The 461,373-nt window shown below is 42.4% G+C and carries 389 protein-coding genes, 26 tRNA genes, 5 rRNA genes, 1 other RNA gene, 9 pseudogenes and 1 riboswitch (1 of these 431 running past the window's edge); of the genes and pseudogenes, 216 read left to right on the forward strand and 214 right to left on the reverse strand.

What is annotated here, in order from left to right:
- The 34 genes from RDV49_RS01535 to tgt all read right to left on the reverse strand — a co-directional run.
- A 23S ribosomal RNA gene (locus RDV49_RS01535) occupies positions 1-1,852 on the reverse strand; it reaches 1,050 nt to the left of the window's first position.
- Between the two features lie 123 nt (positions 1,853-1,975).
- A tRNA-Ala gene (locus tag RDV49_RS01540) sits at positions 1,976-2,048 on the reverse strand.
- A gap of 53 nt (positions 2,049-2,101) precedes the next feature.
- Positions 2,102-3,649 (reverse strand): 16S ribosomal RNA (locus RDV49_RS01545).
- Together the 16S and 23S rRNA genes with 1 tRNA gene alongside form the textbook arrangement of a ribosomal RNA operon.
- 260 nt (positions 3,650-3,909) lie before the next feature.
- Positions 3,910-5,181 carry a glutamate-cysteine ligase family protein gene (locus RDV49_RS01550; protein WP_129299721.1) on the reverse strand — a complete coding sequence of 424 codons (1,272 nt, stop codon included), beginning with the start codon at positions 5,179-5,181 and terminating at the stop codon, positions 3,910-3,912.
- A 254-nt stretch (positions 5,182-5,435) separates the two neighbouring features.
- Positions 5,436-5,822: a 50S ribosomal protein L17 gene (rplQ, locus tag RDV49_RS01555; RefSeq protein ID WP_003002399.1), complete on the reverse strand. Its 387-nt coding sequence runs from the start codon at positions 5,820-5,822 to the stop codon at positions 5,436-5,438.
- 11 nt (positions 5,823-5,833) lie between these two features.
- Complete coding sequence (locus tag RDV49_RS01560) at positions 5,834-6,772, reverse strand: DNA-directed RNA polymerase subunit alpha (RefSeq protein WP_003009635.1); 939 nt, start codon at positions 6,770-6,772, stop codon at positions 5,834-5,836.
- 45 nt (positions 6,773-6,817) lie between these two features.
- Entirely contained in the window at positions 6,818-7,201 is a 384-nt protein-coding gene (rpsK, locus tag RDV49_RS01565) for a 30S ribosomal protein S11 (RefSeq protein WP_003002390.1), read from the reverse strand.
- Positions 7,202-7,224: 23 nt separating this feature from the next.
- Positions 7,225-7,590 carry a 30S ribosomal protein S13 gene (rpsM, locus tag RDV49_RS01570; protein WP_003009631.1) on the reverse strand — a complete coding sequence of 122 codons (366 nt, stop codon included), beginning with the start codon at positions 7,588-7,590 and terminating at the stop codon, positions 7,225-7,227.
- 17 nt (positions 7,591-7,607) lie between these two features.
- Positions 7,608-7,724: a 50S ribosomal protein L36 gene (rpmJ, locus tag RDV49_RS01575; RefSeq protein WP_001808836.1), complete on the reverse strand. Its 117-nt coding sequence runs from the start codon at positions 7,722-7,724 to the stop codon at positions 7,608-7,610.
- A 23-nt stretch (positions 7,725-7,747) separates the two neighbouring features.
- Positions 7,748-7,966 (reverse strand): translation initiation factor IF-1, encoded by a 219-nt coding sequence (gene infA, locus RDV49_RS01580; protein WP_001029883.1) that lies wholly within the window; start codon positions 7,964-7,966, stop codon positions 7,748-7,750.
- A 116-nt stretch (positions 7,967-8,082) separates the two neighbouring features.
- Positions 8,083-8,721 (reverse strand): adenylate kinase, encoded by a 639-nt coding sequence (locus RDV49_RS01585; protein WP_003009627.1) that lies wholly within the window; start codon positions 8,719-8,721, stop codon positions 8,083-8,085.
- A 96-nt stretch (positions 8,722-8,817) separates the two neighbouring features.
- Complete coding sequence (gene secY, locus RDV49_RS01590; protein WP_003009624.1) at positions 8,818-10,128, reverse strand: preprotein translocase subunit SecY; 1,311 nt, start codon at positions 10,126-10,128, stop codon at positions 8,818-8,820.
- Between the two features lie 12 nt (positions 10,129-10,140).
- A complete protein-coding gene (gene rplO, locus RDV49_RS01595) occupies positions 10,141-10,581 on the reverse strand; it encodes a 50S ribosomal protein L15 (protein ID WP_003002405.1) in 441 nt (146 codons plus the stop codon).
- Between the two features lie 145 nt (positions 10,582-10,726).
- Positions 10,727-10,909 (reverse strand): 50S ribosomal protein L30, encoded by a 183-nt coding sequence (rpmD, locus tag RDV49_RS01600; RefSeq protein ID WP_003009620.1) that lies wholly within the window; start codon positions 10,907-10,909, stop codon positions 10,727-10,729.
- Positions 10,910-10,923: 14 nt separating this feature from the next.
- On the reverse strand, positions 10,924-11,418 hold the full coding sequence (gene rpsE, locus RDV49_RS01605; RefSeq protein ID WP_003009617.1) for a 30S ribosomal protein S5: 495 nt from the start codon (positions 11,416-11,418) through the stop codon (positions 10,924-10,926).
- A gap of 17 nt (positions 11,419-11,435) precedes the next feature.
- Complete coding sequence (gene rplR / locus RDV49_RS01610; RefSeq protein WP_003010871.1) at positions 11,436-11,792, reverse strand: 50S ribosomal protein L18; 357 nt, start codon at positions 11,790-11,792, stop codon at positions 11,436-11,438.
- Positions 11,793-11,875: 83 nt separating this feature from the next.
- Positions 11,876-12,412: a 50S ribosomal protein L6 gene (rplF, locus tag RDV49_RS01615; protein WP_003009612.1), complete on the reverse strand. Its 537-nt coding sequence runs from the start codon at positions 12,410-12,412 to the stop codon at positions 11,876-11,878.
- Between the two features lie 189 nt (positions 12,413-12,601).
- Positions 12,602-13,000 carry a 30S ribosomal protein S8 gene (gene rpsH / locus RDV49_RS01620; RefSeq protein ID WP_003009609.1) on the reverse strand — a complete coding sequence of 133 codons (399 nt, stop codon included), beginning with the start codon at positions 12,998-13,000 and terminating at the stop codon, positions 12,602-12,604.
- A gap of 211 nt (positions 13,001-13,211) precedes the next feature.
- Complete coding sequence (locus RDV49_RS01625; protein ID WP_001085699.1) at positions 13,212-13,397, reverse strand: type Z 30S ribosomal protein S14; 186 nt, start codon at positions 13,395-13,397, stop codon at positions 13,212-13,214.
- A 17-nt stretch (positions 13,398-13,414) separates the two neighbouring features.
- A complete protein-coding gene (gene rplE, locus RDV49_RS01630) occupies positions 13,415-13,957 on the reverse strand; it encodes a 50S ribosomal protein L5 (RefSeq protein WP_003009606.1) in 543 nt (180 codons plus the stop codon).
- A 23-nt stretch (positions 13,958-13,980) separates the two neighbouring features.
- The gene (gene rplX / locus RDV49_RS01635; RefSeq protein ID WP_003009603.1) at positions 13,981-14,286 is read right to left on the reverse strand and encodes a 50S ribosomal protein L24; all 306 of its coding nucleotides are present in this window, start codon (positions 14,284-14,286) and stop codon (positions 13,981-13,983) included.
- 74 nt (positions 14,287-14,360) lie between these two features.
- Positions 14,361-14,729, reverse strand: coding sequence for a 50S ribosomal protein L14 (rplN, locus tag RDV49_RS01640; protein WP_003002384.1), 369 nt, complete (start codon positions 14,727-14,729; stop codon positions 14,361-14,363).
- A gap of 25 nt (positions 14,730-14,754) precedes the next feature.
- Positions 14,755-15,015, reverse strand: coding sequence for a 30S ribosomal protein S17 (rpsQ, locus tag RDV49_RS01645; protein ID WP_003009600.1), 261 nt, complete (start codon positions 15,013-15,015; stop codon positions 14,755-14,757).
- Between the two features lie 23 nt (positions 15,016-15,038).
- Entirely contained in the window at positions 15,039-15,245 is a 207-nt protein-coding gene (rpmC, locus tag RDV49_RS01650; protein ID WP_003002350.1) for a 50S ribosomal protein L29, read from the reverse strand.
- A gap of 9 nt (positions 15,246-15,254) precedes the next feature.
- The gene (gene rplP, locus RDV49_RS01655; protein ID WP_000960947.1) at positions 15,255-15,668 is read right to left on the reverse strand and encodes a 50S ribosomal protein L16; all 414 of its coding nucleotides are present in this window, start codon (positions 15,666-15,668) and stop codon (positions 15,255-15,257) included.
- Positions 15,669-15,671: 3 nt separating this feature from the next.
- Positions 15,672-16,325: a 30S ribosomal protein S3 gene (gene rpsC, locus RDV49_RS01660; RefSeq protein ID WP_003002336.1), complete on the reverse strand. Its 654-nt coding sequence runs from the start codon at positions 16,323-16,325 to the stop codon at positions 15,672-15,674.
- Between the two features lie 12 nt (positions 16,326-16,337).
- Positions 16,338-16,682 (reverse strand): 50S ribosomal protein L22, encoded by a 345-nt coding sequence (rplV, locus tag RDV49_RS01665; RefSeq protein ID WP_000818139.1) that lies wholly within the window; start codon positions 16,680-16,682, stop codon positions 16,338-16,340.
- Between the two features lie 11 nt (positions 16,683-16,693).
- Positions 16,694-16,975 carry a 30S ribosomal protein S19 gene (rpsS, locus tag RDV49_RS01670; RefSeq protein ID WP_000533766.1) on the reverse strand — a complete coding sequence of 94 codons (282 nt, stop codon included), beginning with the start codon at positions 16,973-16,975 and terminating at the stop codon, positions 16,694-16,696.
- Between the two features lie 96 nt (positions 16,976-17,071).
- The gene (gene rplB, locus RDV49_RS01675; RefSeq protein WP_000512900.1) at positions 17,072-17,905 is read right to left on the reverse strand and encodes a 50S ribosomal protein L2; all 834 of its coding nucleotides are present in this window, start codon (positions 17,903-17,905) and stop codon (positions 17,072-17,074) included.
- 17 nt (positions 17,906-17,922) lie between these two features.
- Positions 17,923-18,219 (reverse strand): 50S ribosomal protein L23, encoded by a 297-nt coding sequence (locus tag RDV49_RS01680; RefSeq protein ID WP_003009593.1) that lies wholly within the window; start codon positions 18,217-18,219, stop codon positions 17,923-17,925.
- Complete coding sequence (gene rplD, locus RDV49_RS01685; RefSeq protein WP_003009591.1) at positions 18,219-18,842, reverse strand: 50S ribosomal protein L4; 624 nt, start codon at positions 18,840-18,842, stop codon at positions 18,219-18,221. Before rplD ends, RDV49_RS01680 begins: the two co-directional genes overlap by 1 nt.
- A 24-nt stretch (positions 18,843-18,866) precedes the next feature.
- Positions 18,867-19,493 (reverse strand): 50S ribosomal protein L3, encoded by a 627-nt coding sequence (gene rplC, locus RDV49_RS01690; RefSeq protein WP_003009588.1) that lies wholly within the window; start codon positions 19,491-19,493, stop codon positions 18,867-18,869.
- 81 nt (positions 19,494-19,574) lie between these two features.
- On the reverse strand, positions 19,575-19,883 hold the full coding sequence (gene rpsJ, locus RDV49_RS01695) for a 30S ribosomal protein S10 (protein WP_003009585.1): 309 nt from the start codon (positions 19,881-19,883) through the stop codon (positions 19,575-19,577).
- A 432-nt stretch (positions 19,884-20,315) separates the two neighbouring features.
- The gene (gene tgt / locus RDV49_RS01700; protein ID WP_003009582.1) at positions 20,316-21,458 is read right to left on the reverse strand and encodes a tRNA guanosine(34) transglycosylase Tgt; all 1,143 of its coding nucleotides are present in this window, start codon (positions 21,456-21,458) and stop codon (positions 20,316-20,318) included.
- 150 nt (positions 21,459-21,608) lie between these two features.
- On the opposite strand from tgt, the gene RDV49_RS01705 reads away from it, so the two are divergent.
- Entirely contained in the window at positions 21,609-22,478 is an 870-nt protein-coding gene (locus RDV49_RS01705; protein WP_003009579.1) for a DUF975 family protein, read from the forward strand.
- A 57-nt stretch (positions 22,479-22,535) separates the two neighbouring features.
- On the opposite strand, the gene RDV49_RS01710 is transcribed toward RDV49_RS01705, so the two are convergent.
- The 16 genes and pseudogenes from RDV49_RS01710 to hisS form a co-directional block, all read right to left on the reverse strand.
- A complete protein-coding gene (locus RDV49_RS01710) occupies positions 22,536-22,988 on the reverse strand; it encodes a CoA-binding protein (protein ID WP_037608232.1) in 453 nt (150 codons plus the stop codon).
- 279 nt (positions 22,989-23,267) lie between these two features.
- Positions 23,268-25,913 (reverse strand): DNA polymerase I, encoded by a 2,646-nt coding sequence (polA, locus tag RDV49_RS01715; protein ID WP_003009574.1) that lies wholly within the window; start codon positions 25,911-25,913, stop codon positions 23,268-23,270.
- Positions 25,914-26,170: 257 nt separating this feature from the next.
- Positions 26,171-27,634 (reverse strand): alpha-L-fucosidase, encoded by a 1,464-nt coding sequence (locus RDV49_RS01720; RefSeq protein ID WP_003009570.1) that lies wholly within the window; start codon positions 27,632-27,634, stop codon positions 26,171-26,173.
- Positions 27,635-27,775: 141 nt separating this feature from the next.
- On the reverse strand, positions 27,776-28,552 hold the full coding sequence (gene trpA / locus RDV49_RS01725) for a tryptophan synthase subunit alpha (protein WP_003009567.1): 777 nt from the start codon (positions 28,550-28,552) through the stop codon (positions 27,776-27,778).
- A 1-nt stretch (position 28,553) separates the two neighbouring features.
- Complete coding sequence (gene trpB / locus RDV49_RS01730; protein ID WP_003009565.1) at positions 28,554-29,759, reverse strand: tryptophan synthase subunit beta; 1,206 nt, start codon at positions 29,757-29,759, stop codon at positions 28,554-28,556.
- Positions 29,749-30,336, reverse strand: a complete 588-nt coding sequence (locus RDV49_RS01735; protein ID WP_003009557.1) for a phosphoribosylanthranilate isomerase — start codon at positions 30,334-30,336, stop codon at positions 29,749-29,751. Before RDV49_RS01735 ends, trpB begins: the two co-directional genes overlap by 11 nt.
- On the reverse strand, positions 30,323-31,090 hold the full coding sequence (gene trpC / locus RDV49_RS01740; RefSeq protein ID WP_003009554.1) for an indole-3-glycerol phosphate synthase TrpC: 768 nt from the start codon (positions 31,088-31,090) through the stop codon (positions 30,323-30,325). The genes RDV49_RS01735 and trpC overlap by 14 nt, the downstream gene beginning before the upstream one ends.
- Positions 31,087-32,091: an anthranilate phosphoribosyltransferase gene (gene trpD / locus RDV49_RS01745; RefSeq protein WP_037608450.1), complete on the reverse strand. Its 1,005-nt coding sequence runs from the start codon at positions 32,089-32,091 to the stop codon at positions 31,087-31,089. The genes trpC and trpD overlap by 4 nt, the downstream gene beginning before the upstream one ends.
- A 9-nt stretch (positions 32,092-32,100) precedes the next feature.
- Positions 32,101-32,661: pseudogene (locus tag RDV49_RS01750) on the reverse strand (aminodeoxychorismate/anthranilate synthase component II); the annotation flags it as partial.
- Entirely contained in the window at positions 32,658-34,016 is a 1,359-nt protein-coding gene (trpE, locus tag RDV49_RS01755) for an anthranilate synthase component I (RefSeq protein ID WP_003009549.1), read from the reverse strand. The gene trpE and the pseudogene RDV49_RS01750, both read right to left, overlap by 4 nt.
- 570 nt (positions 34,017-34,586) lie before the next feature.
- Positions 34,587-34,949: a DUF1304 domain-containing protein gene (locus RDV49_RS01760; RefSeq protein ID WP_003009544.1), complete on the reverse strand. Its 363-nt coding sequence runs from the start codon at positions 34,947-34,949 to the stop codon at positions 34,587-34,589.
- A gap of 15 nt (positions 34,950-34,964) precedes the next feature.
- Positions 34,965-35,393, reverse strand: coding sequence for a MarR family winged helix-turn-helix transcriptional regulator (locus RDV49_RS01765; protein ID WP_003009542.1), 429 nt, complete (start codon positions 35,391-35,393; stop codon positions 34,965-34,967).
- A gap of 268 nt (positions 35,394-35,661) precedes the next feature.
- Positions 35,662-36,291 carry an HAD-IA family hydrolase gene (locus tag RDV49_RS01770; RefSeq protein ID WP_003009539.1) on the reverse strand — a complete coding sequence of 210 codons (630 nt, stop codon included), beginning with the start codon at positions 36,289-36,291 and terminating at the stop codon, positions 35,662-35,664.
- Positions 36,288-37,565 carry an MATE family efflux transporter gene (locus RDV49_RS01775; RefSeq protein WP_003009536.1) on the reverse strand — a complete coding sequence of 426 codons (1,278 nt, stop codon included), beginning with the start codon at positions 37,563-37,565 and terminating at the stop codon, positions 36,288-36,290. Before RDV49_RS01775 ends, RDV49_RS01770 begins: the two co-directional genes overlap by 4 nt.
- A gap of 50 nt (positions 37,566-37,615) precedes the next feature.
- Positions 37,616-39,100, reverse strand: a complete 1,485-nt coding sequence (thrC, locus tag RDV49_RS01780) for a threonine synthase (protein WP_003009533.1) — start codon at positions 39,098-39,100, stop codon at positions 37,616-37,618.
- A gap of 180 nt (positions 39,101-39,280) precedes the next feature.
- The gene (hisS, locus tag RDV49_RS01785) at positions 39,281-40,564 is read right to left on the reverse strand and encodes a histidine--tRNA ligase (RefSeq protein WP_037608229.1); all 1,284 of its coding nucleotides are present in this window, start codon (positions 40,562-40,564) and stop codon (positions 39,281-39,283) included.
- Positions 40,565-40,734: 170 nt separating this feature from the next.
- On the opposite strand from hisS, the gene RDV49_RS01790 reads away from it, so the two are divergent.
- Positions 40,735-41,076, forward strand: coding sequence for a metal-sulfur cluster assembly factor (locus tag RDV49_RS01790; RefSeq protein ID WP_003002323.1), 342 nt, complete (start codon positions 40,735-40,737; stop codon positions 41,074-41,076).
- A gap of 162 nt (positions 41,077-41,238) precedes the next feature.
- Here the strand turns inward: RDV49_RS01790 and RDV49_RS01795 are convergent, their stop codons facing one another.
- Both RDV49_RS01795 and ilvD read right to left on the reverse strand, forming a co-directional pair.
- Positions 41,239-42,513 (reverse strand): uracil-xanthine permease family protein, encoded by a 1,275-nt coding sequence (locus RDV49_RS01795; protein ID WP_003009526.1) that lies wholly within the window; start codon positions 42,511-42,513, stop codon positions 41,239-41,241.
- Positions 42,514-43,100: 587 nt separating this feature from the next.
- Positions 43,101-44,804: a dihydroxy-acid dehydratase gene (ilvD, locus tag RDV49_RS01800; RefSeq protein WP_003009522.1), complete on the reverse strand. Its 1,704-nt coding sequence runs from the start codon at positions 44,802-44,804 to the stop codon at positions 43,101-43,103.
- 214 nt (positions 44,805-45,018) lie between these two features.
- Here ilvD and rpmF point away from each other — a divergent pair, with 214 nt between their 5' ends.
- Both rpmF and rpmG (RDV49_RS01810) read left to right on the forward strand, forming a co-directional pair.
- On the forward strand, positions 45,019-45,201 hold the full coding sequence (gene rpmF, locus RDV49_RS01805) for a 50S ribosomal protein L32 (RefSeq protein WP_003009516.1): 183 nt from the start codon (positions 45,019-45,021) through the stop codon (positions 45,199-45,201).
- Between the two features lie 15 nt (positions 45,202-45,216).
- A complete protein-coding gene (gene rpmG, locus RDV49_RS01810) occupies positions 45,217-45,366 on the forward strand; it encodes a 50S ribosomal protein L33 (RefSeq protein WP_001265622.1) in 150 nt (49 codons plus the stop codon).
- A 78-nt stretch (positions 45,367-45,444) separates the two neighbouring features.
- Here the strand turns inward: rpmG (RDV49_RS01810) and RDV49_RS10395 are convergent.
- The 6 genes and pseudogenes from RDV49_RS10395 to RDV49_RS01835 form a co-directional block, all read right to left on the reverse strand.
- Positions 45,445-45,548, reverse strand: a pseudogene (locus RDV49_RS10395) (FanG protein); the annotation flags it as partial.
- 87 nt (positions 45,549-45,635) lie between these two features.
- Complete coding sequence (locus RDV49_RS01815; protein WP_003009509.1) at positions 45,636-46,439, reverse strand: hypothetical protein; 804 nt, start codon at positions 46,437-46,439, stop codon at positions 45,636-45,638.
- On the reverse strand, positions 46,429-46,890 hold the full coding sequence (locus RDV49_RS01820; protein WP_003009506.1) for a hypothetical protein: 462 nt from the start codon (positions 46,888-46,890) through the stop codon (positions 46,429-46,431). The genes RDV49_RS01815 and RDV49_RS01820 overlap by 11 nt, the downstream gene beginning before the upstream one ends.
- Positions 46,891-46,917: 27 nt before the next feature.
- Positions 46,918-48,234, reverse strand: a complete 1,317-nt coding sequence (locus tag RDV49_RS01825; protein WP_003009502.1) for an FtsX-like permease family protein — start codon at positions 48,232-48,234, stop codon at positions 46,918-46,920.
- Positions 48,235-48,245: 11 nt separating this feature from the next.
- Entirely contained in the window at positions 48,246-48,977 is a 732-nt protein-coding gene (locus RDV49_RS01830) for an ABC transporter ATP-binding protein (RefSeq protein ID WP_003009498.1), read from the reverse strand.
- A gap of 76 nt (positions 48,978-49,053) precedes the next feature.
- Positions 49,054-50,211 (reverse strand): hypothetical protein, encoded by a 1,158-nt coding sequence (locus tag RDV49_RS01835; RefSeq protein ID WP_003009495.1) that lies wholly within the window; start codon positions 50,209-50,211, stop codon positions 49,054-49,056.
- Positions 50,212-50,520: 309 nt separating this feature from the next.
- Here RDV49_RS01835 and RDV49_RS01840 point away from each other — a divergent pair, with 309 nt between their 5' ends.
- From RDV49_RS01840 to RDV49_RS01870, 7 genes and pseudogenes are all read left to right on the forward strand, one after another.
- Positions 50,521-50,949, forward strand: coding sequence for an RNA polymerase sigma factor (locus tag RDV49_RS01840; protein WP_003009492.1), 429 nt, complete (start codon positions 50,521-50,523; stop codon positions 50,947-50,949).
- Positions 50,950-51,130: 181 nt separating this feature from the next.
- Positions 51,131-51,451: a hypothetical protein gene (locus tag RDV49_RS01845; RefSeq protein WP_037608226.1), complete on the forward strand. Its 321-nt coding sequence runs from the start codon at positions 51,131-51,133 to the stop codon at positions 51,449-51,451.
- Positions 51,451-52,532 (forward strand): annotated as a pseudogene (locus tag RDV49_RS01850) (P-loop NTPase family protein). The gene RDV49_RS01845 and the pseudogene RDV49_RS01850 overlap by 1 nt, the downstream one beginning before the upstream one ends.
- Positions 52,529-53,134: a DUF502 domain-containing protein gene (locus RDV49_RS01855; protein WP_003009483.1), complete on the forward strand. Its 606-nt coding sequence runs from the start codon at positions 52,529-52,531 to the stop codon at positions 53,132-53,134. Before RDV49_RS01850 ends, RDV49_RS01855 begins: the two are co-directional and overlap by 4 nt.
- Before the next feature lie 202 nt (positions 53,135-53,336).
- Positions 53,337-53,942 carry a replication protein gene (locus tag RDV49_RS01860; protein WP_003009480.1) on the forward strand — a complete coding sequence of 202 codons (606 nt, stop codon included), beginning with the start codon at positions 53,337-53,339 and terminating at the stop codon, positions 53,940-53,942.
- Positions 53,935-54,183: a hypothetical protein gene (locus RDV49_RS01865; protein ID WP_003009477.1), complete on the forward strand. Its 249-nt coding sequence runs from the start codon at positions 53,935-53,937 to the stop codon at positions 54,181-54,183. Before RDV49_RS01860 ends, RDV49_RS01865 begins: the two co-directional genes overlap by 8 nt.
- An 89-nt stretch (positions 54,184-54,272) precedes the next feature.
- Positions 54,273-55,538: a tyrosine-type recombinase/integrase gene (locus RDV49_RS01870; protein ID WP_003009474.1), complete on the forward strand. Its 1,266-nt coding sequence runs from the start codon at positions 54,273-54,275 to the stop codon at positions 55,536-55,538.
- Between the two features lie 558 nt (positions 55,539-56,096).
- On the opposite strand, the gene RDV49_RS01875 is transcribed toward RDV49_RS01870, so the two are convergent.
- The 3 genes from RDV49_RS01875 to RDV49_RS01885 all read right to left on the reverse strand — a co-directional run bounded on the left by RDV49_RS01875 (position 56,097) and on the right by RDV49_RS01885 (position 58,147).
- On the reverse strand, positions 56,097-56,900 hold the full coding sequence (locus tag RDV49_RS01875; protein ID WP_003009470.1) for a hypothetical protein: 804 nt from the start codon (positions 56,898-56,900) through the stop codon (positions 56,097-56,099).
- Between the two features lie 343 nt (positions 56,901-57,243).
- Positions 57,244-57,879 (reverse strand): SdpI family protein, encoded by a 636-nt coding sequence (locus tag RDV49_RS01880; RefSeq protein WP_003009468.1) that lies wholly within the window; start codon positions 57,877-57,879, stop codon positions 57,244-57,246.
- Complete coding sequence (locus RDV49_RS01885) at positions 57,866-58,147, reverse strand: autorepressor SdpR family transcription factor (protein ID WP_003009465.1); 282 nt, start codon at positions 58,145-58,147, stop codon at positions 57,866-57,868. Before RDV49_RS01885 ends, RDV49_RS01880 begins: the two co-directional genes overlap by 14 nt.
- An 831-nt stretch (positions 58,148-58,978) precedes the next feature.
- On the opposite strand from RDV49_RS01885, the gene RDV49_RS01890 reads away from it, so the two are divergent.
- Positions 58,979-60,148, forward strand: a complete 1,170-nt coding sequence (locus tag RDV49_RS01890) for a CynX/NimT family MFS transporter (RefSeq protein WP_003009461.1) — start codon at positions 58,979-58,981, stop codon at positions 60,146-60,148.
- A gap of 86 nt (positions 60,149-60,234) precedes the next feature.
- Here the strand turns inward: RDV49_RS01890 and RDV49_RS01895 are convergent, their stop codons facing one another.
- From RDV49_RS01895 to RDV49_RS01945, 11 genes are all read right to left on the reverse strand, one after another.
- Positions 60,235-61,365 carry a LysM peptidoglycan-binding domain-containing protein gene (locus tag RDV49_RS01895; protein WP_003009458.1) on the reverse strand — a complete coding sequence of 377 codons (1,131 nt, stop codon included), beginning with the start codon at positions 61,363-61,365 and terminating at the stop codon, positions 60,235-60,237.
- 519 nt (positions 61,366-61,884) lie between these two features.
- A complete protein-coding gene (locus tag RDV49_RS01900) occupies positions 61,885-62,508 on the reverse strand; it encodes a V-type ATP synthase subunit D (RefSeq protein WP_003009455.1) in 624 nt (207 codons plus the stop codon).
- 3 nt (positions 62,509-62,511) lie between these two features.
- Positions 62,512-63,897, reverse strand: a complete 1,386-nt coding sequence (locus RDV49_RS01905) for a V-type ATP synthase subunit B (RefSeq protein ID WP_003002370.1) — start codon at positions 63,895-63,897, stop codon at positions 62,512-62,514.
- The gene (locus RDV49_RS01910) at positions 63,884-65,674 is read right to left on the reverse strand and encodes a V-type ATP synthase subunit A (protein ID WP_003009451.1); all 1,791 of its coding nucleotides are present in this window, start codon (positions 65,672-65,674) and stop codon (positions 63,884-63,886) included. The genes RDV49_RS01905 and RDV49_RS01910 overlap by 14 nt, the downstream gene beginning before the upstream one ends.
- A 33-nt stretch (positions 65,675-65,707) precedes the next feature.
- Complete coding sequence (locus tag RDV49_RS01915) at positions 65,708-66,412, reverse strand: GNAT family N-acetyltransferase (RefSeq protein WP_003009446.1); 705 nt, start codon at positions 66,410-66,412, stop codon at positions 65,708-65,710.
- Positions 66,409-66,729, reverse strand: a complete 321-nt coding sequence (locus RDV49_RS01920) for a V-type ATP synthase subunit F (protein ID WP_003009443.1) — start codon at positions 66,727-66,729, stop codon at positions 66,409-66,411. Before RDV49_RS01920 ends, RDV49_RS01915 begins: the two co-directional genes overlap by 4 nt.
- Entirely contained in the window at positions 66,710-67,729 is a 1,020-nt protein-coding gene (locus tag RDV49_RS01925; protein WP_003009440.1) for a V-type ATPase subunit, read from the reverse strand. The genes RDV49_RS01920 and RDV49_RS01925 overlap by 20 nt, the downstream gene beginning before the upstream one ends.
- Before the next feature lie 9 nt (positions 67,730-67,738).
- Entirely contained in the window at positions 67,739-68,329 is a 591-nt protein-coding gene (locus RDV49_RS01930; protein ID WP_003009438.1) for a V-type ATP synthase subunit E family protein, read from the reverse strand.
- A gap of 70 nt (positions 68,330-68,399) precedes the next feature.
- Positions 68,400-68,879, reverse strand: coding sequence for a V-type ATP synthase subunit K (locus RDV49_RS01935; protein WP_003009435.1), 480 nt, complete (start codon positions 68,877-68,879; stop codon positions 68,400-68,402).
- 30 nt (positions 68,880-68,909) lie between these two features.
- Positions 68,910-70,871, reverse strand: a complete 1,962-nt coding sequence (locus RDV49_RS01940) for a V-type ATP synthase subunit I (RefSeq protein WP_003009431.1) — start codon at positions 70,869-70,871, stop codon at positions 68,910-68,912.
- Positions 70,861-71,184: a hypothetical protein gene (locus tag RDV49_RS01945; RefSeq protein WP_003009429.1), complete on the reverse strand. Its 324-nt coding sequence runs from the start codon at positions 71,182-71,184 to the stop codon at positions 70,861-70,863. The genes RDV49_RS01940 and RDV49_RS01945 overlap by 11 nt, the downstream gene beginning before the upstream one ends.
- Positions 71,185-71,477: 293 nt before the next feature.
- On the opposite strand from RDV49_RS01945, the gene RDV49_RS01950 reads away from it, so the two are divergent.
- Entirely contained in the window at positions 71,478-72,317 is an 840-nt protein-coding gene (locus RDV49_RS01950; protein ID WP_003009426.1) for a MurR/RpiR family transcriptional regulator, read from the forward strand.
- A 97-nt stretch (positions 72,318-72,414) separates the two neighbouring features.
- Here RDV49_RS01950 and RDV49_RS01955 read toward each other — a convergent pair whose 3' ends face one another.
- The 20 genes and pseudogenes from RDV49_RS01955 to ruvB all read right to left on the reverse strand — a co-directional run bounded on the left by RDV49_RS01955 (position 72,415) and on the right by ruvB (position 90,542).
- Positions 72,415-73,302 carry an ROK family protein gene (locus RDV49_RS01955; protein ID WP_003009424.1) on the reverse strand — a complete coding sequence of 296 codons (888 nt, stop codon included), beginning with the start codon at positions 73,300-73,302 and terminating at the stop codon, positions 72,415-72,417.
- Between the two features lie 15 nt (positions 73,303-73,317).
- Positions 73,318-74,235, reverse strand: a complete 918-nt coding sequence (locus RDV49_RS01960; protein ID WP_037608222.1) for a dihydrodipicolinate synthase family protein — start codon at positions 74,233-74,235, stop codon at positions 73,318-73,320.
- Positions 74,236-74,266: 31 nt separating this feature from the next.
- Complete coding sequence (locus tag RDV49_RS01965; RefSeq protein WP_003009419.1) at positions 74,267-74,914, reverse strand: DUF624 domain-containing protein; 648 nt, start codon at positions 74,912-74,914, stop codon at positions 74,267-74,269.
- Positions 74,915-74,935: 21 nt separating this feature from the next.
- Complete coding sequence (locus RDV49_RS01970) at positions 74,936-75,388, reverse strand: NanQ anomerase/TabA/YiaL family protein (RefSeq protein ID WP_003009416.1); 453 nt, start codon at positions 75,386-75,388, stop codon at positions 74,936-74,938.
- Positions 75,389-75,462: 74 nt separating this feature from the next.
- Positions 75,463-76,302, reverse strand: a complete 840-nt coding sequence (locus tag RDV49_RS01975) for a carbohydrate ABC transporter permease (RefSeq protein ID WP_003002334.1) — start codon at positions 76,300-76,302, stop codon at positions 75,463-75,465.
- 15 nt (positions 76,303-76,317) lie between these two features.
- Positions 76,318-77,205 (reverse strand): carbohydrate ABC transporter permease, encoded by an 888-nt coding sequence (locus RDV49_RS01980; protein WP_003009412.1) that lies wholly within the window; start codon positions 77,203-77,205, stop codon positions 76,318-76,320.
- Between the two features lie 182 nt (positions 77,206-77,387).
- Positions 77,388-78,704: an extracellular solute-binding protein gene (locus RDV49_RS01985; RefSeq protein WP_003009408.1), complete on the reverse strand. Its 1,317-nt coding sequence runs from the start codon at positions 78,702-78,704 to the stop codon at positions 77,388-77,390.
- A 139-nt stretch (positions 78,705-78,843) separates the two neighbouring features.
- The gene (locus tag RDV49_RS01990) at positions 78,844-79,542 is read right to left on the reverse strand and encodes an N-acetylmannosamine-6-phosphate 2-epimerase (protein WP_003009406.1); all 699 of its coding nucleotides are present in this window, start codon (positions 79,540-79,542) and stop codon (positions 78,844-78,846) included.
- 170 nt (positions 79,543-79,712) lie between these two features.
- Entirely contained in the window at positions 79,713-80,099 is a 387-nt protein-coding gene (locus RDV49_RS01995; RefSeq protein WP_037608219.1) for a hypothetical protein, read from the reverse strand.
- A 247-nt stretch (positions 80,100-80,346) separates the two neighbouring features.
- Positions 80,347-81,237 (reverse strand): helix-turn-helix domain-containing protein, encoded by an 891-nt coding sequence (locus RDV49_RS02000; RefSeq protein WP_003009400.1) that lies wholly within the window; start codon positions 81,235-81,237, stop codon positions 80,347-80,349.
- A gap of 79 nt (positions 81,238-81,316) precedes the next feature.
- Positions 81,317-81,433: pseudogene (locus RDV49_RS02005) on the reverse strand (alcohol dehydrogenase); the annotation flags it as partial.
- Between the two features lie 208 nt (positions 81,434-81,641).
- Positions 81,642-81,965: a hypothetical protein gene (locus RDV49_RS02010; protein ID WP_003009394.1), complete on the reverse strand. Its 324-nt coding sequence runs from the start codon at positions 81,963-81,965 to the stop codon at positions 81,642-81,644.
- On the reverse strand, positions 81,965-82,270 hold the full coding sequence (locus RDV49_RS02015; protein ID WP_003009391.1) for a hypothetical protein: 306 nt from the start codon (positions 82,268-82,270) through the stop codon (positions 81,965-81,967). Before RDV49_RS02015 ends, RDV49_RS02010 begins: the two co-directional genes overlap by 1 nt.
- Positions 82,271-82,279: 9 nt before the next feature.
- Positions 82,280-82,840 (reverse strand): hypothetical protein, encoded by a 561-nt coding sequence (locus tag RDV49_RS02020; protein WP_003009388.1) that lies wholly within the window; start codon positions 82,838-82,840, stop codon positions 82,280-82,282.
- A 251-nt stretch (positions 82,841-83,091) separates the two neighbouring features.
- Positions 83,092-85,743 (reverse strand): bifunctional acetaldehyde-CoA/alcohol dehydrogenase, encoded by a 2,652-nt coding sequence (gene adhE, locus RDV49_RS02025; RefSeq protein WP_003009385.1) that lies wholly within the window; start codon positions 85,741-85,743, stop codon positions 83,092-83,094.
- A 402-nt stretch (positions 85,744-86,145) separates the two neighbouring features.
- Positions 86,146-87,948, reverse strand: coding sequence for an acyltransferase family protein (locus RDV49_RS02030; RefSeq protein ID WP_003009382.1), 1,803 nt, complete (start codon positions 87,946-87,948; stop codon positions 86,146-86,148).
- A complete protein-coding gene (locus tag RDV49_RS02035; protein ID WP_003009379.1) occupies positions 87,938-88,342 on the reverse strand; it encodes an MORN repeat-containing protein in 405 nt (134 codons plus the stop codon). The genes RDV49_RS02030 and RDV49_RS02035 overlap by 11 nt, the downstream gene beginning before the upstream one ends.
- 28 nt (positions 88,343-88,370) lie before the next feature.
- Positions 88,371-88,796: a low molecular weight protein-tyrosine-phosphatase gene (locus RDV49_RS02040; protein WP_003009377.1), complete on the reverse strand. Its 426-nt coding sequence runs from the start codon at positions 88,794-88,796 to the stop codon at positions 88,371-88,373.
- A gap of 173 nt (positions 88,797-88,969) precedes the next feature.
- Positions 88,970-89,537, reverse strand: a pseudogene (locus RDV49_RS02045) (nucleotidyltransferase family protein).
- A 6-nt stretch (positions 89,538-89,543) separates the two neighbouring features.
- Complete coding sequence (gene ruvB, locus RDV49_RS02050; protein ID WP_021154208.1) at positions 89,544-90,542, reverse strand: Holliday junction branch migration DNA helicase RuvB; 999 nt, start codon at positions 90,540-90,542, stop codon at positions 89,544-89,546.
- A gap of 230 nt (positions 90,543-90,772) precedes the next feature.
- Between ruvB and RDV49_RS02055 the strand changes: the two genes are divergently transcribed.
- The 5 genes from RDV49_RS02055 to RDV49_RS02075 all read left to right on the forward strand — a co-directional run bounded on the left by RDV49_RS02055 (position 90,773) and on the right by RDV49_RS02075 (position 95,679).
- Positions 90,773-91,477, forward strand: coding sequence for a hypothetical protein (locus RDV49_RS02055; RefSeq protein WP_155106225.1), 705 nt, complete (start codon positions 90,773-90,775; stop codon positions 91,475-91,477).
- 15 nt (positions 91,478-91,492) lie between these two features.
- Positions 91,493-92,224, forward strand: coding sequence for a hypothetical protein (locus RDV49_RS02060; protein ID WP_003009361.1), 732 nt, complete (start codon positions 91,493-91,495; stop codon positions 92,222-92,224).
- Between the two features lie 391 nt (positions 92,225-92,615).
- On the forward strand, positions 92,616-93,923 hold the full coding sequence (locus tag RDV49_RS02065; protein ID WP_003009359.1) for a hypothetical protein: 1,308 nt from the start codon (positions 92,616-92,618) through the stop codon (positions 93,921-93,923).
- 328 nt (positions 93,924-94,251) lie between these two features.
- The gene (locus RDV49_RS02070) at positions 94,252-94,956 is read left to right on the forward strand and encodes a hypothetical protein (protein ID WP_003009357.1); all 705 of its coding nucleotides are present in this window, start codon (positions 94,252-94,254) and stop codon (positions 94,954-94,956) included.
- A gap of 15 nt (positions 94,957-94,971) precedes the next feature.
- Positions 94,972-95,679: a hypothetical protein gene (locus RDV49_RS02075; protein WP_003009354.1), complete on the forward strand. Its 708-nt coding sequence runs from the start codon at positions 94,972-94,974 to the stop codon at positions 95,677-95,679.
- Between the two features lie 137 nt (positions 95,680-95,816).
- On the opposite strand, the pseudogene RDV49_RS02080 reads toward RDV49_RS02075, so the two are convergent.
- Positions 95,817-97,202 (reverse strand): annotated as a pseudogene (locus RDV49_RS02080) (IS1182 family transposase).
- A 232-nt stretch (positions 97,203-97,434) separates the two neighbouring features.
- Here RDV49_RS02080 and RDV49_RS02085 point away from each other — a divergent pair.
- Together RDV49_RS02085 and RDV49_RS02090 are read left to right on the forward strand one after the other, a co-directional pair.
- The gene (locus tag RDV49_RS02085; RefSeq protein WP_003009342.1) at positions 97,435-97,683 is read left to right on the forward strand and encodes a hypothetical protein; all 249 of its coding nucleotides are present in this window, start codon (positions 97,435-97,437) and stop codon (positions 97,681-97,683) included.
- A 170-nt stretch (positions 97,684-97,853) separates the two neighbouring features.
- On the forward strand, positions 97,854-98,108 hold the full coding sequence (locus RDV49_RS02090) for a hypothetical protein (protein WP_037608216.1): 255 nt from the start codon (positions 97,854-97,856) through the stop codon (positions 98,106-98,108).
- A 596-nt stretch (positions 98,109-98,704) separates the two neighbouring features.
- On the opposite strand, the gene RDV49_RS02095 is transcribed toward RDV49_RS02090, so the two are convergent.
- The 7 genes from RDV49_RS02095 to RDV49_RS02125 form a co-directional block, all read right to left on the reverse strand.
- Positions 98,705-99,745 carry an aldose epimerase family protein gene (locus RDV49_RS02095; RefSeq protein ID WP_037608214.1) on the reverse strand — a complete coding sequence of 347 codons (1,041 nt, stop codon included), beginning with the start codon at positions 99,743-99,745 and terminating at the stop codon, positions 98,705-98,707.
- A gap of 81 nt (positions 99,746-99,826) precedes the next feature.
- Entirely contained in the window at positions 99,827-100,996 is a 1,170-nt protein-coding gene (locus RDV49_RS02100) for an SIS domain-containing protein (protein WP_003009331.1), read from the reverse strand.
- Positions 100,997-101,079: 83 nt separating this feature from the next.
- Entirely contained in the window at positions 101,080-101,484 is a 405-nt protein-coding gene (locus RDV49_RS02105) for a PTS sugar transporter subunit IIA (RefSeq protein WP_003009328.1), read from the reverse strand.
- Between the two features lie 11 nt (positions 101,485-101,495).
- A complete protein-coding gene (locus tag RDV49_RS02110) occupies positions 101,496-102,314 on the reverse strand; it encodes a PTS system mannose/fructose/sorbose family transporter subunit IID (protein WP_003009326.1) in 819 nt (272 codons plus the stop codon).
- The gene (locus tag RDV49_RS02115; protein WP_003009324.1) at positions 102,301-103,215 is read right to left on the reverse strand and encodes a PTS mannose/fructose/sorbose/N-acetylgalactosamine transporter subunit IIC; all 915 of its coding nucleotides are present in this window, start codon (positions 103,213-103,215) and stop codon (positions 102,301-102,303) included. Before RDV49_RS02115 ends, RDV49_RS02110 begins: the two co-directional genes overlap by 14 nt.
- Before the next feature lie 26 nt (positions 103,216-103,241).
- The gene (locus RDV49_RS02120; protein WP_003009322.1) at positions 103,242-103,718 is read right to left on the reverse strand and encodes a PTS sugar transporter subunit IIB; all 477 of its coding nucleotides are present in this window, start codon (positions 103,716-103,718) and stop codon (positions 103,242-103,244) included.
- Positions 103,715-105,502 carry a glycoside hydrolase family 35 protein gene (locus RDV49_RS02125; RefSeq protein ID WP_003009318.1) on the reverse strand — a complete coding sequence of 596 codons (1,788 nt, stop codon included), beginning with the start codon at positions 105,500-105,502 and terminating at the stop codon, positions 103,715-103,717. The genes RDV49_RS02120 and RDV49_RS02125 overlap by 4 nt, the downstream gene beginning before the upstream one ends.
- Positions 105,503-105,634: 132 nt before the next feature.
- Here RDV49_RS02125 and RDV49_RS02130 point away from each other — a divergent pair, with 132 nt between their 5' ends.
- Entirely contained in the window at positions 105,635-106,351 is a 717-nt protein-coding gene (locus RDV49_RS02130) for a GntR family transcriptional regulator (RefSeq protein ID WP_003010664.1), read from the forward strand.
- A gap of 340 nt (positions 106,352-106,691) precedes the next feature.
- Here the strand turns inward: RDV49_RS02130 and purB are convergent, their stop codons facing one another.
- The 6 genes from purB to purD form a co-directional block, all read right to left on the reverse strand.
- Complete coding sequence (purB, locus tag RDV49_RS02135; protein WP_003009314.1) at positions 106,692-107,990, reverse strand: adenylosuccinate lyase; 1,299 nt, start codon at positions 107,988-107,990, stop codon at positions 106,692-106,694.
- Positions 107,991-108,045: 55 nt separating this feature from the next.
- Positions 108,046-108,273 (reverse strand): hypothetical protein, encoded by a 228-nt coding sequence (locus RDV49_RS02140; protein ID WP_003009311.1) that lies wholly within the window; start codon positions 108,271-108,273, stop codon positions 108,046-108,048.
- A gap of 8 nt (positions 108,274-108,281) precedes the next feature.
- Positions 108,282-109,232 carry a ketopantoate reductase family protein gene (locus tag RDV49_RS02145; RefSeq protein ID WP_003009308.1) on the reverse strand — a complete coding sequence of 317 codons (951 nt, stop codon included), beginning with the start codon at positions 109,230-109,232 and terminating at the stop codon, positions 108,282-108,284.
- Positions 109,233-110,324, reverse strand: a complete 1,092-nt coding sequence (gene purK / locus RDV49_RS02150; protein ID WP_003009305.1) for a 5-(carboxyamino)imidazole ribonucleotide synthase — start codon at positions 110,322-110,324, stop codon at positions 109,233-109,235.
- Positions 110,311-110,799 carry a 5-(carboxyamino)imidazole ribonucleotide mutase gene (purE, locus tag RDV49_RS02155; protein ID WP_003009303.1) on the reverse strand — a complete coding sequence of 163 codons (489 nt, stop codon included), beginning with the start codon at positions 110,797-110,799 and terminating at the stop codon, positions 110,311-110,313. Before purE ends, purK begins: the two co-directional genes overlap by 14 nt.
- 301 nt (positions 110,800-111,100) lie before the next feature.
- Positions 111,101-112,363: a phosphoribosylamine--glycine ligase gene (gene purD / locus RDV49_RS02160; RefSeq protein WP_003009299.1), complete on the reverse strand. Its 1,263-nt coding sequence runs from the start codon at positions 112,361-112,363 to the stop codon at positions 111,101-111,103.
- A 182-nt stretch (positions 112,364-112,545) separates the two neighbouring features.
- Between purD and RDV49_RS02165 the strand changes: the two genes are divergently transcribed.
- A complete protein-coding gene (locus RDV49_RS02165) occupies positions 112,546-113,565 on the forward strand; it encodes a GBS Bsp-like repeat-containing protein (protein ID WP_003009298.1) in 1,020 nt (339 codons plus the stop codon).
- A 272-nt stretch (positions 113,566-113,837) separates the two neighbouring features.
- Here the strand turns inward: RDV49_RS02165 and purH are convergent, their stop codons facing one another.
- The 50 genes from purH to ychF all read right to left on the reverse strand — a co-directional run bounded on the left by purH (position 113,838) and on the right by ychF (position 151,402).
- The gene (gene purH, locus RDV49_RS02170) at positions 113,838-115,385 is read right to left on the reverse strand and encodes a bifunctional phosphoribosylaminoimidazolecarboxamide formyltransferase/IMP cyclohydrolase (protein ID WP_003009296.1); all 1,548 of its coding nucleotides are present in this window, start codon (positions 115,383-115,385) and stop codon (positions 113,838-113,840) included.
- Positions 115,386-115,461: 76 nt separating this feature from the next.
- Positions 115,462-116,010, reverse strand: coding sequence for a phosphoribosylglycinamide formyltransferase (gene purN, locus RDV49_RS02175; RefSeq protein ID WP_003009293.1), 549 nt, complete (start codon positions 116,008-116,010; stop codon positions 115,462-115,464).
- A 184-nt stretch (positions 116,011-116,194) separates the two neighbouring features.
- Positions 116,195-117,214 (reverse strand): phosphoribosylformylglycinamidine cyclo-ligase, encoded by a 1,020-nt coding sequence (gene purM, locus RDV49_RS02180; protein WP_003009290.1) that lies wholly within the window; start codon positions 117,212-117,214, stop codon positions 116,195-116,197.
- A 31-nt stretch (positions 117,215-117,245) separates the two neighbouring features.
- On the reverse strand, positions 117,246-118,685 hold the full coding sequence (gene purF / locus RDV49_RS02185) for an amidophosphoribosyltransferase (RefSeq protein ID WP_003009289.1): 1,440 nt from the start codon (positions 118,683-118,685) through the stop codon (positions 117,246-117,248).
- Positions 118,686-118,697: 12 nt separating this feature from the next.
- The gene (locus tag RDV49_RS02190; RefSeq protein WP_003009287.1) at positions 118,698-122,423 is read right to left on the reverse strand and encodes a phosphoribosylformylglycinamidine synthase; all 3,726 of its coding nucleotides are present in this window, start codon (positions 122,421-122,423) and stop codon (positions 118,698-118,700) included.
- Between the two features lie 208 nt (positions 122,424-122,631).
- Entirely contained in the window at positions 122,632-123,339 is a 708-nt protein-coding gene (gene purC, locus RDV49_RS02195) for a phosphoribosylaminoimidazolesuccinocarboxamide synthase (protein ID WP_003009285.1), read from the reverse strand.
- 150 nt (positions 123,340-123,489) lie between these two features.
- On the reverse strand, positions 123,490-123,738 hold the full coding sequence (locus RDV49_RS02200; protein WP_003009283.1) for an acyl carrier protein: 249 nt from the start codon (positions 123,736-123,738) through the stop codon (positions 123,490-123,492).
- 3 nt (positions 123,739-123,741) lie between these two features.
- Complete coding sequence (gene plsX / locus RDV49_RS02205; protein WP_003009280.1) at positions 123,742-124,737, reverse strand: phosphate acyltransferase PlsX; 996 nt, start codon at positions 124,735-124,737, stop codon at positions 123,742-123,744.
- Entirely contained in the window at positions 124,734-125,513 is a 780-nt protein-coding gene (gene recO, locus RDV49_RS02210) for a DNA repair protein RecO (protein WP_003009278.1), read from the reverse strand. Before recO ends, plsX begins: the two co-directional genes overlap by 4 nt.
- Positions 125,497-126,678: a pyridoxal phosphate-dependent aminotransferase gene (locus tag RDV49_RS02215; RefSeq protein ID WP_003009276.1), complete on the reverse strand. Its 1,182-nt coding sequence runs from the start codon at positions 126,676-126,678 to the stop codon at positions 125,497-125,499. The genes recO and RDV49_RS02215 overlap by 17 nt, the downstream gene beginning before the upstream one ends.
- Positions 126,679-126,832: 154 nt before the next feature.
- Positions 126,833-127,684: a class B sortase, LPKTxAVK-specific gene (srtB, locus tag RDV49_RS02220; protein ID WP_003009275.1), complete on the reverse strand. Its 852-nt coding sequence runs from the start codon at positions 127,682-127,684 to the stop codon at positions 126,833-126,835.
- Positions 127,685-127,773: 89 nt separating this feature from the next.
- Positions 127,774-128,436 (reverse strand): LPKTxAVK-anchored surface protein, encoded by a 663-nt coding sequence (locus RDV49_RS02225; protein WP_003009273.1) that lies wholly within the window; start codon positions 128,434-128,436, stop codon positions 127,774-127,776.
- A 279-nt stretch (positions 128,437-128,715) separates the two neighbouring features.
- Positions 128,716-128,856, reverse strand: a complete 141-nt coding sequence (locus tag RDV49_RS02230) for a hypothetical protein (protein ID WP_176745968.1) — start codon at positions 128,854-128,856, stop codon at positions 128,716-128,718.
- A 48-nt stretch (positions 128,857-128,904) separates the two neighbouring features.
- Positions 128,905-129,879: a ribose-phosphate diphosphokinase gene (locus tag RDV49_RS02235; protein ID WP_003009270.1), complete on the reverse strand. Its 975-nt coding sequence runs from the start codon at positions 129,877-129,879 to the stop codon at positions 128,905-128,907.
- A 180-nt stretch (positions 129,880-130,059) separates the two neighbouring features.
- Positions 130,060-131,301: a peptidoglycan hydrolase PcsB gene (gene pcsB / locus RDV49_RS02240; protein WP_003009268.1), complete on the reverse strand. Its 1,242-nt coding sequence runs from the start codon at positions 131,299-131,301 to the stop codon at positions 130,060-130,062.
- A 93-nt stretch (positions 131,302-131,394) separates the two neighbouring features.
- Positions 131,395-131,895, reverse strand: coding sequence for a rod shape-determining protein MreD (mreD, locus tag RDV49_RS02245; RefSeq protein WP_037608210.1), 501 nt, complete (start codon positions 131,893-131,895; stop codon positions 131,395-131,397).
- Between the two features lies 1 nt (position 131,896).
- Complete coding sequence (gene mreC, locus RDV49_RS02250; RefSeq protein WP_003009264.1) at positions 131,897-132,715, reverse strand: rod shape-determining protein MreC; 819 nt, start codon at positions 132,713-132,715, stop codon at positions 131,897-131,899.
- A 62-nt stretch (positions 132,716-132,777) separates the two neighbouring features.
- Positions 132,778-132,865, reverse strand: a tRNA-Ser gene (locus RDV49_RS02255).
- A 4-nt stretch (positions 132,866-132,869) separates the two neighbouring features.
- A tRNA-Ile gene (locus RDV49_RS02260) sits at positions 132,870-132,943 on the reverse strand.
- 33 nt (positions 132,944-132,976) lie between these two features.
- Positions 132,977-133,047, reverse strand: a tRNA-Gly gene (locus RDV49_RS02265).
- Between the two features lie 16 nt (positions 133,048-133,063).
- Positions 133,064-133,136 (reverse strand) — tRNA-Phe (locus tag RDV49_RS02270).
- Between the two features lie 3 nt (positions 133,137-133,139).
- A tRNA-Met gene (locus tag RDV49_RS02275) sits at positions 133,140-133,213 on the reverse strand.
- Between the two features lie 9 nt (positions 133,214-133,222).
- Positions 133,223-133,312 (reverse strand) — tRNA-Ser (locus tag RDV49_RS02280).
- 10 nt (positions 133,313-133,322) lie between these two features.
- A tRNA-Ile gene (locus RDV49_RS02285) sits at positions 133,323-133,396 on the reverse strand.
- Between the two features lie 16 nt (positions 133,397-133,412).
- Positions 133,413-133,486: transfer RNA gene (locus RDV49_RS02290), tRNA-Met, on the reverse strand.
- Positions 133,487-133,492: 6 nt separating this feature from the next.
- A tRNA-Pro gene (locus RDV49_RS02295) sits at positions 133,493-133,566 on the reverse strand.
- Between the two features lie 19 nt (positions 133,567-133,585).
- A tRNA-Arg gene (locus tag RDV49_RS02300) sits at positions 133,586-133,659 on the reverse strand.
- A gap of 19 nt (positions 133,660-133,678) precedes the next feature.
- Positions 133,679-133,764, reverse strand: a tRNA-Leu gene (locus RDV49_RS02305).
- 7 nt (positions 133,765-133,771) lie between these two features.
- Positions 133,772-133,843 (reverse strand) — tRNA-Gly (locus tag RDV49_RS02310).
- A gap of 23 nt (positions 133,844-133,866) precedes the next feature.
- Positions 133,867-133,939 (reverse strand) — tRNA-Thr (locus RDV49_RS02315).
- Positions 133,940-133,956: 17 nt separating this feature from the next.
- Positions 133,957-134,038, reverse strand: a tRNA-Leu gene (locus tag RDV49_RS02320).
- Between the two features lie 6 nt (positions 134,039-134,044).
- Positions 134,045-134,117, reverse strand: a tRNA-Lys gene (locus RDV49_RS02325).
- Positions 134,118-134,141: 24 nt separating this feature from the next.
- Positions 134,142-134,214, reverse strand: a tRNA-Asp gene (locus tag RDV49_RS02330).
- A gap of 2 nt (positions 134,215-134,216) precedes the next feature.
- A tRNA-Val gene (locus tag RDV49_RS02335) sits at positions 134,217-134,289 on the reverse strand.
- Between the two features lie 34 nt (positions 134,290-134,323).
- Positions 134,324-134,439, reverse strand: a 5S ribosomal RNA gene (gene rrf, locus RDV49_RS02340).
- Between the two features lie 79 nt (positions 134,440-134,518).
- A 23S ribosomal RNA gene (locus tag RDV49_RS02345) occupies positions 134,519-137,420 on the reverse strand.
- A gap of 123 nt (positions 137,421-137,543) precedes the next feature.
- A tRNA-Ala gene (locus RDV49_RS02350) sits at positions 137,544-137,616 on the reverse strand.
- A gap of 53 nt (positions 137,617-137,669) precedes the next feature.
- Positions 137,670-139,217 (reverse strand): 16S ribosomal RNA (locus RDV49_RS02355).
- 243 nt (positions 139,218-139,460) lie between these two features.
- Positions 139,461-139,940 (reverse strand): sigma-70 family RNA polymerase sigma factor, encoded by a 480-nt coding sequence (locus tag RDV49_RS02360; protein ID WP_003009261.1) that lies wholly within the window; start codon positions 139,938-139,940, stop codon positions 139,461-139,463.
- Between the two features lie 154 nt (positions 139,941-140,094).
- A tRNA-Glu gene (locus RDV49_RS02365) sits at positions 140,095-140,166 on the reverse strand.
- Between the two features lie 92 nt (positions 140,167-140,258).
- A complete protein-coding gene (ftsH, locus tag RDV49_RS02370) occupies positions 140,259-142,232 on the reverse strand; it encodes an ATP-dependent zinc metalloprotease FtsH (protein ID WP_003002062.1) in 1,974 nt (657 codons plus the stop codon).
- A 10-nt stretch (positions 142,233-142,242) separates the two neighbouring features.
- Positions 142,243-142,785: a hypoxanthine phosphoribosyltransferase gene (hpt, locus tag RDV49_RS02375; protein WP_003009259.1), complete on the reverse strand. Its 543-nt coding sequence runs from the start codon at positions 142,783-142,785 to the stop codon at positions 142,243-142,245.
- Positions 142,786-142,789: 4 nt separating this feature from the next.
- Entirely contained in the window at positions 142,790-144,064 is a 1,275-nt protein-coding gene (tilS, locus tag RDV49_RS02380) for a tRNA lysidine(34) synthetase TilS (RefSeq protein ID WP_003009257.1), read from the reverse strand.
- Positions 144,064-145,350: a serine hydrolase gene (locus RDV49_RS02385; protein WP_037608183.1), complete on the reverse strand. Its 1,287-nt coding sequence runs from the start codon at positions 145,348-145,350 to the stop codon at positions 144,064-144,066. Before RDV49_RS02385 ends, tilS begins: the two co-directional genes overlap by 1 nt.
- Positions 145,322-145,450, reverse strand: coding sequence for an SP_0009 family protein (locus RDV49_RS02390; protein ID WP_003009253.1), 129 nt, complete (start codon positions 145,448-145,450; stop codon positions 145,322-145,324). The genes RDV49_RS02385 and RDV49_RS02390 overlap by 29 nt, the downstream gene beginning before the upstream one ends.
- Before the next feature lie 3 nt (positions 145,451-145,453).
- Complete coding sequence (locus RDV49_RS02395) at positions 145,454-145,822, reverse strand: FtsB family cell division protein (protein ID WP_003009251.1); 369 nt, start codon at positions 145,820-145,822, stop codon at positions 145,454-145,456.
- A complete protein-coding gene (locus RDV49_RS02400; protein WP_003002258.1) occupies positions 145,815-146,081 on the reverse strand; it encodes an RNA-binding S4 domain-containing protein in 267 nt (88 codons plus the stop codon). Before RDV49_RS02400 ends, RDV49_RS02395 begins: the two co-directional genes overlap by 8 nt.
- A 68-nt stretch (positions 146,082-146,149) precedes the next feature.
- Entirely contained in the window at positions 146,150-149,644 is a 3,495-nt protein-coding gene (gene mfd, locus RDV49_RS02405; protein WP_003009247.1) for a transcription-repair coupling factor, read from the reverse strand.
- A 4-nt stretch (positions 149,645-149,648) separates the two neighbouring features.
- Positions 149,649-150,218 carry an aminoacyl-tRNA hydrolase gene (gene pth / locus RDV49_RS02410; RefSeq protein ID WP_003009246.1) on the reverse strand — a complete coding sequence of 190 codons (570 nt, stop codon included), beginning with the start codon at positions 150,216-150,218 and terminating at the stop codon, positions 149,649-149,651.
- A gap of 68 nt (positions 150,219-150,286) precedes the next feature.
- On the reverse strand, positions 150,287-151,402 hold the full coding sequence (ychF, locus tag RDV49_RS02415; RefSeq protein ID WP_003009244.1) for a redox-regulated ATPase YchF: 1,116 nt from the start codon (positions 151,400-151,402) through the stop codon (positions 150,287-150,289).
- Positions 151,403-151,579: 177 nt separating this feature from the next.
- Here ychF and RDV49_RS02420 point away from each other — a divergent pair, with 177 nt between their 5' ends.
- A complete protein-coding gene (locus RDV49_RS02420; RefSeq protein WP_037608180.1) occupies positions 151,580-152,077 on the forward strand; it encodes a DUF1307 domain-containing protein in 498 nt (165 codons plus the stop codon).
- Between the two features lie 35 nt (positions 152,078-152,112).
- Here the strand turns inward: RDV49_RS02420 and RDV49_RS02425 are convergent, their stop codons facing one another.
- The 5 genes from RDV49_RS02425 to htrA form a co-directional block, all read right to left on the reverse strand.
- Entirely contained in the window at positions 152,113-152,304 is a 192-nt protein-coding gene (locus RDV49_RS02425) for a DUF951 domain-containing protein (protein WP_003002008.1), read from the reverse strand.
- Positions 152,305-152,316: 12 nt separating this feature from the next.
- Positions 152,317-153,453 (reverse strand): DNA polymerase III subunit beta, encoded by a 1,137-nt coding sequence (gene dnaN / locus RDV49_RS02430; RefSeq protein ID WP_021154169.1) that lies wholly within the window; start codon positions 153,451-153,453, stop codon positions 152,317-152,319.
- Between the two features lie 159 nt (positions 153,454-153,612).
- On the reverse strand, positions 153,613-154,971 hold the full coding sequence (dnaA, locus tag RDV49_RS02435; protein WP_003009237.1) for a chromosomal replication initiator protein DnaA: 1,359 nt from the start codon (positions 154,969-154,971) through the stop codon (positions 153,613-153,615).
- A gap of 267 nt (positions 154,972-155,238) precedes the next feature.
- Positions 155,239-156,000 (reverse strand): ParB/RepB/Spo0J family partition protein, encoded by a 762-nt coding sequence (locus RDV49_RS02440; RefSeq protein WP_003009236.1) that lies wholly within the window; start codon positions 155,998-156,000, stop codon positions 155,239-155,241.
- 71 nt (positions 156,001-156,071) lie between these two features.
- The gene (htrA, locus tag RDV49_RS02445; protein ID WP_003009234.1) at positions 156,072-157,253 is read right to left on the reverse strand and encodes a serine protease HtrA; all 1,182 of its coding nucleotides are present in this window, start codon (positions 157,251-157,253) and stop codon (positions 156,072-156,074) included.
- 204 nt (positions 157,254-157,457) lie between these two features.
- Between htrA and rlmH the strand changes: the two genes are divergently transcribed.
- From rlmH to RDV49_RS02475, 6 genes are all read left to right on the forward strand, one after another.
- Complete coding sequence (gene rlmH / locus RDV49_RS02450) at positions 157,458-157,937, forward strand: 23S rRNA (pseudouridine(1915)-N(3))-methyltransferase RlmH (protein WP_003009233.1); 480 nt, start codon at positions 157,458-157,460, stop codon at positions 157,935-157,937.
- A 42-nt stretch (positions 157,938-157,979) separates the two neighbouring features.
- Positions 157,980-158,053 (forward strand) — tRNA-Arg (locus RDV49_RS02455).
- Between the two features lie 344 nt (positions 158,054-158,397).
- Positions 158,398-159,738, forward strand: a complete 1,341-nt coding sequence (locus RDV49_RS02460) for a sensor histidine kinase (RefSeq protein WP_003009231.1) — start codon at positions 158,398-158,400, stop codon at positions 159,736-159,738.
- Positions 159,735-160,493 carry a response regulator transcription factor gene (locus RDV49_RS02465; RefSeq protein WP_003009229.1) on the forward strand — a complete coding sequence of 253 codons (759 nt, stop codon included), beginning with the start codon at positions 159,735-159,737 and terminating at the stop codon, positions 160,491-160,493. The genes RDV49_RS02460 and RDV49_RS02465 overlap by 4 nt, the downstream gene beginning before the upstream one ends.
- A gap of 50 nt (positions 160,494-160,543) precedes the next feature.
- Positions 160,544-160,615, forward strand: a tRNA-Glu gene (locus RDV49_RS02470).
- Positions 160,616-160,623: 8 nt separating this feature from the next.
- Positions 160,624-160,697, forward strand: a tRNA-Asn gene (locus RDV49_RS02475).
- A gap of 99 nt (positions 160,698-160,796) precedes the next feature.
- Here the strand turns inward: RDV49_RS02475 and RDV49_RS02480 are convergent.
- Positions 160,797-163,364: a YfhO family protein gene (locus RDV49_RS02480; protein WP_003009226.1), complete on the reverse strand. Its 2,568-nt coding sequence runs from the start codon at positions 163,362-163,364 to the stop codon at positions 160,797-160,799.
- Between the two features lie 49 nt (positions 163,365-163,413).
- Complete coding sequence (locus RDV49_RS02485) at positions 163,414-165,039, reverse strand: ATP-binding cassette domain-containing protein (RefSeq protein WP_003009224.1); 1,626 nt, start codon at positions 165,037-165,039, stop codon at positions 163,414-163,416.
- Between the two features lie 205 nt (positions 165,040-165,244).
- Here RDV49_RS02485 and trpS point away from each other — a divergent pair, with 205 nt between their 5' ends.
- Both trpS and guaB read left to right on the forward strand, forming a co-directional pair.
- Complete coding sequence (trpS, locus tag RDV49_RS02490) at positions 165,245-166,273, forward strand: tryptophan--tRNA ligase (protein ID WP_037608177.1); 1,029 nt, start codon at positions 165,245-165,247, stop codon at positions 166,271-166,273.
- 143 nt (positions 166,274-166,416) lie between these two features.
- Positions 166,417-167,898, forward strand: coding sequence for an IMP dehydrogenase (guaB, locus tag RDV49_RS02495; protein ID WP_003009220.1), 1,482 nt, complete (start codon positions 166,417-166,419; stop codon positions 167,896-167,898).
- A gap of 45 nt (positions 167,899-167,943) precedes the next feature.
- Here the strand turns inward: guaB and recF are convergent, their stop codons facing one another.
- Positions 167,944-169,038 (reverse strand): DNA replication/repair protein RecF, encoded by a 1,095-nt coding sequence (gene recF / locus RDV49_RS02500; RefSeq protein WP_003009218.1) that lies wholly within the window; start codon positions 169,036-169,038, stop codon positions 167,944-167,946.
- Positions 169,038-169,400: a S4 domain-containing protein YaaA gene (gene yaaA, locus RDV49_RS02505; RefSeq protein WP_003009216.1), complete on the reverse strand. Its 363-nt coding sequence runs from the start codon at positions 169,398-169,400 to the stop codon at positions 169,038-169,040. The genes recF and yaaA overlap by 1 nt, the downstream gene beginning before the upstream one ends.
- A gap of 155 nt (positions 169,401-169,555) precedes the next feature.
- Between yaaA and yfmF the strand changes: the two genes are divergently transcribed.
- From yfmF to RDV49_RS02545, 8 genes are all read left to right on the forward strand, one after another.
- Positions 169,556-170,803 carry an EF-P 5-aminopentanol modification-associated protein YfmF gene (gene yfmF / locus RDV49_RS02510; protein WP_037608173.1) on the forward strand — a complete coding sequence of 416 codons (1,248 nt, stop codon included), beginning with the start codon at positions 169,556-169,558 and terminating at the stop codon, positions 170,801-170,803.
- An 8-nt stretch (positions 170,804-170,811) separates the two neighbouring features.
- Entirely contained in the window at positions 170,812-172,086 is a 1,275-nt protein-coding gene (gene yfmH / locus RDV49_RS02515; RefSeq protein ID WP_003009212.1) for an EF-P 5-aminopentanol modification-associated protein YfmH, read from the forward strand.
- Between the two features lie 26 nt (positions 172,087-172,112).
- Positions 172,113-172,520, forward strand: a complete 408-nt coding sequence (locus tag RDV49_RS02520; protein WP_003009210.1) for a helix-turn-helix domain-containing protein — start codon at positions 172,113-172,115, stop codon at positions 172,518-172,520.
- 31 nt (positions 172,521-172,551) lie between these two features.
- Complete coding sequence (gene pgsA, locus RDV49_RS02525) at positions 172,552-173,091, forward strand: CDP-diacylglycerol--glycerol-3-phosphate 3-phosphatidyltransferase (RefSeq protein ID WP_003009208.1); 540 nt, start codon at positions 172,552-172,554, stop codon at positions 173,089-173,091.
- A complete protein-coding gene (locus RDV49_RS02530; protein WP_003009206.1) occupies positions 173,092-173,916 on the forward strand; it encodes an energy-coupling factor ABC transporter ATP-binding protein in 825 nt (274 codons plus the stop codon).
- The gene (locus RDV49_RS02535; RefSeq protein ID WP_003009204.1) at positions 173,901-174,743 is read left to right on the forward strand and encodes an energy-coupling factor transporter ATPase; all 843 of its coding nucleotides are present in this window, start codon (positions 173,901-173,903) and stop codon (positions 174,741-174,743) included. Before RDV49_RS02530 ends, RDV49_RS02535 begins: the two co-directional genes overlap by 16 nt.
- Complete coding sequence (locus RDV49_RS02540) at positions 174,736-175,533, forward strand: energy-coupling factor transporter transmembrane component T family protein (RefSeq protein WP_003009203.1); 798 nt, start codon at positions 174,736-174,738, stop codon at positions 175,531-175,533. Before RDV49_RS02535 ends, RDV49_RS02540 begins: the two co-directional genes overlap by 8 nt.
- Positions 175,534-175,690: 157 nt before the next feature.
- Entirely contained in the window at positions 175,691-176,341 is a 651-nt protein-coding gene (locus tag RDV49_RS02545) for a LysM peptidoglycan-binding domain-containing protein (protein ID WP_003002250.1), read from the forward strand.
- A 25-nt stretch (positions 176,342-176,366) separates the two neighbouring features.
- Here the strand turns inward: RDV49_RS02545 and RDV49_RS02550 are convergent, their stop codons facing one another.
- From RDV49_RS02550 to sdaAB, 3 genes are read right to left on the reverse strand one after another with little or no spacing between them, the layout of a single operon-like run.
- Positions 176,367-176,996 carry an HAD hydrolase-like protein gene (locus tag RDV49_RS02550; protein WP_003009199.1) on the reverse strand — a complete coding sequence of 210 codons (630 nt, stop codon included), beginning with the start codon at positions 176,994-176,996 and terminating at the stop codon, positions 176,367-176,369.
- A 1-nt stretch (position 176,997) separates the two neighbouring features.
- Entirely contained in the window at positions 176,998-177,870 is an 873-nt protein-coding gene (gene sdaAA / locus RDV49_RS02555) for an L-serine ammonia-lyase, iron-sulfur-dependent, subunit alpha (protein ID WP_310744361.1), read from the reverse strand.
- Between the two features lie 9 nt (positions 177,871-177,879).
- Positions 177,880-178,551 (reverse strand): L-serine ammonia-lyase, iron-sulfur-dependent subunit beta, encoded by a 672-nt coding sequence (sdaAB, locus tag RDV49_RS02560; protein WP_023919982.1) that lies wholly within the window; start codon positions 178,549-178,551, stop codon positions 177,880-177,882.
- A gap of 228 nt (positions 178,552-178,779) precedes the next feature.
- Between sdaAB and apf the strand changes: the two genes are divergently transcribed.
- From apf to rpsD, 12 genes are all read left to right on the forward strand, one after another.
- The gene (gene apf / locus RDV49_RS02565) at positions 178,780-179,322 is read left to right on the forward strand and encodes an aggregation-promoting factor (RefSeq protein WP_003009194.1); all 543 of its coding nucleotides are present in this window, start codon (positions 178,780-178,782) and stop codon (positions 179,320-179,322) included.
- A 204-nt stretch (positions 179,323-179,526) separates the two neighbouring features.
- Positions 179,527-180,648: a tRNA 2-thiouridine(34) synthase MnmA gene (gene mnmA / locus RDV49_RS02570; protein ID WP_003009192.1), complete on the forward strand. Its 1,122-nt coding sequence runs from the start codon at positions 179,527-179,529 to the stop codon at positions 180,646-180,648.
- Between the two features lie 136 nt (positions 180,649-180,784).
- Entirely contained in the window at positions 180,785-181,240 is a 456-nt protein-coding gene (locus RDV49_RS02575; protein WP_003009190.1) for an NUDIX hydrolase, read from the forward strand.
- Between the two features lie 10 nt (positions 181,241-181,250).
- Complete coding sequence (mnmG, locus tag RDV49_RS02580; RefSeq protein ID WP_003009189.1) at positions 181,251-183,161, forward strand: tRNA uridine-5-carboxymethylaminomethyl(34) synthesis enzyme MnmG; 1,911 nt, start codon at positions 181,251-181,253, stop codon at positions 183,159-183,161.
- Positions 183,162-183,359: 198 nt separating this feature from the next.
- Positions 183,360-185,336 (forward strand): GGDEF domain-containing protein, encoded by a 1,977-nt coding sequence (locus RDV49_RS02585; RefSeq protein ID WP_050783547.1) that lies wholly within the window; start codon positions 183,360-183,362, stop codon positions 185,334-185,336.
- Complete coding sequence (gene rplI / locus RDV49_RS02590) at positions 185,333-185,785, forward strand: 50S ribosomal protein L9 (protein WP_003002156.1); 453 nt, start codon at positions 185,333-185,335, stop codon at positions 185,783-185,785. Before RDV49_RS02585 ends, rplI begins: the two co-directional genes overlap by 4 nt.
- Positions 185,786-185,810: 25 nt before the next feature.
- A complete protein-coding gene (gene dnaB / locus RDV49_RS02595; protein ID WP_003009185.1) occupies positions 185,811-187,169 on the forward strand; it encodes a replicative DNA helicase in 1,359 nt (452 codons plus the stop codon).
- 1 nt (position 187,170) lies between these two features.
- Complete coding sequence (locus RDV49_RS02600) at positions 187,171-187,443, forward strand: Veg family protein (protein ID WP_003009183.1); 273 nt, start codon at positions 187,171-187,173, stop codon at positions 187,441-187,443.
- Between the two features lie 210 nt (positions 187,444-187,653).
- Entirely contained in the window at positions 187,654-188,412 is a 759-nt protein-coding gene (locus RDV49_RS02605; RefSeq protein ID WP_003009181.1) for an ABC transporter permease, read from the forward strand.
- Between the two features lie 57 nt (positions 188,413-188,469).
- Positions 188,470-189,465 (forward strand): ABC transporter substrate-binding protein, encoded by a 996-nt coding sequence (locus RDV49_RS02610; RefSeq protein ID WP_037608444.1) that lies wholly within the window; start codon positions 188,470-188,472, stop codon positions 189,463-189,465.
- A complete protein-coding gene (locus RDV49_RS02615) occupies positions 189,458-190,189 on the forward strand; it encodes an ABC transporter ATP-binding protein (protein ID WP_003009177.1) in 732 nt (243 codons plus the stop codon). The genes RDV49_RS02610 and RDV49_RS02615 overlap by 8 nt, the downstream gene beginning before the upstream one ends.
- A 205-nt stretch (positions 190,190-190,394) precedes the next feature.
- Positions 190,395-191,006 carry a 30S ribosomal protein S4 gene (gene rpsD, locus RDV49_RS02620; RefSeq protein ID WP_003009175.1) on the forward strand — a complete coding sequence of 204 codons (612 nt, stop codon included), beginning with the start codon at positions 190,395-190,397 and terminating at the stop codon, positions 191,004-191,006.
- Between the two features lie 189 nt (positions 191,007-191,195).
- Here rpsD and RDV49_RS02625 read toward each other — a convergent pair whose 3' ends face one another.
- The gene (locus tag RDV49_RS02625) at positions 191,196-191,729 is read right to left on the reverse strand and encodes a TetR/AcrR family transcriptional regulator (protein ID WP_003001962.1); all 534 of its coding nucleotides are present in this window, start codon (positions 191,727-191,729) and stop codon (positions 191,196-191,198) included.
- A gap of 133 nt (positions 191,730-191,862) precedes the next feature.
- Between RDV49_RS02625 and RDV49_RS02630 the strand changes: the two genes are divergently transcribed.
- The gene (locus tag RDV49_RS02630; RefSeq protein WP_037608164.1) at positions 191,863-194,658 is read left to right on the forward strand and encodes a YhgE/Pip domain-containing protein; all 2,796 of its coding nucleotides are present in this window, start codon (positions 191,863-191,865) and stop codon (positions 194,656-194,658) included.
- A 233-nt stretch (positions 194,659-194,891) separates the two neighbouring features.
- On the opposite strand, the gene RDV49_RS02635 is transcribed toward RDV49_RS02630, so the two are convergent.
- Positions 194,892-195,575, reverse strand: coding sequence for a DUF4947 domain-containing protein (locus RDV49_RS02635; RefSeq protein ID WP_003009172.1), 684 nt, complete (start codon positions 195,573-195,575; stop codon positions 194,892-194,894).
- A gap of 89 nt (positions 195,576-195,664) precedes the next feature.
- The gene (locus tag RDV49_RS02640) at positions 195,665-196,912 is read right to left on the reverse strand and encodes a carbohydrate-binding domain-containing protein (protein WP_003009169.1); all 1,248 of its coding nucleotides are present in this window, start codon (positions 196,910-196,912) and stop codon (positions 195,665-195,667) included.
- A gap of 212 nt (positions 196,913-197,124) precedes the next feature.
- On the opposite strand from RDV49_RS02640, the gene RDV49_RS02645 reads away from it, so the two are divergent.
- The 11 genes from RDV49_RS02645 (at position 197,125) to RDV49_RS02695 (ending at position 207,910) form a co-directional block, all read left to right on the forward strand.
- Positions 197,125-197,904 carry a polyphosphate polymerase domain-containing protein gene (locus tag RDV49_RS02645; protein WP_003009168.1) on the forward strand — a complete coding sequence of 260 codons (780 nt, stop codon included), beginning with the start codon at positions 197,125-197,127 and terminating at the stop codon, positions 197,902-197,904.
- Complete coding sequence (locus RDV49_RS02650) at positions 197,897-198,580, forward strand: DUF4956 domain-containing protein (RefSeq protein ID WP_003009166.1); 684 nt, start codon at positions 197,897-197,899, stop codon at positions 198,578-198,580. Before RDV49_RS02645 ends, RDV49_RS02650 begins: the two co-directional genes overlap by 8 nt.
- A gap of 92 nt (positions 198,581-198,672) precedes the next feature.
- The gene (locus RDV49_RS02655) at positions 198,673-199,932 is read left to right on the forward strand and encodes a S41 family peptidase (RefSeq protein WP_003009164.1); all 1,260 of its coding nucleotides are present in this window, start codon (positions 198,673-198,675) and stop codon (positions 199,930-199,932) included.
- Positions 199,933-200,101: 169 nt separating this feature from the next.
- Positions 200,102-200,230 carry a teichoic acid D-Ala incorporation-associated protein DltX gene (locus RDV49_RS02660; RefSeq protein ID WP_003002102.1) on the forward strand — a complete coding sequence of 43 codons (129 nt, stop codon included), beginning with the start codon at positions 200,102-200,104 and terminating at the stop codon, positions 200,228-200,230.
- 18 nt (positions 200,231-200,248) lie between these two features.
- Complete coding sequence (gene dltA / locus RDV49_RS02665; protein WP_003009162.1) at positions 200,249-201,799, forward strand: D-alanine--poly(phosphoribitol) ligase subunit DltA; 1,551 nt, start codon at positions 200,249-200,251, stop codon at positions 201,797-201,799.
- Positions 201,796-203,049, forward strand: coding sequence for a D-alanyl-lipoteichoic acid biosynthesis protein DltB (dltB, locus tag RDV49_RS02670; RefSeq protein ID WP_003009160.1), 1,254 nt, complete (start codon positions 201,796-201,798; stop codon positions 203,047-203,049). The genes dltA and dltB overlap by 4 nt, the downstream gene beginning before the upstream one ends.
- A gap of 15 nt (positions 203,050-203,064) precedes the next feature.
- Positions 203,065-203,304, forward strand: a complete 240-nt coding sequence (gene dltC, locus RDV49_RS02675; RefSeq protein WP_003002265.1) for a D-alanine--poly(phosphoribitol) ligase subunit DltC — start codon at positions 203,065-203,067, stop codon at positions 203,302-203,304.
- Positions 203,297-204,565, forward strand: a complete 1,269-nt coding sequence (gene dltD / locus RDV49_RS02680) for a D-alanyl-lipoteichoic acid biosynthesis protein DltD (RefSeq protein WP_003009158.1) — start codon at positions 203,297-203,299, stop codon at positions 204,563-204,565. The genes dltC and dltD overlap by 8 nt, the downstream gene beginning before the upstream one ends.
- Before the next feature lie 251 nt (positions 204,566-204,816).
- Positions 204,817-205,041: a hypothetical protein gene (locus RDV49_RS02685; protein WP_021154124.1), complete on the forward strand. Its 225-nt coding sequence runs from the start codon at positions 204,817-204,819 to the stop codon at positions 205,039-205,041.
- Positions 205,042-205,138: 97 nt separating this feature from the next.
- Positions 205,139-206,893, forward strand: a complete 1,755-nt coding sequence (aspS, locus tag RDV49_RS02690; RefSeq protein WP_003009154.1) for an aspartate--tRNA ligase — start codon at positions 205,139-205,141, stop codon at positions 206,891-206,893.
- Between the two features lie 75 nt (positions 206,894-206,968).
- Positions 206,969-207,910, forward strand: a complete 942-nt coding sequence (locus tag RDV49_RS02695; protein ID WP_003009152.1) for a YitT family protein — start codon at positions 206,969-206,971, stop codon at positions 207,908-207,910.
- Positions 207,911-207,939: 29 nt separating this feature from the next.
- On the opposite strand, the gene pulA is transcribed toward RDV49_RS02695, so the two are convergent.
- The 6 genes from pulA to RDV49_RS02725 form a co-directional block, all read right to left on the reverse strand.
- Entirely contained in the window at positions 207,940-210,015 is a 2,076-nt protein-coding gene (gene pulA / locus RDV49_RS02700) for a type I pullulanase (RefSeq protein WP_003009151.1), read from the reverse strand.
- Between the two features lie 8 nt (positions 210,016-210,023).
- The gene (locus RDV49_RS02705) at positions 210,024-211,007 is read right to left on the reverse strand and encodes a LacI family DNA-binding transcriptional regulator (RefSeq protein ID WP_003009149.1); all 984 of its coding nucleotides are present in this window, start codon (positions 211,005-211,007) and stop codon (positions 210,024-210,026) included.
- Positions 211,008-211,018: 11 nt separating this feature from the next.
- Positions 211,019-211,831, reverse strand: a complete 813-nt coding sequence (locus tag RDV49_RS02710) for a DUF1189 family protein (RefSeq protein ID WP_003009147.1) — start codon at positions 211,829-211,831, stop codon at positions 211,019-211,021.
- 143 nt (positions 211,832-211,974) lie between these two features.
- The gene (locus tag RDV49_RS02715) at positions 211,975-212,817 is read right to left on the reverse strand and encodes a sugar ABC transporter permease (RefSeq protein ID WP_037608156.1); all 843 of its coding nucleotides are present in this window, start codon (positions 212,815-212,817) and stop codon (positions 211,975-211,977) included.
- A 1-nt stretch (position 212,818) separates the two neighbouring features.
- The gene (locus RDV49_RS02720) at positions 212,819-214,117 is read right to left on the reverse strand and encodes a carbohydrate ABC transporter permease (RefSeq protein ID WP_003009143.1); all 1,299 of its coding nucleotides are present in this window, start codon (positions 214,115-214,117) and stop codon (positions 212,819-212,821) included.
- Positions 214,118-214,244: 127 nt separating this feature from the next.
- The gene (locus RDV49_RS02725; RefSeq protein ID WP_003009142.1) at positions 214,245-215,501 is read right to left on the reverse strand and encodes an extracellular solute-binding protein; all 1,257 of its coding nucleotides are present in this window, start codon (positions 215,499-215,501) and stop codon (positions 214,245-214,247) included.
- Positions 215,502-215,950: 449 nt separating this feature from the next.
- On the opposite strand from RDV49_RS02725, the gene malQ reads away from it, so the two are divergent.
- The 5 genes from malQ to nrdI all read left to right on the forward strand — a co-directional run bounded on the left by malQ (position 215,951) and on the right by nrdI (position 224,569).
- Positions 215,951-217,477 carry a 4-alpha-glucanotransferase gene (gene malQ, locus RDV49_RS02730; protein WP_003009141.1) on the forward strand — a complete coding sequence of 509 codons (1,527 nt, stop codon included), beginning with the start codon at positions 215,951-215,953 and terminating at the stop codon, positions 217,475-217,477.
- A gap of 72 nt (positions 217,478-217,549) precedes the next feature.
- Complete coding sequence (gene glgP / locus RDV49_RS02735; protein ID WP_003009139.1) at positions 217,550-219,808, forward strand: glycogen/starch/alpha-glucan family phosphorylase; 2,259 nt, start codon at positions 217,550-217,552, stop codon at positions 219,806-219,808.
- Between the two features lie 485 nt (positions 219,809-220,293).
- Positions 220,294-223,110, forward strand: a complete 2,817-nt coding sequence (locus tag RDV49_RS02740; RefSeq protein ID WP_003009136.1) for a GbpC/Spa domain-containing protein — start codon at positions 220,294-220,296, stop codon at positions 223,108-223,110.
- Positions 223,111-223,536: 426 nt separating this feature from the next.
- Positions 223,537-224,052, forward strand: coding sequence for an ABC transporter permease (locus tag RDV49_RS02745; protein ID WP_003009132.1), 516 nt, complete (start codon positions 223,537-223,539; stop codon positions 224,050-224,052).
- A gap of 61 nt (positions 224,053-224,113) precedes the next feature.
- Entirely contained in the window at positions 224,114-224,569 is a 456-nt protein-coding gene (gene nrdI / locus RDV49_RS02750; protein ID WP_003009131.1) for a class Ib ribonucleoside-diphosphate reductase assembly flavoprotein NrdI, read from the forward strand.
- 240 nt (positions 224,570-224,809) lie between these two features.
- Here the strand turns inward: nrdI and RDV49_RS02755 are convergent, their stop codons facing one another.
- Positions 224,810-225,055: a hypothetical protein gene (locus RDV49_RS02755; RefSeq protein ID WP_037608154.1), complete on the reverse strand. Its 246-nt coding sequence runs from the start codon at positions 225,053-225,055 to the stop codon at positions 224,810-224,812.
- 153 nt (positions 225,056-225,208) lie between these two features.
- Complete coding sequence (gene argS / locus RDV49_RS02760) at positions 225,209-226,897, reverse strand: arginine--tRNA ligase (RefSeq protein WP_003009127.1); 1,689 nt, start codon at positions 226,895-226,897, stop codon at positions 225,209-225,211.
- A 104-nt stretch (positions 226,898-227,001) separates the two neighbouring features.
- Here argS and argR point away from each other — a divergent pair, with 104 nt between their 5' ends.
- Both argR and mutS read left to right on the forward strand, forming a co-directional pair.
- Positions 227,002-227,442, forward strand: a complete 441-nt coding sequence (gene argR / locus RDV49_RS02765) for an arginine repressor (RefSeq protein WP_003009125.1) — start codon at positions 227,002-227,004, stop codon at positions 227,440-227,442.
- Between the two features lie 130 nt (positions 227,443-227,572).
- Entirely contained in the window at positions 227,573-230,122 is a 2,550-nt protein-coding gene (gene mutS, locus RDV49_RS02770) for a DNA mismatch repair protein MutS (protein WP_003009123.1), read from the forward strand.
- Between the two features lie 35 nt (positions 230,123-230,157).
- Here the strand turns inward: mutS and RDV49_RS02775 are convergent, their stop codons facing one another.
- A complete protein-coding gene (locus RDV49_RS02775) occupies positions 230,158-230,613 on the reverse strand; it encodes a DUF3021 domain-containing protein (RefSeq protein WP_003009121.1) in 456 nt (151 codons plus the stop codon).
- On the reverse strand, positions 230,607-231,047 hold the full coding sequence (locus tag RDV49_RS02780) for a LytTR family DNA-binding domain-containing protein (protein ID WP_003009119.1): 441 nt from the start codon (positions 231,045-231,047) through the stop codon (positions 230,607-230,609). Before RDV49_RS02780 ends, RDV49_RS02775 begins: the two co-directional genes overlap by 7 nt.
- 247 nt (positions 231,048-231,294) lie before the next feature.
- On the opposite strand from RDV49_RS02780, the gene mutL reads away from it, so the two are divergent.
- The 3 genes from mutL to RDV49_RS02795 are packed head-to-tail and all read left to right on the forward strand — an operon-like array spanning position 231,295 to position 234,425.
- Positions 231,295-233,238, forward strand: coding sequence for a DNA mismatch repair endonuclease MutL (gene mutL, locus RDV49_RS02785; protein ID WP_037608151.1), 1,944 nt, complete (start codon positions 231,295-231,297; stop codon positions 233,236-233,238).
- Positions 233,239-233,258: 20 nt separating this feature from the next.
- On the forward strand, positions 233,259-233,852 hold the full coding sequence (gene ruvA / locus RDV49_RS02790) for a Holliday junction branch migration protein RuvA (protein WP_003009115.1): 594 nt from the start codon (positions 233,259-233,261) through the stop codon (positions 233,850-233,852).
- 9 nt (positions 233,853-233,861) lie between these two features.
- A complete protein-coding gene (locus RDV49_RS02795; protein WP_003009113.1) occupies positions 233,862-234,425 on the forward strand; it encodes a DNA-3-methyladenine glycosylase I in 564 nt (187 codons plus the stop codon).
- A 61-nt stretch (positions 234,426-234,486) separates the two neighbouring features.
- On the opposite strand, the gene RDV49_RS02800 is transcribed toward RDV49_RS02795, so the two are convergent.
- Positions 234,487-235,518, reverse strand: a complete 1,032-nt coding sequence (locus RDV49_RS02800) for a S66 family peptidase (protein WP_003009111.1) — start codon at positions 235,516-235,518, stop codon at positions 234,487-234,489.
- Between the two features lie 330 nt (positions 235,519-235,848).
- Between RDV49_RS02800 and RDV49_RS02805 the strand changes: the two genes are divergently transcribed.
- The 31 genes and pseudogenes from RDV49_RS02805 (at position 235,849) to RDV49_RS02955 (ending at position 270,665) form a co-directional block, all read left to right on the forward strand.
- The gene (locus tag RDV49_RS02805; RefSeq protein WP_003009109.1) at positions 235,849-237,117 is read left to right on the forward strand and encodes a competence/damage-inducible protein A; all 1,269 of its coding nucleotides are present in this window, start codon (positions 235,849-235,851) and stop codon (positions 237,115-237,117) included.
- Positions 237,118-237,237: 120 nt separating this feature from the next.
- Complete coding sequence (gene recA / locus RDV49_RS02810; RefSeq protein WP_003002082.1) at positions 237,238-238,383, forward strand: recombinase RecA; 1,146 nt, start codon at positions 237,238-237,240, stop codon at positions 238,381-238,383.
- A gap of 87 nt (positions 238,384-238,470) precedes the next feature.
- Entirely contained in the window at positions 238,471-238,869 is a 399-nt protein-coding gene (gene spx, locus RDV49_RS02815) for a transcriptional regulator Spx (protein WP_003009108.1), read from the forward strand.
- 135 nt (positions 238,870-239,004) lie between these two features.
- Positions 239,005-239,601 carry an SP0191 family lipoprotein gene (locus RDV49_RS02820; RefSeq protein ID WP_003009104.1) on the forward strand — a complete coding sequence of 199 codons (597 nt, stop codon included), beginning with the start codon at positions 239,005-239,007 and terminating at the stop codon, positions 239,599-239,601.
- A 124-nt stretch (positions 239,602-239,725) separates the two neighbouring features.
- The gene (locus RDV49_RS02825) at positions 239,726-239,992 is read left to right on the forward strand and encodes an IreB family regulatory phosphoprotein (protein WP_003002070.1); all 267 of its coding nucleotides are present in this window, start codon (positions 239,726-239,728) and stop codon (positions 239,990-239,992) included.
- On the forward strand, positions 239,992-240,411 hold the full coding sequence (gene ruvX / locus RDV49_RS02830) for a Holliday junction resolvase RuvX (RefSeq protein WP_003009102.1): 420 nt from the start codon (positions 239,992-239,994) through the stop codon (positions 240,409-240,411). The genes RDV49_RS02825 and ruvX overlap by 1 nt, the downstream gene beginning before the upstream one ends.
- 22 nt (positions 240,412-240,433) lie before the next feature.
- Positions 240,434-240,739 carry a DUF1292 domain-containing protein gene (locus RDV49_RS02835; RefSeq protein ID WP_003001941.1) on the forward strand — a complete coding sequence of 102 codons (306 nt, stop codon included), beginning with the start codon at positions 240,434-240,436 and terminating at the stop codon, positions 240,737-240,739.
- 207 nt (positions 240,740-240,946) lie between these two features.
- On the forward strand, positions 240,947-242,179 hold the full coding sequence (locus tag RDV49_RS02840; RefSeq protein WP_003009100.1) for a bifunctional folylpolyglutamate synthase/dihydrofolate synthase: 1,233 nt from the start codon (positions 240,947-240,949) through the stop codon (positions 242,177-242,179).
- A gap of 76 nt (positions 242,180-242,255) precedes the next feature.
- A complete protein-coding gene (locus RDV49_RS02845; protein ID WP_003009098.1) occupies positions 242,256-242,666 on the forward strand; it encodes an SP_0198 family lipoprotein in 411 nt (136 codons plus the stop codon).
- A gap of 277 nt (positions 242,667-242,943) precedes the next feature.
- Entirely contained in the window at positions 242,944-244,479 is a 1,536-nt protein-coding gene (cls, locus tag RDV49_RS02850; protein ID WP_003009097.1) for a cardiolipin synthase, read from the forward strand.
- Between the two features lie 170 nt (positions 244,480-244,649).
- A complete protein-coding gene (locus RDV49_RS02855) occupies positions 244,650-246,506 on the forward strand; it encodes a glycosyltransferase family protein (protein ID WP_003009094.1) in 1,857 nt (618 codons plus the stop codon).
- A 122-nt stretch (positions 246,507-246,628) separates the two neighbouring features.
- A complete protein-coding gene (nrdD, locus tag RDV49_RS02860) occupies positions 246,629-248,839 on the forward strand; it encodes an anaerobic ribonucleoside-triphosphate reductase (protein WP_037608441.1) in 2,211 nt (736 codons plus the stop codon).
- Positions 248,840-248,850: 11 nt separating this feature from the next.
- Complete coding sequence (locus RDV49_RS02865; protein ID WP_003002079.1) at positions 248,851-248,991, forward strand: hypothetical protein; 141 nt, start codon at positions 248,851-248,853, stop codon at positions 248,989-248,991.
- A 39-nt stretch (positions 248,992-249,030) separates the two neighbouring features.
- Complete coding sequence (locus RDV49_RS02870; protein WP_003009088.1) at positions 249,031-249,531, forward strand: GNAT family N-acetyltransferase; 501 nt, start codon at positions 249,031-249,033, stop codon at positions 249,529-249,531.
- Between the two features lie 4 nt (positions 249,532-249,535).
- Positions 249,536-250,141, forward strand: coding sequence for an anaerobic ribonucleoside-triphosphate reductase activating protein (nrdG, locus tag RDV49_RS02875; RefSeq protein ID WP_003009087.1), 606 nt, complete (start codon positions 249,536-249,538; stop codon positions 250,139-250,141).
- Positions 250,142-250,328: 187 nt separating this feature from the next.
- Positions 250,329-251,798, forward strand: a complete 1,470-nt coding sequence (gene cpsA, locus RDV49_RS02880; RefSeq protein WP_003009085.1) for an LCP family glycopolymer transferase CpsA — start codon at positions 250,329-250,331, stop codon at positions 251,796-251,798.
- Positions 251,795-252,526, forward strand: a complete 732-nt coding sequence (cps4B, locus tag RDV49_RS02885; protein ID WP_003009083.1) for a capsular polysaccharide biosynthesis protein Cps4B — start codon at positions 251,795-251,797, stop codon at positions 252,524-252,526. The genes cpsA and cps4B overlap by 4 nt, the downstream gene beginning before the upstream one ends.
- 44 nt (positions 252,527-252,570) lie before the next feature.
- Positions 252,571-253,266 carry a Wzz/FepE/Etk N-terminal domain-containing protein gene (locus RDV49_RS02890; protein WP_003009081.1) on the forward strand — a complete coding sequence of 232 codons (696 nt, stop codon included), beginning with the start codon at positions 252,571-252,573 and terminating at the stop codon, positions 253,264-253,266.
- Positions 253,267-253,278: 12 nt separating this feature from the next.
- Complete coding sequence (locus RDV49_RS02895; protein ID WP_003009079.1) at positions 253,279-253,971, forward strand: tyrosine-protein kinase; 693 nt, start codon at positions 253,279-253,281, stop codon at positions 253,969-253,971.
- A 19-nt stretch (positions 253,972-253,990) separates the two neighbouring features.
- Positions 253,991-255,367, forward strand: coding sequence for a sugar transferase (locus RDV49_RS02900; RefSeq protein ID WP_003009077.1), 1,377 nt, complete (start codon positions 253,991-253,993; stop codon positions 255,365-255,367).
- A 38-nt stretch (positions 255,368-255,405) separates the two neighbouring features.
- The gene (cps2T, locus tag RDV49_RS02905; protein ID WP_003009075.1) at positions 255,406-256,578 is read left to right on the forward strand and encodes a beta 1-4 rhamnosyltransferase Cps2T; all 1,173 of its coding nucleotides are present in this window, start codon (positions 255,406-255,408) and stop codon (positions 256,576-256,578) included.
- A gap of 2 nt (positions 256,579-256,580) precedes the next feature.
- On the forward strand, positions 256,581-257,729 hold the full coding sequence (locus tag RDV49_RS02910) for a glycosyltransferase family 4 protein (protein WP_003009073.1): 1,149 nt from the start codon (positions 256,581-256,583) through the stop codon (positions 257,727-257,729).
- Positions 257,730-257,863: 134 nt separating this feature from the next.
- Positions 257,864-258,838 (forward strand): glycosyltransferase family 2 protein, encoded by a 975-nt coding sequence (locus RDV49_RS02915; RefSeq protein ID WP_003009072.1) that lies wholly within the window; start codon positions 257,864-257,866, stop codon positions 258,836-258,838.
- A gap of 17 nt (positions 258,839-258,855) precedes the next feature.
- A complete protein-coding gene (locus RDV49_RS02920; protein WP_003009070.1) occupies positions 258,856-259,845 on the forward strand; it encodes a glycosyltransferase family 2 protein in 990 nt (329 codons plus the stop codon).
- Between the two features lie 78 nt (positions 259,846-259,923).
- Complete coding sequence (locus RDV49_RS02925; protein WP_003009068.1) at positions 259,924-261,099, forward strand: hypothetical protein; 1,176 nt, start codon at positions 259,924-259,926, stop codon at positions 261,097-261,099.
- 49 nt (positions 261,100-261,148) lie between these two features.
- Positions 261,149-262,564, forward strand: coding sequence for a flippase (locus RDV49_RS02930; protein ID WP_003009066.1), 1,416 nt, complete (start codon positions 261,149-261,151; stop codon positions 262,562-262,564).
- A gap of 2 nt (positions 262,565-262,566) precedes the next feature.
- Positions 262,567-263,565, forward strand: coding sequence for an acyltransferase (locus RDV49_RS02935; RefSeq protein ID WP_003009064.1), 999 nt, complete (start codon positions 262,567-262,569; stop codon positions 263,563-263,565).
- Between the two features lie 13 nt (positions 263,566-263,578).
- Complete coding sequence (gene glf / locus RDV49_RS02940; protein WP_037608148.1) at positions 263,579-264,679, forward strand: UDP-galactopyranose mutase; 1,101 nt, start codon at positions 263,579-263,581, stop codon at positions 264,677-264,679.
- Positions 264,676-265,668 (forward strand): annotated as a pseudogene (locus tag RDV49_RS02945) (stealth family protein). Before glf ends, RDV49_RS02945 begins: the two are co-directional and overlap by 4 nt.
- 10 nt (positions 265,669-265,678) lie before the next feature.
- Positions 265,679-266,731, forward strand: a complete 1,053-nt coding sequence (locus RDV49_RS02950) for a glycosyltransferase (protein WP_003009054.1) — start codon at positions 265,679-265,681, stop codon at positions 266,729-266,731.
- A gap of 145 nt (positions 266,732-266,876) precedes the next feature.
- Positions 266,877-270,665, forward strand: a complete 3,789-nt coding sequence (locus tag RDV49_RS02955; protein ID WP_003009052.1) for a GBS Bsp-like repeat-containing protein — start codon at positions 266,877-266,879, stop codon at positions 270,663-270,665.
- Positions 270,666-270,984: 319 nt separating this feature from the next.
- On the opposite strand, the gene RDV49_RS02960 is transcribed toward RDV49_RS02955, so the two are convergent.
- On the reverse strand, positions 270,985-271,848 hold the full coding sequence (locus RDV49_RS02960; protein WP_003009050.1) for an RluA family pseudouridine synthase: 864 nt from the start codon (positions 271,846-271,848) through the stop codon (positions 270,985-270,987).
- A 103-nt stretch (positions 271,849-271,951) separates the two neighbouring features.
- On the opposite strand from RDV49_RS02960, the gene pbp2a reads away from it, so the two are divergent.
- Positions 271,952-274,186 (forward strand): penicillin-binding protein PBP2A, encoded by a 2,235-nt coding sequence (gene pbp2a, locus RDV49_RS02965; RefSeq protein ID WP_003009047.1) that lies wholly within the window; start codon positions 271,952-271,954, stop codon positions 274,184-274,186.
- Between the two features lie 41 nt (positions 274,187-274,227).
- Here the strand turns inward: pbp2a and ypfJ are convergent, their stop codons facing one another.
- Positions 274,228-275,142, reverse strand: coding sequence for a KPN_02809 family neutral zinc metallopeptidase (gene ypfJ / locus RDV49_RS02970; RefSeq protein ID WP_003009045.1), 915 nt, complete (start codon positions 275,140-275,142; stop codon positions 274,228-274,230).
- Positions 275,143-275,286: 144 nt separating this feature from the next.
- Here ypfJ and rpmG (RDV49_RS02975) point away from each other — a divergent pair, with 144 nt between their 5' ends.
- The 3 genes from rpmG (RDV49_RS02975) to nusG all read left to right on the forward strand — a co-directional run bounded on the left by rpmG (RDV49_RS02975) (position 275,287) and on the right by nusG (position 276,575).
- Positions 275,287-275,439 (forward strand): 50S ribosomal protein L33, encoded by a 153-nt coding sequence (rpmG, locus tag RDV49_RS02975; protein ID WP_003009043.1) that lies wholly within the window; start codon positions 275,287-275,289, stop codon positions 275,437-275,439.
- Positions 275,440-275,448: 9 nt separating this feature from the next.
- The gene (secE, locus tag RDV49_RS02980) at positions 275,449-275,625 is read left to right on the forward strand and encodes a preprotein translocase subunit SecE (protein ID WP_003002261.1); all 177 of its coding nucleotides are present in this window, start codon (positions 275,449-275,451) and stop codon (positions 275,623-275,625) included.
- A gap of 413 nt (positions 275,626-276,038) precedes the next feature.
- Positions 276,039-276,575 carry a transcription termination/antitermination protein NusG gene (nusG, locus tag RDV49_RS02985; RefSeq protein WP_003009038.1) on the forward strand — a complete coding sequence of 179 codons (537 nt, stop codon included), beginning with the start codon at positions 276,039-276,041 and terminating at the stop codon, positions 276,573-276,575.
- A gap of 236 nt (positions 276,576-276,811) precedes the next feature.
- Here the strand turns inward: nusG and RDV49_RS02990 are convergent, their stop codons facing one another.
- Positions 276,812-277,570, reverse strand: a complete 759-nt coding sequence (locus RDV49_RS02990) for a hypothetical protein (protein ID WP_003009036.1) — start codon at positions 277,568-277,570, stop codon at positions 276,812-276,814.
- Positions 277,571-277,714: 144 nt separating this feature from the next.
- Positions 277,715-277,785 (reverse strand) — tRNA-Cys (locus RDV49_RS02995).
- 264 nt (positions 277,786-278,049) lie between these two features.
- On the opposite strand from RDV49_RS02995, the gene rpsB reads away from it, so the two are divergent.
- Together rpsB and tsf are read left to right on the forward strand one after the other, a co-directional pair.
- Positions 278,050-278,832 carry a 30S ribosomal protein S2 gene (rpsB, locus tag RDV49_RS03000; RefSeq protein WP_003002189.1) on the forward strand — a complete coding sequence of 261 codons (783 nt, stop codon included), beginning with the start codon at positions 278,050-278,052 and terminating at the stop codon, positions 278,830-278,832.
- A gap of 82 nt (positions 278,833-278,914) precedes the next feature.
- Positions 278,915-279,955, forward strand: a complete 1,041-nt coding sequence (tsf, locus tag RDV49_RS03005; protein ID WP_003001949.1) for a translation elongation factor Ts — start codon at positions 278,915-278,917, stop codon at positions 279,953-279,955.
- Between the two features lie 78 nt (positions 279,956-280,033).
- On the opposite strand, the gene RDV49_RS03010 is transcribed toward tsf, so the two are convergent.
- Entirely contained in the window at positions 280,034-280,504 is a 471-nt protein-coding gene (locus tag RDV49_RS03010; protein ID WP_003002130.1) for a COG2426 family protein, read from the reverse strand.
- A 154-nt stretch (positions 280,505-280,658) separates the two neighbouring features.
- Here RDV49_RS03010 and RDV49_RS03015 point away from each other — a divergent pair, with 154 nt between their 5' ends.
- From RDV49_RS03015 to RDV49_RS03070, 12 genes and pseudogenes are all read left to right on the forward strand, one after another.
- Complete coding sequence (locus tag RDV49_RS03015; RefSeq protein ID WP_003009034.1) at positions 280,659-281,180, forward strand: Dps family protein; 522 nt, start codon at positions 280,659-280,661, stop codon at positions 281,178-281,180.
- A gap of 215 nt (positions 281,181-281,395) precedes the next feature.
- Positions 281,396-288,274: an Ig-like domain-containing protein gene (locus RDV49_RS03020; RefSeq protein WP_003009032.1), complete on the forward strand. Its 6,879-nt coding sequence runs from the start codon at positions 281,396-281,398 to the stop codon at positions 288,272-288,274.
- Between the two features lie 104 nt (positions 288,275-288,378).
- Positions 288,379-292,089 carry an alpha-L-fucosidase gene (locus RDV49_RS03025; protein ID WP_003009031.1) on the forward strand — a complete coding sequence of 1,237 codons (3,711 nt, stop codon included), beginning with the start codon at positions 288,379-288,381 and terminating at the stop codon, positions 292,087-292,089.
- Positions 292,090-292,463: 374 nt separating this feature from the next.
- Complete coding sequence (locus tag RDV49_RS03030) at positions 292,464-292,928, forward strand: CtsR family transcriptional regulator (RefSeq protein WP_003009029.1); 465 nt, start codon at positions 292,464-292,466, stop codon at positions 292,926-292,928.
- Entirely contained in the window at positions 292,929-295,358 is a 2,430-nt protein-coding gene (locus RDV49_RS03035) for an ATP-dependent Clp protease ATP-binding subunit (protein WP_003009027.1), read from the forward strand. It abuts the gene before it with no gap.
- A gap of 9 nt (positions 295,359-295,367) precedes the next feature.
- Positions 295,368-295,856 (forward strand): hypothetical protein, encoded by a 489-nt coding sequence (locus tag RDV49_RS03040; protein WP_003009025.1) that lies wholly within the window; start codon positions 295,368-295,370, stop codon positions 295,854-295,856.
- Positions 295,834-296,241, forward strand: a complete 408-nt coding sequence (locus tag RDV49_RS03045) for a DUF4430 domain-containing protein (protein ID WP_003009023.1) — start codon at positions 295,834-295,836, stop codon at positions 296,239-296,241. The genes RDV49_RS03040 and RDV49_RS03045 overlap by 23 nt, the downstream gene beginning before the upstream one ends.
- Before the next feature lie 164 nt (positions 296,242-296,405).
- Positions 296,406-297,131 carry a hypothetical protein gene (locus tag RDV49_RS03050; protein ID WP_037608145.1) on the forward strand — a complete coding sequence of 242 codons (726 nt, stop codon included), beginning with the start codon at positions 296,406-296,408 and terminating at the stop codon, positions 297,129-297,131.
- Positions 297,132-297,295: 164 nt separating this feature from the next.
- Complete coding sequence (locus RDV49_RS03055; RefSeq protein ID WP_003009019.1) at positions 297,296-298,357, forward strand: AAA family ATPase; 1,062 nt, start codon at positions 297,296-297,298, stop codon at positions 298,355-298,357.
- A gap of 10 nt (positions 298,358-298,367) precedes the next feature.
- Positions 298,368-298,559: pseudogene (locus tag RDV49_RS03060) on the forward strand (hypothetical protein); the annotation flags it as partial.
- A 24-nt stretch (positions 298,560-298,583) separates the two neighbouring features.
- Positions 298,584-299,360 carry an NUDIX domain-containing protein gene (locus RDV49_RS03065; protein ID WP_003009015.1) on the forward strand — a complete coding sequence of 259 codons (777 nt, stop codon included), beginning with the start codon at positions 298,584-298,586 and terminating at the stop codon, positions 299,358-299,360.
- Between the two features lie 129 nt (positions 299,361-299,489).
- Positions 299,490-300,176 carry a YoaK family protein gene (locus RDV49_RS03070; RefSeq protein ID WP_003009013.1) on the forward strand — a complete coding sequence of 229 codons (687 nt, stop codon included), beginning with the start codon at positions 299,490-299,492 and terminating at the stop codon, positions 300,174-300,176.
- Between the two features lie 191 nt (positions 300,177-300,367).
- Here the strand turns inward: RDV49_RS03070 and dusB are convergent, their stop codons facing one another.
- On the reverse strand, positions 300,368-301,345 hold the full coding sequence (gene dusB, locus RDV49_RS03075) for a tRNA dihydrouridine synthase DusB (protein WP_003009011.1): 978 nt from the start codon (positions 301,343-301,345) through the stop codon (positions 300,368-300,370).
- Complete coding sequence (hslO, locus tag RDV49_RS03080) at positions 301,332-302,204, reverse strand: Hsp33 family molecular chaperone HslO (RefSeq protein WP_037608143.1); 873 nt, start codon at positions 302,202-302,204, stop codon at positions 301,332-301,334. The genes dusB and hslO overlap by 14 nt, the downstream gene beginning before the upstream one ends.
- 111 nt (positions 302,205-302,315) lie before the next feature.
- Here hslO and RDV49_RS10400 point away from each other — a divergent pair, with 111 nt between their 5' ends.
- On the forward strand, positions 302,316-302,444 hold the full coding sequence (locus RDV49_RS10400) for a hypothetical protein (RefSeq protein WP_003002006.1): 129 nt from the start codon (positions 302,316-302,318) through the stop codon (positions 302,442-302,444).
- A gap of 252 nt (positions 302,445-302,696) precedes the next feature.
- Here RDV49_RS10400 and gshAB read toward each other — a convergent pair whose 3' ends face one another.
- Positions 302,697-304,952: a bifunctional glutamate--cysteine ligase GshA/glutathione synthetase GshB gene (gene gshAB / locus RDV49_RS03090; protein WP_003009008.1), complete on the reverse strand. Its 2,256-nt coding sequence runs from the start codon at positions 304,950-304,952 to the stop codon at positions 302,697-302,699.
- A 296-nt stretch (positions 304,953-305,248) separates the two neighbouring features.
- On the opposite strand from gshAB, the gene RDV49_RS03095 reads away from it, so the two are divergent.
- The 17 genes from RDV49_RS03095 (at position 305,249) to RDV49_RS03175 (ending at position 323,778) form a co-directional block, all read left to right on the forward strand.
- On the forward strand, positions 305,249-306,541 hold the full coding sequence (locus tag RDV49_RS03095) for an adenylosuccinate synthase (RefSeq protein ID WP_003009006.1): 1,293 nt from the start codon (positions 305,249-305,251) through the stop codon (positions 306,539-306,541).
- Positions 306,542-306,755: 214 nt separating this feature from the next.
- Positions 306,756-307,400: an HAD family hydrolase gene (locus RDV49_RS03100; RefSeq protein ID WP_003002091.1), complete on the forward strand. Its 645-nt coding sequence runs from the start codon at positions 306,756-306,758 to the stop codon at positions 307,398-307,400.
- Between the two features lie 118 nt (positions 307,401-307,518).
- Positions 307,519-307,797, forward strand: a complete 279-nt coding sequence (locus tag RDV49_RS03105; RefSeq protein WP_003009004.1) for a hypothetical protein — start codon at positions 307,519-307,521, stop codon at positions 307,795-307,797.
- Positions 307,798-307,941: 144 nt separating this feature from the next.
- Positions 307,942-309,519, forward strand: a complete 1,578-nt coding sequence (locus tag RDV49_RS03110; protein WP_037608141.1) for an ATP-binding cassette domain-containing protein — start codon at positions 307,942-307,944, stop codon at positions 309,517-309,519.
- Positions 309,520-309,821: 302 nt separating this feature from the next.
- Entirely contained in the window at positions 309,822-310,331 is a 510-nt protein-coding gene (tadA, locus tag RDV49_RS03115; RefSeq protein ID WP_003016809.1) for a tRNA adenosine(34) deaminase TadA, read from the forward strand.
- Positions 310,332-310,369: 38 nt separating this feature from the next.
- Positions 310,370-310,465, forward strand: an RNA gene (gene ffs / locus RDV49_RS03120) — signal recognition particle sRNA small type.
- Positions 310,466-310,885: 420 nt separating this feature from the next.
- Positions 310,886-312,235, forward strand: coding sequence for a glucose-6-phosphate isomerase (locus RDV49_RS03125; protein WP_003008998.1), 1,350 nt, complete (start codon positions 310,886-310,888; stop codon positions 312,233-312,235).
- Positions 312,236-312,511: 276 nt separating this feature from the next.
- Positions 312,512-313,600 (forward strand): hypothetical protein, encoded by a 1,089-nt coding sequence (locus RDV49_RS03130; protein WP_003008996.1) that lies wholly within the window; start codon positions 312,512-312,514, stop codon positions 313,598-313,600.
- 108 nt (positions 313,601-313,708) lie between these two features.
- On the forward strand, positions 313,709-314,416 hold the full coding sequence (locus RDV49_RS03135; RefSeq protein ID WP_310744362.1) for a hypothetical protein: 708 nt from the start codon (positions 313,709-313,711) through the stop codon (positions 314,414-314,416).
- Positions 314,413-315,111, forward strand: coding sequence for a hypothetical protein (locus RDV49_RS03140; RefSeq protein WP_003008991.1), 699 nt, complete (start codon positions 314,413-314,415; stop codon positions 315,109-315,111). The genes RDV49_RS03135 and RDV49_RS03140 overlap by 4 nt, the downstream gene beginning before the upstream one ends.
- Positions 315,112-315,125: 14 nt before the next feature.
- Positions 315,126-316,031 (forward strand): hypothetical protein, encoded by a 906-nt coding sequence (locus RDV49_RS03145; RefSeq protein ID WP_003008990.1) that lies wholly within the window; start codon positions 315,126-315,128, stop codon positions 316,029-316,031.
- Between the two features lie 39 nt (positions 316,032-316,070).
- Positions 316,071-317,312: a hypothetical protein gene (locus tag RDV49_RS03150; protein ID WP_003008988.1), complete on the forward strand. Its 1,242-nt coding sequence runs from the start codon at positions 316,071-316,073 to the stop codon at positions 317,310-317,312.
- 65 nt (positions 317,313-317,377) lie between these two features.
- Complete coding sequence (gene dapD / locus RDV49_RS03155) at positions 317,378-318,076, forward strand: 2,3,4,5-tetrahydropyridine-2,6-dicarboxylate N-acetyltransferase (RefSeq protein WP_003016885.1); 699 nt, start codon at positions 317,378-317,380, stop codon at positions 318,074-318,076.
- Between the two features lie 208 nt (positions 318,077-318,284).
- Positions 318,285-319,418, forward strand: a complete 1,134-nt coding sequence (locus tag RDV49_RS03160; protein ID WP_003008984.1) for an N-acetyldiaminopimelate deacetylase — start codon at positions 318,285-318,287, stop codon at positions 319,416-319,418.
- A gap of 109 nt (positions 319,419-319,527) precedes the next feature.
- Positions 319,528-320,067 (forward strand): 5-formyltetrahydrofolate cyclo-ligase, encoded by a 540-nt coding sequence (locus RDV49_RS03165; protein ID WP_003008982.1) that lies wholly within the window; start codon positions 319,528-319,530, stop codon positions 320,065-320,067.
- A complete protein-coding gene (locus RDV49_RS03170) occupies positions 320,051-320,728 on the forward strand; it encodes a rhomboid family intramembrane serine protease (RefSeq protein ID WP_003008980.1) in 678 nt (225 codons plus the stop codon). The genes RDV49_RS03165 and RDV49_RS03170 overlap by 17 nt, the downstream gene beginning before the upstream one ends.
- A gap of 413 nt (positions 320,729-321,141) precedes the next feature.
- On the forward strand, positions 321,142-323,778 hold the full coding sequence (locus RDV49_RS03175) for a C69 family dipeptidase (protein ID WP_003008978.1): 2,637 nt from the start codon (positions 321,142-321,144) through the stop codon (positions 323,776-323,778).
- Positions 323,779-323,842: 64 nt separating this feature from the next.
- Here the strand turns inward: RDV49_RS03175 and galU are convergent, their stop codons facing one another.
- Together galU and RDV49_RS03185 are read right to left on the reverse strand one after the other, a co-directional pair.
- Positions 323,843-324,751, reverse strand: a complete 909-nt coding sequence (galU, locus tag RDV49_RS03180) for a UTP--glucose-1-phosphate uridylyltransferase GalU (protein ID WP_003008975.1) — start codon at positions 324,749-324,751, stop codon at positions 323,843-323,845.
- Between the two features lie 45 nt (positions 324,752-324,796).
- Positions 324,797-325,813 (reverse strand): NAD(P)H-dependent glycerol-3-phosphate dehydrogenase, encoded by a 1,017-nt coding sequence (locus tag RDV49_RS03185; protein WP_037608137.1) that lies wholly within the window; start codon positions 325,811-325,813, stop codon positions 324,797-324,799.
- A gap of 272 nt (positions 325,814-326,085) precedes the next feature.
- Between RDV49_RS03185 and RDV49_RS03190 the strand changes: the two genes are divergently transcribed.
- Complete coding sequence (locus tag RDV49_RS03190) at positions 326,086-326,775, forward strand: gamma-glutamyl-gamma-aminobutyrate hydrolase family protein (RefSeq protein ID WP_003012927.1); 690 nt, start codon at positions 326,086-326,088, stop codon at positions 326,773-326,775.
- Between the two features lie 146 nt (positions 326,776-326,921).
- Here the strand turns inward: RDV49_RS03190 and RDV49_RS10405 are convergent, their stop codons facing one another.
- A complete protein-coding gene (locus tag RDV49_RS10405) occupies positions 326,922-330,185 on the reverse strand; it encodes a SpaA isopeptide-forming pilin-related protein (RefSeq protein ID WP_037608135.1) in 3,264 nt (1,087 codons plus the stop codon).
- 437 nt (positions 330,186-330,622) lie between these two features.
- Between RDV49_RS10405 and RDV49_RS03205 the strand changes: the two genes are divergently transcribed.
- The 34 genes from RDV49_RS03205 to rsmA all read left to right on the forward strand — a co-directional run bounded on the left by RDV49_RS03205 (position 330,623) and on the right by rsmA (position 392,016).
- Positions 330,623-331,069: a dUTP diphosphatase gene (locus RDV49_RS03205; protein WP_037608433.1), complete on the forward strand. Its 447-nt coding sequence runs from the start codon at positions 330,623-330,625 to the stop codon at positions 331,067-331,069.
- Position 331,070: 1 nt separating this feature from the next.
- Positions 331,071-331,610: a histidine phosphatase family protein gene (locus tag RDV49_RS03210; RefSeq protein WP_037608133.1), complete on the forward strand. Its 540-nt coding sequence runs from the start codon at positions 331,071-331,073 to the stop codon at positions 331,608-331,610.
- A gap of 13 nt (positions 331,611-331,623) precedes the next feature.
- Positions 331,624-332,982 (forward strand): DNA repair protein RadA, encoded by a 1,359-nt coding sequence (gene radA, locus RDV49_RS03215; protein ID WP_080554439.1) that lies wholly within the window; start codon positions 331,624-331,626, stop codon positions 332,980-332,982.
- Positions 332,983-333,265: 283 nt separating this feature from the next.
- A complete protein-coding gene (locus RDV49_RS03220; protein WP_003008959.1) occupies positions 333,266-333,760 on the forward strand; it encodes a beta-class carbonic anhydrase in 495 nt (164 codons plus the stop codon).
- 248 nt (positions 333,761-334,008) lie between these two features.
- Positions 334,009-346,023: an SspB-related isopeptide-forming adhesin gene (locus RDV49_RS03225; RefSeq protein ID WP_310744363.1), complete on the forward strand. Its 12,015-nt coding sequence runs from the start codon at positions 334,009-334,011 to the stop codon at positions 346,021-346,023.
- A 544-nt stretch (positions 346,024-346,567) separates the two neighbouring features.
- The gene (locus tag RDV49_RS03230; protein WP_003008955.1) at positions 346,568-347,434 is read left to right on the forward strand and encodes an ABC transporter permease; all 867 of its coding nucleotides are present in this window, start codon (positions 346,568-346,570) and stop codon (positions 347,432-347,434) included.
- Positions 347,431-348,195: an ABC transporter ATP-binding protein gene (locus RDV49_RS03235; RefSeq protein WP_003008954.1), complete on the forward strand. Its 765-nt coding sequence runs from the start codon at positions 347,431-347,433 to the stop codon at positions 348,193-348,195. Before RDV49_RS03230 ends, RDV49_RS03235 begins: the two co-directional genes overlap by 4 nt.
- Before the next feature lie 800 nt (positions 348,196-348,995).
- Positions 348,996-349,538, forward strand: a complete 543-nt coding sequence (locus tag RDV49_RS03240) for a hypothetical protein (protein ID WP_003008952.1) — start codon at positions 348,996-348,998, stop codon at positions 349,536-349,538.
- A 203-nt stretch (positions 349,539-349,741) separates the two neighbouring features.
- Positions 349,742-351,403 (forward strand): ribonuclease J, encoded by a 1,662-nt coding sequence (locus tag RDV49_RS03245; protein WP_003008950.1) that lies wholly within the window; start codon positions 349,742-349,744, stop codon positions 351,401-351,403.
- A gap of 70 nt (positions 351,404-351,473) precedes the next feature.
- A complete protein-coding gene (locus tag RDV49_RS03250) occupies positions 351,474-352,256 on the forward strand; it encodes an alpha/beta hydrolase (RefSeq protein ID WP_003008948.1) in 783 nt (260 codons plus the stop codon).
- 170 nt (positions 352,257-352,426) lie between these two features.
- The gene (gene gltX, locus RDV49_RS03255) at positions 352,427-353,884 is read left to right on the forward strand and encodes a glutamate--tRNA ligase (protein WP_003008946.1); all 1,458 of its coding nucleotides are present in this window, start codon (positions 352,427-352,429) and stop codon (positions 353,882-353,884) included.
- Positions 353,885-354,121: 237 nt separating this feature from the next.
- Positions 354,122-360,316: an accessory Sec-dependent serine-rich glycoprotein adhesin gene (locus RDV49_RS03260; protein WP_050783544.1), complete on the forward strand. Its 6,195-nt coding sequence runs from the start codon at positions 354,122-354,124 to the stop codon at positions 360,314-360,316.
- Between the two features lie 181 nt (positions 360,317-360,497).
- Complete coding sequence (locus tag RDV49_RS10410) at positions 360,498-367,247, forward strand: accessory Sec-dependent serine-rich glycoprotein adhesin (RefSeq protein WP_375141566.1); 6,750 nt, start codon at positions 360,498-360,500, stop codon at positions 367,245-367,247.
- 196 nt (positions 367,248-367,443) lie between these two features.
- Positions 367,444-372,480, forward strand: a complete 5,037-nt coding sequence (locus RDV49_RS03295) for an accessory Sec-dependent serine-rich glycoprotein adhesin (protein ID WP_310744364.1) — start codon at positions 367,444-367,446, stop codon at positions 372,478-372,480.
- Positions 372,481-372,666: 186 nt separating this feature from the next.
- Positions 372,667-373,671, forward strand: a complete 1,005-nt coding sequence (locus RDV49_RS03300; RefSeq protein ID WP_037608425.1) for a sugar transferase — start codon at positions 372,667-372,669, stop codon at positions 373,669-373,671.
- A gap of 221 nt (positions 373,672-373,892) precedes the next feature.
- The gene (gene secY2, locus RDV49_RS03305; RefSeq protein WP_003008926.1) at positions 373,893-375,110 is read left to right on the forward strand and encodes an accessory Sec system protein translocase subunit SecY2; all 1,218 of its coding nucleotides are present in this window, start codon (positions 373,893-373,895) and stop codon (positions 375,108-375,110) included.
- A gap of 8 nt (positions 375,111-375,118) precedes the next feature.
- Positions 375,119-376,708, forward strand: coding sequence for an accessory Sec system protein Asp1 (gene asp1, locus RDV49_RS03310; protein WP_003008924.1), 1,590 nt, complete (start codon positions 375,119-375,121; stop codon positions 376,706-376,708).
- Positions 376,701-378,245, forward strand: coding sequence for an accessory Sec system protein Asp2 (gene asp2 / locus RDV49_RS03315; protein ID WP_003008922.1), 1,545 nt, complete (start codon positions 376,701-376,703; stop codon positions 378,243-378,245). The genes asp1 and asp2 overlap by 8 nt, the downstream gene beginning before the upstream one ends.
- Positions 378,242-378,712, forward strand: a complete 471-nt coding sequence (asp3, locus tag RDV49_RS03320; protein WP_003008920.1) for an accessory Sec system protein Asp3 — start codon at positions 378,242-378,244, stop codon at positions 378,710-378,712. The genes asp2 and asp3 overlap by 4 nt, the downstream gene beginning before the upstream one ends.
- A 25-nt stretch (positions 378,713-378,737) precedes the next feature.
- A complete protein-coding gene (gene secA2 / locus RDV49_RS03325) occupies positions 378,738-381,122 on the forward strand; it encodes an accessory Sec system translocase SecA2 (protein WP_080554455.1) in 2,385 nt (794 codons plus the stop codon).
- A gap of 11 nt (positions 381,123-381,133) precedes the next feature.
- Positions 381,134-382,648: an accessory Sec system glycosyltransferase GtfA gene (gtfA, locus tag RDV49_RS03330; RefSeq protein WP_003008916.1), complete on the forward strand. Its 1,515-nt coding sequence runs from the start codon at positions 381,134-381,136 to the stop codon at positions 382,646-382,648.
- Positions 382,632-383,987 carry an accessory Sec system glycosylation chaperone GtfB gene (gene gtfB / locus RDV49_RS03335; RefSeq protein WP_003008913.1) on the forward strand — a complete coding sequence of 452 codons (1,356 nt, stop codon included), beginning with the start codon at positions 382,632-382,634 and terminating at the stop codon, positions 383,985-383,987. Before gtfA ends, gtfB begins: the two co-directional genes overlap by 17 nt.
- Positions 383,980-384,171 (forward strand): accessory Sec system protein Asp4, encoded by a 192-nt coding sequence (gene asp4 / locus RDV49_RS03340; protein WP_003003066.1) that lies wholly within the window; start codon positions 383,980-383,982, stop codon positions 384,169-384,171. The genes gtfB and asp4 overlap by 8 nt, the downstream gene beginning before the upstream one ends.
- Position 384,172: 1 nt before the next feature.
- The gene (gene asp5, locus RDV49_RS03345) at positions 384,173-384,397 is read left to right on the forward strand and encodes an accessory Sec system protein Asp5 (protein ID WP_003008911.1); all 225 of its coding nucleotides are present in this window, start codon (positions 384,173-384,175) and stop codon (positions 384,395-384,397) included.
- A 394-nt stretch (positions 384,398-384,791) separates the two neighbouring features.
- Complete coding sequence (locus RDV49_RS03350) at positions 384,792-385,685, forward strand: TDT family transporter (RefSeq protein ID WP_003008909.1); 894 nt, start codon at positions 384,792-384,794, stop codon at positions 385,683-385,685.
- Between the two features lie 86 nt (positions 385,686-385,771).
- Positions 385,772-386,449 carry a CPBP family intramembrane glutamic endopeptidase gene (locus RDV49_RS03355; RefSeq protein ID WP_003008907.1) on the forward strand — a complete coding sequence of 226 codons (678 nt, stop codon included), beginning with the start codon at positions 385,772-385,774 and terminating at the stop codon, positions 386,447-386,449.
- A 78-nt stretch (positions 386,450-386,527) separates the two neighbouring features.
- Positions 386,528-386,869 (forward strand): ribonuclease P protein component, encoded by a 342-nt coding sequence (gene rnpA, locus RDV49_RS03360; RefSeq protein ID WP_003002960.1) that lies wholly within the window; start codon positions 386,528-386,530, stop codon positions 386,867-386,869.
- A 1-nt stretch (position 386,870) separates the two neighbouring features.
- The gene (locus RDV49_RS03365; RefSeq protein ID WP_037608124.1) at positions 386,871-387,686 is read left to right on the forward strand and encodes a YidC/Oxa1 family membrane protein insertase; all 816 of its coding nucleotides are present in this window, start codon (positions 386,871-386,873) and stop codon (positions 387,684-387,686) included.
- 15 nt (positions 387,687-387,701) lie between these two features.
- On the forward strand, positions 387,702-388,649 hold the full coding sequence (gene jag, locus RDV49_RS03370; RefSeq protein WP_003008903.1) for an RNA-binding cell elongation regulator Jag/EloR: 948 nt from the start codon (positions 387,702-387,704) through the stop codon (positions 388,647-388,649).
- 75 nt (positions 388,650-388,724) lie between these two features.
- Positions 388,725-389,354, forward strand: a complete 630-nt coding sequence (locus RDV49_RS03375) for a hypothetical protein (RefSeq protein ID WP_003008901.1) — start codon at positions 388,725-388,727, stop codon at positions 389,352-389,354.
- Positions 389,355-389,501: 147 nt separating this feature from the next.
- Positions 389,502-389,636 carry a 50S ribosomal protein L34 gene (rpmH, locus tag RDV49_RS03380; RefSeq protein ID WP_003003086.1) on the forward strand — a complete coding sequence of 45 codons (135 nt, stop codon included), beginning with the start codon at positions 389,502-389,504 and terminating at the stop codon, positions 389,634-389,636.
- A 125-nt stretch (positions 389,637-389,761) separates the two neighbouring features.
- Positions 389,762-390,532 (forward strand): TatD family hydrolase, encoded by a 771-nt coding sequence (locus RDV49_RS03385; RefSeq protein WP_003008899.1) that lies wholly within the window; start codon positions 389,762-389,764, stop codon positions 390,530-390,532.
- The gene (gene rnmV, locus RDV49_RS03390) at positions 390,504-391,088 is read left to right on the forward strand and encodes a ribonuclease M5 (protein ID WP_003008897.1); all 585 of its coding nucleotides are present in this window, start codon (positions 390,504-390,506) and stop codon (positions 391,086-391,088) included. Before RDV49_RS03385 ends, rnmV begins: the two co-directional genes overlap by 29 nt.
- Before the next feature lie 52 nt (positions 391,089-391,140).
- A complete protein-coding gene (rsmA, locus tag RDV49_RS03395; protein ID WP_003008896.1) occupies positions 391,141-392,016 on the forward strand; it encodes a 16S rRNA (adenine(1518)-N(6)/adenine(1519)-N(6))-dimethyltransferase RsmA in 876 nt (291 codons plus the stop codon).
- A 46-nt stretch (positions 392,017-392,062) separates the two neighbouring features.
- Here the strand turns inward: rsmA and RDV49_RS03400 are convergent.
- Both RDV49_RS03400 and RDV49_RS03405 read right to left on the reverse strand, forming a co-directional pair.
- Positions 392,063-392,152, reverse strand: a tRNA-Ser gene (locus RDV49_RS03400).
- 4 nt (positions 392,153-392,156) lie between these two features.
- Positions 392,157-392,239 (reverse strand) — tRNA-Leu (locus RDV49_RS03405).
- Between the two features lie 247 nt (positions 392,240-392,486).
- Between RDV49_RS03405 and rsgA the strand changes: the two genes are divergently transcribed.
- The 16 genes from rsgA (at position 392,487) to glnA (ending at position 412,218) form a co-directional block, all read left to right on the forward strand.
- Positions 392,487-393,365: a ribosome small subunit-dependent GTPase A gene (gene rsgA / locus RDV49_RS03410; protein ID WP_003008895.1), complete on the forward strand. Its 879-nt coding sequence runs from the start codon at positions 392,487-392,489 to the stop codon at positions 393,363-393,365.
- 14 nt (positions 393,366-393,379) lie between these two features.
- The gene (rpe, locus tag RDV49_RS03415; protein ID WP_003008893.1) at positions 393,380-394,039 is read left to right on the forward strand and encodes a ribulose-phosphate 3-epimerase; all 660 of its coding nucleotides are present in this window, start codon (positions 393,380-393,382) and stop codon (positions 394,037-394,039) included.
- Entirely contained in the window at positions 394,032-394,664 is a 633-nt protein-coding gene (locus RDV49_RS03420; RefSeq protein ID WP_003008891.1) for a thiamine diphosphokinase, read from the forward strand. Before rpe ends, RDV49_RS03420 begins: the two co-directional genes overlap by 8 nt.
- Before the next feature lies 1 nt (position 394,665).
- Positions 394,666-395,916 (forward strand): DNA recombination protein RmuC, encoded by a 1,251-nt coding sequence (locus RDV49_RS03425; RefSeq protein ID WP_037608121.1) that lies wholly within the window; start codon positions 394,666-394,668, stop codon positions 395,914-395,916.
- Positions 395,903-396,847 carry a 3'-5' exoribonuclease YhaM family protein gene (locus tag RDV49_RS03430; RefSeq protein WP_037608119.1) on the forward strand — a complete coding sequence of 315 codons (945 nt, stop codon included), beginning with the start codon at positions 395,903-395,905 and terminating at the stop codon, positions 396,845-396,847. The genes RDV49_RS03425 and RDV49_RS03430 overlap by 14 nt, the downstream gene beginning before the upstream one ends.
- 136 nt (positions 396,848-396,983) lie before the next feature.
- Entirely contained in the window at positions 396,984-397,799 is an 816-nt protein-coding gene (purR, locus tag RDV49_RS03435; RefSeq protein ID WP_037608117.1) for a pur operon repressor, read from the forward strand.
- 23 nt (positions 397,800-397,822) lie between these two features.
- On the forward strand, positions 397,823-398,389 hold the full coding sequence (locus RDV49_RS03440) for a hypothetical protein (protein WP_003008883.1): 567 nt from the start codon (positions 397,823-397,825) through the stop codon (positions 398,387-398,389).
- 205 nt (positions 398,390-398,594) lie between these two features.
- Positions 398,595-399,008 (forward strand): 30S ribosomal protein S12, encoded by a 414-nt coding sequence (rpsL, locus tag RDV49_RS03445; RefSeq protein ID WP_003003125.1) that lies wholly within the window; start codon positions 398,595-398,597, stop codon positions 399,006-399,008.
- 19 nt (positions 399,009-399,027) lie between these two features.
- Positions 399,028-399,498: a 30S ribosomal protein S7 gene (gene rpsG, locus RDV49_RS03450; protein ID WP_003003105.1), complete on the forward strand. Its 471-nt coding sequence runs from the start codon at positions 399,028-399,030 to the stop codon at positions 399,496-399,498.
- A gap of 306 nt (positions 399,499-399,804) precedes the next feature.
- Positions 399,805-401,886, forward strand: a complete 2,082-nt coding sequence (gene fusA, locus RDV49_RS03455; RefSeq protein ID WP_003003071.1) for an elongation factor G — start codon at positions 399,805-399,807, stop codon at positions 401,884-401,886.
- A 279-nt stretch (positions 401,887-402,165) separates the two neighbouring features.
- Positions 402,166-403,176: a type I glyceraldehyde-3-phosphate dehydrogenase gene (gene gap, locus RDV49_RS03460; RefSeq protein ID WP_003008880.1), complete on the forward strand. Its 1,011-nt coding sequence runs from the start codon at positions 402,166-402,168 to the stop codon at positions 403,174-403,176.
- A 233-nt stretch (positions 403,177-403,409) separates the two neighbouring features.
- Complete coding sequence (locus RDV49_RS03465) at positions 403,410-408,200, forward strand: endo-beta-N-acetylglucosaminidase (protein WP_080554437.1); 4,791 nt, start codon at positions 403,410-403,412, stop codon at positions 408,198-408,200.
- A gap of 203 nt (positions 408,201-408,403) precedes the next feature.
- Complete coding sequence (locus tag RDV49_RS03470; RefSeq protein ID WP_003008876.1) at positions 408,404-409,603, forward strand: phosphoglycerate kinase; 1,200 nt, start codon at positions 408,404-408,406, stop codon at positions 409,601-409,603.
- Between the two features lie 268 nt (positions 409,604-409,871).
- Positions 409,872-410,405 (forward strand): FUSC family protein, encoded by a 534-nt coding sequence (locus RDV49_RS03475; protein WP_003008874.1) that lies wholly within the window; start codon positions 409,872-409,874, stop codon positions 410,403-410,405.
- Positions 410,406-410,472: 67 nt separating this feature from the next.
- Positions 410,473-410,832: a MerR family transcriptional regulator gene (locus RDV49_RS03480; RefSeq protein WP_003008872.1), complete on the forward strand. Its 360-nt coding sequence runs from the start codon at positions 410,473-410,475 to the stop codon at positions 410,830-410,832.
- Positions 410,833-410,871: 39 nt separating this feature from the next.
- On the forward strand, positions 410,872-412,218 hold the full coding sequence (gene glnA, locus RDV49_RS03485) for a type I glutamate--ammonia ligase (protein WP_003008870.1): 1,347 nt from the start codon (positions 410,872-410,874) through the stop codon (positions 412,216-412,218).
- A gap of 92 nt (positions 412,219-412,310) precedes the next feature.
- Here the strand turns inward: glnA and rnjA are convergent, their stop codons facing one another.
- On the reverse strand, positions 412,311-413,993 hold the full coding sequence (gene rnjA / locus RDV49_RS03490; RefSeq protein ID WP_003008868.1) for a ribonuclease J1: 1,683 nt from the start codon (positions 413,991-413,993) through the stop codon (positions 412,311-412,313).
- 3 nt (positions 413,994-413,996) lie between these two features.
- Positions 413,997-414,227: a DNA-directed RNA polymerase subunit epsilon gene (locus RDV49_RS03495; protein WP_003008866.1), complete on the reverse strand. Its 231-nt coding sequence runs from the start codon at positions 414,225-414,227 to the stop codon at positions 413,997-413,999.
- A gap of 292 nt (positions 414,228-414,519) precedes the next feature.
- On the opposite strand from RDV49_RS03495, the gene tsaB reads away from it, so the two are divergent.
- From tsaB to RDV49_RS03525, 6 genes are all read left to right on the forward strand, one after another.
- Complete coding sequence (gene tsaB, locus RDV49_RS03500; protein ID WP_003008864.1) at positions 414,520-415,203, forward strand: tRNA (adenosine(37)-N6)-threonylcarbamoyltransferase complex dimerization subunit type 1 TsaB; 684 nt, start codon at positions 414,520-414,522, stop codon at positions 415,201-415,203.
- Positions 415,200-415,637 (forward strand): ribosomal protein S18-alanine N-acetyltransferase, encoded by a 438-nt coding sequence (gene rimI / locus RDV49_RS03505; RefSeq protein WP_003008861.1) that lies wholly within the window; start codon positions 415,200-415,202, stop codon positions 415,635-415,637. The genes tsaB and rimI overlap by 4 nt, the downstream gene beginning before the upstream one ends.
- Entirely contained in the window at positions 415,627-416,637 is a 1,011-nt protein-coding gene (gene tsaD / locus RDV49_RS03510) for a tRNA (adenosine(37)-N6)-threonylcarbamoyltransferase complex transferase subunit TsaD (RefSeq protein WP_003008859.1), read from the forward strand. Before rimI ends, tsaD begins: the two co-directional genes overlap by 11 nt.
- Positions 416,638-416,854: 217 nt before the next feature.
- Positions 416,855-417,550, forward strand: a complete 696-nt coding sequence (locus tag RDV49_RS03515; protein WP_003008856.1) for an AzlC family ABC transporter permease — start codon at positions 416,855-416,857, stop codon at positions 417,548-417,550.
- Positions 417,537-417,863 carry a branched-chain amino acid transport AzlD family protein gene (locus RDV49_RS03520; protein ID WP_037608111.1) on the forward strand — a complete coding sequence of 109 codons (327 nt, stop codon included), beginning with the start codon at positions 417,537-417,539 and terminating at the stop codon, positions 417,861-417,863. Before RDV49_RS03515 ends, RDV49_RS03520 begins: the two co-directional genes overlap by 14 nt.
- 102 nt (positions 417,864-417,965) lie before the next feature.
- On the forward strand, positions 417,966-418,628 hold the full coding sequence (locus RDV49_RS03525) for a hypothetical protein (protein WP_003008851.1): 663 nt from the start codon (positions 417,966-417,968) through the stop codon (positions 418,626-418,628).
- 44 nt (positions 418,629-418,672) lie between these two features.
- Here the strand turns inward: RDV49_RS03525 and gla are convergent, their stop codons facing one another.
- Positions 418,673-419,545 (reverse strand): aquaglyceroporin Gla, encoded by an 873-nt coding sequence (gene gla, locus RDV49_RS03530; RefSeq protein ID WP_037608109.1) that lies wholly within the window; start codon positions 419,543-419,545, stop codon positions 418,673-418,675.
- A gap of 120 nt (positions 419,546-419,665) precedes the next feature.
- Positions 419,666-420,838, reverse strand: a complete 1,173-nt coding sequence (gene aao, locus RDV49_RS03535; RefSeq protein ID WP_003008847.1) for an aminoacetone oxidase — start codon at positions 420,836-420,838, stop codon at positions 419,666-419,668.
- 236 nt (positions 420,839-421,074) lie between these two features.
- Between aao and RDV49_RS03540 the strand changes: the two genes are divergently transcribed.
- From RDV49_RS03540 to RDV49_RS03550, 3 genes are all read left to right on the forward strand, one after another.
- Entirely contained in the window at positions 421,075-421,455 is a 381-nt protein-coding gene (locus RDV49_RS03540; RefSeq protein ID WP_037608107.1) for a CidA/LrgA family protein, read from the forward strand.
- Complete coding sequence (locus RDV49_RS03545; RefSeq protein WP_003008843.1) at positions 421,448-422,143, forward strand: LrgB family protein; 696 nt, start codon at positions 421,448-421,450, stop codon at positions 422,141-422,143. The genes RDV49_RS03540 and RDV49_RS03545 overlap by 8 nt, the downstream gene beginning before the upstream one ends.
- 181 nt (positions 422,144-422,324) lie before the next feature.
- Positions 422,325-422,624: a YbaB/EbfC family nucleoid-associated protein gene (locus RDV49_RS03550; RefSeq protein ID WP_003008841.1), complete on the forward strand. Its 300-nt coding sequence runs from the start codon at positions 422,325-422,327 to the stop codon at positions 422,622-422,624.
- A 292-nt stretch (positions 422,625-422,916) separates the two neighbouring features.
- Here the strand turns inward: RDV49_RS03550 and RDV49_RS03555 are convergent, their stop codons facing one another.
- The 4 genes from RDV49_RS03555 to RDV49_RS03570 all read right to left on the reverse strand — a co-directional run bounded on the left by RDV49_RS03555 (position 422,917) and on the right by RDV49_RS03570 (position 428,349).
- Positions 422,917-424,491, reverse strand: coding sequence for an ATP-binding cassette domain-containing protein (locus tag RDV49_RS03555; protein ID WP_003008839.1), 1,575 nt, complete (start codon positions 424,489-424,491; stop codon positions 422,917-422,919).
- A gap of 323 nt (positions 424,492-424,814) precedes the next feature.
- Positions 424,815-425,408 (reverse strand): 3'-5' exonuclease, encoded by a 594-nt coding sequence (locus RDV49_RS03560; protein WP_003008837.1) that lies wholly within the window; start codon positions 425,406-425,408, stop codon positions 424,815-424,817.
- A 53-nt stretch (positions 425,409-425,461) separates the two neighbouring features.
- Positions 425,462-425,956: a DUF536 domain-containing protein gene (locus RDV49_RS03565; protein WP_003008835.1), complete on the reverse strand. Its 495-nt coding sequence runs from the start codon at positions 425,954-425,956 to the stop codon at positions 425,462-425,464.
- 104 nt (positions 425,957-426,060) lie between these two features.
- Positions 426,061-428,349 (reverse strand): Xaa-Pro dipeptidyl-peptidase, encoded by a 2,289-nt coding sequence (locus tag RDV49_RS03570; protein WP_003008833.1) that lies wholly within the window; start codon positions 428,347-428,349, stop codon positions 426,061-426,063.
- A 108-nt stretch (positions 428,350-428,457) separates the two neighbouring features.
- Between RDV49_RS03570 and RDV49_RS03575 the strand changes: the two genes are divergently transcribed.
- The 9 genes from RDV49_RS03575 to RDV49_RS03615 all read left to right on the forward strand — a co-directional run bounded on the left by RDV49_RS03575 (position 428,458) and on the right by RDV49_RS03615 (position 438,434).
- A complete protein-coding gene (locus tag RDV49_RS03575) occupies positions 428,458-429,735 on the forward strand; it encodes a DUF308 domain-containing protein (RefSeq protein WP_003008831.1) in 1,278 nt (425 codons plus the stop codon).
- A 106-nt stretch (positions 429,736-429,841) separates the two neighbouring features.
- Complete coding sequence (locus RDV49_RS03580; protein WP_003008829.1) at positions 429,842-430,609, forward strand: CppA N-terminal domain-containing protein; 768 nt, start codon at positions 429,842-429,844, stop codon at positions 430,607-430,609.
- A gap of 10 nt (positions 430,610-430,619) precedes the next feature.
- Positions 430,620-431,561: a serine hydrolase domain-containing protein gene (locus tag RDV49_RS03585; RefSeq protein WP_037608103.1), complete on the forward strand. Its 942-nt coding sequence runs from the start codon at positions 430,620-430,622 to the stop codon at positions 431,559-431,561.
- Positions 431,562-431,732: 171 nt separating this feature from the next.
- On the forward strand, positions 431,733-432,611 hold the full coding sequence (mvk, locus tag RDV49_RS03590; protein WP_037608422.1) for a mevalonate kinase: 879 nt from the start codon (positions 431,733-431,735) through the stop codon (positions 432,609-432,611).
- Positions 432,593-433,543 carry a diphosphomevalonate decarboxylase gene (mvaD, locus tag RDV49_RS03595; RefSeq protein ID WP_003008824.1) on the forward strand — a complete coding sequence of 317 codons (951 nt, stop codon included), beginning with the start codon at positions 432,593-432,595 and terminating at the stop codon, positions 433,541-433,543. Before mvk ends, mvaD begins: the two co-directional genes overlap by 19 nt.
- The gene (locus tag RDV49_RS03600) at positions 433,533-434,540 is read left to right on the forward strand and encodes a phosphomevalonate kinase (protein WP_003008822.1); all 1,008 of its coding nucleotides are present in this window, start codon (positions 433,533-433,535) and stop codon (positions 434,538-434,540) included. Before mvaD ends, RDV49_RS03600 begins: the two co-directional genes overlap by 11 nt.
- Positions 434,537-435,541, forward strand: a complete 1,005-nt coding sequence (fni, locus tag RDV49_RS03605; protein WP_003008820.1) for a type 2 isopentenyl-diphosphate Delta-isomerase — start codon at positions 434,537-434,539, stop codon at positions 435,539-435,541. The genes RDV49_RS03600 and fni overlap by 4 nt, the downstream gene beginning before the upstream one ends.
- A 411-nt stretch (positions 435,542-435,952) precedes the next feature.
- Positions 435,953-437,614 carry a C69 family dipeptidase gene (locus RDV49_RS03610; RefSeq protein WP_003008819.1) on the forward strand — a complete coding sequence of 554 codons (1,662 nt, stop codon included), beginning with the start codon at positions 435,953-435,955 and terminating at the stop codon, positions 437,612-437,614.
- Positions 437,607-438,434 (forward strand): PrsW family glutamic-type intramembrane protease, encoded by an 828-nt coding sequence (locus RDV49_RS03615; protein ID WP_003008817.1) that lies wholly within the window; start codon positions 437,607-437,609, stop codon positions 438,432-438,434. Before RDV49_RS03610 ends, RDV49_RS03615 begins: the two co-directional genes overlap by 8 nt.
- A gap of 48 nt (positions 438,435-438,482) precedes the next feature.
- Here the strand turns inward: RDV49_RS03615 and RDV49_RS03620 are convergent, their stop codons facing one another.
- The 6 genes from RDV49_RS03620 to pflB all read right to left on the reverse strand — a co-directional run bounded on the left by RDV49_RS03620 (position 438,483) and on the right by pflB (position 445,402).
- On the reverse strand, positions 438,483-439,745 hold the full coding sequence (locus RDV49_RS03620; protein ID WP_003008814.1) for a hydroxymethylglutaryl-CoA reductase, degradative: 1,263 nt from the start codon (positions 439,743-439,745) through the stop codon (positions 438,483-438,485).
- Positions 439,745-440,917, reverse strand: a complete 1,173-nt coding sequence (locus RDV49_RS03625) for a hydroxymethylglutaryl-CoA synthase (RefSeq protein WP_003008812.1) — start codon at positions 440,915-440,917, stop codon at positions 439,745-439,747. Before RDV49_RS03625 ends, RDV49_RS03620 begins: the two co-directional genes overlap by 1 nt.
- Positions 440,918-441,103: 186 nt before the next feature.
- Positions 441,104-441,334: a hypothetical protein gene (locus RDV49_RS03630; RefSeq protein ID WP_037608420.1), complete on the reverse strand. Its 231-nt coding sequence runs from the start codon at positions 441,332-441,334 to the stop codon at positions 441,104-441,106.
- A gap of 106 nt (positions 441,335-441,440) precedes the next feature.
- On the reverse strand, positions 441,441-441,908 hold the full coding sequence (locus RDV49_RS03635; RefSeq protein ID WP_003008808.1) for a threonine/serine exporter family protein: 468 nt from the start codon (positions 441,906-441,908) through the stop codon (positions 441,441-441,443).
- 4 nt (positions 441,909-441,912) lie between these two features.
- Entirely contained in the window at positions 441,913-442,671 is a 759-nt protein-coding gene (locus tag RDV49_RS03640) for a threonine/serine exporter family protein (protein WP_003008806.1), read from the reverse strand.
- A gap of 415 nt (positions 442,672-443,086) precedes the next feature.
- Positions 443,087-445,402, reverse strand: coding sequence for a formate C-acetyltransferase (gene pflB / locus RDV49_RS03645; protein WP_003008804.1), 2,316 nt, complete (start codon positions 445,400-445,402; stop codon positions 443,087-443,089).
- A gap of 260 nt (positions 445,403-445,662) precedes the next feature.
- Between pflB and dinB the strand changes: the two genes are divergently transcribed.
- Positions 445,663-446,769, forward strand: coding sequence for a DNA polymerase IV (gene dinB / locus RDV49_RS03650; RefSeq protein ID WP_003008803.1), 1,107 nt, complete (start codon positions 445,663-445,665; stop codon positions 446,767-446,769).
- 255 nt (positions 446,770-447,024) lie between these two features.
- On the opposite strand, the gene recD2 is transcribed toward dinB, so the two are convergent.
- The 3 genes from recD2 to rnhC form a co-directional block, all read right to left on the reverse strand.
- Positions 447,025-449,457, reverse strand: coding sequence for an SF1B family DNA helicase RecD2 (recD2, locus tag RDV49_RS03655; RefSeq protein WP_037608100.1), 2,433 nt, complete (start codon positions 449,455-449,457; stop codon positions 447,025-447,027).
- A gap of 67 nt (positions 449,458-449,524) precedes the next feature.
- Positions 449,525-450,175, reverse strand: a complete 651-nt coding sequence (gene lepB / locus RDV49_RS03660) for a signal peptidase I (RefSeq protein WP_003008799.1) — start codon at positions 450,173-450,175, stop codon at positions 449,525-449,527.
- A 3-nt stretch (positions 450,176-450,178) separates the two neighbouring features.
- A complete protein-coding gene (gene rnhC, locus RDV49_RS03665) occupies positions 450,179-451,078 on the reverse strand; it encodes a ribonuclease HIII (RefSeq protein ID WP_003008798.1) in 900 nt (299 codons plus the stop codon).
- Positions 451,079-451,214: 136 nt separating this feature from the next.
- Here rnhC and RDV49_RS03670 point away from each other — a divergent pair, with 136 nt between their 5' ends.
- The 5 genes and pseudogenes from RDV49_RS03670 to RDV49_RS03690 all read left to right on the forward strand — a co-directional run bounded on the left by RDV49_RS03670 (position 451,215) and on the right by RDV49_RS03690 (position 458,170).
- On the forward strand, positions 451,215-451,505 hold the full coding sequence (locus RDV49_RS03670) for a hypothetical protein (RefSeq protein ID WP_003005477.1): 291 nt from the start codon (positions 451,215-451,217) through the stop codon (positions 451,503-451,505).
- Between the two features lie 10 nt (positions 451,506-451,515).
- Positions 451,516-452,070 carry a CvpA family protein gene (locus tag RDV49_RS03675; RefSeq protein WP_003008795.1) on the forward strand — a complete coding sequence of 185 codons (555 nt, stop codon included), beginning with the start codon at positions 451,516-451,518 and terminating at the stop codon, positions 452,068-452,070.
- 73 nt (positions 452,071-452,143) lie between these two features.
- Complete coding sequence (locus tag RDV49_RS03680; protein ID WP_003008793.1) at positions 452,144-454,483, forward strand: endonuclease MutS2; 2,340 nt, start codon at positions 452,144-452,146, stop codon at positions 454,481-454,483.
- A gap of 611 nt (positions 454,484-455,094) precedes the next feature.
- Positions 455,095-456,513, forward strand: a complete 1,419-nt coding sequence (locus RDV49_RS03685; protein WP_003008791.1) for a C69 family dipeptidase — start codon at positions 455,095-455,097, stop codon at positions 456,511-456,513.
- Between the two features lie 129 nt (positions 456,514-456,642).
- A riboswitch (glycine riboswitch) is annotated at positions 456,643-456,737 on the forward strand.
- Between the two features lie 101 nt (positions 456,738-456,838).
- Positions 456,839-458,170: pseudogene (locus RDV49_RS03690) on the forward strand (alanine/glycine:cation symporter family protein).
- A gap of 53 nt (positions 458,171-458,223) precedes the next feature.
- On the opposite strand, the gene sstT reads toward RDV49_RS03690, so the two are convergent.
- Positions 458,224-459,441, reverse strand: a complete 1,218-nt coding sequence (gene sstT, locus RDV49_RS03695) for a serine/threonine transporter SstT (protein WP_003008784.1) — start codon at positions 459,439-459,441, stop codon at positions 458,224-458,226.
- 137 nt (positions 459,442-459,578) lie between these two features.
- Between sstT and RDV49_RS03700 the strand changes: the two genes are divergently transcribed.
- Positions 459,579-460,427, forward strand: coding sequence for a mechanosensitive ion channel family protein (locus tag RDV49_RS03700; protein ID WP_003008782.1), 849 nt, complete (start codon positions 459,579-459,581; stop codon positions 460,425-460,427).
- A 601-nt stretch (positions 460,428-461,028) separates the two neighbouring features.
- On the opposite strand, the gene RDV49_RS03705 is transcribed toward RDV49_RS03700, so the two are convergent.
- On the reverse strand, positions 461,029-461,346 hold the full coding sequence (locus tag RDV49_RS03705) for a hypothetical protein (RefSeq protein ID WP_129299442.1): 318 nt from the start codon (positions 461,344-461,346) through the stop codon (positions 461,029-461,031).
- Positions 461,347-461,373: the final 27 nt, after the last annotated feature.

Genomic DNA, 461,373 nt, shown 5'->3' on the forward strand with positions numbered 1-461,373 from the left:
AACCTTCCAGCACCGGGCAGGCGTCACCCCCTATACATCATCTTACGATTTAGCAGAGAGCTGTGTTTTTGATAAACAGTTGCTTGGGCCTATTCACTGCGGCTGACTGAAAGCCAGCACCCCTTCTCCCGAAGTTACGGGGTCATTTTGCCGAGTTCCTTAACGAGAGTTCTCTCGCTCACCTGAGGCTACTCGCCTCGACTACCTGTGTCGGTTTGCGGTACGGGTAGAGTATGATTAACGCTAGAAGCTTTTCTTGGCAGTGTGACGTCACTAACTTCGCTACTAAACTTCGCTCCCCATCACAGCTCAATGTTATAGAATTAAGCATTTAACTCAATTCACACCTCACTGCTTAGACGTGCACTTCCAGTCGCACGCTTTAGTTAGCCTACTGCGTCCCTCCTTCACTACATACTCTAGTACAGGAATATCAACCTGTTGTCCATCGGATACACCTTTCGGTCTCTCCTTAGGTCCCGACTAACCCAGGGCGGACGAGCCTTCCCCTGGAAACCTTAGTCTTACGGTGGACAGGATTCTCACCTGTCTTTCGCTACTCATACCGGCATTCTCACTTCTATGCGTTCCAGCACTCCTCACGGTACACCTTCTCCACACATAGAACGCTCTCCTACCATACCTATAAAGGTATCCACAGCTTCGGTAAATTGTTTTAGCCCCGGTACATTTTCGGCGCAGGGTCACTCGACTAGTGAGCTATTACGCACTCTTTGAATGAATAGCTGCTTCTAAGCTAACATCCTAGTTGTCTGTGCAACCCCACATCCTTTTCCACTTAACAATTATTTTGGGACCTTAGCTGGTGGTCTGGGCTGTTTCCCTTTCGACTACGGATCTTAGCACTCGCAGTCTGACTGCCGACCATAATTCATTGGCATTCGGAGTTTATCTGAGATTGGTAATCCGGGATGGACCCCTCACCCAAACAGTGCTCTACCTCCAAGAATCTTAATGTCGACGCTAGCCCTAAAGCTATTTCGGAGAGAACCAGCTATCTCCAAGTTCGTTTAGAATTTCTCCGCTACCCACAAGTCATCCAAGCACTTTTCAACGTGCCCTGGTTCGGTCCTCCAGTGAGTTTTACCTCACCTTCAACCTGCTCATGGGTAGGTCACATGGTTTCGGGTCTACGACATAATACTAATGCGCCCTATTCAGACTCGGTTTCCCTACGGCTCCGTCTCTTCAACTTAACCTCGCATCATATCGTAACTCGCCGGTTCATTCTACAAAAGGCACGCTCTCACCCATTAACGGGCTCGAACTTGTTGTAGGCACACGGTTTCAGGTTCTATTTCACTCCCCTCCCGGGGTGCTTTTCACCTTTCCCTCACGGTACTGGTTCACTATCGGTCACTAGAGAGTATTTAGGGTTGGGAGATGGTCCTCCCAGATTCCGACGGGATTTCTCGTGTCCCGCCGTACTCAGGATACTGCTAGGTATAAAGACTATTTCGAATACGAGGCTCTTACTCTCTTTGGCTGACCTTCCCATGTCATTCTTCTATAATCTTTAAGTCCATATTGCAGTCCTACAACCCCGAAGAGTAAACTCTTCGGTTTGCCCTCCTGCCGTTTCGCTCGCCGCTACTCAGGCAATCGCTTTTGCTTTCTCTTCCTGCAGCTACTTAGATGTTTCAGTTCACTGCGTCTTCCTCTACCTATCCTTAACAGATAGGAGTACTAGCCATTAGCTAGTGGGTTCCCCCATTCGGACATCTCTGGATCGTCGCTTACTTACAGCTCCCCAAAGCATTTCGTCGTTTGTCACGTCCTTCTTCGGCTTCTAGTGCCAAGGCATCCACCGTGCGCCCTTATTAACTTAACCTTATTTTTGGTCTTGCGACCTAAACTCTTTAAATATTTACAGCGTTTCGGTTTATTTTCTTGTTACTATTTGATATAGATATTCAATTTTCAATGTTCAATCTTAACACCCTTACAGTGTTAATGGAGCCTAGCGGGATCGAACCGCTGACCTCCTGCGTGCAAAGCAGGCGCTCTCCCAGCTGAGCTAAGGCCCCACAAGACCTCTCAAAACTAAACAAGACCAACGTACAGGTTTCCATTTCCTTAGAAAGGAGGTGATCCAGCCGCACCTTCCGATACGGCTACCTTGTTACGACTTCACCCCAATCATCTATCCCACCTTAGGCGGCTGGCTCCTTACGGTTACCTCACCGACTTCGGGTGTTACAAACTCTCGTGGTGTGACGGGCGGTGTGTACAAGGCCCGGGAACGTATTCACCGCGACGTGCTGATCCGCGATTACTAGCGATTCCGACTTCATGTAGGCGAGTTGCAGCCTACAATCCGAACTGAGACTGGCTTTAAGAGATTAGCTTGCCGTCACCGACTCGCGACTCGTTGTACCAGCCATTGTAGCACGTGTGTAGCCCAGGTCATAAGGGGCATGATGATTTGACGTCATCCCCACCTTCCTCCGGTTTATTACCGGCAGTCTCGCTAGAGTGCCCAACTCAATGATGGCAACTAACAATAGGGGTTGCGCTCGTTGCGGGACTTAACCCAACATCTCACGACACGAGCTGACGACAACCATGCACCACCTGTCACCTCTGTCCCGAAGGAAAACTCTATCTCTAGAGCGGTCAGAGGGATGTCAAGACCTGGTAAGGTTCTTCGCGTTGCTTCGAATTAAACCACATGCTCCACCGCTTGTGCGGGCCCCCGTCAATTCCTTTGAGTTTCAACCTTGCGGTCGTACTCCCCAGGCGGAGTGCTTAATGCGTTAGCTGCGGCACTGAGTCCCGGAAAGGACCCAACACCTAGCACTCATCGTTTACGGCGTGGACTACCAGGGTATCTAATCCTGTTTGCTCCCCACGCTTTCGAGCCTCAGCGTCAGTTACAGACCAGAGAGCCGCTTTCGCCACCGGTGTTCCTCCATATATCTACGCATTTCACCGCTACACATGGAATTCCACTCTCCCCTTCTGCACTCAAGTTAAACAGTTTCCAAAGCGTACTATGGTTAAGCCACAGCCTTTAACTTCAGACTTATCTAACCGCCTGCGCTCGCTTTACGCCCAATAAATCCGGATAACGCTCGGGACCTACGTATTACCGCGGCTGCTGGCACGTAGTTAGCCGTCCCTTTCTGGTAAGTTACCGTCACAGTGTGAACTTTCCACTCTCACACTCGTTCTTCTCTTACAACAGAGCTTTACGATCCGAAAACCTTCTTCACTCACGCGGCGTTGCTCGGTCAGGGTTGCCCCCATTGCCGAAGATTCCCTACTGCTGCCTCCCGTAGGAGTCTGGGCCGTGTCTCAGTCCCAGTGTGGCCGATCACCCTCTCAGGTCGGCTATGTATCGTCGCCTTGGTGAGCCGTTACCTCACCAACTAGCTAATACAACGCAGGTCCATCTCTTAGTGATGCATTTGCACCTTTCAAATCAACATCATGCGATATCGACTTTTATGCGGTATTAGCTATCGTTTCCAATAGTTATCCCCCGCTAAGAGGCAGGTTACCTACGCGTTACTCACCCGTTCGCAACTCATCCGCTCGGTGCAAGCACCAAGCTTCAGCGTTCTACTTGCATGTATTAGGCACGCCGCCAGCGTTCATCCTGAGCCAGGATCAAACTCTCATTAAAATAATTGTTTGTCTTAAACTCATTCTGTCACTGACAGATTTATTGTTTTTTTATTGTTCAGTTACTACAACTTTCGTTATAGCGCCCTGCACATTGGTTCGTCTTGTTCAGTTTTCAAAGGTCTTTGTCGCTCTCGCGCGACAACTATATTAGTATATCATGACCTTCTCTTACTGTCAATACTTTTTCTTAAAAAAATTTATTTTTTTGAAAGTTTTTTTAAAAGTAATAAAGAAAAGCCTGTATTACAGGCTTTTCTATTATTCTAGTTCTTTGTTAATGATGAGAAATTTTTCTTCTCCGTAACCTCTTTTCATTAAACCTGCTTCAGCTATGTCTAGAAGATCTTTTGAAAGGGATTGGATCGCTTCTTTTTCTTCTTTACTTAGAATTTTCTTTGAATATTTCTTTCTAAGTTTTCGATAGTCCTGTTCTTCATTTTTAAAAAATGAAGAATCTTCTAAATAGTTTTCCAGTTTTTCTAATTCTACAAACAAGCCCAACTCAAAGGCAATCGGGGCAAAAGTGGTTTCTAACGGTTGCGTACAAACACTTCTAAATTCCACAGTCCCACGAGCAGTTAAATCTTGAAATTGGTAACTTCGATGTTGTTTTAGATCTTCTTTTACAGGCTTAATGATCTTTTCATTTCCATCAGCCGTATAGGCTGTAATTTCTTTTTGATCTAGATAGTCTTCCGCTCGAATTGGTTTAAAATAATAAGATTTCCCCTCTCTAGTTGCCGTAAAAATAGCCGTTCTAGCGAGATTATTAAAAAACTCTTCTTCGCTTTGGTAGTCCTTAGGATAAATCCCTACATTTTCCTTATAATAACCATGTAAGGATTCTTCCCAGAAAATATCTCTGGCAATTTTTGTATCCCAAGCCTCTGCTGAAAATTCTGAGTTAGAAAACAAATATGCTTTTGCTGCTTCAATTTTATTAAAGGCATTAATGATGCGAAGATAGTTATCGCGCCTTACATCCAATTGAACCTGGTTTCCGCATATAAATGCTCCGTACGAAGGATAAGAGTGTGTTTTCATCCCTGTACCATTCATTGCAAGGAAAGCCATTAACATCTTGTATCGTTCGATTTTCACTGGGCTATTATCATTTTCTTGCCACAGAGGATGGATTCCGTGCCCTTGGATTTCGTGATTATTTTCTTGCAAAATCGGTTGAATAATCTTCAAATAGGCCTCAAAACGTTTGGCCACCTCATTTATAGAACGAGCTCTCTCAAATGCAAATTCAATTGTATTGTAACTCAACTCGAATAGAATACGATCTTTAGAAGAGCAGTGAATCAATTGAATAGGATTTTGATCGTCATCTATTTTTTCAACTTCAAAATCTGATAAGTTGGCTAAGGTTCGAAAAAGATTTTTCGTCACCTCTATATTTGTTTTGTTTCCATTTGTTTCTACAATCGGAAACTCTAATTCAACTCCGACAAAGAGTTCCGAATCCTCTTTCATATTACTAAGGTACTTCTCTTTTAGTAATTTAATTGCTTGTTGTTTTGTCATTGAATCCTTTTTCTTCTATTGGAGATATGGGTTTCATTATATCATTTTTTGTTATTCTCGACTACTCATGAAAAGCAAGACAAAACGCCTGCTTACGAAATTGTTTTAAATTAAAGCAATTTCGTAAACAAGCGTCTACCATTCATTCAATATGATGAGTGTTCCCGCTGGGGAAAATCCCCAGCGGTAGACCAGAGCTAGACTAAGAATAACAGTGTATTCCATCATCATAACACTCAACAAAATTGATGATATTATACCAATTCGATGATAGCCATTGGCGCAGCATCACCACGACGTGGTTCAGTTTTAAGGATACGAGTATATCCACCATTGCGCTCAGCATAACGAGGTGCTAATTCAGAGAACAATTTTTGAAGTGCAGTTGTTTCTGAGTATTTACCTGTTTCTTCATCAAAGTTTTGTGATGCAACTTCGTTACGTACGAATGCAGCAGCTTGACGACGTGCATGCAAATCACCACGTTTACCCAAAGTAATCATTTTTTCAACTGATTTACGGATTTCTTTCGCACGTGCTTCAGTTGTTACAATTGCTTCATTGATGATAAGATCTGTAGTCAAATCGCGAAGCATCGCTTTACGTTGTGAGCTAGTGCGTCCTAGTTTACGGTAAGCCATGTATTCCTCCTCTATTTATCGTTTTTTAACCCAAGGCCTAAGTCGGCAAGTTTGATTTTAACTTCTTCAAGACTCTTACGTCCCAAGTTACGAACTTTCATCATTTCTGCTTCTGATTTTTCAGTCAAATCGTAAACAGTATTAATGCCAGCACGTTTCAAACAGTTATATGAACGAACTGAAAGATCTAATTCTTCGATCGTACGTTCTAAAATGCGATCATCAGAAGTTGTATCCACTTCCTTCATAACATCTGTTGCAATAGCAATTTCAGTTAAGTTTGTGAATAGATTTAGGTGTTCTGTCAAAATACGAGCAGACAAACCTAAGGCATCTTCTGGAATGATTGTCCCATTTGTCAAAATTTCAAGGGTTAGCTTGTCAAAGCCATCGTTGCTACCAACGCGTGCTGGTTCAACTTGGTAATTGACTTTAGTCACTGGCGTATAGATTGAATCTACAGCAAGTGTTCCCACTGGTGCATCATCTTTTTTGTTTTGATCAGCTGGAACATAGCCACGTCCACTGTTTACAGTAAGCGTTGCTTTCAAAGATGCTCCTTCTCCGATTGTAAATAGATAATGATCAGGGTTTACAATTTCGATGTCACTATCAGTAAGAATATCTCCAGCAGTTACTTCTGCAGGTCCTTCTACATCAAGTTCAATAATCTTTTCGTCTTGGACGTAAGATTTAACGGCGATTCCTTTAACGTTAAGAATAATTTGCATAACGTCTTCACGGACTCCTGGAACGGTATCAAATTCGTGGAGTACACCTTCAATGTTGATTGAAGTGACAGCTGCACCTGGAAGTGAAGCCAGAAGTACACGACGAAGTGAGTTTCCAAGTGTTGTACCATAGCCACGTTCAAGTGGTTCTACGACAAACACGCCATAATCTTTGTTTTCATCAATTTTTGTTATATTTGGTTTTTCAAACTCAATCATTTGCTATACTCCCTCTTAAACGAAAAGCTGTGTAATTGTTGATGATTATACACGGCGACGTTTTGGAGGACGAGCACCATTGTGTGGTACAGGAGTTACATCGCGGATTGCAGTTACTTCAAGACCAGCAGCAGCAAGTGCACGAATAGCAGACTCACGACCTGAACCAGGACCTTTAACAGTTACTTCAACAGATTTAAGTCCGTGTTCTTGAGCAGCTTTTGCAGCAGCTTCTGATGCCATTTGAGCAGCAAATGGTGTAGATTTACGAGAACCTTTAAATCCAAGTGCACCTGCAGATGACCAAGCGATTGCGTTACCATGCACATCAGTAATCATAACAATTGTGTTGTTAAATGTAGCGTGAATATGAGCAATACCAGATTCGATATTCTTTTTCACACGACGTTTACGTGTTGGTTTAGCCAAGATTTTTACCTCCTTATTTTATTTTATTTTTTCTTACCTGCAATCGCAACAGCTTTACCTTTACGAGTGCGAGCATTGTTTTTAGTGTTTTGTCCACGAACTGGAAGTCCACGACGGTGACGGATACCACGGTATGAACCGATTTCCATCAAGCGTTTGATGTTCAAGTTTACTTCACGACGAAGGTCACCTTCAACTTTGATTGCGTCAACTTCACGACGGATAGCATCTTCTTGATCTGGTGTAAGATCGCGAACACGAATATCTTCAGAAACGCCTGCAGCAGCAAGGATTTTCTTAGATGTTGGAAGTCCGATACCGTACACATAAGTCAATGAAATTACTACACGTTTGTCATTTGGAATGTCAACTCCAGCAATACGAGCCATGTTTTCTCCTTTCTATCTTATCCTTGACGTTGTTTGTGTTTTGGATTTGCTGGGCAAATTACCATAACACGACCATTACGACGAATTACTTTACAGTATTCGCAAATTGGTTTGACCGATGGTCTTACTTTCATTTTTATCCCTCCAAGTTTTTCGATTATTTAAAGCGGTATGTGATACGTCCACGTGTCAAATCGTACGGACTCATCTCCACTGTAACACGATCTCCCGCTAAAATACGAATATAGTTTTTACGAATTTTACCAGAAACTGTTGCTAAAATCTGATGTCCATTTTCAAGTTCAACCGTAAACATAGCATTCGGCATTGTATCGACTACTTTGCCTTCTACTTCAATCACATCGTCTTTTGCCACGCAAAAGTACCTCCATAAATTTCGATTCATTCCTCTGAGCACAGAGGTAACAATTATAAGTCAGACTAACTAATTGTAACACTAGTTGTCCAATATTGCAAGTGACTAAAACGTTTTTATTTCAAATTCTCCAAGACTTTTTGGATATCTTTGAAGACGTCGTTGATGTCTTGATTTCCTTCAATATCATGGACCAATCCTTTTGCACGGTAATGAGCAAGAATTGGCTCACCTTGAGCAATATTTACATCCAAACGGCGTTTCACTGTTTCTGGTTTGTCATCTTCACGTTGGTAATAGTCTTCTTCCTTGTAGTCAGCTGGTGGGTTAAATACTTTATGGAAGGTTTCACCTGTTTCACGATGGATGATACGACCACTTAAGCGCTCGAGGAGGCAGGATGGATCCACTTCAATATTGATCACTCCTTCAAGCTCCAAACCAAGGTCTACCAAGATTTGATCCAAGGCATGAGCTTGTTCAATCGTGCGAGGAAAACCGTCCAAAAGGAATCCTTTTTCCTTAATGTCGTCTTGAGCCAAACGTTCTTTTACAATTCCGTTTGTCACATCATCGGGCACCAATTCACCTTTGTCAATGAATGATTTTGCCAATACACCCATTTCAGTTTGGTTAGCCATCGCTGCGCGGAACATATCGCCGGTAGAGATATGCGCTACGTGAAACTCTTCCACGATTTTCGCTGCTTGGGTCCCCTTACCTGCTCCAGGCAACCCCATAATTAAAAGATTCATGATGAATTCTCCTTATTTTGTTTTTAAATGGAAGCAGGAGCGAATTCCTATTTCCATTTAAAAACAAAATAGAAGGCTGACAAAGTCAACCTTATTCTATTCTGTTGTTGTGTCCATAAATCCGACATACTTACGTTTTAATAAGTAGCCTTCTAATTGTTTCATTCCCTCAATACCTGTTGAAATAATGATTAACAAACTAGTTCCTCCAAGAGCAACTGCATCTGTCAAACCAAATAAATCTCGAGCTAGGATTGGAATGATGGTAATAAGGCCAAGGAATACTGATCCGACGCTTGCTAAACGACGTAGCAAACGAGACATAAACTCTTCTGTCCCTTTACCAGGGCGAACGCCTGGGATATAGGCGCCACTCTTTTGAAGGTTTTCTGCCGTTTTTTCAGGATTGATCTGAACAAACGTGTAGAAGAAGGTGAAGAGAATGATCAGTAAGGCATACATTGCCACACCAGTTGGTGTGTTTGTAGCCAACATGGCTTGAGCTGTTTTCACCCATCCTGCATTGTAACCCATAGCGCTAATCACTTGGAAAATTGCAGCAGGCGCTGCTGTAATCGAACTAGCGAAGATGACAGGAATAACTCCTGCTGGGTTTACTTTCAAAGGAAGGTAAGAACTTGATGGAGCTCCTTGTGCAATCTTTGTATATTGGATTGGAATCTTGTATTGTGCTTGCTCTACAAAGGTTGTAAAGTAAACAATAACCAAGACAGCAAGGATTAATACCCCAACAAAAATGAGGGAATTGGTCATTTGACCAGAACGAACATTCACAAATGCATTTTCATAGATTTCTTTAATCATCTCAGGAATTGATGACACAATCCCTGCAAAGATAATCATTGAAACACCATTACCGTACCCTTTATCTGTGATTTGTTCTCCAAGCCAAGTCACAATCATGGAACCGGTCGTCAGAATCGCACCGATTAATAGATAGGTCTTGGTATTTGGAGTTGCGACTAATTTCGCCTGAGACAAGGTGTGGAAGGTTGCTGTAATCCCGATGGATTGAACAAAGGCTAGAACCAAAGAAATATAGCGTGTTGCTTGGTTGAGCTTTCTTCGACCAACTTCCCCTTGTTTGCCCCATTCAACAAACTTAGGTAACAGATCCATTTGCAAAAGTTGCACAACGATCGAAGCTGTGATGTATGGGCTAACCCCTAATGCGAAAACTGAGAAGTTCCTCATGGCATTCCCAGAAACCAAACTGAGCATGTTCAAGAAGGACACATCTTGAAGGTTGTTCAGAATTTTCGCATTTACACCAGGCACTGTAATCGTGGTCCCAATGCGGAAAACAAGAATGATGAAGATCGTAAATAAAATCTTCGACCGTACTTGTTTCACCTTAAATGCATCTTTTAATAATTTAAAAAACATAGGTCACCTCACTTAGATGACTTCAACTGAACCACCTTTAGCAGTGATAGCTTCTTCAGCTGATTTAGAGAATTTAGCTGCTTTAACAGTCAACTTCTTAGTCAATTCTCCGTTACCAAGAATTTTGATACCTGATTTTTCAGCTTTTACAATTCCTGATTCTACAAGTACTACTGGAGTTACTTCAGCACCATCTTCAAAGGCGTTCAATTGATCAAGGTTCACAATAGCATATTCTTTAGCGTTGATGTTTGTAAATCCACGTTTTGGAAGACGACGGAACAATGGAGTTTGTCCACCTTCAAAACCAAGACGTACACCGCCACCGCTACGAGCTTTTTGACCTTTTTGACCACGGCCAGAAGTTTTACCATTACCAGATGAAGTACCACGACCAACACGGTTGCGGACTTTACGTGAACCTGTAGCAGGTTGTAATTCATGAAGTTTCATTATTAATTTTCTCCTCTTTTGTAAATTGCTAACGCATGTAATCAGGAAAAGGTGTCCTAACTACAAACTCGCCTATACTTATATTTAGTTTTAGGGGATGAGAACCTCTCATACCCCTGAAAACTTTGTTTCTATTTCAAATAGATTATTTTACTTTTTCAACTGTTACTAAGTGAGATACAGCAGTGATCATACCACGTACTGCTGGGTTATCTTCTTTAATAACAGAGCTGTTCAATTTGCCAAGTCCAAGTGCTACAACAGTTTTACGTTGTGACGGAATGCGTCCGATTGGAGACTTAGTCAAAGTAATTTTAATTTGAGCCATTTGAATCTCCTTTCTTAAGCCAAGTCAGAAACTGAAATACCACGAAGGGCAGCAACTTCATCAGCGCGTTTCAATTGTGCCAAACCGTTAACAGTTGCACGAACGATGTTGATTGGAGTGTTTGATCCAAGTGATTTAGATGTAACATCTGCAATACCTGCCAATTCGACAACGGCACGAACTGCACCACCTGCAGCAACCCCAGCCCCTTCGATAGCTGGTTTCAACAATACACGAGCTCCACCAAATACTGATGTTACTTCGTGTGGAATTGTTGTTCCAACCATAGGAACTTCGATCAAGTTTTTCTTAGCATCTTCAACAGCCTTACGGATTGCTTCTGGAACTTCTTGAGCTTTACCAGTACCAAATCCAACACGGCCATTACGGTCACCAACAACTACAAGAGCTGCAAAACGAAGACGACGTCCACCTTTAACAACTTTTGTTACACGGTTGATGGCAACTACGCGTTCTTCAAGTTCAACTGCATTATCTTTAAATGCCATTTTCTAGTGTCCTCCTATTAGAATTTCAATCCGTTTTCACGAGCTGCATCAGCCAAAGCTTTAACACGTCCGTGATATAGATATCCACCGCGGTCGAACACCACTTCAGAAATACCTTTAGCAACTGCACGTTCAGCAACAAGTTTGCCGACAACAACGGCTTGTTCAGTTTTAGTTCCTTTTGAAACTTCTTTGTCAAGAGTTGAAGCGCTTGCGAGCGTTACACCCGCTACGTCATCAATTACTTGAGCGTAGATGCCTGTATTAGAACGGAATACGTTCAAACGTGGGCGATCAGCAGTTCCAGAGAGTTTTCCGCGAACGCGACGGTGGCGTTTTTGACGGATTTTGTTTTTATCTGGTTTCGAAATCACAATTTTCACCTCTTAATTTTAAAATCATGTGCTAAGCACTGAGTTGGTAAGATGAAGGTTGGTTGAAAAACAACCAAACTACATTATTTACCTGTTTTACCTTCTTTGCGGCGAACGTATTCACCAACATAACGGATCCCTTTACCTTTGTATGGTTCAGGTGAACGAAGGCTACGTACATAAGCAGCTGTTTGACCAACTACTTCTTTTGAAATTCCGCTAACAACGATTGTTGTTGGATTTGGAAGTTCAAAAGTAATTCCTTCTGGAGCTTCAACTTCGTCTGGGTGTGATTTACCAACAGCCAAAACAAGTTTTGATCCTTGAAGTTGTGCACGGTATCCAACCCCGCGCATTTCAAGTTCTTTCTTGAATCCTTCTGATACACCAGTAACCATGTTGTTCAAAAGGGCACGAGTTGTTCCGTGGATTGTTTTCATTTCTTTTGAATCGTTTGGACGGTGAAGTGTTACTTCAGTACCTTCCACACGAATTTCAATATCTTTTGAGAACTCACGAGTAAGTTCTCCTTTAGGTCCTTTTACAGTTACAACGTTGTCATTGTTAGTGATTTCAACACCAGCAGGCAACACGATAACTTTATTACCGATACGTGACATGTTTTTTATTCTCCTGTTAAATTGTCAGGCCTTTACGGGCCAGTTTTCACGGGGTTTAAATCTTTTTGATTTAAAAGTTAATGTTTAGGTCTCAATTTCTAAGTGAATCGAGGCATTGTCTCGCAAACATAACTTTGGGTTAGGTAAGAGACAATAACGAAGAATCACAACGAAATTGGGAGCTAAATATTACCAAACGTAAGCGACAACTTCTCCACCAACGTTCTTTTGGCGTGCTTCTTTATCAGTAAGCAAACCTTCAGAAGTTGAAAGGATAGCAATTCCAAGTCCGTTAAGAACTTTTGGAAGATCTTCACGTTTTTTGTAAACACGCAAACCTGGTTTAGATACACGTTTCAAGTTTGTGATAACTTTTTCACCGTTTTGTCCGTATTTCAAGAATACACGGATGATGCCTTGTTTGTCATCTTCGATGAATTCAACGTTTTTTACAAAACCTTCGCGTTTAAGGATTTCAGCAATCCCTTTTTTGATGTTTGATGCAGGTACTTCAAGTACTTCGTGTTTTGCTTGGTTAGCGTTACGAATACGTGTAAGGAAGTCTGCGATTGGGTCAGTCATAACCATTATAATTTCTCCTCTTACTAGTAGTTTGCAAGTTGCACTTGCTAGTTAATGATTGAGCTAGGCTCAGAAAGTTTTGATACATTCAAACAAGATAATCTCATTTGAACACGAGCTACAACCTGGGCAAAAAAGATAGATTTGTCTTGGAGCATCGCTCCTGCACCAAATCTCCTATTTTTGCTGGGGTTGTTACGCTCTTTGTATCATAGAATTACCAAGATGCTTTTGTGACACCTGGGATTTGACCTTTGTATGCCAATTCACGGAAGCAAACACGGCAAAGTTTAAACTTGCGGTAAACTGAGTGTGGACGTCCACAACGTTCACAGCGAGTGTATGCTTGAGTAGAGAACTTCGCTGGGCGTTTGTTCTTAGCAATCATAGATTTTTTAGCCATTAGTTTTACCTCCTATATTATTTTGCAAACGGCATTCCGAGGCCAGTAAGCAATGCACGTGATTCTTCGTCTGTGTTCGCTGTAGTTACGATTACGATATCCAAACCACGAGTTTTATCAACATCATCAAAGTTGATTTCTGGGAAGATCAATTGTTCTTTCACACCAAGTGTGTAGTTTCCGCGTCCATCAAATGATTTTGTTGGAACACCATGGAAGTCACGTACACGTGGAAGTGAAACTGTTACCAATTTATCCAAGAATTCGTACATACGTTCACCACGAAGGGTAACTTTTGCACCGATCGCAACACCTTCACGAAGACGGAAGCCGGCGATTGATTTTTTAGCCTTAGTGATCAATGGTTTTTGACCTGAGATCAAAGCAAGCTCTTCAGCAGCTTTTTCAAGGTTTTTAGCATTTGATACTGCATCACCGACACCCATGTTCAAAACGATTTTATCAACTTTTGGCACAGCCATAACTGATGAATAGTTGAACTGTTCAGTCAATGATGGTACTACTTCATTAAGGTATTTTTCTTTTAAACGATTAGCCATTATACTTCTCCTTTCCTTCGTGATTAGTCAAGCGCTTCGCCTGATTTTTTGTTGTAGCGAACTTTTTTGCCGTCTACAAATTTGTAGCCAACACGTCCAGCAACACCGTTTTTGTCCAAAACTTGAACGTTAGAAGCATGGATTGGAGCTTCTTTTTCAACGATTGCACCTTGAGGGTTTTCGTTATTTGGACGTTGGTGTTTCTTGATGATGTTTACACCTTCTACAACAACTTTATTTACTTTTGGAAGAGCAGTAAGAACAACAGCTTCTACGCCTTTGTCTTTACCAGCGATAACGCGAACTTTGTCGCCTTTTTTTACAAACATTTTATTCTCCTTTTATTCTTACGCCCGACGGGCACCCTGGCTGAGCCAGGGGACTGTGTTTGTTTTTTTATTGATTAAAGTACTTCTGGAGCAAGTGATACGATCTTCATGAATCCACCGTCACGCAATTCACGTGCAACTGGGCCAAAGATACGAGTTCCGCGAGGAGTTTTGTCGTCACGGATGATCACTGCTGCATTTTCGTCGAATTTGATGTATGAACCATCTTTACGACGAGCACCTGATTTAGTACGAACGATAACAGCTTTTACAACGTCACCTTTCTTAACCGCACCACCAGGAGTAGCTTGTTTTACAGATGCAACGATTACATCACCGATGCTCGCGAATTTACGTTTTGAACCACCAAGAACTTTGATTGTCAAGATTTCGCGTGCGCCACTGTTGTCAGCGACTTTCAAACGAGTTTCTGTTTGAATCATTTACGTTTTCTCCTTTCAGGTATGATTAGATGATGACCGCTTTTTCAACGACTTCTACAAGACGGAAGCGTTTTGTAGCTGAAAGCGGACGAGTTTCCATGATACGAACGATATCGCCTTCTTTAGCAACATTGTTTTCATCATGAGCTTTGTATTTTTTAGAATAGTTGATACGTTTACCATAGACTGGGTGGTTACGTTTAGTTTCAACTACAACTGTGATTGTTTTGTCCATTTTGTCAGACACAACGCGTCCAACAAGAACTTTACGATTATTGCGTTCCATTGAAATTCTCCTTCCCTAGTCTATTATTTAGCTTCTGATTGAACAGTTTTGATACGAGCGATTTGTTTTTTCACTTCTTTCAAACGTCCAGTTTGTTCCAATTGACCAGCAGCTGCTTGGAAACGAAGTTCAAACAATTCTTTCTTCAATTCATTTTCACGCTTCGCGAGTTCTTCTTGAGAAAGACCACGAAGTTCTTTAACAAATTCTTTTACTTCTGTAAGTTTCATGACCTCTCCTTATTCTGCTTCACGTTTCACAAATTTAGTTTTAACTGGCAATTTGTGGCTAGCAAGACGAAGTGCTTCGCGTGCGATCTCTTCAGACACACCAGCGATTTCGAACATTACTTTACCACGTTTAACTGGTGCTACCCAACCTTCAGGAGCCCCTTTACCAGATCCCATACGTACCCCGATAGCTTTAGCGGTGTATGATTTGTGTGGGAAAATCTTAATCCAAACTTTACCACCACGTTTCATGTAACGAGTCATGGCGATACGAGCAGCTTCGATTTGACGGTTTGTGATCCAGTGGCTAGTTGTAGCTTGAAGACCGTATTCACCGAATGCTACTTCTTTTCCACCTTTTGCTTCACCGCGCATTTTACCACGGAATTCGCGACGGTGTTTTACACGTTTAGGTACTAACATTGGTTATTTACCTCCTTTAGCGTCTTTACGAGCTGGAAGAACTTCACCACGGTAGATCCATACTTTAACACCAAGTTTACCGTAAGTAGTGTCTGCTTCTTCCCAAGCGTAATCGATATCAGCGCGAAGTGTGTGGAGTGGAACAGTTCCTTCAGAGTATCCTTCTGCACGGGCAATATCTGCACCGTTCAAACGACCTGATACTTGAGTTTTGATTCCTTTAGCTCCAGCACGCATAGCACGTTGGATCGCTTGTTTTTGTGCACGACGGAAAGCAACACGTTGTTCCAATTGACGAGCGATTCCTTCACCAACAAGGTGAGCATCCAAGTCAGGACGTTTGATCTCAATGATGTTGATGTGTACTTGTTTACCGGTCAATTTGTTAAGAGCTGCACGAAGTGCATCAACGTTTGCTCCACCTTTACCAATAACCATACCTGGTTTAGCAGTGTGAAGAGAAACGTTAACTTTGTTTACTGCGCGTTCGATTTCAATAGTTGAAACGGCTGCGTCAGCCAATTCTTTTTGAATGAATTTACGGATTGCAAGATCTTCATGAAGGTAATCCGCGTATTCTTTTTCAGCATACCATTTGGCATCCCAATCACGGATGATACCAACACGCATACCAATTGGATGTACTTTTTGACCCACGAGTTTACCTCCTTATTTTTCTGCAACAGCTACTGTGATGTGAGCTGTACGTTTGTTGATTGGTGAAGCTGAACCTTTCGCACGTGGACGGAAACGTTTCATAGTTGGTCCTTCGTTTGCGAATGCTTCAGATACTACCAAGTTAGCTTTTTCCAAACCAAAGTTGTTTTCAGCGTTTGCTACTGCTGAGTTCAACACTTTAAGGATGATCCCTGCAGCTTTGTTTGGTGTGAATGTCAAAATAGCGATGGCATCGGCTACGCTTTTACCACGGATGTTGTCAAGAACAAGACGTGATTTACGAGGTGAAACACGCACTGTACGAGCCATTGCTTTAGCTGAAGTAATTTCTGCCATTTATGTTCTCCTTATTTTCTACGTGTCTTCTTGTCGTCTGCCGCGTGACCTTTGTAAGTACGAGTTGGTGCAAATTCACCAAGCTTGTGACCTACCATGTCTTCTTGGATGTAAACAGGTACATGTTTACGTCCATCATAAACTGCGATAGTGTATCCGATGAAACTTGGGAAGATCGTTGAACGACGTGACCAAGTTTTAATTACTTTTTTCTTTTCGTCGTTTGCTTGAGCTTCAACTTTTTTCATCAAATGCTCATCGACGAAAGGTCCTTTTTTAAGACTACGTCCCATTTTGTAATTTTCTCCTTTAAAATTTAGTACCACAGCGGCTTGCGCTGCTATGCAGCGCTACCGAGCTGGCGGAAAGTGTAAGCTAGTTGCTTATGATTATTTTTGGTTGCGACGACGAACGATAAGTTTGTCAGATTTCGCTTTCTTGTTACGAGTTTTAAGACCAAGCGCAGGTTTACCCCAAGGAGTAGATGGCGCTTTACGTCCAACTGGTGCTTTACCTTCACCACCACCGTGTGGGTGATCATTCGGGTTCATTACAGAACCGCGAACTGTAGGGCGAACACCTTTCCAGCGGTTACGTCCCGCTTTACCAAGGTTAACAAGTCCATGTTGTTCATTTCCGACAACACCAACTGTAGCACGGCAAGTTCCAAGAATCATACGAACTTCGCCTGATTGAAGACGAACAAGTACATATTTACCTTCAGAACCCAATACTTGAGCAGAAGCTCCAGCAGCACGTACCAATTCTCCACCTTTACCAGGTTTCAATTCGATGTTGTGGATCAAAGTACCAACTGGGATGTTAGCAAGTGGAAGAGCATTTCCGACTTTGATATCTGCTTCTGGTCCTGATACGATGCGTTGACCTACTTCAAGACCTTTAGGGGCAATGATGTAAGCTTTCACACCGTCAGTGTAGTGTACAAGCGCGATGTTAGCTGAGCGGTTTGGATCGTATTCGATCGTTTTAACGACTGCTTCAACTCCATCTTTGTTACGTTTGAAATCGATCAAACGGTAATGACGTTTGTGTCCACCACCTTGGTGACGAACAGTGATACGACCGTTGTTGTTACGACCTGCTTTGTTTTTAAGAGAAACAAGCAAAGTTTTCTCAGGTGTGTTTGTTGTGATTTCAGCGAAATCCAAAGAAGTCATATTACGGCGACCGTTTGTTGTTGGTTTATAAACACGAATTCCCACGATATTTCCTCCTTAGATTATTCAGCTTCAGTAGCAAACAACTCGATTGCTTTAGAATCAGCTGCAAGCGTGATGATAGCTTTTTTAGTTTTTGAAGTAAAACCAGTGTAACGTCCAACGCGTTTTGCTTTAGGTTTTACGTTTACAGTGTTCACATTCGCAACTTTTACACCTTCAAACGCAGCTTCAACAGCTTGTTTGATCAAAAGTTTGTGAGCGCGAGTGTCAACTTCGAATACATATTTGCCTGCTTCAAGTTGAGCCATTGACTTTTCAGTGATAACAGGTTTTTTGATAACATCATACAAATTCATTATGCAAGAACCTCCTCGATTTTAGAGATAGCTGCTTGAGTAACAAGAAGTTTGTCACTATTTGCGATGTCAAGAACACTTGCAGTTGTAGCAGTCGCAACTTTCACGTTTGGAAGGTTACGAGCTGAAAGAGCTGCGAATTCATTTCCTTCTTCAAGAATAACAAGGACTTTAGAATCGATGCTCAAAGCTGCAAGAACTTTTGCAAATTCAGCAGTTTTTGGAGCTGTAAATTCAAGAGAATCAACGGCTACAAATTTGTTTTCAGCAACTTTTTCTGAGTAAACAGATTTAAGTGCAAGGCGACGAACTTTTTGAGGAAGTTTGTACGCATAGCTACGTGGAGTTGGTCCGAAGACGATTCCACCACCACGCCATTGTGGAGAGCGGATAGAACCTTGACGAGCACGTCCAGTTCCTTTTTGACGCCATGGTTTGCGTCCGCCACCTGAAACGGCTGAACGGTTTTTAACTGCGTGAGTTCCTTGACGAAGGCTAGCACGTTGGCTGATGATCACATCAAATACAACTGCTTGGTTTGGTTCGATACCAAAGATCGCATCGTTAAGAACAACTTCGCCCGCTTGTTTACCAGTTTGGTCGAATAATGTTACATTTGCCATTTTGACTGTATTCCCCTTTCCTTATTATTTACCAGCTTTAACTGCTGACTTGATAGTGATAAGAGATTTCTTAGCACCTGGTACGTTACCTTTGATAAGGATAACGTTCTTTTCTGGAACAACTTGTACAACTTCAAGGTTTTGAATCGTTACACGATCGCCACCCATGCGTCCTGCAAGGTTTTTACCTTTGAATACGCGGTTAGGTGCAACAGGTCCCATAGAACCTGGACGACGGTGGTAACGAGAACCGTGAGCCATTGGTCCACGTGATTGTCCGTGGCGTTTGATAACACCTTGGAAACCTTTACCTTTAGAAGTACCAGTTACATCAACAATGTCTCCAGCTTCGAAAGTGTCAACTGTGATTTCATCACCAACTTCCAAGCCTTCAACGTTTTTGAATTCACGAATGAAGCGCTTAGGAGCCGTGTTAGCTTTTGCTACATGTCCTTTAGCAGGTTTGTTGCTCAATACTTCGCGTTTGTCATCGAAACCAACTTGGATAGCGTTGTAACCATCTGTTTCAACAGTTTTAACTTGAAGAACAACGTTTGGAGTTGCTTCGATAACTGTTACAGGGATCAATTCGCCAGCTTCAGTGAAGATTTGAGTCATTCCCACTTTTTTCCCTAAGATTCCTTTTGTCATGAGAAAATAGTTCCTTTTCTATAGTTTTTTATTCAAAAAGTTTTTAACGAGCGTTTTTTATGCTCTGGATCAAGCTTTAGATTAAAGTTTGATTTCTACGTTTACACCACTTGGAAGATCCAATTTCATCAAAGCGTCAACTGTTTTTTGAGTTGGGTTGATGATATCGATCAAACGTTTGTGTGTACGCATTTCGAATTGTTCGCGAGAATCTTTGTATTTGTGAGTCGCACGAATGATTGTGTAGAGGCTACGCTCAGTTGGAAGTGGGATTGGACCCGCAACTTGTGCACCTGTACGAGTAGCTGATTCTACGATTTTTGCAGCCGCTGTGTCAAGTGTACGGTGTTCGTACGCTTTCAAACGGATGCGGATTTTTTTGTTTGCCATCTTTTTCTCCTTTTCGTCTATTTAAGATAATAGGCTAGCTCCACAAGAAAACCGACGCGCGTTGCGTGGCAATGCAACCGAGCGTGTCGCAACCTCTTGCATCAAAGCTAATAGCTGTTTTTCACAGCACCATAGTAGTTTAACACAAACAAAGGCCCAATGCAAGGGATTTGAGAAGATTTTTTTCGTTTTTTTGATGAAAGTGTTTTCGAAAGAAATAGAGTGGTAAAAAAGTTGCTATTATATAGGAAAAAGGGAGCGAGACAGAACAAATTTATATCCAATTTGTTCGTCGTCTCGCCCCCGCACAGTTGATTAGGTTATCTTTGGAGCTTAACAAGCGAACAAAGATACCAATCAACCACTGCGTCTAGCAGTTATTCCTATTATTCTCAGATGGCTGTCGTCTTTTTTCTTCCTATTTATCTATTTCTAGAAATTCCGTCCTGATTTGTTATAGCCATATTTTTCGACGAAATGCTCACGGAATTCTAAGAGATTGTCATCCATGATGGCTTGACGGACCTGCTTCATGAGGTTGATCAAGAAATACAAGTTGTGGTAGCTAGTCAAGCGAATGCCGAAGGTCTCATCTGCCTTGAGGAGGTGGCGAAGATAAGCTCGGGTGTAATTCTTACAAGTGTAGCAATCACATTCGGGATCCAGCGGTGTAAAGTCTTCTGCAAATTGCGCATTTTTCACTACCAGGCGTCCTTGGCTAGTCATACAGGTACCATTTCGCGCAATCCGCGTCGGCAAGACACAGTCAAACATGTCCACTCCACGAATAACGCCATCAATCAGACTGTCTGGAGCTCCTACTCCCATGAGATAGCGTGGCTTGTTCTCCGGTAAGAGCGGAGTTGTGAAATCCAGCACCGCATTCATCTCTTCATGGCTTTCCCCAACAGCTAAGCCACCGATGGAATAGCCTGGAAAGTCCATGCTGACCAAATCTTGAGCAGACTGACGGCGCAAGTCTTCAAATCCAGCCCCTTGAACAATCCCGAAAAGACCTTGATCATGAGGACGACGGTGAGCCTTCAGGCCACGTTCTGCCCAACGACTGGTCCGTTCGATTGATTTTTTCACATAATCATAGGGCTGATAGAACTGAGGGCATTCATCAAAGGACATCATGATGTCGCTCCCTAGATTGTTTTGGATCAAGATGGCCTTTTCTGGAGAGAGGAACATCTTCGAGCCGTTGAGGTGGTTTTTAAAGGTTACCCCTTCTTCGGTGATGTTGCGGGTATCCGCTAATGAATAGACCTGGAAGCCTCCACTATCTGTCAAAATGGGCTGGTCCCAGTTCATGAACTGGTGCAGTCCTCCTGCTTTTGCGACTAGATCATCCCCGGGACGAAGCCAGAGATGGTAGGTGTTGGCCAAGATAATTCCGGAACCCATTTCCTTGAGTTCTTCTGGTGATTGGGTCTTAACGGTTGCCTGAGTCCCTACAGGCATAAACATTGGGGTCGGGAAGGTCCCGTGAGGGGTGATAATTTCTCCCAGACGAGCACCTGTATGCTTTTCTTTTTTGATCAATCGATATTGAATCGGTGAATCTGTCATGGTTACCTCCGTACTGGGAAAAACAGTCCCAGCCTTCTTATTCCTGTCACAGTTTTCCTGTGAACACCTGTACGATTGTACCAAATTTTACCGGCTCTGTCACGGACTTATGTTATAATAAAAAGTACTACTATGAAGAGAGTGTCATCTATGAACCTTAAATTGATTCGCCTCCGGGCACGTACCATGCAAGTCCAGCAACCGGGCTTAGCTATCCTTTTTGCTCTTCCGGTCCTGTTGACCATTCTTGCTAATTTCCTCTTAAGTGGGCAAGATCTAGTCGATCTACTACCGGATATGACCTTGCAGCAAGCAAGTATCTACATGATCCAGCGACAGCTCTTTCCTTCCGTCGTCTCCTTTGTCATCTCCATTTTAGTGGTCGGTGCGACTTTTAGCTATTTAGATACGATTAATCCCAAGATTGAACACCGAACACGCGTGTTAGATATTTTTAAACAAGATCGCTTTACCTCTGTATTTGCTACCTTGATCTTGAAGCAAGCCGTTCTCTTTTTATGGGGACTCATCCTCTATGCGGGGAGCCTCATCAGCACCTACGCCAGCATTCGATTTTTGGCGATCTACGATAAGGTGAGCAACCCTAGCACTCTGAGTGCTTCCAGTCCTGAATTTCAATCTCTCATGCAACAAATGCCTCTGATGACTGCTGGCGTCGTACTTGGCCTGATCGGCCTCCTCTTTTACCTGCCACAATACTACAGTCTCAGCTTGGTCGAATTGATCCTCTACGAGCAATTACGAGACGGCGACTACAAGGGAGCCTTTGGAGTCCTTCGCCAAAGTCGTGAAACTATGAAAGGGTTCCGCAGCAATCGCTTGGTGCTCGATCTAACCTTGATTGGTTGGTACTTCTTGAATTACTTCACGCGCGATGTCATCGGCTTTTATACCATGCCTTACTTTATTAACTGCCAAATTGCCTTTTATGATCAAATCAAGCAGATCAAACAAGGGCCGCGCCATTTTACAGGCCATCCAAGCCATGAAACTGAATAAGAGTAAGAAGAAAACCCCAGCAAGCTGGGGTTTTCTTCTATGTCAATTGTTTATCATTTATAAACCGTATAGGGAGTCTCCTAAGATCAGTCGGGTGTGTTCTCGTTTGATACAGCGGTTCATGACGATATCTTCTCGTCCAGCTCCACGAAGGATTTCTTCTGCTTCTTGATTTTCCAGTTCCAATTGTGCCCAGAAAATTTTCACATCCGTCTCAATAAAATCACGTGCCACATCTGGTAAAAACTCACTGCGACGGTATACATCGACGATATCTACTGGGAAAGGAATCTCCTGCAGGCTAGCATACACCGTTTCTCCAAGAATCTGGCCACCAGCTGCACGAGGGTTGACAGGAATAATCCGATAGCCCCGCTCTTGCATCTCCTTGCTAACACGATGACTGGTCGTCTCTTCACGGTCAGATAATCCAACCACAGCGATGATCTTGCTGGTTTCTAGGTAATGTTTGATAATGCCATCACTAGGATTGCGAAATGAATAAGCCATAAGAATCTCCTTTTGTATGCGTTTCCTTTCTTTAAATAGTATAACAATACGGAAGGCATTGCAAGTGTTTGTCGTTAAAAGCGGCTGGGACAAAAGTCCTAGCCTCTCAATTATTTTTGGATTGTCGAGCAAGACGCAGTGGTTGAGTGGGCTCTACTACGCTGATTTCATCAGCTTTTACAGCCCTACTCAACTGTGCGGAGGTGGGACGACGAAATCGAATTCTAACGAATTACCGATTTCTGTCCCACTCTCTTTCTGTTTTGGATAAACTCAATTTTATTTGGCTTCATACCATGTCTTGCCTTCGTTTTCATCGGCTTCCAGTGGTACTGCAAGTTCGATAGCGGATTCCATGGTCTCTTTGACGAGTTCTTTGATCGCTGCCAGTTCATCACTTGGTACTTGCAGAACGATTTCATCGTGCACTTGAAGGAGCATCTTGGTCTTGTATGCTCCTCTTTCTAGCGCTTGGTCCAAGTGGATCATGGCAATTTTCAAGATATCTGCTGCAGATCCTTGGATTGGTGAGTTGATAGCCGTCCGCTCCGCAAAGCCTCGAACATTGAAGTTGCGAGAATTGATATCTGGAATCTCCCGACGACGCTTGAAGAGGGTTTCTACATAGCCTTTATCACGCGCTTCCCGTACCACTCTCTCCATATAGTCCTTGATGCCAGGGTAGCGTTCGAAGTAGGTCTCAATGTAGGCCTTGGCTTCTTTTCGACTGATCCCTAAGTTGTTAGACAGTCCAAAGTCGGAAATTCCATAAACTACACCGAAGTTTACTGCTTTTGCATTGCGACGGTCATTCGGCGTCACATCTTCTGGTTTTTCAATATTGAAGACGCGCATAGCAGTCGATGTATGGATATCTGCCCCATGTTTAAAGGCGTCAATCAAATGCTCATCTCCCGAAATATGGGCCAAGACGCGCAGTTCGATTTGTGAATAGTCCGAACTCAGCAAGACACTGTTTTCCTCTTCTGGGACAAAGGCCTTACGAATAAGACGACCTTGTTCCAAACGGACAGGAATGTTTTGCAGGTTGGGATCCACACTGGACAAACGGCCTGTCTGCGTCAAATCTTGTACATAGCGGGTATGGATCTTCCCATCTTCCAAAATCCAATCTTGAAGACCGATGACATAGGTCGACTGGATCTTAGCAATTTGGCGGTATTCAAGAATCTTAGACACAATCGGTGCAATTGGAGCCAGGCGTTCCAAGACATCAACGGCTGTTGAATAGCCGGTTTTTGTCTTCTTAGTATATTCAAGAGGGAGTCCCAATTTTTCAAAGAGGATGACCCCCAATTGTTTTGGAGAATTGATATTAAACTCTTCTCCTGCAAGCTCGTAGATTTCTTGAGTCAAGCGCTCCAAGACCACTTCGTTTTCCACCTGCATGTCTTCTAGGGTCTGACGCTCTACCTTGATCCCCGCGATTTCCATCTTGGCCAAAACAGCTGCTAGCGGTTGCTCCATATCATAGAGCAAATCTAGTTGGTCATGGGCCTGCAACTGCTCTACCATGGGCTCTTCGGTATCCAGTAGAACAGCGACTTTCCGGGCCAAATGCTCTAATAGGGCGGTCTTTTCTGGGATAGCTTTTTTGGCTCCCTTGCCATAAACGACTTCGTCCAGCGGTAGCGCAATCTGACTATAGAGACTCGCAATGGTTGAAATTTCATTGTCCTCTACGGTCGACAAGAGATACTTGGCCAATCGACTATCAAAAGCCGGCTTTTGCAAGGTAATGTCCAAGTGGCTGAGCAAGACCTTGGCCCGCTTAAAGTCATAGACCTTGAGGGGTGTTTTTTCGAGAAATTCTTTGAAAATCGGTGTTTGTAAAAGAGCAGTATCTGTACTTGCGTAGAGCTGACCTTTGGTCCCCCATGCGAAACCAATGATGGGTTCCGTATGGTAGTTGTCCCCAAAAATCTCGAAATGGAAGAAACTATCTTCCGTAAGCATATCTGGAGTGACTTGCTCGACTTCTGTATAGTCAATGGCTACAGGAGCCGCCTCTTCTCCACTGAGATCCAAGGCCTGACGGAGTTGCTTGAAGCCCATCTCCTCATAAAACTTGGCGAGATTTTCTAGATGAGGACCCGAATAAGTGATATCGTCCAGGCCAATTTCAATAGGCGCATTGGTATCGATGGTTGCGAGAGTCTTAGACAGATAGGCCTGCTCCTTGTCGTTGATGAGGTTTTCCTTCATCTTAGAAGCCTTCATCTCATCGATATGCTCGTAAATACCATCGAGAGAGCCATACTCTAGGAGTAGTTTGATCCCGGTCTTTTCTCCGATCTTAGTCACACCTGGGATATTATCCGACTTATCTCCCATCAAGGCCTTGAGGTCGATAAATTGCTCTGGTGTCAGCCCCATCTTTTCTTTCAGATAGGCTGGAGTGAATTCCTCAAACTCCGCTACCCCTTTTTTAGAGATTTCAACCACCGTATTGTCATCTGTCAGCTGGATCAAATCCTTATCCCCAGAGACAATGGTGACTTCAAAGGGTACTGAGGTAGCTTCTGCCATCTTATCTAGTGTTCCAATAATATCATCCGCTTCATACTGGGCCAGCTCATAATGACGGATTCCCAAATGATCTAATTGCTCACGAATGAAAGGAAACTGCTCACGGAACTCATCTGGAGTTTTTGCACGGCCCCCTTTGTAGTCGGCATACATCTCTGTCCGGAAGGTCGTCTTTCCTGCATCAAAAGCAACGAGGACATGGGTTGGTTGGATGCGCTCCAAGAGATGGCTCAACATGAGATTAAAGCCATAGACCGCGTTTGTATGCAGACCATTGGCATTTTTGAAGCGATCAATTTGATGATAGAGTGCGAAAAAGGCACGAAAAGCGACGGAAGACCCGTCGATGAGTAGTAATTTGTTCTTTTTTTCCATAGGCCTATTATACCACGAATCACAAGGTCTCTGGTACATAAAAACTCTACCCTTTCGGGTAGAGCCTTCTTTAGGAGTTTCTTATGAAAAATGAAGAGAAGTGTTTATTCGCCGTAACAAGAACCTTGTTGTGGCAATTTCTTAAAGCGTTTTGGATAATTAACTGAGATTTTCATTTTCTGTACCTCATTTCTTATTGGATGAGTACAGTATACAAGAGAAACCTAAACGATTCCTTATAGAAAGCTTCAAGAAAACTAAAAGCTGAGGCGAAAAACACGCGGTTGTTTTTTGCTGCAAGCTGGTAACTGAAGATGGAGCCCTGTCTCATCTTGGCTCCAAGAAAGGAGCTGACTTTCTCCAAGGAGTTCCACCTTTTGAATGCGCGCATGAAGGATTCTCGGTTGCTTGAGATCATAGGCGAGAGACGGTAAGGTCAGCTCTTCTATCCTTCCACTTGGTTCCAGCTGGATAGCATAAAGAAAACCATCACGCATGGTATAGCGGAAATCTTGGCTGGTATAGAGTGGCGCTTGCCCATCTGAGAAGGAACCTTCCTGGGCCTCGGTCGGTCCGTCTGATGACACACGCCAAGGCCGACTCTGATAAATGGCTTCTCCATTTACCGCCAGCCAGTCCCCGATCTCTGTGAGGATGTCTTGGTCTTGCTCAGGGATCGTGCCATCTGCCTTGGGTCCAATATTGAGCAGAAGATTGCCATTTTTTGCCACAACATCAACTAAATTTTGTAGCAATTCCTTACTGGTCTTGTAGGCTAGATCCTGGGTATAGCACCAAGAATTACGGGCAATCGCGGTATCCATTTGCCACGGAAAGGCTTGCGTCTCTCCGTATCCTCCCCGCTCCATCTCAACGATTCCTGAACCGAAAGGGAGGGCATCCTGTTTGTAACAAACAGCCACCTTGCGATCCTCTTGTGCTGCTAGATTGTAATAATAAGCCAAAAAGCACATCAAGTAGGGACGGAAACTCTCATGCTGGATCCACCAGTCAAAATAAAGGAGCTCTGGCTGGTAGTTCCGCACCAGTTCACAGGTTCGCAAAAGCCAATCTTCCAAGAATTCTTTGCTTGGATAAGGCTTGGAAGTCAGATCAAAATGATCCTTGGGCTCTGGCTCCGCTGGCCAATAAAGGCTGTCTCTTGGGACTTCTTGCGGAATGTCACTAGTGAATTCCTTGCCATGTGAAAAGAAAAACTGGTGTTCTGCCCGGTGAGAGGACGTACAGAAGTGCAGGCCACGTTTTTCTGCTTCCTCCCTCAGCTCTCCTAAGATATCTCGTCTCGGCCCCATTTCTAAGCTATTATAAGGCGAGAGAGTAGAGGCATACATCTGAAAGCCATCGTGGTGCTCCGCAACTGGAAAAAGATACTGGGCCCCCGCTTTTTGAAAGAGATCTAGCCAAGATGCCGGATCAAAGCGATCGGCTGTAAATAGAGGAATGAGATCCTTGTAACCAAAGCTAGCCTGGTCTCCGAAATGCTCTCGATGATAGTCATAGCAAGGATTGCCTTGGATATACATATTTCGCGAATACCATTCCGAACCGAAAGCAGGTACACTATAGACGCCCCAGTGAATAAAGATCCCAAATTTGGCATCCCAATACCAATCTGGACAGACTTGATGGCTAAGAGAGTCCCAGCTTGGTTCAAAAGGACCTGACTGGACAACTTGATCAATCTCTTCAAGGCTTATCATTCTCTTCTCCTCTTTTCTTGTTACTACCTCTATTGTAACGAGAAAGCCTCGTTTGTAAAGACAAACGAGGAGAATGTTTAAAATAGTAGACAAAGAGCTTGATCTAGGAGAATCAAGCTGATGATGAATGAAATGAAGCTTCTAGCCCTTCACTGCTTGAGAAATAAAACGAGCGATGGCGTCTGTCTCCCCTTGGTGGAGAGCCTTAACGATTTTGGACCCCACAATCACTCCATCTGAGACCTTGTTGAAACGGTGAACATCCTCCATGCTGGAAACTCCAAAACCTGTTAAAACAGGAATGGACGCTATTTCGTGTAATTGGGCCAAGTGATGGTCCAAGTCATCTCGATAGCTACCAGCTTTCCCCGTCACTCCATTGACAGCAACGGCATAGATAAATCCTTCTGCATCATGGATCAATTTCTTCTGACGCTCGATTCCTGTGGTTAAGCTCACTAGCGGCACCAAAGCGATGTCGTTATCCACTAAGAGAGGCTCTACCAGATCTGCATGCTCATGAGGAAGATCCGGAATAATCACTCCCTTGACCGCTGTTCCTTCTACATCTCTAAAGAAGTTTTCAAGCCCATATTGGAACAAGGGGTTGAAATAGGTCATGATGACCAAAGAAACACTTGTCTCCAGACGCTGGATCGTTTGTACCAGTTCCTGTGTCGTCGTCCCATGGGCTAAACTTCTTAGTCCCGCCTCTTCAATCACAGGGCCATCTGCCACCGGATCTGAAAAAGGAATGCCAACTTCAATGGCTGAGACACCAAGCTCCTCCAAAAATTGGATGGTTTCCTGCAAACCTTCCAAGCCTTTTTCATGATCTCCTGCCATGATATAAGGAACAAAGATCCCTTGCTGCTGGTCTTTCAGCTTTTGTAAATGCTCTGTTAAGGTCTTTCCCATCTTACTCTCCTCTCTCTTGTTCTAGGCGGTCTTTGACTTGTACCACATCTTTGTCCCCACGTCCTGATAAGCAAACGATCATAGATTTTTCAGGCCCCATTTCCTTGGCCAACTTCACCGCATAGGCGATAGCATGGCTCGATTCCAGAGCTGGAATGATTCCTTCTACTTTCGAAAGCAATTGAAAGGCTTCTAGGGCTTCTTGGTCTGTCACAGGCACATAGGTTGCCCGCTTGATTTCATGGAAATAAGAATGCTCTGGCCCAATCCCAGGGTAATCGAGACCTGCCGAAATCGAGAAGGCTTCTAAAATCTGTCCATGGGCATCCTGTAACACATCCATCAATGCGCCGTGAAGGACTCCGGGACGCCCCTTGGTCAAGGTGGCTGCATGCTGGTCTGTATCTACCCCAAGGCCAGCAGCTTCCGCCCCATACATGGCAATAGAGGCATCCTCTACAAAAGGATAAAAGAGGCCAATGGCGTTCGATCCGCCTCCTACACAGGCTAGAACGGCATCTGGCAGCGCACCATCATTTTGCTCTGCAAATTGGCGTTTGGCTTCTCGACCGATGACACTTTGAAAATCACGGACAATTTCTGGGAATGGGTGAGGTCCTAGAGCAGAACCCATGATATAGTGGGTATCCTCCACATTTGCTACCCAAGCTCTGAGGGCAGCATTGACCGCATCCTTGAGAACCCGTGACCCATCTGTTACTGATTGAACCTTGGCGCCCAACAACTCCATCCGAAAGACATTGAGGGCTTGGCGTTTGACATCTTCTTCCCCCATGTAGATGGTGCATTCCATATCAAATAAAGCAGCTGCCGTTGCCGTTGCAACACCGTGCTGTCCGGCCCCTGTTTCTGCGATGATCTTCTTTTTGCCCATCCGATGTGCCAATAAAACTTGTCCTAGGGCATTATTAATTTTATGAGCCCCTGTGTGGTTGAGGTCTTCTCTTTTAAGAAAGATCTTGGCTCCACCGACATACTTGGTTAGATTCTTAGCATAATAGAGCGGTGTTTCCCGACCGACATATTGTTTCAGAAGCTGATCCAATTCTGCTTGAAAAGAAGGATCTGCTTGACTTTCTCTGTAGGCTTCTTCTAATTCTAAAACTGCTGTCATCAAGGTTTCAGGGACAAATCGTCCCCCGAACCGCCCGTAAAATCCGTTTTGATCTGGTTGTTTATATGCCATGCTTGACCCTTTCTATAAATCGTTTTATCTTTTCTTGATCTTTTATTCCATTTGTCTCGACCCCACTGGATACATCCACCGCATAAGGATGAAAGAAGCGAATGGCATCTGCTACATTGTCTTCCGTCAAGCCTCCTGCAATAAAGAAGGGCTTTGTAAAGTTTTGACTTTCGAGCTTTTGCCAGTCAAAGGTCTGCCCACTTCCTGCTACAGGAGCATCAAAGAGCAGATAATCGGCACTGGTCTCAGGAAGAGCTGCATCTTTCCCCACTTGAACAGCGCGAATCGTTTGTTGGGGAAGGTCTTGCAAGATGGTTTCATCCATCGGCCCATGCACTTGTATCAGGTCCAAGCCCACAACTTGGCAAGCTTGCTCCACTTCTTCTCTTTGTGGTGATACAAAAACACCGACTTTTTGAACCCCCTTTAGAATCCCTGTAGCCAACTGCCGAGCTTGTTCCAACGTGACTTGCCGTTTGCTTGGTGCAAAGACAAAACCAATGTAGTCCGCACCGGCTTCAACAGCCGTCTGCACGGCTTCTGGAGTGGACAATCCGCAAATTTTAACCTTTGTCAATCTGCAACTCCTTTACTTTTTCAGCCACATTGTCTGCCTTCATGAGGGCTGTCCCAACGAGAATGCCATTAAAATAAGGAGCCAGCATACGCGCATCTGCTGCTGTGAAAATAGCAGACTCCGAGATGTAAACCGGTTCTTGTTCAAAGCTTGTCGCCAATTCCAGGCTAGTATGAAGATCTGTCTCAAAGGTCACCAAGTTGCGATTATTGACCCCTATGATCTGAGCCCCAATCCGGTGAGCGATCTCTAGTTCTGTCAGATTATGGGTCTCCACCAAGACCTCCAGGCCAAGATGGGTCGCAAACTCATAGAGCTCCTTCAGACGAGCCTCTGGTAAGGCTGCAACTATCAACAAGATCACGGTCGCCCCTGCGTTTCGCGCCCGAATTATTTGCTTTTCATCCACAATGAAATCTTTGTTGAGGGTGGGGATACGCACCTGACTAGATATTTCCCGGAGATACTCGATACTGCCCTTGAAAAACACTTCATCGGTCAAGACAGAAATCATCACGGCCCCATTTTCTTCGTAAGTCTTAGCCTGCGCGACGATATCCACATCAACATGAATATCTCCCAGACTCGGGCTGGCCTTTTTCACTTCCGCAATGACCTGAAGCTTTTCTGGATGACTCTTTAGGTAATCATACAGGCGGTAGGTCTCGCGCAAAGGTTGGAGTTCCTCTTCTTTCATCGCAGCCACTTCACGCGCCTTTTCTTTTAGAATCTTTGGCAAGAATTCTTGACTCATTTTTGATACTCCTGTAATAATCTCAATTTCTCAAGGGCAGCCCCACTGGCAATCACTTCACGTGCCAAGGCAATCCCCTCCTTGATAGAATCTACCTTGCCGTTGGCATAAAAACCAAGGCCAGCATTCAAGACAGTCACTTCTAAGAAGGGACTCGCTTCATTCTTCAAGACACTGAGCAAAATTTCTGCATTGCGTTTGGCGTCTCCACCTCGTACTTGATCAATTTCAATGCGCTCCATTTCGATATCTTCTGGTTGAAAGCTGGATAAGGTAACCTGTCCATTTTCCAGAATAGCGAGCTGGGTTTCCCCATCAAGTCCTGCCTCGTCCAAGCCTTGTGGGCCACTCACCACTACTGCGCGTTTCCGACCCAAATTCTTTAGAATCTCCGCCGTGCTTTCCAGCATGTCAGGACGACTGGTTCCCAATAGCTGGCTTTCTAGAGGAATCGGATTGATAAGAGGACCGGTTAAGTTCATCACCGTTGGAACCCCTAGCGCCAAGCGGGCTGGCATAATATAGCGCATGCCAGGATGCAGATTTTTGGCAAATAGGAAGACAATCCCCGCCTTTTCAAACACTCGTCCCAAGTCTTCTGGACCCAAATCAAGGTTAATCCCCAGCGCTTCTAGTACATCCGCAGAACCGGATTTGGAAGAGATCGAGCGATTTCCGTGTTTCGCCATCTTGATACCACCACCAGCAAGGACGAAGGCAGCTGTTGTTGAAATATTGAAACTATACGAACGATCGCCCCCAGTTCCACAATTGTCCATCGCTCCTTGAACTTCAGTCGGAATAGCGACGGCATAGGCCTGCATCACTTTTGCAATAGCCGTCCGCTCTTCAACCGTTTCTCCCTTCATTTTGAGACCTAGAAGAAGGGCCGTCACCTGCGCTTCTGAAGCACGACCAGCAACAACTTCCTCCATGGCAGCTTCTAACTCTGCACTGGTTAGATCCATTCCTTCCGCTACTTTTGCAAGCACTTGTTTCATCTTCCGCTCCTTGACTAGTTTGACAAAATTTTCGATGGTCTTGAGCCCATCTGGCGTCCCGATACTTTCTGGATGGTATTGAAAACCATAAATTGGTAAGCTGCGATGTTGAATTCCCATAATCGCTTGATCATCCGTCGTCCGAGAGGTAATGACAAAATCCTCTGGCATGTCTTCAATCGTCAGCGAATGGTAACGCATGACTGGGACTTCTTTTGCGACACCCGCGTATAGCGGAGAGGGAGCTTCTAGCTGGATCTGGCTTTGTTTGCCATGCATGACCTGTGGCGCCAATCCCAAGCGTCCTCCAAAAACTTCCGCAATCGCTTGATGCCCCAAGCAAATCCCCAAGATTGGTTTGACCCCCGCGAAATCTCGGATCATCTCCTCCATCTTGCCCGCATCCTTTGGCCAACCTGGACCTGGAGAAAAGACCAAGGCATCTGCTTCTTGGCCAACTTGGTACAAATCCGGATCATCATTTCGAAGCACCTGGACCTCATCAAATTTTCCGATATACTGTGCTAAATTGTAAGTAAATGAATCGTAATTATCGACTAATAAAATCATCCTTCTTCTCCAATCCTTGTCATCGATTTTGCCTTATTGACGGTTTCTTGGTATTCATTTTCAGCGATCGAATCATAAACGATTCCTGCTCCAGCCTGCACATAAGCCTTCTTATTTTTGAGGATCATGGTTCGAATCGCAATAGCAAAATCGAGATCCCCCGTCACAGAGAGATAGCCAATAGCACCCGCATAGACGCCTCGTTTTTCTTTTTCTGCTTCATAGATTCGCTTCATGGCTCGAATCTTGGGAGCACCCGAAACGGTCCCCGCTGGAAGAGTTGCCTTCAGAGCCTCAATGGAGGCTAGTCCAGGAAGCAATTGACCCTTGACCACACTCGTCAGGTGCATCACATAACGGAAGAACTCCACTTCCATATATTTGGTCACTTCAACCGACCCATTTTGGGCGATACGCCCAATATCGTTTCGCCCTAGATCCACCAACATCCGGTGTTCTGCGACTTCTTTTGGATCCCCTGCCAAATCAGCTGCCAATTGCCGATCAGCCTCTTCATCGATCCCTCTGGGACGCGTACCAGCAATAGGATTGGTCGTCACTACTCGGTCCTTGACTGACACCAGACTTTCTGGACTGGCACCGATAATTTGGTACTCCCCAAAATCATAAAAGTAGAGATAATTCGAAGGGTTGGTCACGCGCAAATTGCGGTAATAATCCAATGATTTTCCTGAAAAATCAGCTGAAAAACGTTGACTAAGCACGCATTGGAACATATCTCCTTTTCGAATATAGTCCCGGGCTAGTGCCACCATTTCCTCAAACTCTTTTTGCTCCAAATGATTGTGGAAATGAAGCGCATGCAGGTCCTTGTCCTGAAACTCTTCTTTTGCAGGTCTTGCCAATTGTGCTAATACTTGCTCCAAGCTCGATGCTTGCTCTGCTTCACTCCGTCCACTATAGAGGTTCTCTTCCACCACATAGACCTTTTCCTTTTTGTGATCAAAAATCACATAGCTCTCATATAAGAAAAAGTGAAGATCTGGTGTGCCGATCGTATCTTCAGGAATGGAACCAATGTTCTCATAGAGGCCAATCAAGTCATAGCCGACAAATCCAATCGCCCCACCGTTAAAAGGAAGCTCTTCAGAAGTTTTCGTTTTGACCGTGATGCGATTCAAAAAGTCCAAAGGATCCTCTTCAACAATTTGATCATTGTAATAGAGGACGCCATTTTCAAACTTGACTTCACTGACTGGCCGATAGGCTACAATTGAAAAACGCGCATTCTCTTTTTCACGAGGGATCGACTCCAAGATCATTTTATGGGGCGCATCCAAACGCATATAAGCCAAAATTGGACTCAAAACATCAGCAGATAAAACTTTTTTCATATCAGAAACCTCTCTTCTAGAACTTATTTATTCTAATGAATTCAGCTGGCTAAGGCTAGCTGGGTTATCACACGTTCAATTTTCGCTTTGGGATCAATGTGCCTAAGCTCGCTTCGCTTGCTAAGGCTATCAAGGATATCCCACGCTCTGTTTTCGCTTTGGGATCTATGTGCCTAAGCTCGCTTCGCTTGCTAAGGCACATAGAAAAGCCCTCACACAAAAAACTGTGTGAGGGCGTGTTGTCCGCGGTGCCACCTCTTTTATAGGGAAAAATAGCTGGTCTTTCCCTACATCTCTATCTCCTCTATCAAGGAGTTGCACGGTAAGGGGTGCCAACCGAATTCACATGGGTTAGAATTCATTAATCATAACAGTCCAATTTTCATCAGTCGCTATTGCTTGTTCGCAATTCCCACAAGCTCCCTGAAAATAGCTGACTCATTACTTTTCTGTTGCTACCATTATAACCCTTTTTCTTAGAAAGTCAATAAAATTTTTAGTCTTTTTTTATACTTTTTTCTACACTTATTTAATAAAATCAGCTCAAAGAGCCCTAGCGTCCCGTCCTTTTTATCCCAACAATAGGATACTCAATAAAGCTAAAATTGCAGGACCACCTTGGGTCAAGATAATCTTTTTATTGGCTGTCATCGCACCGTAGGCTGCAGCTCCAATAATAAAAAGCACAAAAATCGTAACAACTTCACTATTTTTAGAGACAAACAATCCATACAAGAGGAACACCCCAATCAAGGCATTGTATATCCCTTGATTCTTAAATAAAGAGGTCACAGATGGGCGAGCGAGTTCTTCTTTATCCATGTTGAAAACCCGACTTGTGGTATCAGATGTGGTTCTGATGCTCTCCAAATAAAAAATATACAAATGCTCCAGTGCAGCAAGACTTGCTAAAATAATCGTCAGTAATGACATCGTAGATTCTCCTTTTTATTCAACTGTTATTTGTTCAATGCCAGATACTAATTTGTCCAGCAGGTAAGAAAATTGCTCTTGTTCTTGAGCAGTCAAAATCCGACTCATCTGTTCTTTCACCGCCACATGATGGCGAGGGGGATGTTTGACCAAACGATTATAGGCCGTATCCGTCAAATGAATTAGGATTTCCCGCTGATTCTTTGGATTTCGACTCCGATGGACAAATCCTTCCTTTTCTAATATTTTGAAATGCCGGGTTAAAGCCGCTGGATCAATCTGCAAGCGTTCCTGAACCGCGATCTGATTGCAAGGCGCTTGTTCTAATAAATCCTGCAAAATTTGATAACGTGTTAAGCTAATCCCTAGTCGCTTTTCAAATAACTGTGTAGTCGATTGATCTGCCAAACGTAGTTGGTAGAGCAAATCATTTATTTCTGCCATGTCCCTTCCTCTATTCTTTTTTGATAAATCAATAATTGACTAGTCAATTATAAAACATTTCATATCCTCTTGCAAGAAAAAGAGCCTGCACTGTTTTTTCGCACAAAAAAAGCCGCCTGATTTGGCGACTCTTAGGGAGATTATTATGAAAAAGAAAAGTTTTAGGATTTTTCTAAACAAAGTTAGGAGGTCTTTGTTTATGCTTCTATTATAGCGGACATTTCTTAAAGAAAGCTTACGACTTTATTTCAAAATGAAAACAAATTCTTTACAGATTCTTTTCAGCGTTTAAAATAACTGGAATATCTAGTAAGGTGTTCATCTGATGATTACCTTGATAGTCAGACGCCAAGAAATTGATACTCTGAATCTGGCTATTTCTTGCAAAGTCAATATCCAGGCTCCGATCCCCAATATAGTAGGTCTTTTCGGGCTCCAAGCCGTACTTCTCCATCAGATACATGGCAGCTTCTGGGTCAGGCTTGCGGGCAAAACCACTTTGACTGGTCAAAATCTCTGTAAAAAAAGATTCCAAGCCCAAATCCCGCAGGATGACAAAAGCATTCTCTCCCTTATGGGTATAGACAAACTGCTCGATCCCAGCATCCTTCCCCCAAGATAGGACATCACGCGCCCCCTCCATCAGAAGGACCTGGGCATTTTTCTCTGCTAGACTTTCAGCTCGACGATGATTCAAGTCAGTCACATCCAGATGATACTCCTCCGCCACGGCTACTAAAAGATCTTGAACCGAATGCTTCAAGATGTAATCTTTAATGCTAGCTCGGTCAAATGTAAGCTGATAAGTTGCATAGGTCTCCTCAAGACCTGCCAGAATCGCATCATAGGAATCCAGCAAGGTCCCATCCAAATCCCAAATAAAGGCTCGTTTTGTCATTTTTTCTCTCCTACTTTTCGTCTATATAGCTGACTCAAAAATAGCCAACGGAAGCCATTGTCGAGCAAGGTTCCAGTCCAGACCCCTGGAAGGCCAAAGCCAAGAGTTACTCCAAGCAGATAACCGGCTCCAATTCGAATGACCCACATGCCAATCGTCGTTGCATAAAATGGAAGTTTCCCATTTCCCAAGCCTTGCCAAACAGCTGTATAGATGACCGTTCCTGCTGTAAACGGCGTTCCTAACAAAGAAAAGAGGACAACCGATAGGCTAGCTTCGACTGCTTTTGTATCTTGTGTGTAGAGATGGGTCAGAAGGGTGCCCCCAAAAAAGATTCCCAAGGCAATGGGTAACATTAACACGAAGGACAACCAGTAAGACTGCTTTCGAAGGCGGGCAATCTGCTCAAGATCACCTTCACCCAGGCTCCGTGCCACGAGCATAACCGTCGCTGTGGCCACTCCAAATACAGGCATGTAGTTGAACTGGGTCAAGGTCTCTCCGATAGCATTTCCTGCGACTGCCTCGGTCCCAAAAGCAACCACGATCGCAATGATCACCACATCTCCAGCTCGCATCATCAGCCGCTCTCCGGCAGCTGGAAGTGCTAAGTTCAAGAGCTTACGATCCAATCCCCAACGAAGAGGTGCAAAGGGTAACTGGACCTTTCGCCACAAGAGGATGACGCCCACCAGACGGGCCAGCACTGTCCCTAAGGCCGCACCGACAATCCCCCAGCCAAAAAGGAAAATGGCCACAGAGGAGAATAAAGCATTCAAAACATTGGTCAACAGGCTCACATACATAGGAATACGTGGATTGTTGGCCACCCGAACCAAGGAGCCCAAGGTCGTCATCAATCCTAAGAGAACAATGGTCCCGCCGACCAAGGAAAGGTAAATCCCCCCGCTTTCGGCTACTGCAGCTTCAGTCCCCAACAGAGAAATCATCTGGCGTCCAAATAACAGCGAAGCCCCTCCTAAGAGAGCACTCAACAATAAGGTCACCTTCAGTGACTCTGTCGCATGGTAGGCAATGTTTTCTTGATTTTTTTCGCCCAAGCTTTTGGACATGACACTGGCAACCGCCGCACCCAGTGCCAAAAAGATGGCTTGATAGATGGTGATGATATTCCCTGCGACGGAAACACCTGAAATGGCAATCAAGCCCAGGTGAGCCACTAAATAAGAATCCACCATGCCCATCAGCATTTGTAAGAAATTTTCACCCATGGCAGGAAGGGCGATATTTAAGATTTTTTTGTATGAATTCATGCGTATATAAAAGAGCCAAACGGCTCTTTTGATCTTTCTAATACAGAGAATTAAAGTCCCAAGTAGTCTTCTACGGCTGCTTGCATGTCTTTGGCTGCCACGCTTGTACGATGGCGAACCGGTGCAGTTTCAAGGCCGTCTACAGCCGGTGGCACAGGAACACCTGAGAGTGTGTGTAATTTAGCCAAGGCTTCGAAATCGCCTAGACCTGTCTCGCCTGTCACCGCTTCTACTGCTACAACTGGGAATTTGTAAGGACTTGCTGTAGAGGCAATGACTGTTTTAGCAGTATCCCCTGTTTGGGTCCGGTATTTTTGGTAAACGGCTGATGCTACGGCTGTATGAGGGTCTTCGATGTAATCAGACGCTTCATAGACCCGCTTGATCTCTGCAGCAGTTTCTGCTTCATCTGCGTATGCAGCCGCAAACAAATCTAAGATGTCTGCATCAAAGTTGGACAATTGGTACTGACCTGTTGCAACAAGGCTTTCCATCAATTCTTTGGTCTTTGTGGCATCATTGCCTACCAAGTGGAAAATCAAGCGTTCCAAGTTTGAAGAGACCAAAATATCCATCGATGGGCTAGTGGTCACCTTGAACTCACGTTTCTTATCATAGACATGTGTTTTGAAGAAGTCTGTCAAGACATTGTTTTCATTTGACGCACAGATCAATTTCCCAACTGGAAGACCGATTTGTTTGGCATAGAAAGCTGCCAAGATATTTCCAAAGTTTCCTGTTGGAACAGTGAAATTGACTTTTTCTCCCGCTGTGATTTGGCCTGTCTTGACCAATTGAGCATAGGCGTATACGTAATAGACAACCTGAGGCACCAAACGACCAATGTTCATAGAATTAGCTGATGAGAATTGCATCTTGTTGGCTGCTAATTTTTCACGGAGCGCCACATCATTGAACATGTGTTTGACATTAGTTTGGGCATCGTCAAAGTTTCCATCGATGGCGATGACATGGGTATTATTCCCCGTTTGAGTCGTCATTTGCAACTCTTGCACCTTGCTGACACCATCTTTTGGATAAAAGACAATAATCTCTGTTCCTGGAACATCGGCAAAACCTGCCATGGCAGCTTTTCCTGTATCTCCAGAAGTCGCCGTCAAGATGACAATTTTATTTTCCAAACCGTGCTTTTTAGCTGCTGTTGTCATAAAGTAAGGCAAGATCGACAAAGCCATATCTTTAAAGGCAATAGTGGAGCCGTGGAAGAGTTCCAAATTGTATTGCCCATCGAGTTTGACAAGAGGAGCAATAGCTGGGGTATCAAACTTGCTGTCATAAGCATGAGAAATACAGTAGTCCAACTCTTCTGCTGTAAAGTCGTCCAAAAAGGCTGACAAAACAAGCTTGGCCACTTCTTGGTAAGAAGCGTCTTTGAGGGTATCAAAATCCAGCTCTACTTGAGGATAAGAGACTGGAGTAAACAAACCGCCATCTGTCGCCAATCCTTGAAGGATGGCTTGACTAGCTGTTACAGTATTTTTTTCATCTCGTGTTGATTGATAAACTAATGTCATGACTGTTTTATTCCTTTACTAGTAGTCTTCTCATTATATCATAAATGTCAGAAAATTTAACGGCTTTTCGCCAAATCTTGGCAAAGGTCGGCAAACAGAAGCTAGATAAAAGAGAGCAGGCGCAACGACTTTGCTCCTACTCCCATGCGAATCTCTTTTACAGGTATCTGAAAGATTTGATCAAGCCAATCCCAACTCTGCCAAAACAGATGGGAAGCCTTTCTTCAAGTTTTCAAGAGCTACCGTTACTTCTTGACGAGTTTGGTTATTTTTCACAGTAACTTGACCGCTCTCAACTTCACTACTTCCTAAGGTAATCAAGGCTTTGGCCGCAAAGACATCTGCTGACTTAAATTGTGCCTTGAGCTTACGTCCAAGATAGTCACGTTCTGCCTTGAAACCTTGGATTCGAAGGGCTTGAACCAAGCTAAGCGCTGCTTCATTGACCTCATCTCCTAGGACAGCGATATAGGCATCTAGGCCTGTTTCGATCGGTAATTCAATGCCTTTCTTTTCAAGAACGAGAAGGATCCGTTCCACACCGATACCAAATCCAAAACCAGCTGTCGCAGGGCCACCGAAGTATTCCACCAAACCATCATAGCGACCACCCGCACAGACTGTCAATTCATTGCCTTCAATTTCTGTAATGAACTCAAAAATCGTGTGGTTGTAGTAATCCAAGCCACGCACCATATTGGTATCGATGACATAGGCTACACCTAAATCTTCTAACATCCGACGAACCGCATCAAAATGCGCTTGGCTTTCTTCATCTAGATAGTCTAGGATGGAAGGAGCCTGTTCAACCGCGGCCTTGTCTTCTTTTTCTTTTGAATCCAAGACACGAAGCGGATTTTCTTCTAAGCGACGTTGGCTGTCCTTAGACAATTGATCCTTCATTGGCAAGAGGTAATCAATCAAGGCTTGACGATAAGCCTGACGACTAGCAGGGCTTCCCAAGGTGTTCAAGTGCAAGGTCACATTGTCAATTCCTAGTTCTTTCAGGAATTGCGCTGCCATGGCAATGGTTTCGACATCCGTTGCAGGATTGCTCGATCCAAAGCATTCTACCCCAATTTGGTGGAATTGACGCAAACGACCTGCTTGAGGACGTTCGTAGCGGAACATTGGACCTATGTAATAGAACTTACTTGGTTTTTGTACCTCAGGCGCAAAGAGTTTATTTTCTACATAGGAGCGGACAACAGGAGCTGTTCCTTCTGGACGAAGCGTGATATGACGGTCTCCCTTGTCATAGAAATCATACATTTCTTTGGTGACGATATCCGTCGTATCCCCTACTGAACGGCTGATGACTTCATAATGTTCGAAGATCGGTGTGCGGATTTCATCATAATTGTATCGCGCAAAGACCTTGCGTGCAAAGCCTTCTACATATTGCCATTTCGCTGAATCGCCAGGAAGGATATCCTGGGTCCCTTTTGGTTTTTGTAATTTCATAGCCTTCATCCTTTGTCTTACTTTTGCCTCTATTTTACCACAAATTCGAAGAGAAATGGAGGCTGGACCGAATTTCCTTCGTTCGACACGTTCAAATCCTCTTTCTCTTCTTGCCTTATCAGCCGAATTATGAGAAAATGGAAGCCATACTACACTGAAAGGATCTTGCGATGAGAGAGGATATCAAAATCAATGACCGCGCCCTGGCACTAGAGAAGCCGTTAATCGAAAAATTGGAGCTTGTATTTGATACCGATGTTGAGTTAGATGTCTATAACCTAGGACTGATCTACGAGATCCATCTAGATGAAGCCGGCACTTGCAAGGTGGTTATGACCTTTACCGATACGGCTTGTAACTGTGCTGAGAGCCTTCCGATCGAAATCGTCGCTCGCCTAAAAGAAATCGAGGGGATCGAAGATGTCAAGGTTGAAGTAACTTGGTCACCCGCTTGGAAAATTACACGAATCAGCCGATACGGGCGCATCGCCCTTGGCCTTCCACCACGATAACAATCATTACCATTTAATAAACGCAGTCAACTAATGAAGGAAAGCCTCTTTGGAAATCCAATCCATAATAAAAAAACGAGGAACACCAACTCTGCCATCAGAGTTTGTTCCTCGTTTTTATAATGTTTGAATCCATTCAAACTTTTTCACTACCAGAATGGTCTAAGCCTGATCAGCTTTTGGTTCAGGAAGGATTTGGTACAACACGATTCCTAGAATGGTCGACGTTGCCACACCCGTGATTTGAAGACCACCGAGGTCAATCATCAAACCACCGATCCCTGATACTAGGATCACACTTGCAATCAAGAGATTCTTTTTATTATCAAAATCAATCTTATGTTCAACTAAAATTTTCAAACCGCTAGCAGCGATAACCCCAAAGAGGGCAATAGACAAGCCTCCCAATACAGGAGTTGGAATGGAGTGCAAGAGTGCTGATAGCTTCCCAATAAAGCTCATGACAACCGCAATCACTGCTGCGCCTGAAATAACGTAAACTGAGTAGACCTTACTAAGGGCCATAACCCCAATGTTTTCCCCATAAGAAGTTACCGGAGGAGCTCCAAAGAATCCAGCAATAATCTGTGCTAAGCCATCACCAGTAAGCGTATGGTCTAGTCCTGGATCCTTGAAGTAATCACGCTCAGTCAAACTATTTAAAACCATGAGGTGGCCAAAATGTTCCGTCATGGTCACAAAGGCAATCGGAGCCATGGTCAAAATTGCACTTGGATAGAGCTTAAAACTATAATCCACAAATGGAATGTCAAAGTTTGGAACTTGAATCCAATGCGCCGCACTTACCTCTGAGAAATTGACAAAACTATGTCCTGTCATCAAACCAAGAGCCAATGAGAAAATATAGCCCACAATTAATCCAAGTAAAATTGGGACGACACCGACAATCTTCTTGCCATACATGTTAAAGAGGATAACCGCAAAGAGGGTCACCATCGAAATCAATAGAGCATAGCCACTGTAGCTATTATTTAAGGTTGTCGCATCAGTGACGGCATTCTTCGCAAGACTCAAACCAATTACCATGATAATGGGACCAACCACGATTGGTGGAAGGACCTTATTAATCCAATCTTTACCCGCATGCTTAACAATTAGAGCTACAAACAAGTAGACCAAACCACCCGCCATGGCACCCTGGGCAACTGCTGCGATTCCATCTGTCTTCATCAACATCTGCATAGCAGCAATATAAGCAAAACTAGACCCCATATAAGCAGGAATCTTATACTTGGTCACGGTTAAGTGAGCCAAGGTTCCCAAACCAGATGAGAAGAGAGCAATGGCAGGATCAATTCCAACCAAAATCGGCACCAGTACTGTCGCCCCAAACATGGCAAACAAATGCTGGAAAGATAAACCAATCAATAAACCAGGTTTTGGCATATCATTCACATCATATTTAACGTCATTCACGATCGTAAAAACCTCCTAAAATTAAGATGCGACAAGCTATGGCTGAACAAAAACATCTACCTTCGATGACCAAATCGTAAGGATGCACTCCCTGCTTCCATCATCGACGATTTCTTTTTTATCAAACCACTTTTCAATATACAAAAAAATCCCCCACAACAAGGAGATACACAAAATATAGGCTGGTCTTCCCAGGCCTTTCATTTCCATGGCTCCTTGCCTGCCTCTCTGGACAGTATTAAAGGATTGATTCGATTAGTCACAATTATAGCAAATTATAGATGGATTTACAAGAAAAATAACAGATGATACACCCAAATCCCCCAAAAAGTAATATTCATACGTTTTAGCGACAGGGTTGAAAATAGCCACTCTGAACCCAAAAAAGAGGCTGGGACAAAAGTCCTAGCCTCTCAATTATTTTTGGATTGTCGAGCAAGACGCAGTGGTTGAGTGGACTCTACTACGCTGATTACATCAGCTTTTACAGCCCTACTCAACTGTGCGGAGGTGGGACGACGAAATCGAATTCTAACGAATTGCCGATTTCTGTCCCACTCTCTCTTTGGACAAAGTCGTCCTTGCAATTACTGTTTACCAGACTGTTCCATATTCCAGAAGTCGGTTACAGCACCACGTGATGCTGAAGAAACGATATGAGCGTATTTACCCAAAACCCCACGGCTATACAGTGGTGGCAAGGTTGTTTCAGCTTTACGTTTTGCTAACTCTTCGTCTGAGACGTGCATGGTGATTTCTTTGGTATCTTGATCAACTGTTACCATGTCCCCTGTGTGGAGGTAGGCGATTGGGCCACCAACCTGAGCTTCAGGCGCAATGTGACCGACAACGAGACCATAAGTACCACCAGAGAAGCGTCCATCTGTCAAGAGGGCCACCTTGTCCCCTTGACCTTTACCAACGATCATAGATGACAAGGACAGCATTTCCGGCATACCAGGACCACCCTTAGGACCTACGAAACGGACAACGACAACGTCGCCATCCACAATTTCATCCGAAAGAACGGCTTCAATGGCAGCTTCTTCTGAGTCAAAGACCTTAGCAGGACCCGTGATGTTACGAACTTTCACACCTGATACTTTGGCAACCGCCCCTTCTGGAGCCAAGTTCCCTTTCAAGATGATCAATGGACCATCCGCACGTTTTGGATTTTCAAGTGGCATGATAACTTTTTGACCTGGTGTCAAATCAGCGAAGGCTTCCAAGTTCTCAGCAACAGTCTTACCAGTACAAGTGATACGATCCCCATGAAGGAAACCATTCTTAAGAAGGTATTTCATGACGGCTGGCACACCACCAACATTATAAAGGTCTTGGAAGACATATTTCCCTGAAGGTTTCAAGTCCGCCAAGTGAGGCACACGCTCTTGGAAATCGTTGAAGTCTTCAAGGGTCAAGTCTACATTGGCCGCATGAGCGATCGCAAGCAAGTGAAGGGTCGCATTGGTAGAACCACCAAGCGCCATTGTGACTGTAATCGCATCTTCAAAGGCTTCACGAGTCAAGATATCAGATGGCTTCAGTCCCATTTCAAGCATTTTGACAACTGCACGACCTGCTTCTTCGATATCGGCTTTTTTATCAGCTGATTCAGCAGGGTGAGAAGAGGAACCAGGAAGACTCATCCCAAGGACCTCGATCGCTGTCGCCATGGTGTTGGCCGTATACATACCCCCACAGCCACCAGGGCCAGGACAGGCATTACATTCCAGTTGCTTCACTTCTTCAGCAGTCATATCACCATGGTTCCACTTCCCGATTCCTTCGAAAACAGAAACCAAGTCGATATCTTTTCCATCGAGATTCCCTGGAGCAATAGTCCCACCATAAGCAAAGATCGCTGGGATATCCATATTGGCAATGGCAATCATCGAACCAGGCATGTTCTTATCACAGCCCCCAATGGCTACAAAGGCATCGACGTTGTGACCGCCCATAGCAGCTTCGATAGAATCCGCAATGATATCACGTGACGTCAAGGAGAAGCGCATCCCTGGTGTCCCCATAGCGATCCCATCCGCAACCGTAATGGTTCCGAATTGAACCGGCCAAGCTCCTGCATCTTTCACACCTTCTTTGGCCAATTTCCCAAAATCATGGAGGTGGATGTTACAAGGGGTGTTTTCAGCCCAAGTAGAGATTACCCCTACGATCGGTTTCTCAAAGCTTTCATCGGTCATTCCCGTCGCGCGAAGCATGGCACGGTTGGGAGATTTTACCATGCTATCGTAGACACTACTACGATGGCGTTTGTCTAATTCTGTCATGTCATTCCTCTCGTTATATTTTTTACCATTATAGCATAAAAGAGGCCACAAAGATAGGCAAGAACTTTGGAGAAGCAGACGACAGAAAAGTTTCTTTCAAAAATTTCAATTTTTTTGTCAAGTAACTTTACTTTACAAAAAAGTTTTGTTATACTGTTACAGTTGATGAAAATCAAACCTAATTGAATTTATATCTTAAAAGGAGAAAAACGAAATGGCAGTACCTGCACGTCGCACATCAAAAGCGAAGAAAAACAAACGTCGTACGCACTACAAAGTAACAGCTCCATCTGTAAACTTTGACGAAGCAACTGGAGATTACTCACGTTCACACCGTGTATCACTTAAAGGATACTACAAAGGACGTAAGATCGCTAAAGCTGCATCAGCTGAATAATAGAAGGGAGATACCATGCGCGTAAATATTACACTTGAACACAAAGAATCTGGTGAACGCTTGTACCTTACTTCTAAAAACAAACGTAACACTCCAGACCGTCTTCAATTGAAGAAATACTCACCAAAACTTCGCAAACACGTCGTGTTTACTGAGGTTAAGTAAGGGGTTCAGTACACGTCAACAGGCGTCAAAATATTGATTTAAAGCGATTTTTGAATTTTTGGATTTCAATAAATTGTGCTACAAATCAATAAGAACTCTACCTTTTACTCTACCTTTTTAGATAAATATATCATTTGGATATTGAAGTTAAGCCCTGCTATCATTTCGATGGCAGGGCTTTTTGATTTTTTATGTTTTTGCAGAGCTTTTATATTCCAAGTTACAATTTGTAGCTTTTCATATATTCTCACCTAAAAAATGTCTCTTTCTTAGATTTTTATTCCAATTACTGAGGCAAGCAATTTAATTCCTTCTGCTAAATCAGGGGTTAAGGCAACAGTAGTTGCGATGAATTTCATTGTATTAAAAGCTGAAGTCAAAATTGCCTTTTTAGGTTGTACTTCTTGAACCTCATTTTTAACAATCTCTAAGTTTTGCTTGAGTACTGATTTAGATTCACTATTTCCTATTGTTTCAATAGCATCCTCCACATTCTTTATGGCTCTAAAAATTTCCTCTTTATTAATGATATTTCCTTGCTCAGCATTAACTGTACTACCATGTTCAGCAATATTTACTTGTACTCCTGAACTATTAATCGTTATATAATATGAACTATCATTATCAAATCCCATATCGGTCGCAATATCCTTAATATACTCCTCAATTTCTATAACAAATGGATAAATCAACCTATCACCAAATGCTTTTGCCATATCTTGATATTTTTTACTATGTGCATAGTACCGTCCAAAATCAGTTGTAGACAACTTTTTAAGGGCAATATAGTCAAAAGCTCTATATAAAAGATAAGTTCTTCTACGGCTATCAGCCCCCAGTTCTAAAGCTTTACTTCCATATGAGGAAGCAATTTTATCGAGTTCTGATTCTAACCCCTCTATATCATAAGCTAAGCTCTCAACATAATCAAATATCAAAGATGTCCCCTTAACATAATCTATAAATTCTATTAATGCATCTGTCTGTTCTCCGAAATAAGCATTCATCACATTTGAAGCCAATGTTCTAAATCTTCTGCTAATTTTTCTAAGTTCTTTTTTATTAATCTCCATCTACTAACTCCCCACAAAACGGACAATAACCGCCTTCGAATTTTGTTGTAGTTCGTAATTTTACTACTTTATCACAACACAAGTATTTTTTCTCTTCGAAGTCTCCAACCTTTCTTCCAATTGGCATTTCTGATTCCCTAGCTATCTTCTTACTTCCTTTAAATTGTATATTTTTATTGTTTCTAAATGTTCTCTCCATATCCTTCGAAAAATCATTTAATAAATCAGCAACATAGTTTTGAATTATATTTTCTGCCAAATCATTTACATCATCATCTAAATAATTATCACTCTTGAGACCACACTTAGGGCACCAAACATCTATCAAGCTATCATCATTTACATCTTGGACTTGAATCATAAATTTTTCACTACAAATTGGACATTTTAAAACAACAAATCCATCATTATCACTAGGAATAGGTATTTCAAAAATTTTATCACTTGACATTGTAATCCTCTCTATAACTTTTCCAATTTATCTATCTTTAAATAAATAAAACCCCTTTGTAATACAATAAAAGATAACTAACAAACAAAGAATAATAAGGCTAGGTTGCCAAAAACCTGCTATTTCTGCTAAACTCTGCCCTAAACGTTGCCCTATAAAGCTTACTAACATTAACACAATAGCATTAAAAATTACAGAGACCAATGAAATTATTATTGAGTGCATTATTGCTTCTGCAATACGTATTTTAAAAAGTTGTAATTTTGTTATGCCCAATATTTGTAACTGTCTAATATCTTCAATGTCTTTATTAGAAGATAATATTGTGATAGAAATAAAACTAGTAATAATAAGCACAATTGGTGCAGATAGATAGGCAATGAAGGAGGCTCTTGCTTCGTGGACACTATTTATAGTATCCATAAATGAGTACATATTTCTGGTATAGAGGATGAATCCAGAAATGAGAGTTATCCCCATAGTCATCGAAGTCTGTATACTCTTCAAATAACTAGGATTGTATAGTAGGTTCCAAAAACTTGTATTGATTGCATAATTTTCAGATGGGAGAATCTTCATTAATAATTTTATTAAACAAATCTGGGTGGACGGAGATAGAACTTGAATAATTAATATATGAGTAATCAATAAAAATAAAATCATACCAGATTGTATCACAATCACTTCTCTATTATTGGTAAAACCTGCTGAAATAATAATACCTATACACAATAACCATAAGAATAGACGAACAGAAATATTAATAAACTTAGTCGCCTTAACTCTCCAATTTCTACCATTTGATTTTGAATTTGATTCTTTTTTTAATAATCGAATAGAATAAAAATAAGCTCCTAATCCAACAATTGTTGGTACTATTAAAATACTCAATAATACAGTCTGAATATTGGATGTAATAACCAAATCAGGTAATTCATCTCTTCCTAATAAATTTTGTAAAAATTTATAGTAACTATCTGTCACAACGAAGGAAAGGATTGTCCCAAAACTGCTAACAATGACTGCCATTATAGAAAATTGACCAGCTACAAGTAAAGATAGCTGAGATTTACTCGCACCTAAGATAGTCCATAACTCGTAGTCCTTTCTAAATATGTCTATTAGCAATCTTATATTATTTGAAATGAGAAAAAATAGAGTAGTACCTCCAAATATAATCAACATCTGAAAAAGTTGCGAAGCATTAATATTTGAAGTTCTTGATGAGCTAGTAATGCCAAATAAAGATGTCCCAACAATCAGGCTAGATACAAGTAATAATGGAATTGTCCCAAACCATTGTCTCTTTGAATACTGAAACTGATACACAATAAGTCTTAACATATACTCTCACCTCACTTGCCAATAGTTTCAAGAGCCTGATAAAGTTCTTCTGCTGATGGATTAGTAATTTCTTGCGAAATGTAACCATCTTTTAAAATAAATGCTTTATCTGTTTTAGATGCAAGCTCAATGTCATGTGTAACCATTAAAACACACTTCCCCTCATCAGCCATCTTTCTAAGCGATTCAAAAATCAAGTTCCGAGAAATACTGTCTAAAGCACCAGTCGGCTCATCAGCAAAAATAACCTTACTATCTGATAAAATAGCACGAGAAATAGCAATTTTCTGCTGTTCTCCTCCTGATAGTGTTGATACTAATGACGATAGGTCGGCTTTAAAATTCAGATTATCCAATAAGGTTTTTACTTGATTCCTATCGGCAGTCTTCCCTGAAAGTCTTAGAGGTAGTGTAACATTTTCCAATGCTGGTAGAGCAGGAACTAGATTATAATTTTGAAAAATAATAGCAATGTCTTCACATCTAAATTTAGCCAGTTTGCCATCTTTTAGCCTATATGGATTCACACCATTTATAACAACCTCGCCACTAGATGGCTCTGATAAACTTGCTAAGCAATTTAGCAAAGTTGACTTTCCTGAGCCACTGATACCTAATATGGAGATAAATTCACCATAATCCGCGGATAATGTCACTCCCTTTAGTACCGACACCTTCTTATTTTTTTCCAGTAGAAAATCTTTTGTTAGGTCAATTGCATTAACAGCTACATTATTAAACATAGTATCCTCCTAATTTTAATTTTTTACTAAATGTTATTTTCGGTTAATAATTTACTAAATTAAAAATACATTAATACTATTCATGAATCCCCGCATTATCAAGTGATTCAAATAGAATGGAATCCACATTTAAACTTCTAAATATTTGATGTATTCGCCTAGAAATCTTATATCTGAACATAGCTGAATCACTTATAAATTCTGTATCTTTTGATAAAGCAATCTCAAATTTTGTCAGTTCATATTTTTCAAATGAATAAATAGATTTTTTTAGCCCTTGAACTAATTCATCTCTAGAGAGCGATTCAGCATTTTCTGATAAATATTTTTTAATTAGCTTGTTTTTTATGATATCACCATCAATCACATATTCAAACGGTTGGCTAAACACTTGAAAAGTATTATTGAATTTTTCAAGAAGCCCCTCATTTATGAGTACACTCTCTAATGCCATTATTTGTGAGGGATAAATGAATTCCCATTTTTTGAAAAAATTTGAAATCTCTTGAAATCTTTGCTTTTCAACATCTCGTGCTGATTGATGAATAGATACTTTGTCATTAACATTTTGAATAAATTCATCTATCACAGAAAACATTTCGTTTTGGAGGCTTTCTTGGGTTGATTTTTCTGACAGCCTAGAAAGGATTTCTTTGGGCGAATGTGGGTCAAGATAAAGAATTTTCGTAGGGTATTGTCGCCTCTCTATTTCGTGTTTCAATGCAAAAAGATATGGTTCTGTCATTAAAAATGGAGTTTTCCCTTTGCCAAATGATCCATTCAGTTCCTCATAAATCTCCCTCATTTCAACTTTATCAACATCATTCAGCAATTCATCAAAAGCTGATAAAATTATACTCTGCTCCAAATCCGAATCCAAGAAAAGCTTATCATATTTGGGAAATACATGTAGTTCCTCATAATACTCTTTTTCTGTTCCATCGCTATAATCTAGATAGAATTGTTCTTTTTGAGGCCAACCATAAATAGTTTTGATAAACCAGTCATCGTCAGACTGGTCTTTTTTTCGTTTATGAATTTCCAAATAAGTGCCGATAATGTCTGAACGCAATATCTTTTGAATCTGACTACGTTTCATGGTTAAGTAATCACCATCTTTATCGTTATCAGGATTCCAATGCTTTCTCAACTCAGATTCAGCTTCCTCATATGTATACCATTTATTAGCTTCAATAATCTCTTTTACTTTTTGTTTGTCTTCCTTAGATAGCATGCGATTTCTGCCTCCCACTCATTTATATTTTACCATTTTCTAACGAAGAGCATAATACAAAACCTCATTAGATTTTGAGTAAGATAATAGTGTAAGAGAAATCTTGCAGAAATATTTAATACAGTCCCAAATGGTGGCCACCAAATGGAACGGATTGAAACAGATATGATGATATAGCGATAAAGGTTATATCTTGTATAGAATTGTTTCGCCGTCTATTTGGTGTGCCATTTTGCACCTATCGGCAATCAATTTTTGCTCATATACGCTTCTTTCTGTTCCTAAAACAGGCTGTTAGAAGAGGTGTATATGCTAACACATTACCCAACAAACGCCGAATTAGTAGCTAATCTTGAACCAGATAAACAAGAGTTTTGGTTGAAAATTCTAAATGACATGGATAAAGAAGAAGCAAACTATCAACGTAAAATTAGATACCATCAAGTATCCAGTTTAGACTTCATTGTATCCAATGATGGACGTGAAACGACACTTCAAGAACTTATTCAAAGTAATTCTTGTTCTGGTGAAGACTATACCATCATGGAAGTTGAAGAGCAACTTTATTGTGAGGCATTAGCTGAATTAGATGAAAAACATCGTATCGTTTTTAAAGCTATATTTGAAAATGGTCTAAATGCTACAAAAGCTAGTCAACTAGTTGGTCGGTCTGATAAGACTGCTAAAAAGTACTATAAGGAAGCCTGTAAACAGGTTCTTAAAAAAATACAATCATAATAAATTAACTAGTAGTCAACAAAAAGACTACTAGTTTTTTTCAAAAAATTCCGAAAACCATATCCTGAATCTCCTATATATAGGAGGTGATAGATATGACCTAGATACAGTATCCAGCCCATGATTAAAACCGAGCATGGCTCATTCACATTATTTTCTATTTACACAGGAGGAACTGCCGATGGCATTCAAAATGAAAACCACAAAAGGTGGTTATACAACTACGTTGGCTGATAAAATTATCAGTCAAAAACAACCGATTTACTCACTTAGTACCGAACTTGAACCACAACAACGGTTTGAAGAAGGAAAACCAACCGGAGAAATCGTAGCCTATAAAGCATGGTTTGTACAGGAAGGGCAAGACCCTTTCCAAGTAAAATTTGAAGATACGATTGAGCTTCCAGCTTTTCAATCCATGATTCAATTTGACACTCTACAAGCCTGCGAAGTAAAATATAACATTTACTTCCGAGCAAATGGTATCAAGGAGGTTCGGTAATGAGTTCACAATCTCGTGATGTGCTGAACCCATCTTACCTGCAATCTTACCTGCTCCAGAGCCTAAAATGCAGGGAGAAACCAGCTACACCAATTCTTTTAATATTGTTATTCAAGAAGACGGGTTTATCTTTGTCCCTCGTCTGCCATGTGCCTATATCCTTGATGATGACTTGTACAAAAAAATCTATCTGATTGCCAATGCTTCACTTTATCCACAATACACACTCCTAAAACAAAACGCTACCTATTTTGTCCCTCTAGAAACGGATGACTTACACATTAAACGTGGTTTATTCTTCCCTTGGAAACGAGGAATTTCAGAACGTTTAACTATTCCTGATTTGGATAAATTTTCAGCTAGCCTACCACAAGGAAAAATTCCCATTATGAAGCACTTTGAACTAAACCTTGAAAAGATAAATCACTGGGCTATTGCTGGAAATTCAGGCTCTGGGAAAAGCTATGCTTTAACGTACTTTTTGAGTGTTCTGAAACATATGTCTGACTTAATTATAATTGACCCAAAATTCGATACACCAAGCCGATGGGCTAGAGAAAATCACATTGCGGTTATCCACCCTGTCGAAAATCGTTCAAAATCCGATTTTGTTTCACAGGTTAATGAGCAATTAAGTCAGTGTGCAACTCTCATTCAGAAAAGGCAAGCTATCTTGTATGATAATCCTAACCATCAATTTACCCATCTAACCATTGTCATTGATGAAGTGCTTGCTCTATCAGAGGGAGTCAATAAGAACATCAAAGAAGCCTTTTTCTCCTTACTCTCACAGATTGCCTTGTTGGGACGTGCTACCAAAATCCATCTCTTTTTGGTAAGCCAGCGTTTTGACCATAACAGCATTCCCATATCAGTAAGGGAACAGCTTAACGTATTATTGCAAATTGGAAATATCAATCAGAAAACCACCCAATTTTTATTTCCTGACTTAGATCCTGAAGGGATTGTTATTCCAACTGGACATGGTACAGGTATCATTCAAGTTATTGATAATGAACACCCTTATCAGGTTCTCCCTCTGCTCTGCCCAACTTACTACACTAAACGAGGTATCCTATGACAACTAAAACCTATTTCATGAGAAGTTTCAATTTCATTCTGAATCTGCTTCTCATCGCTCCTATCTTGTATTTGTTCGGTTGGCTTTTCAATAGTCTATCTATTCAATTGAATACCAATACTCTGTTCAAGTTGGAGACTGTCACAACTATTACTGATAAAATCAGTTCTATTAGTTACGGACTAGCTCTCATTTGCTTGTCCTTATCCTTGGTATTGATTGGAATAGAAATTGTCAAACGGTGGAAAACAGACAGACTTATGAACTATGCGAAATCTATTTATCATACTTTTTCTCTTAGAAATTTCTTATTTCAACGTGAAAAAGTGCAGAAAGTAACAAGTCCTGAACATCAGACTGTACCAACATCAACCCCTGTAAACAACGGATTTAATCTAGCTGTCCGTAAATGTATGGTTGATATTCAGACTGATTCTGTCACTATCTTCATCAAAGTTCCAAGAGACCAACAGGGACAAAAAATTCTAAAGGATATGGAAGCACTATTAAAAGAGGAAATTGCTAGTCAGCATACTGATTACTATTTCTCAGCTCCTATTCGAGTCGGCAATCAATTATGGTTCACTGGTAAAAAACGTTAATCTTTGGGGGCTGTGGCTTGCATTAGCAAGAGCCAAACAGCCCCCCTTTTTATTATGTTCCATTCAACTATGAGCTATTGGGGTTACTACGACCCCCAATAGCTCAATAATCAATAATCACAAATTTTGTTCAAAAAATTCCGAAAACTGCACTCATATTCTCCTATAGATAGAACGATAATAACAAGCGAGGTAAAGATATATGGCAAAAGAACAACGTTCAACCAAATGGACATTTCTCTTTTACAAGGAGAGTGTTCCTGAAGACTACTTGAATATCTTAGAGGAACTTCATATCCCCTTTATTCTTAGTCCTTGGCATGATAAGGACGTCAATAGACAAACAGGAGAGTTCAAAAAGTCGCACAAACACGGTGCTTTCTTCTTTGATTCGTTGAAAAGCTATTCCCAAGTGTCAAATATCATCAGCGATAAACTAAACGGTCCAGCACATGTCGAAGTTGTTATGTCTCCAACAGGTTTATTTGACTATTTTACACATGCAGAAAATCCTGACAAGACCCCTTACAATATCGAAGATATTGAAGTTGGTTGTGGCTTTGATTTGGATAAATTCTTAATGGAGGCGAAGACATCAGATTTTATTCATGAAGCAGTTGATATTATCGAAGAAAATGACTTTACCGAATTTGAAGAGCTAGTTTGGTATGCACGAGCAAACAATACAAATTTGTTAGGACTCATTATTGAACGCACCTATTTCTTCGCCAAATATCTAGATTCTCGACGGCATAATCCAAATCGGTTCCAAGCTACCAATGCAGAGGAGAAAGACAGCGATGAATAACGAAAAGTTAGAACAAATTGAACAATTATTGCAAACACTTATCAAGCTCATTCAAATCAAAGAGCAGAACAGACCGCTAGAGATAATTCAACAACGAGAATTACTGAAGCAGTTGAATATCTCTCCGAATACACTAAAAACTTGGGAACAAAAAGGATTAAAAAGATTAGAACCTACAATTGAAGGAACACGAACTGTCTTCTATTTACTAGATGATGTTATTAACTTCTTACAATCCTAATATTGAAAATTTGTGCTAAAATAGTTCTATCTAAAAGAAAGAGTGGTAACTATTTTAGCCTACTTCAATATCCCTGAAGAAAGGCAAACATGGAAACTGAAACAATTATCCATAATGGCAAAAAGGTCATTAAAAAAATCAAAAAAGATAAATCCATTTCATATACGCTGAAAGGAGCATTTCTTGGTAAGGATGTTAAAACTGGTAAACAGGTCACAACAACTATTACTGCAAAAACACTTAAGCAACTTGATAGAGAAGTTATTCAAGCTCGCTTAGAATTTGAAAGAAATAGATTTACTCGAAAAGAGAATGTGTCTATTAATACGCTGGAAGATTTAGCTGAAGCTTGGTTTCAAGCTTATCAAACTTGGGTTAGTTCACATAATACATTAAATAGGGTAAGGGGCTACCTAGATAATTATATTATTCCTAAATTCGGAGATTACAAACCAGGTAAAATTGAATCTGCCGATATTCAGCTATGGTTAAATGACCTAGCAAAGAAATCAAAAAAATCAGTTGAATCTGGTGTGAAGCGTGCAAATAAAGGATGTGCAAAAGATTTCGGTGCTGTCATCCATAAGTTGAAAGATATTTTTGACTATGGCATTACTAACTATGGTCTGACCTCTAACCCTGTCAACACTATCAAGATTCCACCCAAGCCCAAGTCTAGCAAGCAACGTATCATGGTTTTACATGATGATAGTCTCGCTAGGTGGCTTAATTATCTTGAAAGTTTAGATAACAGTAGAGCCAATCGACGGTTTAAGTTGATTTGTAACACACTCTTAGCTTCAGCCTTGCGTATAAATGAGTTACTGGCATTGACAATTGATGATTTGAACTTCGAAGAATCCTCCATTAGTGTCAACAAAACATTACTTTGGAAAACCGCTAACAAAAAGACTGGAACAAAAGGGAAAGTCATCTGTAAAGCAACTCCAAAAACCGATGCAGGTAATCGCTCTATTCCAGTTCCTTTGTCTATACTTGAAGAACTTCGAGATTTTCACAATGAAATGAACGAGTATCTTAAATTACACAATAAACCTGAAACAAAATTGATTTTCCCAACAATATACGGAAACTATATGTGTGATAGAAACGAGCGAACAACTCTCAAGAATAGATTAGCAGGTCTAGGATTACCAGATTATGGTTTCCATTTATTCCGACACACTCATGCTTCAATGTTGCTTAATGCTGGCACAAACTGGAAAGAACTCCAAGTCAGAATGGGACATAAATCAATTTCAACTACAATGGATACTTACGCTGAATTAGCACCACAACGAAAGTTAGAAGCTGTGGGTATTTATCTTGATAAGATTGCTGAACTAACGCAATAACTACTCTACCATTCGCTCTACCTTTCACTAAGGAACATTACAAAAACGTTGATATATAAACGTTTCTAACAGCTAAAATAGATAATACTTAACCTTTACAGAAGTTAAATAATTGAGTTTAAAAAGTCGTTGAAAATCAATTTCAACGACTTTTTTCTTTTTGCCAAATGCAGTATATTGCACTCTATTTCAATTCAAGCTCTGGCTTTTTCCAAAAATTAAGTTGGGAAAATATTGTCTTTCCATGATATTTGCATTTAATGATATGAACGCTACTAAAATTATATATTATTATACAACTTTATATTTAATAATATAGGAAATCTCTAAAGATAGGGCTTTTATCACTCACGAAAACTTTAAAATATTCGAACCTCTTATCTGAACCTGAAATCAAAAGTTTAAAGTCTTTAGTTTCATTTTTCCATATATATTCTATCTCAAATTGATAACTATAGTCATACGCTACGTATCTATCTAACAGTCCATTAATTTTATTAGCAGCATATTTTTTGATTCGATCTTCTTCCTATAGAAAACCTGATTTTTATATCTTATCTATTTTAAGTCAATACCACTATGACCTTTTCTCACAGAAATCATAAAATCATGATAATCTCCTGGAACATCGTTTTCTGAATCAGCCTCAGTTAATCCCACATAATAAGAATCTTTTACTTCCTCTGCACTCTTTGAGAAGAAACCTTCTCTCAATATCTTTTGAGTTTTTTCTAGTTGATAGGACATTGAGTCTTTGGCAAGCTGTTGTACGGCAAATGTTAAAACCATCTGCATTTGATTTTTGCTATACTCATCTCGATCATATGTCCCAAAAGTGTAGTTCACTACCCTTGCCTTTGGTTCCTTATAGTTTGATGCAACGACTGCATCAAACTGTTTTTGTACATCTTTGATTGTTTCATCTAAGCGTTTCAATTTTTCTCTCACGTCAGCGGAGTTTTTCGCGTCCCACGATAGCTGTATACCTTCCTTCTTCATTGATTCTAATTGAACCTCCATCCTTTCCCTGAGCTGTTGTTTTTGGCGATAAAAATTACGTTCATGAGCTTTTTTTGCAATTTCGAGTATCTGTTTGTCATTCTTCCCACTAAATTCACCAAGATCTATATCCAGTCCCGAATAAGCTACCACATTCCCTTTCCCATCAAAATGATACACAGCGGTAACTGCATCATATGGATTCAAAGTAACTTTTTCCCCATGATGAACATCAATCCATACAGAATCCGTTTTCAACTCTTCCGTCATTTTTATCCCTTTAATTTTAATATGTAACCCTTCACAAGCGACCAACACTACTGCTATCAATGATAGAAAGACTAATTTCATCCATGTCTTCATTCTAATTTCTCCAAAATTAAATTCTTCCAAATTATTATACCATATACTGATATTTATAGCTTTTTCTCACTTTTTTAATATACTTAGAAGCAAAATATCCATTGAAATAATCATACATACTACAACTCTGAGAGATGACTCCTTTGAAAAGTAACTCTTAATGGTAATATACATTCTGTTAGCTCTCTTCGTTAGTTTTATCATATCTTCAGTCTTATATATCGATTTTAAATGGTGGATCACTCTGGCTGTGAATGCAAGTTTTCTGTTCTCCTATCCAAAATCGAAAAACAACCGGAAAAGAAATCGTTCACGACTGCTTCTTCTCTGGTTGTTTTTTATACTAACGATTTTTCCGGCTTAATTGATAAGAGTACATCATAGGGATAAACACAATGGCGAGGATGACCAGCACCAGTACATAAGAAAGCGCGAATTGAAGGCCTGCTTCAAGTAGGAGGATCAAACCTCCGAGGACCCACAACTTCCCTGCCAAGCGATGGGTTTTGTGCCAGTTATCTTCACTCTGTAAGGTCCAAGGCAGACGGATTCCAACCGTGTGATTCACTTTTAGCTTAGGCATGTAATTGCCCATGATTACAAAGATGAGACCCAGCAGAACCGAAACAAAAACTGATGGATTGGTAGTAGATCCTAGCGCCTTGCTATAGATGAGATAGGAGGTACTTAAGGAAACGATTGGGGTCAACCAGTAAATCGCTCTGATCATTTTTTCATTCATAGCGCTATTCTTAGAATCGCGACCGATCATAAAGATCATAAAAAGATGCACCATGAGATCGAAAATAGGAAGACCAAACACAACCAGGGGTTTCGATTGGAAGTTATTGGCCTGGCCAGCAAAATTGAAGTGAATCGGGATTTGGTTAGGCAATTGCGACCAAATCATCAGCCCCCAAAGTATGGGGAAAAGTATCACCATAGAGGTTAATATCAATAGTTTTTTATTCGTTTTCATCAGTAGAGTCTCCTTTCAAATCAACGAGCCAGACCATTAAATCCTCCAAGACAGAAGTATTGAGTTCATAGTAGATAAAATTCTTCTCTTTTTCCTCTCGAATTAAATCTGCCTGCTTGAGGAGGCTTAAATGATGGGAAATGGTCGCTCCTGCTACATCAAAGTGGCCAGCGATATCACCAGCAGATAATTTCCCCGCCTTTAGCAGTTCTAAGATACTTCTTCTTATCGGATTCGATAAAGCTTTAAATGTTTGCGCAAAATTCATTCTCTATCTCCTCTAATCTATTTAGAAATGTTTCTAAATAGATTCTAGTACTTTCGGATGGGTTTGTCAACTCTATTTAGAAAAAAATCTAAATAGCTTCTGTTGTAAAAAAATATCAGACCTAAGACCGATTCTTATAAACAGCGTCTTTTCTTAAGTTTTCTTTAAGAAATCAGCCTTATAATAAAACCATCAAATGAAGACCTCCTAACTTTGTTTGATAGAAAATCCTAAACTTTTTCATAATAATCTCCCTATAAGAGCCACCAAAACCGGTGGCTTTTTCTATGGGAGTGAGACAGAACAATTATTTAAAATTGTTCGTTGTCTCACCCCCGCACAGTTGATTAGGTTATCTTTGGAGCTATAAGAGCGAACAAAGATACCAATCAACCACTGCGTTATACAATTATTACTAACCTATTCTTAGTGAGTCAAGTCCAATAGGGGCTTAAACGAGCTTAGGTACGTTGATGCAGTTCGAACGACAGTGAGAACTACGTTCCTTAGAATGGAATAAGTAATTTTACTGTTTGGAATGATGATTAATGCATTTTGTCAGACTTAAGACCTATTTTTTAAACACAACCTTTTCTTAAGATTTCTTTAAGCAAACCGCCTTATAATAAAACCATCAAATAAAGACCTCCTAACTTTGTTTGATAGAAAATCCTAAACTTTTTCATAATAATCTCCCTATAAGAGCCACCAAAACCGGTGGCTTTTTCTATGGGAGTGAGAACTACGTTCCTTACCCTTCATTTGTACAAATACTCCAATTTATACTCGATCTATGTTATAATGAAGAGAATTTTTGTCTGAGGAGGATTTATGAAAAAAACACATTCTACGCTATTCATCCCGGGCATCATTATGCTTGGGATTGTTTTACGAACACCATTTACTACGCTTCCGACGGTCTTGTCTGACATCGCTGCTGGTTTGGGGGTAGATGTGAGCTCTCTGGGACTATTGACTAGCTTACCACTTCTCACGTTTGCCATTTTCTCACCTTTTGCGATTCAATTTGCTAAAAAGTTGGGGATTGAGCGCCTCTTTTTCCTAGTTTTGATCGCGATTACGATCGGATCTGCCATTCGGATTATCAACCTCCCCTTCCTCTATCTGGGAACCATCTTGATTGGAGCTGGCATCGCCTTTCTCAATGTGTTGCTTCCAAGCCTGATTCAGGCGAACAGACCCCGCCAACTAGGCATTCTGACCACTTTGTACATCACTTCTATGGGGATGTCCACAGCGATCGCCTCTTCTGTCGCTGTTCCGATCACCAAAGCCACTTCTTGGCAAGGTTTGGTCAACATCTTGACAGCCTTGTGTGCTCTTGCTTTGGTCATCTGGATTCCTAACCTTCGCTACAACCACCGACTCAAAAAGGCTGCTACTACGGAATCTAGTAGCAAGTGGTATACCAATAAATATGTCTGGGCTATCATGATTTTCGGAGGATTGCAGTCACTACTTTTCTATACAAGTATGACTTGGCTTCCGACCATGGCTGTTCAAGCTGGCCTTTCAAAGGTTGAATCTGGACTACTTGCCTCCGTGTTTACCCTGATCAGTCTCCCATTCTCCTTGACGATCCCAAGTTTAACGACACGGTTATCCGATCGCAATCGACGCTTGATGCTTGCCATTGTTGTCGGAGCAGGGATTCTGGGGGTAGCCATGCTCTTAATCCCGACCAGCAACTTCTTCTACTGGTTGGTATTAAATGCCCTAATTGGAAGTTCCGTTAGTTCGCTCTTCCCTTACCTCATGGTCGCTTTCTCCATGAAATCCAGCACACCTGAAAAAACAGCCCAACTTTCTGGACTTGCCCAAACAGGAGGCTACGTCTTTGCAGCCTTTGGTCCCATCCTCTTCGGCTACAGTAAATCTCTTTTCCACTCTTGGACACCTGCCATTCTTATGCTACTGGTCTTAACCATTATCATGGCGATTGCCCTTTATCAGGTGGAAAAAGTCGATCATATTTTATAACCATCGTCTGGCTGAAAGATTCGTCTTCCGGCCTTTTTTGTGCATACAAAAAAAGAACTAGGCACTTGTCCTAGTTCGAAGTTTTATTATCCGTTAAATGAGATATGTACGTGGTCGTTGTGGTTTGCTGTATCTCCACCACGGTCCGGCATTTGGTTCCATGTATTAGCTGGTCCGTAAATGTTATTTACTGGCATGTAGAATTGTTGTTTCCAGATAATATATGAGATACCTGCACGGTCCATGTTATCAATCGCATACTGTGCAACTTGATCTCCAAGCTCTGAATTTGTTGGAACCATCACGTCTACTGCAAGTCCTTTACCATGGTCTTCTGGATCCCCTTCACGGTAACCACCGATGTTTGTGATACCGAATTTCGCTGCAATTTCTTGACGGAAAGCTTCCGCTTGAGGTTGAAGATTTGGATCAGTTGGAATAGCATTACCAGTTGTTGGAGTTGATGCTACTGGTTGTACTTCAGGTGCAGCTGTCGTTTCTGCTGCGGGTTGTGCTGGAGCTTCTTCTGCTACTGGAGCAGATTGAGGAGCAGCTGGAGCTTCAGGAGTTGCTGGAGCTTCAGGAGCAGCAGCTGGGGCTGCTTCTTGATTTTGTACTTCAACATTGACAGCTGGAGCACCGTAGTTTGGTGTTTCTGGAACAGCTGGTTGTGCTGGTGTTTCTGCTGCTGGTACTTCAACTACAGGAGCTTCCGCTGGGGCTTCTTGAGTTTCCGCTGCTGGAGCTACTGGAACAGCTTTGTTATCTTCGTTTACTGGTTTAGACAAATCGTTGACAGCGACTGTTTGGTCATCAACTGTCACTTGGTTTGTTGTCAAGTCAGCACTTGCAACGGTTGCATCTGTCGCACCTGCTTGAGGAGTTTGGATTTCAACTGAAGTTACTTCTTTTTGATCATTTACTGTTGTTTTCAATACAGTACCTGGGTAGATCAAATCCATGTTGCTGATGTTGTTTAAGTTTGCCAACACATGAACATCGATTCCAAGCGCTTCTGCGATCGAACTCAATGTATCACCATATTTGATGGTATAAGTTTGTTGGTTTTCACCGCTTTGTTGGATATCATGTTTGATTTCATCTACTGAGCGAGCTACCCAATCTTCAAGTGTTTCTGCAGTGGCTTTTGTAAATGGAATCACTGCAAGAGCTACTGTTGAAGCGATCAAGGCTTTCGTATTAACTTTTAATTTCATCTTTTATCCTCTTTTTTCTTTGTTTTTTTGCTCAAGATTTTCTTGGACAAATTAACTACCATACTATCTTATCACAATTTAAAAATAATAAAAGGCCTTTTTGGCTATTTAACAAAACTGTATTTTTCTTGTAACATTTCGTCTTTCTTGTCACATTGTTACAAACTAGTAACATAAAATTAGGGTCCTGGAAGAAGAGTTCGAGGGCGCAAAAAAAGCCTCATCAAGGAGCGGTTCCTCGATGAGGTTCTTGTATTTTTTAAGTAATTGAACATAGCTTTTTACGGCTTTGTATCTTATAACTGAACACGCCCTAAATGCTGTGTGATAAACGCAAACTGTAATAGTACTAACTTCAAAGACACAGTAGCTGATTGGATTTTTCTCTCGCTTTAAGAGCTCGGAAAAATCCTAATCAGCCTTGTGGGGGCAGGACAACGAAGCATTCTATACAACAGTGCTTCTGTCCTGCTCCCTATTTTCACTTTGCTTTTTACGGGCTTTGTATCTTGATGTATCTTATTTTACCTTCATGATTCTGACGAGGTTGGCGCGTTCGGCTTCTTCGAGTTTCATTTCGATATAATAGATAGTCTCTTTGAGGTCTGGGATGGTCGCATACTCGAGTCCGTTCACTCGACGGCGGGTTTTCTCGATTTCATCTGCCATGAGTTGGCAGCTTTTTTCGATTTCCGCTAACTTGAGCAAATCTGGGAGTAGATCCCCCATTTCTTGGATCGTGCTATCCATTTGACTGTTGGAGGCGAGGTAGCTATAAACCACGTCCCCTTCATCCTCTCCGTATGGATTATCGATACGGGCATGGAGCTTGGGCACGCGCACACTCATGACATTTTCTTCCTCGATGTGTAGCATCACTTCTCGAGTGGGAACGGCAAAGATTTCTTCTACCATGAGGTCGCTCTCTAAGGACTTGGCCATCACGAAATCTTGCATATTGCCCACCAGCGCTGCCTCCACCTTTTGGCGCAGACGATTATTCTCACGCACAGCTTCAATAAAACGGCGCATGAGTTCATCCCGCTTGTCCTTGAGCAACTTGTGCCCCCGGGTTGCTGTCTTGAGGCGCTCTTTGAGAATATTAAGCTCCATCCGAGTTGGTTTTACATTTAATCGTGCCATAGGCTAATCCTCTTTGTTTGGCAGATACTTGTCAATCATCTCATCCTTGATCCGTTTAAGCTCTGTTCTTGGAAGGATGGATAAGAGTTCCCAACCGAGATCCAAACTTTCCTCAATCGTCCGATTGGTGGTGAAACCTTGATTGATGTATTCCTGCTCAAAGCGGTCCGTAAATTTAACATAGAGCTTGTCGGTATCTGACAAGGCAGACTCCCCAAGCACTACAGCCAGTTCTTTGGCTTGTTTTCCTTGGGCGTAAGCCGCAAAGAGCTGGTTCATGGTCGCCGCATGGTCTTCCCGAGTCTTGCCTTCACCAGAACCCTTGTCCTTCAAACGAGAAAGGGATGGAAGAACATTAATCGGTGGGCGGTAACCACTATTGTAGAGATCGCGGGACAGAATAATCTGACCTTCGGTGATGTAGCCTGTCAAGTCAGGGATGGGGTGGGTGATGTCATCTTCTGGCATGGAGAGGATCGGAATTTGGGTCACAGATCCTTTCTTTCCAACCAAGCGTCCTGCACGTTCGTAGAGGGTTGAGAGGTTAGTATAGAGGTAACCTGGATAGCCCCGACGACCTGGAACTTCCCGGCGGGCAGCAGATACTTCCCGAAGGGCCTCACAGTAGTTGGTCATGTCGGTCATAATAACCAAGACGTGCATGTCTTTTTCATAGGCCAAATATTCGGCAGCGGTCAAGGCGATCCGAGGAGTGGCAATCCGTTCGATAGCTGGGTCATTGGCTAGGTTGATAAAGAGGACAGAGCGGTCAATCGCACCTGTCTCTCGAAGGTCGTTCATAAAGAACTCGGCTTCTTCAAAGGTAATCCCCATAGCCGCAAAGACCACGGCGAAGTTTTCTTCAGAATTAAGCACCGTCGCTTGACGAGCAATCTGAGCCGCCAACTCCTTGTGAGGAAGACCAGAACCTGAGAATACTGGGAGTTTTTGGCCCCGAACCAAGGTATTCAAATGGTCAATGGCTGAGATCCCTGTCTGGATAAATTCATCCGGATAGTCCCGCGAAACAGGGTTGATGGCTTGTCCATCAATGTCCAAGTACTTCTCTGGGATAATCTCCGGACCACCATCGATGGGTTTGCCCATCCCGTTAAAGATGCGTCCGACCATGTCTTCAGACACAGGGAGTTCTAGGGGACGTCCGGTAAAGCGGACTTTGGCTTTTTCCAAGTTGATCCCACTAGATCCTTCAAAGAGCTGGACCATGGCCTTGTCTTCTTGGACTTCGAGGACTTGTCCCTGACGGGTCGTTCCATCATGAAGCTTGATTTCTACTAGTTCATTGTAGTGAACCCCTTCGACCTGATCGACAATCATCAAGGGGCCAACAACTTCGCTGACAGTACGGTATTCTTTAATCACGCTCATTGTCTACTCCTCCTTTTGCGACGATTTGGTGTAGGGTTTCTACGATTTCTTCTTTCAGGGCTTGGATGGTTGCCAACTGGTCCTCATGGATGAATTTGCTCCGGGCAATGCGGTCTCGAAGAGCCACGGTTCCTTCCATGATTTCTGTGAAGTAAGCCCCTAATTCTAGTGCTTTTTGACTTTCTTGGTCAAAGGTCAAAATGTTGGTCAACAAAGCCACCCGCTTACTGAAAGAGGTATAGGTATCAACCTCATCGAAAGCATTTTGTTGCAGGTAGTCTTCACGAATCATCTTGGCCGCATTCATGGTCAAGCGGTCTTTTTCAGACAAGGAATCTAGACCAACCAAGCGGACGATTTCTTGCAATTCACTTTCCTTTTGAAGCAAATTCATAGCGCGGGTCACTTTTTCAGACCAGCTGATTTGTTCATGTAAATCGATATAGCGACCAACTTCATCTTGGTAAAGAGAATAAGAACTCAACCAGTTGATGGCCGGGAAGTGGCGGCGTTGGGCCAATTGAGCATCTAAGCCCCAGAAGACCTTAACAATTCGCAAGGTATTTTGCGTTACCGGCTCTGAAATATCTCCACCTGGAGGAGAAACGGCACCGATGGCGGTAATCGAACCTTCACGCGCAGTGGTTCCAAGTGTCTTGACCCGACCTGCACGCTCGTAGTATTCGGCGATCCGGCTACCAAGGTAGGCTGGGTAGCCTTCATCCCCTGGCATTTCTTCTAGACGACCAGACATTTCACGGAGAGCTTCTGCCCAACGCGAAGTCGAATCGGCCATGATGGCAACGGAATAGCCCATATCACGGAAGTATTCGGCAATAGTAATCCCTGTGTAGATGGAAGCTTCCCGCGCAGCTACTGGCATGTTCGAAGTGTTGGCGATCAGAACGGTCCGTTGCATGATGGATTGGCCAGTCGTTGGATCGATCAATTCTGGAAATTCATTCAGAACGTCCGTCATTTCATTTCCACGTTCCCCACAACCAACATAAATTACGATGTCTACATTGGCAAACTTGGCCACCTGGTGTTGCACAACTGTCTTTCCAGCTCCGAAAGGACCCGGAACAGCTGCAGCTCCACCCTTAGTCACAGGGAAGAAGGTATCGATGACCCGTTGACCGGTGACCAAAGGCTCTACCGGAATGAGTTTTTGTGCAAAGGGACGGCCTCGACGAACCGGCCATTTTTGCATCAGGGTTCCAGTAAAGAGGCTACCATCTGCCTGCTCGATCTCATAGACCGGCTCTTCCACTGTGTAAGAACCTGCTGCGATCTTGGTCACACGTCCATTGACACCAAAGGGTACCATGATGCGGTGTTCCACCATATTGGTCTCTTGAACGGTACCGACGATGTCTCCAGCGACCACTTCTGTCCCTTCAGTCACACTTGGTTCGAAAGCCCATTTGGTGTCCCGATCTAGATTCGGAACTTGCACCCCACGAACCAAAAAGTCACTGGCAGTCACTTCTTGGAAGCGTTCCAAGGGGCGTTGGATCCCGTCAAACATCTGAGAGATCAAGCCTGGTCCCAATTCAACAGAAAGGGGGGCCCCGGTTGTTACCACTGGTTCTCCTGGACCGACTCCAGACGTTTCTTCATATACTTGGATAGAGGCTTCATCCCGCCGCATCTCAATAATTTCGCCAATCAAACCAAGATCGCCTACCCGGCAAATGTCTTGAATATTGGCCTCCTGCATCCCTGATGCAACCACCAAGGGACCGGAAACTTTGATAATTTTTCCTTGAGTCATGTATTCCTCCTGGGAATCCTTTGTTTCTTTGTTTTACTTTTGTGCTATCTCTCTTAGAGCTTGCTTTTGTTGGCCATTGGCATCGAAATTGCTTGGATCCAACCAAGCTTCTAGCCGCTGTTTGATTTCTGGCCACTCTTGGTCAATGATGGACAACCAGTCTGTATCACGGGTACGACCTTTATAAACAACAGCCTGACGGAAACAGCCTTCATAGGTGAACCCTAAGCGCTCAGCTGCTTTGCGAGATGCTTGGTTTAAGGCATCACATTTCCACTCATAGCGGCGGTAGCCTAAATCTTCAAACACGTAGCGCGCTAAGAGATACTGGGCTTCCGTAGCCATGCGTGTCTTTTGGAGCGCTGGTGAATAGGTCACTGCTCCGACTTCGATCACCCGATTAGCTTGATCGATCCGCATGAGAGAGAAAGTCCCCAAAGCCTTTCCTGAATCTTTGTCTACAATCGCATAGTAAAAGCGACCTTGGGCTGTCATAAGATCATCTAATAAGTGGTCCCACTCCTCTTCATTGCGGGCAGGGCCTTTGAACAGAAAGGTCCACATCGCTGCTGGAGAGTCCGGCCCGTAGACCTGATAAAGATCTGCTCCATGTTTTTCTTTTGAGAGGCGCTCGATCACAGTATAGCGACCTTCGATCCGCTCAATAGCTGGCAGACGCCCCGGTGTAAAATCCGGCAGTGCATCGCCAATCGCTTGGCCAAATTCATTTGTTCTCATAAAATATCCTGTCCTACTGCTTTTTCGACATTATCACGAATCCGCTGTTGGCCCAGTCCCGTAGTTCCTCTATGGGTCGGGATAAGGATCAGAGCCGGAGTCAGCTGCTGGTCGTAAAAAGCCACTGTATCTGGAATAGCCTGAGCAATATCCTCTGTCAGGTAGATAATCCCGAAGTTTTCCCGACTGAGTTTTCGCAGGGTATTGATCGCTTCTTGTGGCTCTGTGACCGGATAGGTTTGAAAGCCAATCAGGCGAAAAGGAAGGATGGCGTCCCGATTGCCCACAACTGCGATCTTATAGGTCTGTTTGTCCATAAATCGGTCTCATCCTTTCTTTGATGTCTGCTAGCGGAAAACCATTGTCTAAACCAGAGAGGACCAAACGAAGGTTGGTCACCTCTAACTCTTTTCCGTAAAGATAACGAACAAGAGGGAGTGGTCCATCGACTTCAAAACGGCCAGCGTCTAGAAGACTGAATTTCACCAAACTCTCTAAATACTCCAACTCTACGGTCTTTAGTTGACCAGTGCGCATCTTTTCTTCATAAGTCTCTAAGGCGAGATCGTAGTCCAGCGGATTGACTTGATAAAACCAGGTCAACCACTGACCGGATTCTAGCAGGTCGATCACCTGATGGGCACTGAGGCTCCCTTCATCTGAGAGCAATTGGTGCATAAAGCTATGCGGTTTTTGCTGATCCAAGGCCCGCTTAACTGTAATCGCATTGTAAAAGTCAATGGTCACGTCCACCAACTGCTTCAGAATCGGATGATCTAGGCTGTCACCTAAGCATCTCAGGTGTTTAAAATAAGCTAAGTCCATCCCAATTTCGAGAACCCGCAAGTCCTGATAGTCTTGGAATTCTTGCCAGGTTGCAGCCACTTCTTCCGCCATAAAGGCCGGACAATGCTCCGCAGAAAAGGTCGCCACCAAATGCTCGAGCACATCGAGAGAATAAGGACCGATAGGGATCAATAAGTGCCCCAACTTGCGCTCTGTCGCCTTGTGTTTTAGATAAACCTTGAGATTATGATAGGTGTACTTCAGGGTAAACAGGCTAACCAGGTCTGACTGAGGGCTTACCTCAAAAGCCCATTGGTATTCTGCCAACAAGGCTGCCATCAGGCGGGCTTCAAGGGCTGATAAATCCTTGATCTCCTTGCTATTTAGAGCATAAGGCGTCCCTTGTAGCAAACCTTCTCGACTCTCACTGGAGGGACTTGCAAGCAACTGCTCGAACTGACTGGGACTGACAAAACTAGCCTCACGTACGCTGATTCCTGTATTGACTTGAGAATAGGTCCGTTCGCTCATTGCAACCTCCTAGTTCTCTTCGTCGGTGAAAATGCTGGCTGCCATCTGATAGCTTTCTTGCTCCCAAATGGAATCCACCAAATCACGGTAGAGATAGTTGTCATCAATCTTCCCAACCGACAAGACAAAGCCTGCTTGAGCTGGGATCGTTGCATCTGCAACTGTCACATTCTGATAAGCCTGCTTCAATCTCTCGAGAGCTGCTGAATCAAATTTGCTAGCGCTCACCGCCCCAAAAGTCAAGGTCACAACTTGCCCTTGATAGCGGTCTAAAATCGCATCTACAAACTGCAATTCCTTTTCAAGGGGCCAAGCCGCCATTGCTTCATAAGCATCTGCAAAGAGATCCTTTAAGACTCGTTGCTTGGTGACAAGGGTTGATTGGCGTTTTTTATTTTCGATTTGTTGGGTTTCACGTTGCAATTGACGTTGAATCCGCTTGAGCTGCTCGGAGCGTTGATTGAGTTTATCTTGGATCAACCGCTCTTCTTGCGCAGTCTCTTCTTTTAGGATGGTATCCTTGGCCTCTTCTAAGAGTTTACGCCCTTTTTCGTGGGCTTGGGCCAAGATCGAATCCTTTAATTGGGTTTGTTCATCCATATCGTTTTTTCTCCTATTGCATGCGTCTTGTGTTTTTCACCTCGTGAGGCGAATTCATCAAAGCTAGTTCTTAGCCGACGCGTAGGGTCAATAGGAAGGACACAACGAAGGCCAAGATGGCATAGGTTTCAACCATGGCCGCAAGGATAACCCCTTTCATCATGTCTTCAGGACGTTTTGCCAAGATTTGCATCCCTGCTGTCGCAACATTTCCTTGGTGTTTGGCTGAGAAATAACCAACGATCGCAACCGGAAGAGCTGTAAAGAAGTAAGCAACCCCTGTTTCAAGTGGCATATCTGGCTTAATTTGCAACCAGATCAAGATCCCGATAACGAAACCGTACAAACCTTGTGTACCTGGCAACAATTGCAAAATCAGGGCTTGGGCAAATTTTTCAGGTTGTTCTTTCAAGAGTGCTGCTGCTGCTTGACCCGTTTTACCAACCCCAAGGGCAGATCCCATTCCACTAAGTGCAACGGCGATCGCCACACCAAATGCTGCAAAGAAGGCGCCCCCATGGGCTGAAAAATATGATGCTAAAGATTCCATGAATATACTCCTATTTATTAAAGATAATACTTATTTTTTTGTTTTAATATAGCGTTCAGAAGGTTTGAGAGGACGAAATGGCTTGCCTCCTCCTTCGTAGAACTTACCGAAGAACTCCACAAAGATCAAACGGGCTCCATGCACATATCCTGACAAGAAGGACAGGAACATATTAATGGCATGTAGGACGATAAAGAGCAGAAGCCCTACCGTAAACCGTCCAAGCGGTGGAAAGAGATTGACAATGAGGTTGAAGGCCGAACCGATACTCGCTCCAGACAAACCCAAGGCCATCAAACGGGTGAAGCTGACCAAGTCTCCGACATAGCCACTGACATTGTAGAGGTTAAAGAGACCAGACGCTAAACCGGATAGCTTCTTGGCACTGACAATGGAAACAATCAAGATCCCAATGGCATTCAAAATAGCCAGCCACTTGCCAATCGGAACTAGAAGGCTCATCCCTGGCAAGATATTGCCTACTGCTAGAAGCATTAAGCCAAGTAGGATCAAGACCCAAGCAAAGCCAGCATTATAGGCTTCGGTGTAGTCTTTGAGGCGAACATTTTTCATTCCTCCTAGAAAGAGGCCCACTAAGACAGTGACAAAACCAAAGACCACTGAGAGGATCAGGATGGTCATGGCGTTACTGGTCGTACTGATCAAGGCAAAAGGCATCTCAAATCCAAAGAAAGAGCCATAGACCACACCCCAAAGGGCAACTGAAATTCCGAGGAGACTGAAGAAACGAAGGTTCTTGGCTGTACCAGGCTTGAGCTTGAAGGCTTTAAGGGCAAAGCCTGTCGCCAAGGTTAGCAACAGTCCATAACCGATATCTGCGACCATCATGCCAAAGAAAACAAAGTAGAAGAGAGAAACGATCGGTGTCGGATCTTTCTCGTAATACTTAGGCAGGGCATACATCTCTGTGACTAATTCAAAAGGTTCTACCAAGGCATTATTTCGCAACTGGATCGGAACGTCATCCCAATCTTTTTCCGTCACATCGCGTGTCTCTAGTAAGACCCGAGAACCAAAACCTTCTTGCAAGAAGTCTCGCAATGAGGCCACTTGGGAGGTTTCAATCCAACCCTCTAGGGCTACCAAGCTTTGCGTACTAGCAAGAAGCGACTTGGCTTCCTCACGAGCTCCCAAACTCAGCAAGTAATCCATCTGGTACTTGAGCTGGTCCAGCTCCTTCTGGGAGTTTTGTAACTCGGCTAGGGTTGCTGCAACTACAGCTTCTTGCTCTTTGATTTCCCCTTCTAGGCGATCCAAGTAGACGGCCGGGACCTGCTCTTCTTCATAGTCCAATTCTTTGAACCCATGGTCTTCTAGAAGCTCCTGAACAGCTACACGATCTCCCGAACGATACAAGATGACATAGCCGTGTTCGGTTTCAGACGTAAAGACTTCTTCTAACTCCAGCTCAGGATGAGCTTTTAAGGAAGAGCGAACAGCGTCTGTATCGCTATTTGGGATCGTCCCGATCAAGCCATGCACATAGTGAAAAGTAGCGAGGGCAGCTGGCGTCACCTCTAACGGTCGCCATTTTTCTAAGCGCTCTATCTCTCCCTTTGCATCCGCAATCTTTTGACGAGCCTTGTCTAACACGCGCAATTGGCGTTTCAACTTGGTCAATAGAAGATCCTCATCTCGAATCATCCCGTGGGCCTGCAAGTCATCAAAAGACAAGCTTAAGGGTTCTTCCTTCAGAGCTTGCAGGGCCTTTTTCTCAGGCATATAAGGCTCCAGAGTCTGAATCATTTTTTCAACTTGTTCTTGACGTTTTTGCAGCTCTACCAAAGCTTGACGATTGTTCTCTGTCAAGGGTTGAGACAAGGTATTTGCCTCAAAGGCAGCCTGCCATTCTTCATGCTCACTGAGGTCATAAATCTGGATTTTTGCCTCAGACTGTAACGCTAGTAGGAGACTGTCCAAGTCATCTTTGGGTAAGATGAGGGACAGTTTTTGCATCTGACTAACGGCCATAGCTTGCTACCACCTTTTCTACAATGGCTTCAACTAACCCAGCTCGCTTATCGGTCATCGCCTGTTGTACCTTGGCATCATTGCGCGCAACCGTTTCTTCCAGATCTTTCGTTAAACGGACGAGTCTTTCCTGGGCGTTTTTTTCTGCCTCTGTGACCAATTGCTTGGTTTCCTCATCGTAATGCTGTGCCACTGTTGCAAGGCGATCGCGCGAATCCGTTCGGATTTGTTCAACTTGAGCTTCATAGCCTACGATCACGCCCTGAGCAGCTTGCTCGATCTCTTGCATCATCTCGAGTGTTGCATTCGACATCGTCACACCTCCTTATTCAACCATTGTTCTTCCAACAACAGTACAATTATCTTAAATTATACCACAATTCATATCGTTTGTTCAGGCCCAACCGGAAATTTTCAGAAAATTGTGGATAACCAACAAGCCACTACTGCCAGGATTGGTAGCGTTCTCTTCTTTTCGCATATCCTGTTCCTAGTTTCAGTATTTCTTGATTTCTTTTACTTGAATAAAGCGGTTACCCATGTTATAATGTGTAATATATTATAGGAGTATCCTGTTATTTCATCTCGTGAGAAAGGAGGATTGCTGTGAAACAAGATCAAGATTTACGCGCCATTATCGCCAGCCATGAAGCTGAGTTAACAGATATGGAACGCGACATTGCCCAATATTTCTTATCGTCGGAAGCACGACAGCACTCCCTGTCCTCTTCTCGTGTAACGGAGTTACTCCATGTCTCAAAGGCAGCTTTAACGCGTTTCTCTCAAAAATGTGGCTTTTCCGGCTATCGGGAATTTGTCTATCACTTTAACGAAGAAACCAAAAATCAAAAACAGGTGCAAGAGCATGACGAGCTGACGCTGAGCGTCTTGCAACGCTACCACCATATCAGTAACGTCACTGAAAGTCTGGTAAAAGATTCCCAATTAGATCGGGTAGCTGAACTAATCGGTCAAGTAGACCGAGTCTATTTCTTCGGGATCGGTAGTTCCGGTTTAGTTGCTCGAGAAATGAAATTGCGCTTTATGCGACTAGGCGTCGTTTGTGAAGCCCTGACTGATCAAGATGGCTTTGCTTGGACGACCAGTATTCTCGATTCCTCTTGTTTAGTCATCGGTTTCTCATTGTCAGGAGGCACCAACTCCATTACAGATAGTCTCCTGGACGCCAAAGAAAAAGGGGCTAAAACGGTTCTTGTGACCGCTAACCCGGCTGCCATCCACCAAGGATTCACAGAAGTGTTACCGGCCGCACCTCTTCCTAGTAGTACCTATATCGATCGAATCTCCGCCATTTTACCACTCCTCATTGTGGTCGATTTGATCTATGCTCATTTCCTTAATAAAAGTCGAGAACAAAAGGAAATTGTCTTTAATAGCTACTGGGAAAACAAAAAACTTTCTAATCAACGTTCTCGAAAATCTTAATATGGTCTCCCTATTTAAAAAGCATGAAAGATCAGGCTTTCTTCATCTTTCATGCTTTTTTTGATGAATCAAAAACAAGTCGCCAACGCGACTTGTTTTATGTTTCATGTTTTTGTCTAAAGTGATAGTAAGCCCCCAACATACCCGCAGCGTTTTGATGGTGGGCAAATTCCAAACGGATCTTATCTGCTAGGCTAGGAACCAGTTCGGCACACAGGGCTTGATAGATTTTTGGCTTGAGGATGGCTTCCTGAGCCATAATCCCCCCTCCAAGAACGATGACCTCTGGATTGACCACATAAACGATATTGGCCAGTCCTTTGCCAAGGTAGGTCACCATTCGATCAATTCCAGCCATACAGATCTTATCTCCTTCTGTTGCCTGCTTAAAGATCCGGCGGCCATTCCACTGTTCCACAGGATCACCGTGATGTTCTGCCACATACTCGACCAAAGCCGTCGTTGAAGCTAGATCCTGAAAGGCACCATCTGGCAAATGAAGATAGCCAACCTCACAGGCTGAATTGCTAAAGCCATGAAAGACCTGACCATCGAGCAAGAGGCAACCGCCGATCCCTGTCCCAATCGTCAGACAAACAGCATTGTTCGATCCTTTTGCATGGCCTGTGGTGACCTCTGCGAGACCGGCACAGTTAACATCATTTTCAATCTCGCAAGGGATCTGAAAGGTCTCTTCGATTTCCTTTTTGAATTGGGTGCCTGCATAGTTGGGAATTTGTGGGCCGGCATAAAAGATTTCTCCCTTATCAGGATCTACCATTCCGGCCGAAGAAATCGCCACCCCTGCCAAGGGATGCTTCTTCAAATAACGGGCTACGATTTCCTTTGTTGTGTTAAGAATGTGAGGTCCTCCTTTTTGAGCCTCCGTTGGCATTTCATGGGTCTCTAGGAGTTGCCCTTTTGCATCGGCTAGACCATACTTGATACTGGTCCCTCCGATATCAATTACAACATATGGATTCATCTAGACCTCCTTTGATTAAAGGAATCTGGCTTTTGTGTCCTGAATGAGTTGAGCAGCACGTTGAATCACTTCTTGATCCGCTTCTACTACTGGCGTCAAAGGGGAGCGAACAGATCCCAAGTCCAAACCTTCATTAATGCGCAAAACCGCTTTGATGACCGCATACATATTGCCATGAGCAGACGTCAAGACTCCGATAATGTCATTGATAGCAAACTGCAAGGCACGCGCAGTCTCCAAGTCTTTCTCAGCAATCAGCTGATTGAGCTTCAAGAAAAGTTCTGGCATCGCACCATAGGTGCCACCGATCCCAGCATGCGCTCCCATGAGACGGCCACCTAAGAATTGTTCATCCGGACCATTAAAGACGATGTGGTCGTCGCCTCCTAAAGAAGCAAAGGTTTGAATGTCCTGAACAGGCATCGAAGAATTCTTGACCCCAATCACCCGTGGGTTTTTCAACATTTCCTTGTAAAGGCTCGGTGTCAAAGCGACCCCTGCCAATTGCGGGATATTGTAGATGACAAAGTCTGTATTGGGTGCGGCTGCACTGATTTCATTCCAGTAGTGGGCCACACTGTATTCTGGCAAGCGGAAATAGATCGGTGGAATGGCCGCAATGGCATCCACTCCTAATTCTTCCGCATGTCGTGCCAATTCCACGCTATCCTTGGTGTTGTTGCAGGCTACGTGAGCAATGATGGTCAATTTCCCTTTAGCTACTGCCATCACTTCTTCCAAGATCAGCTTGCGATCGGCCACGCTCTGGTAGATACATTCGCCAGAGGATCCGTTGACATACAAGCCCTGCACACCTTTCGCGATAAAATATTCTACCAGCGCACGTACCCGCTCCGGGCTAATTTCTCCTTGGTCATCATAGCAGGCGTAAAAAGCGGGGATGACTCCTTCATATTTTTTTAAATCTGACATTTTTTCTCCTTTTGTCACTAATGAATTCATTTTATTCTTGGTACTGGGCGAAAATCTTTTCCATTAATCCAACTTGTGCAAAAGCCAAGCTTGAAAAGCCAAACAAGAAAAAGATCATAAGCCCCAATAGGAAAGCTAAAACCGAGCTTGCAAGAGCCATACATAGAAGCAAGAGAGCACTTCCCATGACAAAGAACCAAGGAAAATGCAAGCCTGTCACAATCATGGCTTTTTGCAAACACTCTTTCCAATCCAATTGGTAGCGGGCCGCAATCGGATAAGCAGCCAATAAGATCAACACAAGAAAGAGAAAGAGGCCTAAACAAATGGTTTTCAAAGCTTGGAAAGCTAGGGAAGTTTGCCCCCAAAATAAGAATAAATCAAAGAGACAAATACCTGCAACAATCAGTTCTAAACTTCCTAGTTGTAAGCCTATTTTCCAATTGTCCCGAAAAGCCTTCGCATAACTACGAATCACCGGAACACGACGCTGGTGCTTAATGGCAAATAAGGTCTGATACAAACTAATTTTCGCAATTCCAATCGTGAGAACTGGTAAACAACTTAGCACAAATAAAAGATTAACAGTTACCAAGTCGAGGACCTTCTCACTGATACGCATCACTACATTGTCCGTGTTAAAAACGGTTTTGATCAATCCTGCCCCCTTAGATGACATAGGCACTCCTTTCTAACGTGATCAATCGATCGCAATTTTAAATAGATATTTTTTCACGATATCTTCTTGCCCTGCATAGCCATTGGGCTGGTGAGGCTCCCCTGGAAAGAAAATCGCAAAATTATGATAGCCTAGATGAAGCGGATAAGACTCCTGGCAATGGACAAAACCGATGTCCGATGCTTCATCAAATGCGAGCGCCTCACCTGTCACACGAGATCCATAACTCGAAAACTCATGCCCTTCTACCAATAAATGCAAATCGGCATATCTTTTGTGGTGTTCAAAGCGATCATTTTCTGCTTTGTTGAGGGTATTTTCTTGAACGACGAGAAAGACCTTATCCCCATCAATATCGTATCTCCCCAATTCAAAAGAATCCTTCCGATGCTCATAGAGAAAGTCAATGGCCTGATCTAGATTGGGGTGGATTCCTTTGTAAAAGGTGATGTTTTTTAAATCATCAAATATCATATTCTCATCCTTTCGATACTTCTCAGCCTAGAAAACCGATCTGTACACAACTATCGTTTGTCCAAGCAGAGGACTTATCCTTTGACCGCTCCCATGGTAATCCCTTGTGTAAAGGATTTTTGGAACACGAGGAAGACCGTAACGATTGGCACTGCAGCTAGGGCTGCCCCGGCCATGATCAAGCCATAGTTGGTGGCCATTTCAGCCTGCATGGTTGCTACCCCTAAAGAAATGGTTAAGTTCTGCCGAGAGGTCAGCATTACCAATTGCATAAAGTAGTCGTTCCAGGTGTTGATAAAGGTAAAGATGGCAAGGGCTGCAAATCCCGGCTTGACAATTGGGAAGGCAACGCTCCAGAAAGTCCGCAACTCTCCACAACCATCGATCTTAGCAGATTCTAAGAGTTCTGTTGGGATGTTTTCACTAAATTGCTTCATCAAGAAGACCCCGAATGGCCATCCGACCAATGGTAGAATAACCGCTGCAAGGGTATCATGGATCCCCATAAAGTTGATAATGCGTACCAATGGAACTAAGACAACTTGTTTTGGAAGGGCCATAGCTGCAATGAAGATGGCAAAGAGAATTCGTTGACCATAGAAGCGTTTCTTAGCCAAGACATAACCTGCCAAGGAAGAGGTCATACACACCAAAAGCATGGTTGCAAGGGAGATGAAGACACTATTCCATAACCATTGTAGGGCTGGGTTTTGTACCATCAACTGTTGGAAGTTTTCCATGGTTGGTGTCTTTGGCCACCATTGAGGTGGGATCATAATGGTATCTGGTTGAGACTTAAAGGCCCCTGTCAAAATCCAATAAAATGGGAAAATGAACAAGACTGTCAAAAGGAGCAAAATGATCGTTGAAATCACTGTAAAGGCAGTGATGGGTTTCTTTTGTGTTGGTTTCATCTGAGGCTCCTTTCTTTAGTATTCTACGTCGTTTCCGAGGATCTTGAATTGCGCAAAACTGATAATGGCAATCATCACCGCAAGGAAGACACCCATGGTGTTGGCATAACCGTATTCAGAGAGTTTAAAGGCTTTTTCATAGAGGTAGTACATAAGGGTACTCGTTGAGTAGTTAGGACCACCGGATGTCAACAATTGGATCAAGGCGAAACATTGGAAAGAGTTAATGGTCGTAATGATCGCAATGTACAAAGTTGTTGGCAACAAGCTTGGCCATTTGATCTTCCAGAAAACTTGAAATTCTGTCGCACCATCCACACGCGCGGCTTCTACGAGAGAATTATCAATATTTCCCATAGCAGCGATGTAGAGGATGATCGGTTGACCAACTGAAGTGGTCAACAAAATAATGATGATGGCCATCAAAGCCCAGTGTTTGTCCCCCAACCAAGAAATATTTTGGTTGATGACATGTCCAGATTTCAATACAAAGTTCAAAATCCCTGATAGTGGATCATAGATCCATTTCCACACAACCGTTACCGCTACACTCCCTGTAACAACTGGAAGGAAGAAGACGAAACGATAGAAGGAACGCGCAATCGCATTTTGATGGTAGGTCTGAGAAGCCACAAACAAGGAGAACAATACGACGATCGGAACGGATCCGATAACGATGATGACGGTATTGATCAAGGACTTCACAAAGACCTTATCCGCAAACATGCGGGAATAATTTTCTAAACCGACAAACTTAAAGGATGTCATAGAATAGTTGAAGAAACTTGTCACAAAGCCCATGATCATGGGGGCTAGGACAAAGACTGTAAAGAAGATTAAAATGGGTGCTAGGAATGCGTAGGAAACGAGCGTCTCCCTCATTCGGATTTTGTTTACCTTCACAGTAAGGCACCTCCTAGTGTTCTTTTTCTATTTTCTTTTCTAAACATATCTTACGACTTAAGAAAAGAAGATCCAGAAAGAATGAAGACCCCTTCGTTCCATTCCAAAAAGAGAAATACGGATTCGAAGGGGCCTGCAAATTCTCGTTTCTATGAAAGACTTAGGTCTGCTTCATAGACTGATTATTTTTTCGTAATGGTTTCGTTTGCTTTTTCAGTAAAGGTCTTCAAAGCTGGTTCTGCTTTTTCATCCCCGTTTGAAACAGATTGCAACATTGGGAACCATAGGGTCCGCATTTCTGCAAAACCGTTGATCGTGTTGTAGTATGGTGAGTAGTATTTTGTCCAAGTGCTGATGGTTTCCATCCGTTTGTCATCGTACAACTTACCAAATGAACTACGAACTGGGAAGGCTCCTGTACGCACAACATCTTTTGGACCCCATTCTTTGTCGTCTGCGATGAACTGTACAAATTTCTTAGCAGCAGCAATTTTCTTTTCATCTTTATTATTGAAGACTGCAAATCCATTGACAAGGTATTCCAATTTTGGCTTGCCTGAGTCAGATGGGAATGGCACTTCTACTACTTCGACCTTACTTGCATCCAACAATTTAGCTTGGATACCGTTTTGTGAAGGCGCCCACAAGATAGTGTAAGAAGTTTGACCATTCGCAAAGTTTTGGATGTCTGCTCCACCATCGAATTGAGAACCATTCATCATCAAGCCGTCATCGATCCATTTAGAAGCTTTTTCCAAACCTTTGACAAATTTTGGATCATCTGTTGTATACTTGGTTACTTTTTCATCAGTAACAGAACCACCATAAAGGTTGGCAATGAAGGCACGAGTTCCTTGGTCTCCACCTTGACCATTACTGAAGAGTGATCCTGGTGTATAACCTTTGTCTTTCAAAGCTTTCAATACTTTTTCAAAGTCGTCTGTTGTCCAGCCTTCTTTGACAAGATCCAACACGCCTGCATCTTTGAGCATCTTCTTATTCATCGCCATGTAGAATGGTGCTGAACTAATTGGATACATGTAAGCTGTGTCGCCTGCCTTGCTGGCTTGGATGATATTTTCATTATTGACATCTTTGACAAAATCTTCGGTAAAGAGATCGTTCAAATCAGCCAATTTTCCATTTTTACCATACTGAATGATCCGTCCAGGTGCATCAAAGAGTACATCCGGAGCAGTTCCTGCTTCAATAGCCGTTGTGATCTTTTCAGGACCTGACTTGAAGTCAATCGTTTCCAAATTCACGTGGATATCTGGATTCGCTTTTTCAAAAGCTGCAATAATTGATTTTTCGTAGGTTCCGACACCATCATCTGCTTTTTCTTGAGTAAAGACTGGGAATGCCCACCAGGTAATTTCTGTTTTACCAGAATTTCCTCCAGAAGATTCTGATTTTGATCCTCCGCCAGAGCCACAAGCTGCGAGTGCTAGAAGAGCTGCACCAGCTACCAACGAGCACAATACTTTTTTCATTTTCATGTGATTTCTCCTCACGATTTGCGGTAAGATTACTCTTACAAGGGGTTATCCTCAATGAGGACGCCTATTCTTGTTCATGTTTCAGATTCGACTACTCTCTATTCGGTCTCCTCCTCCTTCAATCTACTGTTTTGTTTTCTCATTTTAAGGCTGCGACGAAGCGCTCTGTAATCTCTTTTGGTCGGGTAATGGCGCCACCTACGACGATACCACGAACACCGAGATCATGGATTTTCTTGGCCTGATCAGGGTAGTGGATCTTGCCTTCTGCGATGACATCTACTCCTGCTTGGCAGAGACTATGGATCAGTTCAAAATCTGGGCCATCAACCTTTGGACTGTAGTCCGTATAGCCCGAAAGGGTCGTTCCGACAAAGTCCACTCCCGCTTCGACAGCTGTCAATCCTTCTTCCAGAGTCGAAATATCAGCCATCAAGAGTTGGTCTGGATATTTCTCTTTGACTTGATGGATAAAGTCACTAATCGAAAGTCCATCATGACGTGGACGTTTGGTACAATCAAGCGCAATGACCGCGATATCCAAAGCTGCCAACTCATCGACTTCTTTCATAGTAGCTGTGATAAAGGGTTCTTCAGGTGGGTAATCGCGTTTGATAATCCCAATGATCGGTAACTTGGTCACTTCCTTGATTTCCTTGATATCCCGGACACTATTGGCTCGGATTCCGACAGCTCCACCCTGCTCCGCCGCTTTGACTAAGAGAGGAATGACTCCTCCTGCTTCTGTATAGAGCGGTTCATGAGGGAGGGCTTGACAAGAAACAATGATGCCATCTTTGATTTGTTCAATCAGTTCATCTTTTGTAATCTTTGACATAACTCCTTCTCCTTTGATAATAAGGCAACTCGAGTACTTGTAAATTGATTATAATCTATTTTTAAAGCGCTTACAATATTAATCGTGCAATTGGATTATAGTTTCACATTTTAGGGCAAAATAAAAAGATCTCTGAAACTAGTTTCAGAGATCTAGGACATGGTGATTCCTTAGGCCATCTTTTGAGTCGCTTTTTCCTTTACGACAAATACAAAGCCGATAGAGCCGACGACGGCTCCAAGCAAGATCCAATAGACCATATCCGATGAAGCCATTGGGCCTGCCAAGAGACCTGCTAATAAAAAGAGATCGATATACAGTCGGGTATCCCGATAAAAGGTCCAATTGAAATGGTAGCTACCTTCTGGGTACTGCCGTGTCGATACAGGCGGTTGAAAGACCTGCAGCAAGATCAAAATCCCAACAAAAGCAAGATAAGCCAGGCTAACTACCGAAAGCGGAGCCCGCATCGTCAAAGCTACAGCCACTAAAAGCAAGACCAAGATCCAGAAATGGAAGTCCATCCAGAATTCACGATGATAACAAAACCGTTTCATAAGATCACACCTTTCTCTTTATGTAATCGTTTTCTGTACTTATATTATAAGACTATAATAAGTTATTTACAAGAAATATGAAGTGAAAATTCTAATCTATACATGATAATTTCATCCATCAAATCTGAAAAAAACATCCTCCTGTAATAGTTATAATTATCTTCTCTACCTAACACTTCATCTTCAATAACAATGGTATCACTTTAAAAATAAAATGGACATGATATAAATGTCACATTCTCATTTTTTAAAATGTTTTTCCATTTCTTTTTTTATTTTCAAGATCAAATTCGCCAAATGAATGAGCGCAAACCATTGCTTGGTGATAAAATACTTTTGCCTTTTCTATGTCTTTTTCCACGTAGAATGCATAGGTTCCTTTCATCATATCTATACCTGGCTTTTGTTGAAAATATTGAGTTTCTTGTACCAATTTATCCAATTCATCTATATATGGACCCAACTGATCATAATCTTCATCTTGATATAAAATAGAAGTCATCGCTATCAAATTTCTGGTTATTAAATATAGGCTCGTTTTATCAGATGAATCTTTGGTAGCAATCATTTTATCAACTAAAATCATGGCATCGCTTTTATCTTTTGCTCTCGCGAGACATTTGAACAAAAATAATTTGATAATTAATAGATCATTTTGAGAAAATTCTTTTTTAGTCATCAATTGTCCAAAATATTCCTCAATCAAATTTTCTCCATATTCAGCTTTTTCAGTTGAAAAAACATTTAATGCTGCATCTACAGCTTCAATAGCAACTTGTTCCTCTTCTGGTAAATCTTCAAAATAAGATTCGTAAATCTCATCAAAATAAGATTCCTTTAGTCTTATCCGTTCTTCATCCCCATATGTCATAAAATGAGTAACTAAAAATTTCAACTCTAGATATCTACGAGGCAACACCGCTTTATCATGATCTACAATATTCGATACTGGAATATCCAGCATATTCGCAATATATTCTAATTTTTTTAAGCTAGGTAAAGATTCCCCCTTTTCAATACGTACTAACTGACGTACTGTTAATTCACTTTCATCGTTACAAAGTACTTCTCTCGTCATCCCCTTTTCTTCTCTTAATCGTCTTAGTTTTTTCCCAATTTCACTTTTTATATCTCTCATCTCTTAATCCTCTGAAAAAGGGCTAGAAGTTACCTCACAGCCCTACTAAAAAAACTATGAACAAATATTAGTTGCCACTTCATTCACTGATATCATTTTCGATAATCACCTTGAGTGCGTGGTTTTCACCCGCGTGTTTAAAGACATCATAGGCTTTTTCAACTTCTGAGAGTTTGAAGTGGTGGGTGGTAAGCTTGATCCAGCAGTTGCAGATTGCCTGCAGATACATAGGTTGCAGCTTTCATAAGCAACTCCTTTTTTGTTGATTTGATAAAACCATGTTCTGTATATTTCTTTGTGATATTATAACATATAAAGTAAGCGTTTACAATGGTTCGAAGCATATTTTTAAAAGGTTTTTGAGCAAACAAAAACATTCCCCTTATCTCTACCAGAGGAATGTTTCAATCACCTTGTTCTAATTGTTGACGCTGCTTATAGTACTCTTGCTGCTCGCGCTCACGTTCTTCTTCTAAACGCTCTTCATAGCGCTTGAGTTCTGCCTCAAACTCTTCTTGCAAGGCAAATAAACGCTCCAAGCCACTTTGAGCCTCCGCACTTGGGGCTTGAAAATGCAGGGCACTCAGCCAGTCTACTAAATTTTCTGTATGTTGGCGGACATCCATACGCATATCCGCATAATCCCACTCCAACTCGCTAAGTTTCTGGTTGAAGCGGTAATGTCGATCTTCTAGTTGTTCTAATTCACTATTTCCTGAATGGTACATCACATACCTCCTTTAATCGGACTCAATAAAATCGGCTTTTTCACTGATTTCAGTGCTGCTTCTGCCGCGTCCGCTGCTCCTCCTATAAATCCATCTTTCAAATCATTAACTAGAGTTGTTGTGGCAAAAGAGCGCATTTTTTCGGATTGACCGCTCAAAGTCACCTGCAAACTCATCCCTTCCAACATCATCAAGGCTTTTTGCGTTGCAATCAAACTCCGAATTGCAATCCGCTCTTGCTCCTTTTTAATCTCTCGATGGAGCTCCTCAATGCGTTCTCTATCCTCTCCCAGGATCTCTAACATCTTTTTCTCCTACTTATGAAAATCAAAGGCCACTGCTTGTCCCTTGTCCAAGTCCACCAATTGGGCTGACGCAGCTTCCAGTTGGCCTGCCAAATCTGACAGACGTGTCGAGTAGGCCTTTGCTTGGGCCAGGTTTTCCGCCTCGACCGCTTGGTCCCAGCATGTATCCATGGAGAACTCTCCTAATAGTTGCTCCACTTCTGCGTCTGTTAAAAATTGGGCCATGCTGTGGGCCATTTGAGACACCTCCGCAACCTTATGGGAAACCGTCTCCTTGGCCACTTCTAGCTGATCTTTGAGCTCAGCCTCAAAGACCGTCGCTTGCGCTGAAGCATTTTGTGCTACTGCCAGTACCAATTCCTCTCGTAATTGAATGGTCTGGATACCAGATGCCCCTGCCAATTGCTGATGGAGGCTCGGAATACTTGGCCTTTCCTGTCCATACATGGAGACCACCGAGGCAGATGATGGCTGATTTTCTGAAGCGGACGTTGCCCGATCTCGTTGGGGCATTTCAATAATTTTCTGTGCCTGATCTTGTCTTCCTTGCACGTCACCTTCTAACTCCATTTGAGATGGCCTCCTTTCTTGGATTTGTTTTTTCGTTTTCTATAACTGAAAAAGGATCATAACCCTTCAGCTACAGGCAGATTCACACACTATAGGGTAACATAAAATAGCTCGGAATGCTATAAAAATAACACAATTTCTGAAAAAAAGTCTAATTTTTTATGAAAAAACGAGTTTTGGACCCAAATAGCAAAAATCCCCCGCTCTTTCGAGTGGGGGTAGCTGATAAACATCAGTTGTTCCTTGGCGTCTTATTTACGACGTCCTGGACGTTCCTTGTAACCATAGTAAGCATCTTCGATGATTTCTTGCATATGGTCTACCATTGGAAGACGTGGGTTAGCTGGTGAACATTGATCTTCATAAGCAAGGAAGGCCAATTCACGAGAATGTTTCTTCCATTCTTTTTCATCGATGCCTTGTGCTTTGAAGTTCATTTCGATACCACAGCGTTCACCGAGTTCGTATACAGCTTTTGCGTAAGCTTCAACGGCTTCTTCTGGAGTAGAGCATGGAAGTCCTAGCATACGAGCGATATCTTGGTATTTTTCATCTGCACGGTAGTAGTTGTACTTAGGCCATGTAGCTGTCTTAGCTGGGCGTGTACCGTTGTAGCGGATAACGTATGGAAGCAAGATGGCATTGGTCCGTCCGTGGATGGTGTGGAATTGCGCACCGATCTTGTGGGCCATTGAGTGAGAAATACCGAGGAAGGCATTGGCGAAGGCCATACCTGCGATGGTTGACGCATTGTGCATCTTTTCGCGTGAATGGAAGTCCGCATTCTTGACTGAGCTTTCCAAGTTTTCAAAGACAAGTTTAATAGCTTGAAGAGCAAGACCATCTGTGAAGTCGCTAGCCATTTGTGATACGTAAGCTTCTGTCGCGTGCGTCAAGACGTCCATACCAGTGTCTGCTGCAACAGATCCTGGAACTGTCAATACCAAGGCAGGGTCTACGATGGCAACTGTTGGAGTCAATGAGTAGTCTGCGATTGGGTATTTACGGTTGTTTGCTTTATCAGAGATAACGGCAAATGGAGTTACTTCAGATCCTGTACCAGATGTTGTTGGGATCGCAATAAATTTAGTCTTCTTACCAAGCAATGGGAACTTGAAGGCACGTTTACGGATATCCATGAATTTTTGTACCAAGTCACGGAAGTCCACTTCTGGTTGTTCGTAGAAGAGCCACATAACTTTGGCCGCATCCATTGGTGATCCACCACCGAGAGCAATGATCGTATCTGGTTTGAAGGCACGCATGATCTCTGTACCACGTTCAACAGTTGTGATATCTGGATCTGGTTCTACGTCTGCAAAGATTTGGTAAACCACCTTGTTGCGACGAAGGTCAAGCTGTTCGATGATACGATCAAGGAAACCAAGCTCTACCATAGCGTGGTCTGTAACGATCATGACACGTTCAACGTCACGACATTTTTGTAGGTATTCAATTGAATCACGTTCAAAGTATGTTTTTGAAGGAAGTTTCATCCATTGCATGTTATTTCTCCGGCGTCCGACTTTTTTGATATTCAAGAGGTTGATGGCACTAACGTTGTCCCCAACAGAGTTGCGTCCGTAAGAACCACATCCAAGTGTTAATGATGGCAAGAAGGCATTGTAAACATCCCCGATACCACCGAAAGTCGAAGGAGAGTTGCAGATCACACGAATAGCTTTAACTGCTTTACCAAATTCTTTGGTCAATTCTTCATCAGCAGTATGGATGGCTGCTGAGTGACCAAGACCGTTGAATTCAACCATTTGGCGAGCTTTGTTAATTCCGTCTTCACGGCTTTCAGATTTCAAGACAGCGATGACTGGTGACAATTTTTCACGAGTCAACGGTTCTTTTTCACCAACTTCTTTACATTCTGCCGCAAGGATATTGGTTCCTTCTGGTACAGTGAAGCCAGCTTGTTCAGCGATCCATGCTGCTGGTTTCCCAACGATGTCCGCATTCAATTTAGCACCCGCACAGTTTTTGCTGTTGGCTTTTACACCAAAGCAGAACTCTTCAAGAAGGGCTTTTTCTTTTTTGTTAACGAAGTAAGTGTGGTAAGATTTGAATTCTTCAACAAACTCATCGTAGATTTCTTTATCTATGATAACCGCTTGTTCAGACGCACAGACCATTCCGTTGTCAAATGATTTAGACATGACGATATCGTGTGCTGCTTGGCGGATATTAGCTGATTTTTCAACGTAAGCAGGTACGTTTCCGGCACCAACCCCAAGAGCTGGTTTTCCACAAGAATAAGCAGCTTTTACCATGGCGTTACCACCGGTCGCAAGGATGGTCGCAACTCCTTCATGGTTCATAAGAGCACTGGTTGCTTCCATAGAAGGTTGGGTAATCCATTGCACACAGTTCTCAGGTGCTCCAGCTGCAATTGCTGCATCGCGTACGATTCGTGCCGCATGAGCAGATGATTCTTGAGCAGATGGGTGGAAGGCAAAGACGATAGGGTTCCGTGTCTTCAAGGAAATCAATGCTTTAAAGATTGCTGTTGAAGTAGGGTTGGTTGTAGGAGTGATCCCGCAGACAACTCCGACTGGCTCTGCAATCAGCGTTAAACCAGTGACGTCATCTTCTGAAATGACACCAACTGTTTTCGTATGACGCATGTTATTTACTACGTGTTCACAAGCGAACAAGTTCTTCGTCGCCTTGTCTTCAAAGACTCCACGACCAGTTTCTTCATAAGCATGAAGAGCAAGCTCACCGTGTGCGTCAAGAGCAGCTACAGATGCTTTCGCTACAATGTAGTCCACTTGCTCCTGGTTCAATTTGTGCATTTCTTCAAGCGCCACCAGCGCTTTTTGCACCAACTCGTCTACGTGTTTTTCAGCAGCGAGTTTCTTTTCTTCAGGTGAGAGAGTTTTTTTATCAGCCATTTGATGCTTTCCTCCAATGTTTGAAACCCTTATCCTTTTCTAGAACTTTTTCATGTTTTCGGAAATTTTCAAGAATAGTGTAAGAAATTTCGATTTGTTAATTATTTCACAATATAATTGTACTCTATTTTGAGATTTTTGTAAACACTTCCAAGCAACTTTCACAAAGAATTTTTTGAAGCTTGTGAAAATTTTATCAATCCTATTGCTGTGAAAGCAATCATCTAGCAAAATTGTGAAAAAATAATTAAAAAAATTTTTTCTTCACAAAGAGATGTTTTCAATCGATTTATGTAAGCGTTTTCTTAATCTTACTAAAAAAAGCAGCTTTTTACAAGTAAAAAGTTGCTTTTTGTTTTATTTTGTTAGGATTTGTTTTGTTTCAGTTTCAGAGAAGCATTTTTACTTCTTGACCGGACCCTTTTCGGCCTTATCAAGGGCTTCTTTGACTGTTTGAGCATAGAGTTCTCCACCATTGGTTTCCATATTGAAGTGAACAGAGTCTGTTCCCACCCAAATATTTGGATTTTCAATTGCTACTTGGTACCAGTCCGCAATGGTGATAAAGTCGTATTTCTTGGCTAGTTCCAACTCATAAAGACGCGTTTGAACCGATTCACTGGACTGATCGTTGGCATAGCGACCATCATATGGTGTCACAAGGATCAAGCGACGGCCTTTTGGAAGTTTCTCAACATACTGATCCAGCAATTCTTTGTAGTTGCTGACGGTATTGGTTCCTAGGGCAATGACCACATTTTTTAGGAGAACTTTATTGGAGATATCGGTCTCAAAGACCTTCATTCCATTTTCCAACTGACGGCTCACCACCGCATCAATCTGGATACCCGGGATGGCTTTAGTCAGGTAGTCCTGCGCTCGCAAGTTAACCGAATCACCGATCATGGTCACACCATTTGAGACGTTATAGTCTGTTGCCGTCGCATTGTCCACCTGCGTCCGTGTGACCTGCATTTTGCTATCTGCTTGATTGAGCCCACTCACTACCAAACTCTCATCAAAAGCTCCGACGGTTGGTGCAAAGGCGGAGATTCCAACCATCAAGAGAGCCAGTGGAATCATGAGGTAAAAGATCGGCTTGGTCAAAAAACTGAGATCCATCTTCATACCAAAGACCCGAGGCTCCTTGCCTGCAATGGTTGGCTCCAAAATATAGAAGGACAGAGCCGTTAGAATCAAGGAAACGATCGTCGTCACAAGGGCTGCCATCATATTTCCCAAATGTTGAGAGAAGATGATAAAGAAAGGCCAGTGGAAAAGGTAGACACCATAACTAGTATCTGCCAAGAAATTGAGGATGGCTGGTTCTTTTTTATCTGGCGTCTTTTCATGGAGAATGCGGGCCGACAGAATCATGGCACAAGCTGCGATTGTCGCTGCTAAAAAACCAAATAGATAGGTCCACAAGCTATCAAATGGCAAGAAAAGACTGAGCACAAACAAGAAGGCAAAGCTTCCACCAAAGACCGATAAGGTCTTTTTCATGCTCCAAGACTGCACCAGCTTTGTAAAGTTCGGGCTGACATTGGCAATCCCTGTCACCGTTGCTAGGCATGATCCCGCAAAGAAGGGGAAGATGTGAGTGAAGCTAGAAAAATAGATGGTGGAGAAATTAGCTGTCAGAAAGGCGCGGATGAACATGGACAAGAAGGTGAAGAGAAAGAGCCCACTGGATGCCAGGAAGAGCGTGCCTCGGTACTTTCCAACCGTCTTAGCCCGCTTAGCCAAGAACCATGCCAAAAGTGCCCATAGCACATAGTAATGCACTTCTAGAGCCAAACTCCAGGTATGAAGGAAGAGATGCGGAATGAAGTTACTTTCGTAACTACCGCCCGTTGCCATCTCAAAGAAATTGGTTACAAAACCAAAGACTGCCGCAATCTGAGTCCCAATACCAGCCACGTAGTCCCGTTGGACCATAAAGGTAAAGGGCATCACGACCAAGACCATAAAGACAAGGGGTGGTACGATCCGGTAAAAGCGCCGTTTCAAGAATGCCAGGTAGTCGATTCCTTGCTTGCGCGCAAATTCATCGATCAAGAGCGCTGTAATCAAAAATCCTGAGAAGGTGAAGAAAATATCTACCCCAATAAAGCCTCCAGGAAAGGCTTTTTGGAAGAAATGGTAAAGCAATACCAATAAGAGTCCTGTAACACGGACTAGTGAAAACCATTTAATGCGCATTTTGATAAATCCCCTGCTTGAATGTTCCTTTGTATACGACGTTGGCTTCTGTGGTTAAGGTGCCTTTACCCTCCGGCTGGCCGTTAACAAACTGCCCTTCATAGGTCCAACCATCCTTGGACTTAAACTTACCATAGCCGCTAAAAGAGCCGTTGACGAGGTTACCTGTATAGGTATCCCCATTTTTAAAGGTGACGGTTCCCTTGCCATTCATCTTGCCACGGACCAAACTTCCGTCGTAACGGATCGCCCCCTTATCCAAGGTCAAGACACCCCGACCTGGAATGGCTGAAAGGAAAACCAGCAAAGCAGATAGAATAATCACGACTAATGCTGCTATTTCTAAATTTTTTCGCGTCAGATAGACCTTATAGGTCTCATAAAATTCTTTCATATTCTGTATTCTCTCACATATCAAACTCTTAAGAAGTTGCTAACTGATCTAACCAAGCCTTACAGCCGCTCAGAACTCTGGAATAGGTCTCCTCAAAATCACCGGTATACCACGGATCTGGCACACTTTCAGCAGCAAAAAGATGAATCTTGTGCTCTGTCCCCGAAGGAGCCATTTGCTTCAGATCTGCTACATTGTTTTCGTCCATCCCTAGGATCAAATCAAAGTTGTAAAAATCCTCTTCCTTGATCTGTAAGGACGTCTTGGCTGGATCATAAGGGACTTGGTGTTGTCGAAAGATTTTCTGGGTTCCCCTATGGATGGGATTGCCATGTTCCCAGCTCGAGGTGGCCCGACTTTCAATCTCATACTGATCCGTCAAATCCTTCATGACAAACTCCGCCATGGGGCTCCGACAAATATTTCCTAAGCAGACAAAGACGATTTTTTTCATGATTCCACCTAACTCCTTGTTCGGACTGCCCAACCTAGCTGAGCTCTTCGCTTTCCACTATGGAAAACCAGCATACTATTACTATTATAACAAAAATGTGACAGAAAGATGACAAAGGGGCTCCATCATTTTAAAGAAAAATCAGATTCCTTTTTCAAATCTGATCTGTTTCTCTATTTTGGAAAACGAACCTCTAATGGAGGCCATTTACTCTGCCAATTTTTCTTTTTCATCCGCTCTGTATAAACCGTTAAACGCTCTGGGTTGGCTAAAAAATGCGGAGTCGGCTGAACGATGAAGTCTTCGATATCCTTTGTCCCATAAGGGAGAAAGAGCTCTAGCTGACCCTCTTTCCTTAAGCGAACCGCAAGAGCCGTACACTTGCTCGGGGTATTTAGAAACCGCATCACAGGCACTATGATATGGAGCCGTCCCCGGGCTATGCAGGTGCATATAGACTTGATTTTTCACTTCCCATGCGTACTGGGGATAGGTCTTCTTTAATTCCTGCTCGATCTGGAGAGTCTCCTCATAGCTGATCTCAGGATCATAAAAGACCAGATCCATATCGGTCGTCGCATCAAACCCTGGTTTTCCAGAGAGCTGGTTCCAGATGAAATTTCGCACCGCGCCCGCCGCTAACCAGGCATCTGCCAAGTTGAGATCCCGAATGATAGCCAAAACAGTCATCATCTCCGGATCCGCTTGGATTTGTTCTACTATTGCTTCTTCCGTCAGCATCTTCTTCTAGTCTCCATTGTAGGGATAACCCAGGTGTTCATAAGCCTTGCGGGTCGCCACGCGCCCTGTCCGGGTCCGCATGATAAAGCCTTTTTGAATCAAGTAAGGCTCATACATATCTTCTACGGTCTCTCGCTCTTCGGCAATATTGACCGATAAAGTTCCAAGGCCAACCGGGCCACCGCCGTACATCTCAATCATGGTGCGCAGGATCTTTTGATCGACATAGTCCAGTCCTTCATGGTCCACATCCAGCATAGAGAGGGCCTTGTCGGTAATGGTATCGTCAATCAAGCCATCGCCCATGATCTGAGCAAAATCGCGCACCCGTTTGAGCAAACGGTTGGCAATCCGAGGGGTCCCACGACTACGAAGAGAAAGCTCTTCGGCAGCTTCGTGGGTAATCTCCATCTCAAAGATTTCGGCGGTCCGCTCGACAATCTCTGTCAAATCATCTTGCTCATAGTATTCCATGTGCCCCGTAATCCCAAAGCGAGCGCGCAAGGGATTGGACAGCATACCAGCTCGCGTCGTCGCCCCAATCAAGGTAAAAGGAGGAAGGTCCAGATGGACACTCCGGCTGCTCTCACCAGCGCCAATCATGATGTCGATGTAAAAATCTTCCATGGCGCTGTAAAGCACTTCTTCGACTGACATAGGAAGACGGTGGATCTCATCGATAAAGAGGACATCCCCCGGCTCTAAGTCATTAAGGATAGCTACCAAGTCACCAGCCTTTTCAATGACAGGACCAGAAGTCTGCTTGAGATTGACACCCAGTTCATTGGCAATGACAAAGGCCATGGTGGTTTTCCCCAGGCCTGGAGGGCCAAAAAGAAGGACATGATCCAGCGCCTCATCCCGAAGCTTAGCTGCCTCAATAAAGATTTTCAGCTGGTCCTTGACCTTATCTTGACCAATATATTCATGTAAATATTGCGGGCGCAGCGTCCGTTCAACGGCCTCTTCATCGCCCATGATTTCATTGTCTAAAATTCTACTCATACAGTCTATTATAGCAAAAAATGATACCTTCGGTACCATAAATAGAATGTGTTTTTTAAAGATCCTGGTTCCCACCGTCGTTCGTTAGAAAAAGTTGAACGGTTGCCCTCATCGCCAACCTTTCTTTTTATTATACGGTCCCTTCTTCTTCATCTACCGCTCACCATTTCACTTTATAATTATTTCCTTTAATGATAAAATTAAAGCAACAACGTTTAGGAGGTAAATTTATGTTTACTAAAACAAAGAAGATCCTTTTCGGTTTCTTGGCATTCTTTGCAGTGCTCCTTATTGCGGGATGTCAGTCTTCTCCATCGCAGTCTTCTAAAACAAATAAATCTCCTCAAACAGTAAAAGCACCACAAGATCTTACAAAGGATCAACAAGGAACTTGGAAATGGACTGACCAACAAATGACCATTCAAAAAATATTCCTAGCTTCTAATATCAAAAAGCTTGCCGCTGGACTGATGCTTGATGACTTCGATAAGGTTAAGATGACGATGACCATTAAAGATAAAACCGTTGAATTGAAGTACCATTTTGATTACAGAGAACTGTATGAGGATCAAGCATTTGCAACAGGAGAGAACAAAGCGAATTATGAATCGTATTTAAAAAATAAAACTGCTGAATTTAAGAATTATATTCCAAATTTGAAACATACAAAGATTACTCTTGACGAACCTAATTATGCCTATGATTACTCTCTAACTGGAGAAATCGATACGCAGAAACATACTATTACGTTCCCTGAAACACCTACATTTTTAAGTAGAATTGTTATGGGAACCACGTATAACTCACTTGTACCAATTACTTATACTTACACCGTTGAAGGTAACCAAATAACACTTTATGCTGAAGGTAAAGATGAACAAAGTCATTTTAGAGTAATACGTCTTCGTTTCAATTACGTAGGAGACAATCATTAGAAGGAGTGATCAATCATGAACAATATAAAAAAAAGTTCCCTATGGATGTTGTCCCTTCTTGCCCTTCTATTTGTATCAGGATGTGGGCAACAGAAACAACAGCAACAGAAACAGAAACAACAAACAACCACTGAGACTACAACAGTTGCAGAAACTACCACAGTAGCACCTACCCCAGTCTCACTCGAAGGAGACTGGAAAGCTGTAGATTTTAGAGATACAGTGGAACGTACTTTCTTACTTTATTATAATGATGCTAATAGTCGATTAAAGGTTACTGAAGCCTTCCAAGATATCGTTCCGACTCTAAAAATCACAGGAACAGATGTAACTTATTCTTATAGTGCTGATATGAATAAGTATATTGATTTTTATGCTGAACAGAATAAAGATGAATATCCTACAAAAGAAGAAGCTACTGCCATCCTTCTAGGCGTAAGAGAAAAAAAATTTGGAAGTTTTAAACATCAAACTGGAACGTTTGATAACGATACAAAAGTGTTAACTGCAACGTTAAAAGATGGAGTTTTAAACGAGAATGCAAAAACGATCGTATTCCCTGAAGTTCCAAACATCTTTGGAGTTCTACCTCTTTATATTAATTCTACAGACGTACCAATTACTTATCACTACGAATTGAATGGTGACATCCTTACAATTTACGCTGAAAAAACATTCGAAGAAACAGGAGCACATCTCGTTTATCCGATGAAATTCAAGAAAGTTTCAGATCCTAAAACTAATTAAATAACTCACTGAGAGTGAGACAGAAATCGGTAATTCGTTAGAATTCGATTTCGTCGTCCCACCTCCGCACAGTTGAGTAGGGCTGTAAAAGCTGATGAAATCAGCGTAGTAGAGCCCACTCAACCACTGCGTCTTGCTCGACAATCCAAAAATAATTGAGAGGCTAGGACTTTTGTCCCAGCCTCTTTTCTGTGCAAAAAAATAATTTAGGAAGCCTTGAGAATCTCATCTATTGGGGACTCTGCTACATACAATTTTCCCGTTTCTTATGTTGAATAATCGGTCAAGTTACAAAACAAAATTGCGATTTGTTTGAAAGCCCTTGCAAAACAATTGTGTTGAACGTATAATATAAGCGTAATACAATCATCTATTTTAAGGAGGTCTAACGATGATTAGACGTTATAAAAAATTATTTTTAGCATTCGTTGCTCTGTTCTCAGTCTTCCTACTAGCTTCTTGTTCTCAAAAACAAAGTGGCTCTAAAAATGCTGCTAAAACAGAAACAGCAAAAGTCGAAACGATTGATGGCGAATGGGAATTAGTCGATACTCTCGATGCTTTAACGGAATCCATCGGAGCCTATACCCTCCATGGAATCCACTTTGCACACTTGCTTGAATCTGTTAAAGACTTCAAAATGGACATGAAGATTGAAAACAACACGGCAACCATTAAATACGACTATAACATTGATAACTTTATTAAAGCTTTCTACACTGTCACAACAGATGCTAGAGGCAAGACTGAAGAAGAATTCAAAAAAATCATGTATGACTCTCATGAAGGATTTGCAGGCGACTTTAAGAAATACAAAGTCAGCATGAATAAAGATACTGGCGTGTTTAGCTACGAAGCAACGGGTTCTATTGATCAAGGTGCCAAAACAATGACCTTTGATGAAGGACTTTCAGTAGCAAACTCATTCTTCTTCTCATTCGGTGAAAATCGCGTTTCGCCAAACACATATCACTACAAATTAAAAGACGACATGCTTTATGTCACGATTGACGGAAAAGCGAAGAAAAATAATCTTCCAGTTCACTATGAACTACACTTCAAACGTAAAGGAAGCACTACTCAAAAAGACCCCGTTCCAATTGAAGGAAAATGGCAAGCCATCGACTTCCGACCAGCTCTTGAACGTAGCTTAGCCTTTAAAGATTTTGACAATGATGATTCGGCTATCAAGTTGATCTATCCTGAGGCATGGAAAGATTTAAAACCAACGTTGAACATTACAGGTACATCTGTTGAATTCGACTATACTGTATCTCTAGCAGATGGTTTTGGAAGGTTCTACGATTACTTAAAACAAAAAGATGCGTCTAAAGTGACTCAAACGAAAGACGAATATATTAAAAATCAATTTACCAAATTATCAGTCAATCTACAGGATGGCGCTAAAGACTTGCCCAATACAACTTATGAATTTGATAGAGGTAATGCTAAAATTCATTCTGTATTGAAGAACGGTAAATTAGATACGGCAAACCAAACGATTATCTTCCCAGAAGCTATCAATATTGTGCAACTTGCAACCATGTCCATTGGACCTGTCGCTAAAGAAACTACGTATAAATACTCTATTGATGGAGATATTTTAACGTTGACGATTGAGCAACGCGATGGACATAATAATCTAAATACGGTTATTTCAGCAAAATTCAAAAAAATGTCTGATGCAACGAGCAAGTAGTCATTCCACTGCTCCTTGAGAATTTCTCAAGGGGCTTTTTTTGTGCAAAAAAATAAAGAGCTTACGCTCTGTTAAAATACTTCAGGTATCATTCCCATTACCCAAAGGTTCTTCGTATTTTAATAGACTTAAGGAACCTTATCTCACACAATTCTTCTTAAGAATCTCAAGTATTGCTCCATCTGCACTGAAGATTTTTGCTCATCTCATTTTGAATAATCAGTGAAATGACAGAGCAAAATTATGATTCACTTGAAAACCCTTGCAAAATAATAATGTTACACGTATAATATAATCGTAATACAACAATCTATTTCAAGGAGGTCTGATGATGCTTAAACATTATAAAAAATTATTTTTAGCATTCGTTGCTCTATTCTCAGTCTTCGTACTGGCTTCTTGTTCTCAAAAACAAAGCAACTCTCAAAGTGCCGCTCAAACAGAAGCCCCAAAAGTAGAAACCATTGCTGGTGAATGGGAATCCGTATACGAGCTCGATTCATTGCAAAAAGCCTTTTTCCCAAAAGGAATGAAAAGCTATACTTTTGCGAAATTCATTGAAGCCTTTAAAGACTTCAAGATGAAATTATCCGTTGATGGCACAAGCGCAAAGCTAAGCTATCAATATGACTCGAAGAAGTTCGCAAAAGCATTCTACGAGATTTCAAAGGACAAGAATAAAATGACAGAAGACGAATTTGTTAGCCGTTATATTAACGGACAAACAGAGTTCGTGCAAAACTTCAAGAAATATAAAGCATCAATGGATACATCGACTGGAACTTATAGCTACGAAGCTACAGGAACTATTGATGAAAGTGCAAAGACTGTCACATTTGACGAAGGGCTTATCATTCTTGACTCTTTCCCATTAACAACAGCGGATAAAGATCACAGATTCGATCCAGCAACTTACAACTATGAAGTAAAAGACGGCATCTTGACCATCTACGCCGATATGAAGACGAAGGACAATCTTCCCGTTCATTTTGAACTGAACTTCAAACGCGTACCAAGTACAGAAAAGAAATAGAAAGGAGACGTGACCATGTTTAAACAATACTTAAAACCATTATTGATTGCTGGATGCTCTCTTTTAATGCTTGCCGGCTGCGGAAATCAAACCGCTACAACAACTACAACAACTGCTCCTTCCAATCCACTGGAAGGAAAATGGGAACAAATTGACTTCAGAAGTACACTCGAACGTGCCTTAGGATATAATGATTTTACAGAAGAAATTCCACGACGACTCATTTATTCTGATGCCTTCAAGGACGTGAAACCTACACTAACGATTACAGGGAATTCTGCGGTATATGACCTTACAGCAACAACCAATGTGGCTGTCGGTAACTTCTATGATTACGGGAAAGCCCAAAAGTTAACAAGTATCGAAGGGACCAAAGAACAATATATTAAAAATCAGTATGAAGATCTGAAAAAGCAACTGGAAATCTATAACAATATGAAAGGCCCCCTCAGCTTTGAATTCAACGATGAAAAGTATGAAATCCATCAGACCTTAAAAGAAATTACCATTAACGAGAGCGCGGGTACGTTCGAATTCAAGAACGCACCAATGTTCATTAGTTTAGTAACATTCTCCAATGAGAAATTCGTAATACCAGTGACCTATAAATATACTCTTGAAGATGGAATTTTAACACTGACTCTTGAACAGCCTAAAACACTTAGTGGTGAAGAAAAGATTGTTGGCTACTTCACGATGCGTTTCAAAAAAGTAGCGGAATAATCTATTCGCTAGGGCCACTTACCCAGACAACTCTGATAAACAAAAAGGAATGTAGTTTTACTACATTCTTCAGAACGTAGACAAACGTCATTTTTGGCGTTTGTCTTTTTGTTGTATTTTTGAAATTATTTGCTTTATCATCTGTTATTCCATCCAAAAATCGGATTTAGAACAAAATAAAAAGGGATATTCGCTATCCATTTCACCAATTTTTTGATATTTAAGCATGCTAAAGTAAGCCCAACCTTATCCTCCATTTTGGACTTTCCTTTCTCTCTAGTATATCTTAAGTTATGGTACTCCTTAGCCGTCCCAAAGAGTCGCTCAATTGTTTCTTTGCGCTTCTTATAAAGCTCCTTCATTCCTCTTTGGTGGCGAATCTCTTCACAACATTCAAGATCATCTTTCCATATATGTCTCGTTACTACTTTTTGAAAATTCTTGCTTTGGGTACAAACGGATAATAGCGGACAGGAAGTACATACTTTTGGATCACTCTTATACTCACGATAACCTTCTCGAGTCGTCGTGCGATAGCTTAATACTTGATTCTCTGGACAGAGGTAACAGTCATAGTAGTCATCATAAACAAAATCACTGGGTCTTAAGTTCCCCTTCACTCCCTTTGGACGAGTATAGGGGAAGACAGGGATGATATTTCGCTCTAATAAATAATGGGCAATAGCTGGAGTCTTATAGCCTGAATCCGCAATAATATAGTGTGGAGAGAAGGGTTCTAACTTTGAAAAAAGAGCAGGGAAGGCCTGACTATCATGAACATTTCCTGCCTCAACCGTATAAGCCACAGCCCAACCATGCTTATCACAAGCTACTTGGGCGGAATAGGCAAACACCTCCTTGTGTTCACCCTTGTGGAATCAACCACTTTCAGGATCTGTCATTGAGATTTTCTTTTCTTTAGCCTCGCTTTTTTTTGCGGGCTTTAAGGACTTTTTTTCGTGTTTTCTCCTATCTAAATCAATCTCAACTTCCAACCGATCACTCATAAATTTAACTTGTTGGTCTACCATTTCCTTACGATACTTGTGGCTGTTAGCTGCCGCTTTAATATGGGTTCCATCCACAAATAGTTCTGAAGGATCAATTAAGCCAGCACATAAAACTTGATTGAGAACCTATGAAAAAATCTCTGAAATGAGCTCTTTATCTTGAAAACGACGGCTGTAATTCTTCTCATAGGTAGTAAAATGAGGGACCTTGTCGTCTAAGGATAGTCCAAGAAACCAACGATAGGCCACGTTTACTTCAATGTCTTTAATGGTTTGGCGCATGGAGCGAATGCCATAAAAGCATTGAATCAAAGGGATTTTGACTAACATGACAGGATCGAGACTGGGACGACCATTATCGGGGCTATAGGTATCTTCTACCAAATCATAGATGAAGTCAAAATCAACCTCTGAGTCCACTTGTCGAAGAAAGTGATCTTTTGGCACTAATTCGTCTATCGTATAGAAGCCATATTGGCGTCGATTATAATCTGGTTTTTCTTTGTGAAACATAGGAAATACCTCACAACTCTTCTTATCTCTATTATACGAGGTTATACAAAGAAAAGCCCTTGGAAACTTGTGTTCCAAGGACTTTGTCTTCAATCTGAGGAATGTAGTTTTACTACATTCTTTTTTTGTTGTCCTATTTTCACTTTATAGTATTACGAAAAGCAATTTTCGTTTTTTATCACAAAGAGATATGATATAAGCATAAAACGATTAACTTTTAGGAGATCCTTTTATGAAATACTGGACTAAAAAATATTGGCTGGGTACGTTGACGATCTTATGTGCTCTCCTATTTGCAGGATGCTCTACTTCAACGACAAACAACTCAACGACTTCACAAGAAACAACTGCTGAAAAATCTATTACGCTTGATGGTACTTGGGAAATGACCGATGTGAAGACTACTTTAAGAAAATCATTTGTCCTAAGAGGTTCCGACCCAATAAAGTACGCTTATGCGATTGATGATTTAGAGGACTAGAAACCACAACTCGTTATTTCAGAAAATATAGCTATAATTTCACACGTTATTTCGAAAATCTGTATGAACATACTTATAAAAATTCTTTCCCAGATAAATCAGAATTCAAAACTGTTTTATACGAGGACTATGAAAAAGCAATTCCAATTTTTAAAGTGGCTCAAATCAAGATGGACAAAGAAACAAACCAATTTGATTTCTCTCTTCCTGATGGGACTGTCGATACAAGTAACAAAACGATTAATTTTAAAGAAACACCAATTCTTCTTATGACATTTTCTTTAGGACTGACCATGCAACCAAATCGTCCAATCACTTATCAATATGAATTGGATGGGGACACCCTCGTAATCAGTGCTAGAGGGAATAATGAGCGTGGCGTTTTAACAACAATGAAAATGACATTCAAGAAAGTAACAGAATAGAAAGGAGCCTTCACATGTATAAAAAAATGACAAAAAAATTAATTTCAGAACCTCCACTCTATTAAAATACTTCAGTACCCTTGGTTTGGTTCGGTTAGGAAGGAACGTACCCAAACTCGCTGATACTCGTAAAGGTAATAAGGAACGTACCTAAGCTTATATACTTCCCTTGTCAGGTTTGGTCCAATGAATTAAGTTTAGTAATAAATACATAACGCAGTGGTTGATTGGTATCTTTGTTCGCTCTTATAGCTCCAAAGAATACCTAATCAACTGTGCGGGGGTGAGACAATTGAAAAGGTTTGGGGAACCTTTTCAACCTAAGCCAAAAAATAAGGAAGCGAAGCAATTTTAAAAAATTGTTCTGTCTCACTCCCAGAAAAAAGCCACCGGTTTTGGTGGCTCTTATAGGGAGATTATTATGAAAAAGTTTTAGGAGTTTTATCATTCAAAGTTAGGAGGTCTTTGATGATGGTATTAGTATACGATAGGAAGCTTAAACTTTCCTTATAGTTTTTCTAAAAAAATTTTTTCGAGAAAAAGAGGAGGTCCCAAGCAAGGATTTCACATCCTTGTTTGGGTCACCCCTTTCCTCCTTATTTCTTAGCGATGGCATGGTAGCTAGTCTTGCTGGTGAAGACTTGACCTGCTCTCAAGATGACCTTTTCAGCTTGGTCACTGTGAATGGCATCTGGCACTGTTTGGAATTCTAGAGCCAAGCCATTGTGCTGAACCATTGGTTGCCCTTGCAGATGAACTGTTTTGTCTACGAAATTGGCTGAATATACCACCAAGGCTGGGGCTTCTGACTTGAAGGTCAAAAAACGTCCAGATGGCTGATGGTAAAGAAAACCAGCATTTTCATGCCCTTCTGGAAGAGCGAATGGATGGTCTAATCCTTCTACCAGGCGGATTTGCGGATCAGAGTCCTTAAAAAGATCCTCCAAGAGCATGGCTTGGTAGAGATGCTGAACAACCGGACTTTCTCTATCCACGGTCTGAAGAGGAACACCGTCTGGATGGATAGGGTAAAGCCCTTGATGGTTGATCTGAAAGACATGGTCATTGATCGGCTGGGTGAAGTTCCCAGATAGGTTGAAATAGCTGTGGTTGGTCGGGTTGACCAAGGTATCTTGATCCGTTTCTACCCGATAGGCAATCTCAAGTTCACCATCTTCCGTCAAACCATAGGTTACCCAGATTTTGAGATTTCCAGGGAAACCGCCGGTACCATCTGCACGCTCTGTATACAGAGTGATTTCCTGATCCGTTACCGACTCAACGCTAAACAAGGCACTGTCCCAGCCCGTTGGTCCACTGTGGTTGCAGTTGGTACCATTATTAGCTTCCAAGTGATAGGTTTGACCATTGAGTTCAAAGCTAGCTCCTGCAATCCGGCCAGCTACCGGGCCAATACTAGCCCCATATTTAGGGCTATTGCCCACATAGTCCTCAAAGCGATCAAAGCCTAGAATAATATTCGTAAACTGGTCTTCTTTATCAGGCGTCACATATTCTAAGATCGTCGCCCCATAGGTCATGACAGATAATTGGTAACCCTTGTCATTTTCGAGGCGATAAGCCCGAACCTCTTGATTCTGCCATTCCCCAAACACGCTTTCTTGATACTGTTTCACAAACCTTCTCCTCTCATTGTTTTTCTCCATTGTATCAGTTTCACAAGAAGAAACACTCCACTTTTTATAGAAAATTAGTGGCTATTCTTTATGAAATGGATGAATGATCACCCCTTGAACAACCCGATTGACAGTACCAGTTGGTGATGGCGTGTCTGGGCGATTTTGCACCTTGAGCGAAGTCAAGAGAGAAATCAACTGACCGTAGATAATGTATGGGAAGGCACGGTAGATATCTAGGGAGTCTGCTGATGCTTTCACCAACACTTCCCGTACATGCTCGATCCCTGCAGCTTGATCGGTTAAGAGGACAACTTGACGGGCAATCCGATCCCCTGCAACTTCTCGAACCAAGTCCAGATCATACTGACGGGTATAAGGATCAATGGCTCCAAAGACCAAGACGAGGGTCTGATCATTGATGAGGGATTTTGGACCGTGACGGAATCCGACAGGACTCTCATACATGGTTGCGATTTTGCCTGCCGTTAATTCCAAAATCTTGAGCTGGGCTTCATGGGCTAGGCCAAAGAAAGGTCCTGCTCCCAGATAGATCACGCGCTCAAAGTCTAGATCGACCACTTCCTTGACCGCACGGTCCTTCTCCAAGATTTGCTCAGATAGATCAACCAGCTCTGCTACTCGTTTTTCCTTGATCTCTTCCTCACTTGGATCAAAAACCAAGAGAGCTGTCAAAAGCATGGAGGTAAAGCTAGAGGTCATCGCAAAGCCGGCATCATTGGTTTCTTTAGGTTGGAGAAGCAAGAGATTGCGCTCATCTCCGTGGGCTTGCTGGGCCAGTTTTCCTTCTTCGGCACAGGTAATGGTGATCTGATAGAGCTCATCAACCAAGTCTTGGGCCAACTGCACGGTGGCGACACTTTCTGGCGAATTGCCACTCCGGGCAAAAGATACTAAAACAGTCGGAATCTCTTTTTTCAAATAGGTTTGAGGATGAGCTACGATATCCGTCGTCGCAATGGATTGAAAATTCCAGTGGCGTTCATCGTGTACTTCCTGCAAATATGGAACCAAGGTATCCCCCACATATGCTGAGGTCCCAGCCCCTGTCAAGATGACCTTGATATAGTCATGCTCTTGCCCAATCTTTTCTAAGAAAGCTTTTATTTCCGCTTTTCTTTCTTGGTACAAGCGAGCCGTTTCTTTCCAAACACTTGGTTGTTGGTAAATCTCACGTGTTGTGATCTCTGCTCCTAGCTCCTGCAAGTCTTCTTTTGTATAGTCTAACATAGAACCTGTTGTTCCTTTCTACAATCTAACGTTGATAAATGGGAAAGGAGCCTGAGATGATGCTCCCAGACTCCCATACCAACCTACTCATCTTCATCATCATCAAGGTTTGACAAGAGGTCATTGACCTTGACAATACTTTCTTTTGCACGTTCAGGGTAGTCCCCTTCATTACCAGTCAGGCTACTATTGATGAATTCGATAACCATCGGAAGATTCATCCCTGCGTATAAGTCAATCGCACGTCCTTCAAGGATCAAGCGGCTCACGGTGTTGCAAGGAGTTCCTCCCAAGAGATCGGCAAATACAATATAGTCTTCTAGACCTTGGACTGTTGCTTCTAATTTAGCAGTAAAGTCTTCTGGTCCTTCTTCTGGTAAGAGTGCAACCGTATGGATGGATTCTTGTGGTCCCATAATCATCTCTGTGCTCGCTTTGAGCTCTTCACAGAAGCGACCATGACTGACCAATACTAACTCTTTTGCCATACCTTACTCCATTATGCCATTCCAAAGAAGAAGTGGCCAAATGCTGAGAATGCGATTGCTGCAAGGATGATGAGCAAGATAGCTTTTGTAGAGTTCATACCCTTACGTCCAAGCAACCAGAAGATTACACCTGTGATGATAGCTGGTACCAAACGTGGGAAGATAAGGTTGAGCATATCTTGAATTTCAATCGCTTTGTCCCCAATGTGTGGAGCCCAAGAAACTTCAACACCAATCATGCTAGCAATCAAGGCACCAACCATGAAGATACCCAGAACGGAAGCTGCGTCGATCAAAGCTGTCAAGGTACTTTGCATGTTGTTGATGAGGTTAACCCCTTCTTTATAGGCAAATTCCAACTGTTTCCAACGGAAAATGTCATAAGCAACTGCCACAGCGATCCACAAGAAGATACCGGCTGGGTTTCCTGCAATAGCCAAAGTTGCTGCGATTGAACCCATAATAGCTGGTACCAATGATCCAAAGATTGAGTCCCCAAGAGGAGCGAATGGTCCCATGAGACCTGTCTTGATCCCGTTCACCGCATCTTTTGATTTGACACCATCTTTTTCTTCCAAAGCAAGGTCAAAACCAGTGATAATGGTGTGGAAGAATGGTGAAGTATTGAAGAATTGCGTATGCAATTTCATCATTTCTTTCAATTCTGGAGTGCCATCACCATACATTTTACGCAACTGAGGTAAAAGCATATAAAGGTAACCAGAAGCCTGCATCCGTTCGTAGTTCCAACCCAATTGGAAGGTGAAGAGGCTACGTTTGTTGATTTGTTTAAAATCTTCTTTTGTTAGTTTGTAATTAGAATTCGTCATCTTCAATTTCCCCGCTTTCTACATTGCTTGCTGGAGCAGCTACGACTGTACGTTGACTGTTTTTGAAGTGTTGTACTGCAAGGAAGATACCGATAATGGCAATACCAATCATAGATACACTCTTGAAGTTGTTAACAAAAGTAATAGCTTGTTCTTTTGGAAGTTTAGCGAACACATCAGAACCAACAATGCTAGACACTGCAGCACCAAGGCTTTGAACATTGCTATAAAGCACTGTCAACATTGCTGTTAAGCCAAATCCAAGTGCTAAGTAGTGAAGGTTACGACGAACAGGAAGGTAACGAAGCAAGATCGCAAATCCAAGACCTGGAAGCATTTGACCTGCGAGTTTCAGACCGTTTGCCAACCATTGTACATTAGCAAGACCTGTAACAACAGTTTCTACGAAAGTACCACCAAAGGCAAGAGCGAAGAAGACTGGAAGGGCACGAGAAAGAGCCCAAGGAACAGCACCAAGAAGGTAGTTGCGTTCAATTCCTTTATAGTCGTAACGTTCGATCGCAGCATCTACACGGTGAGCGAAGTAAGTTGTAGTCATACGACCAAGAATATCAAAGTATGTCAACAAAGTTGCTACCGGCACAGCGATTGTAGCAATAGCAAGCTCTGCATCAATCCCTTTTGCTACTGAGAAGGCAGTCGCAAGAACGGCACCAGAAGTGGCGTCAATACGAGAAGCTCCACCGAAAGTACCAACACCGAGCACTGTCAATTGAAGAGAAGCTCCGATAAATAGACCTGTCTTTAAATCTCCCATGACAAGTCCTGTAATGAAACCAGCAAAGACTGGTGATCCTGCTGATGAAACAATCGTCAACTCATCACAGATTTGATAAGCTGAGTACAAAGTAAGTAGTAAAATTTGCCACCATTGTATCATGACAATTTCCTCCTAAAAATTTTCTTTTACTTTAATAACTTCATAAAGTCTTCTGCAGTGTCGTTTGGCACCATCTGAGACGTAATCTTCACACCTTTTTCGTGGATCTTGTTGAAGTCTTCCACGTCCGCGTCCACCACATTGATCGAGCGGGTAATCGCGCGTGTCTCATCGGATTGAGACATATTGCCGACATTCAGCGTTTCAAGCTGAACGCCTGCTTCGATCAAACGAAGGAAACGATCAGGTTTGCGAGCTACGATAAAGAGTCGTTGGCTATCATATTTTCCAGCCAAGATATTTTCCGCAGCCTTTGCGACTGGCAAGATACTGAGCTTAACACCAGGTGGTGTCGCTAGTTTCAAGCCACTTTTTTCGATATCATTTTGAGCGACTTCATCATCGATCACCATGATACGTGAAACATTTAGTTTGGTAGTCCAAAGATTGGCTACCTGCCCGTGGATCAAACGTCCATCGATACGGCATCCTACAATAGTCATAAGTTTTCCCCCTTTACTTCTTTGAATGTAGGTTGTTGAACAAGTTGAAGTGTCTCTTGGTAACGCCCTTCTGTCTCAAAGACGATCAGGCTATTGGCTCCTTCTTTGAGAAAACCATGAGGCACATAAAGTGAAGTGGTCGGTCCGACCTCCCAGAAGCGGCCAAGGTTATGGCCATTGATAAAGACGACCCCTTTCCCAAATCCTGTCATATCCAGATAGGTGTCAAGGGTGTGGTCCAGCTGAAAATCATATCGGTAAAATGCTGGAGCACCTGCCTGCCATTCCTTTGTAAAATCGAGCTGACTGAGATCTTGTAAATCCAGTGGGTACTGCTTCCAATGAAGGTGGAAATGTAAATCCACACAGACACCTGTGCGAATGCCCTTGTGCTGGCTATCAGCCAAGAGCTTGTGCCCATAGTTTACACGTCCCATATTCTCAAGCAAGATTTTTAAATTCGTAACCGCTTTCTTTTTTCCTTTGATGAAAAGATCTTCACCGATCTCTGTTTGGTATTGCGTTGCTACATGTTGATCATCCAGGTAAATCTGTACCCGATCCCGACCATCAATGATGCGCAGTCTTTCTTCTTCCGCATCCAACTCAAGGTCTGTCTCATATAGGAGATAACCTGTGGTTTGCCCCAACTCTTCCATCTTTTCGGGATAAAGGCTGGTCTCGACTTGAGCCAAATTATCCAGATTCCCAAAAAGACTAGTCTTGGCCGCCAATTGCAAGGTTTGTTCTGGTAAACACTCTTTGATAAGTGGTTCTTGCTGTGGGTATTCCGAATAATAGGTCGCCATCATCTTTTGAATGGCATAATACTTCTCCGTCGGATTGCCCTGCTCATTGAGCAAAGCCCCATAGTCATAGGACGTCACCTGTGGCAAATCAAGCGTCCCCCGAGCTGAACAACCATTCATGAAGCCAAAATTGGTTCCGCCATGAAACATGTAGAGATTAATGGAGCCAAGCTCCAAGACCTCATGGACAGCTTCAGCCAACTCCTCTGGGTCCCTTTGAATCACAGGTTCTTTCCAGCGGGTAAACCAGCCATCCCAGAATTCCATACACATCAAGGGCCATCTCTTGCCGTATTCGTCAAAGAATTCTTTCATTTGACCAAAGTTATAGGCTGCTTTGGAACCGAAGTTTCCTGTCACGAAGAGGTCTTCTTCGATCAAGGTTCCTGCTCTTAGAGTTGCTCGCCATGGACCATCTGATGTAAAGAGAGGACAGGTCACGCCTTTTTCCTTCATCAAATCCCGAATGGCACGAAGATAATCCTTGTCTTCTCCATAAGAGCCGTACTCATTTTCCACCTGCATCATGAGGATTGGACCACCCTGATCCACTTGGTAGGGTGTTAACAACCCAAGCAAGCGATCATAATAACGATCCACTGCTTCGATAAAGGCTGGGTCTGATGAGCGAATTCGCAGGTCTTCTTCCAAGAGCCAAGCTGGCAATCCACCAAATTCCCACTCTGCACAGATAAAGGGCGACGGCCTTACAATCATGTAAAGTCCTAGGGACTGGGCTGTTTGAATGAAACGCTCTAGATCCAATCGGCCACTAAAGTCAAACTGCCCTTTGCGGGGTTCATGCGCATTCCAAGGAACATAGGTCTCAACCGTGTTAAAACCCAAAGCTTTTAGATTATACAAGGAATGATACCAGTCTGCTGGGTCAATACGGAAATAATGGATTGCTCCGGATAAAATCTTAAAGGGTTGACCTTTTAAATAGAAAGCATCGCGAATCTCAAAAACTCCCATAAACGCCCCCCTTTCTTATATGTAACCCTTTTCATTTATTAATATAATAAATTATTTGAAAAATGTCAACACTTTTATAAAAAATATGTTAAAATAGGGTTAAATAAGAGAAATCTAAAGAGAGGTAGCACTATGGCAATTCCAAAGTACCAACACATCAAAGATGATTTGAAGCAGCAAATTATCTCAGGAAAATTTGAAAATGGAGATAAATTTTATACGGAAGCTGAACTCATCAAAATTTATGATGTCAGCTCTATCACCGTTGTCCGTGCTTTGAACGACCTCGCCGCCGATGGCTACATTGTCCGTCAGCAAGGAAAGGGAACCTTTGTTTCTCGTGCTCGAAAACACAAACTGGTAGAATTTTCAGATGTTGAAACCTTCCCAATCCAAAAGGCTAAAGTCAAAGTTCTCTCTATTAAACGCGGAAATACCTTGAGTATCCTAGACAAGCTAGGCCTCAACCCAACGCAATTTTACTATAAGATCGAACGGACGCGCCAGACTGGGGATGATACCTATATCTTCCACCAAACCTATGTTCCTGAACAATACATCAATCCAAACTATCCAAATTTGGAATACTACAGCTCTATCTATGATCGCTTCAAAGAAGACTATCACATTCATATGAATGATGAGCACTTCGAAGAAGTCAACGAAATCGTCTTTCCTACACCAAGCAAGATTGCTAAAGTATTGAAGATCGACGAAAATTTCCCAACAGTCAAACAAGTGAAGACGACCAAGCTAGAAGCGACTGGTCAAATCCTTGAATACTCTGAAACCTATAAACGCGGTGACTACTACAAGATCAAGTTCATCTCCTGTGACCGCGATCACTAAGAACCAAAAAGACTGAGACATCTCGGTCTTTTTTATAGATCCAGTATAGCATGTTGAAAACAATTTCTAAAGACCTCTTTAAAAATATATATAATTAGTGATAGTTTAGCTATAAAAAGTTTAAAAAAGAGAGTAGGACAGAAATCGGTCATTCGTTAGAATTCGATTTCGTCGTCCCACCTCCGCACAGTTGAGTAGGGCTGTAAAAGCTGATGAAATCAGCGTAGTAGAGCCCACTCAACCACTGCGTCTTGCTCGACAATCCAAGAACAATTAAGAGGCTAGGACTTTTGTCCCAGCCTCTTTCATCTATTTTTCAAATTCCCGTTTTTAGTTGCGCCTAGTCTCCCAAACCGATGCGTTCGAAGATTTCATCCACCCGTTTGGTGTAGTAAGTTGGGTTGAAGATTTCGTCGATTTCTTCTTGAGTGAGGCGTGAAGTCACTTCTGGATCTGCCTCAAGAAGTGGTTTGAAGTCGACTTGGTTATCCCATGATTGGGCAGTCTTCGGTTGAACAAGGTCGTAAGCTTGCTCACGCGTCATACCTTTTTCAATCAAAGTCAGCATGGCACGTTGGCTGAAAATGAGACCAAAGGTTGAATTCATGTTACGGATCATGTTTTCTGGGAAGACCGTCAAGTTCTTGACGATATTTCCAAAACGGTTAAGCATGTAGTCAATCAAGATAGTTGTGTCTGGTGCGATGATCCGCTCAGCTGATGAGTGAGAGATATCCCGTTCGTGCCAAAGAGAGACATTCTCATAAGCTGTTACCATGTGACCACGGATAACACGCGCAAGACCTGTCATGTTTTCAGAACCGATCGGGTTGCGTTTGTGAGGCATGGCTGAAGACCCTTTTTGACCTTTGGCAAAGAATTCTTCCACTTCACGTTGTTCAGATTTTTGAAGACCACGGATTTCAGTCGCCATCCGCTCGATAGAAGTTGCGATGCTAGCAAGAACTGCAAAGTACTCAGCATGAAGATCACGAGGAAGGACCTGTGTAGAGATTTCTTGAGCACGGATACCCAATTTGTCGCAGACGTATTTTTCAACGAATGGTGGGATGTTGGCAAAGTTCCCAACCGCACCAGAAATCTTACCAGCTTCCACACCAGCAGCCGCATGCTCGAAACGCTCGATGTTCCGTTTCATTTCGCTGTACCAAGTGGCCAATTTAAGACCAAAAGTTGTCGGCTCCGCATGCACACCGTGGGTACGACCCATCATGATGGTGAACTTGTGTTCTTTCGCTTTGTCAGCGATGATGTTAAGGAAGTTTTCAAGGTCCTTACGGATGATATCGTTGGCTTGTTTGTAGAGGTAACCGTAGGCCGTATCTACCACGTCAGTAGATGTCAAACCATAGTGAACCCACTTGCGCTCTTCACCAAGAGTCTCAGAAACCGCACGTGTGAAGGCCACCACATCGTGACGAGTTTGCTGCTCGATTTCCAAAATACGGTCGATATCAAAGTCGGCTTTTTCACGAATCAAAGCTACATCTTCCTTAGGGATTTCTCCCAACTCAGCCCATGCTTCGTCAGCTAAGATTTCCACCTCAAGCCAAGCACGGTATTTATTTTCTTCAGTCCAAATGTTCGCCATTTCAGGGCGAGAGTAACGTTCGATCATATTATTATTTTCCTTTCTTTTGATGTTTCACATCAGTTAGCAACCAACAGTCGTTTTATTCAAATTCTTCTTTTCCAATCCACACCGATGGATAGTGATCGAGTGTATTCAAATCCGTATCCAGAGGCAGATCATAGATGGCTAAATAGTTTTCAGAATATTGTGCAACTAGCTCTTCATACTTAGCTTTCACCTTTTCGTGATCACTACTAGCATACAAGACTTCGACGACTGCTCCTGTCTTCTCTTTTTCGACAAATGCGTTGACGATGAGTTGAATCATAAAACCTCCTAAATCGAAATGCCCTTCATATTTGCTTCCAGAATAGGCATCTTCACACCTAACTCCTGACCAGTCTGATAAACACTTTGACAACAATAGAAGATGTCCTGTTTATCATTGTGTAAGGTCATGATTTTTCGGGTTAGCTCATTTTTCGCAAACATAACTTTCATGGCTTTGCCGGCTATCCAAGCCGGAATTTTGTAGGGTAAGAGTTCTGACTTATAAAGTTTCAAATTCACACCACGCGCTTCTACAACTTTCAAAGCTTCTCGAATGGCCTTGATAGCTAATGATAATTCCGAAGAACTATTCATCAAGTTCAGAGCCAATTCTTCTGGATTTTCCAGATTCCCTGAACGAGCAGCTGTCGAAGTAACACCCGCATTAATCGCCATATGAATCCAAATCCACTCGACCATATCATGAGGCACTTCCCACTTCAAATCTGCAGAAGTCAGTAAAGTCGTCAAATCAGAATAGTTAGAAATGTGTGCTTTTTGCTCAGCTTCTAGCATTAAATGGTCAAACAAGACACCATCCAAATGGTCCTCCTGCATGTGACCTCCAGCTGTCGGAAAGGCCAGAATATAGTCGTAATCCCCTGCCCACTCTTGGACCTCTTTTCGAGTATCCCAGAAATTGCAGAAAAAAACAAGGGTACCTTTGATATTATTTTTTCGCAAGGTCTCCACAGCTTCTTTGACACACCCATGACGCACACTCAGAAAAATAAAATCATATTCCGAATCAGCTTCCGCCACATGAACCTCATAGGTATCATGCTTGTTCTCACCCTTGGAATGATAGCGACCATCTAGCAGATCAACCGACAACTCCTTCGGAGCTGTGCTTTTCTTACTATCTCTCAGCACGTGTTCCACTTGATGGCCTGCTTTTTGAAAGGCGTAGGCATAAGTGGTCCCGATGACTCCAAGTCCTAGAATCGCTATTCTCACTTAAAAATCAATCCCTTTCCCAAACTCCTCAACCTCATCTGGCACATCACTAAACAAAGTCACATGTCCCATTTTGCGGTTGTGCTTTGCTTCTAGTTTACCATATAAGTGGAGGTGAGCGCTTGGATTTTCTGTCACATATGTTTCAGCAGCCTCGACGTGTTGGCCGAGAACATTGAGCATAACAGCAGGCGCATGAAGCTGGATTGCTGGAAGTGGTGCTCCGAGAACACCCAAGATATGGGTGTCGAATTGGGAGAAGTCACAAGCTTCAATCGAGTAATGGCCTGAGTTGTGTGGACGTGGAGCAATTTCGTTGACAATGATGTCATCAGCGGTTGCAAACATTTCCACGCAGAGAGTTCCAGACAAGTTAAGCTGTTCTGCAATTCGTACTGCCATGGCTTTGGCTTTTTCAGCTAGACTTTCTGAAATGCGAGCAGGCACAATGGTTTTTGAAAGAATGTTGTTACGGTGGATATTTTCCTGAACGGGGAAGACTGTCACATCCTTGCCATTTCCAGATACGATGACAGAAATTTCAAGGTCGAAGTTGACAAACTCTTCTAAAACGCAGTCTGCTGAATCAGCTAACGCATAGGCTTCTTCCAAATCTGCTTCTGAACGAATAACCTTTTGACCATGGCCATCATAACCACCGGTCGCCGTCTTGAGGACATAGTTTTTCGACAGGTCGATATCTGCCAAATCCTGGCTTGAGGTCACGACCTTGTATGGTGCTACAGTGACTTGGGCCTTGTTAGAAAGAAAGTCCTTCTCAAAGATTCGATTTTGAGAGATGCGGAGTAGGTCTGTCCCTTGAGGAAGCTGACCATCTTTGATAACAGCATCCAAACCGTCAGCATCGACATTTTCAAATTCATAAGTGAGAACATCACAGCGCTCTGCCAACTGACGAAGAGCATCCACGTCGTCGTAAGGAGCCACGATGATTTCCGCCACACGAGAGGCTGGGCAATCAGCTGCTGGATCCAACGCAATAACCTTGTGTCCCATGTAAATAGCTGAGATCGCCATCATCTGACCGAGCTGGCCACCACCGATGATCCCAATGGTTTTAGTTGAGCTCATTTGTAGACTCCTCTGCGATTTTTCCTTGTTCTTCTGCGAAATCCGCTAACGCTGTCGCAATAGCCTGGTCCTCTACTGAAAGAAGACGAAGGGAAAAGAGAGCTGCATTTGTCGCACCAGCTTCACCGATCGCCATAGTTGCGACAGGTACACCACCTGGCATCTGAACAATCGAATAGAGCGAATCCACACCGCTAAGAGCACGTGATTTGACTGGTACGCCGATGACTGGAAGGGTAGTTTTAGCAGCAACCATCCCTGGCAAGTGAGCAGCACCACCCGCACCTGCAATAATAACCTTGATGCCACGGCTACGTGCTTCTTCTGCATGTTTGAACATGAGATCCGGCGTCCGGTGTGCGGAAACAACTTTCTTTTCGTAAGCGACACCAAAGTTATCGAGGACTTCAGCGGCTTTTTGCATGGTTGCCCAGTCAGATTTTGAGCCCATGATGATGGAAATTACTGGTTTCATAGTTAATAATATCCTTTTCTTTTTTGATAATGGTCTTAGGTGGTGGGGACGGAAGCAAACCTTCGGTTTCATTCCTAAACTTTGAGCCTAAGGTCTCAAAGTTTCCCCCGACCAGAACATTCACTGTTCTGGTCTTTTCACCACGGCGACCATTATCGGGTTTGGCGACTTCGTCGCCTAAAATAGCAATGATATTTGAAAACTCGAAGAAAACCACAGAGTGACAAGGCAAAGCGACGAAGATAGAACTAACGTTCAGCAAGGAGCTTTAACACAGGCAATCGAAGGTTTTCAAAGAGTTTTATTTGTTAGCCTTGCTACCGATATCCGTACGATAGAACAGGCCTTCTGTGTTTTGTTTATTGAGTTCGTTGTAGATGATGTTTTGGCCGTCTTTGACGGTGTCTGCTGTTGTGACAAGCATGTAGACACGTCCGCCGTTTGAGAGAAGGTCTTGCCCTTTTTCAGCAAATTTCGCTCCAGCATAGTAAGTGATGATGTCACCCTCTGTCTTGGCTGGAAGCTTGACACCCTTCTCATAAGCCAGTGGGTAACCGTTTGATGCGACAACTACACCCAGTGTCACACCCTTGTCCGTCCAAGTGATGGCTGGCTCTTTGCCATCCAAAATGTCAGTGATGTTTTGTGCAAAGTCAGATGTCAAACGAGGCAAGATGATTTGCGTTTCAGGATCGCCAAAACGTGAGTTGAACTCGATGACTTTAGGGCCATCAGCTGTCAAGATAAGACCAGCGTAAAGAACACCAAGGTAGGGACGTCCTTCTTTAATCATGCCTTCAAGAACTGGCTTGACAATGGTGTCAACCGCTGTGTCAACCACGCTCTGTGGTAAGTGAGGAACTGGCGCATAGGCACCCATCCCACCAGTGTTCGGACCCTTGTCGCCATCATAAGCACGTTTGTGGTCCTGCGCCGTTGGCATAATGTAGAACTTATCCCCATTGACAAAGGCAAAGAGTGAAAACTCCTCCCCGTCAAGGAATTCCTCGATGACCACACGCGCACCTGAATCACCGAATTTATTGTCCAAAAGCATCTCGTGAGCAGCTTCAACCGCTTGCTCCACTGTCTCCGCAACGACGACACCTTTCCCAAGGGCCAAACCGTCTGCCTTGACAACGATTGGGGCGCCTTTTTCCTCGATGTAGGCCTTGGCTTCCTCGAAATCTGAAAAGGTTCCATAGGATGCTGTCGGAACGTCGTATTTGACCATGATTTCCTTAGCAAAATCCTTAGACCACTCCAGCTCAGCCGCAACCTTGGTCGGACCAAATGCTTTGAGTCCTGCCGCATTGAAATCATCCACGATACCAGCAGCAAGAGCATCATCGGGACCGATAAAGGTCCAAGCAACATCATTGACTTTTGCGAAGTCAATCAGCTTAGAATGTTCGGAAATTCCGATATTGATCAAATCCAGACCATCTAATCGCATCCCGTCATTACCAGGAGCCACAAAAACCTGCTCAACGTCTGTAGACTCCAACAATTTCTTAGCAATCGCATGCTCACGACCGCCAGATCCAACAACCAAAAGTTTCATCTCGAACCTCTTTTGCGAATTATTTTATTAAATTATATCATAATCGTTCGTTTTATTCTAATGATTTCAGCAAAAGTCTCCTATTTTCAGTAGAATCCAAACATTTTTTGCTATTTTCTCCTATTTCTCATTTTTTTCCGAATAGTATAGATGAGACCTACTAATTGACGAAAAGGAGTATTATGCAAACGATCAAAAAATTTCTAGTACTGACTTGTGCGACATGGGGGATGCAAGCCTCTATTGCCCATGCAGATCAAGCGACCAATGCTATCTATGCCGAAAAAGGGCAGCTGATGATTCATCTTGGAAACGTCCCAGATAGATACCAAAAGATCCAAGTCCCCGTCTGGTCTGACCAAAATGGCCAAGATGACCTGATTTGGTATCCTGTGCAACGCAGTGACAAGGGATTTGACCTACAAGTACCATTGACCAACCATTCTGATCAAGCCGGACTTTATCATGTCCATGTCTATGGGGTGGAGGCAAATGAACAGTTAACTGGTCTTTACCCTCTCACGACCAGCGTCCAGCAAAAAGACCTGGCTTCTTCCCAGCCAAAAATCACGATCACACCCATCTCCTCACAAGAATTTGAGGTGGACCTAAAGTTGTTCGAAGACGTTGACGAGATTGTCTTCCCGATCTGGTCTGAAGAAAATGGGCAGGATGATCTGGTCTGGTATCCTGCAAAGAAGATTGCACCTGGACATTTCCAACTGCGCTTTCAGGCTCAAAAACACAAGGGAAGCGGGCTATTTCATCTACATGTCTATCAGAAAAGCCAGGGACAACTAAAAGGGCTATTCCCCACTACCTTTCAAGTGGAAAAGGCAAAGCCAAAGCTCACTCCACTCGCGACACACCCGGGAAATACCTACCCCATTGGTGAGTGCACCTGGGGAGCCAAAGAATTAGCCCCTTGGGCCCACAACTGGTGGGGAAACGGTGGCATGTGGGCAGCTAGTGCACGCGCTGCTGGATTCCGGACAGGAGACACTCCAGAGGTCGGCGCTATCGCCTGTTGGGACAATGGGGGATATGGCCATGTCGCCTTGGTTACGGACGTCGAACATGACCAAAAAATTCAGATCCAAGAGGCTAACTACAACGGCCATCGCTATATTGACAACTTCCGCGGTTGGTTCGATCCAACCAACCCCATCTGGGGAACCGTCACCTACATCTACCCCGATTAAGGTCTTCTTAACCAGCAGAAAGGGAGTGGGAAAGAACTCAGACTATTTAAAAAAGGTTGAAAAGGTTCCCCAAACCTTTTCAATCTTCCCACCCCGCACAGCTTCAACAGTCTGGGAGACTGTTGAAGGTTGTGGATAAAGGAAACTTTGTTTCCTTCATTAGGTTATCTTTGGAGCTTAAAAAGCGAAAAAAGATACCAATCAACCACTGCGTCTTGCAGTTATTCCTATCAAACATCAAAGGCTGGACATTTTTTGCCCAGCCTTTTTGATTAATGTCTAAAATGTCTGACTCCTGTAAAGATCATGGTCAAGCCGTATTTATCAGCCGCTTCGATTGACTCTTGGTCACGAACTGATCCACCTGGCTGGATGATCGCTTTAATCCCTGCTTTAGCGATTTCTTCCACATTATCTGCAAATGGGAAGAAGGCATCTGAAGCAAGAACAGCACCATCAAGACGGTCTTTGGCTTGGTCAATAGCGATGCGGACTGAAGCCACACGGTTGGTTTGACCTGGGCCAACACCAAGTGTCATGTGGTCGTTGGTCACGATAATACCATTTGATTTCACATACTTGATAGCTTTCCAAGCAAACTCAAGAGCTGTCGCTTCTGTCTCAGTTGGTTGGCGTTTGGTAACCACTTGCCAGTCAGCTGGACTTTCTTTCACCACGTCTTGGTTTTGAACGAGGAGACCACCAACAACACCAGTGTATTCTGCTTCCACTTCACTAGCATCTTGAGCGTCAAATGGTAGCTCAAGAATCCGCAAGTTTTTCTTCTTGGTAGTCAAGATTTCAAGCGCTTCGTCTGTGTAGCTTGGTGCAATGATGATTTCAAGGAAAACACCATGCATCTTCTTAGCTGTCGCAACATCTACCTCGCGGTTGAGAACGACGATACCACCGAAGATGGATACTGGGTCAGACTCATAAGCGTAGTCCCAAGCAGTTTCGATGTCGTCAGCTTGACCAATCCCACATGGGTTCATGTGTTTCAAGGCCACAACGGTTGGACGGTCTTTGAAATCACGGATGATCCGGATAGCGGCATCCGCATCACGGATATTGTTGAAGGACAATTCTTTCCCATTCAACTGTTTAGCGGAAGCAATAGAGTAATCCGTTGGCAAAGCTTTTTGATAGAAGTCTGCGTCTTGTTGAGGGTTTTCCCCATAACGCATTGGTTGCTTGAGATCATAAGTCAGAGTGAGTTTTTCAGGTTTTTCTTCACCCACTTGAGCAGTGAAGTATTCTGCGATCAAAGCATCATAGGCTGCTGTGTGGCGGAAGACTTTCGCTGCCAAACGTTGGCGAGTTTCGTAACTTGTTTCGCCGTTGGCTACCAATTCGTCCAAAACCACAGCATAGTCAGCAGGATCTACCACAACTGTTACGCTAGCGTGGTTTTTAGCTGCTGAACGAAGCATAGATGGTCCACCAATATCGATGTTCTCCACCGCGTCAGCGTAAGTCACGTCCGGTTTGAGAATCGTTTCCTTGAATGGGTAAAGGTTGACCACAACAAGGTCGATCAACTCGATATTATTGTCCTTAGCAGCCTCTAGGTGACTATCGAGGTCACGACGAGCGAGCAGACCACCGTGGATATTTGGATGAAGAGTCTTCACACGACCGTCCATCATTTCTGGGAAACCAGTCACATCGTCGATGGCAATGGTATCTACCCCAGCATTGTCAAGGGCAACTTTAGTCCCACCTGTTGAGATTATGTCCCAACCGAGTTTTTTGAGTTCTTGGGCAAATTCAACAATACCCGCTTTGTCTGAAACACTAATTAGTGCGCGTTTAGTCATTTTTTCTTTCTTTTCCTTTTTTAAAAAGTTCTTTATCTGCTACAGTCGAAAATGTTCTTTCCAATCAATGGCTTCCTTATTTTCGTGCTACTCCCAAACGTTCCAAGACTTCTGGATAGAGCTTGTACTCTGTTTCGTGGATGCGAGTTTCGAAAGTATCAAGGGTATCACTTTCTAGACGTGGCACACGGACTTGTTTGATGACCTTACCAGTGTCCACACCAGAATCCACCCAGTGAATGGTCACACCGCTCTCAGCAACGCCTGCATTCCAAGCATCCTCAATACCATGAGCACCAGGGAATTCAGGGAGATAAGCCGGGTGAATATTGATGATACGGCCTTCATAAGCTGCTAGCAAGGTTGGGCCAACGATTTTCATATAACCCGCCAAACAAACCAAGTCAATCTGGTGTTCATTCAAGAGTTTAACGATAGCTTCTTCATAAGCTGCTTTATTATCAAATTCCTTGAGTTCAAAGGCATGGCTCACCACGCCAAGGTTTTTGGCACGTTCTAAGACATAGGCATCCCGGTGATCGGAAAAGACAAATTCTACTGGAAATTGTTCCGCAATCACCTGAAAGTTTGAGCCGTTGCCAGAGGCAAAAACAGCAATTTTCATATTCGATACAAAGGGACGTTTCGGCTAGCCGAACAGTTTCGTAGAAAAATAGGAAATCATTGCTGGGTGCTTGCACACAAAATGATTTCTCTTTTTTCCTAGAAAATGAGTCCCGTGTTCAGTTAGGCTAGCTAACTAAACACTCCTTTCTACAATTTCTCCGTATAAAATGGTGATATCACCATTATTTAATCACCACACTTGCGCCATCTTTCTTCACAATCCGACCAATTTCATAAACAGGTTCGTCAAGAAGTTCTTTGACACGTTCCACATTTTCTGGTTTCACTGCAAGCATGAGACCAATTCCCATGTTGAAGATTTCAAACATTTCTTCATGTTTGATTTGGCCATATTTTTCAAGGGCTTTGAAAATTGGAAGAACTGGGACTTTGCTTTCGTCAATTTCAGCAGCTAAGTCATCTGAGAACATACGTGGTACATTTTCGATGAAACCACCACCTGTGATGTGGGCAATTCCGTTGACCAATTCTTCTTTGATGAGTGGCAAAGCTGCTTTGACGTAGATCCGAGTTGGTTCCAAAAGAACGTCTTTAAGTTTTTTGCCTTCCAATTCTGGGAGAACTTCTTCACCTGTGTAATCCGCAAAGACACGACGAACAAGTGAGTAACCATTTGAGTGGATACCGCTTGAAGCAAGTCCAAGAATCACATCCCCTTCAGCTACTTTTGAACCGTCAATGATTTGAGATTTTTCTGCAACACCGACAGCAAACCCAGCCAAATCATAGTCATCTTCACCATACATACCAGGCATTTCAGCCGTTTCTCCACCGATAAGGGCTGCACCAGCCTGCACACAACCTTCTGCAACACCAGCAACGACTTGCTCTAATTTAGCAGGTTCATTTTTACCAGTTGCGATATAGTCAAGGAAGTAAAGGGGCTCCGCACCTGCAGCGATGATATCGTTAACACACATGGCCACACAGTCTTGACCGATCGTATCGTGTTTGTCGTACTTGATGGCAAGCATGAGTTTAGTACCGACACCATCTGTACCTGAGATCAAAACAGGCTCTTTGACACCTGTTTTTGAAAGATCAAACATGCCTCCGAAACCACCAAGAGCTCCCATGACACCCGCACGTTCCGTACGAGCAACGTGTTTTTTGATCCGTTCAACAACTTCATAACCCGCTTCAACATCCACACCCGATTGGGCATAAGCATTTTTAGACATATTTTTTTCCTCTTTTTCTTTTGCACTGCTCTTAATAGAAAGAAGTATGTTCTTTCAAACTTTCCACATAGCGTTCTTCGTAGTCATACAAAGGCGTTGGATATTTTCCATCAAAGTAAGCCACACAAAGACCGCCATTTGGAGCATCTGTATCAATTCCAATAGAATCAATCAAGCCATCGATTGACAAATACGTCAAGCTATCTGCACCAATAATATCGCGTGTTTCCTCTACTGTGTGATTGGCAGCAATCAATTCCTTACGTGTTTGAATATCGATCCCGTAGAAACATGGGTAGGCAAGGGCTGGGCTACCGATTGCTACGTGGACCTCTGTAGCTCCTGCTTCTTTCAATAACTTCACAATCCGACGTGATGTGGTCCCACGTACGATAGAATCATCAATCATGACAACCCGTTTGCCTTTTACAACACCGGATACGGCAGAAAGCTTCATCCGAACCCCTTGCTCACGTAATTCTTGTGTCGGTTGAATAAAGGTTCGTTGGGTGTATTGGTTTTTAATCAAGCCCATTTCATTTGGCAGACCGGATTCTTCCGCAAATCCCATGGCTGCACTAAGTGAAGAGTTCGGTACACCGACCACAATATCTGCTTCATGTTTGAATTCACGTGCCAATTGAGCCCCCATACGTTTACGTGCTGTATGGACATTGACCCCTTGAATATTGGAGTCCGGGCGGGCAAAGTAGATATACTCCATTGAGCAAACAGCCAATTGGGTGTCCGTTGTATAGTTATCGTAAGTGATGCCGTTATCATCGATGATCACAACTTCACCTGGATTTACATCGCGGATCCACTCTGCTCCAACCACTTCAAAGGCACAGGTTTCAGAGGAGACCACAATAGCGCCATTGGCCATTTTCCCAATTGAAAGAGGACGGAAACCATTTGGATCCAAGGCTGCAATCAGCTTATCTTCCAGCATGAGAAGGTAAGCAAATCCACCTTTCACCGTATTCAAGGCTTCTTTCACCTTACCCATGAAGGATGGGTTGTGGCTCCGACGAATCAAGTGGGCCAAGATTTCTGAATCAGAAGTTGAGCTAAAGATCGCTCCGTTATTTTCCAACTCCCGTTTGAGGGACTTGGCATTGGTCAAATTCCCGTTGTGGGCCAGTCCAAACTGGGTATCATGAAAGCGAAAGAGAAAGGGCTGGATGTTATCCACCGAAGCTTCCCCAGCTGTCGCATAGCGAACATGGCCAATCGCTCCCGTTCCTGTTAACTTATCCAAATTAGCAGGATTTCGAAATACTTCTGAGAGAAGACCCGTATCACGATACCGTTTTAGTTGACCCGCATCATTCGAAAGGATCCCCGCCCCTTCTTGACCACGGTGTTGAAGACTGTGTAATCCGAAATAAGTCAGTTTTGCAGCATCTGGGTGTCCCCAGATCCCAAAAATACCACATTCTTCATTAAGAGATTTAACTTCGTATGTCATTTTGTATACCTTTTATTTTCCAGTAAAGTATTTAACCGCTGATGCAAAGAGATGTTGATCTTTATTTCCTGGAATATTTTGGAAGAGACCGTTTTCGAAACGTTCTGAGTGACCCATCTTCCCAATAATTTGACCATTCTTACTTGTGATACCTTCAATCGCATTGACAGATCCATTAGGATTGTATTTTGAATCCATGCTTGGCTTCCCTTCGAAGTCAACATATTGGGTAAAGATTTGACCATTATCACGAAGCTCTGCGAATTCCTCAGCTGTCACGACAAATTTACCTTCACCGTGTGATACTGGGATGGCATGAATGTCACCAACTTTCACGCCGGCAAGCCATGGTGAGTTCGTGTTGGCAATCCGTGTTTCCACCATCTTAGCCACGTGTTGGTTGGCATCATTGTAGAAGAGAGTTGGACTCGTGCTACTTGCATCTTCAAAGTTACCGTATGGAAGAAGACCTGATTTGACAAGGGCTTGGAATCCGTTACAGATACCGATGATCAAACCACCACGTTCGATGAAGTGATCAATGGCTGCACGTACTTTTTCATTGAGCAAGATGTTCACGATGAATTTAGCGGATCCATCTGGTTCATCCGCTGCTGAGAAGCCACCTGCAAAGAAGATAATGTTAGCTTTTTCGATATTGTCAACCATAGTGTCAACAGACTTGACAATAGCTTCTTCATTCAGTGTGACAAATGGTACCAGGTTAACTTTTGCACCTTCTTTTTCAAAGGCCTTAGCTGAATCGTACTCAGAGTTAGTACCTGGGAATACTGGGATATAAACCACTGGTGTATCAACTGTTTCTTTAGCTTTGATCACAGCATCTGATGCCACAGCTGGTACTTCTTCCAACTCAGTTACCTGTGCAAATTCCGTTGGGTAAACTTCTTCCAATTTACCTTGGAAAGCACTGTCAAGTTTGTGTCCATCAAGCGTTACACCATTGACAGTAAGTGTAAAGTTAGCTACTGTTTGTCCGATCTTAGCAACACCTGTAATTTCTTCAGGCGATGCGAAGACGAATCCACCTAATTGGGCTGTCAAGCTAGTGTCAAGGTCATCTAATTCAACGTTTGCTCCGATATGGTTCCCAAATGTTGCAAGGGCAAGAGCTTCAACCACACCACCATATTTAACAGCTGATGCAGCTGTCACTTTGTGGTTAGCTTGGATGGCTTCAAATTGAGCAAAGTTAGACTTGATAAGATCGAAGTCAATTTCTTGTGCCAAAGCTTGACCAGGAATGTAGTAAATATTTTCACCAGCAGCTTTAAATTCTGGAGAAAGAACCTTACGGCTATCTGCAGTTGTGACCCCAAAAGCAACCAAGGTTGGTGGTACTGTCAATTCTTCAAAGGTACCAGACATCGAGTCTTTCCCACCGATAGATGGCAAACCAAGTTGAATCTGAGCTTCAATGGATCCAAGAAGAGCTGAGACTGGTTGACCAAAACGCTCTGCTTGTTTATCCATACGCTCGAAGTATTCCTGATAAGAGAAACGAGCCTTAGACCAGTTTGCACCAGCAGCAACCAAACGAGCTGTGGCTTCGATGACCGCATAAGCCGCACCATGATATGGAGACCATTCTGCTACATAAGGGTTGAATCCTTGCGCCATAACAGATGCAGTTGTTGTCACGCCATGTTGGACTGGCAATTTCTGTACAGAAGCTTCCGTTGGTGTGATTTGGTAGCGACCACCAAGTGGGTGATTAACTGTTGAACGACCAACTGAGCTATCAAAGATGGTTTGCAACCCTTTTTGACTGGCATGGTTAAGATCAGCCAAGACTTCAAGAGTATCAGCTTCAAGGGTTTCAGCAGATGTTTGACGTTCTTCTGGCAGCTTGACATCCTTGTCAACCACCTTAGCATCTACGACTACACGCACACCGTTTGTATCAAGGAAACGACGTTCCAAATCAACGATTGTTTCACCATTCCAGTGCATGACAAGATTTGGTTTTTCTGTTACTGTTGCAACGACAACAGCATCAATATTTTCTTTGTTACATTCAGCAACGAAGGCATCTACATCTTCTGGACGAACCACTACGGCCATACGTTCTTGAGATTCAGAGATAGCAATTTCTGTACCGTTCAAGCCTTGGTATTTCAATGGCACTTTGTCTAGATCAATTTCAAGACCATCTGCCAATTCACCGATAGCCACACAGACACCACCAGCACCAAAGTCATTTGATTTCTTGATTAGACGTGTCACATCCCCATTACGGAAAAGACGTTGAATCTTACGTTCTTCGATGGCATTCCCTTTTTGAACCTCAGCACCAGCTGTTTCAACAGATTCAACCGTTTGAACTTTAGAAGAACCTGTCGCACCACCAACACCGTCACGTCCAGTCTTACCACCGAGCAAGATAATCACGTCACCTGCTTCAGGTTTTTCACGGACCACATTTTCCTTAGGAGCCGCACCGACAACTGCACCTAGCTCCATACGCTTTGCAACGAAACCTGGGTGGAAGTATTCACGAACATAAGTTGTTGCAAGACCAATTTGGTTACCGTATGAAGAATAACCGTGAGCCGCTGTTTTAGAAATCACTTGTTGTGGCAATTTACCAGGACGAGTTTCAGCAATCGGAGCTGTAATATCACCAGCACCTGAGATACGCATGGCTTGGTAAACGTAGGAACGACCTGACAATGGGTCACGAATGGCACCACCGATACAAGTAGCTGCTCCACCAAATGGTTCGATCTCCGTTGGGTGGTTGTGCGTTTCGTTCTTGAACATGAGAAGCCATGGTTCTTTGACACCATTGACATCCACTTCAATTTCAACAGAGCAGGCATTGATTTCATCAGACACTTCCATGTCATCCAAACGACCATTAGCACGCTCATAACGGCCAAAAATAGTCGCCATATCCATCAAGGTTTGAGGTTTTTCTGTACGTCCCAACTCATCACGCATGGCAATATACTTGTCATAAGTCGCTTGCAATTGTTTTTCAAATTTAGAAGCTGAGAAGTCGATGTTTTTCAACTCAGTTTCGAAAGTTGTGTGACGGCAGTGGTCAGACCAATAAGTATCCAACACCTTCAACTCAGTCTCAGTTGGTACACGTCCAATAGATTTGAAGTAATCTTGGATGAAGAGAAGGTCATCCACTTCCATGGCCAATCCTTGCTCAGTCTTATACTTAGCAAAATCTTCTGCCGTATAAGTTTCAAAGAAATCTAAGCTTGGAATGGTCTTGTCAGACTCAGAGAAATCCTGTTTAGCTATACCAACAGTGATATCTTTGAAACGAGAATCCACTGGGTTCAAAAGGTAGTTTTTGACAGCTTCCAACTCATTCGCATCAATATCCTTGTTAACCAAGTAAAGTTGTGCTGTGTTCACTGTTACATCATTTGAACTACCAAGCAAAAGCAAAGCTTCTTGTGAAGATGCCGCACGTTGGTCAAATTGACCCGGCAAGCTTTCGATCGCAAAGAAAGCATATTTCTCAAGATCAGCCTGAACCGCAGCTTCGTCCAAAACAGTATCAGTCACTTGCTCAGAGAAGATATGTTTTTCCGCACGCGCAAACAAATCCTCTGCCAAGTTAAAGACATCGTAAACCTGAACAATACGAAGATCATTCAAGGTTTTCAACTGAAGATTATGCTGCAATTCTTTTACTAAAGAGTCCGATTTCACACGAAAATCAGCTTTTTTCTCAACGAAAATACGTTTATCCATTTTATTTCCTTTATTTCTATTCAAACATGTTATCGAAGACGAAGGTTTTCTATTTCAAAAAGATCACTTCAAACCTTGCAATTTTTCCAATACAACTTCATAAACATCTGTCAAGCTACCAAGACTACGACGGAGTGAAAAGGTCTAGTAGACCTTTTCAGCCTGAGTCCTTTTACTTGAAAGACGAAGGTTTTCCGTTTCAAAAAGATTACTTCAAGCCCTGTAATTTCTCCAACACAACCTGATATACATCCGTTAAACTGCCCAAATCTCTACGGAAAACATCCTTGTCCATATGGTGCCCTTCAGCATCCCAAAGGCGGCAGTTATCTGGAGAGAATTCATCTGCCAAGATAATCTTGCCATCCTTATCAAAACCAAATTCCAATTTGAAGTCAATCAAGCGAAGACCAATTTGTGCAAACCAATCTTTCAGTAATTCATTGATGCGACGTGTTTCTTCCTTGATATAAGCAATTTGTTCATCATTGGCAATATCCAAAAACTTCACATGCTCATCATTGATGAATGGATCGTCCAACTCATCGTTCTTGTAGTAAAATTCAACGATTGGAGTTTTCAAGTCCAAACCTTCTTCCACGCCAAAACGTTTAGAGAAAGAACCCGCAGTCACATTACGAAGAACCACCTCCAAAGGAATAATTTTTACTTTCTTGTTGAGTTGTTCGGTATCAGATATACGTTTTATAAAGTGCGTCGCAACACCCGCAGCATTCAATTTTTCAAAAATAAGAGACGAAATCTGATTATTTAGCACACCTTTTCCTTTAATCGTCTCCTTACGAGCACCATTAAGCATAGTGGCTTGGTCTTTATAGACCGACTTAATCACATGTTCGTCCTCAGTAGTGTAGATATCCTTAGCTTTTCCAGTATAAATCAGTTGATTGGTCATGACTTTGTTCGCCTTTCGTATTTTATCACCTTCATTCTATCACATACAAAGTGTATTTTCAATAAAATTCCGTACAATATAAGCAGAATCCGAATAAAAAGGACAGAAAAAAAGATCATCCAGAATAATATCTGAACGATCCCTTTTTCATTAGTGACCAGCAGTTCGTTTTTCGATATAGTAGACAACATCCCCTACTGTGTTAAATTCATCAATAGCCTTGTCCGGAATCTCAATTTGGTATTCATCCTCAAGATTGATAATAAATTCCATCAATTCAACAGAATCCGCCTGTAAATCCTTACGTAAGTCAGATTCCAAAGATACTTGAAAATCTGGTCCCTTGCGGTCTTTGAGAAATTCCTCAATAGTAGCTAAAATTTCGTTTTGTTTACTCATACATTACCCTTCCTTCGATAATTCCTTCACTGATTTTCCAACAACATCTGTCTCTAACATAGTCCGAATCTGACGAATCGTGCTATAGACAGCTTTGGCATCACTCGAACCATGCGTTTTAACAACAGGTGCTTGAAGACCAAACAAGACCGCTCCTCCAACATCTGAGAAATCCAAGGTTTGCTTCAATGATTTCAAACGGTCCTTGAGCAGAAAAGCTCCCAATTTCGCCTTCCAGTTTCCAGTGGCAATCGCTTGTTTCAATTGCTTCAAGATCCCAAAAGCCGTTCCTTCCATCGTTTTCAAGACAGCGTTTCCCGTGAAACCATCCGCCACAACGACATCAGCAACACCATCCATCAAGTCACGCGCTTCCACGTTCCCAACAAAATGAATCGACTCATCCTCAGATAACAGTTGGTAGGTTTCCTTGCGCAAAGGATCTCCCTTACTAGCTTCTGTCCCATTATTCAATAGACCCACGCGTGGTTTTTGAATTCCACGAACATTTTCAGCATAATAGGACCCCATCACAGCATACTGATGCAAGTGCTCTGGTGTATTTTCTGCATTGGCACCTAAGTCCAGCATGTCATACCCGCGACCATCAACCGTCGGAAGTGTGGACATCAATCCAGGGCGTTCCACCCCTTTGATACGGCCAACGATAAAGAAGCCTGCTGCCAATAAAGCACCTGTATTTCCTGCAGATAGCATGGCATCCACCTCACCAGCCTTCACATCCTTGGCAGCTAAGACCATCGAAGCCTGTTTTTTCCGACGAATGGCCCGCGTTGGCTCATCATCTGAATCGATTTTTTCTTCCGTATGCACAATCGATACACGTTCTGTTGCGGTTAAATAGTCTTTGATTTTTGCCTCATCGCCATATAAGACAATCTCAATATCATCAAAATCACGAATGGCTTGATTCACACCTTCTACCAAGGCTTGAGGTGCATTATCGCCCCCCATTGCATCTACTGCAATTTTTTTCATGTTTCACCTCCAGATGAATCTTTCATAATCGCTCCCCAATCACTCAAGGAATCGATAAACTTTTTAGCTTTTAAATGGATCCCTACATACTCCTCATACAACTGATCAATTGCCTGACGCAGAGCTGTTTTCATCTCCGCTTGTAGAGAAATCGTCTCTAACTCACTGAATCGCACTGCTTGAAACTGATCCAATAAATAGAGAACATTCGGATGCCAGTGGGCACGTCTCTCATCCCGATCATAATGATCCGGACAAAGGACCCCACTATACCGGAAGGAATAGTCAAAAGGAAGACCAACCCGATGGCAGAAACAGCATTCATGCAGGTTCAAGACAACCCCAAACCGTGATAGAAGCTGAATCTCAAAAATATTGGTTAAAACCTCATAATCCAGTCCCTCTTCCATCAAAGACAAGGTCTTTTCCAAAAAAGCAAACAGGGCCGGATCCACCTGATTATCCTGAATACTTGCATCCGCAAGCGCCAGAACATAGGTCGCATAAGAAAGGGCAAAAAGATCTGCATTGATTTTCTTATAAACCTGCACATCTTGAAAATCATCAATATAACTCAACCCATCATCATTGATTTTCAGCAACATATCCGCTGTTACCAATGGTTGTAACATGGGATTCAATCGTGATTTTCCCGCATGTTTCACAAAAAACATCCGCTTCCCTGACTTCTCCGTGAAGATCTTGACCAATTTATCATCCTCACGAAAATCCCGATTATACAGCACAATGCCCCGGGTCTCAATTGACTCCAGCATGTTCTTCCATATACTCCTTCAAGCGTTTCATTGCTTCCTTGATAACCTCCATGCTGGCTGCATACGACAAACGCACATAGCCTTCACCATATTGACCAAAAGCAGCACCAGGAATAAAAGCAACTGCTTTTTCACGCGCAAAATCCTGCAAGAAAGCAAAGGAATCCTGATTATAACCAGTTGGGATTTTAGCAAAAATATAAAAGGCACCATCTGGATTAATCATCTCAAACCCAAGCGCGGACATCTGTTCGATAATATAATCCCGACGCTTCACATATTCCTTCTTCATCGGCTCCGCATCATCTCGACCTTCCGTCAAAGCTTCGATCGCAGCATACTGGTTCATGGTTCCAGCAGCAGTAACCAAATACTGATGACTCTTGATGAGTTGGGCCGTCAATGCAGCAGGGGCAAAGATAAAACCAAGCCGCCAGCCTGTCATAGCATGAGACTTAGACAAGCCATTAATAACAATGGTCTGCTCAGGAATAAAGGAGGCCATAGAAACATGTGCCTCTCCAGTATAAGTCAACTCTGAATAGACTTCATCACAAATCACAAAGACTTCATATTTTTTTAAGACAGCAGCTAATTCCGCCATCTGTTCGCGCGAATAAGTGACACCCGTTGGATTAGCTGGATAATTGAGAATAACAGCCTTCAATTTTTCACCCTGCTCTAGAATGGCCTTTTCCAACTTTTCAGGAGTCAAGACAAAACGATCTGCTGTCGTATCAATTTCGACAATCTCCGCCCCAACCAAATTCACAATGGGTTCATAACCAGGGTAGGCCGGTGCTGGAAGAAGTACTACATCTCCAGGTTCCAAGATTGCTGTCAAGGTTGCAGATAGGGCTTCAGTCGCACCGATCGTCACCAATATCTCATCTTCAGGACGATAGTGAATACCATATTTATCCGCCACAAACTGACTCGCAGCCTCACGCAAAGCCAGCAAACCACTCATCCCAGTGTAATGGCTAAAATTCGCATCAATGGCAGCCTTTCCTGCTTCTTTTACATGTTCAGGAGTTGTAAAATCCGGTTCCCCCAAAGTCAAACGCAAGACACCAGGAATGGAAGAAATTGATTGATCGAACTGACGAATCAAAGAAACTTCGATCCGATTCAGATTTTTATTAAAACGTTTCGTTAAATCCATAGAACACCTCCAAAACACTTATATTCATTATACTATAAATAGGACCCCATCGCAAAAGAACAAGCCAGATCCCCATCTTTTGCTCACTATCAAAGGACATTTCAACAATCCTTCCATACAAAAAAGACTTAGCAATGCTAAGTCTTTCAAGTCATTATTGTTGACCACGTGTTGCCACATATGTCAATTGATCTGCATGTTTTGCCACAAAATCCTTCATTTCTGAATCAGGAATTTGACGAAGGTAGAGGTTTGAACGAATCGTTTCATCCTCTTCGCGACAAGTTGACAATACCAAGTATTTATCAGATGCTTTGATTTTAATATTTGGATTCTTAGTTTGACCATCTTCATAGACCTTCTTCAACTGAGTCGTAAAGTCTTTGTCGTCCTTAAAGCTAGTACGATAGAAAGCAGTTGTTTCAGGAACAATGACCAAGCACATAGCTTCATAATAATACTTGCGCTCAGGTGTCTCAATGACAACATACGGGTGTTGATCAAAGTAATCTTGTTTGTCATAGTAGTTGACATCGTTAAACATACGATGATCACCAACCTTACTACCACGAGCATGACCAAACAACCAGGTCAAACGGTCACTGAAATCTTTCTTATTATCTGTATCCATGAAGACAGTACCCAAATATGGTTGATAACCACCATCAAACGTTTTATCTAAGTAGGTTGCATTATCACCAGTTTGTACAACAGGTTCATCCAATTCAGTACCCGGTGCGTAGACATAAGCGATTGCTTCAGGGTTCACAGAAGTTAATTGGGCAAAACGATTCTTTAAGTAATCTTTTTCTTCTTGACTAGGTTCATACTTCACAGCTTGGGTAGAAGAACTACTTCCAGAAGTTCCAGTTTTCTTAGCCGTATTAGAGGCCTTTCCACCAAATGGATTGAAGAATAGGAATCCAACTACAACCACAACGACTGCCGCAAAGGCAGCAATTACGAAACCTAATTTATTTGACTTTTTTTCTCCAGCTCTTTTCATTCAATCGATCTCCTCAAAATGATTTTATCTAAAAAATAACACTGAGCCCAAGGACTCAGTGATATTTTTATGAGCTAATTAATTAGAAATTATTTAACTGCGCTAGTTTTTGGAAGTGATTTTTCACCAGCTTTTGCAGATGAAGCCATACCGTCTTTACCAGCTTTAGCTGCTTTAGCTGCTTCTGCTTTTTCTTCAGCTGCTTTAGCAGCTGCTTTAGCATCTGAAGATGCTGGACGCAATGAACCACTAATTGCAGTAGCGTAGAATCCGCTAGGAGTGTTAGCTCCAGCTTTAACCTGAACATCTACCAACCATTTAGTTCCATCATGTGGGTTTGTAACTTCGATTGTTTGAACACCTTCTTCAGTACGGAAAGTACCATGTTGGCTACCATTCCATAGGTCAAGACCTTGAGTGAAATATTCAGGTGCTGGAACAGCAGTTAATTCTTTAGATGTATCAGCAAATTTGTTTCCATCGTAGTTTGCAGTAGAAACATCACCTTTTTTATCAACTGGAGTACCTTTGCCGATAGATGGGTCAACTTGAGTAGCACCTGGGTGTTTTTCTGTGGCTGAAGATGCTGGTGCGGCTGGAGTTGCTTCACCTTTAAGTTCACTTAAAGTAGGTGTGTCTCCACCTTTTTCAGTTTTATAAACTGGACGTCCTGTAGTATCTGCTGCGAATGCTGGAGCTGCTGCTGCAAATACTGCAAGAGCTGCTACTGATGATAATAAAACTTTTTTCATTGTTTTATCTCCTTTTATAGTTTAAAAATATTCGTTACTTCGTAACTATGACTAGTATACTAGGATATATTTCTGTTGTCAAGAGTTTTTATCAATTTTTTTAAAAAAAATTAAGATTTCTTTCTATTTGATCCCTAAAATTATGAATTAGAGATATATTATACTCATCTATTAGAATTTTTCGGTTTTTGGACACTTTTACTCAATCGTTTCTCTATGAAATAGACAGAACTTCCCTGATTTTACCAGTTCCCTCTTCTTTTCCACTCCAATTATTTCCTATTTTACCGCACGATTTTTGGGTAGAGTCTTCTTCGGTATACTTGGATCCACCTTGTTTTCTAGTTTTTGAGCCGCTCGAATTAGTTCTTTTCGCTTCTTTTCTTTTTTTAGCGCTTGCCACCATTGTCTGATTCCCATTTGTATTTCCTCCTAAACAAAAGAGGCTGTTTTTCAGCCTCCTTATTGTTAACATTTTTTGGCATTTCCGATTTCAAACAGAGGTGAAAGAGGACGATTTTCATGAATGCGAACAATAGCCTCAGCAAGGAGTTTCGCAATCGAAATTTGCTCAATCTTATCAATCAAGCGATCTTCCGGTAGATAAATCGTATCCAATACCACCAACTTCTTAATGGCTGATTTTTGAATGTTGTCCATCGCTGGACCTGATAAAACTGGGTGCGTACAGCTTGCATAAACCTCTACAGCTCCTGCTTCAGCAAGGGCATCCGCCGCATGACAGATTGTACCAGCTGTATCAATCATATCATCAATCAAAATACAAGTTTGACCTTCAACACTCCCAATGATATTCATCACTTCACTCGTATTCATCTTATCGACACTCCGGCGTTTATCAATAATCGCAATCGGAGTCTTCAAAAATTCAGCCAATTTCCGAGCACGAGTCACACCACCATGGTCTGGACTGACAACAACATAGTCTTTTCCAATCATCCCACGACGTTCAAAATAGTCGGCGATCAAAGGCGCACCCATCAAGTGGTCAACAGGAATATCAAAGAAGCCTTGAATTTGAGCAGCGTGCAAATCAATTGTCAAGAGACGATCAACTCCAGCAACCTCAAGCATATTAGCTACCAACTTAGAAGTGATTGGTTCACGAGCCCGAGCTTTCCGGTCTTGACGAGCATAGCCGTAATACGGCATCACCACATTAATAGATTGCGCACTAGCTCGTTTCAAGGCATCTACCATAATCAAAATTTCCATAAGATTATCATTAACCGGTGAGCTAGTGGATTGCAAAATATAAACATCTTTCCCACGGATTGATTCTTCAATATTAACCTGAATTTCTCCATCAGAAAATTGACGAACCGTTGACTTTCCAAGCGGTAGTCCCATTTCGCGAGACACACGTTGAGCCAATTCTTGATTTGACGACAAAGCAAAGAGCATTAAATCAGAAAATGACATGATTTCCTCCAGTAAAATCTAAAAACCATATTGTACAGTCAGCACAAATTTCTCCTGTAAACATTTTATCGCTTTTTAAGCAAATATTCAAATATTAATTTATGGAAAATACAAAATCCAGCTCTACCGACAATCTTTCACAAAAAGAAGCAGAACAAATGTTCTGCTTCTTTTTAATTCTTAGTTTGGATAGATATAAGTAACAGTACCTTGAGCTGTTGTTGGGTTAAACCAACCACGGTAGTTACCAATACTACGGATACCGTTATAGTTAGACTCAGAGACTTGGATGCTTGTTGTAGATTGAACAGCTGTAACAACTGCTACGTGTCCATATCCACCATCATTCCAACATGCAATGGCACCAACTTGTGGTTGAGATCCTGTACGGAATCCTGCTGCTGCTGCACTTGCTGCCCATTGTCCACCATTACCCCAGTAATCACCTGCCCATGGAGCCAATGTCTTCGCACCCCATGTACACTCACCAACTGGATAAGATGATGCAGATGTACTATAAGTTGGACGAGAAGTAGTTGCTACTGGTGCTGCCACTGCTTGAGTTTGAACAGCAGGTTGAGCTGCTGCTTGAGTTTGTGCAGCCGCTGGTGTTGCAGCAGGTGTTTGAGCCGCTGCCTGAACTTGTGCTTGAAGGGTAGTATTTGCAGAAGCTTTCACAGCTGCTTGTTGTTCCTTTTGTTTTGCACGGTAAGCTGCTTCAGCTGCTGCCGCTGCCGCTGCTGCTTTTTCAGCTTCAGCTTTTTGTTGCAACAAAGCGTTCTTTTCATTTTCAGCAGATGATTTTTCAGCAGCCAAGTTCAATTGTGCTACTTTCAACTCAGCTTCTTTTGTTGACAAAGCTTGCGCATCATCTTCTAATTGCTGTTTGTTTGCAATGACAGTATTGATAGCATCGTTGTTTTCTTTTTGTTTTTGTGCAATCTCTTCTTTATCACGTTTTTGCTCTTGCAACATTTTGTTGTTAGCATCTGCAATTTCGTTCATAGCAGAAATACGTGAGATAGCTTCTGTCAAAGATCCAGAGCTAACAATCGCATTAATATAGCTTGTTGCAGTCCCAGTTGTTTGAGCACTACGTGCTTGATTTGCAAGTGATTCTTGACGAGCAACAATATTTTTTGACAACTCATCAATCTCAGCTGACAATCGTTCAGATTCTTCATTCAAACGGTCATTTTCAGCTTGAAGATTTTCTTGTTGTTTTTTAATTTCAGATACTTGACCTTGAATTTGATCTACCTGAGCTTGTGCACTTTGTTGTTGTTGATTAATACTATTGATTTTGTTATCTTGAGCAGCAATCTTATCATCTGTTGAGTCAGCTGATACACCAGCTACAACAGCACCTTGTGATAAAGCAACTGTACTCAATAAGATTGTGGCAAATAATTTTTTCTTCATTAGATAAATTTTCCCTTTCTAATAAGACACTAACTAGTATAACAAATTTTTTAAAAATTTATATTACGCTATTGTTACATTTTTATTTCGAGTTTATAAATAAATCTTTTCAAGTAATGGCTGTAATACTATTAATAGAAGTACATTCAAAATTAAACTTGGGGAAATTTGGTAAATAATTAATGTAATCCAGTTAAATTTTATACCAATAAAAAGAATCAAAAGAAGGTTTGTTAAAATCTGAAATAATAGAATCGTTAATAAAAATGTAAAAAAACGAGTCAATCGATTGACCAAAATAATCTGATTACACCGATAAAAAATCACCTGTAGTAAAGGAAATACTAGGAAGGCAATTCCTAGGGTGTGTAAAAAATACACATCAAAACAAAAACCAAAGAAGACTCCCCACCAAATACTAGCTATCTCAGAGAAATAGAGACTTAACAACATAAAACCATATAGAAATAAAAATGAAGTAGGTTCAAAGGAGTTTGGACAAAAACGAGAAATAAGAAAAGAGATCTGTCCGTCAACAAATAAAGATAAGAATAAGATTAAAGGGAAAAAATGGTACTTACGTATGACTTTCACACTATTCTCCAATCAATAGTACATAACGATTGACATCTAAATTAGCCTTTGGTTTCACACGAATTTCTTGCCCTAACTGATCAGATGCCTTTTGAGTAGAAGTCACTGTACCAAGAGGTAAGTCACTACTCTTATATTTTCCTAAACCACTTGTTGAAACCAGAGATCCTTTTTTAATTTCAACTGGATCTCCAATTTGCAACAACCGAAACTCACCTGTCTTCTCGTCATAACCATTTAATAAAGCAAAAATAGATTGACCTTGACTCTCAATTTTAAACGTCAGGTGTTGTGAAGAAATAGTATCTTCGACTAATAGTTTCACTTTGCTAGAATTTTTCTCTATACTTTCTACCACACCAATGACGCCACCAGACGAAAGAACAAACATAGAATCAGAAATTCCATCTGAACTACCTTTATCAATAACAAATTCCTGATCCCACGAACCATAATTACGGTCAATAATCTCACTAACGACTTGTTTAGAACCCGATACAGAATTCTTGATTGACATCAAATCCTGTAATTCTCTATTTTCTGATTCCAAACGGTTAAGTTTTGACTGGTCAATATCCTTTTGATAAAGACGTGATTTTAACGAACGGTTTTCTTCATTTAATTCAGATAAATTCTTTAAATCCTTTGCCTTAGATTCCACAACAACAAATGGTACCGATACTGCCTTATCAACAATAGCTAATATATCAGAAGATTTTAAAACAATAGAAGTTCTAACAGATGGAAAAAGAAATAAAATTCCTGAAACAGTTAAAACAAACACAAAACTAAAAATTTTAAAGAATCGATTCAAGAACATAGACAAAACCTTCAAAAATATAAAAAATAGTTTGAGATGACATCTCAAACTTGGAAATTATACGGAGAATGGGGGATTCGAACCCCCGCGCCGGTTACCCGACCTAACGATTTAGCAAACCGTCCTCTTCAGCCTCTTGAGTAATTCTCCAAAATGGGCACGAGTGGACTCGAACCACCGACCTCACGCTTATCAGGCGTGCGCTCTAACCACCTGAGCTACGCGCCCAAGTTAAAAACTTGGTAAAGAACCTATGTTCAAAGCGGGTGACGAGAATCGAACTCGCGACAACAGCTTGGAAGGCTGTAGTTTTACCACTAAACTACACCCGCTTATTATTAAAAGAAATGGCGCGAGACGGAATCGAACCGCCGACACATGGAGCTTCAATCCATTGCTCTACCAACTGAGCTACCGAGCCAAATTGCGGGAGCAGGATTTGAACCTACGACCTTCGGGTTATGAGCCCGACGAGCTACCGAGCTGCTCCATCCCGCGTTAATATTAAGGAGGATGTGGGATTCGAACCCACGCACGCTTTTACACGCCTGACGGTTTTCAAGACCGTTCCCTTCAGCCGGACTTGGGTAATCCTCCAAGATAACAATGGACCTTGTAGGACTTGAACCTACGACCACTCGGTTATGAGCCGAGAGCTCTAACCAGCTGAGCTAAAGGTCCAACAAGATCAACAATATAGCGGCGAAGGGGATCGAACCCCCGACCTCCCGGGTATGAACCGGACGCTCTAGCCAGCTGAGCTACACCGCCATAATATCGGGAAGACAGGATTCGAACCTGCGACACCTTGGTCCCAAACCAAGTACTCTACCAAGCTGAGCTACTTCCCGATCTAAAGCTACCGCTTTATGCACCCTAGAGGAGTCGAACCTCTAACCGCCTGATTCGTAGTCAGGTACTCTATCCAGTTGAGCTAAGGGTGCTTCTTTCAACCTTTGTCTATGCCGAGGACCGGAATCGAACCGGTACGATCGTTACCAATCGCAGGATTTTAAGTCCTGTGCGTCTGCCAGTTCCGCCACCCCGGCCTCCTCAAGCGAACGACGGGATTCGAACCCGCGACCCCCACCTTGGCAAGGTGGTGTTCTACCACTGAACTACGTTCGCATTGCTTTCTTTATATAAAAAAATGCCGGCTACATGACTTGAACACGCGACCCTCTGATTACAAATCAGATGCTCTACCAACTGAGCTAAGCCGGCTCATTATTATTCTCTTATGCGGGTTAAGGGACTTGAACCCCCACGCCGTAAAGCGCCAGATCCTAAATCTGGTGCGTCTGCCAATTCCGCCAAACCCGCAAAATATGACCCGTACTGGGCTCGAACCAGTGACCCATTGATTAAAAGTCAATTGCTCTACCAACTGAGCTAACGAGTCTTAAAATAATTTTCATTATCTTAACGGTCCCGACGGGAATCGAACCCGCGATCTTCGCCGTGACAGGGCGACGTGATAACCGCTACACTACGGGACCTATGGGAGTTAACGGGATCGAACCGCTGACCCTCTGCTTGTAAGGCAGATGCTCTCCCAGCTGAGCTAAACTCCCAAATGAGCCTAGTATCTACTAGGCTCAATCTCTTGCTAAGCGACTACCTTATCTCACAGGGGGCAACCCCCAACTACTTCCGGCGTTCTAGGGCTTAACTGCTGTGTTCGGCATGGGTACAGGTGTATCTCCTAGGCTATCGTCACTTAACTCTGAATGATTAAACATTCAAAATTGAACATCTATATTCTAACAAGTTAACCTTACGTTGTCAATATCTTTTGACTCTTTGGATAAGTCCTCGAGCTATTAGTATTAGTCCGCTCCATTGCTCACACAACTTCCACTCCTAACCTATCTACCTGATCTTCTCTCAGGGCTCTTACTGATATAAAATCATGGGAAATCTCATCTTGAGGTGGGTTTCACACTTAGATGCTTTCAGCGTTTATCCCTTCCCTACATAGCTACCCAGCGATGCCTCTGGCGAGACAACTGGTACACCAGCGGTAAGTCCACTCTGGTCCTCTCGTACTAGGAGCAGATCCTCTCAAATTTCCTACGCCCGCGACGGATAGGGACCGAACTGTCTCACGACGTTCTGAACCCAGCTCGCGTGCCGCTTTAATGGGCGAACAGCCCAACCCTTGGGACCGACTACAGCCCCAGGATGCGACGAGCCGACATCGAGGTGCCAAACCTCCCCGTCGATGTGAACTCTTGGGGGAGATAAGCCTGTTATCCCCAGGGTAGCTTTTATCCGTTGAGCGATGGCCCTTCCATACGGAACCACCGGATCACTAAGCCCGACTTTCGTCCCTGCTCGAGTTGTAGCTCTCGCAGTCAAGCTCCCTTATACCTTTACACTCTGCGAATGATTTCCAACCATTCTGAGGGAACCTTTGGGCGCCTCCGTTACCTTTTAGGAGGCGACCGCCCCAGTCAAACTGCCCGTCAGACACTGTCTCCGTAGATGATGAACCTACCGGGTTAGAGTGGCCATAACACAAGGGTAGTATCCCAACAACGCCTCCATCGAAACTGGCGTCCCGATCTCTATGGCTCCTACCTATCCTGTACATGTGGCACAGACACTCAATATCAAACTGCAGTAAAGCTCCATGGGGTCTTTCCGTCCTGTCGCGGGTAACCTGCATCTTCACAGGTACTAAAATTTCACCGAGTCTCTCGTTGAGACAGTGCCCAAATCATTACGCCTTTCGTGCGGGTCGGAACTTACCCGACAAGGAATTTCGCTACCTTAGGACCGTTATAGTTACGGCCGCCGTTTACTGGGGCTTCAATTCATACCTTCGCGTTACCGCTAAGCACTCCTCTTAACCTTCCAGCACCGGGCAGGCGTCACCCCCTATACATCATCTTACGATTTAGCAGAGAGCTGTGTTTTTGATAAACAGTTGCTTGGGCCTATTCACTGCGGCTGACTGAAAGCCAGCACCCCTTCTCCCGAAGTTACGGGGTCATTTTGCCGAGTTCCTTAACGAGAGTTCTCTCGCTCACCTGAGGCTACTCGCCTCGACTACCTGTGTCGGTTTGCGGTACGGGTAGAGTATGATTAACGCTAGAAGCTTTTCTTGGCAGTGTGACGTCACTAACTTCGCTACTAAACTTCGCTCCCCATCACAGCTCAATGTTATAGAATTAAGCATTTAACTCAATTCACACCTCACTGCTTAGACGTGCACTTCCAGTCGCACGCTTTAGTTAGCCTACTGCGTCCCTCCTTCACTACATACTCTAGTACAGGAATATCAACCTGTTGTCCATCGGATACACCTTTCGGTCTCTCCTTAGGTCCCGACTAACCCAGGGCGGACGAGCCTTCCCCTGGAAACCTTAGTCTTACGGTGGACAGGATTCTCACCTGTCTTTCGCTACTCATACCGGCATTCTCACTTCTATGCGTTCCAGCACTCCTCACGGTACACCTTCTCCACACATAGAACGCTCTCCTACCATACCTATAAAGGTATCCACAGCTTCGGTAAATTGTTTTAGCCCCGGTACATTTTCGGCGCAGGGTCACTCGACTAGTGAGCTATTACGCACTCTTTGAATGAATAGCTGCTTCTAAGCTAACATCCTAGTTGTCTGTGCAACCCCACATCCTTTTCCACTTAACAATTATTTTGGGACCTTAGCTGGTGGTCTGGGCTGTTTCCCTTTCGACTACGGATCTTAGCACTCGCAGTCTGACTGCCGACCATAATTCATTGGCATTCGGAGTTTATCTGAGATTGGTAATCCGGGATGGACCCCTCACCCAAACAGTGCTCTACCTCCAAGAATCTTAATGTCGACGCTAGCCCTAAAGCTATTTCGGAGAGAACCAGCTATCTCCAAGTTCGTTTAGAATTTCTCCGCTACCCACAAGTCATCCAAGCACTTTTCAACGTGCCCTGGTTCGGTCCTCCAGTGAGTTTTACCTCACCTTCAACCTGCTCATGGGTAGGTCACATGGTTTCGGGTCTACGACATAATACTAATGCGCCCTATTCAGACTCGGTTTCCCTACGGCTCCGTCTCTTCAACTTAACCTCGCATCATATCGTAACTCGCCGGTTCATTCTACAAAAGGCACGCTCTCACCCATTAACGGGCTCGAACTTGTTGTAGGCACACGGTTTCAGGTTCTATTTCACTCCCCTCCCGGGGTGCTTTTCACCTTTCCCTCACGGTACTGGTTCACTATCGGTCACTAGAGAGTATTTAGGGTTGGGAGATGGTCCTCCCAGATTCCGACGGGATTTCTCGTGTCCCGCCGTACTCAGGATACTGCTAGGTATAAAGACTATTTCGAATACGAGGCTCTTACTCTCTTTGGCTGACCTTCCCATGTCATTCTTCTATAATCTTTAAGTCCATATTGCAGTCCTACAACCCCGAAGAGTAAACTCTTCGGTTTGCCCTCCTGCCGTTTCGCTCGCCGCTACTCAGGCAATCGCTTTTGCTTTCTCTTCCTGCAGCTACTTAGATGTTTCAGTTCACTGCGTCTTCCTCTACCTATCCTTAACAGATAGGAGTACTAGCCATTAGCTAGTGGGTTCCCCCATTCGGACATCTCTGGATCGTCGCTTACTTACAGCTCCCCAAAGCATTTCGTCGTTTGTCACGTCCTTCTTCGGCTTCTAGTGCCAAGGCATCCACCGTGCGCCCTTATTAACTTAACCTTATTTTTGGTCTTGCGACCTAAACTCTTTAAATATTTACAGCGTTTCGGTTTATTTTCTTGTTACTATTTGATATAGATATTCAATTTTCAATGTTCAATCTTAACACCCTTACAGTGTTAATGGAGCCTAGCGGGATCGAACCGCTGACCTCCTGCGTGCAAAGCAGGCGCTCTCCCAGCTGAGCTAAGGCCCCACAAGACCTCTCAAAACTAAACAAGACCAACGTACAGGTTTCCATTTCCTTAGAAAGGAGGTGATCCAGCCGCACCTTCCGATACGGCTACCTTGTTACGACTTCACCCCAATCATCTATCCCACCTTAGGCGGCTGGCTCCTTACGGTTACCTCACCGACTTCGGGTGTTACAAACTCTCGTGGTGTGACGGGCGGTGTGTACAAGGCCCGGGAACGTATTCACCGCGACGTGCTGATCCGCGATTACTAGCGATTCCGACTTCATGTAGGCGAGTTGCAGCCTACAATCCGAACTGAGACTGGCTTTAAGAGATTAGCTTGCCGTCACCGACTCGCGACTCGTTGTACCAGCCATTGTAGCACGTGTGTAGCCCAGGTCATAAGGGGCATGATGATTTGACGTCATCCCCACCTTCCTCCGGTTTATTACCGGCAGTCTCGCTAGAGTGCCCAACTCAATGATGGCAACTAACAATAGGGGTTGCGCTCGTTGCGGGACTTAACCCAACATCTCACGACACGAGCTGACGACAACCATGCACCACCTGTCACCTCTGTCCCGAAGGAAAACTCTATCTCTAGAGCGGTCAGAGGGATGTCAAGACCTGGTAAGGTTCTTCGCGTTGCTTCGAATTAAACCACATGCTCCACCGCTTGTGCGGGCCCCCGTCAATTCCTTTGAGTTTCAACCTTGCGGTCGTACTCCCCAGGCGGAGTGCTTAATGCGTTAGCTGCGGCACTGAGTCCCGGAAAGGACCCAACACCTAGCACTCATCGTTTACGGCGTGGACTACCAGGGTATCTAATCCTGTTTGCTCCCCACGCTTTCGAGCCTCAGCGTCAGTTACAGACCAGAGAGCCGCTTTCGCCACCGGTGTTCCTCCATATATCTACGCATTTCACCGCTACACATGGAATTCCACTCTCCCCTTCTGCACTCAAGTTAAACAGTTTCCAAAGCGTACTATGGTTAAGCCACAGCCTTTAACTTCAGACTTATCTAACCGCCTGCGCTCGCTTTACGCCCAATAAATCCGGATAACGCTCGGGACCTACGTATTACCGCGGCTGCTGGCACGTAGTTAGCCGTCCCTTTCTGGTAAGTTACCGTCACAGTGTGAACTTTCCACTCTCACACTCGTTCTTCTCTTACAACAGAGCTTTACGATCCGAAAACCTTCTTCACTCACGCGGCGTTGCTCGGTCAGGGTTGCCCCCATTGCCGAAGATTCCCTACTGCTGCCTCCCGTAGGAGTCTGGGCCGTGTCTCAGTCCCAGTGTGGCCGATCACCCTCTCAGGTCGGCTATGTATCGTCGCCTTGGTGAGCCGTTACCTCACCAACTAGCTAATACAACGCAGGTCCATCTCTTAGTGATGCATTTGCACCTTTCAAATCAACATCATGCGATATCGACTTTTATGCGGTATTAGCTATCGTTTCCAATAGTTATCCCCCGCTAAGAGGCAGGTTACCTACGCGTTACTCACCCGTTCGCAACTCATCCGCTCGGTGCAAGCACCAAGCTTCAGCGTTCTACTTGCATGTATTAGGCACGCCGCCAGCGTTCATCCTGAGCCAGGATCAAACTCTCATTAAAATAATTGTTTGTCTTAAACTCATTCTGTCACTGACAGATTTATTGTTTTTTTATTGTTCAGTTACTACAACTTTCGTTATAGCGCCCTGCACATTGGTTCGTCTTGTTCAGTTTTCAAAGGTCTTTGTCGCTCTCGCGCGACAACTATATTAGTATATCATGACCTACCCTTACTGTCAACACTTTTTCTCAAAAAAATTTATTTTTTTGAAAGTTCATTTATACACTGTCAACTTTCAGTTCTTAAATTGAATTTTTAAAATCCTTTAGATAGTTCTCTAATTTCTTTTTCATTTTTGTTTTTCCTAGACATCTTCTGTTTGCTAGTAATGCTTCATATTGTTCTTTTTCTTTTACGGTTAATTTTTCTTTAAAACGTTTTAATGCATCTCTCAGAACAACCAGCTCATCTAAATATATTTTTCTTGATGAAATTCTGTGACTAATTTCTCCAATTTCAATATATGGAAGTCTATTAATTTTTCTCTTATCACTTTCCTGTTGTCTTATTTTATCTTTAATATGATTTCTAAATTTTGTTTTGAAATATGTATAAAGTAATTCTTCATTTGTTTCAATTTCAGGATTTTTTTGATAAAGTTCAAACAGAGTTAGCTGACCTTCTTGTTCCCAATCATCCTTTTCCCATAATTGAATATAATACTCTTTTTCACATTTTCTTACGATATATTTTACTTTTTGATACATTTTATTAAATTCCATAAGCTCTCCTTTACTTTTATCTGTATTTTATAAAAATAAAGAAGCCCATTGGACTTTTTTTCTATTCTGTACGTTTTTTTAACTATTTGGTTATTATTTTTGACTATTTTGTTCAAATACACAAAAAAACTGCCACTTGGTGACAGTTTATCGATAGTCCGTACGGGATTCGAACCCGTGTTACCGCCGTGAAAAGGCGGTGTCTTAACCCCTTGACCAACGGACCATTTTTACAACATATTCTATTATACAGAATATTTTTACTCTGTCAACACTTTTTTTAATAAAAAAAGAAGGAAATATTTTCCTTCTTTTGAATTAGTTGTTTTCTTCTAATTTTGACTTAATTTCATCATATGATAGAGGTTTTGCTTCTTCTTCTAATTCATGCTCTGAATTTTCAGGCATTTTTCCTGTTTCATATAATGATTTAATTTGAACACTATCCAAGGTTTCATATTTTAATAGAGCTTCCGCAATTAGTTTATGCGTTTCTCTATTTCCTTGAATAATTTCTGCCGCTTTATTACGGGCTTCATTCAACAAACCACGAACTTCTTCATCAATTTCGTAAGCTGTTTGTTCTGAAATCATTTTTTGTGGGCTTTGAGCACCAAACATCGCATGATTTCCTTCATATTGGACCGGTCCAAGTTTTTCACTCATACCATATTCTGTCACCATTGCACGCGCCATTTGGGTAGCTTGTTCAAAGTCATTTGAAGCACCCGTTGTTTGCGAATTGAAAATAATTTCTTCGGCAACACGGCCTCCCATGAGCCCAGCTAATTGTTCTTTCATATCTTCTTTAGAAAGTAACATTTGATCTTCTTTAGGAAGGGCAATCATGTAACCGCCTGCACGACCACGTGGAACAATCGTAACTTTATGAACTACACGAGCATTTGATAAGACCAGACCAACGATTGTATGACCAGCTTCGTGATAAGCAACCATTTCACGTTCTTTTTGTGAAATCGTCCGATCTTTCTTAGATGGACCTGCAATAACACGATCTTCTGCTTCATCGATATCAGCAGCATCAATTACTTTTTTATTTCGACGAGCTGCAACCAAGGCTGCTTCGTTCAAAACATTTTCGAGATCAGCACCGACAAATCCTGGTGTTTGTTGAGCAACCAATTTCAAGTCCACATCTTGAGCAAGTGGCTTATTCTTAGCATGAACACGAAGAATTGCCTCACGACCTTTCACATCTGGACGTCCAACTAATACTTTACGGTCAAAACGACCAGGACGAAGAAGGGCAGGGTCAAGGACATCAGAACGGTTAGTTGCTGCGATAACAATGATTCCTTCGTTGCCTTCAAAACCATCCATCTCAATCAAGAGCTGGTTAAGGGTTTGTTCACGTTCATCATTTCCACCACCAAGACCTACACCACGCTGGCGCCCAACAGCATCAATTTCATCGATAAAGATAATGGCTGGTGCTGCTTTTTTAGCATCTTCAAAAAGTGAACGAACCCGGCTAGCACCGACTCCGACAAACATTTCAACGAAGTCAGAACCAGAGATACTGAAGAATGGCACTCCAGCTTCACCAGCTACTGCTTTTGCTAAAAGGGTTTTACCAGTTCCGGGAGGGCCTTCAAGAAGCACACCTGCTGGGATTCTTGCACCCAATTTAGTAAAGCGTTTTGGATCTTTTAAAAATTCAACAACTTCAACAAGTTCTTGTTTTTCTTCTTCAGCTCCTGCTACATCTGAAAAACGAACTTTAATATCTTCTTTATTAGCAGCGCGGGCTTTATTACGACCAAAGTTCATGGCACCTCTGGCACCTCCGCCACCGCCTTGGTTCATCATTGAGAAGAAGAAGAACATGACAATAACAAATGGAACAATTGAAGTGAGAATTGTTATCCACATGCCACTTGAGCTCTCACGCTTAATGGTGATTTCTGCTTTGTGGTCAGCTGCTAATTTTTGTAATTCATTGACAGTGATATCAGATGGAAGGATGACACTAGTAAAGCGAGATACTTTTTGAACACTTGGGGTAAAAAATTGAATTCCTGTATCTTCTTTTGATTCTTTTGCTTTATTATAGGTACCTGCAATTTCAATCACACTACCATTTGGTTGGTAACTGATTGTTTTTACATTATCATTTTTAATTTCTTTGACCAATTCTGTGTAGTTGATTTGCTGACTTTGACCAACCCCATTACCCGCAAAAAAGTACTGGAATCCTGTCACAGCCGCTACAATAATCAACAAATACAGAAATGGATTTCGGACAAAACCGTTATTTTTTCTGTTATTCATCTAGTCTCCTCTATTTTGAGTACACTTCCTCTTTTAATACACCAACATAGGGTAGGTTACGATAATTTTCATCATAGTCTAAACCATATCCTACAACAAACTCATTTGGAATCGTAAAGCAGGTGTAATCTGCTTCAATCTCAACCAAACGTCCTTCAGGTTTATCCAGTAAGGTAGCAATCTTCACAGATGTTGCATTTCGTTCTTCAAAGAGTTCTTTTAGACTCTTGAGGGTTTTACCTGTATCGATAATATCTTCTACAAATAAAATATCTCTACCAGTAATATCTTGGTCGATATCCTTGATAATATTAATAATACCTGAGCTTGCCGTACCACCATGATAACTTGAAACCAGCATAAAATCCAATTCAATATGTGTATCCACGTGGTTGATCAACTCTGCCATAAATGGAACAGAGCCTTTCAAAATTCCAACAAAAATTGGATTTTTCCCTTGGTACTCTTTTGTTAGGGTTTCACCCAATTTCTTTGCTGCTTCTACAATTTCATCATGTGAAACCAATACTTTTTTTATATCTTTTTCTAACATGTTTTTACCTATCTATTTTTTGAATATAAAGACTATCTTTCATTATACCACTTTTTGAGGGCTTACTCAAATCACTCGTTACCAATCCCACTACAGAAAGAATATTATGATTCTGTTCTATAATGAGAGCTTTTTGCCGAAGCGAAATTGGAATTTTATGGTTGATAAACCACCGTCTTAATTTTTGATGGTAGCCATTAACAAGCAGGTGATCTCCTTCCTTTCTCCCTCTAATTAAGATGGGAGTTTCGCGTGAAACAGAAAGAATTTCTACATTTTCCCCTACTAATGGTTGTCCAAAAGATAGTTTATAATTTGCAATATCAAAGATATTCCCAAATTCTAACAAAAAAGGAAGGGGTTGGTCATCCGACTTTTGACTGATTTTTCGTATTTCAAAGAAATCATATTCTTGATGTAGTTCATAATTCGACTTTAAATAATGAATGCAATTTCTTTTTTTTCGCAGTAAATCTAATAATTCTTGAAACTGGGCCCTACCAAGTTGCAAATCTGGAAATTGTGCCAAATACTCTTCTAATAAGAATGATTGTACAGAATGAGAATACTTTCTAAAAGAAGCTAAATCTTGAATGCTTAACTTGCTAGTCAATTCTTTTAGTGCTTGGTGCCAACGATTCACTTCCTCTGCTAAATAGCGAAGACTTGCTTGCATTTGGGGATTTTCTTTTTCAAATTCTGGAAGGTATTGATGGCGTACACGATTTCGAAAATAGTCCTGTGAGTCATTGCTACTGTCTTCAAAGTGAGGGATTTTCATCAACTCATCTTTGGTAAAAGTTAACAAAGGACGGATTAACTCACCCTTACCAAATGGTTGGCGTACAGGAATACCACTTAAATGGCGTAATTTTGTTCCTCGTATTAAGCGCATGAAAGTTGTTTCGGCTTGATCGTTTGCATGATGACCTGTTACTAAAGCGGTGCAATCCTCTTTCTCCATAATCTGTTTAAAAAAATCATAACGAAAGGTACGAGCTTTTGCTTCTGTAAAATCACCCGAATAGTGAGCCACATGGATACGTGTCTCTCGCCTATCAGCTAGCGTTCGAAGTTCACTTTCTTCTAAATCTGATTCTGGTCTTTGTCCATGATTGACATGAGCGAGTACCAGATGGATTTTCAATCGTTCTTTATTCTTATATAAAAGTTCATACAGATTCATTGAATCCAATCCACCAGATAAGGCAACCAAAACACGGCGATGGGGAGTAAATAGATCTTGTTTTTCACAAAACTCTAAAAATCGCTTTTCCATTATTTCAATACCTCATAGATATCTTTTGAAATGTTGGAAATCGTATCATAATTCGAATGATCTGTAAAAATGGCTATTACATAGGGTGAATTTGTATATACAATCGCAACATCATGTCTAAAATCATAGGCATCTCCAATTTTATGAGCAACTTTTACTGGAAGGTCACGCGCAATCCGTTGATCGTCATATTTTGTAGAGGAGAGTGCATCAATAATAGGGCCATTTTGTTGATAGACAGCCTCCATGACATTGCCAGCCATTTCAGCGGATGCTTCTCTTTTTTCAACATCCCAATGTTTCTTTGCAATTTTATCCAAAGTTTTTTGGAAGTCTTGATCTGATTGATGAGTGACATAATAATTCAAGATATTATGTCCAACATTATCTGATTCTTTTGCAATCTTATCTACCAACTCTTGAACACTATATTCTTTTCCATCTGGTGTTTTTGAAAGGCTACCACTTCCTTCTGGTTCATAGCCACCTTTGAAATCATTGACTTCTGGAATATATTTGTAGGTTGTAGTTGGAGAAATGGCTTTTTTATTGAGCTGTTCTTGGACGTAGTACAAGTATGGTAATTTCGTTACACTGGCAGAATACATTTCTTTTTGCGGATTGATTCCAGCAGTATTTCCAGTCTCTAATTGTTTTACATAGATTCCATATGAAGGAGAATTGTATTTACTATTTAACAAGTCCTGAACTTTTTCCATTCGATTATCTTTTTCAGTAACGAATGATTTGTTCACCCAGCCCTGACCTTCAATCTCCACAAACTCATCTCGTAAAGTCTTAGCTGTACGTAAGACTGTCACTTTTGTATAAGGAGAAAGAGGTGTATTTTTTTCTTTTGCACCATTTATTAAGGGTCGGTCATACACTTTAAAACCAGGTTTTAGCCACATGTCTTGTTTTTTTTCTTGTGTTTCTTGTACAACATCAGAAAAAATGACAGAAGAATCTGCTAATACATATCCTTTATCTGCTATTTTAAATACAGCTTTCCCTTCATCATTTACAAAGAGTTGTTCGATTGTAAACGGTGTGTTGGGAAGAATTTCTCCTTTTGCTTTTTTCAACTGAGGATCAGAAAAAACAGAAATTTTGCGATAGACATTCGGGTTCGCCGGAATTGAAGAAAAATAAAGTTCTGATGGATGAGCCATTGTCTGAGAAGACTCAGACTGCTCGACACTCGCTGCTTGAGACCCAATAAATAAAATTGGAACTAACAATAGGAGCAGAAATCGTTTAGACACCTGTATTCCTTTCCTTTTCATCCTTTTGAAGTTTAATCATTTGGTTTTTCTTTTTTAATTCCTCTAATTTTTCATCCGAAAATTCAAGAAATTGTTTAACTGTTTGTAAGATATTTTCCATCGGTTATTGGGGGAGTAAATCTGGGATGGTATAAACATATTCACCATCTTTTGAAAAAGAATACTTAGCGCGTGCATATTTTGTTGCATAATCATCGTCTTTTAATTTTTTAGCGATGTCTTGTTGGTATTCTTTTTGTTCACTTGTTTCTTTATACTCTTTTTCCAACTGTTTGTATTGTTCTTTCTTATCTTGTAGCGATTGATAGCTCTGGGCTAAATTATAAGTTGGAAGAATAAACAGTAACATGACCAATATCAAAACGAGCCCTAGAAAACGATTGCGTTTTTTTCTTTCTTCTTCTAAAAAACGTTTTCGCTGACTTTCGTCTTTGATATATTTATTGTTCATTTGAACGATATTTTTAGGCATCTTCTTCTATCCTTGTTTCACTAATTATTTCGTACATTTTGGATGCATCTTCTTTTTTTGTACTATCCAACATTTCCAAGACTTTAACCGTCAATACTTTATTTCCAAAACGAACTTCAATTTGATCATTCACTTTCAAATCCGTTGAACTTTTGGCTAATACTCCATTGACTTTGATTCGTCCTTTATCTGCAACTTCCTTTGCAACAGGACGACGCTTAATAATGCGAGAAACTTTTAAATATTTATCTAATCTCATACTGTCACCTCTAACATAGTATTGTATCATTTTTTATACATAAAATGCGAAAAATGAGCTAAGAACTGCTAGTCCTTTTCTTTTTCCTGTTTAATTTCCAATAAGGTTTGACCAAATTGCTTCAGAGCTTCCAAAATTTCAAAATCTTTCTTATTTCGAATATCGAAGATCACTTCAATCAATCCCTTTTCTTCTGCAATCTGTGCCTTTAACTGTGTCATTGACAGAGCTTTGAAATAATCCTGTGTTAAAAACAGTTGTTTGGCAATAGGTTCAAATTTCACTGTCACTTTTTGTTGTTTTCTATCAACAAGACGGACAAAGACTTGATCCAAGTAAGCTTTCACTAAACCAATTTCAAGTAGGTAGGCGACAACATCTGGGTATTCTCCAAAACGATCGATCAATTCATCTTGCAAGTATTCATAGTCCGTCGCAGAATTCATTTCACGAATTTGTTTGTAAATTTCAATTTTTTGACGTTGATCTGAAATATATTCATTAGGTAAATACGCATCTATTTGCAGGTTCAACTCTGCATTGCTCTTTTGTCTACGATGCTCTTGGCCTTGTTTCTTAGCAATAGCTTCTTCTAACAATTGAGAATACATTTCAAAACCAACTGAATCGATGAAACCAGATTGAGAAGCTCCAAGGATATTCCCTGCTCCACGGATCGATAAATCTCGCATAGCAATTTTAAATCCAGACCCCAACTCAGTAAAACCTTTAATAGCTTCTAAACGTTTTTCAGACACTTCTGTAAGAGATTTGTCTGGGCGGTACATCAAATAGGCATAAGCAATTCGATTGCTTCGTCCCACACGACCTCTTAGTTGATAAAGCGTTGAAAGCCCCATATGATCCGCATTTTCAATAAAGAGTGTATTGGCATTTGGAATATCCACACCTGTCTCAATAATGGTTGTCGTCACTAAGACATCGTATTCGCCATTAATGAAATCCAACAGGGTATTTTCCAGGCGAACTTCACTCATCTGGCCATGAACAAAGCCAATCGAAGCCTCTGGAATCAACTCTTTTAATTCAGACACCTTTTGTTCAATTGTATCTACCTTATTGTAAAGATAATAGGCCTGTCCTCCACGATCCATCTCCCGCAACACAGCATCTCGAATAATAGTTGGATTGGTCTCTAGTACAAAAGTTTGCACAGGATATCGATTGGTAGGAGGTGTTTCAATGACAGACAAATCTCGAATTCCTAGCATAGACATATGAAGAGTTCGAGGTATAGGGGTAGCTGTCAAGGTAAGCACATCCACCTTTTTTTTCAATTCTTTCAAGGTTTCTTTGTGCTTCACTCCAAAACGTTGTTCTTCATCTATCACGATTAAGCCTAAGTCTGAAAAAACAACATCTTTGGACAAGAGCCGGTGAGTTCCAATAATAATATCCACTCGTCCTTTTTTCAACTTTTCAAGCGTTTCTTTCTGCTCTGCCTTACTCTGGAAACGACTTAAAACAGCAACTTCTACTGCAAAAGATTCAAAACGCTCCTTAAAATTGGCATAATGTTGTTGGGCAAGAACAGTGGTAGGAACCAGCACTGCTACTTGTTTATGATCATTTACTGCCTTAAAGGCTGCTCGCATAGCGACCTCTGTTTTCCCAAAACCGACGTCTCCAACCAGCAATCGGTCCATCGGACGATTCGATTCCATATCTTTTTTAATTTCTTCAATGGAACGTAATTGGTCATCTGTTTCAATATATGGAAAATCTTGTTCAAAAGCCTCTTGGTTTTCATCATCTTGGGAATAGGCAAAGCCTTCTAATTGACTACGCTCCGCATAAAGTTTTATCAAATCATCCGCAATGTCCTCCACCTGGGTCTGAACCTTTTGCTTCGTTCTTTGGAAACGCCCATCATTTAACTTGTTAATTTTTGGCGTTTTTCCATCACTTGCAACGTATTTGGACAACATCTGAATCTGATCGACAGGAATCGAGATGCGATCTCCATTTTGATATTGAATTGAAACATAATCACGATGGACACCCGAAATTTCAATCGTTTCAATTCCCAAATATTGACCAATACCATGAACTTGGTGAACAACATAGTCCCCTTTTTCCAGTTCATTATAATTTTTTAGGCGTTCTGCATTGGAAATATTTTGCCTGCGAATCTTTCGTTTGATCTTTTTCTGATAAATCTCTGATTCTGTAATGTAGACAATTTTTTCATCAACAAATTGAAAACCGTGAGCTAGTCCTCCAACAACTAATTGACTAGCTTGAGGAATGATCGTATCCCCATCAATATAATCTAATCGAATCCCATACTCTTCTAAATTTTTATGGAGCTGTTGAAGATTGTGATGAGAAGTTGCTTGGATAATAACTGTATAGTTTGATTTTCGATACCGTTCAATTTCCTCTTTTAGTAAATCAAATTGTCCAAAAAACTCCTGCATGGGATATTGATTGAATTGATACAAATGATCAAACTTCAGATTTCCTAATCCTTTTTGAAAGTTTGAAAAATAAGTTGCAGGCGTATATTTTCGTAATGTTGTACTGGTGTCTGCAAAATACACTTGGCGAGAAGAAGCTCTATTTTTATGTAAATCTTCCGTCAAGAGATTAGCTGTATCTAGTTCAAATCTCGCTATTTGATCTGCTATTTTTTGATAATCATCCAGAAAAACAGGAGTGTGTTTAGGGAGATAATCGAATAGGGTATATTGCTTCTCGTAAAAGAAACTAATAAATTTTCTAAGATCCGGATGAAGTTTCCTTTGAGAAATATCTCCTAAAATTTCTGCTAGATAAGATTTAAATTCTTCATTCGCGCTCTGTTCTTGCAATTGTTCGATTTGCTGCTGACCACGTATAAAATCTTCCTCTTGCAACAATAGATCACTCACTGCCTTCAGTTGAACTTCTTCAACATTTTCAACAGAACGCTGACTTTCTGGGTCAAAGATTCGGATTCCATCAATCTCATCTCCGAAAAATTCAATCCGATAGGGTTGGAGTTGGTCGATCTCAAAGATATCTAAAATATCTCCTCGTAGACTAAACTCTCCCTGTTGCAAAACTTGGCTCACCTTTTGGTAGCCAATCTTCTGTAATGTTTCACTCAGAGTAGTTAAGTCTATTTCTTGATCGACCTTCAATTGAAAAATGCTAGATGCAAAAACTTTAGGAGAAGGTAATAGTAGTTTTATACCACTCACATTGGTCACAAGGATGCCTTGACGATCCTCTTGACATAAAAAGTTCAAAGCCTCTAATCGTGAAAATTGCCTTTCTTGTGAAGCAAAAACAAATTCTGCTAAAGGGTTATCATCTCCCAAAAATGTATGGACTTTCTCTTCTCCAAGTAAAGCAATAAAATCACTAGCCAATCGTTCTGCTTCGTTATAACTGGAAGTAATGAGGACTGCTTTTTCAATAGAATCAAAGGCTGAAGCCATTACAATAGCCTTTGTGGTCGCAGACAATCCTAAGATCAATTCCCTATTATTTTTTTGCAAACCTTGTTGCCAGGATAGAAGGTTGGAGTTTTGACTCACTAAATCAATTACATTCATCTACTTACCCGTTGTATTTCTGCATGCTTCTTTCAAAATTTTCTTCTACCAAGTAATCGTTAACCGCTTCTTCTACTCGATCAATTGTTTGTAGAATAGTGATGTAATCGTCTTTATCAAATTTTCCTAAGACATGATGAACAACTGACATGCCCTGCTTAGGTCTTCCAATTCCAATCTTAATTCGATAAAAAGTCTGAGTTCCAATATGATTGATAATCGATTTGATTCCGTTATGACCTCCAGCTGATCCTTTCGCTCGAAGACGAATCTTACCAACTTCCATATCTAAATCATCGTAAATAACCAAAAGATCTTCAATATCCAGACCATAATAAGTCAGAAGGGCATGGACCGCTTTTCCACTCTCATTCATGAAAGTGGTTGGCTTTACAAAATAGACCTTTTCGCCATTCAAAAATGTTGAGGCAATATCAGCTTGAAAAATTTTATCATGGGAGAAAGTAAGATTTAAAGACTTTGCCATTTGATCAACTAACATAAAGCCTACATTGTGTTTCGTTTCAAAATACTTATCACCTGGATTTCCCAATCCAACAATTAATTTCGTCATCTCTTTCCTTTCAAAACACTAAAAGGGTTGGAAATATCTTTTCCAACCTTTACATTTTTTTAACTCTCTTATACATTAAAACGGAATTCCATGATGTCCCCGTCTTGGACAACATATTCTTTTCCTTCTTCGCGCAAGCGTCCTGCTTCTTTTACAGCCTTTTCAGAACCGTATTTAACCAAATCATCATAAGACATGGTCACGGCACGAATAAATCCTTTTTCAAAATCAGAGTGGATGATTCCAGCAGCTTGAGGAGCTTTCATGCCACGTTTGAAGGTCCAAGCACGCACTTCTTTTTCACCAGCTGTGAAATAAGTGCCAAGTCCCAACAAGTGATAAGCTGCACGCGTGAGTTTATCAACTCCAGACTCTGTTAGGCCAATCGCCTCTAAAAATTCTTGTTTATCTGCATCATCTAGCTCAGAAATTTCTTCCTCAGCACGCGCAGAAATCACCACGACTTCCGCATTCTCTGTTGCCGCAAAGTCACGAATTTGCTTCACATAGTCAATAGAATCTGGATCTGCAACAACATCTTCATCCACATTGGCTACATAAAGAACTGGTTTGGTAGTCAAAAGGAAAAGTCCTTTCACCACTTTTTGTTCTTCCTCAGTGAATTCAATGGTCCGAGCTGATTTACCATCTTCAAGAACTGGTTTGATTTTTTGTAGAACATTAAATTCTGCAACAGAATCCTTATCTTTTTGTGTACGAGCGATTTTTTCTACACGCGCATAGCGTTTATTGACAGACTCTAAGTCAGCTAAAATTAATTCTAAATTGATGGTATCAATATCTGCTAGTGGATCAACAAAGGCATCTTCACGACCTTGCTCCCGCATGACATTTTCATCATCAAAAGCACGCACTACATGGACAATGGCATCTACTTCACGGATGTTGGCCAAGAATTTATTACCAAGTCCTTCCCCTTTAGAAGCTCCTTTCACAATCCCAGCAATATCTGTAAATTCAAAAGTAGTCGGAACTGTCTTCTTAGGAGTAATCATTTCCGTCAATTTTTGGAGGCGTTCATCTGGAACTTCTACCATCCCGACGTTTGGATCAATGGTCGCAAAGGGATAGTTTGCGGCCTCTGCTCCTGCTTTTGTAATTGCGTTAAATAGGGTTGATTTACCAACGTTTGGTAAGCCAACGATACCTGCTGTTAATGCCATTTTTCTTTTTCTCCGTTCAAATTTCAATCTCTTTTATTATAACATAATTCAAAAGACAAGTGATGAAAAATGAAATATTTCATCACCTTTGAAACTAGATTTTTTCATCAAACTGTAACGTTCTAAGAAGATAAATATGGTATACTCTATTTAACAATGAACAAAGGAGTTTTTCAGATGAAAAAACAAACATGGAAATCTATTTTTCTTTCTTTAATCGCTATCTTTACTCTCTTTCTTCTTGGAGCTTGTGGACAACAATCTGTTCAAAAATCCTATCTTCAGGCAATCAACCAAGAAAAGAAAACAGATGTTCGTATTACACTAGAACATAAAGGTGATAAAGCGATCAGTAACCAAACCACCACTACTATTTATTACAAAGAGGCGGGAGTTACGAAAGATCAATTAAAGGAAATGATCGATAAATATGATGAAGAATACAAAGATGTCAAAGGATTCACACATTCTGCTGAATACAAAGATGATTATATGGTTGAAAAAACAACTCTAAATTATGAAAAGGCAGACTTAGATCAACTAATTGAAAAGAAATTAGTAACAACACAAAAAGATAAAAAAGTCGACTATATCAGCTTCAAATCAACTTTTGATATGATGAAACAAAGTGGTTTCAAAGAAGTTAAAAATGGAAAATTTGAAGAATTAAAATAATCGAAAAGGTTCGGTCACATAAGTGACTGAACCTTTTATAGTACTTTCTTCATTTTCTGTTCAAAATCATGGCGACTCATCATGACCACATGATCACAATTGCTACACTTGATTTTTATGTCTGCACCAAGTCGCGTAATTTCCCAACGATTTGCCTTCTTGCCTGTTTCTTTAATCACACAAGCGTGAGGCTTTTTCATTTCTACAAAATCACCTAACGTATACATGATTCACCTTTGTTAATTTGTGCGAACTGGCGTAATCAATTGAATGAACCCTTGTTCATTTCCTTCTGGAACCAATGTAAACGGTCTAACAGAAGAAATAAAACGAATAACAACTTGTTCACTGTCAATAGCTTTGAGCGCTTCAATCAAATAAGTTGGATTAAAGCTAATAGACAAATCCTCTCCTGAAACGGCGCTCGTATCGATCTCTTCATTTACTCGCCCAACTTCTGGTGAATGAACGTGGGAAGAAACCACTCCATTTTTGAACTCTAATTTAACCGTTCCGTTTTGAGTCGCATTTGAAAGAAGACGAGCACGCTCCATTGCAAATCGAAGGTTGGCCACATTGAAGGTTGCCTCTGTATTGAATTCTGTTGGAATGAGACGGTCTGTATCAGGATAATTTCCTTCTAGCAAACGGGTATAGAAACTAATGTGTTCACTTCTAAAGAGAATTTGATTGTTTGCAAAGAAAACTTCAACTGTTTCAATATCATCAGAAAAGACAGAGGTGAATTCACGAAGAGAGCGACTTGGGATGACAACATCAAAGTTGTCTCCATTTTTCTCCAGTGTAATCACTTTTTGACTCATACGGTGAGAGTCTGTTGCTACTGTTTTTAGCTCTTTATTATCTGATAAAACAAAGTGAACACCAGTCAAAATTGGACGACTTTCTTGTACACTTGCTGCAAATGCTGTTTCATTAATTAATTGTTTTAATAATTTTGTTTCCAAAACTAATGGATTACTTGCAGCAATTTCTTGAATACGTGGATATTGATCTGCATCTTTTCCTTTAAGTGTAATTTCTGATTTTCCACTTGTTAAAAGAACCTGTTTTTGTTCAATCTCTTTAAAATCTAAAGTAACATCTGGTAAACTTGAAACCACATTAATAAAGAAAGTTGCTTCTAATAAAATAGAACCTGGAGAGGTCACCAATAAACCAGCATTTTCATCTTTGATAGAAATAAAGTTTTCAATTGAAATTTGGCCATTCGATCCAGATAAGGCAACTCCTTCTGGAGTGACATCAATTTTAATCGTGGAAAGGATTGGAATAGCATTTTTTGAACTGATCGCTCTTTTGGTAGTATTTAGTGCTTGTAAAAATAAAGTTTTGTTAATAGAAAAATTTATCATGGTCATTCCTTTTATTTATTTTATGATTAGTAAGATAATAGTAATAGTAGATTGTGTGGAAGTTGTGGAAAACTCTCAGAATCCTGTCTATGACTTGAAAAGTTACTTGTTTAAAAATTGTGCATAACCCCTAGAATTTTAGAGGAAGTTATCCACAGATTAATTTAACTTTTTCTTGATACTTTGAATTTCGAGTCGTAGATTATCATCTGTGTCGACCATACTTTTAATTTTTTCATAGGCATGAATGACAGTCGTGTGGTCTTTCCCACCGAATTCTTTTCCGATTCGAGGAAGTGAGTTGTCCGTCATCTCTCTTGAAAGATACATGGCTACTTGTCGTGCTAGGACAATATTCTGAACTCTTCGAGAACCTTTGATTTCTTTTACACTGACTCCATAAAAGGCTCCAACTGCTTCCTGAATTTTTTCAATGGGGATGACAAGCGTCTTGCTATTATCGTTTTTACGAGCTCGAATAGCTTCAGCTGCAACATCGATCGTAATTTCTTTTAGTTTTTTAACCTTCGCCATTAAAGAAATATCATTTAAGGCACCTTCTAAGTCTCGGACATTTGAATCAAACTGACCAGCTAGATATTCTAGTGTGTCATTAGGAAAAATATAGTCTAGATCTTCAATTTTATTTCGTAAGATGGCAATCCGAGTTTCAAAATCAGGTGGTGTTATATTTTGCGTGAGTCCCCATTTGAAACGAGTAACCAGCCGCTCTTCAAGACTATCTAAATGATCCGGACTTCGATCGCTTGTTAGAACAATCTGTTTGTTGTCGCTATGGAGGGCATTAAAGGTATTAAAAAATTCCTCTTGAGTCGTGACTTTTTTACCACCAAGTGACTGGATATCATCAATCAATAAAAGATCTAAACTTCGATAGGTATTCTTGAAAGTTTTCATTTCTCCTAATCGAAGGTGCTCTAAAAATTCATTAATAAAGGTTTCTGCTGGGACATACTTAACCCGTGCATTTGGAATATTTTCTAGGATTTGATTTCCAATTGCGTTCAATAGGTGAGTCTTTCCAAGTCCTGGTCCACCATAGATAAAGAGAGGGTTGTAAGTTGTTGCAAGATTTTCAGAAACTGCAAGCGCTGCTGCTTTCGCCCAAATATTTCCATCCCCTTGCACAAAATTATCAAAGGTGTACTTTGATTTCAGGCCTGTATCAATTTTAGGCAACGGTTCGGTTGTTAAGCTACCTGAAGATAATCTCCTATTCTCACTGCTATGACTACTAGGAATTTCTTCGGTATCTTCAAAAACGAAATGGAACTTCAAATCTGTATTGTAGACTTCAAAGCTGGCTGTGATCAAAGCATTTTTTAGATTTGTTTCCCAAAATAATTCTTTATAATTTCCATCAAGATAAATGGTAGCCGTCTCTCCATCGATTTTTACTAATTTTGAATCGGCGACAAAAAAATCATAGGCACTATCTTTTAGTTGTAATTGGGCTAATTCTAAAAAACGAGACCAAAATTGCTCTTCTTGTGACACTATCAGACTTCCCTCCTTTTCTTGAATTGTATCAAATCATACGTACTCCTATTCTACCACAAACAAAAATAGTTTTCCACAGGTTAAATTTCATGAAATTAAATTATAGTTTTAAACTTTTCCACAAGTTGTGGATTTAAATTCACATTGTTTTTAAAAGTTATCCACAAAGTGGGGATAACTAGAGAATATCCTTATTTTTCTGCTATTTACAAAAGATTTTTATGGTGGAAAAGCTTGTCAATACAAAAAATAAAAATAACAGCCTTATTTGAGGCTGTTGATAATTCGTTGGTATTCATCAAGACTGGAAAAAGAAATTTGGATAGTTCCTTTATTTTGAGAAGAGGAGTGTATCGTCACATCTGTTCCTAATATTTTTTTCAATCGTTGTTCCTCTTCTAGTAGGAAGCTCTCTTTTGCTTTTTGTTTTTTCTGTTTTCTTTTTGAACTGATCTTGCTTTCTAATGTTCGAACATTTAAATGATCCTGTTTGATTCGCTCCAACCAAAAGCGCTGCTCTTCTTCATCAAGAGGAACAAGAACACGCGCGTGAGCCGAAGAAATATCATTTTGAATGACTGCTTCTTGAACAGAGGGAGCTAGATGTAACAAGCGAAGCATATTGCTGATATAGGGTCTAGATTTCCCCATAAATTGAGCGATTTGGTCGTGCTTATATCCATGATCAACAAGCTTTTGGTAGGAGATAGCTTCTTCAATTGGATTGAGATCTTCTCGTTGAAGATTTTCAATAATGGCTTGTCGCATCATTTCTTGATCTGTTAACTCTTTAATAATCGCAGGAACAAGCTCTAATCCAGCAATTTTTGAAGCTCTAAAACGTCTTTCACCTGCAAGCAATTCAAAACCAATTATTGGAGATTTTCTGACAATAATGGGTTGAATTAAGCCATTTTCTTTGATTGACTGAGCCAGTTCTTCTAATTTTTCTTGATCAAATACTTTTCTTGGTTGGAAAGGATTGGTTCGAATGTCCTTTACCGCTATTTTTTCTAATTTTTCCATCTTATGAATAGAATAACACACCTTTACAAATTCGTAAAGGTGTGTTTACAAGTATGTCAAGAAAGTGAAAGTTAATCGCTCAGATCCTCAGTTGATTTTGTCAACTTGATAGAAGTTGTTTGTTGTTTTCCATCACGATAGAATATGACCTTGATCGTATCATTGATTTGGTGAGAATAGAGGGCGGATTGTAAATCTGCCGTTGACTCGATATCTGTATCATCGATCTTTGTGATAACATCATAGCGTTGCAATTTATCTGAAGCAGGCATATTTTCAAGTGTTGAACGAACCAGTACTCCTCCAGAGATTTTTTCAGGAAGTTTTAATTGGCTTAAATCAGATGTTGAAAGGTTGGATAAATCCATCATTTGGATTCCAAGAGCTGGTCGAACTACTTTTCCTTTTTCTTCTAGTTGCTTGATAATATTGACAACATCATTTGCAGGAATTGCAAATCCCATTCCTTCTACTGAAGTTTGTCCGTTATTTGAAATTTTACTTGAGGTAATCCCGATGACTTGTCCTTGAATATTGATTAATGGACCTCCAGAGTTTCCTGGGTTGATGGCTGCGTCTGTTTGTAAGGCGCGTGTAGAGATATTTTGTCCATTATCGGCTTTCAATTTCACATTGCGGCCTTGGCTGGAAATAATCCCTTGGGTAACAGAATTCGCATAATCTGTTCCAAGAGGGCTACCAATTGCAATTGCAGTCTCACCGACTGTTAATTGGTTTGAATCTCCGAATTCAGCTACTGCCTTTGCTTTATCCGCACTAATGCGAACGACTGCAATATCAGAATAGACATCTGATCCAACTACTTCTCCAGGGACTTTATTCCCATCTGCTAAAAGAATATCTACTTTTTTAGCACCATTGATTACATGGGTGTTGGTAACAAGGTAGGCATATTTTCCTTCTTTTTTATAAATGACTCCAGAACCTTCACTAGAAATTTGTGAGTCAGAGTTTTCTTCTTTTTCAAATAACCCTTGATTCGAAGAATCAGAATAAGTAATCACAGAAACCACAGCATTTTTCACCTTATCTACGGCCTCACTAGTTGAGGTTGTATTTTTATAAGCTGTTTTAACAGTGGTTGAGTGTACTTGCTTACTTTCAGTATTTGAAGTAGAAGAATGAGAGGTTTGTAAGGTTAAAAAGGTTCCAAGAATCCCACCTAGAAAACCTACAACGAAAATGAGGGTTATGTTTCCAAGTTTTTTCAGTAAATTAGATGAAGATTTCATATTTTCCTCCTAAGGATATCAAATTGTCTAAAGTATAGAAAAACTTTCTTAATTATATCTTAAATAACTAAAGTTATCCACATTTTGTGGATAACTTGTAGAATTAAGTTGAGAAATGGCTTTAAAAAGGACTTTATAGAATAGATTTTCTTTCTATAGCTGTGGATTATTTGTGGAATTGAAGAATTATGCTACAATAGGGGAATGAAAATTAAATTGATAACCGTTGGAAAATTAAAAGAAAAATACTTAAAAGATGGGATCGCGGAGTATATTAAAAGGCTTGGTCGATTTGCAAAAGTAGAACAGGTTGAGTTAGTTGATGAAAAAACTCCAGATCGTGCCAGTCAACTTGAAAATCAACAAATCCTTGAAAAAGAGGGGGAACGAATTCTCTCTAAAATTTCAGATAAGGAATATGTGATTGTATTAGCCATTGAAGGAAAACAATTTCCTTCAGAGAAATTTAGTCAAACGATTGACCAGATTATGACATCTGGTTATTCAAACCTTACTTTTGTTATTGGAGGTAGTCTTGGTCTGTCTCCTGAAGTGAAAAAAAGAGGAAATCTATTAATGAGCTTTGGTCAATTAACTCTTCCTCATCAGTTGATGAAATTAGTGTTGGTGGAACAAATCTATCGTGCTTTCATGATTCAACAGGGGAGTCCTTACCATAAATAACCTTGACGCTCCTTCCTTTTTCTGCTAAAATGAAGTAAGTTCGGTCTCATAGCTCAGCTGGATAGAGCATTCGCCTTCTAAGCGAACGGTCGCAGGTTCGAATCCTGCTGGGATCAAATGAAAGATGCAGCTTTTGCTGCATCTTTTCTTTTATGTAAAAATGTATAAATTTTCATTATCTATTAATTTTTGTATACTTCACTATAGACAAATAGTAATGAAATGATTTATTAGGAATATTTAAAAAAAGAACTAACAATCCCTATATAGTGCAAAGTGTAGATTATATAAATTGTGTAAAATAGTTTTCATTCATGTAACAAAAACATTAAAAACATTACAATTTTACCTATTCCCTTTAATTTTAGGCTATTTTATATTATAATTTTTTGTATATAAAAATTTTTTATAATAATACTAAAGTATAATAAAATAGAAAAAACAAAGTGGGAGAGTTTGTGTGATTCAGTCATTAATCTTGTCTTTTCTCTTGGGAGGGATCATTGTTCTGACGTTTGCATTAGTGGACGAAAAAATCTATCAGGAACATCAATTTGCATTTATCTTTCTGCTGAGCACCTTTGTTCTTCTTTTTGAAAGTCTCTTAGTATTTTTAGATGTGACTTTATTTTCAAATATTCGACTCTCTGATTTAAATATGCTCTTATGGCCGGTTTATTTATATCCTTATTATCATTATGCCAATCGGACGAATCGCTTGTGCGCCATTTTTTATTCTTTTTTTACTTATTTAGCGGTTGAAGGAACAGCAACTTTTCTGACGATAATTGTCTCTTCAGTATTGGGGGATGCTGTAGTAGCAGCTTACTCGATTGTCTACAATATGTGCATTCGTTTGGTCTCTTTAGGAATCATTTTGAAGTTAATTGACTTATTTGAATTTGATTTCACTCCTTTTTATGAGAAAGAATTTGAAAAATATTTAAAGAGACTCATCTGTGTTTATTTTGCTATATTTGTAGTGATTAATTTTGCTTTATGGATTAGTGAACAAGCGCAATTTAAAAATTTTGGGAGTATGTTGGCAACGATTTGTTTTTTCTCTTTTGTAGTCAGCTTATTCCATATGAAAATCGAGCGAGATCAGTATCGTAAAAATTTAGAACTGGAGTATAAAGAATTTTCTGAGCAACAAATGAGTCGGTATATGGCTGAAATTCAAAGTCTCTATTCTATTGTTAGGGGATTTCGTCATGATTTGGGAAATTTAGTTATTTCTATGTCATTAGCTATTGAGGAAGAAAATATTCCAGAAATACAGAGAATCCATAGAGAAGTATTGGAAAAAGGTTATAAAGAGATCAATACAGAAGCATTATCAGGATTCAACTTGGTCAATATCAAAGATTCTGCTTTACGAAGTATTTTGATTCGAGGCTGGTTGGATGCAAGAGATGCTGGGGTGGAAATGACCTTTGAAACGAGTGAACCAATCGAGCAACTACCAGTTGATTTATTAGATATCGTGAGAATCGTTGGGATTCTAGTGACAAACGCTTTGGAAGCTTCAAAAGAAGCAGAAGAAAAGAAAGTTCATATTGCTATTTTCTCTATTTCAAAAATTGTTTACTTAGTGATTCATAATACAACAAATGAAATCACTTTTGATATTAGAAAAATATATGAAGAAGGCTATTCGACAAAAGGAGAAAATAGAGGACTAGGATTAAATAATGTGAGAAAAATCTTAGCAAATTATGGAACGATGTTTTTAGAAACGGAATTGCAAGGAAATCGTTTTTTACAAGTTTTGAAGATTGGAGGATACGAACAAGAATGAAGATTTTTTTATTAGAAGATGAGCTCTCTCAACAGATACGGGTAGAAAAACATATTGCAGAAATTGCTAAGGAATTAGAAATTAAACTTGAAGTGATTTCTACCGGTAAAATTTCGGAATTTGAAAATTATATCCAACATTCGGATATCCACCAATTATATTTTCTAGATATTCATATCCAAGACAATGAGTATTGTGGGCTGGAAATTGCTCAAAAAATACGAGAAGCAAATCCTTATGCCATTATTGTTTTTATTACTACAAAATCAGAATTCGCTTCGATTACCTATCGTTATAAAGTATCTGCCTTAGATTTTATTGATAAAAATTTGAATGAAGATTTATTTAGATTAAAAATCAAGGAGTGTATTGAGTACCTAACAACTATTCAAATTGGAAATGATGATTTGACAGATTATTTTGAGTATGACTTTAAGGATAAAAAGATAAAAATTCCATTTAAGGATATTCTTTATATTGAAACTGTTGGTTCGGCTTATAAATTAAACTTAGTTGGGAAAAATTTTCAAAAAGAAATTGCGGGAAGTTTATCAGATGTCTTGGAGAAAGATGTGGAGGAGAGATATTTCAGTCCCCATCAATCTTTTATCGTGAATAGAAGTATGATCATTGGAATGGATAAGAAAAAGAAACAGCTGCTGTTGAAAGAAGGGTATTCTTGTCCAATCTCAAGAAGCAATATCAAACGTGCCAAAAAATTAATTGAAGAGCAAAATTTAGAATTTAGTGCTTGACAATTAGTTAAATTTTGATATAATGGGATATGTTCTGTTAATGAATATATGGTCCGTTGGTCAAGGGGTTAAGACACCGCCTTTTCACGGCGGTAACACGGGTTCGAATCCCGTACGGACTATATCTCATTCCGCCATAGCTCAGTTGGTAGTAGCGCATGACTGTTAATCATGATGTCGTAGGTTCGAGTCCTACTGGCGGAGCTAGTATAGCACCCATTTGGGTGTTTTTTTTGTTTTGAAAAAGGCTAGGATAATGACTATCCTAGCCTTTTATTTATAAGTGAACGATGGTTAGATTCCTTAACTTTTTCGTCTTTTTATTTGTCTCCATTCGTAGAGGAAGAAGAGAATGATTCCAATGAAAAAGGCAATGAGTCCTTCAATGAAGCCTTGGGGAACAAATGTTAAGGTGACTGTTCCGGATCCTTTTGAAACACGAACTCCCATCAATCCTTTCTGGATGCGATGAATTTGGATAGGCTTTCCATTTTGTTTAGCTGACCAGCCTTTATCATAAGGGAGTGTAAAAATAAGGGTAGTGTCTCTATTTGCGTTATAGGCTGCTACCAATTTGTTTTTCTTTTTGTGAATAGCAACTTCTTGCTGACGAATACTAGCGATAGCTTGTGTGTATTGGTCAAGATCCAGAGCAAAAAATTCTGGTGTATCAAAGGAGACTGTCGAATTTTCTGGAAAACTCATACGAATAGTAACTGTTTCTTCTGTGTCAAAATGGCCAATTGAAAAGAATGGAAAGGCATTATCAATGGTATAGCGTTGGGTCTGTCCATTGTAGCTGATTTCAATATCTTTCCGATCATCGTTTGAAAATTGTAAATTTGGAACATTGACATATAGTTGGCTATGGGTAGGAACCGTTACTTCATATTGAATACTTGCGTAGGAAAGATGACTATCTTCTTCAATTTTTGCAGTTTGCAACGAAGATGTAGTATTTTGTGAAGTAGGCGAGAGAATATTTAATTTCTTATAAAATTTATATTTTTCATCCGTGATTTGATGGATGAATCGTGTCTGATTATCCAGTGTCAAATTCGTAAAGGAAGTATTTTTATAAGGTTTTGCTGACAGAAAGGCGATTGGTAAGGCATATTCGTTTTCTGAAAGTGAGACTCCATTTTTGGTTGCAATCTCTTTAAATCCAAATTTTTGAACAGGTTGTTGGCTTAAATTATAGCGAACACCAAATAGACTATCCATTAAAATAGAATTGTTTTGGTATCGAAGATTGAGGTTAGTTCCTTCAGATTTAAATCCTAGTTTGTCCAATGTCGAGCTAGCATCCGTATTTCGTACAGATGAAAATTGAGAAATTCCATTATAACCATACTTCATGCTATCATTGCCCGTTTGTGGATGTAGAATCTCAGTCCGATAATTTGAGTCTGTCTTCTCTCTTACTAAGGATTGGATGGCTTTTAAGTCGCGTTCGTAGGATGATCGAGAAGCAAAGACCCATTCATTCGCAATTCCTTCCATTTGATAATAACTATTTACCGATAATTCAAAAATGGAGAAAAAAAGGATCGAAAGATAGAAAAGTCTAGGCGGTATCTTTTTTAGGATAAATCCTAAACAGACCAAATAGAAAGCAATTAAAAATTCAAAAGTAACAATAAAATTGACAGCATCTAAAAATTTATAGTGACTGCTGTAAAGGACAGTTGCTCCAAATCCTAGAATAAGGAGGAAATTAGCAAGACTAAAACGAATCCAAGTGATCTCCTCTATTCGATTTAGTACTTCTCCTGCCATCAGAATAATCGTCAAAGAAAAGATCCAAGAGTATCGATGAAGAAACATATTTGGCGCGTGCATACCTTGCCAAAGGAGATCTAATAATTGAAAACGAAAACTCAAAATAAGAATGGTCAAGAGTATAAAGTAAGAAAGTTTCACGTGAAACTTGATCGACTTTACAAAGAAAAAGGTAATCGCTAAAAGAAGTGGAAATAATCCCACGTAGATCATTGGAATTGATCCATATTTAGTAGTGTCAAAACTTCCAATGAAATTTTTTGCAAATACGTCAAGATACCAACTTTTTTCTGTAAAGATACTGTCAACATTTGAAAAACTTTCTCCATGAGTGCGTAAATCTAAGAAGGTTGGATATAACATCACAAGGCTTGTTATAACTGATAAAAGAGATACAATCACAAAATGAAAGAAGCGTTTTCCAATTCCTTTGATGTCCCATGACAGTTGTGTCAAGTACCATAAAATAAGAAAAATAGACATCATAAACCCAAAATAATAATTTTGGATAAACAAGCTGGTTAAGCTGATAAAGTAGAGAATCTCTCCCTCATTGTAAATGAGTTTTTTGAATCCATAAAGAATTAATGGTGCTAGGATAAAAACATCAAGCCAAGTTTTGATTTCAATTTGGCTGATAGCAAAGCTCATAAGAGCAAATGAGGTTGAAAGGGTAAGAACCAGGGATCTAGGAATTTTAGAAAACATTCCATGTAAACTAATATAAGTGCTTAACCCAATAGCTCCAAATTTAAGAAGAGTGATGAGGTAAACAGCATTCGGCATGGATTGTGCATTAAAGAAGAAGACAAGAGGAGAAAAGAAACTTCCTAGATAATAGCTACTGAGTGCATAGAAATTAATGCCTAGTCCACTTTGAAAACTGTAAAATAGGCTATCTGTCCCGTGTAAAATATTTCGAAGTGTGGTATCAAAAATGACATACTGATGATAACCATCTCCTAATAAGGGGGATGTATCACTGTTCCAGTAGATTCCTTGCGAGAGGTAAATAAAGAACATCATGATAGCTGGAATCAGGAAAGAAGATACTATAAAAAGGGATGTTTTTAGCTTTGTTTTATTCATATATTTCTACTGAAAGAGCCTGAAATCATTATTTCAGGGCTCTTTATTTTTATGATTGACTCCAAAGTTCTTTCACTTTTGCTTGAACTTCTTCATTTTCAAGAAACTCATCATAGGTTTCATCAATACGATCGATTACGCCGTTTTTTGAAAGAACGATAATATGGTTGGCGAGTGTTTGAATGAATTCGTGGTCATGGCTGGCAAAGATAATCGATTCTTTAAAATTCTTCAATCCATCATTCAAACTTGAAATAGACTCCAAATCCAAGTGATTGGTTGGATCATCCAGTACAAGAACATTTGACTTGAGGAGCATCAATTTAGACAACATGACACGAACTTTTTCTCCCCCTGACAAGACGTTGACAGACTTGTTAACTTCGTCACCCGAAAAGAGCATCCGTCCTAAGAAACCACGAAGGAAAGTATTGTCATCTTCTTCTTTACTTGCAAATTGACGAAGCCAATCAAGAATACTTTCACCACCTGCAAAATCACGACTGTTGTCTTTTGGTAGATATGATCGACTAGTTGTAACTCCCCACTTGACAGTTCCTTCATATTCAATATCATCCATCAATGCACGGATCAAAGCGGTTGTTTGAATATCGTTCTGTCCGATAAGGGCGGTTTTGTCACCAGGACGTAAGATAAAGCTGATATTGTCAAGGATGGTTTCTCCATCGATCTTGACAGAAAGATTTTCAACTGTCAAGAGATCGTTACCAATTTCTCGTTCTGCCTTAAAGTTGATAAATGGGTACTTCCGACTAGATGGAACAATTTCTTCAAGTTCAATCTTGTCAAGCATTTTTTTACGCGAAGTTGCTTGTTTTGATTTTGAAGCGTTGGCTGAGAAACGTGCGACAAACTCTTGCAATTGTTTAATTTTTTCTTCAGCTTTTGCATTTCTATCTGCTTGTAATTTTGCTGCAAGTTCAGAAGATTCTTTCCAGAAATCATAGTTTCCGACGTAAAGTTTAATTTTTCCAAAGTCGAGATCCGCCATATGGGTGCAGACTTTGTTCAAAAAGTGGCGGTCATGGGATACAACGATAACCGTATTTTCAAAATCAATCAGAAAATCTTCTAACCAGGTAATGGATTGAATATCCAATCCATTGGTCGGCTCGTCCAAAAGAAGGACATCTGGTTTACCAAAAAGGGCTTTAGCTAAGAGAACTTTCACTTTATCCCCATTGGCTAACTCGCTCATAGCTTGATAATGAAGGTCTTCTGAAATATTTAGATTTTGAAGCAATTGAGATGCTTCACTTTCTGCTTCCCATCCACCAAGTTCGGCAAATTCACCTTCAAGTTCAGCTGCACGGACACCATCTTCATCAGAGAAATCTTCTTTCATGTAGATAGCATCTTTTTCCTTCATAATGTTGTAGAGCTTTTCATTTCCCATAATGACAACATCGATGACCCGCTCGTCTTCGTAGTCAAAGTGATTTTGACGCAAAACAGACAAACGTTCATCAGGGCCAAGAGAAATATGACCAGTTGTTGGTTCAATATCTCCAGCTAAAATTTTTAAAAAGGTTGACTTTCCAGCACCGTTGGCACCGATGAGACCGTATGTATTTCCTTCTGTAAAGTTGATATTGACATCGTCAAACAATTTTCGATCACTAAAACGTAGTGAGACGTCTGATACTGTAAGCAATGATTTTCTCCTCTTTCTATAATGTCTTCATTTTACTAGAAAATAGGGGAAAATTCAACTTTTTTACTGTCAATTTGTTTTTACAATGGTGTAAACGAAATTGACAGTTTAGTAAAGTGTTAATTCCTTACAAACATAGAGGATAGACTAACATTTTCAACTAGAAAGTGCTATAATGATAGGGATAACGATTAAGGAGAAGAGTATGACAAAACCCATCATTCTGACAGGAGATAGACCGACAGGAAAACTCCATATTGGCCACTATGTTGGTTCTTTAAAAAATCGCGTCTTGTTGCAAAATAAAGATGAGTATAATATGTTTGTTTTTCTAGCAGACCAGCAAGCTTTGACAGACCATGCAAAAGATCCAAAAACGATTGTAGAATCTATTGGTAATGTTGCTTTGGATTATCTGGCAGCTGGACTAGATCCTGAAAAAGTTACGATTTTCATTCAAAGTCAGATTCCTGAATTAGCGGAATTGACCATGTATTACATGAATCTAGTATCTTTGGCGCGACTTGAAAGAAACCCAACTGTAAAAACCGAGATTTCTCAAAAAGGTTTTGGTGAGAGTATTCCAACAGGATTTTTGGTATACCCTATTTCACAAGCAGCCGATATCACAGCTTTTAAAGCAAATTTTGTTCCAGTAGGAAATGATCAAAAGCCAATGATTGAGCAAGCTCGTGAGATTGTTCGTTCCTTTAATCATGCTTACAACACAGATACTTTGGTGGAACCGGAAGGGATTTATCCTGAAAACGAAGCAGCAGGGCGCTTACCCGGTTTAGACGGAAATGCTAAAATGTCTAAATCGTTGAATAATGGCATTTACCTAGCTGATGATGCAGATACTTTAAAGAAAAAAGTGATGAGTATGTATACTGATCCTGATCATATTAAAGTAGAGGATCCAGGAAAAATCGAAGGCAATATGGTATTTCATTACCTGGATGTATTTGGCCGTCCAGAAGATGTAGCTGAAATTGCAGAAATGAAAGAACATTATCAACGTGGTGGACTTGGTGATGTAAAGACCAAACGATATCTTTTAGAAATTTTAGATCGTGAATTAAGACCAATTCGTGAAAGACGACTTGAGTTTGCAAAGGATATGGGTGAGGTCTACTCTATTCTTGAAAAAGGAAGTGAGCGCGCTCGAAATGTAGCAGCTCAAACACTGGATGAAGTAAAATCTGCGATGGGAATTACCTATTTTAAAAAATAAAACGACTTCATTAATAGCGAACATTTCTTTACTGTTCATTGATAATTTACCAATAAATGATTGACAAATTGCCATAGAATGGTATGATATTAACAATAAAAATTCGAGCCTTGCTCAAATAAAAAGAAAAGAGGATCCAGCTAATGTCTAATTGGGACACAAAGTTTTTAAAAAAAGGGTTTACATTCGATGACGTGCTTTTGATTCCAGCAGAAAGTCATGTATTGCCTAATGATGCAGATTTAAGTACACAATTAGCAAGTAATTTACGCTTGAATATCCCAATCATTACTGCTGCTATGGATACGGTGACTGAAAGTCAAATGGCAATTGCCATGGCACGTGCTGGTGGACTTGGTGTTATCCATAAAAACATGTCAATTGAGCAACAGGCAGATGAAGTACGCAAAGTAAAACGCTCTGAAAATGGGGTTATCATTGATCCGTTCTATTTGACTCCGTCTCATACAATTGCAGAAGCAGATGAGTTGATGGGACGATACCGAATCAGTGGTGTTCCTGTTGTTGAAACTCTTGAAAATCGTAAATTAGTTGGTATCCTTACAAACCGGGATTTGCGTTTTATCTCTGATTACAATCAACCCATTTCAAATCATATGACGAGTGAAAATTTGGTGACTGCACCGGTTGGAACTGATTTGGAAACAGCTGAACGAATTCTACAAGAGCACCGTATTGAAAAATTACCATTGGTAGATGAAAATGGTCGTCTTTCTGGCTTGATTACAATCAAAGATATTGAAAAAGTTATTGAGTTCCCAAATGCGGCTAAGGATGAATTTGGTCGTTTGCTTGTAGCTGGTGCCGTAGGGGTTACTTCAGATACTTTTGAACGTGCAGAAGCTCTTTTTGAAGCTGGTGCAGACGCAATTGTCATCGATACTGCTCATGGACATTCTGCGGGTGTTCTTCGTAAGATTGCAGAAATTCGTGCCCACTTCCCAGATCGTACCTTGATTGCAGGAAATATTGCAACCGCTGAAGGTGCTCGTGCATTATTTGATGCAGGGGTAGACGTAGTTAAGGTCGGAATTGGTCCAGGATCAATCTGTACAACTCGTGTTGTTGCAGGGGTTGGTGTTCCTCAAGTGACTGCTATTTATGACGCAGCCGCTGTAGCTCGTGAATATGGAAAAACGATCATTGCTGATGGCGGTATCAAGTATTCAGGAGATATTGTCAAAGCACTCGCAGCTGGTGGAAATGCGGTTATGCTTGGCTCAATGCTTGCAGGTACAGATGAAGCACCAGGTGAAACAGAAATCTTCCAAGGTCGTAAATTTAAAACATACCGTGGTATGGGATCTATTGCAGCAATGAAGAAAGGTTCTAGCGACCGTTACTTCCAAGGATCTGTCAATGAAGCCAATAAATTGGTTCCTGAAGGAATTGAGGGACGTGTTGCTTATAAAGGTTCTGTAGCAGATATGGTATTCCAAATGATCGGTGGTATTCGTTCAGGTATGGGTTATGTTGGTGCAGCAACCATTCAAGATTTACATGATCATGCACAATTTGTTGAAATGAGTGGTGCAGGATTGAAAGAAAGCCATCCTCATGATGTGCAAATCACAAACGAGGCTCCTAACTACTCAGCACAATAAATTTACACATTTGTAAACAAAAATAACAGCATCTTGACAATTCTGTCAAGATGCTGTTTTGATATGACCGGCTTGAACAGTGAAAATCTTCAACTCTTCAAGCAGGTCTTTTAAATGATCGAGAGTGGTCGTTGTAATAAATGTTTGAATATTATTAGAGATGGTTTCAAGTAGTTGAAGTTGACGATAATTGTCAAGTTCGCTCATGACATCGTCAAGTAGTAAAATCGGCTTTTCTCTTGTGATTTCTTCCATTAATTCAATTTCTGCTAATTTTAGAGAGAGAACAACACTTCGATGCTGGCCTTGACTACCAAAGGTAGCATTCATATTATTGATAAAAAATGCCAAATCATCCCTGTGAGGCCCAATACTTGTTGTTTTCCTAAAAATATCCTTCTGACGGTTTTTTTCCAACATAGAGAGAAACTGCTCTTCTATATCATTTCCTTCTTCAGAAAAAACAGTTGACTGATATTGAATTGATAGGGCTTCTTTGTTGTCAGAAAGTCGAGTATGTTTTTCTTTTGCTTTAGCTTCTAATTTTTTAATAAACTCAAGCCGATGATGGATGACGCGACTTCCAAAACTAGCTAGTTGTGAATCTAAGACCTCCAAAAATGTAGCATCAATTTTTTCCGAATTTTTTAGATAACTGTTTCTTTGTTTCAGTACATGGTTGTATTGAGATAAGTCGGATAAATAGAGAGGTTTCATCTGACCTAATTCAATGTCAATAAACTTTCGACGCCCTGCAGGTGATCCTTTGATCAGTTGCAAATCTTCGGGTGCAAAAAGGACAACATTCATATGGCCAATATAGTTCGATAATTTGGCTTGTTTCAAATGATTTACCTTAGTTATCCGACCTTTTGGTGTCAAGGAAATTTCTAATGGAAGGGGACCAGTTTCTCTTTGTAATTGACCAGAAACTTTAAAATCGGTGGATTCAAAATAGATGAGATCTCTATCATTTCGTGTTCGATGACTTCTGGTTAAAGCTAGAAAATAAATTGATTCGAGAATATTGGTCTTTCCTTGAGCATTTTGACCTAGGAAAATATTTAATCCAGGATGAAACTCGACTTCAAGTTCTTGATAATTACGAAAATGTTGAATGGATAAGTGTTTTAACCACATTAGGAGATACCAGGAAAGCGAATTGCTTTTTCTTTTTTGTTAGTCTTTGTCGGTAGTTTCTTTTGTTGTTGATTGAGTTGCTTGACAAGTTTAACAACACGTTCCTTTTCTTCCTTCTCTTTAAGATGCTCTTCTATTTCTTCTTGAGAAGGTTCAAGAATGGTGATAGTCATGTTCAGTTCAGGAATGTCAATTTGATCATTGACACGAAGTTTACGGCCTCTCCGTTGTTCTAATTCACCATTAACAAAGACTTCTTTTTCTTGAAGAAAAGCTTTGATTGCACCACCACTCTGTATAATACCGAGTTCTTTTAAGATTGCTTGTAATGTAATAAAGTCATCAAATAATTTGTAATTCATAGTTCACCTCTTTGCGTGTTATTATACCATATTTTTAGTTTTTCTAGGGTAGAGAATGTTGAGTGATTTGAGGAGCTTTTTCACAGTTTGAATTAGGATTTTAGTGTGATTTCGTGTTATAATGAAAGTTACTATTGAGTAGAACGAGGATGAAAATGGAATTAGTAAAGGGCGTGAATCTTCACTTTCTTCAATCAAAAAAATTTAAAACCAATAAAATTAAGGTCCGTTTTTCATCGCCATTAGATGAAAATACCGTGGCTGCGCGTGTTTTAGTAGCCTGTATGATGGAAACTGCAAATCAAAAATATCCAACTTCACAATTATTCCGTGAAAAATTAGCGAGTCTATACGGGGTAGAATTGTCAACCTCAGTCTCTAAGAGGGGGCGTGTTCATTATGTTGATTTGAATATTTCCTTTGTGCGCGATGACTTTTTGAGCAAGAAAAATGTTCTTACTGATGAAGTTTTGGACATTATAGAAACTATCTTCTTTTCACCTTTGGTAGTAGAAGATCACTTTGACAGTGATACATTTGACGTTGAAAAGAAAAATACGATTTCCGATTTGGAGTCAGAAATTGAAGAGCCTTATTATTATGCACATGGGCAATTGAATCAACTATTTTTTGAAGACGAAACAATCGGGATGTCAAGATTGGGGAAAGTTGATTTAGTGAGACAAGAGACAGCTCAAAGTTCTCTTTCACAGTTTCACCAGATGCTTCATTTTGATAACATTGACTTCTTTTTCATAGGCGATTTTAATGAGGTCGCTATTGTGGATCGAGTGAACCAACTTGAATTCAAGCCACGTGATAACCATTTATCTGTCAACTATCAACAACCTTTTACAAATGTTGTTAGAGAAAAGTTAGAGCAAAAACAAAATCAACAATCTATTTTAGAATTAGGTTACCATTTTTCTACCCAATATGGAGAATCTCTCCATATCCCACTAGTTGTATTAAATGGGATGCTGGGAGCTTTCTCGCATTCAAGACTTTTTCAAGTAATTCGTGAGAAAGAAGGTCTTGCTTATACCATCTCGAGCCATTTTGATATTTTTACAGGCTTTATGAGAGTTTTTGCAGGCATTGATAAGGAATCTCGCACGAAAGTAATGACCTTGATTATGAGACAGCTGAATGATTTAAAACGAGGCAAGTTTACAGAGTCAGAGCTTCAATTGACAAAAGAAATGTTGATAAATACAACCTTATTAGCACAGGATCGGCAAAATACTTTGATTGAAAGGGAATATCTGAAAACGATCCTAGGAACGAAAGTCCTTTCTTTAGAAGAGTGGTTAGAATCTATCGATAAGGTTAGTAGAGAAGAAATTATTGAAGTGGCAAAAACAATTAATTTACAGTCTGTTTATTTTATGGAAGGAAAGTAGTGTAAAGATTGAAAATTAAAGAAAAATATTATGAATCAGTTGGTGAGCAAGTTTACTTTACACGCTTGTCAAATGGGTTGACTATTCATTTCATTCCCAAAGAAGATTATTATGAAACCTATGGAATAATCACAACTAAGTTTGGCTCAGTGGATACACGAATTCTAGTGAATGGGGATGAAAGGCAATATCCTGCAGGAATTGCTCATTTTCTAGAACACAAGGTATTTGAAGATGAAAATGGTCAAGATTATTTAAAAAAATTCGTTCATTTAGGATCGGAAAGTAATGCCTTTACAAGCTTTACAAAGACAAGTTATCTTTTCTCAACAACTTCAAAAGTCCCTGAGAATATTCAATTGTTATTGGAGATGGTTTCAAAGGCTTCCTTTACAGAAAAATCTGTATCTAAGGAAAGAGAAATCATTCAACAAGAAATTGGAATGTACCAAGATAGTCCAGACTATCGATTATTTTTTGGTGCTTTAGAAAATTTATATCCTGGAACACCGTTAGCAGATGATATTGCTGGGACTAGGGAGTCTATTTCTGACATTACAATAGATAATCTCCGTGAAAACTTTGATCTATTCTATCATCCCTCTCAAATGCACTTATTAGTGATCGGAAACTTTGATGTTGATGAAGTATTGCAAGTAGTAAAGAAATATGATCTAGTTCCTCCTCATCCATCTGTGGAGTTAGAACGTTTTCCTGTAGAAAAAAATGAAGTAAAATTGAATCAATCTTGTAGAATGGAAGTTGCTACTCCGAAGTTGGCAATTGGAATTCGAGGAAATGATATCATTAAGGAAGAGGAAAAATTTCGTTATAAATTGATGTTGAAATTACTATTTTCGATGATGTTTGGTTGGACTTCGCAACGGTTTCAAAGTTTATATGAAGCTGGGAAGATTGACAACTCATTGACACTTGAGGTCGAGGTTGAGGAATTATTTCATTTCGTTATTTTGACAATGGATACTCAAGAACCGGTGTCCTTATCTCATCAATTTAGGTCAGCGATCAAACAATTTGAGAAGGATCCAGATGTGAATCAGGAACATTTGGATACGATTAAAAGCGAAATGTTTGGTGATTTCTTACAAGGTTTAAATTCGCTTGAGTATAGTGCCACTCAGTTTGAATATTTTTCAGACGGTAGCACTTCTTATGATCTTCCAAAGATTTTACAAGGTATTAGTTTACAAGATATCATCAAATTAGGACGTCAGTTCATCGACCAGGCTGAGATAGTTGACTATATGATTTTTCAAAAGTAGTAAACAATGTATCAAGAAGGGAAAACATGAAGAAGAGAACGATTGGTCAAGTGTTAAGACTGTCAAGAGTAAATTTACACTTAAGTTTACAGGATGTGTCAAATAAGACAGCCATTGAAATTCCTTATATAGAAGCGTTGGAAAACGATGAGTTTGATCTATTACCGAGTCCCTTTTACGCTCAGATCTATCTTAAAAAGTTAGCATGGGCTTTGGGATTAGATGAGTCCATCCTATTGACAGCTTTTCGTGAAGGAAAAGAATTGTTATTTGATGAAGAAATACTTGTAGATGACGAAGAGCTTCATTCAAGAAAATTAAGACAGAAAGCGAGCTGGTTACCAATCCTGTATTATCTACTAGTGAGTTTTGCCATCCTTGGCTTTGTGATTTATATCGTATATTTTTATGAGTTTACAGCATCTGTAAAATAGATGTAAAGATAGTTTATTTTTTGGAGGAAGTATGAAAAAAGAAAATATTCCTAATGCATTGACATTAATTCGGGTTGTAATGATTCCTATTTTTATTGCTATTTTAAGTTTAAGTCATTCTTATCTAGGCCATATTGTAGCAGCAGTTATTTTTGCAATTGCAAGTATTACAGATTATTTAGATGGCTTTCTTGCACGAAAATGGAATGTGGTAAGTAATTTTGGGAAATTTGCAGATCCAATGGCAGATAAATTATTGGTCATGTCAGCTTTTATCATGATGATTGAATTAAAGATGGTTCCTGCTTGGATTGCAGCCGTTATCATTTGTCGTGAGTTAGCTGTCACTGGTTTGCGTCTTCTACTTGTTGAGACAGGTGGTACAGTTTTGGCTGCAGCTATGCCAGGAAAAATTAAGACCTTTAGCCAAATGTTTGCCATTATCTTTTTGCTTTGTCATTGGACTCTTCCTGGGCAAGTGTTACTTTATATCGCATTGATTTTCACAATTTATTCTGGTTACGACTACTTTAAAGGAAGTAGCTATCTCTTTAAAGACACATTTAAATAAATGAAACAGATGATTGAGTTAAAAAATGTATCCTTTCGATACGATAAAACAGTAGAAGAGTATCAAATTGACAGGGTTTCGTTTCACGTGAAACAAGGAGAGTGGCTTTCGATTGTTGGACACAATGGTAGTGGGAAATCTACAGTTGTACGCCTGATTGATGGCCTTTTGGAAGCTGAGTCTGGTGAGATTTACGTTGATGGAAAACAACTGACTCGTGAAACTATATGGGAAATCCGTAGTAAAATTGGGATTGTATTTCAGAACCCTGACAACCAATTTGTTGGTGCGACAGTAGAAGATGATGTTGCCTTTGGTTTAGAAAATCAAGGAATTCCACGGGAAGAAATGCTTCAACGTGTGGAGAAAGCTATTGAGCAAGTCGGTATGCTGGAGTTTAAAGATCGCGAACCATCTCGTTTGTCAGGTGGTCAAAAGCAACGAGTGGCCATAGCGGGTATTATCGCTTTGAGACCAACTATTATTATCCTTGATGAAGCAACTAGTATGTTAGATCCAGAAGGCAGAGAGGACCTAATGGCGATAATGAGAGAACTTCAGAAAAAATTTCAATTAACAATTATCTCCATTACCCATGATTTAACCGAAATTGCCTTAAGTGATCGAACGCTCGTGTTTCAAAAAGGAAAACTAGAGTCTTCTATGACGCCGCGGGAATTGTTTTCAAGAAATGACCTCAATGAGATTGGACTAGATAAGCCTTTTAGTAAGCAGGTTCAAGAATCTCTCAGCTCGCATTTTCCGCTAAAACAGGATTATCTAACAGAAAGTGAGTTATTAGACCAACTATGGGAATCTCTTTAAAGAATGTCTATTATACTTATCAAGAGGGAAGTCCTTTTGAAGGGCAGGCGCTTTCTGATATTAGTTTGGAAATAAAAGATGGATCTTATACAGCCATCATTGGGCATACTGGTAGTGGCAAGTCTACTTTGTTGCAATTACTAAATGGTTTACTGCGTCCGACTAAAGGAACGATTCAATTTGAAGATTTTATTTTAGATAATCATTCTGAGCCAAAAGAAATGAAGTACCTGAGAAAAAAGGTTGGTTTGGTTTTTCAATTTTCAGAAAGTCAGCTATTTGCGGAAACTGTTCTAGCTGATGTAGCCTTTGGACCACAAAATTTTGGGGTACCTAAGGACAAAGCGGAGGAAATAGCCAAAGAAAAATTAGCGATCGTTGGTTTAGAAGAGTCTATCTATGATAAAAGTCCATTTGAACTATCTGGTGGACAAATGAGACGGGTTGCGATCGCGGGTATTTTAGCTATTGAACCAGAGATTTTAGTATTGGACGAGCCAACAGCAGGGCTAGATCCTGCTGGAAGAAAGGAATTGATGGCGCTGTTTGAAACATTACATAAAAATGGGATGACTCTAGTTCTGGTAACTCATACGATGGATGATGTAGCAAATTTTGCTGATACCGTATTTGCTTTAGAAGCGGGAAAACTTGTCCTAAACGGATCCCCAGGGGAAGTGTTTCAACAGGTTGAGTATTTACAAAAACTTCAATTAGGAGTCCCACAAATTACGAATTTTGCTCTTCAATTGAAACGAAGAGGACTTCCTCTGGACAGACTACCAATCAAAATTGAGGAACTAAAGGAGCTGTTACTTCATGAATAATATGATTTTAGGAAGGTATATTCCTGGAAACTCCATTATCCACCAACTAGATCCTCGTGGGAAGTTGCTCTCAATGTTTTTATTCATATTTCTTCTGTTTTGGGCAAATAATATCCAGACAAATGTTCTTCTCTTTGGTTTTATTTTTGTTTTAATGTATCTAACGAGGATTTCGGTTAGTTTTTATATTAAAGGTTTAAAATCAATGATTTTTATCATTGCTTTTACAACCATTTTTCAATTATTTGCGACCTCTCAAGGAACTATTTTGTACCAATGGTGGTTTTTTAAATTAACCGACCAAGGATTGATGCAAGCCGCCATCATATTTTGTAGATTTATTTTAATCATTTTTTATTCGACGATTTTAACCGTGACGACGACACCATTGAGTTTAGCAGATGCTGTTGAAAAGATCCTTACCCCACTAAAAATTATTAAGGTTCCGGCTCATGAGATTGGGTTAATGCTATCTATGAGTTTGCGCTTTGTTCCAACCTTAGTAGATGATACGAATCGAATCATGAATGCGCAAAGGGCACGTGGTGTTGATTTTGGTGAGGGAAATCTATTAAAAAGGATCCGTTCCTTTATTCCGATCCTCATTCCTCTATTTGCTTCTAGTTTTAAACGCGCAGATGCATTAGCAATTGCGATGGAAGCGAGAGGGTACAAAGGCAGTGAGGGACGAACACGCTATCGGACTCTGCAGTGGGGAGTAAAAGATACCCTGGCATTGCTCGTTATTCTGTGCCTCATGTTGATAGTTTTTTATCTAAAAAATGGATAGAGCTAGTTGTATTGGTTCAAAAATAAGGAAAAAGCGCTATACAAAGCGCTTTTTACATTAAATTCACATATTCTTGTAACATTTGTAATATATTCTACAATAAACTGTAACATTTTGTGTGTATGATAGAATTATGTTCGAAAGGAGAATAGAATTCATGAACAGTAAAAAGTTCCAATGGACAGTCACTTCCCTACTTTCAGCAGCATCACTTTTCATTTCAGGTATTGCTACAGTGAATGCTGAAACTTACGAAGTGAAGTCTGGAGATACTCTATCAAAAATTGCACTAGAAAATAACACTTCAGTAGAAAATATTATTGCATCTAACAATCTGACCAATGAAGATTTGATCTATGCAGGACAAATTATTGAGTTAGGTGAGCGTTCAAAATCTATGATTGATAAAGTTGCTCCACAAGAGCAAGCAAAACCTGCTGAAAGTGCACCTACAGCAACTGCAACAGCACAAACTGCTCAAAAACAAACAACTTATGCAGCAAATGCTGCAGTGACTTCTGCACAATCAACAAATGGTGGAATTGTTCTATCAAATGGGAATACTGCTGGAGAACAAGGATCTTATGCAGCTGCTCGTATGGCTGAAATGACTGGTGTACCTGCTTCTACTTGGGAAGCAATTATTGCCCGTGAATCAAATGGTCAAGTAAATGCAGCAAATGCTTCTGGTGCCAGTGGCTTGTTCCAAACAATGCCAGGTTGGGGTTCAACTGCAACAGTTGATGATCAAATCCAGGCTGCATACAATGCATATAGCTCACAAGGTTTGTCAGCTTGGGGTTATTAAAAAAATAGGTTTACAATTTGTAAACCTATTTTTTTAATGTCTCAAGAATGTCAAGTGGAGAGTGACAAATAAAATCTGGTGAGTAAAGAAGTAGCTCATCAAGATCTCCAAATCCCCAAGTGACGGCCATGGTTTTTATGCCCACTGTTTGACCTCCAATGAGGTCAAATTTTGTGTCTCCAATAATCACTGTCTCCTCTTTTGGAAGGTCATTGATTGACAAGGCGTATCGAATGACATCGGCTTTGTGGATACGATCTGAATTTGATCCATAAATTCCTTTAAAGTATTTAGCGATACCTAAATCTTGACACATCTGTAAAGCAACTGGTTCATGTTTTGAAGTGGTTACATAAAGAGGAATGTTTTCGTCATGTAATGCTTTCAAAGCTTCTACTATCTGAGAAAACAGAGTTGATTTGTATTGACCTTTTTCATGATAATACTGGCGATAGATCATCACTGCTTGATCTACCAAAGTTTCAGGAAGGGTAGCTTCAAAACTAGAAATCAAAGGTGGTCCCATAAAACTACGGATGGTTTTGAGATCGGGTTGAGGAACCTTCAAAGTATCGAATGTATGTTGAAAACTCTCTGTAATTCCCTTGGAACTGTCAACTAATGTTCCGTCTAAGTCAAAAAATAAGGCTTGCATGCTATTCTCCAAATATCTCTTTTTGTAATCTACGTCCGGTTGGTGTTGCTGCCAATCCTCCTTCAGCTGTTTCTCTAAAGGCAGTCGGAAGACTAGATCCAACTTGGTACATGGCGTCAATCACTTCATCAACAGGTATTTTTGATTCAATACCTGCTAAGGCCATATCAGCAGCAATGAAGGCATAGCTGGCTCCCATTGCGTTTCGTTTGACACATGGAACTTCCACGAGTCCTGCTACTGGATCAAAAATGAGACCAAGCATGTTTTTGATGACAAAACAGACTGCCTGACTCGCTTGATAAGGAGTTCCCCCAGCAGCTAGTGTCAATGCTGCCGCACTCATAGCTGAAGCAGAGCCAACTTCTGCTTGACAACCACCTTCTGCACCTGAAATAGAAGCATTATTTGCGATGACTAAACCAAAAGCTCCAGCTGTCAGTAGAAAATCTAATTGTTGCTGACGGTTTAACCCTAATTTTTGGGTAGCTGCAGTGAGAACTGCGGGGAGGCAGCCAGCAGATCCTGCAGTGGGTGTTGCGCAGACCAGTCCCATCTTAGCATTGTGTTCGTTGACAGCAATAGCATTCTTCGCTGCGGTTAGGACGGTCAAGTCAGATAACGTTTTTCCTGATTTGATATAGCGATCTAATTTTGCGGCATCCCCACCGGTTAACCCACTACGAGAGTGGTTTTCATTTAACCCTAACTTTACAGAATCAATCATCACTTCTAAATTACGGGTCATTAATCGTAGGACTTCTTCTCGTTCACGACCAGTTAGTTCAAATTCAGTTGCAATCATTAACTCTGCGACGTTTCCTTCGTATTGCGTGCTTGCTTGTTCTACGAGGTCTACAATTGAATAAAACATATGAACTCCTTATTTGAAAAAGTTGACATTATGAAGATGAGGAATTTTACGGATATCGTCGATCGCTGCTTCACAACTCCTTGAGTCAACTTCTATAATCATAATCGCTTTTTCTCCAGCTTTTTCCCGTGTTACATTCATTTGTGCAATATTAATATCATAGCGAGAAAGAGCTTCTGTCACATGGGCGATCATTCCAGGGACGTCCTGGTGAACAATGATAATGGTTGGAGTATTCATATTTAGCGAGATAGCAAAGCCATTTAACTCAGTAACCTGTATGTTCCCACCACCAATTGAGATTCCAGTGACAGAAATCGTTTTATGATCATTTTTAACAGTAATAGTCGTTGTGTTTGGGTGAGGAGCATTGCTTTCTTTTTGAATAGACCAAACAATCCGAATGCCTCGTTCATGTGCAATTTTTAGACTATCTGGGATTCTAGGATCATCTGTGTCCATTCCTAAGATGCCCGCTACTAAGGCTAAATCTGTTCCATGACCACGATAGGTTTTGGCGAAAGAATTAAATAATTGGAACTCAACTTCTTTTGGCTCCTCTCCAAAGATAGAAGAAACAATTTTACCAATTCGAACAGCGCCTGCAGTGTGGCTACTGGATGGGCCGATCATCACAGGTCCAATAATATCAAAAACTGATTGGAATTTTAAAGAGTTCATGCTCTGCTCCTTTATGATCACTTTACTTCATTATATCAGATATGGCTGATGATTTCTTCTATTTTTCCCGAAATATCTGAGAAATCTTAAAGGGGGCTTAAAGCATTTATATTATCCTGGATTTTTAGTATTTCTAACATCTGACTGAAATATTTGACACATTATTTCAATAAATATGAAATATTTCTTGTGTAGTATAGAGGTATACCAATAAAGGAGTATATAATAATGAATAAAAAACAAATGATGAAACGAATTATTGGACTTAGTTTACTTGCAGGACTTTTCCTTCCAATTGTAGCGAATGCAGATTCTTATACTGTAAAATCAGGTGATACTTTATCAGCTATTGCTAAAGAGAAGAACACAACGGTTGATGCAATTGCTAAGAAAAATAAGATTAGTAACGTGAATCTCATCTCAGTTGGTCAAGTTCTTGAAATTGAAGATGCAAATACAACGCAGAAAACCACGGAGCAAGCTCCTGCTAGTAAAACGGATACTACACAAGCAACAACTACTGTCTCTGCTTCAGATGGCTTGAGTGCGGAAGATGCGGCTGCTAAGGAATGGATTGCCCAAAAAGAGTCAAGTGGTAGTTATACAGCACAAAATGGCCAATATTATGGTCGTTACCAATTGACTATCACTTATTTGAATGGTGATTTATCACCTGCAAACCAGGAAAAAGTGGCCAATCAATATGTTGTCAACCGTTATGGATCATGGTCAGCAGCTAAAAATTTCTGGTTGGCAAATGGCTGGTATTAAATTCGTTTAAAAAGAGTTCTTGAATAGGACTCTTTTTTAATTTACAGACTTGTAAACCCATCGATCCTGATCAACAAAAAGAATAGTAAGATGCTTGTTTTCTAATATAAAGCGTGTTAAAATGGTAACTGCTCAAAACGACCTTCAATCGTTGAAGCAAACCACGACCTTCAATCGTGAGAAACGAAAAGATGGGAGAAATCTATGAGTGATAACTCGAAAACACGTGTTGTTGTTGGTATGAGTGGTGGTGTGGATTCATCTGTAACAGCTTTATTATTAAAGCAACAGGGTTACGATGTCATCGGCATCTTCATGAAAAACTGGGACGACACAGACGAAAATGGCGTCTGTACAGCTACAGAAGATTACAAAGATGTAGCAGCGGTTGCAGACCAAATTGGCATTCCTTACTATTCTGTCAACTTTGAGAAAGAATACTGGGATCGTGTCTTTGAATATTTCCTTGCTGAATACCGCGCTGGTCGAACACCTAATCCGGATGTCATGTGTAATAAGGAAATCAAATTTAAGGCCTTTCTAGATTATGCTATGACACTCGGTGCAGATTATGTAGCGACAGGGCACTATGCGCGCGTGTCGCGTGATGAGGATGGCATTGTCCATATGTTACGTGGCGTTGACAACGGGAAGGATCAAACTTATTTCTTAAGCCAACTGTCACAAGAACAACTTCAAAAAACCATGTTCCCATTGGGACATTTGGAAAAGCCTGAGGTTCGCCGTCTAGCTGAAGAAGCTGGATTGGCAACAGCTAAAAAGAAAGACTCTACTGGGATTTGCTTTATCGGAGAAAAGAATTTCAAAGAATTTCTAGGGAACTACCTTCCTGCCCAACCAGGTCGAATGATGACCATCGATGGACGAGATATGGGTGAACATGCTGGTTTGATGTATTACACGATCGGTCAACGGGGTGGACTTGGAATTGGTGGCCAACAAGGTGGAGACAATGCTCCTTGGTTTGTAGTTGGTAAAGACCTTAGTCAAAATATTCTTTATGTCGGTCAAGGCTTCTACCATGAGTCGTTGATGTCAACTTCTCTTGATGCTTCAATGATTCACTTTACTCGAGATATGCCAGAAGAATTTGAAATGGAATGTACAGCAAAATTCCGTTATCGTCAACCTGATAGTAAAGTTACTGTAAAGGTTAAAGGTGATAAAGCAGAGGTTATTTTTGCTGAACCTCAGCGTGCTATTACACCTGGTCAAGCCGTTGTTTTCTATGATGGTCAGGAATGTTTAGGCGGCGGTATTATTGACCAGGCGTATAAATACGGAAAAGTTTGTCAGTATATTTAATTGACAAAATTTCTCAATTTGCTACAATAATAAAAGCAATAGAAATGATGGTCAAAGCTCATGGATGTTGCAGGCTTTTTTGTCCTGCACTTCTCAGAGTTTTGACTATTTTTGTGTGGTTTCGAAAGGAAGTAAAATGAGGCAAAAGGATTTTCGGACGAAAATAGATTCTACTGTTTTTGGTGTGAGAGCGACTGCTTTGATTGTAAAAGATAATCGCTTGTTTGTCATTGAAGATGAGGACGGCTGTTACACAATCGGAGGTGCTATTCAGGTCAATGAAACTACAGAAGATGCGGTAGTTCGTGAAGTCAAAGAGGAACTTGGTGTTACATCTACAGTAGGTCCGTTAGCTTTCGTGGTTGAAAATCACTTTGAACAAGCTGGAATCCACTACCATAACATTGAATTTCATTATTTTGTAGACTTGCTGGAAGATGCACCTTTGGTCATGCAGGAAGATACAAAGCAATTACCTTGTCGTTGGATTGCTTTAGATGATTTACATACTGTTGACCTGAAACCGGCTTTTTTAAAATCAGCCCTACCAGACTGGGACGGAAAATTACGACACATCCATCTTGAGAAATAGGAGAAATAGAATGAATTATAACTTTATAGAAGAATACGATATCATTGTAATCGGTGCGGGGCATGCGGGAGTAGAAGCCTCTCTAGCTGCTAGCCGTATGGGTTGTAAGGTCTTACTTGCGACTATTAACATTGAAATGCTGGCTTTTATGCCTTGTAATCCCTCTATTGGTGGTTCTGCTAAGGGGATTGTCGTGCGTGAAGTCGATGCCCTCGGTGGAGAAATGGCGAAGAACATCGACAAGACCTACATCCAAATGAAAATGCTCAATACTGGTAAAGGTCCTGCGGTTCGTGCACTTCGGGCTCAAGCAGACAAAGAACTTTACTCAAAAGAAATGCGGAAAACGGTTGAAAATCAAGAAAATTTAACTCTTCGCCAAACTATGATTGATGAGATTTTGGTGGAGAATGGTAAGGTTGTTGGTGTAAGGACTGCAACTCACCAAGAATATGGAGCAAAGGCTGTTATTGTCACTACTGGGACAGCTTTACGTGGAGAAATTATCATTGGAGATCTCAAGTATTCGTCAGGACCTAATCATAGTCTAGCTTCTATCAATTTGGCCGATAATCTCAAACAACTAGGATTAGAAATTGGACGTTTCAAAACAGGGACACCACCTCGTGTAAAGGCATCGTCAATTAATTATGACGAAACGGAAATTCAACCTGGAGATGAAGCTCCAAATCATTTTTCTTATACATCGCGTGATGAAGATTATGTAAAGGATCAGGTTCCTTGTTGGTTGACTTATACGAATGGGCATAGCCATGAAATTATCCAGAATAATTTACACCGGGCACCTATGTTTACAGGGGTTGTAAAGGGAGTGGGTCCTCGCTATTGTCCGTCCATTGAGGATAAAATTGTCCGTTTTGCTGACAAAGAGCGTCATCAACTATTTTTAGAACCTGAGGGACGAAATACAGAAGAAGTCTATGTTCAAGGGCTGTCAACGAGTTTACCAGAGGATGTTCAACGGGATCTCGTCCATTCTATTAAGGGACTTGAGAAGGCAGAAATGATGCGAACGGGTTATGCAATTGAGTATGATATGGTTTTGCCTCATCAATTGCGCGCAACTTTGGAAACTAAGAAAATTTCAGGTCTCTTTACAGCTGGCCAAACCAATGGAACGTCTGGCTATGAGGAGGCTGCTGGTCAAGGGATTATTGCAGGGATCAATGCGGCTCTAAAAATCCAAGGAAAACCAGAACTCATTTTGAAACGCAGTGATGGTTATATTGGGGTCATGATCGATGACTTGGTAACAAAGGGAACGATCGAACCGTATCGTTTGTTAACAAGCCGTGCAGAATACCGTCTGATTTTGCGTCATGATAATGCCGATATGCGCTTGACAGAAATGGGACGAGCAATTGGATTGGTAGATGATGAACGTTGGCAACGTTTCGAAACCAAGAAGTATCAGTTTGAAAACGAGATGAAGCGTTTGGATAGCATTAAGTTAAAGCCTGTAAAGGAAACCAATGAGAAGGTTGCTGCAATGGGCTTTAAACCATTGACAGATGCTGTCACTGCTAAAGAATTCTTGCGAAGACCAGAAGTCTCTTACCAAGATGTGGTAGAATTTATCGGTCCTGCAGCTGAAGAACTGGATGATAAAATCATTGAATTGATTGAAACTGAAATTAAATACGAAGGTTATATTTCAAAAGCAATGGACCAAGTTGAAAAAATGAAGCGTATGGAAGAAAAACGAATCCCTGCGAATATTGACTGGGATGATATTGACTCTATTGCAACCGAAGCGCGTCAAAAATTTAAATTAATTAATCCAGAAACGATTGGTCAAGCAAGTCGTATCTCAGGTGTCAATCCAGCGGATATCTCTATTTTAATGGTTTACTTGGAAGGTAAATCTCGGAGCATCTCCAAAAACAAAGCAAACCACTAATAAAATGGGGCTGAGATGATGTTTCAGCCTCAATTTTATGGATTAAAATTTGTTGTTACTGTTTACATAGTTGTAAACGTTGTTTACAAAGTAGTGAAGCGGAGGAAGAGCTTTTTACGGGTCGATCTTCTCTGTAATATAGAGAGAAACCTCGCTTTTTACCTCTATTTATGGTATAATTCCGAGAAGAGGTTTATGATGAAAAAATTTCGTTTATCGTTCATCCATTATGTGTTAATTGGTTTTATTTCATTTGCAATTTTAGCAATTTTTTTAAGAATCTTTGGCAAAGGCTATGTAACTCTCATTGCAATTTTTTTAGTCTTAGCTGGATTGATTGCTTTATTTGAATACCAGTTACAAATTTCAGAGTTAGATGAATTAGAACAAATACAATATGTTAACCATCAGGCAGAAAGCGGATTAGCATCCCTCCTTGATAAAATGCCTGTTGGAGTTATCAAAATTAATGAAGAGTCAAATGAAGTAGAGTGGTTCAACCCTTATGCTGAATTGATTTTTTCAACAGATGATGGGGACTTTGATGTTGAATCATTGAAAAAGTTACTCAATACTTTGTTTGAGGATAAAGGACATTATGTCACTGTAGCCGATAAGAAATATTCTGTTTACTTTGATCAGACGTCTAGTGTTGTTTACTTTTTTGATGTTTCAAGTGAGTATGAAGCAACTGTGGGATTGGTGACAACTCGTCCCGTTATCGGTATTATTTCTGTTGATAACTATGATGATCTAGAAGATGTCATTTCAGACTCTGATATTAGCAATATCAATAGTTTTATTGCCAACTTTGTAGAAGAGTTTACAGCTCATTACCATATGTTTTACAGACGTGTGGGGATGGATCGTTTCTATTTGTTTACAGACTACACGGTCTTAGAACAGTTGATGAAATCAAAATTTTCTGTCATCGATCAATTCCGTGAAGAAGCTAAAAATCGTGAGCTACCTATTACCTTAAGTATGGGATTCTCGTATGGTGACGGGGAGCATGATGAGATTGGTAAAGTGGCTCTCTTGAACCTAAACCTTGCGGAAGTTCGTGGTGGGGATCAAGCAGTAGTCAAAGAAAATGATGAACAGAAAAACCCTATTTTCTTTGGTGGTGGAACAGCTTCGGCTGTGAAGCGGACTCGGACTCGCACACGCGCTATGATGACAGCTATTTCGGATAAAATTAAATCCGTTGATCAAGTTTTCATTGTTGGGCATAGAAACTTGGATATGGACGCTTTAGGAGCGTCTGTGGGGATGCAGTTTTTCTCTAGCAATATTTTGGCTTCCTCTTATGTGGTCTATGACCCGCATGCAATGGCTAGTGATATTTCAAGAGCAATTGCGAAACTAGAAGAAGAGCAGGTGACGAAAATCCTTCCCCTAGAGGAAGCCATGCAAATGGTGACGGATCGCTCTTTGTTAATTATGGTGGACCATTCTAAGACAGCCTTGACTCTTTCAAAAGAGTTTTATCAGGAATTTAAACAGATTATTGTCATTGACCATCATCGTCGGGATGATGATTTCCCTGAAAATGTTCTGATCACTTATATCGAGAGTGGTGCAAGTAGTGCGAGTGAATTGGTTAGTGAGCTTATTCAGTTCCAGAAATCGAAGAAAAATCGGTTAACGAAGATTCAAGCAAGTGTCTTGATGGCTGGAATCATGCTGGATACTAAGAACTTCTCCACACGTGTTACAAGTCGGACCTTTGATGTGGCGAGTTACCTTCGCTCAAGAGGTAGTGATAGTGTAGCCATCCAGGAGATCTCTGCTATTCAGTTTGACGAGTACCGCGAAGTGAACGAACTGATCTTGACTGGTGAAAAGATTTTGCCACATATCATCGTAGCTTGTGCCAATACGACTAAAGCCTATGATTCAGTAACTATTAGTAAAGCAGCTGATAGTGTGCTAGCCATGTCTGAGGTGGAAGCAACCTTTGTCATCGCTTGTAATCAAAGTGGGACTGTCTCGATTTCTGCACGAAGTCGAAGCAAAGTCAATGTACAGCGTATCATGGAACAGCTTGGCGGAGGAGGTCATTTCAATTCGGCGGCTTCTCAAATTGAGGGTCAAGATTTGATGAGTATTCGTCAACAATTGATTGAGACTATTGAAAACGAAGTAACTATTGAAAAGGAGAATGTAGAATGAAAGTTATTTTCTTAGCGGATGTAAAAGGTAAAGGTAAAAAAGGCGAAATTAAAGAAGTGCCTACTGGTTATGCACAAAATTTTTTGATCAAGAAAAATCTTGCGAAAGAAGCCAATGCCCAAGCAATCGGTGAGCTTCGTGGAAAGCAAAAGTCAGAAGAAAAAGCGCATGCTGAATTGTTAGCGGAAGCGCAAAAGATTAAAGCAAAATTAGAAGAAGAAGCAACTGTTGTTCAATTCACGGAAAAAATTGGGCCAGATGGCCGTACTTTCGGTTCTATTACCAATAAAAAGATTGCAGAAGAGCTTGAGAAACAATTTGGCATTAAAATTGATAAACGTCATATCCAAGTTTCCTCTCCAATTCGTTCAACAGGTTTGATTGACGTCCCTGTAAAAATTTATCAAGATGTTACAGGTGTGATTAATATTCGTGTAAACGAAGGATAAACACGATCGATAGAAAGGTTTTTTTATGGCTGAGATAGAGGAATTACGAACACAACCTCAGGATATCCAAGCGGAGCAATCAGTGTTGGGAGCCATCTTTATTGATGAGGGGAAATTGGTCTTTGTTCGTGAATATATCGAGCCGGGCGATTTCTTTAAGTACTCGCACCGTTTGATTTTTAAAGCCATGATCGATCTAGCTGACCGCGGGGATGCGATTGATGCGACGACTGTTCGAAATATTTTAGATAGTCAGGGGGATCTCCAAAATATTGGCGGTCTCTCCTATTTGGTAGAAGTCATTAATTCGGTACCAACTTCAGCTAACGCGGAGTATTACGCGAAGATTGTTGCCGAAAAAGCTGTCTTACGTCGATTGATCTCTCGATTAACGGAAAGTATTAATCAAGCTTATGATGGTGCAAGTCCTTCAGATGAAATCATTGCGGGTGCTGAAAAAGCTCTGATTGATGTTAGTGAAAACGCAAATCGTAGTGGATTTAAAAATATTCGAGACGTCTTGAATATAAATTTTGGTAGCTTGGAAGCCCGCTCTCTTCAAACCTCTGATATTACGGGTATTGCGACAGGCTATCGCGATTTGGACCATATGACGACAGGGCTACATGAGGAAGAGTTGATTATTTTAGCGGCTCGTCCTGCAGTAGGGAAAACAGCCTTTGCTCTAAATATTGCTCAAAATATCGGGACAAAGTTGGATAAGACAGTGGCTATTTTCTCATTAGAAATGGGTGCTGAAAGTTTGGTTGACCGGATGTTAGCAGCTGAAGGCTTGATTGAATCCCATTCGATTCGTACAGGTCAATTGACGGATGAAGAATGGCGGAAATATGCCATTGCTCAAGGAAATTTGGCCAATGCGAGTATTTACATCGATGATACCCCAGGAATTCGGATCACTGAGATTCGTTCGAGAGCAAGAAAATTAGCGCAGGAAACAGGGAATCTCGGTCTTATTCTGATTGACTACCTGCAGCTGATTACAGGGACTGGAAGAGAAAACCGTCAACAGGAAGTTTCAGAAATTTCTCGTCAGTTAAAGATTTTAGCTAAGGAACTAAAAGTTCCCGTCATTGCTTTGAGTCAGCTATCACGTGGTGTGGAACAGCGCCAAGACAAACGTCCTGTTCTTTCTGATATTCGTGAATCTGGATCGATTGAACAGGATGCAGATATTGTTGCTTTCTTGTACCGTGATGATTATTATGATCGAGCTGGTGAAGAGGAAGAAGATGGAATGCCTAATAATACGGTTGAAGTGATTATCGAGAAAAACCGTTCAGGTGCGCGTGGGACAGTCGAATTAATATTCCAAAAGGAATACAATAAATTCTCAAGTATTTCAAAGAGAGAGGATCAATAAGATGAGTGATGCATTTACAGATGTTGCAAAAATGAAAAAAATTAAAGAAGAGATCAAGGCCCATGAAGGACAAGTGGTTGAAATGACGCTTGAAAATGGACGGAAACGTCAAAAAAATAAATTTGGACGCTTGATTGAGGTCTATCCTTCTTTATTTATTATCGAGTATACGAACGATAATAGCTTACCAGGTGAACCGGCTAATACATACGTGGAGTCTTATACCTATTCAGATATTTTAACAGAGAAGAATTTAATTCGTTATTTGGATTAATTTCTTGCTTTTATCGTCTAAATCAGTTATTATAATAAATACATATGGGAGTCTGTGTACAGTCTGAGAGGAAGTGTAAGCTTCGACCGCACCTGATCTGGGTAATGCCAGCGTAGGAAACAAATGAAATGTATTTTTCGTTATGAGTGACCTTGTGCAATCCGTCTCCTATTTTGGAGGCGTTTTTTATTTGTGAGAAAGGAGGTTACGATGTCTCTTGTAAAAAGATATTCAAAACAATTGATAGGATTTGCAGGTTTTAGCAGTCTTCTTGTCTTATGGCAGTTAGCAGGATTTTTAAATATCCTCCCCAAATTTGTATTACCAACGCCACTTGAAATTGGGAATGCCTTTGTACGAGATCGAGCTCTCCTGATTCATCACAGTTTGTCTACCCTTCAAGTGGCCTTGATCGGACTTGTTATAGGGGTTCTTCTTGCTGCTGGATTTGCGATTCTCATGGATAGTTTTCAATGGGTGAATGATCTGGTCTATCCTTTTATGGTTGTTATTCAAACCATTCCGACGATTGCCTTGGCCCCCATCCTGGTTCTTTGGTTTGGTTATGGTATGCTTCCAAAACTAGTTTTGATCATTATTACGGTTGTATTTCCCATCGTAGTCAGTCTGTTAGATGGTTTTCGGCATTGCGATCAAGATATTCTGAGATTGTTTCAGATTATGCAAGCCAATCGCTTTCAGACTTTAGTCCATTATAAAATTCCTGCAGCGCTTCCTTATTTTTTCGCAGGTTTACGTGTGAGCGTTTCCTATGCTTTTATCAGTACGGTCGTTTCAGAATGGTTAGGAGGTTTTGATGGATTGGGGGTCTATATGATCCAGTCGAAGAAGTTATTTCAGTATGATACGATGTTTGCGATCATTGTATTGATTTCTGCTATTAGTTTACTCGGTATGTTTCTCGTTGACCAATTAGAACGAACCATTCTGAAATGGAAAAAGGATTGACAAACTTGTAAATGGTGTAAAAATTAAATTGACAAAAATGTAAAAGAGGTATGAATGATGAAAAAGTCAATAGGTTTATTTTTCTCAATAATATTGGGATTTGTTTTCTTGAGTGCTTGTCAAAATTCTGTCAAGCAATCGTCAAGTGGTTTGAAAAAGATTGATTTTATTCTAGATTGGACCCCGAATACCAATCATACGGGTCTCTATGTAGCAAAGGAAAAAGGGTATTTTAAAGATGCAGGACTGGATGTAGATATAAAACTTCCGCCGGAAGACAGTAGTTCTGATTTGATTATCAATGGGAAAGCTCCATTTGGTATTTATTTCCAAGATTCTATGGCCAAGAAATTGGATAAAGGTGCGGGTATTACCGCTGTTGCAGCTATTGTTGAACACAATACGTCAGGGATTATTTCAAGAAAAGATGCAGCGATCACAAGTCCAAAAGATTTGGTTGGTAAGCGGTATGGTACCTGGAATGATCCGATTGAGTTGGAAATGATCAAATCGATGATGAAAAAAGAAGGTGCTGATTTTAATCAAGTAAAATTGGTTCCAAATAGTGATTCAAATTCCATTACTCCGATTGAAAATAAGGTCTTTGATGCTGCTTGGATTTATCACGGTTGGGATGGAATTTTGGCTGAGCAAAAGGGAATGAAGACCAATTTCTTCTATATGAAAGATTTTGTTCCTGCATTTGACTACTATTCGCCTGTTATTATTGCTAACAATGACTATTTGAAGTCTCATAAAGAGGAAGCAAAAAAATTCATTCAAGCGGTGAAAAAAGGCTACCAATATGCTATAGAGCATCCGGAAGAAGCAGCGGATATCTTGATTAAACAGGCCCCTGCCTTGGCTAACCAGCGTGATTTTGTTCTAGCTGCCCAAAAATATCTTTCCAGTCAATATGCTTCAGACAAGGACAAGTGGGGGCAGTTTGATCCTAAGCGATGGAATGCTTTTTATGCTTGGGCAAAAGAGCAAGGATTGGTTTCAAATGACTTAGAAGACAAAGGTTTCACAAATGAATTGGTAGGTGACTGATATTTTAACCGTAAAAGATGTAAGTTTCTCTTTTGGAGATAAAGCAGTTTTAAACAATGTATCACTAGAAGTGCAAAAAGGAGAAATTGTCTCTATTCTAGGTCCGAGTGGGGTAGGGAAATCAACCTTGTTTAATTTAATTGCTGGGATCCTTCCCTTACAAAAGGGTACCATAGAAGTAGATAATGCTCCGATCTCCTTTGGGAAAGTCAGCTATATGCTACAAAAGGATCTTTTGTTGGAACATAAGACAGTATTGGGAAATATTATTCTGCCCCTTTTATTAAAAAAGATTTCTAAGGAAGAGGCGACATCTACCGCTCTAAAATTGTTAGATGAATTTAAATTGGGAAGTATCGCCAACCTTTATCCTAATGCGCTGAGTGGGGGGATGCGGCAACGGGTGGCGCTATTGAGAACCTATCTTCTGGGTCATTCTGTCTTCCTATTAGATGAAGCTTTTAGTGCCTTAGATGAATTGACAAGGCAGGACCTTTATCACTGGTATCTAGACAGTAAGGAACGTCTTGGTCTCACCACTCTGGTGATCACTCATAGTATCGAAGAAGCTTTGACATTGAGTGATCGGGTCTATATCTTGAATCATAATCCCGGTGAAATTATTGCAGATCTTCCTTTAAAATGGGATCTAGCAACGGATAGGGACTGGCAACAATTGCAATATAAAAAACGAATCATAGAATTGTTAGCTGAATTTCATTGAAATTGTTTTGAAGGACTTTACAAAGTTTCTATTCCGTGATAGAATAGAATTTGTGCGAAATGACAGCAGGACAAAATGAAGCTCGTCAACAGGAAGTCAGCTAGAAAAGTAACCTTTGCTGTTTGGGCGAAGGCTTTCTGAACGAATCAGGTTTGTCTAAAACGTTATTTCCTACAAAAATTATTTTTATAGGAGGACATTTTAAATGTCACGTTATACAGGACCATCTTGGAAACAATCTCGCCGTCTTGGCTTGTCACTTACAGGTACAGGTAAAGAATTGGCACGTCGTAACTACGTACCAGGTCAACACGGACCAAACAACCGTTCAAAATTGTCAGAATACGGTTTGCAATTAGCTGAAAAACAAAAACTTCGTTTCTCTTACGGACTTGGTGAAAAACAATTCCGTAACTTGTTCGTACAAGCTACTAAGATCAAAGAAGGAACTGTCGGTTTCAACTTCATGCTTCTTTTGGAACGTCGTTTGGATAACGTTGTTTACCGTCTTGGACTTGCGACTACTCGTCGTCAAGCTCGTCAATTCGTTAACCACGGTCACATCCTTGTTGACGGAAAACGCGTTGATATCCCTTCATACCGCGTAACTCCAGGTCAAGTGATCTCAGTTCGTGAAAAATCAGCTAAAGTTCCAGCTATCCTTGAAGCTGTTGAAGCAACTCTTGGACGTCCAGCATTCGTATCATTCGATGCTGAAAAATTGGAAGGTTCATTGACTCGCTTGCCAGAACGCGATGAAATCAACCCAGAAATCAACGAAGCACTTGTCGTTGAATTCTACAACAAAATGCTTTAATTTTAAGATATACCTTACAGAAAGCCTACAACAGTGGGCTTTTTGTTTTGTCTTAAAGGGTTGATTTCTGGCTTTGTTCAGTTACAAATTTTCTAAAGCTGTTTCATTAAATGAGACAGTTTTTTGTTTTCTTAAAACCTAAACCTGCTAATAAAAAAACTCCTGATCTAGATCGATCAGGAGAGACTGTTACCGTAACATTTTCATTAAAAATTCAGCCATTTGTTGAGGGCTTTCTTTTTTTCCGCGAGAAACCCACATTTGACAGACTCCGAAGAAGGCATTGGTCAGATAGACAGAACTGTAGACTCTTTCAATATCTGTTAATGATTTATGACTATAGCGCTCTTGCAAACTATCAACCAGAAGAATCTGTAATTTATGTCGTAAGAAGGTCTGGATCTCCTTGGTTCCATTCTCTGTCAGAAGAACCGCGAAGAGTGGCTCCTTGGTTAGAAATTCGAACACTTCTGTAATCGCTTGGCGCTTGTCATCTTGGTGTTTATCAAAGATATATTCAAGCTTGTGAAAGAGTGCTTGTTGGTAGCGCTCGATCATGTCATACTTGTCTCGATAGTGGGTATAAAAGCTAGAGCGACTAATGCCGGATTCTTGTGCTAACTCAACCGTCGTGATTTGGTCGAATGATTCCTTTTCGAGTAGTCGAACCATCGCCTCCTCGATATTTCGTTTTGTTTTTAATCGTTTATTGCTCTCAGTCATCTGTTAATCCTTTTTGCACAAAATTGTACACAGTGTCTAAAAATAAGATTTTCTACTTGTGAAAATTTCTAAAAACTGTATAATCTATTATATCAGAAATTTAGACAATGTGTATAAAAAGGAGACAAAAAATATGATGAAAGAATGGAAGGCTGTTCTTAAAAAGCCAACATTTATCATTGTCATGATTGGAGTTGCGTTGATTCCAGCTCTTTATAATATTATTTTTCTATCTTCCATGTGGGATCCATATGGAAAGGTTTCGGATCTTCCTGTAGCGGTTGTCAATAAGGATCAATCTGCTACATATAATGGACAAAAGATGGAAATTGGAAAAGACATGGTGTCCAATTTGAAGGACAATGACTCACTTGATTTTCATTTTGTAGATGAGAAAGCTGCGAAAGATGGTCTCAAAAATGGCGATTATTATATGATTGTAACCCTGCCTGAGGATCTTTCAAAAAAAGCTAGCTCCATCTTAACCAATCATCCGGAACAGATGACCATTGATTACCAAACGTCCAGTGGTCATAGTTTTATCGCAGGAAAAATGAGCGACACTGCGATGACAAAAATGAAGCAGTCAGTGGCTGAAAAAGTGACCAATACTTATACAACAGCTTTATTTTCCAAAATGGGATCGCTTAAATCTGGTATGGGGACAGCGGCAGATGGAAGTGCTAAATTAGCAGATGGTGCAAGTAAATTGGAAGATGGTGGTCAAACACTATCTACTAATTTGAATACATTGGCTCGTTCAAGCTTAGCATTTTCAGATGGTGCAACTACTCTTCGTACAGGTCTAGTAGCCTATACAGATGGTGTTGGTCAATTAGGAAATGGTCTCAATCAAATGGCTGGTCAACTTCCAAACTTGGTATCTGGTGTCAATCAATTAAATAATGGGTTTGGTACTTTTAATACAGGCTTGATGGCTTACGCTACCGGAGTGGATCGATTAGGAAATGGTCTCAATCAAATGGCGAGTCAAACCCCTCAGTTGGCTTCAGGAGTTGGTCAATTAACCAGCGGTATGGGGACCCTCAATGATGGTCTTGGGAATTATACCAATGGCGTGCGTCAATTGAATTCGGGCCTATCTAACTTTTCAAATGGTTTAGCAACCTATACAAATGGAGTCGCTACTTTATCAGAAGGAGCGGGTCAATTAAGTAGTCAATCTGCTACCCTTCGAAATGGGGTTTCTCAATTAGAATCAGGTATTCAAACATTATCAAGCCAGCTACAAGCTTCTACAAGTCAATCTGCTCAGATTGATCAATTGGCAGCTGGTTTAAACCAATTAAATGCAGCGATTCAAAATGCTACAGTAGATACCAGTCAACTTTCGTCTGGATTGACGAGTATTGCGAATTCAGCTCAATCAATCCTTGCTTCAGCCCAAGCGGATCGTGCAAATGCCCTTGCAAGTGTGCAAGGAACAGCAGCCTATCAAGCAATGACAGCTGACCAACAAGCGGAAATCAATGCGGCAATCTCATCGAGCCCAAGCTCGAGTGAAACGGCGGCTCAAGGAATCTTGACTACGATTCAAATGATCCAAGGTGGTTTGAATACAGGAAATAGCTTGACACAACTGCAAACGGCAGCCAATCAAGTTTTACCGACAGCTTCTTCTACCTTGACAGACTTGTCAAGTGGCTTGTCTAAGATCCAATCCGCAGTTAGTGGACAATTGTTGCCAGCTAGTCAAACCATCAGTCAAGGGATCGGCGCTTATACAGCTGGTGTCGATAAAATCGCTAATGGAGCAACCCAACTTCAGACGAATAGCAGTACTTTAACAAATGGGGCTAGTCAGTTAGCAGCAGGTGTTGGTCAACTAGATAGTAAATCATCAGAATTACTTGCAGGAAGCAATCAATTGGCTTCTGGTCTAGGTGAGTTAAATGGGAAGATGCCTGCCTTGACATCAGGCATGAATCAACTGGCTTCAGGCGCGACCCAATTAACAGGTAAGTCGGGTGAATTGGTTGCCGGTGCTGGAAAATTAGCTGACGGTGTAGGGCAATTGAACAGCAAAACTCCAGAGTTGGCAGGTGGTGTCAACAAACTTGTCACTGGTGTCAATCAGTTGACAGAAAAATCAGGTCAATTGGTGACCGGTGCTGATAAACTAGCCGACGGTGCAAATCAAATCTCAGATGGGTCCAGCAAATTAGCAGCAGGTGGCCAAACATTGACAAATGGTTTAGGTGAATTAGCAACAGGAAGCCAAACCTTGAGTCAAGGATTAAACGATGCTAAGGGACAATTGAATGTGGCTACAACTGAAAAAGAAAACGCTAAAACCTTAGCAGATCCTGTCACTTTGTCTAAAACAGACCGTGACAATGTCCCGGTGAATGGTGTCGGAATGGCTCCTTATATGATCTCTGTAGCACTCTTTGTTTGTGCCTTGTCAACCAATATGATCTTTGCAAAATTGCCATCCGGTCGTCATCCTGAAAGTCGCTGGGCATGGTTTAAATCTCGCTTTGAGGTCAACGGAACGATTGCGGTGATTGCAGGAGTCTTGGTCTATGGTGCCGTTCACTTGATTGGTTTATCAGCTAATCATGAGATGGCTACTCTCTTCCTTTGTGTGATTGGTAGTGTGGCCTTCATGTCTATCGTGACTGCTTTGACAACATGGCAAAGAAAGATCGGTGCTTTCCTTTCCTTGATCCTCTTGCTCTTGCAATTGGCTTCTAGTGCAGGAACTTATCCTCTTGCTTTGACAAATGGATTTTTCCAAGCCATTCATCCATTCTTGCCAATGAGTTATACCGTTTCTGGTCTTCGTCAAACGATTTCGATGACAGGAGAAATTGGAAATCAAGTGGCCTTCCTTCTGATGACTATTGTCCTTTTTGCAGGACTCGGAATGTGGTTCTATAATCCAAAAAAATATGAAGAGGACTAATCTTCAGGAACTCCCAACAGAATGTGTTGGGAGTTTTTTGTTTCATGTGAAACAAGAGGCTGGGACAAAAGTCCTAGCCTCTCAATTATTTTTGGATTGTCGAGCAAGACGCAGTGGTTGAGTGGGCTCTACTACGCTGATTTCATCAGCTTTTACAGCCCTACTCAACTGTGCGGAGGTGGGACGACGAAATCGAATTCTAACGAATTACCGATTTCTGTCCCACTCTCTTATTATTTAAAGAAGACGACATCAGGATTTGGAGTAATATAGAGAAGTTGGTCGTTTTCAAAGACCAGTTGGATGGTGTTGTTTTTATAGGTGTAAATGGTATAATCTACTCCGGATTTAGAAGCTTGTTTGAGATCAACAGCTCCCATCAAAAAGGCGTGAGCTTGTTCCCCTGTGATTTTCCCCTCGTGGTAGAGCCCTTTAATATTTTCTAATTCGGTATTTTCAAAAGATTCGGCAATATAAGCAGGGTCTGTTATTTGTTTCTCTGGATTCCCAAGAATTGTTTGGACAAGGGCAGTGGTATACCCTTCATAGTCCGGCGTCTGGGCAAAAATAGTATCGCCATTTCTAGAGTAGGCCACTTTTAGGTTTCCTGTCGCATAAATCTTATCTTTTGGAGCTTCTTGAGCATTTTTAGGGAGTCCTTCGGTTGTGACGATGTCAGAAGAGGGCTGCGTTGTGGTTGAAGGAGAGCTAGAGGAGTTGCTTGAGTTATTTGAACTAGTTGAATGACTCGGGTGGCTAGAACGACTCGAGCTACTTTTTTTAAAGGTTTTCTTTTTTGAACTGGTAGTTGTTGGTTCTTTTTTAAAGTTGATCTTAAGATCCGGCACACAGGCTGATAGAAAAAGAAGAGACAGCAAGAGTGTGAAGAAAAGAGGGAGTGTTTGTTTTTTCATCATGTTCCTTTCGATAAGCTGATTGATTTTCTATTCTATCATAAAAAGGGTAACAAAAAAAGGTCAGGAAGAAATCCTGCCTTTATTTGTTGTTATGGACGCCCCCCTCCAGGTCCACCGCCTTGAGGTCCGCCACCTCCGGGAGCACCACCGCCTCCAGGCATGGAGTTGACAATTTCCGTTTGTTTTTCACCGTTGATATAGATGTCTCCGCCAGTGTAGGTAGCTGTTCCATCAAAGTCGAAGCCAGATTGACCCGTTAATTTAATGGTTCCTCCGGTAACGGTGATATTTCCATTCGAATCAATTGGATCGGTATCGCCTTGGCCAACTTCAACGTTGAGGGTTCCACCATTCATAGTGAAGAAAATTTCATCTTGGTTGGCATTGGCATTGGCCGCATTGACACCGTCATCGGTTGCATAGATGGTGATATCTCCACCGTTGATGGTGATCGATTTTCCTTCGAGACCTTCGACAGACTCTGTTACCTCATAGGTTCCGCTATCGATGATCAGATCACCAGAAGCATGGATTCCGTCGTCTCCTGCGGTGATGGTCATTTTGTTATCTGAAAGATACATGGTTCCGACCGAAGTATCTTCATCATTATCCACCTTGACTGCATCTTCATCTGCATCGATGGTCATGGTCGTGCCAGTGATATTGAGTTCATCATTGACGTTGAAGGCATCTCCTACAGTCGTGATCTTATAGGTTCCACCTGTGATATGGAGAGTGTCATTGGCCTTGATACCGTTGTTCTTCTTGGCGTCAATGTTGAGTGTACCTGAACCATTGATGGTGAGGTCGCCTTTAGAGAAGATGACCGCATCGGCATCTTCATCATTGTTTGAACTTGAATCAGACAAGGTATTGGTCGTGCCGTCTGCTAGGGTAAGGTAGACATGCCCGGCTTTCGTAGCAGAAATTGGCGCGTTGGTGTTGGTCATGGTAACGCCTTTCAAGACGATGTGAACATCATCTGAGTCACCTGCTTCGACCTTGATTTGAACCCCATCGGATTCACCAGAGATGACATAGGTTCCAGCCTTTGAGATGGTCACAGTTGATCCAGATACAGCTACGCCGTCACCTGATACACTTGCAGAAGATCCAGATAGTTTTACAGTAGAGGCTTTGCTTTCATCATATGAGGTGTCTGAATCTTTTTCGGTAAAATAGTCAGATTGCTTGGTTTTAGTCGTTTTCTTTGAGACACTAGAAGCAGTTGTTGTTGCGTTTGTTGTAGCTGATTGAGATGATGCTTGGCTACACGCTGTTAGTAGGGTGAGGGTTGCGGCCCCCGTTAATAAAAATTTCCATTTGTTTGATTTCATGAGCTTTTTCTCTCGTTCAATTGATATGCTCCTAGTCTAAAGTTGCTAGCTGAAAGTTTCCTAAAGTTTTTCTGAAAGGAATCTTAACTTTAGTTTTCTTTAAGTTTGGCTTAATGACCAGTTAAGAAAGTCCCATTAAACTAGAAAACACGTAAGTCGTATCCATACTTACTGAAGATTAGAAGCAATATCCCCCTTAAAGGAGTAGAAACATGAAAAAAACAATTGAGACAAGTTTTAAACGAATCGAAACAAAATATATCGTCGCAAAAGATGACGTAAAAGACTTGATCAAAGGCTTAAAAGAATACGTCGTAGAAGATGATTATCCAACTTCAACTATTTCAAACATTTATTTTGATACGGAAAATTTTGAGGTCATTCAAGATGCTCTTGCCAAACAACACCGCCGTGAAAAAATTCGGATGCGGACTTATATAGAAACACCTCAAGCAGACAGTCCAGTATTTCTAGAGGTGAAGTCAAAAGATGAAGAAGGAATTGGCCATAAATTCCGTCTAGTCGCTACTTCACAAGCCATTATCAACTTGATGACAGATGGGACAGTAGATCATCAGATACAAGATCCAGACTTAGTGCAAGAGATTCAGAGATTGCGTAAACGCTATGGTCATCGATTGGGACCACGGATGTTCATTTACTATGATCGCTTGTCTCTCAAAGAAAAGAAATCCATTCAGGGTTATCCTTATCAGAAAATTCGCGTGACAATCGATCAAAACTTAGTCTTTCGTGATCAAGCTGTTAGTCTTTTTCATGGGAAGAAAGGAGAACCTTTGTTAGAGGATGACTTCGTGATCATGGAAATTAAGGCTCCCGGACAAGAACCTCAATGGTTAAAGGATATTTTAGAGAAGTATGGTTTGGTCAAGCAGAAATTTTCAAAATATAGCTGTGCTTATCATAAATCACAAGGATTGGATTATGCCCCAAGACCAGTGGAAGAAACGGTAGGTGCTGCCTATGTCTAATCTATTTGATTCTATTTTTAATAATGCCACAGCAACGGTGGATCCCTTGCGCTTACTGCTGGCCCTTTTGGTCAGCCTCTTTCTAGGAATAGCCCTATCTTGGACCTATAAATACCGGACACTGTACACTCGAGAGTTTGTCATTAGTTTGACCTTGCTTCCTTGTATGATGACCTTAGTGATCTTTTTGGTCAATGGAAGTTTGGGGACCTCGATTGCAGTGGCAGGGACCTTTAGTTTGATTCGTTTCCGGTCAGCTACGAGTGGATCTAGAGAGTTGATTGCGATTTTTCTAGCCATGATTATAGGACTAGCAGCAGGATCGGGCTATCTTTTATTGGCAATTTTATCAACCCTCTCTTTACTAGGGATTTGGCTTGTATTGGAGAACAAACAGAGTAAAGCAGATCATCAACGGCGCCGTCATTTGACCATTACAGTCTCAAAACAAGATGCTGTTGCAGAACAAATCAGTCAGTTGTTAGACCAAAGTTGTTCAGAAATTGACTTTATTTCTGTAACAACAGCCCAAGCTGGAGAACAACTGACCTTGAACTATGAGGTGAATATGAAATCGAACATCGATGATTTTGCTCTTGCCAATCTATTGATTAACAAGATTGAAAATTGTGATGTCGCTCTGACAAAGAAAGCCAAAAAAAGAAAGAATCTATAACGGCTATCCTACTTTAGGATATTTTTTTAGCATTTTAAGAACTTTTTAAGAAAAAGTGGTATACTGTTTCTAAAAAATTGAAGGAATCCTTTATGAAAAAGACTGCTATTTTTGAAGATGTCGTCTCTATTATGACCCATGATTCATCTACCAGCAAGGATCGAAAAGGATGCGATCCAGAGCCTTTTCGAGAAAACATTACAGATGATATGACAGATGATGCCTTTCTCTATCAAGTTAAGGCTTACCTAGCTAGTTTTGGGGTGATCGGGCATGTTTCCTTTCGAGATAAAAAGGCCAGTCAAAAAGGGTTTCTTTTGAGAATAAATGGACAGAAACTGTATGTTGAGGAAGCTAATGAAGATACGGGTCTTCAAGTAGGAGATCAAATCCTAGCTCTGGATGGAAGTGACTTGGATCAGATAGCTTCTCTTCATAAAGACTATTTTATCAGCAAGACCCCTGAAAGACACTACCGAGAATGGGCAGATTTGGTCTCTCAGTCAACGAGTGTCACCCTGCTTCGAGAAGGGATAGAAAAGACCATTAAAGTAGTACCCAGTCGAGAACCGATCCAGGATCAGATTTTTTGGAAACGATTAGACGATGGGATTCTTTATCTTCGTCTGGATAACTTTATGGATGAAGGATCTTTGGGTCGTTTATACCAAGAGTGTTTACCGACGATGACGGAAGTCAAGTTTCTTCTCATTGATGTCCGACGCAACAGTGGGGGGACAGATTCTTTATATTTCCCTCTATTACATCTAGGCTTAGAAAAGGATCAGGGCTATGATTCGCTTGACTGGGATGATGATGGCATGGAAATTCTCTACACGGAACGCAATGTTGACCTGCGCTTGAAAGATTTTGAGAACTGGATGCAACAGGAAGAACTTAGTCCTGAAACAGTTAAGCTGCTTGAAGATATGAAAGAGGATTTGCTCCGCCATCGGGGAAAAGGCTATGTGGCATATAAGGAAGAAAGCGAGGAATTCTTCCCAGAGGTTAGAGGTGGCCACTATCCTGAACAAATCTTTATCTTATCAGATATTTATTGTGCTTCATCTGGGGATAACTTTGTTCAGATGATGAAGCAGTTTAAGAAGGTAACGGTGGTGGGTCGACCAACTCTCGGAATTCTAGACTACTCTAATTGTTGTACGGTTGATTATGATAATTTTTGTTTAATGTTTCCCACTTCTCGCTGTTTAAGCGTGGATCAAGGGAAAGGAATGACGGATCAGGGTGTTCTACCCGATATAGAGATTACTTGGACACCTAGCCATTTCGAGAGAGATGTGGATCTGGACAAGTGTCTGGAGTTGATTCATCAAGGTAATGTAAAATAGAATAGGATTTCAACCAGAAAACTGATTAAAGAAAAATGCTTTCGTTAAACGGCTTGAATGATCTGAAATGATAACGTTTTCTACCACATTCTCACTATGTTTAAGATTGCTTACTTGGTATAAAAAATGGTAAAATAGTGAATAACAATCAAAATGAAGAGTGAAACTTATGAAACATAAAACACTTTATAAATTTATCGGGCAGACGGTCTTGTATTTCGCCATTTTCCTAGCCCTACTTTATTTCTTTAGTTACCTTGGTCAAGGTCAGGGTGGCTTTATCTACAACGAATTTTAGAAAAGGAGACTCCTAGCCGTGTCAAACCAACCAATTACTGATATGATCGAGACAATTGAACGTTATGCGCAACTACAACCAGACTATCCGGTTTACAATGTCCTTGGTGAGGAGCATACCTATGGCCAACTGAAGGCTGATTCAGATAGCTTGGCTGCCCACATCGACCAAATGGGACTTCCTGAAAAGTCACCTGTAGTGGTCTTTGGTGGTCAAGAATATGAAATGTTAGCAACCTTTGTGGCCTTGACCAAATCTGGCCATGCCTATATCCCAATTGATAGCCACTCTGCCTTGGAGCGCGTGTCTGCCATTGTTGAAGTAGCAGAGCCAAGCTTGATTATTGCTATCAATGAATTTCCATTGGAAAACCCAGCTGCTCCAATCTTGTCCTTGGAGCAAGTGCGTGAAGCTTATGCAGCTCAGAATGCCTATGACTTGCAACATCCGGTCAAAGGGGATGATAACTACTACATCATCTTTACCTCAGGGACAACTGGGAAACCAAAAGGGGTGCAAATTTCGCACGATAACTTGCTCAGCTTTACCAACTGGATGATTACGGACAAGGAATTTGCAACGCCAGAGCGTCCGCAAATGTTGGCGCAACCACCTTATTCCTTTGACTTGTCTGTCATGTACTGGGCGCCGACCTTGGCTCTTGGAGGAACCCTTTTTGCTCTTCCCTCAGCCATCACCCAAGACTTCAAACAACTCTTTGCGACCATCTTTTCTCTTCCGATTGCGATCTGGACTTCGACACCATCTTTTGCAGATATGGCCATGTTGTCTGAAGATTTCAATGCTGAAAAGATGCCAGGGATCACCCATTTCTACTTTGATGGGGAAGAGTTGACCGTTAAAACCGCTCAGAAATTGCGCGAGCGTTTCCCAAATGCACGCATCATCAATGCCTACGGCCCAACGGAAGCAACTGTTGCTTTGTCGGCAGTTGCAATCACAGATGAGATGTTAGCGACTTTGAAACGTCTGCCAATTGGTTACACCAAAGAAGATTCTCCAACCTTCATCATTGATGAGGCAGGCAACAAATTGCCAAATGGTGAGCAAGGGGAAATCATCGTGTCTGGACCAGCCGTTTCAAAAGGTTATATGAATAATCCAGAGAAAACAGCAGAAGCCTTCTTCGAATTTGAAGGCCTTCCAGCCTACCATACAGGAGATGTCGGAACCATGACGGATGAAGGTCTCCTTCTCTATGGTGGACGGATGGACTTCCAAATCAAATTTAACGGTTATCGTATCGAGCTAGAGGATGTCTCTCAAAACTTGAACAAATCGAAGTATATTGACTCAGCAGTCGCTGTACCGCGTTATAATAAAGATCACAAGGTCCAAAATCTCTTGGCCTATGTCATCTTAAAAGAGGGTGTCAAAGAACAATTTGAGCGCGAAATTGATATCACGAAAGCTATTAAGGAAGATTTAGAAAACATCATGATGTCTTATATGATGCCTTCAAAATTCCTCTATCGTGACAGCCTGCCATTAACACCAAACGGGAAAATCGACATCAAAGGGTTGATTAGCGAGGTTAACAACCGATGATCGAGTTTTTGAAACAGCTCCCTCATTTAGAACACTATGGAACACCGATCTATTTTATCTACCTCATTCTAGCTTTTTTGCCGATCTTTGTGGGCCTCTTTTTCAAAAAGAGATTTCCTATCTATGAAGGACTGGTGAGTCTGATCTTTATCATTTTGATGCTGACAGGTTCGAATCTCAAGCAAATTTATGCCCTGCTCTTTTACGTAGTCTGGCAAATCTTGATTGTGTATTCCTACAAGATCTATCGTCAGAAAGCGGACAACAAGTGGATTTTCTATCTTCATTCCTTCTTGTCTGTCTTGCCCCTGATCTTTGTGAAGGTAGAGCCAGCAATCAAGAATGGGCACCAATCCTTGTTTGGATTTTTAGGGATTTCGTATTTAACCTTCCGAGCTGTCGGAATGATCATCGAAATGCGAGATGGTGTCTTGAAAGAATTCACACTCTGGGAATTCTTACGCTTTATGCTCTTTATGCCGACCTTCTCAAGTGGGCCGATTGATCGTTTCAAACGTTTTAATGAGGATTATAAAACTATTCCTGAGCGTGAAGAATTATTGGATATGTTGGAGCAAGCTGTTAAGTATATCATGTATGGCTTCCTTTATAAATTTATCCTAGCTCATATTTTTGGCCACTTATTGTTAGGTCATGTTCAGACCTATGCCTTGTCTCAAGGTGGATTCTTCAATATCGGAACGCTGGGAGTCATGTATGTCTATGGCTTTGACCTTTTCTTTGACTTCGCGGGTTATTCGATGTTTGCTTTAGCAGCTTCCAATCTGATGGGAATTAAAAGTCCCATCAACTTTGATCGTCCCTTTAAATCACGTGACTTAAAGGAATTCTGGAATCGTTGGCATATGAGTTTATCTTTCTGGTTCCGTGATTTTGTCTTTATGCGTCTCGTGATGGTATTGATGCGCAATAAAGTATTCAAGAGCCGGATTACCACCTCAAATGTTGCCTATATTATCAATATGTTGGTCATGGGCTTCTGGCACGGGGTGACCTGGTACTACATCGCTTACGGGCTCTTCCATGGGCTTGGACTGGTTATCAATGATGCTTGGATTCGTAAGAAAAAGACCATCAATAAAGAAAGAAAAGCAAAAGGATTGGATCCTATACCGGACAATCGTTGGACCAAAGCTTTAGGGATCTTTATCACCTTTAACACAGTGATGCTGTCCTTCCTGATTTTCTCAGGATTCTTGGATCAACAATGGTTTCCAAAATTGAAATAAAAGGAGAATAGAAAAATGGATGTAAAATCACAAGTAATTGAAATTATTGACGAATTGTTTATGGAAGATGTCTCAGACATGATGGATGAGGATCTCTTTGATGCGGGTGTCCTTGATAGTATGGGAACAGTCGAATTGATTGTGGAATTGGAAAATCGCTTTGGCATCCGTGTTCCTGTATCTGAATTTGGACGCGATGATTGGAATACTGCTAACAAGATCGTAGAAGGTGTAACGGAGCTTCAGAATGCTTAAGCGTTTGTGGCTGATTTTAGGGCCCGTATTTTGCGCGCTCCTCATGGTAGCAGCTTTATTATTCTTTTATCCAATCAATCATAAGCACAACTATACCGAAGAGAAAAAAGCTGCGGTTAGTTTGAATGCAGAAGGATTCAAGAGTCGTACAAAGAAACAAGAAGCACTTTCTGATCCACAGCATCGCTTTGTTCCTTATTTCGGCTCCAGTGAGTGGTTGCGTTTTGATGTGGTGCATCCAGCAGTTTTGGCTGAAAAATATGACCGCAATTACAGACCCTACTTTTTAGGAGAACGTGGTGCGGCTTCTTTGAACCAGTATTTTGGGATGCAACAGATTTTGCCAGAACTCAAGGACAATACAGCTGTTTATGTGGTTTCTCCGCAATGGTTCACCAAGAAGGGCTATGATTCCTCTGCCTTTCAACAATTCTTTAATAGCGATCAGTTGAATAGCTTTATTGCCAATCACCAACAGGATGCTGCATCCCAGTATGCTGCAAAGCGTCTGTTACAACAGTATCCAAATGTCGCCTTTCAAAGTGTTGTAACGAACATTTCTCAAGGAAAGAAAATTTCCAGATTTGATCAGTCTTTGAACCAGCTTGTTTCCCACCTTGTCCAACGCGAAGATGCTTTATTTAGTAATCTTGCAACGCGTACAAACGGGAATTACGATAAGAAGGTCAAAAAACGTCTACAAGATTTACCAGATCAATTCTCATATGAGAAATTGGAAGAAATTGCAACGGCTGAAGCAAAAGTCAAAACCAATAACAACGACCTTGGAATCAGCAATCATTTTTACAATACTCGTTTAAAAATGAAGTTGAAGAAACTTAAAGGTTTCCAAAAAAACGAATCCTATGTTCAATCTCCTGAGTACAATGACTTGCAATTGGTTCTAGACCAGTTTGCTAAATCTCGGACCAATGTCATCTTTGTCATTCCTCCAGTTAATGCCAAATGGATGAAATACACAGGCTTGAGCCAAGAAAAATATGAACAGGCTGTTCAAAAGATTCGTTACCAATTGGAAAGTCAAGGATTCACCAATATTGCAGACTTTTCTAAAGATGGTGATCAGCCCTACTTTATGGAAGATACGATTCATATGGGATGGAATGGTTGGCTAGCCTTTGATAAAGCGGTCAATCCCTTTGTCACAAAGGCTGAAAAAGCACCAACTTACCATCTAAATGATCGCTTCTTCAGTAAAGACTGGGCTCAATATAAAGGGACACCAGACGAATTTAAATAATGCTTGATCAAAGGGGGCAGGATCAAATCCTGGCTCCTTGATTTGTGAGGAAAGTGACGAGAAAGTCACAAACGAGCAAGAGAGTTATCCCCAGGCTGTGGGAAACTTCCTTGTAAATGGATGAAAACAAGTCCTGGTGCTGATGACACTTCCTCTTTTGAGGGAGCAAAAGGTGAAAGTTATCCACATTTTTGTGGATAAGTGATAAAAAACAGTGGATAAGTCAGCTGGTTTGTGAAAAGGAGAATAGTGTGAAAAAAATTTGGTTTTACGCAATCGTTCAGGGAATTGTGATCTTTTTTATTGTGGGTGGCATGACCTATGTACTTAGGGGAGATTTCTTTTTCCGCTACCTATCCCCTATTTTTGGACTAGCAGCAGCTGTCTTGCGATTTGGGACGGCGACTTTAATGAAGGTGCTAGCACCCACTCTCTACGATGATCCCAAAAAGAAAGAAGAGAGCCACGATAACTAAAGAAGTTGGTGACTGAAAAAGTTGAGCTAAAGGCCACTTTCTGCTGGTCTTTATGGTAAAATAGAAGGAAGAATATTAGTTTGGAGATTAATTAGAAATGAAACGTTCAATGTATGCTGGACGTGTTCGTGAAGAACACATTGGAACTCGTATTACCTTGAAAGGATGGGTTAGCCGTCGTCGTGACTTGGGTGGTTTGATCTTTATCGATCTACGCGACCGCGAAGGAATCATGCAATTGGTGATCAATCCAGAAACAGTTAGTGCAGAAGTGATGGCTACAGCTGAAAGTATCCGTAGTGAATATGTTGTAGAAGTGACAGGTCTTGTGGAAGCTCGTGAACAAGCTAATCCCAACTTGCCAACAGGAGCAGTAGAACTCAAGGTAGAAGCTATTACGGTTCTCAATACTGCCAAAACAACACCATTTGAAATCAAGGACGGAATTGAAGCCAATGATGATACCCGTCTTCGTTACCGCTACTTAGACCTTCGTCGTCCTGAGATGTTGGAAAATCTCAAACTCCGTGCAAAAGTAACCCATTCAATCCGCAATTACTTGGATGAATTAGAATTTATTGATGTGGAAACACCCTTTCTTTCTAAGTCAACTCCAGAAGGAGCGCGTGACTATTTGGTTCCTTCCCGTGTCAATAAGGGTCATTTCTATGCCCTTCCTCAAAGTCCTCAAATTACAAAACAATTGTTGATGAATGCTGGATTTGATCGCTATTATCAAATCGTGAAGTGTTTCCGTGATGAGGATTTACGGGGAGACCGTCAACCTGAGTTTACACAGGTCGACTTGGAAACTTCTTTCTTGAGTGATCAAGAAATCCAGGATATCACAGAAGGCTTAATTGCACGTGTCATGAAAGAAACCAAGGGAATTGAAGTAACACTCCCATTCCCACGGATGAATTATGATGATGCTATGGCCTTGTACGGTTCAGATAAACCAGATACACGTTTTGAAATGTTGCTCCAAGACTTGACAGAACTTGTCAAGGGTGTAGACTTCAAAGTCTTCTCAGAAGCTCCAGCAGTTAAGGCGATTGTTGTCAAAGGTGCAGCGGATCATTACTCTCGTAAAGACATCGATAAATTGACAGAAGTTGCGAAGCAATACGGTGCAAAAGGTCTTGCTTGGGTGAAATATGCTGAGGGTACTTTGAACGGTCCTGTTGCGAAGTTCTTGACAGACTTGACAAGTGACTTGACAGCTGCTTTACAGTTAGAAGACAAAGATCTAGTTCTCTTTGTAGCAGATACTCTTGAAGTAGCCAATGCAACGCTTGGTGCTTTGCGTGTTCGTCTTGCGAAAGAGCTTGACTTGATTGACAACAATCAATACAACTTCCTTTGGGTAGTGGATTGGCCAATGTTTGAATGGTCTGAAGAAGAAGGCCGTTATATGTCTGCTCACCATCCATTTACACTCCCACAAGCTGAAACAGAGCATGAATTGGAAGGAGATCTTTCAAAAGTTCGAGCAATTGCCTATGATATCGTCTTAAATGGCTATGAATTAGGTGGAGGAAGCCTACGGATTAATCATAAAGATTTACAAGAACGGATGTTTAAGGCACTTGGATTTACAAAAGAAGCTGCCAATGAACAATTTGGTTTCTTGTTGGAAGCAATGGATTATGGTTTCCCACCACATGGAGGATTGGCGATTGGTTTGGACCGCTTCGTGATGCTTCTTGCAGGTGAAGATAATATTCGGGAAGTCATTGCCTTTCCTAAGAATAACAAGGCGACAGATCCAATGACACAAGCTCCTTCTGTCGTTTCTGAAAAGCAATTGGATGAGTTAAATCTTCAAGTAGAAGTAGCAGAGCAAGAATAGGACAAGAGAGAAAAGGGAGAGTCTAGGAATCAGTTGCTCTAAGATTTTCCTTTTCTTCTAATCGATGGATTGAAAATGAAAAAAATTCGCTTTCATAAGCTATTTCGCTATCATGTGCGGCGACTAGCTTATAACATTAAATTATTGCGCGTGCTGAAGAGCATCTCCCGTGAGAAATACGATGAAAAAGTGTCAGCTTCCTTGCTGTATGGTTTTCTATCAGCGATTGCCGTCAACTTCTTCTTTCAACCAGGACATGTATACTCCAGCGGTGCAACAGGTCTAGCTCAGATTTTATCTGTTCTGAGCCAACGCTTTATTGGTTTTACGATTCCAGTTTCCTTGACCTTTTATGCCATCAATATCCCTTTGATGATTGTGGCTTGGTATCAAATTGGCCATAAATTTACCATCTTTACCTTTATTACGGTTTCGATGAGTTCCCTCTTTATTCAGTTCGTGCCAGTGATTACGTTGACCAACGATCCGATCATGAATGCCCTATTTGGTGGGGTTGTCATGGGAACAGGGATTGGTTTTGCTCTTCGGAACAACATTTCCAGTGGAGGAACGGATATTGTCAGTTTGACGATTCGAAAACGGACAGGAAAGAATGTCGGCAGTATCTCCTTTTTGGTCAATGGGACCATTATGTTGATCGCTGGTCTGACCTTTGGTTGGAAGTATGCTCTTTACTCTATGATTACCATCTTCGTATCGAGTCGAGTAACGGATGCTGTCTTTACCAAGCAAAAACGGATGCAGGCAATGATCGTAACGAGCCAGCCAGATGCCATTATTGAAAAGATTCATAAAAAATTGCATCGTGGGGCAACCATTATCCACAATGCAGAAGGAACCTATAACCATCAGGAAAAAGCGGTTCTGTTGACAGTTATTACGCGTGCAGAGTTTAATGAATTCAAATATATTATGAAAAAAGCTGATCCTCAGGCTTTTATCACCATTTCAGAAAACGTTCATATCATTGGACGCTTTGTGGAAACAGAAGAATAAAAATAAAGGTCACCACATTGTGGTGACCTTTATTTTGTTGATTCAGTTTCATGGAGAAGGAGCCAACTATGGGCAGGAATAGAAAGTTCCTTTCCTTTAGGAATAGGCGCTTGGAGGTTGGCATGAGGATAGGCAAATAACAGCTGACTATCGCTCGGATGTTGATAGGTCTGTTCTTGATCACCGATATTGACAAGAATCGTTATTTTTTCACGATCTTTCTCAATCGTGTAGATTAAATGATGATCAGACAACCATTTGACATCACAGTAGTCGCGAATCTCTTGCCCTTTTTTCAAACGAAGGAGTGGCTGTGATTTCCGATAAGCAATCAATTCTTCAAGAAAAGCAATTTCTTCTTGGCATTTTGGAAGGGATGTCCAGTCCAATTGGTTGAGACTATCTGGCAAGTTATAGGTGTTGTCTTCGAGCCCTTTTGTGCGATAAAATTCTTGACCAGCATGGATAAACGGCACTCCTTGAGCTAGTAACACTAAATGAAGAGCTAATCGTGAGAGAGCTTTTCGATCTTCTAGACGAATCTCTTTCTTTTCAAATTGGAAATAATCAAAAACAGTTGCATTGTCGTGGCATTCGACGTACTGAATGGCTTGTTGAGGTTGGGTGAAATGAGTAGGCCCTAGCTTTCCGACATTTGCAGTCAGGATATTAGCAAAATCATTTGCGGGATGTTGACTCTCACGACGGTGACCGGCTACAAGTGTTCTCTTGATCGTATCCCGGAAGTTATCACTGAAAAAGCCAAAGGCTGGTAATCGTTTCGCGTTATACTGGTGAGCGAGCTGGTCTTCAGAGAGGCCGGTATCCATCTTCCACCCTTCCCCATAGAGATAGATGTTAGGATAGATTTCACGGAGTTCTTCTGCAATCTCTGTCATGGTTTGAATGTCTAGGATTCCCATCAAATCAAAGCGAAAACCATCAAAGCCGTAGAGGGAAACCCATTGCTTGAGGGATTGCTTGATATACTGTCTCACCATGGAGCGTTCACTTGCTACGTCATTTCCACAGAAGGTTCCATTGGTCCGCTCTCCTTCTGCATTATAACGGTAGAAATAACCAGGAACGATCTGTTCAAAAGCATACTCATCTGCCTGGTAGACGTGATTGTAGACTACATCCATGATGACACTCAGATTAGCCTGGTGATAGGTGTCAATGGTGTCTTGGAGCTCTAGGATTCGCGCATAAGGATCGTTAGGGTCACTCGCATAGCTTCCTTCTGGAACATTGTATTGGACAGGATCATAACCCCAGTTGTAGGCTTTCCATTGATCCTCTTCGTCTACACTACCGAAATCGTAGACAGGAAGTAACTGTACATGGGTAATGCCCAGTTTTTGAAGGTAATCAAATCCAAGGATCTGGCCATTTAGTTGGGGCGATTCTGTTAAACCTTTAAACTTACCCGGGTGCTTAAAGCCAGCCTCTTTTTGGACAGAGAAATCCCGAACGCTCATCTCGTAGATGATCGCTTCTGTTGGATCTAATTGACGAGTGGCACGCGTGATAGGACGTGTGATCTTCTTCCGGTCGATGACCAAGCTATCTCCAGAGTTCGCTAAAGAGGATAGAGCATAGGGATCGTGAATTCGACGTTCTAGGCCATTGACACGAAACTCATAGTGGTAGGCAGCTCCTTCCCAATCTCCTTTGAGCAAGACTTCCCAGCCACCGTTTTCTGTACGATTCATCGGATAGACCTGATCCTCAATATGGAGGGTCACATTTTGAGAAATGGGTGCCCAGAATTTAAATTGCGTCTGACTTGGTGTGTAGAAACTTCCTAGATCTTCTCCACTATAGGTGAAGGTTTGATCAAAAATGGGTTTGCGAACAATTTGACCATAGTGGAGAATAGTAGAATTTCCAGCAGCATCGTAGATGGTGTACTCTTCTCCGAGTTCAAGCGGAACAGGGCTTAAGAAATAGTCTCCTGTATCAGTCGCTCCACTTGACGTTTTGACAGGGATTAAGGCAAGACGACCTTGGTTTGTTTCCAAATAAAAAGGAAGGATATGCTCCTCTCCCTTTTGGATACGAATGAGGTCTTGGTCATCTAAATAAGCAGTAAATGTAGACATAAAGACTCCTAAAGTTTCGTAATGGTATGGTCAATCAATTGACGGTAGCAAACAGTTTTTCCTTCTTTGTGATCTTTGATGATTTGAAGGATGGTCCGGACAGATTCACGCCCGAGTTCCACCGCATTGATGTCAATATAGGCTTCAATATCGAGTCGTGGCTTGATCGAATCAAAGGAAATAATCGGGATTGTCAGCTGGTGTTCTAATAGGTATTGGCGCACCCCTTCAGCAACGAGAATATCGGTCGTCATAATCGCATCTAGTTCTGTTAACGGTAGACTCTCCATCATTTGATAAGAATTATCTTCTAACATAAACCCAAATGAAAAATGAACGAGTTTTTCATCGAGAGGAATCCCTGCTTTTTGGAGGGCTTCTTTATAACCTTCGTAGCGGTCTTGAGACACAAACAGCTCTTTGTTTCCCCCGATAAAAGCAATTTTTCGGTAGTTTTGTTGAATAAAATAATCTGTTGCATCAAATGCGGCCTTGATATTGTCATTATCGACTAGCGAAACAAAAGGAGAGACCGCCTTTCCAAGGATGAGGAAGGGAAACTTGTCCTTCAGTGCAAATTCAACGAGGGGGTCATTCGGGTTGGAATAAAGGAAGATTAAACCATCCACACGGTTTCCGTAGATGAGTTGCTTGAGGTTGTCGAGCTGCCGTTCTTCGTTTTGACCTGTACAGATTTGGATGGCATAGTCATTGTCTGAAGCAATCTGGGTAATTCCTCGTAAAACAGTTGGAAAGAAAGGATTCTGATAGAAGACGTCACTATCGACTGGAAGGACTAAAGCAATGACTTGACTAGATTGGCTGACAAGACTACGAGCATTAAGATTGGGATGGTAGTCCAGCTCGACCATGGCCTTGCGGACTCGTTTTTTTGTTTCATCACTAATCGTGGATTTGTTTTGGATGACGCGCGTGACAGTAGAAGGCGCGACGCCAGCGAGTTTCGCAACATCTTTGATGGTAACACGCATGAGAAAACCTCCTAGCGGTGATAGTCTGGATCACGAAAGTGGGTCTTATAAAATACCATGGCAAGATAGAGTACAAATAAGACATTTTGGATCATGATCGTCGTAGTAAATACTTGATGGAATAGTAAACTGATGAGGACACTTAGTAAAATAGGGAGCCCCAGGCAATTCAGAATACAGTTGAAACATTCCTTGAAAGTTTGTAGTGAAAAGAGTCGAGATTTTCGTGTCAAGTAGAGGAAGAAAGAGGCCCCTAGGATGAGAATCAAATAATTGACGGTCGACAAGAAGCCAGAGAAAATCACGAGAAAGAGACTGACAGGGAGTCGATTGTCGCGGAACCAATCGCTAGAGATAGCTTGAGTGAAGCTTTTTTTATCCCGAAGGCTCTCTTGATTAATAGCCTGGTATGAGACTGTAGCGAGTTCTTTATTCTCTTTTGAGATAATCAATTGTTTGCGATCAAAATGGAGTGTTAACTCCTTGCCTTCACTAGTCTTTGCCTCTTGGCCTAAGATAACCTGTCCTTTTGAAGTCTTGTGTACAGGGTTAGTCCCTGTATAGGTGAGCTCTTGGTCTTTGATCACGACGTGTTCTTGGATATCTTTCATAACGTCTGTTGATAAAGGATCAAACACATCGCTGACAAAGGTTGTCAAAGGATAGGTTTTGAGTTGAGCATTTTGCAGAGCCACAGGTAATAGTGTGATAGAGATTAGAAAGAAAGAAGTAAAAATCATTTGGAACCAGCTCAGTTTTTTGCGGTTTGCAAAAGAAGAGCGGAAATTGAAGATACTTGCGAAATAATTAAAAGGATAGGGCATAAGATGACCTTTCTAAACATAAGAGTATCAGAAATGCAAAGAGAAATCTCTTTGATTGATTTTATTCTTAACGAAGGGTAGTAAAGCATCCACCATACTACCCTCAACTTAAAAATAAAATGTGCTTGAAATAAGATTCTATTTTATCCTTTATCTCCACCAGCTGTCAAGCCTGAAACAAAGTTCTTTTGTAGGAAGAAGAATAAGGTACAGATTGGAACCGCGATCAAAATAGCACCGGCTGCAAAGAAGGCGATTTTTTGATTTTTTTGGTCACTGATAAAGGTTTGAAGACCAACGGCTACCGTAAAGTTCACTTCGTCACGAAGCAAGAATTTAGACAAGATATAGTCTCCGAAAGGCCCCATGAAAGCCCAAAGTGCTTGAACGGCAATCATTGGACGAACAAGAGGAAGGACGATTTGCCAGAAGCGACGGAAGTGTCCAGCTCCATCCAATTTCGCAGATTCATCGAGGGAAATTGGAACAGTATCGAAGTATCCCTTCATCAACCAGGCATTCATTGGAATACCACCACCAACATAAAGGAAGATCAAGAACCAAGGTTGGTTCAAGGCATTCATCATCAAAGCCATAACGAAGAAGGCTGTGAGGGCTGCCATGGTTGGGACCATTTGGATGATCAAGAAGAAGACCAAACTTTGTTTACGCGCCAAGAAATTGTAACGGCTGTATGCGTAACCTGCGAAGGTAACGATACTTGTTTGTACAATCATGGTGATAATGGCGATAACCAAGGTGTTCATATACCAAGTGCCATAATGAGTTTCAGAGAAAAGTTTTGAGAAGTTATCAAAACTAAGATTGCCACTAAAATCAAGTGTAAAGGCACTGACATTCCCTGATTTGAAGGCTGATAGAACCGTAATCAACAATGGATAAATGATAACGATTGAAAGAACCACCATGTACAGGTAAGTCAAGAAATGATTGAGGCGGCGTTTAAATTGAACTGAATTTTTCATTTTATACATCCTCCATATCAAATGCATGTAGTTTCTTGAAGGCAATCATAGAAATTGAGATTACAATCACAGAGACAATCAAGGTAACTGCAGCAGCCATTGAATATTGAGGCGTTGAGTTCGATGTTGTCAATTTATAGATCCAAGAGATCAAGATATCTGTAGATCCAGCGTTTCCTCCGACAGAACCAGGTCCTCCATCGTTAAACAAGTAAATAATGGAGAAGTTATTAAAGTTGAAGGTGTATTGACTGATCAAGGTTGGTGCTGCAACCGCAAGGATCATTGGGAAAGTGATGTTGCGGAATTTTTGCCAACCGTTGGCACCATCAATATAAGCAGCTTCGTAAAGATCGTTTGGAATAGATTGAAGAATCCCTAAAGTCAAGACGTAGAGGTAAGGGAAACCGAGCCAACCTTGCATCATAATCAAAGCGATTTTTGTCCAAGTAGGATCAGTCTTCCAAGGAATCAAGACCCCATCTAAGAATGGGAAGATCTTTGCAAATAATGGGATAACTTGGGCGTTGATGGCCCCGACACTATCGTTAAACATATTTGAGAAAGTTAGGATCGTGATGAAGGCTGGAACAGCCCAAGGAAGCAAGAAGATAACCCCAAAGATCCGTTTTCCTTTTACGAATGGTTGGTTGGCAACAATAGCGGTCAAGATACCGAGTACGATTTGAAGAGTAGAAGCTGCGAGGGCCCAAATAAAGGTCCAACCAAGAACCGATGTGAAGGCTGAGCGGAAGGTACTCAAGGTCCACATATTAGTGAAGTTTTGGAACCCGATCCAATCAAGCAAGGCTGTTGGAGCGGTATGTTTGAAGTCGTAGTTGGTAAAGGCGATCATCAAAGTTACTAAAACTGGGAAGATAATCGCAAATGTCATAGCAATATATGAAGGAATGATCAATAAATATGGGAAGCCATTTTCATAGATGGCTTGAACCATTTCTTTTCCAGTTTTTGGAACAGCAATGCCATTGTTGATACGTTTTGCAACGGTTCCAGCATCCTTAATATTTAAGGCATAAAATAGGAAGTAAACAATGGTAATGATCAAGTGGAAGGCGCCACGAATCAAGATAAAGAGAGAATTATCTTGTCCACGGACGGTTCCAAGTGTAACCAATTTCGCTAATTCTCCAACTCCGATTCCTAGGAAATAGGCGAGAAAGAGAACAGTTACGGCAAGAAAAATATAGCCTTTGGTTTTTTGTTTGTTATAAATTTGCCCAAGACCCGGGATCAAAGAGAGCCACATAGCCTTTTTAGGGTTTTGTTCTGTAGTCATTCAAATCTCCTTATAATGTCCTTGCCAGAGAGCAAGAAGACAAGTCAGACAGTCAGTTGTGTTTGAAAATTGAACATAAGAGGTTGGGACTTTGTCTCCAACCTCTTACTCACACCTAAAAACTGTCTTATTTGCTACCGAATTTTTGTTCGATGGTTTCTTTAATCAATTTCACTGCATCGTCAGCAGATGCTTTTGCAGATTTTTTACCACTTACAGCATCGAAAAGCATAGTAGCAGCTGGATCCCAAACAGCACTCATTTCTGAGATATTTGGCATTGGTTGAGCGTTCTTGAATTGATCAACAACGGCAGTTGTCAATTCATCGTTTTTGCTAACCGCATATTTACGAGCTTCTGTGTTGGCAGGAACTTCATTGGTCTTGTCAAACAAAGCTTTTTGTTGATCAGTACTTGTCAAGAAGTCAATGAATTTTTGAGCGCCATCAAGGTTTTTCGCACCTGCAGGGATAACCCAAGCTTTACCACCACCAAAGGCAGAGTATTGTTTTCCGTTTGGAAGAGTTGGAATCGTTGCGACACCGTAGTTTACTTTAGCTTCTTTCAATGAAGCAGCTTTCCAAGGACCATCGATGATAGCAGCTGTTTTACCTTCTTGGAATTGTGTTTGGATGAAGTTAGCAGCACCTTTTGTATCTTGCAAACCTTTTGGCCATTTAGCATACCAAGTTTTTGCATATTCGATACCATCGATAGAACCTTGGTTGTTCAATCCAATATCTTTAGGATCTGTACCGTCTTTACCAAACACATAACCGCCGTTACCTGAAAGTAAACCGTAAGTGTAGTAGAAGTTTGTCCAGTCAGCTAAGAAGGCAGTTGTTTTACCAGGTTCGCTAGCGAAGTCGTACTTGCTATCTTTTGCAAGATTTTCAAGATCACCAAATGTTTTTGGAGCTTCGCTTAAAAGATCTTTGTTATAGTAGAGAACCAATGTTTCGATGACAGCAGGTGCACCGTAAACTTTACCACCGTTTGTTACAAGAGCTTCAGTTGTTTTATCTGTATGGCTATCTTTGTTTAATGTCACTTCAGCCAATTGACCATCGCTACCAAGACCACCTACACGGTCGTATGGAGCCATCATTACGTCTGGAGCTTTTTTAGATTGGTTATCAAGAGAAAGGTTATCCAATCCACCAAGAGCATCACCAGTCTTGATGTTAATTTTTACGCCATTTTCTTTTTCAAAAGCTTTTGCAGCTTCTTCAACATAAGATTTGTAGCCTTTGTCTACATAGACGTTGATTTCTTTACTTGCCTCAGAAGAACCTGATGAGTTATTGCTACAAGCAGCAAGTAAGAAGCCGGCAAAACCAACTGTACCAAGTACAGCAGCACTACGTAAAATTGTACGTTTCATGATTTATTCCTCCTAAAGAATAAAAAAAGATAATAATTAGAAACCGTTTTAGACAAACGTTTTCCTAAAACGTCTTAAGTATATCACAAGGCGAAAACGTTTGCAAGTAGTTTTAAACAATTTTTTTAAAAATATTTTAATTCCGAACTTTCTTCTATAAAATGCATCAAATTTGTTGACATTAGCCAAAGGAAAGAATACACTAAGGGGGTGAGGACATTCTGAAAAAAGTTAAAAAAGTTTTTAAGAAATCCCTTGCAGAAAATAGGGAAAAAGTTTATAATAACATGGTACGCAAACGTTTTCGCAAAAATTGCGTAAACTGAGTTGCGCCTGTTCGATTTTTAACAAAGAGTAGAGCCGCTTGAGAGCTGGATACGACTCTGCAACGATACCCATACCGTGCACCGAATCGCAGGCTTCAAAGAAATAAAAAAAGGTGGTAACCCATGAAAAAACGTCAAAGTGGTGTTTTGATGCACATTTCTTCCCTTCCTGGACAATACGGGATCGGATCATTCGGTCAATCAGCATATGATTTTGTTGATTTCCTCGTTCGGACCAAGCAACGTTACTGGCAAATCTTGCCGCTTGGTACAACTAGTTATGGAGATTCTCCATACCAATCTTTCTCAGCTTTTGCTGGGAACACTCATTTTATTGATTTCGATCTTTTGATTGAACGAGGTTTGTTGACAGAAGCAGATCTTAAAGGAGTGGACTTTGGTCAAGATCCTACTCAAGTGGATTATGCAAAGGTTTTCGAACAACGTCGTCCGCTACTTGAAAAAGCCGTTGCGAACTTCTTGAAATCAGGTGATCAAAAAGAATTCCAAGCCTTTTGCGAAGCCAATGCTTCTTGGTTGGAACTATTTGCAGAATACATGGCTATCAAAGAACACTTTGATTTAAAAGCCTGGACAGAATGGCCAGATGCAGCTATTCGTGCACGTGAACCAAAAGCTTTGGCTCAATACCGTGAAGAATTGGCGGATCAATTGACTTACCATCGTGTGACTCAATTCTTCTTCTTCCAACAATGGTTGGCCTTGAAAGCTTATGCCAATGACCATCACATTGAAATCGTCGGAGATATGCCAATCTATGTAGCGGAAGATTCAAGTGACATGTGGGCGAACCCTCATCTCTTCAAAACAGATAAAAACGGGAAAGCGACTTGCATCGCAGGATGCCCGCCAGATGAATTCTCAGCAACTGGTCAACTTTGGGGGAACCCAATCTATGACTGGGAAGCAATGGACAAAGATGGCTACCAATGGTGGATTGAACGCTTGCGTGAAAGCTTCAAGATCTACGACATCGTTCGAATCGACCACTTCCGTGGTTTTGAGTCTTACTGGGAAATCCCTGCTGGATCAGATACAGCAGCACCAGGTAAATGGGTTAAAGGTCCTGGCTACAAACTCTTTGCAGCCGTGAAGGAAGAGCTCGGTGATTTGAACATCATCGCTGAGGACCTTGGCTTTATGACGGATGAAGTTATTGAGCTTCGCGAACTTACTGGTTTCCCAGGAATGAAGATTCTTCAATTCGCCTTCAATCCTGACGATGAAAGTATCGATAGCCCTCACTTGGCACCAAACAACTCTGTGATGTACACTGGAACACATGATAACAACACAGTTCTTGGATGGTACCGCAATGAAATCGACGATCCAACTCGTGAGTATCTTGCTCGTTATACCAACCGGAAAGAGTACGAATCTGTACCGCATGCTATGCTTCGCACCGTCTTTGCTTCCGTCAGCTTCATGGCGATTGCTACGATGCAAGACTTGCTTGAGTTAGATGGCTCAGCTCGGATGAACTTCCCATCTACTCTCGGTGGTAACTGGTCATGGCGTATGACAGAGGATCAATTGACACCGGCTGTTGAGCAAGAATTGCTTGATTTCACTACGATCTATCGTCGTGAAAACAAAGACTTGAAAGAAGTTAAGAAAGCAGAAAAATAATCATTTTAGAAAATTTGCTGATTTCAGCAAACTTCCCCCTATTAAATTGTTGAAACAAAGGAGATACCCAACATGGAATCATTGCAAAAATATGTGATTGATCATCAGCAAAAAACAATTGCAGAATGTTCAAATGAAGAATTGTACATTGCTTTGCTTAATTACACCAAGCAAGCAAGTGCTCAAAAGAAATTGAATACTGGTAAGAAAAAAGTTTACTACATCTCAGCTGAGTTCTTGATCGGTAAACTCTTGTCTAATAACTTGATCAACTTGGGTCTTTACGACGATGTTAAAAAAGAATTGTCAGATGCTGGTAAAGACTTGATCGAAGTAGAAGAAGTGGAATTGGAACCATCACTTGGTAATGGTGGTTTGGGACGTTTGGCAGCCTGCTTTATCGACTCTATCTCAAGCCTTGGTTTGACAGGGGATGGGGTTGGTTTGAACTACCACTTTGGTTTGTTCCAACAAGTCCTTAAAAACAACCAACAAGAAACGATTCCAAATGCATGGTTGACTGACCAAAGCTGGCTCGTTCGTTCAAGCCGTAGCTACCAAGTGCCATTTGCACACTTCACATTGACTTCTACCCTTTATGATATCGATGTCCCTGGTTACAAGATTGAAACCAAGAACCGTTTGCGTTTGTTCGACTTGGATTCAGTTGATTCATCTATTATTGAAGATGGTATTAACTTTGACAAGACAGATATCGCTCGCAACTTGACCCTCTTCTTGTACCCAGATGATAGTAACCGTCAAGGGGAATTGCTCCGTATCTTCCAACAATACTTCATGGTATCAAACGGTGCACAATTGATCATCGACGAAGCCATCGAAAAAGGAAGCAACTTGCATGACCTTGCTGACTATGCTGTTGTCCAAATCAACGATACTCACCCATCAATGGTCATCCCTGAATTGATCCGTCTTTTGACAGAACGTGGTATTGGAATGGATGAAGCCATCTCTATCGTTCGTAGCATGACGGCTTACACTAACCACACAATCCTTGCAGAAGCCCTTGAAAAATGGCCACTTGAATTTTTGCAAGAAGTGGTTCCTCACTTGGTTCCAATCATTGAAGAATTGGACCGCCGTGTTCGCGCTGAATACAAAGATCCAGCTGTTCAAATCATCGATGAGAATGATCGCGTACACATGGCGCACATGGATATCCACTATGGATTTAGCGTAAACGGGGTAGCAGCACTTCACACAGAAATCTTGAAGAATTCTGAGTTGAAAGCCTTCTACGACATTTACCCTGAAAAATTCAACAACAAAACAAACGGTATCACATTCCGTCGTTGGCTCATGCATGCCAACCCAACCTTGTCACACTACTTGGATGATATCCTCGGACGTGACTGGCACCATGACGCATCTAAATTGGAAGACCTTCTTTCTTATGAAGATAAAGATGCAGTCAAAGCAAAATTGGAAAACATCAAGTCTCACAACAAACGGAAATTGGCTCGTTTCTTGAAAGACCATCAAGGTGTGGAAATCAATCCTAACTCTATCTTTGATACCCAAATCAAACGTCTCCACGAATACAAACGTCAACAAATGAACGCTTTGTATGTGATCCACAAATACTTGGACATCAAAGCTGGAAATATCCCTGCTCGCCCAATCACTGTTCTCTTTGGTGGTAAAGCAGCTCCTGCCTACACCATTGCACAAGATATTATCCACTTGATCCTTTGCTTGTCTGAAGTGATTGCAAACGATCCAGCAGTAGCTCCACACTTGCAAGTCGTTATGGTAGAAAACTACAACGTGACTGCTGCAAGCTACTTGATTCCAGCTAGCGATATTTCTGAGCAAATCTCCCTTGCTTCTAAGGAAGCTTCAGGTACTGGTAACATGAAATTCATGTTGAATGGTGCGTTAACACTTGGTACGATGGATGGAGCAAACGTGGAAATCGCTGAATTGGTTGGACGTGACAACATCTACATCTTCGGTGAAGATTCAGAAACTGTAATCGATCTATATGAGAAATCAGCATACAAATCAGCGGACTTCTATGAACGTGAAGCTATCAAACCATTGGTAGACTTCATTATCAGCGATGCCGTTCTTGCAGTTGGTAACAAGGAACGCTTGACTCGTCTTCACAAGGAATTGATCAACAAAGACTGGTTCATGACTCTTCTTGACTTGGAAGACTACATTGTAACCAAAGAACGCATGTTGGCTGATTACGAAGACCGTGATGCATGGTTGGATCAAGTTATCGTAAACATTGCTAAAGCAGGATTCTTCTCATCTGACCGTACGATCGCTCAGTACAATGAAGATATCTGGCACTTAAACTAATCATTAGTTGTTAGACCAAGGTCCATAAGACCTTGGTCTTTTTCATTACTTCTCATTTGGGAGAAGAAATGGAGCTAGTTTAGGGAATGGACACTCTGCAAAAAGTGTTGTTTTTTTGAATTTTGCAACCCCTAAAGGGAAAAAATTACATAATTTTTATTTCAGTCTTCAAATCTAATTTATTGGTATAAAAAAATACTTCCCTTTAAAAAGCCTTTCGGTGAAATTTATAAAAAGAGAAAGTGTCTTAAAAACCCTTGAAAATAAAGGATTTTTTCACAGGCGTTTGCATATATTTTCAACTAAAGATGGGGAAGGCAAGGAAAGTTTGGGGATTCAAGTTGTTATATATTTAAAGTAAAATAAAAAATTAAATTGACAAATATATAAAAATGGTTGATTGTGATACAATGAAGTTAACTGGAAGTAGCATATTTTTGCCTCTACAGTGAGATTTTTTTAAACAAAAAAGGAGAGTTTTGAAAATGAAAAGCTATCGTGAACATGTTTCGAAGCAGGAAAAATTTTCAATTCGTAAGTTATCAGTCGGTGTTGTTTCATTGGCCATCGCTGGATTGGCTACTGTTAATACCTACGGAGCAGAAGTGAAAGCAGATGAAGCAACAGCGCCTGCAACTGAAGCGACTACTACGGATACAGCAACAAGCGATGCAGCTGTTGCAACAAGTTCTAAGTTGACATCTACAACTGTGACAGAAGGAAATAAAACAGTTACGACTACTTATGTAGAATCACCAGAGCTTGAAAAAGCCAAAGCTGATGCAGCTACAGAAGGTGTGACCGTTACAGAAGAAGCTGAAAAAGTCCAACCATCTATCGCAGCAGCAGAAGCAGATAATAAAGCTCAAACAGCTGAAATCAACACAGTAGTTGAAAACCACAAGAAGGAAAAAGCAGCTTATGAAGCAAAATCTCAAGAAATCACATTGATTGAAAAGAGAAATGCGGAAGCAGAAGCAGATTATCAAAAGAAAGTAGCAGAGTACAATCAGCAAAAGGCAGCTTATGATAAAGCTTTAGAAGAGTACAATGCTAAAAAGGCAGCTTATGATGCCAAAGTAGCAGAAAAAGCAGCAGCGGATAAGGCTAATGCAGAAGCAAAAGCTAAGTATGATGCAGAAATGGCTGTTTATAATGCAGCTAAAGCACAATACGATAAAGATTTACAAGAGTACCAAGCTAAGAAAGCTCAGTACGATAAAGATAAAGAAGCTTATGATCAATTGGTAGCGAAGAAGGCAGAAGAAGATGCTGCCAAGGCTCAATACGAAGCTGATCTTAAAAAGTACAATGTTGAAAAAGCACAGTACGAAAATGATTATATTGCTTATCAAAAGAAATTAGCTGAATACGAAATTGCCAAAAAACAATATACGGACGCGAAACAAGCATACGACAAATATATGACAGACAATGCGTATGCTGACCTTAAAAATGTTTCAACTGTTCAAGATTTGACCTTCCAACGTGAAGGTGGTGCAACTCACACCATTGACGGCATCAGCACTTATCTTACTCGTGATGCTCAAGCTCGTTTAAATACAAGCAATGTCCATCAATATGATTCCAATAAATTGGAAGCTTCAGATATTGTAGCGACTAGTCCTTGGGCCAATAATGAAACTGAGTACATTCAAGTGAAGGAAGGCGATAAATTTGTCGTTACTTATGATAACTTGAATCAGTCCAGCATGCGTGAAAATACGGATATGCATCCAATCAAACGTGTGATTTACCGTTATGAGATTTTAAGTCTTCCATCAAATGATGGCAAAGGGATTGCAGCAGTCAACGCAGATCCAACGGTAACCATGACAGTGGGTGCTTCAACAGACCAAGACAAACCTGTTAAGGTTGCTGTCGATGTTGAATTCTATGATGGTGATGGCAATAAATTTGATTTGACTCAACGCAATGCCATTGTCGCTTTGAACTCGCTCAACCACTGGACAGGTGCTTCCTATGTCGATAGTGGAGACAAACCTCGTGCCCTTACAGTAGAAGCCAAAGATAAAGAAGGTAACACCGTTCGTGGAACTTGGGATCCATATGCAGATGGTTCATCTATGAGCATTGAAAATAATGCAGTTGCTGTTAAAAATGGAACAGCTGACTTTGGTACTGCTGATGTGACGATCTCTGCTGAAAACCCAATTAAGATTGTGGCTCAAAAAGCAACATGGAATGGCAGCGAATTCACAGTTAGTGAAGAAACCGTTATTGATGCAACATCTGTTAATGCTTCAGGTGGAGGGAATGGTCATTCTATCGGTACAGTTGAATATACATATAAAGAAAAAGAAGGTGATAAGGAAAAAGACGATGTTCTCGGTTCTTATACGATTGATCCAACTTCAGGACATATCATCTTTACTCCTAAGAAGAAATTTGAAAACGTGAAGCACCAAGAGTCTGTAAATATTGGAGATAATAAATTTATTAAAATTCCAAACTCAAGTGTTTCTTATGATGCGGCTACTAAAGAAGTAACTTCCCCTACAGATAACCAATATATTGAGCATGGTTCCGTCTTTAATGGAGAATCTTCAGCAACTCTTGAAGGTTGGGATAATCCATCTTCTCCGTACCTCTATTATGGTGGAGCAGGCTTGAAGATGTCAGATGGACACTTAGTCTTTACGGCTAATGGTGCCAATGCGGCTGGTCAACCAACGGTTTACTGGTTTGCCATCAACTCAAATGTAGGTCTTCCTAAAGAGCCAGGAGAAGAACCGAAAGAGCCAACAAAACCAACAGAACCAAAGGCGCCAACTCCACCAACGATTACAGTGGAAAATCTACCTGCAGAGCCAACGAAACCAGAAGAACCTAAATCACCAACTCCGCCAACAGCACCTAACTACACTGTGATTACGGTCGATGTGGAGGAACCAAAAGCTCCAACTCCACCAAAAGCTCCAACCCCACCGACTCCTGAAGTCGTTCCAAATACGAATCCGGTGAAACCGGAATCTGAAGTGAAATGGCATAAGAATAAAGTGGTAACGGAAACAGATATTCCAACCCCACCAACACCAGTTCCTCCAACTCCATACAACCCACCAACACCAATTGTTCCACCTACACCAATCGTTCCACCAACTCCAGAGGTTCCAACCGAACCAACTCCTGAAGTTCCGGAACAGCCTGTACAACCTGCGCAACCACAAACACCCGCGCTTCCAAATACAGGTACAGAAAGCTCAGCTGCAGCTGTTCTTGCAGGTGCGATGGCTGGATTGCTTGGATTGGGTCTTGCACGCAAGAAAAAAGAAGATTAATTCTTGTTTCTTTCGTTCATTCATCTAAATAAAGAAAGTCAGAAGGCAAGTCCTTCTGGCTTTTTTGATGGAGTGATGACCAAATAGTTGAGAAATAGAACAGAATAGTTTTTGGATGAGGAGAGGAAATGGCTTTTATAGACCAAATCGTGTCCAAATGAAGCAGAATAGAAATGGATGACACAAGAAGAAGAGAATGAGGTATACTGGTGGTGTTCGAATGAAAGTTTATAGGACTCCGTTATATCTCTAATCATTCCAATGATACAATTGCGATGGCTTTTCATCTTTTGTACACATTACTTTTCCAAATGAATTTCATTTGAACGTGTCAGTGATCAGGCAAGTGCTTCCACGGTTTTGAGGCGCTTGCCTTTCTATCTGTATCGCGATATAATAGTGTGTAAGAATTGAAAAGGAGTTTGTATGAAAAAGAAACCTATCTATCTTTACATCCTGTTATTTTTCTCTACGGTTGGAACCCTGACTTCAGCTGTCTCAACCTTTGGAGCTTCAAAGAGTTTTGAGTTGACAGATGATTTTGCGAAACAACTTGGTTTAACAACGGCTCAAGACAAGGCTGACTATGTGACATATTATGAGAAATCAGCCCAACTCAATCAGTCTCCATTAACCTTTTTATTTGTTTCTCTGATTCTGATTGCTTTGCTGGCAACTTTCTATTTCCTCTTTATGAAGCAGGATCTGTTGACAGCACATTATACTTATATGGGGCAGATTTTGTTAAGTCAAGCCTTCTCTTGCTATAATTATTTTGCAGGGCGTCCACTATTAGCTAGTTTTTCAACCCCGTCCCTTCGCCAACGATATCTGGCATCTTCGTCCATTGCTTTGTTACTCTTGACTGCTTTATCTCTTCTCTTCCTTGGAATTGTTTTGTATAAAACCTTGCGTTTGAGAAAAGCTCAAGCTAGGGCATAATAGATAAGTTTGAATGGAGCTCTCTTAGAGGATAAGAGAGCTTCTTGATTGGAGAAAAAAGATGAAAGTATCCTTTGTTTATATTAGTCTGAGTGGAAATACAGAGAGTTTTGTCAGTCGCTTAAGTGACTATTTGCTGGAAGTCCATCCCGGACTTGAAATCGAGAAAGTTCATGTGAAAGACCTGGTCAAAGAGGGCCAGCCCTTCTTTGAAATGACCAATCCTTTTATTACTTTTTTGCCAACCTATTTGGAGGGTGGAAATGGTGTTGACAATGGCGATGTGGAAATTTTGACGACAGATGTTGCGGATTTTATTGCTTACGGAGCCAACGCTAGCAAGTGTTTAGGAGTGGTTGGGTCAGGCAATCGGAATTTTAACAATCAATATTGTTTAACCGCTAAGCAATATAGCCAACGCTTTGGTTTCCCTATGTTAGCCGATTTTGAAATGCGGGGGATGTTGGGAGATATTAAAAAAGTAGCGGCCATTGTAGAAGATTTGTATCATCTTTAAAATAAAGAGAGTGGGACAGAAATCGGTAATTCGTTAGAATTCGATTTCGTCGTCCCACCTCCGCACAGTTGAGTAGGGCTGTAAAAGCTGATGAAATCAGCGTAGTAGAGCCCACTCAACCACTGCGTCTTGCTCGACAATCCAAAAATAATTGAGAGGCTAGGACTTTTGTCCCAGCCTCTTATTTGTTGCGACTGAATAGAAGAGGAGTCACATTTTATATGACTCCTCTTCTATGGCTTATTTTAATTTTTCTGTGATTTCTTTAGCAAGTAGGAGTCCCAATCGATAGTCTTTATTGATGGCATGGATGACATCGTTGATATTGTCGGTCTCTTGGATTTTTTTCTTGATGCTATCTTTGAAAAATTGATCTTTCAAGAGTTGTTCTTGTAAGAGCCGTTGTAGTTTTTCTCTTTCGTACTTGTTGAATAAAAAGAGGACCACTAAACTGATGAGGATTAAGATGTAAACGGTTTGATTCATAGATTTCTCCTGTATATAAAGGATTTGAAAATGTAGAGAATGAAGGGCATTAGGCATGAGAAAAGGAGTGAGAAAGAACTAAATTGAATCGCATTTAGTTTCTCCTCTCACTCCCATATGAGATGTTCTACTTATCAATCATTAGATAAGAAATTACATTTTCTCAGGGGCATCGACACCAAGTAAGCGAAGGGCTTCTTTTAAGACTACTGCAGTTGAGTAGCTAAGAGCAAGACGGCTTTCGCGTTCTGGGCTTTCATCCAAGATACGAGTGTGTGCATAGTATTTGTTGAAGGCTTGAGCCAAGTTGATAGCATATTTTGCGATCAAGGATGGATCATAGTTTTCAGCGGCACGTTTGACAACACGAGAGAAGTCTTGGAGAAGCTTGATGATTTCCCAGCTTTCTGGGTCGCTCAAGCTGTAAGTCGCATCTGTAGATGGTGTGAAGTTGGCTTTACGAAGGATTGATTGGATACGAGCGTAAGCGTATTGAACGTAAGGTCCAGTTTCTCCTTCGAAGGATACCATGGCTTCGAGGTCGAAGTCATACCCATTGCGGCGGTCTGTCTTCAAGTCGTAGAATTTAACCGCACCAACACCGACTGCATGTGCCACTTCTTCCTTGTTTTCAAGTTCAGGATTCTTTTCTTCGATCTGAGCTTTGGCACGAGAGATGGCTTCTTGAAGAGTTGGTTCGAGAAGGATGATATTTCCTTTACGAGTTGACAATTTTTGGCGGTTTTTTGTCACCAAACCAAAGTCAACGTGAACCATATCATCGCTCCAGTCAAATCCCATTTTCTTCAAAACAGCTTTCAATTGACGGAAGTGGTTAGATTGTTCTTGACCTACAGCATAGATGTTTTTCACAAAGTTGTAAGTCCGTGCACGGTAGATAGCGGTTGCGATATCACGAGTGATATAAAGAGTGGCACCGTCTGATTTCTTAATCATAGCCGGTGGAAGGTTGACATCATCGAGCTCAACGATGCTAGCTCCCTTAGACTCTTTCAACAAGCCTTTGTCTTCAAGAATTTGGACAGCTTCATCCATCTTGTCATTGTAGAAAGCTTCCCCGTTTAAGCTATCAAACTCAACACCAAGGAGTTTGTAGATACGGTTGAATTCTACCAAGCTCTCGTCACGGAACCATTGCCACAATTCTGTTGCTTCTGGATCCCCATCTTCCAATTTTTTGAACCATTTACGTCCTTCTTCATCAAGCTCAGGATCGTTTTCAATTTCAGCATTGATACGAACGTAAAGTTTTAGCAATTCATCGATTGGGTTGGCTTCGACAGCTTCTTTGCTACCCCATTTTTTGTAGGCCACCATCAAGAGGCCGAATTGTTTACCCCAGTCACCCAAGTGGTTGATTTTAATGGTGTTGTAGCCCATTTTACGGAAGATGTTTGAAAGAGCATCCCCGATAACGGTTGAGCGCAAGTGACCAACTGAGAATGGTTTTGCGATATTTGGACTGGAAAGGTCGATGGTAATATTTTGACCATTTCCTTCGTCTTGTTGGCCGTAGTCTGCACCTGCTTCGATAACAGATTTGATCACTTGATCAGAGATCTTAGATTTATCCAAGAAGAAGTTCACGTAAGGTCCAGTTGCAACGACTTTTTCGAAGGCGCTTTGGTCGATCTTTTCGGCAATATCTGCAGCGATTGCTTGAGGAGCCTTGCGTTCCACTTTTGCAAGTGAGAAGGCTGGAAAAGCAATGTCACCAAGATCAGATGATTTTGGTTGTTCAAGCAAATTTAAAATAGCATCTTGGTCAAGAGAGTCAATCACTTTGGCCAATTCACTAGCAATGAGTTCTTTATTGTTCATATTAGCTCCTTAGTCCTTTTAACTATTATTTTAACACAATTCTGAGCGAATTTTCAATTTTTTTGGTATAATTTAAAGTATATTTATTCAAAAGTGGAGGTCCAATGAAAAAGACAGAACGACACCTTTTGATTCAACAGATGATTCGAAATGAAAAACTGTCCACGCAAAAAGAGATTCAGGATCGTTTAGAAGCAAAAGGAATTGCAGTAACGCAAACGACCCTCTCACGTGATTTGCGGGATCTAGGTCTGGTCAAGGTGAAGCGAAAAGATCAATTGTATTATATTTTGCCAAATGAGCCTGAGGTGGCAGAGATTTATATTATGCTGTCCAGCCATGCCAAGTCTGTCTCACGGGCAGAATTCACCTTGGTCTTGCGGACAGAGCTAGGAGAAGCAGCTCTCTTGGCCAATGGTGTAGATGAGATGTCAGATGAGCGTATTTTGGGAACAGTAGCAGGAGCCAATACCCTCTTGATTGTCTGTCGAGACCAAGATGCAGCCATTGAAATTCAAAATGAAATTTTAGGGATGATGCAGTAATCAAGCCCTTAAAGAAAAAGAGAATACCCCATTAAGATGTCAAAAGGAGGAAGATAGGCAACTATCTACTCCTGTTTTCATCTATGGAGCTTGTGTCAGAAAATGATGCAAGAGTAAGGAATAAAGAAGTATGACAGTAGAAAAAATATCCCCTGGAATGCAGCAGTATCTAGATATCAAAAAAGACTATCCGGATGCCTTTTTGCTGTTTCGAATGGGAGATTTTTACGAATTATTTTATGAAGATGCAGTGAATGCAGCTCAAATTTTAGAGATTTCCTTAACCTCACGGAATAAAAATGCAGAGAATCCGATTCCCATGGCGGGTGTTCCCTACCACTCGGCCCAGCAGTATATTGATGTTCTCATCGAACAGGGGTATAAGGTAGCGATTGCGGAACAAATGGAAGATCCCAAAGAAGCCAAGGGGGTCGTTAAGCGTGAAGTCGTACAGGTGATCACGCCGGGTACAGTGGTGGATTCGACCAAGCCAGATAGTGAGAATAACTTTCTGGTTGCTTTGGACCGTTCAGGGAATGACTATGGGCTAGCCTATATGGATTTGGTGACAGGGGAATTTCAGGTGACGACCCTCAATGACTTCAGCATGGTTTGTGGAGAAATCCGCAATTTACGTGCGCGTGAGGTGGTCCTGGGTTATGCCTTGCCAGAACAGGAAGAACGTGTTTTTGTGAGCCAGATGAATCTCTTGCTGTCACATGTAGAGACGGCGCTGGACAATGTCCAACTTTTAGGGGATCATCTGAGTGAACTCGAAAAGAAAACGGCTGGAAAACTTCTCCAGTATGTCCATCAGACACAAATGCGGGAATTGAGTCACCTCAAAAAAGCCCATCATTATGAAATTTGCGATTTCTTGCAGATGGACTTTGCGACCAAGGCTAGTCTTGATTTGACAGAGAATGGTCGGACTGGGAAGAAACATGGTAGCTTGTATTGGTATTTGGATGAAACCAAGACGGCCATGGGAGGACGTTTGTTGCGGTCCTGGATTCAGAAACCCTTAGTCGATTTGAAACGGATTCGAGAGCGCCAGGACATCATTCAGGTCTTTATGGATCATTTCTTTGAACGGAGCGATTTGACCGACAGCCTCAAAGGGGTCTATGACATTGAACGCTTAGCGAGTCGGGTTTCCTTTGGCAAGATCAACCCTAAGGATCTCTTGCAGCTAGGAGATACTCTGGGGCATGTGCCGACGATCAAGTCGATTCTACTGGGGATTGGTGATCCAGTCTTAGATGTCTTAATTGCACGCTTGGATGAACTTCCTGAGTTGCACCGCTTGATTACCTCAGCTATTGCTCCGGAAGCGTCTGCTGTTATTACGGAGGGAAATATCATCCGAACTGGGTTTGACGAGCAATTGGACCAGTACCGTGTCGTTCTTCGGGATGGTACTGGTTGGATTGCTGAGATTGAGGCCAAGGAGCGCGAAGCCAGCGGCATTACAGGTCTAAAAATCGATTACAACAAGAAGGATGGCTACTATTTCCATGTCACCAATTCTCAATTGAGTCACGTTCCTGCTCACTTTTTCCGCAAGGCGACCTTGAAAAATTCAGAACGCTTTGGTACGGAGGAATTGGCTCGCATCGAAGGAGATATGCTAGAGGCGCGTGAGAAGTCTGCTAATCTGGAATATACGATTTTTATGCGGATTCGGGAAGAAGTTGGCAAATATATCCAGCGTCTGCAACAATTAGCTCAGGCGATTGCAACGGTTGATGTTTTACAAAGTTTAGCCAGTGTTGCTGAGTCGCAACGGTTGAATCGTCCCCTTTTTCATGAAGAACGACGAATCGCAATCGACAAAGGCCGCCATCCGGTTGTTGAGAAAGTGATGGGAGCCCAGTCCTATATTCCTAATAGCATCTTTATGGATGAGGAACGGGATATTCAGCTGATTACGGGGCCAAATATGAGCGGGAAGTCTACCTATATGCGCCAATTGGCGATCATTGTGATTCTTGCCCAGATTGGCTCCTATGTTCCAGCGCAAAAGGCCGAGTTGCCAATCTTTGATGCGATTTATACTCGGATCGGAGCTGCTGATGACCTGGTATCGGGTCAGTCTACCTTCATGGTGGAAATGATGGAGGCCAATCACGCCATTCGCAAGGCAACGACCCAGTCCTTGATTTTGTTTGATGAGTTGGGACGGGGAACGGCGACCTATGATGGGATGGCCCTCGCCCAATCCATCATCGAATATATCCATGATCGGACTGGTGCCAAAACCTTGTTTGCGACCCATTACCATGAATTGACGGCTCTTTCAGAAACCTTGTCTCGCTTGGAAAATGTCCATGTTGCGACCTTGGAGCGAGATGGTCAGGTTACCTTCTTGCACAAGATTGAACCCGGCCCAGCAGATAAGTCCTATGGGATTCACGTGGCCAAGATCGCTGGTTTGCCAGAAGAATTGCTGAAGCGGGCGGATGCGATTTTGACCAAGCTCGAAGGACAAGCCCAGCAAGTACCGCTTGCGGATGCAACCCCTAAAAAGGAAGTACCTTCACAGGTTGTTGAACAAATGTCCCTCTTTGAGGAAGAGCCAGAACATACAGCGATCACAGAATTGAAGAATCTGGATCTCTACAATATGACTCCGATGGAAGTCATGATGGCAGTCGCCGAATTGAAAAAGAAATTGTAAAAAGAAGATCCTCGTAATAGCGAGGATCTTTTCTCTTAGTGGTTAGCAATGCTTTGATTGATTTCCTTAACTTGTTTTTTATAAAAATGATGGGAGACCAACCAGATGATCACGTAAACGAGGGTGAATTCGACAACGAGTGAGAGGTAAAAGCCAAGTCGTGCTGGAAACCAGCCGGCTAACGTAGCTAGGGGAATAAAGCCAAGCAACATGAGCAAGTAATGGCTCAGAGTAGCCCGTAAGAGGCTCCAGTCTTTTTGAAAGAGGAGACTTCCGAAGCTAAAGAGGACCCCAATTGCACCCCAAACGAGAGCACAATAGAGCATGACCAGTGAGCCGTGAACATGATGCAAGAACATCCAGCGGCCGACTGTAGAGTTGGGACTTAAGGGAAGGTACAACTCAGGTGAGAAGAGATAGGAAAAGAAGATGGATAGGATGAGCCCGATGAAAATCCCTTTTAGGGCGTCAGAAAAAGATTGTTTTAGCATGATAATTTCTCCTTAATGGCTTTTAAATAACGACGGGAGGAGTAGGTCAGACTCCCGTTTTTAAGATAGATTTGAACGGATCCTCCACTGGTAAAGTGCAGGTGATCGATTTCTTTTGTGTTGATAATTTCAGATTGGGAAATTTTAAGAAAGAAGGTCGGCAAGTCTTCAGATAACTGATAGAGTGGCCCAGTCAGAATAAATTGATCTGTCATAGTCTCGCCAATTACTTGCCGATTTTCAATGTAAAAACGTTGGAATAGTTGGCTTTCGATCAGGTAAGCTTCCCCATCCTTTTTGGCACGTAAGCGCCCTTTTTGATCCAATTCTTCCACAAAGTCACGGATTTTCTTTACACGCGCAGACAGTGCAGGTGCTGTGATCATCACCGCTTCTTCTTGGAAGTGGGAATCAATGTGTACTTCAACTTTCATAAGATCGTTTCTCCCTCCTTTGGGTAAAGTCGGTTGGCCTGCTAGCCCGGCTCCTTCTTTACACTACTATTAAACACTTTTTCCAAAGGGAAGACAAGGGGATTTGTCTATGTGGTCATTTTCATTGCCTATGCGGTTTTTAAGGAAGAAGATGGGCCAGCCTCTATTTTTTAAGAAAGGGAGTCTTGTGGATCTGTGGTATAATAGAGCTACAAGTATCGGTGAAAAAATAGGTAAAGGAGCAGACATGTCACAGATTATTGAATTGCCAGAAGTCCTCGCCAATCAGATTGCGGCAGGTGAAGTGATTGAACGACCTGCTAGCGTGGTCAAGGAATTGGTTGAAAACTCGATCGATGCTGGGGCTAGCCAGATTGTTGTCGAAATCGAAGAAGCAGGATTGAAGTCGATTCGAATCACAGACAATGGGGAAGGAATTGCCCACGATGAGGTCGCTTTGGCCCTCCGTCGACATGCGACCAGCAAGATCAAAAGTCAAGCGGATCTTTTTCGTATTCGAACGCTTGGTTTTCGTGGTGAGGCCATGCCTTCCATTGCTTCTGTCAGTATTCTAACCCTTCTAACGGCGCAAGAAGGAGCTGCCCACGGGACCAAATTGGTCGCAAAGGGTGGCGAAATTGAGGAAGTGGAGCCAGCGACAAGCCCTGTCGGGACCAAGATCACAGTGGAAGATCTCTTTTTTAATACACCTGCTCGTCTCAAGTATTTAAAGAGCCAGCAGGCAGAGTTGTCCCATATCGTGGATATTCTCAACCGCTTGAGTTTGGCTCATCCTGAGATTGCCTTTACCTTGATCAATGATGGAAAAGAAATGACCAAAACAGCGGGGACTGGTAATCTCCGGCAAGCGATTGCGGGTGTCTATGGCCTCGCGTCTGCCAAGAAGATGGTGGCCATTGAAAATCGCGACCTGGATTTTGAAGTGACGGGCTTTGTATCTTTGCCTGAATTGACTCGTGCCAATCGTAATTACATCAGTCTCTTTATCAACGGCCGTTATATCAAGAATTTCTTGCTCAATCGAGCTATTTTAGACGGCTACGGCAGTAAACTCATGGTGGGGCGCTTTCCACTCGCGATCATTAATATCAAGATCGATCCTTACTTAGCGGATGTCAATGTTCACCCCACTAAGCAAGAGGTTCGCATCTCCAAAGAACGAGAACTAATGGCCTTGATTTCCCAAGCCATTGCGAACGCTTTGAAAGAGCAGGACCTAATTCCGGATGCTCTAGAAAATCTAGCCAAGTCGACCATTCGTCGAACAGAAAAGCCAGTACAGACGACCCTGCCTTTAAAAGAAAACCGCCTCTATTATGACCGAGAGAGTCAAGATTTCAAGCTTCGACCAGAAGTGGCAGATCCTCAACGGCCTCTGACAGATGAGGTAACTGCTGATTCTACAAGCCAAGAAAACCCAGTAGAAAAACCGACAAGCGCGATCAAGTTTGCGGAAAGAAAGACTGTGGTTTATGATGAACTGGATCACCCAGAGTTGGATCTGGCTAGTCTAGACAAGGCCTATGATAAGTTGGATGGGGAAGAACATTCGACCTTCCCAGAGTTGGAATATTTTGGTCAGATGCATGGAACCTATCTCTTTGCCCAAGGCAATGGGGGCCTTTATATCATTGACCAGCACGCGGCTCAAGAGCGGGTCAAATACGAAGAATACCGGGAGAGCATCGGGGACGTAGACGGCAGTCAGCAACAACTGCTGGTGCCTTATATCTTTGAGTTCCCTGCAGACGATCTGATCCGCCTGCAACAGCGCAAGCACCTTCTAGAAGAAGTGGGCGTCTACTTAGAAGAGTACGGAGCCAACCAGTTGATCTTGCGGGAGCATCCGATCTGGATGAAGGAAGAAGAGATCGAGTCGGGTATCTACGAAATGTGTGACATGCTCCTCTTGACCAAGGAAGTGTCCATCAAGAAATACCGGGCGGAGTTGGCCATCATGATGTCCTGCAAACGCTCCATCAAGGCCAATCACACACTGGACGATTACTCTGCACGTGATCTCATCTACCAACTGTCCCAATGTGACAACCCCTATAACTGCCCTCACGGCCGTCCGGTTTTGGTTAACTTCACTAAGTCGGATATGGAAAAGATGTTCCGACGCATTCAGGAAAATCACACCAGTCTGCGGGAATTGGGCAAATATTAATCAAACAATAAAGGAAGATTATGTACGAATACATTAAAGGAATCTTAACAAAAATCACCGCCAAATACATCGTGGTAGAAACAGCTGGAATAGGCTATCTCTTGCATGTGGCCAATCCCTATGCCTACTCTGGTAAAATGAATCAAGAGGTGCAAGTCTACCTGCACCAAGTGGTCCGTGAAGACGCCCACCTTCTCTATGGTTTTGCAACCGAAGAAGAGAAACAGCTCTTTTTAAACTTGATCTCAGTCTCTGGGATTGGACCTGTCTCAGCTCTGGCTATTATCGCTGCAGATGACAATGCAGGCCTTGTCCAAGCCATCGAAAGCAAGAACATCACTTACTTGACCAAGTTTCCGAAGATCGGCAAGAAAACAGCCCAACAGATGGTTTTGGATCTGGAAGGTAAGATCAATCTTGATCTAGAAGATGCACCGGCTCAGTCCAAAGCCAAAGTTGCAGAAGAAAACCAAGCCCTTGAAGAAGCTATGGAAGCCATGTTGGCATTGGGCTACAAGGCAACGGAACTTAAGAAAATCAAGAAATTCTTTGAAGGAACGACGGATACAGCAGAAAACTACATCAAGTCTGCCCTTAAGATGTTGGTGAAATAGGAGAAGTCTATGCCAAAACGCTGTGGATGGGTTAAAATGACTAATCCTCTGTACATTGCTTATCATGATGAGGAGTGGGGGCGTCCCCTCCATGATGACCAGGCGCTTTTTGAGTTACTCTGTATGGAGACGTATCAGGCGGGCCTTTCTTGGGAGACGGTGCTCAATAAACGACAGGCTTTCCGAGAGGCTTTTCATGGTTACCACCTTCAAGCTGTTGCAGAGATGTCGGATGAGGAGTTGGAAGCTTTGTTAGACAATCCAGCCATCATCCGAAATCGTGCTAAGATCTTTGCGACACGGGCCACCGCCCAGGCCTTTTTACAAGTCCAGGCAGCATTCGGTTCTTTTGATGCCTATCTCTGGTCTTTTGTCGATGGGAAAACCATCGTCAATGATGTTCCAGATTACCGACAGGCTCCAGCGAAGACAGCTCTTTCTGAGAAGCTAGCCAAGGACCTCAAAAAGCGTGGTTTTAAGTTTACAGGTCCCGTTGCGGTCCTGTCCTATCTACAAGCTGCAGGCCTGGTTAATGATCATGAGAATGATTGTGAATGGAAAAACGGTGGTTAGTTAGTATAGGTAACTAGAGTATCTGAGAATATAGAAAAAAGCTGAGAAATTTTTCTCAGCTTTATTTGTTATAGTCAAAGCGAATGACTTGCTCCGTTACATCTACATGTGCATGGACTCCGAATGGGACAATTGCTCTTGGAGTTGCGTGTCCGACATTCAGATTATAGACAATCGGGATATTGCTATCAATGATATCCAATAGTGCCTCTTTATAGTCGTCATAGAAAGTTTCATCCATAGGTTTTCCGACCAAGAGCCCACTGATGACCGCGAATATGCCCGTGTCCTTTAAAGTCCGCAACATCTTTTTGAAGTCGTCAGGTTCAGGCTTTTCTTGGCTGGTTTCTAGCAAGAGGATTTTTCCTTCCCAATCTGACAAGTCAGGGAAAAGTTTGTATTTTTGGCAGAGGTCCGTGCTATCTGCGTGTAGAGAGTTGTCAAAAATATCATAGAGAGACTCAAGACAACCACCGAGGATTTCTCCCTCAAACTGAGCATTGCCTTGTAACAAGTCAAAACCAGTATTTGCATGGCTGACACGAGGTGTTCCCAAGGCTTTGGGACTAAAATCAGTCCGTTCCTCGTACCAAACGTTACTAGGGCGAATTTCTGAGATTTTTCCAGTCTCAATCAATTCTTTAAAGTAGTGGCAGCTATATGGCAACATTTCTTTGTCTAACTCACAAATGTCTGCTAAGAAGGATTGACCATAAAAAGTCTTGATTCCTAGTTTATGCAACATGAGATGGTTCATGGTCGTATCCGAGAAGCCAAGAAAAATTTTTTGCTTGATAACCTTTTGTAGCTGGTCATTTTCAAAAAGATGGGGCAATAAACGATAGGTATCGTTTCCACCGATGGCGCATAAGATCATGTCGATGCTATCATCAGAAAAGGCCTGAATCAAATCCTCTGCACGATCTTCAGGATGTTCTTTGATAAAATCTAAGCCTTTTAGCGAATGAGGTAGAAAGATAGGATTGAGTCCGAGGTCCTTGAGACGTTGAATACCCAAGTCCACTTCGTGCTTGACAAAGTCTTCACCCATAGTCCCACTAGATAAACTTATAATACCAATAGTAGAAGTCATATCTCATCCTCCTAAAAATAAATTGATGCTATTGTATCACAAAAGATGAGGGGAAACAACAAAAATTAGAGTCAGAAGAAGGCTTTTAGATCAAGAAAGTAGTAAAAAGGCAACCGCTCGATATGGTTGCTTCAGAATATAGATAAGCTCTATCAACAATAGAAAATAGCCCTTTAGAAGTTGATTACCACATAGTTAAAACTCTTAGGGATGCTGATGTAATAGTATTTCTAAGAGTTTTTTACTTTATCTTCAATCTGTTTTTTAAATAATTTAGCAAATTGTGTTAAAATGAAATGAAAATTACGAATAGTATAAGTGGGAGGCACCATGAAGGCGGAAATTATTGCAGTTGGAACAGAAATTCTAACAGGACAAATTGTGAACACCAATGCTCAATTCTTGTCTGAAAAATTGGCTAGTTTAGGAATTGATGTCTATTATCATGTGGCGGTAGGAGACAATGAAGGTCGTCTCTTCTCGACCATTGAGACAGCTTCAAAACGCAGTGATTTGGTGATTTTATGTGGTGGACTTGGGCCAACAGAGGATGATTTGACCAAGCAAACCCTTGCTAAGTTTTTAGTGAAAGAACTGGTTTTTGATCCAACAGCGCTTGCCAAACTCGACACCTTCTTTGCCAGTCGCCCTGATTATGTCCGGACGCCCAATAATGAGCGACAAGCACAAATGATCGCTGGTTCAATCCCCCTTCAAAACCGTACAGGTCTCGCGGTTGGAGGTTTGATTGAAGTCGACGGTGTGACCTATGTCGTGCTACCTGGACCACCAAGTGAGTTAAAACCCATGGTCAATGAACAATTGGTGCCTCATTTGACGACAGGGGAAGAGCTCTTTTCAAGAGTCTTGCGCTTCTTTGGGATTGGGGAAAGCCAGCTGGTTACGATTTTAGCAGATATCATTGAAGAGCAGAGTGATCCGACGGTGGCTCCTTATGCCAAGACGGGAGAAGTAACCTTGCGTCTGTCTACAAAGGCGAAGGATCAAGCCTCAGCGGATGCGATGCTCGATGTCTTAGAAAAGGAAATCTTATCACGCCACACCCTGGATCATCAACCCTTGCAAGAGTTGTTTTATGGTTATGGGGATGACAATTCGATGGCCAAGGTTGCCTTTGATCTTTTGAAACAGGCTGGTAAGACCATTACAGCTGCAGAAAGCCTGACGGCCGGCCTTTTCCAAGCGACTTTGGCAGATTTTTCAGGTGCGTCCAGCATCTTCGCGGGTGGTTTTGTCACCTATAGTCTGGAAGAAAAAAGCAAGATGTTGTCTATTCCAGCTCAAGAGTTAGAGAAACATGGAGTGGTGTCTCATTTTACAGCTCAAGCCATGGCTTCACAGGCACGTAAGTTAACAGGATCCGATTATGGTGTTAGCCTAACAGGAGTTGCGGGGCCAGATAGTCTAGAAGGGCACCCAGCAGGGACTGTCTTTATAGGACTTGCGACTCCAAATGGAGTGGATAGTGTCCAAGTCAATATCGCCGGACGTAGCCGAGCGGATGTCCGCGAAATTGCAGTCCTTCATGCCTTTAATTTGGTGCGCCTGGCTGTATTAAATGGTGAAAATTTGGTATAATGAAATTTGTGCCAAATGAAGATTAATTCTAAAAATGGATAGGAAATATGCCTTTCAAATGGTGGAAACCGTTTGTGAGTTGCATGCATTTCCTGTATAGCAAAAACATAGGAGAAAAGAATGGCGAAAAAACAGAAAAAATTAGATGATATCTCTAAGAAATTTGGAGATGAGCGTGAAAAAGCGCTCAATGATGCCCTGAAATTGATCGAAAAAGACTTTGGTAAGGGATCGATCATGCGTTTGGGTGAACGTGCAGAGCAAAAAGTACAAGTCATGAGCTCTGGTTCCTTGGCGCTTGATATTGCCTTGGGTGCTGGTGGTTATCCAAAGGGTCGGATCATCGAAATCTATGGTCCAGAATCATCTGGTAAAACAACCGTTGCCCTCCATGCAGTAGCGCAAGCACAGAAAGAAGGAGGCATTGCTGCCTTTATCGATGCCGAGCATGCCTTGGATCCATCTTATGCAGCAGCTCTTGGGGTCAATATCGACGAACTTCTCTTGTCTCAACCAGACTCAGGGGAACAAGGGCTTGAAATTGCTGGTAAATTGATCGACTCTGGTGCGGTTGATTTGGTGGTTGTTGACTCTGTTGCGGCCTTGGTACCACGTGCGGAAATCGATGGAGATATCGGAGATAGCCACGTTGGTTTGCAAGCTCGGATGATGAGCCAAGCGATGCGTAAGCTTGGAGCTTCTATTAACAAGACCAAGACCATTGCTATCTTTATCAACCAATTGCGTGAAAAAGTTGGGGTCATGTTTGGGAACCCTGAAACCACACCTGGTGGTCGTGCCCTGAAATTCTACGCTTCGGTTCGTTTAGATGTCCGTGGAAACACTCAAATCAAGGGGACTGGGGACCAAAAAGATACCAACGTTGGTAAGGAAACCAAGATCAAGGTTGTGAAGAACAAGGTAGCTCCACCGTTCAAAGAAGCCATGGTCGAAATCATGTACGGGGAAGGAATTTCACGTACAGGTGAATTGGTGAAGATTGCAACAGATTTGGATATCATCCAAAAAGCGGGTGCGTGGTACTCCTATAATGGCGAAAAAATTGGTCAAGGATCTGAAAATGCTAAGAAATTCTTGGCTGACCACCCAGAAATTTTTGACGAAATCGACCACAAGGTTCGGGTTCATTTTGGTTTGATCGAAGAAGACGAAGCAGTGAAAACCCTTGATAAAACTGAAGAAGCAGCTCCTGTCGTAGAAGAAGTAACTCTAGATTTAGATGATGCGATTGAAATTGAAGATTAATTTTTTTCAAAATAGGTCGCTAGACTGATGGTTTTTGTGTTATAATTTAATACGATAGTATTATCGTGTAGCGAAAGGAGTGCATGCATGATTAAAATTTATACAGTGTCAAGTTGCACCAGCTGTAAAAAAGCAAAGACTTGGCTCAACGCTCACCAGCTAACTTATAAAGAACAAAACCTCGGTAAGGAAGGGATCACCAAAGAAGAATTGTTGGATATCCTTACAAAGACTGAAAATGGAGTGGCAAGTATTGTCTCTTCAAAAAATCGATACGCTAAAAATCTAGGAGTGGACATCGAAGACTTGAGTGTCAATGAAGTCATTGACATCATCATGGAAACACCTCGTATTCTTAAAAGTCCGATCTTGGTAGATGACAAACGTCTCCAAGTGGGCTACAAAGAAGATGATATTCGTGCCTTCTTGCCACGATCAGTTAGAAATGTAGAAAATGCAGAAGCGCGGATGCGTGCAGCTCTTTAAAGTGATTGAAAATCAGAAACAATTTGTTTCTGATTTTTTCTTGTTAAAAATCGGAATGAAAAGCAGTTTACTGCGCCATTTTACGAAATCTATGATACAATATTTTAGAAAACAATAACTAGTAAGGAATGGAAAATGAAAAGGAAAATCTTCTTATTGGGTGCACTTGCCTTGTGTTTGACTGGATGCGGTCAAAAAAAGCAAGTGAAAACGCCAACCTCAAGTGAGCAAAAAGCAATCCAAGCGAAAGCAGAGCAACTGCAAAAGGATAATAAGAGTATCCTGCAAAAAGCTGAAGAAAATAAGGTCATCACTAGAACCTTTGTCTTTCCAAAAGATGACAAGGGGACACAACAGACGCAAATCGTCACCTATGTGGGGAATACCTTTAAAAAATTGGAGACCATCAATGTGACGGCAACCGATGAGGAGTTGAAAAAAGGGATCCAACAGGTTGGAGTAGAGGAAGCGCAAAAGCAATTGAGAGAATCCTTTAACAAGGATGATGCCTTTAAGGAAGCTTTGACAGTGCCAGGTTTCACAGCTGATTTAACCTTGGAAAATGAGAATGAATACAAGGTGACCATCACCTATGACTTTGAAGCGATGGATGTGAAGAAGGCTGAAGGCATGACTTACTTCAAAAACAATCACTTACCAGAGTTGTTGAAGTTGACACCGAGTCAATTTGCGGACAATCTTATCAATGCTGGAGCAAGTGAGCAAAAATAAAAAAACAGTTTAACTGAAATAGCTCAAAAATGCTTGAAAAAGCTGTAAAATCAAGGGCTTGACCGTTGTGGAAAACTCTTGATTATGGTATAATAGTAATATTCTAAGGAAAGAGGGTGTTCTTGTGGGATTTACAGATGAAACAGTACGTTTTAATCTTGATGATTCAAATCGTAAGGAAATTAGCGAGACCTTGAAAGATGTTTACTTGTCACTGGATGAAAAAGGCTACAATCCAATTAATCAAATCGTAGGATACGTACTCAGTGGTGATCCTGCCTATGTACCTCGTTATAATAATGCACGGAACCAAATTCGTAAATATGAACGAGATGAGATCGTGGAAGAATTGGTACGTTATTATTTGAAAGGGCAAGGAATAGACCTCTAATGAGGATTATGGGATTGGATGTTGGCTCAAAGACCGTCGGGGTTGCTGTGAGTGATCCTCTCGGTTTTACAGCTCAGGGTCTTGAAATCATCCAAATCGATGAAGACAAAAAAGAATTCGGTTTGGAGCGCTTGGCCGAATTAGTGGCTCAATATAAGGTGGACCGTTTTGTTGTAGGCTTACCAAAAAACATGAACAACACAAGCGGACCGCGTGTGGAAGCTAGTCAGGCTTATGGCGCAATGATTGCTGAAAAGTTTGGGATGCCAGTCGACTACCAAGACGAACGGTTGACGACAGTTGCTGCAGAGCGGATGTTGATTGAGCAAGCAGATATTAGTCGTAGCAAACGTAAAAAAGTTATTGATAAGTTAGCAGCGCAGCTTATTTTACAAAATTATTTAGATCGCAATTTTTAGAAAGAAAACGAGGAAGAATAGTATGGCACATGATCATAACCACGACCATGAAGAACGTGAATTAATCACATTGGTGGATGAACAAGGAAATGAAACCTTGTTTGAAATTCTTTTGACCATCGATGGCAAAGAAGAATTTGGGAAGAACTATGTCCTTTTGATCCCTGCAAATGCAGAAGAAGATGAAAACGGCGAAGTTGAAATCCAAGCTTATTCATTTACAGAAAACGAAGACGGAACAGAAGGCGACCTTCAACCAATCCCAGAAGACTCAGATGCAGAATGGGATATGATCGAAGAAGTCTTCAACAGCTTTATGGAGGAGTAAAAACGTCCGGGGGACGTTTTTAGCCCAACTCCTAGAAACTAGAAAGAGTTGAAACATCCGGTGGATGTTTTTAGCCCTGCTTTAAGAAGCAAGAAAAAGCAGGAAGTCCGATGGACCTGCTGTAAAAATGAGAAAGAAATAACTACAAAAGAAAGGAGCGCAAACGTCAGAAGAGGTTTTGTCGCTTTTTTCTTTTAGGAGGAAGATGTGAATAAGATTGAGCAATGGATGAATAGTCGGATCGGTCTGAATTTTCGATCGGGACTGGATCGTATGGAGCAGGCAGTGAGCCTTTTAGGGAGGCCGGATAAGGCTTACCCGATCCTTCATGTGACAGGAACCAATGGGAAGGGATCGACGATCGCCTTTCTGCGCCAATTGTTGATGGCTCATGGGAAGAAAGTTGGAACCTTTACTTCTCCTCATATGATCAGTATCCATGATCGGATTTGTATTGGGGATCAGCCAATTTTGGATGAAGATTTTACTCGGATCGGTCAAGAGGTGCAGCAGATGGAGCAGACCCTACTCCAAACTCAGGATCAACTCTCTTATTTTGAGATTATCTGCCTCATGGCCCTCTTGTATTTTAAGGAACAAGGAGTAGACGTGGTCCTGCTGGAAGTTGGTATCGGTGGGCTTCTAGATACGACCAATGTAGTGACAGGAGAGATTGCAGTGATCACTTCGGTTGGCCTGGATCACCAGGAAACACTGGGAGGGACGATTGCGGAAATCGCCCAGCAAAAGGCAGGAATCTTTAAGAAGGGTAAGAAAGCTGTTGTGGGCCCCTTATCTGATGAAGCTGTAGCCGTTTGTCAAGAAAAAGCGGAGCAATTGGATGTGGATCTCTACGCCTTCCAGAACGATTTTGGCTTAGAGCAGGATCGTTTTTGGAATGAAAACGTGGAACTTGTCTTGCCGTCTCTGGGTTTGAAGGGTGATTACCAACGGGAAAATGCTGCAGTAGCTTTGGAGGCCTTTTTCCTCTATATGGAGGGCCTAGATCAAGAAGTGGATATGGAGCAGGTCAAACACGCCTTGCAAGAGACAAGGTGGCCGGGCCGTCTAGAGTTATTTGGCGACCAGGTGTATCTGGATGGCGCTCATAATCCTCATGCTATGTTGCGCTTGATCGAGTTTGCCAATAGCTTAGCAGGAAAGCGCGTGAAGATTTTATTTGGAGCCCTCAAGCGAAAAGATTATAGCGGGATGCTCCAAACGCTTCAAGCGGGATTGCCAGAAGCTGAATTGATTTTGACAACCTTCCATTACGGAGAAGTGGTGGCACAAGGTGACCGACAAGACTTGCCCTATGTAGCTGACTACAAGGCCTATATCAAAGAATTTATGGATCAGAGTCGTCCAGATGAAGTCTTATTTGTGACAGGATCCTTGTATTTTATTGCGGAAGTAAGGGCATTTTTATTAGAGGGGTAAACAATTGACCTAAAGACTTTCTTGGCGTATACTGGTGGTAGATGGTATACGGTTATGGCGAAAGGAGTCGATCTTAATGAAAAAAATCATGTCTATACTGACCTTGGCAGTAGCCCTTTTCCTGACTGCTTGTAGCCAGCAAGAAAAAGTGACACAGACTTCGAGCAAACAGACGTCTGCTTCATCACAGACTGTGACGTCAGCGAGTGAAGAACAGAAAGAAGGGGTGTCCATAGATGGCAGTTATCGTGGACAGGACGAGGAAAATACGATCCTCTTGGTGGTGACGGGTCGAAAAGGCACGTTTACGGTGCAAGATGCTGATGGAGAAGAAGAGGCCAAAGAGGTTAGTATTGATCCGGTCAATCAATCCATGCGTATCGGAGATGAGCCTTATCGCTATCGGATCGAAGGAAATCAGTTGTCGCTAGAAGATCTGGAGCAAGCAGAGGATGATCAAGGGATTATTGTCCTGACCAAGCAATAAGGGACGAAACAAAAGAGAGTGGGACAGAAATCGGTAATTCGTTAGAATTCGATTTCGTCGTCCCACCTCCGCACAGTTGAGTAGGGCTGTAAAAGCTGATGAAATCAGCGTAGTAGAGCCCACTCAACCACTGCGTCTTGCTCGACAATCCAAAAATAATTGAGAGGCTAGGACTTCTGTCCCACTCTCTTTTTGTTTGTCTAGAAGGGGTTTGGTTGGTCGTTGCAACGGGTAAAAAGAATTGGTATACTAGTAGAAAGAAAAAAAGGAGGATGCTGTGACCTTTCGAAAATTACGTCTATTAATGTCCAAATATGGATTTAGTATTTTGTTTATGGGCTTTGAACTATGGGCATCCTTTGCGGCCTTCTTTTGGCTCAATAGATGGTTCCCTCATTGGCTATCTGTTGCAGTCATTGGGCTCTTATATGTGTCGACAATCTTAGCTATTGTTAATCGAAATACCCCGCCTGAAAATAAGGTGACCTGGCTCTTAATTGCCGTCATTCCTGTCTTTGGATCGCTTTTATACCTCATGTTTGGCGAGCGGCGTTTGTCCAAAAAGGAAATGATCCAGCTGAAAAATATGGAGTCCATGAAGTTTCGAGAGGACAATAGTCATCAGTTGCGTAAGGAGCTCAAGCAAGAAAGCAAAGCGGTTTATGGCTTGGTCAAGTCGATTTTATCCATGGACCACAATGCGGATCTCTACAATGGGACAGCATCGACCTTTTACCCTCTAGGGGAGGAGATGTATGAGCAACTACTAGAGGATCTAAAAGCAGCGAAAAAATTTATCTTCATCGAGTTTTACATCATTGATGAGGGCTTGATGTGGAACAGTATCCTAGAGATTTTAGAGCAGAAAGTGAAAGATGGGGTTGAAGTCAAACTCCTTTATGACGATATCGGCTGTATGGCAACCTTGGCTGGGAACTATACCAAACGATTGCGAAAGATGGGGATTGATGCCCATAAGTTTAACAAGGTGATCCCCCGTCTAACAGTGGCATATAACAACCGAGACCACCGCAAGATTCTGGTCATTGATGGGCAGATCGGCTATACGGGTGGTGTCAATTTGGCAGACGAGTACATCAACCACATTGAGCGGTTTGGTCACTGGAAGGACAGTGCCATCCGTTTAGATGGACGAGCTGTTAAGGCCTTAACGCGACTCTTCCTCATGAACTGGTACATCAACCGTGGGGAAATCGAGGATTTTGACCGCTACCATATTGAAAATAAGGCGGTCGAAGGAGAAGGGCTCTACATTCCCTATGGGAGTGGACCAAAGCCGATTTACAAGTCGCAGGTCGGAAAGACGGTTTATCAAAATATGATCAACCAAGCGACGGATTACGTCTATATCACGACTCCTTACTTGATCATTGACTATGATTTGACAGAGGATATCCGCAATGCAGCCCTTCGAGGGGTAGATGTTCGCATCGTGACCCCGCATATTCCGGATAAAAAATTGATCCAAATTGTTACGCGTGGGGCTTACTTGGATCTGATGGATGCTGGTGTGAAAATCTATGAGTACACGCCTGGTTTTGTCCACAGTAAGCAAGTTCTTGCCGATGATGAAATGGCGGTTGTAGGGTCGATTAACTTTGATTACCGCAGTTTGGTCCATCACTATGAAAATGCTGTCTGGATGTATCGGACACCTGCTCTGAAAGAGATCCGGGAGGACTTTGACCATATCTTTGAAGTGTCTCAAGAAATTACAGAGGATACCTTCCGCTTTACATGGCACCAAAGCTTAATCAAGGAAATTATGCAATTGTTCGCACCGATGTTGTAACAAGTGTGTGAAAACAGAGAAAAGAGTCAGAAGCTGAGAGGCCTGACTCTTTTTACCTATCACTATGTGACAAGAGGCTGACAGGGTCGGCAGAATTTGGTATACTAGAGAAGATAATGAGCTTTTTTCTAAAAGGAAAAGCAGAGGAATAGTGAAGAAAAGGAAAAAGAATGAGCGAAAAAGAGCAAGAAATGACTTCGAAAAAATTAGGGCTTCACGTGGGGGATAGTTTCCAGGATACACGTGAAATTCGCGAAGTGCTAGACAAGTCGGTCTTTCGCGAAGAAGAGCCTACGCATAGTCAGCAGACAGAAGTCTTAGAGGAGCCGGTCGCGTTGGATACATCTGAGTCAATTAGTGATGTGGAGCCAGCAGTGGAAGCAGAGCTAGAACCAGTAACAGAGCCTAAACAAGAACCAGAACAGGAACCGGAGCAACCGCTCAGTCGGATGAGTCGCCGTTCTCGTAAATCGGGAGTTGAAGCGGCGAAAGCGGAAGCATCTAAGGTAGAAGAGAATACGGAAGAGCTAGAAGCGGATGTGGCAGTTGAGCCGACCCGCCGTCAGCTCAAGCGTCCAGTGCCCTTGGCGATTCCTTTTGTGTTGAGTCTCTTGATTAGTTTACTGCATGTCGGCGTACCATTTTTAACCCGATTTGCAACCGATCAGCAATCTCAAAACTTGTATGCTGGTTGGGCTATGACCAAAGGCCAAGTCCCGTTTGGTGATTTTTACGGGACCAATGGTCTTCTCTATTATGCGATCAACTGGTTGGGAAGTTTAGCGGGTGGACACTGGATCTTGATGATCCTCCAAGCGATTGCCCTCTTCTTTGCGGGTACTTATCTCTATCGTGTTGTGCGCCTGTTGGTGTCTGATAAAGATACAGCCAAGAATGTCCAGTTACTCTTTTATTTCTTGGTGCTAGGCCTTGGTTTTGGAGGGACCTATGTGACCTTCTTTAGCCTTCCAATCCTATTTGCCAGCATGAATTTCATTTTGGCTTATCTGATTGGGCATCGTAAGGACGAAGGCTTTATCCTTTACGGTGCAATTGCGGCCGTGGCTTTCTTGATTGATCCGATGACCAGTGCCCTGTTTTATTTATTGGCCTTCCTTGGATTAACAGCCTTTAATATCAAGCAGAAGAGATGGGCGCGTGGTTTTTATCAACTGTTGGCAGCTCTCCTTGGTTTTTCACTCGTCTTTTATCCAATTGGCTATATCACCGTTTTGAATCAGACTTTTGGTTATGCCATTAACCAAGTGACCTATGTCTTTAATGCCTTGAATTTTAGCAATGGACAGACTTTCAGTAATGCCATTTATTATGGACTGTTGGCGCTCGCCTTTGGTCTGGTCTCTGCCTTCTTGATGTCCTTTACGAAGCAAAGTAGCAGTGCTCGCCGGATCTTCCGCTTTATGGGATGGGCAGGTAGCCTGGTAGTCCTCATCGTGTCTATTGGTCTTCCTGAACAGGGAGCTTACCAATTGTTACCGATGTTGCCATTTGTTCTTCCCTTGTTTGCGATCTGGTTCTCACGAGGGGGCGAAGCGAACGATGAGATCGAGCGTCGTGGCCGTAAGAAGAAAAACAAGGAAGTTTGGGCTGCTTACTTTACGAGCCAAGTTTTCTTACCACTAGTAGCCCTTATCTATCTGTTGGCGAATCCAGTGGTTCAAGATCTGGTGCTTCAGTCTGGTCAATCCAGTGAACGGAGCGCTATTGCTAGCTACATTCATAACCATAGCAAGGCCAAAGATACCATCTATGCTTGGGATACGACAGCTATTCTCTATCAAGAAAGCGATCGTTTGGCAGCTTCTGCCTTATTGACCCCGACTTCTTATCTGGGGATTAATGAAAACCGAACAAATGTAACCCAACAAATCGATCGGTCTGAACCGAAGTATATTGTGGTCAACAATCAGGTAGAATTGACCTCTAAAATGAAGGACTTGCTCAAAGAAAATTATCGTCTCGTTGAGAAGAAATACCGTCATTTCAAACTCTATCAACGCTCTTAAGAAAATCAATATCTTGTGCTTTAGAAAGTTTTTTATAAAATTTTCCACAAGATATTGATTTTTATTTTTGGAGTGGTATAATACAACTTGTATGTAAATAAATGAAGAGAGGCATGTTTGGTATGATCACCTTGAGAGAAGAAAAACTGAGAATGGCCCCGGATATTTTTGTTGAAAAACGAGATGGCCGTCGTGTTCCATTCGATGTTGAAAAAATTTATAAAGCCTTGTTGAAGGCGACAGAAGAAGTGACTTCTCTCACTCCCGTGATGGAAGCCAAACTAGAAGCCATTGTCGATCGTGTGATCGCAGAGATTTTGGAACGTTTTCCAAATGGCGTGAAAATCTATGAGATTCAAAATGTCGTCGAGCATGAATTGCTTCAAGCTAATGAATATGCGATTGCAGAGAGCTACATTACTTATCGCACCCAGCGGGATTTTGAGCGCTCAAAAGCGACGGATATCAACTTTACGATTGGCAAACTCCTCAATAAGGACCAAGCCGTCGTCAATGAAAACGCCAATAAGGACAGTGATGTCTTTAACACGCAACGGGACTTGACGGCAGGGATCGTTGGTAAGTCTATTGGTCTTAAAATGTTGCCCAAACACGTAGCCAATGCCCACCAAAAAGGGGACATCCACTACCATGATTTGGACTATAGCCCTTATACACCGATGACCAACTGTTGTTTGATCGATTTTGAAGGCATGCTCAGAAATGGCTTTAAGATCGGGAATGCAGAAGTAGAAAGTCCTAAGTCTATCCAAACTGCAACGGCACAAATCTCGCAGATTATTGCCAATGTGGCCTCTAGTCAGTATGGCGGTTGCTCAGCAGACCGGATCGATGAAGTCTTGGCCCCTTATGCAGAAAAGAACTACCAAAAACATTTAGCGGATGCCAAAGAGTGGGTACTTCCTGAAAAGCAAGAGGACTATGCTTGGAGTAAGACTCAAAAAGACATCTATGATGCCATGCAATCGCTAGAATATGAGATCAATACCCTCTTTACTTCAAACGGGCAAACTCCTTTCACTTCGCTTGGTTTTGGTCTTGGAACCAATCGCTTCGAGCGGGAAATCCAAAAGGCGATTTTGGAAATCAGAATCAAGGGACTTGGTTCAGAACACCGGACAGCTATTTTCCCTAAGTTGATCTTTACCCTCAAGCGGGGGCTCAATCTGGAACCTGGAACGCCTAACTATGATATCAAGCAATTGGCCTTGGAATGTGCGACGAAACGCATGTATCCAGACGTTTTGTCTTATGACAAGATTGTCGAGTTGACAGGCTCCTTCAAGGTGCCGATGGGATGTCGCTCTTTCCTTCAAGGTTGGAAGGATGAAAATGGTGTAGAAGTTAATTCTGGCCGGATGAACCTAGGGGTTGTGACGGTCAATCTCCCTCGGATTGCCTTGGAATCGGGCGGAGACAAGGAGAAATTCTGGCAAATCTTTAATGAACGGATGAACATCGCTGAAGATGCCTTGGTTTACCGGGTGGAACGCACCAAAGAAGCGACACCAGCTAATGCGCCGATTCTCTACCAATATGGGGCTTTCGGGAAACGCTTGGGTAAATATGACCAGGTAGATCAGCTCTTCCGTCATCGCAGAGCAACCGTTTCTCTGGGCTATATCGGACTCTATGAAGTCGCAACCGTCTTTTATGGGCCAAATTGGGAACACAATCCAGAAGCCAAACAATTCACGATCGATATCATCAAGGATATGAAAGCGCGCGTGGAAGACTGGTCTGATCAGTATGATTACCACTTCTCTATTTATTCGACACCGTCAGAAAGCTTGACAGATCGCTTCTGTCGCCTGGATACGGAGAAATTTGGTAAGGTTCCGGATATCACAGACAAGGAATACTACACCAATAGTTTCCACTACGATGTTCGTAAGAACCCAACGCCATTTGAAAAGTTGGATTTTGAAAAAGTTTATCCTGAAGCTGGAGCTTCTGGTGGCTTTATCCACTATTGTGAATACCCTGTGCTCCAACAAAATCCAAAAGCCCTTGAAGCAGTTTGGGATTATGCTTATGACCGGGTTGGTTATCTCGGAACCAATACGCCGATTGACCGTTGTTACAAGTGTGATTTTGAAGGAGATTTCACGCCGACTGAGCGCGGATTTGCTTGTCCAAACTGTGGCAATAGCGATCCGAAAACGGTTGATGTGGTCAAACGGACCTGTGGTTATCTAGGAAACCCGCAAGCTCGTCCCATGGTCAATGGCCGTCATAAGGAAATCGCTGCACGGGTCAAACACATGAATGGATCCACTATCAAATCAGCTGGACACCAAGTGACAGATTAGAAAAGGATATTATGGGAAAATACCAATTAGATGATAAGGGCAAGGCTCAGGTTCAACGATTCCACGAAAAGCATTCAAAGGGTGGAATCAATAAAAAAGACCGAGTAGCCAGCCTGAGAGAACAATTTTTAAATAAGAATAAGAAAAAGTGAGAGTTCGCTCTCGCTTTTCTCGTATAGGGGGAGGTAAAGATGGAATTACGCAGACCAACATTAGCAGATAAAGAGACCATTTTAAACATGATGGCAGAGTTCGAAGAGGCCCAATCTGCCCATGACGGTGGCTTTTGGGATGCTGAGAACTTTGATTATGAGGAGTGGCTAGAAACTAACCTTAATAAAGAAATGGGAATAAACTTGCCTGAAAATCGCGTTCCATCAATTCAGTTCGTATTGTTTGATGAATCAGGTCATGCTTTAGGTTTTTTGAATCTACGGCTGAGACTAAACGAGGGATTGCTGAATTATGCTGGTCATATCGGCTACTCCATCCGTCCTTCTGAAAGGGGAAAAGGTTATGCCAAGGAAGCTCTCCATCAAGGTCTGCGAGTTGCAAAGGAGAAGAACATCCATCGTGCTCTGGTGACTTGTAGCACGGAAAATCCGGCCAGTCGAGCGGTTATCTTAGCTAATGGCGGTCAATTTGAAGATGTTCGAAATGGAACGGAGCGTTATTGGATAGAAGTGGAGTAGAAGGATGACATGGAATACACCTAAACCAGGCGAATGGAAGAGTGAGGAACTGAGTCAAGGGCGCATCATCGACTACAAGGCTTTTAACTTTGTCGATGGCGAAGGAGTCCGCAACTCCCTTTATGTGGCCGGCTGCATGTTTCACTGTGAGGGCTGTTACAATGTAGCGACCTGGTCTTTCAATGCAGGTATTCCCTACACCAAAGAGTTAGAAGAACAGATCATGGCTGATCTGGCCCAACCCTATGTCCAGGGCTTGACCCTACTTGGGGGGGAACCCTTTCTTAATACCGGCATCCTTCTGCCCTTGGTCAAGCGCGTGAGAAAAGAGTTGCCTGATAAAGATATCTGGTCTTGGACCGGCTACACCTGGGAAGAAATGATGCTAGAGACACCAGACAAGCTAGAGCTTCTCTCACTGATTGATATTCTGGTGGATGGCCGCTATGATAAGAGCAAACGCAACCTCATGTTGCAGTTTCGTGGCTCTTCTAACCAGCGGATCATCGATGTTCAAAAATCCCTCAAAGAAGGAAAAGTCGTCATCTGGGACAAGCTCAATGACGGTAAAGAAAGTTTTGAGCAGGTCAAACGGGATGATCTTTTGTAGGATCTTCAAAAAACCGGGTTTTTCACTCGGTTTTTTGGATTCTCTGCATAAGTATACAAGGGATTTTGTCTATTTCAGAAAACGCTTACTTTTCAAATGTCCATAATGGACAAAAAAGTGATAATTAATGCATTTTTTGCTAAAAATATGTTACAATAAATATGATTAGGACTAATTGGAGGTATTTATGTCACAAAGGAGACGGAGTCGTCGTTCAGAGCATAAGTGGGGGCAATTGCGAATCATTAATTCCGTATTGCTTATTTTTTTGCTTATGACTGCAAGTTGGGCGACCTATACCATGTTGGCCAATAACATCTTGGGTTTTCGCTATGTCAATGTTCTCGTGATTGCACTACTAGCTCTTCTCTTGCTCTTATCAGCTTGGTTTGTGATCAAAAATCAGGCCAAAAAGACAACTTTGGTCTTGCTTCTTGTCGGCTTATTGGCTAGTTCAGGAGTTTTGTTTGCTAGTCAACAGCTGCTGAATCTGACCAGTAATGTCAACGGCCACTCTAACTATACAGAGTTTGAGATGGCTGTCTATGTCAAGAAAGACAGTGACATCAAAGATATCAAAGAAATCAAGGAAGTGGTAGCACCAAAGGGCAACAATAACGAAGCTAATCTTACTGCCCTCTTGGACAACATCAAAAAGACCAAGGGTCAGGAAATTTCTGTAGTGGATGCACCGACTTATCTAGATGCCTATAAGAGCCTGCAAGAAGGGAATGCTTCTGCTATGGTCCTCAACAGTACCTTTGAGGATACCATTGCCGCAGAAGATGCGGACTATGCCAAGAAGTTGAAGAAAATCTATTCCTACAAGATCCGAAAAGAAGTGGCAGCGACGAGCAAGGTGTCTGCCAATGCGGATGTCTTTAACATCTATGTCAGCGGGATCGATACCTATGGTCCGGTAACCTCGGTTTCTCGTTCAGATGTCAATATCATCATGACCGTCAATCGGAAGACCAAGCAAGTCCTATTGACAACGACTCCACGGGATGCCTATGTACCGATTGCAGATGGTGGTAACAACCAAAATGATAAGTTGACTCATGCGGGGATCTACGGAGTGGATGCTTCGATCCATACCCTTGAGAATCTCTATGATATCAAGCTCAACTATTATGTTCGTCTCAATTTCACCTCTTTCCTCAAGTTGATTGACCTTCTAGGGGGAATCGATGTGGAAAATGACCAAGAATTTACGAGCCTGCACGGGAAGTTCCATTTCCCAGTTGGAAAGGTTCATTTGAATTCAGAGCAAGCCCTCGGTTTTGTCCGAGAACGCTACTCTCTCCAAGGTGGCGACAATGACCGTGGGAAAAACCAAGAAAAAGTCATTGCGGCCATTATCAAAAAGTTGACCTCTACCAAGGTCTTAAGCAACTACAATGAGATTATCGGAAACCTCCAAGATTCTGTCCAAACCAATATGCAGTTGCCGACTATGATGAACTTGATCAATACCCAGTTAGAAACGGGTGGTTCTTATGAGGTGACTTCTCAAGCGATCACCGGTCAAGGACGAAATGACTTGCCGTCTTATGCTATGCCTGGTTACAATCTCTATGTAATGGAGTTGGATCAAGCCAGCTTGACCAAGGCAAAGGAAACCATTCAAAAAGTAATGGAAGGAAAAGAAAAATGATTGATATCCACTCGCACATCGTCTTTGATGTGGATGATGGACCAAAGACAAGAGAAGATACGCGTTCCTTATTGGAAGAAAGCTATCGCCAAGGGGTGCGGACCATTATCTCCACTTCTCATCGTCGCAAGGGGATGTTTGAAACCCCCGAAGAAAAGATTTCTGAAAATTTTCAAGAAGTGAAAAAAATTGCGGCAGAGGTCGCGCCAGATTTAACGATTCATTACGGGGCAGAGATCTACTTTACCAATGATGTCTTAAAAAAACTGGAAGAAAAGATCATTCCACGTTTAGCTGAGACGCGCTTTGCGCTAATTGAATTCAGCATGGGAACACCTTACAAGGAGATCCATACCGCCTTGGACCGTTTGCTCCATCTAGGTGTGACACCGGTGGTGGCCCATATCGAGCGCTACAAGTGCTTGGAGAAAAATGAGGAGCGCGTGCAAGAGATGATTGACATGGGCTGCTACATGCAGATCAATAGTTCCAGTGTTCTCAAGCCTCGCCTCTTTGGGGATGAACAAAAACAACTCAAAAAACGAGCTCGGTACTTCTTAGAAAAAGACTTAGTGCACTTTGTTGCCAGTGATATGCACAATGTGGATAAACGGCCGCCTTATATGGCAGAAGCCTATCGCTTGATCAAGGAAGAATACGGAGAACAACGAGCACAAGCTCTCTTTGTCAGCAATCAAGAACTCTTGTTAGCGGATGAATTAATCTAACCAGGAAACAGGTGGAGAGATCCACATGAAGGAGTAATTAGGAAATGAACAATCAAGAAAATCAAGCAGTGGAAATTGATGTTTTCGCTATGCTGAAGACCCTATGGAAACGCAAGTTTTCGATCGTTTTGGTCGCTCTTGTCTTTGCCATCGCAGCTTTTGGCTACAGTGCCTTTTTAGCCAAGAAAGAATACCAAAGTACTAGCCGGATCTACGTGGTCAGTCGTCAAAACCAAGACAACAATGCCTTGACAAACTCTGATTTGCAGGCGGGTTCTTACTTGGTTAAGGACTACCGTGAGATCATTCTTTCTCAAAATGTCTTGAGTCAAGCCATCGAAGAATTGAAACTCGATATGACACCAGCTGAGTTGTCGAAAAAGATCAGTGTATCCGTTCCGACAGATACTCGTATCCTTTCGATCACGGCTAAGGACGGAGATCCAAAAGAAGCAGCTCGTATTGCCAATGGCCTTCGGAATGTAGCAGCTGAAAAGATCATTGCTGTGACCAAGGTGTCAGATGTTACGACCTTGGATGAAGCAGAAGTGCCTCAATCACCTTCTTCACCAAATATCCGACGCAATGTCCTTCTTGGTTTTATTGCTGGAGCGGGCTTGATGGTGGTTCTCATGGTCGTAGTAGAAGTCTTGGACGATCGTGTTAAGAGACCAGAAGATATCGAAGAGTTGATGGGCTTAACCTTACTTGGTATTGTGCCAGATATTAAGAAACTGTAGACTGGGGATCGCATGAATACGTTAGAAATTTCAAAAAACAAATTGCAAGAAGTTCGGAAGGCCGAAGAGTACTTTAATGCCCTGGCGACGAATATCCAATTGAGTGGGGTAGACTTAAAAGTCATCGCCATCTCATCTGTTCAAGAAAATGAAGGGAAATCAACCACTTCAACCAACTTGGCCGTTGCCTTTGCGCGTGCGGGTTACAAGACCCTCTTGGTCGACTGCGATATCCGGAACTCTGTCATGACAGGGGTTTTCCGTAGCCGGGATAAGATCCAAGGCTTGACCGACTTCTTATCTGGTCGTAGCCAATTGGACCAAATCTTGTATGCGACTGATTTTCCAAATTTGGATATCATCGAGTCTGGACAGGTAGCGCCAAACCCAACAGGTCTCTTGCAAAGCAAGAACTTCACTGTGATGATGGATGCCTTGCGTGAGCATTTTGACTACATCATTGTCGATACGCCTCCAATCGGGGTCGTGATTGATGCGGCCATTATCGCCCAACGCTGTGATGGAACTGTCTTGATCACAGAATCTGGTGCCAATGGACGCAAGGCTGTCCAAAAGGCTAAGGAACAATTAGAACAAACAGGCACCCCTTTCTTAGGAGTCGTGCTCAATAAATTTAACATTAAAGCTGCTGAGTATGGTTCATACGGTGGATATGGATCTTACGGAGAGTACGGGAAAAAGTAAAGAATAGGATCGAGGGAAAATGGGAGAAGAAAGAATCGAACTGGAAAAATTAAATATTGTTCTCTTTCAAAGTTTAGCTGTCCTATTTTCGGCTTACATTGTGAGTCTTTTTAAGGATGCAGAATACACGTCGCAGACAATTGCCATTCTCTATCTCTTGCATTTTGTATCCTTTTACATTAGCAATATTGCCTATCGTTTTTATAGCAGGGGATACCTAGATGAGCTCTTTCAGGTCTTGAAATACAATGTGTTTTTCGCTGTTGGGATCACCTTTACCTCTTTTATGCTCGATGGGGTCTTTTCCATCTCTCGTCGGGGGATGATCTACTTCTTTCTTTTGAATACTTTTTCTGTCTATGTCATGGATCTCTTGCTCAAGAGATACCGGAAGTCTGTTTCACCACGGCGGAAAAGCTCGAGAAAGATTTTCCTGATCACAGCGACTAGTCGGATGGAAAAAGTATTTGATATTCTGCATTCGCCCAGCCTTTATCATGGAGAACTAATCGGTGTCACTGTCATGGACGATACTGATTTTGCTCATTCAGGTGTACGGGTGGTGCAGCCAGAGCAAATGATGAATTTTGTGACCAAGGAAGTGGTGGATGAAGTGTTTATCAATCTGCCAAGTGAGGACTACAATATTAGTGACTTCGTCTCGGAGTTTGAGAGTATGGGGATTGATGTATCGGTCAATCTCAATGCTTTTAACTTCGCGTCCTTAGGTAATAAACGGGTTCGAGAAGTCGGAGGACTAAGTGTCGTTACTTTCTCAACCAATTTCTACAAGCCGAGTCACGTGTTTGCTAAGCGTCTCTTGGACATTGCAGGAGCCCTCTTTGGTCTCTTGATTTGTGGCCTAGTGAGTATCGTCTTAGTCCCTCTGATTCGTAAGGATGGCGGACCTGCCTTCTTTGTACAAAAACGGGTTGGAAAGAACGGACGGTATTTCAACTTCTATAAATTCCGCTCCATGCGTGTGGATGCCGAAGAGATTAAGAAAGATCTGATGGCACAAAATACCATGACAGGTGGCATGTTCAAGATGGAAAATGATCCGCGGGTAACGCCAATCGGACGCTTTATCCGTAAGACCAGTCTCGATGAATTGCCACAATTTTACAATGTTCTGATCGGTGATATGAGTCTGGTCGGGACTCGTCCCCCAACAGTTGACGAATACCAAGAATATACGCCAGCCCAAAAACGCCGACTCAGCTTCAAGCCAGGCATTACAGGCCTTTGGCAAGTGAGCGGACGCAGTGAAATCAAGGATTTTGACGAAGTGGTCAAACTGGACGTTGCGTACATGGATGATTGGACGATTTGGAGAGACATTCAGATCTTGCTCAAGACCGTAAAGGTTGTACTTAGAAAAGAAGGAGCGAAGTAGGGGACTGCCTACTTCGTCCTTTCCATGTTAGGAGAAAAATGACACAATCAATTTATATCGTTGGTTCCAAAGGTATTCCAGCAAAATATGGTGGTTTTGAGACCTTTGTTGAGAAGTTGACAGAATTCCAACAAGACAAAGATATCCAGTATTATGTCGCTTGTATGAGGGAGAATTCAGCAAAATCAGGAATTATTGCAGATACTTTCGAGCATAATGGAGCAATCTGTTACAACATTGATGTCCCTAATATCGGTCCTGCGCGTGCCATTGCTTATGATATTGCGGCTCTCAATAAGGCTATTGAAATGGCTAAAGAAAACAAGGATCAAGCTCCTATCTTTTATGTCTTGGCTTGCCGTATCGGACCTTTCATTGCTGGGATTAAGAAGAAGATCAAGGCGATCGGTGGGACCCTCATGGTCAATCCAGATGGTCATGAATGGCTTCGCGCGAAATGGAGTCTCCCAGTCCGTAAGTATTGGAAATTTTCTGAACAACTCATGGTTAAACATGCCGACCTGTTAATCTGTGATAGCAAGAATATCGAGGCTTATATTCAGAAGGATTACGCTAAGTATCAGCCACAGACGACCTATATTGCCTATGGAACGGATACAAGCAAGTCTATCCTGAGTAAAGAAGACGATAAAGTAGGGACTTGGTTTGCAGACAAGCAAGTCTCCGAAGGAGATTACTATCTTGTCGTGGGACGTTTTGTACCTGAAAATAACTATGAGGCCATGATTCGTGGCTTTATGCAGTCCAATTCCAAAAAAGATTTTGTCCTGATTACTAATGTAGAGCAAAACAAGTTCTATGAACAGTTGCGCAAGGATACAGGATTTGATCAAGATCCTCGAGTGAAGTTTGTGGGGACTGTCTATGATCAAGAATTACTTAAATACATTCGTGAGAATGCTTTTGCTTATTTCCATGGTCATGAGGTAGGCGGGACCAATCCATCCCTTCTTGAGGCGCTAGAGTCTACTAAACTCAACCTCTTGTTAGATGTTGGTTTCAACCGAGAAGTCGGTGAAGAGGGGGCTCTTTATTGGAAGAAAGATCAATTGGCACATGTCATTGATCAGGCTGAACAATTGGACGCTCAAGCCATCGCAGACCTCAATGAGAAATCAAGTCGACGGATCGCAGAAGCCTTCACTTGGGAAAAGATTGTCACAGACTACGAGAAAGTATTTAAAGGTTAGAAATGCAGAAAATATTATATCTCCATGCTGGTGCCGAAATGTATGGTGCTGATAAGGTTTTGTTGGAGCTTATTAAGGGTTTGGATAAAGATGCTTTTGAGGCACACGTTATCTTACCCAATGATGGTGTCTTAGTTGGTGCATTGGAAGAGGTCGGTGCTAAGGTTAAAGTCATTGATTACCCAATCTTGCGCCGGAAATATTTTAATCCAAAAGGAATCCTTGAGTACTTTGGTTCCTATAACCGTTACTCCAAACAAATTGCTCAATACGCTAAGGAGAATGGCATTACCCTCATTCACAACAACACCACAGCGGTTCTTGAAGGAATTTACCTCAAACGGAAGTTGAAACTTCCTCTGATTTGGCATGTGCATGAAATCATCGTTAAACCTAAAGCGATTTCTGATTTCATCAACTTTTTAATGGGTCGCTATGCGGATACGATTGTGACCGTTTCAAATGCTGTAGCCAACCACGTCAAGCAGTCTCGTTATGTCAAAGATGATCATGTTCAAGTCATCTATAATGGTGTTGACAATGCTGTTTATCAGGTGTTGGATGCTAGCGCTGTTCGTGACCAGTTTGGAATTGCGCAGGATGCTTTGGTGATCGGAATGGTTGGTCGAGTGAATGCCTGGAAAGGTCAAGGAGACTTCCTAGAAGCCGTCACCCCAATCTTACAGGCCAATCCAAAAGCAGTAGCCTTTCTAGCAGGGAGTGCTTTTGAAGGTGAAGAGTGGCGCGTGGAGGAGTTGGAAAAGGCCATTGCAGACTCACCAGTAGCTGGACAAATCAAACGTATCGATTATTATAGCAAGACGACAGAGCTCTATAATATGTTTGATATCTTTGTCTTGCCAAGTACCAATCCAGATCCACTACCAACAGTCGTACTAGAAGCCATGGCTTGTGGCAAACCTGTAGTGGGTTACCGTCATGGTGGGGTCTGTGAGATGGTCAAGGAAGGCGAAAATGGCCTTCTCGCTACTCCAAATCAGCCTGCAGAATTGTCTAAGGCCATCCAAGAATTGGCTGATAACACCGAGAAGAGAGAGCAATTTGGTGAAGCATCTGTCAAACGCCAAAAAGAACTCTTCTCATTACAAAGTTATATTCGTAATTTTTCGGAGTTGTATAAGAAATATTAAATAATCAAATTCGCTGAAAAAAGGATTATATCCGAGCTGATTTAAAGATTTACCATATATCATTGAATGTTGTAAGTCAGTTAGATCAGAGAGGAGAAGAATTAGAGTAGAATAAAAATTTAGGTAAATAATCTATGAAACCACTATTAACTGTCGTCATTCCAGTATATAATGTTGAAAGATATTTAAAACGTTGCATTGAAAGTGTTCTTGCCCAAGAATGGAAGGACTATGAGATTATACTTGTTGATGACGGGAGTACTGATCATTCTCCTCAAATCTGTGATGACTATGTTAAGGCTTATGACTTTATATCAGTTATTCACAAGGAGAATGGCGGGCTTTCAGAAGCTAGGAATACGGGTATTTCTCATGCCAAAGGAGAATATGTTTATTTTCCTGATTCAGATGATTGGATTGAACCAGATACCTTTATAGCCTTAGCAGAAGCTTTAGAATCTCAAGATTTTGATATTATTTCTTTTAATCGTGAATTTGTGAAGGGTGAAGAAGATGCTATAGTTTCAGAACCAGAAGTGACTCAAGTGTTTGAAGGTAAAGATGCTTTTGTGCAAATGCTGAAGCATACTTATATTACTGGTTTCGCTAATGACAAAATCTATAGAAAGTCTTTGTTTATAGATAATAATATCTTATTTCCTAGCAGAAAATATTATGAAGATTTGGGAACGAATTACAAATTATTTCTCTCAGCTCAGAAGGTCTATGCAACCAATCAAAAATACTATCACTACTTAATCGATAACCCAGATTCTATTACGCAGTCTTGGAATGAGAAGAAGTTTAGAGATATGTTTGGTTTTTATAAAGAAATGTTTTATTCAGATTTTGTGCGTTCGCAATTGAACCAAGAGGAGTTACACCTCTCACAACTTTATTATGTAAATGGTTTGACGCACATACTGGCCAGTTTATATAAAGCCAAATTGCATAAACATTATGGTGAGATTACCAGTGAAGTGAAGCAGGAATTAGAAAAAAATAAAGTAGCGTATAGTGAAGTGAAATCTATGCCAAATAGAAGCAAATATTTGTTGTACCGTTTGCATTTATTAAAGCTGGCTTTCGCTATCCAAGGGATGAAGTGAGAGAATTTTAGGGGATTATGTTGAAGTATTCAGTCATTATACCGGTATACAATGTAGAGAATTATCTCCCTCGATGTATCGATAGTCTACTTGTTCAAAACTATGCGGATTTGGAAATTTTGTTGATTGATAATGGATCCAAAGATCAGAGTGGTCAAATCTGTGAGGATTATGCGGCTCAGTTTTCAAATATTGCAGCCTACCATATTTCAAATAAAGGTGTCGGTTCAGCCCGCAATTTTGGTCTAGCCAAAGCGAAAGGCGAGTTCATTTGTTTTGTGGATGCGGATGACTATCTTGTGGGAAATCTATTTTCAGATGTGGAAAGTCAATTAGATTCACAATTAGACTTATTGGTGTTTGGTTACTATAATTCGATTGAAAAGAACTTATCAGAATTAAATCGATCGGTAAAAATACTTCCTACTGAAGGAAAAAAAGACAAAAGTGATTTTATCGCGCTTTTTCAAGAATTATATTTAACAGACATGATGTATACTGTTTGGAATAAAATTTACCGTAGAGAATTTCTGGAGGAACATCAAATTGTTTTTGAATCCTATGAGTTGGGAGAAGATGTTCGTTTCAATCTGGATGTTTATCAGCATGTCAATGCGGTTTTCTTGGTGAAATCTTGTTATTATGTCTATATTTCAGGAAGAGTAGATTCTGCGATGGGACAGTATAATCCTAATCGGATGAACTATCAATTGGAAGAACTAGGGAAAGTTGATCAATTGATGACAAGCTGGCATATCCATAATGATCAATTTATAGATCAAATAAAGGCGCGCATCCTGATGAGTAATATTCAGAACATATCAAAGCAAACGATGTCTCTTCCTAAAAAACGACATTATGTTGAGGTGTTGTGTAGAAATCAAGAGATAATTGCATTACTAAAAAAAGCTACATCTCCGCTTCACCCTCTCGTTAGGCAGTTATTACATTTTAGAATGTATCTGACAGTAATTTTTTTAAAAAAACTGCAAGCTTTGATAAAATAGGAAAATTCTCTATCGGCTTGTGAGAGGTTTTTATAGATACCAGTAATAAGACTTTATGATCATGATTGAAAGGTTTGGATGACTGTTGTGATGAACAATCGTTTTATCTCAGAAAAAATTTATTTATTTACCTTGTTTATATGGGTTGTTGTCGCTTCGTTAGTCACAACCACTTATTTTGTTCGATTAGAAGGTTTTCTATCGCTTTATCGTTTACTCCTTTACTTTACAATTATTATGCTGTTGATAAAGGAGTTGATGAACTTTCCGAAAACGCTACATTACTTTAGATTTCATTGGCAACAATTATTAATAGTAACGGCATTTTTTATTGCAATGTTTATAGTTGCAAAAAATCGCGATGGATTGTTAGATATAAATGTGTTGCTTCTTGTTTTTTCCGCTAGAGATATTGATTTTAGGAAATTATTAGGAACTTTTTCTGTGGCGACATTTCTGGTGCTTTGTTTGACAATTTATGCCAGCCAAAAAGGGATGATTGCCAACATGTTTATGAATGCAGATGGTGGCTACCGTTTTAGTCTAGGATTTAACTATGTATCCTTTGCGTCACAGAGACTGTTCTTTGCCTTGTGTACTTATCTAATGTTTCGGGGTAAAAGAATTTCTTACCTTGAATTGTTAGCCTTATTCTCGGCTACGGTTTATATGTACCAACAAACTTCGACATCTAGTCCATTTTACTTAAGTATTTTGATACTAACCTATGCTTTGTTGAGTATTAAAATCTTTAAAAAAGAGTTTATCATGGGAAATTTCTGGTCAAAGGCACTTGCGAAGTACGGTTTTATTGTAGCTTTAGCGATTATCTTGTATTTTTGTTTTTATTCATCTGGGAATTTATTTCACTTAGTCGATCAATTTACGCATAATCGCTTGCGTCTCAGTGTCAATGGTTTTCAAAATTTTGGTGTATCTTGGTTAGGGCAACCAATTTCCTTTACAACTCTTGATATGTTTGGAAATTTCACTAGTAATTATAATTTCATAGATAGCTCGTTTGTGCAGTTGTTGGTTATTGATGGTTTAATCGTCAGTGCCTTCATGTTATTTGCTCTTACTAAAGTTATGAAATATTTCACATCCATTCGAAAAGATATCGTACTGGCCTGTTTAGGGATTATGATTATCCATGGAATGTTTGATCCTCAGATGTTGGTTCTCCGCTACTCTCCATTAATTTTGTTTATTAGCCGATTATTTATTATGAATCCAGATAATAACATTGAATAAAATGAGTTAAGTCCAGTTAAAAAGAAAGATTAAGACGAGTTACATCCTTATGAAAGTGCTAAAAAATTACGCCTATAATCTCTCCTACCAGTTGCTGGTGATTATCTTGCCGATTATCACCACCCCTTATGTAACACGGGTTTTTAGTTCAAATGACTTAGGGACTTATGGCTATTTCAACTCTATTGTCACCTACTTCATCCTTTTGGCGACCCTAGGAGTGGCCAATTATGGAACCAAGGAGATTTCAGGCCACCGAAAAGACATCCAAAAGAATTTCTGGGGGATTTATACCCTCCAGTTGGGGGCTACGATTTTATCCCTTGCCCTCTATGTTCTTTTGTGTGTAACCCTATCTTCCATGCAAAATCCTGTGGCCTATATTTTGGGGCTCAGTTTGGTTTCAAAAGGACTCGACATCTCTTGGCTCTTTCAGGGATTGGAAGATTTTCGTAAGATTACGATTCGGAATATCACGGTCAAACTGGTTGGAGTCATCTCCATCTTCTTGTTTGTCAAATCTGCTAATGATCTTTATCTCTATGTATTCTTACTCACCATCTTTGAACTGTTAGGTCAGCTCAGCATGTGGTTGCCCGCCCGTGAATTTATTGGGAAAATCCATTTTGATATGGCCTATGCACGGCTGCATTTAAAACCGGTCATTTTGCTCTTTTTACCTCAGATTGCCATTTCCCTCTATGTCACCTTGGACCGGACTATGCTTGGGGCTCTTGCCTCTACAAAGGATGTGGGTATCTATGACCAAGCCTTAAAACTTGTCAATATTTTGCTGACTCTTGTGACATCTTTAGGAAGTGTGATGCTTCCGCGCGTGGCGAATCTCTTGGCTTCAGGAGATCACAAGGCTGTCAATAAAATGCACCAAATGTCCTTTTTGATCTATAATTTGGTCATTTTCCCAATTATTGCGGGTATGCTGATTGTCAACGATGACTTTGTTCGATTCTTCTTAGGGAAGGATTTCCAAGATGCTCGCTATGCCATCGCTATCATGATCTTTCGTATGTTCTTCATCGGATGGACCAATATTATGGGGATTCAAATTCTCATCCCTCACGATAAGAACAAAGAATTTATGCTATCCACCACCATTCCTGCTATTGTCAGTGTCGGGTTGAACCTGCTCTTCTTACCGCACTTTGGTTTTATTGGCGCAGCTATTGTATCAGTTCTGACAGAGTCACTGGTATGGTTCATTCAATTGTACTATACCCGTCATTACCTTAAGGAAGTTCCAATTATTGGGTCTATGACAAAAATTATTTTCGCATCTGCTCTGATGTATGGCTTGTTACTACTTGTAAAACCGTTCCTACATTTTACCCCTACCCTAAATGTACTTGTGTATGCGGTGCTTGGTGGGATCACTTATCTGATCGCTATCCTATCTCTGAAAGTGGTAGATGTGAAAGAATTAAAACAGATAATAGGAAAAAATTAGAAATGAAGAAAATACGGAATATTGACATAGACTTTATTAAAGTTATTGCTTGTATTGGAGTTGTTTTACTTCATACTACAATGCCGGGATTTAAGGAAACAAGAATATGGAATTATTCATCCTATTTATATTATTTAGGGACTTATTCAATTCCTTTGTTTTTTATGGTAAATGGTTATTTATTATTGGGTAAAAGTGAAATAAAATACTCTTATATACTGGAAAAGGTAAAATGGATTTTAATAACAGTGTGCTCATGGAACCTTATTATTTGGCTTTTAAAACGAGATTTTACAGCTAATCCAGTTAAAAAGATTGCAGCTTCTTTAATACAAAAAGGTTATTTCTTCCAATTTTGGTTTTTTGGATCACTGATATTAATTTATTTATGCTTACCAATTTTGAAAAAATTTTTACATTCAAAAAGAAGTTATCTATACATTCTATCTTTATTAGTCGTTATTGGTTTGATTTTTGAATTGGTAAATTTTTTGCTTCAAATGCCGGTGCAAACTTATGTTATTCAAACGTTTAGATTATGGACTTGGTTCTTTTACTATATTTTAGGTGGCTTTGTAGCGCAATTCGATATAGATAATTTAAAATATATATTTAAGGGATGGATGAAAGTCGTTAGCATACTTTTGTTATTGATTTCGCCAATGATATTATTTTTCATGGCAAAAACTATTTATCATAATCTTTTTGCTGAATATTTTTATGATAATCTTTTGGTGAAAGTAATTAGTTTAGGACTATTTCTTACTTTATTGACGCTAACTATTGATGCTTCTAAATATAGAATGATCTACTTGTTATCAGTCCAAACGATGGGGGTATTTATTATACATACCTATGTTATGAAAATATGGCAAAAGTTGATAGGATTTAACATAGTAGGTGTATACTTATTTTTCCCTGTATTCACATTAATGATTAGTTTTCTAATAACTATGATATTAATGAAAATCCCTTATATCAATCGAATAGTTAAGTTATAAAAAGGAGTTTATGATGTACGATTATCTAATTGTTGGTGCTGGTTTGTCTGGAGCCATTTTCGCACATGAAGCTACAAAACGTGGTAAAAAAGTAAAAGTGATTGACAAGCGTGATCGCATCGGTGGAAATATCTACTGCGAGGAGATTGAAGGCATCAACGTCCACAAGTATGGTGCCCACATTTTCCATACGTCCAACAAAAAAGTGTGGGACTATGTCAACCAGTTCGCTGAATTCAACAACTATATCAACTCACCAGTAGCTAACTACAAGGGCAGTCTGTACAATCTTCCCTTCAACATGAATACTTTTTATGCTATGTGGGGAACCAAGACTCCTCAAGAAGTCAAGGACAAGATTGCCGAGCAGACAGCTGACATGAAAGATGTTGAACCGAAGAACTTGGAAGAACAAGCTATCAAGTTGATTGGTCCGGATATCTATGAAAAGTTGATTAAGGGCTACACTGAAAAACAATGGGGACGTTCTGCCACAGACCTTCCACCATTTATCATCAAACGTCTCCCAGTTCGTTTGACCTTTGATAACAACTACTTTAATGACCGTTACCAAGGGATTCCAATTGGTGGTTACAACGTCATCATTGAAAATATGTTGGGTGATGTAGAAGTAGAACTTGGGGTTGATTTCTTTGCCAATCGTGAAGAGCTTGAAGCTTCAGCTGATAAGGTTGTCTTTACAGGAATGATTGACCAGTACTTTGACTACAAACATGGTGAGTTGGAGTACCGTAGTCTTCGTTTTGAACATGAAATCTTGGATGAAGAAAATCATCAAGGCAATGCGGTCGTCAACTATACAGAGCGTGAGATTCCTTATACTCGGATCATTGAGCATAAGCACTTCGAGTATGGTACACAACCCAAGACAGTTATCACACGTGAATACCCAGCTGACTGGAAACGTGGGGACGAACCCTACTACCCAATCAACGATGAAAAGAACAACGCCATGTTTGCTAAGTACCAAGAAGAAGCAGCTAAAAACGATAAGGTTATCTTCTGTGGACGTTTGGCAGACTATAAATACTACGACATGCACGTGGTTATTGAGCGTGCTTTAGAAGTCGTTGAGAAAGAATTTACTAAATGACACAAGAAAAAATTGATATCGTTGTTCTTTGGGTAGATGGAAGTGCCCCAGAGTTTATCCGTGAAAAACAAACCGTTACGGGTCAAGTAGCAGATTTGAACCAAGAAACCGACGGTGAGCAACGTTATCGTGATTATGGTATTTTTAATTATTGGTTCCGTATGATTGAAAAGCATGCTCCTTGGGTAAATCATGTTTACTTAGTCACCAATGGACAAAAACCAGAATGGTTGAACTTGGAGCATCCAAAACTTAAATTGGTCACTCATAAGGAATTTATGCCTAATGAATATCTACCTACCTATAATTCAGCGGCTATTGAGCTTAATCTTCATCGGATTGAAGGATTGTCGGAGAACTATTTGTATTTCAATGATGATATGTACTTGATTAGAGATAGTCAACCTTCAGATTTTTATAAAAATGGTCAACCCAAGCTTTTAGCAGTATACGATGCTTTAGTTCCATGGTCACCATTTACGAACACTTATCACAATAACGTTGAATTAATCTATCGGCATTTTCCTAATAAGAAGGCTTTGAAATCTTCGCCTTGGAAATTCTTTAATTTCCGTTATGGTTCCTTGGTTTTGAAAAACTTGTTACTCTTGCCTTGGGGTCCGACAGGATACGTGAACTAACATTTACCTGTTCCAATGAAGAAAAGCACTTTGGCGCATTTATGGGAAATTGAAGGAGAAACGTTAGATAAAACATCACGTAATCAAATTAGAGATTATGGAGTAGATGTTAATCAATATATCTGTCAACATTGGCAAATTGAAAGTAATCAGTTTTACCCTATGTCAAAGAATTTTGGAGTGTCGATAGATTTAAATCAAGTAGATCGGTTAGAGAGTATCTTTAAAGACAAACGTAAAAAATTGCTTTGTGTGAATGATGATACTGACTTTAAAGAGGAGTATATCATTCGTTTTAAGGAAATCTTAAAAGAACACTATCCTGAAAAATCAGCTTTTGAAAAATGAGAATTAAGAGATGAAATACTATTTAAAAGAAGAATTTTTACACGATAACAATGTTAAAAATGCGGGTAATAAGGCACGTAATGATGTTGAAGAAATTGTAAAGAGAGAAGGTTATCAAGCCTTGGTTCTTTCAGTTGATAATTGGTACGAGATGAGTACACTTAAAGCACAACTTCATAAATCGAAGGCTTTTGATCAGGCCTTAAATGAACTAAAGCAAGGTGATGAGTTACTTATCCAGTTCCCAATGCTTCATCATAGTTTTTTCACAACACATCATGTGAAGAAAGCACAGAAAAAAGGGGTAAAAGTTAATTTCATTATCCACGATTTAGAAGCTCTTCGTTATGTCAATGTTGAGAATTTCCCTTTAAAGCACAAGATTCGTATTCAGGTTCAAGAATCAGGTCTTCTTGGTGCAGCTGATGGTATTATCGCCCACAATCCAATCATGAAATCTGTTCTGGTGGATAAAGGGATTGATGCAGATAAGATTGTCAGCCTTGGTATTTTTGACTATTTAATTCCAGATTTCCAAGAAAACAACGAACTGTCAAAAAATCAGCCAATTATTGTAGCTGGTAATTTGGCACAAGAAAAAGCTGGCTATCTTTACTCACTTCCTGCAGAACCTGCCTATAACCTTTATGGCGTCGGTTTTGACGAGAGTAGAGCACTTGAAAACGAGACCTACTTTGGTTCTTTCCTACCGGATGAACTTCCTGCAGCCCTTGAGGGTGGTTTTGGGCTTGTCTGGGATGGGGATAGTGCAGAAACCTGTAGTGGTGTCTTTGGCGAGTATCTTCGCTACAACAACTCTCACAAGGCGTCACTTTATCTAGCATCGGGCTTCCCGCTTGTGGTTTGGAAACAGTCAGCCTTGTCTCACTTTGTGCTTGAGAAGGGCTGTGGGATTGCAGTAGAGTCTCTTCATGATTTGAAGGAGATAATCGACAATCTTTCAGATGCTGATTACCAAGACTTGGTGGACAATGCCAAGCGTGTTGGTCAGGAAATTCGAGAGGGTCACTATCTAAAGACGGCCTTAAAACATTTAGCATAAGATCAAAAGAAGTCAGACGGACTTCTTTTTTTAGTTTTTCAAAAAAATATCACTAATTTTAAAAATTTGCCTCATAAAACTTTTCATCGCTGAAACCGTGTGGTAAAATGATTAACGTATAAAATTTGTATAAAGGGAAGTTTATATGAAAAAGAAAGATCTTATTTTTTATGCTGGAGCGGCAGTCTTGATGGCTGTATCTGCTCAGGGAGTCAGTGCAGATGAGCTGGTTTCAAAAGAAGCTACTACTGAAGGTAACCAAGTCCAAGCTGAAACAGCGCCAGAAGTAGCCATTGCTGAAAAGACTGTAGCGCCTGTCGCAAGTAACTATGCTGCACCAGCAAATGTGACCGAGCAGCCTGTGGTTTCTGCGAGCAGTACCACTGTTACAGACAGTCGTACACCATCTGTAGAGAAAGCTGTAGAAGCATCGACTACTGAGAAAGAAGAAATCCCTCTTCCGTCTGATACAGGAAGCACGACCTTCTTTAATACAGGTGCTCACGCTCCTGCTGGTCGCTCAACAGATGTAGCGGTTCAGCCAAAATCATTCGTTGATGTGAGTAGTCACAACGGTGATATTAGTATTGGCGACTACCGTACCCTAGCTAATAAGGGCGTGGGCGGTGTCGTTGTCAAATTGACAGAAGATACTTGGTACAAGAACCCGAATGCGGAAAACCAAATTCGCAATGCGCAAGCAGCTGGTCTGCAAGTATCGACCTACCACTTCTCTCGCTATACTTCTGAGGAAGCAGCGCGTGCAGAAGCGCGATTCTACATTGCAGCTGCACAACGTTTGAGTTTGCCAAAGAACACCCTCATGGTCAATGACTTTGAGGATGCCAAGATGCAGCCAAACATTAACCGCAACACCCAAGCTTGGGCTGACGAAATGCGCAAAAATGGCTACACCAACTTGATGTTCTACACCAGTGCCAGCTGGTTGGATGAAAACAACCTTCGCAAGAAAGGTCCTGTCAACACCGCTCAATTTGGTCTTCAGAATTTCTGGGTTGCCCAATACCCTTCTCCAAAACTATCTGTAAACGATGCGAAAAGCTTGCGTTACAATGGGAAAGCTGGCGCCTGGCAGTTCACTTCTCAAGCGGAATTGCTTCCAGGAAAACACCTCTTTGACCACAGTGTGGACTATACCGGTCGCTTTACAGCGAACGCAAAACCTGCAGCGGATCCAACAGAAGGCAGCTTAAGTGGGAAGATTGACATTGTCAATAACGATACTATGGCGGGACGCTTTGATGTTGTCATCTCAAATGTCAAGGCACCAAATGGAGTTCGAAGTGTTTCTGTACCGATCTGGTCCGAAACAGGTGGTCAAGATGACCTTGTTTGGTATACAGCCAACCGTCAAGCAAATGGAACCTATACCGTCAATGTAAAAGCAGCGGACCATAAAAACTCAACCGGTCTTTACAATGTCCATCTTTACTATGTTCAGAACAATGGACAATTGACGGGTGTGGGTGGAACAACGACAAATGTTTACATTGGAAAACGTCCAGAGGATTTAAAACCAAGTGGCACGTTAACTATTGAAAATAATAATGTTGAAACAGGAACCTTTGATGCAGTTATTCGCAATGTAGTAGCTCCAAATGGTTTGAAAGAAGTCTTGGTTCCAATTTGGTCAGACAAGAACTGGCAGGATGATCTAGTATGGCATAAAGCGGTTCGTCAAAGTGACGGCAGCTACCGTGCAACTATTAAGGCAAGCGATCATAAAAATGAAGATGGTAAGTACCATGTCCACGTCTACTATGTGGATCAAGCTGACAAACGGAACTACATTACAGAAACTACAACAGAAGTACACCACGTTAAACCAAGTGGCACTGTCACCATTGAGAATAATAATTCAGAGGCAGGAACCTTTGATGCAGTTATTCGCAATGTAGTAGCTCCAAATGGCTTGAAAGAAGTTTTGATACCAACCTGGTCAGACAAGAACTGGCAAGATGATCTAGTATGGCACAAAGCAGTTCGTCAAAGTGACGGCAGCTACCGAGCTACCATCAAAGCCTCAGATCATAAAAATGAAGATGGTAAGTACAACGTCCATGTCTACTATGTAGATCAAAATAATCAGCGGAACTACATAACAGAAACCACGACATACATCACAAAGACTGCGACAGAAGTACACCACGTTAAACCAAGTGGCACGTTAACGATTGAAAATAATAATGTTGAGACGGGCACGTTTGATGCAGTTATTCGCAATGTAGTAGCTCCAAACGGATTGAAGGAAGTCTTGATACCAACCTGGTCAGATAAGAATTGGCAAGATGATCTAGTCTGGCATAAAGCAGTTCGTCAAAGTGATGGAAGCTACCGTGCGACTATCAAAGCCTCAGACCATAAAAATGATGACGGTAAGTACAACGTCCATGTCTACTATGTGGATCAATCTGACAAACGAAACTACATCACAGAGACTACAACAGAAGTACACCACGTTAAACCAAGTGGCACGTTGATGATTGAAAATAATAATGTTGAGACGGGCACGTTTGATGCAGTAATTCGTAATGTAGTAGCTCCAAACGGATTAAAAGAAGTCTTGATCCCAACATGGTCAGACAAGAACTGGCAAGATGATCTAGTATGGCACAAAGCAGTCCTTCAAAGTGATGGAAGTTACCGTGCAACTATCAAAGCCTCAGACCATAAAAATGAAGATGGTAAATACAATGTCCACGTCTACTATGTAGATCAAAATAACCAACGAAACTACATCACAGAAACCACGACAGAAGTGCGTCAAGCCCGTCTTTCTGGCACTCTCTTAATCCAAAACAACAATAAGGATGCGGGTACCTTTGACGTCATCATCAAAGATGTCTACAGTCCTAAAGGTGTGCGGACCGTTCAAGTCCCAACTTGGTCTGATAAGGATGGCCAAGACGATATTCGCTGGTATGAAGCAACTCGCCAATCAAATGGAGACTACAAGGTATCGGTCAAAGCGAGCGATCATAAGAACTCTACTGGTAAGTACCATATTCACCTTTACTATATTCAAAATGATGGTTCTCGGATTGGTGTAGGGGGAACAACTACAGAAATTGAGTTCCGAAATGCCCAGATCAAGACACAAACAGGAATCAAGAATGTCAATTCTGGAGCTGGAACCTATACGGTAACGGTGGATCAAGCACCTCAGGGACGTCAGATTAAAAAGATCAGTGTAGCCGTCTGGTCGGAAAGCAACCAAAGTAACCTTTATTGGTATGACGCTATTCCAACTAACGCACATACTGAAGTTAACGTTTCTACTATCAACCACAAAAATCTTGTTGGCAACTATACTACTCACGTCTATGTGAACTATGTTGATGGTGGTGTTGAAGGCTTTAACCTTGGTCAAACAGCCCTTCATCCCCGTGCGACAGTAGATCAAACGGCTTTTAGTCCTCGTGTAACGAATGGACAACGAGACCGTGTCTTACGGGCAGCAGCTAGTCTAGTGGGTGTTCGTGGCGGAAGTGCAGCGCATCATCAATTGGTCAATGATTACAATAGCGTCCGTCCCCTACCAGTTGGATACGCTGTGAAAGATTCTGATGACTGGTGTGACGTCTTTGTCACAACAATCTTCCAGCGGGAAGGTTTGAGCGGTTTGATTGGCCGTGAATGTGGAGTCGAACGTCACATTCAGATCTTCAAACGCTTGGGCATTTGGAATGAAAATGGTGCTTCTACACCAAAAGCAGGGGATATCATCACCTTTAACTGGGATCAAGATAGTCAGCCAAATAATGGTTTTGCGGATCACATCGGAATTGTCGAGAGTGTCTCAAATGGGATCATTCATACCATTGAAGGGAACTCTGGAAACCAAGTCCGTCGCAATACCTATCGGATCGGACATGGCAATATCCGTGGATTTGCAACCCCTCGCTATCAATAATAAAAAGGGAGTGGGAAAGAACTCCAATATAAAAAAGGTTGAAAAGGTTCCCCAAACCTTTTCAATCTTCCCACCCCTGCATAGCTTCAACAGTCTGGGAGACTGTTGAAGGTTGTGGATAAAGGAAACTTTGTTTCCCTCATTAGGTCATCTTTGGAGCTTAAAAAGAGAACAAAGACTTAGGATACTTGCTTCGCAAGTTCTATCCGCCACCTCAAATCAGTGCTTTGAGCAATCAACCACTGCGTCATACAGTTATTTCTATCAAATATAAAAGGCTGAACAGTTTTTGTCCAGCCTATTTTTTGTTCCTTATTTTTTAGTCTTTCAACCCTTCTTCGAAACTCTTGGAAGGGGCCTCGACTTGGATGGTTTCAAGGGTTAATGGATTGGTAAAGGTCAAGCGGTGAGCATGGAGCATGAGTCGCTCTCCGCGTGCAGGGTTATAGAGAGGGTCTCCGACAATCGGGTGCCCATGATGGGAGAGATGCACCCGGATCTGATGGGTGCGCCCCGTCTTGAGCTGGCATTTGACCAGGCTGTTTCGCCCGATTTTTTTCAGTTGCGTCACCTGAGTTTCTGCATACTGACCTTTTCGTGGATCGACCAGGCGCTTGCGCCGATCGTGGCGATCGCGTCCGATTTTATCCTTGTAGACGATGGTTCTTTGTGCTAAGCTGCCTTGGATCAAGGCCCAGTACTCGCGTTGGATGTTTTTGTCTTCTAAAATGCGGTTGAGAATGGGCAGGATAAAAGGATTTTTAGCAAATAAAATCGCTCCGCTGGTTTCCTTATCTAACCGGTGCACGACGTAGCAGGTGGATCCAACATAGCTGGAAACATGGTTGAGAAGAGCAATTTCTGTCGGCTCATTGGCATGGGTTTTCATGCCTTCAGGCTTATTGACGATGATGACATGCTCATCCTGATAGAGTTCTTCGACCAGACTCGGGTCTCCGGCTGGGAGCTCTTTTTCAGGGTAATCGTCCGCGTCAAAGATCAGCTGGATCTGGTCTCCTTTTTGAACGGGGCTCTGCCAGTTGATGGTCTCGCCATTGACCAAGACGTGTTTCTTGGTTCGTAAAAAATGCCGGATCTTACGGGGAATGAGGAAGTAGTCCTCAAGCAACTCTTTCACAGTCATCTGGGGAAAGGATTGTGGAATGGTAAATTGATAGTTCATGACCCTATTGTAGCAAAATCTAAGCTTAAAGAAAACTAAATGAGAGAAGGGGATGAGCCATCTTTTCTTGCTAGGACAAGGATAAGGTGTTACAATAACAGGTATGAATAGAATAAAAGAATTATTTGAAAACCTGATCACTTTTTTTAGAAAGGATCATCCGCCCAAAGCGGTGGCAGAAGAAGTGCCAGACACGGAACTACCAGAAGAGACAGTAGAGCCGACCTATAGTCGCTCAGGCAAGCACAGAAGCAAACCTCTCTCTCAGCATCCCTTCCGTCGTTTTTGGCGCAGATTCCATTTGACCAAGATTCTCCTGATCATTGGGCTAGGCTTTAGCCTCTTGACAGGGGGCTATCTCTTCTACCTTGCTAAGACGACCAACGTCAAGGATTTGCAGAATGCACTGAAGGCGACCACCATTATCTATGATAAGAATGGGGACCAGGCGGGAAGTTTGACCGGGCAAAAAGGAACCTACGTCGAACTCGATGCCATTAGTGAGAATCTGCAAAATGCCGTGGTCGCAACAGAGGACCGGAGCTTTTACAAGAATAGCGGGATCAACTATGGTCGCTTCTTCTTAGCGATTTTGACCCTAGGTCGCTCAGGTGGTGGATCGACTATCACTCAGCAGCTAGCCAAGAATGCTTACCTGTCTCAGGACCAGACGGTGGAGCGTAAGGCCAAGGAATTCTTCCTGGCGCTTGAAATCAATAAGAAATACAGCAAAAAAGAAATCCTCACCATGTACCTCAACAATGCCTATTTTGGAAATGGGGTTTGGGGAATTGAGGATGCTTCCAAGAAGTATTTTGGGGTTTCAGCCAGTCAATTAAGCCTGGATCAGTCTGCTGTTCTCGCCGGTATGCTCAAGGGACCTGAAATCTATAACCCGCTCTATTCGGTAGAGAATGCGACCAATCGCCGCAATACGGTCCTCCAAAATATGGTGGCGGCTGGTTATATTGACCAGAAAACGGCTGATCAGTCGGCGGCTGTGGATATCCATGGTCAGCTGGTCGATGCCTATGAAGGCAAGTCAGAGGACTATCGCTACCCATCCTATTTTGATGCGGTCATCAATGAAGCGGTCAATGAATACGGTCTCACCGAAGAAGATATTGTCAAAAATGGCTACCGGATCTACACCGAGCTGGATCAAAATTACCAAGCAAGCATGCAGGTGATCTATGACAATACGGCCCTCTTCCCAGTGGCAGAAGACGGCACGCGCGCGGAATCTGGTAGTGTCGCCCTTGATCCTAAGACCGGAGGGGTTCGGGCTCTCGTAGGGCGTGTCGGAAGCGATCAAAATCCAGGTTTCCGTAGCTATAACTATGCGACCCAGGCTGCCCGTAGTCCAGGATCAACCATCAAACCTTTGGTTGTCTATAGCCCAGCTGTTGCGGCAGGTTGGTCGACAAATAAGGAATTGGACAATAGTACCACCCAATATGGAAGCTATGAGGTCAATAACTATGCGGGAATCCAGTCTAGTCCAACGGTACCGATGTACCAGGCCTTGGCAGAATCCCTTAACCTTCCAGCCGTAGCGACCGCTAATGATTTGGGTCTTGATACGGTCTTTGAGTACGGGAAAAAATTCGGACTCAATATGGACAAGGTAGACAAGTCTCTTGCCGTTGCCTTGGGAGCTGGTGTGACAACCAATCCGATGCAGATGGCTCAGGCCTATGGTACCTTTGCTAACGGCGGGGTCATGAATGATGCTCACCTCATTACCAAGATCGAAAATGCCAGTGGTCAAGTGGTCAAGAGCCACAGCCAGAAATCAACCCGAGTGCTTAGTGGTTCAACGACAGATAAGATGACCAATATGATGCTTGGTACCTTCAGTAATGGTACAGGGGTTAACGCTGCGCCTTATGGCTATACCATGGCAGGGAAAACCGGTACGACAGAGACCAGCTTTAACAAGGACCTCTCTGGAGACCAATGGGTGATCGGCTACACACCAGATGTGGTCATCAGTCAATGGCTTGGTTTCCCAACGACCGATGAAAATCACTACCTGACGGACAGTAGTGCTGGAACGGCGTCCGAGATCTTCCGCAATGTTGCCAACAGTGTCCTGCCTTATACAGACGGTACCCAGTTTGACTCGGTGAAGAACTCTTATGCTGAAAACGGCATTGCACCAGTCGGAGAAGAAACGACAGAAACAGATAGCAAAGAAGACAAAGGTTTCTTTGAGGATGTCAAAGAAAAGGCGTCGAATATGGTCGATAATGCGAAGAAAGCAATCGACGAGGCCGATATCCCAGGAAAAGCGAAAAACGCTTGGGATACCTTCAAAGGCTGGCTTGGTTTCTAATCAAAAAAACGATTCAGAAATTCTTCTGAATCGTTTTTTATTTAGAGTTCACTATCTGACAAGCTAAAGGTATCGCCGTGTTGGAGATCCCCGTACTGGTAGCCCCGTTTGAACCAGCGCATGCGTTGTTCTGAAGTCCCGTGGGTAAAGCTATCTGGTACCGAGTAGCCGTAGGCTTGCTCCTGGAGTGTGTCGTCGCCGACGGCATGGGCTGCATTCATGGCTTCTTCGATATCGCCGATATCTAGAAGGTTTCGGTCTTGAATGGAGCGGGCCCAGACACCTGCTAGGTAATCGGCTTGTAGCTCGATGCGGACACTGATAGCATTTCGTTCCTTTTCAGAAAGACCTTGTTGCATTCGATGGTATTTGCCAAGGATTCCCAGCTCATTTTGTACGTGGTGGCCGACTTCGTGGGCGATCACGTAGGCCATGGCGAAGTCCCCGCTAGCCTTGTATTTGGTTGTCAATTCCTTGTAGAAGCTCATATCCAAATAAATCTTTTTGTCGGTCGGACAGTAGAAGGGACCAGCCGATGCTTGCCCAACCCCACAGCCTGTCTGTGTCCGTCCGGTATAGAAGACTAGTTTGGGCTCATGGTAAGTGCGTCCTTCAGCTTGAAAGACCTTGTGCCAATGATCTTCTGTTGTACCAAGGACCTTGCTGACGAACTCAGCATCTGCATCGTCGACATGGGTCTTGTTGGTGCGCGTGACTTGGGTGGATTGGTAAGGTTGAGAAGAAGTCCCATTTCCAAAGAGACCCCCAAGACTAGCGCCACCACCTCCTAGAAGAACCAGAAGAAGGATGAGGACGATCTTACTCTTGAAGCTCCCCGGCGATAGTAAGATCTGTAAAATGCCTCCGCCAAGATTACTATTGCCTGAAGACTGGGAGTAGCTTTGCCCTCGACGATCTTCGATATTTCTACTTTCTTTTAGGTTATCACTTTTCATATTCGTCTCCTTTTGTTTTATTTTACCAAAAATGAGGCAAAAACCAGAGTGATAACGCTTTAGATTTGCTTTTTTCTTGACAGGAGATTTTCTGTTCTTGTCAAAATGTAGAAAACTTGCTATAATGGGGTGAACGGAGGCGTTATGGCATTAAAAAAAGCAAGTCTAGCGTGTACGGTTTGTGGGTCACGCAATTACTCCATTAAGTTGAGTGGGACGCCAAAACCAACACGTCTAGAAGTCAATAAATTCTGCAAGCATTGCAGCAAGTATACCATCCATAAAGAAACACGATAGGAGAGAGTTGTGAAATTCATTAAAGATATTTTCGTCTTACTAAAAGATACAACTTGGCCAAATCGCAAGGAAAGATGGAAAAACTTTATCTCAGTGATTGAGTACACCGCTTTCTTTGTTGCATTGATTTATTTGTTCGACAAAGTCATTGCACGTGGCCTATTGCACATGATCAATTTCTTTTAAGAAAAGAAGCCATGAGGCTGGGCAACAACTGTCCAGCCTTTGATTTTGGATAGGAATAACTGCAAGACGCAGTGGTTGATTGGCATCTTTGTTCGCTTTTTAAGCTTCAAAGATGGCCTATGTGGACGGAAACAATGTTTCCTTTATCTGCAACCTCCAACAGTCTCCTAGACTGTTGGAGCTATGCGGGGGTGGGAAGATTGAAAAGGTTCGGGGAACCTTTTCAACCTTTTTATATCGGAGTTCTTTCCCACTCCCACTTTTTATTGCCTTTTCTTAAAAATAAATCAGCAAACCTCTTTGCATTCCTGCAAAATGTGGTATAATGAAGCTAGGAAAAGGAAAGCCAAGAGGCTTTTTTTAGTATGTTCACAAAAGCTCGAGCAGGCTAAACAGAAAGAAAGGATGCCCAAATGGACAGTTTTGATAAAGGCTGGTTTGTACTACAAACCTATTCAGGATATGAAAATAAGGTAAAAGAGAATCTTTTGCAACGTGCGCAAACTTACAATATGTTAGAAAACATCTTGCGCGTAGAGATTCCAACTCAAACCGTACAAGTTGAGAAAAACGGTAAAACAAAAGAAATCGAAGAAAACCGCTTCCCAGGTTATGTCTTGGTAGAAATGGTCATGACAGATGAAGCTTGGTTTGTCGTTCGGAATACACCGAACGTTACTGGTTTCGTTGGATCACACGGGAACCGTTCAAAACCAACTCCATTGTTGGAAGAAGAGATCCGCAGCATCTTGCTCTCTATGGGTCAAACCGTTCAAGAGTTTGATTTGGATGTCAAGGTGGGCGACACAGTTCGCATCATCGACGGTGCCTTCACAGACTATACTGGTAAGATCACTGAAATTGATAACAACAAGGTGAAAATGATCATTTCTATGTTCGGTAACGATACAGTTGCAGAAGTGAATTTGAACCAAATTGCTGAATTGTAAGAAAGAGAGAGTGGGACAGCTTCAACAGTCTGGGAGACTGTTGAAGGTTGCAGATAAAGGAAACATAGGGCATCTTTGAAGCTTAAAAAGCGAACAAAGACTTAGGATACTTGCTTCGCAAGTTCTATCCGCCACCTCAAAGCAGTGCTTTGAGCACTCAACCACTGCGTCTTGCTCGACAATCCAAAAATAATTGAGAGGCTAGGACTTTTGTCCCAGCCTCTTTTGATTGCTTGTTATTGATTTTTATCCAGGCCAGTGATCTTTTTTAACTGCTTGGTTTCTGCAGTAGACGTAACATTGAAGATCTTATTGCCTTGTGTAGAGAAGCTAGATTCATCTCCGTTGCTATCTTTATAGACATAGCTGGTCCCATTTTCTGAACGCATAATAGCATAGGGTTTTCCGAGACGTTCGAGGGCCGTTTTTGGTGTATCGGATTTGGAAATGCTGCCAGTAGACTGGTGGTTGGCATCGCCTCCTCTTAGTCGGAAGGTGATATCTGTTAACACATTATTGCGGAAGAAAGCCATGATATCGCCATTGTCTGTTGCCCAAACATTGACCCCATCGCCAGGATTCGCACTGTCTGTACTACTTACGGGTTGACCAAAGGCTGCAACTACGTCATCGTAACTGCTTCTTTCTTTTGGCCCACCAACCTCTTGTCCATCTTCGGTTCTCAATACAAAACCGGTGGTAGGGTGGAGGTTCTTGAGCTTTTCGATCTCAGGAATGGATGCAGCTCCTGGCACATATTGGAGAGATGCGCCATCATCTGGATCCAAGCTGAAGCGGCCTGAAAAATCATCTGAGCTACTGCTGTCTGAAGAAGTGCTCGACGATTTACTAGATGATGTTTTGGTAGAAGATTGTTTGATCGGTTTTCTAGAGCTAGAAGCTGTTTTTGCTGGTTGCGCAGAATTGGCAGGTGAGCAAGCGGCTAGTGTCACTAGTGAAAGAAGGCCGATCGCAAAGAAACGAATATTTTTCATAAATACCCTTTCTAATGTGCTTCGCCAATCAGGCGAGGTTTTATTATATCAATAATCAAGGAAAGGAGCAAATGGCAACAAAAAAACCCCCTATTGCTAGGGGAATTTTTAAAAGATAAAAGATGATAAAAAATTTTATTATCAAGGCGGTAGACGGATTTGAACCGACGATCAAGCTTTTGCAGAGCCGTGCCTTACCACTTGGCTATACCGCCATAACATATAATATTGTAACCTAAAAATAAAGATAGGTCAAGAAAAACTTTTTACGTCAAACAACTTTAGAAAACCATTTCATCGTAGGGATTGAAAAAATCTCTCAAATAGCTTGCGAATTCTAGGGATTTCTGCTATACTTATAGAGTTGTCTAAGACAGCAAATACTCATCTCGGATCCATTGTGGCACCGTTGCCCTTGTGGTCGTGCTGCAAGTTGACGTCTGAGAGAGGAGAAAAAAACAAAAAAGGAGAAACTACTCATGGCAGTAATTTCAATGAAACAACTTCTTGAGGCTGGTGTACACTTCGGTCACCAAACTCGTCGCTGGAACCCTAAGATGGCTAAGTACATCTTCACAGAACGTAACGGAATCCACGTGATCGACTTGCAACAAACTGTAAAATACGCAGACCAAGCATACGACTTCATGCGTGATGCAGCTGCAAATGATGCAGTGATCTTGTTCGTAGGTACTAAGAAACAAGCTGCTGATGCTGTTGCAGAAGAAGCTGTTCGTGCAGGTCAATACTTCATCAACCACCGTTGGTTGGGTGGAACTCTTACTAACTGGGGAACAATCCAAAAACGTATCGCTCGTTTGAAAGAAATCAAACGCATGGAAGAAGATGGAACTTTTGAAGTTCTTCCTAAGAAAGAAGTTGCATTGTTGAACAAACAACGCGCTCGTCTTGAAAAATTCTTGGGCGGTATCGAAGACATGCCTCGTATCCCAGACGTAATGTACGTTGTGGATCCACATAAAGAACAAATCGCTGTTAAAGAAGCTAAGAAATTGGGTATCCCAGTTGTAGCGATGGTCGACACAAACACTGACCCAGATGATATCGATGTTATCATCCCAGCGAACGATGACGCTATCCGTGCTGTTAAATTGATCACTGCGAAAATGGCTGACGCTGTTATCGAAGGACGTCAAGGTGAAGACAGTGTTGCTACAGTAGAAGCTGAATTGGCAGCTACTGAAGGTCAAGCTGATTCAATCGAAGAAATCGTTGAAGTTGTAGAAGGCGACAACGCTTAATTTCATTCAATAAGTAACGAACCTAAGAGGGCAGGGCTCAGCCCGACCCTCTTATTTTATTAAAAAATATAGGAGAACAAAAATGGCAGAAATTACAGCTAAGCTTGTAAAAGAATTGCGTGAAAAATCTGGTGCCGGTGTCATGGACGCTAAAAAGGCATTGGTTGAAGTTGAAGGTGATATCGAAAAAGCGATCGAATTGCTTCGCGAAAAAGGTATGGCTAAAGCAGCTAAGAAAGCTGACCGTGTTGCCGCTGAAGGTTTGACTGGTGTTTATGTCAACGGTAATGTTGCAGCAGTTGTTGAAGTGAATGCTGAAACTGACTTCGTTGCGAAAAACGCTCAATTCGTTGAATTGGTAAACGCAACAGCGAAAGTGATCGCTGAAGGTAAACCAGCTAACAACGAAGAAGCTCTTGCTTTGACAATGCCTTCAGGTGAAACTCTTGAAGCTGCATACGTATCTGCAACAGCTACAATCGGTGAAAAGATTTCATTCCGTCGTTTTGCTTTGCTTGAAAAAACAGATGCACAACACTTCGGTGCTTACCAACACAACGGTGGACGTATCGGTGTTATCTCTGTGATCGAAGGTGGAGACGAAGCACTTGCTAAACAAATCTCAATGCACATCGCTGCAATGAAACCAACTGTTCTTTCATACAAAGAATTGGATGAACAATTCGTGAAAGATGAATTGGCACAATTGAACCACGTCATCGACCAAGATAACGAAAGCCGTGCAATGGTTGGTAAACCAGCTCTTCCACACTTGAAATTCGGTTCAAAAGCACAATTGACTGACGAAGTGGTTGCTCAAGCTGAAGAAGATATCAAAGCTGAATTGGCGGCTGAAGGTAAACCAGAAAAAATCTGGGATAAAATCATCCCAGGTAAAATGGATCGCTTCTTCTTGGACAACACAAAAGTTGACCAAGCCTACACTCTTCTTGCACAAGTCTACATCATGGATGACAGCAAGACAGTTGAAGCTTACCTTGAATCAGTAAATGCTTCAGTTATCGAATTCGTTCGTTTTGAAGTTGGTGAAGGTATTGAAAAAGCTTCAAATGACTTTGAAGCAGAAGTTGCAGCTACAATGGCAGCAGCTCTTAACAACTAAGAATAAAAAAATAAGAGGTTTCCTTCGAAACCTCTTTTTTGTATGTAAAGGACTGAAGGCGTTGCTTCAGTCTTTTGGTTAATGTGCGAAGGTATCGATTCCTAGAAGCAGGGACAGGGTTCCCATGATGAGGCCGGCTAGTATCACTCCGAGCATGACTGCGAGGCTACTGCGTTTGAAGTCCCAGTCAAGGATAGAAGCTGCAAGGGCCCCAGTCCAAGCCCCAGTCCCCGGAAGAGGAATTCCAACGAAGAGCAATAGGGCCCAGAAGATTCCTTTGTCACCCGCAGCTTTTTCTAATTTCTGTCCGCCTCTATGGCCTTTATTGAGACACCAGCTAAAAAAGCCTCCGATAATTGGTTTTTTTGCCCCCCAAGTAAGAATATGGCGGGCGAAAAAGAAGATCAGAGGGACTGGGAGAAGGTTTCCGATCACTCCAATGAGGAGCGCTGTCCATAAAGGAATGCCATTTGCAATGGCAAAAGGGATGGCTCCGCGCAATTCAACGAGGGGAACCATGGAGATCAGGAAGGTAAAGATATATTTCATTGGTTATGCCTTTCGATTAGTCCTCTTCATTCTATCGTATCTTTTCTCAATTGACAACTATGATCTTTTTTAATCTTTTATCTTGACTTTCTGGTGGAGGAAGCATATAATAAAGACATAGTTAATTAGAATCATTATAAAAAGGAGAAATGACATGACAACTATGAAACATGAAGCAGCTACTGATGTAGCAACTTTTGCACCTTCAAATAAAGAAACTCTTCCAGAAACAAAAGCTCTCTTGAACCAAGTCGTAGCAGATCTCTACGTGGCTCACATTGCCCTTCACCAAGTACACTGGTATATGCGTGGACGTGGCTTTATGGTTTGGCATCCAAAAATGGACGAATACATGGACAGCTTGGATGCAACCTTAGATGAAGTGAGCGAACGCTTGATCACTCTTGGTGGTGCGCCATATTCTAGCATGACTGAATTTTTGGAACACAGCAATATTGAAGAACGCCGTGGAACATTTACAAAAAATGTAGAAGAAAGCTTGACACGTGTTCTTGAAATCTTCCATTACCTTGATGGCCTTTACCAAAAAGCTTTGAATGTTACCGATGCTGAAGGCGACGATGTAACCAACGATATCTTTGTTGGGGCTAAAGCAGAACTTGAAAAGAACATTTGGATGGTGGCTGCTGAACTTGGTCAAGAACCAGGATTATAAGATCATAAAAAAATAGAAGCCGTGGGCTTCTATTTTTTTGGTTTGTAGGAGATTTCCACTAATTAAAGGAATTCTTAATCTAACTATAGTTGGAGCGAAATCGAGGCCTATCGCTCCTATTTTTTTGGTATAGTTAATATGTGATTTTCTGTAAGCGTTCGCAGGTATAAGAAAGCGCTTACAAATTTAACAGTTAATCCTAAGAGGAGGTTTTTATGGGAAAGTCTTTTTTTGAAAAGCGTCCTGTTTTTAGTATTCGTAAGCTCTCAGTTGGAGCTTGTTCTGTTGTGATTGGGCTTTCTGCCTTGGGTCTTTCAAGGGTCCATGCGGAAGAAAAGCCAGCCCTCGAAAGTGAACCGACTTCGATGGAGACACCAAGTGTTGTAACTGAAAACTCAGAAACGGAAGTTCCTGAAGCTGGTGCAATGGTTTCAGAAGCTCCAGCTGTCATCACCCCTACCAGAGCTGAGGGAAAGCCGGCGCCTCAAGGCGAAGGCCAGCCTGTTTCAGCTTCATCTGAGCGTGCTACAGGAACGGAAGAAACAGCTGTTCCAGATCAAAATCGTGTAGCGGAGGATATTGTGCAAGATCGAGAACGTGATTTTAATAAAGATTGGTATTTTAAATTAAATGCAGCTCCTGGTGCAGAAGGGCGTCAAGTGGATGTCAAGGATTGGAAAAAATTAGATCTTCCTCATGACTGGTCTATTTTCTTTGATTTTGATCACAACTCTCCTGCTCAAAATGAAGGGGGTCAATTAAACGGTGGGGATGCTTGGTATCGTAAGACCTTCCGTTTGGATGACAAAGATTTAGATAAGAAGGTCCGCTTGGAATTTGGCGGGGTTTACATGGATTCCAAAGTCTATGTAAACGGACAATTCGTCGGTCATTATCCAAATGGCTACAATGCCTTTTCTTATGATATTACTCCTTATTTGAACGCAGATGGAAGCGAGAATACCATCGCCGTTCATGTGGTCAATCAACAACCAAGTAGCCGTTGGTATTCTGGTAGCGGGATTTACCGGGATGTTAAGCTGAGTGTGACGGACAAGGTTCATTTAGCGCAGTATGGGACTACGATTACGACCCCTCAGTTGGAAAAACAGAAAGATGGGGCAGTAGATACGGTGGTGAAGAGCCGCATTGTCAACCAGGATGATCAAGCCCATAGTATTTATGCGGAATATGAAATTGTCGATCAAAATGGCCAAGTGGTGAGCGAAAAAACGCGCAGTGAAGCACAAGCTGTTCTAGCAGGTCAAGCGATCAACCTTTCTCAAACCTTGCATGTTGAAAAACCAACCCTCTGGGATGTGAAAACGGATCATCCAGCTCTCTATACCTTGTATACGCGGGTTTATCGGGATTCGCAGTTGGTCGATGTGCAAAAGGAACGCTTTGGTTATCGCTATCTCAACTGGACGCCAGAAGGTGGCTTCTTCCTCAATGGGGTGGCGACGAAATTCCACGGAGTATCCCTTCACCATGACCACGGGGCTCTTGGAGCTGAGGAAAATTACAAGGCTGAATACCGTCGTCTCAAACAGATGAAAGACATGGGGGTCAATGCCATCCGGACGACCCACAACCCAGCCAGTGAACAAACCTTAAAAATTGCTGCTGAGTTGGGCTTGATGGTCCAAGAAGAAGCCTTTGATACCTGGTATGGTGGTAAGAAACAATACGATTATGGTCGTTTCTTTGAAAAAGATGCCACTCACCCAGAAGCTCGTAAGGGGGATACTTGGTCCGATTACGATCTACGAACCATGGTAGAACGGGACAAGAACAATCCAGCCATTGTCATGTGGTCAATCGGTAACGAAGTCGGTGAAGCAGATGGTTCAGACAAATCTGTCGCAACTGTTCGTCGCTTGGTCAAGACCATCAAGGACGTGGATGCAACCCGCTATGTCACTATGGGAGCTGATAAATTCCGCTTTGGTGATGGATCAGGAGGCCATGAAAAGGTAGCGGCAGAGCTCGATGCGGTTGGTTTCAACTATTCAGAGGCCAACTATGAAAGCTTACGGGCGAAACATCCAAACTGGCTCATTTATGGTTCTGAAACCTCTTCTGCGACGCGGACACGGGGCTCTTACTACCACCCTGAAAGAGAATGGGTCGGAAGCAACCAAGAAGATCGCCACTATGAACAATCAGACTACGGCAATGATCGGGTTGGTTGGGGTCGGACAGCGACAGCCTCTTGGACCTTTGACCGCGATCATGCCGGCTATGCAGGGCAATTTATCTGGACTGGTACGGACTATATCGGTGAGCCAACTCCATGGCACAACCAAAATGACACACCTGTGAAAAGTTCTTACTTCGGTATTGTCGATACGGCCGGTCTTCCAAAGAATGATTTTTACCTCTACCAAAGCCAATGGGTATCGGCTGAAAAGCATCCGATGGTGCATCTCTTGCCACATTGGAACTGGGACAACCCAGAATTGGCCAATCGTGTCATGGATGAAGAAGGTCGGATTCCTGTTCGGACCTTCTCCAATGCCCACAGTGTGGAATTGATTGTCAATGGGGAATCACAAGGAGTGAAGACCTTTACCAAGAAGACCACAGCTGATGGCCGGACTTACCAAGAAGGGGCAAATCCGGATGAACTCTATCTAGAGTGGTTGGTTCCTTATGTGCCAGGTAAGGTGGAAGCCATTGCCCGCAACGAAGCAGGCGACGTGATTGCGAAAGATCAAGTCGAAACAGCCGGCAAGCCTGCAGGTGTCCGTTTGTTGAAAGAAGAACACGCGATTGCAGCGGACGGTAAGGATTTGACCTATATTACCTATGAAATCGTCGATGAAGAAGGTCGTGTTGTACCAACTGCCAATAATTTGGTGCATTTCCATTTGCATGGACAAGGCCAAATTGTCGGTGTCGATAATGGGGAACAAGCCAGCCGTGAACGCTACAAAGCGCAGGAAGATGGCTCATGGCAACGTCGGGCCTTTAACGGCAAAGGGGTTGTGATTGTCAAATCAACTGAGCAAGCAGGTGCCTTTACCCTGTATGCAGACTCAGATCGCTTGCAATCAGACCAAGTCAGCCTCTTTACAGGTAAGAAGGACCAAGCAGAACGCACTGTATTAGGTGTGGAACCTGTTCGACAAAGTGCTTATCTAGGAGAAAAACCAACCTTACCAAGTAAGGTCAATGTGGTCTATAGTGATGGCAAGGCCCAAGAAGAAGCCGTTGAATGGGATGCGGCAGACTATAGCCGTGCTGGCCAAGTCCGTGTGACAGGTCATGTTCAAGGACGCACGGTCGAAGCTCTGGTCGATGTGATCGGCGTGGAACAAGTCCTTCCAGTCATCAAACAAATCCCACAGGGAGCAGATCTAGCAACAGTGGATAAGGCTGTGCAATTAGTCTTCACTGATGGGACCACTGCCCACTATGAGGTCGATCAATGGACCTTGGAAGCTGGTCAAGAAGATCAATTGTCTACACCGGGAGCACGCTTGAAGGCGACAGGACTCCTAGGCAATGGGGAAACGGTCCAAGCGACACTAGTGGTTGCAGGAGGAGATGTAGCCAAGGCTAAGAAACCAACGGTTCAGATAGATGGGGTAGCCCTTCCAAAATTTGGTAGTGGCAACCATACTATTTTCCGTCCGCTGGCTTATGGTCAAGAACCAGGTCAAGTCACAGCAAGTGCAGAAAATGCTCAAGTGACGGTCCTACAAGCTAATCGCGAAAATGGTTTGAAAGCCCAAATCTTTGTGACTGCTAAGGATACGGGAGCTGTACAGACCTATGTGGTCCAATTCCAAGAAGAAAGTCCACAGATCGAGCGCCTAGAATTGCGTCTGCCAGAAGGACAGGAACTCAAGGAAGACCAAACGGTACCACTTGAAGTCATTGCCCATTACCAAGATGGTAGCCAGGCAAGTCTCAAAGCAGATCAAATCGATGTGAAAACAAGAGCTGGTAGCCAAGGAAAAGCCGTCGCAACCAATAAAGGTTTGGAATTGCGAGAAGCAGGATTGGTTCATTTAGAAGCCAACTACCAAGGACAAACGGGAGAAGTCAGCTTTACCATCACGCCAAATCTAGAAGAAAAAACGGTTGTGAAGGTGCGTCCTGTACGGATCAGCACCGATCGAAACGTTTTGCCAGCTCTTCCAGAAACCGTCTTGGTCGAGTATGATAAGGGATTCCCGAAAGAAAAACGCGTGACCTGGGATGCTGTAACCGCAGATCAAGTCAAGGATTACCATAGCTTTAAAGTCACAGGTCATGTAGAGGGTGTGGAAAAAGAAGCCCAAGCTCAAGTGACGGTTGAAGGCATTATTGCTGTAGAAGAAGTCAGCACCACCACTCCAGTCGGCGAGAAACCAGCTCTTCCAGAAAGCGTGCGGACCTATCACTCTAATGGTAAGACCTATACAGCTAAGGTGGCCTGGGATGCGGTCGATCCGCAACTCTTGGCCAAAGAAGGAGAAGTTGTCCTAGCTGGTCGTGTAGAAGGAACGGATCTTCCAACACGTCTTCATATTCGTGTTTCCGCAAACACAGTCAAGGGGGCCAACGTAGCAGAGCAATGGACAGGATCTGTCTTGCCACTCGCTTTTGCAAGTGACTCTAACGATGCAGATCCAGTTGCTAAGGTCAATGATAAGGTCATCTCCTTTACCGATGCTCCAGCTAACCGTTGGACCAACTGGGGCCGTGACAATGCGGAAGATTCGGTTGGTATCTTGTTTGGGGATTCTGGTATCTTGACCAAGCGAGCAGTGGACAACCTCCATGTTGGTTTCCATGAAGACCACGGCGTTGGCGCTCCAAGTGAATATGTGATTGAGTACTATACAGGGGAACAAATCCCAACAGTTCCAAGCAATCCAAATCGCGTCAAAGACGAAACAGACCATCCATTTAACAATCCAGCTAACTGGAAAGAAGTCAGCAACCTAACCGTTGAAGAACCGGTAGCAGCTGGTAAGATGAATCATTTCAGTTTTGATAAAGTCGACACCTATGCCGTTCGGATCCGCATGAAGACACCAGAAGGCAAACGTGGAAGCTCTATTTCAGAGATTCAGATCTTTGCCAATAAGGTGGCGGCAGAAGAAAAGAGCCAGTTGACCATTCGCGTCAATGGCGATGTATTGCCAGGTGTCAACCCAAGTGTGACCGATTACTACATCGATGCGCGTGATCGGGCTTATCCACAAGTGGAAGCGACAGCTAGCCATCACGGCCTTGCAACGGTTGTGCCAAGCGTCCATGAAGGGGAGCCAATCCGTGTCATCCATAAAGCGGAAGATGGTACCATCTTACAAGAATACCGCCTCCATCTCACAAGTGATGCAGAAAAACTGAAACAAGCTACTCCAGTAGCAGTAGAAGCAGGCAGCCGTTTTGTGAAAGTCGGTCAAGATCTGGTTCTACCATCTACCGTAGGTGTCTACTTCCAAGGGGATACAGGCTATGAACGCAAGGAACTTACGGTGGACTGGCAGGCTGTACCAGCTGATGCACTTTCTCATGAAGGCAGCTTCACGCTGGAAGGAAAAGTCCTTGGCTATGATCTGACAGCTCAGCTGACCGTCCGGGTGTCCGAAAAGACAGGAGAAAACCTCTCTGTGAACCGTGACTACAATGCAGAAGATACCAGAGCATTTGCCAGTGAAACCAATGATTTCGATCCAAACCAAATCGACTATATCGATTACATCAACGATGGTGGCTACAACGAATACTATCGCTGGACCAACTGGAAGAGAGAACCGGATCAAACCGAAGCCTTTGCTGGTCTCATTTTCAAGAAAAATGGTCAAGTAACAGAGCGTTTGGTCAATAAAGTAGCGGTCGACTTCTTTGCAGATCAGGAAACAGGTCTGCCAACTAAGACGGTTCTTGAACGCTATATTGGTCCAGACTTTGATGTCCCAGATGACTATGGCAATCTGAAAAATCTTCCAGATCACCCATTTAACCAAGCCTCTAACTGGGAAGAGATCCCTTATAGCTTGGATTATGACTTTGAAGCTGGTTATATTTCTAACCTCAGCTTCAATGAAACTAGAACCAAAGCCATCCGTTTAAGAATGGTCCGTGATGAACATCTAAAAGGGATCGGAATCATTGAATTGAGCGCCTATGCCCCAACAGAAGAGGCTCAGGCAACAACTGATGTCACCATCCAAGTGAATGGCAAAGACCTAGAAGGCTTTAACCCAGATGTGACAGATTATCATCTAGAGTATGAGGGAGACCGTCCAATCGTTTCGGCACAAGGTAAGAATGGAACAGCCGTTACGGTCGTGGATACTAAAAGTGCCAATGCCCCTGTGCTTGTCAAGGTTGTCTCAGAAGATGGCAAGCTCGAAAAAGTATATCAACTTTCTCTCTCCGCAAAAGCACCTACAGGCTCAGCCATTCCTGAAGAAGGGGTTAAGAATCTGGTCCATACCAAGCCAGAGTTGGTGATTGAGCCAGAAGAGATGGACTTTGAACGCCTAGAACGTCCAAATGCGGATCTTCCAAAAGGTGAGAAACGTGTGATTCAAGAAGGTCAAAAAGGCCGCAAATTGCGCTTGGTGGAAGTTTCTCAAGAAAATGGTGTGGAAAGCCGGAAGGAACTAGATGCCTTTGTAGAGCTAGATCCAGTGGCAGAAATTACAGAGGTGGGCACAAAAGAAGTACTTCCAGACACTCCACAACCAGAGCCACAGCCACAACCGCAGCCAGAACCACAACCAGAGCCACAGCCAGAACCAGAGCCACAGCCAGGACCACAGCCGCAACCGCAGCCACAGCCACAGTCACAACCGCTTCCGAACCCAGAAGGTCCTCATGTCTCAGAAGGACCAGTAGCTACCGCAACTCCTCAAGCATCTCTTGAGGTCAAAGCGGTGCGCCAGGAAGGGACAGATGCAATAGAGAAGGAAGTCGAGAAAGACACTCAAACACCAGCAGTTTCAGCGGCTCCAGTTTCCGAAGGTACATTACCAAATACAGGAACGGAAGAAAGCGTCGCAAGCCTCGTTGCTGGAATCTTAGCGGCAGGCCTTGCCAGTGCTGTGCTGGACGATCAGAAAAAAAGAGCCAATAAGGCCAAGTAAAACAGCTAGAGAAACTAGTAAAAAATGGTGAAAAGTTCACAGGTAAAAAGAAGGAGGATGGGGAAGCCCCACCCTCTTTACCTGGTGACATAAAGGAATAGAATATGGGAAAAAGATTAGTTGATCAGAGAAATCGATTTGGCATTCGTAAACTCTCAGTAGGTGTCTGCTCGGTAGTCGTAGCGACTTGTTTTTTAGGAACTACTACCAGTTACGCAGAGGAACAAGCTGAGAATAATGAACCGCGTGAAGAACGGGTTGAAACAAGCAATGCAGGAGATCAAGGAAAGGAGGAGAAAACTGTGAACGAGCACCAAGAAGCATCAGAACAACCCTCAGCAGCTACTAGTGAGAAAGAAAATCGCACAGTCAGTCAAGGGACAGAAGCAAGCCAACCAGCCACTTCTCTAAACGAGGAGACTGAGATTGCGGATTACGGACCACTTCCAAGCAAGGCTCAGATGCAATACCACCGCGAAGAGCTAGCAGCTTTCATCCACTTTGGGATGAATACTTACTATGATCGTGAGTGGGGAGATGGGCAAGAAGATCCTTATTATTTCTATCCAGAGCATCTGGATACCGATCAGTGGATCAAAACCCTGAAAGATGCTGGCTTTAAACGGACGATCATGGTCGTTAAGCACCACGATGGCTTCCTCTTGTACCCTTCCAAATATACCGACCATACCATTGCTAAAAGCGGTTGGAAGGATGGGAAAGGCGATGTCCTAGCCGAGGTTTCTGCTTCTGCCAGCAAGTATGACATGGACATGGGGGTCTACCTCTCACCTTGGGATGCTCACAGTCCGCTCTACCATGTGGATACAGAGGACCAATATAATGAATACTATCTCAACCAGCTTAAGGAAATCCTTGAAGATCCAAAATATGGGAACAAGGGCAAGTTCGTAGAAGTCTGGATGGATGGAGCGCGTGGCGATGGGGCTCAAAAGGTCACCTATACTTTCGACAAGTGGTTTGAAGCCATTCGTAAGGCCCAAGGGGATATTGCTATCTTCTCAGCTGAGCCGACCAATGTTCGTTGGATTGGAAATGAAAAGGGGATTGCCGGAGATCCGGTTTGGCAAAAGGTCAATCCAGATAAGATCCGCAACAATCCATCCAACAGCTACCTCAATCACGGGGATCCGGAAGGGAAGCAATACTCAGTGGGAGAAGCCGATGTCTCTATTCGCTCCGGCTGGTTCTACCATGACAATCAAGAGCCTAAGTCCTTGCGCGAATTGATGGACATTTACTTCAAATCGGTCGGCCGTGGAACTCCACTCTTGCTCAATATTCCACCCAACCAAGACGGAAAATTTGCGGATGCCGATGTGGCCCGTTTGAAAGAATTCCGTCAGACCTTGGACCAACTCTACAGTGTGAACTATGCGGCAGGAGCTTTGGTAGAAGCTGACTCGACACGACGCAATCCGCTCTACAAGGCCAGCCATTTGACAGATGGTGATGAAAAGACCAGTTGGGCACCTGCAGATGATGCCAAGACCGGCTCTTTTGTTCTCGATCTTGGAAAAGAACAGCATTTTGATGTGGTAGAGCTTAAAGAAACCATCGAGAAAGGCCAACGGATTTCTGGCTTCACCATTGATGTGGCAGTGAATGGCCAATGGGTTCCATATGGTGCTGGCTCAACCGTAGGATACCGCCGATTGATCAAAGGGCAACCAGTTGATAGTCGCTATATCCGGGTGTCCATCACCGATGCCCAAGCTACTCCAATCTTGAACGGAGTCTCTGTCTATAAGACGCCAGCTAGCATTGAAGAAACCGATGGATATCCGCTTGGTTTGACTTATCATTCTGACCGGACAGCAGAGCGGGCCAATGGCCAATGGAATGAAGAGGGAGAAGGCGTTCGAGGCACCTCTATGTGGACCAAAGAAAAGGGAGCTTCGGTGACCTATCAGTTTGAAGGCACTAAGGCCTATGTGATCGCAACTGTCGACCCTGGTCATGGGGAAATGGATGTCTATGTCGATGGCCAAAAGCTAGCGACCATCAATACCCAAAGCCCAAGCCGCAAACGTAGCCAAAAGGTCTATGAAACACCGGATTTGACAGCAGGATCTCACACCTTGACCTTGGTCAATAGCAAGGGAGATGCGATCGCAACGGAAGGGATTTATGCTCTCAATAACCAAGAAAAGGGTCTCTTTGAATTTGCTCAGCCAACCCTAGCTGTTAAGAAAGGCGACCCAGCGCAAGTCGTCGTCAAGAGAAAAGGTGGCTCTAAAGGAAGTGCCAGTCTCAAATTAATCACAGAACCAGGAACAGGGGTTCATGGCAAGGTCTACAAAGATACCAACGTCACCCTTGAGTTCGCAGATGGAGAGACGGAAAAAACAGTCCAAGTTCCAACCCTTGATTTTGCAGGAAAAGCGACCGACGTCTATGACTTTAAGGTCAAATTGCTCCATCCGGATCAAGGAAGTCTGGTCGGCTTTATTCCAGAACTGACAGTCCAAGTGATGAATGAAGACCAGTTGCCAGAAAATCGCAAAGAAGTGGATGACCAAGATCCGAAACTGCATTACAGTGAGGGTTGGCACCATGAGACGGACAACAAAGACTTTTCAAATGGCACAGAATCTTGGTCGAGCTTTAACCAAGTGACTGATGAGGAAGGCAAGAAACACATTGACGTGACCATTACCTTTAAGGGAACAGGCGTGGAGGTCCGAGGAGTGGTTGATCCAAGTCATGGTCTCTACAGCGTCACTTTGGATGGAAAAGAAATGGCCTTCGAAGAAGGTCGGGGCCATGATTATGAGATCGACGGCGACCATTATTTCAGTGGCTATGGAGACCAACGCAAGCTCGACCAGAGTTTGGTCAATCTGCAAGGTCTAGCAAAAGGCTACCATCAGCTACGCCTGCATCTGGATCCAGCCCTCAATGATCCTCAGTCATCTAGAGCTATCCAAGTAGACCGATTTATCCTATCAGGGAAAGATAGCCAGTTGCTCAGTCAAGAGGAGCTGCAACAGATCATCAGAGAAGGAGTAGAAAAGATCAAGACTACTTCTCTCGATCGCTTGAAAGCAGATCTCAAACCAACTGTTCAAGGACAATTGACGGACTTGACTCAGTTGTTGGATCAAGAGCGCCCAGATTTGGTTGCTGCAGCCAATCAAGTCGAAGCCCTTGAAACCATCTTAGGAGATGTTCACAATTATGAACCGCTGACGCAGACACGCCCAGATCAAGGTGTTCGGGATTTGATTCTTGAAAAACCAGAACTACTCATCGAAGCGGAGGAGATTCCATTTGAGAGTCAAACACGTGAGAACAAGGACTTGGCCAAGGGCGAAAGCCGGATCCTTCAAGCAGGGAAGGTCGGACGCCGCTTGAAATTGATCGAGGTTCGACAAGAAGAAGGCAAAGAAATTCGGACAGAAGTCGATGCCTTTGTCGAAGTGGAGGCCCAGGAGCAGATCACAGAAGTCGGAACGAAGGAAGCGGAAGAAAGTCCGTTGATAGCTGATATGCCGACTCCAACCACTCCTGTCACTCCAAGTAAGGTGCAACCAGAAGTTGCAACTCTTTCTCAAGCTGAAGACAAAAAAGAAAATGCAAGACCGGTTCTCTTGCAACCGAAAACCCCAGAAGCAGTTTCTGTTTTGATTTCAGACCATCCGGAAAAAGAAGATGTTGAAAGTCCTTCTCTACAATCGGAAGGAAAACTTCCTCAAACCGGTACAAAAGAAAGTGGTTTCTTCGCTTGGTTAGGCCTTCTTGGTCTAGGTTTCTTGGGTGGAGGCGCGAAATTCGCTCGTCGCAAAGAGTAGTTCATTCTTCGCATAAGAGGCTGGGACAAAAGTCCTAGCCTCTCAATTATTTTTGGATTGTCGAGCAAGACGCAGTGGTTGAGTGGGCTCTACTACGCTGATTTCATCAGCTTTTACAGCCCTACTCAACTGTGCGGAGGTGGGACGACGAAATCGAATTCTAACGAATTACCGATTTCTGTCCCACTCTCTTTTATTTTTCTCCTTTCCTTAAGAGATTCCTATTTCCATAGAGTCTTTGCTTTATTTACAGCCGTAAAAATTGTATAATAGTCAAATAAGGTCAATGATGAGAAGGAGTACTCCAAGGCCATTTTTATGGGCCAAAGAGCAGAGCATCCATCTAGAAAAAAAACAAGCCAGAAAGGAGCATCATGGCAAATAAGAACACATCTGATAGCATTGAAGCTTATATCAAGGCCTTGCTGGCTCAAGCTGGCATGGCAGAGCTCAAAAGAAGTGAGTTAGCCGATGTCTTTCAGGTCGTACCCAGTCAGATTAACTATGTCATTAAGACCCGCTTTACCGAGAGCCGAGGCTATATTGTAGAGAGCAAGCGCGGTGGTGGGGGCTATATCCGCATTGGAAAGGTCCAGTTTTCAGATCACCATCAGATGCTCCAAGACTTGGCAGCCAATATTGGAGAGACCATCAGCCAGCAGGTCTTCAATGATATCCTCCAGATGCTCTATGAAGAAAAATTATTGACACAACGTGAGACTCAGCTGTTGCTTGCGACGACCTCCGATGAGGTCCTAGGTCGAGATGCTCTCATTCTACGAGCAAGTATGCTGAAAAAAATCATTCAACAAGTAGATAGAAAAGGAAATACCGACTAGATGAACTATTCAACAGCACTGTTAGAAAGTATAGAAGCGGCCCAAATACTAGCAGGCCACTATCAGGGACATACCTTAGATACTTGGCATCTCCTGACGGCTATGGCCAATAATCCCTATAGCGTGGCAGGTTCTGTACTTAACGATTATCCTATGCAGATCGATGAGTTTCAGGATGCAGCGGAGCATATTACAGGCCAAGCTTTTCAAAGCGACAATCGGTATGAAATCTTCCCATTTTCTTATCGGATGGAAGCCATTATGAAACACGCAAGAGAGATTGCCCAGGTTCTTCATGCCAAGACCTTGGGAACAGAGCATGTGCTCCTCTCTCTTCTAGCAGACCGTGGAACCTTGGCGAGCCAAGTCATGGAGTTTGCCGGCTTTGCCTTTACAGAGCAAGACAAGGGAGTTCCTATTGCCTCCCTTCGCAAGAATTTAGAAGACAAAGCAGGCTGGGACAAGAATGATATCAAAGCCATTCGGAGTCTCTATCGGGCCCAAAACCCCAACCGCCAAACCATGGGAAATATGATGGGCATGCCCCCAAGCACCAGTGGAGGTCTTGAAGATTATACCCGTGATCTGACAGAAATGGCGCGTGCAGGCCAGCTTGAACCTGTGATTGGCCGGGATGCAGAGATTTCACGCATGATCCAAATCCTCAGCCGCAAGACGAAGAACAATCCTGTATTGGTGGGAGAAGCAGGGGTCGGAAAAACCGCTCTTGCATTAGGTCTGGCCCAGCGGGTCGCTAGTGGCAATGTTCCAGCTGAAATCGCGCAAATGCGTGTCTTAGAATTGGATCTCATGAATGTCGTTGCAGGGACGCGCTTCCGTGGGGACTTCGAAGAGCGGATGAACAATATCATCCAGGACATCGAAGAAGACGGTCACGTGATTCTCTTTATCGATGAACTGCATACTATTATGGGGTCAGGATCCGGTATTGATTCGACCTTAGACGCAGCCAATATTCTAAAACCAGCCCTGGCACGGGGAACCTTGCGTACAGTTGGGGCAACGACTCAAGATGAGTACCAAAAGCATATCGAAAAAGACGCAGCCCTCTCTCGACGTTTTGCGAAAGTCACCATTGAAGAGCCAAGTGTTGCAGATAGCATCCAAATTCTCCAAGGCTTGAAAGAGACCTATCAGGACCACCATCATGTGACAATTACCGATGAAGCGATCGAAACAGCTGTCAAATATGCCCACCGCTATTTGACCAGCCGTCAATTGCCAGATTCAGCCATTGATCTCTTGGATGAAGCGGCAGCTACTGTACAAAACCGCGATTCCAACGGTCACGTAAAAGAAGAGTTGACCGCCTTAGACCGGGCCTTGATGGATGGCAAGTGGAAGAAAGCAGCCCAACTCATAGAAGTAGAGGCCGCTCCCGTTGTCTACAAAAAAGAAGTCACTGACCAAGATGTCTTGGTGACCTTGAGCCAATTATCTGGTATTCCAACTCAAAAACTGACCCAAACCGATGCCAAGAAGTACCTCAACTTAGAAGCAGAATTGCACAAGCGCGTGATTGGTCAAGACCAAGCGGTTTCGAGTATCAGTCGGGCTATTCGACGCAATCAATCAGGTATCCGTAGCAATAAACGTCCGATCGGTTCTTTCATGTTCCTAGGACCTACCGGTGTCGGAAAAACAGAGCTAGCCAAAGCTTTGGCGGAAGTTTTGTTTGATGATGAATCGGCCCTCATCCGTTTTGATATGAGTGAGTACATGGAAAAATTCGCGGCCAGCCGCCTCAACGGAGCCCCTCCAGGCTATGTGGGCTACGAAGAAGGAGGCGAGTTGACCGAGAAAGTCCGCAACAAACCATATTCAGTTCTCTTATTTGATGAGGTGGAAAAAGCCCATCCAGATATTTTCAATGTCCTTTTGCAAGTCTTGGATGACGGAGTCTTAACCGATAGCAAAGGCCGGAAGATCGACTTCTCCAATACCATTATCATCATGACCTCAAACCTGGGAGCTACAGCCCTTCGGGATGATAAGACCGTTGGCTTTGGTGCCAAAGATATCCGCTTTGACCAAGCCAATATGGAAAAACGCATGTTTGAAGAGTTGAAGAAGACCTATCGTCCAGAGTTTATCAACCGGATTGATGAAAAGGTGGTCTTCCATAGTCTCTCAAGCGAGGACATGCAGCAGGTAGTGAAAGTCATGGTCAAACCGCTCATCGCGACCTTGGCAGAACAAGGCATGACCCTCAAATTCCAGCCTTCAGCGCTCAAGTTGCTAGCAACCAAAGGCTACGATCCAGAAATGGGAGCTCGCCCACTGCGTCGTGTCTTGCAGACCGAAGTGGAAGATCAACTAGCAGAGCTATTGCTGAAAGGTCAAGCCCAAGAAGGGCAAACGATCAAGGTTGGAACGACAGCTGGAACGATCAAGTTCGAGATTGTCTAGGAGGACGTCATGACGCTTCAGCGATTAACCCGTATTTCGCTTTTGGCGGCCCTTTGTGTCGCTCTACGTCAGGCTTTTGCCCCTTTCCCAAATGTCCAACCTATTTCTGCTGTCTTTTTTCTCTTGGTGATATTTGAAGGGTATAGCTTTGCTTTTCTTGTGATGATGATCACCATGTTTGTCTCCGCCTTTTTCCTGGGGATGAGCCTGATTGTGTTCTTTCAGATTGTCGCCTTTGGCTGTTTGATGCTCATTTGGCGCATCAGTTACAAGTGGTTGCCCTTTGTCCTTCAGATCCTTTTTGTGGGCCTACTGTCCTTTGCTTATGGGGTCTTGATCGATAGTGTTTATGCCTTGATATACCATATTCCTTGGTGGACCTATGCTTTGGTCAATGGTTTTAGTTTTAACCTTGCCCATGCTCTGTCGACGATCATTTTCTATCCCATTATTTATCAAATCTTTAGGAGATTTTATGTTGAAAAAAACCATTTCTAGCTTAATGACCTTACTTGCAGCTCTTCTTTTAGCGAGTTGCGCTTCGTCTCATAGCACAAACCATCAAACAACAGCTTCTAGCACAGAAGTTGCCAAGAAAAACGAAATTTCGATTACGATTGGCGTGACGCCAGAAGGTCAAAAAGCGCAATCGAAAACCTTGAAAGTAGCAGAAGAGAGCAACCTCATGAAAGTGCTCAAAGCCAACTACAAGATTGAAGAAAAAAATGGCATGATCACCTCGATTGACGGTCACAGCCAAGATGAAGCCAAAGGTCTTTACTGGATGTACAAGATCAATGGCGAAATGGCTCCAAAAGGTGCTGCTGAAACCACCGTTAAAAAAGGGGACAAGATCGAATTCTATCAAGAAGTGTATAAATAAGAAAAGCTGGACAGTATGTCCGGCTTTTTTTTGCAAAGTTTAGGAACTTACCTAAAATTTCTTTCAAATTAGAAAAATATTTGAGAAACTATTGACAGCCTCATATAACAGTGTTACAATAATGTTACAAAATATTACAAATGTTACAAAAAAGAGGTTCTGTTATGAAAAACAAAAAAATCATTTCCCTAGCAGCGCTAGCTTTGACAGCTAGTCTTTTCCTAGGAGCTTGTGGCGGGAATAAAGAAGAAAAAACTTCAGAAGCAAGCAGTTCAAAGACCAGTCTGGTTAAACAAACCAGCTCTTCTTCTAAGAAAAAAGTGATCACTAGTAAAGATCCGATTGCCTCTTCATCCTCTGATAGCAAATCAGAAGAAAGTCATACTGTTGGTAGCAAAAATAACCAAGCAGCAGCTAGTCAAACACCTGCTCCAGCTAAAGAAGCGACACCAGCAGCACCCGTAACAAAAGAAACAAAAGAAGTAGCCACTCCAGCAACACCAGCGAAAGCAAAATTGCCAAGTCTAGAAGACGGCCATGCCCAGGCTAAGAAGCAAGCTTCTGCGACGGAGAATGCCCAATACAAGGGAGTCTATTCTGTGGCAGCAGGGGATTTCTCTGCAGCAGCTGGGAATTGGTCTGACAAACGCGACACTGGAGTCACTATTGGCCAAGGTGGTCAAGTGACCATCCAACTTCCTGGGGGCCAACCCGTAGCCTATGGTATCAGCGCTTATAACTATACCTTGGATGATGGTCATTACCATGCTAATCTCTCAGCAGGCGATGGGTCTGCGGCGACTCTAGATATCGTAGTTGGAAAAGATGGCTCTGTATCTAGTGTGACGGTTTTGAAAGACGGTGTTAGCCACTCCCTCACTCGTGAATAAAATTCGAAAGATCTGAAAGGATAAGCTTCTCTTTTCAGATCTTTTTTTGTTGATTTGAAGAAAAATATATTTTTTTATAAAAAACTACTGACAGATAGAAAATATAGTTTATAATAAAAATATAAAGGAAATCTATTTATAAAAAATTATAAAAAGGAGTTCATATGAAAAAAGAAAGAATTGCCCTGGTTTTTGGAACCTTTGCGCCTCTTCATCAAGGGCATATTGACCTGATCCAGCGGGCCAAGCGTCAGTGTGATCGCGTTCGTGTCATTGTATCTGGTTATGAAGGGGATCGTGGTGAAGAAGTGGGACTGACCTTACAAAAACGCTTCCGTTATATCCGTGAAGCCTTCTCAAATGATGAGTTGACCCAAGTCTATAAGTTAGATGAGACAGAACTTCCTCGTTATCCCTTGGGCTGGGAGCCTTGGTTACAGACAGCCCTAAACACCATCCAGTATCAAACAGAGACAGAAGAGTTGATCTTTTATGTAGGGGAGAAAGCCTACAAGGAAGAGTTGGAAGCTAGAGGGTTTGAAGTTCACTTAGAAGAGCGCCGCTTCGGGATCTCTGCTACCATGATCCGGGAAAATCCAAGCAAATACTGGAAATATATCGCTCAGCCCTTCCGTCGCCAGTTCACAAAAAAAGTTTTGATCATGGGGAGCGCCAGCAACGGGAAAACGACCCTTGCAAAGGACTTGGCTCGCTTTTACGATGCACCTGTTAGTCTTGAGTATGCCCGTGAATACCAGATCAAGAACAATGTGCGGGATGATGAACTCACGCCAAAAGATTACTATTACCTACTCTTAGGACAGTATGATCAAACCTCTAAGCTCATCGATAGTAGTGCCAATCGAGGCCTTGTCATCGCAGATACTAATTCCCTGGTGACCAAGGGTTACTACGATTACTATATGGAAGTCGAAGGCCAGGATACCAGCATGACCGATACCTTTGACAACCTCTTTGTCAGTATTCTCTCCAAAGAAAAATGGGATTTGATCCTCTTTGTCCAGCCGATCGGTTCTTATGTCAATGATGGTTTCCGAGATATGACCATGGCGGACGAAGAAATCCGCACCAGCTTTTCAAATTACCTGGACCAATTGCGCCAGCAATACCTAGGAAACATTCCGACCACTTTCCTCGCATCAGACTACCTCGGCAACTACGAAGAAGCCAAGAAGGTGATCGATGCCATTTACCAAGCCGACTAAGGAGCAGCTTATGAAAAACCTATCTCAAAAATTCGCAACTTTTAGCCAAGACTTTAAAAATGTTCACCAAGAAGCGAAAAAGCAAGGCTTTGTCAATATTATGAAACTTCTATGGAAGGACCTTTTTGTAGGACGCACAGCCTTTCAATGGATCTATCTCCTTCTTCTTTCTAGCGTTCCCTTCTTCTTAGAATGGACCAAAGCCCTCAAGAAGGAGGTGGATTAGATGGCAAGTCTCTCGATTCCAGCAGGAATGACGGAGAAAGAGTATTTTGAGACGGTCGCTAGTGAAGCAGACTTTCTCAAGTGGTACAAGGAGCAAGATCTGCCAACTTATGAAACTCCAAGTGTCACAGCGGACATGGTGGCTTACTGTTTTGTTGAAGGCAAGCTCAAGCTCTTAGCCATTCGCCGCAAGGCCCACCCTTATCAACACCGCCTCGCCTTGGTGGGGGGCTTTGTGAACAAGGATGAAGATGCGACTCATGCCTGTATCCGAGAAGTCAAAGAAGAAGTTGGGCTCGATCTGCCAGTGAATAAGGTGGAGCAGCTCATGACAGTTTCCACCCCTGGGCGGGACCCCAGAGGCTGGGTCATTACCATCGCCCATCTGGTCTATCTGCCGGCAGAAGCAGTAGACTTAGCCCATGCAGGTGACGATGCCAAGGAAGTTGTTTTTCTCGATGTCGATTTCAAAAAGTCCCAGTGTTTGCTCGATGGAGAACCCTTAGCTGCTTCTGATTTTGCCTTTGACCACTACCAGATTATTCAAGAGTCGATCAAGCGGATTCAGGGGCGTCTGGACTGGAATCCAACCTTCCTCTATCTGTTAGAGGAGCCTTTCACCGTTTATGAAGCAACCGAGTTGGTCAATCTGATCAATCCTGGACGCCCCATCGTTAGCAATAACTTCCTCGTGAAGTTCGGAGAATTCGTGGAAGAAGTGGGTGTCAAGCGGGTTCCTAAGAAAAAACCACGGAAGACCTATCGCTTAAAACAGTAGATCGAGCGGGGTTCATTCTACCAGCCCTCCCTTACTTTTAGTAACGGAAGGGCTTTTTCTGATTTTTCCTGCTCCACTTGTGTGCAAAGTGGTATAATAATCATAATTGAAATCAAAAGAGACAAGACTATGGAAGAAAAAATAATTTTACCACAAAATACACGACTGATGGGGGCTCTACTTGGTTTTATCGGAGGGGGCCTCGATGTTTTTTGTCACATGCACTACCGGAGTTTGGTCGCGACCCAAACGGGGAACCTACTGCTTCTCATCGCTGATTGGCACGATCCCCGTGTCGAAAATACCATCATGCGTTTTTCATCTATTCTATTTTTCTCGATCGGCTTTGTGGTTGCCCTCCATATCAAAGAGTATCGCAAGACAGCCTTTTGGCGGACCAAGATGTTGATTCCTTTGTTTGTGGTGACACTCCTGATTCCCTTGGTGTCTGTCATACCACCTGTAGAAGTTCCCTTTATTGCTTTTGGAACAGGGATGATGATGTTGACCTTTACAGGGAGCCTCATCGAAAATCACCCTTATGTGATCTTTATGACTTCCGGCAATTACCGCAAGATGCTGACGGCCTTGTACCGAATCACTCGAGGAAAGGGAGATTTGGACGAGTATCGGCGTCAGGCCATGAATTACGGGATTGTCGTTGGAAGCTTTATTGCGGGAGCTATTAGCGTAGCCATCCTCATGCATTTCATTCACCAATGGGCCATCTGGCTGATCACAGCCAACCTCTTTTTGATCATGACCTACTACACCGCCAGAGTCAAACAACTCGGCCTGCAAACAGACAATCTATAAAAAGAGGCTGGGACAAAAGTCCTAGCCTCTCAATTATTTTTTGATTGTCGAGCAAGACGCAGTGGTTGAGTGGGCTCTACTACGCTGATTTCATCAGCTTTTACAGCCCTACTTAACTGTGCGGAGGTGGGACGACGAAATCGAATTCTAACGAATTACCGATTTCTGTCCCACTCTCGCTTTTTGTATTTCTATGCTTTTAATTGTAAGAGTTCTTCAATCTCAGCTAGAGTGCTAGCTTGCGAGATGGCTCCGCGGAGTTTGGCTGCGCCAGATGTTCCACGAAGGTAGTGAGGGGCTAAGCCGCGGAATTCGCGAACGGCAATGTGCTCACCCTTGAGATTGATCAAGCGCTTCAAGTGCTCATAAGCAATCTTCATCTTGTCTTCGAAGGTCAAATCAGGTAGAATTTCTCCTGTTTCAAAGTAGTGATTGATTTGATTGAAGAGGTAAGGATTCCCCATAGCAGCACGGCCGATCATGACTGCATCTGCACCAACTTCTTCGATCCGTTGTTTGGCGTCTTGAACTGTACGGATGTCACCATTGGCGATAAATGGAATCTTGGTCAGAGCTTGTGCAACCTTGTGAAGGGTCTCAAGATCCGCATGCCCCGTATACATTTGTTCCCGAGTCCGACCATGCATGGCAAGGGCAGATACGCCTGCGGCTTCCGCTGCGAGGGCATTCTCAACTGCTAGAGAAGGGTCAGACCAACCTGTCCGCATTTTAACAGTGAGGGGGATATCCAGGACAGATTGAACCTTGTTGATAATAGAGTAAATCTTATCAGGGTCCCTGAGCCACATGGCACCAGCCTCGTTTTTGACGATCTTATTAACTGGGCAGCCCATGTTGATATCAACGATATCAGTTTTGGTATTTTCTTGGATAAATTCTGCTGCGCGTGCTAAGCTATCTTCGTCGCTCCCAAAGAGCTGGATTGATACTGGATTTTCTCCCTCATCGATATGGAGCATATGCAGGGTCTTTTCGTTGTTGTATTGGATCCCTTTATCAGAGACCATTTCCATGACCACAAGGCCAGCTCCGAGTTCTTTCGCAATGGTCCGGAAAGCTGAGTTGGTCACACCGGCCATGGGGGCTAGGACCGTCCGGTTTGGGATCTCGACGTTCCCAATCATAAAAGGTGTATTAAGATTTGTCACGAATGAGTTCCTCCAAGTCGTTTTCATCAAAGTGGTAAGTTGTCTGACAGAATTGGCAAGCGATTTCCGCGCCATGGTCTTCGTCCTTCATTTCTTGAAGGTCTTTGGCTGGTAAGCTTGCCAAGGCATTCATGAAGCGTTCCTTGCTACAGTCACACTGGAAGCGGATCTCTTCTTCTGAGAGACGCTTGTATGGTTCGTCACCATAGATGGCAGTAAGAAGGGCTTCAATATGGTCGTCAGAGGCTAAAAGGGTAGAAATGGCCGGCATTTCTTGGATCCGTTTTTCAAAGCTGGCAATTTCTTCTTCCTTGGCATTTGGCAAGACCTGCACTAAGAAACCACCGGCAACCTTGACCTTGTCTTCTTCATCAAGGAGGACATTGAGCCCAACCGCAGATGGCGTTTGTTGGCTTTCAGTCAAGTAATAAGCTAGGTCTTCACCGATTTCTCCAGTGACGAGAGGTGTCATGGAATGATAAGGATTGCCTGTGCCGTAGTCGGTAATCACTAGGAATTCCCCGTTTCCGACAAATGGTCCGACCACGACTTCACCGGTCGCTGTTTTCTTGATATCCACACCAGGATTTTGCACGTAGCCTTTGACGTTTCCTTGAGTATCTGCCACAGTGATGATAGCACCAAGTGAGCTAGTGCCCAGGATTTTCACTGTTATCTTGGTGTTTCCCTTTTCATTGGCTGCGAGAATTTGACTAGCGATCAGGGTGCGCCCAAGGGCCACTGTTGAACTTGCTTGTGTCTGATGGTATTCTTGGGCTGCTCGCACGGTCTCTGTACTGTCTAGTACAAAGGCACGGAAAGAGCCACTTTCTGAGATAGTTTTGATAATTTTGTCCATACCTTTTATTTTAACACAAAATAGAAAAACAGGCGCAGGCCTGCGCTTGTTTTTTGGGGTTAGGAAGAATTTTAAGACCAAAAATAGTATAATAAAACAAAGGAGGCTAGCATGAACCAATCTTTGAAAGCGGCAGTCTATGGTTTGGCGGTAGCTGATGCATTAGGGGTTCCGTATGAATTTTTAACCCGAGGCAGTTTTAAAGCGATTGAGATGGTGGGCTATGGAAGCCAACAGTAACTGGCTGGAACTTGTTCAGATGATACTAGCCTTGTATTCGCGGCCTATGATTCTTTTTGGGAAAAAGGGAAGATTTCCTCTGCTATATGCAGGAGAGGTTTGAAATTTGCTTGTTAGAGGATGATTTTACAGCAAATGACTTGCTATTTTAAACTTGTAGGAGGACCATGCTTAATCTTTTTAGGTTATCATCTAAAACTCTACCTCGGTTACAAAACAAAAACGCAGAGACATCTTCTGCGTTTTCTTACTTTATAGGTCCATTTCTGGGAAAAGTTTAGCTAGTATTTTCGGAGTAATGCTTTGTCCCGGCCCCTCAGCACAATAGGTGTGCATATACATAGAAGGATTGAAGTTGAGCTCGATGCAGGTACAGTTGGGATTTTCCTTTGTGGAAATAGCAGAGCTGTCAGGGATGATGAGATCAACGCCACAGGCCCAGGCTCCCATAGCCTTTGCCATGTCCGCAGCGAGTTCCTTATAAGATGGGTGCATGCTGTCTGTGACATCAATCGAGTCTCCGCCAGTAGAAATGTTGGAATTGCGCCGCAAGTCAACCTTGACTCCAGCAGGCAGGATATCATCTGGTCCATAGCCTTGCTGGTCCAGCATGAGCAGTTCAATGTCCCCCAGTTCAATGATTTCAAGCGGTGAACGATGATCTCGGCCCCGCAGAGGATTGTCATTTTTGATGGCAATCAATTCTCTCACGGTATGCTGACCGTCTCCGACGACATTGGCCGCCACTCGCAAGAGGACTGCTTGGCATTGTCCGTCTAAGACAAAGAAGCGGTACTCCGTTCCAGCGATAAATTCCTCCACTAAGACGGCGACATCTTCTGAAAAAGCAATCTCCAGAGCCTTGTGATAAGCTTCCAGGCTAGCTGGCTCTTGGAAGATAGAGATGCCCAGTCCGAAGTTAGTTGACTTGGGTTTGACAACAATTTCTCGGTTCTTAATCAAAGGGTAGTAGGCCAGTCCCTTTTCTAGAGAAGAAAATTCTGCTCCAACCGGAACGGGAAAGTCAGCTGCTGCCAAAATCTTTTTGGTGACTGTTTTATTGGCCATGGCCAAAGGGATGACATAGTTATCCTTGGAGGTCATATTGCCGTTCTTGACATATTCTACATGACTACCATGCCAAAGCTTGAGAAATTGGTCCTTTTCATCTAAAATTTCGACATTTAGCCCCTTTTGAATAGCATCAAAGAGTAGCATCTGGGTGGACAGTTCCATATTTTCGTAGCCTTTGAGGGCATAAGGAGCAGTCCAGGCATAGCGGTGGTATTCTTCTGCTTTTTCTAGACCAAAAGCTGTTAAGGAATCTTGCTGGATATGGGGCAGGAGCTGTCCTGACAGTGTCAGCTGAGGATGTAAGAGAGCCTCTCTCATCTGGTCCAGCAAAGTTTGATAGTAAGTTGGCAGTTCAAAATGCTGGATGAGCTCTTCCATGGCTTGGAGAAGGGCTGAGCTGTCTGCCTCATCTGGCAGGGCAGTCAGCGGGTGGCTACAAGCAATTTTCTGGTTCAAATCATGGGCAGCTTTTAATACTGCATCAACATTTTCTACATCATCTAGCCAGAGCAGGCCCAGTAAAAAGAGATGGACAGTATCTAAGGTCTCTTGGCTAATGCCCAAATGGTCAAAAGGATTGAGATCGAAGCAGCGGAATTCCAGATAGGTGATACCCTGCTCCAGATAGGCGCGATTGTGCTTCTGTCCACGGAAGCGAACGGCTGAGTAAAATTCTTTTTCAGCACTGAGCTCGCCAGACTGAACGTAGTTTTCAATATCGGTTACATATTGCTCCAAAGAAGTGTAGGACACCTGAATATTCTCGTCATTGACATAGCCATAGTCGCTGTTGCGAAAAGAGCGGATAGGCTGCGGGTATTCCTGACTGTAGAAGCCGGCTTCTGCCAGAGGAGCAGCACCGTAGAGATAGGTTAAGAGCCATCGGAAACGCAGAAAGTTTCGAGCCAGTTTGAGATAGAGGTCATTTTTAAAGTCCTTGAGTAAATGATAGGAGCTGACTTGAAAGAGAGCAGCGACCAGATCTTTCCCTAGCTCCATGTTGTAGTGGATGCCAGAGATGGCCTGTAGTTTTTTGCCATATTTTTTCGCTAAACCCTCTCGGTAGTGGCGTTCGTATTCGTTTTCCAGACGGGCGATGATAATATCTTCTTCAGTCAGCTGCGGTGGCATGGACAGAGGCCACAGGCATTCACTCTGGTCAATTGAGCGGCCTGCCACATCGCTGATAGCTCCCAGTAAGCGCCGCGCTTCCTTAGTAGAGTGAGCAATAGGTGTAATTAGTTCCAGTTGTTGTTCGCTGAAGTCTGTTTGGATGGTCGGGTGGAAATTGCGGGAACCAAGCTGACTCGGATGAGCAGTTTGAGCTAAGTGTCCATCAGTTGTCACTCGCAGATTTTCCCTCTCCAGACCAAAGGTCGCTTGGAGAATAGGGCTTGATGTATCCAGTTTCTGCAGTAATTGATTAATCGTCATCGTTTCACCGTCCTATGGTAGTTATTTTAGTCTATTACAAACGGAAAAAGAAAGCAAATTTCCGCTACGATTTTACAAAAATTCCGAACTTTTATTTTAAATTAAGTACTAAAATTCAGAAAATACATATTTTGTAAAAATGTAATTCGTCTACATAAGAGAAAAAACAAATGAAATGATGAACCCTCCTTGAAAAATTGTCAAATTTTTCATATAATGAGGTATAAAACATAATCGCAGGTGAGATTCCTGCCTGCTTTTCAAGAAAGGACGAGCTATATAGCTCAGACAAAGATATGACATCAGTAGTTGTTGTAGGAACCCAGTGGGGAGATGAAGGAAAAGGGAAGATTACAGACTTCCTATCAGCCAATGCAGAAGTCATTGCTCGCTACCAAGGTGGGGACAATGCCGGTCACACCATCGTGATTGATGGCAAAAAGTTCAAGTTGCACTTGATTCCTTCTGGTATCTTCTTCCCTGAAAAGATCTCTGTGATTGGAAATGGGGTGGTTGTCAACCCGAAATCATTGGTCAAAGAGTTGGCTTATCTCCATGAAGAAGGGGTATCAACAGACAGCCTTCGCATTTCTGACCGTGCCCATGTCATCCTTCCTTACCATATCGAATTGGACCGTCTCCAAGAAGAGTCTAAAGGCGAAAACAAAATCGGAACGACCATCAAAGGGATCGGACCAGCCTATATGGACAAGGCTGCGCGTGTGGGAATCCGGATCGCGGACCTTTTGGACCGCGACGTCTTTGCGGAACGTCTTCGTATCAACTTGGAAGAAAAGAACCGTCAATTTACCAAACTCTATGATGCAGAGGCTCTGTCATTTGACGATATCTTCGAAGAATACTATGAATATGGTCAACAAATCAAGCAATATGTAACCGATACTTCTGTTATCTTGAACGATGCTTTGGATAACGGCAAGCGCGTGCTCTTTGAAGGAGCCCAAGGGGTTATGTTGGATATCGACCAAGGAACCTATCCATTTGTAACCTCTTCAAACCCAGTCGCAGGTGGGGTGACCATCGGATCAGGTGTCGGCCCAAGCAAGATCGACAAGGTTGTCGGTGTATGTAAAGCCTACACTAGCCGTGTTGGTGATGGCCCATTCCCTACGGAACTCTTCGATGAAGTGGGTGATCGGATCCGTGAAGTCGGCCATGAGTATGGGACAACAACCGGTCGTCCTCGTCGTGTTGGTTGGTTTGACTCCGTTGTTATGCGCCACAGCCGTCGCGTGTCAGGAATTACCAACCTTAGCTTGAACTCGATCGACGTTCTGTCCGGCTTGGATACAGTGAAAATCTGTGTAGCCTACGACTTGGATGGGGAACGCATCGACCACTACCCAGCAAGCTTGGAGCAACTCAAACGTTGCAAGCCGATCTATGAAGAATTGCCAGGTTGGTCAGAAGACATCACTGGTGTCCGCAGCCTAGAAGACCTGCCAGAAAATGCCCGCAATTATGTTCGCCGTGTCAGCGAACTGGTTGGAGTCCGCATTTCGACCTTCTCAGTCGGACCAGATCGTGACCAAACCAATATCTTGGAAAGTGTTTGGTCTAGTTTATAAGCAAATGAAGATAAGAGAGTGGGACAGAAATCGGTAATTCGTTAGAATTCGATTTCGTCGTCCCACCTCCGCACAGTTGAGTAGGGCTGTAAAAGCTGATGAAATCAGCGTAGTAGAGCCCACTCAACCACTGCGTCTTGCTCGACAATCCAAAGACAATTGAGAGGCTAGGACTTTTGTCCCAGCCTCTTTTTGAAAGCAGAAAGAGGAAAAAATGTATCAAACGATTTTATTTGACCTAGACGGCACCTTGACCAATTCAGAACTAGGGATTACCAACTCGGTGGCCTATGCCTTAGGAAAATATGGGATTCAAGTGCCAGACAAGAAAGCATTGAGAGTTTTCATCGGTCCGCCCTTGCAGGAGTCTTTTGAGCGCTTTTATGGATTTTCTAAGGAAGAATGTTTAAAGGCCATTGACTACTATCATGAGTATTTTTCCGAAAAAGGCCTTTATGAAAATGAGGTCTATCTAGGCGTTCCTGACTTGCTGGCTTCTCTCAAGCAGGCTGGCAAACAGTTGATTGTAGCTACGTCAAAGCCTGAAGAATTTTCCATTCAAATTCTCAAACACTTTGGTTTGTATGATTATTTTGACTTTGTCGCTGGTGCGACCATGGATAGAAAACGTAGTAAAAAAAGCGATGTTATCCAGTATGCCTTGGAGCAAAATGGGATTACAGATTTGGCGCATACCATCATGATTGGAGACAGGGAGCACGATGTGCTTGGCGCTCAAGCGCAAAAGCTTGATTCTATCGGTGTCCTTTATGGCTTTGGAAGCAGGGAAGAATTGGAAGAAGCCGGCGCCACCTATATTGCTCAAGAAGTTGGCGAAATTGCAGCTTTTATAGGATAACCTTTTCCAAAATATTAAAAGTTGGAACTTTTCTAATCTGCTGAATATTGCTTGATTTAATATTTCTATCGGTGTATGCTTACTGTAGGTTAAGTCACACAGATTAAGAGGTGATAATATGAATTTGTCACGATATATATTAAAATATAGTACTGATGATGGTACGTTGTATTTTAATACTAAAACCAATCATTCATTTTTTCTTACGAATGAATTGAATAGAGTAGTCGACAGCAATGATGTGATTAGGAAAGAGTTTCATGCTTATCTTGATAAAAATAAATATTTAAGTGAGGGTGAGTATGAGGTCGAAAAGTATCTATCTAAAATAAGCGATACAGATGCTGAATTATTGGAACTAACAATTTTGACACATGGAGATTGTAATTTTCGGTGAAGGTTAAAGTGAATAACAAATTCGATGACAAAATGAATGCTAAACCTAGAGTATTTAACTATAATTGTGATTGTAAATAATCACGATTTTAAATAAATTAGAGAAGAGGGTTGTGCTAGCCCTCTATTTTGATGGATGATAATTATGAGAAATATTTATAAGTACATTGATAAGAAGTATCTTTTTCCTATTTTTTTAGGGCGTATTGTGAATAGTGGTTTGGTGTTGGCGCAACCTCTGATTTTAACGAAGGCCTTGAAGTTAGATCAAGACGGCCTTTCTTATGGAAAAATTCTCAATTTTGTTTTATTTGGTTTGTCTGTCTATCTTGTTATTTATAGTCTGATGCTGTTTTCAAACTATTCGCACAATATATTCCGAAGAGAAATCAACAAAAGTGTCCGTGCCCTTTTATTTAAGAAAGTCATATTGAATCCTAAATTTTCCAATGATGAAAAAGTTAGTCTGCTAACTCAAGATATGGAATATGTGGGCGATAATTATTTGGAAAATATAAATGTTATGGTGAGTTGGGGATTTGTCGCCCTTGTTACAGCCATTTATATTGTTTCACAAAATTTTCTCTTAGGACTTATTTTTGTCATTTTTACGATTATGAGACCTATTCCTCAGTTCATCATGAATCGTCGTTTACAAGATTCGGGAGACAGCTGGTCCAAGCTTAGAACGAAATTACATGGGCTTGTCTCGGATAGTATGCAAGGCAGCCAAACCTTACGGATTAATCAGGCCATGAGGCTGAATGAAGAGCGCGTGAATGACTTAAACGGAGAATATCAAAAAGCCATCCAAAGATTTTGTTTCACACATAATATTATTTTTTTCTTTAATGGATTTATGGTCTTTTTTAGTCAGGTTGTTCCTCTTGCTTTAGGCTTTTATTTGAGTTTACAGGGAAATTCTATTTCTATTACAAGCCTCATCTCTATGTATGTTGCTGCGGGGATGCTGGTAGAACCGATCCAAACTCTGATGTACAGTGCAGCCAATCTCCAAGGTGCCTTGCCGACTGCGAACCGCCTGTTTAAGATTATCGAGGAAGAACCTGATTTCGAAGAGACAAAGGATCAATTTGTTGAAAATCTCGAATCGTTGCGCTTAAATCATATTTCAAAAAGTTTTGCTGAACGTCAGCTTTTTTCTGATTTGACGGCGACGATTTCAGTAGGTCAGAAGGTCTTAATCAAAGGACCGAGCGGGTCTGGAAAGACGACTCTTTTTCGCTTGATTTTAGGAGAAGAAGTATGTGATGAGGGTGACATTTTCGTTCAGTATGATGGAAATCAAATAACGAGTCATTTCCAAGGGAATATCGGTTTAATTAGCCAGCATCCCTTCCTGTTTAACGATACTATCCGCTATAATCTAACTTTTGGTCAGTCTTTTCAGGACCATGAATTATTGGAGGTATTGGACCGAGTTGGCTTAATAGATGAATTTCAGGATATTTTGAATGTAGAAATTCATAATAATGGTGAAAACATTTCAGGAGGTCAGCGTGTCAGATTAGAGTTGGCTCGTTTTCTCTTACGCGAGAAGGATATTTTATTAGCGGACGAAGTGACATCAGCTTTGGACGAAAAAAATAGTCGTCTGGTTAGAGACCTAATCTTTTCTTTGCCGATCACGGTACTAGAAATAGCCCATCATATTGATGAAGAAGAGCGCTATGACCAAATCCTTGAGTTACGTAAAGGATGAGCGATGCCACAATAGTTGGTTCTGCGACAAAGCGGATAGTAGTAAGCCAGCAATTTGTCAGATATTTTTGAGATTCTAAGTGGTGATATTTCCAAAATCATCAATACTCAGAGAACTTAAGCTTTATTTAAGATAGGCCAGCTATACTAGAAGCATAAACAAAGACCTCCTAACTTTGTTTAAACCTCCTAAACTTTTTCATAATAATCTCCCATAAGAGTCGCCCAATCGGCGGCTTTTTTTGTGAGTCGTAAGCTGCCTATGGTATAATGAACAAAGAAACTAAAAGGAAGAAGGAAGAGATGGACTACACGATAGAGGAAAAAGCGATGTTTATGAGGGAAGCCCTGAAGGAGGCGGAGATTGCCCTCGCCAATGATGAAATACCGATTGGCTGTGTCTTGGTCAAGGATGGTCAGATTATCGGGCGTGGACATAATGCGCGTGAGGAGCTGCAGCGGGCGGTCATGCATGCGGAAATCATGGCGATCGAGGAGGCCAATCAGCGTGAAAATAGCTGGCGCCTGCTGGATACGACGCTTTTTGTCACGATTGAGCCCTGTGTCATGTGTAGTGGTGCCATTGGTCTAGCTCGGATTCCCCAGGTGATTTACGGGGCGACCAATCAGAAGTTCGGTGGAGCAGGTAGTCTCTACGACATTTTGGCAGATGAACGCCTCAATCACCGAGTCGAAGTAGAAACAGGAATCTTGGAAGCAGAATGTGCAGCCATCATGCAGACCTTCTTCCGCCAAGGTCGAGAACGAAAAAAACAAGCCAAACTCGCAGCCAAGGCCGAAACACAAGAATAAAAACCGGACCTTTGCAAATCGAACAAATTATGATATAATACCTATCGGAGCAACAGTTCTGCGTGAAGCGGGTCAGGGGAGGAATCCAGCAGCCCTAAGCGAAGTGAACTGTGTGCTCTTTTCTATTGCTCTTGATGCGTCAAGTCCAAGGGACGCAGACGAATCCTAGAGCAATGGATGCAGTTTTTCCCGCTAGGGAAAAAGCTGTAAACCTATGAATGCTCTTAACGAATCAAGCCTGTAAGGCGCAACCGAACTTAGAGATATTGATCCTGAGGAGCGAAGCGACGTGAGGGCTATTGCTCACCAGAGTCATGTAGAAATGACTTTCATATCCAAAGAATAAAAGAGAAAAAATAGAGTTTCGTGTGAAGCTTCTTTTTTTGATTTTCTAGCCAAAAATAGTGCAAATATGCAAACGATTGCTATTGCGTCGTTGCTTGATTTGTGAAAATAAAAAAATTAGTAAATGAAAACGTTTTACAGAATGGTTTCCCTTGATTAAATCCGTGTAAAGCGATATCATAGAGAAGAACAAAATTTGGAGGAATAACATGTCTCATATTAAATTTGACTACTCAAAAGTTTTGGGTAAATTTGTTGCCCCACATGAAGTGGAATACATGCAACCACAAGTGACTGCAGCTGATGAATTGATCCGTAAAGGAACAGGTGCTGGTAGTGACTTCCTAGGTTGGTTGGACCTTCCTGAAAATTACGACCGCGAAGAATTTGACCGCATCTTGAAAGCTGCTGAACAAATCAAATCAGACAGCGATGTTTTGGTCGTGATCGGTATCGGTGGATCATACCTTGGTGCGAAAGCAGCGATTGACTTCTTGAACCACCACTTTGCAAACTTGCAAACAAAAGAAGAACGCAAAGCACCACAAATCCTTTACGCTGGAAACTCAATCTCATCTACTTACCTTGCTGACTTGGTAGAGTATGTTTCAGATAAAGACTTCTCAGTCAACGTGATTTCTAAATCAGGTACAACAACTGAACCAGCTATTGCTTTCCGTGTCTTCAAAGAACTCTTGGTGAAGAAATATGGTCAAGAAGAAGCCAACAAACGGATCTATGCGACAACTGACCGTGCCAAAGGTGCTGTAAAAGTGGAAGCAGATGCCAATGGTTGGGAAACATTTGTAGTTCCAGATGATATCGGTGGACGCTTCTCAGTCTTGACACCAGTTGGATTGCTTCCAATTGCTGCATCAGGCGCAGATATCAAAGCCCTTATGGAAGGTGCAAACGCAGCTCGTAAAGAATACACTTCAGACAAGCTTTCAGAAAACGAAGCATACCAATACGCAGCAGTTCGTAACATCCTTTACCGTAAAGGTTATGCAACCGAAATCTTGGTAAACTACGAGCCATCCCTTCAATACTTCTCAGAATGGTGGAAACAATTGGCTGGTGAGTCAGAAGGAAAAGACCAAAAAGGGATCTACCCAACTTCAGCTAACTTCTCAACAGACTTGCACTCATTGGGTCAGTTTATCCAAGAAGGAACTCGTATCATGTTTGAAACAGTTGTCCGTGTGGACAAACCACGTAAGAACGTGATCATCCCTACATTGGAAGAAGACCTTGATGGACTTGGTTACCTCCAAGGAAAAGACGTTGACTTCGTAAACAAAAAAGCAACTGACGGTGTTCTTCTTGCCCACACTGACGGTGACGTGCCAAACATGTACGTAACTCTTCCTGAGCAAGATGCCTTCACTCTTGGTTATGCCATCTACTTCTTCGAATTGGCAATCGCCCTTTCAGGTTACTTGAATGCGATCAACCCATTTGACCAACCAGGTGTTGAAGCTTACAAGAAAAATATGTTTGCCCTTCTTGGTAAACCAGGATTTGAAGAACTTGGAGCAGAACTCAACGCTCGTCTTTAATCAATAGACAAAACGATCTCGTAAGAGGTCGTTTTTTTACTTGCTAAACAAACTCATATTTTTGTCCCCTGGAATCAATTATAAAAACACGATCTAGTTATGTTTCTCAATCATATGGTTAACTGATTGCTATTGTCCCCCTTCGCAAGAAATTTTAATAGAAATTTCTAAAAGGTCCGATCTATCTCCGATCTTTTTCAGTCTTAACAGACAGGAGTTGGTCCTTGCTTGGTTTTATGTTATAGTAGAAGAGAAGAATAAAAAGGAGAATTCGAAATGTCCGAGAAAGATCAAGAACAATTTATGAAACAGACGCCCTTAGAGGGTGCGCCTCAATTTGATGTGGCTGCGCCAGCCTTTGTCCCAAAAGAAGAAGCCGAAGACTTGGTCGTTCCAGAAGTTAGTGGCCTTTCAGTGACGGAGACGGAAGCAATGAAAGAAGAAGCAGACGAGCCAGCTGTTTCAGAAACAGTGGAGCCTCCAAAGGTGGATGAAGCAACTGTTGGAGAACATCCGGATGTAGTTGCTGCTCCCCAACCGACTCCTCCATTCCAGCCTGCGCCTCAAGCTCCTCAAAATATGGCAGCTGAACCAGTTGGTCCGCAAACAGTGCCTGTTCCTGAGACACCTATTCCACAAGCTCCTCTTTCTCCTGTTGGAAGACCGATGGATACTGCAGACAAGAAGGCGATTCGTTTTGCCCTTGGGATTTTAGTTGGGCTTCTTATCGGTGGTGTCAGTGGCTATTTGATTGGTCATGCTAACCCTAGTACATCACTATCTAGAAAGCATACTTCTTGGTCAGGCAACCAGTCCGGTTCTTCTTCCAATATCGATTTGGAGCAATTGACTTCTGAAGATGCGGAAGCTGATTTTAGCTGGGAACAATCTGATATTGAGCAACTTCAGTTTTTGACTGGAAAGGATGATGGGGAGACTCCTGAGGAAATGGTCGACGCTTATGGAAAGGCTAGTTCCGTTCAATTTGAAAGTGGAGAATTGAAATTATTTTGGGATGATAACTCTTATAATAAAGAGGTCAAAGCGACTTACTCTAAGAAAGGGAAAGAATTCCAGCTTGTCAAATTTGAATTTAATCAATTTGGGAAAAATCTTACGGTTGAGGATAACTTTGCAGATGGGTTTAAGGTTGGAGATAGTGAAACCGGTGCTGGAGGGACCTCTTACAAAGAGCTTTTAGAAAAATACGGTGATGCAGTCAATCTGACGGTGAGTTTATCTGATGATTCAGACGAGATAGAATTGGTCATGGACTTCCAAAAGAAAAATGGGGACTACGTGGATTTGACCTTTATTCGCCAAGAAAATGGAGATTTTCTCTTGAGCAGTAAAGACAGCTACTAAATCACTGAATAAAAGAAAGAGGCAAGCGCCTCTTTTTTGGGATAAGACGAGACAAATACGCTAATTTTCTATACAATAGAAAGAGTTTGAATAGAAAGAGCATGAAGGATGGAAGAAATGAAAGAGTGGATAGTTCGTCATAAGCGGATCCTCCAAAAAGCTGCAAGTGCTTTGCTGGCTTTTATGGTTGGTGTTTGCTTGGTGTTTATGATTCATCCAGTGAAAACCTTGCCCAAAGATCGCTTGTTGAGTTTGTCTCGCATGCAAGCAGACAGCCAGCGATTTGTCGCGTCTTCTTCCAAAGAGCCGGCTTTAGAAGACTTGTTGTCATTGGAGCTTGTAAGGGAAGAAGGGAAGACACAAAAAAATTGGGTGGCTTTGTCTGCATTCGTCAAAAAATTTGGAAAAGCAGCGAGTTTTACACAAGAAGATACGAGTTTTGGAGCGCAAGTCCAGCTAGGCTATGGGACTCCTATGCAGGGGATTCATCCTTATACCATAGAATTTCAAAGGCAGGATGATACCTTTTATTTGAGCTCGATTCAAGGATTTGCTCCCAAGTCGGCTCACTATCAGAGCAAAAAGAACTTAAAACTAGCAGATTTTACAGGCTATCAGACGCTAGATGGAAAAAAGGAAAAGGGGACAGCAGTAGAAGATGTCTTGAAAAAATCAGGTCTTCCCAATTCTCTTAGTTTGACCTCTGCAAAGGACAAGCAAGTTTTAGCCCTGTCTTATCAGGTGACAGATGGACTGGTCTCTTTGACTTTTGAACGCGACCAGACTGGTCAGTATCGTTTGACGAAGAAGGGATGAAGCAGATGATCGAGTGGATGAAAAAGAATCAAAAAGAACTCTTGCTGCCGTTTTTGTGTTTTGTTTTAGGACTGTTACTTGCGATTGCGATCATCCAGGTGCAAGAGCAGGGAACCGATACCAAGGAGGACCAAACACTTGCCCATTTCCAGCCAAAGGATTACCAGAATTTGGTCAGCAAGGAACAAGAAATCAAGCAGTTTAAATGGACCATCGAAGCTGTGGCGAATTTAAAAGTTCGTCTTAAGCAGAGTCAGCAACCAGGAACCCGCTTGGAAACAGTTGTGACGGAATGGGGAAAAGCCCAAAAAGTTCGCTACACTAAGACAGCTCAAGGGGATAAAACGGTTCTCGTCTTGACCTATGCGGCAAAGCAAACCGATCAGGGAAAGAAAAGTGTAACCTTGTGGTTTGAACAGGAAAAAGACCAGGGGTATCGCTTGACGACGGTAGATGCGACGAATTTGTTGGACGAAAAAGAGAAGACAAGTAGTGAGAAAGAAATCACTGCTGAAAAAGAGAAAAAAGGTACAGAATTCGCCCAGCTCATTAAGCAACTTGGAAATCCTCAACGCTTGGTTTGGGGAGAAATGCCAGATGGCGGAATGGGCTATCGCGCGACTTACCAGGTGCCAGGGCAGCCGGAAGTGGTGATGGAATTCAAGAAAAAAGCCAAGAAATTAGTGTTGGTATAAGAAAGGAGACATCATTGGACGATCAACGGACAGACATCAAGGCAGCTTCCTCTCACCAGGGTGGGAGCCGCTTGATTTCAGAAGCCGATCTGGCTTCAATAGGGATGGACAATCATCAGGATACTAGAAGCCATTCAGATACGATGGAGTCTTCCCCTTCTTCCTCAAAAGAGGGGATTGGTTCGCTTTTGCGATTTTTTGGGTGGTTCGCCTTGTTAATGGCTTTTGTGTTTGTGCTTCAAAACGAAGTTAATAAAAGCTCTTCTTCATCTTCTTCGAGTGAGGGGATCAATGGTTTATCACGTGATGGTATCAGAACGGAATATCTGACCAGTGAAAATAGTTCTTATATCGCCTCAGCTAATGAATTTCAATTTCAGCCAACCTATGAAAAGGCAATGTCTCTTATTCCTGATTTTGCAGTGGAAGAAAAAAAGACCTCTTTTGGGACGGTAGACCCACAAGATGTCGTTGCAGCATTAGGTAAAGCAAGGAGTGGGGAAGCAACGTATAGTGATAGCAGTTCCAGTCCCTTTTTGCTGACATTAGATTACCAATCAAAGGATGCAGATGGGAAGGTTCTTCTTGAAAAAACAGGTGCCTTTTACAGGATCTCTCTTTTAAGTTTGAAACACTTAAAAAGTGACCGATTTGCGAATAAGAATGGGAGCTTGACGAAGGACGATTTTGCCACTATCAAGGTCGGAATGCCTTATTTAGACCTACTCAATACGGTAGGGATTCCGGATGAAATATATGTATCTGGGCTTTTAGGTTACGGGGAAGCGCCTTCCTTTACCTATCGATTATCGGATTCTCAAACGGTTCAAATCCATTTTGATAGCCGGCAAACCATCAAGGATATCAAATCGAAAGAGGTAGCGACCACACCAGTTTCCTCTACATCTACAGCACAGTAAAAAAATCAGCCGAAGCATTTTAAATAAAAGGAGAGGACAATGGGAAATAAAGACTGGTCGCATCTACGAAATGAGCACCAGAGTCGGTTTTCGAAAGGCCAGCCGAAAGAAGCACCCTTAGAAAAAGGAAGTCCTGAGAAGCTAGAAGATACGCTCGCAAAAGAGCCAGAAGTGGTAGAAGTCCCTGCTTTTCAGGAAGAGGTGAAACAAGAAGAGGAACGAAAAGACGAACCAGCGATTGGTGTGAAGGAGGAATCGCATGATCCAAAGGAAGGATCATTTGCTACACCTGAAGACGAATCAGCTCAGGTCGTTCTTGCTACACCACTAACAGAAGAAGCAAGGTCAGACACACCAGCACAAGATACAATAGGGCAGTCTCCTTCAGCTGATAAAAAAGTAGAGCACCAGGGTGGGAGCCGCTTGATTTCAGAAGCTGATCTGGCTTCAATAGGGGGAAGCAGGCATTCAGAACCAAGACAAACGGTACTAGACTCCCAATCGGATAGGGCGAAAACCTACTCTCCTTCCTCTAATAGTGGAGGGTCTTCGCTGGCAGCCTTTTTTGGATTATTGGCCATGCTGGGATTATTTGCCTATCTGGCTTCAGGAGGTATCCATAGTGAGGAACATCCTTCTTCTACTACTAGTGAATACGGAAGCACTGGCCTGTCTTATGGAACCAGAAAGGAAACCTTGAAGAGTGGTAATAGTACCTTGATTGCACCGGAAGGTGAATTTCAGTTTCAAGTGACCTATGAGAAGGCGATTTCCCTGATTCCTGGTTTAAGTGAGGGGGATCAAGGCCGTACCTCTTCAACTTATCTGTCTCCGCAGGATGTGGTAGCTGTACTGGGCAAGGCTAGTAGTGGGGAAGAAACCTACCAAGAGGGTAGTGTCGGTCCTTTCATGACAAGCTTGGATTATGAGGCTGAAGGATCCCCTTCTTCTGTATCTGTTTTGCTTTCAAATATGATTAGTAGCCGTCTATCTTCTCTTAATTTTGAGAACTTAAACAGTGAGCGATTAGCCAATAAAAATGGCAGTTTGAATAGAGAGGATTTTGCCAATATTAAAATAGGAACCAGCTATGCAGATCTTGTGAATACAGTCGGAATTCCTAGCCGTGTTTCTTGGTCGAGTATGATGGGTTCAGAGTCTTTTTTAACCTTTCACTATAAACTTTCTGATTCGCGATCAGTCATTATTCGTTTTGGAAGTAATCGCACCATCAGTGAAATGACAGGCATGGAGGATTCGGCTACAACCACGTCGCCTTAGGTGTTCATCTCACTTGGATTGTGGTATAATATGGATACCTTTAATTGAAATGAATGGAGAATCTTATGACAGCACAAAAAATGTCTGCACAAGAAATTATCGCCTTTATCGGAAATGCAGAGAAGAAAACAAATGTGAAAGTAACCTTTGAAGGGGAATTGGCAACGGCTGTTCCTGCTTCTGTTACGAAACTTGGCAATGTTTTGTTCGGTGACTGGAAAGATATCGAGCCCCTTCTTGCCAACTTGACAGAGAACAAGGATTATGTGGTCGAACAAGATGGCCGTAATTCAGCTGTTCCCTTGCTGGATAAGCGCTATCTAAATGCGCGTATCGAACCAGGTGCTATTATCCGTGACCAAGTGACCATCGAAGACAATGCTGTCGTGATGATGGGTGCTGTCATCAACATCGGTGCTGAAATCGGTGCAGGAACCATGATTGATATGGGGGCTATCCTTGGTGGTCGTGCTACAGTTGGTAAAAACAGCCACATCGGTGCAGGTGCCGTTCTTGCAGGTGTCATTGAGCCAGCTTCTGCTGAGCCTGTTCGGATCGGTGATAATGTCTTGGTCGGTGCCAATGCAGTTGTGATTGAAGGGGTTCAAGTAGGGAACGGTTCAGTCGTTGCCGCTGGAGCTATCGTTACTCAAGATGTTCCTGAAAATGTGGTCGTAGCTGGTGTCCCTGCTCGCATCATCAAGGAAATCGATGAAAAAACACAACAAAAAACAGCACTCGAAGACGCTTTGCGTAATTTGTAAGATATGAATGGTAGAGGCTGGGCAAAAACTGTCCAGCCTTTGATGTTTGAAGGGAATAATTGTATGACGCAGTGGTTGATTGGCATCTTTGTTCGCTTGATTAAGCTCCAAAGATGACCTAATCAACTGTGCGGGGGTGGGAAGACGAACTCCTTTTAAATAATAGGAGTTCTTTCCCACTCCCTATTCTAATAGAAAGAAGACGACTATGACATTGGATTTAATCAAAATCAGACGGGATTTGCACCAAATCCCTGAAATTGGCTTGGAAGAGTTTGAAACCCAAGCCTACCTCTTAGAGAGAATCGCAAAGATCACAGCGGGCAAGGACTTTGTAGAGCAACGGACTTGGCGGACCGGGATCCTGGTTTATCTCCATGGGTCTGCTCCTGAAAAAACCATTGGTTGGCGGACAGATATCGATGGCTTACCGATCGTGGAACAAACGGGCCTTGATTTTGCCTCCAAGCACGAAGGACGGATGCATGCTTGTGGTCACGATATGCACATGACGACAGCCCTTGGACTTTTGGATCAACTGGTCCAAGTACAACCCAAAAATAACCTGCTCTTTCTCTTCCAACCAGCTGAAGAAAATGAAGCTGGTGGAATGCTCATGTATAAGGACAATGCTTTTGGCGACTGGCTCCCTGATGAATTTTATGGTCTGCATGTGCGCCCTGATTTGAAGGTGGGAGACATTGCGACCAATACGGGTACCCTTTTTGCGGGGACCTGTGAAGTCAAGATTACCTTTACAGGTAAGGGAGGGCATGCTGCCTTTCCACATGAGGCCAATGATGCTCTTGTAGCAGCCTCTTACTTCATTACCCAAGTCCAATCGGTCGTGAGTCGAAATGTCGATCCAATTGAAGGGGCTGTGGTGACCTTTGGTTCCATGCATGCAGGGACAACCAATAATGTGATTGCTGAGACAGCCTTCCTTCATGGGACCATTCGGACCTTGACCATGGAGATGAATCTTTTGACTCAAAAACGGGTCAAAGCCATTGCAGAAGGAGTTGCAGCCGCTTTTGATGTAAAATTGGATCTGGAACTCAAGCAAGGAGGTTACCTGCCTGTGGAAAACCAACCAGAATTGGCCAAAGAACTCATGGACTTTTTCACAGCTGAGGAAGACGTAAACCTGATTGATATCCTGCCTGCGATGACAGGAGAAGACTTCGGCTTTCTCTTGAGCAAGGTCCCTGGTGTCATGTTCTGGTTGGGGATTGATACCCCTTATGCCTTACACCATCCGAAGATGATCCCAAATGAAGCAGCCCTTCCCTTTGCTGTGGAAAACATTGGTAAATTTTTGAAAATGAAAGCCAACCAATAAAGGAATGATTCAACTCCGTCTGGAGTTGGATTTTTTCTTTGTTGTATAAAAACTGTTCGGATCTTTCCTAAAAAATGATACAATTAAAGCTAGACAAAAGGAGTAGGGAATGAAGAAAACACTACGAAAAGAAACCATTGCAGCCATGAAACAGTTGCCAGAATCCGTAAAAACTCAAGCAGATGAAGAGCTGACTCAGCGCCTCTTGGAGTTACCAGCTTTTCAGGAGGCAAAGACCCTTGCGACCTATCTGTCTTTTGACCATGAAGTTTCCACAGCTGGCTTGATCCAAGCAGCTCTTCAACTTGGAAAACGCGTCTGTGTTCCCCGTACCTATCCACAAGGGCGAATGGAATTTGTGGAATACGATCCTAATATTTTGGAAAAGACACGCTTTGGTTTGCTGGAGCCCAATGAAAAAGGAAAGCTTGTGGATCAGTCAGAGATTGATCTGATCCATGTACCAGGCTTGGTCTTCCAGTCAAAAGGCTACCGAATTGGCTATGGTGGTGGCTATTATGATCGTTATTTAGCAGATTTTACTGGAAAAACGGTTAGTACGATTTATTCCATCCAGCAGAAGGAGTTCCAGCCAGATACTTTTGATCAGGCAGTTCAGGAGGTGCTAGTCTATGAAGTTACTCTTTGATCGTCGTTATCCTGTGACCAGCCTCTTGTTGCTCGTCACAACGGCAGTCTTTCTTTCCATGTTTATCCGATTTGGAAGTGACTACCAAACAGGTGCAGCTGTTTACTATAGCGGTGGTATTATTGGAGAGGTTGTGAAAGTCGATCCTAGCCAGTTATGGCGAATAGTGACAGCTACATTTGTTCATATCGGCCTAGAACATTTTGTGCTCAATATGATCACCCTCTATTACTTGGGACGTTTGGCAGAAGATCTCTTTGGATCGAAGGCTTTCTTAGCTCTTTATCTCTTATCAGGCATGATGGGCAATGTCTTTGTCGCTATTTTTACGCCGGATGTGATTGCAGCAGGAGCTTCTACAGCCCTCTTTGGACTGTTTGGGACCATTGGTGCTCTGCGCTTTATTGTCCAAAGTCCCTATATTCGTCACTTGAGTCAGTCCTATACTAGCTTGATTGTCGTCAATTTGATCTTTAGCTTCATGCCAGGGATCAGTATGGCGGGGCACATCGGTGGATTAGTAGCTGGGCTGATGTTGGCTTATGTCTTTCCAGTAAGAGGGGAAGCTCGTTTTATGAACCGAACCTATCAGATTAGTGCAGCCCTATCTTATCTCTTGCTTTTACTATATTTCTTAGGTAAAATCTTGAATCTATTTTAAGAAGAGGCTAGGACAAAAGTCCTAGCCTCTTAATTGTTTTTGGATTGTCGAGCAAGACGCAGTGGTTGAGTGGGCTTTACTACGCTGATTTCATCAGCTTTTACAGCCCTACTCAACTGTGCGGAGGTGGGACGACGAAATCGAATTCTAACGAATTACCGATTTCTGTCCCACTCTCTTTTTTTCCTAAAAAATGTAGCAAAATCGTAAACTAACAGAAAATTGTTTGAAATCTCAATAAATATATATAAATTACATAGAAATGAGTTGATAGAAAGATAATTTAGGAAAAAATAGAATAAAAACAAGCCTGGTAAGCGTTTGCAAAAATAACTAAAAAGAGGTAGACTAGGAGTATAAAAAATCAGGAATAGTGCCTTTTTTAAAAGGGACATTCGAAAAGGAGATTTGCCATGAAGAAATGGTTATTTAAACTTTCATTGGTAGCAATGACATTTTTACTCCTACCAGCTCAAGCAGTTCAAGCCTGTTGTGGCTTTATCATTGGTCGGCAATTGACCAAGGATGGGACTACCCTATTTGGTCGGACAGAAGATTACCCTTACTATCCAAATGGTGGGAAGCACAACAAGAACTATATGGTGGTTGATGCGAAGAACTATAAGGAAGGGGATCAACTGGAAGACGAATCCAATGGTTTTACCTATCCACATGCTGCCAGTGAAATGAAATACACAGCGACTTATGACTCAGCTCGTGGAGATGGTAGTAACGGTGCTTTTGGTGAACATGGATTTAACGAAGCCGGCGTCTCTATGACATCAACCGTTACAGCAATTCCAAACAAAAAAGTCTTGAAGACTGATCCATTGACAGAAAACGGAATTCCAGAAGCTGCTATGTTGGACGTAGTTTTACCACGCGTTAAGTCTGCTCGTGAAGGGGTTGAATTCCTAGCTAAAGTCATTGAAGAAAAAGGATCAGCAGAAGGGAATGTTGTCGTTTTTGCAGACCAAAATGAAACTTGGTATATGGAAATTCTTTCTGGTCACCAATATGTAGCTGTTAAAGTCCCAGAAGACAAATATGCAGTCTTTGCAAATACCTACTACCTTGGTCATGTGGATTTGAATGATAAGGAAAACGTGATCGCTTCGAAAGATGTTGAAAAAGTAGCCAAAGAATCTGGTAACTACAAGACAGATAAAGATGGTAACTTCCATATCGCTAAATCTTATGGACCAGAAAAATATGCTGAAGGGGACCGCTCACGGACCTATGCAGGTATCACCTTGCTAGATCCAGACTCTAAAGTCACTTATGAGGATGATGAGTATGAGCTCTTCCGTTCACCAACCGATCCAAATAAGAAATACACCTTAGAAGATGCTTTTGCCTTGCAACGGAACCGTTTTGAACACTTGAATGGACGCTTTGTACCAGATGATCAAATCGGTGTTAAGAAACAAGGGGACGATGGTAGCAACGATACTGTTCGGAAAGACCAATATAAGTATGCTTTAGGAAACGAAAATGTCATCGATGCCCATGTCTACCAAATCAATCCAAACCTACCAAAATCATTTGGTGGAACTGTATGGCTTGGTATGGGACCATCTCGGAACACTCCTTATGTTCCATTCTATGGAAATGTAAAAGATACCTATAAGGCTTTCAAACCTCAAACTGCTACCTATGATCCGAATTCATGGTATTGGACAGTATGGCATATTGACCAGATGGCCATCAATAATCAAGACCTCTTTGGAAAATCGATTCAAAATCACTGGAAAGCTCTCGAAGAACAATTGATCATTGAACAGAAGGTTAGTGATAGCAAATATGCAGCCTTGAAAGCTGATGAAGCTGCAGCAAAAGCAGTTGAAGATAAAGTGACTGAGGATGCTTTAGCTCGGTCTGAACGTCTCTTCAAACAATTCAAGCAATATGAGTCTGAATTATCTGCAACTCTTAAAGAAGCAGGTCGTACAGATGATCCATACCGTGCATCTTTACCAGATGACTACAAGGATCCAACAGAGTCAAGTACAGAACCAAGCAAGGAAGAAACAAAGCCAAGCACAGAGTCAAGTACAGAACCAAGCAAGGAAGAAACGAAGCCAAGCACAGAGTCAAGTACAGAACCAAGCAAGGAAGAAACGAAGCCAAGCACTGAGTCAAGTACCAAGCCAAGCAAGGAAGAAACGACACCAAGTACTGAGTCAAGTACAGAACCAAGCAAGGAGGAAACAACACCAAGTACTGAGTCAAGTACAGAACCAAGCAAGGAGGAAACAACACCAAGTACTGAGTCAAGTACAGAACCAAGCAAGGAAGAAACGAAGCCAAGCACTGAATCAAGTACCGAGCCAAGCAAGGAAGAAACGAAGCCAAGCACCGAGTCAAGCACCGAGCCAAGTAAGGAAGAAACGAAGCCAAGCACAGAATCAAGTACAGAACCAAGCAAGGAGGAAACGACACCAAGTACTGAGTCAAGTACGGAACCAAGCAAGGAGAAAACAACACCAAGTAGTACAACTACTATTGTTCCTACAAACAGTAACAGTGTTAGTACCGTTGGTCGTCCAGTTTTACCAACAAATTCGTATATTTTAGTAGACCAGGCAACAGGTATCGTCTTGCAAAACCCTGATTTTGCTCAAGGTGGCTATAGTCTCCTTGTTGAAGTTTTGAAAGATGTTAAAGAACTAGCTGGTAAAGAGTACAAGGCATATAATATTCAATTATCGAACCAAAATAATCCTGTACATCAAATTAGTTCAACGGTTGTGACCATTCCAGTCAATGGGCAAAAAGAAGTAGAAGCAGTTTATGGTATCGGTGAAGATGGTCAATTGGAATCCTTCCAATTCCAACTAAATGAAGATAAGTCAGCCGTAACATTTACAACCTCTCATTTCTCGACTTATGGTGTAGTTTATAAATCTGCAGCAAAAATTGAAGTGAAGAAAGGTGAGAAAAAATTACCATCAACCGGACAAAGTATCTCAATCGCGACGATGGTAGGCGGAGTTCTTTTGACAGTTTTTGGATTTGGCTACTACATCGAAAAACGTAGAACCCATTAAACGATACAGTTTATAAGATACAACAAAAAAAGGAAGTGAGAATGAAATCTCTCTTCCTTCTTTTTTAGTCTGCAGTTTGTTCAGATGCTTCTAATTTTTTTCCAAGGTCGATAATATATTGTTTAAGATCATCTTTGACTTGAGGGTGTTTCAAGGCATAGTCGATCGAAGTTTTCATGAAGCCGAATTTATCACCTACATCGTAGCGTTGGCCTTTAAATTCACGGGCAAAGACTCGTTGGGTCTTATTGAGGGTGTCGATCGCATCCGTCAATTGAATTTCATTGCCGGCACCTGGTTCTTGATTTGCAAGAATATCAAAGATTTCAGGAGTCAAGAGGTAGCGTCCGATAATAGCGAGATCACTTGGAGCGTCCTCTGGGTTTGGTTTTTCGACAAAAGTTTCAACGCTATAAAGACCGTTAATGCCTTCGCCTTGAGGTGCAATCACACCGTAAGAAGAAACCTCTTCGTGAGGGACTTCCATCACAGCGATGGTTGACGCATGGGTTTCATCGTAGTCGTTCATCAATTGTTTGGTCAATGGCAAGGCATCATCATTAGTGATGTCCATCAGATCATCTCCCAACATAACGACAAAAGGCTCGTTTCCAACAAAGGCCTTGGCTTGAAGAACAGCGTCTCCTAAACCTCGAGGGTGACTTTGGCGGATGAAATGAAGATTGATCGCTGTTGTATCATTGACCAACTTGAGTAAGTCAGTCTTGCCTTTTTGCTCGAGGTTGTATTCCAATTCGAAGTTAGAATCGAAATGGTCTTCGATCGAACGTTTGGCCTTCCCTGTTACGACAAGGATTTCCTCAATCCCAGATTTCAGAGCCTCTTCTACGATGAATTGGATCGTAGGTTTGTCAACGATTGGCAACATTTCCTTTGCCAAAGCTTTGGTAGCTGGGAGGAAGCGCGTCCCCAAACCAGCCGCAGGAATGACTGCTTTTCTAACTTTAGTCATATAGTTTCCTTTCTAAAAGGTAGGATTGATGATAGGGTGGTTGACTTATTTCCACTCATTTTCTTCTTTAAATTCATTGCTCATCATGTGGTGGATGGCTTCGCGGATATCTTTTCCTTCATAAATGACTTGGTAAATGGCTTGTGTAATCGGCATGTAGACATCCAATTCTTGGGCCAGCTCGTGGGCGACTTTGGTCGTAGAGATCCCTTCAATGATCATGCCCATGTTGGCTTCGATATCTTCCAATTTTTCGCCACGTCCGAGAGCATCCCCAGCTCGCCAGTTGCGAGAGTGAACAGAAGTTCCGGTAACGATCAAGTCACCGACCCCAGACAAACCACTATAGGTCAATGGGCTAGCTCCGAGCTTAACGCCAAGGCGCGTGATTTCAGCGAGACCGCGCGTGATGATGGCTGCTTTGGCATTGTCCCCATAACCAAGACCGTGCAGGGCTCCAGCTCCGACCGCGATGATATTTTTCAAGGCTCCAGCAGTTTCCACTCCGATGACATCTGTATTGGTATAGAGGCGGAAGTAGTGATTGCTAAAGAGTTCTTGAACATAGCGTGCAGCTTCTAAATCTTTTGAGGCTGCTGTAATGAGGGTGATGTCCCGTACGATGGTTTCTTCCGCGTGACTCGGTCCAGAAACGACCACTACTTCACTGCGAAGAGAGGCAGGGATTTCTTCTTCGAGGATTTGAGAAATCCGATCGTGTGTACCAGGTTCTAATCCTTTAGAAGCGTGCATGACTGTGACAGGGTGATCCAGTGTTTCAGCAACTTGTTTAGCGACCAAGCGGGTCACCTTTGTAGGAACGACAAAAAGGATAGCATCCACGCCGTCCAAAGCTGCTTTCAGATCGGTCGTAGCGGTAATTTGATCGCTAATAACGATGTCTTTGAAATAGCGTTGATTGGTATGAGCGGTATTGATTTCATCGATTTGTTCTTGGATATTTCCCCAGAGACGGACTTCATGGCCGTTATCATTGAGGACTTGTGAAAGGGCTGTTCCCCATGAACCAGGACCCAATACTGCAACGGTTTGTTTTTCCATTGTATCTTCCATTTCTATGTCTATTTTTCAACAAGGCTAGGAATCTAGCGCTTGCACCTTCGAAACGGCCTAATGTGTGCCTTGAAGGACGATTCTATTTTCCTCTCTATTTTAACATAATATAGGTAAAAAAACTTGTATGATCATCAATTGTTTTGTGAGGAAGATGAGGGTGATAAATAAAATCTATCACGGTTTTAAAAAATACATATTAGACACTATCACTAATGGGTGGTAAGATAAGTAGTAGTTAAAATGAAGGAGGAATGAATATGTGCAGAACAATTGTTGGAGTATCCGCTAATCTCTGTCCGGTGGACCCGGAAGGGAAAAACCTTCATTCCTCCGTGTCTAGTCAGTTTGCGGAAGGGATCCGTCAAGCAGGTGGACTTCCAATGGTCATCCCGATGGGAGACCCTTCCTTGGTTAAGGACTATGTTGAAACGATTGACAAGTTGATCTTAAGTGGAGGTCAAAATGTCGATCCTAGTCTCTATGGCGAAGAAAAAACCATCGAAAGCGATGATTACAATATCGAACGGGATCAATTTGAGCTTGCCCTGCTGAAGGAAGCGGTTCGCCAAAACAAACCGGTTCTAGGAATCTGCCGTGGGGTTCAGTTGATCAATGTGGCTTTTGGAGGAACACTCAATCAAGAGATTGAAGGGCATTGGCAAGGTCTTCCATTTGGGACTTCCCATTCTATCCAGACTAAAAAAGGTAGTGTGGTAGAGCAACTCTTTGGTCAGGCCAGTCGAATCAATTCCGTTCACCGTCAAAGTATCAAGGATCTTGCACCAAATTTCCGTGCGACTGCCTTTGATCCGCGTGATCACACCATCGAAGCGATTGAAGCAGTAGATGGCCATCGTATTATGGGCTTGCAATGGCATCCAGAATACTTGGTCAATGAAGAAAAAGGGAATTTAGAACTCTTCCGTTATTTATTACAGGAATTATAATGAAGTTAGAGATTGGACTTGAGCTGATCTCTTTTTTATGTCTTAGAAAGGACGCAAAAACACCAGAAATAAGATCAGAAAATAGGGCGGTCATCAATAAAAAAACAGGTCCATCTAGCAATGCTAGATGAAAACCTGTTTTAGACTTATTCGTGGCGTTTTTTAGCAACGATCATGCTTCCAGCACCTGCAAGGGCAAGCCCTGCTGCAACAAGTCCAGTACTTACTGTTTCACCTGTAGAAGGAAGACCTTGTTTCTTACCTTCTTTCGATTGTTTACCAGAAGGATGATTTCCTTTCGGTTTATCAGTCGAAGGTGTTGGAGGTGTTGAAGGAGTAGTTGGAGGAGTTGGAGGTGTCTTCTTGTTAACGACATTTCCTTTATCCACTACAAAGTTTGTAGATTTTACATAGTCTTCCACTGTAACAGTGATTGGATCGCTCAACAATTGATAGCCAGCAGGGGCTGTCAATTCCATGATAACATAATCTTTCGCTTCAAATCCAATGAAGGTTACAAGACCATTCGCATCAGAAGTAGCAGTCGCTTGACCTGCACCATAAGGGTTGGCAACTGGTGTGACACCATCAGCTTCAAAGAGACCAAATACAGCACCTGGAAGAGTTTCACCTTTTTCGTTCACTTTATGTAATTGAATGTTATAAAGTTTTAATTCAGGTTTGTTCACCACTGGAGGAGTTGGTGGGATAGAAGTAAATGGTTTGTTAACGACATTTCCTTTATCCACTATACTGTTTGAAGCAACCAAATCACTAGCTGCGATCTTGATGACTTCATCTGATAATTGGTAACCGTCAGGAGCAGTCAATTCTTTCACTACATAGTCTTTTGCTTCTAATCCTGTAAAGGTTACAAGACCATTCGCATCAGAAGTAGCAGTCGCTTGACCTGCACCATAAGGGTTCGCTACAGGAGTCGTACCATCAGCTTCAAAGAGACCGAATACGGCACCAACAAGAGCTTTCCCTTCTTGGTTCACTTTGTGCAATTGGATGCTGTAGAGTTTCAATTCAGGTTTGTCAACAGTCGGAGGAGTTGGAGGAATTGAAGTGAATGGTTTGTTGACCACTGTTCCTTTGTCTACGACGAGGTTAGTCGCAGCTTTCAACTCGCTAGCAGAAACTTTAATCACATCTGTTGATAGTTGATAACCTTCTGGAGCTGTAAGCTCTTTCACTACATAATCTTTTGCTTCAAATCCTGTAAAGGTAACCAGACCACTGGCATCTGAAGTTGCAGTCGCTTGACCTGCACCATAAGGATTCGCTACAGGAGTAGTACCATCTGCTTCAAAGAGACCAAAGACAGCTCCTGCAAGAGCATTTCCATCTGCGTTAGCTTTGTGCAATTGAATGCTATAAAGTTTCAACTCAGGTTTTTCAACAACTGGTGGTGTTGGTGGAATTGAAGTTGTTACCAATTTGTTAGTGAAGGATGTCTTATCACCATATGCCACAGAAGCTTTGAGTGTATTGCTTGCATCATCTTTTGTGACAGTTACAGTCGCATCAATACTTCCTTCATCGTAGGTCATTCCTTTTGCTTTGCTTTCAGGAATAACTTCTTTAATCGTGTAGTGGAAGGTTTTTCCTGCGTCCTCTGATGAATATGAAATGTCATCAAAGGTTACCGTACCATCTGCAGCATTTTGTTTTGTTTGAAGAACTTTTCCGGTTTCATCCAACAATTGGAAATTGAATTCGCCATTCTTCAATTCAGCACCTTCTAAAATCTTGCTAGCTGAAATTTTAGCTTTTGCTGGTTTAGGAGCCGTATAAGTGTTGTTAAATGTTTTATTCTCTGGATAGACAAGATCAGCTTTTAGAGCTTGTCCGTCTTGTGTAACCTTCACGGTCACTTGTTTTTCAGTTGTATCATAGGTGACACCTGGTGTATTTCCAACAACTTCTTTTACAGTGTAAGTGTGTTCTCCTGCTTCCTTATAAGAAATCGGATCAAATGTTACTTTTCCGTTTTTGTTGGTAACAGTTTGAAGCTTAGTTGCACCCTCGTACAATTCAAAGTTAAACTCACCGTCTTTTAGATCACGGCCAGTAAGAGCTTTATCCAGTTCGATGGTAGCTTTTGTTTCTTTTGGCTTATCTTTCGGATTTACAATTGTTTTCGTTACTGAATGGTCTGCTCCAAAATCTTCAACATTAACTACAGTATCAGCTTCTTTGATGATATGACCTGAAGGGGCTTCGATTTCAGTTAAGATATATTTATCTTTTAAGAGTTTTCCAACAGCAATATTACCATTTTCGTCTGATTCAAACTCACCGATAACTTGATTATTCGCTTGACGAACAACTCTAAACTTAGCACCTTTAAGTGGTTGATTCGCATCATCTACTTTATGGATATTGATTGAGTAAACATAACCAACACCAGCACCACCAGCAATTTGAACAGCAGCAGCATTAGTTACATTTTTGCTTTCAATACCTAGACCTTTAAGAGTTGCTTCATTTTTCAAGACTTCTCCGTCGGCAGGATCATAATTTAAACGAACTTTATAATTAATACGATACTGATCTTGATCTGTAATGTCACCTAAATCAATAACAAATGATTGACCATCTTCGCTAATTGTAATCTTATGCTGGTCTGTTACATCAACTCTATCAGAGAATACCCATTCACCAGTATCATATGAGAATTTACCTTTAATAATCTTAATGCTATCTTTTACGTAAGAAGCATTTGTAAATTGCAAGTGGTCCTCAATCGTTACACCTTTGATGTTTTGTTTTGTACGATTGACTGAAATAGTGTATTGGACCTCTCTTTTATCACCTTCATTAACCCAACTAGTCTTTGTTAAAAGATAAGGATTACCATCGCCAATACCAGTAAATGATACTTTACCACCAACTTTTGTTTCTTTGTTAATGGTGATTTCTATCGGAATTTCACCTTTTTGTGGGTGTTTTTTGAAATCTATACGAGCATAGAAGAAGAAATTTCCACTTGTATCTGAGTGTTTTTCAACATAATCTGTATAGGTAATTGTAATGGATTTATTGTCTGGGTTTACATCAGCATTCGCTATGATTTCATTTGTATTGATATCACGAATTTTAAAGGAAGCTGAAGTAATCATTAAAGCATCTGGAACTGTAACTACAGTTGAATCTCCTGCTTTAACATTCTTTCCAGACAAATCGTAATCAGCGTTAATTCGGAATGTTGCCCATTGTTGTAATTCCCAATCAAGGTTGCCACCTTCATTATTGGTAACTTTGATATTTTTGATCGTATCGACCAATTTTCCGCTAACGGTCACTCCAGGAGTTTCTGCTGAAGTGCGATTTAGACCTAAAGCGAAAAGCATGGCGACTAAACAAAGGACAAATGAGAAAATTTTAATATTTCTATTCTTCATCTTATCTTCCCTTTTCATAAAAAATTAGTGCCTAGTTATCAATGCCTGATTACTCTTAAAGATAGGAACGTCCAAATCCTATCTGTTGGTAATAAGAATTGAGTGCTGAGACACGACCTCCATAAAATTATTTTATAGGGTAAAATATTTTACTTTTAAAATTATTCCCTACAAAGGGAATTATAGCAAAAATAATGAGTAGCTTCAAGCTAAAATTGATGAAATGAGGCAGGAATTACGAACTTTTAAGAGATTTCATCAACTTTTGTTCTCTTTCAGAAAATAACCACGAAAATACCAACCGATTTACAAAAAAGAAGGACGGAAAAGTAAGTTTTTATTGAAAGAATACGAATAGTAGAATTGAGGAGACGCTAGGGCGAAGTGATGGTATAATAGAAGAGATAGAAACTATTTAGAATGAAAGAGGAATCATGATGACAAAAATTCGTGGATTTGAACTTGTATCAAGCTATACCAATCAGGACTTGCTACCAAAACGGGAGACAGCACACGCAGCTGGTTACGACTTAAAGGTGGCAGAACGCACGGTGATTGCTCCTGGGGAAATCGTCCTCGTCCCAACTGGGGTCAAGGCCTATATGCAACCGACTGAGGTGCTCTATCTCTATGACCGTTCCTCTAACCCTCGTAAAAAAGGCCTGGTCTTGATCAACTCTGTTGGGGTTATCGATGGAGACTACTACGGCAATCCTGGAAATGAAGGCCATATCTTTGCTCAGATGAAAAACATTACCGACCAGGAAGTCGTCCTTGAAGTTGGCGAACGTGTGGTTCAGGCTGTCTTTGCTCCTTTCTTAATTGCAGATGGAGATGAGGCGGATGGCGTGCGGACTGGTGGATTTGGGTCGACAGGGCACTAAGATGAAGATTATCTTTGTCCGTCATGGGGAGCCAGATTATAGTATGCTTGATAAACTTGAAGATCCGCAACTCTATAGTGGTTTTGGTCGTGATTTAGCACCATTGACAGGAAAAGGTCGCAGTCTGGCAAAAGAAGTTGCTAAAACTGCATGTTTTAGAAAGGCAGAGATTATTATTTCATCGTCTGTGACGAGGGCTTTAGAAACAGCACATTATATAGCAGTCGAAACAGGATTGGACTTATTTGTGGAGCCGTTTTTTCATGAGTGGCGTCCAGACTTAGATGGCACTAACTCTGATTTAACTAGTGTATTGGTAGCTCATGAATATTATCTAAAACATCAAGGAGCTTTATCTGAAGATTCTCCTTATCGCTATGAAACTGATCTAGAGATGCGTCATCGTTTTTTAAGAGCTTTGGAAAAATATAAAAATTATAAAACTATTATCATTGTAACTCACGGAATGCTCATGCGTCAGTTTGTGCCAAATGAGAAGATTGATTTTTGCCAAGTGATTGAGTGTGAGGTAGAGATATAGAAAGAGGTTTATCATCGCAAAGAAAAAAACGACATTTATTTGTCAAAATTGTGCCTATAATTCACCTAAATACCTAGGGCGCTGTCCTAACTGTGGTTCTTGGTCTTCTTTTGTTGAGGAAGTTGAGGTCGCTGAGGTTAAGAATGCGCGTGTGTCCTTGACGGGTGAAAAGACCAAACCCATGAAATTAGCGGACGTGACCTCTATCAATGTCCATCGGACCAAAACTGAGATGGAGGAGTTTAACCGCGTCCTTGGAGGCGGAGTGGTACCAGGAAGTCTCGTCCTCATCGGTGGGGATCCTGGGATTGGGAAATCGACCCTTCTCCTTCAAGTGTCGACCCAGCTATCTCAAGTGGGAACGGTTCTCTACGTTAGTGGAGAGGAATCAGCCCAGCAGATCAAACTTCGAGCAGAGCGCTTGGGGGATATCGACAGTGAGTTTTATCTCTATGCCGAGACCAATATGCAGAGCGTGCGAGCAGAAGTAGAGCGTATCCAGCCTGATTTTCTGATCATTGACTCCATTCAGACGATTATGTCTCCTGAGATTTCAGGGGTGCAGGGGTCTGTTTCTCAGGTGCGTGAGGTGACGGCTGAACTCATGCAGCTGGCCAAGACCAATAACATCGCCATCTTTATCGTCGGCCATGTGACCAAGGAAGGAACCTTGGCGGGTCCTCGGATGCTGGAACACATGGTGGATACGGTGCTCTACTTTGAGGGGGAACGCCATCACACCTTCCGGATCCTGAGAGCAGTCAAAAATCGTTTTGGCTCGACCAATGAGATCGGGATCTTCGAGATGCAATCAGGTGGCCTAGTCGAAGTCCTCAACCCCAGCCAGGTCTTTCTGGAAGAACGCTTGGATGGGGCGACTGGATCGTCCATCGTTGTGACAATGGAAGGAACTCGTCCGATTCTGGCCGAAGTGCAGGCCTTGGTGACGCCAACCATGTTTGGAAATGCCAAGCGGACGACGACAGGGCTTGATTTCAATCGGGCTAGTCTCATCATGGCAGTGCTAGAAAAACGAGCGGGTTTGCTCCTTCAAAATCAGGATGCTTACCTCAAGTCTGCAGGTGGTGTCAAGTTGGATGAGCCAGCTATCGACCTAGCGGTTGCAGTTGCCATTGCTTCCAGCTACAAGGACAAACCAACCAACCCGCAGGAATGTTTCGTTGGAGAGTTGGGCTTGACAGGAGAAGTCCGCCGAGTCAATCGGATCGAACAACGGATCAATGAAGCTGCCAAGCTCGGTTTTACCAAGATTTATGTTCCGAAAAATTCTCTGACGGGGATTTCGACACCATCAGGGATCGAGGTGGTCGGTGTGAGTACACTGTCTGAAGTCTTGAAGAAAGTATTTTAATAGTAGAAAAGAGGCTGGGCAAAAACTGTCCAGTCTTTGATGTTTGATAGTAATAACAGCATGACGCAGTGGTTGATTGGCATCTTTGTTCGCTTTTCAATCTCCAAAGATGACCTAATCAACTGTGCGGGGGTGGGAAGACGAACTCTTTTTAATTAGTTGGAGTTCTTTCCCACTCCCTTTTTTCAGATGTGACAGATGACAGGAGGTCCCCACTGACAGAAATAGTGAGTTGTGGTAAAATAATAGATGGTTTGAATTTCAAAGGAATAAAGGAGAGACCATGTCTTATTTTGATAATTTTTTAACAGCCAACCAAGCTTATGTGGCGCTACATGGAGACCTCCGTCTTCCGATTAAGCCCAAAACACAAGTAGCCATTGTGACCTGTATGGATTCCCGTCTTCACGTGGCGCCTGCACTAGGTCTAGCTCTTGGAGATGCTCATATTTTGCGGAATGCTGGAGGGCGCGTGACCGATGACATGATCCGCTCCTTGGTCATCTCTCAGCAGCAAATGGGAACCCGTGAAATTGTGGTCTTGCACCATACAGACTGTGGCGCACAGACCTTTGAAAACGAGGGCTTCCGTCAGCATCTCAAGAAAGAACTGGGAGTGGATGTGGGAGATCGTGACTTCCTTCCCTTTCAAGACATTGAAGAGAGTGTCCGTGAAGATATGGAGCTTTTAAAAGCTTCCCCTTTGATTCCAGAGGATGTGGTGATTTCAGGAGCTGTGTATGATGTGGACACCGGATTGATCTCAGAAGTGAAATAAAATAGAAGAGTTCAAGAAAACAAAACGACTTTGTTTTCTTGAACTCTTTTTTATTGGCGTAAAAAAATTGAACCAAATAGGAAAAAATGTGACAATTTGGCACAAAATATTAAAAAATATGTGGTATAATATAACATTTTAACAAGAATATTACAATTAAATTTCAACAGATTGACTCTTGATGTCAATAATGTTACAATTTTATTTGTATCATGGAATCATGAAATATGAAAAAGGAGATCCTATAAATGAAGGATATTTTCAATAGACGCCAACGCTTTTCTTTACGAAAATATAGCATTGGGGTTTGTTCTGTTCTCTTAGGAACAGCGCTCTTTGCTGCAGGAGCTAATACGGCTTCTGCGGAGGAAACAGCTGCCTCTTCAGGTGCATCAACGTCAGCTTCGACGGAGTCTGCATCTGATAGCACAGTAGCAGCTGAAACAACTGCCTCTTCTACTGAAGCATCTTATAATGCTCCAGTAACAAATGTCGATCAAGCAAATACAAGTGCTGCGAAGGAAGTCTCAGAGCAATCTGAGACTAACAAAGCAGCGGATAAAGCTGAGGAAGTGGCAAAACCAGCTAAAGCTGAAGAAACTGCAAAACCGGCTAAAGCTGAAGAAGCTACAAAACCAGCTAAAGCTGAAGAAGCTCCAAAAGTTCCAAAAGCACCAACAGCGACAAGCAAACCTGTTGAGAAAAAAGAGGCAAGCTCTAAACCTGCCTCTACAACAGCTACTACTACAGCACCAACAACTTCAACTCGTGCTGCAGCAGGTGAAAGCTCAGAAAGAGCAGCTGCAAGAGAAGAAGCAGTTACACCAGCAGGAACGACTACTTTTTCAGCTACTGTAAGTTCAGCAGCTCCGATCACTGGTACGCAAGCAGAAAGTTCAGCAAGTACAGATGCAGATGCAACTGTGGCTGTAGCAAACGCTGCTACAGAACGTACAAATGCAGGAGCATTAGCAATAAGCGGCCGTCGTCGTAGTCGTCGCGCTGTTACTGACGAAGCTGTCACTGGAGACCACAACTCTAACCCAGTAGCGGTAAGTACTTACTTAAAAGATGGGGAAAAAGTAACTCCAGAAATTAAAGATGCTAACGGTGCAACTGTAAGCTCTCAACCTGTACCATCTGGTTACGCAAGAAAAGAAGGAGACTGGTATACATACGCTATTTGGGATTTAACTAAATTCAATGAACGTTACAATACAAAATACTATGCACGTGCGTATAAGAGATTTGATGAATCTACAGATACAACAGTTGAATTGATTGATAAAACGACCGGTAATGTCGTAGAAACAAGAACAATCACTTCATCAAGTGGGATTCAAAAATTCACTACTACTACAGCAGCATCTAATAGCCAATTAACTTTCCAAGTGGATTACAAAGCCGGTACTGGTGAAAAAGGTAAAGCAGCTCAACCATTTGTTCAAAATGGTTATGAAGTTGGAAAGAGCATCACAGACTTAGTGGCTGCTGGACACCAACTTACACCAGCTGAACAAGCGCTTTATACTGCGGTTTATAATGCTCGTACTACAACAGATATTCTAAACGTTGTTGAACCAGCTTATAATGGTCGTACAATTACTGATTCAAACGCTAAAATACCAGAAGCAATTAATAAAACAACTTACTATAAAGTAGTTGATAAAAACAACCCAACATTTAACGCTAATAAAACAGATAAAACTGTTCAAGATTATAAAGAAAATGGTAACGAAGTAGACTTAGCTAGATATACAACTAAAGCTATGGAAGGACAAAGTTTCACAGCATCTGGTGAGCGTCAATTTGATGGCTATAAATTGTATCAAACAGCTGATGCATCTGATAAATCAGGTTATGTAAGTCGTCCTTACACAGTTGGAACTAAATTTATGGATGCGGACCGTTATGGTATTAAACGTATTAAAGAAGTTGTTGGAGAAGACGGTTCAGTAGTTATTCGTGTTTACTTACTAGATCCAAGACAACAAAGCAAACGTTCGGATGGTTCATTAAGTACCGATGGCTATATGTTGCTAGCAGAAACCAAGCCTATTAAACCAGGTGAATGGAATTCACAAGATTTAGTTGTTAAAAAATCACCTCTTAGAACAATTTCATATACTGAAACTAATGAAAAAACAGGTGCAGTTACACAATATCCTAACGGTAAAGAAGTTCCATTTGACTTTCAAAAAGCTGCTGGATATACACCATATCATACTGTATTCGTACCATTCTTGGGCGATGGAATTGGACACGGTTCAGCTAACTCACAATTAGAACGTGGAGTAGGAGGTATCGGTACCAACGTTGACTTATTAAACACGTTAACACCATATAAACAACCTGTTTACTACTATGTAAAACAAGAGCCAGTTGAAGTTACTCCAGAAGTTGAAAAACAATTGGAAGGACGTGTATTAGCAAATGGTGAGTTTACATTCAAACTTAAAGAGGTACAACCTAACAAATCACTTCCTTCATATGAAGAAACTGTTACTAACAAAGCAGACGGAAAAGCTACATTCAACAAATTAACATTTAACAAAGTTGGTACTTACACTTACACAATCACTGAGACTCCAGGTTCAGATGCAAACGTTGAATACGATGCAATGACAGTTACTATGACTGTTAATGTAACTGAGAACGCTCAAGGTGATTTAGTAGCTACGACTAAATACAGTGCTGAAGGTGGATTCAAATCAAGTGCTGATGATAAAGTCTTCAACAACTACGTTGTAGCACCTGTTAAAACTAAATTCGACTTCACTAAGAAATTAGCTGGACGTGAACTTAAAGACGGAGAATTCAAATTCGTTCTTAAAGATGCAAACGGACAAGAAGTTGAAACAGTAACGAACAAAGCAGACGGAACTGTAACCTTTACAGATATTTCATTTGACAACTCTAAAGTAGGTACTCATACTTATACAGTAGAAGAAGTTGTTCCTGCAGCTAAAGAAGCTGGAATGGTATATGATACTATGAAAGCTACGATTACTGTAAAAGTTGCTAAAAATGGTCACACATTAACAACTGTAACTAACGTAGTTTCTACTGGTGGGGTAGACGCTAATGGTAAAGCAACTGATGGAACAGCGGATAAAGAGTTTAACAACAAAATAACTCCTCCAGAAACGCCTGTATTCCAACCAGAAAAATTCGTCCTTAACAAAGAAAAATTTGACCTAACAGGTACAAAATTAATGGACGATGACGATGAGCTTCAGGATGAGTACACAGAAACAAATGCAAATCCATATGCTGATCAAACCAAGAACAACGAAGCAGAAAACATCAATACCAAGACTGTTGAACGCGGTGATAAATTAGTTTACCAAGTATGGTTGGATACTAAGAACTTCACTGACAAGAACAACATCCAATCTGTAGGTATCTCTGATACATACGATGCAGAAAAATTGACTGTTAACAGTGCTGATATCAAGGCTTATGACAGCGAAACAGGAGTTGATGTAACATCTAAATTTGATATTACAGTAGCTAACGGAGTCATTACAGCTACATCTAAAGCTTCTATGAACAAGTCTTTAGGTGATGCTGATAACACTCAAGTTATCGACACAACTAAATTTGCATTTGGTCGTTACTACAAATTCGATATCCCAGCTACAGTTAAAGCGGATGTTCCTGGTGGGGTAGACATCGAAAACAAAGCCAACCAAATCGTTCACGTTTACAACCCAGTAAGCAAATCTGTTGAAACTCCAGAAAAACCAACTCAAAAACGTGTGAACAGTGTACCAATCACTGCAGAGTTCAACTTCACAAAACGTTTGGAAGGTCGTGCGCTAACAGCTGGCGAATTTACATTTGAGTTGAAAGATAGCGAGAATGTTGTGATCGCAACGGCAACCAACGATGCAGATGGTAAGATTAAATTCTCTCCAGTAGAGTACACAAATAAAGCTGGTGAAAAAGTCACTGCCCTTAAATACAAGAAGGGTCAAGAAGGTACTTACACTTACTCTGTAACAGAGGTGAAAGGTACAGACGCAACTGTCACTTACGATACAATGAAGGCAGAAGTAACTGTAACAGTATCTCACGACGGTACAGCTAAAGCATTGGTTGCTAACGTAACTGAACCAGCTGACAAAGAGTTCAACAATACCGTAACACCTCCAACAGAACCTAAGTTCCAACCAGAGAAGTATGTATTGAATACAGCTAAATACTCAATCACTGATAACAAACTTCTTGATGATGATGCTGAGTTGACTGATAAATATGGTGAAACAAATACTGATCCATATGTTGATAAAACAAACAACAATGAAGCAGAAAACATCAATACGAAGACTGTTAACCGCGGAGATAAACTCTACTATCAAGTATGGTTAGATACAACTAAATTCTCAGCAACTAACAAAGAAAACGTTCAATCAGTAGGAATTACTGATGACTTCGATGAAACAAAAGTTGATGTAGATGGTTCAGCAATCAAAGCATATGACTCAGTAACTGGTGACGATGTAACAAACAAATTCGACATCAAGGTTGAAAATGGTGTGATGACTGCAACTCTTAAAGCTGGCTTCACGAAGTCACTTGGCGATGCAGAAAACACTCAAATCATTGACACAACTAAATTCGCCTTTGGACGTTACTACAAATTTGATATCCCAGCAACAGTTAAAGCTGATGTACCAGGTGGATCAGACATCGAAAATACTGCAGCTCAAGTAGTCAACTACTACAACCCTGTAAGCAAAACTGTTGAAAAACCAAGCAAACCAACTGAAAAACGTGTAAATAACGTTCCAGTTGAAGTGGAATTCAACTTCACTAAACGTTTGGAAGGTCGTGAGCTTAAAGCTAACGAATTCAGCTTCGTATTGAAAGATTCAACAGGTAAAGTTGTTGAAACTGTAAGCAACGATAAAGATGGTAATGTGAAGTTCTCAGCTCTTACATTCAAGAAGGGTGAAGAAGGCGTTCACAACTACACTGTTGAAGAAGTTGCAGGAACAGATGCTACTGTGACATACGACACAATGAAAGCAACTGTAGCTATCACTGTTGAACACAAAGGTACAGCTAAAGTTTTAGTGGCTAAGCTTGGCGAAATCGCTGATAAAGAGTTCAACAACCGTGTAACTCCTCCAACAGAACCTAAGTTCCAACCAGAGAAATACGTTGTTTCTAAAGCGAAATTCGATATCACAGGTACGAAGCTCGTTGATGACGATTCTGAATTGACAGATAAATATGGTGAAACAAACACCAATCCATATGTCGATGGAACTTCAAACAACGAAGCTGAAAACTTGAATACTAAGACAGTTGAACGTGGATCTAAACTTTACTACCAAGTATGGTTGGATACAACTAAGTTTGACGCAAGCAACAAAGACAATATCCAAACAGTAGGAATCACAGATAACTACGACAAGGATAAATTGACTGTTAATGCTTCAGATATCAAGGTTTACGATTCAGTTACTGGTGCAGATGTAACAACTAAATTTGATATCTCTGATAACAATGGTGTTCTGACAGCTAACCTGAAAGCAGGCTTCACTAAGTCACTTGGCGACGCTGAAAACACTCAAATCATTGATACTACTAAGTTCGAATTTGGACGCTACTATAAATTTGATATTCCAGCAACAGTGAAAAACGATGTCGCAGCTGGTGCCGATATTGAAAACAAAGCAGCCCAAGTTGTTAACTACTACAACCCAGTAAGCAAGACAGTTGAAAAACCAAACAAACCAACTGAAAAACGTGTCAACAGTGTTCCAGTTCCACTTGATCTCAAATTCACGAAATCTCTTGAAGGTCGTCAATTGAAAGATCAAGAATTCACATTCGTTCTTAAGAAAGATGGCAATGTTGTCGAAACAGTGAAGAATGATGCGACTGGTAAGGTTAACTTCACTCAACTTAAGTTTGGTAAAGATGATCTTGGTAAGACTTACAACTACACTGTAGAAGAAGTTCGTGGTACAGATAGCACCGTTTCTTACGACCCAATGGTTGCGACTGTGAAAGTTGTGGTTTCTCACGACGGTACAGCTAAAGCAATCGTAGCGAATGTAACAGATGCTGCTGATAAAGAGTTTAACAACCGTGTTACTCCTCCAGAAGAACCTAAGTTCCAACCAGAGAAGTATGTATTGAATGCAGAGAAATTCTCAATCACTGATAACAAACTTCTTGATGATGATTCTGAATTGGCTGACAAGTACGCAGATACAAATGCCAACCCATATGTGGATGGTACTGCAAACAACGAAGCTGAAAACATCAATACGAAGACTGTTAACCGTGGCGACAAGTTGGTTTACCAAGTATGGTTGGATACAACTAAATTCGACGCAAGCAATAAGGACAACATCCAATCAGTAGGAATCTCAGATGACTACGATGAAACTAAGTTGGAACTTGATTCTACTAAGATCAAAGCTTACGATTCAGTAACAGGCGCAGAAGTAACAGATAAATTCGATATCAAGGTTGAAAACGGTGTGATGACTGCAACCCTTAAAGATGGCTTCACTAAGTCACTTGGCGATGCGGAAAACACTCAAATCATTGACACAACTAAATTCGCCTTTGGCCGTTACTACAAGTTCGACATCCCAACAAAAGTGAAAGCTGATGTACCTGGTGGTGTAGATATTGAAAATACTGCGGCTCAAGTAGTCAACTACTACAACCCAACAACTAAGAAAGTTGAAAAACCAAGCAAACCAACTGAAAAACGTGTAAACAACGTACCAGTTGAAGTGGAATTCAACTTCACTAAACGTTTGGAAGGCCGTGAGCTTAAAGCTAACGAATTCAGCTTCGTACTTAAAGATTCAGAAGGTAAGACTCTTGAAACTGTAAGCAATGATGCATCTGGTAACGTTAAGTTCTCAGCTATGTCATTCAAGAAGGGTGACGAAGGTGTTCACAACTACACAGTAGAAGAAGTTAAAGGAAGCGACGCAACCGTTACATACGATACCATGAAAGCGAATGTGACAGTCACAGTTAAACACGACGGAACAGCTAAAGTTCTGATCGCGAAAGTTGGCGACATTGCGGATAAAGAATTTAACAACCGTGTGACTCCTCCAACAGAACCTAAGTTCCAACCAGAGAAATACGTTGTTTCTAAAGCGAAATTCGATATTACAGGTACAAAGCTCGTTGATGACGATTCTGAATTGACAGATAAATATGGTGAAACAAATACAAACCCATATGTCGATGGAACTTCAAACAACGAAGATGAAAACTTGAATACTAAGACAGTTGAACGTGGATCTAAACTTTACTACCAAGTATGGTTGGATACAACTAAGTTTGACGCAAACAACAAAGATAACATCCAAACAGTAGGTATCACAGATAACTACGACAAGGATAAATTGACTGTTAATGCTTCAGATATCAAGGTTTATGATTCAGTTACTGGTGCAGATGTAACAACTAAATTTGATATCTCTGATAACAATGGTGTTCTGACAGCTAACCTGAAAGCAGGCTTCACTAAGTCACTTGGCGACGCTGAAAACACTCAAATCATTGATACTACTAAGTTCGAATTTGGACGCTACTATAAATTTGACATTCCAGCAACTGTGAACGCAGACGTTCCTGGCGGTGTGGATATTGAAAATACTGCGGCTCAAGTAGTGAACTACTACAACCCAACAACTAAGAAAGTTGAAAAACCAAGTAAACCAACTGAAAAACGTGTCAACAACGTTCCAGTTGAAGTAGAATTTAACTTCACTAAACGCTTGGAAGGTCGTGAACTGAAAGCAAACGAATTCAGCTTCGTACTTAAAGATTCAGAAGGTAAGACTCTTGAAACTGTAAGCAACGATGCATCAGGTAACGTTAAGTTCTCAGCTATGTCATTCAAGAAGGGTGACGAAGGTGTTCACAACTACACTGTAGAAGAAGTTAAAGGAAGCGACGCAACCGTTACATACGACACAATGAAAGCGAATGTAACAGTTACAGTTAAACACGATGGTACTGCTAAAGTACTTATCGCAACTGTAGGCGACATTGCGGATAAAGAATTTAACAACCGTGTGACTCCTCCAGAAGAACCTAAGTTCCAACCAGAGAAATACGTTGTTTCTGAAGAGAAATTCGATATCACAGGCGACAAACTCGTTGATGATGATAAAGAGTTGGCAGACAAGTACGCAGATACCAATGCGAACCCATATGCGGACGATGCATCAAACAACGAAAAACAAAACTTGAATACCAAGACTGTGAAACGTGGCGACAAGTTGGTTTACCAAGTATGGTTGGATACAACTAAATTTGATGCAGCTAACAAGGACAACATCCAATCAGTAGGAATCTCAGATGACTACGATGAAACTAAGTTGGAACTTGATTCTACTAAGATCAAAGCTTACGATTCAGTAACAGGCGCAGAAGTAACAGATAAATTCGATATCGCTGTGAACAACGGTGTGATTACTGCAACCCTTAAAGATGGCTTCACTAAGTCACTTGGCGATGCGGAAAACACTCAAATCATTGACACAACTAAATTCGCCTTTGGCCGTTACTACAAGTTCGACATCCCAACAAAAGTGAAAGCTGATGTACCTGGTGGTGTGGATATTGAAAATACTGCGGCTCAAGTAGTCAACTACTACAACCCAACAACTAAGAAAGTTGAAAAACCAAGCAAACCAACTGAAAAACGTGTAAACAACGTACCAGTTGAAGTGGAATTCAACTTCACTAAACGTTTGGAAGGCCGTGAGCTTAAAGCTAACGAATTCAGCTTCGTACTTAAAGATTCAGAAGGTAAGACTCTTGAAACTGTAAGCAATGATGCATCTGGTAACGTTAAGTTCTCAGCTATGTCATTCAAGAAGGGTCAAGAAGGCGTACACAACTACACAGTAGAAGAAGTTAAAGGCTCAGACGCAACCGTTACATACGACACAATGAAAGCGAATGTAACAGTCACTGTATCACACGACGGAACAGCTAAAGTTCTGATCGCGAAAGTTGGCGACATTGCGGATAAAGAATTTAACAACCGTGTAACTCCTCCAGAAGAACCTAAGTTCCAACCAGAGAAATACGTTGTTTCTGAAGAGAAATTCGATATCACTGGTGACAAGCTCGTTGATGATGATAAAGAGTTGGCAGACAAGTACGCAGATACAAATGCGAACCCATATGCGGACAATGCATCAAACAACGAAGCTCAAAACTTGAATACCAAGACTGTTAAACGTGGCGACAAGTTGGTTTACCAAGTATGGTTGGATACAACTAAATTCGACTTAGCTAACAAGGACAACATCCAATCAGTAGGAATCTCAGATGACTACGATGAAACTAAGTTGGAACTTGATTCTACTAAGATCAAAGCTTACGATTCAGTAACAGGCGCAGAAGTAACAGATAAATTCGATATCGCTGTGAACAACGGTGTGATTACTGCAACCCTTAAAGATGGCTTCACGAAGTCACTTGGCGACGCAGAAAACACACAAGTTATTGACACAACTAAATTCGAATTCGGCCGTTACTACAAGTTCGACATCCCAACAAAAGTGAAAGCTGATGTACCTGGTGGTGTGGATATTGAAAATACTGCGGCTCAAGTTGTAAACTACTACAACCCAACAACTAAGAAAGTTGAAAAACCAAGCAAACCAACTGAAAAACGTGTTAACAACGTTCCAGTTGAAGTAGAATTCAACTTCACTAAACGCTTGGAAGGCCGTGAGCTTAAAGCTAACGAATTCAGCTTCGTGCTTAAAGATTCAGAAGGTAAGACTCTTGAAACTGTTAAGAACGATGCCTCAGGTAACGTTAAGTTCTCTAAACTTGAATTCAAGAAGGGTGACGAAGGTGTTCACAACTACACTGTAGAAGAAGTTAAAGGTTCAGACGCAACCGTTACATACGACACAATGAAAGCGAATGTAACAGTTACAGTTAAACACGATGGTACTGCTAAAGTACTTATCGCAACTGTAGGCGACATTGCGGATAAAGAATTTAACAACCGTGTGACTCCTCCAGAAACTCCAGAATTCAATCCAGAAAAATATGTTCTAAACGAAAAAGAATTTGATTTGACTGGAACTTCATTATTAGATGATGATAAAGAGTTGGCAGACAAGGTCGCAGATACCAATGCGAACCCATATGCGGACGATGCATCTAATAACGAAAAAGCGAATATCAATACTAAATCAGTTAAACCAGGTCAAAAACTTGTTTACCAAGTATGGTTGGATACAACTAAATTTGACGCAAACAACAAAGACCATATCCAATCAGTAGGAATCTCAGATGACTACGATGAGGCAAAAGTCAACGTTGAAGCTTCAGCTATTAAAGCATACGATGGTAAGACTGGTGCGGATGTAACAGCTAAATTCGATATCACTGTGAACAACGGTGTGATTACTGCAACCCTTAAAGATGGCTTCACGAAGTCACTTGGCGATGCAGAAAACACACAAGTGATCGACACAACTAAATTCGAATTCGGACGTTACTACAAGTTTGATATCCCAGCTACAGTGAAAGCTGACGTTAAAGGCGGAGTAGACATCGAAAATACTGCGGCTCAAGTAGTGAACTACTACAACCCAACGACTAAGAAAGTTGAAAAGCCTGAAAAACCAACTGAAAAACGTGTAAACAGCGTACCAGTATCAGTAGAATTCAACTTCACTAAGAAATTGGAAGGCCGTGAGCTTAAAGCTAACGAGTTCAGCTTCGTACTTAAAGATTCAACAGGTAAAGTTGTTGAAACAGTTAAGAACGATGCGGCTGGTAACGTTAAGTTCTCTAAACTTGAGTTCAAGAAAGGTCAAGAAGGTGTTCACAACTACACAGTAGAAGAAGTTAAAGGTACTGACGGAACTGTCACTTACGATGCGATGAAAGCAGTAGTAACTGTAGAAGTTAAACATGACGGAACAGCGAAAGCTCTCATCACTAACGTAACGGATCCAGCAGATAAAGAATTCAATAATACTGTTCGTCCTCCAGAAACTCCTGATTTCAATCCAGAGAAATACATCTTGAACGAATCTAAATTCGATCTTACAGGTGTGAAACTTCTCGATGATGATAACGAGTTAGAACATAAAGTTGCGGACACAAATGCCAACCCATATGCGGATGGTACTGCCAACAACGAAGCTCAAAACATCAATACGAAGACACTCAAGAAAGGTGATAAAGTATACTACCAAGTATGGTTGGATACAACTAAATTCACTGAAGCACACAATATTCAATCTGTTGGTGTTACAGATAAATATGACAGTGCGAACTTGACTGTCAACGGAGCTGATATTAAGGCATACGACTCTGTAACAGGAGAAGATGTAACAGCTAAGTTTGATATCAAGGTTGAAAACGGTGTGATTACTGCAACTTCTAAAGCAGACTTGACTAAGTCACTTGGAGACGCAGAAAATACACAAGTCATCGACACAACTAAGTTGGCCTTTGGACGTTACTACAAGTTTGAAATTCCTGCAGAAATTAAACAATCTGCTCAAGATGGTGTGGACATTGAAAATACAGCTTCACAAATCGTACACCAATACGATCCAACTAAGAAGACTGTAGAAAAACCAGAAAAACCAACTGAAAAACGTGTAGTCAACATTCCAGTTAAGGTTCAATTCCAATTCACTAAGAAATTGGAAGGTCGTGCATTGAAGGCTGGTGAATTCAGCTTCGTTCTTAAGGACGAAAAAGGAAATGTGATCGAAACCGTAACCAATGATGCGGCTGGTAAGATCACCTTCTCAAATCTTGAATTCAAACGTGGTGAAGAAGGAACTCATCTCTACCATGTAGAAGAAATCCGTGGCACAGATTCTAGCATCGAATACGATAAGATGGTTGCCACTGTGGGTATTATGATTAACAAAGACGGTAAAGTATTGACGGCTATTACTCAGTTGCCAGAAGATACAGAGTTTAACAACACTGTTATTCCGCCAACAACACCGCCAAATACACCACCAACAACACCGCCAACAACACCACCAACAACACCACCGAATACACCGCCGACAACACCACCGAATACACCACCAACACCACCAACAACACCGCCAACACCACCAACGCCACCAACACCTACAACTCCTCCAGCTCCAGCACTTCCTGAAACTGGTGAAGAACAATCAGCGTCTGCTGCATTGTTAGGTGCTGCACTTGGTATGGTTGGCCTTGCGGGACTTGCAAAACGCAAAAAACGCGAAGACTAAAATTGAGGTGACATCGACAAACTTGTTGATGAGGTGACAATTTTAGATCCAACAGGAAGAGGCTTTGCTCGAAAGAGCAAGGCCTCTTTGTTTGGTATTGGAAACTTAGAAAAACATGCATAAATGTGATGAAAAAGTTTCAGTAAAATTCTATATATTCATTTCATTCGGTTACTAGTTTCAGTAAAATTCCATTGACTTGAAGTAGAGAAAACAGTATACTAGTAAAGCAATTTGATCTTTCAAACTGCCGGCAACAAGGGGAATGAATCCACTTTGAATTGGGATACAGTAGGGTTTGGAGTGGTAGTACTTCACACCCTTATTGTCGTCAGTTACCCTAGTAAGACCAGACTTGTGAAACAAACACAGGTTTCTTTTTTGCATAATTATAAAAGCTTATAGAACCCTCCTGCTCCATATAATCAGGAGGGTTCCGTTTTATTTTTAAAAAGCTGGTGATCCAAGAAATATTGTGAATTTCCTATAGGTTCTCCTCCATATTTGTGATACAATTAAACTACTATTATCGAAGGGAGAAACTATGATTAATTCAATTGTTTCACAAGGTTTGATTTGGGCCATTTTAGGGTTAGGAATCTTTATGACGTTCCGAATTCTAGATTTTCCAGATATGACAACAGAAGGTTCTTTCCCGCTTGGAGGAGCAGTGGCGGTAACCTTGATTACCAAAGGGGTCAATCCGCTCCTTGCGACGCTGGCTGCTATTGGAGCAGGGTGCTTGGCAGGACTTGCGACGGGTCTTCTCTACACAAAGGGAAGAATCCCGACACTCTTGTCAGGGATCCTCGTGATGACGTCTTGTAACTCGGTTATTCTCTTTGTCATGCAGCGGGCTAATTTGGGACTTCTGGGCTATAAAAAAATTCAGGAATTTCTTCCTTTTGCCAGTGGGTTCAATGAGATCCTGATTGGCTTGATTTTCGTAACGCTTGTGATCCTTGGTTTGATCTTCTTCTTGGATACACGCTTGGGTCAAGCCTATATTGCGACAGGGGACAATCCAGATATGGCCAAGAGCTTTGGGATCAACACTGACCGGATGGAATTGATGGGCTTGGTCATTTCAAATGGGATTATTGCTCTTTCTGGTGCACTGATGGCCCAACAAGAAGGCTATGCGGATGCTTCACGTGGGATTGGTGTTATCGTTATCGGGCTTGCCAGCCTCATTATTGGAGAGGTGCTCTTTTCAAATGTTACCTTGACAGAGCGCTTGCTCAGTATTGCGATCGGATCGATCGCCTACCAATTTTTGATTTGGGCCGTGATTGCGCTTGGCATCAATACCAGCTATATTCGAATCTTCAGTGCCTTGATCTTGGCTATCTGCCTGATGATTCCAACCTTTAAGGGAAAAATCATGAAAGGAGCGAAACTCAGTAAATGACAGCAATTGTAGAATTAAAAAATGTAACCAAAGCCGTGAGCAATGGGATGAACGAAGAAAAAGTCATTCTGGATGATGTTTCCTTGGAAATTCGAGAGCATGATTTTATCACGATTTTGGGGGGTAATGGAGCTGGAAAGTCAACCCTCTTTAATACCATTGCTGGAACGCTTCCGGTAAGCAGTGGGAAGATTTATATTTTGGGGGAAGATGTAACCAACTATTCTCCTGAAAAGAGAGCCAAGTACCTATCGCGGGTTTTTCAAGATCCTAAAATGGGCACAGCGCCTCGCATGACAGTGGCGGAAAACCTCTTGGTAGCGAAGTTTCGCGGAGAAAAACGTGGCTTGATTCCGCGTCACTTGGCCAGCTATAAAGAAGAGTTTCAAACAGTCCTTGCTAAGATCGGCAATGGCTTGGAAAATCATATCGACACAGCCGTTGAGTTTCTATCAGGGGGGCAACGACAAGCCTTGAGTCTGTTGATGGCGACACTGAAACGTCCAGAACTCTTGCTTCTAGACGAACACACTGCAGCCTTGGATCCAAAAACCAGTCAGGCCCTCATGACCTTAACGAATGAGTTTGTGAAACAAGATGCCCTCACAGCTCTTATGATCACTCACCATATGGAAGATGCTTTGAAATATGGAAATCGCTTGATTGTCATGAAAGACGGACACATCGTCCAAGACCTCAATCAAGAAGAAAAAGCCCAAATGGCCATCGCAGACTACTATGAATTATTTGAGAAAGAATAAGATACAAAGGGCGTAAAATGGGAGTAGGACAGAAGCGACATCACTTAGGTTGTTTGATGTAGAAGTAGTTTGTCTGCATGCTAGAGAGTGGGACAGAAATCGGTAATTCGTTAGAATTCGATTTCGTCCTCCCACCTCCGCACAGTTAAGTAGGGCTGTAAAAGCTGATGAAATCAGCGTACTAGAGCCCACTCAACCACTGCGTCTTGCTCGACAATCCAAAAATAATTGAGAGGCTAGGACTTTTGTCCCAGCCTCTTTTCTTTTTCTTAAATCATCAATAAAACCGCATAAAAATTGGAACTAGTTTCAGCTGAAATCGCTTGCAAATACTCAGGTAGGTGAGTATAATATAGTTAGAAAGATAAAGAAGGGATTGATACCAATGCCTTATCGAGTTAAAATTTAGGTTACTTCGTTTTAGGCCTGTTTTGCTGATAGCTGTTCATGCTCTTATCGTAAAAGAGCAGTTATGTCGTGTGTGTCGGATCGATTGGACGGTCGGGCAAGCCTGCTTAGTTTGTCCGGAGACATAAGAAAACGTGGAAATAGTAGGTAGAAGCTTTTTATAAAGGTTTTCAAACTTCAATGCGTCCAGTCGAAAGCTCATAAATTTAGATTTGGGATAGCAAAGAAAACCTCTGGTATTTTACACAAATACTATTAAATGAAATCAACATCATAAACATTGTTTTGTTAGCCAATAGGTTAATTGCACCAAGTCAGCGAAGCAGACCAGGCCTCTAGTCCCGTAAGACTGGAGGCCATTTTTTATAAAATACCCAGGAGGAGGTGAGAGTATGGGATTGTCGTATGCGCAAGAATATAGTTGCCGTGACCATTTTCGGCAAAGAGCTTTTGAGCGCTTTGGCGTAGATGATCAGCACCTGAACAGGTGGATCAACCAACACCTCCCCTCCCTCTCTCCTTATGATAGTAATGTGGTTCAACCAGCTAATACAGAAGCCTATGTAGCCAGTGATGGTGTCATCTTTGTCTGCAATATCAAAAGTCGGGAATTTATCACCTGTTTTAAGGCGGTTAATTACCATGAGTCTAAGGAAGAAGAGGAAGCTTATACGGACATTCACGAAAGCAATGTCGCTTCTTTCAAAAAAGACATGAACCACTTGGTCAATCGCTATCGACTCAAGGAAGCCAAGGAGCTGTTTGAAAACATTGGGGAGGATTTGGATGACTTTTATCGCCTGTCCCAAACGGTCAAAAACGGCCAATTGAGCGAACGAAATAGTCAGCGCTTAGAGGAATTGTTGAGCAAATTCCATGTGATCAAGGCAGCCATGCGGATCATTGAAAATAAACGGGGAGATTATCATTTTTAGGGTCTTTTCCCCCTAAAAATAGGCGCCTAGAAGCCCTCTCATCTACTTCAGATGAGAGGACTTTTTTGCTGTGGAAAGCTTTTTGAAAAAAAGAGAAAAAAATTGTATAATAGAGTGGATATGCAAGTATTTGCAAAGCTGTAATTCGACTTGGGCGACCAAGGACCGTAAGTATTAAAATAATCACACTAAAGGAGACAACAGTGAGTAGTATTAAATTAGTCACTCTTGGCGGTGTTCGAGAAAATGGGAAAAATCTCTACGTTGCCGAAGTGAACGATTCGATTTTTGTCTTGGATGCAGGTTTGAAGTATCCAGAAAATGAGCAACTTGGGGTGGATGTCGTTATCCCCAACATGGATTATCTATTTGAAAACAAGGACCGCATTGCGGGTGTTTTCTTGACCCATGGTCATGCGGATGCCATTGGGGCCTTGCCATATCTTTTGGCGGAAGCGAAAGTTCCTGTATTCGGGACAGAGTTGACCATTGAGTTGGCTAAACTCTTTGTAAAAAGCAATGATAGTGTCAAGAAATTCAATGATTTCCATGTCATCGATCAGAATTCTGAAATTGACTTTGGTGATGCCGTCGTCTCTTTCTTCCAAACAACCCACTCCATCCCTGAAAGTATCGGGATTGTGATTGGCACTCCTGAGGGCAATATCGTCTATACAGGAGACTTTAAATTTGACCAAACTGCCAGCGAGTCATACGCGACAGACTTTGCTCGCCTAGCTGAGATTGGACGTGAAGGCGTACTTGCTCTCTTGAGTGACTCGGCCAATGCGGATAGTAACATTCAAGTTGCCAGTGAGCAAGAAGTAGGCGATGCTATCTTAGATACGATTGCAGACTGGGATGGTCGTGTCATCGTAGCGGCGGTAGCCAGCAACCTTTCTCGGATTCAGCAGGTCTTTGATGCTGCGGCTGAGACTGGCCGTCGAGTGGTCTTGACAGGGTTTGATGTGGAAAACATCGTCCGCACAGCTATTCGCTTGAACAAATTGTCTCTTGCCAACGAAAAACTCTTGATCAAGCCAAAAGAAATGAGCCGTTTTGAAGATCATGAATTGATCATTTTGGAAACAGGCCGGATGGGTGAGCCGATCAACGGTTTGCGCAAGATGTCTATTGGCCGTCACCGTTATGTGGAAATCAAAGATGGGGACTTGGTCTACGTTGTCACAACGCCATCTATTGCTAAAGAAGCTGTGGTGGCTCGTGTGGAAAACATGATCTACCAAGCAGGTGGCATTGTCAAATTGATCACGTCAAGCTTGCGCGTGTCTGGTCACGGAAACGCACGGGACTTGCAGTTGATGATCAACCTTCTTCGTCCAAAATACCTCTTCCCGATCCAAGGGGAATACCGCGAATTGGATGCCCATGCACGAGTAGCGATGGAAGTCGGTATCTTGCCTGAAAATATCTTTATTCCAAAACGCGGAACTGTGATGGAGTACGAAAAGGGGGACTTCGTCCCTGCCGGTAGCGTCTCAGCTGGAGATGTCATGATCGATGGGAATGCCATTGGTGATGTGGGCAATATTGTCCTTCGTGACCGCAAGGTCTTGTCAGAAGACGGGATCTTTATCGTGGCGCTCACGGTGAATCGCAAAGAGAAGAAAATTATTTCCAAAGCGCGCGTGCACACCCGTGGTTTTGTCTATGTCAAGAAGAGTCGGGATATTCTTCGTGAAAGTTGCGAATTGGTCAACCAAAGTGTTGAAGACTATTTGGCACAAGACAGCTTTGATTGGGGTGAGTTAAAAGGTTTGGTACGCGACAACTTGTCTAAGTTCTTGTTTGAACAAACCAAACGTCGTCCAGCCATCCTACCAGTCGTGATGGAAGTGAAATAATAGTAGAAAACGAAACGCTTGGTGGGCGAAGGCTTGCCGAGTGTTTTTAACAGTAGAAAGAGGAAATCAAATGGCAGTTATGCAGATTGAGTATTATTCAGAAGCCTTGAAGATGGAGTGGGGCGTGTCCGTCCTTTATCCCGATGCATCGCGCGTGGAAGATCCAGCGGATACGGATATTCCGGTCCTTTATCTCTTGCACGGGATGAATGGCAACCACCACTCTTGGTTGAAGCGGACTAATGTGGAGCGCATTTTGCGAAATACCAATCTGATCGTGGTCCTGCCTAATACCAATAATGGTTTTTACACAGATACCCAGTATGGCTACAACTATTACACAGCTATTGCGGAGGAATTGCCAGAGACTCTTTCTCGCTTCTTCCCTAATATGACCAAGAAACGGGAGAAAACCTTTATTGCTGGCCTATCCATGGGTGGCTATGGATCGATGCTCTTGGCTCTCAAGACGAATCGTTTCTCCCATGCGGCTAGTTTTTCCGGTGCTCTGAGTTTCCACGATCGGGACTTTGAAAACAATGACTTGGAGCAACCAGCTTTTTGGAAGGGGATCTTTGGAGAGATTGAGGATTGGACGACCAGTCCCTACTCGCTAGAGACTGCTGCCAAGAAGTTTTCAGATAAGAAGACCAAACTCTGGATCTGGTGTGGGGAGCAGGATTTCCTTTATGAGGCCAATAATTTTGAAGTCAAGGAACTAGAAAAGTTAGGTTTGGATGTCACCTATACCCACAGTCCAGGTAAGCACGAATGGTTCTACTGGGAACGTGAGTTGGAGCACTTTTTACAAACCCTGCCAATCGACTTTGAATTGGAAGAACGGTTAAGCTAAGATACCAATAGATTGGATATCAGTCAGAGCATTTGTTCTGGCTTTTTCATATATATAGGAAGAAAGGCTAGAAAGGTCACTTATTCATTTCAGTCCTGCTTTCTTTGTGGTATAATAGGAACGATTGAAAAATGAGCTAGAAATAGCGAACAAGATAAGAGGAGAGAAATATGGCAAAAGATATTCGTGTGCGTTATGCACCAAGTCCAACAGGGCTACTACACATCGGAAATGCTCGTACAGCATTGTTTAACTACTTGTATGCGCGTCACCATGGTGGAACCTTTATCATCCGTATCGAGGATACAGACCGCAAACGTCACGTCGAAGACGGCGAACGTTCACAGCTTGAAAACCTTCGTTGGTTGGGCATGGACTGGGATGAAAGCCCTGAGACGCATGAAAACTACCGCCAGTCTGAGCGTTTGGAACTCTACCAAAAATACATCGACCAACTCTTGGCAGAAGGAAAAGCCTACAAATCTTACGTTACAGAAGAAGAGTTGGCAGCGGAACGTGAACGCCAAGAAGCAGCAGGTGAAACACCTCGCTATATCAATGAATACCTTGGTATGAGCGAAGAAGAAAAAGCAGCTTATATCGCAGAACGTGAAGCAGCTGGTGTGATTCCAACGGTTCGTTTGGCAGTCAATGAGTCAGGTATCTACAAATGGCATGATATGGTCAAAGGCGATATCGAGTTTGAAGGTGGCAATATCGGTGGGGATTGGGTCATCCAGAAGAAAGATGGCTACCCAACTTACAACTTTGCCGTTGTGATCGATGACCACGACATGCAAATCTCTCACGTTATCCGTGGAGACGACCACATTGCCAACACCCCAAAACAGCTCATGGTCTATGAAGCCCTTGGTTGGGAAGCACCAGAATTCGGTCACATGACACTTATCATCAATTCTGAAACTGGTAAGAAATTGTCTAAACGTGATACGAATACCCTTCAATTTATCGAAGATTACCGTAAGAAGGGCTACCTTCCAGAAGCAGTCTTTAACTTCATCGCTCTTCTTGGTTGGAACCCTGGTGGGGAAGACGAAATCTTCTCTCGCGAAGAACTCATCAAGCTCTTTGATGAACATCGTCTCAGCAAGTCTCCAGCTGCTTTCGACCAGAAGAAAATGGACTGGATGAGCAATGAGTATATCAAGAATGCGGATCTTGCGACTATCTTTGAAATGGCCAAGCCATTCCTCGAAGAAGCAGGTCGTTTGACAGACAAGGCTGAGAAGTTTGTAGAACTCTACAAGCCACAAATGAAGTCGGTGGACGAAATCGTTCCATTGACAGACCTTTTCTTCTCAGACTTCCCAGAGTTGACAGATGCAGAAAAAGAAGTCATGGCTGGTGAAACGGTTCCGACTGTACTTGAAGCCTTCAAAGCGAAATTGGAAGCCATGTCAGACGATGAGTTTGTGGCAGAAAATATCTTCCCACAAATCAAAGCGGTTCAAAAAGAAACTGGGATCAAAGGGAAGAATCTCTTTATGCCAATCCGTATTGCCGTTTCAGGTGAAATGCATGGTCCTGAATTGCCAGATACCATCTATTTACTTGGACGCGAAAAATCCATCCAACACATTGAAAGTATGTTGGAAAAAATCAGATAATTATCAGAAAAGTCCCTATTAAATGGGGCTTTTTGTTTTACCTCTAAAGTAAAAGTATTATAGGATTTTTTCAAAAAATTGCCCCGGTTTGACAAATTGATCCTACTGAAAACGATTTTATTACTATCTAAAACAAAAATTATAAAAAAATAGCAATAATTAAGGATAATTGCTTCCAAAAATCGACACATTAGTCTATAATGTAAGGGAAATAAAAAATGTAATAAGGAGACAGAAATGTTTTTTAAACGTTCTAATGGTGAATTCCGTGAAACGGATCGAGTGACTCGTTTCAAATTGATCAAGTCAGGTAAAAACTGGTTGCGAGCAGCGACTTCTAACTTTGGTCTTTTGAAAGTCATTCGTGGTCAAGTCGAAGAGACTGTTGTAGCTGAAGTGCGTGAAGACGCAGTATCAGTGAAAGAAATGACAAGCCGTGGCTTGCTCAAAGGGATCGTAGCAGCTGGGGCTGTTTTTGGTGCAGCTACAGTAGCGAATACTGCTAAAGCTGATGAAATTGGATCAGATGTTGCGACTGCATCTGAGCTTTCAAGCGAAGCTCTTGTAGAGCAAGGAAGTACAGTACTTGGTACAACTTCAACAACTGAATCTCAATCTGAATCAACTACAGAATCAACAACTGAGTCAACTACAGAATCAGCTAGCGCTTCTGCATCTGCAAGTGCTTCAACATCTACAAGCGTATCTGTATCTCACTCAGCTTCATTGAGTGAACAAGGTTCAGCAGAACTTTCAGCAGCTCTTAGCGAATCAACTGTAGTAGCTGGATCTGAAGCAACTTCAGAAGCAACGACAACTGTTGCTAAAGCTGATGATAAAGTTGTTTTGGAACAAAACACTTCAGAAGCAGAATTGTTGAACAAGATCGCAAGCGACTACTCAGCAACTGTTTCTGCTCCAGAAAAGAAAGCAGCACTTGATGCTGCCATCGCTAAAGTTCAAACAGAATTGACAGCAAGCAACAGCTTGATCAACGCTAATGCTTCAGCTCAATCATACGCAGACCAACGCGAACGTTTGAGCAAGTCAGTAGATGACATGATGGCAACCTTGACTGCAGCAGGATTTACTGGAAACACAACAGTAAACGGTGCTCCAGCAATTTCAGCACAGTTGGCTCCAATCTCTACTTCAAATACACTTGCAGCAAATATTGAAGTAAGTCCAAGTATGACTGATGCTAACGGCGCATCAATTTCTGATCCAGCGTGGACAAATCCAAACTATAAACTAGATCCAAGTGCCTCTCGTTATACGTTTTCTATTTGGGACCTTCAAAACTGGCAAGGTCCTGCATCTCAAGGTGGTGTTACTTATAGTAACGGTGGCTACTATGTGACATTCTCAGTTGACCGCTCTACTGTGGGTACAAGCAATACGCCTACTGTACATGCTCGTTTGGTAGATAAGTCAACAGGAAATGAAGTTGAAACTTTGGATATGACTGCGGGTTCAACTTATAAATTCAATACTTTAGTAAATGCCAATTCAACTTATGCTCCTCAGTTTGACTATACTACTGGTGACGCATCTCAAATCCTAGGAACTTGGACAAACAACCGTGATGCTGGTCCAACTGCAAGTGATAAATATAAACACCATATTCTTCAGGTTCGTGACACTTCATTCCCAGGAAATGAAAATGATACAAAACCTAACGTTCAAACAAATATTCCAACTGATAAAGTAAATCATACAACTTATTACAAAACAGAAGATGGAACTCAGTTGGCTACATATACTCAAACAGGTATTGAAGGACAAAATTACACTGCTTCTCAACCACGTGATTTTGAAGGATATGTATACACACGTACAGATTCATCGAATGACATGAGTGGTACATTGGGAGGTGTTGGTGCTAAATATCTTGAACTTCAAGGTGGACGTGCACATTACTATGTGAAACGTGTTATTGAGCAAGTATCTACAGATGGTTCATCAGTAGTTAAGTTTTATGTTTTGGACCCTTCTAAAGTTTCTTCATATAGCCCATCAACAGATGTAAACAATTTGAACTTTGATAATTATACTTTGGTTTACACTTCTGATCCTGCTAAACCAGGAACAAGAGCTACTGTTGAAGGAACTAGTACCGATCCTAAAGAAGTAGGTTATGTAGATAGTAAAGACGGAAACTACAGACTCAAAGTAGCAACTTATTCAGATTCAGCTGGTGGTAATGTACGTTTGAGTGGTTGGTACAATAAAGCAACTGGAGACGCCTTTACAGCTTCACCTCAATTCTCAACTGATGTTGACCCAGTTCGTAACAATACTTCAAATATCATCGGTGGTAATACACCAGGTGATAAAGCAAGTGGTTATCCATCATTCTTTAATAACTTCTCAATCTCTTCAATTAAACCAGTTTCTAATGATGTAACACACTACTACAAGAAGTCAGATGAAAAAGGGAATGTTTACGTTCACTATAAAGATACTGAAGGAACAACTATTAAAGCTTCAGTAACAGATGAAAATCAACAACCTATCAATAAACACTATGATACAGTAGTAGATAACCGTCCAGGTACAATTGAGTACAATGGTAAAACTTACGAGTTGGTACCAGCAGGTACATATACTGTTGGTCAAGTTGACTCAGATGGTCACCTTACAACTTCAGACCCAATTACAGGTTCAGTTGCTAAAGAAGATAAAAATGTTACCTATATCTACAAATTGAAAGAGGATTCTCAATCAAACTCAGATACGACTTCATCTTCATTATCTGAATCAGCATCAGCATCAACATCATTGGTTCAATCTAAATCAGAACAAGCTTCTAAATCAGCGTCTGAATCAGCTTCTGCCTCATTGAGCCAATCAGCTGTTGAATCAGCGAGTGTGTCAGCGAGTCAATCATCATCATTGAGTACGTCAGCGCAAGAATCAGCTTCTGTATCAGCATCTGAATCTGCGTCATTGAGTACATCAGCACAAGAATCAGCTTCTGTATCAGCGTCTGAATCAGCATCATTGAGCACATCGGCTTCAGCATCAGCATCAACTTCAGCAAGTCAATCAGCATCATTGAGCACATCGGCTTCAGCATCAGCATCAACTTCAGCAAGTCAATCAGCATCATTGAGCGCATCGGCTTCAGCATCAGCATCTACTTCTGCAAGCCAATCAGCATCATTGAGTGCATCGGCTTCAGCATCAGCATCAGTATCAGCAAGCCAATCAGCATCATTGAGCACATCGGCTTCAGCATCAGCATCTACTTCTGCAAGCCAATCAGCATCATTGAGCGAATCAGCTTCTGCATCTGAATCTGCATCGCAATCTATTTCAGAATCACAATCAGCTTCAACAAGCCAATCAGTTTCTGAATCAACATCAGCATCAGAATCAGCATCAACATCAACGTCTGAATCTGTTTCAGCATCTGAGTCAGCGTCAGCATCATTGAGCGCATCAGCATCTGAGTCAGCAAGCGTATCAGCAAGCCAATCAGCGTCATTGAGCACATCGGCTTCAGCATCAGCATCAGTATCAGCAAGCCAATCAGCATCATTGAGCACATCAGCTTCTGAATCAGCATCAGTATCTGCGAGCCAATCAGCATCATTGAGCACATCGGCATCAGCTTCAGCATCAGTATCAGCAAGCCAATCAGCGTCATTGAGCACATCGGCTTCAGTATCAGCATCAGCATCTGCATCTGCATCTGAATCAGTATCAGCGTCATTGAGCGCATCAGCATCTGAGTCAGCATCAGTATCTGCTAGCCAATCAGCATCATTGAGCACATCAGCGTCTGAGTCAGCATCAGTATCTGCGAGCCAATCAGCATCATTGAGCACATCAGCTTCAGCATCAGCTTCTGTATCAGCTAGTCAATCAGCGTCATTGAGCACATCAGCATCTGAATCAGCATCAGTATCTGCAAGCCAATCAGCGTCATTGAGCACATCAGCGTCTGAGTCAGCATCAGTATCTGCTAGCCAATCAGCATCATTGAGCACATCGGCTTCAACATCACTTTCTACATCTGTATCACAATCAGCATCTAACTCTTCATCAAATTCTGAAAGTGAAACACCTAAACAAGGTGAAGTAATCATCACTTATGTAGATACAAAAGGTAAAGTGATTAAAGATCCTCGTCAAGACACACCAAACTCACCATATGATACTCCATATAACACAACTGAGGAAGGTGAAAAACCTAATACTATTAAGACTCCAGACGGTAAGACTTATAAGATCGTACCGAAAGGTGACTACCCAGTAGGTAAAGTTGACGAAGATGGACACTTAGAATCATCTGATCCAATTAAAGGTAAAGTTGATAAACCTAAGTCAACCATTACGTATGTTTACCAAGAAGTAAGTAACGTATACGTTCACTATGTAGATACTGAAGGTAACACGATCAAGGCATCTGTCACTGACGAAAAAGAACAACCAATTGGTAAAGACTACGATACAGTAGTGGACAACCGTCCACAAACAATCGAGTTCCAAGGAAAGACATACGAATTAGTACCAGCCGGTAACTACCCAGTAGGTCAAGTCGACGAACAAGGTCACTGGACAGGTGATGATAAGACAACTGGTAAAGTTGCTGAAAAAGATAAGAACGTAACATATGTCTACCAATTGAAACAACCTAAGGGTAATGTCTACGTACACTATGTTGACGTTAATGGTAACAAGATTAAAGACGATGTCACTGACGAAAAAGATCAACCTGTAGGTAAAGACTACGATACAGTAGTAGACAACCGTCCAAGCACGATCGAGTTCCAAGGTAAGACATACGAATTGGTACCAGCTGGTAACTACCCAGTAGGTCAAGTCGACGAACAAGGTCACTGGACAGGTGATGATGCTACAACTGGTAAAGTTGTTGAAGGTGATAAGAATGTCACTTACGTCTACAAATTGAAAGAAGATCCAACGAAACCTAAAGAAGGTGACGTCATCATCACTTACGTAGACGAAAAAGGTAAAGAAATTCAAAAACCTCGTCAAGACACACCAAACTCACCATATGATACACCATATAACACAACTGAGGAAGGTGAAAAACCTAACACTATCAAGACTCCAGACGGTAAGACATACAAGATCGTACCGAAAGGTGACTACCCAGTAGGTAAAGTTGATGGCGATGGACACTTAGAATCATCTGATCCAATTAAAGGTAAAGTTGATAAACCACGTTCAATCATCACTTACGTATACAAAGAAGTGAAGGGTGACGTTTACGTTCACTATAAAGACACTGAAGGTAACACAATTAAAGATGATGTCACTGACGAAAAAGATCAACCAGTTGATAAAGACTACGATACAGTAGTAGACAACCGTCCAAAAGAAATCCAATACAATGGTAAGACATATGAATTGGTACCAGCCGGTAACTACACTGTAGGTAAAGTTGATGAACAAGGTCACCTTGAGTCATCAGATGCTACAACTGGTAAAGTGATCGAAGGACGTAAAGACGTTACTTATATCTACAAACTTAAAGAACAACCAACTCAACCTAAGGGTAGCGTATACGTACACTACAAAGATACTGAAGGTAATACCATTAAAGAATCAGTAACAGATGAGTTAGACCAACCAGTAGGTAAAGACTACAACACTGTTGAAGATAACCGTCCACAATACATTAGATTCGAAGGTAAAACTTACGAAATCGTACCAGTCGGAAACTACACAGTTGGTAAAGTAGATACTCAAGGTCACCTTGAATCAACAGACCCAACAACTGGTAAAGTGGTTGAAGGACGTAAAGACGTTACTTACATCTACAAACTTGTCGAAGAACCTGTACAACCTAAGGGTAATGTATACGTTCACTATGTAGATGAAAATGGTAACACAATCAAGACTTCAGTAGTGGATGAAAAAGACCAACCAGTAGGTAAAGACTACGATACAGTTGTGGATAACCGTCCTAAGACAATCACAACTGCAGATGGTAAAGTCTATGAATTGGTACCACAAGGTAACTACCCAGTAGGTAACGTTGACGGTGAAGGTCACTTGACAACAACTGACCCAACAACTGGTAAAGTTATCGAAGGTGATAAGAACGTTACTTATGTTTACAAACTTGTGAAGACTCCAAACGTTCCAACACCAAACACTCCAGTGCCACCAACACCAACACCAAATACTCCAGTGCCACCAACACCAACACCAAATACTCCGGTAGATCCAACACCTAATAAACCAATGGATCCAACACCAAACACACCGGTAGATCCAACACCTAATACACCAGTGAACCCAGTTCCTGAGCAACCAGCTAAACCAGCTCCAGCTCTTGAACAACTTCCAAATACTGGTGAAACAGGATCTGTAGCTTCAGCTCTTCTTGGAGCAGTTGCAGGGGTTGCAGGGGTTGCAGCACTTGGAAGCCGCAAAAAAGAAGATGAAAAATAATCTTCTATCCTAATTTGATTCGGTCATTTCAGGTATGTGGGAAATGAAAAAGGATCCAAAAAGAGAACCTCCGGGTTCTCTTTTTGTGTGCTGTTTTTTATGTTAAAAACTAGTCTTAATTAGTTACTTTTGGGGAAAATTAGTGTATAATAACTCGATATCTTATTTTTAAGGAGCGGACATGTTTTTCAAACGTTCGAAGGGTGATTTTCGCGAAACGGAGCGAATCACACGTTATAAATTAATCAAATCAGGAAAGAATTGGGTACGGGCATCTGTCTCGCGGTTAGGCCTATTTCGTGTCATGCGAGGTGGTGTAGATGAAAATATCGTGGTTCAATACGAAGCATCATCACACTCTATGCCTGCGGATCTGGTTAAAGGGATGGTTGTGCTAGGGGCTCTGGCTGGGGCGACAACGGTTGCCAATCCAGTATTTGCTGAGGAAAATGAAATGAATGCGACTGTTGGGTCTGAAATCAGCCCATCGACCGGTGTGGTTGGACAAGATAGCTTTGTCTTGGGAACGACGTCTACCACAGACTCTGTGTCAGCGAATCACTCCATGAGTGAATCCATCTCATTTTCAGAGTCAGCTAGTGAAAGCGTCTCTCTATCTCAATCGGTATCTTTGAGTGAATCTCATCTTGTCAGTGCTTCAGCGAGTCCGTCCACTTCAGAAATCGCTAGTAGCACTCTCTCAGAGAATGACGCTATTCATGTAGCTACTTCTGAAACGAGTGAGAAAGTAGCAGAGGCTCAAAACACTCGCTCGGAAGACCAGGTGAAGCGTCTGCAAGTTTTGGCTTTGGATTTATACACCTATCGTGCGCAGGCTTTGGAAATTCCTGGGACGGAATCTGCTATTGAAAGTGGAGATCTGGCTTTAGAAGCAATTCGTACTGGTTTGTCCAATCCGGCAATCCAAATGGATGCCGTAGAAAGTCAAGCTAAGAGTGCTCGGAACCGCTTGGTCAATGCGGTGCTTCGTGCGACATCTGGCCAACGGGATCCACGTAACGGGAATCGTATAGATGCTGATACCAGTCTCCGTGCACCCCAGTATAATTTAGGGCCAGCCAACAATGCCTTGATTTCTGTTTATAACTCTGATTACATTAATCAGGCTTATAATGTTGTGGAAACCATTCCTACACGAAATAGTATTAAGAGCATTGGCTACGCTTCTGGTAGCGATCGTGTGAATGGCATTTATGTTCCGCAAACATCGGCCTTGAAAAATAGTGCAGTTGCCTTTAATATCATGGGGACTGTTGGCCAGACAGAGGTTGTAACGCCTGGTAAAATTTATAATGTTTCTTTTGTAGTGACCAATACGGCTAAGCAGTCAGTGACACGAACGCTACGAATCCAGGTTTTGCCGCAAAATGATGGCATTCGTAATCCGATTACGGATGTGACGACAGCGACTTTTGTCAATGATACTACTAACTTGGCCCAGGCTGAAAAAGAGAAGATTTGGGAAGCGTTTAAGACTGCTAACCCCAATATTGCCACTTCAAAGGACTTTAAATCTTATTCCGTTTCATCATCTGGTGTGGTGACCATTACCTATAAGGACAATACTTCTAATGATGTGACCATGCCTGTGCAACGTCTCGCACCTCCTACTGTAGAGACACGCTTACTGGAGAAAGCCTACACCCAAACGCCTGTAACAGTGACCGGTGCTGAGCCTGGATCGACCGTTGTCTTGTATAACAATGATGATGAAATCGGAACAGCAGTAGCGGATGCTTCTGGACAAGCGATCGTAACACCAAATGCTCCCTTGCAAACGGGTGGAGTAACAGCTAAGGCTCGTATTCTGTATGGTGACCATGCAGTTTATTCCGATGCCAGTAACATGGTTGCTGTAACAGATGCCACACGTCCTGAAGTGACGGCTAAGTTGACCGTCAATGGTGTGGAACCGAAATCAACCCCTCTTGAAGGTGGTGGGAAGAATTATATTATTTACGCTGGTGATGATGCGGTTGTGACCTTTACAGCTACTGATGATAGTGGCAAGTTGAAAGAAATGAAAGTCGTTGCAAGAGCCGATTTGAATGACAATGCCTTGAACGGGAATTTCTTTGGTGGCAGCCAGTATGGAACAGGTGATATTGCTCCTATCACGGGTGATATTACGGCTACCAGTGCGAACCCTGCAACCATCACAACGACCATTCATTTGAAGGATGATCTTTACCATACCTACCGAAATACATGGCAACGCAACGTCGCGGCTATTGACAATGCCTCCAATATGAACCGTCCAAATGGTTTGGGTGAGATTCGGATTACTCAGGGGCGTCTCGCTGATCGTACACCAGGTGTGGCGCCGACAAGCACTATTCAGGTGACGAGTCTAACAGCATTGACAGATGCAGATAAGAGCAAGGTGATTGCAGCTGTGTCGGCGGTCAACCCAGAGGTGGCCAACCGGATTAAGTCCTATACGGTTAATAGTGATGGTACAGTCACCATTACTTATAAAGATAGTACGACCAATGTCGTAGCGGTGAAACTGTCAGATAGCGATCACAGTCAGTCTGTATCAAACAGTCAGAGTGCGTCTACGAAGACTTCGCAATCGATCAGTCAGTCTTTAAGTACGAAGCAATCTCAGAGCGTATCGGCTCAGCAGAGCGTTTCATTGAGCCAGTCACTGAGTTCAGTTCGCTCGCAAAGTTTGTCGGCTTCACTGAGCCAATCAGCATCGGCAAGCGCATCCGCTCAAGCAAGTCTATCTCGCAGTCAATCGTTGAGCAAGGAGGTTTCTCAATCTCAATCCGCTTCAACGAGTCAATCTGTATCGACAAGAAAATCTGAATCTGTGAAGGTATCGGAATCAGCTTCTGCAAGTGTCAGTGCCTTGCAGTCTGCTTCGGTATCGGCGAGTGTATCCAAGGTGGTTAGCCAGTCTGTCTCAAGTTCGACATCCGCTTCAACGAGCGCCTCTGTTTCAGTGAGTCAGTCAGCATCAGCATCGCTTTCACAGTCGGTATCAGAGTCACTAAGTCAATCGACTCGCGAGTCTGCTTCAAAATCCGTAAGCCAATCGCAATCTGAGTCTGCATCAGTATCTTTGAGTGAGTCCGCTAGAAAATCAGCATCGTTGAGCACTTCCGTATTAGAGAGTCAATCAGCCTCAACTTCGGTGTCGGTTTCTACCTCTGAATCGGTGTCGACTTCCAAATCAGTATCGACTTCCGAGTCTGTTTCTGTATCTGAATCAGTATCAGCCTCAGAGTCAGTTTCAGCCTCAGAATCAGTGTCAACGTCAGAGTCAGTTTCAACGTCTGAGTCAGTTTCAACCTCTGAATCAGTTTCAGCGTCTGAATCAGTATCAACATCCGAGTCTGTTTCTGTATCTGAATCAGTATCAGCCTCAGAGTCAGTTTCAGCCTCAGAATCAGTGTCAACGTCAGAGTCAGTTTCAACGTCTGAGTCAGTTTCAACCTCTGAATCAGTTTCAGCGTCTGAATCAGTATCAACATCCGAGTCAGTTTCGGCTTCTGAATCAGTGTCAACGTCCGAGTCAGTTTCAACGTCTGAGTCAGTCTCAACCTCTGAATCAGTTTCAGCGTCTGAATCAGTATCAACATCCGAGTCAGTTTCGGCTTCTGAATCAGTGTCAACGTCCGAATCAGTGTCTGCATCTGAGTCAGCGTCAACATCTGAGTCAGCATCGACATCCGAGTCAGTTTCAGCCTCTGAATCAGTGTCAACATCCGAATCAGTATCTACCTCAGAATCAGTCTCAACGTCTGAGTCAGTCTCAGCATCTGAGTCAGCGTCAACGTCTGAGTCAGCGTCAACGTCTGAGTCAGCCTCTGCTTCTGAATCAGTGTCAACATCCGAATCAGTATCGACGTCTGAATCAGTTTCAACGTCTGAATCAGTTTCAACGTCTAAATCAGTGTCTGCTTCTGAATCAGTCTCGACATCCGAGTCAGCATCTACATCAGAATCTGTATCAACGTCTGAGTCAGCATCTGCGTCCGAGTCAGTATCAACGTCTGAATCGGTGTCAACATCAGAATCAGTTTCAACATCCGAGTCGGCGTCAACCTCAGAATCAGTGTCGACATCCGAGTCGGTTTCTGTATCTGAATCAGTCTCGGCATCAGAGTCAGTTTCAGCGTCTGAGTCAGTATCTACGTCTGAATCAATCTCGACCTCTGAATCATTGTCAGCATCGTTGAGCACCTCAGTATCTGAAAGTCAGTCAGTCTCTGCTTCAGTGTCAGTTTTGACTTCAGAGTCGGTTTCAATGTCAGAATCAGCCTCTGCGTCCGAGTCAGCGTCAACTTCTGAATCAGCATCAACCTCTGAGTCAGCATCAGATTCCGAGTCAGTCTCAGCGTCTGAATCAGTGTCTACCTCTGAGTCAGTATCTACGTCTGAATCAATCTCGACCTCTGAATCATTGTCAGCATCGTTGAGCACCTCAGTATCTGAAAGTCAGTCAGTCTCTGCTTCGGTGTCAGTTTCGACTTCAGAGTCGGTTTCAATGTCAGAATCAGCCTCTGCGTCCGAGTCAGCGTCAACTTCTGAATCAGTGTCTACATCTGAATCAGTATCAACGTCTGAGTCAGCGTCAGCCTCTGAATCAGCATCGACGTCTGAGTCAGCCTCGACGTCTGAGTTGGTATCGACATCTGAGTCAGTTTCAACATCCGAGTCAGTCTCGATCTCTGAGTCAGTCTCAACGTCCGAATCAGTGTCTACATCTGAATCAGTATCAACGTCTGAGTCAGCCTCTGCGTCCGAATCAGTGTCTACGTCTGAATCAGTTTCAACATCCGAGTCAATTTCAGCGTCTGAGTCGGTTTCAACATCCGAATCAGCTTCAGCGTCTGAGTCAGTATCAACATCTGAATCAGTGTCTACGTCCGAGTCAGCATCTGCTTCTGAATCGGTTTCAGCGTCTAAGTCAGTCTCAGCGTCTGAATCAGTTTCAACGTCCGAATCGGTTTCAACGTCCGAATCGGTTTCTGTATCTGAGTCAGTCTCGACTTCAGAATCAGTCTCAACGTCTGAATCGGTATCGACGTCTGAGTCGGTCTCAATGTCCGAATCAGTGTCTGCTTCTGAATCAGTGTCAACATCCGAATCAGCCTCAGCCTCTGAGTCGACATCAACATCCGAGTCAGTCTCAGCGTCTGAATCAGTATCAACGTCTGATTCAGTATCAACGTCTGAATCAGTGTCGACATCCGAGTCATTGTCCGCGTCCGAGTCAGTCTCAACGTCTGAATCAGTGTCTACATCTGAATCGGTATCGGCGTCTGAGTCAGTTTCTTCGTCTGAGTCAGCGTCTACGTCCGAATCAGCCTCTACTTCTGAATCAGTCTCGACCTCTGAGTCGGTATCTACATCTGAATCAGTTTCTGTATCTGAATCAGTTTCTACTTCAGAGTCAGTATCGACGTCTGAGTCAGTTTCAGTCTCTGAATCAGCATCAACGTCTGAATCAATCTCGACATCTGAATCATTGTCGGCATCGTTGAGCACCTCAGTATCAGAAAGTCAGTCAGTGTCTGCATCAGAATCCGTTTCGACATCCGAGTCAGTCTCAACATCCGAATCTGCATCTACATCTGAATCAGTTTCAACGTCCGAGTCAGTTTCAATGTCTGAATCAGTATCAGCCTCAGAATCAGCATCTGCTTCTGAATCAGTGTCTACGTCCGAATCAGTCTCTACGTCGGAATCAATCTCGACATCTGAGTCAGCATCAACGTCTGAATCAGTGTCTACGTCCGAATCGGTTTCTGTCTCTGAATCGGTCTCAACCTCAGAATCAGTATCGATATCCGAGTCATTGTCCGCGTCCGAGTCAGTTTCAGTCTCTGAATCAGCATCAACGTCTGAATCAATCTCGACATCCGAATCGGCATCAACCTCGGAGTCAGTCTCAACGTCCGAGTCAGAGTCAGCCTCAGAATCAGCATCAACGTCTGAATCAATCTCGATATCTGAATCATTGTCAGCATCGTTGAGCACCTCAGTATCAGAAAGTCAGTCAGTTTCGACTTCAGAGTCAGCATCTACATCAGAATCTGTCTCAACGTCCGAATCAGTGTCTACCTCTGAATCGGCTTCAACATCCGAGTCAGTCTCAGCATCTGCTTCTGAATCAGCCTCAGTGTCCGAATCATTGTCAGCGTCTGAGTCGGTATCGATGTCTGAGTCGGCATCTACATCTGAGTCAGCGTCAGTATCTGAGTCAGCCTCAACGTCTGAATCAGCGTCAGTATCTGAGTCAGCCTCAACGTCTGAATCATTGTCAACGTCCGAATCGGTTTCTGCATCTGAGTCAGCATCAGCATCTGAATCGGTGTCAACCTCAGAATCAGCATCAGCGTCAGTATCTGAGTCAGCATCAACGTCTGAATCGGTGTCAACATCCGAATCAGTTTCTGCATCCGAATCAGTATCAACATCCGAATCAGTGTCTACGTCTGAATCAGTTTCAACATCGGAATTAGTATCAACGTCTGAATCAATCTCGACCTCCGAATCATTGTCAGCATCGTTGAGCAGTTCAGTATCAGAAAGCCAGTCAGTCTCTACTTCGCTTTCAGTTTCGACATCAGTATCTGCATCTGAGTCAGCATCATTGAGTACCTATGCACCTGAATCAACTTCAACATCAGTAAGTACTTCAGTTTCAGTGAGTCAATCACAATCAGGATCAACATCTGCTAGCGGTTCATACTCTAACTCAATGAGCCAATCAATTTCTCATTCAGAGTCATTGTCTGCATCAGAATCAGCAAGTGGATCACAAAAACACAGCCAATCTGTGGCCCTTCCAAATACTGGCGAAACAGGATCTGTAACATCAGCCCTTCTTGGGGTTGTTACAGGGTTAGCTGGAATTGCTGGACTTACCCGACGTAAAAAGAAGGGGAACTGATCTAGTAGGAAAAATCATTTTTTCGAGTGAATCTCATAGGAGATTCACTTTTTTACTAGTAGAATGAATTATTTTTTATGTGTTACAAAAAAATTTGAAAATTAAACAATAATATAGAAGTTTTTTGTAGCAAATTACTTGAATCTACGTAGTATTCCTGTATAATGAATAATGACTACAATGTAAGGGGAATATCATGCAATTTAAGCGTTCAAAAGGAAACTTTCGTGAAACAGATCGTGTCGTACGCTTCAAATTAATTAAATCAGGAAAAAATTGGCTTCGGGCATCAACGGCTGCTCTAGGCCTCTTTCGCGTGGTGCGTGGGCAAGTGGAGGAGACCATCATTGCCAATGTACAGCAAGATCAAATAGAAAGTCAAAAGAACGGCCAAGCCTTCTTAAAAGGTTTGATTACGGTAGGGACTGTTTTTGGTGGTGCTGTGATTGCTACGACTGCTAAGGCGGAGGATGCAACATCACTTGCACCAACGGTTTCTGAGACAAAAGAGGAAACCTTGGCAGAAGCAGATAGTGTGGTCTTAGCGAAAACCTCAAGCCAGCCTTCAGAATCCAGCTCTGTTTCAGAATCAACTAGTTTTTCTACATCTGAGAGTGCGTCTGCTTCGATCAGTGAATCCACGTCTTTGTCCTTGAGCGAAGTTGGATCAACTGCATTATCAACGGCACTTAGCGAGTCTGCTCAAGCTCTAGAGTCAGAAGCAGGTATTGAGAAGCCGACTAGTTTAGAAGAAGCTACTGTTTTAGAACAAAATACCTCTGAAGCTGAATTGCTCCAAGAAATTGCAGGGAATTACGCATCTAAAATGACGGACACCGATCGCCGAGCAGTGGTCGAAGCGGTCATTAACAAAGTGCAGTCCGAAGTGGCTGCAAGCAATAACTTGATCCATACCAATGCCAGCGCTCAAGCTTATGCTGACCAGCGCGATCGTTTGGAGAAAGCTGTCGATGAGATGATGACGACCTTGACAGCTGCAGGTTTTGTGGGAAATACGAATATAGATGGGCAACCTGCGATCTCTGCTCAGTTGGCTCCTCTAGCTGAGGAAACATACTTGGCTGATGATGTATTGGATATGACCCCGAACCCAGAAGATCCCAATGGTGCGAGTGTAGAAGATCCTACACTTGACACACCAGGATATGCTAAGGATCCTCATCTAGATAAAGATCTCTTAAGATTTTCGCCTGAAGAGTTGAAAAATTTTTTAGGTGAACCCTACACCAATCGTTATACATTTGGTATTTGGGACTTTGTGAATAAACAAGGAGAGTCACTTGGTTACTATGCGACTATGTCGATTGATATCAGTGAGATAGATCCGGAAAAGCATAAGGCAATGGATGTTTATTTCCGCATTGTCCGAAAATCAGATGGGGCTGAAATTTTTTCACAAACTGTATCTCCAAAAGGATATGGCCAAGATATTCAATTACCAAAAGAAGTACTGATTGGTCAGGCTCCCTTTGGGAACAAGGTTTTTAATTCGGAACCTTCTACAGGTAATGGGACCTTTGGAATGCTGACGAATTTTATTCCGGAACAGGCTTTCTTATTCCGGAGTATTTATGATGTCATGACGCCTGAGAATCAAGGGCAATTGATTAGGACGTATCCTAGTATCAAAATTCCATCTATGATGGGACAACAATCGACCTTCTATAGAGAAGTGGACCCGAATGGTAGATGGTTTAATGGGCAATATGAACCAACGGGGAAAGAAAGATCCTTACTAGAGTATAGAATCTACGGATTGGAAGGCCAGCATTATACAGCTTCCAATCCACGCGAATTTCCTGGTTATGTACAGGTCCCAGCGCACACCGTGTTCCCGAATCGTAAAAGTGGGGTGTTCGATAATAGTAAGAATGGGAAATCAAGAATTGAACTATTAGGGGATGCGCGTGAGTATTTCATTAAAAGTGAAGTTGTCACCCTTAATCAAAATGGTGATTATTCTCTTCGCTACTATGTTTTAGATCCTTCTAAAATCCATGATGTTAGTAGTGGTGATGTAGGAAATGCTAAGGTAACCGATGTATATACACTTGTTTATGAAAAAGAATTTAAACAAGATAGTACGGATAACCTTTCAGATTTAGGTGGAACTCGTAAAGTTGAAAGTAAAAACAAGGATTATTTCCTGAATGTTACACCAAAACGAATAGATTACCAACATTTTGAGTTGGATATTACAGGTTGGTTCTCTAGTAAGGAGACAGTTACATACACTGATGAGAAAACAGGAATAGAATATACTGTTCCAAAACCATTCACGGAACTTCCAAAATCGGCCTACCTCGATAAAAATACGACCATGGTCGTTGGAGAAGATGCAACACCTCAAGGAGCAGATGGTTTTTCCAACTTCAAACAAACGATCAAAAAAATAGTAGATTCATACCCCTTAACGAGTGTGAATTATTACTATCGGAAGATGACACCGTCAGAATCTACTTCACAATCTCAAAACTTCTCGATTTCAACTTCAGAGTCACTAGTTTCAGAATCCATTTCATCTTCTCAATCTGTTTCGGTCAGTGAGTCCGTTTCCTTGTCACAAGCATCTAGCTCCGCCAGTCAATCAGATTCACAGGTTTCAACCTCGATTTCCTTGTCACAATCTGTATCGACAAGCGAATCCAACTCGTTGGTTCAGGAATCGATCTCCACTAGTCAGTCGGAGGCTCTAGTCCAAGAGTCGGTTTCAGCAAGTCAATCGGATTCGTTAGTTCAATCGTCGGTTTCAGCAAGCCAGTCTGAGTCGTTGATTCAAGCATCAGTTTCTGCCAGTCAGTCCGATTCGCTTGTTAAAGAATCTGTATCCGCCAGTCAGTCAGACTCCTTGGTTCAAGCCTCAGTTTCTGCTAGTCAATCAGACTCGTTGGTTCAATCGTCGGTTTCAGCAAGCCAGTCAGAGTCCTTGATTCAAGCATCAGTTTCCGCCAGTCAGTCAGAGTCGCTGGTCCAAGATTCAGTTTCCGCCAGCCAATCAGATTCATTGATTCAGGAATCCGTTTCTGCCAGCCAGTCTGATTCCTTGGTTCAAGCATCAGTTTCTTCAAGCCAATCGGAGTCGCTGGTTCAAGAGTCGATTTCAGCGAGTCAATCAGAGTCATTGATTAAAGAATCTGTATCAGCGAGTCAATCCGACTCACAATCAAAAGCAGCATCAGCATCTAAGAGTGAGTCTGAAAAAGCCTCGAAATCTGTTTCGTTGAGTCAGTCGGTATCCTTATCTAATTTAGCATCTAGATCAATTTCTGTGTCTCAATCGCAGTCAACATCGGCGGTTGGATCGGAGGAAGTGGTTTCTCAACTGATTTCCTTGTCACAATCTATTTCGATGAGCAAAAAGCTGTCAGAATCCGTTTCAGCCAGCCAGTCTGAGTCGTTGATTCAAGCATCAGTTTCTGCCAGTCAGTCAGAGTCACTGGTTCAAGAATCAGTTTCTGCAAGTCAGTTAGACTCGTTGGTTCAAGAGTCAGTTTCTGCGAGCCAATCCGAGTCGTTGGTACAAAAATCAGTTTCCGCGAGTCAGTCAGAGTCGTTGGTTCAAGCGTCCGTTTCTGGAAGTGAATCAGAATCGCTAGTCCAAGAATCGATCTCCACAAGCCAATCAGAATCCTTAGTTCAAGCGTCGGTTTCATCCAGCCAATCGGAATCGCTGGTCCAAGAGTCGCTTTCAGCCAGTCAGTCAGAGTCGTTGGTTCAGACATCTGTATCGGCCAGCCAGTCCGATTCGCTGGTTAAAGAATCAGTTTCAGCTAGTCAATCAGACTCGTTGGTTCAGGCATCTGTATCGTCTAGCCAATCAGAATCTTTGGTACAAGCGTCCGTTTCTGCTAGTCAATCAGACTCGCTGGTTCAGGCATCTGTATCGTCTAGCCAATCCGATTCGTTGCTCAAAGAATCCGTATTAGCTAGTCAATCTGATTCCTTGGTTCAAGTCTCGGTTTCAGCCAGCCAGTCTGAGTCGTTGGTTCAGGCATCTGTATCGGCAAGTCAATCCGACTCGTTGGTTCAAGCCTCAGTTTCTGCCAGTCAGTCAGAGTCGTTGCTTCAGGAATCCGTTTCTGCCAGCCAGTCTGATTCCTTGGTTCAAGAATCAGTTTCTTCAAGCCAATCGGAGTCGCTGGTTCAAGAGTCGATTTCAGCTAGTCAATCAGAGTCATTGATTAAAGAATCTGTATCAGCGAGTCAATCCGACTCACAATCAAAAGCAGCATCAGCATCTAAGAGTGAGTCTGAAAAAGCCTCGAAATCTGTTTCGTTGAGTCAGTCGGTATCCTTATCTAATTTAGTATCTAGATCAATTTCTGTGTCTCAATCGCAGTCAACATCGGCGGTTGGATCGGAGGAAGTGGTTTCTCAACTGATTTCCTTGTCGCAATCTATTTCGATGAGCGAAAAGCTGTCTGAATCTGTTTCAATGAGTCAATCCGAATCCTTGGTTCAAGCATCCGTTTCTGCAAGTCAATCAGACTCACTGGTACAAGCGTCGATTTCAGCGAGCCAGTCAGAGTCACAAGTTCAAGCTTCAGTTTCGGCAAGCCAGTCTGAATCGTTGATTCAAGAATCGATTTTGGCGAATCAATCCGAATCCTTGGTTCAAGCTTCGATTTCTTCAAGTCAATCAGATTCGTTAGTTCAAGCTTCTGCCTCAACAAGCGAATCAGCTTCAACTTCTCATGTCGTAGCTGCATCGCAGGTTTCAGAGTCTGGATCGTTCTCGCGATCAGTTTCAGAGAGTCTATCTGCTTCACAATGGGCATCTCATTCAGAATCTCTAGCGTCAGCCTCGCTATCGAAGTCTGACTCCTATAGCCAATCAACTTTTTCTGCAAGTGAATCTACTTCAACGTCCATGCCAGTGTCTGAGTTTCCTTTGACGAGTGTCTCAGAATCTATGAGCGCATCATCGACAGAGAGTCAATCCCTATCGCATGAAGCTTCTGAATGGATCAGTGTGTCTTATGCGTCAAGTTTCTCTGCTATGACCAGTCCTTCGGAGTCTGTCGTGTCTTCATCAAGAACCTCTCACTCAGAATCTCCATCAGATGCAAGCTCGCTAAGTGCGACGCATTCTTCAGGACCTGCTCTTCCAGAGACAGGAGCCCATCCTTCAAGTAATATCCTTGCTACGGTAGTTTCCATTCTTCTGTCTGGATTAGCCCTTTTAGGAATCCGGAAAAAAGATGGCAAATAGAACCTTAAAAGACCGGAATGAACCGGTCTTTTATTGATCTAGAATGTCTAAGAAGTTGTGAAATATGTTATAATGAATGAGGAAGTTTTCGTTGAAGGGTATGAAAAAGGTTGCTTTGTGAAAGCTCAGTTTGCCTTCATATCTTCAGGAAATATGGGACAAAAAAAGAAGAGTCAGAGGAAAGAGATGAAAATCCATTTTACAAATTTATTCGGGCAGTCTTCTCAGAGCGTGGCCCTGATGGCCCAAAACGATATCATGAATGTCGTTCGCGAGCTTGGGGTCAATGAATTAGGGATCTACTTTTATGATCATAGCAATGAACCAGCTAGTGAATTGAACTCGCGAATGGATGGGATTTTAGCAGGCGTTGCTTTTGGGGATATCGTTTTCGTTCAATCGCCTTCTTGGAATGGGATTGAGTGGGACCGCCGTTTGGTTGATAAGTTAAAACTCCTTCAAACCAAGTTGGTCATGTTTATCCACGATGTCCCACCGCTTATGTTTGAGAGTAATTATTACCTGATGCCCAACTATATCGACATGTACAATCAGAGTGATCTGGTCGTTGTTCCATCAGAGCAAATGTACCATCGTCTAGTATCAGAAGGGCTTACAGTTAAAAAATATGTGGTACAAAAGTTGTGGGATTTGACCCACAGTTTGGATCTCTATACCCCGCAATTTGAGAAAAAACTGATCTTCTCAGGAAATCCTTCGCGTTTCCCTCATATCATCGATTGGAAATATGATACACCCCTTCATGTCTATACTGAACCAGTTGAAGGAGTTGATTATTCCAAGGTCCATATTGAAGGCTGGCGAACCAAGCAAGAATTGCTTTTGGAGCTTTCTAAGGGTGGTTTTGGGCTGGTCTGGGGAAATTCAGAGAACCCCGAGGATGAGCGAGATTACTACAAAGAAAATATTTCCTACAAACTATCGACTTATCTATCTGCTGGTCTTCCAGTAGTAGTGCCAGACTATTTGTCAAATGCAGACTATATTCGAGACAAAGGGCTCGGCTTTGTAGCCTCCAGTCTTGAAGAAGCCAATCGTTTGGTCCAAGACTGTACAGAAGAAGAGTATGCTCAAATGGTCCGAAAAGCTCACTATACTTCTTATTTGATCCGCAATGGCTATTTTACAAAAAAATTATTCGTCGATACCATCATGGCCTTGGATGAATAACATTCAATGAACAATCCTTTAGATAAACATCTGAAGGATTTTTTGTTGAATACAGTACCAAATGGGGAATTTGAAATATTATCAAATATTAGTGACAAATGAGTTTGGAAACGTCGCAAATTATGGTAAAATAAGTTGAGATAAAATGCTCTAAAGGCACATATTAAAAGGCTATTCCCCAGGTGGAAGAGTCAAAATGAGTAAGAGAAAGTTTAAAAGAAATGTTAAAACGATCTGAAGTAGGAAAGAGATTTTGTTGGACGATATTTTTCGTCTTTATTTATGTTTTGGGAAGTAAAATTTCCTTGCCTTTTGTTGACTTATCAAAGGCCTTGAGACTCAATGAGGGAACGACAACCGGTTTACAGCTCTCAAGTGCTGTGATGGGGGGGAACCTCCGTGGAATGTCGATCTTTTCGATCGGTCTATCCCCGTGGATGTCTTCCATGATTTTGTGGCGGATGTTTACCGTTTCAAAACGCTTTAACCTCGAAAAAACCAGTTCGGAAATTGTGGAGCGGCGAAAGATGTACGTGACCTTGGCACTCGCCATTGTCCAGTCCTTGGCAGTGGCCATGTATCTCCCCTTGAAGACAGGGTTGAACTCCGGACTTGTCATTGCGGTCAATACCATGATTATGGTAGCCGGAGCCTTCTTTCTAGTTTGGCTCTCAGATCTAAATGCCGCTTTGGGGCTTGGAAGTTCTGTTGTGATCATGATGGCTGGGATGGTTATGTACCTGCCAGAAGATGTGATGCAGACCCTTTCAAGTGTCAATAATATCCCAGAGATCGCTTATGTTCTGGGCGTGATTTTTATCTTGATTTTTGTCTATGTGGCAGTCTTGGTGGAATATTCCAAGTACCAGATTCCTGTCAATAAATTAGGGATCCACAACAACTTGAAAAGTTATACTTTTTTGGATATCAAGCTCAACCCAGCAGGAGGGATGCCCTTTATGTACGCCATGACCTTGGTGTCCATTCCTCAGTATGCCATGCTCTTGATCTTGTCTATGGATTCCAATGCTAAGTGGGCTGCTCGTTTAGCCAAACACTTGGTGATGGGAGATCCGATTTGGATCCTTCTTTACATTCTGATGATCGCCCTTCTCTCTTTTGCTTTTGCCTTTGTCAATGTGAATGGAGAAGAAATTGCAGATAAGATGATGAAGGCTTCCGAGTATATCGATCATGTCTATCCTGGAGCAGATACACGTCGCTATATCAATAAAATTGTGCTACGCTTGACGGTTTTTGGGACCTTGTATCTGATCCTCTTCACGGCGCTTCCTTTTTCTCTCTTGTTATGGGATAAAGATCTTTTGCGCTTGACCATGATTCCAGGAACCTTCCTCATGTTTGTTGGGATGATTTACAATATCCGAGAAGAAATTCGTGCCCTTCGTGTGAATCAACGTTATACAAGAATATTCTAGGAGTAACCATGTATTATTTTGTACCAGCCTGGTATGGAACGGACCGCATCTGGCAGCAAACAGCTACCCCTTGGTACTGGATGCGAGAGTCCATTGAATTTGACGATACCATTAATCAAGTTCGTATTTTTCAAGAAGCAGAAATGGATCGGATCTTATTGTTGCCTCAGTATAGTCCACAACTGCGCTATTTTTTACACCGCCAAGATTTGTTAGAGACAGATGTGCTTTCGATTTTTGATAAAATCCAACAGGTTCCGTCTGATTTGACTATGCGCCCAGTCCAGCTTCAGGACATCGAATGGCCGAGTGAGACCACTTTTTCCTATACTCCCTTTTTGGTGATGGCATTTCGAAAGGGCCACCACCTAGCAAAAATTGATATGGGAGTGGATGGAAACCTTCTCTCTTTGACCCGTTATAAGAATGACGAGATCAGCTACATCGAGTACATAGATGATCGTGGCTTTATCTCTAGTCGAATCTACTACAATGAGGGAAAACCCTATTTCCAAGAGTATCTGAGTTTTGATGGACAATGGGTTTTGAGAGAGATGTTGATCGAAGAGAACCACTCCGTCATGGTTAATGAAGCTTTCTTTCATGCCTTCAAAAAAGAAAGCTATGCCAATATGGGAGACGTTGTCGCTGAAAAAATGAAGGAGCAGCTAGCAACCTTGGTTCCAGGACGAGATCAGTTGGTTTTGGCAGCTCATCCAGCAAATTTGGCTTTTTTACAAGATACAGCAAGTAGTGTCAAGAAAGTCTTGTCTTTCTACGGGGATCGCCAGCCCTTGTCTGCCGAAAACTTTGCCCTCTATTTTGATATGATTGATGCCCAGCTCTTGATTACAGATAGTGAAAAAACCAAAGAAGCGATTGGGGGCTTTTCTCCTAGCTTGGCTCAGAAGACACACCGGATTACCTCTTTTGACTCCCGCCTTCGTTTGGGCTCTAGTCAGGAGCGCAAGGAATCGAAGATTTACTTTTATGTCAATGAAGCTGAGCTTCCAAGTAAGAGCCAGCTCAAGAAGGTTCTGGAGGTCTTGGCGCAACATCCTTTATTTGAAGTTGTTTTTGCATTTTACAATGGATCACCGGAGCATGTTAAGGAATTAGAAGGGCAACTCGAGGAATTGATCGCTAGCGAGCAGGACTTTCATCTGGTTCAATCACCAGCCCAAATGGAAGGACTTGGGGAAAACCAGATCATCGATGAAGAGTCCGTACAAGACGCACCGGACTACCGTTTTGTAGTTAAGAATTTTTCAAATGAAAATGACATTATTCAAGAATTGGAAAAAACACGCTTGATCGTAGATTTAAGCGAGGAACCCAACCTCTATACGCAGATTGCAGGGATCTCTGCTGGAATTCCACAGGTCAACCGCGTCCAGACAGAATATGTCGATCATTTGAAAAATGGCTATGTCTTATCAAAGGGAGACAAGGAATTAGAGAAGGCAATCACGCACTTCTTATTGGAATTGAAGCCTTGGAACGAAGCCTTGGTCTACTCGATCGAAAAAATTCAAGAATACACCGGTCAACGCTTGATCGAGAAATGGGAAGGATGGATGAAAGAACGTCATGGATAAAAAACTACAAATACCCCATATTCTCCAAATCGGCTCAAGTAGTTGGCAGGATCAGGTGGAGCTTCCTGCTGGACTAGGCTGGCACTTTTTTCAAGCTACCGCTCTTCCATCGCTCAAAGAATATATGGAAGAAGAGGAAATCTCCAAATTCAAAGCCTTGATTCTAGAAAAGCCAGAAGATTTATTAGCTTTAGGAGAAGACCTGGCTTATTTTCAGCCTTATACTGTTTTTTATGATCAAAGCCATGAACTAGAGGCGCCTTCTGACGAATTGGCCCACCTTTTAAGACTCAAGCAAGCAAGACCCTGGGATTTCTCAAATAAGCATCAATTTCTCTATGTCTTAGAGCGCTTTTTATACGACAATCAATATGGAGATGCCTTTACGGCTCGTGACCTGCGAGTGAGACCGGATTTTGCTGGCCAGCAAACGGTGCTGGGGCAACATTTTCTGAAGCTAGATGGATCATACGGTGAAGAGTTTACACCGATTGCTCAGTGGGTTTACAATTATGTATATGATGCTAGCCGCCCCATCAATTTTTGGTTGGAATACGAAAAAGATCCTAGCTGTCAGCTGCAATTGCGGATTCAATTTTACCGCTTTGGTGCTCTGGGAGAGTGGGTCAAAGATGCAGTCTTTTCAGAAGAAGAGATGCAAGCGCCCTTAGAATTGGATGGCGCAGAACCTTATTATCTAGCTTTTTCGCTGGAGGCAAAAGGAGAGGGGACGCTTACGATCGGAGCCTTACATAAGCGCTTGTCACATGGTCCTTTAGGAGAGATGACCGTAGGAGCTCAGACGCTACGGGACCACAAACGCCAAGAAATTTTTGCTTATTTCCATCCTGGCGATCTGAAGCCCCCTTTAAACATTTACTTTTCTGGGTATCGTCCGGCTGAAGGATTTGAAGGGTTTGGGATGATGCGTGCGATGGGGAGTCCCTTTATTCTCTTTTCTGACCCAAGACTGGAAGGTGGATCCTTCTATATGGGCTCAGAAGAATTGGAAAGTCAAATCACTGCTTTTATTGATCAGCACTTGGACTTGCTCGGCTTTGAGCCAAAAGATATGAATTTCTCTGGCTTGTCCATGGGGACCTTTGGTGCCCTTTACTATGGGGCTCTTTATTCTCCTCATGCGATCTTGGTCGGAAAACCCATTGTCAACCTGGGAGATGTCGCTGCCAACCTGAAATTTAAACGCCCAGATGAGTTTGGAACATCCCTAGACATGATGCAGTTGATCATTGGTCAAGTGTCGCAAGAAGGGATCGGTCAGCTCAATCAACGCTTCTGGGACCGGTTTAACCAGGCAGATTTCAAGGATACGATTTTAGCCCTTGCCTATATGAGGGATGATGACTACGACCAGCAAGCTTATCCAGATATTTTAGAGGCCTTGTATGAATTACCGGTTCGTATTATCAGTACCAGCCGCGCTGGTCGACACAATGATGCGAGTGGTCCGATCATTGAGTGGTTTGTGACCCAGTACAAAGAAATCATGGAAAGAGACTTTGGAAGAAACCAATGATAAAAATAAAAGAAAATGAAAGCAGACGAATCTACTGGGGCGATACCGTTCTTGCAGATTATCTTTGGGGGTCAACGATTCAAGCAACTGCCCAAGGAAGCGTTCAATTTCAGAACCCCCTCATGCCATCTGGTCAAGTACTGAAAACCTGGCATTCACAGACAAATTTTGGCGCAACGCGTCAAATTCCTAGTCTGCCCCTGCTCAAAAGAGAGCAAGATTATGAATTGGTTATCACGATGGAAGCGACTCCCCCTCATACCGTTATGGTAGAAATTATCTTTAGAGATCGCTTTGGAGACCTTGTTGGCCGTCGAGTAACCGCAGAAGGTCGCTTGCAGTTCACCTATCCAGATCAAGCTTACGCCTACGAAGTACGCTTGCTCAGTGCAGGTTTGCAAGAGTTTACCTTCCACTATTTCACTATTCAACCAATATCGTCTGAGGGAGCAGAAGTTCTCGAATAGACGAACATCACTGCAAAAAAAGAGGATCACATTGGATTACGTTAAATTAAGAAACATCAAAAAAATCTTAAAAGAAGTCAATAGCTGGAAGGATGATATGGCCCGCTTGACGGATCGTCAGCTGCAGGAGAAAACTGCAGAATTTCGGGAACGTCTAGCAGAGGGCGATACCTTGGATGATCTCTTGCCAGAAGCATTTGCGGTTGCGCGGGAGGCCGATAAACGGGTCTTGGGCATGTTTCCTTATGACGTGCAAGTCATGGGAGGGATTGTCCTCCACCAAGGCAATGTCGCTGAAATGAATACCGGTGAAGGAAAAACCTTGACGGCAACTATGCCGGTTTATCTCAATGCCTTAGAGGGCAAAGGGGTCATGGTTATTACGACTAATACCTATCTGGCAACTCGGGATGCAGAAGAGATGGGACAGGTCTATCGCTTTTTAGGTTTGACCGTCGGCGTTCCTTTGAAACAGTCAGAGGACGAAGAATTAGATCCAGAAGTCAAACGCGAGATTTACCAATCAGACGTCATCTATACGACCAATACCAGTCTGGGCTTTGACTATCTAACAGAGAACTTGACGGCTTCAGCAGATGGCCAATTTTTGGCAGACTTCAATTACGCTATTGTCGATGAGATTGATTCGGTGCTTCTAGATAGTGCTCAGACCCCCTTGATTATTTCTGGTTCTCCTCGGGTCCAGTCCAACCTTTATGGGATTATTGACACCTTGATCCAAACCTTCAAAGAGGGGGAAGACTTCAAGTTTGACGAAGAAAAGAAACGGGTTTGGTTAACTCGAAAGGGAGCTCATGCAGCAGAAGCTTTTCTTGCCATTCCCAATCTCTATGATCCCCAATACCGTGATTTAGTCCGCCATATCAGCTTAGCTCTACAAGCCAATAAAAACTTTATTAAGGACAAGGACTATGTCATCCATCCCAATGTCGAAGGGCAAGATGAGATTGTCTTGCTAGACCAGGCAACAGGACGTTTGATGGAAATGACCCGCTTGCAAGGAGGACTCCACCAGGCGATTGAAGCCAAAGAAGGCCTCAAGCTAACTCAAGAAACACGGGCCATGGCTTCGATTACCTACCAAAATCTCTTTAAGATGTTTCGAAAGTTAGGAGGCATGACGGGGACTGGGAAGGTCGCTGAGGCAGAGTTCCTCGATACCTATGCCATGTCAGTGATCAAGATTCCAACCAATCGCAAGAAGATCCGTAAGGATTTGCCAGATGAAATCTATCAAACCTTACCAGAGAAAATCGTGGCGTCCTTGGATTATGTGAAGAAAATCCACGAAAAGGGCAATCCGATTCTGGTCTTTGCCGGATCGGTTGAAATGTCGATTCTTTATTCGAATCTTCTCTTGCGCGAAGGGATCCCTCACAATCTTCTCAATGCCAACAATGCTCCCCGAGAGGCCCAGATCATTAAAGAATCAGGTCAAAAAGGAGCGGTGACAGTTGCGACCTCAATGGCCGGTCGGGGAACCGATATCAAGTTGGGACCAGGAGTCGCTGAGTTAGGTGGTTTAGTAGTTGTAGGGACTGAGCGGATGATGAACCAGCGGATTGACCTTCAAATTCGTGGGCGTTCAGGTCGTCAAGGAGATCCCGGTTTGACCAAGTTCTTTGTCTCTTTAGAAGACGATTTGATGAAAAACTGGGGACCAGACTGGATCCAGGATACCTATCAAGACTATGATGTGGATGAGCGGATTGGTTCAGCCAAAGCTCTGACTAAGCGCAAGTATAGAAACTTGGTGGAACGAGCTCAAAATGCTAGTGAAAGTTCTGGTCAGGCTAGTCGTCGGATGACGCTAGAATTTGCGGAAAGCATGAACATTCAGCGTGCCATCGTCTACGAAGAGCGTGACCGCTTGATCAAACAAGAAGGACGCTTGGATGATATCGTTGAAAAAGCACTTCGTTCCGTCTTTTCAAGCGTAGCCCACAAAAAAGAATACAAGGAACCTGTAGCTTTTTATCGCTATATGTTAGACAATGTTAGCTACCAAGTGGATCCGGAAAAGGCCCACCAAACCTTCCGTAGCAAAAAAACCAAAGAGAATTTCTTATGGGAGATCGCGAAGAGCGAGTTAGAGGCCAAGTATGAGGTCTTAGGGACCGATGAGGTGATCGCACAGTTCCAACGCATGGCCATCTTAAAAGCTATCGATGAAAACTGGGTCGAGCAGGTCGACTATCTGCAACAATTGCGGATGGCTCTATCTGGTCAATACACCAGTCAGAAAAATCCTTTGGTGGAATTTTTCCAAGAAGCCTACCAATCCTTTGATCGAATGAAAGGGGCGGCCAAAGAACAAATGGTCCGCAATCTTTTACTGAGTCGAATAGAAATCAATAAAAAAGGGGAAATTGTCTTGCATTTCCCATAAAAGAGGACATTATGACAGTATACAATATCAACCTTGGAATCGGTTGGGCCAGCAGTGGTGTTGAGTACGCTCAGGCCTACCGGGCCCAGTTGTTACGCAATATCCATCAACCAGCTAAATTTGTTTTTATGGATATGATTCTAGCCGATAATATCCAGCATTTGACAGAAAATATCGGTTTTAAAAATGATGAAATTATCTGGCTCTACAGCCATTTTACAGATATTAAGATTGCACCAACGACCTATACCATTGACCAGGTCTTAGCAGGTTTTGCCGGGAAACCGACGCGCGAAGAAGTCGATGGCAAGATCAAGCGCTTCTTTTATGAAGACCAGGACAATTTTTTGACCTGCTACCTGCGCTCAGAAAACAGTCCTTATGTAGAGCGTTGCGAGTATGTGTCTAGAGGGATCTTGGTGAGAAAGGATTATTTCTCCTATGCCCGCTATTGTACGGAGTACTTCATTCCTAAGAACAACCAAGCCAACTTGATTGAGCGCCGCTTTTACAATGAAGACGGGACGGTTGCCTACAGCATGCAGATGGCGGATGGCCGCGAAATCTATCGTTTCCCAGATCGCTATCTAGTTGGTCGCCAAGAATTGATCCGCTACTTCATGCAAACCCTTCAATTGACCAAACAAGATCTGGTGATTTTGGATCGGGAAACCAATATTGGTCAGCCTATCTTTGAAGAAGCGCAAAAAGCCCGTCTGGGTGTGGTCGTCCATGCCGAGCACTTCAGTGCCAATAATGTTGATGATCAGTATATCTTGTGGAATAACTATTACGAGTACCAATTTACCAATGCAGACAAGGTGGACTTCTTTATTGTAGCGACTGACCGCCAAAAAGAAATCTTAGCCGAGCAGTTTGCCAAATACACCAACCATCAGCCGGCTATCTATACCATTCCAGTTGGGAGTCTTGCAAGCTTGCCACAAAACGAAAATCGCACCCCATTTTCTATGATTACCGCCTCTCGTTTAGCGACAGAAAAGCATATTGATTGGTTGGTGCGAGCAGTGGTTCGCGCCAAAAAAGAATTACCAGAACTGTCTTTTGACATCTATGGAAAAGGTGGAGAAGAAGGCAAGCTGCGTTCTCTAATCGATGAATTGGGGGCGGCAGACTATATCCATCTCAAAGGGCATGCCAATCTAGAGGAAATTTATAAGAACTATGAAGTTTACCTATCAGCGTCGACCAGTGAAGGTTTTGGGTTGACCTTGATGGAGGCGATTGGTTCAGGACTTCCGATTATCGGTTTTGACGTTCCTTATGGCAACCAGACCTTTGTCACAGAAGGTAAAAATGGCTATCTCATTCCCCCTTCAGCAGATCAAGTGGTCGACCAGATTGCTACTGCCTTTGCGGAAAAAATGATCCAGCTATACAAAAAAGATGATCTAGCCAGCATGCGTCAAGCATCTTATGCGCGTGCAGAAGACTTTTTGACCAGCCGAGTAGAAGAAGCTTGGGCACAATTGATAGAAGAGGTGACACATGCTGAACGTATTTGATAGTTATTCTCGTGAAAGCCAAGACTTGCTCCACTCCATGAAAGAGTCTGGCTTTGACCACCCGACCGTTGTTTTGGAGCCAAATGGTTTCTTACCAGACGGTGTCGAATCTCCCTTTATCTATTTCTTAGGACAAGCAAAAGGGGAGAAGCGGGGACGCTACTTTAATGAAGTTCCAGTGCCTGATTTCTGGGAAGTTTCTGGGGATAATAGCTCGGGAAAAGTGACCTACTATGGTCAAGAAAAGGCTCGAATTGTGTACCATGCTGCTTCCTATAAACGCATCGTCGAGCGCTTAGAGTGGTTAGATGATAAGGGACAAGTGGTCATGGTTGAGCACTATGACCAATACGGTCGTAAGATTGCTGTAACGACTTGTGGCGATCAGGGACAGTATTTGGTGACCACTTATTTTGAAGGGGATATCGAGCGCTTGACAGAGAATCACCAAACAGGGGATTTGATCTTGACCTTGGACCATCAACCGATGCGGATTTTCAAGAATCGCTTAGATTACTTTGTCTTTTATCTAGAGTATCGTGGTTTTGATCTAGATGGTTTGGTCTACAATACGCTGGCCACCTCCTTTAGCATTAGTCTCCAGCTAGGCAATAAAGGCATCAAAGGACGCGACGTCTTGGTGTGGCAAGAGCCTCTTCACGACAGCCTTCCGGGCAACATGCAGTTGATTCTAAAGAGCCCAGAAATCCGGACCAAGAAGATCTTGATTCCGCAAAACGCGACCTATCATCGCGCTTTGCAGTTGACCTCGCAAGATCAGCATAGCTATTTTGGACCCCTTGGCTACCTGTATGATTTCAAGGTGAAAGACGATATCCGTAAAGACGCCTTTGTTTTGACTAATTCGGATCAGATCGAAGCCTTGACCTACCTAGTAGAGAATTTGCCGAATGTGACCTTCCGTGTAGCAGCTTTGACGGAGATGTCTGCGAGCCTCTTGTCTATGGTCCGCTATCCAAATGTGGTCTTGTACCAAAATATCAGTCAAGAGCGGATCAAAGAGTTGCTTAAGGTCTCTAGTATTTATCTGGATATCAACCACTATGCAGAGGTGCAAGGTATTGTTCGCAAGGCCTTCGAACACCAGCAAGTCATCCTTACCTTTAGCCATACCCTGCATGACCGCCACTTCCTCGCACAAGCCAATATCTTTGATCAAGGAAAAGAAGCAGATATGGTGGCCCGTATCCAGGAAATCTACCAATCTGTGGATAACTACAGAGAAGCCGTCGCACAACAAATTGCCCAATCAAGTAGCGTTGAGCCAGCTGTTTTCAAAGCTCGCTTGCAAGAAGGGATAGGTGGACACAGTGAGTGATCGTAAGAAAGATTTATTTTACAAAGAAGTAGAAGGACGGATGGAGTCTCTCAAACGCCGTCCTGCCGAAAAAGAAAAGACGACACGTTCTGAAAAGATCAATGTTACTTTTAATGTGATCATTGGTTTGGTGATTCTGCTGGGAGTTATTTTTACCCTCTTCAGAGTGTTAGGAGGATCCTAAGATGGAAATGGTATTTGCAATCGGGATCTCGATCTTATCCCTCGCTCTTGTGGTTCTGATCACCCTGCAGCCTCGCCAACAACAATCGCTTTCAACAGATGCGACCAGTAACCTAGGAAAACCAAGTTACTGGCGGTCCCACCGTGGACTCAAGCTAGCAACCCTTGCCGTTAGTATCGTCTTTCTCCTATCTTTGTTTCTTTATATGATGGTCGTACAGGCCTAGTGTCTAATAGAATGGATAAAACGAAGTTGGTATTCTCCAACTTCTTTTAAATTGTAGATAGAGTCATCTTAGAAACTTTCCTTAGGTGAGTACGGACGTCAGCGAACTTCGAGGAAGTTCCATGACTAATTATTGAGCCTAAGGTCTCAATAATCCCGAGTGCCTGAAACATAATTATTTCAGGCACTTATCTCACGGCGGAAAGTTTCAGTAGATGTCTAAGTGAGCCTAATAGTTGATATCTTTTTAATTTTTTAAGTATCATTTAGGATGTATTATGTAAGAAACAGGTGGATTACATTCTAAAAGAAGTTGGTAAACCAACTTCTTTTTTTGATGATGTTCCCTTTGATTTTATGGTATACTGAAAGCGATAAAATGATTGGAGCTTCCGATGAAAAAGATTCCCTTAGTATTTTCAGGTTGTCTGTTAGGATTGGTTGGCGCTGGGAACCTTCTTGCAGACTCTCTGCCTGTTCTTGCCCATGCCTTTAGTCTGACAGGTTTGTTCTTCTGGTTTTTCTTTTTAGTCTATCATGCGATTCGCTGGCAAGAAACCAAGATAGAACTCCAACAGCCAGCCCTGTTATCTGGGATGGCGACCTTTCCCATGGCAGGGATGATTCTATCCACCTATCTTTTTCGCCTCTTTCCCGCCTTTGGAGGTCTATCTCAGTTGGTTTGGTGGTCAGCCTTTCTCTTGGATCTTTGCTTGATTCTTTATTTTACCAAGAACCATGTCATGGTGCGTCCAAGAGCCAATGCCACTCCGAGTTGGACCGTTCTCTATGTGGGCATTGCAGTAGCAGCCTTGACCTACCCTGTTGTAGGAATCAGGGAGATTGCTTATCTCGCTTTAGTGATTGGTTTTGGTTTGACCTTTCTTCTCTACCCCGTCATTTATTTTGATGGGAAAAAGCAGCCCTTACCCAATCATCTGTTAGGGCAAGAAGGCATCTATTGTGCTCCATTTTCCCTTCTTTTAGCAGCCCTGGTTCGTGTGGGTGGAGCAAGCCTTCCTACCTGGTTCTTATTGATCATGGTGGTGGCCTCGCAAGGGTTTTATTTCTTTGTTTTGACGCGCCTGCCAAGAATGATCAAAGAAGGTTTTCAACCCGCTTTTTCAGCTCTTACCTTTCCAACGGTCATCACAGCGACCTCTTTAAAAATGGCCCAAGGCTTGTTGCAATTACCTTTCTTGACAGTTCTTGTATGGATGGAAACTCTTCTTTGTCTCTTGATTTTAGTCGCTGTTTTAGGAGGTTATGTAGCTTTTCTTAAAGAGTGAGGGTAGGCATCCTTACGATTGATTCCTGGACGCGATTATGGTAAGATGCACTATACGATTTGTCATACTCTATAAGAAAGGTCTCTATGAAATTCATCAAAGGAAAGCTCTCACTGCTTTATCCCCTCTTTCTGCTCTTGTTTTATTTTTATATCCGGCCTCAGTTTCGCCCCTTGGCCCAGTATATCTCTACTAGTCTAGCAAGCGCAAATAGCTATTATTGGACCTTATTTGGCCTAGAAGGGCTCTATGCAACCTTTGCAGGATTTTTGGTCTATCGTTTTTCTAAAAAAGCGCAGTTTAAGCTGGGAAAAAACCCTCTTCAATCTCTGATGGAAGCCATTTTTGCAGCCTGTTTGGTCTACTGGTTGGACTACTTCATCAGTGGTTTTGTTCAAGGACGGGCAGCCGTTTTGAGTCTCTTTCCTAGGGAAATAAGTTCCACAGGGGTGCTCATCCTGGTGATCGCAATGGTCATTATCCGGCCGGTGACAGAAGAGCTGATCTTTCGTGGAGCCCTGGTAAATGCCTACTTCAAAGGCTGGAAACTCTATGCAGAGATTTGGCTTCCAGCCCTCATCTACAGTGGCCTGCATTTTCTCCATACTCCCTTTTCGTTAGGGGCTTGTATCATCTATCTCCTACCGAGTGTGATTTTTGGGACCCTGTATTATCGGAGCAAGACGCTCCTTTCTCCGATTTTAGGCCATATCTTGCTCAATCTATACTACACCTTGCCTTTGCTTTTATCTGTATTCAAGTAGCAACCGATTTCCTGAGGGAGATTGGTTTTTTTTGAAAATATGGTATAATAGAATAAATTTAATAGAGGGAGTTGAGGTTTGAAAAAAAGCTACCGCGTCAAACGTGACAAAGATTTTAATGCTATTTTTAAAAGTGGTCAAAATGTTGCCAATCGGAAATTCGTTGTTTACCGCTTGCGCAAAGACCAACCACATTTTCGAGTCGGCCTGTCTGTTAGTAAGAAGCTGGGAAATGCTGTGACTAGAAATCGCATCAAACGTTTGATTCGCCATGTTTTGATCAAACACCAAGCCTTCCTTACGACCGATGATTTTGTTGTCATTGCTCGTAAAGGAGTGGAGGAGCTCGACTTCCATCAAGTTGAGAAAAATCTTGTACATGTCTTAAAATTAGCGCATGTCTACCAAGAAAGGGAATAATGTGAAAAAGAAACTGAAGTTAACTGGATTATTGGGAGCAGCCTTATTGGTCTTGACAGCTTGTGGGACCTCTCAAGTGACAGCTCAGTCGACAGGTGGTTGGGAACGCTTCGTCTACTTCTTTGCCGAAGCCATTCGCTTCTTGTCATTTGGCGGAAGTATCGGTGTGGGGATTATCGTCTTTACCATTGTGATCCGGACGGTCCTCTTGCCGCTTTTCCAATATCAAATGAATTCAACCCGCAAGATGCAGGAAATTCAACCCCTACTCAAGGAATTGCAAGCCAAGTATCCTGGAAAGGATCTAGATAGTCGGACCAAGCTTTCTGAAGAGATGCGGGCCCTTTACAAGGAAAAAGGCGTCAAAACATCTTCAGCCTTTCTTCCTCTCTTGATTCAGATGCCGGTTTTGATGGCCTTGTTCCAAGCGCTGAGCCGTGTCGAATTCCTTAAAGTCGGTCACTTCCTCTGGTTGGACCTTGGCGCGATCGACCCGACTTATATCTTGCCGGTTCTTGCTGCCCTCTTCACATTTTTCAGCAGTTGGTTGACCAATAAAGCCCTGCCAGAGCGTAACGGGAGTGCGACAACCATGATGTATGTGATGCCTGTGATGATCTTCTTCTTTGCCTTGTTCTCAGCCAGCGGGGTCGCACTATACTGGGTGACTTCCAATGCTTATCAAGTCGGGCAAACCTATCTCTTGAACAACCCCTTCAAGATTATCGCAGAGCGTGAAGCAAAAGAGCAAGCTTCACGCGACATGGAAAAACAAAAACGCCGTGCCCTAAACAAAGCACAGAAAAAGAAAAAATAAGAAAGAGGTGGACATATGGTCCTATATACTGGAGCAACTGTTGAAGAAGCGATTCAAAAAGGTCTGAACGATTTAGATATTCCTCGTATGAAGGCACATATTACGGTTGTAGCGCGTGAAAAGAAAGGTTTTCTTGGCTTGTTTGGGAAAAAACCAGCCCAAGTAGAGATTGAGCCCATTGCAGAAACAACTGTTGTGAAAGCTAATCAACAAGCTGTAAAGGGTGTACCAGAAGAAATTAACGCGCAGAACGAACCGGTTAAGACGGTGAGCGAAGCAACGGTCGATCTCGGACGCGTCGTTGCAGCGATCAAAAAGGTCGAAGAAGAAGGAGAAGTTGTCTCTGAAGAAATCAAGACAGAAATCCTGAAACATGACAAAGAAGCAGATACCGTTCTTGAAGAAAAAGGGCATGAACATATCCTTGAAAAAGTCAAAGAACCAGCGACAAAAGAATCAAGCGAATCTGATTTCTCAAACCTTGGTATCGAGGTAGAGGAAAACTACAACATCGAAGAAGTCGTAGATGATGTGACAGCCTATGTTCAAACAGTGGTCGATGAAATGGATGTGGATGCGACCATCTCAAGCAGTCACAACCGCCGTACGGTCAATATGCAAATTGATACCAATGAGCCTGGGCGCGTGATTGGTTACCACGGAAAAGTCTTGAAGGCTCTTCAACTTTTGGCGCAAAATTACCTCTATAACCGCTACTCAAAGAATTTTTACATTACTATTAATGTTAATGACTATGTAGAACACCGGGCAGAAGTTCTTCAAAGCTATGCTCAGAAGTTAGCAACGCGTGCCCTCGAAGATGGGCAAGCCCAACAGACAGATCCGATGTCAAACAGTGAACGCAAAATCATTCACCGGATCGTCTCTAAGATGGAAGGAGTCACTAGCTACTCTGAAGGGGAAGAACCAAACCGTTACGTAGTGGTAGACATCGAAGGATAATCTAGCTATTATTTCCCATAAGGGAGAGACGGGATTGAGCCGATCTCTCCTTTTTTAGGTTTAGAAAGGAAGCAGATGGCATTTGCAGCGATTCGAGAGTTTTTAAAGCTTCAAGGAATCCACTACCAGGCTCCAGCAAAAGCAGGCGTGCTAGCCTCGGAGATGGAGCAGTATCGTGCCCTAGCTCAAGCGGCTCGTAAGGAATTCACCGATTTAGTCTCAGCCTTTCAGAAGCGTCACCCTTACTTGGAGCAGGATCGGACCAGCCAGTGGATGAACCAGGCCCAGGTCTTGCGGCCTCATTTTTGGGTCTATCTAAAAGGAGAAGGGACGATGGCAGAGCCCATGTTTGCCTTGAGGCTTTATGGGGATGCAGCTGATTTTGGAGTTTCCTTAGAGGTGAGCTTTATCGAGCGAAAAAAAGACGAGCAGAGCCTTCAAAAACAACACAAGGTACTCACCCTTCCTATCTCTCGGCCAGTTTATTATTTCGCCCAGAAAAATGGAGAGAGTCAAAGGGTAGAAGGAACAGAAAAGAATCGCCATGATCTGTTACAAGCAGTAGCAGAAGGGGCGGTTCGTAAGGTCCTCGTCAAATACGATGTTTCTCTAGTTGAGGAGAGGTCCCTAGAGAATATCCTGGATCAGTTGCAAGAGGCGCTGGTGGCTCTGGAACCCTATTACTTGGCAACCCGTCAGGTGTAGAAAGGTGTTCTCCGACCTGTATTTGCAACAATTTTGCCATAGCTATTGACAAATAGAGTCGAATCCGATAGAATAGTAAAGTATGTTTAGTAACTGATCACAACTAGCCGGCTAAACGAATACAAAATCTATGAGGAGGTATTCATCGTGAAACGTACTTATCAACCAAGTAAACTTCGTCGTGCGCGCAAACATGGTTTCCGTCACCGTATGGCAACTAAAAATGGTCGTCGCGTATTGGCAGCTCGTCGTCGTAAAGGACGCAAAGTTTTGGCTGCGTAATTCAGATAAAAACCTAAAAACCAGTAGAAACTCGAGACTACTGGTTTTTGTTTTGTCCGAAAGTGAATTTAGAGGCGCTTTCTGCTATAATAGAAAGAAGAAAAACTCGGAAGAAAAGGAAGATCATGCAGATTTTTGATACCCACACCCATCTCAATGTGGAAGAATTCGCAGGAAAAGAACAAGAAGAGCTCGACTTGGCCAAGGAAATGGGTGTTGTAGCCCACAATATCGTTGGTTTTGACAAGCCGACGATTGAGCGAGGAATAGCCTTGGCAGACCAGCACCCAGAACTCTATCTCACGCTTGGTTGGCATCCCACTGAGGCAGGTGATTATAGTCCTGAAGTGGAGGCCTATTTACTTGAACAGTTGAAACATCCCAAGGTCGTCGGACTCGGAGAAATTGGTCTGGATTACCACTGGATGACGGCACCAAAAGATATTCAAGAAAAGGTTTTTCGTCGTCAGATTCAATTGTCTAAAGACTTGGACCTCCCCTTTGTGGTGCATACACGCGATGCTTTAGAAGATACTTATGCCATCATCAAGAGTGAAGGAGTCGGGCCTCGCGGTGGGATCATGCATTCTTTCTCAGGAAGTTTAGAAGAAGCGAAGCGCTTCATGGATCTGGGAATGATGATTTCTTTTTCTGGAGTGGTGACCTTTAAGAAAGCCACAGATGTCCAAGAAGCGGCAGCTGGCCTTCCGTTAGACAAGATCTTGGTTGAAACAGATGCCCCTTACCTGGCACCAGTTCCCAAACGTGGTCGAGAAAATAAAACAGCCTACACTCGTTATGTGGTAGATTTTATTGCAGGACTACGTGGCTTAACAACAGAAGAAGTGGCTCAGGCAACCTACGACAATGCAAGAAAGGTATTTGGCCTTGACTGAGAAAAGAAAAATACCAGAAGTGATTGTCGTGGAGGGCAAGGACGACACAGCCAATCTCCGTCGTTTTTATGAGGTGGATACCTATGAAACCCGAGGCTCTGCGATCGATCAAGATGATTTGGAACGAATTGCTACCTTGCAAGAGTTGCGTGGGGTCATTGTCTTTACCGATCCAGACTACAATGGCGAGCGAATTCGCAAGATCATTATGCAAGAGGTGCCCCAGGCCAAACATGCCTTTTTAAATCGTGGTGAAGCAGTCCCCAAATCCAAGACCAAGGGGCGTTCTCTTGGAGTGGAGCATGCCAGTTTTGAAGACTTAGAAAAAGCCCTAGCTGGACTGGTCGGGTCTTACGAAGATGAAAATTTCTTTGATATCACAAAGACCGACTTGATGCGTCTTGGACTGTTGATGGGAAGCGATAGTCGCAAACGACGGGAATATCTAGGCGAAGCCTTGCGCATCGGCTACTGCAATGGCAAGCAATTGATCAAACGCTTGGAGTTGTTTGGAATTTGTTTAGCACAAGTCGAAGAGGCGATGGCTAGTTATTAAGACGGAAGTAGAGGGGATCCTTTACCCCTAAACTGATTAGAAAAGAGAAAAAATGAGAATTGCAGATTATAGCGTGACCAAGGCAGTGCTAGAGCGTCACGGTTTTACCTTTAAAAAATCCTTCGGTCAGAACTTCTTGACCGATACCAATATCCTTCAAAAGATTGTCGATACGGCTGAGATTGATAAAACCGTCAATGTCATCGAAATCGGTCCTGGGATTGGGGCTCTGACTGAGTTTTTGGCGGAAAATGCCGCAGAAGTGATGGCCTTTGAAATTGATGACCGTTTGGTTCCCATCTTAGCGGATACCTTGCGTGATTTTGACAATGTCACGGTTGTCAACCAAGACATCCTCAAGGTAGACCTCAACCAGTACATCGCAGAGTTTAAAAATCCAGACCTTCCGATCAAGGTGGTGGCTAACCTTCCTTACTACATTACGACTCCCATCCTCATGCACTTGATCGAATCCAAGATTCCTTTCCAAGAATTTGTGGTCATGATGCAAAAAGAGGTGGCAGACCGCATCTCAGCTGAGCCCAACACCAAGGCTTATGGTTCTTTGTCCATTGCAGTCCAGTACTATATGACTGCTAAGGTAGCCTTTATCGTGCCTCGCACCGTCTTTGTGCCAGCACCAAATGTCGACTCTGCCATCCTCAAGATGGTGCGTCGCGAAGAGCCAGCAGTAGCCGTCAAGGACGAAGATTTCTTCTTCTCTGTTAGCAAGGCTAGCTTTGTCCATCGGCGGAAGACACTTTGGAACAACTTGACCAGTCGTTTTGGCAAGACCGAAGAAATCAAAGCCAAACTGGAAGCAGGAATCCAAGCTGCAGGCCTGCAACCTTCTGTACGAGGAGAAGCTCTTAGCCTAGAAGACTTCGCTCGCCTAGCAGACGGCCTTCTAGAAGTCGGGATCAAATAATAGAAAAGACATGAGATATGAAGCTCATGTCTTTTTGAATGATGGAAGGAAAGGACGGGATTTGAACCCGCGCGTGAATAAAAATCCACTTGCCGGATTTCGAGTCCGGTGCCGTACCGAGCTGGGCCACCTTTCCAAGATGCGGAGAAAGGGATTTGAACCCTCACGCCCGAAGGGGCACATGCGCCTGAAGCATGCGTGTCTGCCGTTCCACCACCTCCGCATAGTTCTATTATACACTTTTTAGGAAAAATGCCAAGGAAAAAAAGAAGGTGCCCTTTCCCGAATTCTGCTAAAAGACAAGTCATAACAGATACTCCGTCTTCTGTTTCTATCCATTTAAAAAACGAACCTATTCGTTTCTAAAAGCGTCCGGAGAGGTTCACTTTTCGTTTTTTCTTATCAAGCAAACCAGCCTTATTTCTCATTTTTTGGTATAATAGATAGTATTAATCTCAAAGGAGTGCGATTTGCAAGGAACAATCGTCAAGGCCTTGGCTGGCTTTTACTACGTGGAGTCAGACGGTCACATTTATCAGACACGGGCTCGTGGAAATTTTAGAAAAAAAGGACAGACTCCTTATGTGGGGGATCAGGTAGAATTCTCTGCTGAAGAGAATTCAGAAGGCTACATTTTGAGCATTGCGCCTCGAAAAAATAGCCTCGTGCGTCCTCCGATTGTCAATATTGATCAGGCAGTAGTGATTATGTCAGCTAAGGAGCCGGATTTCAATGCCAATCTTTTAGACCGTTTTCTGGTTCTTTTGGAGCATAAGGGGATTCATCCCATTGTCTATATTTCCAAACTGGACTTGTTAGAAGATATGGAAGACATCCACTACTACCAAGGGATCTATCAGGCTATTGGCTATGATTTTGTCTTGTCGATTGAGGAACTCTTGCCCCTTTTGACCAATCAAACCACGGTCTTTATGGGACAGACCGGTGTAGGAAAATCGACCTTGCTCAATAAGATTGCTCCGGATCTGGAGCTTGAAACGGGTGAGATTTCAGATAGTCTGGGGCGCGGTCGACACACGACCCGAGCTGTCAGCTTTTACCATTTAAATGGAGGAAAGATCGCAGATACGCCTGGCTTTTCATCCCTTGATTATGAAGTGACAACCAGTGAAGATTTAAATCAAGCCTTCCCAGAGATCGCCGATGTGAGCCACTCTTGTAAATTTCGTACCTGTACCCACACGCATGAGCCAGCTTGTGCGGTGAAACCAGCCGTTGAAAGAGAGGAAATTGCACCTTTCCGTTATGAGGATTACTTGCAATTTCTAAGTGAGATTGAAAACCGTCGCAAAACCTATAAAAAAGTTTCGAAAAAAATGCCAAAATAGGAGACACTACAACGATGAAAACAATGAAAATTGCACCCTCAATTTTGAGTGCAGATTATGCCAATTTTGAAAGTGAATTGAAACGCTTAGGAGCAGCTGGAGCTGACTATGCCCATATCGATGTCATGGATGGCCATTTTGTGCCCAATATCAGCTTTGGAGCTGGTGTCGTAGAGAGCATGCGTCCACATAGCAAGTTGGTCTTTGATTGCCACTTGATGGTCACCAATCCCGAACACCATATCGAAGAATTTGCCCGTGCAGGTGCTGATATCATCAGCATCCACGTAGAAGCAACTCCTCATATCCACGGAGCTCTTCAAAAAATTCGTCAAGCGGGTGTGAAGGCGAGTGTCGTGATCAACCCAGGGACTCCTGTAGACAGTATCAAACATGTCTTGAACTTGGTGGATCAAGTCTTGGTTATGACCGTTAATCCAGGATTCGGTGGCCAGGCCTTCTTGCCTGAAACCATGGACAAGGTGCGCGAATTAGCCGCTCTTCGTGAAGAAAAAGGTTTAGACTTTGATATCGAAGTGGATGGTGGAATTGATGGCCAAACTATTTCCCAAGCAAAAGCAGCTGGGGCTAATGTCTTTGTGGCAGGCTCTTATGTCTTTAATGGAGATGTTAATGAGCGCGTTCAAACGCTCCGAGATGCTGTAAATGGTTAAGATTGCAGTACTGGCAGGAGGTGACAGCACGCTCTTGCCAAGAAATCATGACGTTTATGTAGGCGTTGATGGTGGCTGTTTGAAGTTACTGGAACAAGGTCTGCCTTTAGATATAGCTGTGGGGGATTTCGATTCTGTCTCTGAGACTGATTTGAATGAGATCCGAACCCAAGCCAAGCAGGTTGTTCAGTCCGTTCCTGAAAAGAATGATACGGATTTGGAATTGGCCTTGAAAGCGGTCTTTGAGGCCTATCCAGATGCTGCTGTCACCGTTTATGGTGCCTTTGGTGGTCGCTTGGATCACTTTTTGTCCAATATCTTTTTGCCGACCGATCCAGACCTAGCTCCCTACATGGAGCAGATCCAATTAGTCGATGGTCAAAATCGCTTGATCTACAGACCAGCTGGTTGCTATGAGATTCAGCCAGGTCCAGCCATGTCTTATGTTGGTTTTATGCCTGTCGGAGAAGGTCGCTTAGAGATCGCAGGAGCCAAGTATCCGCTCCATCAGGAGAATTATTTTTTGAAGGCCATGTATGGCTCCAATGAATTTTTGGATCAACCGATTCAAGTGAGTCTTGATCGTGGCTATCTTGTCATTGTTTATAGTAAAGACAGAGGTTAATATGAATATCATTCTGCTTCTGATTGGCCTGCTCAATCTGGGCCTCCTCATCTATTTCTTGCAACGGTCAGATGATACAAGACCAGCTTTACGAGAGATGCTGGAAGACCATGAGGATCATTTGACAGACCAGTTGGACTATCGTTTTGAAAAAGAAAGACAAGCAAGCCAGATTGCCAATCAGCAGTTAGAGATCGCCCTGACAGATCGCTTAACCGAGATGCGAGTGGAGATCCACCAGCAGACGACGGCTCTGCGCGCTGAGATGAACGAGCACTTTACTAAAAATCGGGACAAAACAGATGAGCGTATGCGCCAGATCCAAGAGTCCAATGAAGTGCGGCTAGAACAGATGCGCCAAACGGTAGAAGAAAAATTGGAGAAAACCTTGCAGCACCGCTTGCAGACCTCCTTTGAGACGGTTTCAAAACAATTGGAGTCGGTCAACAAAGGGCTGGGAGAAATGCAGACAGTAGCGCGGGATGTCGGAACCCTTAATAAAGTTCTCTCCAATACCAAGACGCGTGGGATTATGGGTGAATTGCAGCTGGGCCAAATCATCGAAGATATCTTGACCCCAGCCCAGTATGAGCGGGAGTTTGTCACCGTTCCCCAATCCAGTGAGCGCGTGGAATATGCTATTAAGCTTCCAGGACAAGGAGAGGAGCCAGTCTATCTGCCGATTGACTCTAAATTCCCACTGGAAGACTACTATCGTCTGGAAGAAGCTTATGAATCAGGAGAGAAAGAGGAGATCGAGCTTTACCGCAAGGCCCTTCTTGCTAGTATCAAGCGTTTTGCTAAGGATATCCAACAAAAATACCTCTTTCCACCAGCGACAACGAATTTCGGAATTCTCTTTTTGCCAACTGAAGGCCTCTATTCCGAAGTGGTTCGCAATCCAGAATTCTTCGATCGCTTGCGTCGGGACGAACAAATTTTAGTGGCTGGGCCAAGTACCTTATCAGCCCTCTTGAACTCCTTGTCTGTTGGCTTTAAAACGCTCAACATCCAAAAGAGTGCAGATGACATTAGCAAGGTGTTGGGATCGGTCAAATCAGAATTCCATAAGTTTGGAGGGATTCTGGCCAAGACTCAGCGCCATTTAAAGAATGCTTCCAATAATATTGATGATTTGCTAACCAGACGGACCAGTGCCATCGAGCGGACACTCCGCCAAATCGAAAGCGATGAGGACTTGCTGGGACTAGATGTATATATAGAAGATGGAGAAGATGATGGTCAAAATTAACCAAATGAAAAAAGATGAATTGTTCGAAGGATTCTATTTGATCAAGTCAGCAGAAGTGCGTCAAACGCGGGCCGGGAAAAACTACCTCGCCTTTGTCTTCCAGGATGAGACCGGTACAATCGAAGGTAAACTATGGGATGCCCAACCTCACAATGTAGAGAGTTTTATGGCTGGGCGCGTGGTCCATATGTCTGGACGTCGAGAAGTTTACAATAATACTCCGCAAGTCAACCAATTAAACATGCGCTTGCCCCAAGCAGGAGAGCCCAACAATCCAGCAGACTTTAAGGAAAAACCACCAGTAGATCCCAAGGAATTGCATGAATACCTGTCAAACATGATTTTCAAAATTGAAAATCCAGTCTGGCAAAGGATTGTCCGGGCCCTCTATGGGAAATATGAGAAAGAGTTTTATAGCTATCCAGCTGCTAAGACCAACCATCATGCCTTTGAAGCAGGTCTCGCTTATCATACGGCGACCATGGTCCGCTTGGCAGATAGTATCGGTGATATCTATCCTCAGTTGAATAAGAGCTTGCTCTTTGCAGGGATTATGTTACACGATTTGGCCAAAGTGATCGAGTTGACGGGGCCTGAAAATACAGAATACACTGTTCGAGGCAACCTCATCGGCCACATTGCACTCATCGATGAAGAAATCACCAAGGTCTTGCAAGACTTGAAGATTGATGACCAAAAAGAAGAAGTCATCGTTCTTCGCCATGTGATCTTGAGTCACCATGGCTTGCTGGAATACGGTAGTCCTGTTCGTCCAAAGATCATGGAAGCAGAGATTATTCATATGATCGATAATTTGGATGCAGAAATGATGATGATGACAACAGCACTTGGCTTAATTGGTCCTGGCGAAATGACCAATAAAATCTTTGCTATGGAAAATCGTTCCTTCTATAAACCGAATCTCGACTAGTAAAAACAGAGATAAATACGGGAATGATTCTGCCAAAAATAAAATAATCAGGAAAAAACGGCCTTCTGTAAATCAGAATGTTCGTTTTTTTCGCTTCTTATGGTATAATGATAGAAAAAAACTACATGGTGAGAAAATGAAATTAAGAAGAAGTGAACGGATGGTCGTGATTTCTAATTACTTGATCAACCATCCCTATGAATTGACTAGCCTCAATACGTTTGCGGAAAAGTATGAGTCTGCCAAGTCTTCCATCTCAGAAGATATCGTGATCATTAAGCATGCGTTTGAAGAGATGGAAATCGGAAATATTGAGACCATTACCGGAGCTGGTGGAGGCGTGATCTTTACGCCGTCTATCTCAGATCAAGAATCCAAAGAAATCGTCGAGGATCTTTGCAAGCAACTGTCTGAAAGTGATCGTATCCTTCCTGGTGGCTACATTTACCTGTCTGATCTTTTGAGCAATCCAAAGATTTTGAATCGGATCGGCCGCATCATTGCCAAAGCCTTTCGAGATAAGAAGATTGATGCTGTCATGACCGTAGCGACCAAGGGAGTTCCTTTAGCCAATGCAGTGGCCAATGTCTTGAATGTTCCATTCGTCATTGTCCGTCGTGATTTGAAAATCACAGAAGGGTCAACCGTTAGTGTCAACTATGTTTCAGGCTCAAGTGGAGATCGCATTGAGAAAATGTTCCTTTCAAAACGGAGCCTAAAAGCAGGAAGCCGGGTCTTGATTGTCGATGACTTCCTTAAAGGTGGCGGAACGATTAACGGGATGGTCAGCCTCTTGGCTGAATTTGATTCAGAATTAGCAGGGGTAGCTGTCTTTGCGGATAATGCTGCAACCGACCGTGAATTCTTTGAACACAAATCCTTATTGCGCGTGACCAACATCGATGTAAAAGAAAATAAATTGAGTGTCGAAGTTGGGAATATCTTTGATTAAGAGCAACAAAGGAGGATCAAAAAGTGAAAAGAATTTTAGATCGATTTGATAATAGTCCTTTGTGGATTCGCTTGGTGACAGTTCTGTCTCTATCCTTTATTTTGGTAGCTGGTTTGTATACCGTTAAAAAGAATACGGCTGCCCAGGTAACGACAGAAATTCAACCTGCTAAAAAAACAGGTTCCCTTCCAGTGAAAAAGGAAACAAAGGAAGAAAAAGAAAAGAAAGAAGAAAAGAAAAATACAGAAGCTGCTGAAAAAGCAGTCGTTCAAATGGAAACAACTCCAAGTCAAGATTCTGTGAACGCTGCCCAAGCTGCTGTGAAGAAAGTCAAAGATGCGACTCAAAAGCAATCGCTTGATGCCCGTATCCAATACATCGCTAACTATTATGGACTGACCTATGAGAGTGACACAGCGGCAACACAGCAGACTCAAACAGACGCTAATGCCAACCCGAACGCAAATACTAATGCCAATGCCAATGCTGGAGTAGCTGGAGCCAATGCGACAGTTCAACCACAACAGCAACAACAGTATGCTCCGGCTGCAGATGCAGGGGCAGAAGAACCTGCTGAAGCTGGTCAATAATGAACTTTTTCGACTTCTTTAAAAAATAAAAAAACATCTTGCAATCAAAGTGCCGTCATGTTATAATAATAGACGGTACTTTTTACTTTTGGTCTCTCAAGAGTGTACAGGGACGTGCTGACAAATGTTGCAAAAGTACACACAGATGGTAGCTGTCACCAAGTGTACCATCACCAAAAATAAAAAATTTCACAGGAGAATGTAGATGCCTACAATTAACCAATTGGTTCGCAAACCGCGTAAATCAAAAGTAGAAAAATCTAAATCACCAGCTTTGAACGTTGGTTACAACAGTCATAAAAAAGTTCAAACAAACGTTTCTTCACCACAAAAACGTGGTGTTGCAACTCGTGTTGGAACAATGACACCTAAAAAACCTAACTCTGCCCTTCGTAAATTTGCCCGTGTACGTTTGAGCAACTTGATCGAAGTAACTGCCTATATCCCAGGTATCGGACACAACTTGCAAGAACACAGCGTGGTTCTTCTTCGTGGTGGACGTGTAAAAGACCTTCCAGGGGTACGTTACCATATCGTCCGTGGAGCACTTGATACTGCAGGTGTAAACGATCGTAAACAAGGCCGTTCTAAATACGGTACTAAAAAACCAAAAGCATAAGGAAAGGGGATAAAGAAAAATGAGTCGTAAAAACCGTGCGCCTAAACGCGATGTATTGCCAGATCCGCTTTACAATTCACAATTAGTTACTCGTCTTATCAACCGCGTTATGCTTGATGGTAAACGTGGTACAGCTGCTTCAATCGTTTACGGAGCTTTCGAACAAATTAAAGAAGCTACTGGAAACGATGCTCTTGAAGTATTCGAAACAGCTATGGAAAACATCATGCCTGTACTTGAAGTACGTGCTCGCCGTGTCGGTGGTTCTAACTACCAAGTCCCAGTTGAAGTTCGTCCAGAACGTCGTACAACACTTGGACTTCGTTGGTTGGTAACAATCGCTCGTCAACGTGGTGAACACACAATGGTTGATCGTCTTGCAAAAGAAATCTTGGATGCAGCGAACAACACTGGTGCAGCTGTTAAGAAACGTGAAGATACTCACCGTATGGCTGAAGCTAACCGTGCATTTGCACACTTCCGCTGGTAATAAAATGATACTAAGAGCGGCAAAGGCCCAAGGCAAAAATAGGAAACTGATGCAGTGTTCGATGAACACAAAGCAGTTTATCTTTTTTGCACCGGGCCTCGCTCGGGTTCAAATCAGTTAACTTGAGCTTTTAGCCCGAGTTCAATTAAGCTTCGTCAGCTCTTGAACCCAATTCAACTCTTCTTACAAGTTGGAACCAAAACTTAGCATGAAAACACTGAGAACGGGTAGGTCCTGCCTATCCGTTTTTATTAAATCATGTTATAATAGAATATAGAAATAAAAAATATAGGAGAAACAAACCTCATGGCACGCGAATTTTCACTTGAAAAAACTCGTAATATCGGTATCATGGCTCACGTCGATGCTGGTAAAACAACTACAACTGAGCGTATCCTTTACTACACTGGTAAGATTCACAAAATCGGTGAAACTCACGAAGGTGCGTCACAAATGGACTGGATGGAGCAAGAGCAAGAACGTGGTATCACCATCACATCTGCCGCTACAACAGCTCAATGGAAAGACACTCGTGTAAACATCATCGACACACCAGGACACGTGGACTTCACTATCGAAGTTCAACGTTCACTCCGCGTTTTGGACGGTGCTGTAACCGTTCTTGACTCACAATCAGGTGTTGAACCTCAAACTGAAACAGTTTGGCGTCAAGCAACTGAATACGGAGTTCCACGTATCGTATTCGCTAACAAGATGGATAAAATCGGTGCTGACTTCCTTTACTCAGTAAGCACACTTCATGACCGTCTTCAAGCAAACGCTCACCCAATTCAATTGCCAATCGGTGCTGAAGATGACTTCCGCGGAATCATTGACTTGATCAAGATGAAAGCTGAAATCTATACTAACGACCTTGGTACAGATATCCTTGAAGAAGATATTCCAGCTGAATACCTTGAACAAGCTCAAGAATACCGTGAAAAATTGGTTGAAGCAGTTGCTGAAACTGATGAAGACTTGATGATGAAATACCTTGAAGGGGAAGAAATCACTAACGAAGAATTGAAAGCTGGTATCCGTAAAGCTACAATCAACGTTGAGTTCTACCCAGTACTTTGTGGTTCTGCCTTCAAGAACAAAGGGGTTCAATTGATGTTGGATGCGGTCCTTGACTACCTTCCAAGCCCACTTGATATCCCTGCAATCAAGGGTGTGAACCCAGATACAGACGAAGAAGAAGAACGTCCAGCATCTGATGAAGAGCCATTTGCAGCTCTTGCCTTCAAGATCATGACTGACCCATTCGTAGGTCGTTTGACATTCTTCCGTGTTTACTCAGGTGTCTTGAACTCAGGTTCATACGTCTTGAACACTTCTAAAGGTAAACGTGAACGTATCGGACGTATCCTTCAAATGCACGCCAACACTCGTAAAGAAATCGAAACAGTTTACTCTGGAGATATCGCTGCTGCCGTTGGTTTGAAAGATACTACAACTGGTGACTCATTGACAGATGAAAAAGCAAAAATCATCCTTGAATCAATCGAAGTTCCAGAACCAGTTATCCAATTGATGGTTGAGCCTAAATCTAAAGCAGACCAAGACAAGATGGGTATCGCCCTTCAAAAATTGGCTGAAGAAGATCCAACATTCCGCGTTGAAACAAACCCTGAAACTGGTGAAACAGTTATCTCTGGTATGGGTGAGTTGCACTTGGATGTCCTTGTTGACCGTATGAAACGTGAATTCAAGGTTGAAGCTAACGTTGGTGCCCCTCAAGTATCTTACCGTGAAACATTCCGCGCTTCTACACAAGCACGTGGATTCTTCAAACGTCAATCTGGTGGTAAAGGTCAGTTTGGTGATGTTTGGATCGAATTTACTCCAAACGAAGAAGGTAAAGGATTCGAGTTCGAAAATGCGATCGTCGGTGGTGTGGTTCCACGTGAATTCATCCCTGCAGTAGAAAAAGGACTTCAAGAATCTATGGCGAACGGTGTCCTTGCTGGTTACCCAATGGTTGACGTGAAAGCTAAGCTTTACGATGGTTCATACCACGATGTCGACTCATCTGAAACTGCCTTCAAGATCGCTGCATCTCTTGCGCTTAAAGAAGCTGCTAAGACTGCACAACCAGCTATCCTTGAACCAATGATGCTTGTAACCATCACAGTTCCTGAAGAAAACCTTGGGGATGTTATGGGTCACGTAACTGCTCGTCGTGGACGTGTAGATGGTATGGAAGCACACGGTGCAAGCCAAATCGTTCGTGCTTATGTGCCACTTGCTGAAATGTTCGGTTACGCTACTGTCCTTCGTTCTGCAACTCAAGGACGTGGTACCTTCATGATGGTATTTGACCACTACGAAGATGTACCAAAATCAGTACAAGAAGAAATCATTAAAAAAGCTAAAGGTGAAGCTTAATTTACCAATGCTTAAAAACTCTTCCCACTTTGGGAAGAGTTTTTCTTTGTTCCAAAAGTGAGTACAAGTAAAATAGCGCTTTTCCTATCGATCAAGACTTTGTGAAAAACTTTAATAAAAGAGGTGGTGATCTATGATAAATCTTGCTTTTCGTTGGGAAATAGTTGCTTTTTAATGCAATAAAGTATATAATAGAGACTGTTAAAAGATGTTTGGCGCTGTGTCAAGTTACTCTTTTCACAAAAAATTTTTTTGATTTTCATAAGGAGGAAATCACGAATGGTAGTTAAAGTTGGTATTAACGGTTTCGGTCGTATCGGACGTCTTGCTTTCCGTCGTATCCAAAACGTAGAAGGTGTTGAAGTTACACGCATCAACGACCTTACAGATCCAGTTATGCTTGCACACTTGTTGAAATACGATACAACTCAAGGTCGTTTCGACGGTACTGTGGAAGTTAAAGAAGGTGGATTCGAAGTTAACGGTAAATTCGTTAAAGTTTCTGCTGAACGCGATCCAGAACAAATCGACTGGGCTAACGACGGTGTAGAAATCGTTCTTGAAGCAACTGGTTTCTTTGCTACTAAAGCAGCTGCTGAAAAACACTTGCATGCTGGTGGTGCTAAGAAAGTTGTTATCACTGCTCCTGGTGGATCAGATGTTAAAACAGTCGTATTTAACACTAACCACGATATTCTTGATGGTACTGAAACAGTTATCTCAGGTGCTTCATGTACTACAAACTGCTTGGCTCCAATGGCTAAAGCTCTTCAAGATAACTTCGGTGTTGTTGAAGGATTGATGACTACTATCCACGCTTACACTGGTGACCAAATGATCCTTGACGGTCCACACCGTAAAGGTGACCTTCGTCGTGCACGCGCTGGTGCTGCTAACATCGTTCCTAACTCAACTGGTGCTGCTAAAGCAATCGGTTTGGTTATCCCTGAATTGAACGGTAAATTGGACGGAGCTGCACAACGTGTTCCTGTTCCAACTGGATCAGTTACTGAATTGGTAGTTGTTCTTGACAAGAACGTTACTGTTGATGAAGTGAACGCAGCTATGAAAGCAGCTTCAAACGAATCATACGGTTACACTGAAGATCCAATCGTTTCTTCAGACGTTGTAGGTATGTCTTACGGATCATTGTTTGACGCAACTCAAACTAAAGTTCTTGACGTTGACGGTAAACAATTGGTTAAAGTTGTTTCATGGTATGACAACGAAATGTCTTACACTGCACAACTTGTTCGTACTCTTGAATACTTCGCAAAAATTGCTAAATAATTCATGCGTATGATGAGAGGAGGGAAACCTCCTCTTTTTTTGTACTTTTTTTAGGGCTTTCTCATCATATTATAGGAATTGCCAAAATAGATTGACAGTGCTAAATAGATTAGGGTATCCTATTCTTGATTGGAGATTTCTAATACAAAGAAATGAAAGCGATTACAGGTCGTGGAGAAAGGAGACAATGGAAATCGCTCAAGAAAAAGAAAAAAACATACAAGGAGGTCAAGATGAAAGGTCATCGATTTGAAAAGAAAGAACGATTTAGTATACGAAAATTCAGTGTAGGAGTTTGTTCCGCATTGATTGGGTTAGCATTTTTAGGAACAGGCGCTGTCTCTGCAGATGAGACGGTTTCTACTAGTGAACAACCCTTGGAAAGCTCTTCAGCAAACACCGATGATGTCAATCATTTGGTGAGAGAAGCTGGCGTCTACACTGCAGATGCGGCACTTCCTACGGCTGATCCTGCAAAACCGGCCACAGAAGCGGTCACTCCGGAGGCTAGTCCTACGAGTACAGAAGCTAGCTCGACGACTACAGATCATCCAGCTGTTTCAGAGACTGAAAAACCGAAAGCTACTGCTGAAAAAGTGGCTGATTTACCAACCAATGAAGAAAAACAATTAAGACCCAAAGAAGTTAAGTTCGATACCTGGGACGATCTCTTGAAGTGGGAACCAGGAAAACGAGTGGATGACGATATGAATAGAGCAAGCGTCCCACTTGCGAGTCGTTTTCAAGGGAAACAAATTAATGAACAAGCTAACCCTGAAGCGAAGATCCAAGCGCTGTCAAACATGAACTCCAAAGCAAAGGATCATGCGTCTGTCGGCGGGGAAGAGTTTAAGGCCTATGCTTTTGATTACTGGCAATATTTGGATTCCATGGTCTTTTGGGAAGGACTGGTTCCATCAGCAGATGTGATCGATGCTGCCCACCGAAATGGGGTGCCTATTTATGGAACAATCTTTTACAACTGGTCTAGCAGCATCAAGGATCAAGAACATTTTGCAGAAACCTTGAAAGAAGATAGTGAAGGGTCTAAGACCTTCCCGATCGCGCGTAAATTAGTAGAACTTGCCAAGTACTATGGCTTTGATGGTTACTTTATCAACCAAGAGACAACCGGAAATCTTGTAGAACCATTGGGTCCAAAATTAAGAGATTTCCTTCTTTATACTAAGGAGTATGCGAAGAGCATCAACTATCCGATCAAGTACTCTTGGTATGATGCCATGACTTATGAATATGGTCGCTACCATGAAAATGCACTGGGTGAATACAACTACAATTTCATGCAGCCTGAAAATGGGGAAAATCCAGTTGATACCTTCTTTGCCAACTTTAACTGGGGCAAATCAGAAGTTGATTATTCGATTAGTACAGCTAAATGGATTCAGCGGAATCCTTATGATGTTCTAGCTGGACTCGAGCTCCAAAAAGGAGGCTCTTATAAGACTAATGTAGACTGGAATGCCATTTTAGATGAACATGGCAAGTTGCGTCTATCTCTTGGTCTTTATGCGCCAGATACCATTACAGGTCTAGGAAAGACTGGAGAAGGTTACCATACTCATGAAGATCTATTCTGGACAGGTTTCCAAGGAGATCCGACTAAAGGAAAACCAGCAGACCAATCTTGGTACGGTATGTCCAATCTAGTAGTGGACAAAACTCCTATTACAAGTGAAGATTTCAATACTTCCTTCAATACTGGTCACGGAAAACACTGGTTTGTCGATGGCAAGATTTCTAAAGAAGGGGAATGGAACTACCGTTCTGTTTCTGGCTACCTTCCAACCTGGCGTTGGTGGGTAGAGCATAGTGAAGATAGTGCTCCATTGAAAGGTCGTTATGATTTTGATCAAGCCTACAATGGAGGAAATTCTCTAGCCTTTGAAGGAGATTTAAAAGCCAATAGCAGTCAAAATGTCATGCTCTATTCGACCAAGATTCCTGTGACAGAAACGACAAAATTGAGTGTCAGTCATAAAGGTGGGATCGGAGCTGCTGCCTGGGTAGCTGTTGCCACCAAAGAAGACTACTCTGAATACGAATGGAAAGAATTGACACCGAGTGCGGATTGGTCTACTCAAACCTTTGATTTGGGAAGTTTGGCTGGCAAGACCATTTATGCTGTGAAGATGTTCTTTGACCATGATACGGATGTCAAAGACTACAAATTTAATCTCGGCCAATTGTCGATTACGTCGAACCAAGAGAAACCAGCTACTCCAGCAGAAGTATCCGTTCGGGCAAAACGCCTACAAAATGCGCAAGAAGCAGAAGCAGTCCTCAATTTTAAAGGGGTAGCAGATGCGGATTATTATGAAGTCTATGAAAAAGATGGCGATAACTGGCGTCTCTTAACAGGATCTTCTGCGACAACCGTCTATCTACCAAAAGTTAGCCGTTCAGCAAGTGCTGAAGGGACTACTCAGGAACTTAAGGTTGTGGCAGTTGGAAAGAACGGCCAACGTTCAGATGCGGGAACTGTAGCCTTTGATTGGGGTATGACCGTGTCAGATACTAGTCTACCAAAAGCCCTAGCACCAAACGTAGTTATCGGAGCCAAAGTGATTGGTTCAAGCTTCCCAGATGCGGATGGTAGTGAAGGCATCGAAGGTATGTTAAATGGGACCATTACCAGTCTTTCGGATAAATGGTCTTCTGCTCAATTGAGTGGAACTGTCGATATCCGCTTGACACAACCTCGGACCATTGTTCGTTGGGTCATGGACCATGCTGGTGCGGGTGGAGAATCTGTCGATGATGGCAAGATGAATACCCGTGACTTCGACCTTTACTACAAGGACGAAGCCGGTGAGTGGAAATTAGCCAAGGAAGTTCGTGGCAATAAAGCCCATGTGTCCGACATTACACTCGACCATCCAATCAAGGCTCAAGAATGGCGTCTCCATGTCATTACGGCAGATAACGGAACTCCATGGCAAGCCATCCGGATTTACAACTGGAAGATGTATGAAAGTCTGGATACTGAAACGGTCAATGTACCGATGAAACATGCTGCAGCGCAAAACTTAGGTAATCATTTTGTTCAAGTTGGTTTCAAAGATGTCCCAGCCAATACCACACTGACCCTTTATGCGGATAAAGAAGCCACTAGCCCAATTGCGACTATGACAGCCGATCAAGCTGGAAATCTCATCTTTAAACCACTGGCTTTTGAATCAACCCCATCTCTTCTCTACTATCGTGCGCAAGAACCTGGTAAAGATATCAGTAATGTCTTGGCGATCGAGGTTCCAAAGAATGATAAAGAAATTGCGGGACTTCAATTTGAAGATGGATTGACTAAGAAGGTCTACCGGGAAGGCGATGCCCTTTCCTTGAAAGGGGCAACTCTCCGCGTTCATTATAAAGATGGCCAAGCAGATCAACTGGTCAACCTCACCAACTCAGGTGTAGAGATTCATGGATTTAACAGTAGCAAGCTTGGAGAACAACACCTAGAAGTCTCTTACCTTGGTCAGAAATTGGATAAGACCCTCACTGTTTTTGTGGTCAGTGCAGAAGAAGCAGGTGAAAAAGCAGTTGCTGGTCTAGAATTGACCGACAAACCAAAAGTGGAATATATTGTCGGAGAATCATTGGAAAAAGAAGGTGGACGCTTTACAGTCGTCTTTGAAGATGAAACGACCGAAACGCATGCCTTGACAGATGAAGGTGTGGAAGTGACTGGCTTTGATACGACCAAGGAAGGTCGTCAAACCATCACTGTCCATTACAAAGGAGCTAGCACAAGCTTTGATGTCCTCGTCAATCCAAAACCAGCTCTCAACGATGAATACCTCAAGCAAAAATTGGCTGAAGCTGAAGCTGCAAAAGCCAAAGTAGACTTTACTTTTGCGACTCCTGAAGTCAAAGAAGCCTTGCTGGCTGGAATGGCTGCTTCTGAAAAAGTCTTGAAAGAGCATGATACCAGCACACAAGATCAAGTCAATGAGCAGTTGAACCAATTGACCGCTCTCTTGAAAGCCTTGGATGGTCAAGCCAATCTAACAAAAGAAAAAGAAGCTCTCTCTGCTCTGACAACAGAAGCGACTGCTCTATTAGCAAGCAAGCCAAATCACCCTTCTGGTGAAGCTTTGCAGGCACTGGTTGAGAAAAATAAAGAGCTCCTAGCTTCTTCAGAGCTCACTCCTGAAGCGCTTGAAACAGCTAAGACAGGTCTAGAGACCTTGATTGCGCTCCTGAAAGAAGATAAGCCAGCGGTCTTTGTAGACCCTGCAACTGGAGTCGAAGTTCAATTCTCCAACTTAGAGCAAACCGTTGTCAAAGGACTAAAAGTCGCAAAAGTTGAAGCCAATCAGGCAGAAAAAGAAGAGCTGAAGGGCCGAGAAGGAATCGTATTTGATATTGAAGGCGTAGATGCAAGCGGTCAAGACATCGATACCCAGCATCCATCCCTTGTGAAAATCCCTGTGGATAAGGATAAAGAAGTGGAGCAAGTTCTCTTCTTCCCAGAAGGTCAAGCTCCTCAATCCTTGGCCTTTGAGAGAGTTGGAGATGTAGTTATCTTTACAGCTCCTCACTTTACCCACTATGCGATTGTCTATAAGACGGCACAAACGGAAGGACCAGACCAACCGATCCAACCAGAAGAACCGGCTAAACCAGATCAGCCTGTTCAACCGGCTCAACCAAATCAGCCAGTCCAACCAGTTGCCCCAGTGACTCCGGATCCAGCTAATCCATTGAAGCCTACAGAGTCTTCTCAAGTGGATCAGTTGGCCCCAACGACTTCTACTCAAGCGGGTCATCAAGAGGAAGAACACAAGGATATGGTTGATCAAGAGATCCATCAGTTGTTAAGTGCCCACCAAGGAGCGAACTCACAGCCAACGGTTCAGCAAGGAATAAAAGATGCAAGTAAAGAAAGTCAATCGGAACACCTACCAAATACGGCAAGCCTAGAAGCTTCCTTTGCAGCTGAAGCTGTTCTTCTAGCAGCCTTAGGCGGCTTCCTCTTGGCTGGTAAGAAGAAGGAAGAGTAAGTCTTCTAAAAGATTCTTTTGTTCACTTAAAAAGTCACTCTCAAAAAAACCTCTCTGGTGAAAACCAGAGAGGTTTGATCTTGTATTTAGAAGTGTCGTTCGGATCCTGTGAATTAGAGGGGAAAAGCATTGGATTTTTCTACCTCTTTTACAGCTTTTGTGATATAATTATCATGTATTAAAAAAAGAAGGAGTCATATCTAATGGCAAAATTGACTGTTAAAGACGTTGACTTGAAAGGGAAAAAAGTTCTCGTTCGTGTTGACTTCAACGTTCCTGTAAAAGATGGCGTGATCACTAACGATAACCGTATCACTGCAGCTCTTCCAACTATCAAGTACATCCTTGAACAAGGTGGACGTGCAATCCTCTTCTCTCACCTTGGACGTGTAAAAGAAGAAGCAGATAAAGAAGGTAAATCACTTGCTCCTGTAGCTGCTGACTTGGCTGCTAAATTGGGTCAAGAAGTGAAATTTATCCCAGGTGTTACACGTGGTGCTGAATTGGAAGCAGCTGTTAACGCTCTTGAAGATGGACAAGTTCTCTTGGTTGAAAACACTCGTTTCGAAGATGTTGACGGCAAGAAAGAATCTAAAAACGATCCTGAACTTGGTAAATACTGGGCATCACTTGGAGATGGTATCTTCGTAAACGATGCATTCGGTACTGCTCACCGTGCACACGCATCTAACGTTGGTATCTCTGCAAACGTTGATAAAGCTGTTGCTGGATTCCTTCTTGAAAACGAAATTGCTTATATCAAAGAAGCAGTTGAAGCTCCAGAACGTCCATTCGTAGCTATCCTTGGTGGATCTAAAGTATCTGACAAGATCGGTGTTATCGAAAACTTGCTTGAAAAAGCTGATAAAGTCCTTATCGGTGGTGGGATGACTTACACATTCTACAAAGCACAAGGTATCGAAATCGGTAACTCACTTGTAGAAGAAGACAAATTGGATGTTGCGAAAGCTCTTCTTGAAAAATCAAACGGTAAATTGATCTTGCCAGTTGACTCAAAAGAAGCAAACGCATTTGCTGACTACACTGAAGTGAAAGACACTGAAGGTGAAGCAGTAGATCCAGGATTCCTTGGTCTTGATATCGGTCCTAAATCAATCGCTAAATTCGACCAAGAATTGACTGGTGCGAAAACAGTTGTATGGAACGGACCTATGGGTGTATTTGAAAACCCTGACTTCCAAGCTGGTACAATCGGTGTGATGGACGCTATCGTGAAACAACCAGGCGTTAAATCAATCATCGGTGGTGGTGACTCAGCTGCTGCTGCGATCAACCTTGGCCGTGCAGACAAATTCTCATGGATCTCTACTGGTGGCGGTGCTTCTATGGAACTCCTTGAAGGTAAAGAACTTCCAGGATTGGCTGCTCTTACAGACAAATAAACTAAATAAAATGAAAGAGGCTGGGACAAAAGTCCTAGCCTCTCAATTATTTTTGAATTGTCGAGCAAGACGCAGTGGTTGAGTGGGCTCTACTAGGCTGATTTCATCAGCTTTTACAGCCCTACTCAACTGTGCGGAGGTGGGACGACGAAATCGAATTCTAACAAATTACCGATTTCTGTCCCACTCTCTTTTTTCTTTCTATTGATAACTGTTCTCTCCTTTCTGAAAATATGGTAGAATAATAGAAATAGAAAGATAGGTGACCATGGATTACTTTAAACGACACAAATTTGATTGGTCCAAATTCCGTTTGGGGATGAGAACCTTTAAAACAGGGATTGCCGTTTTTATTGTACTACTTATTTTTGGAATATTTGGCTGGCGAGGCCTTCAGATCGGGACTTTGACAGCTGTTTTTAGTTTGAGGGAAGACTTTGATAAGAGTGTCCACTTCGGAGCTTCGCGTGTCATGGGCAACAGTATCGGAGGTTTTTATGCCGTATTGTTCTTCCTTTTAAAAACGCTCTTTCATGGGGCGTATTGGGTGACTCTGATTTTTGTACCCATTGCGACCATGTTAACCATTATGACAAATGTCGCTATGAATAATAAAGCAGGAATTATCGGAGGAGTTTCGGCAATGCTGATCATTACCCTCTCAATTCCTAACGGAGAAACCTTCTTATATGTTTTTGCCCGAATATTTGAGACCTTTATTGGCGTTTTCGTTGCGATTTTGGTCAATTCGGATGTGGATCGCATTCGCGATTTTCTCAAGAAACACAAAAAACCTATGTAAGATTATATAACATTTAATCTTGACATAGATTTTTTTTTCGATATAATAGAATAGAAAGAGGAATGGTATGAAGGAAAAGGAATTACGACGCTCGCTGGCAGTCTTTCCGATTGGAAGTGTTATGAAGCTGACCGACTTGACAGCTCGCCAGATTCGTTATTATGAAGATCAGGGATTGATTTCTCCTGATCGGACAGAAGGCAATCGCCGTATGTATTCGTTGGACGATATGGACCGCCTGCTTGAGATCAAAGATTATATCTCAGATGGCTTCAATATTGCGGATATTAAGAAGAAATATGCGGAAAAAGAGCAAGAGCAAACCAAGGTTGTCAGTCAAGAAGAGATCCGTAAGGCTCTTCATCGTGACATTCTTCAGCAAAGTCGCTTCACATCTTCCCCATCGCCATATGGTCAATTTCGTTGATCATTTCATAAGCTTGTAATCTATTTTAAGGAGACAAAAATGTCAATTACTGCTGCAGATATTCGCCGTGAAGTAAAAGAAAAAAATGTTACTTTTATTCGCTTGATGTTCTCTGATATTTTGGGAACCATGAAGAACGTCGAAATTCCAGCTACCGATGAGCAACTGGACAAGGTTCTTTCAAACAAAGCCATGTTTGATGGTTCTTCTATCGAAGGATTTGTCCGTATCAACGAGTCAGATATGTATCTTTACCCAGATTTGGATACATGGACAGTCTTCCCTTGGGGAGATGAAAATGGTAGCGTAGCTGGCTTGATCTGTGATGTCTATACGACAGAAGGGGAACCATTTGCAGGAGACCCACGTGGCAACTTAAAACGTGCCCTTCGTCATATGGAAGAGCTTGGATTCAAATCCTTTAACCTGGGACCAGAACCAGAATTCTTCCTCTTCAAGTTGGACGAAAATGGAGACCCAACTCTTGAAGTAAACGACAAAGGTGGCTATTTTGACTTGGCTCCAACAGACCTCGCAGATAACACTCGTCGTGAAATCGTAAATGTCTTGACCAAGATGGGCTTTGAAGTAGAAGCCAGCCACCACGAAGTAGCCGTTGGTCAGCATGAAATCGACTTTAAGTATGACGAAGTTCTCCGCGCTTGTGACAAGATCCAAATCTTTAAACTTGTCGTGAAAACTATCGCTCGTAAACACGGCTTGTATGCAACCTTTATGGCCAAACCAAAATTTGGAATTGCCGGATCAGGTATGCACTGTAATATGTCTCTCTTTGACCAGGATGGCAACAATGCCTTCTTTGATCCGGAAGATCCACGTGGAATGCAATTGTCAGAAACAGCTTATCACTTCTTGGGTGGTTTGATCAAGCATGCCTACAACTTTACAGCCGTGACCAACCCGACTGTCAACTCTTATAAACGTTTGGTTCCTGGATATGAAGCTCCCGTTTATATCGCTTGGGCAGGTCGCAACCGTTCCCCATTGGTACGTGTGCCAGCATCACGTGGTATGGGAACTCGTTTGGAATTGCGCTCCGTAGACCCAATGGCCAATCCTTATGTAGCCTTGGCAGTCTTGCTTGAAGTTGGCCTTCACGGGATTGAAAATAAAATCGAAGCACCTGCTCCGATCGAAGAAAATATCTATGTGATGACACCGGAAGAACGTAGAGCAGCTGGAATTACAGATCTCCCTTCTACCCTTCACAATGCCTTGAAAGCCTTGACAGAAGACGAAGTGGTGAAAGCTGCCTTGGGTGAACATATTTACACCAGCTTCCTTGAAGCCAAACGAATCGAATGGGCAAGCTATGCGACCTTCGTATCTCAATGGGAAGTAGACAACTATTTAGATCTTTATTAAGAAACAAGAGCTTGGGAGACATTCCAAGCTTTTTTAATCTTAAAAAAACCATAATAAAACCAGTTGAGATAGGTTTCTCAACTGGTTGTTTTTTAATTTTCGTCATCTGGCGTGAGAATCATTGGAATAATGATAGGTTCACGTTCTGTGCTCTCGTATAAGAATGGGCGAAGGGCATTGACAATCGCACCATTGACGGTTTGGATATTGGCATCTTTGTTCTTCAAGGCGATACGAATAGCATTGAAGAGAATGCGTTGGCTTTCACGAATCAGATCTCCTGATTCACGCATGTAGATAAAACCACGGCTCAAGATGTCTGGTCCAGCCAGGATCATCTTCGATTTGAAGTCAACAGTCGCAACAGCAAGCACGACACCGTCTTCGGAAAGGTCTCTCCGGTCACGAAGGACAGCAGCCCCGATTTCACCGATACGATTTCCATCGACATAGATATCTTGAGCATTGAAGCTTCCTGCGATACGAGCAGAGTTGGCTGTAAGGGCAAGGACATCACCATTACTCATGATGAAGATATTGTCTTTTTCTACTCCGCAATCACGCGCAAGTCCTGCGTGGATCTTCTGCATCCGGTATTCACCATGGACAGGCATGAAGTATTTTGGTTTGATCAAGCGGAGCATAAGTTTTTGTTCTTGTTGCCCCCCGTGTCCAGAAGTATGGATGTTGTTGATCTTCCCGTGAATGACGTCGACACCCGCTTCAGAAATCGTATTGATCAATTTATTCACACTGGTTGTATTACCAGGAATCGGACTAGAAGAGAAGATCACGGTATCTCCTGGTTGGAGTTGCACTTGGCGGTGCGTTCCGTTGGCAATCCGAGAGAGGGCTGCCATTGGCTCTCCTTGGCTTCCTGTACACATGATCAGGATTTCATTAGCCGCATAGTCTTTGATCTCATTTGGCTCGATAATGGTTCCAGCAGGGACCTTGATATAGCCAAGCTCGATTCCATTGACGATGGCTTTTTCCATCGAGCGGCCAAAGACGACGATCTTACGACCTGTCTTAACTGCTGCCTCAGCAGCTTGTTGGAGACGGAAGATATTCGAAGCAAAGGAAGCAAAGATGATGCGTCCATGGATGCCTTCGATGATCTTCATGATGGATTGGCCAACTACTTTTTCAGAGTTGGTAAAGGTTGGGACTTCCGCGTTGGTTGAGTCTGAGAGCAGGCAGAGAACGCCTTCTTCCCCAAGGGCCGCCATACGATGGAGGTCAGCCGGTTCCCCAACAGGTGTGAAGTCGAATTTGAAGTCTCCGGTACAAACAATCTTTCCTTGAGGGGTGTGAATCACAATCCCTAAAGGTTCTGGAATCGAGTGAGTCGTACGGAAGAAGGTTGCTTTAAGATTTTTAAATTGAAGTTCAGTGTTTTGGTTGATTTCGTAGAGTTTGGCATCACGAAGAAGGCCGTGCTCTTCTAATTTTCCACGGATCAAGGCAAGCGCCAAAGGTCCAGCGTAGATAGGGACATTGGCTTGTTTCAAAAGGAAAGGAATCCCACCGATGTGGTCTTCGTGTCCGTGGGTAATGAGGACCGCTTTGACGCGATCGATGTTATCTACGATATAAGAGTAATCCGGAATGACATAGTCGATTCCAAGGAGGTCATCTTCTGGAAATTTGATCCCGGCATCGACAATGATGATTTCATCTTGGTATTCGATCCCGTAGGTATTTTTCCCGATTTCTCCAAGTCCACCAATGGCAAATACACCAACTTCTTCAGGTTTTAAGGTATAAGCCATGGATTAGTACTCCGTTAGTTCAAAAGCACCTGACTCTTTCTCGTAAGCAAGGTGTTGCTCAGAAAGTGGTGTGATAAATTCAATGTTGAAATCTGTGTTTGCTTCAACCAATTGACGTGCTTGGATGCGTCCTTCGCGTTCATTTGGTGCATCAATATCGAGATAAAGTGCATGCGTGGTTTCACGACGAGGGTTGCGGTCTTTAGTTTCCTGATAAAAAACTTTGTAAATCATGAAGTAATTTTCCTTTCATTATTTCGGTCTATTTGTTAGCTACGGAGGAGTGCAATCACTAGAGTTTCCTACTCGCAACTAGTGGACCTGATTCGATACAATTAATTATCATTATATCATAAATTCGCCTGTAAGTAAAAGATAGACTGGAAAAGTCAGAGAGGCAAAGACCTATAATAGAGAAGCTTTTGAGCGGTTTTGGATAGGAAAATCCTGCGCTCTAGAGGAGAGTTTCGCTGGGATTTGAAGGGAATTTGTAGTATAATATAATCCAGTTCAAGAGGAGTAGGAAATGAAATTATTAGCATTTGATACCTCGAGTAAGGCTCTTTCTGTAGCGATTTTAGAAGATGAGACTCTACTTGCAGAAACAACATTAACCATTAAAAAGAATCATAGTATCACCTTGATGCCGGTCATCGATTTTTTGATGCAACAAATTGACTTGACACCCAAGGACTTGGATCGCATCGTGGTAGCAGAAGGTCCTGGGAGTTACACTGGACTGCGCATTGCGGTCGCAACCGCAAAGACATTGGCTCATACCTTAGGGATTGAATTGGTCGGGGTTTCGAGCCTCTTGGCCCTAGTGCCAGATGATCTAGAAGGTTTGGTAGTGCCTGTCATGGATGCCCGTCGAAACAACGTTTATGCAGGTTTTTACCAAAATGATCAGCTGGTCACACCAGAAGGGCATTTTCCATTTGAGGAAGTCCTAGAGCGTGCAGCGACAAGTGAGCAGGTCACCTTTGTCGGAGAAGTCACGGCCTTTAAGGAGCAGATTGCCTCTAGCCTGCCAAGGGCTACTTACTATGAAACCTTGCCAGATGCAGTGAAAATCGGACGTCTCGGTCTCAAACAAGCGCCTGTTAGCCTCCATGATTTCGTCCCTCATTATCTCAAACGGGTCGAAGCAGAGGAAAATTGGCTCAAAGACCACACGGAAACAACGACCTCTTACATCAAGCGCCTATGATGAAAGGAACAATCAGGAAAGGGAGCGTCCAGGATGCAGCTGCCATTCTCGCTGTGATGGAAGATGTCTATGAAGCTAGTCCCTGGAAGTTGGAGCAGATTGAAGCTGATTTAGAGCAGGAATCGATCTTCTATTTCCTAGCTGTGGATGAAGGACAAGTCCTTGGATTTGTCGCCATTCAAGAGACTCTCTATGAAGCAGAGGTCTTACAGATTGCGGTCAAGCGCGCCTTTCAAGGCCAAGGCCTAGCTCAGCAGTTACTCGCGCAGTTGCCGGACCAAAAAGAGCTTTTCTTAGAAGTGCGTGTGTCCAATCAACCGGCCCAAGGCCTATACAAAAAAATGCATTTTGAAGAAATTGCACGGAGGAAAAACTACTATCACGATCCGATAGAGGATGCCGTGATCATGAAGAGGAACCCGAATGAAAGATAGATATATTTTGGCTTTTGAGACATCGTGTGATGAGACCAGCGTGGCTGTCTTGAAAAATGACGACCAACTCTTATCCAATGTCATTGCCAGTCAAATCGAAAGTCACAAGCGTTTTGGTGGAGTGGTGCCTGAGGTAGCCTCTCGTCACCATGTGGAAGTTATCACGGCATGTATTGAAGAAGCCCTAGAAGAAGCAGGGATCACAGAAGACGAGGTCACCGCTGTAGCCGTTACTTACGGCCCAGGCCTGGTTGGGGCTCTTTTAGTCGGCTTGGCTGCAGCTAAGGCCTTTGCCTGGGGGCACGGCCTTCCTTTGATTCCTGTCAATCATATGGCAGGACACTTGATGGCCGCTCAAAGCGTGGAGCCCTTAGAATTTCCGCTCTTAGCCTTGCTGGTGAGTGGAGGACATACCGAGTTGGTCTACGTCAGTGAAGCGGGGGATTATAAGATCGTCGGAGAGACCCGTGATGACGCTGTAGGAGAGGCTTATGATAAGGTTGGGCGCGTGATGGGATTGACCTATCCAGCAGGACGTGAGATTGATCAGCTAGCCCACCAAGGGGCTGATATCTACGATTTCCCACGGGCCATGATCAAGGAAGACAATCTGGAATTTTCTTTTTCAGGGCTCAAATCGGCCTTTATCAATCTGCACCATAATGCCCAGCAAAAAGGAGAAAGCCTCTCCAATGCAGACCTGTCAGCGAGTTTCCAAGCAGCCGTCTTAGACATTCTCATGGCCAAGACCAAAAAGGCTTTGGAGAAATATCCAGTCAAGACTCTAGTCGTTGCGGGTGGGGTTGCAGCCAATCAAGGTCTTCGTGAACGCTTGGCTTCTGACATCACGGATGTTAAGGTCATCATTCCGCCTCTGCGTCTCTGCGGGGACAATGCAGGGATGATTGCCTATGCCAGCGTCAGCGAATGGAACAAAGAAAACTTTGCAGGCTGGGACCTCAATGCCAAACCAAGCCTAGCCTTTGAAGGAATTGAATAAGAAAAAGGAGCCAATTGGATGCGCGATTCCAATGGCTTTTTTGTTGGGATCTCACCAACTAGTAGCGGATTTGCGAGTCGAAAGAAAATTCGGTATGATAGAGGGAATAAAAGAATGATGAGGAAAGGGATTATAAAGCTTTCTCTCTCATTGGTCCCTTTTCAACTTTTTTTCTTGTGTTATAATAGAGGTCAATGATTCAGGAAGGAGTGAGAGTATGGAAAAAGATTTTTGGCAGGGGGTGAGGGATGCGCTGCCGACAGCTCTAGGCTATATCAGTATTGGCCTGGCTTGCGGTGTGGTGGCGTCTCCCTATCTTTCTCCTTTGGAGATGGCCTTGATGAGTATTCTAGTCTATGCAGGCGCGGCTCAGTTTGCGATGATCTCTCTGATTGCGACCCACTCTTCGATCTTGAATATGGCCTTGACCGTGTGTTTGATCAATCTCCGGAATATGTTGATGAGTCTGCATACGTCCTCTGATTTTAAGGACGCGAGTCTCGCTCATACCATTGGGATTGGAAGCCTCTTGACCGATGAGAGTTACGGGGTCTACTTGAGTGAGAAGTTAAAGACGGATACCATTACAGTTCCTTGGATGCATGGGAACAATCTAGTAGGTTATGTGGCCTGGATCAGTGCGACGGTTATCGGAACAGCTCTGGGATCTCTCCTACCAGATCCAAAGGCTTTTGGGCTTGATTTTGCCTTAGTGGCTATGTTTATTGGGATTTTTGCAGCCCAGTTCCAAGGAATGCAACTGACAGAAAAGACCAAGACCATGCTAATGGTGCTCTTAGCAGTAGCAGTGAGTTTCTTTCTCTTACTCTTTTTTGTTTCGCAACCGCTAGCTGTGCTAGCTGCGACCTTGATCGGCTGTTTTGTGGGGGTGGTCTGTGATGCGCGTGAATAGTTATATCTTCATGGCCATTCTGGCCTCAGCCCTCGTTACCTGGATTCCTCGGATCTTGCCCTTCCTCTTAGTCAAATACAAGGGACTGCCGGCTCCTGTAACCCGCTTTCTCAAATACCTGCCCATTTCCATTATCTTTGCCTTGGTTTTATCAAGCTTAGTAGATGGGAAAATTGGAAGTCTCCCGCAGCTCCACTGGTTGGACCTAGTAGTGACCATTCCCAGTCTCTTTGTAGCCTTTCGTTACAAAAATCTTATGGGAACCGTCTTGTTTGGAATTGTCTTGATTGCCCTGTTACGATTAGTGTTTTAAATGGAAAAATATGTTACAAAAAAATTACAATTGTTACAAAAAAACTTGATTTTTGTAACAATTGGAGTATAATGGGAGTCAGAAAGATAAAGAGGTGATCGTATGAAAAAATCAATCTTCCGTTGGAGTGCCGCTGTTCTGGTGGCTGCTTCACTTGGTCTAGCTCTCGGTGGTTGTGGTGCTAAGGATAAAAAAACAGCATCCTCATCCGCAAAAGCATCTACCAGCAAGGTAGAGAAAAAAGCCAAAAGTAATAGCAAAAAGAGTGCCGCATCTTCCTCTCAGGCAAACGATACAGCTAGCTCTTCGACTCAAGCCAGTAGCGCGTCAGCTTCAAAAGACTCTGGTAAGACCGAGAATGCGTCTACTACGACGCAAGCCCCTGTCCCTGCAGAATTGGTGGGAACTTGGGTAGGATCTAGTCCACAAGCGGATGCGATTAAAATGACTGTGGATGCCAATGGGGATGTGACAACAGTGGTTAGTTTCAAAAATGATAGCGAACCGACTCGGACAGCGACCTATACGGCTAGAGCTGTCAAAGCAACTGGAAATATCTACTATTGGGATGCTGAAGGTCTTGATGGAGCTGATGCCTTGCTTCCTGGGATCACAGGTCTAGGTGTAGCTGACTTCCGACTCGAACCTGGTTTTATCTTGGAAGAAGGACACTATACACCGATTGTTTTCACAACGGCTACCAATACACCATTTGACTACAACAAATACAATGATTTCCGTTTTTCATTAACCAAAGAACAATAAAAAGACGAACTCGATGGAAAATCGAGTTCGTCTTTTTAGATAGATTAACGAAGATAGATAACTTTGAACAATAATACAGCTAAGATAGCAGCAAGAATTGGGGCTACAACTGGTACCCAAGCATACCACCATTTAGAATCCCCTTTGTGTTCTCCCAAGATAGACTTTGGAAGGAAGGCATGGACCAAACGAGGACCAAGGTCGCGTGCAGGGTTCAAACCAGGTCCAGTAGGACCTCCAAGTGAAGTAACGAGAGCCATAACAAGGAATCCAAGAGCCAAGTGAGCAACACCTAGACCTGGAGCATCTGCTTGTGCCAAAGCCAATTTTGCTGCTGTTGAAGTAGCATTAAAGACTCCTCCTTGTTCAGCCGCAGCTTTTTGAGCTAGACCAGCAACCTCTGCTCCGAAGAAATTCTTGGTTAATCCAAGTGCCGCAAAGAAAAGTACGAATGATCCGGCAAACTCGTTGATGAAACCATTGATGGTAGCAGCCTTACGTGTTTCAGGAGTTCCTTTATCCAAACTAGAAATCGTTGAGAATGTTCCCAAGATGTTGTTTGGATTCTCAGTCTGGTGATAATATGGACGGTGACACGCAACGACAACCAATTGTCCAAACATTGCTCCAAGAAGTTGAGCAACGATGTATGGTAAAACATTTGCCCATGGGAAGAGTCCGCTAACCGCAAGTCCAAGAGTGAAGGCTGGGTTAATGTGGTTCCCTGAAACATTACCGAACATCAAGGCTGGAATCATTACCCCCATCCCATATCCAATCGCAATGACAAGCCATCCGCTTTGATGACCTTTAGTTCCTTTTAATTCAACGTTTGCAACAGCACCGTTTCCGAGGATAAGTAGCAAAGCTGTCCCGAAAAACTCAGTCATGAGTTTAACACTAAAATCAAAATCCATGATTCTAATAATCTCCTTTATAAATTTTATACCAATCCATTCTATCAAGTAAATACTAACTTGTAAAGAATTTTTAAAAATTTTATTTCAATAGATGAGAATAAAGTTAGTGAATTTCTATCAGTAATGAGGGCTCCCTGCTACCCAACCGGTGCAGAGGGCGGATGTGATATTAAAACCGCCTGTATGGGCATTGATATCGAGGACTTCTCCTGCAAAGTGGAGTCCAGGAACGAGCTTGCTTTCTAGGGTTTTAGGATTGATTTCTTTAAGGCTGACACCGCCCTTGGTCACAAAGGACTTGGCTAGAGACATCTTCCCAGTGACGGGGATAGGCAGCTCTTTGATCTTTTGGATGAGCTCTTCTGTCTGATTAGGAGTGAGTTGCTTGGCTTTTTCAGGGAATCCTTGCGCCAAGAAATCAGCTAACCGTTCAGGAAGAAGGGTTTTGAGGCTATTTTTAATCGCCTTTTCTCGATACTCTTCTAGAAAGTCTTTTAACTCTTGAGAAGAAGTGGTCGGAAGGAGGTCCAGAGATAAGATTTCCCCGCCTTTAACAAAGCTGGACATCCGAAGGGCTGCAGGGCCAGAAAGTCCAAAATGGGTAAAGAGAAGGTCGTGTGTGATCATGTGTTTGTCGTAGCTAAGGGTCACATCTGTCAGAGAGATCCCTTGGAGGGCCTTGTGTGGAAAATCTGTCAAAAGAGGACTTTCTGCCGCTTCGAGAGCGGTGATGGTGTGTTTGAAGTGGCGGGCAATATCGTGTCCGTAGCCGGTAGAGCCAGTGGAAGGGTAGGATTTGCCACCAGTTGTGACAATCAGCTTGTCAGCTGTCCATGTTTTTTCAGCAGATTTGACGATAAAGACGTCTTCTGGCTTGGTGACAGAGACCACTTCACAGTTGGTGGCAATGCTAGCACCTAGCTCAAGGATCTTATTTTCTAAGGCTTGAATAATGGTGCGAGATTGATCACTAGCAGGAAAGACCCGGCCATGATCTTCGACTTTTAGCTTGACGCCATTATCGGTGAAAAATTGGATGATATCATGATTATCAAATTGGGAAAACACACTGTAAAGGAAGCGCCCATTTCCAGGGATACCGGCCATCAAATCGTCTAAGGTTCCGTTGTTCGTGACATTACAGCGACCTCCTCCGGTACCAGCAAGTTTCTTACCGAGCCTTTTATTTTTTTCGATCAGTAGCGTAGGTTGGCCATAAGAGGCGCTGGCAATGGTCGCCATCATACCTGCTGGGCCACCACCGATGACAATGGTGTGAAAATGAGTCATGTAGATCCTTTCATGTTAACTTAACCGTTTTTGGTTTCATTGTATCATAAAATGGATGTCATGAATCAAAATAGTAGCTTCAATTTTTGGTAATTTGTTTTATTTTTTTAGAAAAAAGCTTGCAAATTTTCCGAAAAGGAGTAAACTGATAGGGATAAATGGATGTTTACTTCTAAGTAAGCAGAAGCGAGGATACGAATCCTTATTGGAAATGATCCATAAAAAGGGAGATGAAGATGAAATTATATGTACAACTGACGATTATATTCACGATTTCATTAATTGGTGAAATCATTTCTGATGGGTTGCACTTACCAATTCCTGGAAGTATGATCGGGCTGTTGATCCTATTTTTATTATTACAGTTTAAGTTACTACGTATGCGCCACGTCAATATGGTAGGAAATTTTTTATTAGCAAACATGACGATTCTGTTTCTTCCCCCTGCTGTCGGTATCATGGATAAATTCCATGTGATCGCTCCTTATCTATTTCCGATTATTTTGATTCTAGTTGGAGCCTTGGTCATCAATGTGGCTTTAATTGCAATCGTGGTTAGTTTTATAAAAAATCGTTTTGAGGGTGATTATCCAGAAGGGGGACACAAGCGTGGCTAATTTTGCGAGTAATCCTTTATTTGGGATTGTCTTATCTATTTGGGCTTATTTGATTGGGATGTTAATTTTCCGCAGATATCCCCATCCAATAACAACGCCACTTTTAGTGGCTACAGTAATCGTTATCTTATTCTTAATGATTACAGGAATTTCTTATAAAGATTACTATGTCGGTGGTTCCCTGTTAAATCAGTTGATTGGACCATCGACAGTCGCCTTGGGGATTCCTCTCTATAAAAGTTTCCATTTGATGAAGCATCATGCACGGAGTATTTTGATCGGCTCAACAGTAGCGGTTATTGTGAATACGATTTTTACAGCCTTGATCGCGAAAGCATTTGGAATGAAGTACTTTCTAGCCATTTCGCTCTTTCCAAAATCGGTTACGACTGCAATGGCAGTTGGGATTACTGAAAAAATGCAAGGAATTACGACCATCACTCTTGTGGTAGTTGTAGCAACTGGATTATTAACAAGTGTCTTGGGTCCAACGATATTGAAACTGTTAAAAATAAAGGATCCAGTAGCTATTGGGTTAGCCCTTGGAGGAACTGGACATGCAGTAGGAACAGGGACAGCGTTTAAGTATGGTCATGTGGCCGGTGCTATGGCAGGATTGGCAATAGGGATCACAGGAATTTTGTATGTATTCATTAGTCCAATTGTGGCTTCGATGATTTTATCCTAAAACAATTTATTATTTTTCTGAGAGAGGCTCAAAAAGGCTCTCTTTCATTTTGTAGTGAAAGCTTAAAAATCCATCCGGAGTGAAAGAAGCTTTTCATGATTACTATCCAAAGCTTTTCCAAGCGTTTAAAAAATGGTATAATGAACTGTAAATTTCAGAAGTTGGAAGGAATGTCATTACTATGATGAATATGCAAAATATGATGAAGCAAGCTCAAAAATTGCAAAAGCAAATGGAGCAACGCCAAGCGGAATTAGCCGCAACTCAATTTGTAGGGAAATCTGCTCAGGATTTGGTTGTTGCAACTCTTACAGGTGATAAGAAGGTTGTTTCCATTGATTTCAATGCTGCAGTGGTCGACCCAGAAGATACAGAAACGCTTTCTGATATGACGGTGCAAGCCATCAATGCTGCCATTGAAGAAATTGATGCTGCAACCAAGAAAAAACTCGGTGCTTTCGCAGGGAAATTACCATTTTAAGCTAAGGAAGTTTTCATTAACTCAAAAGAGGCTCAGTTTTGAGCCTTTTTCAGATTGAAGACAAAGTCATATTAAAAACTTTCCTTGGGTGAGTACGGACGTTAGGTGAAATTATCCAGTGGATGATTTCAGCAATCCAGGAAGTTCCAAGACTAATTATTGAGCCTAAGGTCTCAATAATTCCGAGTGCCTGAAACGTTATTGTTTCAGGCACTTTTCTCACGGCGGAAAGTTTTAGTATTTTCTTTCTTTGAAACACTAACGATATATTTTTAGGTTTATGTCAGCAATTTTATTCTTTTCTTAGTTCAATGACTTGATCGTATCGACTTTCATCATCAATATGGTGAGCGATTTCTAACACCATCATCGGTAGTGAGAAAATCAAGTCTCGAACCATTTGACTATTTTCTACGTCAAGAGCTGCAGTTACCTCATCTGCTAATAAAATATCCTTTTTACGAAGTAGGAAGCGGGCTAGTTCAATCCGGACACGTTGTCCGCCTGAAATATTTTCTCCGTTATTAGTGATTACAAAATCAAGCCCATCAGTTAGTTCATGATCGAGTTTGACCTGTCTTAAAACAGTCTCTAATTCTTGATCTGAAAACTCTTGTCCCAAACTGAGATTGTAGCGAATAGTATCATTAAAGAGGAAAGGATGCTGGCTGATAATGCCTACCTGACGAACAAAGTGACTTGTTTTAACTCCATCTCTTGTACGACAAGTAATCGTCCCATCATCCGCCTTTTCTTCTCCTGTGATCATTCGAAAGAGGGTTGATTTCCCACAGCCACTTGGCCCTTTGATGAGGACTTTTTCGCCTTGTCGAATGGCTAGATTAAGATCGCGAATAATCTCTCTACCGTTATAAGATTTACTTAAATGAGAAATTTCTAGTTCTTCTACTTGAGAGATCGAATGATTGTCCGTTTCACTATCATCTGCTCGATTCAAGATTCCGAAAATCTTTTCTGCCGTTGTTTTGGCTCCTTGTACTTCAACCACATCATACATGATATTTTGGATAGGCCCTACCAGTTGACCAGCAGCAATATACATAGCAACCAGGCTAGCCACTGAAACATGATGACCCTGCATAGCAAGGAAGAACCCTAATACCAAGGGAAGTACTTGGCTCAGAAAGACCATAAAACCATTACAAAAGAAAACAATATTATGGGTAAAAACAAACTTTTGAATGGCTCGCTGATAACGTAGGTTGATATTCCAGACGCGCTGAGAATTTTCAGGCAAGGCCTGATTCATCCGCAAGGTTTGAGCTCCTCGAATACTATCAGAGATTTGGTTATGAACGGCTGTTCTTCCCTGAGACATTTCATCCCCTGAATTCTTTAGCTTATTATTCATCAAGAATTGTGGAATAGGACGTAAGATTGTGAAGAAAACAAAGATAGAACCCAATAAAACATTTTGGGCGATGATATAGATCGCCGTAATCAGTGCCCCAAATCCCCAGCATGAAATAGACATATAGCGTTCAAAAAAGTTATCTCCTAGAAATTCCATATCCTGTGTCAGCATGGTAATCTTTTCATCTTCACTATATTCCCTGTCTTCCATTAACTTCTGAAAAAGGGCCGTTCGGATATTCATGTGAATTTCACGTCGAAAGACATTATTTGCATGATTACAAAATAACATTAGACTATACAAAGCGAAATAGACAGAAAAACCAAAGAGAGCAAATTTCCAAATAGAGGAATAGGTAAGGTTATTTTGATCTATCGATAATGCTTTGGCGACAACCAAAGGTTGCCCTAATGCGAGACCCCCATTTGCCAGTGCTCCAATAATGGTTAGGTATTTTGTTTTTTTATCAAGATATTTAAAGATATTAATCATAACTCTCTCCTAGAAAATAGAACCCTATGATTGAGAAATATCAGATGTAATCATTAAATCTTATTACATATTATTCTTTGTGATATATTTTACATGCTCATTATACATCTAAGAATAAGTCTGGTCAATGAATATTCAAAAAATTAGAAATGATTAAATCTTTAATAACTAATATTTTAAGATAAGCCTTTGAAAATGCTCTATTTGTCTGTCGGATGAAAATTTACTTTAGTCAATCTTTACAGAAATGAAATAAAAAGCACCCCCAAAGAAAGATATGAAAATATCTAACTCTAGGAGTACTGCTCAGTTTTGAGCTTTTTTTATTCATCAAAGAATCCGGATAAGTCCAAGCCTCCGAAGGGGTTGGTGGAGAAGTTCTCTTGCTCTTCAAGGAGGGTACGGCCTTGATCAAATTCGAGGAATTGTTCGTAGACAAGAGCTGTCATGCGGGCGTCCTCTAAGCTATCGTGTGATTTTCCTGCGACTCCCAAAAATTCTGCAACGGTGTGGAGTTGGAGATTTTTAATGCCGTGGAGGTCAGATGGACGACGTTCGAAAGCCTCGTCAAAGACATCGACAGCGTACTGGTCTTCTAGATCCAAGCCATTTTCAAGTAGGATGGGTAGGTCGCTCTTTTTGGCATTGTATCCGATCAAGGGCCGGTCTCCTACAAAGGCCTTGAATTCGCTGAGGACCTGCTCGAGTTGAGGGGCATTTTGGATCTTGTCCTGGGTAATGCCAGTCAGGCCGTTAATAAAGCTTTTTAGGGGCTTATCGGTGTAGACGTAGGAGTCGTAGTGATCGACTTCTTTACCGTGCGTAAAGTGTACGGCAGACACTTGGATGATCTGATAGGCGCCTTCGTATTGGTTAAATTCGAGGTCAAAGGCGATATAATCTTCTAATGCTTTCATGGGAAATCTCCTGTGGTAGAAAAGAAAAGGGACTGGTAGGATCCAGCCCCGGATTATCGACGGAAAACGCGTGCCCAGAAACCTTTGCTTTCTTGCTCCTGAACTTTTTCGTTGGCTTGTTCAAGTTCAAGTTTCAAGGTATCTCGGTCGTTCATTGCTTGTAAAGTCAATTGTTGTTGTTGGTCCAATTGCTTGTCTTTTTCAGCAATTTGAACGTCTTTCACGCGCAACTGTTCATCTTTCTTAGCGAGTTGCTCGTCTTTGGCTTTGAGTTGCTCGTAGAGACGGACGATTTCAGCATTTTTTTCATCTACTAAAATTTCCATCAATTCGCGTTGCTTCACATCATCGCTGACTGGTTCATCTTCAAAAATAGTTTTTTTGTAGATTTCTTCGAGCTTAATCAAGCCACTACGGGTTACAACGGTAACCCCTTTTTCGTTTTTTTGGGTATCTTCTGGAGCCAGCGCCTTGACACGGTTATTGACCGCCTGGCGGCTGACTCCTAAAATTTCAGCAATTTCGCTGACAGTTTTTTCAATCGCCATAACTTCCTCTAATATCTTTTTCTATGAAATACTCTATTAGATAGTAACATAAGTAGGCTAAGCTGTCAAATGAAGCAAAGAAAGGCTACGCCTTGATACCACGATTAGTGGGCCTCTGTCATTTCAGGAAGATGGAGGCTTGATTGTGCTAAGTCAATGGTGAGTTGGTAATCGGTTTGATCACGCACAGTGATTTCAAAGTCCGTCGTGTAAAGGACCAAGCGAAGAGTTGCACCTTTTTCGAGCTTGTAGATGGTTGGCTGGAGATCAAAGTCAAATTCCATCCACTCGCCTGGCGTTACGGCCTCAACTTCTAAGAGGTCATGCCGGTTTTGGAGGTTGAGATAACCTTTCGAAATCACTCGTTGGCCCGCTTCCTTGAATGGCAATTCAGTCAAGTTGTCTAGCATATGGTAGCGACCATTATCCAGCGTACGGACTGACAAGACAGCAGGATAGGGTTGGAGGTATTTCTTGCTTCCAAGCTCTAAGAGTTGGGCTGAGAGAAGACCTTTATTGGTGCTGGAGTGAAGTCGCAGGTGAAGGCGAGCTTTCCCATTGAGGTGTAGGTCTTCTTCGATTGGAAGGTCAATGGTCACTTGTTGGGCCTTATCTTGGTAGAGGTCCGTTAAGAAGGTCGGATAAGCCTTGCCATAGCGCTCATAATCTTCTGTCTCGTAGCGGTTTTGGATGACTTTTTCGTCATCTCCCAGGGGGAAGGTTCGCTTTCTTGTTTGGTTGCCAAAATCATCCAAGGAAGTCCAACTTTGTTCTCCTGTATTGTCCTGCCAGATAACAGCAGGCAATTCATAGCTTGAATCGTAGCCCAGTAATTTTTTAGAAAGTAGGGCGTTCATGCTTTCGCGGAAGTCAATGGATTGCCAGTTGTTGAGGTAGACATGGGCACCATTGTGATAGAAGAGGTGTTTCTTGATGCTTGCTGGAAGAGCCTGGAACATATTAAAGACGTGAAGGGGTTTGACGTTCCAGTCTTGGGAGCCATGGGTAAAGACCACCTCTGCCTTGACCCGATTTGCGTTTAAGAGATAATTGCGATCGTGCCAGAACTGATTGTAGTCTCCGAAAGCGCGTTCCAGCTCTTTTTTGACGCGATCAAGATCGGCTTGGTGGGCCGCATTGTGATGTAAATAATCCCCACCTAGAAGGTTGCGCGAATAGGTCAATTCGGCAAGGGAGTCAAAATCTTCACCTGGATAGCCACCAGGACTTGTCACGAGACCATTTTCGCGGTAATAGTTGTACCAAGAAGAGATCCCTGCTTCTGCAATGATGACTTCTAGGCCGTCCACACCTGTGGTCGCAAGACCGTTAGACATGGTTCCAAGGTAGGAGATCCCGGTAGTTGCGACCTTTCCATTAGACCAGTCGGCTTTGACTTGACGCTGGCGTGTGTGATCTGTAAAGGCCCGGCAACGGCCATTGAGCCAGTCGATGACATTCTTGTAGGCTTCGATTTGTTGGTAACTTCCATTGGTCATTAGCCCTTGCGAATCTTTTGTCCCCACTCCAGATACGTAAAGATTGGCGTAGCCACGGGGCAGCAGGTAGTCATTGAGGGTGTAGCTAGAGTTGATATGAGTGAGTGTTTCTTCAGCTTCATCGACTAGTTCAGCTTGACCAAGAGGGTCCACCAATTCTAATTGAGGTGTTTCTACTTGAATGGTATGAGGTTCTTTAACCTCGAGGTCGACATTCATATTGTAGAGGGCCTTGTCGCTGGCCTTGTCGTTAGTCCCTTGGTGGTAAGGGCTAGCGGTCATGACAGCTGGAATCTTTCCTTCATAGCGAGGACGGATGATGCTGACCTTGACCAAGTCTGGCAGACCATCCTTATCGGTATCGACCCGGCTTTCGACATAAACGACCTCGCGGATGGCATCCTGGCTTGTAAAGGTCGCGAGGCTCTTACCATTAAAATAGTGATACTGGTTGGTCTCAGGAATCAAACCATCGCTAACCAACTGATCAATTAGTAAATTCCCTTTGACTGTTCGAGTATTGAGGAGGTGATAGAGGTTTTCAACCAAGTTTCCATACTCAATCGGAAATTGGACTTCTTTCAAAAAACTGGTCGTATCTTCAAAATCAATAAAATAGTGGAAACCGAGCAACTGGAGAGCTACTGTGTAAAAAATGTTCGAAGACCATTCGCGGTCAGATTGGATATAAGTTAAAAAGTCTGTTTTAGAATCCACCACTAGGTTAGAGAGGGGATAATCTGTATCTTTATAGGTGAAGTAAACCTTGCGGACAAACCATTCAAACAGTTCTTTTTCTGGGAGGTGGGTGGGAAGGTCAAACCCAATTTCTTTTAGTTCCTTAAGAATGTCTTTTTGGTCAACAGATAGATAGCTATATTGATTGTATTTCATAGGCTGCTCCTTTTATCAGTTTCTTTGTTCTTTGTTCTTTACTTCTTATATTATACTTGATAAAATAGTATTTGTCTAAAGACCTTTCGTCTATAAGGAGAAGGAATATTGAAAAAAATATCTTTTGAACAAGTTGCAAGAAGACGGACCTTATTGTTTGGGGTTCTTGCCGTCATTTTTGGGATTCTCATTTTTCGAAACGGCGTTGGTTTCACCAAATTTTCCTTGGATCTATTAGCCATTTACTTTTTAGTTGATGGACTAGGAAGCTTTCTTCTTCGCTTTTTGTTACGTAGCAAGTCTATTTCCTATAGCCACTCTATTTGGTTTATTTTTCTTTCACTTGCGTTGATCTGGTTGAATCGACTGAGTAGTCTGCCCGTAAACTTAGTTGTGATTTGTTTAGGGGCATATCAGTTGGGGAGTGCCATTGTCTATGGGATCACATTTTGGCTTTATAAGGCCAATCGGGTAAAAGGAGGCTGGCTCTATTTATGGGATGCGCTTTTAAACGGTGGGATTGGTCTAGCAACTGTCTTGGAACCTGGTTCAGATGGGCACTTCCAATTTATCCTCTTGGGGGCTTATCTGGTCTTGTTGGGGATTTCTAATATTCGAGATGGTATTTTATTTGACAAAGACCAACAAGGCCAAGAGTTAAAACGTCGCTTTCGTATTAGCCTACCGGTTATCTTTGCAGCCTTTATCCCTGCTAAGGAGTTAAAACGGTTTAACCAGTTTCTTCAAAAAGGGAGCTCGGCGGGACACACAGGCCCTTATCGATTGGTGAAAAAAGAAGAAGAGGCAAGGGAATTAGAAATTTTGGTTCATACTTCTGACAGCAACTTATTTGGAGCGATTGGGCATGTAGATATTTGTTATCAGGGGAAGGTCATTTCTTACGGAAGTTACGATCCCTTTTCAGAGCGTCTATTTGGGACGATTGGGGATGGCGTACTGTTTAAAGTGGATAAGGAACCATACATCGAACTATGTAAAAAAGAGAGTCAAAAGACGCTGTTTGGCTACAGCCTATCCCTTACCGAAGAAGAGAATCAGGCAGTAGAGAAGCGTCTAGCTGAAATTGATCAGTTGTTAGAACCTTGGGATCCACCTAGGAGGTTACTGGAAGACGGTCAGCCGGCCTACGCTTACAAATTGAAATATGATTTAGGGGCTGAGCTATATAAATTTACTTCTTCGCGTTTTAAATCTTACTTTGTTCTGTCTACTAATTGCTGTCTGTTAGCAGATTCAATTGTGGGACAGGCGGGAACGGCTGTATTAGATGTTCGTGGAGTGATTGCACCGGGGACCTATCAGGATTACTTAGAATATGAATTTGAAGCTCCAAACGGGCGGGTCCATACACGAACAGTATATTAAGTAAAGAAAGACAGATTTTTATTTTTGAAAAATCTGTCTTTTTTGCACAAGATTTCTTGTAAAAAGCCAGAAAATCTTTTACAATAAAAAGTGCTTGGAGGAAAGTATGACAGCAAATCAGATCGTAAGAGTGATCCCAGTCTTGAAAGTGAATAACCGAAATGTCAATCAACGCTTTTATGAAGAGACATTGGGAATGAAAGTATTAGTGGAAGAAGGAGCTCTCCTATCTTTAGGAGATGCCTCAAAAGTAGAAAAAATCGTCTTAGAAGAGTCACCGAGTATGCGTTCGCGTAAGGTCGAAGGTCCAAAGAAATTGGGTCGCATCGTGGTGAAAGTGGCACAAGCTCAAGAAATTGATTATTTGTTGGCCCGCCAGCCAGAAACAAGCGCCCTTTACCAAGGAGCTAATGGTCGCGCCTTTGAAGTTGTGTCTCCTCAAGGAGATACCATTTTCGTGCATGCTGAAGAAAATCTTGAAAGCCTAGAACCGTTGGAGAAAGCGCCTCTTGTAGAAGCTCCCGAAGATTTTAAAGGTTTGACGAACTTTGATGTGGACTTTCTTGAGGTCAACGTGGTTGATCTTGCCCAATCTCAGGAGCTTTACAGACGCTTGCCAGATCTGGCCCACTTTATCCATTTTCAGGAAGCCCAAGGAAAAGATCTCCAAGTTGAGAACAAGGTTACTTGGGATTTGAGCATGATCAAGGTCGAATTGGCATCTTTTGATGTGGAAGACTTGAAAGAACGCTTGGGAGAAGCTGTCGATTTTGTGCACCGTAAGGGAACTTTCTTGATTGCCAAGGATCCAAGTCAGATCGAACTCTGGTTTGAAGCCAATCAAGATCAGGTCCATATTTCTTATGAAGAATAAGAATGGAGTGATGAGCGTGAATGCAATCATCGAAAAAATTACCGAACAAATCCAAGAAGGCATCTATCCAGGTGCCTCTCTTGCGCTTTACCGCGATGGTCAGTGGAGTGAGCACTATCTGGGACTAGCGGATCCTGAAAAAGGAGAGCCAGTAGTGGCTGACCTGGTCTATGATTTGGCTAGTGTCAGTAAGGTCGTCGGAGTTGCTACCATCTGTGCCTTTTTGTATGCGAAAGGGGAGCTTGCGCTTGATCGCCCCTTTAAAGAGCTTTACCCGCGTTTTGCTCATGAGAAGACGACCATCCGGGAACTCTTGACCCATACTTCTGGGCTGGATCCTTTTATCCCCAACCGGGATCAATTGGATGCGAGACAGTTGAAAACAGCTCTTGAAAATTTGCAGTTAAAAGAAGACAAGAGTTTTCATTACACCGACGTCAATTTTCTTCTGCTGGGCTTTTGGTTAGAAGACAGGTTTCGCCAGCCCTTGGATCGCTTATTTGAAGAGCTGATTTTTACACCTTGGAAGATGACGGAGACACGGTTTGGACCGGTCGAAAAGGCGGTGCCAACGGTCCGTGGAGTGGCTTCTGGAAGTGTTCATGATCCCAAAGCGAGAGTTCTGGGCCCTCATGCGGGAAGTGCTGGACTTTTTTCAACTGTTGCTGATCTAGAGCGCTTCTTAGAGCGTTATCTGAAGGAGGATTTTGCGCGTGACTTGTCTCAGAATTTTGCGCGTGAAGAGGGCAAGACCCGCGCTCTCGGATGGAATCTAGAGGGGGACTGGTTAGATCATACGGGCTATACTGGAACCTTCATCATGTATAATCGAAAGAGGCAGGAAGCTGTGATCTTTTTGTCCAACCGGACCTATGAGAAGGACGAACGGGCCCAATGGATCCTCGACCGCAACTCTTTGATGGACTTGATCAAACAAGAATTTGAAAAATAGAAATGGAAGGCTAGGATGATGGATCCTGGCCTTTTACGGTCTGTCCGTGAGAAAGAAACTGGTAGGAGATTCATTTTTGAACTCCGTCTTAGGTTGGATTTCCTTCAAAAGCATCGCTTTTTTGGCTGATTTATATTAAAATAGTAATGACCTTAATAGAGCGAGATGAATATGAACAAAGAGATAGGCGTCGGAAGGGCGCATAGTAAAATTATCTTAATTGGAGAGCATGCGGTGGTCTATGGTTATCCGGCTATTGCGCTGCCACTCCATCATATCGAAGTGACCTGCCAGATCATCCCGGCAGACAGTCCATGGATTTTGTTTGAAGATGACACCTTGTCCATGGCGGTTTTTGCGTCTCTTGAGCACCTTGGGATTCGCGAGGCCCGTATTCGCTGTCGCATTCAGTCCATGGTGCCGGAAAAACGGGGGATGGGATCATCTGCGGCGGTGAGTATCGCAGCTATTCGTGCCGTTTTTGACTATTATCAAGAGAAGCTGGATGATGAGACCTTAGAAGTTCTGGTTAATCGAGCAGAAACCATTGCTCATATGAATCCAAGTGGGCTCGATGCCAAGACTTGTTTGAGTGATCAAGCCATTAAATTCATCCGGAATGTCGGCTTTTACCCGCTGGAGCTGGGGATAAAAGCGAGCTTGGTGATTGCGGATACGGGGATTCACGGCAATACCCGTGAGGCGATTCAAAAGGTGGAAGCCAAGGGGCAGGAAGTTTTGCCCCATTTCCATGAGATTGGTCAGTTGACTCAGCAGGTGGAAGAGGCTCTGAAAATGAATGATCTAACGAACCTAGGACAGGCTTTGACTACTTGCCATGAGCACTTGAGAGCCGTGGGTGTCAGCTGTGAAAAAGCAGATCATCTGGTCGCCGTTGCCCTTGAAAATGGGGCCTTAGGCGCTAAAATGAGCGGAGGCGGTCTTGGAGGTTGTGTGATTGCCCTCGTCAAGGATTCTCGGGAAGCAGCAACCATTGCCCATGCATTAGAAAAAGAAGGAGCATACCATACATGGATCGAAAACCTGTAAAGGCTAAGTCCTATGCCAATATTGCGATTATCAAATACTGGGGAAAAGAAGATGCCAAACAGATGGTCCCTTCGACCAGTTCGATTTCGTTGACCTTAGAGAATATGTATACAGAGACGAGTCTCTCTCCCTTACCAGCAGATGCGACTGCGCATGAATTTTACATCGATGGGGAATTCCAAAATCCAGCTGAGCAAGCCAAAATTGGAGCTGTGATTGATAGCTTGAAGCCAGCAGATGAAGCAGGATTTGTTCGGGTGGATACCAGCAACAACATGCCAACTGCAGCCGGTTTGTCCTCTAGCTCAAGCGGCCTCTCTGCTCTCGTCAAGGCTTGCAATCAGTACTATGATTTGGGCTTGAGTCAGGAGGAATTAGCTCAAAAAGCCAAGTTTGCTTCGGGTTCTTCTTCACGTTCTTTCTTTGGACCCTTAGCAGCTTGGGACAAAGAAAGTGGAGAAATTTATAAGGTCAAAACAGACCTAAAACTGGCTATGATCATGCTGGTCCTCAATGACAAGCAAAAGCCCGTTTCCAGCCGGGAAGGGATGAAACGTTGCATGGAGACCTCGACTAATTTCAAAGAATGGATCGAAGAGTCTCGACAAGATTACAAGGACATGCTGGACTATCTAGCTGGCAATGATTTTGAACGGGTCGGTCAGCTGACAGAGCGCAATGCCCTTGCTATGCATGCGACGACTAGAACAGCCACTCCAGCCTTTAGCTACTTGACAGAAGAAAGCCACAAAGCTATGGACTTTGTCCGTGAGCTTCGAGCTGCAGGCCATGCTTGTTACTTCACCATGGATGCAGGGCCAAACGTTAAGGTTCTCTGTTTAGAAGAAGACTTGGATCAGCTGGTGCCTTTATTTGACGCCCGCTATCGGACCATCGTATCTAAGACAAAGGACCCTCAAGATGAAGACTAAGTATCAGGTACAGACTGGAGGCAAGCTCTATCTAGCTGGAGAATACGCAGTGCTAACGCCTGGCTATGGAGCCGTGATTCAGTTTATTCCCATTTATCTGTCAGCTACTATCCAAGAATCTAGAAGCTATCAGCTAGCCTCAGATCTCTTTGGTTACCAGGTGGATTTGACCCCAAATAAGGACTACGCCTTGATTCAAGAGACCATTCGGCTCATGGAAGAGTGGCTGAAAGATCAGGGAATAGCCCCTAAACCGTTTGATCTTCACCTTAGAGGGACGTTGGGCGAAGAGGGGAAAAAGTATGGGATTGGTTCCAGCGGAAGTGTGGTCTTGCTCGTGATCAAGGCCATGGCTGCTCTGTATGAACTAGACTTAAGTCCAGATCTGCTCTTTCGACTAGCAGCAGTGGTCTTGGTGCAAAGAGGGGACAATGGTTCCATGGGCGATTTGGCTTGTATCGCCTTCGAGGACTTGATTTATTACCAATCCTTTGATCGGGCTTGGTTGCATGAAGTCTTGACTTCTCAGCCTCTTTCACAAGTTTTAGACCTGGATTGGGACTACCAGATCTGCTCGATCCAGCCAGCCATCTCTTATGATTTTCTGGTTGGTTGGACCAAGGAACCAGCGATTTCAAGTGATTTGATCCGCCAGGTCAAGGGAGCGATTAATGAAGTCTTTCTCAAAGAAAGTCAGAGCGCAGTGAAGATTCTTGAAAAAGGTCTCCGTGAAGGGAACAAAAAAGAAATTGAGACCAGTATCAAACGTGCCGATAAGAACCTAAAGTCTTTGAACCCTTTGATCTATACCCCAGCTCTAAAAGAGCTGCAAGAAGCGACAGAGGGCCTTTCTGTCTGTGCCAAATCCAGTGGTGCTGGAGGAGGCGACTGTGGAATCGCCCTTATTTTTGACCCAGTTGAGACTCAGACCTTGATAGAGCGCTGGAAGGAAAAGAATATTGAAGTCATTTACCAAGAAAGGATGGGAGATTCGTGAGCGAAAATCGAAAAGACCAGCATATTCGCTATGCCTTGGAGCAAAGCTCCTCCTATAATAGCTTTGATGAGATCGAGCTGATTCACCGATCCCTCCCCCTTGTGGATCTAGCGGAGATTGATTTGACAACCCATTTCGCAGGGCGTGATTGGGAGGTCCCTTTTTATATCAATGCTATGACAGGCGGGAGTAAACGGGCCAAAGAGATCAATCAAAAGTTGGCAGCAGTAGCCGAAGCCTGTGGGATTCTCTTTGTGACTGGCTCTTACAGCGCAGGGCTGAAGGATCCGAACGATCAATCGTATGCGGTCAAAAAAGACCATCCTCATCTTCTTTTAGCAACCAACATTGGCATCGATAAAGAGCCAGATTTGGGCTTGCGGACAGTGGAAGAGCTACACCCCCTCTTTCTTCAAGTCCATGTGAATCTGATGCAAGAGTTGCTCATGCCCGAAGGGGAGCGGATTTTCCACACTTGGAAAGACCATCTCAAGAGCTATGGGCAGGGCTTTCCAGTGCCTGTAGTCCTGAAGGAAGTTGGCTTTGGTATGGATCCCAAAACAGTTCAGGCAGCGCTAGATGCTGGGATCAAAACCGTCGATATTTCTGGTCGTGGTGGCACTAGTTTTGCCTATATTGAGAATCGTCGTGGTGGCAATCGCGCTTATCTGGATGATTGGGGACAATCAACTGCGCAGTGTCTCTTACAGTTACAGGATCAGATAGATCAGGTTGAGGTCCTAGCAAGTGGGGGCATTCGTCATCCCCTTGATATGGTCAAGGCCTTGGTCCTTGGAGCACGTGGCGTAGGACTTTCCCGCGTTTTTCTTGAGATGGTAGAGACTAAGAGTATTGAAGAAGTAATCGTCCTTGTCCAAGGCTGGAAAGAAGACCTCAGATTGCTCCTTTGTGCGCTCGGTTGTCAGAACCTGAAAGAGCTCCGTGAAGTCGACTATCTCCTCTATGGAAAATTGTGGCAAGCGAATCAACAGAGAAAATGAAGAAAAATCATTTTAGAAACTTTCCTTAGGTGAGTACGGACGTCAGCGAACTTCTACGAAGTTCCATGACTTAGTTTTGAACCTAAGGTTTCAAAACTCCCGAGTGCCTGAAACAAAAACGTTTCAGGCACTTTTCTCACAGCGGAAAGTTTTCGTATATTATGATTCATTTTGAAAATTAGAACTCTTTTATAGTTCTTTGAAGAATCACTTAACTTATTTTACTTAAAAATTAGTTCCTATTCGTTTAGGATTGGCAAAATAAGCCAATTCTTTCTTTTTTTTAAAAAGTGTTCTCCTCAAAAATTCTGATAGTTTACGAATTGTTTACGGTTGCTGGAATCGCTTGCAAAATAGGCTTGTAAAAGAGTATACTAAATAAGGAAAAACATTTTTAAAAAGGAGTTTAGGATGAAGAAGCACTATTTTCGATCAGCTGTAGCAGCCTTGCTTCCGCTTTTGTTGATTGCTCAACCTGTTGAGGCTTGTACAGGGTTCATCATCGGGAAGAAACTGACTGCCGACGGTTCGACCTTGGTAGGGCGTACCGAAGATTTAGAACCCAACCATAATAAAAATTTTGTGGTCAGAGAGCGTGTCTACAATAAAAAAGGAGCCATTTTTGAAGATGCTGCCAACGGTTTTCAATATCCCTTGCCAGAGATTAGCTATAAGTATACAGCGGTCCCGGATGTCACCCCTGATCAAGGGATTTTTGACGAAGCAGGATTCAATGAATATGGAGTTTCCATTTCTGCCACTGTATCTGCTTCAGCAAATGACAAGATTCAAAAGGTGGATCCCTATGTCAAGGATGGCCTCGCAGAATCGGGCTTGACCAGTATTGTTCTCCCTAGTGTGAAAACCGCAAGAGAAGGGGTTGAACTCATTGCTAAAATCGTCGAAGAAAAAGGCGCTGCAGAAGGAAATATTGTGACCATTGCCGATAAAGAAGGCGTCTGGTATATGGAAATCCTATCTGGCCATCAATATGCGGCCATTCTCTTCCCAGAGGATCGATTTGCGGTCTTTCCAAATACCTTCTTCTTAGGGCATGTCGATCAATCGGATACCGAACGCACGATCGCCTCAAAAGATCTTGAAACAGTTGCCAAAAAAGCCAATAGCTATAAGGAAGTGGACGGAAAATTCCACGTTTCTCAATCCTATAATCCGCCTTTGCAAGAAGCAGATCGCTCTCGGGTTTGGTCGGGAATCAAATCGCTAGACCCAAGCTCTCCTGTTAAATATGACGATGCGTCTTTTGACCTTCTTCATACAACAGATCGAAAATTAACCCTCCGCGATGCTATGAATCTCCAACGCAATCGTTTGGAAGGAACCAAATATAAACCACAGGATCAAATGGAGCTGGATGGAAAAGGCATTCCGAAAAAAGGGGAGTTTGATGCGGTTTATAAATACCCCATTTCCAATCCAAATGTCATGGAGGCCCATATTTTCCAACTGAAAGATGATGTCCCAGCGAGTGCAGGTGGAGGCACCATGTGGCTGTCGATGGGCAGTCCACGAAATGCTCCATACCTACCCTACTATGGCAATATTCTCAATACCTATCAAGCCTACCAAGAATTAGGGGATCATTACAATGATCGCTCTTGGTATTGGACCATTTCAAGAATCAATGACCTTGTGGCCAAGTATCCAGATTTATTCGAAGATGGGGCGATTCGTACTGAAATGGAACGGTTGGAGTCTCAGTGGATGGTCGAACAAGATCTGAGTGATAAGGAACAAATTGCCCTTGCTTCTCAGCCTGAAGAAGCTAGTGAGAAGGCAACAGAGGAAAGCTTGGCAAGAGCTGAGAAAACTTTCGAACGCTTGCAAGAAATCAGAAAAGAAGCAGAACAAAAGGTAGCAGATGAACACGGAAAAAGTGCCCTGCAAGATCTAGATGACGAAGAAGATGCTGCTTATGAAGAGAAGATTGATCTCGTTGAATTTGACTATGATTACATTTTAGCAGCAAGCTTGTTCGGGGCAACCCTTCTAGCGATTGTGATCTACCTGATTCGCTCAAAGAAACAAAAGGGAGGAAAACAAGATGACTAAAATTCAAAGAGCCTCTATCTATCTTTTTCTACTGTTTGCAGGAATTGGCTTGGAGTTTGAACTCGGTCATCTTTCTCAACAAGAATTTAGCCAGTCTGCAGGCAGAGACTTGGTCTTAAACTTGTCTGCCTTAGCTGCTATTATTATCCCGCTCTATCTCTTTTCAAAACGATTGGCCAAGCAGTTGTCTGTCCCAACCTATCTCTTATGGATTGCCATGTTTGGAGGAGCCTTCGTAGCAGGCTGGTTGAGCTTTTCAGGCAATAGCTTGATTGATATTATGAATAGCCATGTGATCAAGGATGCCACTGTCTTTAACAAGTGGACGGATGCCTTGACGGCCCCATTTTCAGAGGAATTCTTTAAGGCTCTAGTTGCCTTTTGGGTTGTCTTGATGGTTGGCAAGAAAGATCTAAAAGCAATTCTAATTGCAGGCTTGGGCTCTGGCTTTGGTTTTCAAATCATTGAGGATTTAGGGTACGTTGCCCGCCAAACCAAAACCAGTCAATTAGCCGCGGTTACTGAGGCCATTAACCGGATCTCTGGTGGATTAGCTTCACATGCCCTATATACAGCTGTTGTATCAGTTGGTGTCTTCCTCTTGTTGTCTCAAGTGACCCAGCAAAAGGAAAAACTCTTTGGGCTCTGGTGTGTTCTCTCGACAGTAGCTAATCACTTCTTATGGAACTCTCCGTTTTATGAAACAGACCATCGGATTAATCTTCTCGTCGGACTGCTTTTTGCCGTCCAAGTAGGGACCTTTATCGAAGTGGTGCTCTATACCAAGAAACATCCCGAGTTGCCATTTTTAAAACAATAAGAAAATCTTTTCAAACACAAAAGAACTAAGACGTCGGTCTTAGTTCTTTTATTTTCTCAATTCTTGTAAGAGTGTTTGTGCTTTTTCTAAATTAAAGGGTTTGTTTTCAAGGAGTTGGCTAACCAATCGGGGAACTTCCTCTCCCTTAGCTCCTGCTAGAAGGGCTAGGGAGCGTGCTTGGAGTTTCATATGTCCTGATTGAATTCCTGTGGTGACAAGGGCTTTGAGGGCTGCGAAATTCTGCGCCAAACCGAGCGAAGCGATGATACCGGCTAATTCAATAGCAGAAGGCTCTCCTAGCAAACGGTGGCTGACTTGAACCGTTGGGTTGAGGCCAATCGAGCCTCCTTTTGTCGCAACCGGCATTGGCAGGGTGATCTCTCCATAGAGTTTTTTCTCTTCTGGCTGACTTGTCCAGTGGCTCAAGCCCTTGTATGAACCACTTTGTGTAGCATAGGCATGGGCTCCTGCTTCGATGGCCCGCCAGTCATTGCCTGTCGCAAGGACCAGGGCATCAATCCCGTTAAAAATTCCCTTGTTATGAGTAGCCGCACGGTAAGGATCCACTTGAGCCAGTTGGCTAGCTAGCTCCATCCGGTGGGCAATCTCAATGGCTTCCTCAGGATTTCGACTCAGTGCTTTAAAATCGATCGCACACCGTGCACTCACCAAAGAGCGAGTGGCCAAGTTGGATAAAATTGCCATCAAGACCTGACCACCAGAGAGTTCCTGGGTGCGATCGGTCAGAGCTTCTAACATGGTATTGAGCATATTGGCTCCCATGGCTTCTTTGGGATCGACAGCCAAGTAGACAATAAGAAAGTCCCCCTTGTTTTCGACCCAAAGATCCCTCGCTCCACCTCCACGCTTGACGATCGAAGGATAGGCTTCATTAGCTAGCTGAAGAAGGCTTTCCTTGTCTTCTAGGATGCGCCTGCTAGCAACTTCCATGTCTTCAACATCCGTCAGAGCAATCTCACCGATCATTTGGCGTTGGTGCACCTGGGTGGTGAAGCCGCCTGAACGTTGAATGAGCTTGGCCGCAAAGCTGGCAGCCGCGACCACGGAAGGCTCTTCTGTGACCATGGGAAGGACATAGTCACGACCATTGATCAGGAAATAAGGAGCAAGGCTAAAAGGTAAGTCAAAAGTCGACAAGACATTTTCCGTCAATTGATCTGCAATAGAAAGGGGAAGTCCCTTTTGTTCTTTTAAGATCTGTGCTTCATCCCAAGTTAAGAGGCCTTCCTTCAGTAAGGCCTCTATGCGTTCTGTGGGAGAAAGTTTTGCAAAACCTGGTAATCGTGCCATTATTTTTCTACTTTCTGGTAAGTGCGTTGGTGTTCCTTGATCTCTGTCAAAGCAAAAGTTTGATGCGTAGCAGGCTCAAACACTTGATTGCCACTAGGATCTAGATCTACTTCCTCATAAAAGAGTCGTTCGTAGTCAGAAACACTAAGAACCGTACGTTGGTCCAGTTTTTCCATGCGTTTGTGATCTAAGAGTTGCTCAAAACCAGGAACAAGGTTAGCACTAAAGATCTCAGAAACCGCTCCACTTCCATAGCTAAAGAGGGCGATTCGGTCCCCAGTTTTGAGTTGGGGGTCATTTTCCAGTAGTGACAGCAAGCCTAGGAAAAGAGATCCAGTGTAGATATTTCCCACGCGTTGGCTGTATAGAATCGATTGATCAAAGTTGTATTGTAATTGATCTTTTTTCTCTTCTGATAATGACTTATCCAAGATTTTTTTCAAGCCCTTGAGAGCTAATTTTGGATAAGGTAAATGGAAGCAGACGGCCGCAAAGTCTGTCAAGGTAAGGCCAGTCCGTTTCTGGTATTCCGCCCAAGTTGTTTTCAGAGAATCTAGATATTGTTGCGTTGAATAAATCCCATTCACGAAGGGAGTTGTCGCATAATTTGGACGCCAAAAATCCATGACATCGCGTGTTTGGGCAACATTATCATCGTTAAAAGATAGAATACGAGGATTTTGGCTGATCAGCATAGCAACCGCTCCAGCCCCCTGTGTTGGTTCTCCAGGAGTTCCAATTCCGTATTTAGCAATGTCACTGGCAATGACCAAAACCTTACTCTGTGGAAATTTTTCAACATGGAGTTTAGCATAATCCAAGGCAGCAGTCGCAGCATAGCAGGCTTCTTTCATCTCAAAAGAGCGGGCGAAAGGCTGGATATCTAGTAAGCCATGGACAAACACAGCAGCAGCCTTACTCTGGTCAATTCCAGATTCTGTCGCAAGAATCACCATGTCGATCGCTTCTTTATCTTCGTCTGTTAAAATATCATCTGCTGCAGTAGCAGCCAATGTGACGATGTCTTCTGTGATCGGTGCAACACTTTGTTCTTTTAAGAGAAGACCCTTGCTCAGTTTTTCGGGATCAGTATCACGAGCAGCAGCCAAATCTTTTAAACGCAAGACATAAGGACTCGTCGCAAAACCAATCTTATCAATCCCAATTGTCATTCTTAACCTCTTTTTTATTTGATATCTACTAGTATATTTCGTTACTATTTTACCATATTTAAGGGTAAAACTCCCTTGAAAAAGCTAGATCAGCAAGGAAATCATTCTCGGGACCGATTTTGCAATGTTTCAAAGAAAAATAGAGAATCTATAAGAAAAAGCCATCCTTAGATGGCTTTTCAACTCTTATCCTTGCTTATTTTTTTTAGGATTACTCATGATTCGTATGAAGAGTTCTTTGCATTTGTCTCTTAGAACTTTTTCGTAGAAGACGATTAAAGCGATGTACACAATCGTAAAGTTCAAGGTCAGATAGAACAAGTCAAATGAATTGCGGGCATAATCAGTTGCTAATAGATAGGAGGAGAGGGTTCCTAGGATCATCCAAGGAAGATACTTGATATACTTGCTTATCATCATACAGCACCTCGCATACTTTAAAGGATTTGTTTTTTCACTTTTATTGTATTCTTTTATGTGGAAAATGCAAGCGATGACACTCATAAAAATTGAACAACCAATGCTAGTTGGCATTGGTCGTTTTTCTTTTTTGATGGCGTTGGTAGGAATGGTAGAGTTTCAAGACGACAGATCCACTAGCCATCCCGATGGAGATGACCAAGGCCAGAATCACAACTAGGGTCACGCTGGTCACTGCTTGGCGATATTGGCCACTGACAAAGAAGGAAGTGGTTCGATAGGAAATATATCCTGGAACCAAGGGCGCGAGAATGGACAACATAAAGACCACGACAGGCGTCTTGAGAATGATACTTAAAATCTGACTGATACAGGAGCCGACAATGGCTGCGATAAAGGTTGCAACGATGACATTAGTAGGCCCTTTCAGGATATAGTAAAGTAGCCAGATACCCATACCGAGGATTCCTCCAGGAATCAACATGGAGCGCTGCACATTTAGGACGATTAAAAAGGTGATGATGGCAATCAAACTGGCCACCGCTTGGATTAAAAATTCAGTTAGGTTCATTATTTTATTTCATAAGGACGAGGGCGACCGTTGTACCGGCACCAAGTGCAAGAGTAATGAGGAGAGTCTCAAAGAGTTTGCTCATCCCAGAGTTGAGGTGGTAATTCATCAGATCTCGGACGGCATTGGTCATAGCGATTCCAGGAACGAAGGGCATGACACAGCCTGCGATAATGAGATCGGTATTGGAAGAAAAACCACTATAGCGCGTCCAGATATGGGCCAAAAAACCAAAGACAAAGGCGGCTGCAAAGGCAGTGACAAAAGGAATGCGAACGTATTTCTCAACGACAAGAGAAAAAGCAAAGGCAAAGACAGTCGCAATACCCGCTCCAATCGCATCATAGAAATTTCCTCCAAACATGATGGAGAAGAAAGGTGCACTGAGGGTTGCCGCAATGGTCAACTGGAGATTGGTATAAGGAACGCGCTTCATTTTCAACTCGCTCAGGGACTGGTAGGCTTGCTCGAGATCGATCTCTCCAGAGACAAGTTGACGAGAGATCTGATTGACATCACAGACCTTTTCAATATTGTAATTAGTCCGCAAGATCCGTTTCATGCGCGTGACATTAGCATTCTCAATTGAAAAGAAAATAGCGACTGGCATCGCTAAGGCATTGCAATCGTTGATTCCTTGTGAATGGGCGATTCGGATCATCGTATCTTCGACTCGGTGGATCTCAGAACCACTCTCTAAAAGGAGGGTTCCGGCTAACATCAGGACGTCGATGACCTGGTTGATCTGTTTTGACTCTTTCATAATTTCCTACTTAATTAAATAATCTGTTTCTATTATAGCAAAAAAGGACGAGAGACAGAACTAAAATCTGACAATTCTAGTTTGTTTCTTATCCTTTCTGAATTCGTTTAGAATAGCTATTATTTAGGCTTATCATTCGTTAACTCGGGTGGTGATGCACGGTGCTATCCTGGACGAGAAGGGTTGCTAAAAAGATCAGTGCAATCAGAATAAAGAGCCAAACAATAGCGAAAATAAATGTTAAAAACATAGGATCACCCCTTCTATAATATTTACAGCTCTACTATAACACTTGGAGAAAACGCTGTCAAACTCTATATAGTAGGCTCTTAAACTCTTTCAAAATTCAGAATAGTCTTGCGATGAGTAGAAAAAACCAGCCGTTTCCGACTGGTTTTTAGGTTCTATTTGAATCTTAGCTCAAGGCATCATCCATTGAAAGAACTTCGTGGAAGACACGTTGTGTCAATTCAGTTTTTTGTTCTGGAGTGAGGTATTTAGTGTTTACACAGTATCCAGAGATACGAACGATAACATCTTCACCAGACATAATCTTTTCGTAAACATCGTTCAAGTCCATAACGTTCAAGTTAACGTGTTGTCCACCGTTTTCGAAGTATCCATCGAGGATGGTTACCAAGTTATCAACTTGTTCGTCACGAGTTTTACCAAGAGCGCGAGGTGAAACTTGAGTTGTCAATGAGATACCATCAGCTGCGTAACCAAAGTCAAGGCTTGCAAGTGAGTTCAAGTTTTGCAACCATCCACCTTTAGCTTTGTTAGATGGGTTAGCACCTGGTGAGAAGAATTCCAATTTAGACAAGTTCACAGAACCATCTTCGTTGAGGTATACCCCTTTGTGGACTGGTGAGTTACCAGTTTGTTTAGAGTAAGCAACGTTAGAAGTGATAGTCAAAAGTGAAACTGTAGCTTCTGCGTTCTTGTAAAGTTTGTGGCTGCGAAGACGAGTAGTGTAAGCTTCGATCAACCATTCTGCCAATTCGTTAGAACGTGGGTCATCTTCACCCCAACGTGGGTATTCACCGATTGTTTCGTAATCGTAGATGTAACCATCTTCGTCACGGATTGGTTTAACAGTAGCGTATTTGATTGCTGACAATGTATCAACAGTGTTGGCGAATCCACAGATACCGAATCCCATGTTAGCGCGTTGGTGAGTTGGCAAGAAGGCCATTTGAACTGCTTCGTAGTTGTACTTATCAGTCATGTAGTGGATGATGTTCAAAGCATCTACGTAAGTGTCAGTCAACCAGTCAAGTGATTTTTCGAAGTTTGCTTTAACAGATTCGAATTCAAGAACTTCGTCACGGATAGGATCGATGTCAAATACTTTGTAGTCTTTATGAACGTCGTCATAACCACCGTTCAAACCAGTAAGAAGAGCTTTAAGCACGTTTACACGAGCACCGAAGTACTGGATGTTGTGGCGTTGTTCTTCGTTTTCTGGGTCAAGTGGAGATACACAACATGAGATACAGCTCATTTCACCGTATCCGTCTTTAGCCATTGTTGTTACACCTTCGTATTGGATAGAAGAGTGTTTGTGGCTCATGTGCATACAGTAGCGACGGAAGCTGTATGGCAATTTGTCAGTCCAAAGAACTGTCAAGTTTGGTTCTGGCGAGTTACCGATGTTGTCCAAAGTGTTCAAGAAACGGTAGTCCATCTTCGTAACACGGTGACGTCCGTCGTTACCCATACCAGCCATAGAAGTTGTGATGAAGGTTGGGTCACCTGAGTACAATTGGTCGTAAGCTTTTGTACGAGCAAATTTAACTGTACGCAATTTCATAACGAAATCGTCAACGAATTCTTGGATTTCTGATTCAGTGTAAGTACCACGAGCCAAGTCACGTTCAGCGTAGATATCCAAAACGATTGGCACACGTCCAAGAGAAGTAGCAGCACCGTTGATCACACGGCAGACAGCCATGAAGGCGATGTTTGTCCATTGGATTGCTTCTTTTGTATCGAAGGCAGGACGACGTACGTCTACACCATAAAGGTCACCCAATTTAACAACTTCTTGAAGTGCTTGGTATTGAAGGTTTACTTCTTCACGAAGACGGATTGATTCTTCATCGATTTCAGTAATAGAGTTCCAGTCGTTTGCTTTTTCAGCCATCAAGTAGTCAGCACCGTAAAGAGCCAAACGAGCATAAACCCCGATGATACGTCCACGAGAGTATGCATCTGGAAGACCAGTTACAGTGTGAGCGTGACGAGCACGACGGATGTTAGAAGTGTAAGCACGGAAAATACCATCGTTTACAGTTGTAACGTATTTTGTGAAGATTTCATGAACTGCTGGATCTGGTTCATATCCATTTTCTTTCAAAGTAGTTTCCGCCATACGGATACCACCACGAGGCATGAAGTTCAATTTGAACAACTCATCGTTTTGAATACCGAAGATCACTTCGTTTTCTTTGTCGATGTAACCAGCTGCGATATCAGCGATAGAAGTTGGACGAGTATCGTATGGGAAACGAGTTTCTTCGTAGTGTGCTTTTGTTTCTTCAACAATCTTCTTGATGTGAAGAGAACGTTCTGTTGGACCTGCTAGGAAGCTTTCGTCTCCATCATATGGAGTGTAGTTAGCTTGTACGAAGCGAGAAACGCTTGCTTTTTCTTTCCAATCTTCACCTTTGAAGCCTTCCCAAGCTTTGTCAAAAATATCTTGTGCTTCAACAACTGTTTTAACAACCATGTGTATTTTCCTCTATTTGTCTTTCTAGCAACTCTATCTGTTGCATTTACACTAGTAGTATACCACACAGAAATCGGTTTCACAAAGGCAAATCGTGAAAAATAGCAGATTCTTTTATAATACAGTTTCAATTCTTCTGTGATACTGTACTACATTTTTGAAAATGAACACGAATTTCCATCAATTTTCATGTTTTTAGGAAGGGCCGATTTTTGCAATTCCAAAATTTTATTTTTATAATAGAAAAAGGAGGGTGAAAAATGCTGATATTTCCATTAGTGAACGATACAAGTCGCAAGATTATTCATATTGATATGGATGCATTTTTTGCTGCCGTCGAAGAAAGAGATAATCCTAGTTTGAAGGGGAAGCCTGTCGTGATTGGCCAGGACCCTCGTCAATCAGGAGGGAGAGGTGTGGTCTCGACCTGTAACTATGAAGCACGGAAATATGGCATTCATTCGGCTATGAGTTCCAAAGAAGCGCTAGACCTTTGTCCCCACGCGATCTTTATCTCTGGAAATTATGAGAAATACCGAGAAGTGGGCGAGCAGGTTCGTGAGATTTTCAAGCGCTATACAGATCTGATCGAGCCCATGAGTATTGATGAAGCCTATCTAGATGTGACGGAAAATAAAATCCAGAGCAAATCAGCTGTCAAAATTGCTCGCTTGATTCAGCATGCGATCTGGGAAGAGCTGCATCTCACAGCTTCAGCAGGTGTCTCTTATAATAAGTTTTTGGCCAAGATGGCAAGTGACTATCAGAAACCCCATGGCCTAACGGTGGTCTTGCCGGAGGATGCCGAGGATTTCCTTAGCAAGATGGACATTGCCAAATTTCACGGGGTAGGAAAGAAGACAGTGGAGCGCCTGCATGAGATGGGGGTCTATACTGGCGCGGATCTTTTAGCCATTCCGGAGATGACCTTGATCGATCGATTTGGGCGCTTTGGCTATGATCTCTTTCGTAAGGCGCGAGGGATTCACAATAGCCCTGTCAAGAGCCATCGTATCCGCAAGTCGATCGGAAAAGAGCGGACCTACCGCAAGCTCCTCTATGCTGAGGATGATATTTTAGAAGAAATTGCCAATCTGTCCAGTAAGGTGGCCCAATCGCTGGAAAAACACGGCAAGCAAGGAAAAACCTTGGTCTTAAAAGTGCGCTATGGAGACTTTACCACCCTGACCAAGCGAATCACACTGACAGAGCCGACACGAGAGGCTGAGCGGATCAATCGTTCCGCTCGCCAAATTTTTCAAGAAATTGAATCGACAAATACTGGAATCCGCCTCTTGGGTGTCACCATGACCAATTTTGTCGATCATACTGAGCTGCCTTTGGTGGAAGAAAAAGAAAACGACTAGTTTGTTCACTAGTCGTCTAAGATTGATGACAAAGTCATCTTAGAAACTTTCCTTAGGTGAGTACGGACGTTAGGTGAAATTATCCAGTGGATGATTTCAGCAATCCAGGAAGTTCCATGACTTAGTTTTGAACCTAAAGTTTCAAAACTCCCGAGTGCTAGAAACCATAGTGTTTCTAGCACTTTTCTCACGGCGGAAAGTTTCAGCTGTATTTGAATGAGCCTTAAAAAATATATTATTTTAATTTTTGAGGTATCAATTAGGTTGTTTGATGTCAAAAAAGGCTGCAATCTCTTCTTCAGTCAGTCCGATCATAGGAGAGATGGTGTGGAGATTGTCTTCTGTCAGTCGATAGACAGTCGGTTCATCAGCTTCAGCCTTCCTTTCAACAGTCCCTTCCTTACTTGGTACGGATTCGACTGTAGCAGAAGCGTTGGCAACGGCTGAAGATGAGGTTTTGGTTGCCTCGCCTCCATCTAGGTCCTTGAAGCGCTCCACCAAGTAGGTCTTGCGCGCTGTGCCTGTATTTTTAGTGGCGTAATCAAAGGCGCTGTATTCTCCTAAGAGAATCAGTTTGCTCTTAGAGCGCGTGATGGCGGTATAGATCAAATTGCGCTGCAACATCCGGTGGCTTTGATTGGTAATGGGTAAAATCACTACCGGAAATTCGCTCCCTTGCGATTTGTGAATACTCATCGCATAGGCTAAGCGAATCTTGTACCATTCATTGCGCGGATAGACGATTTCATTACCATCAAATTGGATGGTCAATTCATCTTGCTTGGATTCTGTATATTTTCCTGGGAGAAGATCGGTGATGTAGCCGATATCCCCATTAAAGACATTGCTTTCTGCATCATTGACCAGATGGATGACCTTGTCTCCATCGCGGTATTGGCAGTCTGGCGTGTCAAAAACCACCTGATCTTTGACAGCTGGATTGAGAAGGTCTTGCATGAGCGTATTGATATTGTCAATGCCGGCCTGGCCCTTGTACATGGGTGCCAAGACTTGGATATCTCGAGCAGGGATCTGACTGCGAAGGGCAGCAGAAGTGATTTGTTCGATCATCTTAGGGATGTGTTCGCTTCCGGCTTCGAAATAAGAGCGGTCGGCTTTTCGTTCGGTGAAATCTTGAGGAAGCTTACCCTGGCGAATGTCTCCTGCTAGTGAGACAATGGTCGAGTCTTCACTCTGTCGGAAAATATGTTCCAGTTTGGTCTGAGGGATGCTTGGGATCTGCAAGAGATCAGCCAAGACCTGACCAGGGCTGACGGAAGGTAATTGGTCGGCATCTCCCACAATCAAGAGTTTCGTATCCGTTGCGATGTTGCTGAGTAATTGATTAGCCAGCCAGGTATCAACCATGGAAAACTCGTCCACAATAATAAAATCAGCGTCTAAATAGTCATCCAAGTGACTGGTGTCATCATCCCCCGTCATCCCCAAATGCCGGTGGATGGTGGCGCTCGGAAGTCCTGTCAGCTCATTCATGCGCCTAGCTGCCCGTCCCGTTGGGGCAGCCAAGAGGATCGGCAGGTCTTGTTTCTTCCGAAGATCCAGCTGGTGGAGTTGGGCATAGACGCTGATCATCCCATTGATAACAGTTGTCTTTCCTGTCCCAGGACCCCCTGTGAGGATAAAGACCTTGTTTTGGATAGCTTGGTGAATCGCCTCTTTTTGAATCGCATCGTAGCGAATCCCCAAATCTTTTTCAACCGCCTCAATCGCCTGGTTGATTTTATCAGAGTCAAATGAAGCTTGCTTTCCTTTTTCCAACAATCGACCGATATGACTACGAATTCCCTCCTCCGCAAAGAAGAGGCTGTTGTCAAAGATCTTGGTGTCCACGTTTTGGACCTTGTCTTCCTCGATGAGGCGTCCTAATTCTTGGGCGACAGTGGAAGGATCTAATTCTACTGGCCGAGCTGATTCTAACAGGTCAATGGTATAGCGCAGGAGGTCCTTGGCTTCGATGTAGGTATTTCCAGTCTCGATAGAGTAGCTAAAAAGGCTGTGGATCAGACCCGCGCGGAAACGCTCAGGGGCGTCACTTGCAATCCCCAATTCTTCGGCTAGTTGGTCCGCGATTTTAAAGCCCATGCCTTGGATATCTTCCACCAATCGGTAGGGTTGTTGCTCCACGATCTGGAGGGTTTCTTCCTTGTAGAAATCCTGGATCTGAAAGGCCAATTTATTGGGAATGCCATAGTTGGCTAGTTGGGCGAGAATGCGCTCCGTTCCGTAATTCTGACGGAGTTTTTCTACAAAAGCCAGGCGGTTTTTCTTGGAGAGGCCTGTGATTTCTTCTAATTTTTCAGGGGCCTTCAAAATTTTGTCAATGGTATCGTCCCCATAGAGGTCCACGATCTTTTGGGCTGTTTTGAGACCAATTCCTTTGAAGTGATCGCTGGAAAAATATTTCACCAAGCCCTTGCTAGAGGGTTTGGCACGTTCATAGCGACTGATTTTGAGCTGTTCTCCGTATTTAGGATGATGGACCAGCTCCCCCCAGAAGGTGTAGTCTTCGCCTTCCATGATATCTGCCATGGTTCCTGTCACAATAATCTCAAAATCATCAAAGTCTTCGGCATCGGTATCGCTAATGTCGAGTAAGAGGATTCGAAAAAAACTGCTAGGATTTTCAAAAATAATGCGCTCAATAGTACCAGAAAAATAATATTCCATCATTTCTTTCCTTTTTATAAAGCGAGGCTGGGACATACTTGTCTCAGCCTCAGTCTGTTAATCTATACTAATAAGTTTTGAAAGGGTAGATCGGCCATAGTCTAAAGACGGCTTGTCCTTTGATTTGTTCTTTCTTGAAAGCTCCGACTTGACGGCTATCTTTTGAAACGATCCGGTCATCTCCAAGTAGGAGGTATTCATCGTCGAGCAATTTCAAGGTAAATTTAGGATTGCCATCCTTGTCTACTGTAAAAGCTTGGGCTGTATTGGCCAATTGGCGGAAGAGTTCTCCATTTTCTTCGAAGCCTTTTCCAGTGTAGGTTGATTGCAATTTATCTTTTTTGAAACGAGCGATGTAGTCTTTCAAATAGGGCTCATTGGTCTTTTTCCCATTGATGTAAAGGGTATCGTTGTCGTATTGGATGGTATCACCAGGAAGACCGATGACCCGTTTGACGATGTCCTTGGTTTTGCCGTCGTCATCTTTCTCATTGGCAACGACAATGTCGAAACGATCAATTGAGAGGTGGTTGACCACAAGGAGGTACTCGCTATCAGCCAGGGTAGGATCCATCGAATGGCCGTCCACCTTGACCGGAGCCCAGAGGTAGATGCGAGAGGCGATGATGAGACCAACGATGATGCTGAAGAGGCCCCATTCTTTAAGGAATCTCACCACTGGTGAGCTAGATGACTGTTTTGAACTTCTTTTTGACATAACTTATCTTTCTAGTAATTTCTTTGCTTTTTCTGTGTTTTTAAAATGGAGTTTGGCACAATAATCCAGAGCCTTCATCCCGTAGGTCTGAAGCAATTTAGCAGCGACTTGGTCTGACTTCGCCCCTGCTCCACTAGGGAGATTAAAGCCCAGTTCCTTGCCCAGATCTTCCAGATTTTGAAGGAAGAGATTGCGGGCGATGATGGAACTAACTGCAACAGCTAAATACTTACCTTCTGCTTTTTCTTCCAAATCAATGGCTTGGGTGACCTGATTTTTTTCAGCTTTCACGTATTTTTGGTAGTTTTTAGCCGTCGTAAAGGCATCGATCACAATTCGTTCTGCTTGGATTCCTTTATTCAATAGAAGATAGATAGCCTGATTGTGCAGAGCGACTTTGACCGAAACAGCATTGTAGCCAGAAGCAATGACTTCATTGTACTTCTTTGGAGACAATAAGAGTGCTTGGTGCTGGATGTTTTCCTCAAGGAGAGGAGCCAATTGCTGAATTTTTCGATCATCCAAGGTCTTTGAATCCCCAACACCGAGCTTTTTGAGCCAGTCGTGCTGGTCAGGTGTGACAAAGGATGCAACGACGGTGAGTCCACCAAAATAAGAGCCGTTTCCAACCTCGTCGGTTCCGATCATGGCTAAATCTTGTCCTGCAGATGAAGTAGTAGAACCTTTAGGGTTCCCAGCATCTTGCCCGAAAAAGGCCAGGTAAGGAGTAAGGTCATTGCCTTGAAGCAAGACTTTTCCAGACTTGTAGATCGAAACGGTCGCTCCCTCTAGTCGAAAGAAATAATCCATATGAGGGTTCTTGCTTTGAGAGAGAGAACGGCGATAGGTATGGACAAAATCAAGGATTTGCTCCTGTGTTGGAGTGAGTGTCATACTTTCCATAACCACTATTGTACCACAAATTCAGGGATAGAGGGAGCAAAAAGAAAGAAAGAATCCACTGGAAAATCCCTGTGAAGAGGGGCTTTGCTACTGACAAAGCTAGCCTTTTTTGGTATAATACCGTGAGGTGATTTTTATGGCGAGCTTAAATAGATATAAATTTACATTTGGAAACAAAGCGCTCACTTTAACAACCAACCATGATAATTTGTTTATGGAAGAAGTCGAACGTGTTGCGAAAGAAAAATACCAAGCAATTAAGGAACAAATGCCAGAGGCAGATGATGAAACCATCGCAATCTTATTGGCAGTAAACAGTTTGTCCATGCAACTGAATCGCGAGATTGAGTTTGACGACAAAGAAAAAGAATTAGATGATTTTCGTCGCAAGGCTTTAGACGACTTAAAGGATAAATCATCCAAATAAGAGGAGATACATGTTAACTTTCTTAATCTTATTGATTTTGGCATGGAGCTTTTATATTGGCTATGCAAGAGGGATTATCCTCCAGTCTTATTACTTTCTAGTGACCTTAGTGGCCCTCTTGATTGCAGGTGGCAGCTATAAGGGACTGGCCAAGGTGTTGTCTCTATGGGTTCCTTTTTCGAGTCCCACCCAGCAATCGGTGAATTATTTTTATGCCAACCGCTACCTATTTCAATTAGATGACATCTTTTATGCAGGTTTAGCTTATGTGTTGATTTTTGCGATGGTCTACCTGATTGGTCGTGTGATTGGGATCTTTATGCACTTGGTACCCCAGCCAGAAAAACTGGAGGATCGCAAGTATCAAATTGGAGCGGGTGTGATCGCCGTCGTGATAACTCTCTTGGTCATCCAGATGGGCTTGACTGTCCTTTCAACGGTTCCCATGGCTTCCATCCAAAATAGACTCAATGCAAGTGGATTGATCCGCTTTATCATCCTTCATACCCCGATTAGTTCCAGTCTGTTCCACAACTTGTGGGTGACTGCGATTATCGGAGCTTAAGGAGCAAAAATGAAGAAAGGAGTGAGACAAGTCCGATTCAAAGAAGGACGCTCACTTTTTTTGTAGGAGAAATATGAACAAAAAAATCTTAGATATTCTGGAGTTTGACAAGGTCAAGCAACTCTTTGAACCTTATCTACAGACAGAACAAGGGGAGATGGAGCTAGCAGCCCTTACTCCAACTGATAAAAAAGAAAGCATCGAAACGGCCTTTATGGAGCTAGAAGATATGGAGCAGATCCTCTTGGAAGAGCCTCGCTTTGCAGTATCGACCATTCAAGATGTCCGTTCAGTGGCCAAGCGTTTGGAGATGGAGGCATCCCTCAATATTGATGAATTACTAGCGTTAAAAGCTGTCCTTCGGGTGACACATGAGCTCAAGGATTTCTACGACAACTTGGAAAATGTCCGTCTGGAAAGGCTCAATCGCCTCTTTGACAACTTGGTGGATTTACCACGCCTACAAGGTGGGCTTCAAGCTATCAACGAAGGAGGCTTTGTCGAATCTTTTGCCAGTGAAAAATTGGCCAAAATTCGTCGCCGAATCCAGGAAAATGAACACCAGGTCAGAGAGATTCTACAAGACCTGTTAAAAAGCAAGGCCGATATGTTAGCGGATGCTGTGATTGCTAGCCGGAATGGCCGCAATGTTCTACCAGTAAAAAACACCTATCGCAACCGGATTGCAGGGGTGGTCCACGATATCTCAGCCAGCGGGAATACCGTTTATATCGAGCCTCGAGCAGTGGTCAATCTTAATGAAGAAATCGCCAACCATCGAGCCGATGAACGCTATGAAATCATTCAGATTCTGGAGGAATTGTCTGACACCCTCCGCCCTCATGCAGCAGAGATTGCAAATAACGCTTGGATTATCGGTCACTTGGACTTGATCAAGGCCAAGTATCGCTTTATGCGCGATTGTAAGGCAGTGGTACCAGAGGTTAGTAGCAATCGCTCTATTCAGCTCTTGCAAGTGCGTCATCCCTTGATTGAAAATGCCGTCGCGAATGACCTGCATTTTACCGAGGACTTGACAGAAATTGTGATTACCGGTCCCAATACAGGGGGGAAAACCATCATGCTAAAAACGCTGGGACTAGCGCAAATTATGGCCCAGTCTGGTCTTCCCATCCTAGCGGATCCAGGTAGTCGTGTGGGGATCTTCTCACAGGTCTTTGCAGATATTGGAGATGAACAATCGATCGAGCAGAGCTTGTCGACCTTCTCCAGTCATATGACCAATATCGTATCTATCTTACATCAAGTGGATACCGCCTCCTTGATCCTTCTGGATGAGTTGGGGGCTGGAACCGATCCTCAAGAGGGGGCTGGCCTTGCTATTGCCATTCTAGAAGACCTGCGCTTACGCGGGATTAAGACCATGGCGACAACCCACTATCCAGAGCTCAAGGCCTACGGGATTGAGACTGCAGGAGTGCAAAATGCCAGCATGGAATTTGATACAGCGAGTCTGCGTCCGACCTATCGCTTCATGCAAGGAGTTCCTGGCCGCTCCAATGCCTTTGAAATTGCCCGCCGTTTGGGCTTGTCTGAGACCATTATCCAGGATGCCATGAAGATGACCAATACGGATAATGATGTCAATCAAATTATTGAAAAATTGGAGGCGCAGACCTTAGAAAGTCGCAAGCGCTTGGATACCATTCAAGAGGTCGAGCAAGAAAATCTCAAATTCAATCGCGCTCTTCGAAAGCTCTATAACGAATTGACCAGAGAGAGAGAAACAGAGCTCAATAAGGCAAGAGAAGAGGCCAAGGAAATTGTGGACATGGCCCTCTCAGAGAGTGACCGTATCCTTCAAGGGCTTCACGCTAAATCCCAGTTAAAACCACATGAGATCATTGAGGCCAAGGCTCAGTTGAAAAAACTAGCGCCTGAAACCGTTGACCTTTCTAAAAACAAGGTCTTGAAAAAAGCTAAAAAGGCGCGTGCTCCTAAGGTAGGTGATGAAATCTTGGTTATCAGCTATGGCCAACGCGGAACCCTGGTCAAGCAACTCAAAGATGGCCGCTGGGAGGCGCAAGTCGGCTTGATCAAGATGACCTTGGAAGAAAAAGAATTCAACCTCATCAAGGCTGAAAAAGAAGCGGCTCAACCTAAGAAACGCCAGGTGAATGTCGTCAAACGTTCGAACACGAGTGGGCCAAGAGCGCGTCTGGACCTCCGTGGAAAACGCTATGAAGAGGCTATGCAAGAGCTCGATGGCTTTATCGATCAGGCCCTGCTCAACAACATGGCCCAAGTCGATATCATCCACGGGATCGGGACGGGAGTTATCCGTGAAGGGGTGACCAAGTACCTCCGCCGCAACAAACATGTCAAAAGTTTTGAATACGCCCCCCAAAATGCAGGTGGAAGTGGCGCAACCATTGTTACGTTTAAAGGATAAGTCAAGCCCTAGCTTTTCATTAGCTAGGGTTTAGAATGTAGACTAAATTTTTTAAAAGAAAAATAAGTTAAGTAATTCTGCATAGAAATATAAATATGTTCCAATTCTTAGAATGAATTAAGAAAATACCGAAACTTTCCGCCGTGAGAAAAGTGCCTGAAACAATACAGTTTCAGGCACTCGGAATTATTGAGAGTAAAACAGTTTGGGAAACTGTTTTAGCCTGAGCACAGAAATTAAAGAGCGAAGGGGCTCAATACAAATTGAACAAGGGCTGCGGATTGTGTCAAAAAGATAAGTTCTCCTAGAATCGAAAGATTCTGCGTCAAACTTCCTATTTTGACTTTATCCGCAGATGCCCTCTGTATCTTAATTTAGTCATGGAACTTCTTCGGAGTTCGCTGACGTCCGTACTCACCTAAGGAAAGTTTCTAAGATAACTTTTTCTTCAATCTAAATCTAGCTGATAAACAGCTAGTTTTTTTAAAATCTTACATAATGAAAATATTTGAAAGTTGTTGAAAAGGATTCACTTTTAAATCTGATTTTCAGTAGGTCCTCCCTTTTAAAAGTGCTATAATAGAGGCAATGAATGATTTGGGAGGATACGCATGCGTAAACGTGAAAGTGCAGATTCGTGTACAACGATTCTAGTCGGAAAAAATGCTAGCTATGATGGTTCGACCATTGTAGCACGAACAGAGGATTCTCAAAATGGTGTTTTTACGCCCAAGAAATTGATCGTGGTCAAACCAGAAGATCAACCACGTCATTACAAGTCGGTTTTATCAACTTTTGAAATTGACTTGCCAGATAATCCAGTTCGCTATACAGCGGTTCCAGATGCGATTCCTAAAGACGGGATCTGGGGAGAAGCTGGGATCAATGTCTATAATGTAGCCATGAGTGAGACAGAGACCATTACGACCAATAGCCGTGTGCTAGGGGCAGATCCTCTTGTAGAGAGTGGCATCGGTGAGGAAGACATGCTGACCTTGGTCTTGCCTTATGTCAAGACTGCCCGCGAAGGGGTTTTGCGTCTCGGGAAGATTTTAGAAGAGTATGGAACTTATGAGTCTAACGGGATTGCGATTTCAGATGTGAATGAAATCTGGTGGTTGGAGACCGTCGGAGGTCACCACTGGATGGCGCGCCGTGTCCCTGATGATGCCTATGTGACCAACCCGAACCAACTGGGAAGTGATTATTTTGAATTTGGCAATCCTGATGAGTTTCTTTGTGACCCGGATCTTGAACATTTTGTCACAGAGCACCATTTGATTTTAGATCAAGAAGGGAAAGGTTTTAATCCACGCTATGCCTTTGGTAGCCAAAAAGACAAGGACCGTCACTACAATACACCGCGGGCTTGGGCCATCCAGCGTTTCCTCAATCCTGAAATCGAGCAGGATCCACGGAGCTTTGAGATTCCTTGGTGTCAAAAACCTTATCGCAAGGTAACGATTGAAGATGTCAAATATGTCTTGAGCAACCACTACCAAGACACCATCTACGATCCTTATGGCCCTGAAGGAGATCACGTGAGTCAGCGGACCTTCCGGACGATCGGGATTAACCGGACCAGCCAAACAGCGATTCTGCAATTGCGTCCCAATAAACCACAAGAAACGACAGGCATCCAATGGATTTCTTATGGCTCCATGCCTTATAATACAGCTGTTCCTTTCTTTACCCAAGTGGATACAACGCCAGACTACTTTGCCAATACGACGGCTAAGGTAACAACGGATTCCTTCTACTGGGCCAACCGGATTATTGCAGGACTAGCAGATCCTCACTATGCTCACCATGTTGGTGATTTGGATGATTACCAAGAAACGACAATGGCTTGGGGACATGCGCGCATCAATAAGGTCGATCGTGCACTTGCAGCAGGTGACACTGTTGATTTTGAGGCGGAAAACCAAGCCATGAGTGATCAAATCCAGGAAGCGACAGATCAACTTTTGGACAAGATTTTGCTCGATGCTAGCAACCTCATGACCAATCACTTCTCCTTAAGTGATTAAAAACCGTGTATTTTCAGGTAGTTTACAAGATGTTTTCAGAAACAATTGACAAACTTTTGAAAATCAATTAAAATAGAGAAAATTACATACGACCGAATGAAGTTTGCAGGAGCGCGAGTGACTGTGAATGGACGGAACTCTGGAGAGACCAGAAATGGCACCGAAGGGGCAAGGTAGAGCATGCATCTACTCAAACTCTCAGGTAAAAGGACAGAGCGAAAGATAGGGAAAGCCCCTATTTTAAGCAGGACCAGAGTACATGTTTGACATGTGCTCTTTCTTTTTCTCTTTTCTGTCGAGCGGTCGATGAAAAAGGAGACAGAAAATGGATCATGTATTGCAGTTTTTTCAGCAGCTCGATAATCTAGTGTGGGGCGCCCCGCTGTTGGTGCTCTTGGTAGGAACAGGGATCTACCTGACCCTTCGCTTGGGTTTGCTTCAGATACGCTACCTTCCAAAAGCTTTTCGCCTGATCTTTACAGAAGATGAGGGACACGGGGATATCTCAAGCTTCGGAGCCCTTGCGACAGCTCTAGCAGCTACTGTAGGAACAGGGAATATTGTGGGGGTGGCTACAGCGATTCAGACAGGTGGCCCAGGTGCCCTCTTTTGGATGTGGATGGCAGCCTTCTTTGGAATGGCGACCAAGTATGCAGAAGGGCTCTTAGCCATTCGTTATCGGACCAAGGATGACAACGGTCATATCTCAGGTGGTCCGATGTACTACATTCTTCACGGGATGGGAGAGAAGTGGCGACCACTGGCTATTTTCTTTGCGGTTGCAGGAATGTTGGTAGCCCTCTTTGGGATCGGAACCATGACCCAGGTTAATTCCATTACGGGATCCCTTCAAGCCAGTTTTGGAACGGCTCCAGAAGTGGCTAGTGTAGTAATTGCGCTAGTGGTTTCAACCATCATCTTTGGAGGGATTCACTGGATTTCCAAAGTCTCTGAAAAAGTAGTTCCTTTTATGGCTGCTGCCTATATCTTTGCGACTGTCACGATCATTGCCTTGCATCTGGACCAATTGCTTCCAGCCTTGAAATCGGTCTTTTCGGGTGCTTTTACAGGGACTGCAGCCATGGGAGGTTTCGCAGGAGCAACGGTCAAAATGGCTATCCAAAAAGGGGTGGCGCGTGGAGTTTTCTCCAATGAATCTGGTCTCGGATCTGCACCAATTGCAGCAGCAGCGGCGAAGACCAATGAGCCAGTCGAGCAGGGCTTGATCTCCATGACAGGAACCTTTATTGATACCATTATCATCTGTAGTTTGACAGGACTTTCGTTATTGGTTTCAGGTGAGTGGATGGCTAAGGGCAGCACGAGTACCTTGACTCAGGATACGTTTACAGGCGTCTTTGGCCCAGTCGGAGGCATCATTCTAACGCTATGCTTGGTGCTTTTTGCGACCACGACTATTCTTGGATGGTCTTATTAAGGAGAGCGGTGTTTCGAATTCCTTTTTGGTGTCAAACATATCAACCTCTATCGGACCTTCTTTGTCTTTATGGTTGGACTGGGAGGCTTCCTTAAGCTGGATTTGGTCTGGGTGATCGCGGATATTGTGAATGGGCTGATGGCTTTGCCTAACCTGATTGCTCTTTTAGCTCTCTCCCCTGTCATCATCAAAGAAAGCAAACAATACTTTAAGAAATAAGAAAACCCAGATCGCGAGGTCTGGGTTTTCTTGTCTATTTGAGATAGGCTCATTTAATAGCGTTTTTCTTTTGGCCAGCTGCTCATTTCGGCGATGGCAGTGAAGAGCACATCTGTCGAAGAGTTGAGGGCTGTTTCGCAAGAGTCTTGGATGACCCCGATGATAAAGCCGACGCTGACGACTTGCATGGCCAAATCATTGGTGATACCAAAGAGGCTACAAGCAACAGGGATGAGAAGGAGAGATCCTCCAGCAACTCCAGATGCTCCACAAGCAGAGATAGCCGCTACCACACTCAGGATGAGCGCCGTTCCAAAGTCAACCTGAATGTGCAAGGTATTGGCAGCAGCTAGTGTCAAAATATTGATCGTCACGGCTGCGCCTGCCATGTTTACAGTTGAACCAAGTGGAATGGAGACAGAATAGGTGTCCGGATTCAGCCCCAACTCTTCACAGAGACGCATATTGACAGGGATATTGGCTGCAGAACTTCGAGTGAAGAAGGCTGTTACCCCACTGACACGGAGGCATTTAAAAACTAGGGGATAAGGGTTCTTGCGGATCATGAAAAAGACGATCAATGGATTGATGACCAGGGCTACAAAAGCCATGGTACCAACCAAAACAAGTAAGAGAATCCCGTAGTTACTAAGGGCACTGAGTCCTTGGCCAGCGATGGTCGTGAAGACCAAGCCTAAGATCCCAAATGGAGCTAGGTTGATAATCCACTCAACGATTTTTGAAGTGATGTCTGCTAGGGTTTGCAGGAGATCTTTACTATGTTCACTCGCCTCTCTCATGGCAATCCCAAAGACGGTTGCCCAAGAAAGGATTCCAATGTAGTTGGCTTGCTGCAAGGCGTTGACTGGGTTGTCGACGATCTTGAGCAAGAGGTTACTAATCACTTCGCCAATCCCGTTTGGAGAGGATCCTTCAGCGGCCTTTCCAGTCAGGGTAATGGTGATCGGGAAGATGTAATTGACCAAAACAGCGACGAAGGCAGCTGCAAAGGTTCCTAGGAGATAGAGGACGATGACCTTTTTCATATTGGTCTCTGTCCCTTTTTGGTGTTGGGAGAGGGCATTTGCGACGAGCGCAAAGACCAGAAGGGGTGCGATCGCACGGAGCCCCCCAACAAAGAACTCTCCTAGGAGTCCAATGCCAATTGCTTTCGGAAAGAGAAGTGCTAGGATGACTCCAAGTACAATCCCGATTGCGATCCTTTTCATAAGGTTGGTTTTATTCCAAGTTGTAATCAATCGATGAATCATGTAGGACCTCCTTAAAAAATAATTAAGGAATATTATACGATAGTGAGGGGGGAAAAGCAATGAAATTTTCAAAAAATAGCCTTATTTCCGAATATTTGATATAATTATACTATTCTTTGGTAGAAAGGCCCGAATAAATGAGTCAAGCTTTCCAACGTTATTTCAGTAAAATAGACTGGACGAAGATTTTTGATGATCTGATATCAAAATGTATCTCTCTGATTTTTGTCTTTCTCTTATTTTTTATCGCTAAAAAGGTCATCCATAGCCTGGTTAAGCGGATATTAACACCATCCTTTAAGTATACGGTGCAGGATGAAGCCCGTAAAAATACGATTCTCCGTTTGGTTGAGAGCCTCTTAAACTATTGTTTGTATTTCATCTTGATCTACTGGATTTTGTCGATTCTGGGCCTTCCAGTCTCTAGTCTCTTGGCTGGTGCTGGGATTGCTGGGGTGGCGATTGGGATGGGAGCCCAGGGCTTTCTTTCTGATTTGGTCAATGGTTTCTTTATCCTTTTAGAACGCCAGCTGGATGTAGGAGACAATGTTCGTCTCACGAATGGGTCTATTAATATTGCCGGCATCGTCAGCAGTGTCGGGATTCGGACGACCCAGGTGCGGGACTTTGATGGGACTCTCCACTTTGTTCCGAATCGCAACATCACCGTCGTCAGCAATCTCTCACGTGGCGATATGCGCGTGCTAATCGATATTCCGCTAGATGCAAATACCGATCTCGACAAGATCTATCAGGTGATTGCTCAGGTCAATCAGTCTGAACAAGACAAACACCCAGAAGTGTTGACAGGTCCTACGATTTTAGGCCCACAGATTGAAAAAAATGGTCGTTATTCCTTCCGCATCGCGATGACTGCGCAAAATGGAACCCAGACGACTGTCTATCATACCTACTATAAACTCTACCATGATGCCTTGATGGAAGCAGGGATTAGCCTACCGACAGGAAAGAACGGGATCATGTAATAAGAAAAGCTCAGAAATTAGAATGTAGACAAGATCCTCTTAGAAACTTTCCTTAGGTGAGAACGGACGTCAGCGAACTTCGAAGAAGTTCCATGACTAAACCAAGATACAAAGGGCGTCTGCGGATAAAGTCAAAATAGGAAGTTTGACGCAGAATCTTTCGATTCTAGGAGGACTTATCTTTTTGACACAATCCGCAGCCCGTGTTCAATTCGTTTTGAACCCCTTCGCTTTTCAATTTTTGGGCTCAGGCTAAAACAGTTCCCCGAACTGTTTTACTCTCAAAACTCCCGAGTGCCTGAAACGATATTGTTTCAGGCACTTTTCTCACAGCGGAAAGTTTAAGTAGACGATTGAATCATTCTATCGAATAAATTAATTTATGAACCAATTTTTTACATTTTTTAACACAAAAAAGAGGCTGGGGCAAAAGTCCTAGCCTCTCAATTATTTTTGGATTGTCGAGCAAGACGCAGTGGTTGAGTGGGCTCTACTACGCTGATTTCATCAGCTTTTACAGCCCTACTCAACTGTGCGGAGGTGGGACGACGAAATCGAATTCTAACGAATTACCGATTTCTGTCTCACTCTCTTTTTTGGTCTATTTTAAGTGGCAGTATTTGAAATCCAGCTTTTTAATCTGGTCCCAATTTTTTCGAGCCTCTGGTGGCAAGACGATGAGTTGCTGGCGCAACATAGTCGTGATTTCAAGATTTAAGGATTCGATGGGGAGGGCAATGGTTACGGAACTTTTTGCCCTTTGGATCTTGTCCATGCAATATTCAATATGATGGCAAGCTGCACCTGTCTGTGATTGACGGCTAGCTGCGATTTCTTGTCGCATATTGGAGAGTAATTGGACCAATTCAGACTTAAGGAATTCGATCGTATCTGATTTTTCTTGAGCTAAAAGAAACATAAGCACACCTCCTTTTGCTATAGTTTA

The organism is Streptococcus parasanguinis (assembly GCF_031582885.1).
Taxonomy (GTDB): Bacteria; Bacillota; Bacilli; order Lactobacillales; family Streptococcaceae; genus Streptococcus; species Streptococcus parasanguinis_M.

Coding starts and splice junctions, on each gene's coding strand:
- RDV49_RS01990 (WP_003009406.1), bottom strand. CDS start 79,542: ATGTCAAAGATTACAAAAGATGAACTGATTGAACAAATCAAAGATGGC.
- RDV49_RS02955 (WP_003009052.1), top strand. CDS start 266,877: ATGAAAAAGAAAGATCTTATTTTTTATGCTGGAGCGGCAGTCTTGATG.
- RDV49_RS03585 (WP_037608103.1), top strand. CDS start 430,620: ATGAGCGTGAATGCAATCATCGAAAAAATTACCGAACAAATCCAAGAA.
- rpmD (WP_003009620.1), bottom strand. CDS start 10,909: ATGGCTCAAATTAAAATTACTTTGACTAAGTCTCCAATCGGACGCATT.
- RDV49_RS02890 (WP_003009081.1), top strand. CDS start 252,571: ATGAACAATCAAGAAAATCAAGCAGTGGAAATTGATGTTTTCGCTATG.
- RDV49_RS01870 (WP_003009474.1), top strand. CDS start 54,273: ATGGAAACTGAAACAATTATCCATAATGGCAAAAAGGTCATTAAAAAA.
- RDV49_RS01975 (WP_003002334.1), bottom strand. CDS start 76,302: ATGAAACCAACACAAAAGAAACCCATCACTGCCTTTACAGTGATTTCA.
- htrA (WP_003009234.1), bottom strand. CDS start 157,253: ATGAAATCTTCATCTAATTTACTGAAAAAACTTGGAAACATAACCCTC.
- gltX (WP_003008946.1), top strand. CDS start 352,427: ATGGCAAAAGATATTCGTGTGCGTTATGCACCAAGTCCAACAGGGCTA.
- galU (WP_003008975.1), bottom strand. CDS start 324,751: ATGACTAAAGTTAGAAAAGCAGTCATTCCTGCGGCTGGTTTGGGGACG.
- tsf (WP_003001949.1), top strand. CDS start 278,915: ATGGCAGAAATTACAGCTAAGCTTGTAAAAGAATTGCGTGAAAAATCT.
- rlmH (WP_003009233.1), top strand. CDS start 157,458: ATGAAAATTAAATTGATAACCGTTGGAAAATTAAAAGAAAAATACTTA.
- RDV49_RS02480 (WP_003009226.1), bottom strand. CDS start 163,364: ATGAATAAAACAAAGCTAAAAACATCCCTTTTTATAGTATCTTCTTTC.
- RDV49_RS03030 (WP_003009029.1), top strand. CDS start 292,464: ATGGCAAATAAGAACACATCTGATAGCATTGAAGCTTATATCAAGGCC.
- mutS (WP_003009123.1), top strand. CDS start 227,573: ATGACAGTAGAAAAAATATCCCCTGGAATGCAGCAGTATCTAGATATC.
- pth (WP_003009246.1), bottom strand. CDS start 150,218: ATGACGAAATTAATTGTTGGATTGGGAAATCCAGGTGATAAGTATTTT.
- RDV49_RS03135 (WP_310744362.1), top strand. CDS start 313,709: ATGGAAGAAATGAAAGAGTGGATAGTTCGTCATAAGCGGATCCTCCAA.
- recO (WP_003009278.1), bottom strand. CDS start 125,513: ATGCTGGAGTCAATTGAGACCCGGGGCATTGTGCTGTATAATCGGGAT.
- rpe (WP_003008893.1), top strand. CDS start 393,380: ATGAAAACAATGAAAATTGCACCCTCAATTTTGAGTGCAGATTATGCC.
- rpsB (WP_003002189.1), top strand. CDS start 278,050: ATGGCAGTAATTTCAATGAAACAACTTCTTGAGGCTGGTGTACACTTC.
- RDV49_RS01765 (WP_003009542.1), bottom strand. CDS start 35,393: ATGGCAGAAATAAATGATTTGCTCTACCAACTACGTTTGGCAGATCAA.
- purD (WP_003009299.1), bottom strand. CDS start 112,363: ATGAAACTTTTGGTTGTTGGATCTGGCGGTCGTGAGCATGCGATTGCT.
- RDV49_RS01930 (WP_003009438.1), bottom strand. CDS start 68,329: ATGGATGAACAAACCCAATTAAAGGATTCGATCTTGGCCCAAGCCCAC.
- sdaAA (WP_310744361.1), bottom strand. CDS start 177,870: ATGTTTTATTCAATTGTAGACCTCGTAGAACAAGCAAGCACGCAATAC.
- purK (WP_003009305.1), bottom strand. CDS start 110,324: ATGAGCTCAACTAAAACCATTGGGATCATCGGTGGTGGCCAGCTCGGT.
- RDV49_RS10400 (WP_003002006.1), top strand. CDS start 302,316: ATGAACCAATCTTTGAAAGCGGCAGTCTATGGTTTGGCGGTAGCTGAT.
- RDV49_RS02060 (WP_003009361.1), top strand. CDS start 91,493: ATGAACAATATAAAAAAAAGTTCCCTATGGATGTTGTCCCTTCTTGCC.
- RDV49_RS02465 (WP_003009229.1), top strand. CDS start 159,735: ATGAAGATTTTTTTATTAGAAGATGAGCTCTCTCAACAGATACGGGTA.
- RDV49_RS03550 (WP_003008841.1), top strand. CDS start 422,325: ATGATGAATATGCAAAATATGATGAAGCAAGCTCAAAAATTGCAAAAG.
- RDV49_RS03010 (WP_003002130.1), bottom strand. CDS start 280,504: ATGAAATATATCTTTACCTTCCTGATCTCCATGGTTCCCCTCGTTGAA.
- RDV49_RS03130 (WP_003008996.1), top strand. CDS start 312,512: ATGTCCGAGAAAGATCAAGAACAATTTATGAAACAGACGCCCTTAGAG.
- trpB (WP_003009565.1), bottom strand. CDS start 29,759: ATGGCATATAAACAACCAGATCAAAACGGATTTTACGGGCGGTTCGGG.
- rpmG (WP_003009043.1), top strand. CDS start 275,287: ATGGCATTAAAAAAAGCAAGTCTAGCGTGTACGGTTTGTGGGTCACGC.
- RDV49_RS02115 (WP_003009324.1), bottom strand. CDS start 103,215: ATGATACAATGGTGGCAAATTTTACTACTTACTTTGTACTCAGCTTAT.
- RDV49_RS02935 (WP_003009064.1), top strand. CDS start 262,567: ATGAAGAAAATACGGAATATTGACATAGACTTTATTAAAGTTATTGCT.
- RDV49_RS01860 (WP_003009480.1), top strand. CDS start 53,337: ATGGCAAAAGAACAACGTTCAACCAAATGGACATTTCTCTTTTACAAG.
- RDV49_RS02950 (WP_003009054.1), top strand. CDS start 265,679: ATGAAATACTATTTAAAAGAAGAATTTTTACACGATAACAATGTTAAA.
- nrdG (WP_003009087.1), top strand. CDS start 249,536: ATGACATGGAATACACCTAAACCAGGCGAATGGAAGAGTGAGGAACTG.
- rimI (WP_003008861.1), top strand. CDS start 415,200: ATGATGAAAGGAACAATCAGGAAAGGGAGCGTCCAGGATGCAGCTGCC.
- rpsL (WP_003003125.1), top strand. CDS start 398,595: ATGCCTACAATTAACCAATTGGTTCGCAAACCGCGTAAATCAAAAGTA.
- RDV49_RS02775 (WP_003009121.1), bottom strand. CDS start 230,613: ATGCTAAAACAATCTTTTTCTGACGCCCTAAAAGGGATTTTCATCGGG.
- RDV49_RS03680 (WP_003008793.1), top strand. CDS start 452,144: ATGAACAAAAAAATCTTAGATATTCTGGAGTTTGACAAGGTCAAGCAA.
- RDV49_RS02040 (WP_003009377.1), bottom strand. CDS start 88,796: ATGAAAAAAATCGTCTTTGTCTGCTTAGGAAATATTTGTCGGAGCCCC.
- RDV49_RS03555 (WP_003008839.1), bottom strand. CDS start 424,491: ATGATTAATATCTTTAAATATCTTGATAAAAAAACAAAATACCTAACC.
- RDV49_RS02805 (WP_003009109.1), top strand. CDS start 235,849: ATGAAGGCGGAAATTATTGCAGTTGGAACAGAAATTCTAACAGGACAA.
- thrC (WP_003009533.1), bottom strand. CDS start 39,100: ATGACATTAGTTTATCAATCAACACGAGATGAAAAAAATACTGTAACA.
- RDV49_RS02845 (WP_003009098.1), top strand. CDS start 242,256: ATGAAAAAAATCATGTCTATACTGACCTTGGCAGTAGCCCTTTTCCTG.
- RDV49_RS02440 (WP_003009236.1), bottom strand. CDS start 156,000: ATGGAAAAATTAGAAAAAATAGCGGTAAAGGACATTCGAACCAATCCT.
- RDV49_RS02065 (WP_003009359.1), top strand. CDS start 92,616: ATGATTAGACGTTATAAAAAATTATTTTTAGCATTCGTTGCTCTGTTC.
- rpsS (WP_000533766.1), bottom strand. CDS start 16,975: ATGGGACGTAGTCTTAAAAAAGGACCTTTCGTCGATGAGCATTTGATG.
- ypfJ (WP_003009045.1), bottom strand. CDS start 275,142: ATGAAAAGTGATAACCTAAAAGAAAGTAGAAATATCGAAGATCGTCGA.
- adhE (WP_003009385.1), bottom strand. CDS start 85,743: ATGGCTGATAAAAAAACTCTCTCACCTGAAGAAAAGAAACTCGCTGCT.
- yaaA (WP_003009216.1), bottom strand. CDS start 169,400: ATGAATTACAAATTATTTGATGACTTTATTACATTACAAGCAATCTTA.
- rpsE (WP_003009617.1), bottom strand. CDS start 11,418: ATGGCATTTAAAGATAATGCAGTTGAACTTGAAGAACGCGTAGTTGCC.
- RDV49_RS02125 (WP_003009318.1), bottom strand. CDS start 105,502: ATGGGAGTTTTTGAGATTCGCGATGCTTTCTATTTAAAAGGTCAACCC.
- RDV49_RS03560 (WP_003008837.1), bottom strand. CDS start 425,408: ATGAAAGCATTAGAAGATTATATCGCCTTTGACCTCGAATTTAACCAA.
- tadA (WP_003016809.1), top strand. CDS start 309,822: ATGGACTACACGATAGAGGAAAAAGCGATGTTTATGAGGGAAGCCCTG.
- RDV49_RS03520 (WP_037608111.1), top strand. CDS start 417,537: ATGCGCGTGAATAGTTATATCTTCATGGCCATTCTGGCCTCAGCCCTC.
- RDV49_RS03105 (WP_003009004.1), top strand. CDS start 307,519: ATGAATTTGTCACGATATATATTAAAATATAGTACTGATGATGGTACG.
- RDV49_RS03525 (WP_003008851.1), top strand. CDS start 417,966: ATGAAAAAATCAATCTTCCGTTGGAGTGCCGCTGTTCTGGTGGCTGCT.
- RDV49_RS03515 (WP_003008856.1), top strand. CDS start 416,855: ATGGAAAAAGATTTTTGGCAGGGGGTGAGGGATGCGCTGCCGACAGCT.
- RDV49_RS01970 (WP_003009416.1), bottom strand. CDS start 75,388: ATGATATTTGATGATTTAAAAAACATCACCTTTTACAAAGGAATCCAC.
- RDV49_RS01960 (WP_037608222.1), bottom strand. CDS start 74,235: ATGTCAGATTTAAAAAAATATGAAGGAGTCATCCCCGCTTTTTACGCC.
- RDV49_RS03260 (WP_050783544.1), top strand. CDS start 354,122: ATGTTTTTTAAACGTTCTAATGGTGAATTCCGTGAAACGGATCGAGTG.
- RDV49_RS02710 (WP_003009147.1), bottom strand. CDS start 211,831: ATGCCCTATCCTTTTAATTATTTCGCAAGTATCTTCAATTTCCGCTCT.
- RDV49_RS02640 (WP_003009169.1), bottom strand. CDS start 196,912: ATGAAATCAAACAAATGGAAATTTTTATTAACGGGGGCCGCAACCCTC.
- RDV49_RS03355 (WP_003008907.1), top strand. CDS start 385,772: ATGAAATTCATCAAAGGAAAGCTCTCACTGCTTTATCCCCTCTTTCTG.
- dltB (WP_003009160.1), top strand. CDS start 201,796: ATGATCGAGTTTTTGAAACAGCTCCCTCATTTAGAACACTATGGAACA.
- RDV49_RS02870 (WP_003009088.1), top strand. CDS start 249,031: ATGGAATTACGCAGACCAACATTAGCAGATAAAGAGACCATTTTAAAC.
- rplV (WP_000818139.1), bottom strand. CDS start 16,682: ATGGCAGAAATTACTTCAGCTAAAGCAATGGCTCGTACAGTGCGTGTT.
- RDV49_RS03110 (WP_037608141.1), top strand. CDS start 307,942: ATGAGAAATATTTATAAGTACATTGATAAGAAGTATCTTTTTCCTATT.
- RDV49_RS03250 (WP_003008948.1), top strand. CDS start 351,474: ATGGCAGTTATGCAGATTGAGTATTATTCAGAAGCCTTGAAGATGGAG.
- RDV49_RS02015 (WP_003009391.1), bottom strand. CDS start 82,270: ATGTTAGAGATCCTGGGAGAGGATAGAGAACGCATTGAGGAGCTCCAT.
- glf (WP_037608148.1), top strand. CDS start 263,579: ATGTACGATTATCTAATTGTTGGTGCTGGTTTGTCTGGAGCCATTTTC.
- RDV49_RS02360 (WP_003009261.1), bottom strand. CDS start 139,940: ATGGAATTTAATAAAATGTATCAAAAAGTAAAATATATCGTAAGAAAA.
- RDV49_RS03565 (WP_003008835.1), bottom strand. CDS start 425,956: ATGGCGATTGAAAAAACTGTCAGCGAAATTGCTGAAATTTTAGGAGTC.
- RDV49_RS01965 (WP_003009419.1), bottom strand. CDS start 74,914: ATGTCATCTAAGGGGGCAGGATTGATCAAAACCGTTTTTAACACGGAC.
- rplQ (WP_003002399.1), bottom strand. CDS start 5,822: ATGGCTTACCGTAAACTAGGACGCACTAGCTCACAACGTAAAGCGATG.
- cps2T (WP_003009075.1), top strand. CDS start 255,406: ATGACACAATCAATTTATATCGTTGGTTCCAAAGGTATTCCAGCAAAA.
- nusG (WP_003009038.1), top strand. CDS start 276,039: ATGGACAGTTTTGATAAAGGCTGGTTTGTACTACAAACCTATTCAGGA.
- asp2 (WP_003008922.1), top strand. CDS start 376,701: ATGGATAAAAAACTACAAATACCCCATATTCTCCAAATCGGCTCAAGT.
- RDV49_RS01915 (WP_003009446.1), bottom strand. CDS start 66,412: ATGAGAACAAATGAATTTGGCCAAGCGATTGGCGATGCACTGCCGGAT.
- RDV49_RS03495 (WP_003008866.1), bottom strand. CDS start 414,227: ATGATTTACAAAGTTTTTTATCAGGAAACTAAAGACCGCAACCCTCGT.
- RDV49_RS02990 (WP_003009036.1), bottom strand. CDS start 277,570: ATGAAAAATATTCGTTTCTTTGCGATCGGCCTTCTTTCACTAGTGACA.
- RDV49_RS01865 (WP_003009477.1), top strand. CDS start 53,935: ATGAATAACGAAAAGTTAGAACAAATTGAACAATTATTGCAAACACTT.
- RDV49_RS10410 (WP_375141566.1), top strand. CDS start 360,498: ATGTTTTTCAAACGTTCGAAGGGTGATTTTCGCGAAACGGAGCGAATC.
- RDV49_RS03705 (WP_129299442.1), bottom strand. CDS start 461,346: ATGTTTCTTTTAGCTCAAGAAAAATCAGATACGATCGAATTCCTTAAG.
- RDV49_RS03430 (WP_037608119.1), top strand. CDS start 395,903: ATGGTCAAAATTAACCAAATGAAAAAAGATGAATTGTTCGAAGGATTC.
- RDV49_RS01680 (WP_003009593.1), bottom strand. CDS start 18,219: ATGAATTTGTATGATGTTATCAAAAAACCTGTTATCACTGAAAAGTCA.
- secY2 (WP_003008926.1), top strand. CDS start 373,893: ATGTTAAAACGATCTGAAGTAGGAAAGAGATTTTGTTGGACGATATTT.
- tilS (WP_003009257.1), bottom strand. CDS start 144,064: ATGGAAAAGCGATTTTTAGAGTTTTGTGAAAAACAAGATCTATTTACT.
- RDV49_RS03635 (WP_003008808.1), bottom strand. CDS start 441,908: ATGAACCTAACTGAATTTTTAATCCAAGCGGTGGCCAGTTTGATTGCC.
- RDV49_RS03600 (WP_003008822.1), top strand. CDS start 433,533: ATGAAGACTAAGTATCAGGTACAGACTGGAGGCAAGCTCTATCTAGCT.
- RDV49_RS03150 (WP_003008988.1), top strand. CDS start 316,071: ATGGGAAATAAAGACTGGTCGCATCTACGAAATGAGCACCAGAGTCGG.
- RDV49_RS03140 (WP_003008991.1), top strand. CDS start 314,413: ATGAAGCAGATGATCGAGTGGATGAAAAAGAATCAAAAAGAACTCTTG.
- RDV49_RS02960 (WP_003009050.1), bottom strand. CDS start 271,848: ATGAACTATCAATTTACCATTCCACAATCCTTTCCCCAGATGACTGTG.
- jag (WP_003008903.1), top strand. CDS start 387,702: ATGGTCCTATATACTGGAGCAACTGTTGAAGAAGCGATTCAAAAAGGT.
- RDV49_RS01985 (WP_003009408.1), bottom strand. CDS start 78,704: ATGAAAATGAAAAAAGTATTGTGCTCGTTGGTAGCTGGTGCAGCTCTT.
- RDV49_RS02650 (WP_003009166.1), top strand. CDS start 197,897: ATGTCTAATCTATTTGATTCTATTTTTAATAATGCCACAGCAACGGTG.
- RDV49_RS01935 (WP_003009435.1), bottom strand. CDS start 68,879: ATGGAATCTTTAGCATCATATTTTTCAGCCCATGGGGGCGCCTTCTTT.
- RDV49_RS03570 (WP_003008833.1), bottom strand. CDS start 428,349: ATGAAATACAATCAATATAGCTATCTATCTGTTGACCAAAAAGACATT.
- pulA (WP_003009151.1), bottom strand. CDS start 210,015: ATGTCTACATTTACTGCTTATTTAGATGACCAAGACCTCATTCGTATC.
- pgsA (WP_003009208.1), top strand. CDS start 172,552: ATGAAAAAAGAAAATATTCCTAATGCATTGACATTAATTCGGGTTGTA.
- RDV49_RS10405 (WP_037608135.1), bottom strand. CDS start 330,185: ATGAAGAATAGAAATATTAAAATTTTCTCATTTGTCCTTTGTTTAGTC.
- RDV49_RS02915 (WP_003009072.1), top strand. CDS start 257,864: ATGAAACCACTATTAACTGTCGTCATTCCAGTATATAATGTTGAAAGA.
- RDV49_RS02535 (WP_003009204.1), top strand. CDS start 173,901: ATGGGAATCTCTTTAAAGAATGTCTATTATACTTATCAAGAGGGAAGT.
- RDV49_RS02600 (WP_003009183.1), top strand. CDS start 187,171: ATGAGTGATGCATTTACAGATGTTGCAAAAATGAAAAAAATTAAAGAA.
- fusA (WP_003003071.1), top strand. CDS start 399,805: ATGGCACGCGAATTTTCACTTGAAAAAACTCGTAATATCGGTATCATG.
- RDV49_RS03685 (WP_003008791.1), top strand. CDS start 455,095: ATGCGTAAACGTGAAAGTGCAGATTCGTGTACAACGATTCTAGTCGGA.
- RDV49_RS03050 (WP_037608145.1), top strand. CDS start 296,406: ATGAAAAACAAAAAAATCATTTCCCTAGCAGCGCTAGCTTTGACAGCT.
- rpsJ (WP_003009585.1), bottom strand. CDS start 19,883: ATGGCAAACAAAAAAATCCGCATCCGTTTGAAAGCGTACGAACACCGT.
- RDV49_RS03165 (WP_003008982.1), top strand. CDS start 319,528: ATGAAGAAAACACTACGAAAAGAAACCATTGCAGCCATGAAACAGTTG.
- RDV49_RS03295 (WP_310744364.1), top strand. CDS start 367,444: ATGCAATTTAAGCGTTCAAAAGGAAACTTTCGTGAAACAGATCGTGTC.
- pflB (WP_003008804.1), bottom strand. CDS start 445,402: ATGGTTGTTAAAACAGTTGTTGAAGCACAAGATATTTTTGACAAAGCT.
- RDV49_RS02585 (WP_050783547.1), top strand. CDS start 183,360: ATGAAAAAATTTCGTTTATCGTTCATCCATTATGTGTTAATTGGTTTT.
- RDV49_RS03480 (WP_003008872.1), top strand. CDS start 410,473: ATGAAGGAAAAGGAATTACGACGCTCGCTGGCAGTCTTTCCGATTGGA.
- RDV49_RS01720 (WP_003009570.1), bottom strand. CDS start 27,634: ATGATAAGCCTTGAAGAGATTGATCAAGTTGTCCAGTCAGGTCCTTTT.
- RDV49_RS02165 (WP_003009298.1), top strand. CDS start 112,546: ATGCAAACGATCAAAAAATTTCTAGTACTGACTTGTGCGACATGGGGG.
- RDV49_RS01840 (WP_003009492.1), top strand. CDS start 50,521: ATGCTAACACATTACCCAACAAACGCCGAATTAGTAGCTAATCTTGAA.
- RDV49_RS02930 (WP_003009066.1), top strand. CDS start 261,149: ATGAAAGTGCTAAAAAATTACGCCTATAATCTCTCCTACCAGTTGCTG.
- tsaB (WP_003008864.1), top strand. CDS start 414,520: ATGAAATTATTAGCATTTGATACCTCGAGTAAGGCTCTTTCTGTAGCG.
- rpmG (WP_001265622.1), top strand. CDS start 45,217: ATGCGCGTAAATATTACACTTGAACACAAAGAATCTGGTGAACGCTTG.
- RDV49_RS01905 (WP_003002370.1), bottom strand. CDS start 63,897: ATGAGCGTGATTAAAGAATACCGTACTGTCAGCGAAGTTGTTGGCCCC.
- rplP (WP_000960947.1), bottom strand. CDS start 15,668: ATGTTAGTACCTAAACGTGTAAAACACCGTCGCGAATTCCGTGGTAAA.
- RDV49_RS02530 (WP_003009206.1), top strand. CDS start 173,092: ATGAAACAGATGATTGAGTTAAAAAATGTATCCTTTCGATACGATAAA.
- RDV49_RS03240 (WP_003008952.1), top strand. CDS start 348,996: ATGGGATTGTCGTATGCGCAAGAATATAGTTGCCGTGACCATTTTCGG.
- RDV49_RS02075 (WP_003009354.1), top strand. CDS start 94,972: ATGTTTAAACAATACTTAAAACCATTATTGATTGCTGGATGCTCTCTT.
- RDV49_RS01900 (WP_003009455.1), bottom strand. CDS start 62,508: ATGGCACGATTAAATGTAAAACCAACTCGGATGGAGCTTAATATTCTC.
- RDV49_RS02895 (WP_003009079.1), top strand. CDS start 253,279: ATGAATACGTTAGAAATTTCAAAAAACAAATTGCAAGAAGTTCGGAAG.
- RDV49_RS01550 (WP_129299721.1), bottom strand. CDS start 5,181: ATGACAAAACAACAAGCAATTAAATTACTAAAAGAGAAGTACCTTAGT.
- trpA (WP_003009567.1), bottom strand. CDS start 28,552: ATGGGAAAGACCTTAACAGAGCATTTACAAAAGCTGAAAGACCAGCAG.
- RDV49_RS02120 (WP_003009322.1), bottom strand. CDS start 103,718: ATGACTATTGTAGGATGCCGTATCGATGGACGTTTGATCCACGGGCAG.
- RDV49_RS03025 (WP_003009031.1), top strand. CDS start 288,379: ATGGGAAAAAGATTAGTTGATCAGAGAAATCGATTTGGCATTCGTAAA.
- RDV49_RS02545 (WP_003002250.1), top strand. CDS start 175,691: ATGAACAGTAAAAAGTTCCAATGGACAGTCACTTCCCTACTTTCAGCA.
- rpsD (WP_003009175.1), top strand. CDS start 190,395: ATGTCACGTTATACAGGACCATCTTGGAAACAATCTCGCCGTCTTGGC.
- mnmA (WP_003009192.1), top strand. CDS start 179,527: ATGAGTGATAACTCGAAAACACGTGTTGTTGTTGGTATGAGTGGTGGT.
- RDV49_RS03220 (WP_003008959.1), top strand. CDS start 333,266: ATGTCTTATTTTGATAATTTTTTAACAGCCAACCAAGCTTATGTGGCG.
- RDV49_RS02855 (WP_003009094.1), top strand. CDS start 244,650: ATGAGCGAAAAAGAGCAAGAAATGACTTCGAAAAAATTAGGGCTTCAC.
- tgt (WP_003009582.1), bottom strand. CDS start 21,458: ATGACAGATTCACCGATTCAATATCGATTGATCAAAAAAGAAAAGCAT.
- RDV49_RS03015 (WP_003009034.1), top strand. CDS start 280,659: ATGACAACTATGAAACATGAAGCAGCTACTGATGTAGCAACTTTTGCA.
- RDV49_RS03065 (WP_003009015.1), top strand. CDS start 298,584: ATGGCAAGTCTCTCGATTCCAGCAGGAATGACGGAGAAAGAGTATTTT.
- RDV49_RS02130 (WP_003010664.1), top strand. CDS start 105,635: ATGGCAATTCCAAAGTACCAACACATCAAAGATGATTTGAAGCAGCAA.
- dinB (WP_003008803.1), top strand. CDS start 445,663: ATGCTGATATTTCCATTAGTGAACGATACAAGTCGCAAGATTATTCAT.
- RDV49_RS03205 (WP_037608433.1), top strand. CDS start 330,623: ATGACAAAAATTCGTGGATTTGAACTTGTATCAAGCTATACCAATCAG.
- rplE (WP_003009606.1), bottom strand. CDS start 13,957: ATGGCTAATCGTTTAAAAGAAAAATACCTTAATGAAGTAGTACCATCA.
- dltD (WP_003009158.1), top strand. CDS start 203,297: ATGCTTAAGCGTTTGTGGCTGATTTTAGGGCCCGTATTTTGCGCGCTC.
- rpsH (WP_003009609.1), bottom strand. CDS start 13,000: ATGGTTATGACTGACCCAATCGCAGACTTCCTTACACGTATTCGTAAC.
- dnaB (WP_003009185.1), top strand. CDS start 185,811: ATGGCTGAGATAGAGGAATTACGAACACAACCTCAGGATATCCAAGCG.
- RDV49_RS03235 (WP_003008954.1), top strand. CDS start 347,431: ATGACAGCAATTGTAGAATTAAAAAATGTAACCAAAGCCGTGAGCAAT.
- RDV49_RS02010 (WP_003009394.1), bottom strand. CDS start 81,965: ATGTACCATTCAGGAAATAGTGAATTAGAACAACTAGAAGATCGACAT.
- recD2 (WP_037608100.1), bottom strand. CDS start 449,457: ATGGAATATTATTTTTCTGGTACTATTGAGCGCATTATTTTTGAAAAT.
- aspS (WP_003009154.1), top strand. CDS start 205,139: ATGAAACGTTCAATGTATGCTGGACGTGTTCGTGAAGAACACATTGGA.
- rplX (WP_003009603.1), bottom strand. CDS start 14,286: ATGTTTGTAAAAAAAGGCGACAAAGTTCGCGTTATCGCTGGTAAAGAC.
- dltC (WP_003002265.1), top strand. CDS start 203,065: ATGGATGTAAAATCACAAGTAATTGAAATTATTGACGAATTGTTTATG.
- rnjA (WP_003008868.1), bottom strand. CDS start 413,993: ATGGCTTATACCTTAAAACCTGAAGAAGTTGGTGTATTTGCCATTGGT.
- RDV49_RS01945 (WP_003009429.1), bottom strand. CDS start 71,184: ATGTCGAATGCAACACTCGAGATGATGCAAGAGATCGAGCAAGCTGCT.
- RDV49_RS02900 (WP_003009077.1), top strand. CDS start 253,991: ATGGGAGAAGAAAGAATCGAACTGGAAAAATTAAATATTGTTCTCTTT.
- RDV49_RS03350 (WP_003008909.1), top strand. CDS start 384,792: ATGAAAAAGATTCCCTTAGTATTTTCAGGTTGTCTGTTAGGATTGGTT.
- RDV49_RS01585 (WP_003009627.1), bottom strand. CDS start 8,721: ATGAATCTTTTAATTATGGGGTTGCCTGGAGCAGGTAAGGGGACCCAA.
- ychF (WP_003009244.1), bottom strand. CDS start 151,402: ATGGCATTAACAGCAGGTATCGTTGGCTTACCAAACGTTGGTAAATCA.
- RDV49_RS01825 (WP_003009502.1), bottom strand. CDS start 48,234: ATGTTAAGACTTATTGTGTATCAGTTTCAGTATTCAAAGAGACAATGG.
- RDV49_RS02230 (WP_176745968.1), bottom strand. CDS start 128,856: ATGGGAATCAGACAATGGTGGCAAGCGCTAAAAAAAGAAAAGAAGCGA.
- RDV49_RS03640 (WP_003008806.1), bottom strand. CDS start 442,671: ATGAAAGAGTCAAAACAGATCAACCAGGTCATCGACGTCCTGATGTTA.
- RDV49_RS01885 (WP_003009465.1), bottom strand. CDS start 58,147: ATGAATTTTGCGCAAACATTTAAAGCTTTATCGAATCCGATAAGAAGA.
- RDV49_RS01890 (WP_003009461.1), top strand. CDS start 58,979: ATGAAAAAAACACATTCTACGCTATTCATCCCGGGCATCATTATGCTT.
- trpC (WP_003009554.1), bottom strand. CDS start 31,090: ATGAGTCAAGAATTCTTGCCAAAGATTCTAAAAGAAAAGGCGCGTGAA.
- RDV49_RS02920 (WP_003009070.1), top strand. CDS start 258,856: ATGTTGAAGTATTCAGTCATTATACCGGTATACAATGTAGAGAATTAT.
- rplD (WP_003009591.1), bottom strand. CDS start 18,842: ATGGCAAATGTAACATTATTCGACCAAACTGGTAAACAAGCGGGCGAA.
- RDV49_RS03230 (WP_003008955.1), top strand. CDS start 346,568: ATGATTAATTCAATTGTTTCACAAGGTTTGATTTGGGCCATTTTAGGG.
- recA (WP_003002082.1), top strand. CDS start 237,238: ATGGCGAAAAAACAGAAAAAATTAGATGATATCTCTAAGAAATTTGGA.
- RDV49_RS01995 (WP_037608219.1), bottom strand. CDS start 80,099: ATGAAACGGTTTTGTTATCATCGTGAATTCTGGATGGACTTCCATTTC.
- RDV49_RS02800 (WP_003009111.1), bottom strand. CDS start 235,518: ATGACTTCTACTATTGGTATTATAAGTTTATCTAGTGGGACTATGGGT.
- asp1 (WP_003008924.1), top strand. CDS start 375,119: ATGTATTATTTTGTACCAGCCTGGTATGGAACGGACCGCATCTGGCAG.
- purN (WP_003009293.1), bottom strand. CDS start 116,010: ATGAAAATTGCTGTTTTTGCCTCTGGCAACGGCTCAAACTTTCAGGTG.
- nrdI (WP_003009131.1), top strand. CDS start 224,114: ATGAAAGTATCCTTTGTTTATATTAGTCTGAGTGGAAATACAGAGAGT.
- RDV49_RS01710 (WP_037608232.1), bottom strand. CDS start 22,988: ATGGCTTATTCATTTCGCAATCCTAGTGATGGCATTATCAAACATTAC.
- RDV49_RS03425 (WP_037608121.1), top strand. CDS start 394,666: ATGAATATCATTCTGCTTCTGATTGGCCTGCTCAATCTGGGCCTCCTC.
- RDV49_RS02190 (WP_003009287.1), bottom strand. CDS start 122,423: ATGGATAAACGTATTTTCGTTGAGAAAAAAGCTGATTTTCGTGTGAAA.
- RDV49_RS02755 (WP_037608154.1), bottom strand. CDS start 225,055: ATGAATCAAACCGTTTACATCTTAATCCTCATCAGTTTAGTGGTCCTC.
- ruvA (WP_003009115.1), top strand. CDS start 233,259: ATGTACGAATACATTAAAGGAATCTTAACAAAAATCACCGCCAAATAC.
- RDV49_RS02635 (WP_003009172.1), bottom strand. CDS start 195,575: ATGATGAAAAAACAAACACTCCCTCTTTTCTTCACACTCTTGCTGTCT.
- RDV49_RS03675 (WP_003008795.1), top strand. CDS start 451,516: ATGTTAACTTTCTTAATCTTATTGATTTTGGCATGGAGCTTTTATATT.
- RDV49_RS02660 (WP_003002102.1), top strand. CDS start 200,102: ATGAAACATAAAACACTTTATAAATTTATCGGGCAGACGGTCTTGTAT.
- RDV49_RS01875 (WP_003009470.1), bottom strand. CDS start 56,900: ATGAAGACATGGATGAAATTAGTCTTTCTATCATTGATAGCAGTAGTG.
- RDV49_RS02225 (WP_003009273.1), bottom strand. CDS start 128,436: ATGAAAAAAGTTTTATTATCATCAGTAGCAGCTCTTGCAGTATTTGCA.
- mnmG (WP_003009189.1), top strand. CDS start 181,251: ATGAATTATAACTTTATAGAAGAATACGATATCATTGTAATCGGTGCG.
- RDV49_RS01920 (WP_003009443.1), bottom strand. CDS start 66,729: ATGGACAAACAGACCTATAAGATCGCAGTTGTGGGCAATCGGGACGCC.
- RDV49_RS02090 (WP_037608216.1), top strand. CDS start 97,854: ATGGACAAAGAAACAAACCAATTTGATTTCTCTCTTCCTGATGGGACT.
- RDV49_RS02140 (WP_003009311.1), bottom strand. CDS start 108,273: ATGATTCAACTCATCGTCAACGCATTTGTCGAAAAAGAGAAGACAGGA.
- RDV49_RS03100 (WP_003002091.1), top strand. CDS start 306,756: ATGTATCAAACGATTTTATTTGACCTAGACGGCACCTTGACCAATTCA.
- RDV49_RS02110 (WP_003009326.1), bottom strand. CDS start 102,314: ATGACGAATTCTAATTACAAACTAACAAAAGAAGATTTTAAACAAATC.
- rpsM (WP_003009631.1), bottom strand. CDS start 7,590: ATGGCTCGTATTGCTGGAGTTGACATTCCAAATGACAAACGTGTAGTA.
- RDV49_RS03475 (WP_003008874.1), top strand. CDS start 409,872: ATGGATTACTTTAAACGACACAAATTTGATTGGTCCAAATTCCGTTTG.
- apf (WP_003009194.1), top strand. CDS start 178,780: ATGAATAAAAAACAAATGATGAAACGAATTATTGGACTTAGTTTACTT.
- RDV49_RS02745 (WP_003009132.1), top strand. CDS start 223,537: ATGAAAAAGAAACCTATCTATCTTTACATCCTGTTATTTTTCTCTACG.
- gshAB (WP_003009008.1), bottom strand. CDS start 304,952: ATGACGATTAATCAATTACTGCAGAAACTGGATACATCAAGCCCTATT.
- RDV49_RS02705 (WP_003009149.1), bottom strand. CDS start 211,007: ATGCGTGTTACCATCAAAGATGTTGCGAAACTCGCTGGCGTCGCGCCT.
- RDV49_RS02105 (WP_003009328.1), bottom strand. CDS start 101,484: ATGGCAAAAGAGTTAGTATTGGTCAGTCATGGTCGCTTCTGTGAAGAG.
- RDV49_RS03190 (WP_003012927.1), top strand. CDS start 326,086: ATGTGCAGAACAATTGTTGGAGTATCCGCTAATCTCTGTCCGGTGGAC.
- RDV49_RS01855 (WP_003009483.1), top strand. CDS start 52,529: ATGACAACTAAAACCTATTTCATGAGAAGTTTCAATTTCATTCTGAAT.
- hpt (WP_003009259.1), bottom strand. CDS start 142,785: ATGTTAGAAAAAGATATAAAAAAAGTATTGGTTTCACATGATGAAATT.
- RDV49_RS02835 (WP_003001941.1), top strand. CDS start 240,434: ATGGCACATGATCATAACCACGACCATGAAGAACGTGAATTAATCACA.
- RDV49_RS01880 (WP_003009468.1), bottom strand. CDS start 57,879: ATGAAAACGAATAAAAAACTATTGATATTAACCTCTATGGTGATACTT.
- RDV49_RS02395 (WP_003009251.1), bottom strand. CDS start 145,822: ATGCCTAAAAATATCGTTCAAATGAACAATAAATATATCAAAGACGAA.
- ilvD (WP_003009522.1), bottom strand. CDS start 44,804: ATGACAGAATTAGACAAACGCCATCGTAGTAGTGTCTACGATAGCATG.
- asp3 (WP_003008920.1), top strand. CDS start 378,242: ATGATAAAAATAAAAGAAAATGAAAGCAGACGAATCTACTGGGGCGAT.
- RDV49_RS02925 (WP_003009068.1), top strand. CDS start 259,924: ATGACTGTTGTGATGAACAATCGTTTTATCTCAGAAAAAATTTATTTA.
- hisS (WP_037608229.1), bottom strand. CDS start 40,564: ATGAAATTACAAAAACCAAAAGGGACCCAGGATATCCTTCCTGGCGAT.
- purF (WP_003009289.1), bottom strand. CDS start 118,685: ATGACATACGAAGTTAAATCTCTTAATGAAGAATGTGGTATTTTTGGG.
- RDV49_RS01770 (WP_003009539.1), bottom strand. CDS start 36,291: ATGACAAAACGAGCCTTTATTTGGGATTTGGATGGGACCTTGCTGGAT.
- rpsG (WP_003003105.1), top strand. CDS start 399,028: ATGAGTCGTAAAAACCGTGCGCCTAAACGCGATGTATTGCCAGATCCG.
- RDV49_RS02550 (WP_003009199.1), bottom strand. CDS start 176,996: ATGCAAGCCTTATTTTTTGACTTAGACGGAACATTAGTTGACAGTTCC.
- RDV49_RS03070 (WP_003009013.1), top strand. CDS start 299,490: ATGGAAGAAAAAATAATTTTACCACAAAATACACGACTGATGGGGGCT.
- nrdD (WP_037608441.1), top strand. CDS start 246,629: ATGATCACCTTGAGAGAAGAAAAACTGAGAATGGCCCCGGATATTTTT.
- RDV49_RS03465 (WP_080554437.1), top strand. CDS start 403,410: ATGAAAGGTCATCGATTTGAAAAGAAAGAACGATTTAGTATACGAAAA.
- RDV49_RS02035 (WP_003009379.1), bottom strand. CDS start 88,342: ATGAAAGAATTTTATGAGACCTATAAGGTCTATCTGACGCGAAAAAAT.
- gap (WP_003008880.1), top strand. CDS start 402,166: ATGGTAGTTAAAGTTGGTATTAACGGTTTCGGTCGTATCGGACGTCTT.
- dnaN (WP_021154169.1), bottom strand. CDS start 153,453: ATGATAAATTTTTCTATTAACAAAACTTTATTTTTACAAGCACTAAAT.
- RDV49_RS03630 (WP_037608420.1), bottom strand. CDS start 441,334: ATGATAAGCAAGTATATCAAGTATCTTCCTTGGATGATCCTAGGAACC.
- RDV49_RS03300 (WP_037608425.1), top strand. CDS start 372,667: ATGAAAATCCATTTTACAAATTTATTCGGGCAGTCTTCTCAGAGCGTG.
- RDV49_RS03035 (WP_003009027.1), top strand. CDS start 292,929: ATGAACTATTCAACAGCACTGTTAGAAAGTATAGAAGCGGCCCAAATA.
- purH (WP_003009296.1), bottom strand. CDS start 115,385: ATGACTAAACGCGCACTAATTAGTGTTTCAGACAAAGCGGGTATTGTT.
- glnA (WP_003008870.1), top strand. CDS start 410,872: ATGTCAATTACTGCTGCAGATATTCGCCGTGAAGTAAAAGAAAAAAAT.
- RDV49_RS03045 (WP_003009023.1), top strand. CDS start 295,834: ATGTTGAAAAAAACCATTTCTAGCTTAATGACCTTACTTGCAGCTCTT.
- trpE (WP_003009549.1), bottom strand. CDS start 34,016: ATGAAAAAAGTTTTATCTGCTGATGTTTTGAGTCCAATTTTGGCTTAT.
- yfmF (WP_037608173.1), top strand. CDS start 169,556: ATGGAATTAGTAAAGGGCGTGAATCTTCACTTTCTTCAATCAAAAAAA.
- aao (WP_003008847.1), bottom strand. CDS start 420,838: ATGACTCATTTTCACACCATTGTCATCGGTGGTGGCCCAGCAGGTATG.
- RDV49_RS02085 (WP_003009342.1), top strand. CDS start 97,435: ATGAAATACTGGACTAAAAAATATTGGCTGGGTACGTTGACGATCTTA.
- RDV49_RS01910 (WP_003009451.1), bottom strand. CDS start 65,674: ATGACTCAAGGAAAAATTATCAAAGTTTCCGGTCCCTTGGTGGTTGCA.
- plsX (WP_003009280.1), bottom strand. CDS start 124,737: ATGAAAAAAATTGCAGTAGATGCAATGGGGGGCGATAATGCACCTCAA.
- gla (WP_037608109.1), bottom strand. CDS start 419,545: ATGGATTTTGATTTTAGTGTTAAACTCATGACTGAGTTTTTCGGGACA.
- mutL (WP_037608151.1), top strand. CDS start 231,295: ATGTCACAGATTATTGAATTGCCAGAAGTCCTCGCCAATCAGATTGCG.
- trpD (WP_037608450.1), bottom strand. CDS start 32,091: ATGAAACAAGTGCTTGCAAAAGTAGCGGAAGGAATGGATCTAACCAGT.
- RDV49_RS03625 (WP_003008812.1), bottom strand. CDS start 440,917: ATGACAATTGGGATTGATAAGATTGGTTTTGCGACGAGTCCTTATGTC.
- asp5 (WP_003008911.1), top strand. CDS start 384,173: ATGGAAATGGTATTTGCAATCGGGATCTCGATCTTATCCCTCGCTCTT.
- hslO (WP_037608143.1), bottom strand. CDS start 302,204: ATGGACAAAATTATCAAAACTATCTCAGAAAGTGGCTCTTTCCGTGCC.
- RDV49_RS02695 (WP_003009152.1), top strand. CDS start 206,969: ATGAAAAAAATTCGCTTTCATAAGCTATTTCGCTATCATGTGCGGCGA.
- srtB (WP_003009275.1), bottom strand. CDS start 127,684: ATGAAAAGAGCTGGAGAAAAAAAGTCAAATAAATTAGGTTTCGTAATT.
- rplO (WP_003002405.1), bottom strand. CDS start 10,581: ATGAAACTTCATGAATTACAACCTGCTACAGGTTCACGTAAAGTCCGC.
- pcsB (WP_003009268.1), bottom strand. CDS start 131,301: ATGAAGAAAAAATTATTTGCCACAATCTTATTGAGTACAGTTGCTTTA.
- mfd (WP_003009247.1), bottom strand. CDS start 149,644: ATGAATGTAATTGATTTAGTGAGTCAAAACTCCAACCTTCTATCCTGG.
- RDV49_RS01820 (WP_003009506.1), bottom strand. CDS start 46,890: ATGTCAAGTGATAAAATTTTTGAAATACCTATTCCTAGTGATAATGAT.
- RDV49_RS02645 (WP_003009168.1), top strand. CDS start 197,125: ATGAAAAAAACAATTGAGACAAGTTTTAAACGAATCGAAACAAAATAT.
- RDV49_RS01830 (WP_003009498.1), bottom strand. CDS start 48,977: ATGTTTAATAATGTAGCTGTTAATGCAATTGACCTAACAAAAGATTTT.
- purE (WP_003009303.1), bottom strand. CDS start 110,799: ATGAAACCAGTAATTTCCATCATCATGGGCTCAAAATCTGACTGGGCA.
- RDV49_RS02100 (WP_003009331.1), bottom strand. CDS start 100,996: ATGTTAGACTATACAAAAGAAGACTTGCAGGAGCTAGGAGCAGAGATC.
- RDV49_RS01790 (WP_003002323.1), top strand. CDS start 40,735: ATGAGAGAGGATATCAAAATCAATGACCGCGCCCTGGCACTAGAGAAG.
- RDV49_RS02780 (WP_003009119.1), bottom strand. CDS start 231,047: ATGAAAGTTGAAGTACACATTGATTCCCACTTCCAAGAAGAAGCGGTG.
- purC (WP_003009285.1), bottom strand. CDS start 123,339: ATGACCAATCAACTGATTTATACTGGAAAAGCTAAGGATATCTACACT.
- RDV49_RS01940 (WP_003009431.1), bottom strand. CDS start 70,871: ATGGCCGTTAGTCAGATGCAAAAACTGTCCCTCATCTTACCCAAAGAT.
- gtfB (WP_003008913.1), top strand. CDS start 382,632: ATGCTGAACGTATTTGATAGTTATTCTCGTGAAAGCCAAGACTTGCTC.
- RDV49_RS03700 (WP_003008782.1), top strand. CDS start 459,579: ATGAGTCAAGCTTTCCAACGTTATTTCAGTAAAATAGACTGGACGAAG.
- mvk (WP_037608422.1), top strand. CDS start 431,733: ATGAACAAAGAGATAGGCGTCGGAAGGGCGCATAGTAAAATTATCTTA.
- RDV49_RS02625 (WP_003001962.1), bottom strand. CDS start 191,729: ATGACTGAGAGCAATAAACGATTAAAAACAAAACGAAATATCGAGGAG.
- rplC (WP_003009588.1), bottom strand. CDS start 19,493: ATGACAAAAGGAATCTTAGGGAAAAAAGTGGGAATGACTCAAATCTTC.
- RDV49_RS03095 (WP_003009006.1), top strand. CDS start 305,249: ATGACATCAGTAGTTGTTGTAGGAACCCAGTGGGGAGATGAAGGAAAA.
- argS (WP_003009127.1), bottom strand. CDS start 226,897: ATGAACAATAAAGAACTCATTGCTAGTGAATTGGCCAAAGTGATTGAC.
- RDV49_RS02055 (WP_155106225.1), top strand. CDS start 90,773: ATGTTTACTAAAACAAAGAAGATCCTTTTCGGTTTCTTGGCATTCTTT.
- RDV49_RS03420 (WP_003008891.1), top strand. CDS start 394,032: ATGGTTAAGATTGCAGTACTGGCAGGAGGTGACAGCACGCTCTTGCCA.
- purR (WP_037608117.1), top strand. CDS start 396,984: ATGAAATTAAGAAGAAGTGAACGGATGGTCGTGATTTCTAATTACTTG.
- RDV49_RS03040 (WP_003009025.1), top strand. CDS start 295,368: ATGACGCTTCAGCGATTAACCCGTATTTCGCTTTTGGCGGCCCTTTGT.
- RDV49_RS03020 (WP_003009032.1), top strand. CDS start 281,396: ATGGGAAAGTCTTTTTTTGAAAAGCGTCCTGTTTTTAGTATTCGTAAG.
- rplI (WP_003002156.1), top strand. CDS start 185,333: ATGAAAGTTATTTTCTTAGCGGATGTAAAAGGTAAAGGTAAAAAAGGC.
- rnmV (WP_003008897.1), top strand. CDS start 390,504: ATGCAAGAAAGGTATTTGGCCTTGACTGAGAAAAGAAAAATACCAGAA.
- mreC (WP_003009264.1), bottom strand. CDS start 132,715: ATGTTCTTGAATCGATTCTTTAAAATTTTTAGTTTTGTGTTTGTTTTA.
- RDV49_RS02390 (WP_003009253.1), bottom strand. CDS start 145,450: ATGGAAAATATCTTACAAACAGTTAAACAATTTCTTGAATTTTCGGAT.
- RDV49_RS02425 (WP_003002008.1), bottom strand. CDS start 152,304: ATGTATACGTTAGGTGATTTTGTAGAAATGAAAAAGCCTCACGCTTGT.
- RDV49_RS03375 (WP_003008901.1), top strand. CDS start 388,725: ATGGCATTTGCAGCGATTCGAGAGTTTTTAAAGCTTCAAGGAATCCAC.
- RDV49_RS02605 (WP_003009181.1), top strand. CDS start 187,654: ATGTCTCTTGTAAAAAGATATTCAAAACAATTGATAGGATTTGCAGGT.
- RDV49_RS02655 (WP_003009164.1), top strand. CDS start 198,673: ATGAAAAAGACTGCTATTTTTGAAGATGTCGTCTCTATTATGACCCAT.
- RDV49_RS03620 (WP_003008814.1), bottom strand. CDS start 439,745: ATGGCACGATTACCAGGTTTTGCAAAACTTTCTCCCACAGAACGCATA.
- RDV49_RS03225 (WP_310744363.1), top strand. CDS start 334,009: ATGAAGGATATTTTCAATAGACGCCAACGCTTTTCTTTACGAAAATAT.
- secY (WP_003009624.1), bottom strand. CDS start 10,128: ATGTTTTTTAAATTATTAAAAGATGCATTTAAGGTGAAACAAGTACGG.
- rplN (WP_003002384.1), bottom strand. CDS start 14,729: ATGATTCAAACAGAAACTCGTTTGAAAGTCGCTGACAACAGTGGCGCA.
- rpmJ (WP_001808836.1), bottom strand. CDS start 7,724: ATGAAAGTAAGACCATCGGTCAAACCAATTTGCGAATACTGTAAAGTA.
- RDV49_RS02720 (WP_003009143.1), bottom strand. CDS start 214,117: ATGACTACAGAACAAAACCCTAAAAAGGCTATGTGGCTCTCTTTGATC.
- RDV49_RS02020 (WP_003009388.1), bottom strand. CDS start 82,840: ATGGAGTTAGAAGGTGACGTGCAAGGAAGACAAGATCAGGCACAGAAA.
- mvaD (WP_003008824.1), top strand. CDS start 432,593: ATGGATCGAAAACCTGTAAAGGCTAAGTCCTATGCCAATATTGCGATT.
- RDV49_RS03540 (WP_037608107.1), top strand. CDS start 421,075: ATGAAATTATATGTACAACTGACGATTATATTCACGATTTCATTAATT.
- glgP (WP_003009139.1), top strand. CDS start 217,550: ATGGAATCATTGCAAAAATATGTGATTGATCATCAGCAAAAAACAATT.
- RDV49_RS03385 (WP_003008899.1), top strand. CDS start 389,762: ATGCAGATTTTTGATACCCACACCCATCTCAATGTGGAAGAATTCGCA.
- polA (WP_003009574.1), bottom strand. CDS start 25,913: ATGGAAAAAAAGAACAAATTACTACTCATCGACGGGTCTTCCGTCGCT.
- rnhC (WP_003008798.1), bottom strand. CDS start 451,078: ATGGAAAGTATGACACTCACTCCAACACAGGAGCAAATCCTTGATTTT.
- tsaD (WP_003008859.1), top strand. CDS start 415,627: ATGAAAGATAGATATATTTTGGCTTTTGAGACATCGTGTGATGAGACC.
- RDV49_RS02400 (WP_003002258.1), bottom strand. CDS start 146,081: ATGAGATTAGATAAATATTTAAAAGTTTCTCGCATTATTAAGCGTCGT.
- RDV49_RS03185 (WP_037608137.1), bottom strand. CDS start 325,813: ATGGAAAAACAAACCGTTGCAGTATTGGGTCCTGGTTCATGGGGAACA.
- RDV49_RS01845 (WP_037608226.1), top strand. CDS start 51,131: ATGGCATTCAAAATGAAAACCACAAAAGGTGGTTATACAACTACGTTG.
- spx (WP_003009108.1), top strand. CDS start 238,471: ATGATTAAAATTTATACAGTGTCAAGTTGCACCAGCTGTAAAAAAGCA.
- RDV49_RS03125 (WP_003008998.1), top strand. CDS start 310,886: ATGTCTCATATTAAATTTGACTACTCAAAAGTTTTGGGTAAATTTGTT.
- RDV49_RS01560 (WP_003009635.1), bottom strand. CDS start 6,772: ATGATTGAGTTTGAAAAACCAAATATAACAAAAATTGATGAAAACAAA.
- RDV49_RS02610 (WP_037608444.1), top strand. CDS start 188,470: ATGAAAAAGTCAATAGGTTTATTTTTCTCAATAATATTGGGATTTGTT.
- recF (WP_003009218.1), bottom strand. CDS start 169,038: ATGTGGTTAAAACACTTATCCATTCAACATTTTCGTAATTATCAAGAA.
- cpsA (WP_003009085.1), top strand. CDS start 250,329: ATGTCACAAAGGAGACGGAGTCGTCGTTCAGAGCATAAGTGGGGGCAA.
- RDV49_RS02540 (WP_003009203.1), top strand. CDS start 174,736: ATGAATAATATGATTTTAGGAAGGTATATTCCTGGAAACTCCATTATC.
- RDV49_RS01760 (WP_003009544.1), bottom strand. CDS start 34,949: ATGTCATTACTGACGATTATTTTAGCAAGTCTTGCTGCACTGGAGCAT.
- RDV49_RS01955 (WP_003009424.1), bottom strand. CDS start 73,302: ATGAATCCATATGTTGTAATTGATATCGGAGGGACCAGTATCAAGTAT.
- trpS (WP_037608177.1), top strand. CDS start 165,245: ATGACAAAACCCATCATTCTGACAGGAGATAGACCGACAGGAAAACTC.
- RDV49_RS03160 (WP_003008984.1), top strand. CDS start 318,285: ATGACATTGGATTTAATCAAAATCAGACGGGATTTGCACCAAATCCCT.
- RDV49_RS03470 (WP_003008876.1), top strand. CDS start 408,404: ATGGCAAAATTGACTGTTAAAGACGTTGACTTGAAAGGGAAAAAAGTT.
- rsmA (WP_003008896.1), top strand. CDS start 391,141: ATGAGAATTGCAGATTATAGCGTGACCAAGGCAGTGCTAGAGCGTCAC.
- RDV49_RS02715 (WP_037608156.1), bottom strand. CDS start 212,817: ATGAAAAATTCAGTTCAATTTAAACGCCGCCTCAATCATTTCTTGACT.
- RDV49_RS01925 (WP_003009440.1), bottom strand. CDS start 67,729: ATGAGCGAACGGACCTATTCTCAAGTCAATACAGGAATCAGCGTACGT.
- RDV49_RS02030 (WP_003009382.1), bottom strand. CDS start 87,948: ATGCGCATTAAATGGTTTTCACTAGTCCGTGTTACAGGACTCTTATTG.
- gtfA (WP_003008916.1), top strand. CDS start 381,134: ATGACAGTATACAATATCAACCTTGGAATCGGTTGGGCCAGCAGTGGT.
- RDV49_RS02070 (WP_003009357.1), top strand. CDS start 94,252: ATGATGCTTAAACATTATAAAAAATTATTTTTAGCATTCGTTGCTCTA.
- RDV49_RS02740 (WP_003009136.1), top strand. CDS start 220,294: ATGAAAAGCTATCGTGAACATGTTTCGAAGCAGGAAAAATTTTCAATT.
- ruvX (WP_003009102.1), top strand. CDS start 239,992: ATGAGGATTATGGGATTGGATGTTGGCTCAAAGACCGTCGGGGTTGCT.
- RDV49_RS02215 (WP_003009276.1), bottom strand. CDS start 126,678: ATGGATTTAACGAAACGTTTTAATAAAAATCTGAATCGGATCGAAGTT.
- sstT (WP_003008784.1), bottom strand. CDS start 459,441: ATGATTCATCGATTGATTACAACTTGGAATAAAACCAACCTTATGAAA.
- RDV49_RS01815 (WP_003009509.1), bottom strand. CDS start 46,439: ATGGAGATTAATAAAAAAGAACTTAGAAAAATTAGCAGAAGATTTAGA.
- RDV49_RS02200 (WP_003009283.1), bottom strand. CDS start 123,738: ATGAGTAAACAAAACGAAATTTTAGCTACTATTGAGGAATTTCTCAAA.
- guaB (WP_003009220.1), top strand. CDS start 166,417: ATGTCTAATTGGGACACAAAGTTTTTAAAAAAAGGGTTTACATTCGAT.
- RDV49_RS03055 (WP_003009019.1), top strand. CDS start 297,296: ATGAAAAAAGAAAGAATTGCCCTGGTTTTTGGAACCTTTGCGCCTCTT.
- RDV49_RS03175 (WP_003008978.1), top strand. CDS start 321,142: ATGAAGAAATGGTTATTTAAACTTTCATTGGTAGCAATGACATTTTTA.
- rpmF (WP_003009516.1), top strand. CDS start 45,019: ATGGCAGTACCTGCACGTCGCACATCAAAAGCGAAGAAAAACAAACGT.
- RDV49_RS02630 (WP_037608164.1), top strand. CDS start 191,863: ATGATGAAAGAATGGAAGGCTGTTCTTAAAAAGCCAACATTTATCATT.
- rpsQ (WP_003009600.1), bottom strand. CDS start 15,015: ATGGAACGCAATAATCGTAAAGTTCTTGTTGGACGCGTTGTGTCTGAC.
- pbp2a (WP_003009047.1), top strand. CDS start 271,952: ATGAATAGAATAAAAGAATTATTTGAAAACCTGATCACTTTTTTTAGA.
- RDV49_RS02795 (WP_003009113.1), top strand. CDS start 233,862: ATGCCAAAACGCTGTGGATGGGTTAAAATGACTAATCCTCTGTACATT.
- purM (WP_003009290.1), bottom strand. CDS start 117,214: ATGTCTAAAAATGCTTATGCCCAATCGGGTGTGGATGTTGAAGCGGGT.
- malQ (WP_003009141.1), top strand. CDS start 215,951: ATGAAAAAACGTCAAAGTGGTGTTTTGATGCACATTTCTTCCCTTCCT.
- RDV49_RS03580 (WP_003008829.1), top strand. CDS start 429,842: ATGACAGCAAATCAGATCGTAAGAGTGATCCCAGTCTTGAAAGTGAAT.
- RDV49_RS01625 (WP_001085699.1), bottom strand. CDS start 13,397: ATGGCTAAAAAATCTATGATTGCTAAGAACAAACGCCCAGCGAAGTTC.
- RDV49_RS02000 (WP_003009400.1), bottom strand. CDS start 81,237: ATGAGAGATATAAAAAGTGAAATTGGGAAAAAACTAAGACGATTAAGA.
- ruvB (WP_021154208.1), bottom strand. CDS start 90,542: ATGAGTAGAATTTTAGACAATGAAATCATGGGCGATGAAGAGGCCGTT.
- RDV49_RS02385 (WP_037608183.1), bottom strand. CDS start 145,350: ATGAAAAGGAAAGGAATACAGGTGTCTAAACGATTTCTGCTCCTATTG.
- RDV49_RS03170 (WP_003008980.1), top strand. CDS start 320,051: ATGAAGTTACTCTTTGATCGTCGTTATCCTGTGACCAGCCTCTTGTTG.
- RDV49_RS01895 (WP_003009458.1), bottom strand. CDS start 61,365: ATGAAATTAAAAGTTAATACGAAAGCCTTGATCGCTTCAACAGTAGCT.
- rplF (WP_003009612.1), bottom strand. CDS start 12,412: ATGTCACGTATCGGTAATAAAGTTATCGTGTTGCCTGCTGGTGTTGAA.
- ftsH (WP_003002062.1), bottom strand. CDS start 142,232: ATGAATAACAGAAAAAATAACGGTTTTGTCCGAAATCCATTTCTGTAT.
- rpmC (WP_003002350.1), bottom strand. CDS start 15,245: ATGAAACTTACAGAAGTAAAAGAATTTGTTAAAGAACTTCGTGGTCTT.
- RDV49_RS03210 (WP_037608133.1), top strand. CDS start 331,071: ATGAAGATTATCTTTGTCCGTCATGGGGAGCCAGATTATAGTATGCTT.
- RDV49_RS02820 (WP_003009104.1), top strand. CDS start 239,005: ATGAAAAGGAAAATCTTCTTATTGGGTGCACTTGCCTTGTGTTTGACT.
- RDV49_RS02520 (WP_003009210.1), top strand. CDS start 172,113: ATGAAGAAGAGAACGATTGGTCAAGTGTTAAGACTGTCAAGAGTAAAT.
- RDV49_RS01835 (WP_003009495.1), bottom strand. CDS start 50,211: ATGCTATCTAAGGAAGACAAACAAAAAGTAAAAGAGATTATTGAAGCT.
- cps4B (WP_003009083.1), top strand. CDS start 251,795: ATGATTGATATCCACTCGCACATCGTCTTTGATGTGGATGATGGACCA.
- RDV49_RS01775 (WP_003009536.1), bottom strand. CDS start 37,565: ATGAATTCATACAAAAAAATCTTAAATATCGCCCTTCCTGCCATGGGT.
- RDV49_RS02420 (WP_037608180.1), top strand. CDS start 151,580: ATGAAAAAACAAACATGGAAATCTATTTTTCTTTCTTTAATCGCTATC.
- RDV49_RS03610 (WP_003008819.1), top strand. CDS start 435,953: ATGAAGAAGCACTATTTTCGATCAGCTGTAGCAGCCTTGCTTCCGCTT.
- RDV49_RS02725 (WP_003009142.1), bottom strand. CDS start 215,501: ATGAAACGTACAATTTTACGTAGTGCTGCTGTACTTGGTACAGTTGGT.
- RDV49_RS02910 (WP_003009073.1), top strand. CDS start 256,581: ATGCAGAAAATATTATATCTCCATGCTGGTGCCGAAATGTATGGTGCT.
- RDV49_RS02575 (WP_003009190.1), top strand. CDS start 180,785: ATGAGGCAAAAGGATTTTCGGACGAAAATAGATTCTACTGTTTTTGGT.
- RDV49_RS01705 (WP_003009579.1), top strand. CDS start 21,609: ATGAACCTTAAATTGATTCGCCTCCGGGCACGTACCATGCAAGTCCAG.
- dapD (WP_003016885.1), top strand. CDS start 317,378: ATGACAGCACAAAAAATGTCTGCACAAGAAATTATCGCCTTTATCGGA.
- purB (WP_003009314.1), bottom strand. CDS start 107,990: ATGATCGAACGTTACTCTCGCCCTGAAATGGCGAACATTTGGACTGAA.
- argR (WP_003009125.1), top strand. CDS start 227,002: ATGAAAAAGACAGAACGACACCTTTTGATTCAACAGATGATTCGAAAT.
- RDV49_RS03670 (WP_003005477.1), top strand. CDS start 451,215: ATGGCGAGCTTAAATAGATATAAATTTACATTTGGAAACAAAGCGCTC.
- sdaAB (WP_023919982.1), bottom strand. CDS start 178,551: ATGAACTCTTTAAAATTCCAATCAGTTTTTGATATTATTGGACCTGTG.
- lepB (WP_003008799.1), bottom strand. CDS start 450,175: ATGTCAAAAAGAAGTTCAAAACAGTCATCTAGCTCACCAGTGGTGAGA.
- RDV49_RS02235 (WP_003009270.1), bottom strand. CDS start 129,879: ATGTCATTTTCTGATTTAATGCTCTTTGCTTTGTCGTCAAATCAAGAA.
- RDV49_RS03615 (WP_003008817.1), top strand. CDS start 437,607: ATGACTAAAATTCAAAGAGCCTCTATCTATCTTTTTCTACTGTTTGCA.
- RDV49_RS02865 (WP_003002079.1), top strand. CDS start 248,851: ATGGGAAAATACCAATTAGATGATAAGGGCAAGGCTCAGGTTCAACGA.